The sequence below is a fragment of the Metabacillus litoralis genome, assembly GCF_003667825.1.
GTDB lineage: Bacteria > Bacillota > Bacilli > Bacillales > Bacillaceae > Metabacillus > Metabacillus litoralis_B.
The window spans coordinates 471,028-932,400 of record NZ_CP033043.1 but is presented as its reverse complement, the minus strand read 5'-3'; the positions used below and the strand labels follow the sequence as shown (position 1 = coordinate 932,400).

Genomic DNA, 461,373 nt, shown 5'->3' with positions numbered 1-461,373 from the left:
AAATATCATGTACAATATCATCAGGTGTATCATCGTACATTTTAATCTCTTCATAAACAACATTCTTTTCTTTTTTCAACTCTTCCTCATCAAATGTTGAGTTAAAAAACATGTCTGCTAGCACATCAAGCGCATAGTTAGCATGATCATCAAGAACTTTTGCATAATAACAAGTATATTCTTTAGAAGTAAATGCATTTACTTGGCCACCAATGCTATCGAATGATTCAGCGATTTCACGAGCTGATCTTGTTTTTGTTCCTTTAAAAAACATGTGCTCTAAAAAATGAGAAACTCCGTTAATTTTTGGCTCTTCATTACGTGAGCCTGTTCCAATCCATACACCAATTGCAACTGATCGAACCGTCGGGATATTTTCTAGTACAATTCTTACTCCATTTTGACAAGTATATTTTTTGATCAAGAAAGTTCCTCCTTCATGTTGCCATTCTTCTTATTTATCCTCATCTACATCTTTTATTGATAACCGTTCTTCGTTTACAAGCATTGATACTGATCCGAAGGAATATCCTTTTTGTTTAATGGATAATATTAACGTTTCAAGGCTCTCAGATGTAGAGGAAGTAGGATGCATTAAAATAAGTGCCCCATTATGAACTTTATTCATTACTCTTGAAACTAACACATGTGGTTCTGGACGCTGCCAATCAATTGTGTCTACGCTCCACATAACTGTTTTCATGCTCATTTCATCCGCAATTTTTACTACCTCATTTTTAAAGCTACCACTTGGGGGAGCGAACCAAGTTGGAGTAATATCAGTTACTGATTTTATCACTTCGTTTGTCTTCGAAAGTTGTTCTCTTATATTACCGCTGGATAATTGACTCATATCTGGATGTGAATAGGAATGATTTCCAATTTCATGGCCAGCATCTACAATCATCATTGCCATATCCGGATTTTCTTTTACCCATCTTCCTTCAAGAAAAAAGGTGGCCTTTACATGGTACTTATTAAGCGTCTCAAGCATATCAGGTATGTACTCATTTCCCCATGCTACGTTAATAATGAATGACACCATCGGTTTATCAGGATGTCCACGATAAATTGGCTCAGAAGGTAAATCTTCTAAATGAACAGAAGGCTTGACTTGTCGGTATACAAGAAGGCTTTCATCAAAGGTTCCCTTTGCTTTCATCTTCTTGTAGGACTCATCTATATCCACCTCTAAACCATTATAACCAGGCGTGGCCTTCCATACTTTATGTACTTCCGCATTTTGAGCAGGAATATTGTATTCCGGTGCTTTTGCTGCAATTTCTTCATATAAATCGTCTTGATGTTTAGACACTGTTACACTAGCATGCTTTATTTGATCAACATATGAAGATGTAAATGGATTTTGTAAAAATCCGATGCTAACAATTAAGATTAAGGCAAATCCCACAATATGAATCATTTTCCTTTGCATTCAATATCCCCCTTTTCACTAAAAAATATGTAAAAAGGGGACAAGGTAGAACAAAAAACGGAATACTAAAGTAACATCTTAAATCTTTTAAATCGAAAAAGAAGACCGGATACCCTGGCCTCCTTTATAGAATCAACCTTGCTGTTCTGGTTGATTTTCTTTTTGTTCTTTCAATACTGCTTTTCTAGATAAATTAACACGACCTTGTTTATCAATTTCAGTTACCTTTACAAGTAGCTCATCACCAATTGAAACAACGTCTTCAACTTTTCCAACACGTTCCTCTGCAAGCTCTGATATGTGAACTAAACCATCTTTACCCGCAAAAATTTCTACAAATGCTCCGAACTTTTCAATTCGTTTTACTTTACCAAGATATAGTTGTCCAACAACAACTTCTCGTACAAGATCTTCAATAATTTTCTTCGCTTTTTGGTTCATCTCATCATTTACTGATGAAATGAAGACAGTACCATCTTGCTCGATATCAATCTTAACTCCAGTTTCTTCAATAATTTTATTAATTTGCTTTCCGCTAGGACCAATAACATCTCTAATTTTATCTGGATTAATCTTCATTGTTAAGATCTTAGGTGCATATTGAGAAAGCTCACCTTTTGGAGTGGAAATGGTAGCAAGCATCGATTTTAAGATTTCCATTCGACCCTTTTTCGCTTGTTGTAATGCTTCTTCAAGTATTTCTCTTGATAAGCCTTCTATTTTAATATCCATTTGTAAAGCCGTTACACCTTTATCAGTTCCGGCTACCTTAAAGTCCATATCACCAAGAGCATCTTCCATACCTTGGATGTCTGTTAAAACTGTATAGTGTTCCCCGGATTTTACTAGTCCCATTGCAATTCCAGCAACAGGAGCCTTAATCGGAACACCTGCATCCATCATTGCTAACGTACTTGCACAAATACTTGCTTGTGAAGTAGAACCGTTTGATTCAAGAACTTCTGATACTAAGCGAACTGTATATGGGAAGTCTTTCTCAGATGGAATAACTGGTTCTAATGCTCTTTCACCTAGCGCACCATGTCCAATTTCACGTCGTCCTGGTCCTCTCATAGGTCCAGTTTCACCAACACTAAATTGTGGGAAGTTGTAATGGTGCATAAAGCGCTTGGATTCCTCAATACCTAGTCCATCAAGAATTTGTACATCACCCAACGCTCCAAGTGTACATATACTTAATGCTTGAGTTTGTCCACGTGTAAACAAACCTGAACCATGTGTTCTAGCTAATAACCCAACTTCAGAAGACAGTGGGCGAATCTCATCAACACCACGTCCATCAGGTCTTACTTTTTCTTCCGTAATTAAGCGACGTACTTCTGCCTTTACAAGTTTTGATAAGATTTGTTTAACCATCTTAATGGTGCTCTCATCAGCTTCTTGTGCCTCAAATTTCTCTACAACATTGTTTTTCACAGCGCTGATCGCATCTTCACGTGCATGTTTCTCTTGAACCTGAATAGCTTGTAATAAGTCACCCTCTGCAAACTCTCGAATTTCTTTTTCAAGATCGGCATCAAGATCGAATAGCTCAATTTCCATTTTTTCTTTTCCAACAGCTGCAGCTACTTCCTCTTGGAAAGAGATTAAACGTTTTATTTCTTCATGCCCAAACATGATAGCTTCTAACATTGTTTCTTCTGGAACTTCATCAGCACCAGCTTCAACCATATTAATGGCGTCTTTTGTACCAGCTACTACTAAATGGATATCACTTTGTTCTGCTTGTTCAACTGTTGGGTTAATGACAAATTCATTATTGATTCTTCCAACAGTAACACCCGCAATCGGTCCCTCAAAAGGAATGTCAGATACACAAAGTGCTAATGAAGATCCAAACATAGCAGCCATTTCAGAAGAACAGTCTTGATCAACACTCATCACAATACTAATAACCTGAACTTCATTTCTAAAACCATCAGCAAATAAAGGTCTAATTGGACGGTCAATCAGTCGGCTAGCTAATATAGCTTTTTCACTTGGTCTTCCTTCTCTCTTGATAAATCCTCCAGGAATTTTTCCTACAGCATATAAACGCTCTTCGTAATTAACTGTTAAAGGAAAAAAGTCTAAAGGTTTTGGATCTTTTGATGCGGTAGCAGTGCTTAAAACTGCCGTATCGCCATAACGAATCATTACAGACCCGTTTGCTTGTTTTGCAAGCTGGCCGATTTCAACAGTAAGGTTTCGACCTGCCCAATCTATGGAGAACGTTTGTTTATCTTGTCCCATATATGTAAAACTCCTTCTCTATTTAGTCACGTTATGTAATAGTATGAACCAATTAAATTCAACATATCAGTGTAGTTTTTATATGTAACGATTTTTTATAGGAATCAATTTTAAATACACTAAAAAAGCGGGAAAAAATCCCGCTTTTTTAGTAATTATCGACGTAAACCAAGCTTGTTGATTAACTCACGATAACGAGTAACGTCTTTATTACGTAGGTAAGTTAGTAAGTTACGACGTTTACCTACCATTTTTAAAAGACCGCGACGTGAATGGTGGTCTTTTTTGTGAACACGTAAGTGATCGTTAAGATTATTGATGTCCTCAGTAAGGATAGCAATTTGAACCTCTGGAGATCCAGTATCTGACTCATGTGTTTTATATTGAGCGATTAGTTCATTTTTACGTTCTTGTGTGATAGCCATCCTTTTCACCTCCTTATTATAAAAACCCCAATTACCGAGCAAACGTTGGTGAATCGATTTGCCAAGCAATGGTTTTAAACTACATCAATTAGAATACTATTTTTTCATAAAGAATGCAAGGCTTATACCATCTTTTTATGAAAGAATTGTTCGGCAGCAGCCTTGTCTTTAGAAATTTGCTCAATGAGCTCATCAACATTATGGAATTTTTTTTCACTTCTTATACGTTTAAACCATGAAACTGAAACTTTTTGACCATAAATTTCTCTATTGAAGTCAAATATGTGAACTTCAATACTAGGTTTTGGGGATTTGTCGTTGTTAAAAGTTGGCTTATAACCAATATTACAAACCCCATCAAAGATAACAGTATCAATATCTATTGTAACAGCATAAACACCAGTTGGAGGTATTAGATAATGCTCTTCGACCTCAACATTAGCAGTTGGAAAACCAATTGTTCGTCCTCGTTTATCACCATGAACTACTATACCAGCAACTGAATGAGGTCTCCCTAAAAGTGTCTGTGCATACTCAACATCACCACTTCTAATAACCTCCCGAATCAGAGTCGAACTAACCTTCCGATCATGATCTGTTATTTTTTCCACAGTTGTATGTAAAAACTGCTCTCTTGAATGAAACGGAATAGTTTCCATTGTTCCTTTGCCCAGGTGTCCATATGTAAAATCAAAACCTGCTACAACATGCTTTACATTTAACTTAATAATATAATCATCCACAAATTGTTGTGGCAATAAAGCAGCAAACTCCTTGGTAAATTCAACTACGAACAATAAATCTACATCAAGATCTTGTATTAACTGTATTTTCTCTTCTAAGGGAGTAATATAATCAATATCTTCCTTTTTACGAAGAACAACAAGTGGGTGTGGATGAAAGGTCATTACGGCACTTTTCATTCCAGCTCCTTTTGCTATTTCTTTCGCTTTTGTTATTACTTTTTGATGACCTTTATGTACTCCGTCAAAATAGCCTAATGCCATGACCATTTCAGGAAAATCAAGTTGATTTATGTTATGTGGTTGAGACAATCTTATTATTTTCACGGTAGCTTCACCTATTTTCACTTTTTGCTGTATGATTTAATTTGATTAGGTACTTCATCATACAACTTACGCTTCATTTAGTAGTACCTTAGTGGGTTTCATCAAATTTAATTTGTTGGGATGCTTTCCATAGATCGCTAAACAGCGGTCGTCATGATCATAGACAACAATTGGAACACCCACTTCAATGTCCTTAAATTGTGACGGTAATTCTAACACTGCACCATTTTTTACTTTCTCTGCTAGAGTATCATGGATTATCAGTTTCGGCAAATCATATAATGCTTCGCCTATAGGCAGCAATTTGCTTTGTAACTCATCATTTTCGATCGCATTTTCTATTTCTTCAAAAGTTAAGCAGTCTTCAATTTTAAAATTTCCAGATTTTGTTCTAATTAAATGTGACATATGTGCTGGGTAGTCTAATTTTTCACCTATCATTACAGCCAATGTACGGACATAAGTACCTTTAGAGCAAGTAACACGGAATTGGAACTTTGTGAGATTGTCTTCGTTATGAACATCACCAAGAAGCACAAGCTCATTTATTGTAATGGTCCTAGCCGGCCTTTCGATCTCTATACCAGCTCTTGCATACTCATAAAGTTTTTTTCCGTTAACTTTAACAGCAGAATACATGGGAGGAACTTGCTCAATTGTACCAACCATTGAATTTAATACATGCTTAACTTTTTCCTCTGAAATAGGTGATTGTACACTTTGCCTTTTAACAATTTCCCCTGATGCATCCTCAGTTGTTGTTGAAAAACCAATCGTTACCTCAGCTTCATAGGTTTTTGTTGCAGCTGTTAAATATTCTACAATCTTTGTTGCTCTACCAAGGCATATAGGAAGTACCCCAGTTACATCTGGATCTAACGTGCCTGTATGACCGACTTTCCTTGTTTTTGCCAACCTTCGCATTCTTGCGACACAATCATGAGATGTCATACCAGCAGGCTTATTAAGTAAAAGAACACCTTCCATATTGTTCCTCCTTCATTCATTTATTAAGTATTTAGAAATGTTTAATAGTGTTGGAATAAAAAATGCTTTATGTTAGTATCTCAAAAAATAAAAGGGATAGACGAAATCGCCTATCCCAGAAAAGGAGTTAATCCTCCTCTTTATTTTCAACATTTAACTCATGAAGAAGAGTTTCAATACGATTACCGTAGTCAATTGACTCATCAAATTCAAATTGAATCTCCGGTGTTTTTCTAAGACGAATTCGTTGACCAATTTCAGACCTAATAAAACCTTTTGCTTTCGCTAAGCCTTTAAGAGTATTTTGTCTTTGCTCCTCATCTCCTAGGACAGAAATGAACACCTTTGCAATCTGAAGATCTCCAGATACACTTACATCAGTTACAGTAACAAAGCCAATACGCGGGTCTTTTATTTTACGACCGATAATATCGCCTAGTTCTTTTTTCATTTGTTCCCCGACACGGTTTGCTCTTAAGCTCATGTCAATCACCTCTTCATTTAAAACCATTCAAACGTTGTAACGGTTCTTTCTATTTCAGGAAACGAATCAATAAAGTTTAGGACATGATTTAATTCCTTTTCTGTTGAAACCTTTGAGGACGTAATGGCAACAATCCCAAATTTTGTATGCTGCCATGTGTCCTGAAAATCAATTTCTGAAATAGAAACATTGTACTTTTGTTTGATTCTTGTTAAAACTCTTTGTAAGACCGCTCGTTTCTCTTTTAATGACTGTGTATCATAAATCAAACATTCACAATCAACGTAGCCGATCATTTACGTTCGATTTCCTCCATCACATACGCTTCAATAATGTCGCCTTCTTTAACATCATTGTAGTTTTTAATTGTGATACCACATTCATAGTTACGTGCAACTTCTTTTACATCATCTTTAAATCGTTTAAGTGTATCAATTTCACCTTCGAAAATAACAATTCCATCTCTGATTAGGCGTATCCCACTATCACGGGTAATTTTACCTTCCGTTACATAACAACCAGCAATTGTACCAATTTTAGATACTTTGAAAGTTGTGCGGACTTCTACTTGACCGATAACTTTTTCTTCAAATTCAGGATCAAGCATACCTTTCATTGCGGATTCAATTTCTTCAATTACTTTATAAATGATACGGTGTAAACGGATATCTACTTCTTCGACGTCAGCTGTTTTCTTAGCACCAGCATCTGGACGAACGTTAAAACCGATAACAATTGCGTTCGATGCTGCAGCTAAAATAATATCAGACTCCGTTATTGCCCCTACACCTGTATGGATGATTTTAACTCGAACACCTTCAACATCAATTTTTTGTAAAGCAGCTGCCAAAGCCTCTACTGAACCCTGTACATCGGCTTTTACAATTAAATTGATATCTTTGATTTCGCCTTGCTTAATTTGTTCAAATAGGTCATCCAGACTAAGCTTAGAGCCTTCGCTTCTTTGTTCATCTAGCTTCTTCTGAGCTCTGGCTTCTCCAACTTGACGAGCAGATTTTTCATCTTCAAATACCATAAACTGGTCCCCTGCTAAAGGAACATCATTTAAGCCTGTTATCTCAACAGGAGTAGATGGAGCCGCTTCTTTTACACGTCTTCCAAGATCATTAACCATTGCACGAACACGGCCAAATGTATTTCCTACAACGATTGGATCACCAACGCGTAATGTACCATTTTGAACAAGAAGTGTTGCAACAGATCCGCGACCTTTATCAAGTTGTGCCTCAATAACTGTTCCAGTTGCACGACGATTAGGGTTCGCTTTTAATTCTTCAACTTCAGTAACTAATAAAATCATTTCTAAAAGATCATCAATACCATCACCTGTTAGAGCAGAAACAGGTACAAAGATAGTATCTCCACCCCAAGCCTCTGGTACTAGTCCATGTTCTGTTAATTCTTGCATCACTCGATCTGGATTAGCTGTTGGTTTATCTACTTTGTTAACAGCTACGATAATCGGTACTTCTGCTGCTTTGGCATGGTTAATGGCTTCAATCGTTTGTGGCATAACACCATCATCAGCAGCAACAACTAAAATCGTAATATCTGTAACCTGTGCTCCACGTGCACGCATTGTTGTAAATGCAGCGTGTCCAGGAGTATCAAGGAAGGTAATCTTTTGATCATTTGCGACAATTTGGTAGGCACCAATATGTTGCGTGATTCCTCCTGCTTCACCTTCTGTTACTTTTGTGTTTCGGATTGAATCAAGTAACGTTGTTTTACCATGGTCAACGTGACCCATGATTGTAACAACTGCCGGACGAATTTTTAGATCTTCTTCACGATCTTCTTCTTCGTATTTCTCAAATTCCGTTTTTTCAAAAACGATTTCTTCCTCTACCTCAACGCCATATTCACCAGCAATAAGCTCAATTGAATCCTTGTCAAGCTCTTGATTGATTGTAGCCATTGTTCCTAGCATTAAAAGCTTTTTAATGATTTCGGAAGGCTCTTTTCCAAGTTCAGACGCCAATTCACCAACTGATAAGCTTCCAGAGAATGTGATTTTTTCAGGTAGCTCTTTTTTTGGCTTAGGTTGTTGTTGTTGTGCAGGACCTCTGTTGTTGTTTCGTTTGTTATTATTGTTTTTCTTCCCTTTATTGTTATTAAAAGGTTTGTTATTCGCTTGATTTTGCTTTTTATTATCGCGATTTTGATTATTAGGAGCTTGCTTTTTAGTTGAAGGTTTTTGTTGTTCGTTATTTGGTTTGTTGTTTTGATTCTCTTTTGTATTATCCACTTGTTTCCCCGGTTTCTTTGAAGATTCATTATCTGCTTTTTCTTCATTATTACTTTTATATTTTTGATCAAGCTTTGTAATAACATGATCCTCAATTGTTGACATATGATTATTCACTTCAACATTCATTTCTTGTAACGTAGAAATAATGTCTTTGCTTGATACATTTGTTTGTTTTGCATATTCATATACTCTCATTTTTGTCATACGTTCACCCCCAAGAATATTAATCGAGCAAGGTTTTTAACTTTGCAGCAAAGCCTGCATCATTTATCGCTACAACAACTCTCGCTTCTTTACCAATTGCCTGACCTAACTGGTAGCGATCTTCAACCATTTTAAAGGGGACCTGATAAAACTTACATTTATCTGTTACCTTTTTCATTGTATTAGCGGATGCATCTTGTGAAAGAAGAACTAACTTAGCACGTTGTTGTCTTACTTCCTTAACAACAAGCTCTTCTCCAGAAATAACTTTTCGTGCTCGATTTGCTAAGCCCAATAAGGACGTCCATTGTTGCTGCTTACTCATCTATTTATTGCTTCTCCTTCTCAGCCAATTGAAGTAACTCTTCATAAACACCTTCGTTAATATTTGCTTTTAAGTGATTGGCAAGAATATTTTTCTTTTTTGCTAAAAGAATGCATTCTTTATCAAGAGTAATATATGCACCTCGTCCATTTTTTTTACCGGTTAAGTCGACAGAAACATCGCCTTCCTTTGACCGGACAACTCGGACAAGTTCTTTTTTTGTCTTCATCTCTCCTGTTGCAACACATTTACGCAAAGGAATTTTACGATTGTTCATGTGATTTCACCTCTTATTCACTAAACTCAGGGTCTTGTACACTTGTTAAGAGCGGTTCATCATCAACATCAACATCATCAATGTCTGTTTTTTGAACAGGATAAATACCAGCCTTTTCTGCATCTGTTTCACTCTTGATGTCAATTTTCCAGCCAGTTAATTTTGCAGCTAAGCGGGCATTTTGACCACGTTTACCAATTGCTAGCGATAGTTGGTAATCTGGAACAATGACAGTTGTTGCTTTTTCTTCTTCATCAACTAAGACCTCAACTACTTTTGAAGGACTAAGTGCATTAGCAACAAATTCAATTGGATCCTGCGACCATCTAACGATGTCAATTTTTTCACCCTTTAATTCGTTAACAATTGCCTGTACACGCTGCCCCTTTGGTCCTACACATGACCCAACTGGATCCACTTCTGGATTATCAGAGTGAACGGAGATTTTTGAACGGTCTCCTGCTTCACGAGAAACTGATTTTATTTCAACTGTTCCATCATAGATTTCCGGAACCTCAATTTCAAATAACCTCTTTAATAAACCTGGATGTGTTCGTGATACAAAAATTTGTGGGCCTTTTGTTGTTTTCTCAACTTTTGTAATAAAGACCTTGATGCGATCATGTGGACGATATGTTTCATTAGGCATTTGTTCACTAACAGGGAGTAATGCCTCAATTTTACCAAGGCTAACATAAATGAATTTCGAATCTATTCGTTGAACGATGCCTGTCATAATATCTTCTTCGCGATCAATAAATTCACCGTATATAACGCCACGCTCAGCCTCACGCACACGTTGTGTAACAACTTGCTTAGCTGTTTGTGCTGCAATTCTCCCGAAATCTTTTGGTGTTACTTCCATTTCAATAACATCATTAACCACATAGTTTGGGTTAATACTTTGCGCTTCACCAATTGATATTTCTAGTCTAGGATCATAAACCTCATCAACTACATCTTTACGAGCAAACACTTTCATCGTACCTGTTTCGCGATTTAAATCTACTCGCACATTTTGAGCTTGATTGAAGTTTCGCTTATAGGCAGAAATTAGTGCCGCTTCAATTGCTTCAATAATTACTTCTTTACTAATGCCTTTTTCCTTTTCTAAAATTGTTAAGGCATCTAATAATTCACTACTCATTTTAACGGCTCCCCCTTAAAAAATAAGCTACATGGAAATGTGTTGTGTACCATTCTTATCATTAACGAGAGTTAACATAAAAGAACTTCACAATTTGTAAAACAGTCATTTGGAGATATTAGTTTAAAAGTAAGCTAAAAGATTACAGCTAATCTAGCTTTAGCCACTTTATCATACGGAATCTCAATTTGTTTTTTTCTAGTTTTAATGGTAACAGTAACGAAAAGAGTTTGACCGTCAAAATCAGTTAAAACACCCTCAAAAACTTTTTCACCATTAATTGGTTCATATGTTTTGATATGAACTTGCTTACCGATTGCCTTCTTTATATCCGCTTCTTTTTTTAATGGTCTCTCAGCACCTGGTGAGGAAACCTCTAAAAAGTAATTATGCTGAATAGGATCTAAAGCATCGAGTTTTTCACTTAGCCTTTCACTTACTACTCCACATTCTTCAATATCAATGCCTGTCTCAGAATCAATAAATAATCTTAGAAACCAATTAGAGCCTTCTTTAACATATTCAATATCAACTAATTCAAGGTTCATATCCTCCAAAATTGGTGTTACTAATTGTTCAACGATTTCTGTTACTTTTTTGCTCATTCTCTTCCTCCTTGTAAGAAAAGCGCAATGCTCCTGCCCTTTAGGCATCAAGCATAAGTCAATGGTGAAATTAAGTTATTTTTTAGATAATGAACTTTTTTCTTCAAAATGAACATTCCCTCATCCATGACTACACACGGAGCTAAGCGCTCTAGCTTAACCTGAACAGAAGCAGTTTGACACCTTTAGCTGCTGAAAAACCCTGCCTTTTGAGCAGGGAATGGTATGTAGTATACTATCCGAATGACGAGGGCGATTACAATACGAAAGAGTGGGTGATTACCCCACTCTTTTCCTCTGCTTATCGTTAGCATTTCCACTAAAAGCATAACATAACCGTGTTTTTTATGCAAATTTATCCTTTGAAGGAATAAAAGATTAAATAAGAAAAGAACCTTTAAAAAAGAGACAATTGGTTTTGATCTGGTAATTCATCCAAACAACCATGATTAGTAAGGTATTCGATGATTGTTTTTGACACCTTACCTCTTTGCTGTAAATCTTCTTTTGATAAAAATTCTCCTTCTTCTCTTGCTTTAACAATGTTAATCGCAGCATTCGTTCCGAGTCCTGGTATTGAATTAAAAGGTGGAATTAGTGTATTACCATCAATTAAAAATTCATCAGCACTAGAACGATAAAGATCTACCTTTTGGAATGCAAATCCTCTTTCACACATTTCTAATGATAATTCTAAAACAGTAAGAAGGTTTTTTTCTTTTGGTGATGCATCTAAGCCTTTTAAATTAATTTCTTCTATTTTTGCTTTAATAGATGCTGACCCTTTGACCATTGTATCAATATCGAAATCATCTGCACGAACAGTAAAGTATGCAGCGTAATATAAAAGAGGTAAATGAACTTTGAAATAAGCAATACGTACCGCCATTAAAACATACGCAGCAGCATGGGCCTTAGGGAACATATATTTAATCTTTAAGCAAGAATCAATATACCAACCTGGCACTTCTTGTTTTTTCATTTCCTCCATCATCTCATCTGTTAAGCCTTTACCCTTACGAACGGATTCCATGATCTTAAATGCAAAAGAAGGCTCTAATCCTTGATAGATTAGGTATACCATAATATCATCACGACAGCCGATAACTTCACTCAATGTACAAGTCTTATTGTGGATAAGTTCCTGTGCATTTCCAAGCCAAACGTCTGTACCATGCGATAGACCTGAAATTTGAACAAGCTCAGAAAAAGTTGTCGGTTTTGTATCTTCTAACATTTGGCGAACAAATCGTGTACCGAATTCAGGAATTCCAAGTGTTCCTGTTTTACACATAATTTGTTCTTCTGTTACTCCTAATGATTCCGTTCCACTAAAGATCTTCATAACCTCTGGGTCATCGGTTGGAATTGTTTTAGGATCAATTCCACTTAAATCTTGTAGCATACGGATAACCGTTGGATCATCGTGTCCAAGAATATCAAGCTTTAATAAGTTATCGTGAATTGAATGGAAGTCAAAATGAGTAGTTCGCCATTCAGATCCAGTTGCATCAGCTGGATATTGAATTGGTGAGAAATCAAAGATATCCATGTAGTCAGGTACTACGATAATACCACCCGGGTGCTGACCGGTTGTTCTCTTTACACCTGTACACCCTTGTACAAGACGGTCAACCTCTGCTCCTCTATAAATGATGTTACGATCATTCGCATAACCTTTTACATATCCGTAAGCTGTCTTTTCTGCAACTGTACCTATTGTTCCTGCACGGAAAACATTATCTTCACCGAACAATACCTTTGTATAGTTGTGTGCTGTAGGTTGATATTCACCGGAGAAATTCAAATCGATATCAGGAACTTTATCACCTTTAAATCCTAAGAACGTTTCAAAAGGTATATCATGTCCATCTTTCGTATATTGAGCTCCACACTTTGGACATTCTTTGTTTGGCAAATCAAATCCAGAGCCAACTGATCCATCATTAAAAAACTCAGAGTGCCTGCAATCAGGGCATACATAATGCGGAGGTAGGGGATTAACCTCTGTAATCTCCGTCATTGTCGCAACAAAAGAAGATCCTACAGAACCACGTGAACCTACAAGATATCCATCGTCGAGTGATTTTTTTACAAGTTTATGTGAGATCAAGTATATAACAGCGAACCCATGTCCGATAATACTTTTTAATTCCTTTTCTAAACGCGCTTCAACAAGTTCTGGTAGATTTTCACCATAAATACTTCTCGCCATCGAGTAACTCATTTCCCGAATTTCTTCATCGGCACCTTCAATTTTTGGTGTATATAGATCATCTTTTATTGGTTTAACTTCTTCAATCATATCGGCTATTTTGTTTGTATTTTCTACTACGATTTCTTTCGCCTTTTCTGTGCCAAGAAATGAAAAAGCATTTAGCATTTCATCTGTTGTGCGAAAATGAACATCCGGTAGCTCATGGCGATTTAATGGATTAGCTCCACCTTGAGAACTAACCAATATTTTGCGATAAATTTTATCAACAGGATTAAGGTAATGGGCATTCCCCGTTGCCACAACTGGTTTATTTAATTTTTCACCAAGCTTCACAATATTCGTTACAATTTCCTGTAGAGCATTGTTATCCTTTATATAATCAAGCGTGATAAGGTGTTGATAAACTTCTAAAGGATGCACTTCTAAATAATCATAAAATGCAGCGATCTCCTCAACTTCCTCAGGAGATTTTTGCATCATCCCTTCAAAAACCTCTCCTTTATCACATGCTGATCCAATAATAAGACCTTCACGGTGTTTATTAAGCTGTGAGCGCGGAATTCGTGGAACTCGATAAAAATAGTTAATATGTGAGATTGAAACTAATTTAAATAGATTTTTTAACCCTGTTTCATTCTGAGCAAGAATTGTTGCATGATATGGACGAGAACGCTGGTAGGCATTTCCTTTTCCCATATTTTCATTAAATTGATCATGATATTCGATTTCTTGTTCAGCAGCATCTTTTAACATTTTAATAAGCAAGTATCCTGTTGCTTCCGCATCATAAATAGCACGGTGATGCTGTGTTAACTCAATATCAAACTTTTTACAAAGAGTGTTCAATCGGTGGTTTTTCATTTCAGGATATAGAAATCTACCTAACTCTAATGTATCAATTACAGGATTCTTTGCTTTTTCCTCACCTAGAAGTTTTTTATACCCAACATTTAAAAACCCCATATCAAAGCTTGCGTTGTGCGCAACTAAAATGTCGTCCCCAATCCATTCTTTAAATTTCCTTAATACTACGTCTACATTTGGGGCATCCCTTACCATATCGTCCGTAATACCAGTTAAATCGATTGTTGTAGCTGACAGTGGATGGTGTGGGTTAGCAAAGGATTCAAAGCGATCAACAATTTCACCGTCACGAATCTTAACAGCTGCAAGCTCAATAATCGTATCGTAAACTGCAGAAAGCCCTGTTGTTTCAACGTCAAACACAACATAGGTTTCTGCTGACAATAAACGATGTTCAGAATTATAAGCAATCGGAACCCCATCATCTACTAAGTTGATTTCAACACCAAATAACACTTTGATTCCATTCTTTTTCCCGGCAGAATAAGCCTCTGGAAAGGATTGTGCAACAGCATGATCTGTTAGAGCTATTGCTTTATGACCCCATTTCTTCGCTTGCTCAATATATTTGCTAACTGAAGTGACAGCATCCATTTGACTCATTGGTGAATGTAAATGTAATTCGACTCGCTTTTCATCTTCAGGTGCAGTATCTTGTCTTTCTCTAGGTGCAACTTCATTGATATCATTTGCAATCATAACTAGATCTCGGACAAAGGTGTCATTTTGGATACTACCTCTTACTTTAAGCCACATACCTTTCTTTACAGCTTGTACCAATACTGCATCTTCTTTATCTCTCGCAAACATTTTCACTAGTATTGAGCTTGTATAATCAGTAATTTTAAAGGTTAATAATGTTCTTCCACTTCGTAATTCTCTTGTTTCAGCATCAAAAACATAACCCTGTAATGCTACTCTTCTTTCTTCATCTTCAATGGAAGCCATTGTTCGAATTTCTTCATCATCTTTAATTGTATAACCGATTGTTAATGGTCCGGAAAGCTCAGGCTGAATTGAATCCTCTTTTTCTGCATTTTCCATGTCAGTTAACGCTTGGAAACCTCTTGCTTTATCTTCTTGAAGCTTCTGCTCTTGAAATTGCTTAATCTCTTCTTCTGTTACTGCTACAGTCGTATCCATTTGAAAGGTTGGAAAGCCAAACTGCTGAAAGCTTTCTTGAATAAGAGAAGCATATTTTCTTTTTATCGTCATTGCTTCTGTATCGTTTTTTGTTTTTACGATTACCTTCAGCCCTTGAAGGGTTGGCTTTTGCTCATTTAGTAAAGCAAGCATCGGAGGTGAAATACCATCCATCTCTTGAATACAAATTGACCAATAATCTTGTACTAACTTTTCATCAAAAGCTTGGTCTCTTGCTTCAAATGTAAAAGATACATCTGCAATATGTGAAAAAGCCTTTGATAGTTTTGTTTTAAATAAATGGTACACATCAAAGGGTAGAATTTTATCAAATTGAAAATGGAAATGCCATTTTTTCAATTGCTTATGAACAGTTAATCTAGCAATTGATCCATTTCTAAAATGAACAACGGCTGCATCTTCTGTTAAATTTATTTGCTGGAGCAGGAGTTGAAATCGCTCAATTTGGTTGTTTAACATGTCCATGACCTTTTATATCCCCTCTCCCAATATCATGAATATTATTTTTTCACAATTGAAGAGGCTGCCCCATTATTAGACAATTCAAAAGAAAATTGTCTAAATTTATCGAGTCAGCCTCTTCTTCTCATTTTATTATTTTAACATGGTTTTGTCTTTGCAGTAACTATTTTTAAGTTACCAAGTATTTGTTTTACTTTACCTTCTAGTTCATCAACTGAAACTTCAAAAGACTCACCTGTTTTACGAATTTTAACTTCTACAATTCCTTCTTCAGCCTTTTTACCAACTGTTACACGAACTGGTAAGCCGATTAAATCGGAATCAGCAAATTTAACCCCTGCTCGTTCTTGACGATCATCAAGAAGAACTTCATAACCAAGGTCTGTAAATATATTGTATAGCTTTTCACCTAGTTCTCTTTGAGCATCATTTTTCACATTAATAGGAATCACATGAAGTTGAAATGGTGCTAACGCTTCAGGCCAAACAATTCCATTTTCGTCGTTATTCTGCTCGATAACAGCAGCTAATGTTCTAGATACTCCAATGCCATAGCAGCCCATAATCATTGGTTGCGTTCGGCCATTTTCATCAAGGAATGTAGCATTCATTGCTTCACTATATCTTGTTCCTAATTTAAAAACATGACCAACTTCTATACCTTTAGCAAATTTAATCATGCCTTCACCATCAGGAGAAAGATCACCTTCTTGAATAAAACGCAAATCAGCATATTGAGTAACAGATGCATCTCGTTCTAAATTAACACCTGTATAGTGGAACCCTTCTTCATTAGCACCGCATACTCCATTTACTATAGCTGCAACTGCAAGATCCCCAATGACTTCAACATCCTCTGAAACATGAATTGGACCTACATAACCAGGAACACAATTTAATGCTTCTTTTGTTTCCTCGGCTGTTGCTAATTCAACTACTGAAGCAGAGTATAAATTTTTCACTTTAATATCATTCACTTCGTGGTCTCCACGAACGAGAACGAGTACAAACTTTTCATCTACTTTAAATAAAACTGATTTAATACAATTTTCTTTTGAGATCTTTAAAAAAGTAGAAATTTCTTCTATCGTTTTTTGGTTTGGTGTTTCTATTTTTTCTAATGATTGATGCTCTTCCGAACTCTTTTCATATGTTGAAATAACCGGAGCCATTTCAATGTTTGCTGCATATTGAGATGTGTCTGAATATGCAATTGTGTCTTCACCAATCTCTGAAAGAACCATAAATTCGTGAGTGTCAGTTCCACCCATTGCACCTGAGTCTGCGATGACCGCTCTAAAATCTAAGCCACAGCGTGTGAAAATATTTTGGTAGGCTGTAAACATTTTTTCATAACCTTCATCCAGACTCTCGTTTGTTGCGTGGAAGGTATATGCATCTTTCATAATAAATTCACGCCCTCGTAAAACACCAAATCTTGGACGTTTTTCATCGCGAAATTTTGTTTGAATTTGGTACAAACCAAGTGGGAGACGTTTGTATGACTTCACTTCATCACGAACAAGGCTTGTAATCATTTCTTCATGTGTTGCTCCTAGAGCAAATTCGCGGTTATGGCGGTCTTTTAATCTCATTAACTCAGGGCCATAGGAATACCATCGACCTGATTCCTGCCAAAGTTCACTTTGCTGTAATGCAGGCATTAATAACTCAGAAGCTCCTGCTTTATTCATTTCCTCACGTACAATTTGTTCAATTTTCTTTAGTACTTTTTGTGCTAAAGGTAAGTAGCTATATACGCCACTTGTATTTTGTCTAATAAATCCAGCTCGTAGCATGAGCTGATGGCTTTTCACTTCAGCATCAGCTGGAACTTCTCTAAGAGTAGGAATAAACGTCATACTTTGTTTCATTTACGAGCACCTCTATTTTAATTAAACTTCTTTACAGAAATAAGCGTTGAATATCATTCCATGTAACAACAAGCATTAAAAGCATAAGCAAAGAAAAACCGATAAAATGAACAATTCCTTCTTTTTGACGATCAATTGGTTTTCCTCTTAATGCCTCAATGAATAAAAATAATAAGCGACCACCATCTAAGGCTGGGATCGGCAACAGGTTAACTATTCCTAGATTAATACTTAGGAGTGCTGCCCATCTTAATAAATTCGTTGTCCCAGACTCGGCAACTTGATCTGTCATGTCATAAATACCAACAGGCCCTGATAGCATGTCAATTGAGAATTGTCCTGTTACAAGCTTTCCAAACCCGATTAAAATTTCCTTCGTCCACGTATACGTTTCAACAAAACCATATTTTAACGAACTGCCAAATGACTTATCAACAGGATTGTATGCACCAATTCGTCCAATGACAGTTTCGCCAACTTTTGTTGCTTCAGGCACCACTTCAAAGCTTAACATTTCGCCATTACGTTCAACTTCAAATGTTAATTCTTTATCCGGATTTTCTTGAATGATTGATACTACTTCACCCCAAGAAGAAGTAGATTCACCTTCAATAGAATGAATTTCATCTCCCTCTTGTAAGCCCGACTCATTTGCAGCACCATCAGAAGTCAATTTCCCTAATCTTGGTTCATCTACTGGTGCACCCTGAATAAAACCTAGGGAAAATAAAATAACAAAAGCAAGAAGAAAATTCATAAACGGTCCAGCAAAAATAGCCGCAATCCTTTGACCTACAGTTTTTGATTGGAACTGTCGGTTATAAGGAGCAATTTGTGTTTCTTGACCATCTACAATAAAATAAGATGTTTCACTCACATCAAATCTTTTAATAAAATCCTCTTCTCCGTGTTCATAGCCTGAGATAAACATGTTATGCTCAAGATCAACATTTTCTACCTCTATAACACGAGCTTGAGGGTATTTTTCTTTATTGTTAAGAATGATTTTTTCAACTTTGTCTTCATTGTTAAATAATAATCCTACATTATGTCCAGGTTTAACCTCGATAACCTCGGGATCTTCACCAGCCATTCGTACGAATCCCCCAATAGGAAGGAGTCGAATCGTATACACTGTTTCATTCTTTTTAAACGATAAAATTTTCGGACCAAACCCTATAGCAAATTCGCGGCAAAGTATGCCAGCTCTATTTGCTAACATTAAATGACCTAGCTCATGAAAAAATACTAGAGCACCGAAAATAAGGACAAACGCTATCACTGTATTCACTTTGAATGACCACCTTTATGAGATTAATGTTTGTACAAAATTTCGCGTTAGTTGATCAACTTCTTGAATTTGCTCCAAATCTGGATGCGCGATGCTCTCATGCTTATCCATAGCTCTTTCAATTAAGTCTTCAATTTGAAGGAATTTTATCTTACCCTTCAAAAAAGCTTCAACCGCTTCTTCATTTGCAGCATTTAGTACAGTTGGCATTGTCCCACCTATTTTACCTGAATCAAAAGCATATTGTAAGCATTTGTACCTATCGAAGTTGATTTTTTCAAAATGAAGTTTCCCATGTTCCCACAATTCAAGTCTTTTAGCATTTTCAAGCGGAAGTCTGTCTGGGTAAGTTAATGCATATTGAATAGGAACTCTCATATCAGGTGTTCCTAACTGTGCAATCACACTACGATCGTGGAACTCCACTAAAGAATGTATAATACTTTCTTTATGTAATAGTACATCAATTCTTTGATAAGGAATGTTAAATAACCAATGTGCCTCAATGACCTCGAGCCCTTTGTTCATCATTGTTGCAGAATCTATTGTAATTTTCGCACCCATAGACCAATTTGGATGATTTAAAGCCTGCTCTACTGTAACGTTTGTCAATTCGTCTCTCGTTTTATCCCGAAAACTCCCACCAGATGCAGTTATGATTAGACGGTCTATATTTTTTGATTTTTCACCTTGTAAACATTGAAAAATCGCAGAATGTTCACTATCAACAGGTAACAAGTCAACTTGGTGTTTCCTTGCATATTCTGTAACTAAATGACCGGCTGTTACGAGTGTTTCTTTATTAGCAATTGCAATTGTGATTTTGTTTTCGATTGCTTTTAACGTTGGAACAAGTCCTACACTACCAACAACTGCATTAACTAAACAATCAACATCATCAAATATAGCTGCCTCTATTAATGCTTCTTGTCCGTAACCAATTTTTATTTTATCGATTTCAAGCTCAAGTTTCAATTTTTCATATGTTTCTTTATCTTGAACCGCAACAAACCTAGGGTTAAATTTTCTAATGATCTCAATTCCAGATTTTATATTTCTTCCAAAAGACATGGAGACTAGTTCAAACTCATCAGGATGTGCTTCTATTACTGATAAAGTTTGGATTCCTATTGAACCAGTCGCTCCAAGTAAACTTATTTTCTTCACATAGTCACTTCCAATCAGAATGCGTAATACTCGTATCCACCACATAATGTTATGGACTTAAACACTTTTTAAAAAAGAATATTTAAAAAGTGAAGTAAAGGTAATACAAATAATAGGCTATCGAATCGATCTAAAATACCACCATGTCCCGGAAGAATTGAACCAGAATCCTTTACTTGATAATGGCGTTTGAATGCAGATTCAACCAAGTCTCCAATTTGTCCAAAAATAGAGAGAAAGATCGTCATAACCGTAATGATAAGGAAAGAATCTAAAACTCCAGTAAACATGTGGTACACCCAAGCGAAAATAACAGCAAATAAAACTCCACCCACTGCACCTTCTACTGTTTTATTCGGACTTATTTCAGGCCAAAGCTTGTTTTTCCCCATTGCCCGACCGACAAAATAAGCACCTGAATCAGTTACCCATATTAAAAATAATGCATAAAATACTTCTGCTAACCCAGAATGCCTTGTTTCAATAAAAAAGTAAAAACCGATTCCAAGATAAAATACGGAAATGACAACAAAACCAACATCATCAAATGTAAACTTATTTTTCGTGATAACCGTGTAAGTTAGCAAAAATAACAAAGCTAGTAATGCTAATTCCGCCTTAGAAAAATTAATATCGTTTAATATTGTTATATAAGAATTTGGAATTAATAGAACCCATAAAATTAATAAGCTTATTAATCCAGGAAAACTTACTAACGATATTTTTTTCATTCTTAGCAATTCATACAAGCCAATTGACGCTAGTAAATAAACAAATATTGTAAACGGAAGATTTCCGTAAATGACAAATGGAAGAAAAACTGCTGCAGCTAATATTGCAGTTAGAATTCGTTGCTTCATTTAAAATTTCATCACCTTTATACGCCACCAAATCTGCGTCCTCTTTGTTGATATGTGTGTATTGCTTGTAAAAAACATTGTTCATTAAAATCTGGCCATAATACTTCAGTAAACCAAAATTCTGTATAAGCTAGTTGCCATAACATAAAATTACTTAACCGGATTTCACCACTAGTACGTATTAATAGGTCAGGATCATCAAGTGATTGAGACATTAAATAATTGGAGAAAAGCGATTCATCAATTGAATCACCGTTTATTTTACCACTCTCAATATCTTTAGCAATCTGTTGAACCGCAGTAATAATTTCAGCACGACTGCCATAATTCAAAGCAAAATTTAAAACAAGACCGTCATTTTCTCTTGTTTCATTTATAGCCTTTTCAACAGCACTTAATGTATGCACCGGGAGTCTGTTTTTATCCCCCATTATACGTACCTGCACATTTTCTTCAATAAGCTCAGGTAAATAAGTATTTAAGAATTCTTCAGGTAACTTCATTAAATAATCTACTTCTACCTTAGGTCGTTTCCAGTTTTCAGTTGAAAAAGCATACAAAGTAAGAGTTTTAACACCGAGTGAATTAGCCTGTTTCGTTATCTTTCTGACAACTTTCATGCCCTCATGATGTCCAGCTATTCGAGGTAAGGCACGTTTTTTTGCCCACCTTCCATTTCCATCCATAATAATGGCAATATGATTTGGAATTTCTCCTTTTAAAATGTCCTCTTTACTTAATGTTTGTTTATTGGAAGGTCGAGGGTTTCCTTTCCATTTCTTTAATATGTTGAGCATGTGATTCCTCCATCACCCAATAATTCATGATCTCTTTCTACCATGATGACGTTAAACTATAAGAAAAACGTAAACGCCTTTCTCAGCCCCCCACAAGCATAAGAAACAAATGAATAGAAGAGGCTCTATTCTTCAATTCATTTGTGGCTTATAACCCCTCAAGGGGCTAGGCGCTTCAGCCAGACACCAATATTTAGTAAAGATATCATATTCTCTTATCTTTAACAAAAAAACCCCCTGTAAACATTAGAGGGTCTTTCCATTCCTATTGTACAGATTTTTCACTTAAACTTCCATGATTTCTTTTTCTTTATCTTTAGCAACTTGGTCAACTTTCACAATATAATCATCAGTTAACTTTTGTACTTCTTCAGTGTTGCCACGTAACTCATCTTCAGTAATATCGCCGTTTTTCTCCAATTTCTTCAGGTCGTCATTACCATCACGTCGAATATTACGCACTGCAACTTTTGCCTCTTCTGCATATTTTTTAACTAACTTCACAAGTTCCTTACGTCTTTCCTCTGTTAGCGCTGGGATAGAAAGTCGAATAAGAGAACCATCATTTGAAGGTGTTAAACCCAAGTCAGATTTTAGAATTGCCTTTTCGATATCACCTAAAACAGTTTTATCATAAGGTTGGATAACTAGAAGTCTTGCTTCTGGCACACTAATAGATGCAAGTTGATTAACAGGTGTTGGAGCCCCATAATAGTCAACAGAAATTTTATCTAATAAATTTGCACTAGCACGTCCGGCTCTAACTGAAGCTAACTCACGAGTTAAAGAAGCAACAGCTTTTTCCATTTTTTCTTTTGTGTTTGCTAAAATTTGTTTAGCCAAGATTATTTCCCCCTTACAATTGTTCCGATATTTTCGCCGATCACGGCACGCTTAATATTACCTTCTTCCATAATTGAGAAGACAATTAGTGGAATATCATTATCCATGCATAAAGAAGACGCAGTTGAATCCATTACAGCAAGACCTTCTTTAAGTACATCTAAGTATGAAAGAGTTTCATATTTAACAGCATCTTTGTCAATTCTAGGGTCGGCGTTATAAACACCATCCACATTATTTTTTGCCATAAGAATAACATCTGCTTCAATTTCTGCAGCACGTAATGCCGCAGTCGTATCTGTAGAGAAATATGGATTTCCGGTACCAGCAGCAAAGATCACAACGCGTTTCTTTTCAAGGTGACGAATTGCTTTTCTTCTTATGTATGGCTCGGCAACCTGTCTCATTTCAATAGAAGTTTGGACACGTGTTTGAATTCCTTGTGTTTCAAGACTATCTTGTAAAGCAAGTGAGTTCATGACAGTTGCAAGCATTCCCATGTAGTCGGCAGTTGCTCGGTCCATTCCCATTTCACTACCGATTTTACCGCGCCAGATGTTTCCGCCTCCAACAACAACAGCTACCTCAACATCTAGTTCAGCAATTTCCTTCACTTGTTTAGCAATTGATTGTATAACAGAAGGGTTAATTCCAAATCCATTATCACCCGCAAGTGCTTCACCACTTAATTTTAGTACGATACGTTGATATTTAGGTTTACTCATGATTACCTCCAACTCTCTGTTCCGCATGAATAAATACTAAGCTTTTTTCATGGATATTAATGTGTAATTAACATCATCTGATGTATTTACTCTCAATTCTATTTTATCCGTGTTATTCGGCTTAGATTCTTTTTAATCCTACATAGCTTTCTTTAGATAGGTCCCATCTCTCTAAAAAGAAGGGAACACACGCTGTGTTCCCTTTTTCCATTATAAGAAAAACATGTATCTGTACACAACATCGATTATGAAATCTTATTTGTGTACATATTAATAGTTATTTTTTTACTTGACTCATAACTTCTTCAGCAAAGTTATCTTGGCGCTTTTCAATACCTTCTCCAACTTCATAGCGGATGAAAGTTTTTACAGTTGCACCTTTAGATTGAACAAATTCTTTAACTTTTTGATCTGGATTCTTAACAAAGCTTTGGTCAAGTAAACAGATGTCTTCGAAATATTTACCAAGACGACCTTCAACCATTTTTGCAACGATATTTTCTGGCTTACCTTCGTTTAAAGCTTGTTCAGTTAGGATTTTACGCTCGTGCTCAGCTTCTTCAGCAGACACTTGATCACGTGATACATACTTAGGATTTACAGCAGCAGCATGCATTGCAACATCTTTTGCAGCATCTGCATCTGTTGTACCTTCAAGTAATGTTAGAACGCCGATACGTCCTCCCATATGTAGGTATGCACCAAATGCATCATTGTCAGTTTTTGATAAAACTGTAAAACGACGAAGAGTGATTTTTTCTCCGATTTTAGCAATTGCAGAATTGATGTAATCAGCAACAGTTGTGCCGTTGCTCATTGTTTCAGATAATGCTGCTTCTGCATCTGCAGGCTTCTTCTCAAGTAAGAAATCAGCTAAACCGTTAATTAATTCTTTGAAACCTTCGTTTTTCGCTACGAAGTCAGTCTCAGAGTTTACTTCTAAGATTACCGCTTCATTACCGTTTACTTTCACTAATGTAGAACCTTCAGCAGCAATACGGTCAGCCTTTTTAGCTGCTTTAGCAATACCTTTTTCACGAAGATAGTCGATTGCTTGATCCATATCTCCATTAGTTTCAGTTAACGCTTTTTTACAATCCATCATTCCAGCGCCTGTTTTTTCACGTAATTCTTTTACCATTTGTGCAGTTACTGCCATTACGGTATTCCTCCTTAAAGTCATATGGGTTTTTAAATGATTCTAACCATCCATTATTTTAAATAAGTGGATATGATAACAATAGGCAGTTTATTAAAGAGACCTAAGGTTTCTCCTTATGGTTTCCAAGATGCCCAGATTTAGTTATTTCTTATGTAACTTACTTTAAAAAAAGGTGATAAAAGGTCATTCCCCCTTATCACCTTTTGCACATTAAGCAGGTGTAGTTTCTTCACCTTGTTTAGATTCTAAAATTGCATCTGCAATTTTTGCAGTTAGAAGCTTAACAGCGCGGATTGCATCATCATTTGCAGGGATTACATAATCAATTTCATCTGGATCACAGTTCGTATCAACGATACCTACGATCGGGATGTTTAATTTACGAGCTTCTGCAACAGCGATACGCTCTTTACGAGGATCAATAATGAATAATGCATCTGGTAATTGCTTCATGTCTTTAATTCCACCAAGGAATTTTTCAAGACGCTCAAGCTCTTTGTTAAGTTGTACTACTTCTTTCTTTGGTAGTACTTCAAAAGTGCCATCTTCTTGCATTCTTTGAATATCTTTTAAACGTTTGATACGCTTTTGGATTGTTTCAAAGTTTGTTAATGTACCACCTAACCAACGTTGGTTTACAAAGTACATTCCAGAACGTTCTGCTTCTTCTTTAACTGAATCTTGTGCTTGTTTTTTTGTACCTACGAAAAGGATAGTACCACCTTCAGCTCCAAGTTCTTTAACGAATTTGTAAGCTTCTTCAACCTTTTTAACTGTTTTTTGAAGGTCGATGATGTAGATACCGTTACGCTCAGTGAAGATGTAACGTTTCATTTTTGGGTTCCAACGGCGTGTTTGGTGACCGAAGTGAACACCAGCTTCAAGCAATTGTTTCATAGAAATTACTGACATTAATTTGTTCCTCCTAATGGTTTTGATCTCCTCCGCTTATATCATCTTTAAGCATAACTGTTATCTTTAAGCATATACTATTATGATAAGGTTAACAGCACCAATACTTAAATCTATAAGCGTGTGTAATAACACCAAAAATTAATATACCATATTAAATTACCAGATTCAAGAGTAAAGTAAAACTTCTTAACAATATTGTTTGATCAGTCATTAAACAACGCTATGATTCATTTATAATTGACGAAATTTTAAAAGAAGCTCGATTTCTGTTTTACCAACGTTTAACCGTTTTGCAATTTGTTCAATAGTATGCCCCTCTTTATAAAGATTTATAGCTCTTTCTTCAAAAGAAGGATTTTTTTGTTGTTTAGGTTGATTAATTTCAACAATATCTTCCACTTGATCGACATTTAATAAGTGATCTGGAAGTTCAAGTTCATCAACTTGTTTATCAGGTTTTTGTATCTCAACATGACTAGCTTTTTGATCTTGATTAATTGGATTGAAATGAAGTTCTTCTCTTTTTTGAGGAATTGAATTAGAAGTTTTCAATAACTTTTCAATAAGTCTGTCATTCTCATCCTTAATATCAATAAGAAAACTAGTCATAGAATTTTCTGTTTCTTCAAGTAACTGACGCTGTGTATCGGATATATTTTTTATTGTAGAATATTTCATATAAAGAACAACGATAAAATAAAAAGCTACTACATGAAGTAGTAAACTTATGAAAAGTAATATAGTCGGCATAGGCATCCTCTCTTAACCAAAAAAATCAATTGTTTTCCCCTTATAGGGGTGGTCAGGATTCTCCTCTTGTTTTTGTTCTTCTTTTTTCTTTTTCTTCTGATTATGATGTTGCTCTGATTGATCCTTTTTTAATTGTAACTTTTCACTTTCTTGATTTTCCTGAACCTGCGATCTTTTTAAGTCTACTTCCTTTTGTATAGAATGTGCAAGTTGATCATGATTAATTTGATTTCTTTGATTGAGCTGTTCTTGAATCTTCCCAGCATCATGTGTGCGAGGCAGAGCAATTTGCATTTCTATATTTTTTAAGCTCATATCATCCTCACCTTTACGAAGCACAATACTGATGTTTGGTTGTAGAGTCCTGTTGGCTTATCTCAAGTTTGTGCTAATGAAATGATTCATAACAAAAATATTAATGTATTACATTTTCTAATATTTTTCTTAGTTTAAACAACGCTTTAGAATGAATTTGTGAGATTCTTGAAGTCGAAAGGTTCATAACTTGACCAATTTCTGTTAAAGTTAATTCTTCTTTGTAAAAGAAGCTTATTACAAGCTGCTCCTTTTCACTTAATTGAGTAATAACTTCAGATAACTGATTGATTAATTCATCATTAATCATCTTTTCTTCCGGTGTTACCTGGTTATCATCTTTCACAGTAAACCCAATACTTTCACCATCATCTTGGTCAAACAATTGATCATCAATAGACAATACATTTGCAAAGAAACCTTCATTCATCACACCAATAACTTCATCTTCTGTTAAGCCTAGTTCATTTGCAATTTCTTTCGCGGAAATATTTCGCAAATGTTTTTGCTCTAATTTATCAATCGCCGCTTCTACACGTTTAGCCTTTTCACGTGAACTCCGTGGTAGCCAGTCTTCTTTTCTTAAGCCATCTATGATTGCTCCTCGTACACGGAAAGAAGCATACGTGTCGAACTTTAAATCACGATTTGGATCAAATTTCTCTAATGCATCATATAACCCAAACAAGCCTAAGCTCATTAAATCATCTTTATTTACATTCTTTGGGAGTCCAATAGAAATTCTTTGAACATGATAAGAAACAAGGGGCATATATTTCTTGATGAGCGCATCACCAGCATGAGTATCTCGTACATCTATCCATTTTTGCCAAATTACTTGTTCATCGGTTAGTGTCATTAGTGTCATTTTTATCCCCCTGATAAAAAAGATATGTTTCATTGAAAAGCAAAGTTTATTTTTTAAAAAAATTTCACACTTAGTAATAAATAACAGGCTAGGTTTTTATAAGTTAAATAATTTTCACACCTTGATTTACCGTTCTAATCATTAATTCACATGTTATCGGATCAAACTCGATTGTTCTTCCACTATTACCACCAACATCTTCTTTTAGTAAAGGTATGTTATATGTTTGAAGTACCTCTTTTACAGCATCTACATTTCTTGGGCCGATTCTCATCATGTCACTCGTTGTTTGAAATTGAAACATTTGAGCACCACCAGCCATTTTAGCTTGCAAAGACCTCATTTTTGCTCCTGCCTCTAATAGTTTGTCGATCAGGAGTGGAACAGCAGTGTCTGCATATTTTGCCTGATTAATAGTAGATTGATTTGCTAATGTTGAATCAGGAAGCATAACATGAGCCAGTCCTGCTATTTGATAGATCCTATCGAATAAAATAAGACCTACACAAGATCCTAATCCTGAGGTGCGAATTCGCTGTGGTGATTTCACTATATTTAAATCTGCTATTCCAACTTTTACAATTTCAATTGACTCATTCTTCATCATTTACCCCAAGTGCATCAAATAACTTTTTAAAGGAATCAGGATCTGGTAAGAGAAAGAAATGCCCTTTTACTGAATCTTCTTCTAACTGATCCTCTTCCTTAATGGCAGTGTCAATGATAATTGCAAAATCACCGGCATGTGATAACTCAATTAAGCCATGACTCATAACAGCACCAAACATATCAATTGTAAGAGCAGGAACTGAAGGGTAAATTGTTAAATCTGTCAAATCAGATAATGATGATAAATATGATCCTGTTAAAATATTACCGAGCTCTTGAAATGCAGATAATCCCAATTCATTATATGGTGTTTCTTTTAATGTAAATTGATCATCGCCTATAAGCTGTTTGATAAAACGTTCCGCTTGTTCAATGCTCAATACAAAGAATAAGGAGCCTGGGATATCACCTTCAATCCTTAAGAAAACACTAGCTATGACAACGTCAGGACCGCCTACCCATTCCATTAGATCATTAAAGGAAACAATCTTAACATCTGGAACATTCATATCTATCTTTTTTTCCAGCAACTTCGATAATGAAGTTGCTGAATGGCCAGCACCTATATTCCCTACTTCTTTTAATATATCGATATGTGTTGATGAAATAAAATTAATATAATCCATTTAAATTCCCTCTATACACCGAGAAGAGACCGCTCGTCATTACTTTTCAGGACTTGTTCCAAATCAATCATAACAATTAATCTTTTATCTAATTTGGCTACTCCTTGTATATACTCAACTTCCACAGCCCCAACAACTTCAGGTGCAGGCTCTATAATGCCTTGATGAATATCAATAACATCATTTGCTGCATCTACAATAAACCCAACTTCCATATCTTCTTTGGAAACAATAATCATTCTTGTACTCTCTGTATCATCAAGTACTTTTAATCCAAATCTTTTTCGTAAATCAATAATAGGTGTAACAACTCCACGTAAATTTATTACTCCTTTAATATATGAAGCTGTTCTTGGTACTCTCGTAATATGTTGAACTTTTTCAATAGATCGAACTTGTTGTACAGGAATTCCGTATTCCTCGTCTTGTAATTGAAAAACGATAACTTTTAAGTCACCAGATATATGTTCACTCATCGTTTAATCCCCTTTCAAAAGAAAATATCATCATCTTGGTTTTAATAACAAAAGAATAAAATGCCAACGTCTACTACCGGAAAAGTCAATTCCATTTTCCACTCTTATAATTAATGGCTCTATTTTATTAAAGAATTACAATCAACGATTAACGCTACTTGACCATCACCTAAAATAGTAGCACCTGAGATGGCAAATACTGAGTTCAAGTAATTTCCAAGGGATTTTAAAACGATTTCCTGCTGACCAATGAAAGAGTCAACGACAAGTGCTGCCATTTTGTCACCTTTTCGTACAATAATTAACGAAACAAAATCTTCATTTTCACTTTCTTCTGGTACTTCGAAGATTTCAGATAAAAAGACTAACGGCACAATTTTCCCACGGAAATCAATTACTTTTTGATTATGTGCTTGTAGAATTTCATCCTTTTTAATAACAGCTGTTTCAATGATTGAAGATAGCGGAATTGCATATTTTTCTTTACGTAATTCAACTAACATAACTGAAATAATCGATAATGTAAGAGGAAGCTGGATAGAGAAAAGTGAACCTTTTCCTTCCTGAGCATCTACTGATACTGTTCCACCTAATGATTCAATCGTGCTCTTTACAACATCCAGACCTACTCCACGACCAGAGATATCTGAAATTTGGTCAGCAGTAGAGAATCCAGAGGAGAAAATTAATTCATAAACTTGTTTATCGGTTAGTGTAGAAGCAATTTGCTCTGTTACTACTCCTCTATCTAACGCTTTCTTCAAAACGCGTTCACGATTAATTCCAGCCCCATCATCCTCAATTTCAATGAAAACATGGTTTCCGCTATGATAAGCTCTTAAAACAACATTACCTTCTTCACTTTTACCATTTTTAACACGAACATCTGGCATTTCTACACCGTGGTCAATCGCATTTCGAAGTAAGTGAACTAATGGGTCTCCGATCTCATCAATAACTGTGCGGTCAAGCTCTGTTTCTGCACCGATAATTTCAAGATTTATTTTTTTGTTTAAATCTTTAGCAAGTTGTCTAATCATTCGTGGGAATCGGTTAAACACAGTTTCAACTGGTACCATTCGCATATTTAGGATAATATTCTGTAAATCCCCAGAGATACGAGACATTCTTTCTACAGTTTCATTAAGCTCATTATTATTTAAATCTTTAGAAATTTGCTCTAATCTACCTCGGTCAATAACCAACTCTTCGAAAAGGTTCATTAAAATATCCAAACGCTCAATATTAACACGTATCGTCTTTGTACTTGTAGCAGCAACCTGCTTTGAAGCTGTTTTAACTTGCTCCTTGGCTTGTACATGTTTTGGCACTTCTTCCTCAGCTACTGTTAATTGTTGTTGAGAAGTTTCTTCATGAGCTTGTTTCATATTTCTTTCAGATACTACGATTGGTTGAACATTTACACTATCAATTTCAGAAACTTTCATTACTTTATTTTGAATATCTTCAGAAGAATCCTTTGTTACAATTGCAACAGTGAATTGATGATCAAATTTTTCTTCCTCTAACTGATCAACTGATGGAACGGACTTAATAACTTCACCAGCCTGCTCTAGAATTTCAAATACCATAAATACTCGAGCAGCTTTTAACAAACAATCTTCTCTTAAAGTAATCGTTAGTTCATATGCTGAAAATCCTTGTTCTTTTGATTGCTGAATAACGGCATTTTCATAATCATCATAATCTTGAATTGATTGTGAAAGAGTTACCTCGTTTGAAGGGGATGACTCTTCAGCAACGGCTTCACCATTTTCAATTTTCTTTAACATTTCAACTACTCTTGAAACATCCTTCTTACCATCTCCACCTTCTGCTATAGAGAAAACCATTTCCTCTAGATCATCAACAGAAGCAAAAACAACATCAAGAATCTCAGCAGAAACAGATAGCTTTTCATTTCGAATGGCATCTAAGACATTTTCCATTTGATGTGTTAAACTAGCCAAATCTTCGTAACCCATTGTTGCACTCATTCCTTTGAGTGTATGTGCCGAACGGAAAATATCATTGACAATTGATAGATCAGTTGGGTTTTTCTCTAATTCTAGTAATTTCTCATTACAAGCTTGTAGATGCTCTTTACTTTCTTCAATAAAGACTTCTAGGTATTGATTCATTTCCATACGGTAACACCCCTAAGTATCAAGTTAAGTAATTTATTTATATTTGGAAAAATGATTATGGTACACATCAAAACGAACACAACGAAAAATGTTCTTTAACGCTGATTTGTCAAAAAGTTCATAATAGCCGCTGCTATATTTTCAACATTTTCAACTTTATCTACCAGATTTGTTGCCACTGCTGCTTTAGGCATCCCGTATACAACAGATGTCTGCTCAGATTCGGAAATAGCTTTTACAGCTCCCGTTGACTTTAGCTTCTTCAAACCTTCTGAACCATCCGATCCCATTCCAGTCATGATTACAGCTACTTTGCGGTAATCTTTTAGTTCGCTAATAGATTCAAACATTACATCTACAGAAGGACGATGTCCATTTCTTATGTCAGACTGGTCAATTTTAATAGTAAGTGATGTACCGGTTTTTACTATTTTCAGATGAGATCCACCCGGTGCAATATAAGCTGTACCTTTCTTGACTAATTCACCATTAACTGCTTCCTTCACTTCAATGGAAGAAATCGAGTTCAATCGACTAGCCAGTGAATGCGTGAAACCAGGTGGCATATGCTGAACAATAAAAATTGGAGCATCAATGTTTGCTGGTATTTTTGTTAATACATGTTGCAAAGCCCTAGGTCCTCCAGTTGATGTTCCTATGCAAACAATTGATGACTTAAGATGGTTTTTGTCGAAGGAAGTAGGGCTTTTGTAATCCATTGAGTCTATTTTACTATATTCATTCACTGTAAGTGGAGTCTTTTTTTCCCTAAATCGACTTATTGTTTTATTTCGGTTTGAAGAATGAGCTAAAATTACTTTTTCCTTTAACTCTTCCTTTACTTTGTGAAGATCTAAAGAAATGGCTCCAGAAGGTTTTGTGATGAAATCAAATGCTCCGTATTGCAGAGATAAAATCGTATTTTCAGCACCTTCTTTTGTCGTACTAGAAAGCATAATGACAGGACGAGGATATTTATTCATAATAACTTTTAGAGCTTCAAGTCCATTCAAAACAGGCATCTCAACATCAAGGGTTATAACATCAGGATTTTTCTCTTCAATTTTTGCTAGCGCATCTTCACCATTTCTAGCCGTTCCTACGACTTCAATGCTCTCATGTTCAACTAGAAAATCTGTAATTAGCTTTCTCATAAAAGCTGAATCATCCACTACCAGCACTCGAATTTTCCCCATTATTGTTTACCTACCCTTCATGAAGAAATTTTTTAATTTCGATATAAAAGGTGTTGAATCAACTACTTCTACATCATTTGACTTTATTTGTATAAAGTCCTTTGAAATTGTCATTAAAGCCTTACTAGCTTGACAATTAGGTTGATATAACAATACTGGTTTTTGATCAATAACAGCTTTCATGATCGTTGAATCGTCGGGTATGATACCTAATAATGAAACCTGACGCCCCAAAAATTGTGTAATCGTTTGTGCGAATCTCCTATAAGTAGAGTCACCAACCTTTTTGTTGAAGGCCCTATTTACCACAATTGAAAAAGGTATTGTTGGGTGGTTCAGACACACATGTTTAATAGCTGAATAAGCATCTGTCATTGATGTTGGCTCTGGGGTTGTAATAACAATAATTTCATCAACTGAAAGTAAAAAACGCAAACTATCTTCTGAAATTCCGGCCCCCATATCAAAGATAATATAATCGTATACTTTAAATAAAAGATCTAACTGCTGTAGAAATCGTTGGAATTTTGTTTCATCAAGTTTGAAAATAGTTCCTAGCCCACTACCACCAGAAATATACTCCAATCCATCTGGTCCAGTTGAAATAATATCAGTAAGTGATAAATCTTTTTGGAAAAAGTCAACAATTGAATATTTAGAACTTTCTCCAATTAAGATATCAATGTTACCCATACCTATATCTAAATCAAATAATAAAACTCGTTTATTTTCTTTTTGTAAAGCTAGTGAAAAATTAAGGGAAAAATTTGACTTACCAACCCCGCCTTTTCCACTCATTACCGCAATTGACTTGGCTTGAGATTTTAGGCTATTTAGTCTTTGTCTTAAACGTTCTGCTTGATCATTTACCATTTGATTACCTCAACATTTGTTCGACTATACGTTCTCGTGTAGCTGCTTCAATATCATCTGGGACATCTTGACCATGGGTCGTATAGGCAATACCTTTTTTTGTCTTTATCATGACATCAAACAATGTTCCTCTTGTTGCTGTTTCGTCTAACTTTGTAAAGATAAGTTTACTTATTGGAATGACAGAAAATTGTTCATATACAGCTAACATATCAGAAGATTTTGCTGTAGCAGCAAGAACAAGATACGTTTCCATTTCCTCATTAAAATCAATAATCTTTTCTAAATCAGAAACATACTTTTCTTCTAAAAAATTTCGTCCTGCAGTATCGATAAATACATAATCATACATAGAAAGTTTCTTTTTAGCTTCTTTAAAATCCTCAATTGTATAACAAACTTCCATTGGAACGTCTAAAATTTTCGCATATGTTTTTAACTGTTCAATTGCCGCAATTCTATAGGTGTCAGTTGTGATAAAGGCAACTTTTTTCTTCTTTTGTAACACACATTCAGCTGCTAATTTTGCTAAAGTAGTTGTTTTGCCTACTCCTGTTGGGCCAATAACATTAATGTATTTCTTTTTATAAGAAATTCCACCAAATTCAAGATTGGAAATACGGCTAGCAAAGAGTTCCTGTTGTTTCTTAATTAGCTGTTCAACTGTAACGTTACCCTTTTCGTTATACCAATATTCCAAAAGTTCACCCATAATTTGAGTTCTTAAAGATGAACTAATATCTTGTTTGATCATCTTTTGTAAAAGCAGTTGAAGCGGTTCAGGATATAGTTCCATTTTTTCATCGCTGGAAATGGTTTGAACAAGACGCTTCAACTCATTTATTTCGTCTAAAAGGGGCTTGTGATCAGCTACTTTTTCAACTGGTTTTGGTGTATTTTGATTTGCTAGCTCGGCATTGAACTTCGTTTGTGGTACTGTGTTTTCTTGAACAAATGCTTTTGTTTCTTTCTTTGGTTGATGATCTACTTGTGCGTCCGGATCCACAGCAGCAATCACTTCGATCTTTTTTTTAGTAAAAAGACCTAAAAAACCACCTGTTTGAATACTTTTGGAATTCAAAATAACTGCATCATTACCCATTTCAGCACGGATTTTTTTCATTGCTTCTTGCATAGATGGTGCAACATATTTTTTTACCTTCATTCGACGTTTACCACCCCGATACTCTGTACTTCGACATTTGCTTCTAATTCATTATATGACAATATAGGTACCTGAGGGAAATAACGATCTGTTAGCTGTCTAACATACATTCTCACTGCAGGTGAACATAATACAATTGGTGTTTGTTGTTGAAGTGATAGCATTTCAATTTCTTTTGCAATAGCTTCAATTAGTTGTTGTGAAACATCCGGGCTTAATGATAAGTAATTTCCATGCTCAGTTTGTTGGACACCTTCTGCTATAAGCTTTTCTACCCTACCTGATAAGGTGACAACCTTCATCATTTGTTCCTGATCAGCATATTGAGAAGTAATTTGTTTAGCCAACGCTTGTCTAACATATTCTCCTAATAGTTCAGTATCTGAAGTCATTTTTCCAAAATCAGCTAATGTTTCAAAGATAATAGGTAAGTTTCGAATAGATACTTTTTCTCTTAAAAGCTTTGCAAGAACTTTTTGAATATCCCCAATACCAAGTGGTGATGGTGTTACTTCTTCTACTAAAATTGGGTAAGATTCTTTTAAGTGATCAATTAATTGTTTTGTTTCTTGTCGACCTAATAACTCATGTGCGTGTTGTTTAATAATCTCTGTAATGTGTGTAGAAACAACAGATGGTGGATCTACAACCGTATATCCATACATTTCTGCCGTGTCCTTCATTTCTTCTGTAATCCATTTTGCAGGCAAACCAAACGATGGTTCAATGGTATCAATTCCTTCAATTGAATCATCTTCAATTCCTGGTGCCATCGCTAAATAATGATCAAGAAGAATCTCGCCTTTGGCTAATTCATTTCCTTTTATCTTTAATCGATACTCATTAGGTTGCAACTGAATGTTATCCCGTATACGTACAACAGGAATAACGATACCTAATTCAATTGCTAATTGTCTACGAATCATAACTACACGGTCTAAAAGATCCCCACCTTGATTTGTATCAGCAAGAGGAATTAATCCATATCCGAATTCAAATTCAATTGGATCAATGTTTAATAGATTAACCACACTTTCAGGACTTTTCATTTCATCCATTTCTATTTCCTGTTCCAACTCTTCTTCATCCGGAATGTCTTGAGCTTTTGATCTTGTAATCATATAGCCACCAAAAGCTAACAAACCAGCAATCGGTAATGTTAGTAAAATACCAATTGGAGTAAAGATTCCTAATAGAAAGATCGTCCCTGCCGCTACGTAAAGCATTTTCGGATAAGCAAAAAGCTGTGAAGTAATATCAGTACCTAGATTACCTTCCGAAGCTGCTCTTGTAACAACAATACCTGTTGCAGTTGAAATTAGTAGTGCAGGTATTTGACTCACTATTCCATCTCCAACTGTTAACATTGTAAAATGAGAAGCTGCTTCACTAATCGGCATTCCTAATTGCATCATACCGATTATGATTCCAAATAACATATTTATAAGAACCATGATAATACCAGCAATCGCATCACCTTTAACGAATTTACTAGCACCATCCATTGCCCCGTAAAAATCTGCTTCATTAGCAATTTTATCTCGTCGCTCACGTGCCTGTTGTTCAGAGATCATTCCTGCATTTAAATCAGCGTCAATACTCATTTGTTTACCTGGCATTGCATCGAGTGTAAAACGAGCAGCAACCTCTGATACACGTTCTGATCCCTTTGTAATGACAACAAATTGGATAACAATTAAGATCGTAAAAACAACAAAACCTACAAGAACATTCCCACCAGTTACAAAAGTACCAAATGTTTCAACAACCTTACCTGCATCTCCTTCGGCAAGAATGGCTCTTGTTGTTGAAACATTTAACCCTAAACGGAAAAGTGTTAAAAGTAGTATTAAAGATGGAAAAATTGAAAACTGTAAAGGCTCGTTCATATTCATTGACGTAAGAATGACCAATAATGCAAGAGAAATATTAATAATAATTAAAAAGCTCAATAACCAGCCCGGGAACGGAATGATCAGCATTGCTACTATTAAGATAACACTAAGTAATACAGATAAATCTTTTCCGGACATGTTGTTTATCTCTCCTTAAAACCCATTCTATCTATCTTTAGCTGTGTTAACACACCTTCTAAGATTTCTACTCCAAGCATTCTACATTAAGTTTCTAGATAGCCTTTTATATCAGAAACGATCAATTTATGACTAAATTGACTTAGCTTGATAAACATAAGCAATAATTTCTGCAACCGCCTGGAAAAACTCATCAGGGATTGCTTGTCCAATATCAACTTGGGCATATAAGGCCCTTGCCAATGGTCGATTTTCCACCATGACAACATCATTTGCTTTTGCAATTTCTTTTATTTTCTGTGCAACAAGATCCACACCCATTGCTACAACAAAGGGGGCATCCATTTTTGTTTCATCATATTTTAAAGCAATCGCATAGTGAGTGGGATTCGTAATGACTACATCGGCATTTGGAACATCCTGCATCATACGTCTCATTGCCATCTCACGTTGTCTTTGCTTAATTTTCGATTTAATAAGAGGGTCACCTTCAGATTTTTTATATTCATCCTTTATGTCTTGCTTCGACATTTTTAGGTTTTTTTCATAGTCATAACGCTGATAAAGATAGTCTAGTAGTGACAATAGTAATAAAGCTGCTGAGGCAAACAACCCCATTTTTACTGTTAAAGTAGCAATATATACTAAAGATTGTTCAACTGTCATTTGCGACAATCGTAAAACATTCTCAATATCTAACCAAAGAACAGAAAAAGTAACAAATCCCACAAATGAAATCTTCAATAATGATTTTAATAACTCAACAATGGCACGCATTGAATAAATACGCTTAAAGCCTTGAATTGGATCTAATTTATTTAACTTCATTTGTATAGCTTCAGTTGAAAATAAAAACCCTACTTGTAAATAATTAGCCAAAACACCAGCAACTAAAGCAACCCCCATTACAGGTGCCAGAATAATAGCAGACTGATAAGATAATGTAATAAATAAGTCATGAACATTTTGATCTGATAATTCAATAAGCAAATAATCTTGAAAAGTTCCTCTCATCATAAGCAAGATACGATCTCTCATAAATGCGCCAATGAATAAAAACGATAAAAATATGGCTAAAAGTGATATTGCTGTATTAACATCTGCACTTTTCGCTACTTGCCCTTTTTTCCTTGCATCTTGCTTTTTTCGTGGTGTGGCTTTTTCCGTTTTCTCTCCTGCAAAAAACTGTAGATCTAATCTAAGAAGATTCATTGCCTCCACCTCCGAACAACTCCATAAGTCCTCTCATTGTATAAGTCATTGTTTCAAATAACTGCTGCATCAGCATAAATAAAGCTCCCATAACTAAAATTAACATGATAAAACTTACACCAATTTTCAATGGCAAGCCAACAACGAAAATGTTTAACTGAGGCACCGTTCTAGCTACTATCCCTAAAGCAATGTCAACTAAAAATAGTGAGCCTACCACCGGGATAGACATTTGAAACGCAATGATAAACATTGAATTAAATGACTCAACAATAAATTCAATAACACTTTCTTCACCCATTGGAAGAAAAGGTTGATCAATAGGGACAAATTGGTAGCTATAAAAAACTCCGTCAAGCAATAAATGATGAGCATTTGTCGTAATCATAAATAAGAGGACAAATGTGTATAAAAATTGACCAACAAGAGGACTTTGTGCACCTGTTTGCGGATCAATAACATTCGCTATCGCAAAACCCATCTGGAAATCAATAAAACTTCCGGCAATTTGTATTGCAGCAAGGATAAAATACGCTGAAAATCCAATTGTTAATCCCAAAAGCACTTCTTTTACTATCAGCATAATAAATTGAGCATCTACTTCAATAGCAGGAGGTTCTAATGAGAAAAACATAATCCACGCTAAAAAGAAGGAAAAACCAATTTTATGAGTATTAGGAATATTACGGTATGAGAAGAAAGGCATTGTAACGAAAAATGCTGTTATCCTCATAAAAATTAAAAGAAAAGCCGGATAATTCTCTAGTATTGTGATCATTCTAGCCCACAAACCTATTTAAGTTTCCGAATATATCTTGTGCATAGGATACTAGAGTAGAAAGCATCCAAGGCCCAAAAAAGATAAGCCCCACCAAAACGGCCACGATTTTCGGGATAAACGCAAGAGTTTGCTCTTGAATTTGAGTTGTAGCCTGAAAAATACTAACAACAAGACCGATAACCAAGGCTAATAGTAATAATGGTCCACAAATAATTAACGTTGTGTATACGGCTTTTTCTGCTAAGGAAATAACAAATTCTGAACTCATTCGTTCACACCCATTCTAAAAACTTTGTAACAATGATTTAATAATTAAATACCAACCATCAACTAAAACAAATAATAATATTTTAAAAGGTAATGAAATCATTACTGGAGGAAGCATCATCATCCCCATTGACATAAGAATACTTGCGACAACCATATCAATAACTAAGAAAGGAATAAATATCATAAATCCAATTTGAAATGCTGTCTTAATCTCACTAATAGCAAATGCAGGCACAAGTGCTGTTAAAGGAATATCCTCTACTGATTCCGGTTGTTCAATTCCAGCATAGTTTAAAAATAACGCCAAATCTTTCTGCCTTGTATGTTTACTCATAAACTCTTTAAATGGAATTGCAGCTCGATCATAAGCTTCTTCTAACGTAATTTCCTCATTAAAAAGAGGCGTTAACGCCTGTTCATTTACCTGTGAAAAGGTTGGTGCCATTATAAAAAAGGTTAGAAATAGCGCGATTCCGATCAAAATTTGATTTGGTGGCATAGATTGTGTTGCAAGTGACGTTCGAACAAAGGATAAAACTATTATTATTCTAGTAAAACAAGTCATTAAGATTAAAATACTAGGTGCTATCGATAAAACTGTTAATAATAAAAGGAGCTTTACAGAGGTGCTGACATCTTCAGGGTTGCTATTGTTAAAAAACTCCATAAACTCATTCATGCTTGTCTAAACCCTTTCTTTCAATATCCTCAATCTGTTTTGTCCGCTCTTTTTTCATTTTTTCCAATTGCTCACTTAACTTTGTTGAAAATGTCATTGTTGACTCATTATGTTTCTGTCCTTTTGCACCTTGCTGAATAAATGAGAACACTTTTTGAATGAAGTCTTTTGATTCAACAACTCGTTCATGCTTTTGCTCAAACTCCTGAATAATCTTCTTACTTTCTTCTTCATCATTAATTTCCGTTAACAAAGAAATTGACTCACCTACACCAACTACTAAAACTCTGTCACCTATTTTCACCATTTGTACTGATTTGTTTTGTCCTACATTTGTACCGCCAAGATTAATAATTGCTTGTCCTTGCTGAAATACTCTGTTTCGTTTTGTTACAAACTTTAATAAAAAATAGATAAGAAAAAGGACTATACCGAGTGCAAAGAACATTTTAATAAAATCAAATGCAGTGACAGATAAAGCATCACCTTGGACATTTTCATCCGGACTTACTTGATCGTCTTCAACAATGTTTGTCTCGTCAGGATTTTGCGTTTGTTCTTCATCATTCATATTTTCATATACGCTTTTGTTTGAAGAATCCTCCGCAAGCACATGGAACGCAGCTTGCGGAGAGAATAAAATAAGAGCTAATAAAATCAAGATGACGTAGTTTCTACGAAGCAATGTCACTCCACCTTTAGCTTAAAGTTTTTCCAATCGCCTCTAATACACGGTCTGCTTGGAATGGCTTAACAATAAAATCCTTTGCTCCAGCTTGGATTGCATCAATAACCATTGCTTGCTGCCCCATCGCTGAACACATAATAACTTTTGCATTGCTGTTTAATTTCTTTATTTCTTTTAACGCTGCGATCCCATCCATTTCAGGCATTGTAATATCCATTGTTACCAAGTCTGGTTGAAGTTCTTTGTATTTTTCTACAGCTTGAGCTCCATCTGCTGCTTCAGCAACTACTTCATATCCATTCTTAGTTAAAATATCTTTAATCATCATTCTCATAAAAGCTGCATCGTCTACAATCATAATCTTGTGTGCCATAGTTTCCCCACTCCTACTATATTAATTATTTAAGTTTGTTTAAACGTTCAGATTGACTAATAATATCTGTAACACGGACTCCAAAATTCTCATCAATGACAACTACTTCACCTTTAGCCACAATTTTATTGTTTACTAAAATGTCAACATGCTCACCAGCTAACTTGTCCAATTCAATAATAGAACCAGATGATAATTCAAGAATTTCTTTTACAGAACGTTTTGTTCTACCAAGTTCAACTGTTACTTTTAGAGGGATGTCTAAAAGCATATCAAGATTTTGAATATCTTGTTGTTGATATTGCACAGGCTCAAAACTCGCAAATTCAGCTGGCTTTACATTAATTGTCGGCTGAGGTCTCTGTGGTTGAGCATATTGTGGTGGTGGAGCATGCATCTGCTGATTAGGCTGCCCCATATAAGGTTGTTGCTGTTGTTGATACATTGGCTGTTCATATTGTTGTTGCTGCTGTTGATACATTGGTTGTTGTGGAACTGGTTCTTCATATTGTTGGTGCTGAACTGTTGGCTGAGGAATAGTCTCTTCCCCTTTCACTGCTTCAGCTGTAACAGCAACCTCTTGTGATGGGTTAATTAATTGATCAATTAAATCTTTAGCAAAATATAAAGGTAATAATTGCATGATATTCGAATCAATTAATGTACCGATTTTTAGTCTAAACGATACCTGAACTAACAAGTCTTCATTAGGAATAGTATTAGCATCCTCAGTCTCATTCACATCTAGGAGCTCAACTGTTGGTGGTGAAATATCTACTTTTTTATTGAAGATAGTAGACATTGATGTAGCCGCTGAACCCATCATTTGGTTCATTGCTTCCTGAACAGCACTTACTTGAATGTCTCCAAGCATATCATCAGGATTTGTTCCATCTCCACCCATCATTAAATCAGCAATAATGGCTGCATCACTTTGTTTAATGACTAAAATGTTACTTCCAGAAAAGCCCTCTGTATAATTCACTTCAATTGCCACATAAGGATGTTGGAACTGATCTCCAAGTTTATTTTTATGAACAATTGAAACACTTGGTGTTGTAATTTCAACCTTTTGTTGAAGTAGTGTAGATAAAGCTGTTGCAGAACTACCGAACGAAATATTACCAATTTCCCCAATCGCATCTTCTTCCATTTCACTGAAGTAATCCTCGTTCTTTAATTGCTCTTCTTCATTTGTTTCTGCAGGAGTTTCTTCTTCATCAACGCTTGATCCTTTTAACAAAGCATCAATTTCATCCTGAGATAACATATCATTACTCACCATCTTCGTCACCTCTCGATAAGTGGTCAATAATTTGAACCGCTAATTTTTTGTTTAATTTCCCTGGTTGTCCAGTAAACTTTGGCTTGTCACCTATTTTAACCACCAATGGTTGATCGATCGTACGATCTAATGGAATGACATCTCCAGGTTGTAATTGAAGAAAATCCTGAATAGATAATTCAGATGACCCCAATTCTGCAGACACTGTAAGATCAGCAAGATTAATTTGCTTTTTCAAGGCATCAATCTCGTTTTGCTTAGGCTCTTTACGATCAGATTGCATCCAATAATGTACAGAAAGCTTTGGGATGATTGGCTCCAAAACAACATGTGGGATACACAAATTTATCATCCCGCTCGTTTCTCCCACTTGGATATTCAATGATATAACAACAACTGTTTCATTCGGAGAAACCATCTGTAAAAACTGAGGGTTCACTTCAAAGTCTGCCATTACAGGATCAATTTCAACTAAAGAATCCCAAGCTTCTTGATAGTTTTCTAATGATTTTTCAAAAATATTTGAAATAATTTTCGTTTCAATTTCAGTTAAATTTTCAATTTTGTTAACACTCGCACCGATACCACCCATAATTCGATCCATCATAGCGTATGCTATATTAGGATTAACTTCCATTAACACTCTACCTTCCAAAGGGTGTACTTCAAATATATTTAATACGGTCATCTTTGGAATAGATCGAATAAATTCTTCGTATGGTAATTGGTCAACAGAACCAACAGTTATTTGTATATATGTTCTTAATTGAGCTGAAAAGTGTGTTGTTAATAGTCTCGCAAAGTTATCATGAATTCTGGTCAAACTTCGAATTTGATCTTTTGAGAATCGCAAAGCACGTTTAAAATCATAAACCTTTACTTTTTTATTGGATTCTTCTTTCTTTAATTCATCTGCATCCATTTCACCTGTTGAAATAGCAGATAGCAAGGCATCAATTTCACTTTGTGATAAAATATCACCTGCCAAAGTTTTCACCTCCCATTAAAATTTGTCAGTATTTTCTATTGAAGGATATAGGAAGTGGTATAAACCTTATTGACCTTGCCTTCTTGCATCAACTCGTTTACTTTAACTGTAATTGTTTCTTTTAGTTTATTCATACCTTCAGCACCATCAAGCTGATCCGCGTTCATATTAGCCAATTCAGAAATGATAATATCACGAACTTGAAACTCACGTTGCGTCAATTCTTCCATGGCCTTCTTTGAGTCTGTTTCAATTTTAAATGATAATCGTACTATATTTCCACTGGATAAATTTGTGGTTATTTCCGGTATGTCTACAGATGCCTCAACCACCTCTTTAATTGGAGGTGCTTTATGCTCATCTTCATCTCCAAGAAATTTTGTAACAACAACTAAGGCTGTAACCCCAATCAATGTTATAGAACTTATAATGACAAGCATTATCGTTAAAAGCTTCTTATTCATCTCCCAAGACCTCCGAGTCTTTTCTCAGCGACAATACATTTATATTTCTATAGAAGGAAGAGATCTTTGATCGAACCTCTTGTTCATTCTCCTTCACAACATATTTGTGACCATTTGTTAGAGTAATTGTTGTGTCAGGAAATGATTCAATTACCTCAATATATAATGCATTCAAGGTAAATGATTTACCATTCAACCTAGTAACTTGAATCATATTTACAGGAGCTGAGTAGCCGAGCTATATATCAGCCCCTTCCCCCCTTATTAACGTTTTAGGTTCACTAGTTCTTGTAGTATTTCGTCTGAAGTTGTAATTATTTTTGTATTTGATTGGAACCCACGTTGAGCTACGATCATTTCAGTAAATTCTTCTGATAAGTCAACATTTGACATTTCAAGTGCACCGGCTACAATAGAAGCAACTCCGTTAGTACCTGGTGCGAAAAGCTCGTCTAATTGAATTCCATTAGCATTTTTATCAACTTTCCCTGAGTTAGAAGATTCTCTGAATAAGTTTCCGCCAGCCTTTTCAAGACCACCTGCGTTAGCAAAGTTTGCTAGGCGGATTTGACCGGCTACATTTAATTGACCGCTACTGTTAACAAATGTAACAGTTCCGTCTGGACCAATTGAGAAGCTTTGCGCGTCAAGTGGGATTTGGATTAGGCCCGCTTCTCCACTTAAGGCGTCTGACCATTTCGGAGTTATAAGGTTTTCAGCTGAGTTTTCAAATGTTACAACAGATTGTGCGACTTGGTCTAGGTCAACTTTTGAATCAGTTATTTTATCTAATAGTGCTTTTATCTTACTAATATCAGATGTGACACTTGTAGCTGTTGGATCTGCCGTTGGGTATTCAGTATTAGTAAGAGATTCAACATTAGTACTCACAGGTGTAATGATATCTGACACTGGATCTTGCCCATTATACGCAGTTATCTTATCATTTAAGTCTTTTACTGCACCTGAAGTAGTAGATGGTTTATTGAATTGATCGGCAGCAATATTATAGCCTGCACCAGCATAGCTACTACCTGCTTTACCTTCAACAAAATCGGTGAAATCCTTTAGTGCATTCTTCGCTGCAGTTTCAGCAGAGGTAATTTTGGTACTATTTCCTGTCGCTAAAGCATCTTCATATTCATTGTAAGCTGATAAAAGAGTGTTTGATTTGCTTTCGAGAACTTTCACAGCATCTAAAACTTTTTTGTATGAACCTTCAAAACTATTTATGGCAGTCAAAGCTGCATTTGATTTAGTAAAAGCTGCATTTGTTGGAAGTGTTTTTTCACCAGTTTCTCCAACTAAAAATAATCCATCAGAAGTAACTAAATACCCTCTATCATCCATATAAAAGTTTCCAGCTCTTGTATAACTAAGATTCATCGCACGGTCAATAGCTCCAGTAATTTTGTTGTTCCCCATTTGATTTCCACGGTCAACACCAACACGAGCTAAGTCAGAAATCGTAGCGACAGGAAAGAACCCATCACCTGATAATGCCAAATCAAGTGTTCTAGCTGTTGTTTGTGTCGCACCTGTTGTATGAATTACGTCAATAGATGAAGTCTGTGTACCTAAACCAACTTGCTGTGCGTTTGTTCCACCACGGGCACCGTTTGCTGCACCTGCACCTGAGATCTGCTGACTGATTAAATCTTTAAATGTTGTACGTGATTTTTTATAACCATAAGTATTAACGTTTGCGATGTTATTTCCGATAACATCTAGCTTCATTTGAAAGTTTTTCATACCACTGATACCTGAGTACATTGAACGTAACATTTAGTTTTCTCTCCTCATTTTTTGGATTTTGTTGTTTCAGTCGATCCACAACATAAGCTTCCTCTAGCAGGGCCAGCTTTTAATCCATAATAATTGTTCCATTTATATTGGTAAAAATTTGAGATTTCGCTTCTTCAATATTCATTGCCGTAACAACTGTTTTGTTTTTTGCACTAACGATAAGAGCAGCATCCTGCAAGATAACGAGTGAATCCGTCACACCTTTATAGCTTGCCTCCTGCACTTTTTCCTCGATCAAATTCCAATCATTATCAGAGATATGTATATCTCTTTGCTGAATTCTTTCTTGTGCATGTTTACTAATCTTTAAAGTTGGGTTTTGCAACTCACTAAGAACTTCTTTAAATGAAGTTTGAGATTTTAAAACATTAGTTCTGGATTTCATTGCATCTAATGTTTGTGAAGTAACAGGATTAATAGGTAACGTCATCATCAACACACCCCCTTACTCAGGCTGGCTGATTTTTGTTACTAAATCACTCGTAATTTCTTTCCCATTATCAAGTTCAAGAATTATGCTATTGTTTTTTTGTTTGATTGCTTTTACAACTCCAGTTTGTACAGCCTCTTCAGCACCTGAATCTGACCATTCAATAGATTTACCAATCATCTCTGAATATTTTAAAATAGAATCGGTTGTTTTTTGTGTATCTAAAAACTTTTGCATTAAGGAATTCATGTTGGTAATCTGTTCAAGTGATGAAAAGTTAGCCATCTGTGAAATAAATTCTTTATCTTCCATCGGATTTAATGGATCTTGGTTTTGAAGTTGTGTCATAAGTATTTTTAAAAATTCATCTTTTCCAAGATTGGATCCAGAATTACGAGTTTTTGTATTGTTCGACAATAATAAGCTCGGATCTATAGATACAGACATAAGCAGCCTCCTTAAATTGAAATGTTTAATGCATCATTTAGTGAATCTTTAAAGTTCACATTATTTTGTTCTTCTTGATCGGAATTTGCATTTTGATTGTTTTGTTCTTTTCCTTGTTTAGGGTCTTTATTTTCTCTTAGGAATTTAGAGGAATCATCAGTAAAAACTTCAAATCTCTCAAACTCTATATTTACATTTGGTAATGCCTGCCTTAGCTGAGATCCACTATGTTCTAACAATTCTTTTGCTGATTGTGTGGCAGCAATGATTTTCGCAACCATTTCACCATTCTGCTGTTGAACAATTCTGATTGTAATGGACCCAAGATGCTCTGGAGTCAAATTTATAACTAAACGGCTTGTACCATTGTTAAATTGAGAGAGTCTACTATTTTTCAGCAACTCGATCATTTTATTTGTGAATTCTTCTTTAGTCGAAGTTAATATATTTGTATTTTTATTTTCAGCAACGGTCATAAACTGATCTTTTTGTACGAATTTGTCTAATTGAATTGTAAAGGTTTCTTCTGGAACAGAAACTGAATTTAATGAAAGACCTGAGTTATGTTGACTAGCAACTAACTCTTTATTAAATGAATTATTTTGATCCGTATTTTCTGCTGAATCGACTACAGTCATTAGCTTTGTCAGTAGTTCTTTAACTTTAGATAAATCATCTGATGTGAGTATCTGTTTTAAGTGATCAGCTACATCAGAATCAGCTAATAGAGAGTCTTTAAGAAAATTTTTGGCATAATTTGCTTCGGAAGGGTTTTCCATTAAGCTTAGGAGTTTACTATAATAGCGTAAATCATCTAAAACTTGTTCACTTGCTTTGCTAATAATCATTTGACCTTCCAATAAAGCTTTATCTTCCTTACTCATATTTTCTAGTGCAAAAAACATATCATCGACGTTAAGGTCATCCGCTGGAGAAAAGCTTGGGAACTCACTTTCTAATAGTGCATGTAGCTTTTCCATTATATTAGACATGCCAACGGAACCGTCCGTTTTAGCGATATCTTCTATTTTTATAGCTAAGGCTAAGACACTAATCCCAAAAGGAAGTTTATCTGTTGAGTTTAGTAAGTCTTCTAATGAAGTAAACTCATTTAACAGCTCATTCATACTTGTTTGTATACTTGAAAGATCTTCTTCAGATAGATCGTTAGTGGTTGAGTCTTTACTTAGCTGATTCCCTAGAATTTCTTTTATCTCATTCTTAACTTCTGTTAATAACTCCTTTTGTTGTACATCTTGTTTAGGGGTTACAGCAGTTGGCTGTTCATGTCGAGATTGTTGTTGTACAGAACCTATAATATCTTTAAAGCTACTTCCAGTACTGCTCTGATTCGTCCTTTTTTGTGAAAAGCTTTGAATATCAAACAAATTTGCGATTTTCACATTTCCACCTCCCTTCTACTCTTCGTTAGAAGACAATAACCCGGTATATTTCACTGCATCTTCAACGGTCATTTTTGCTAATATATCAGCAACTTGCTTATCATCTAATGAAGTAAGAATTAACAAAGCATCTTCTTGAGATAAATTTGGAATAATCTCCGCTGCTTTCTTACTGCTCATATTGTCGTATAAGCTAGAAATATCCTTTTTTTGATTGTTTGTTTCTGCTTCTGTATTTTTAATTTCTTCAAGTTGTTTTTCCAATGAGCTTATTTCTTGTGTGAGGGTTTGAACTTCTTTTTCTTTATTCGTTAAATCCTTTTCAAGAGCGGTAATCATCACTGATTGTTCCTCAACCGTTTCTTCAAGCTTCTTTATTTCTTTTTTCTGAGCTTCTTCTTTCATAACTTGAGAAGTAGCGGGTGTTTCTTCTTCTTCTTTGAATAATTTTTCAACGACAGGTATTTCCTTTAATGTTGATTTGGCTTTTCCTAGTACATCAAAGCCTGCTACGGATAAAATAACACCGACTAACGTTAAAGTGAAAATCATCGGAATAAATATAACAAAGAAAAACCATTGAAATTTACCGAATTCTTGTTTTTCAGTTTCAGTTTCCACTTTGGCTTCACCTAACTTCCACGATACATATAAGATTGGATAGAAAGATCATCCATTTGCTTGTTTTCAGAATGTTTTGTTGCCAAAATATACTGTTCCAGCTGTTTTTCTTTCAGCTTTTCGTATTTTTTCACTTCAATATTTTTCTGCATAAGCTTTATCTGTTTTTCATTCATTCTGTTTCTTGTTAACTGAACCAGTTTTTGATAATGAGTAATTGTTTTTTCGATATTGCTAACAAATTGTTGATAATGTCTAATTTCCTGAACAGACATTCCACTATTTAATCGCGCAAGAGTTGTTTCCTCTAACACTTCTTTTTGTTTCAAAGAATCGTATAATTTGTTCGCTACATCCTCAAAATCATTTACGGATTGATTATACTCAGCTAGTGATTGTTCTTTTTCATTTTCTTTAACATCCATTATTTTTTGGAATCGAAATGGATTTACCATTAAAAATCACCTTTTTCGATTAACTGATTAAGTGAAAGAATACTTTGTTCAATTGTTACTTTATCTTCAACATTTTGCTTTAAAAACGAAATAATTTTCGGATAAAATTTAATTGCTTCATCAATTTCCCGTGAAGAACTTCTTTTATAAGCCCCGATATTAATTAAATCTTCGGAATTCAAATAGGTTGAAAGGAGATCACGTAGTTTTGATGCTGAACTTTTGTGTCCTGAATCAACGATTTGATTCATAACACGACTAATGCTTTTCAGAACATTAATTGCTGGGAATTGTCCTTTATTTGCGAGTTGTCGGTCCAATACAATATGACCATCTAATATACCTCGAACAGTATCTGAGATTGGTTCATTTAAATCATCACCATCAACAAGAACTGTATAAAAAGCAGTGATTGTTCCTTGCTCATTTGTACCAGTTCGTTCCAATAGTTTAGGCAAAATGGCAAAAACCGATGGGGTATATCCTTTTGTTGTTGGTGGTTCCCCTACTGCAAGTCCGATTTCACGCTGTGCCATTGCCACACGCGTAACAGAGTCCATCATAAACATGACATTTAACCCTTTATCACGAAAATACTCAGCAATAGCAGTTGCGGTATACGCCGCCTTCATCCTCATAAGAGCCGGCTGATCTGAAGTGGCAACAACAACAATTGATCTTTTTAATCCTTCAGGTCCAAGATCTTTATCAATAAACTCTCTTACCTCACGTCCACGTTCACCTATGAGCGCGATCACATTTAAATCTGCATTTGTGTTTCGAGCAATCATACCCATTAATGTACTTTTACCAACACCACTACCAGCAAAAATACCTACACGCTGACCTTTTCCAACCGTTAACAAGCTATCAATAACACGGACTCCAACTTCCATTTTCTCATGGATGGGTGGACGCTTCATTGGATTGGGAGGAGATTGATCAGTTGGTACACTTGCTAGGCCCTTTGGAAGATTGGATTCATTTAAAGGTAATCCAAAAGCATCGACTACTTGTCCTATCAAACCCATGCCGACTTTTACTGTTAAAGGTTCATCCGTTGCTTCAACAATACTTCCAGGTGATATATGCGTCACTTGCAAATATGGCATTAACAGAACATTTTCATCTTTAAAGCCAACAACCTCTGCCGGAATTTTTGTTTTCTTAGATGATCCGGTATAAATATAACAAAGGTCACCAATTGAGCTTTCAGGTCCTCTTGATTCAATCATCAACCCGACTACCCTTTTTACTTTTCCATAACGCTTATAGGAATCTAAACTGTCAATTGTATGAATCAGATCGACTGCTCTCAATTGGAAATCACCTCTCATCAAGTAAATCTAGTAATTGCTTTTTTAATTGCTCTAATTGAGTATCAATACTTAGATCAATTCGCCCAAAAGCAGATTCGATAAAGCAATCCTGCTCATTTAATTCTGCATTAGCATAAACATATAAGTCTGTGTCATTTGTCACCAATGTTTTTAATTCATCTTTTTGACTTAACACTAATTCGTAGTAACAAGGATGAACATGTATTTTAATATTTTCATATTCTTTTACTTCAAGAAGCCCCTTTTTTACTAAAGGAAGAAAATTCTCCTGTGAATCAACAAGTTTAGAACTAATAATTTTTTCTGCTACTTTTATCGATAGTTCTAAGATTGTATTTTCAGCAGATTGAATAACTTCATCATAATCATGCTTTGCCATATCGATCATTCTTTTCGACTCTTCTATATGAGCATGATATTGTCTTAGTGCTTCTTGTCTTCCCAGTTCCAAACCTTCTGCATGCCCCTCTTGCATGGCCTGTTCTACTAATTGTTCACGTTCTTGATGCCATTCATTTCTTTCACCATCTATTTGCTGCTTTATTCTAGATGACTCTTCATGTGCAGATTGGATGATCTTCTCTGCTTCTACTCTTGCTGTTTGGATAATATATGAAGATTCTTTTAATAACTCAGGGTCATCTTGAGTTACTTTATCTTGCATGAATAACTGAAGTTGCTGGACTGCTATCGTTTTTTTGTCATCATGATGATTAGTGAATTGAGACTTAATAAGCCTAGACAATAATATCATCTCCTCCACCACGGGCAATGACAATTTCACCAGCTTCTTCAAGCCTTCTAATAACTCCAACAATTCTTGATTGTGCCTCTTCTACATCACGAAGTCTAACTGGTCCCATAAATTCCATTTCTTCTTTGAACGTATCAACCATTCGTTTAGACATATTCTTAAAGACAACATCTCTAACTTCTTCACTAGCAACTTTAAGTGAAAGCATTAAATCATCGTTTTCTACATCTCTAATCACACGCTGTATTGCACGATTATCAAGTGTAACAATGTCTTCAAAGACAAACATTCTCTTTTTAATTTCTTCAGCCAATACAGGATCCTGAATCTCAAGTGAATCAAGGATGGTTCTTTCTGTTGTTCGATCCACTCCATTTAATACTTCAACAACTGCCTCAATTCCACCAGTTTGTGTAAAGTCTTGAGTAACTGTTGATGAAAGCTTGCGTTCAAGTATCTGTTCAACCTCATTAATTATTTCAGGAGCTGTTCTATCCATTACAGCAATTCTTCGCGCAACATCAGCTTGCAGTTCTTGTGGAAGCTCAGATAAAATTTGTCCTGATTGAGTCGGTTCTAAATAAGAAAGAATCAGGGCAATTGTCTGAGGATGCTCATTTTGAATAAAGTTTAAAATCTGTGATGGATCTGCCTTTCTTGCAAAGTCAAATGGTTTCACTTGTAAGGAAGATGTTAGTCGATGGATAATGCTAGTTGCTTTATCCTCACCTAATGCCTTTTCAAGTACCTCTTTTGCGTAAGCAATACCACCTTGGGTGATAAAATCTTGTGCCATTGCAATATCATGAAATTCCTCAATAATTTCTTCTTTCTTTTCGGAATCGACCTTTCGTACACCTGAAATCTCTAATGTTAATTTTTCGATTTCTTCTTCAGACAAATGTTTATATACAGATGCTGATACTTCTGGTCCTAAAGAGATTAAAAGAATGGCAGCCTTCTGTTTACCTGTTAATGTGTTATTATCTTTCCTAGCCATCAGTTAACCTCCTATTCCTCAGAAATCCAAGTTCGTAACAGTTTTGCAAAATCTTCTGGTTTTTCTTTCGCCATTTTTTCTAGCTGCTTTTTACGAACTGTAGTTTCTGTTTCAATTTCGTTGTTGTTGATATCTTGTATATCAAATGTGGGTCCATCCTGTAGGTCTTCTTCTTCTTCTTCAAGCTCTTCATTTTCTTGCTTTTTCTTTCTAACTAGTAGAATGATAAGAACAATGATTGCTAATAGTAATACTCCTCCTACAATGTACATCCAAATTGGAATAACTGGAGTAGCTTCAGCTTCTGCAAGTTGCTGCTTACCATCGAACGGTTGTACAGAAACGACTACTTTTTCTTCAAGTTGCTCTTGCGTTAAAGGCTCTGCATCAGCTTCTTTATTAATTGATGTTCTTACAATTGTTGATAATATTTGTTGAATATCTTCTTCGCGTTCAGGTGAAAATGAATCCAGATTTTCTGGATCTGGTGGTTCAACCATCACTTGAATTCCTAAGTCACGTATTTTATATGGACTTTCTACAATCTGTTTATTAATACGATTTACTTCATTATTTACTCTTTCTTCAATACGTTCATAATCTCCGTTACCAGCGCCTCCGGCTGTTGCTTCATAAGCTGGAATATCGTTCTCTCCAACTCCATTCACTCCACCAGCCGCTGCTCCATCTCCCGTGTAGGCTTCTGTAATTCTTTCAACACTGACCGCAATTCCTTCATCAGTACCTTCAACTACCGGAGATACAAGATTTTCTTCACGATTTTCTTGAGTGAAGTCAATATCTGTTGTTACAGCAACAACAACTTTGTCTTGCCCCATCATCGTACCCAATAACTTTTGAACATCTCGTTGAATATCTTGTTCAATTTGAGCTTTAATTTCTTGCTGAGAAGCATAGCTTGTACCTGGTGAAGAGTTTTGACCATTATTTAGATCATAATAGTTAAAGTTTTGATCCATAATGACGATATTATCTGTAGAAAGATTTGGAACACTTTTTGACACTAAGTGGAAAAGTGCATTAACTTTTTCTTGATCTAATTGAGCTCCAGGTTTTAAATTTAAAACAACTGAAGCAGATGAACCTTCAGTTTGATCACCTACAAAAACAGATTCTGCTGGAAGATTAATCATGACATTTGCATTATTAACTCCGTCTATCCCCTTCATTAAGTTCGAAAGTTCTGTTTGAGTAGCCTTAAGTTTTATCACATCAAACTCTTTATCCGTCATTCCAAATCCAGAATCCTTACCAAAATAGGAATAGTCAATTGTTCCCGTATTTGGAACACCTTCAGCTGCTAGTTCAACCATCAATGTGTCCACCATCTCTTTTGGTACCATAATCGTTGAACCATTATTTGAGATTTCGGACTGAACACCCTTCGCATCAAGTGTTTCTTTAATTTGACCTGTTTCAGCAGGAGAAAGATTAGAATAAAGAGGAACTAAATTAGGTTTTGACACAAAATAAGTCAATAGCCCTGCTATAACAAAAAATAGAATGGTACCTGTTATAATAAGGGTTTTTTGTCCTTTACTTCTTTCTTGCCATAACCCAGTTAGTTTATCTTTTGTATTCATCATTTTTTCGTTCATTCCATAAAATCCCCCGGTCACAATGACTTTCTGCATTTCGTAGTCAGAACCGCTCTAATATAAGTAGAACGGTTCCTCTAATCTACTAAACCTGCATTCTCATCATTTCTTGATATGCTTCAATCGCTTTATTTCTGACTTCTATAGCTGTTAGAAGCGTAATACTTGATTTCTGGGATGCAATCATGACATCATGAAGTTCCACATTTTTGCCGCTTGCAAGAGCCTCTGTCATTTTATCTGATTCTAGTTGTGCTTTATTGATCTCATTAATAGATTGTTTTAACGTTTCTGCAAAACTAATTTTATTTTCGTTCTGGATATTTGTTATATTTGTAGCCTTTGGTTGAACAGGCTGAGTTGTTGTTACTTGAAATGGACTTATTCTATTAATCATTTCTAATCACCTATTTCCCAATTTCTAATGCTTTCATCAGCATTCCTTTAGAAGCATTCATTGCAGTAACATTTGCTTCATATGATCGAGTGCTACTAATAAGATCAACCATTTCCTTTAAAGGGTCAACATTCGGCATCGCGACATAGCCTTCATCATTAGCGTCTGGATGCTCAGGGTCATAGACTAATTCAAACGGAGTATCATCTTCGACAATTTCCGTTACTTTTACCCCATCAGCTTTTGTTGATGAGCCCATTGCCTTATTAAGAAAAGAGGAAAAACTATTTCCTTGGGGCTGAGTGACAACCATTTTTCTGCGATATGGTTGCCACTCACCATCAATGAATTCCCCTCTGGTTGTGTCCATATTAGCCATATTCGAAGAAATAACGTCCATTCTAACCCGCTGAGCAGTTAATGCTGAACCAGATGTGTTTATTGAATGAAAAATAGACATATTTAATTGCCACCTTTAATCACTGTTTTAAGTGAGTTAAATTTCCCACTTATTCTTTCAATGAGCGCATTATATTGAATTTGATTTTTTGCCATCTCTGTCATTTCTTGATCAATATCAACGTTATTTCCATTATGTTGATAATTTGTATTATTTCTTGAAACGATTCTATAGTTTGACGTATCTGAACCACCAAATTCAATGTGTTTGGCGTTTGTCTTTGTAGCCTGAAGCTTTTGCATTTCATTTGATAATGCAGTATTAAACCGAACCTCTTGAGATTTATAATTCGGGGTATCAACATTGGCAATGTTATTAGAGATTACCTTTTGCTTAGCAGTTGAATGAGAAAGTGCGTTTTCTAAACTATTTATTGTATTTGAAAATAATTTCATAATATCCCCTCACAAAATGTAAAGTACATACGTATCGTATAATGTCGAAATATGTGTTTTCTTCTTACTCATTGTATGAAATATTAGTCTTAAAGTCTATTAAGGTTTTGTAAAAAAAAGTCGGATTTTCTATCTAATTTAAAATGAGGACTATTGAACTATTCGCATTATATGAGCGAAAGCCTAACAGTATCTTAATAATGAGGTGTTACTGGCACATAAATAACGTAACATATAATTCGACAATTCCCTACATATTATTTTTTCCAATTTCAGTACATAACCTGTATAATTATTCACAAAGCGAACTATTAACAAAAGGTAAATAACTATTAACAAAAGGTAAATAACAGATTAGAGTAAGATGAATAAATTAAAAAAGGTTTACAAAAACACAAAAAGGCACTTTAAGGATAAAATCCTCAAAGTGCCTTTTTTATTAATTTGTTTTTAATTTCTCTAATTCAACTAAGAATTTAGCATTTAGAACTTTTATATATGTTCCTTTCATCCCTAAAGAACGGGATTCAATAACACCTGCACTCTCGAGCTTACGAAGTGCATTTACAATAACAGATCTTGTAATCCCTACACGATCAGCTATTTTACTAGCAACTAAAAGTCCTTCATTTCCGCTTAATTCTTCAAATATATGTTCAATTGCTTCTAATTCACTGTATGATAATGAACTGATAGCCATTTGTACAACCGCTTTGCTTCGTGCTTCTTCTTCGATTTCTTCAGCTTTTTCACGCAGAATCTCCATACCTACAACAGTAGCTCCATATTCAGCAAGAATTAGATCTTCATCTTCAAATTGTTCTTGTACTCTTGCTAAAATTAATGTTCCTAGACGCTCTCCACCACCAATGATCGGTACGATAGTTGTTAAGCCGTTTTTAAATAATTCACGATTTTCAACTGGAAATGCAGTATATTCACTATAAACATCAATGTTTGAAGATGTTTCTGTTATGTTAAAAAGATTGTTTGTATAACCTTCAGGAAACTGACGGTCTTCAAGCATTTTTTTCATTCTCTCGTTTTCAATAAGCTGATTAACTGCAAAGCCCAGTAATTTTCCTCTTCTGCTTACAACAAAGATATTTGCTTCAATCACTTCACTTAGCTTTTCAGCCATTTCTTTGAAGTTAACTGGTTTCCCTGCTGCTCTTTGAAGCATTGCATTAATTTTACGTGTTTTCTGTAATAGAGCCATTTATTGGTTCCTCCTGTAAACATATGAAATTGTAATTTTTTTATAATATAAATTGGCTTAAATCTTTGTTTTTAGATATTTTTCCAAGTTTGTCTTCGACATACTGTGGCGTAATGTCAATCTTTTCTAAATTAATATCAGGCGCCTCAAAAGATAAATCTTCTAATAATCGTTCAAGAATTGTATGTAATCTCCTCGCACCAATATTATCAGTATTTTGATTTACCTCAAACGCAACTTCAGCTATCCTACGAATAGCATCGTCAGAAAATTCTAATTGTATACCTTCTGTTTCAATTAACGCTTGATATTGTTTTAATAAAGCATTATCAGGCTCTACAAGGATCTTTACAAAATCATCTACACTAAGTTTAGTCAATTCTACACGAATTGGAAATCTTCCTTGTAGTTCCGGAATAAGGTCAGATGGCTTAGCGATATGAAAGGCACCAGCAGCAATAAATAACATATGATCTGTCTTGACTGATCCATATTTCGTTACAACAGTAGATCCTTCAACAATCGGAAGAATATCACGTTGTACTCCTTCTCTAGAAACATCTGCTGAAGATCCACCCTTAGACTTACCTGCTATTTTATCGATTTCATCTATGAAAATAATTCCGGTTTGTTCAGATCGTATAATAGCTTCCTGTGTTACATCTTCCATATCAATTAGTTTACTAGCTTCTTCATTTGTTAAAACTTTTCTTGCTTCTCTAACAGTTAACTTTCTCTTTTTCTTTTTCTTAGGCATAAAACTTCCAAGGGCATCCTGCATGTTCATCCCCATTTGTTCCATACCTGAGCCTTGAAGTAGATCAAACATTGATGCTTGTTGTTCTTCAACCTCGACAGTAACATAATGATCTTCTAATTCACCTAACGCTAATTGATGTGAGATTCTACGACGCTTTTCTTGAAGAGTAGATTCTTCTGTTGAGCTTTCCTCGTGATCTTGGGATTGTTGACTCGCTCCCCCAAAAAGCATTTCCAAAGGATTTTTCGCTGCTGATTGTTTTTTCTTACTTGGAACAAGTAGCTCAATTAAACGTTTATTAGCATTTTCCTCAGCAAGGCCTTTAACGTTAGCTATTTTTTCTTCTTTAACTAATCGAACGGCAGTCTCAACCAGATCACGCACCATTGATTCAACATCCCTACCAACATAGCCGACTTCAGTAAATTTTGTTGCTTCAACTTTAATAAAAGGTGCATGCGCAAGTTTTGCAATTCTCCTTGCTATCTCAGTTTTCCCAACACCTGTAGGTCCAATCATAAGAATGTTTTTAGGAACAACTTCCTCGCGTAGCTTTTCAGTTAATAAGCTTCTTCTATAGCGATTTCTTAAGGCTACTGCTACCGCTTTTTTTGCATCCTTTTGTCCTATAATATATTGATCTAATCGCTCAACAATTTCTTTAGGGGTTAACTGTTTATTCATACTATTTGCCTCCCTTATTAAAGTTCTTCGACAATAATATTTAGATTGGTATAAACACAAATTTCTCCTGCAATTGTTAAAGCACCCTCAGCAATTTCTTTTGCAGATAATGAGTCACCTGAAAATCTTTTCAATGCACGACCAGCTGACAACGCATAATTACCACCTGAACCAATTGCTAAGATCCCATCATCCGGTTCAATCACTTCACCTGTTCCTGAAACTAAAAGAAGATCATTTTCATCCATAACAATCAGCATAGCTTCGAGTCTTCGTAGCACTTTATCGCTACGCCATTCCTTTGCTAGCTCAACAGCAGCTCTTTGCAAGTTTCCATTATACTCTTCAAGTCTATTTTCAAATAACTCAAATAGTGTGAATGCATCAGCTACAGACCCTGCAAAACCAGCAATTACTTTACCATTAAAAAGCTTTCTTACCTTTTTAGCCGTATGTTTCATAACAACAGCATTCCCAAAAGTTACCTGACCGTCACCTGCCATCGCAGCTTTACCGTTATGTTGAATCGCAAATATTGTTGTTGCATGAAATTCAGACATCGTTCTACCTCCTAAATTGAGTCCTTTATGCTCGAGGATGATGGGACATATAGATTCGTTGCAAATGCTCCTTTGTGACGTGTGTATATACTTGTGTAGATGATAAATGTTCATGACCCAAAAGCTCCTGTACACTTCTCATATCTGCACCTTCATTTAACAGATGTGTTGCAAAAGTATGACGCAACATATGTGGGTGAATATGAAGTGTTGATGCTGCTTTTTTTATCATGTCATTTAAAACATGTCTTACACCACGATCTGTAAGCGGTGTCCCACGATGATTCACAAATAAATAATTGTGTTGATCACTTACCTTCAGTTTACTCATTAACGCCTTTCTTCCATCAGATAAATATCTTTCGATTGCATCATGAGCATAGCTACCGAAAGGAACATATCGCTGCTTTCCACCTTTTCCATATACAAGAATGGTTTCAATAAAAAAATCAATATCTGATATTTTAATGTTGCAACATTCGCTTACACGAATTCCTGTACCGTAAAGCACTTCAATGAGCGCCTGATTTCGTTGCCCAAGAGGAGTATTACAGTCTGAAATGGTAAGAAGTTGCTCAACTTCCTCTTTATAAAGAAATTGTGGAATTTTTTGCTCCTTTTTTGGCATTGTAACAAGTGTAAAAGGATTTTCAGTTAGTATCTCTTCTCTTACAAGAAATTTATAAAAACTCCTAAGACTAGATACTTTTCTTGATATTGTTTTTCTAGAATACTTTTTATTATGTAACTTCGTTAAGTATAAACGTGTATCATTATATGTAATGTCTTCTAGATGGATCATTGCTTGTTCATTCATAAAAGAAAAAAAATCCTCAATATCTTTGCTGTAATTCACAATTGTATATTTTGAATAATTTTTCTCTATTTGTAAATATTCAATAAACAAATTTAAATAATTCTTAACATTTCTCACATTTTACACCTCACAAACAACACAAGGGCTACTAAATGTTATCACAACAATAGCAGCCCATGCAAATAATTTTCTATAAATTTTTCGAAATTTTTTGAATTGTTTCTAGTGCGCGATTGGCAAGCATTTCATTACGTTCTTTTTTACTCTTTATACGCTCTGGTAACGGAGCAAAAATCCCAAAATTGGCATTCATGGGTTGGAAGTTATCGGCGTTTGCATTTGTAATATACTTGGCCATACTCCCAATAGCTGTTTCATTTGGCAGGTCTACTAAATCTTTTCCTAAAATAAGATGTGCAGCATTTATACCTGCAACTAGCCCTGATGCGGCAGACTCGACATATCCTTCAACACCCGTCATTTGACCAGCAAAAAACAAATCGTCCCGGTCTTTATATTGGTAAGTTGATTTTAAAAGTTTTGGTGAATTAATGAACGTGTTACGATGCATAACACCATATCGAACTATTTCTGCGTTTTCTAAGCCTGGAATTAAGGAAAGTACCTCTTTTTGCGGTCCCCATTTTAGGTGTGTTTGAAACCTTACAATATTATATAAAGTTCCAGCTGCATCATCTTGACGAAGTTGTATCACGGCAAATGGTCTTTTCCCTGTTTTAGGATCTTCTAAACCTACTGGCTTTAAAGGGCCAAAAAGCATTGTTTTTCTTCCTCTTTGTGCCATAACTTCAATAGGCATACATCCTTCGAAGAAAATTTCTTTTTCAAATTCTTTTAATGGCACAGTCTCCGCAGCAATTAAAGCTTCATAAAACCGATCAAATTCCTCTTCTGTCATAGGACAATTAAGGTAGGCTGCTTCCCCTTTATCATATCGAGACTTTAAGTATACCTTGTTCATATCGATGCTTTCTTTTTCAATTATTGGAGCAGCTGCATCATAGAAATATAAGTACTCTTCACCAGTTAACGTTTTTAATTGTTCTGATAAGCTTTTGGAGGTAAGTGGACCTGTTGCGATAATCGTTGGTCCTGAAGGGATTTCTTCTACCTCTTCATTCATAACAGTTACATTTTGATGACCTTTTACTAACTCTGTCACCTTACCGGCAAATTCATGCCGGTCAACAGCAAGTGCTCCACCAGCTGGAACTGCACACTCATCTGCTGCCTTTATTATAACAGAATCTAGAATTCTCATTTCTTCTTTCAATACACCTACAGCATTTGTTAAATTATTTGCTCTTAGTGAGTTACTACATACTAACTCTGCAAATTTATCAGTATGATGGGCAGGTGTTTGCTTTACAGGTCGCATTTCATATAGTTTTACTTGAATACCCCTTTTGGCTAATTGCCAAGCCGCTTCGCTTCCAGCCAAACCAGCACCTACTACATTTACAACTACATCTTGATTCATCGTGACATGACCCTCCATTAATTAAAAGACCTTATGTAGAATGGAATAATTCTTATTACTTATGTTGTCCAAAAAAATATAAGTTAAAAAAGGTGAGCATAAAGTTGCTCACCTACTTTTGTTGTTCTTCTTTATAATCGCATTCCATACATTGAACTTGAACACCTTTTTTAAGCTTTTTCTCAACCAACATGTTATTACATTTCGGACAACTTCTTGCTATTGGTTTGTCCCATGACAAAAATTCACATTCAGGATATTGATTGCAGCCATAAAAAATGCGACGTTTTTTAGACTTTCGTTCAACAATTGTTCCTTCATCACAACTTGGACATTTTACTCCAATATCTTTTACAATCGGCTTCGTATTTCTGCAATCTGGGAAATTTGAACAAGCCATAAATTTCCCATATCTACCCATTTTATAAACCATATGATGACCGCATTCTTCACAATCAACACCAGCTGGCTCATCTTTAATTTCTATTTTCTCCATTTCATTTTCTGCTTTTTCAAGTCTTGGAGAAAAATCTTTATAAAAATTGTCAATAATTTGAATCCACTGGATATGGCCTTCCTCTACTTCATCAAGGCTGTTTTCCATATTTGCTGTAAATTCAACATTTATGATTTCAGGGAAAAACTCCCTGATAAGTTCTGAAACTATTTCACCTAACTCGGTAGGAATAAAGCGTTTATTATCAAGCGAAACATATCCACGCTTTTGAATCGTATCTAAAGTTGGGGCATATGTTGATGGTCGACCTATTCCAAGTTCCTCCAACGTCTTTACAAGACGAGCCTCCGTATACCTTGGTGGCGGCTGTGTAAAATGCTGTGCAGGTTCGATATCTTTTGAATAAACTTCATCGCCTTCTTTTAAATCCGGGAGTAATTTATCTTTTTCCTCAATTTGATCGTCGTTTCCTTCAACATATACTTTCATAAATCCAGGAAATTTAATTTTAGAACCTGTAGCTCTAAACATCACACCGTTATTCACAAGGTCAACACTCATTGTGTCTAAAATAGCTGGTGCCATTTGACTTGAAACAAATCTTTCCCAAATTAATTTATACAGTCGCAACTGATCTCGGCTCAAAAATTCTTTTATTGATGCCGGGTCACGTAAAGTAGAAGTAGGGCGGATTGCTTCATGTGCATCTTGAGCATTACTGTTTTTCTTCGCTGTTTTTACTTGTGTGCCTAAAAACTCTTTCCCATACTTTTCCGTAATGTAGCCTGTCGCTTCTGTCTGTGCCGTTTCCGATATTCTGGTCGAATCCGTTCTCATATACGTTATTAAACCAACAGTGCCTTCTTTACCTAAATCAATACCTTCATATAAGTGCTGAGCAATCATCATCGTTTTCTTTGCTCTAAAGTTTAGTTTACGCGCTGCCTCTTGTTGAAGAGTGGAAGTTGTAAAAGGTACGGCTGGATTTCTTTTTCTTTCCTTTTTCGTCACCTTTTCCACTTTAAATTTATTCTCTTTAATATTTCCCAAAACAGCCTTTACTTCTGATTCATTCTTAAGATCTTGCTTTTCTCCATTTATTCCATAGAAAGAAGCATCAAATTCTTTTTGACCTTTTAAAAATTGACCTTCAATTGACCAATATTCTTCTGGTACAAATTCTTTAATCTCATTTTCCCGATCAATAATTAAATGTACAGCTACAGATTGTACTCTCCCTGCACTTAAACCTTTTTTTACTTTTTTCCAAAGAATCGGGCTTATTTTATAACCAACCAATCGGTCTAACACACGTCTTGCTTGTTGTGCATCGACTAAATCCATATTGATTGAACGTGGATGCTTGAAAGATTCCTTTATAGCATCTTTCGTAATTTCATTAAATACTACGCGGCAATCAGAGTTTACATCAACGTCAAGACTATGTGCTAAATGCCATGCAATCGCTTCCCCTTCGCGATCCGGGTCAGCCGCTAGATAAACTTTTTTTGCTTTTTTAGCAGCTGTTTTCAATTCTTTAAGTACTGAACCTTTTCCTCTTATTGTAATATATTTTGGTTCAAAATTATGTTCAACATCAACACCAATTTGACTTTTTGGTAGGTCACGTACATGCCCCATTGATGCCTTTACCTTATACTTCTTCCCTAAATAACGTTCAATTGTTTTCGCCTTTGCAGGTGATTCCACAATGACTAAATAGTCCGACATGCTTGGTATCCTCCTTAAGAGGTATTCTCTCTTTTATATTTCTTTTAATTTTCTTTATAATTTAAATTTCTATTTATACAATGAAGGGTTTTCCTCCAAGTAGTTAATAACTAAGTAGATTTAATTAAACTCCTACTATCACTGTATTTCTTCAAAATCTATACTTAAATCTCCACTATTATTAAATATTCCTATATCATTTGTCAAACATAATAAAAAGAAATTACACTAATCATATCCTAATTCATGATGAAATAACATGAATATTTTTACTAAATTGGCAAAAAATCACCTAAATTTGCATTTTAAGTCCTTGAGGAAATTCCTCAATTATATGTGATGCATGTTGTACTAATTTTGCCCCGTTTTGTATTAGTTCATTTCCACCAATGCTACACTCATCAAAAATAGACCCTGGTATGGCAAAAACTTCTCGGTTTTGCTCCAATGCTTGGTGTGCAGTTATTAGTGAACCACTTCTTTGCTTAGCTTGGATAATAAGTGTCCCCAAAGAAATACCACTAATAATTCGATTTCTTTTAGGAAAATGCCATTTTTGAGGTGATGTTGAAGGAGAATGTTCTGAAAGAATAAGATGTGAGGTCATTAGCTTGTTTGCCAACGTTTGATTCTGCCTTGGATATATACACTCTAATCCTCCACCAATTACTGCTATTGTTTCACCCCCATGGTTTAGTGCTGCTTCATGCGCTAAAGTATCGATCCCCTTAGCTAAACCACTTACAATGACCCATTTTTCTAAAATAAGAGGCTTTAAGACATGCTCAAGAGCCTGAACACCGTATTCGGACGGATATCTTGTACCGACCACACTAATAAGATTTTTACGAGAAGCAAGAGTAATATTACCTTTATAAAATAAAAATGGAGGCGGATCAGCAATTTGCTTTAGCAAATAAGGGTAATTAGGATCAAAAAGGGGAAGAAAAGAAATGTTTTGCTGATTATATTTTCTAATGAGAAGATCAGCTGAGTAAGAAAAATACTCATTTTTTATCCTATCTATTTTATGTTTCTTTACATTAAAGTAATTTAACCATTCATCGTCTTTTAGTTGAAAAAAAATCTGCAACGATGGGTCTATTGTTAATAATTTATAAATAATTTGGCTGTTAAGTTCCTTACAATGAGCTAACAAAAATAACTTTTTTGTTACATCGTCCATAAAATCCTCCTAGTTTTTATACGATAAATAGGAACAGGTTAAAAACCTGTTCCTACTATTAATTTATTTAGTGTGTTTTACATTTTTCCAATAAACCTTGTTCTTCAAGAACGGAAATAAGTGTTTCACCCATAACAGATGGAGTATCAGCCACTTTAATTCCACAAGCATTCATTGTTTTAATTTTTTCTTCAGCAGTTCCTTTACCACCAGAAATAATCGCACCAGCATGACCCATACGTTTTCCTGGAGGTGCTGTTTGACCACCGATGAAGCCTACAACAGGTTTTGTCATATTTGCTTTAACCCATTCAGCAGCTTCTTCTTCAGCTGTACCACCGATCTCACCAATCATGATAACTGCATATGTGTCTTCATCTTCGTTAAAAGCTTTTAAAACATCGATAAAGTTCGTCCCATTAACAGGGTCCCCACCGATACCAACAGCAGTAGATTGACCAATACCAGCTTGTGATAATTGATGAACTGCTTCATAAGTAAGAGTACCAGAACGTGAAACCACACCAACATGGCCCTTTTTATGAATATAGCCAGGCATAATTCCGATTTTGCACTCTTCAGGTGTGATCACACCTGGGCAGTTTGGTCCTACAAGACGTGTTTTCTTACCTTCCATGTAGCGTTTAACATTTACCATATCCATAACTGGAATATGCTCTGTAATACAAATAACTAAATCTAATTCTGCGTCTACACCTTCCATAATTGCATCAGCAGCGAAAGGAGCAGGTACATAAATAACAGACGCGTTTGCACCAGTCGCTTGAACTGCTTCTTGAACTGTATTGAAAACAGGTACACCTTCTACTTCTGTTCCACCTTTACCAGGTGTAACCCCACCAACGATATTTGTGCCATACTCAAGCATTTGTTTTGTATGAAATAACGCTGTAGAACCAGTGATACCTTGTACGATTACTTTCGTATCTTTATTAATAAATACACTCATGTTTGTCCCCTGCCTTTCTTACTTCACTAATGAAACTATTTTTTGTGCGCCGTCAGCCATAGACTCTGCAGAAGTAATGTTTAATCCAGATTCATTTAAAATCTTCTTACCTAAATCAACATTAGTACCTTCAAGACGTACAACTAATGGAATTTCTAAGCCTACTTGCTTCGTTGCTTCAACAACACCCTCTGCAATGACATCACATTTCATGATTCCACCAAAGATGTTAACGAAAATTCCTTTAACGTTTTTATCAGAAAGAATAATTTTGAATGCTTCTGTTACTTTTTCTGCAGTTGCACCGCCCCCAACATCAAGGAAGTTTGCAGGTTCGCCGCCATAGTACTTAATAATATCCATTGTAGACATTGCAAGACCAGCACCATTTACCATACAGCCGATGTTACCGTCTAATGAGATATAACTTAAGTCATATTTAGATGCTTCGATTTCTTTTGGATCTTCTTCCTCTAAGTCACGATACTCTACAATATCTTTATGGCGGTATAATGCATTTGAATCAAAGTTTAATTTTGCGTCAAGTGCCATAACGTTACCATCACCAGTGACAACTAATGGATTAATTTCTGCAATTGAGCAATCCTTTTCAACAAATACTTGATACAATCCCATCATAAATTTAACAGCTTTACCTACTAATTCTTTAGGGATGTTAATGTTAAATGCAATTCTTCTAGCTTGATAGCCTTGAAGTCCAACCGCAGGATCAATCACTTCTTTGAAGATCTTTTCTGGCGTTTTTTCCGCTACTTCTTCAATTTCAGTTCCACCTTCTTCAGAAGCCATTAGAACTACTCGAGATGTAGCACGATCTAGTACTAAACCAACATAGTATTCTTTTTTAATGTCACAACCTTCTTCAATTAGAAGACGTTTTACTTCCTTACCTTCAGGACCTGTTTGGTGTGTTACAAGTGTTTTTCCAAGAATTTCTTCTGCATATGTACGTGCTTCGTCAAGGTTTTTTGCAACTTTTACCCCGCCAGCTTTACCGCGTCCACCTGCATGGATTTGTGCTTTTACCACTACTACATCTGTTCCAAGCTCTTTTGCAGCTTCTACCGCTTCATCTACAGAAAAAGCCACTTTTCCGTTTGGTACAGATACTCCATATTTGCGAAGGAGTTCTTTCCCTTGGTACTCATGGATATTCATTAGCCATCCTCCTAACCAATTTGCAATATAAATTAGACTGCGCTTTCATTTTATATAATAGTTCGAACCTTGTCTACAATTACACATAAAATAGTAAAATTCAAGTCAATTTTTATTTTTTCACAATAAAATTTTTAAAAATTTTATGTAAAATAAATACTTTATGAACATTAAAAACCCTAAGAAATGTAGGTAGTCTATATATTAAATATTAACCAGCCTAAACTCTTAAGGTTAGTCACTATATAATTTTAACTTTATGTTGATAGCTTTTTGTCTATTGTATAAACAAAAGCGAAAATTTCTGCAACAGCTTCATAAAGTTCTTCAGGTATTTGTTGATGAATTTCCAATTTTGTTAGAAGTTCAACAAGTGCCGGGTCCTCATGTACGTGTACATGATGTTCCTTTGCTGTTTCTAGAATTTCTTTAGCAATCAGGCCTTTTCCTTTCGCTATGACCTTGGGTGCATTTTCTTTATTATGATCATATTTTAAGGCAATTGCTTTCGTTGGTTCTTCCTTTTTGATCATACTTTAAAGTCAACTCCTGAATAAGAAGTGGTAGCTCCAGAAAAATTTGAATTAGAAATTACTTTCTTTTCTACTTCAAATGGCTTTACTTGAACTGAAGTCACCTGATAATTCATAGTCTGAAGGCCCTTTTTTAGTTCCTCACTATTAGAAGAAACAAGCTCTTTTAAAGACTCATTATTATTAATGAGCGTTATCGTCATTACTCTATTTTGAATTTGCACATCAATCATTGTTTCTGAAAGATTAGGAAGCTGTAGGTAAAAAAGAATTCGACAAAAAGATGGGTCAATTGTTCCATCTGATCGTTTTTTCCCATTCCATTGAATTGTTAAATCTGATTGATTCAAAGCGAACAGTGGGACTTGTGTAATAAACTGCGTCGTTGGCCCAGTGTCCTGCTGAAGCAGAGTTTGTCCGTTTAAACGGTTTGTAAGCTGATCCACTTGTTCCTTTATTACAGACCCTTCTAGCTCCTTGCTAGCAGCTAGTAATGTTTCTTTAAGTATCTGGAGTTCTCTCGCGTTTCCAGATTCCAAATTCATATTAAGCTTTTGCCATTCAAATTGTTCATTTCTATGATGAAAGAAAAGAGAAAGAACATCTTCTTTAGATGAAAAAACCGGGACCTTGTTAACTATTTTTTGTATAATATCTATTTCACTTTGACTGAACTGAGTTATTACAGCATGATCTTTTGGTTGAATAGACTGTAAAGGAGTACTAGAGTGTTGAAACACTTCTTTTATTACTTGTTTTAATCCGCTCATTTGTTGAGCATCATTTTGATTTATTCCCTTCAGGACCTTTTGTTCACCATTTGGAAGAGTCTTAATAAACTCCGGTTGGAAAAGTTTTTCCACCACCTGTTCAACAGGTTTCTGTATAACATTAGCCAAAACGGAACGCAATTGGTTGATTTGGTCTTTAGGCAGATCCACTTGTTGAAGTGACTGAAAAAGTGTATCTATCTGCTTAGCTAAAGGGATTTTAGAATTGGCTTGAACTAGAGAACTTACAACATTTTCCGAAAGTTGATATTGTTGTTTGAGGGCAAACGTAATAGCTTCAATTGTTTGAGGAATCAAACTTTTCGGTGTGTTTTTTACTATCTCAGTTGCTGATACTAGTTGTTCCTTTGTAACTGGTATATTCTCCTTTAACAAAGCATTTGAAAGTAGTATATTATCCTTTGTTGGTTTCTGCTGAAATAATGAAAGAAAGTCCTTAGCAGAAGCGTCCTGTTTTGATAGTTTATCAGTTTCCACTGATTTAATAATCTTTAGTTCAATACCTTGTTGATTAGACCCTTTCACACGGAACCAGTAATTTTGTAAGGCATTAATTGGTGCTTCAAGCTGTGCAACGAGCTTAGATTGTCCAACTTGAATAAGAGCTTTTTGGTCAGGAAAGAGCTTTAGCACATGCCCAACTACGACTTGATTTTCTTTTAATGTTAATTGGTTTTGGGGCTTGGTCATTTGTTCTACAGTAGTCTGAATAAGATTTTTTATTGCAAGTGGATAAACCATTAGCCTTTTCCCCCCTTCTCAAAATGTCTCTTTTCACTACCTCACCCTACTTTAATTAGCCTTATAGGCGCTGCACAACTCCTTCACAGGTGCAAAACTCCTACGGTGATGTTCTGTTACCCCAAACTCTTTTAACGCATCTAGATGGAATTTTGTCCCGTATCCCATATGTTTCTCAAATCCATACTGTGGATATTTACTCGAAAGATCGACCATCATTTTATCTCGTGTTACCTTGGCAATTACTGAACTTGCTGCAATAGAGACACTTTTTGAATCTCCTTTTATGATAGACTCCTGCTGAATTGGCAGATCTAACTTCATCGCATCAAGTAGTAAATAAGTTGGCTGAATGGCTAATTCCTCAATTGCTTTTTTCATCGCTAATTTTGTAGCTTCATATATATTTACTTTATCGATTATATCTGGTGAGATAACACCAATACCTATAGCTTCAGCATTTTCCCTTATTACCTCATAGTAGTGATTTCTCATAGATTCAGAAAGCTTTTTAGAGTCCGTTAAGCCAGGTATATAGCAATCTTCTTTTAAAATGACAGCTGCAGCAACTACAGGTCCTGCTAGAGGTCCTCTGCCAACTTCATCGATGCCAGCAATAAACTCAAAACCGTCCTGTTTTGCTGCTCTTTCGTAACGAAGCATTTCATAATATTGCTGCTGTAACATCTTCTCGTGTTCATAGTTTTTAAACCATTTTTCCACGAGCTGCTGTACTCCTTTTCTTGTATCAGCTTGACACTCTTTAAGAAACGGATCTTGCATATCCGTAATTTCCACTAATTTTTTTTGAACTTCTTTTGTTGTTAATGGCATTTTTAGTTCTCCTCATGCACATGTTTTGTCTTATGTATGTCAAATATCTAAAATTATCTTTATCATTATATCGGCCAAAATTCAAATAAATAAAGACCCGTCATAATTAAATGCGGGTCAGATTAAAAATGTTTTATTTATCTTGGAAATCGGCTGGAGTTTCAAAAGATAATTTCCCTAATTTATCTGTTCTAATTTCCCTTAAAATTAATTCAGATGTTTTATCGTAATCAATATAACCCCCGGATACCATACAGCCCCGTTTCTTCCCGATCTCATCAAATAGCGGGACTACCTCTTCAGGAATTTCATTAAGATTATAACGCTCTAACAATCTTTTAGGATAATGTTCTTTCAAAAAGTTTAATGCAAAAACAGTAACTTCTTGCAGATTCAAAATAGCATCCTTGATTGCTCCTGTTGTTGCAAGTTTTTGACCGACTAATTGATCTTCAAACTTCGGCCAAAGGATACCAGGTGTGTCTAAAAGCTCTAGCTCATTTCCAACCTTTACCCATTGTTGTGCCGTCGTTACTCCCGGGCGATCTCCTGTTTTTGTAATATTTCTTTTAGCGAGTCTATTAATAAGAGTTGATTTCCCAACATTCGGGATACCAATAATCAATGCACGTATGGCACGAGGCTTAATTCCCTTCGCAGCCATTTTATCAAATTTCTCTTTAAGAAGAACTTTTGACAATGCAGTGATTTGTTTTAATCCTGTTCCAGATTGAGCGTCTATAGCAATGGCGGGTATATCTTGTTCTTTAAAATATTCAATCCATTGCTTAGTAATTGAATCATCAGCTTTATCAGCTTTGTTCAAGAGTACTATTCTTGGTTTGGATGAAACAATTTCATCTATCATCGGATTTCTAGAAGACATAGGAATTCTCGCATCTACAAGTTCAAAAACAATGTCAATAAGTTTTATCTTTTCAGTAACTTGTCTTCTCGCTTTTGCCATATGTCCTGGAAACCATTGTATCGTCATCATAACACCTTCTTTAAATTACTCAGCAAACCGTATATCTGATACTGGCCAATAAACTAAGCTAGCCTTACCCATGACCTCTTCTATCGGAATTGTCCCTATATGTCTGCTATCCTTGCTTTGCCTTCTGTTATCCCCCATAACAAATAAATGACCTTCTGGTACAGTGTCTTGCCCAATAATGCTATCGAGGTCAAAAGGTTCTGTTAGCGGGCCGTCAATCAAATCCTCTTTATATTCATTCAGATAGGGTTCATCATACGCTTCTCCGTTAATGTATAATGTATCGTCTCTATATTCTACTTTATCACCCGGTAAACCTATTACACGTTTTATATAGTCTTTTTCTAAAGTTGCATGAAAGACCACAATATCAAAACGTTCAGGTTCTCCAATTTTGTACGATAATTTATTAACTATCATTCGATCTTGTGTATGTAAAGTTGGCATCATTGAGAACCCATCAACTACAATAGGAGCAAACAGGAAATACCTAATAATAGCTGCTAAAAGAACGGCAATAGCCAATGCTTTTATCCATTCAAAAAGTTCATTCTTCTTTTTGGTCATTCAATCCACCTGCTTCTAGCAATCATTATGTCCATCATTTGTTTATTACTATACTTGTATGGTGAGTTTACTATTCATGTGATGAAACAGCCTTTTTATTGAAAAAGGAGCTTGTTAGGTAACAAGCTCCTTTTCAACTATACGGACAGTGTACCTGACCCATATATTTGAGGCTTAGTAGACTACTAAGCAATCTTATCGAATTTCTTTGATACGCGCAGCTTTACCACGTAATTGACGTAGGTAGTAAAGTTTAGCACGGCGAACTTTACCGCGACGAATTACTTCTAACTTCGCGATCTTTGGTGTGTGTACAGGGAAAGTACGCTCAACACCTACACCGTAAGAGATCTTACGAACTGTAAATGTTTCACTGATTCCACCACCACGACGCTTAATCACAACACCCTCATATACCTGAATACGCTCACGAGTTCCCTCAACAATACTTACGTGTACACGTACAGTATCACCAGGACGGAATGCAGGTAGATCAGTTTTTAATTGTTCTTTTGTGATATCTTCAATTAATTTTTGCATCGTTTTCAACTCCTTCCAACAGATGCTCATCCCAATACTTTATTGCAGCGGAACATCGTTTTAAAAGACTGCATAAAAGAAAATAGTTTGTATAAAAACTTTTCATCAGCAAGTCACGAGATTTATCATACCATATAGAAAGTTAGGCTGCAATAGCTAGTTCTCATTTTCCCACTTTTTTATCAAGGCTTTTTGCTTGTCAGTTAAAGCGTATGTTGTTAGTAGGTCCGGCCGACGTTCAAAGGTTCTCCTAAGTGATTGTTCTTCACGCCATTCCGCAATTAATTTATGGTTCCCCGATAAAAGAACTTCAGGTACTGTTAACCCTCTAAAATCCGCTGGACGGGTGTAATGCGGGTGTTCTAGTAAGCCAGAGCTATACGAATCTAGAACAGGGGAATCTTCATTACCCAGGACTCCTGGTAAAAGCCTTACGACACTGTCTGTGATCACCATAGAAGCAAGTTCTCCACCAGTTAAAACAAAATCTCCAATCGAAATTTCTTCTGTTACAAGATGTTCCCTAATCCGTTCATCATACCCCTCATAATGACCGCAGATAAAAAGAAGATGCTCCTCCCGAGCTAATTGTTCTGCTTTTGATTGAGTAAAACGTTCTCCCTGCGGACAAACCAAGATCACTTTCGGTTCTGTATTGCCTTTACTACGAATATCTTCGACCGCATCAAAAATGGGTTGTGGAGTTAAAACCATTCCAGCGCCTCCACCATAAGGATAGTCATCAACATTTTGATGCTTGTTTGAGGAATATTGTCTGAAGTTAATTACGTTAAACTGAACAGCTTCCTTTTCCTGCGCTTTCTTTAGAATAGATTCATTCAAGACTCCATGAAACATTTCTGGGAAAAGTGTTAAAAAATCGATCTTCATTAGTCTAGTAACCCTTCCATAGGTGTAATAACAATTTTTTTCTCTTCGATATCAATATCTCTAACAATGTCTTCAATATAAGGGACAAGAAGGTCTTTTCCTACTTTTCTTTGTACAACCCATACATCATTTGCACCAGTTGCTAGTATCTCTCTAATTGTTCCGATTTCCTCACCCTCATCGGTAAACATTTTACAACCGATTATCTCGTGGAAATAAAACTCCCCCTCCTCCAATTCAGAAAGTTGTGATTCTGTCACTTTAAGAAGTGAGCCTTTGAATTGTTCAACATCCTGGATTGAAGACATTCCTTCAAACGTTAATAGGTCAAAATTCTTGTGAACACGATGACTATCAACAACTACTTCAATTGGTTCATCAGAGCCTTCTTTAAATATATAAAGAGTGTTACCCGGCTCATATCTTTCTTCAGCAAAGTCTGTTTTTGATATAACACGTACTTCTCCTCTGATTCCGTGTGTATTTACAATTTTCCCTACGTTAAACCATTTTTCTGCCATTTTAATCACCTCAGGCGTATTTGATCGATCATTCCATCTTTAATTACAATCGTTTTTTCTTTCATTAATTCTTCCCAATTGTCACCCACATTTACTTCGACAATTGCTTCTACTTCTTTATCTTTAATTTCACTTCCAATTGGTAATGTATGTACTTGTTCTAGTTGAAAATCTACTAGCTTTATCTTTTCTCGTCTTTTATCAATTTCTTTTAAAAACGGTCCGGCAAGCTGTTTACTCGTTTTCTCTAGTTTTTTATATTCAAAATATAATTGGTCCATTTCCTGTTGTAGGTTTTTTTTACGCTGTGTAAATTGTTTTATTAATAATTCTTTACTTGTTTCGGTTATCATTTGCTTCACTGTAACCTGGTGGAGTATCTTCATTATTGTTCCTCCCCTTTACAAGCTTAATACTTTGAAAAAATCACGACGAAAATTCATCTTCTAATTAATTTGTTTCATTACTATTTTTTAAACGTACAAAAAAAGGGGAGGAACCTCCTCACCCTTTTTTAGTCGTTAATTTCTAGTTGAATTCTTTTAGATGAATTAGATCCCGCTGCATACACAACAGTTCGAATCGCTTTTGCTATACGTCCTTGTTTTCCAATGATTTTGCCGATATCTTCTTTATGAACAGAAAGGCGATAAGTTATTTGATGCTCCTGTTCAAATTCCGTTATCTCGACAGAGTCTGGAGAATCAACAAGTGGTTTAACAATTGCTTCGATTAACTCTTTCATCTTAACAGTCATTACTTGCTATTTTTTGCGTTATGGAATTTTTCCATAATGCCTTCTTTAGAGAACAAGTTGCGAACTGTGTCAGAAGGTTTAGCACCATTTGACATCCATTTTAATGCTAACTCTTCATTGATTTTCACTTCTGCTGGTTGAGCAACTGGATTGTATGTCCCAACAACTTCAATGAAACGTCCATCACGTGGTGAACGAGAATCTGCTACTACAATACGATAAAAAGGAGACTTTTTTGCTCCCATACGTTTTAAACGAATTTTAACTGCCATTTTATAAAGCACCTCCGAAAATGTTTCAACAAGATAGTATATTATCAAATAAGTGATATGATGTAAAGGTTTTTTTCTTGTCAGAAGAAAAATTCCTTAAAAAACTAGTTTCTAGCTATGATATTTTCTAAAAAACGAGACTTAAAAAATCATACAATTACATAAACGGAAACTTCATTCCGCCTTTTTTCTTTCCTTTAGACATATTCGTCATTTGCTTCATCATTTTTTTCATATCTTCAAATTGCTTTAATAGTCGATTCACCTCTTGTACAGATGTACCACTACCAACTGCAATTCTCTTTTTTCGAGAAGCATTCATAATTTCAGGGTTGATCTTTTCAGCTTTTGTCATTGACTTAATAATTGCTTCTACATGACTGATCTGCTTTTCGTCAACTTGAAGGTTTTTCAGGCCCTTCACCTTGTTAGCTCCTGGCAACATGCCAATTAGATCCTCTAAGGGTCCCATATTGCGCACCTGACCAAGCTGTTCAAGGAAATCATCAAATGTGAAGGATGCTGTACGCATTTTTTGTTCTAACTCTTTTGCTTTTTCAGCATCTACATTTGTTTGAGCCTTTTCAATAAGTGTTAAAACATCACCCATACCTAAAATTCTTGAAGCCATCCGTTCTGGATGAAACGCCTCAAGAGCATCAAGCTTTTCACCTAAACCAACAAACTTAATAGGTGTATTAGTAACGGAACGAATAGAAAGTGCCGCTCCACCACGAGTATCACCATCAAGTTTCGTTAAAACAACACCTGTTAACCCAAGCTGCTCATTAAAGCTTTTAGCAACATTCACCGCATCTTGACCCGTCATCGCATCAACAACAAGAAAAATTTCATCTGGTTTCGCAATTTCTTTTACCTGCTCAAGCTCTTCCATTAGATTTTCATCAATATGAAGACGACCTGCAGTATCAATAATAACGTAATCATGATGTTCTTCTTTTGCGTGGGCTAAAGCCTTAGTCGCAATTTCAACTGGGCTAACTTGATCGCCTAATGAGAAAACAGGCATATCCAATTGTTTACCTAACGTCTCTAGCTGCTTGATCGCCGCAGGACGGTAAATATCAGCAGCAACAAGTAACGGCTTACGGTTATGTTTTTTTCTTAATAAATTTGCCAGTTTACCGGTAGTTGTTGTTTTACCAGCACCCTGTAAACCAACCATCATAATTACCGTTGGCGGGCGGTTAGACACAGCTATTTTACTCTGCTCTCCACCCATCAGCTCAGTCAGCTCGTCTTTAACTACTTTAATGACCTGTTGGCCTGGAGTTAAGCTTTTCATAACTTCTTGACCAACAGCGCGCTCACTTACGCGCTTAATAAAGTCCTTCACGACTTTGAAGTTAACATCCGCTTCTAAAAGAGCAAGGCGTACTTCACGCATCATTTCTTTTACATCCGCTTCAGATACCTTTCCTTTGCCGCGAATTTTGGCCATCGTATTCTGCAGTCGGTCGGCTAATCCTTCAAATGCCATAATATGCCGCCTCCTAATCTAATTTCTCAAGTTCATTTAGTAATGAATCAAACATAGCTTTGTTCTCAATGGTAGGAGAAAATTCACGTAGTTTTGTCATTAACTTTTGTCTCTCTTGAAATTTTTGAAATAATAATAGCTTCTCTTCATATTGCTCCAGCATTGCTTCAGTTCGTTTAATGTTATCGTAAACAGCTTGTCTACTTACATCGTACTCTTCCGCAATTTCACCAAGGGAGAAATCATCTAAATAGTATAACGACATATAACTTTTCTGCTTAGGTGTTAACAACGATTGATAAAAATCAAATAAATACGTAAGTCTCGTCGTTTTTTCAAGCATCATGCCGATTCACCCCTTTGTTAAGTGAATTACCTTTACAACTTATTAGTCTACATAGGAAGCTTTTTCTTGTCAAGTAATTGTATATGAAAGTTATAGAGCGGGCTTATATTGTATTGAATAAAACAAAAAAAGCTAACAATCTCACTTAATGAAATTGATAGCTTTTTACCTATTATTTACTCTTCTTCTTGTGCTTCAATTATTTCTGAGAAAAGACCATAAACATATTGTTCCGTGTTAAACTCTTGTAAATCATCCATTTTTTCTCCCAAACCAACAAACTTCACAGGGATATCAAGCTCTCCTTTAATCGCTAACACAATACCACCTTTTGCAGTACCATCTAACTTTGTAAGAACTATTCCTGATACATCTGTTGCTTGGGAAAATTGTTTTGCTTGTGTCATAGCATTTTGACCTGTTGTTGCGTCTAGTACAAGCAATACTTCATGAGGAGCTCCAGGAATTTCACGTTCGATTACACGCTTAACCTTCTCAAGCTCTTTCATCAGGTTCACTTTATTTTGTAGTCTTCCAGCTGTGTCACAGAGTAAAACATCGACATTACGTGCCTTAGCAGCCTGAACAGCATCATACATAACCGCAGCGGGGTCAGAACCTTCCGATTGTTTTATAACATCAACACCTACACGCTCTCCCCATACTTCTAACTGCTCGATAGCTCCGGCTCTAAAAGTATCACCAGCAGCCAATAAAACAGAATTTCCTTCGCTTTTTAGTTTATGTGCAAGCTTGCCAATTGTCGTAGTTTTCCCTACTCCATTTACGCCTACAAATAAAACTACATTTAATCTTCCTGCTTGTAAATCCAGTTTATTGAGCGACTCATCGTCATCGCTACCTTCATATATTTCAACAAGCTTTTCAGAAATAACAGCTTGAACCTCTTTCGTATCTTGGATATTTTGACGTTTCACTTCCATCTTTAATTCATCAATTAAATCCATAACAGTGGCAACACCAACATCGGCACTAATGAGTAGTTCTTCAAGCTCTTCGAAAAACTCTTCATCCACTTTACGATATTTAGCTACAAGGTCATTCATTTTACCAGCAAAAGAATCTCTTGTCTTTGTTAAGCCCTCTTTAAATTTTTCAGTAACAGAATCTGTTTGTTGAGTAATTTTTTCTTTTAATTTTTTAAAAAAGCTCATCTTTGTCGTTCCTTTCCACTAAGATTGCACTAATTCCTTTGTTTCTTCAAGTCTAACAGAAACAAGCTTAGAAACACCTGATTCCTGCATTGTTACGCCATATAACACATCAGCCTCTTCCATGGTACCTTTTCGATGCGTGATCACAATAAATTGTGTTTCATGACTGAATTTTTTCAAATACTGTGCAAATCGGTGTACATTTGCCTCATCAAGAGCCGCTTCCACCTCATCTAGTACACAAAAAGGAACCGGTCGTACCTTTAAAATAGAAAACAGTAAGGCGATAGCTGTTAAGGCACGTTCCCCACCGGAAAGTAAGCCAAGGTTTTGAAGTTTTTTTCCCGGAGGCTGAGCCACAATATCAACACCAGTATTTAAAAGGTCATTAGGGTCAGTTAGTTTCAACTCAGCCCTTCCTCCACCAAACAATGCCTGAAAAACAGATTCGAAATGAGAACGAATAGCATTGAATGTTTGTTCGAACCTTCTTTTCATTTCGTCATCCATCTCATCAATCACTTGATATAGCGTATCTTTTGCTTCTAATAAATCATCGCGTTGTTCTGTTAGAAACGTAAATCTCTCAGAAACACGTTCATATTCATCAATCGCTCCTAAGTTTACCGTTCCAAGTTCATCAATTGCAAGTTTAATCAACTTCACACGTTTTCTTGCTTCATCAACTTCTATTTCAAGACTATATTTTTCTTTAGCACCTTCAAAGGTTAAGAAATATTCTTCACGAAGATGATTTAACCGATTATCAAGTTCAACATCTAATCGATTTAACTTTACTTCTTCGTCTTTTAAAATATCTTGAAGCTGTTTATCCTGGCGTTTTAATTCTTTTAACTCCCGCTCTTCATGTTCAAGCTTTTCTTGTAACTGAAGACGTTCTTCACGCCTGCTAGCTATCAATTCAACTGTTTTGTTTTTGTCTTGTAGCTTCTTATTAGCAGCTTCATCTAGTTTTTCCTCACCTGAAGAACTTGAACTCATCTCATTTGAAAGAAGTGAATAATCTTCAGCAGCATCTTTATGCTTTTGTTGAGATTCTTGTAAGTCTAATTTTATACGTTCAACTTTCTCTTTTTGATTCTCATACACTTGCTGCTTACTTGCATGTACTACCTTTAATTCAGTGAGTTGATTCTGCAGTTCATCTTTAGACGTTTGTTGTGTTGTCTTCTTTACAGACAATTCTTCGATTTCTTTATCTAGTTTTTCCAAACTTGTTGAAATCTCTTTTACTTTCACCTGAAGTTCATCTTTTCGACCGATCATTCTTGTTTTTTCAGACTCAAAGGCTTCTCGCTCAGAATCATATAATTTCAAATGATCATTTACATTTTTTTCATTTAATTCAATCTCTCGTATGTCGCCACGGATTTTTTGCTCTTCTAGTCGAAGGTTCTCACCTTTAGAACGAAGCTCCTCTAGAGTTAGTTCATGCTGTTGAATTAATTCTTTTGAGGATTTAACATCTTTTTCAAGCTCCTCAGTCTTCTGCTCCATTACAGATAACTTTTCTACAATTTGTTCTAGTTCACGTTGTCTACTCAGTAAGGAATTGTTCTTTTGTTTTACCGCACCACCTGTCATCGAGCCCCCAGGATTCACAACATCACCTTGAAGGGTCACTAAGCGATAGCGATAATTCATTAACTTGGCAATATCATTTGCTCCCTTTAAATCAGAGGTAACAATGACTGTACCTAATAAATTTCCAATAATTGATTGAAATTGAGCTTGATACTTAACAAGATTTTTCGCAAGCCCAACAAACGCAGGATGGTTTTCAATCAACGCTAAATCATGATGGTTAATAGAACGCTCCTTTATTACTGATAGAGGCAAAAATGTAGCTCGTCCAAATGAATGTTGCTTTAAAAATTGTATAGCTTTTCTAGCTGCTGATTCATCTTGAACAACGACATGCTGCATAGAACTACTTAAAGCAATTTCAATTGCTGTTTCATATTCCTTATCTGTTGTAATTAATTCAGCAACAGCACCGTGAATTCCTCCAAGCTCATCTTTCGCTTTTAGAATTTCTTTTACTCCTTGGAAAAAGCCTGCATAGTCCTCCTGCATTGATTCAAGAACTTCTTTTCGCGAACGTGTTTGTTGTAATAATTGATAAGCCTGATAAAGAGCTGTCTCCTTTTTCTGATATGAATTCTTCAGGTTTTCTAATTTCGCAGTTGTATCACGAAAGCTTTTAATCTGGTCTGATAATTGCTTTTCAATAAGTGAATAATTTGCTTCAATTTTCAGCTTCTTTTCTAAGATTTCCTGACGCTCAGTCACATATCTTTGGTTAGAATCTAGCAGTCTTGTATTTTTTCTTTCTTGCTGTGAAAGCTGCTCTTCTAAGTAATTTATCTCGTTACGTGATGAAGCTTGCTCATTTAGTAGGTCAAAATATTCACTTTTTAATTCTTCAATCATTTCATCAAGATTTTGATCATAAGTGGAGGCAAGTTTTTGCTTTTCTGACAGTTCACTTTTAATTTTTTCTAGTTCATTTGTATATGAATTTAATAGATTCTCTTGTTCCTGCTTTTCATGAGTTAACTGAGAAATTTTAACCGATAGTTCTTCAATTGTTCTTTCAAGCTGAGCTTTATTTTGATGTGCATTTTTCTTTCGCTCTTTTAAGACTTCTTTTCTACCTTCTAGTTTTTCCAGTTCTTCACTTGTTAATAAGAGAACTTGTTGTAGATCGTCAATTGAATCATCCAAAGCACTAAGATGCTCTTTCATTCGTTCAACATCGGCTTCACGTTTTTGCATTGTTGCAGCAAGCTTTAATTCGCGGTCTTTTCCCTCTTCTACTGATTTTGAAAGAGCTTCGTATTTCCCGTGCAGCTCTTCTACTTCGAAAACCGTAAGCGCTACTTCAATTTTCTCTAATTCTTCTTTTTTCTCTAAATAATCTTTAGCGATTGAAGCCTGTATTTTTAGAGGTTCAACCTGACCTTCTAATTCATGAAGGATATCCTGAACACGATTTAAATTTTCTTGGGTTTCAGCTAATTTATATTCTGCTTTCTTTTTACGCGACTTATATTTTAAAACACCAGCAGCCTCTTCAAAAATCGTTCTACGTTCTTCAGATTTACTGCTGAGAATTTCTTCGACTTTCCCTTGACTAATTATGGAAAAGGCTTCTTTACCTAAACCGGAATCCATAAATAAATCAACAATGTCTTTTAGACGGCAACTTTGTTTATTAATAAAAAATTCACTTTCCCCTGAACGATATACACGACGTGTTACACTAACTTCGTGATAATCAATTGGGAGGAAAGAGTCATCATTATCTAAAGTTAGGGTTACCTCCGCTACATTCAGCCCTCTTCTAGAGTCACTTCCAGCAAAAATAATATCTTCCATTTTGGCTCCACGAAGAGACTTAGCTGATTGTTCACCTAATACCCATCTTATTCCATCTGTTATATTACTTTTACCACTACCATTAGGTCCAACTACTGCTGTAACACCTTTTACAAAATCAACAGTTACTCGTTCAGCAAAGGACTTGAATCCTACAATATCCAATCGTTTGAGGAACATTGTGATCCTCCTTACTATTTTCTTTTAAGTTATTTTTTTGTAATGTTATTAATAAGACTATTCTTCTGACAAACTCCTTCATATTTTATCACAATTTGTCGAACCTCGGTTCATACATTTGGATATTTTGACATCATAAAAATAAGAACAATCAACGTAAAATATCAATGATAACATGTAAAAACCTTAAAAAAAGGACAACTCATTCAATACTAATATGAGTCTGCCCTTCATAGCATCTTATTTATTTATTTGTTGAAGCTTTGAAAGTGCTTCTTGTGCAGCATGTTGCTCAGCTTCTTTTTTTGACTTTCCACTTCCTGTGCCAAAAACCTCACCATTTAATGATACAGTAGATACAAATTCTCGGTTATGAGCTGGACCTTTTTCCTGTAGAATTTTATATTCAAGTGTACCTTTAGTATCACGCTGAACAAGTTCTTGAAGCTGACTCTTAAAGTCCATAACATGAGAAAAGGCCCCTTCATCAACCTTTGGAATAACAAATTTATCTAAAAATTGAACAACAGATTCAAGGCCTTGATCTAAGTAAAGTGCACCAATGAACGCTTCAAAAACATCTGCTAGCAAGGCTGGGCGAGCTCGTCCCCCTGTCATTTCTTCTCCTTTTCCAAGTAGAACTAAGCTACCAAAAGCAAGTGTATTCGCGAACGATACAAGAGAAGGTTCACAAACAATAGCGGCACGCAGTTTTGTTAATTCTCCTTCGCTCATCATTGGATATTTTTTATAAAGATATTGAGAAATGGTCAATTCTAAAACAGCATCACCTAAAAATTCAAGTCTTTCATTATCTTCGTATGGCTTTTTACGATGTTCATTTACATAGGAAGAATGAGTAAATGCTTGATAGAGTAATTTTTCATTAGTAAACGTGTGACCAATACGCTCCTGGAATTTTTTGAATTCCTCTGCTTTTTTAGCGAAAGATCTTCTTTCTTTATAATTAATATGTCTTGCCATCATCAGGCACCTCCAATTTTATAGCTACAGCGACGCCTTGATCCTTATATAAGACACTTCATAATTGAAGGTGACATTATTCCCTTGAATTATGAAGTGGCTTATGACCTGTTAATCGTACTCAAGTTTTGCAACAAGAGCTTCGTACCTGGGCAAAAAGGTTTTGGGGCTTGCTTTTTACATTTTACTATTAAAAAATATGTAATAAAAGGGGGAAAGCCCCGTAAAAAATACGGGACTTTTATCAACATTACTGTTGGCTATTTATGTAGTTAACAGCGTCACCCACTGTACCGATTTTTTCTGCATCTTCATCAGAAATTTCCATATCGAACTCATCTTCAAGTTCCATAACAAGCTCAACTACATCAAGGGAATCTGCTCCAAGATCATCTTTAAAAGAAGACTCTAATTTTACCTCAGCTTCATCAACGCCTAAGCGGTCAACGATGATCTTTGTTACACGTTCTAATACATCTGCCATTTTCGTTCACCTCCCCTCAAGTATTATAGATGATTTTCAATTGAAAAACTAGGCTTCTCTAGTATTTTCAATAAAATTAACTTCCCACTCATAGATTTTAAAAATAGGGTGAGAAAATTACATAACCATTCCGCCATTTACATGCAACGTCTGGCCTGTTATATATTTGCTTTTTTCAGAAGCAAGGAATGTTACCACATTAGCAATATCACTAGGTTCACCTAAAGTTGCAAGTGGTATCTGTTTTAATAAATCTGCTTTTATATCTTCATTAAGCTCATCTGTCATGTCAGTAGTAATAAATCCAGGGGCAACTGCGTTTACAGTAATGTTCCTTGAAGCCAGTTCTTTTGCTGTTGTTTTTGTTAAACCAATAACCCCAGCCTTCGCCGCTACATAGTTAGCTTGTCCAGCGTTTCCACTTACCCCAACAACAGAGGTAATATTGATGATCCGACCATTTCTTTGCTTCATCATTTGTCTTGTTACAGCTTTCGTACAAAGGAAAACACCTTTTAAGTTTGTGTCAATAACGTCATCCCATTCAGAATCTTTCATTCTCATTAAAAGATTATCTCTTGTGATTCCAGCATTATTTACTAGAATATCTAATTGACCGAACTCATTTAATACTTCTTTAATCATAGCTTGAACTTCGTCACCATTTGAAACATCAGCTTTAATGGCAATTGCATTTCCACCATTTGCTTTGATTTCATCGACAACTTCATTTGCTTTCGCTTCATTTCCAGCATAATTCACGGCAATGCTTGCTCCATTACTCGCAAGATCCAATGCGATTGCTTTACCAATTCCACGAGAAGCTCCGGTTACAAGAGCAACTTTATTCTCCAACATTTATTGTTCCTCCTTAAGCTTTTCTACAGTAGCTTGTAATGACTCAAGATCAAAAACGTTGTGAATCGTTGCAGAGCGGTCAATTTTTTTCACTAATCCTGTTAATACCTTACCAGGCCCTACTTCTATGAACGTCGTCACACCATTTTCTATCATTGTTCTTACTGATTCTTCCCATCTTACAGGAGAGTATAACTGCTTTACTAGTAAGTCTTTCATTTCTTTACTATCTCTCACCGGCTTAGCTGTTACGTTTGCTATAACTGGGATAGATGCATCTTGGAAGCTTAATTGAGATAATACGTCTTGAAACTTATGTGCCGCAGGTTTCATTAATTCAGAATGAAACGGACCACTAACTACAAGTGGAATTGCTCTTTTTGCTCCATTTTCTTTTGCAAGTGCTGAAGCTTTTTCAACTCCTTCAGCCGTTCCTGAAATAACGATTTGACCTGGACAATTTAAGTTAGCTAGTTGTACCGAGTTACCTTCATCAGAAACCTTAGCTGTTACTTTTTCTAATTCTTCAGCTGACATGCCTAAAACAGCTGACATAGCTCCTTGTCCTGCCGGGACCGCTTGATCCATATATTCTCCACGCTTTTTAACAGCATAAACTGCATCTTCAAAAGGAAGTACACCTGCTGCAACAAGCGCTGAGTATTCACCAAGACTATGTCCAGCAACATAATCTGCTTGGATATTAAATTGGTTGAAATAGTTTAATATCGCAATGCTTGTTGTTAGGAGAGCCGGTTGAGCATTATAAGTCAAAGTTAATGTATCTTGTGGTCCATCAAAAATAAGTTTTGATAATTCTTGACCTAATCGTTCATCAGCTTTATCAAAAATTTCTTTAGATGATTCTACTTCTTCAAAAAAGTCTTTTCCCATCCCAACAGTCTGTGAACCTTGACCAGGAAATAAAAAAGCGATTTTTGTCATGAAAGTGTTCCCCCATTTCTATCCTGTTAATCTTCTTTATTCATATTTTTAAGCGATGCATAAATTGTCTCAGCAACATCATAAGACACCATATCTTTAGTTTGTCGAATTGCATTGTATATTGCATTAGCATCTGATGAGCCGTGTGCTTTTATTACTGGTGCCTTAAGGCCAAAGAGCGCAGCACCACCGTACTCTGAATAGTCCATCTGTTGTTTTATTGTTTTTAGCTGGGGCTTTAAGATACCTGCAGCAATTTTAGACTTAAGGTTACTCGTTAAAGCTGATTTAAGCATAGAAAAAACAGAGAGAGCTGTACCCTCAATTGTCTTTAAAGCGATATTACCAGTAAACCCATCTGTTACAACAACATCTGCAACGGACTCCATTAAATCTCTTGATTCAACATTTCCTACAAAATTTAAATCTGTTTGTTTTAAAAGCTCATAAGTTTGTTTTGTTAACTCATTTCCTTTTTTATCTTCTGTACCTACATTTAACAAACCAACACGTGGATTTTTAACTCCACGAACTTTCTCAACATATATAGAACCCATTATTGCATATTGCAATAAATGTTCCGGCTTTGCGTCTACATTTGCACCAACATCTAAAAATAAAAAACCTTTTCCATTTAATGTTGGCAAAGTTGGCGATAAAGCAGGTCTTTCTATGCCCTCAATTCGACCAACAACAAAGAGGCCTGCTGTCATCAGTGCTCCCGTGTTCCCAGCAGAAATACAACCATCTGCCCTTCCCTCTTTCACTTCATTTGCCATCAAAACCATCGACGCATTTTTCTTCCGTCTAACCGCGCGAACAGGCTCATCAGTAGCTTCTATCACTTCATCTGTATGTAAAATTGAGATTCGTGTGGAATCTGTTAAGTATGTTTTAATTTTATCTTCTTGTCCTATTAATGTTACTTCTAAATCTGGAAAAACAGTGATAGCTTTCATTACTCCTTCTACAACTGCTTGTGGTGCATTGTCTCCACCCATCGCATCAATTGCGAGCTTCATTTATGTAACCTACCTTTGTGTTGGATTTGAGCGATACATTTCGAACTCACCCGAAAACACTAATTCATTGCCCACAAAGCTGTTCACTTCTACTAATGTTCGTCTTTGTTCGGGATCATTTTTTACTATTTTAGCCTTGGCAATGACACGTTCATTTTCTTTAACTTGTGTGGTAAATCGAATATTTGCTTTCGCTGTTAAAGCAAGCTCATCATTTATCATAGCAACCGCTAACGAATTTGCTTGTGCAAAAAGATGATGTCCCCGCGCGATTTGATTTCTACTAAAAACATGTTCTTTTTTTATTTCTAGCATTGAGATCGCAGAATGATCAAGCTGAAGGTCGATAATTTCACCAATAACTTCTTCAATCGGCAGCGCTTTTACCTCATCATCTAGTTTCTTTTCCGCTACATGTTTTATTCGTTCTCTTAATTCAGGAATTGATAGCTCTAACCTATCTAAACGGATTGTTTGAATACTCACTTGAAATTTTTCCGCTAATTCTTCATCTGTTATGAATGGGGTGATAGCAATTGTTTCTTGTAATAATGACTGTCTTTCTTTCTTATTCTTCCTCATTATGTATACGACACCGTCCGAACTATTAAGACTAGGTACTAATAGTAGTATATATATAAAGAAAACAGATTGCAAGTCATTGCAATCTGTTTTCTAAAAAGTATTGTAGTCCTAACTCTATTATATGCAGTGTTTCTACTTTTGATATTTATAGAGCAAGAGTTTAATCTAATTTTTCACCATCCAATACTCCCGAGTTAGTAAGGTAGTTTCTTAAAGCCTCATATTGATTTCCCTTCCAAAATTCCTCCGAACCTACAAGTTCAACTGCATCCTGCCTTGCTACTTCCAAAGCTCTATAATCATGAACCATATCTGCAACCTTAAAAACAGGAACACCACTTTGCTTTTTTCCGAAAAAATCACCAGGGCCTCTAAGCTCAAGATCTCGCTCAGAGAGAACAAAACCATCATTTGTTTCAGTCATTATTTTCATTCGTTCTTTCCCCGTTTCCGACTTAGGATCAGCTAACAAAATACAATATGACTGATCACTTCCTCTTCCAACCCGACCACGGAGTTGATGGAGTTGAGATAATCCAAAACGTTCCGCATCATAAATAACCATAGTGGTAGCGTTTGGTACGTTTACACCAACTTCAACAACAGTCGTTGACACAAGAATATGAACCTCGTTTTGACTAAAACTCCTCATTACTTCATCTTTTTCATCAGAGCTTAACCTGCCATGCATAAGACCTACTTTATAACGACCTCTATAGTGTTGAGTGAGCATACTATGAACATCAAGAGCATTTTGGACATCTAACTTATCAGATTCTTCAATAAGCGGACAAATAACATAAGCCTGCCGCCCTTTTGAAACTTCCTTTTCAATAAAGGCTAATATACGTTCTAGCATATCAGGCTTTACCCAGTAGGTTTCGATTGTTTTCCTTCCTGCTGGTAGTTCATCTATAATTGAAACGTCCATTTCCCCAAAGGCAGTTATCGCTAATGTCCGAGGTATTGGTGTAGCTGTCATAAATAATACATCGGTCTGTTCACCTTTTTCTCTTAGCATCCGCCTTTGTTCAACTCCAAAACGGTGTTGTTCATCTGTAATAACAAGTCCAAGTTTACGGAACGTGAGATCATCTTGAATAAGCGCATGTGTCCCAATTAATAAATTTATTTCATTGTTTGCCACTCTTTCTAGTAAGTCTCTTCTTTTCTTTCCTTTAACTGAACTAGTTAACAAAGCGACTGATACTCCAAAAGGCTCAAACAATTGAAAAAGTGACTCAGCATGCTGTTCAGCTAGTATCTCGGTAGGTACCATTAACGCACTTTGGTAACCAGACAAGAAGGCTGCATAGATTGCAATAGCAGAAACAACCGTTTTTCCGGAACCAACATCCCCTTGCAACAGCCGATTCATTCGATAAGGTGAAGTCATGTCACTTAGAATTTCATTTACAACACGTGTTTGGGCATTTGTTAATGGAAAAGGTAAAGAATCAAGAAAAACCTTATGCTTTTCTTTAGAGAATTGATGAACAACCCCCTTCGATTGTTCTCGCTGAACCTTCCTTAGCGTCTGCATTTTAAGTTGAAATAAAAGAAACTCTTCATAAACAAAGCGTCTTCTCGCTTGTTTAAGGTCCTCTTTTTCCTCAGGTATGTGAATGGTCTTAAGTGCCTCTTTTCTTGTCATTAGCTTGTATTTATTAAGTAAATGATCAGGCAAGAGCTCAGTAACACCTTCAAGATAATCTTTAAGGGCAATTGAAACAAATTTTCTTATTCCTTTTACTGTTAATTTTCCTTTAACAGAATAAACAGGTTCAATTCCTGATACATCTTGTTTTGGGCCAAATAAAAGATTAGATACTGTAATCGTTTGTCTATGTTTGTCCCATTTCCCTGTAACTGTAACCGTCGCATCAATAGAAAGTTTATTTTTAAAGTAAGGACGATTAAAACAAACAACTGACAGCAAATATCGTCCTACTAACAATCGGAACGTAAGACGTGACCTTTTTTTACCGAAGAACTGGAGAGAAGGCTCACTATGAACTCTTCCCTCAACAGTAACACGTTCCTCATGCTTTACATCCTCTAAATCTTTTAAACTATTATCATCATATCTATATGGAAAATATTCAAGAAGGTCATGAATCGTGTAAATTCCAACATCATTTAGTACTTCCTCTGTTTCACTACCAACACCCTTTAAGTTGGTAATAGGATCCAATAACATATTTTTCACGTCACTTTTGCGAGTCTCCAAAAATTTCCCTTTTGAGCTTTTGACCTGTCGGAGTCGCAGCTAACCCCCCTTGTGCAGTTTCTTTTAATGCTGTAGGCATCGTTTGCCCAATTCGATACATGGCATCAATTACTTCATCACATGGAATTCTACTTGTAATACCTGCTAATGCCATATCAGCGGCAATCATTGCATTAGCAGCACCCATTGCATTTCTTTTTACACAAGGGACCTCCACTAATCCTGCAACAGGGTCACAAACTAATCCGAGCATATTTTTCAATGTTATCGCCATAGCATGTGCAGCTTGTCTTGGAGTACCACCAGCCATCTCAACAATTGCTGCAGCAGCCATTCCTGAAGCAGAGCCTACCTCTGCTTGACAACCTCCAGCAGCACCAGAAATGGAAGCATTGTTCGCCACAACAAAACCAAATGCACCTGAAGTAAAAAGAAATTCAATCATTTCTTTTCTCGTTGGCTTCAGCTTTTCTTTTACAGCAAAAAGTGTACCAGGTACAACACCAGCGGAACCAGCTGTGGGCGTGGCACAAATTGTCCCCATTGCAGCATTCACTTCATTAGTTGCAACAGCCTTACTTACAGCGTCTAAAATTGTATCTCCGGAAAGAAAGTTACCCTTCTCAAGATAAGATTGTAAGAGCACCGCATCTCCACCAGTTAAACCAGAGTGAGACTTTACTCCTGACAGCCCTTTTTCAACGGCTTGTTCCATTACTTCTAAGTTCTTTTCCATCTGTAATAAAACATCTTCTCGAGTACGATCTGTCACTCTACACTCTTGTTCAATCATGATCTCTGCGATTTTTACCCCTTTACTTTCCGCTAATCCAACTAGTTCTTCTACGTTACGGAACATGATGATATCCCCCTCATTTTGTCATAGTTGTATAAAAATATCATCTACTCTTGTTTTTGTTAATCATCAATTCTTGTTACTTGTAATATATTTGTTAATCTTTTTAATTCTTCAATTACTTCATTTGTAATGTTCTGATCTGTTTCAATTGTCATTAAAGCAAGCTGACCAACTTCTTTTCTGGACACATCCATATGCCCAATATTTATTTCATATTTTGCCAATACATTGGCTACTGCAGCAATTACACCAAATCGATCGTTATGCACAACCAATAAAGCTGGGTGATTTCCTGATAATTTTAATTCAAAACCATTTAGTTCAGTTATTTCAATCTTTCCTCCACCTATAGAAATACCAACTAATTCAAACTGTCCATAGTCATCACCAATAATAAGTCGAGCTGTGTTCGGATGGTCTGCGACTGCTTCTTCTTCTATAAACGTTATCTTAATGTCTTTCTCTTTAGCTATTTCTAATGACGATTTTATTCTTTCGTCAAAGGTATCAAAGTCAAGCAAGCCACCTACAATAGCAACATCTGTACCGTGCCCCTTATAGGTTTTAGCAAAAGAGTTGTAAAGGGAAATGATTACCCATTTAGGTTCACGTCCAAACAACGTTCGTGCAACACGTCCAATTCTTGCCGCACCGGCTGTATGTGAACTCGACGGACCGATCATAACAGGTCCAATTATGTCAAAAACACTTCTATATTTCATTAGACACACTCCCCCTATATGCACTGGTATTGTTAAAGCTAGTTACTCTTTTTTCATATGATTCTTGTAACTTTAGTTTAACAGATTTTTTAAAAAACACTATTATATCAAGAAAATCAAGAAAAAATGGACTATTCTAATAAATGCAAATCTCTTTTCGAACAAAAAACAAAGAAAACCCGGCTAATAAGCCGGGTTTTCTTATTTATTCAACAGAGAAAATATAGGAATAAAGTGGTTGTTCTCCTTTATGAACTTCAATTTCTACATCTTCAAACTGTTCTTCAGCAAATGCTAGAAGCTGCTCGACTTCTTCATCACTTACATCCTCTCCTTGAATGATTGTTAAAATTTCATCATCTTCTGTAATCATTTCAGAAAGGAGTTTTTTAGATGCCGAAAGCTGTTCACGATCAGTGACAACAATCTTCCCATTGGATATTCCCATAAAATCGCCTTTTGCAATATCAAGTCCATCAATGTTCGTATCACGAACTGCATAAGTAATTTGACCGCTCTTAACATTACCTAATGCTTCCGACATAATTCGCCCGACTTCTTCAGGCTCAACCGAAGGATTGAAAGAAAGTAAAGCAGCCATTCCTTGTGGCACAGTTTTGGAAGGAACAACAATCACATTCTCTTCCACTACAGATGCCGCCTGTTGAGCGGCCATCACAATGTTTGAGTTATTAGGTAAAATGATAATATTTTCAGCATTCACATCATGAATAGCCTTAACAATATCCTCTGTACTTGGATTCATTGTTTGGCCACCTTCAATAACTTCATTAGCACCAATGCTTTTGAATAATTCAGCAATACCTTTTCCCATTGACACTGTTATAATGCCGTATTTATTCTTTTCTTTCTTAATTTTCTGTTCAGGATGAACTTGTGGTTTTTCACCTACAATATCAGTATGTTGCTGACGCATATTTTCAATTTTCATATTGATAAGGTTTCCATATTTCTGACCATATGACAGAACCTCACCCGGATGTTCAGCATGTATATGTACTTTAGCTAATTCATCATCAGCAATCACTAATAAAGAATCACCAAAATGACTTAAATCTTGACGAAACGTTTCTTCGTTAAAAGGCGTTTTCCCAGTTTCAAAGCGTACCATAAATTCCGTACAATATCCGAATTCAATATCTTCCGTGTTTATATGACTTTGTACACTTTTGTGATGCTCTGCATTAACAAGCTCATCCATAGTAGGTGTAGCCACATTTGTTGTATCAAGTTTTTCACCCTTTAGAACTGCAAGAAATCCTTCATAAACAAACACAAGGCCCTGTCCACCACTATCAACCACTCCTACCTCTTTTAATACAGGAAGTAGATCTGGAGTACGCTTTAATGATGCTTCAGCTTCTTTCAATGTAATTTCCATAAGTTTCACAATTGAGGTTTCATTTTGTGCTGCAGCTACAGCAGCTTTAGCTGCATCTTTTGCTACAGTTAAAATTGTCCCTTCAACAGGCTTCATTACCGCTTTATATGCAGTATCTACACCCGCTTGAAGTGCTGCAGCAAATTCACTTGCATTAATGCTTGCTTTCGATTCAATAAACTTCGAAAAGCCTCTAAATAATTGTGATAGAATAACGCCGGAATTTCCACGGGCACCCATTAATAAGCCTTTCGAAAGCGCATTACCAGTTTTTCCAATATGAGCAGAAGGATTATTTCTTACCTCTTTTGCTCCTGATGTCATGGATAGGTTCATATTTGTTCCAGTGTCGCCATCAGGAACTGGAAAAACGTTTAACGCATCGACTAATTTCGAATTATTCGATAGGTGGTTAGCACCTTGCAAGATCATTTCTGCAAATTGCTTACCATCTAAAGTTGTAATAGACACAGGTAGTTTCCTCCTTACTATGGGTTCGCTACACGAACACCTTGTACAAAAATATTTACAGAATCAACAGCAAGTCCAACCGTCTGATCTAACGTATACTTAACTTTCGTTTGAACGTTATGCGCGACTTCAGAAATTTTTGTACCATAGCTGACAATAATATACATATCAATATTAATTGAATCGTCATCTTGACGTACGATTACGCCTCTGCTAAAGTTCTCTTTTCTTAGGATATCCGTAAGACCGTCTTTTATTTGATTCTTTGAAGCCATTCCTACAATACCATAGCAGTCGATCGCTGCTCCGCCTGCAACAGTTGCAATGACCTCGTTGGAAATATCGATTTGTCCGTACTTTGTTTTTAATTCAATGGACATGTTTGTTCCCCCTTTGGAATTGTTCGCACTGGCTTTTATTATTTTACTATAAGCATACCCATTTTAAAAGTGATTATAAAATCCTAGTAATTCATACAACCTTTATTATTATACAACATTACTTAAATAACTATGTCAAGGAAAAATTCTTGAAAGACTAACGTTGAAGTATTGCAATCTCATTTGAGTTGTGATAAATTATTAAAGTATCTCATGGCAATGTACATGATTAACGTAAAATATGTAAGGTTTTTTTGTAGTAAGGAGGGAATAACATGGCACGTAAATGCGTTGTTACTGGTAGAAAAACTCGCTCAGGTAATGCACGTTCACACGCGATGAACGCTAACAAACGTACTTGGGGCGCAAACCTTCAAAAAGTTCGCATCTTAGTTAACGGTAAACCAAAAAGAGTATATGTATCTGCTCGCGCTTTAAGATCAGGTAAAGTTGAGCGAGTTTAATTTATATTAAGCTCTCTCTATATGGATGTTAACTTTAACATTCTATAAAACAATCCAGTTAAAATAAAGCCGCATTCTGCAGCTTTGTTTTTTCTTTTATAGAGAAAACACTGGATTAAGAAAAAAAGCACCGATAATCACGGTGCTTTTTTTCTTAATCTTTTTTAAACGAACCGAGCATTGCTCGAACTATTCCTCCTAAAAACTTCGGTAACTTAATCGTATAAAATTTCATTGTTTCCCTCCTCAACCAAATCTTAAACAAGTCTTCATGCTTGTTCAAAGGTGCTCAAGCGTCATAATAAAATAAATCATTTCTTTAAATTATATTCATACTCTGTAAAAAAATGACGCTATCCCCTATTGTCTTTTACCAACAATTTAATCTCGGCTTCTTATCATTATTAATATGCCGTCTAGGAAAGAAAAAGTACCTACTTCATAAATGAGTTCATTACTAATACATAATGTTGATCCAAGCCTAATATGACAATTTTTTAAAGGATATTTAAATCCTTCAAGTGTCAGGCCTATGACATCAGGGGTTAAGGCGATAAAAGAAATATAACGTAATTCATTTTTCCTCTTTACTTTATATGTTCCTGGGCCATAGAGCGTGATATGATTTTGACGATCAATCAATTTAATTTTTGATAGAGTAGAGGGTGATTTAATAAGGAGATACAAATTTGCAAGCATATGATCAATTCGTCCACCAGTGGCTCCAAAAAGATATATTCGGTCTGGTTTTTGATTAATTGCCCATTCTAGAGCTATTTCAGTATCTGTTTGATCTTTTTCGGCAGGATATGTAGATAAATGTGGAAGATCCTTTTTCAACCTTTTATGTTCTTCACTCGAAATGGAATCAAAGTCTCCAAACGCATTTGCAGGTGTTAATCCTGCTTCTTCAATATAACGGACACCTCTATCTATCCCCACCCACATTATTTCTCTTTGATTATATATTGTTAAGTCAGCAAGATTTTCCTTGGGACCTCCTGCTACTAGTGCTATTGTTTTCATTTTATCTCCTCACTACGAAAAAAGTCTGGCATGCGAAATGCCAGAACTCCTTTTCTTTCATTCTATTGCATATTATCATCATAATCATATCTAAAACCATCATGCTGAGCGTCCGTACTAACGCTTTTAAGCCTTTGTAATACTGATTCATACTGAGAAATTTCCTCATAATCTGAACTATTTTGTAAAGCAACCTTTAACGCTTGTTCAATTATGGCAACATCTTCCCTTAAAATATTCACTCTGCCCCCTCCTATCACTTAGCAGTCTACTGTAATAGGATGAGTTTCCTTGAGTTATTTTATGACGGGTTTTTGTTCTTAAGATAGAACTGCTTGCTTAAGACTTTGTATTGCAGCCTGACGGTCCGGCTTATTGTAAATAAAAGAACCGGCAACTAAAACATTTGCTCCTGCAGCAACACATTGCTTAGCTGTTTCTTCATTAATCCCGCCATCAACCTCGATATCAACCGAAAGGTTCTTTTCTTTAATCATATCAGCTAATGCCTTTATCTTAGGTAAGACTTGCGGAATGAATGATTGACCACCGAAGCCTGGATTAACTGTCATGAACAATACCATATCAATATCCTCAAGAATGTGTAATATTAACTCAATTGGCGTATGTGGATTTAACACAACACCAGCTTTTATACCTTCAGACTTAATAAGTTGAATTGTTCGGTGCAGATGTTTAGAAGCTTCTACATGAACAGTGATGATGTCGGCTCCTGCACGGACAAATTCTTTAATATACAAATCAGGTTGTTCAATCATTAAATGAACGTCTAAAGGAAGCTTTGTTACGGGTCTTATAGCCTCGACAATAAGTGGCCCAATCGTAATGTTAGGAACAAAGTGGCCGTCCATCACATCAACATGAATATAATCTGCACCTCCCTTTTCTACATCTTTGATTTCCTCTCCCAATTTAGCAAAATCTGCCGATAAAATGGATGGAGCAATTTTTATCATATTAATACCTCGGCTTTCTATCTTTTATCTCTTCTACGAATGTTAAGTAATGCTCATATCGGTATTGTGGAATTTCTCCTTTTTCAACAGCCTCTTTTACTGCACATTTTGGTTCTTTGACATGGGTGCATCCTCTGAATTTACAGCTACTACTTCGTTCACGCATCTCCGGGAAACAGTATGAAAGATCTTCTACCTCAATACCTGTAAAATCTAATGAGCTAAAACCAGGAGTATCTGCTACAAAACCTGTACCTACTGAAATAAGTTCAACATGTCTTGTTGTATGCTTTCCTCGACCTAAATGGGAAGAAATATCATTCGTTTTCAATTCTAGATCAGGTCTTAATACATTTAATAAAGAAGATTTCCCCACCCCTGATTGACCTGCAAAAACTGAAATATGGTCATTTAAATATGGTAACAGATCATTTTCAACTGTTGATTCGACCGTTGAGGTTAATAAGACGGTATAGCCTGCATTTTCATAATCTTTTGCATAAGACTGAACTTCTCCTCTTATTTTTTCAGAGGATATAAGATCTGTTTTACTAATAACAATGAGTGGAATAATCTCATTTGCTTCAATGAGTACAAGAAATCGATCAAGAAGCGTTGTACTAAAATCAGGCTCTACTGCAGAAAATACAAGAATAGCCTGGTCAACATTACAAATAGGTGGTCTTACAAGTTCATTTTTTCGTTCAAAGACTTCAAGAATATATCCTTCCAAGTCATTTTCAGCTTGATATTTTACCTCGTCGCCTACAAGAGGTGTAATCTTATTCTTCCTAAAGACACCCCTACCTCTACACTGAACTAATTTCTCTTGATCTTGAACATAGTAAAAACCACTAAGAGCCTTCACAATTTTCCCTTGTGGCATGGATAACCTCCTTGGATGTGTTCCGATAAATTATAGTGCATATTTACTAAAGGCTATGCAAACATTAAAAAAACTCTTTGCTAGTTAGAATTCTCAATCGTCGTTAATTTCTATTCCTCTGGATACGGAATAGTCTCAGTTATTACAATTTTATTATCCACAGTAATCTGATAAAAAGCTTTGTCATTTGGTGGGATTGTAAATTCTAATGTTTTTACCCGAGGACTAGTAATCGTAAAGGTTTCAAATACGTCTGAAATAGTGTGTTCTTCATCGTCGATTGAAATCTTCACTTCCAACTCTTTGCCCTCTTCTTCCGTTTCATAAGGAATTGTTACTGTTTTTGTTACTGTTTTAGAAGGCTTAGGCTCCGGGCCAAGAGAATAGACAACCTCTAATGTTGTTTCTTTTGGTACAACTTCTGTACCGGCCTTTGGACTTTGCCTGATGAGTGATCCTTTCTCCACTTCTGCAGAATACTCATCATCAACATTAACACTAAACCCTGTTTCTGAAATATATTTATTAACTTCTTCCTTTGTTTTCCCAACCAAATCCTCTATTTTTACTAGTTTCGGCCCTTTACTAACCGTAAATTCTACCACCGTGTCTTCTGGTACAACTTCTTCTCCTATTTCAGGATTTTGGGACAAAATGTTACCAGCAGGTTCAGTCTCACTGTATTCTTCCTTTACAACCTCTACTGTAAAGCCCTTCATTTCAAGAATAGAGGTAATACGGTCAATTTTTCTCCCTACATAATCCTCTAATACCACTTTTTCTTTTCCTATACTTTCATAGATTGTAATAGTAGAGCCTTCCTTGATGATTTCATTTGCCGTTGGTTCTGTTTTAATAACATACCCCTCTTCAACCTCTTCGTCTGTTACAAGCACTGGATCCGCCACTTCAAATCCACTATCAAGCAATATGTTTACAGCTTCTTCGTAGGACTTTCCTGTGACGTCCGGAACCTCAACATCCTTAGGAAGGAAAAAGGAAGGAATGATTGTAAAAGCAGCTATACCTGCAACAAGTAAAATCAAAAATACTGAAACGATAAAGGTAGCAAGCTTGCTTTTCTTCTTTTTCGGTTTCTTTTGCTTTTTTTCTTTTTTACCGTTGTCTTCCTGATTGAAATTATGAATATTCTCGTTAGTAACAGGTTTTCTGACAATGGTGTCTTCTACCTTATGTTCATTAAAGTTCTCATTTGTAATGATTGGTATAGCCTTGGTAGCTTCATCATCTTCAGGTATAGAAAAACGTTCCTCAGAAATTCTACTAACATCAAAGGCTGTTTCAAGATCCTTTTCCATTTCTTCTACTGAATCATAACGGTGAAAAGGATCCTTAGCCGTTGATCTTAAAATTATGTTTTCAATACTTTGAGGTATGTCAGGATTCCATCTTTTAGGGGATGGAGTTTCTGATTGCAAATGCTTAAGGGCAATTGAGATAGCTGATTCTCCATCAAACGGCAATCGTCCAGTTAATAACTCAAATAAAACAATACCAATAGAGTAAATATCTGATTTTTTATTAGCCAGTCCACCTCTAGCTTGTTCAGGTGATAAATAGTGAACCGAGCCTAATACCGAATTTGTTTGTGTTATGGTCGTTGAACTCAACGCTGTAGCAATTCCAAAATCTGTTACCTTCACATTTCCATGATGGTCAATAAGAATATTGTGCGGCTTTATGTCTCTATGAATAATTTGATTATCATGTGCATGCTGAATGGCCGATGCAATTTGCACCATAATATTCACTGCTTTTCTAGGATGAACTGGTGCAAACTGTTGTATGTATTGTTTTAAAGTTTGGCCTTCTACGTACTCCATAACAATATAATAAATACCGTCCTCTTCACCAACATCATATATACTAACGATATTTGGATGCGCCAAACTAGTTGCTGATTGTGCTTCTCTTCTAAATCGTTTAATAAATTCATCATCATTGGAAAAATCAAAGCGCAACACCTTCATTGCAACTTCGCGTTCTAGAATCATGTCTCGGGCTAGGTAAACGTTAGCCATGCCACCGCCACCTACAACTTCTAGAATTTTATAACGACCACTAATTCTTTTTCCTATTAGCACGGTTCTTCACCTAATTTATTTGTCGACTTTTTGAGCATGATAATGGAAATATTATCTTCCCCTCCATTATCATTTGCCATTTGTACTAAATGGTTTGCCGTATGAGACAAATCTTTAGAATGAAGTAACTCACGCTCCAAGGTTTCGTCAGATATTTTATTTGATAATCCATCAGAACAAAGCAATAGCACATCATTTTCCTCTAGTTCAATTGTTCTAACATCAAGATCAACCGTTTGTTCAGTTCCAAGTGCCCTTAAAAGAACATTTTTACGAGGATGATGTTCTGCATCTTCCTTAGAAATTTGACCTGATCTTACCAATTCGTTAACAAGTGAATGATCTTGGGTAACTTGCTTAAAGCCACTGTTATTTAAAAGGTAGCAGCGACTATCTCCGATATGACCGATGGTGGCAAAATTAGGTGTAACCAAGACTCCAACTATTGTTGTGCCCATTCCTTGACATTCCGAATTAGTTAGAGAATGCTCATAAACAGTTTTATTCACTTCTTTGACTTTTTCGGTTAACCAAGCTTCAGCATCACTTGGTCCATTAATTGTTGGGGCTTGTTCCCATAATTCCTTAAAAGTAGAGATTGTCATTTGACTTGCAACATCTCCAGCCAAATGACCACCCATACCATCTGCTACTATTGCTAATATCCCCGTTTCATTTTCAAACACGCCAACACTATCTTCGTTATGTTGTCTAACCTTTCCCCTATCAGTCAAAAAAATGTGTTCCAAAATGGTCACCTCGTCTCCTCTTTACGCTCCTTAGCTCGAAGTTGGCCACACGCTGCATCAATATCATGTCCTTGTTCTCTTCTAGTTGTCACATTAACACCGTGCTTTTTAAGCGTATCTTCAAATAGTTTGATTTGCTCTTTTGGTGTACGAACATAATTTCTTTCAGGTACATAGTTAACTGGTATTAAATTAATATGACATTTTAACCCTTTCACTAATTGTGCAAGTTCTTCAGCATGCTCTACCTGATCATTTTCTCCACCAAATAATCCATATTCAAAACTTACACGTCGTCCAGTCTTATCTACATAGTATCTTACTGCTTCCATAAGATCTGGTAGCTTGTATGCTTTATTAATCGGCATTAGTTTCGTTCTCAACTCAGTATTTGGTGCATGTAGAGAAATTGCAAAGTTAATTTGTAGCTTTTCATCAGCAAACTTATAGATTTTCGGAATAATTCCACTAGTAGAAACTGTAATGTGTCTAGCTCCAATATTTAAGCCTTTATCATGATTAATAATTTTCAAAAATGACATCATTTCATCATAATTATCAAAAGGCTCACCTATTCCCATAATCACTACATGACTGACACGCTCTTCAAATTCGTCAAGGGCTTGTTGAACTTTTACAACTTGAGCAACAATTTCACCAGCTTCTAAATTTCTTTTTAAACCACCTAAAGTTGAAGCACAGAATGTACAACCAATTCTACACCCAACTTGTGTAGTTACACATACAGAATTCCCATATTCATGTCTCATTAAAACCGTTTCAATAGAGTATCCATCATGAAGTTCAAAAAGAAACTTAATTGTCCCGTCTTTTGAAGTTTGTTGAATTAACGTATTTAATGTTGTTAAAGTAAAATTCTCACTTAATAGTGTTCTTAAGCTCTTTGAGAGATTTGACATATCCTCAAAGCTTGTTGCACGCTTTGTATAAAGCCATTCAAAAATCTGGTTCGCTCTGAACGCTTTTTCTCCATGATCTTTTAGCCAATCTTCAAGCTCATGAAGTTCTAAAGAATAAATGGATGGGTTGCTCTTCTTCTCTAAGTTGTCTTTTTTAATCCTCGTTGCTTTTGCTTGTTCCAATTTTAACCCTTCTTTCGTAAACATACTATATAAAATCCGTCTGTTCCAAAGTAATGTGGTAACAGTTGTACTTCTCCACCCTTAAAATATGGATGAAGTTTTTCAGGAAAATGATGAATTGCACCCTGATCAAGTTCAAACTCAGGATGATTTTTTAAGAATGATTGAATAACATCCGTGTTTTCTTCTCGGTCAATTGTACATGTACTATAAACTAACACACCATTACTTTTTAATAAAGGGGCAACAGCATGTAAGATATTTTTCTGTAACTCAGCAAGCTTTAGAACATCTTCAGGAGATTTTGTATATTTTATATCCGGCTTTCTTCGAATAACACCAAATCCCGAGCATGGCGCATCTACTAAAATTCGGTCAAACTTATCTTTTTCAAAACGGTCTCCTGCAAGTCTACTGTCTAAAGCCTCTGCTTGAATATTTGTTAAATCAAGTCGTTCTGCTTGTTGTTTAATTAGCTTTACTTTATGCTCATGTAAATCCAATGAGTGAACAGTACCTGTTCCTTCCATTCTTTCAGCTATATGAGTAGACTTTCCTCCAGGTGCAGCACAAGCATCTAAAACTGTTTCACCAATTTGTGGATTCAGCGCTCTTGCAACCAGCATTGAACTTTCATCCTGAATCGTTAAAAACCCTTCAGAGAACGCATCAGTCAAAGCAAGGTTTCCTTTTGTCCCTTTAATTGCATCAACTGCTAGATCACCATGTTCTACACTTACACCATTTTGGTTTAATGTCTTCATTAGTTCATCAACAGTCATTTTTGTTTGATTTACACGGGCAGTTTGTGATGGTGGTGTTAAATTAGCTTCACACATTTTTTCTGTTTCTTCATATCCATACTGATCTATCCACTTTTCTACTAACCATTTAGGGTGACTCGTTTTAATCGAAAGTCTTTCAACAGGATCAGCAATCTGATTTATATCTGATAAACCCTCTCTTTGTAGCGATCTTAGTACACCATTAACAAAAGAAGAGATTCCCTTATGACCTCTTTTTTTAGCAATTTCTACTGCTTCAAAAAAAATTGCTCGCTCAGGTACACGATCCAGATAAACCATTTGATAAACCGAGATGCGAAGCAAAATTCTTACCCACGCATCGATTTTTTTTGATTTCTTTAAAAAGTTCTCTAAATAATAATCAAGGGTATCTTTTCGTTGTAAAGTTCCATATACAATTTCAGTTAATAAAGAAATATCTTTTGTATTTACTTGATATTTCTTTATCATAGAATTTAAAAGTAAGTTACTATATGCTTGATTTTTCTCGATTTGAAGTAATGTTTCAACAGCCACATCACGTACGGTCATTTTGTTTTTCATCTTCATCGCCTAATTTCTCACCAACTGTCATTGTGGTCCCTCTTAAATAATCTTCCCCACGCATTCTTTTTTTACCTGAAGGTTGTAATTCCGTTATTTTTATCGCAGTATCATTTCCTGTTGCAACAACAAACCCATCTTGGTCAAATCCAATAATCGTTCCTGGTGTGGATTCATTTTTATTTACCACCTTCTCACTCCACCATATTTTTAATGGTTGATCTTGAAAGCTAGTAAACGCAACAGGCCATGGGTTAAGTCCTCTTATTTGGTTATATATTTCCTCTCCAGGCTTTGTCCAATCAATCTTTTCTTGTTCCCTTTTAATATTAGAAGCAAAAGTAGCTTTAGAATCATCTTGCTTTTGCGGTTCTATTTTTCCTTCTAATAGTGGTGGAATAGTATCTATTAAGAGCTTAACTCCTGCTTCACTAAGCTTGTCATGAAGAGTACCTACTGTATCCTTTTCATCAATTTCCACTTCAGCTTGTGTTAAAATATCGCCAGCATCCAGCTTTTCAGCCATATACATGATGGTAATACCTGTTTTAGTTTTCCCTTGTAAGATCGAATAATGAATTGGTGCTCCACCTCTTAATTCTGGTAATAGTGAAGCATGAACATTAATACATCCATGTTTAGGGGCTTCTAAAAGCTCTTTAGGTAAAATTTGGCCAAAAGCAGCTGTTACAATTAAATCTGGTTCCAATTCTAAAACAGTTTCAACTTCATGACGTATTTTTTCTGGTTGAAGAACCTTAATATTATGTTTTTCAGCTTCAACTTTAACAGGAGGAGGAGTTAATGTTTTCTTTCTTCCTTTTGGTCGATCAGGTTGAGTAACAACTCCTACAACATTATAGCCCTCTTCAACCAGACTTCTTAAAGCCGGAACAGAAAAATCAGGTGTTCCCATAAAAACAATTTTTGTCATTACGTTCATCCTTCCGCACTTTCAAGATCTTCTTCGTCTAAATATTTTTCTACTTTTGATGTAAATAAAATTCCCTCTAAGTGATCCATTTCATGTTGAATCGCCCGAGCAAGAAACCCTTCAGCCTCGATTACTTTCACTTTTCCTTTACGATTACATGTACGAACTTTTACATAATCCGCCCGGCTTACTTCGCCAAATAAACCTGGAAAGCTTAAACATCCTTCAGGACCTGTTTGCTTACCACGATGCTCTATTATTTCAGGGTTAATTAACTCGATTGTTCCGTGGTGATCATCTATATCAACAATCGCAATTTGTTGAGAAATGCCTATCTGTGGTGCGGCTAAACCTACCCCATCATTTTCTATCATGGTATCGTACATATCAGCTAAAAGCTTTGTTAATTTTTTATCAAAAACTGTTACTTTGTCACACGGCCTTTCTAATACCTCATCCGGAAACATAACAATTGGTTTTACAGCCAAAAAAATTCCTCCAAACGTTTACAGATCTTTATTAAAATTTAATTATGTATGGAATGGTAGAAACAGAGTATTTCTGAATTCAACCATTCGGGTATTGCTTAAAATATATAATTCTTGATGATTGCTATTTATAGCTAAGTAAGTATGGATTACATCATAGTGTTTGGACTTAAATCTATCGTAATCGCTAGATCATCTGAACTCATTTCTTGCTGGAAATGATCAATGATTTTGCGTAAAGTCTCATGTAAGTTGTTTTCCCGTTTGTATTTTACCATGCATTGATATCGATATCTATCTTTGATCCTTGGGATAGGTGATGCGACTGGTCCGAGGATTTTTGTTGTGTTCGATAAATTTCTGTTTAAGTACTGAACGATTTTTTCCGTTACAGCAACTACTTTTGTAATTTCTGGATGAGAAATTGTTATAAGTGTTAAATAATAATACGGTGGGTATGCATGGGATTTTCGAAGAAACATTTCTTGTTCAAAAAAAGCATCATAATCATACTGACTTGCTAATTGGATACTATAATGTTCTGGTGTATATGTTTGAATGATAACTTCACCAGGAAGCTCATGTCTTCCCGCTCTCCCACTTACTTGTGTTAATAGCTGAAATGTTTTTTCAGAAGCTCGGAAGTCAGGTAAGTGTAGCATTGTGTCGGCAGTTAAAACTCCAACTAATGTTACATCTGGAAAATCAAGGCCTTTTGCAATCATTTGTGTACCTAGTAAAATATCCGCTTCTTTATTTCCAAACTTTGTTAGTAATTTTTCGTGAGCACCTTTTCTTCCAGTTGTATCAACATCCATTCTGATAATCCGAGATTCTGGTAACACTTTGACCAATTCCTCTTCAACCCTTTGTGTACCTGTTCCAAAGAATCTTATGTGTTCACTTTGACATTCCGGACAAACGTTTGGCATATGTTCTTCATGTCCACAATAATGACATTTAAGCTGTTGCCCATATCTATGGTAAGTTAGGGATATATCACAGTGTGGGCATTGAATGACAAACCCACAGTCACGACACATAACAAACGAGGAGTAACCTCTTTTATTCAGAAATAAGACTGATTGCTCACCCTTTTCTAGTCTTTCAGTTAACTTTTCTATTAAAGAGGTTGAAAACATTGAACGATTTCCATTTCGCAATTCTTCTCTCATGTCAACAATATCAACAGTTGGCATCGACCTTTTATTCACACGCTCTTTTAAAGAAAGAAGCTTGTACACACCTTTTTGAGCACGAGCAAATGATTCTAACGTTGGTGTTGCACTACCTAGTACAACCGGACAATGGTGATTTCTAGCCCGATAAATGGCGACATCTCGAGCATGATATCGAGGATTCTCCTCTTGTTTATAACTTGATTCATGTTCTTCATCAATAATAATCATACCTAGGTTTTCAAATGGAGCAAAAATCGCCGACCTGGCACCTACAACTAATTGAACTTCTTTACGCTGTATTTTTCTCCATTCATCATATTTTTCTCCTGTTGAAAGTCCACTATGAAGAACAGCCACTTTTGAACCAAATCTTCCTTTAAATCTATTTACCATTTGTGGTGTGAGCGAAATTTCTGGAACTAGGACGATCGCTTCCTTTCCATTTTTCAACACTTCTTCAATCGATTGAAGATACACCTCGGTTTTTCCACTTCCTGTTACCCCATACATTAGAAATACATGATGTTCATTTTCTTCTATTGAAGATAGAATAGGCATAATCGCTTGCTGTTGTTCATCATTCAATAAAAGAGCATTTGTTTTCTTGAATTCACGGTCTTGATAGGGGTCACGATAAACCTCTTGATATTTTTCACTTAAAATTTCTTTTGCAATTAATGCTTTAACAGAGGCATCTGATACATTCGTTGCTGCTAATAAATCTTGTAAAGTAATCGTCTTCACTTCGTGATCTTTAAAATATTGCAACACTTCTAATTGCTTTTTAGCGTTAACAGGTATGTTATTCATCTTATCTTCCAACTCGGAAAATGAAACATTAAGATTAATCATTTTAATTCTTTTTTTATTTCCCTTTTGTTTTACTTTATAGATAAGCTCCACATACCCATTTTCAATATCTTTTTGTATCGTTTTTAAAGAGACAGCTTGTTCGATCTCTTTAAAATCAACTTGACTTTGTTTTTGAAAAAATGGTTTTAATTGATCAGAAATGTTAAGAAAATGTTCATCTTGTGTTAGAGATAACACCTTTTCATATTTCGCCTTCATAGCGGCTGGTAGCATGGCTTGAAAGGCAGAGATCTTAAAACATAGTGTTTTTTCTGTTAACCAGTGACCAACCTGTAATAGCTCTTTTGTTAAACAAGGCGTTAAATCCAGACATTCAGTAATCGATTTTAAACGTTTAAAATCAGAATGTTCTTTTGTCTCAACTACAAAACCTTGGACCTTTCTTGGGCCAAACGGTACAACGACCCGCATACCTGGTGTTAAGAAGCCTTGCCACTCTTCAGGTATTTTATAATCAAAGGACCGATCTGTTTGCATTGAAGGAACATCAACGATTACACTCGCATACTTCATCATTTAACATCCTTTAGCATGTCATTAACTTTTAATAGTATGTTTTTAGCCACTTCTTTTTTGGACATAAGTGGAAGTTCCATTTTGTTTAAGGATTTATCATAAATTGTCACAATATTTGTGTCTGTTCCAAACCCTGCTCCTTCCGTTGTGACATTATTAGCCACAATTAAGTCAAGGTTTTTAGTTGCCAATTTCTTTTTGGCATACACATCAAGATCATTTGTCTCTGCGGCAAACCCTACTAACAATTGATGTGATTTTTTCTGTCCTAGCTCTTTAAGGATGTCTGTCGTTTTAGCAAGTTCAATTGTTAAATTTTCATTTTGTTTTTTTAGCTTTTGCTCATGTATGTTTATTGGTCGGTAATCTGCCACAGCAGCTGACTTGATAACAACATCTATGTTCGGATAACGTTTAATTACTTGCTCATACATCTCTTGTGCTGATTCAATTTTAATTGTTGTAACATTTGGTGGTGGTGTTAATGAAGTCGGTCCTGTTATTAGCGTTACATTTGCTCCAAGCTTTGCAGCCTCCTCAGCAATTGAATAGCCCATTTTACCTGTAGAATGATTCGTAAAATATCTTACGGGATCTACCTTTTCTCTCGTTGGACCAGCAGTTACCATTATGTTAAATCCATTTAATGGCGTTCCAAACTCCTTTTGTTCAAAGAAATTCGTCAACAAAGAGACTATTTTTTCAGGTTCTTCTAATCTACCTTTCCCTACATATCCACAAGCTAAAAAACCTTCACTAGGCTCAATAAAACGGTATCCAAATTCGTAAAGTGTTTGGATATTTTTCTGTACAGCTGGATGGTCGTACATATGTACATTCATTGCTGGGGCGATCCACACATTTGCTGTGGTAGCTAATAATGTTGTGGTCAACATATTATCAGCGATCCCATTAGCAAGTTTCCCAATAATATTTGCGGTCGCTGGAGCTACAAGAACAAGATCTGCCCAATCTGCAAGGTCTATATGTGCAATAACTTTTGAATTTTTTTCATCAAAAGTGTCATAATACACATCATTTCTTGAAAGTGCTTGAAATGTTAAAGGTGAAACAAACTCAATGGCTGAATCACTCATAATAACCTTTACTTCTGCACCAGCTTGTACCAATTTACTAGTTAATGCCGCAGCCTTATATACAGCAATGCCCCCACTTACACATAATAATATTTTTTTTCTTGATAACATGACTCCCCCACCTACTCACATCATTTTATTGTTTAAATTGTTAGGTTGAAAAATATCATACACCCTGAAAAAAATAACAACCTAATTCTAGGTTGTTATCATATAAACCATTATTTTTCAGTTCGTTTGTAATTTAATAGTCCAGCATTAATTTCTTCAAGGGCTTTTCCAACATACTTATATGAAACCGGCTTTGCGATCTGTTGATCACTTAACTCCTGCATTTCACGAGCACGTTTAGCTGCAACTGTTACCAACGTGTACTTAGAATCTAATTTATTCATTAAAACATCAATAGATGGATATAACATATTATTCAACCTCCAGAATTTTTTTATATCTAGGTGCTACTCGTTCACGACGGCAATGTTCTGCTGTAACAATCGCTTTAATTCTATCACAAGCAAATAAAACATTATCATTTTCTACGACATAGTCATAGGCATCCATCATGATAATTTCTTCCTTTGCTACCTTCATACGATTGTTAATAAGTTCTTCTGACTCAGTACCTCTTGTAACTATTCTGTTTTTAAGCTCATTTAAGCTCGGAGGACTTAAAAAGATAAAAAGTCCTTCAGGAAATGCATTTCTTACCTGCAAGGCACCTTGCACCTCTATTTCTAAGAACACATCCTTACCCTCACTCAATGTTTTTTCTACATAATCAACTGGAGTACCATAATAGTTTCCTACGTATTCCGCCCATTCAAGCAACTTATTTTGAGTAATTAATTCCTCAAATTCCTCTCGAGATTTAAAGAAATAGTCAACTCCATCCACTTCTCCTTCACGTGGTTTTCTCGTTGTCATTGAAATCGAATATTCAAATGCTGTGTCCTCTTGTGAAAATAACTCTTTTCTAACCGTTCCTTTTCCTACACCTGAAGGCCCTGATAGGACGATTAATAATCCTCTTTCTTTTATCAATGCTTCTATTCCCTACCCTTCATCTGATACATCATCTTTATTTGAAAGCCTTTGAGCAACTGTTTCCGGCTGAACAGCAGAAAGAATAATATGATCGCTATCCATAATAACAACTGCTCTAGTCCGACGGCCGTATGTAGCGTCAATTAACATACCTCTGTCTCTTGCGTCTTGAATAATTCTCTTAATTGGAGCTGATTCAGGACTAACAATGGAAATAATTCGATTAGCGGAAACAATGTTTCCAAAACCGATATTAATAAGTTTAATGCTCATAAATATGCTCCCCCTGGTTATAGACAAAACTATTTTTGCCTTTTAAGCCCTTTTATAATCAATGGTTATTAAACCTATTCAATATTTTGAACTTGTTCCTTCAATTTTTCAATAATACTTTTTAATTCGACAACATTTTTTGCAATTGCCCCGTCATTTGCTTTTGAACCAATTGTGTTTGCCTCTCTATTTAGCTCCTGAACAATAAAATCCAATTTTCTACCAACTGGTTCTTTTGTTTGTAGCGTTTGCTTAAATTGATGAACATGACTATGTATTCTAATAATCTCTTCGCTAATATCTACTTTATCAGCAAAAAGGGCCACTTCCGTTAATATACGTGTTTCATCAATTTTTCCTGATACAAATTCAGAAACACGTTTACTTATTCTTTCTCGGTATTGATCCACCACTAGAGGAGCCATATTTTGAAGGTCAGCATTAATCTCAGTCAACAAATCCAACCGTTTATCAATATCAAGAGCTAGTTGCTCACCTTCTACTTTTCTCATATCTGCTAATTGCTTTACAGCTACTTCGACAAGTTGAATTAACTCATCTTCAACCTCATCGCTCGACAATGCTTCCTCACGTATTTCCATACTCTCTCCTAGTGAAAGAATATGATTCAAAGAAAGATCATCCTTAATGGAGAAGCGTTCCTTTATTTGCTGTAATGACTCAGTATATTGATCTAACAAACCCCAATCAATATGAATTGTTTTTGATGACTGTAATTCACCCTCGAGGTTAATATAAACCTCTATTCGTCCACGACTTATGTATGTTGATATAAGTTTTTTAATTTTATCTTCAATACTTAGTAATTGCTTTGGCATTTTAATATGAATATCCAAAAAACGATGGTTAACCGACTTCATTTCAACCGTAAAAAGACAGGACTGTATCTGACCACTTGAACGGCCAAAGCCAGTCATACTTAGTACCACTATGTATCACATCTCTTTCTCATACAAACTTATTGGTCCATCAGCTTTATAACCTAGTATTGATTCGAGGTACAAGGTATATTTACGGGCAGTCTAACTCATTTAACGCTTATGTATGTATAATTGCTTACAGTACCACTAAAAAAGAAAAATTCAATAAGTAAGGTAGCTCTATATAATAAAATAGCATGTATATAAACCAACAAGCAAAGGGGATGACTTTGTGGGTCACCCCCTTTAGGATTATAACATAGTCTAAGCTGATTTTCTTGTTAAAAGTGACCCAGCAAGTAAAAAAGTTGGAATTGCTGACATTCCGAGTATCAATAACCAATCTCTCGCAAGTATTGGCAATGTATGGAAAATAGGTTGAAGCGGCGGATAATAAATAACAACCAGCATAAGTAAGATTGATGAAATGACAGCTCCGATTAAGTATAGATTTCCAAAAGGATTACGTTCAAAAATAGACTTTTCACTTCGACAATCAAATACATGAATCAATTGCGCCATTACTAAAGTTGCAAATGCGATAGTTTGTGCGTATGCAAGCTCCTCAGGATTTCTGTAATAAACAATCATAAAGGCTGCTAAGGTTACAATACCTATTAAAAAACCTCGGGATATTACTTTCCAACCTAAGCCTCTAGCAAATACACCTTCTTTAGGGTGTCTCGGCTTACGTCTCATTAAATCACCTTCAGGCTGGTCTAGCCCAAGAGCCATCGCTGGCAGACCATCTGTTACTAAATTTACCCAAAGAATCTGAATTGGGACTAATGGTAAAGGTAGAGCTAAGATCATGGCAAATAGCATAACCAATATTTCACCAACATTTGATGCGAGAAGGTAACGAATAAACTTTCGAATGTTTTCATAGATATTACGGCCTTCTTTTATCGCAGATTTAATTGTGGCAAAGTTATCGTCTACTAAGACAAGTGATGAGGCTTCTTTTGCAACATCTGTTCCTGTAATCCCCATTGATATACCTATATCAGCCGCTTTAATAGCTGGAGCATCGTTTACTCCATCCCCGGTCATCGCAACAATATGTCCCCGATTTTGTAATGCTTTTACAATCTTAAGCTTATGTTCCGGTGACACTCTTGCAAAAACATATACATCATCAACAATGGTTTCAAGCTCTTCAACAGAAAGATTGGATAACTCTTTCCCTTCCATTACTTTCCCATTATGCGGAAGAATGTTTAATTGCATAGCAATTGCTTTTGCAGTTATAACATGATCTCCTGTTATCATTACTGTTTTTATTCCAGCATCACGACATTCTTTAACTGCCTGTTTTACTTCAGGGCGAGGCGGATCAATCATACCCTGTAGACCAATAAACACCAGGTCTTTTTCTGCTTCAAAGCTTGAGTTAATTTTATCAGTTGATTTTAATGGCTTGAAGGCAACAGCAATTGTTCGTAATGCTTGAGAAGCCAGTGACTCAATTGCATTTTTTACCTTCCCTTCATATTTGCTGTTTAAAACCTCTTGCCTTTCATTCCATAAAATATTATTTGAAACACTTAGTAACACATCAGGAGCACCTTTTGTGACAACAAAACGATTACCTGATTTATCCTTAACAACTACACTCATCATCTTTCTAGTAGAGTCAAACGGAAATTCGTCCACAACTTCAAAATTTTTCTGTAAGGTTTCTCGCTTAATACCAGCTTTCATAGCAGACACAACAAGCGCACCATCTGTAGGGTCTCCATCTAAACGATACTGACCCTCGCTTTCAATTATTGACGCACTATTACATAAAGAACCAAATGTTAATATTTGTTGTAGAGTTCTTGTTTTGTTTACATCAACCTGTTGATCATCATATAAAAATTCACCGTGTGGATGATATCCAGTTCCAGTTACATTCCATACCTTATCACCGGACCAGATATGTGTTACAGTCATCTTGTTTTGAGTCATTGTTCCCGTTTTATCGGAACAAATTACAGAGGCACAGCCTAACGTTTCAACAGCTGGCAGCTTTCGAACAATTGACTTTTGTTTGATCATTCGTTGAACCCCAAGAGATAGAGCTACTGTTACTATAGCTGGAAGTCCCTCAGGAATGGCTGCAACTGCTAATGAAACACCTGCTAAAAACATATTATAAAGATCATGTCCCTGTATTACACCAATTCCAACAACTAGAACTGTTAAAGCTAATGCAACAACAATGAGAATTTTTCCTAACTGTTCTAGACGTCGTTGAAGTGGTGTTTCCATTGTTTCTGCATTTTGCAGAAGATCTGCAATTTGTCCCATTGCGGTATTCATACCAGTACCTATAACAACACCAATTCCGGATCCTCTTGTGATAAGAGTCCCCATAAAGACCATATTCGTTAAATCACCTAGTCCAACTTCCTCACCTGCAATAGGTTGAGTTGATTTCTGGACAGGGAGTGATTCTCCTGTTAGGGCAGATTCTTCAACTTCTAAGCTCTTCGTATCTATTAATCTCATGTCAGCGCCAATTCGATCACCACTTGAGAACTTGACAATGTCTCCTGGCACTAACTCCTTCGATAAAATTTTCTCCCACTGCCCATTTCTTAACACATTCACTTGTGGTGCAGATAATTCTTTTAATGCTTCTAATGATCGTTCTGCTTTTCTTTCTTGAAAGAAGCCTAATATGCCGTTGACAACAACAATGGCTATAATGGCAATAGCATCAATATATTCGCCTAACAGTCCAGAAATGAGCGTTGCCGCTAATAAAACAAGAACCATAAAATCTTTAAATTGACTTAAAAATATAATAATAGCTGAAGGTCTATCAGCCTCTTTTAATTCATTTAATCCAAACTTCTGGGTTCGTTTTTGTACCTCCTTACTTGTTAATCCTGAATCTCCGTCCGTATTAATGGAATCCATCACTTCATCTGATCTCATCTCATGCCACTTCATGAATCACCTACACACCCCTTTAAAACAAGAAAATTTTCGAAGTCTTTTGCATTTATTGCAAAGTTCAACTTGTACTTGTCTAGCCTATAAGACAACTTATTCAGCCTCGTCCTAAAACATGCTATAATCATTTAGAAAAGTTATTTAAATTGTAAGGTTTCACTAATTATTTGCTCCGAGATTTAATGGTGGCAAATGATTTAACAGTTTTTTAAGACAAACCGAAGGATAGAACCGAAAATAATTTACTTATACACCTTGTGTGTTTACAAAAAGGAGTTTGTGCCATGTCTTTTGATGGTTTATTTACATATGCAATTACTGAAGAACTAAAGAGTGTATTATTAAACGGAAAGATTACAAAAATCCATCAACCCTATAAATATGATCTTATTTTTCAAGTAAGGTCGGCTGGAAAAAACCATAAACTTTTCCTATCAGCTCACCCTAGTTATGCTCGGATTCATTTAACGAACGAGAACTACGAAAACCCTAGTGAACCCCCAATGTTTTGTATGCTATTGAGAAAGCATTTAGAAGGTGGAGTCATCGAAAAGATTGAACAACCTGAGATGGAAAGAATCATCATTTTTGATATTAGAAGCAGAAATGAGCTCGGTGACATAACCGTAAAACGACTTATGGTTGAAATAATGGGAAGACATAGTAATATCATTCTTGTCGATAAAGATCGCGAAATGATTTTAGATAGTGTAAAACACCTTTCACCAGCAGTTAATCGTCATCGAACGGTGCTACCTGGTCATCCGTATGTATTACCACCTGGCCAAGAAAAAGTAAATCCTCTGGGCGCTGATGAAGATTTACTTCTAAGAAAGTTAGATTTTAATGCTGGAAGAATTGATCAGCAGCTTGTACAAAATTTTGCGGGAATTTCCCCGCTATTCGCCAAAGAGGTCACCTTTCGCGCAGGGTTAGTAAATCGTAAAACACTCCCGAATGCTTTTTTAGATATATTATCGGATGTAAAAGAGCATAAATTTGAACCTACTATATATGAACTAGATAATCGTGAGCAGTTCTATATGATCCGCCTAGCTCATTTAACAGAAGCAAAAACAAAGAGTTTTTCAACGATCTCTGAAACATTGGATCGGTACTATTACGGAAAAGCTGAACGAGATCGAGTGAAACAGCAAGGAAATGACTTAGAGCGATTTATGGTTAACGAGAAGAAAAAGAATGAAAAGAAAATTAAAAAACTGGCCGCCACTCTCGATCAAGCTGAAAAAGCAAGTGAGTTTCAATTATATGGAGAATTGATTACTGCAAATATTTATGCAATTAGCAAAGGTGATAAACAGGCTGAAGTGATAAACTACTATGATGAAGAAAACAATATGATGACCATTCCACTAGATGTTCAAAAAACTCCATCAGAAAATGCTCAGAAGTACTTTTCGAAATATCAAAAGGCTAAGAATTCAGTGGAAGTGGTTCATGAGCAAATTGACATAGCACAACGTGAAATTGACTATTTTGATAGCCTTATTCAACAGATTGAGTCCGCTTCACCCAAAGACATTGAGGAGATTCGTGAGGAGTTAATAGAAGGAGCCTACTTAAAACAAAGACAATCTAAAAATTTAAAAAAGAAGAAATCTCAAAAGCCAGTTCTTGAGCACTACTCTTCTTCAGATGGAACTGAAATCATTGTTGGTAAAAACAATAAACAAAATGAGTATTTAACAAATAAATTTGCTGCCCGTGATGATATCTGGTTACATACCAAAGACATCCCTGGATCACATGTTGTGATCCGAAGCAGTAATCCATCAGAAGAGACAATACTCGAAGCTGCTAATATCGCTGCATACTTTAGCAAGGCTAGGAGCTCAAGCTCTGTCCCTGTTGATTTCACCACCATTCGCCATGTAAAAAAGCCAAGTGGCTCTAAGCCTGGTTATGTAATTTATGATCATCAACAAACTGTTTATGTGACTCCAAACGAAGACTTAGTCTTTCAACTTCGTAAGGGGTAAATATTGAAAGGAGCGTTGAATCTTCAATGCTCTTTTTTCTATGAATTAGATATGTTTTTTGTGAAATTATACAATTTCAATCTTTATTTTGATAAGATTAAATTTGCAACGCTTTACGAGAGGAAGGGAAATTTTGAGAAAAAATATAGCCTATCTATCGATACTTTCTGGGGCAGCATTATGGGGAATGATAGGGCTTTTTGTTACCTATCTCTATGAAGCGGGATTTACCCCTACCCATGTAGTGGCAATTCGTGCGTTGTCAGCCTCTTCATTTTTGCTCATTTTTATTCTTATTAAAAATAAAAATGCTTTAAAAATTAAAATTTCAGATAGTAAATATTTTATCGGAACAGGAATTATTAGCATCGTTTTTTTTAACTGGTTTTTGTTTCAATGTATGAAGGAAACGTCTATTTCCATAGCTAGTATACTATTGTATACTGCGCCAGCTTTTGTGACGATTTTTTCAAGATTATTCTTTAAAGAAGCTCTTACCCTAAGAAAGATTTCTGCACTTTTGATTACCTTTTTGGGATGTATATTAGTTATTGGACTTTTCCCATCTACAAGTCAATCAGTATCAATCTATGGATTGTTACTCGGTTTAGGCTCTGGCTTTTTCTATGCTTTATATAGCATTTTTGGTAAGTTTGCACTTCAGAAATATTCATCATTAACGGTAACAGTTTATACATTTATCTTTGCAGCACTAGCTATTACGCCGGTAAGCGGGATTTGGGAGACTGGATCTTTACTATTACATTTCGATGTTTGGCTTTCCATTTTAGGCCTTGGCTTATTTTCAACTTTATTCGCTTTCTTACTATATACGAAAGGTCTAGAAACGGTTGAATCAAGTCGTGCTTCCATCATGGCTACTGTTGAACCGGTAGTGGCCTCTCTTGTTGGCTTTTTCGTTTTCAAGGAAATGCTTAGCCTATGGCAATATATCGGTATATTCTTCGTATTGTTAGCAGTAATGATTGTTCAAGAAAAAAAACGTAAACCTACAGAAGATAGCCCCTCTATAGCTAGTGAGGTTATATAAAAAAAATAAAAGGGAATGACTCTTCAAATCGAGTACATTCCCTTTTATTTTCTTTGCTTTTTCTTCAATCGCTGTTCGTAGAGGTGATCAAGATTTTCAATAAACTTGTCATCAAATTGATTGGACAATTCTTCACAAATTTCTTTTGCAAGCTTAGGACTTGCTCCATTAGTGGATACAGATAAGGAGAGTCTCCCTTTTTTCACTGACTTTGGAACAAGAAAATTCCCTTTTTCTACATTGCTTACTACATTTACTAACTGAAACTTGTTAGCATTTTCAGCTACCCACTCGTTTACAGAGGGATGATCAGTTGCTGCAATAATGATAAATGCATGCTCCAAATCACTTAGTTCAACTTCCTTTTTTACCCATTTTAAAAGGTTTTGCTCATGAAGATTCTCTATTTCTTTCACAACGTCAGGACTCACAACCGTAATTTCTGCCCCTTCCTCAAGAAATAAAGATAACCTTCGGTACGCAATGTTCCCGCCGCCAACGATTAGAACCAAATGATCCTTTACATCAATGTGAAGTGGGAGCATGTTGTTTTCCTTTATTAAAGGTATACAAACCATCAGTGTTATCTATAGCCTCATGAACACGTTCAACAAATAGATCAAGTAAAATCGGGTGAGGGCCTAAATACGAACAAACCTCAACCTTTCGATCTCCCCAATTATATTGTTTGACAGTATGATCAATTTCCTTTTTTAATAATCCAGTAAATATTAAATAAGGAATGATAAAAAGAGATTGTTCATCTGAATTGAAAACATCTTCAATCATTTGACTAAATCTAGGCTCAGCAGCTGTTAAAAAGCATGTATGAACCTTTTTAACACCTGATTTATCCTGGAGAAAATCTGCAATTTGGTTCAAGTCGTTTACAACATCCATGTCGCTGCTGCCTCTTCCGACAAGGATTGCCGTTGAGGAGCTATTAATTGGTGATTTTTCATTCATTTTATCGACCAGCATATCCGCTAAACGTAGATCAACACCAATTGGTTTTCCATAGGAAACACGAACTGTTGGAAAAAGTGATGAAACATGCTCAACCTCTTCAGGAATATCACTTTTAGCGTGAGCAGCAGTTAATAAAAGCAAAGGAATCACAGCGATATCTGTAGCACCTTGGCTAACACAATTTTTAAACCCTTCCTCAATAGAGGGCTCGGCCAGCTCCAAAAAACACACTTCCTGGACTTGCGCATTTATTCTTGGTTTAACCTTTGAAATAAATTCAATGGCTTCTTCACGAGCTTTTGGTACTCGACTTCCATGACAAACATATAACACAGCTTGTTTCATAGTAATAGAGCCTCACTTTGTGCATTTTTTGCAATTACTTCTTCATACCAGCTTAATTTTTCCCTTAGAGAAACTACTTCACCTACAATAATCATGCTAGGGTTCGTGATGTTTTCTTGCAACACACGTTGATAAATGTTTTCTAATGTCCCTGTCACCGTGCGTTGAACGTCAGTAGTCCCCCAGTTTATAACTGCAACAGGTGTTTGAGAATGTTTGCCGTACTTCATTAGCTGCTCCTGAATATATGGTAAATTGCTAACTCCCATATAAATAGCTAGCGTATCAATCCCCTTCGCAAGGGACTCCCATTTCGTATCCTCATCAATACCGTCTCTTCGGTGACCAGTAACAAAAGCAACACTACCGCTTAACTCACGATGTGTTACTGGAATTCCTGCATATGCTGCTGCTGCAACACCTGAGGTTATCCCTGGTATAATTTCATAGGGGATGTGATGTTTTGCTAAGGCTTCAGCTTCTTCTCCTCCCCGACCGAAAATGAACGGATCGCCACCTTTAAGTCTTGTAACGATTTTTCCACTTTTAGCATATTTAACAAGAAAAGTATTAATCGTTTCTTGTTTCATTGTATGATAGTTAGGTAGCTTCCCACAATAAACAAGCTCACAATTTTCTTTAGCATGTTTTAAAATTTCTTTATTTACTAAACGATCATATAAAATAACATCTGATTTTTGAATACACTTTAATGCCTTAATCGTAAGCAAATCTTCATCACCAGGGCCTGCTCCCACTAAAAAAACCTTCGTCATGGATTCTCCCCCCTTTTCTAGTTGCATATTGTAAGCTATAAGATGCCACCAAATGAAAGTAATAGCAATTGGAAAGACCAATTGCTATTACTTAGACGACTATTTATTTTCTTGAATAAATCCTTTTTCGACAAGGAAACTTACGATTTGTTTAACAGATTGTTCTATGTCTTGGGTTTCTGTGTCAACAATTATAGCAGGGTTTTCAGGTTCCTCATATGGTGAATCAATACCAGTGAAATGTTTGATTTCATTGTTTCTTGCCTTTTTATATAATCCCTTAGGGTCACGTACTTCACATTCATCTAACGAACACTTAACATATACTTCGAAGAATTCATTTTCAGAAAGGATGTCTTTTACTTGCTGGCGATCTTCTCGGAATGGTGAAATAAACGCTGTTAACACAATTTGCCCGCTATCAACAAACAGCTTTGACACCTCACCAATTCGGCGAATATTTTCTTTACGATCTTCATCAGTAAAACCTAAATCTTTATTTAAACCGTGACGGATATTGTCCCCATCTAACACATAAGTTTGGATATTATTTTCAAATAAGTATCTTGCAAGGGCATTTGCTAGTGTTGATTTACCCGAGCCTGAAAGGCCAGTAAACCACAATACATAGCTTCCGTAATTATTTTTCTTTCTTCTCTCTTCTTTTGTGACAGATGCATCATGCCACACAATGTTATTTACAGCCATTGTTGCTACCTCCTTATGCATTTACCGTTTCTTTCATGCCTCTAATTAAAACTTCTACAACCTCTTTGCGGCTGAATGTGCTAGGAGGTAATTCACCGTTACGAAGCATTTCACGTACTTTTGTACCTGATAAAATAACTCGGTCTTCTTTACCATGTGGACATGTTTTTGAAGAAGCCATACCTTCACATTTTGTGCAATAGAAACTATGCTCAAAGAACATTGGTGTAATTCCTAATTCATCTGCAGTAAAATTAGAAAAGATAAGTTGTGCATCATATGTTCCATAATAATCGCCTACACCAGCATGGTCTCTACCAACAATGAAATGTGTACAACCATAATTTTTACGAACTAAGGCATGGAAAATCGCTTCACGCGGTCCAGCATATCTCATAGCAGCTGGGAATACAGCTAAATGCACACGATCTGAAGGATAATAGTTCTTTAATAAAACCTGATAGCTTTCCATACGAATATGCGCTGGAATATCATCAGATTTTGTTTCCCCTACTAATGGGTTTAAGAATAAACCATCTACAGTCTCTAATGCTGTTTTCTGGATATATTCATGAGCACGGTGAACAGGATTACGTGTTTGGAAGCCTACGATTGTCTTCCAATTTAGTTCTTCGAATTTAGCTCTTGATTCTTTAGGATCAAGATAGAAATCTGCAAATTTCTTTTCAGGGCGATGAACTAATGTTACCTCTCCTCCAACATAAACATTACCACGTTCGAACATTTTCTTAACACCAGGATGTGCAAGATCATCTGTACGATAAACATTAACTGCCTCTTTTTGTTTATCTGGAGTATAGATATCTGCAACCTTAATTGTGCCATATGTAACTTCATCAAGCACAAGGCGAACTTCATCACCAACCGCTAAAGTAGATGCCTTCTCTTCTGATACTGGTAATGTAATAGGGATACTCCATACCACTCCATTTTTCAATTTCATGTTCTCTACTACAGACTCATAATCTTCTTGAGTTAAGAAACCTTCAATTGGGCTGTAACCACCAATTGAAATTAGTTCAAGATCACTTAGAGAGATTGCATCTAGTTCAATTTCTTTCTCAATATGTGATACATCTGTTCCTAGTGATAATTTTTGAATTAATGTTCCTCCATGTGGAAGTAAGCTCATTTTCATTTCCTCCAATTAAAATGTAATAGTACGAAAATTATTTACTGATTGATTCTTCTACTATAGAAATCCAATCAGTTTAATAGGAATAATAGTTATATTCCTCCACCTTCTTCGTGTACAGCACGCTTTTCTTGTTTGCTTGCTTTCATTAAACTGTTTGCGCCAATTGTAGCTAGCAAAAGACTTGCTAATACAAAGATTGTATATAAATCACTTTCTATAAACAACTGCACTAAGAAGTAACTCATCGTTAGTGACACAAGTGGAGAAATTAACCATACCATAAGCATATTTTTTACGATTTTTTGTTGAAAGATGTTTGCCCCAGATTTTGCAATACCAATTCCTAAAATCGATGAGGTCGTAATTTGAGTAAGAGGCACAGGTATTCCAAAGATAGAAGCTACAATGACAAGTGTAGCACCAGTACCAGAAATCAAGACACCTTCAATTTTTGAGAAGCTCGTTATTTTCTTACCGTTTGTCTCTAAAACACGTCTCCCTAAAAGCAGAGCACCTAAAGCAACAAACACTCCTCCAATTAATGTCCCTTTTGAAACAGATAGAATACCAGCACTTACAAGGGGTCCAACAGCATTTGCTACGTTATTCATCCCCGCTGAAAATGCTTCAAAAAAACCAGCAAATATAAGTAAATATGTGATGACCTTTCCTTCAAAGCTGTACTTTTGAGTCAGCTTAAAGGAATGAAGGATTTTTATAAAAAGAAAGGCAATTGCAAACGCAACGATCGGAACAATAACCCAAAACATAATGATATAGAGTAAATTATTAACATATAAGGCTTGGTACGCTATACCAACACCAACTACAGATCCCACCGTTACCTCACTTGTAGATAGAGGTATTCCTAAAAGATTGGATAAGAATAAGGAAAAAGTAGCTGAAAAGAGTATAATAACAACCATTTTTATCGATATAAGCGATGATGGAATGATTCCGGAACTTATTGTTTTGACAACTTCTCCACCGCCAATAACTGCTCCTAATATGACCCCTATCCCACATAATATAAGTGCGTTTCTCGGTCGTAAAATCGCTCCTGAGCCATATGCAACACCCATTGAGGCAGCTGCACCGCTCGCCCCAATGTTCATTGCAAAAAAGAAGCTAATAATGATGGCAATGATTTCTAACATGATTTATATCCTCCTATTGGTGGAGGCCACATTCTGTTTTCATTTGCCCTGACCATCTACCTGATCTTAAATCATTCTCATTAAAGGCAGGCTTTGTACAATGAAAACAACCGATACTTGGATATCCTCTATCATGTAGAGGGTTATAGATTAAGTCATTTTTATGAACGTATCTCCAAACATCCTTCCACGTCCAATGAATAAGTGGGCAAACCTTTACTGAATGAAAGCGTTCGTCCTTATTAATATAATTTACATTCTTTCTTGTTTCAGACTGTTCTCGTCTTAAACCTGAAATCCATGCTGTTGCACCATTTAATGTTTCAGTTAAAGGAGCAATTTTACGGATATTACAGCATTGATTCGGATTTGTTTCCCATAATTTATCACCATATTGCTCAGCTTGTTCTTCAAGTGTTAATTTTGGCTTTTTTAATTCAATATTTAATGATGGATATTTTTCTTTTACCTTATCAATTAATTCGTATGTTTCCTTAAAATGCACATCTGTGTCAAGGAACACAATCTTAGCATCTGGTTTCACTTTAGAAATTAAGTCAATTAGAACGATCCCCTCAATTCCAAAGCTACAAGCATATACGACCTCTTCACCGTAATGGTCATATGCCCAATTTAAAACATTAAGTGCACCTTTATACGTTTCATCAACTTCAAATTGATCAGTTTGTTCAGTCCAGTTTTCATATGTTAACATACGATTCACCTCTTTCTCTCACACTACTCAACTCGGAATTAGAATCCCGCTTATTCACACATTAATACTCGGGATTAAGTGTAAAACCTATTAATATAGTATGAATTATACACCTTATCTGTGATTTGACAATACATTTACTAGATTATTTTTATTAAAATTTTATCTTTCTGATCATATAAAAAGCCTTACCATTACAGTCTCAGCATATTCTTACTTACACCAACTATTATAAATATGCTATTTGATTCAAAATTTTAACACAATTATAACAAATGTCAACCCGAGTTTACTTATCGGATTAATTATTTTTATATTATTATCTTAATTTCTTATAATAAATCATAAAAGCAAAATCATATACATAAACTTGTACTATTTAATAGAATGTGTAAGGAGGATTGTTATGTGGGAGATCGTGGATAATATTTGTTTAGTCTTCATTGGTTTTTATCTATTTTGTCTCAGCATTGCTCATATATTTATGTACAAGCCAAGTAAAGAATTATTGAATCAGTTAAAAGCTGAAAGGCATTCCTTCATTTTTGCTATCCTTGGTATAACGGTATGGAGCTTATTAAAAAAGATAAAACTTCCTGAACGATTCATTTATCCAAGCTACATACTGGTATTTCTAATTATTTCTTTAAGTTCCTTCTTTCTAATGATATCAAAAATTTAAAAGCACCTTTTTACCAATCGCAGCCCTCCACGTTAAAGAATGAACGTTATTTGTGCAACGGTAAAAAGACGCTTTATTCCTTACATGTTTTTGTTATACATCAAGCCAGCGTTCAGAAGATGGATCTTCTCTCCACATTTTTAATTTGCTAATGTCCTGCTCTGTTACGTAACCTTCTTTTGCAGCAACTTCGACTAGAGTGTCATAGTCACATAACGATTGTGCTTTAATATTTGCCTCTTCCAGTTTTGATTTTCCAAGTGCAAGATCATATGTAAAAATCGCTACGATCCCTAAAACCTCACAGCCCGCTTCACGAAGAGCTTCAACAGCAGTAATGGCACTTCCGCCAGTAGAAATCAAATCTTCTACAACCACTACCTTCTGATTTTGTTTAACTTGTCCTTCAATTTGGTTTCCTTTCCCATGTCCCTTCGCCTTACTTCGAACATAGACCATTGGTAAATCCATTTTATCACTTACCCATGCAGCATGAGGGATACCTGCAGTTGCAGTACCTGCGATTACTTCAACTTCAGGGTAATGCTCTTTTATTAAATCGATAAGACCTTCAGCTATTTGAGTACGAATAGAAGGAAATGATAATGTAAGACGATTATCACAGTAAATTGGTGATTTTAATCCACTAGACCATGTGAAGGGATCATTTGGTTGGAGATAAACTGCCTTAATTTCTAATAGGTTTTTTGCAATCGTTTGTTTCATTCCTCTGATTCCTCCCAAGCTTTTTTTACTTTTAGATATGCCTCATATGGATTGTCTTGTTTTGTTATGCTTCTTCCGACAACAATAGCTGTCGAACCTAGACAACGTGCTTGGTCTGGAGTAGCTATTCTAGTTTGATCATCTGTTGAATCTTCCTTCATCCGAATTCCCGGTGTGACCGTCATAAAAGAAGTTCCAAACTTTTCATTTAATTTCTCTACTTCATGAGTAGAACAAACTACTCCATCTAGGCCGCTTTCTTTTGCCATTTGTGCATAATGAAGGACAACATCATTGATATCTTCTTTAATTAATAGCTCTTCTTGTATCATATCTTGAGAAGTACTAGTTAACTGAGTAACTGCAATACACATTGGTCTTGTTTTACCTTCTTGTGTTCCTGCCTCAAGTCCTTCAATAGCTGCTTCCATCATTTTCTTTCCGCCTGGAGCATGTACATTGACTATGTCCACATCAAGCTTAGCTAACCCACGCATTGCTTGTTTAACTGTATTTGGAATGTCGTGAAGCTTTAGATCTAGGAAGATATTGTGCCCAAGCTTTTTAAGATAGGATATAATATCAGGACCTTCCTGATAAAATAATTCCATTCCAACCTTTACAAATAACTGTTCTTGTTGAAAGTGCTGTAAAAATTCGTGTACCTCTTGCTGATCTTTAAAATCAAGAGCTATAATAAGCGGTCTTTGCATCAGCCTTCCAACTCCTTCCGATACATTCCGTAACATGTTCAAAACCAAGTTCATTTAACCTTGCTGGCAACTGCTCGATAATTTCCGGGCATACAAATGGATTAACAAAATTAGCAGTACCAACAGCAACAGCACTTGCCCCTGCATATAAGAATTCAATCACATCATCAACGTTTTGCACGCCACCCATGCCAATGATCGGAATCGAAACAGCTTGACTTACTTCATAAATCATACGTATAGCTACTGGCTTAATCGCTGGGCCTGATAAACCACCAGTTTTATTTGCAATAACTGGCTTACCTGTTTTAAGGTCAAGTCTCATTCCGATTAAGGTGTTAATCATTGTTAAACCATCTGCACCTGCATCTTCAATAGCTTTTGCCATTTCAACGATGTTCGCAACGTTAGGTGATAATTTGACATAAACAGGTACAGCTGATACATGTTTCACCGCTTTTGTTAATTGTGCTGCAACTTCAGGAATTGTTCCAAATGCAATGCCACCTGTTTTTACATTAGGGCATGAAATATTTAATTCTAGAGCATGTACATTGTTTGCCTGACTGATCTTTTCTGCAACATATACATAATCCTCAATTTGAGAGCCTGCTACATTTGCGATAATCGGAACATCATACTGCTCAAGCCATGCAAGCTCTTCTGAAACGACTTTATGAACACCGGGGTTTTGTAGGCCAATTGCATTTAACATGCCTGCTTCTGTCTCAGCAACACGAGGAGTAGGGTTACCAAAGCGAGGCTCCTGTGTACTTGCCTTGATCATTATTGAACCAAGCTGACTTAAATCATAAAACTTACTATATTCTCTCCCAAAGCCAAAGCATCCTGATGCGGGCATGATAGGATTTTTAAGTGATAAACCAGGTAAGTTGATGTCTAGCATGTTATAAAACCACCTCTCCAGCCTTAAACACAGGCCCATCACTACATACTTTTTTGTAACTTGTTCCAGTTGGGTCATCACCAGTATGACACACACATGCGAAACAAGCTCCGACTCCACAGCCCATTCTTTCTTCTAATGATAGAAACAAAGGTTTATGTCCATGAAGCTTTTCTAGTGCTCTTAACATTGGTGTTGGACCACAAGTAAACATTGTATCAAACTGAAGGTCATGATCTTTAATGGCATCTGTTACAAATCCCTTGTATCCGTAAGACCCATCGTCGGTTGTTATGATCGTTGTTCCTAGTTTAGAAAACTCTTCTTCTAAAAACACAGCATTTTTTGTTTGAAAACCTAATACATGCTGCACCTTTACACCCTTTGCGACTAGTTGTCTTGATAGTTCAAGCAAAGGAGGAACGCCTATTCCTCCGCCAACTAACAAAGCTTTCTGTCCACTTTCAACTGTATCAATTGGAAAGCCATTCCCTAATGGTCCTAAAACATCCACTACGTTTTCAACGACCTTTTTAGAAAGGAGCTGAGTACCAGCCCCTTCTGCTCTATATATCATTGTGAATTGCTTTTTATCTATATCAATTTCAGAAATGCTAATCGGTCTTCTTAATAGAGGTGTGCTACCCTCTGACACCTTTAAATGAACAAACTGACCTGGGTTACCCATCTCTGAAACAAGTTCACCTTGTAGTGTTAGCTGAAAAATATGTTCTGCAATTTTTTCGTGTTTTGTCACGACCATTAGTTCTTTTTTTATCACGTTAAGCTCACCTCTAGCTGCTTGTTGATCTTTGGCATCGTATCTGTAGAGAATGTCATCGACTCTAGTACACGTAAAATGGCAACTGCTGTATCTAATGAAGTTAAACAAGGAATTCCATTTTCTACTGATTCACGGCGAATTTTAAATCCGTCTCTAGCTGGCTGTTTTCCTTTTGTTAAGGTATTGATTACAAATTGTGCCTCACCTTTACGAATAACATCTAATAGATTCGGTTCAGACGCACCAATTTTATTAACAACTTTTGCCGGAATATTGTAGGCTCTTAAATAATCTGCTGTTCCACTTGTCGCTAGAATTTGATACCCAATTTGGTGGAACCTTCTAGCAATCTCTAAACCTTCTTCTTTATCTTTGTCCGCTACTGTTAATAGGACAGAGCCATGGTTTTTAATCTGAATTCCAGAAGCAACAAGTGCTTTGTAAAGAGCTTTTTCTAGAGTAATATCTTTCCCCATTACTTCCCCTGTTGATTTCATCTCAGGTCCTAATGTGATGTCCACTCGACGTAACTTAGCGAATGAGAAGACAGGAGCTTTTACATACACACCCTCACTTTCTGGATGTAATCCTGTTTCATAGCCAAGTTCCTCAAGTTTTGCACCAAGAATAACCTTTGTTGCTAAATTCGCCATTGGTACTCCTGTTATTTTGCTTAAGAAAGGTACAGTACGACTTGAGCGAGGATTTACTTCTAGTACATAAACCGCTCCTTTTGATAGTACGAATTGGATATTTAGTAATCCAACGATATTTAAACCTTTAGCAAGCTTAATTGTATAATCAATGATACTGTTTTTTATTTCTTCAGATAATGATTGTGGCGGATAAACAGCGATTGAATCTCCTGAGTGAACACCGGCACGTTCAATGTGTTCCATAATACCAGGGATAAGAACTGATTCTCCATCAGAAATTGCATCAACTTCAATTTCTTTACCTGTTAGATATTTATCAATTAATACAGGATGTTGCGGATTGATTTTCACTGCATTATTCATATAGTGTAAAAGCTCAGCCTCTTGGTAAACAATTTCCATTGCACGTCCACCTAGTACATAAGATGGTCTTACTAAAACTGGATAACCGATGTTTTCTGCAATCTTCACAGCCTGGTCTACAGAAGTAGCTGTTTTTCCAAGTGGTTGAGGAATTCCAAGGGTAGCTAAAGTATGTTCAAATTTATCACGATCTTCCGCACGATCTAAATCTTCCAAAGATGTTCCAAGTATTTTTACACCTCGTGCTTGTAACTCATCCGCTAGATTAATAGCCGTTTGTCCACCGAATTGAACAACAACACCTTTTGGTTTTTCTAAATCGATGATATGCATAACATCTTCAATTGTTAATGGTTCAAAATAAAGCTTGTCAGAAATACTGAAATCTGTTGAAACAGTTTCAGGGTTGTTATTTATAATGATTGCTTCATACCCTGCTTCTTTAATTGCCCATACAGAGTGAACCGTTGCATAATCGAACTCAACACCTTGACCGATCCGGATTGGACCTGAACCTAAAACAACAACACTTTCACGCTCAGTTACAATTGATTCGTTTTCGTCTTCGTATGATCCATAGAAGTAAGGTGTTGCAGATTCAAATTCCGCTGCACATGTATCAACCATTTTATAAACTGGGATAATATCTGCTTGTTTTCTTAATTCATATACTTCACGATCATTTGTATTCCAAAGCTTAGCAATCTCAGAATCTGCAAAGCCCATTTCTTTAGCAGTTTGTAAGGTTGTTAATTCATAAGGGTTTACTTGAAGATTTTTTTCAAATCTAATAATTTTTTCAATCTTCATTAAGAAGAATAAGTCAATTTGGCTCCACTCATGAATGGTTTCCTTCGTAACACCTCTTCTAAGAGCTTCAGCGATATAAAATAGGCGCTCATCACCAGCTTTACGAATACGCTTTTCAATTAGTTCGTCTGTGAATTGTTCAGCATCTTTTAAACGAAGATAATCTACATCAGATTCAAGTGAACGAACTGCTTTTAACAGAGATTCTTCAAGTGTACGACCGATCGCCATAACCTCGCCAGTTGCTTTCATTTGAGTTCCTAAATGGCGGTTTGCAGACTCAAACTTATCAAAAGGCCAGCGTGGGATTTTTGATACGATGTAATCTAATGCTGGCTCGAAGCATGCATACGTTCTACCTGTAACAGGGTTTTTCATTTCATCTAGTGTTAAACCAACAGCAATTTTCGCTGCTAATTTAGCGATTGGATAACCAGTTGCTTTAGAAGCTAACGCAGATGACCTACTCACACGTGGGTTAACCTCAATAATGTAGTATTTAAAGCTGTCTGGATCAAGTGCTAGCTGAACATTACAGCCACCTTCAATTTTCAATGCACGGATAATCTTTAATGATACGTTTCGTAGCATTTGATATTCACGGTCACTTAACGTTTGACTTGGTGCAAAAACGATTGAGTCACCTGTATGAACACCTACTGGATCAAAATTTTCCATGTTACATACAACAATGGCATGGTCATTTGAGTCACGCATTACTTCATATTCAATTTCTTTAAATCCAGCAATACTTTTTTCAAGAAGACATTGTGTTACAGGGCTGTTTTTTAATCCACTTGTAACAATTTCGATAAGCTCTTCTTCATTTTCACAAATACCTCCACCAGTTCCACCTAATGTATAAGCAGGTCTTACGATAACTGGATATCCGATTTGATTAACGAACGCAAAAGCTTCATCTAAGTTATGAATAATTTCACTTTCAGGTACAGGCTCATTTAATTCATTCATTAATCTTCTGAATAAATCACGATCTTCTGCTTGTTGGATTGCAGAAAGCTTAGTACCTAAAATTTCAACTCCACATTCTTCTAGTACACCTGACTCTGCTAATTGAACGGCCATGTTAAGACCCGTTTGTCCTCCTAAAGTTGGAACAAGGGCATCTGGACGTTCTTTACGAATAATGTTGCTTAAAAACTCAACCGTAAGAGGCTCAATATATACTTTATCTGCAATTTCTGTATCAGTCATAATTGTAGCTGGATTTGAGTTAACAAGAACAACTTCATATCCTTCTTCTTTTAAAGCGATACATGCTTGTGTTCCAGCATAGTCAAATTCTGCTGCTTGACCAATGACGATTGGACCTGAACCGATAACAAGAATTTTATTGATGTCTGTACGTTTTGGCATTATAGAACCCCTTCTTTCTTATTAGCTTCAATCATCAAGTTTAAAAACTGATCAAATAATCCGTTTGCATCCTCCGGTCCTGGTGAAGCTTCCGGATGATATTGGACTGTAAATGCAGGTGCTTGTTTATGTTTTAACCCTTCAACTGTTCCATCATTTAATGCAACATGTGTTACTTCTAACTCTGTTGATTTGATTGATTCTTCTCTTACTGTGTAACCATGGTTTTGAGATGTAATATCTACCTTACCTGTACTTAGTTCTTTAACTGGATGGTTTGACCCTCGGTGTCCAAATTTCATTTTTTCTGTATCAGCACCACATGCTAAAGCAAACAATTGATGTCCTAAGCAAATCCCAAACAATGGAACCTTCCCAAGAATACCTTTAATCATATTAATAGCTTCTGGCACATCTTTTGGATCTCCTGGTCCATTTGAAAGCATAATACCATCTGGGTTTAATTGTAAAACTTCCTCAGCTGTCACATTATGAGGTACCACAACAATGTCACAGTTACGTTTATTTAATTCTCTTAAAATACCATGCTTCATTCCAAAATCAACTAACACTACACGATGTCCTCTGCCTGGGCTTGGGTATGCTGTTTTTGTTGAAACAACTTGTACTTGATCTGTAGGAAGTTGCGTTCCTTTTAGCTTGCTAATGACTTCTTCTGGATTTGCATCAGCAGAGCAAATTGCTCCTTTTAATGTACCGTGCATACGAATAATTCTTGTAAGCTTGCGAGTATCAACGCCTGAGATTCCAGGAATGTTTTTCATTTTAAAATACTCATCAATTGTATATTCACTTCTCCAGTTAGAAGGATAGTCACAGAATTCCTTTACAACAAATCCGTTTATAAATGGCGTAATCGTTTCGAAATCATCTCTGTTAATACCGTAGTTTCCGATTAAAGGATAAGTTAAAGTGACGATTTGTCCACAATATGATGGATCTGAGAGGATTTCTTGATATCCTGTCATCCCTGTGTTAAATACTACTTCTCCGAAATTTTCCTTGTCACTTCCAAATGCCTCACCCAAAAATACTGTTCCATCTTCTAAGATTAGTTGTCTTTTCATACTGTGATGCCTCCCTTTTCCCATACAATGTTTCCATCTACGATTGTTGCCGTTGGCCAACCTTTGCAAGTCCAACCAGTGAATGGTGTATTTTTGCCTTTTGATAAAAATTCACTTGGGTTAATTGATGATTCTGTTTCCAACTCTACCACAGTAATATCAGCAGCAGCTCCAACTTCAAGCACTCCTTCAGATAATCCAAATGCTCTTGCAGGCTGAATTGTCAAGAAATCAACAAGTTGCTTTAGTGTAAATTTCTTCGTTAGTACGAAATGTGTATATAATAGTGGAAATGCTGTTTCTAATCCCACAATTCCAAATGGTGCTAACTGCATACCTTCTGCTTTTTCTTCTGCTGCATGTGGCGCATGGTCTGTTGCAATAAAATCAATTGTTCCATCTAATAATCCTTCTATTAAAGCTTCTTGATCTGCTTTCCCTCTTAGAGGAGGGTTCATTTTAAAATTCGGATCAAGGCCTGGAATGTCATCCTCACATAATAATAAGTGATGTGGTGTTACTTCAGCTGTTACATTTATCCCAGCACGTTTTGCATCTCTTACTACACGTACAGACTCTTTTGTACTGATATGACACACATGATAGTGACAGCCTGCAGCTTCTGCTAGAAGGATATCCCTCGCGATATGTACTGACTCACATACAGAAGGAATTCCATTAATACCATGTTTTCTAGAAAATTCACCTTCATGTACTGAACCTTTGTTTATTAATGTATTTTCTTCACAGTGCGCCACAATTGTTGCACCAATAGAAGCTGCCTGTTTCATTGCTTCTAACATTTTGCCAGCAGATTGTACACCAACACCATCATCAGTGAAGGCAAATGCACCTGCGTTTTTTAATCCTTCAAAGTCTGTTAATTCTTCACCTAACTGTCTTGTTGTAATCGAAGCATATGGAAGAACTTTCACAACCGCTGTTTCCTTTATTCGATTTTGCAACCATTCCATTTGCTCTTTGGTGTCAGGAACTGGTCGAGTGTTTGGCATTGGAGCTATTGTTGTAAATCCACCTTTTGCTGCACTTTGTGTACCTGTTTCAATTGTTTCTTTGTGCTCGCCACCTGGCTCTCTTAAATGGACGTGAAGGTCAATAAAACCTGCTGAAATCAAATTCCCATCAACTGAAATGATTTCACATCCGTCAGTGGAAAGATTTTCTCCAATCTCAGTTATCTTTCCGTCCTTCACCTTCACATCAGACTTTTTCAACTCACCAAGCTCATCTAAAATTAATCCATTTTTAAGAATAAATAACATGTTTCATTACCTCCTGATTTTGCTCAATTTGTTGTAAAGCTCTCTTTAAAACTGCCATTCTAGCAAACACACCATTTTCCATTTGTTTAAAAATTCTAGAGCGTTCGCATTCTATCAAATCACCATCAATTTCAACACCACGATTTACTGGTGCTGGATGCATGATAATTGCATGTTGTTTCATTTGTTTTTCTCTTTCTTTTGTTAAACCATATTGCTGCAAATAATCTTGTGCTGAATCTTTTTCTTCATGGCGTTCATGCTGTATACGTAGGAGCATTACAACATCTGACTGTTGGATTGCTTCGTCAACTTCGACATATTCTCCATATGTGTTTAATGGGTCTTGCCATTTAGCAGGTCCTGAAAATAACACTTTTGCTCCAAGCCTTGTTAACACTTCCGCATTTGACCTTGCAACACGACTGTGTCTAATATCACCATGTATTGAGATTGTCAAATCTTTAAACTGTCCAAACTCTTGTTTAATTGTTAGTAGATCAAGTAATGATTGGGTAGGATGATGACCACAACCATCTCCTGCATTAATGACTGGTATCGATACCTTTCCGACCAAATCATCAAAAAAGTGATCTTGTTGATGCCTAATGACTACTGCGTTTGCCCCAATTGACTCAAGTGTTTTAACCGTATCATATAAAGTTTCACCTTTTTGTACACTAGAATGTTCTGCTGTAAAATTTAAGACTTGAAGCCCTAACTTCTTTTCAGCTACTTCAAAGCTGAATCTTGTTCTTGTACTTGGCTCAAAAAACAAATTTGAGACAAACACTGTATCTAGAGCCTTCCAGCCATGCCCTGATTTATATTGCTCTGCATCCTCTAAAATTGAGTGAATTTCTTCATTTGTAAGCTGGTTCATAGTTAATAGATTAGACATGCCCAACCACTCCTATAATCTTGTTTTAATAAGTCTTTTTTTATAGAAAAACACCCTGATTTACTAAATCAGGGTGTTTGAAGGTAGAGCAAATGAAGGTATAGCAATACCTTTGTTTGCCTTACACCCTTTTAAGCCTCTCTGGACTTTTCTTTAAAAGATCTAAGCCATTTTCTTATGCCGTTTCATTATTAATTGATTCGTCCTTATCATAAGGTAGAACTAAATTTAATACAATACCAATTATTGCTGCTAATGCCATCCCATGAAGGTCGAAATTTCCAATCTTAAGCGTTGCTTCTCCAATTCCTATTACTAATATAACAGAAGCTATAATTAAATTTCGTTTATTTCCAAGATCAAGTTTGCTGTCTATCATCATACGCAATCCAGATGATGCGATGATACCAAATAGTAGAATGGATACTCCACCCATAACAGGTGTCGGGATTGAACTGATGAATGCTGATATTTTCCCAATAAATCCAAACAGAATGGCTAATACTGCAGCTCCTGCGATAACAAACACACTGTAAACTCTTGTAATTGCCAGAACACCAATGTTTTCACCATATGTTGTGTTCGGTGGTCCCCCGATTAAAGCAGCGATCATAGTAGCTACACCATCACCTAAAATCGAGCGATGTAAACCTGGTTTTTCAATATAATCTCTTCCTACTACTTTTCCTAAAACTAGTTGGTGTCCAATATGTTCAGAGATCGTCACGACAACAACAGGTACCATAAGTAATACAATATCAAGTGTTATTGAAGGAGTGTAGTTTACAAATGGTATAACAAAGTTTGGTACTTGAATCCAATTTGCTGCTATTACATTTGAAAAATCAATAATTCCAATCGCTAGTGAGTAGAAGTACCCACCTGCAATACCAATGAGCACTGGAATTAAGTTGAAAAATCCTTTTAGGAAGATTGAACACAAAATTGTAATTAGCAATGTTACCAACGCAACCGAGAAGTGCTTTAAGCTATAATCACCTGCAGGGTTATTTGTCGCCATACCTACCGCAGTTGCTGCTAATCCCAAGCCAATAACGATAATGACAGGTCCTACAACTACCGGCGGAAGAATTTTCATTATCCATTTATGACCTGTACCTTTGATAATTAAAGCGATAATCCCGTACACGAGACCTGCTAAAAAGCTCCCCACCATCGCAGCCCCTACACCTGCTGTTGATTTCGCCACAATGATTGGTGTAATGAATGCGAAGGATGATCCTAAATACGCTGGTACTTGACCTTTTGTAATGAGTAAGAATGCAATAGTTCCTAATCCACTTGAGATTAGTGCTACAGCTGGGTCTAGCTCTACTAAAAATGGTACTAGAATTGTTGCGCCAAACATGGCAAATAAATGTTGAAAACTAAGTGCAAGCCAGGTCATTGGTTTTGGTGTATCTTTTACGTCTAAAACAATTTGATCTTCTTTCATGTTAGGTCCTCCAATATGCATCATTCTTGTTAGTTATAATGTGTGAAAGAATCGTAATTTTATTATTATAGCGGTAATCTTTGAATTGTGTTTTTCGACCATTCACTCATGTAACACTTTTTATGTCCATAAAAAAACCTCTTTGCTTACTGAGGCAAAGAGGTACAAAGAGGCGAGCAATCATTATTAAATGACCACCTTCCAATGTGCGCCCCTTTGCAGCCTCTCTGGACTGTTCTTAAAAGGGTTTTATTTAATTTTCGTGAATAGTTACTTGATCTTTTTTATCAGCTTCATTTAATTCAACGACAATCTTTTCTGAGCTCGATGTTGGAATGTTTTTCCCTACATAATCTGCTCTTATCGGCAGTTCACGGTGTCCTCTGTCAACTAATACTGCTAGTTGAATATTTGCAGGTCTCCCAATATCAACGAGTGCATCCATCGCAGCTCTAACAGTTCTTCCAGTGTATAATACATCGTCAACCAAAATCACTTTTTGATTTGTTACATCTACAGGGATATCAGAACCTTTTACAAGCGGTTCTAGATCTTCTGTTTTCTTCGTAAGATCATCACGATATAGTGTTATATCCAGTTCACCAATTGCGATTTTTTTACCTTCTATTTGTTCAATACGTTCGGCAAGTCGGTTCGCAAGATAAATCCCTCTTGTTTTAATGCCAACTAAAATACTGTCTTCAATCCCTTTGTTTCTCTCAATAATTTCATGAGCAATTCTTGTTAATGCCCGACGAATTGCTTGTTCATCTAATAAAACTGCTTTTTGAGACATTTTATAATCTCCTTTCGTTTCTCCACATCTAGAAATTCAAAATATAACCTTAAAAAACGAAAAACCCTCTCACCGATTTTGTGAGAGGGTTCACGAAGACATAGCTAGACTAAGCCAATATAGACTATGGTCTTTATCCGTTTTCCTTCTCAGCCTCACGGGACTGTGTTAAAGGTTCTTATTAAGTTAATTACATTATGACAAACATGTAGAAATGTGTCAATGATTATTTTTAATACTATTTAAAACTTCTTCAAACTCATTAGGTAACGGAGCTTCAAACTCAAGATATTCTTTAGTTCGAGGGTGTTCAAATCCTAGTATACCTGCATGAAGTGCTTGTCCATTTATGTCGAGTGTTTTTTTCGGCCCGTATTTCGGATCACCTACTAACGGAAAGCCTATATACTTCATATGAACACGAATTTGATGGGTTCTTCCAGTTTCAAGCTGACATTCTATAAACGTAAAGTTATCAAATCTCTCTAACACATGAAAATGTGTGACTGCTTCTTTACTGCTAACATTTGTTACCGTCATACTCTGACGATCTGTTTTATCACGTCCAATTGGTGCATTGATTGTTCCGTGATCATGTTGAATACTACCATGTACAATTGCTTTATAACGTCTTGTTACTGTTTTGTCTACAAGCTGCTGAACTAGAGATTCATGGGCCATATCGTTCTTAGCAACCATTAATAATCCGGAAGTGTCTTTGTCGATTCGATGGACAATCCCAGGTCTTAAAACACCATTGATCCCTGAAAGATCCTTGCAATGTGCCATTAAACCGTTAACAAGTGTACCATTCATATGACCAGGTGCTGGATGAACAACCATTCCTTTTGGTTTATTAACAACTAACACATCTTGATCCTCATAATATATATCAAGATCCATTTCTTCGGCTACAACATCAAGAGGTTCTGGTTCAGGTATTTCTATAACAACTTTATCATTCACTTGACATTTGTAATTCGTCTTAATGGCCTTATCATTTACCTTCACCAAACCATCTTTTATCCAAATTTGAACTTGTGTTCTTGACCATTCTTCGTTTGAAGTAGACAAAAACTTATCAATCCGTTCATTTTTATGTTCTTCACTAACTTGTAATTCAACGATGTCCATTTATGCTTGCTCCTTCTCTTGTTTCCCTTCAAAAAACAACATATGAATAAATAATAAAGCTACCCCAATACAAAGAGCAGAATCTGCTATATTGAAAATTGGGAAGTCATAAGAAAAAATGTATGTATTAATAAAATCGACAACTTCCTTCCGAAATAAACGGTCAATGAAATTACCAATTGCACCACCTAGCATAAAGCCAAGTGCTACACCCATTACCTTATTTTCCTTCGTATGTTTTTGAATATAATAAATTAACCCGACTATAACAACAGCCGTTATAATATAGAAAAACCACATTTGTCCTTCCAAAATGCCCCAGGCTGCTCCACGATTTCGATGGGATGTTATGTAGAAGAAATTTTCAATAACAGTAATATTCTCACCAATTTGCATGTTTCTTACGATTAACCACTTCGTGACTTGGTCAATTAAAATAATGACTGCAGCAATTATGTAATAATACACGTTCTTCCCCCAACTTTCTAATGTCTATTTTCGGGTTTATCCTAAGAAATTGTACCATACTCGGAACAAAAGCGTAAGTTATTAGGAAAAGTATAGCTTGGATAAAACAATTTATTCATTATAACGGCCCAAATTACAAAATAATTTGGGCCGTAACAATAGTCAATGATGATCAGAAATCACTGCCTGTGATATAAGTTTCTTCATGAGTATAGTCGTGTTGTGGGAGAGATTTTCGTTCAAATAATTCCTGGAAAAAGAAATCGTATTTTGTTCTAGCTGTTGGGAGTATCCTTAATTTTTCAAAAGGAATTTCTTCACCGGTTTCTTCACAATACCCGTAAAGTCCTTTATCAATTTTCATTAAGGCACGTTCTACATCTTGAAGTTCCTCTTTAATATGATGCATTAATGTATGACTTTTATGATAATCTTCGTCTAAAGTCATATCAAACAAACTGTGATCAAATAATCTAGCTCGCAGTTCTTCTCTCATCAATTGTAATTCGTAACGAATACCAGAAAATTTATTCAAGATGGACAACTCCTTATCCTTCTCATGATGTTAACATTAGTTTTGCCCGAAAAATCCATTGCTCACCCTGATAAGAATTTTCCTGTGATTGTAATGGCTGCTAACTTTGTTAACTTTCTTTCCATTTGTCTGAATGAGTATTTTTTACCCATGAATTTACTCTTTAAAACCTTTTTCTGTGAAATTGGGCTATATACTGCAAGATATAGTCTGTAGACTATACTTTTTTTGGATTTTACATAGTTATGTACAAAAGAAAAAGAGCCTATTCTTTAATATAAACACATTAAAGAAATAGGCCCTTGTTAAAACTTAATAATGTTCCTTCACAATTGAAGCACATCGCTGACATAGTGTTGGATGTTCTTCAACCTGACCAACTTCTGGTGTAACGATCCAACAACGATCACATGTTTCACCTTCTGCCGGTGTTATTACAATTTTTACTGTGTCAAAGACCTGAGCATTTTCAGGAGCATCGTCAAAATCTCCAGCAATAGTAAAGCCTGAAACGATAAATAATTGCTTTAAGTCTTCATCAACTGAATTAAGTAATGCTCTTGATTCCGAATTTGGATAAAGAGCAATACTTGCTGTTAATGACTTTCCGATTACTTTCTCATTACGAGCCACTTCTAATGCTTTTAAAACATCATCACGTAATGTCATAAATGCATCCCATTTTTTCTCAAGTTCATCTGATTGTTCATATTCTTTTACTTCCGGCATGTCAACAAGCTGCACACTCTCTTCTGTTACAGAGTCAATGTGCTCCCAAACTTCATCAGCTGTGTGAGGAAGAATTGGTGTTACTAATTTAACAAGTGATAATAATGTTTCGTGAAGTACCGTCTGAATTGCACGACGTTCCTGATTTTCTGATGACTCAATATAAAGTACATCTTTTGCAAAATCTAAATAGAATGAGCTTAGTTCAATCGTACAGAAATTATGAACGGCATGATAAATCGCCGCAAATTCATATTGTTCATAAGCTTCTTTTACTCGTTTTGTTAGCTTATTAAGTTTAACAAGCATATATCGATCTACATCTCTAAGGTTCTCTAAGCTAACCGAATCAGTTGCTGGGTTAAAATCACTTAAGTTACCTAATAGGAAACGGAATGTATTACGAATTTTACGGTAAACCTCAGCAACTTGTTTTAAAATCGCGTCAGAAACACGAACATCTGCTTGATAATCAACTGAAGCAACCCATAAACGAAGAATATCTCCACCTAACTGGTTCATAACTTTAGCAGGTACAACAGTATTCCCTAAAGATTTACTCATTTTACGCCCTTCTCCATCAAGAGCAAAACCATGACTTAGGACACCTTTATATGGAGCTTTGCCCGTCACAGCAACTGCCGTTGATAAAGAAGAGTTAAACCAACCACGATACTGGTCAGATCCTTCTAAATACAAGTCTGCTGGTCTTTGGAGATCTTCTCTTTCTAAAAGTACCGCTTGGTGGGAAGATCCTGAATCAAACCAAACATCCATAATATCATTTTCTTTTGTAAACTTACCATTAGGGCTTCCTTCATGTGTAAAGCCATCTGGTAAAAGGTCTTTTGCTTCGCGTTCAAACCAAATATTAGAACCATAATCACGGAATAAGTTTGACACATGCTCAATTGTTTCATCCGTAATGATCGGTTCACCATTTTCAGCGTAAAACACAGGAATTGGGACACCCCATGCTCGTTGACGGGAAATGCACCAATCTCCACGATCACGAACCATGTTGTAAAGACGAGTTTCCCCCCATGCTGGGACCCATTTTGTATCATTAACAGCTTTTAAAAGATCTTCACGGAAATCTTTGATTGATGCAAACCATTGAGCAGTAGCACGGAATATTGTTGGCTTTTTCGTTCTCCAATCATGTGGATAAGAGTGTGTAATGAATTGAAGTTTCAATAATGCGCCTACTTCTTGAAGTTTTTCAGTGATCGGCTTATTTGCTTCATCATAGAATAGCCCCTCAAACCCTGGTGCCTCTTTTGTCATATATCCTTTTTCATCAACTGGACATAATACATCTAACCCGTATTGTTGTCCGACGATAAAGTCATCTTCTCCATGACCAGGTGCAGTGTGTACACAACCTGTTCCTCCATCACTTGTAACATGCTCACCTAACATAACAAGTGATTCTCTGTCATAGATTGGATGTTTTGCCGTAACACGGTCTAATTCAACACCTTTTAACGTACGGTCAATTTCATAACTTTCCCAACCAATAGTTGTTGCAACAGATTCTACTAGATCAGACGCAACAACATACTTTTCACCATCAACAGCTACAACACTGTATTCTAACTCTGGATGTACCGAAATTCCTAAATTTGCTGGCATTGTCCAAGGAGTTGTTGTCCAAATGATAATTTTTTCATCATGTGATAATACGCCTTTTCCATCTTTTACAGGGAAGGCAACATAAATAGATGGAGAGCGTTTGTCTTGATATTCAATTTCTGCTTCAGCAAGTGCTGATTCACTTGATGGTGACCAATATACAGGTTTTAATCCTTTGTAAATATAACCTTTTTTCGCCATCTCACCAAAAACTTTAATTTGCTGTGCTTCATATTCAGGCTTCAGTGTTACATATGGATTTTCCCAATCCCCACGTACTCCTAAGCGTTTAAACTGCTCACGTTGACCATTAATTTGTTCCCAAGCGTATTCCTCACAAAGCTTACGAAATTCGGCAACAGACATCTCTTTTCTTTTTACTTTTTTGTTTTTTGTAAGAGCTGTCTCAATTGGTAAACCATGAGTATCCCAGCCCGGAACATAAGGTGCACAATACCCACTCATAGATTTAAAACGAACAATAAAATCTTTTAAGATTTTATTTAATGCATGCCCCATATGAATGTCTCCATTTGCATAAGGTGGTCCATCATGTAAAACAAACAGTGGACGATCTTTTGTTCGTTCTTGTACCATTTCATAAATATTCATTTTAGCCCATTTTTCTTGCATTAACGGCTCTCTGTTAGGTAGGTTTCCACGCATTGGAAACTCAGTTTTCGGCATCAGAAGGGTATCTTTGTATTCCATCACTAATTCCTCCAGTTATTTTAATAGCTCTTTTTTTCATGTAATTGTTCATCAAAATAAGTAAATGTTTTAAAAATTCTATCTAATACAACACAAAAAACCTTCTCATCCCACAAGGGACGAGAAGGTTTTCTCGCGGTACCACCCTACTAGATTAAATACGCTACTTTAATCCACTCTAGTATTCGTAACGTGAATATACGCCACAGCTTACTAATGGTAACATGTTCAGCCTGGAACTCAAGGGTGATATTCATCTTTTATCTTTATGTCGAGCTTACACCATCCTCGATTCGCTAATATAAAGAACATAAAAGACTACTGTCCCTATCACAGTTATATATAGTATTTGTATTATTAGAGCAAAAACATATCTATGTTTCCGTATTATATGCGATTGAAATTAAAAAAGTCAAGTTTAACTTTTGGATTCTTCCGTTTCTCCAAAAATAGGCTCAACCTCATATTCTAATAAATGATCCCAATCATCATTTTTAAGCAGGTCAAGCTGTGCCTCTATAAGCATTTGGAAACGAGTTCTGAATACTTTTGACTGTTTTTTCAGCTCTTCAATCTCCATAGCAATTTTTCTTGATTTAGCTAAAGATTCATTAATAATTCGATCTGCGTTTTTTTCCGCCTCTTTAATAATTAACTTTGATTCTTTCTGAGCATTCCGCTTCACTTCTTCTGCTGCTTCTTGTGCTATAATGATCGATTTATTCAATGTCTCTTCAATATTAGTAAAGTGACCTAGTTTCTCTGTTAGTTCTGTAACACGAGACTCAAGCTCTTTCTTTTCTCGTATAATCATTTCATAATCTTTGATAACCTGATCTAAAAACTCGTTAACTTCATCTTCATCATATCCACGAAACCCTTTATTAAATTCCTTATTATGGATATCTAACGGTGTTAAAGGCACGGGTGCCACCTCCAATATGTAGTGAAATAGTTAATCCTTGTCAACATTATAAATCATATTTCGACAGGTTTGTTGAAATTCCTGTTTTTTCTTAAAATAATTTTACGTTACAATATTTTCTATAACTACTAAAACTATTTCGGGTCATTTATTTTTGCTTATGAATGATCACTCTGAATCGGTCTTTTTTTGTTTTTCCTTCCATTGAAACGAGTTTACTCCTTCCAAAACCTCTGACTGAGAGAGTATCGCCTTCCCGGCATTCAAAAGAGACCGAGTCTACTGTTTTCCAATTTACTTTTACGAGTCCATTTGTAATTAACGGTTGAATCTTTTGTCGTGAAATAGTATAAATAGCTGAACAAACTACATCTAGCCTAAGAGAAGATACAGTTGTTACTATTTCCTGTACATCTTCAACATGAGGTATAAGTTTTTCTACATTCATTTCTTTGAGAGTAACCTTGGCTCGCCCAATTTCATGGAAATTCGCACGTAAATAATCGGCTATTTCACTTGCACACACAAATTGAACAACTTCTTCGTAAAATCGTATATCCCCAAATTTAGATCTCTTTAAACCTAAACTCATTAAAGAACCTAATACTTGTCTATGTTGTAAAGAGATAAATTTACTTGCATAATGAATCTCAAAAAGTGCTAACTGAAAATCCTCTTCAAGTGGCTGATAATAATCCGGATAAATAAAAGCTCTTTTTCTTTCCGTATCCTGAACACCACCAGAAAACATCACCTTTACATCCAGATTTTCGCCTACTACTGATGCTACAATCTCTTGCTCGCGAGGATCTAAAAAATCAGTAAGCTTTGGGCTATATTGATTTAATACAGTATCCTTCCACTCTAAAACTTGATCAATAAATTGTCTTTCTTCATTGCGAAAATGTTGATATATATGATCCATAACCCCACTCCAATATATTTCTTTACCTAAATGAAAAAGAGGGACTACTTATAGTCCCTTAGCCAATCATTCTAAAGATCGAAGCAATTCCATATTGAGCAAATCGTAGAGCTAAAATTGCGACAATCGGCGAAATATCAATCATACCAAGTGGGGGAATGAATTTCCGGAAGGGCTCAAGGTATGGTTCACAAATTTTCGCTAAAAATTGCCCGAAACCTGATTCCCTTGCTCCTGGGAACCAAGATAGTAATATGTAAACAATTAGCGCGTAAGAATAAAAAGTAATTAATGTTGAGAGTAAACTAAATAATATACCCATGTTTGTCTACCACCTTTGATGATCATCTTCTGTTACTAATTCAGATATGGAGCCTGAAACATCAACATTATCAGGAGTACATAAAAAAATGTTCATTCCAATTCGCTGAATATCTCCACCTATTGCGTAAACCGTACCACTCAAAAAATCAACAATTCTTTTCGCCTGATCTCTTTGTATACTTTGAAGATTAACAACCACCGCACGGCGATTCTTCAAATGATCTGCAACTTCTTGAGCTTCAGCATACACTCTTGGTTCACTTAAAACAACTTTAGAGGATTTTTGAATACTTTGCAAACTCACCACATTTTGCTTTGCTGGTTGAGATTGATGTTTAGCTGCCAAAGGTTGTTGTTGTTGATGTGTTTCATACTCTTCATCATAACCCTCATTTTCATCATATTCATATTCTTCATCTTCTAATGCGAAAAAACTTTTAAATCTATTTTTAATTGACATCTTATACACCTCCAATTTCATTTCCGACGAGAGAAGTGCCAATTCTAATAAAAGTAGCACCTTCTTCAATCGCTATTTCATAATCATTAGACATACCCATTGATAATTCCAAACAAGGTGCCGATGGGAGTTGTAATGCTTGTACATCTTGCTGAAGCTGTTTTAATCGTTTAAAACAGCCTCGAATAACATCATGATCTTCAGTGAATGGTGCCATTGTCATTAATCCAACAATCTTAATGTTAGGATACTCCGATAATGTTTGAATAAATTTCACAACATCTTCTGGTGAACAACCATGCTTAGCTTCTTCACCGGAAACATTAACTTGAACAAAGCATTTAATAGGTTTTTGAGCACGCTTATCAATTTCTTTTGCTAATGAAAGACGATCTAACGAATGAATATAGTCAACTTTATTGATGATATTCTTCACCTTACGTGTTTGCAATGAACCGATAAAGTGCCAAATAGGACCTTCTCCTATATTTTCTATTTTTTCAATAAGACCTTCATCTCTGTTTTCCCCTAAATGTTTTACTCCAGCAGCAAGGGCTTCCTTTGCACGTTGAACACTTACATACTTTGTTACAGCAACTACATGAACTTCATTTGCATTTCTACCTACTTGTTCACATGTTTTTTCAATTGTACTACGTATATTACGGTAATTTTCCTGCACGTTCATTTCTACAGGTGAGCCTCCTCATTTATTCCAATAAAGCTTAACATTCTGCCTGTTTTTCCTTTGTCACGACGATGAGAAAAAAACAGTCCACTTTCACAACTTGTACATAAATCGGATGTTATAATATTTTCATCCGGTATACCTGCACTCAGAAGATAGTATTTATTAAGTAGAGGGAGGTTTAATTTGTATTGCCCTTCTGATACAGTGTCATAAGGCAATGGGTAATCTTCTAAAATATTCTTATCTATTGAGGATATCACTTTTTCGTCAACAATATAACAACAATCATTAATTGCTGGACCAATAGCAACTTTAATATCCTTTAGGTTAACTCCCTCGTCTTTATTCCACTTTATGATCATTTCTCCAGCAATATTCTTTACTGTCCCTTTCCAGCCAGCATGAGCAAGGCCAATTAATGAATGTTCGGGAGCAATAAAGTATAAAGGCACACAATCTGCAAAACACAGAGATAGCATGATTCCCTTTTCAGAAGTGTAAATACCGTCAGACCCAGTTAATCCATCTGCATATACACTTATTCCTTTTCCTTTGCTCTCTTTTGTCACTTTCTTTATAACATTAGAATGAACTTGTTCTGCAAAAACCCAGTTATCTAATGAAAATCCTAGAGCCTTTGCAAGCTGATCTCTGTTCTTTATAACAATTTCGTTTTGGTCGTTAACGTGAAGACCTAGGTTTAAAGAGGAAAATTCTTCAACACTATTACCACCGTTTTTGGTTGTAAACCCAACTGAAAGACCATTTATTAAACCATCCCAGGCACTGACTGACAAATACGTTTTATCCTCTAACTGAAAAGAGTTTGCTGTCATCATTGTTTCAACCCTTTTATATTCGACATTAATTTGGTTCTAACGCTCTTTATTTTACCACATATTACCCGTTACGTTTAGCTTTCAGTGACAATTTATTCATCTTGAAGCTCAATTTGTCGATTCATTCTCACTAAAATAACATCTTCACCTATTTTTACTATATTTCGCCATGGAATGACGAATTCCTCGTCTTTTCCAAAAAAACCAAGCATTCTTCCTTGACCATTTATAATGATGGCTTGAATTTTTCCTGTTGTAACATTAATATCAAAATCTCCAATGTTACCCATCTTTTTTCCATCAGAAACATTCACAACATCTTTTGTTTGAAACTCAGATATATTCATTAACTTACCTCCATTATTCAAATTCATTATCTTTTAACTTATTACTGTATACATTTATAAGAAATCCTCTATTACATATCTATGTAGCTTATAGCATAAACTATTCAATTCGTTCAGATTTTTTTATGTCATACTTAAAGATAGGTATTTTACAGCTTGTTGTTGAAGTGAAGGGTAAGATTCCTGCTTATGGGTAGTGAAGGAAGTATACGGACTTTACAAGATGAGTCGGCTAACAACGTACAAAATAAAAAGACTGCTCAAAAGAGCAGCCTTAATTTTGGATATTTTTATTCATTTGTTTAATTGCAGCTTTTTCTAGACGAGAAACTTGTGCTTGAGAAATCCCTATCTCTTCTGCGACTTCCATTTGAGTTTTGCCTTGGAAAAATCTCTTGCGTAGAATTAGCTTTTCTCGACTGTTAAGGCGTCTCATACCTTCTTTTAATGCTAATTCTTCAATCCATTGAATATCACGATTTTTTTCATCACTTAGCTGATCCATGACAAAAATTGGGTCTCCCCCATCATTGTAGATAGGCTCAAAAAGTGAAACCGGGTCTTGAATAGCATCGAGTGCAAATACAATTTCCTCATGTGGGACATCAAGTACTTTTGATATTTCCTCTGCGGTTGGCTCCCGGGAGGTTTCACTCATTAAACGTTCTCTTACTTGTAGTGCTTTGTAAGCGATGTCTCTTAAAGAACGGGAGACACGGATTGGGTTATTATCTCTTAAGTATCTTCGGATTTCTCCGATAATCATTGGTACAGCATATGTTGAAAATTTGACGTTCTGGCCTAAGTCAAAATTATCGATTGATTTCATTAATCCTATACAGCCAACTTGAAACAAATCGTCAACAAATTCTCCTCGGTTGTTAAATCGCTGGATTACACTAAGTACCAATCTTAAGTTGCCATTTACCAGCTCTTCTCTTGCTGATATGTCTCCGTTTTGCATTCGCTTAAATAGCTCTCTCATTTTCTCATTCTTAAGAACTGGAAGTTTAGAGGTATCTACTCCACAAATTTCAACTTTATTTCTTGTCACATCTTTCCCTCCTAACAGGAGTTGCTGTACAGTGTTAAGTATCTCCTCGACAGGAAAAAATATGCACAAGCTTTCAAGTTAAAGGGAGTAGAAACCGTCTAAATAATTGATATAAAAGGACTTTTTACCGAAAAAATTTTTTTAGACCATTTTATTAAATTCTTTTTGCAGCCTTTTAATAATACGCTTCTCAAGCCTGGAGATATAGGATTGAGATATTCCTAACATATCTGCAACGTCCTTTTGAGTCTTTTCTTCACCACCAAGCAATCCAAATCTTAATTCCATAATTTGTTTTTCCCGATCATTTAATTGATGTAGTGCTTTTAATAGTAATTTTCTATCTACATTTGCTTCAAGATCCTTTGTAATAATGTCATCCTCTGTACCTAAAACATCTGATAAGAGTAGCTCATTACCATCCCAATCAATATTTAAGGGTTCGTCAAAAGAAACCTCTGAGCGTAATTTGTTATTTCTGCGTAAATACATGAGTATTTCATTTTCGATACATCTTGAAGCATATGTAGCTAATTTTATTTTCTTTTCAGGATTAAATGTATTAACTGCCTTAATTAAGCCAATTGTACCAATACTAATTAAATCTTCTATATTAATTCCTGTATTTTCAAATTTACGTGCAATATAAACAACCAATCGTAAATTTCGTTCAATTAAAATTGATCGAGCTGCTTGATCCCCTGAAGGTAGTTTTTGTAGCAACACTGCTTCTTCATCTTTAGAAAGAGGTGGTGGTAATGCTTCACTTCCACCAATGTAGTATACCTCATCAGATTTAATCCCTAGTTTAATTAATAACTTATACCATAAGTATGTTAGCTGTAACTTTAATTTTTTCATTTTCCTCCCCCTTCTAAAATATGACAGTTACGTTTTTCTCCCCTGATCTCTTCCTTAAATTCATTATTTTAACAAATTGCTTATTGCCAAGTCCTAATGACGAGAGCCATCATTCTTCTATACTATCTACCATTAAACCTTTTACGTTCTGATAGTATAAAAAATCTTATACCTGGCGTAATAAATAAATGGAACCGGAGTAAGATAGAAGTAGGTAATTTTACGAAACATTTTGGATTGATGGGCCTTGAAGCATTTTGGGATGAACGATACATTGATATTCATCCTCTGAAGACAGAGCAGTTCGATTTAACCCAACAATTGTCTTTTGCACCTTAATTTTTTCATTATTTGTTTCTATCCACACTTCATCTGGCTTAAATCCTAATAAAAACTGATTCTCTTTTCCTACCACACGATAAGGTATAATACGAACTCGATGCTCCCATTCGTGGCCTTCTTGTTGATCGTCAGTCATTGCCTTCATCACATCATCTTGCAGCGCATGGTGAACGAGTTGATCAGGAATATAGTCCTTAACTTTCTGTGTATCTAAAATCATAACAGGACTACGAGTAATTGGATCAAAAAGTTGGTTTCCACTATCAACTAGCCCCTTTAAGGTCATTTGAGTTGAATCTACCTTTATCTTAACAGTCACTAATTGTTCGTAATGAATTTTTTTTGCCTCAAAGCCTTCTAAACTATTCCTTGCAAACAACCACAAAACCGGAAATCCAATAAGTACAAATAACCAGCTGATTGGGTGTCCAAAGCCAGTTGAATTAGTCATTAAGATTCCGTCTAAATAAGTGATTTCTGCCTGTAAAAAATAATGTACGCCGATCATTCCACCACCTACTAGAAAAGTGACAAAATAAAAGGTGAAAAGGCCATGAAAAAAATAGCGAAATCGTTTAAACCCAAATGCCAATAAGACCATTAAAATAGAGATACCCATTTTTCCAAGAGGATGTGTAGAGATAAATGCTAAAGGGCTAAACATCATAATAACAATACTTGAGCCTAATAGTGCCGCAAGAAGAATTCTTATTTTCATTATTTTCCTTTTCAATGCAATGGCTGTTAAAACAAGTAGAAACAAATCAAAGGAAAAGTTTAAGAGCCAAATAACGTCTAAATAAATAGACATCTGTTACTCCTTTCCCTTCTGTTTTAATTGTCCTTGCTACTCTGACTCTGTCTTTTATTACAATTCAAAGCTTTGGGACCTGTTGCATTAAGTATAAATCCTAAGAAATAGGAAGTCTGTCATTTAGTGCCGATAGAACGTAAGAATTTTTGAAAGATTATTAGAATTTTTGTCGACCAAATTATAAGAGTCATAGTCTAGGTTTGCAAAACAATTAGTAGAAAAAGAGATATTTGAGGAGAAGTATGAGGAAGATAAACTTTATTGGCTGGTTTATAGGTTTCTAGTACATCTTTTATACTTCAAAATAATAAAAGATATACAAATAAAAAAGAGTGCTAAATTTTCATTTAACACTCTTTTTTTGGTTTATCGACGTTTATTACGGTTACGTAAGAAGGTCGGAATATCAAGCGTTTCTTCAGGTTGTTGTGTATTAGTACGAGTTGGTGCTTCTTGTACAGGTTCCTCACGATGACTCTCACGTTTTGGCGGGACTTTTGTTAGCGTATTACCATTATTAAATTGACGCGTATTCTGTTGTTTTAAAGGACTAATTTCTTGTTCAGTAAAACCAGTTGCAATAACTGTAACAATGATTTCATCCTTTAGGTTTTCGTTAATAACAGAACCAAAAATCATGTTTACATCTTGATCAGAAGCAGTAGCTACAATATCAGCTGCCTCTTGTACCTCATATAAACTTAAATTCATTCCACCAGTAATGTTCATAAGAACACCCTGAGCACCATCAATTGATTTTTCTAATAGTGGACTGGAAATAGCTTTCTTAGCAGCTTCTGCAGCACGATTTTCTCCAGTGGCTACACCAATTCCCATTAAAGCAGATCCTCTATTTGACATAATCGTTTTTACATCTGCAAAGTCAAGGTTTATTAAACCTGGGGTAGCGATTAAGTCAGAAATACCTTGAACCCCTTGACGAAGCACATTATCTGCTTCTCTAAATGCTTCAAGCATAGGTGTATTTTTATCAACAATTTCAAGTAAACGGTCATTTGGAATCACAATAAGTGTATCCACTGACTCTTTCATTGAAGAAATACCGCCAGCTGCTTGCATTTGACGTTTACGTCCTTCAAATGTAAACGGTCTAGTAACAACACCGACTGTAAGAGCACCTAAATCTTTAGCAATTTGTGCAATAACAGGTGCTGCACCAGTTCCAGTTCCGCCGCCCATACCGGCTGTAACGAATACCATGTCAGCTCCTCTTAAAGCTTCTTCAATTTGCTCTCTACTTTCTTCAGCAGCTTTTTTCCCTACTTCAGGGTTAGCACCAGCACCTAATCCTCTTGTAAGTTTCGAACCAATCTGCATTTTCACTTCTGCTTTAGATAAGTTTAATGCTTGTGCATCCGTGTTAACTGCAATAAATTCTACACCTTGTACACCGTGCTCTATCATTCGATTAACAGCGTTATTACCACCGCCACCAACTCCAATTACTTTGATGGTAGCCAAGCCGTCAATATTCGTATCAAACTCCAACATGCAAAATCCTCCTAATCCATCAAATGACTTCTAATAGATGTAAACTATTCAAAGAAGTAGCCAAAAAATTTCTTCACTTTATTTACCTTTTTTTCTTCTGGGTGTTGCTGAGGTTTTGTACGCTGCTGTTGCGGTTCCTTTGTTGCTGCTACTTCTACAGCATCAACAGTAACGTTTGAACCTATTTTTCTACCTTGAATTTTCGCATTCTTATATGCAAATTGAATCAAGCCTACTCCCGTCATATATTGAGGTTCTCTGACACCAATATAATCCGGACTTGCAATTCTTACACTATTTTGAAGAACAACTTGTCCTAATTCAAGTACTCCAGGCATTCTAACTGTACCCCCGGTTAGAACAAAGCCGCCAGGTAATTCTCCGATTCCTAATCTTCTTAGCTCATGTAAGATAAGCTCATACAACTCTTCCAAACGAGCTTCGATAATGTCCGCAACTTCTAATTGGTTAAACGTTCTTTTCTGATCTGACCCTATAACTGCTGCTTCAAAAATTTCATCTTCTGAAGCATGATCATAAAAGGCATGTCCATATTTCAGTTTTATGCGTTCTGCTTCATCGGTAGTAGTACGAAGACCTATAGACAAATCCTTCGTAATGTGCTCACCACCGACAGGCAAGACACTGGATGCAATTAGGTGATTTTGTTCAAACACTGCGATTGTAGTGGATCCCCCACCAATTTCCACAAGTGCAACACCTAAGTTTTTCTCATCTTTTGATAATGCAACAGATCCTGCAGCTAGAGGTTGTAAACAGATATCAGTTATTTCAAGTCCTGCACGCTCTACACAACGCAATAAATTATGTAAGATCGTTTTAGATCCAGTAATAATGGTACCTTCCATTTCCAAACGAACCCCAAGCATTCCTCTTGGATCATTGATTTCATCTAGTCCATCTACAATAAATTGTCTTGGAATAACATCGATTATTTCTCGTTCAGGTGGAATTGAGATAACTTGAGCAGCTTCAATAACTCGTCTTACATCTTCATTAGATATTTCTCTATTCTCACTCGAAACAGCTACAACTCCGTGGCAATCCTGTAATTGCACATGATTTCCTGTAACACCTACTACCACTCTCGTTAAGGAGATTCCAACCATTCTCTCGGCCTGCTCAACCGCTTTTTTTATAGAATGAACTGTTTCGTCTATATCAACTATAGACCCTTTTCTTAATCCTTCTGATTTTACATTTCCTACACCAATAATGTTTAAAGCATCATTCGTCATTTCACCAATAATTACTTTAACACTGGATGTACCGATGTCAAGACTTACAAATAGTTCATTGCTGTTCATTCTAAGGCACCTCCCCATCTATCACTTTCTATTCTATTCTTTACAGAACAACATGACAATGAATCTAGTTTTACAGGTTTGTAACAAAAATTTTATTTTAATATTTGCTTGATTTCTGCTTTACTAGTGTTTATTCGTCAAATACTTAATTTTTCCTTTTTATTATTCAATTTTTTTCTTTTTTTCCCTAGAATTTGACCATTTCGTAATAAGAATCCTTCTTATTACGGCTATATTTTGAAATAGCCTTACTCCAAAGGCAAACATTGCTACTAAATACAAGTCTACACCAAGATGGACACCTAGAAAAGCTAAACTTGCAGCTAAAATGATGTTAAAGAAAAATCCAGAAACGAACACCATTTCATCATAGATATCCTGAAGATGTGCACGAATTCCTCCTAACAGTGTATCAAGTGCTGCTAAAATTGCAATTGATAAATAATTGGAATACTCAGGGGGAATACGTAACTCTGATACTAGACCTAAAAAGACACCGAGAATCAGTCCTAAAATTGGCAGCCACATTTTATTCTCCCCCTTTATCTGATGACTCTACAGGTTTCATATTCCGAACTCGAATTGGATCTTCATAAGGAGGAATAGTTAACTGTTCAATTGGGTCTGATATCGTTAACTTCAGATTATCAATGGCAAAATCTTCATCAGTATTCGAAGCATTCATTCTGTTATAAAGCTTGTCCACATTATCTGAAATTACGTTTATCTTTATAGGAAAACTGTTTAGGCTAAAATTATCCATCTTCGTTTGACCATTGATATCTCTGATGACAGTCGAATTAATAACCCTTCTGCCTTCTATTGAGATTTCTTTTGCTCCATAAGAATTGAGTTCATTGATTAGCCGTTTTAAAAGCTCTGGTGAGATATTTTGTATTTCTACTCCAAGTAATTCTTCTGAAAATAATCGATCAATTGTAATCGTTATGCCCTCTCCAGATATTTCGGTTAAACCAACTTCTTCCTTTAATACTGCCAAGGTTTCTTTTAAAGCTGTTTCCGGATTCGAATTTTCTTGCTTCTTATATGACTCAATAATTTCATCATATTTTCGTATCTCATTTAGAAGCTCTGCTTGAAGTTGTTGCTCTTTTTTTAAATCTTCCCTAAGCTGCCACATATCACGCGTATCTCTTTCAACTGGTTCTTTAATTGTTTGAAACTGAATTCCAAGCATTAAACCAAAGATCATTGTTAGCAAAGCAAAACTAAGACCCTTTTTCCAACTTTTTTGTTTCACACCAACCACCTATCTAAACAATAATCCTTTAGTGAAACATCGTATTACTTCCTATGACGAAGCTTTTTTTTCTTGTAGAAGTGGCTCCATCTTAATATTTTCTCGTTTTTCTAGAGTTACCACAACATTATCATAAGAAAGCTGATCTACAATTCCACCAGTAATATTCAATGCAGGTAATAAAACATTTGGGTCCCCAATCGCAGATATAACAAAAGGTGCAGGGAACTGATTTCCATCAACTGTCACAACTGGGCCATTGCAATATATATACGAATGACTTGATAACCTTTGACCGTTAATTGAGATAGCATCTGCTCCCGAGATATACAGTTCATTAATAACACTAAACAAATGACTCTCATGCACGATATAATTGTTTACATTTTCTCCTTCAGGGACGTAAGAGGAATCTTCTAATATTACTTGTATCCCTTTACCTTGAACTGCTATATCACCAACATACATACGATACTTTTCAACATCTTCTACAAGGTTGTAGTACACCTGTTTTTGATCCTTTAGAGATTCTTCAATTTCTTTCACTTCTTCTTGTTTTTCAAAAAGTTCTTTTTGGAGATCCCGGTTTATTTCTTCTTTTGAAATAAGTTGTGACCTAATTTCATATTCTTTATCCCATTGTTCGGTGGTTATCTCTTGATTTCGATTACTTTCCCTTGTCAGCTGATAAGAATATGAAAATAGAAAACCCGCAACTAAGAGAATGAGAGAAAAAATTACATAACTACCCCTCAGTTTCATCTTGAGCTTCATCCCCCTCTTCCTTTGACTCTATCGGTGTATAAGATTCAAAATAAGAGCCTACTTCCAGATGAATAATCCCTTTACTGTTCTCGTCTAGCTGACTTACAATTTTAGTGTAAGTATTCATTTTCTTTGAGAAGGTACGAACAGATGCCATTACTTCATAACCATCATTCATATAAAGATGAACTAACCAAGGATCTGTTTTATTAGGAGTATGATGAATTTCTGAAATTGAATTTAAGATACTAGGAGATAATTTTTTTAACTCATTTATCATCTCATTAACATCTTTCTCTTGATTCCAATTTATCAACACCGGTGCATCTGCCGGTACTTTAACAGTACGGTCCTTTAGAACTTGTCCATTTTCAAGAATCGGCTTATATGCACCATTCTCTTCTAGATAAGCAATACTGTCATACTCATCAACCTGCAAGACAATATGGTTAGGAAACTTTTTTTCAACAGTGGCTTGTTTTATTTGCAAATGCTCTTCAACCAACTGACTAGTCTTTGTTGTATTGATATTCCAAAACCCATTAGAAGTTGTAATTTTACTCATTTCAATGATCTTTTCCGACTCAACATGTACATTTCCTTTTACTGTTATACTTGAGACTTTACTTAAGGGAGACTGAAAATAGATAACAAGTAAAATTAATAGAAAAAAGATTGAAAGGAATGAAATAAGTCTTCGATTAGTCTTCTGTTTTCGCTGCTGCTGTAGTTTTGGTATGCGGTCTTCTAACGAAACAACCTTTTTCTCCAATCGTTTTCACCCCACCCTAGTAGTTCTCTCTAGGTAGATTTCTTGCACAATGTTATGGTACTAATCATCACAGTATGTAGTAATGAAATTCTTTCTATTTAAAAAGATTTTCCCCACTTACACACTGAAACGGCATTTAAAAATGCCGTTTAAGAATAAACTAAAATTGTTCAGCAATTTTTATAAAGACATTATAACACAATAAAAGGAAATAATGGGGAGTAATGTGACTATTTCCGACCTATTATTTCAACTTCAGTTTCCATTGTCACATCATACTTCTCGAGAATGGTTTCTTTAATATAATTTATTAAATCCAATACATCTTGAGCAGTTGCTCCTCCAGCATTAACAATAAAATTACCGTGCATCTCTGAAACTTTAGCACCACCTATTTGATATCCTTTTAGACCCGCTGCTTCAACTAATTGACCTGCATAATTAGGAAGTGGATTCCTGAAGATGCTCCCTGCGCAAGGATAATTCCAAGGCTGTGTTTCTCTTCTGTAATCTTTATTCTTTTGCATGATCGAAACAATTTCTTCTTTTTCACCCTTTTTAAGTTGTAGAACTGCTTCTATACAAATACCTGGTTTTTTCGCCTGAAGAATCGATGTTCGATAAGAGAACTCCATTTCTTCATTTGTCAGCCATTCCATCGTTCCATCTTCAAATAATACTAGAGCCTTCAACAGAATTTTTGACATATCTGAGCCATGTGCCCCTGCATTCATGTAGACAGCTCCACCTATTGAACCGGGAATACCACTGGCAAATTCCAAACCTGATAAACCCTTCCTACTAATGAGTGTAGCAAGCTTTACAATGGAATATCCTCCGCCAACTGTTAAAACATCATCATCTAACTCAAAGTGATCGATTCCAATTCCTAGCTTAATTACAACCCCATCTATTCCTTTATCAGAAACAAGAAGGTTAGAGCCTCTTCCTATCACTGTCCATTTAGCTCCATATTGTTTTATTATTTTTATCGCTTTACTTAGGCTCTCACTGTCACTAGGTTCTAATAAGATATCTGCAGGGCCACCTATTTTTATTGTTGTATGTTTTGCTAATGGTTCATCCACAAGGACTTTCCCAATTTCTGCAGTTTTTAATGCCTCATATAACGTAGTCATAATTTACCTCCTCAGGTCAGTTTATCTCTGTTGTTACTTAGAAAGTTCCTTTAGGACTGAATAAAGTCTTAATGCAGCATCAGGAAGACCTAATTTCTTTGATGCCTGCTTCATTTCTTTCAACTTAAATTCATTAAGTAAAACTCCATCAATTTGCGACAGTAATATATCGCCATTCAATTCTTGCTCTTTCAGCATAATTGCTGCATGATGATCACTTAACGATCTTGCGTTTACTTCTTGATGATTAGCCGTTACATAAGGACTTGGAATTAATATACTAGGTAACCCCAATGCTGTAATTTCTGCAAGAGAGGTAGCTCCGGCTCTCGATACAATTAAATCCACTGCCGCTAATACTTCAGGCATATTGTGTATAAATGGTTTTATAATCAAGTTCTCAGAACTGTTTCCTTTTTTTACTTCATTCATTACTTTTTCATAATGTACTTCACCAGTGACATAAACAATTTGATACGGTTTTTCAGCAAGAGATGGAATCATTTCTAAAACAGCTTCATTAATAGCTTTAGCTCCCCTGCTTCCCCCGAAAATCAGCACTGTTTTTTTGTCTTTAATCAAACCGACTGAATGTCTCCCTTTTTCCGCATCTTGACCCAGCACCTCTGAAGCACGAGGATTACCGGTTAATACAACCTTATGTGCTGGAAAATGTTTTCTTGCTTCTTCAAAACAGATGGCAACTTTGTTAACATATCGAGACAAAAACTTATTTGTTATCCCAGGTAAACTATTTTGTTCATGAATAACTGTTGGAATCTTCATTTTAGCCGCGGCATAAACAACAGGTCCACAAACATAGCCTCCTGTTCCAATAACAACATCTGCATTGAACTCTTTTAAATATTTTTTACTAACAGAAACTGCTTTAAGAAATCTTGTAACAGTTTTCACATTTTCAAAAGAGATTTTTCTTTTAAATCCGGATATTTCTACAGATTTAAATGGTATGTTAGCTCTGTTTACAATATTTTGCTCAAGTCCGTTTTCTGTACCGATATATAGAAATTCTACATCTGAATGATGTTTTTTAATTTCATTTATTAGAGCCAGTGCTGGATAGATATGACCACCAGTTCCGCCACCACTTACAACTACTTTCATGCTGGTTCCCCCACTTTGAATGGATTTCTAATAATTCGTACGTACTTTCAACTACTAGGTTACAATTAAACTAGTAGTTGTTTAGAAACACTATGTAAAACTATGAAGGCTGACCTTTTAAGGACTGCTTAGAGGTTAAAAACCCCTAGTCTGTCACTTACCAACGTCAGCCTCGATACTTACTATTTTATATGATAAACAACCTATAATGAAACTAAAATTAGCCTTAATGAACCTAATACTTTGAGTATCTACTAACATTTAATAAGACACCCATTGCCATTAACATTAATGTTAGGGAAGATCCTCCATAACTTAAGAACGGAAGAGTAATACCTGTTACAGGCATTAGCCCGGTTACAACCCCAATGTTAATCATAACCTGAATAGCTACCATTGTTATAATTCCTATGGCCAGGAAGCTACCATATAAATCAGGGGCTCCTAAAGCAATTCGTACCCCTCTCCATAAAAGTAAACCAAACAATAATATAACTAATGACCCACCAATAAAACCAAGCTCTTCAGCTAAAATGGCAAAAATGAAGTCAGTTTGTGGCTCAGGTAAATAAAAGAATTTCTGCCTGCTTTGTCCTAACCCCTGACCAAAAAGACCTCCAGGACCAATTGCATACAAAGATTGAATGATTTGAAATCCACTACCTAGTGGATCTTCCCATGGATCTAAAAATGATGTAATCCTTTTAATTCTGTATGGTGCTGAAAGAACAAGAGCAACAAATCCCGCAACACCTAAAAGGCCTAGCCAAGCAAAATGGACCACTCTAGCTCCCGAAACAAATATCATCACAATACATGTCCCCACCATAACTGTCCCTGTTCCTAAGTCAGGCTGAAGCATAATGATCCCAAATGCAGTGAAAACGAGTCCAAGAGAAGGGACTAACCCCTTTTTAAACGAGGTAATTTTCTTTTGATTTTCTGATAGAAATTTTGCTAAGAAAGCAATCATCGCCAATTTCATAAACTCTGATGGCTGGATCGAAAATGCACCAACACCAATCCAACTTCGAGAACCATTACGCTCCATCCCTATGCCAGGTATTAATACTGCAATTAAAAGAAAAAAACAAATGATAATTAACATCTTTGACCATGTCCGCCATGTCCAATAGTCAACGTTCATAATAAAAAACATGGCTATAACACCAACACCTGCAAATAACAATTGGCGCTTCGCAAAAAAGAAGGAATCATCAAACTTATATGTTGCCCATACTGCACTTGCACTATATACCATGATTAGTCCAATTGTTAAAAGAAGTAATGTTAGAATAACCAATATAAAATCTGGTGTAGACCTTTTTGCTGTCAACGCCGAACACCCCTGTATCAAATTTATTAAGGGCTGTAGCATAGACTGCAATGAATTATTATTCGTACAAGCCCTTAGTTAAGCTTATGCACGGCTTGAATAAAAATGTCTCCTCTTTCTTCAAAAGTTTTATATTGATCCCAACTTGCACATGCTGGTGACAATAAGATCACATCTTCTTTTTCGGAAACATTAAACGCCGTCAATACTGCTTTTTCTACATTATCGACACGTTTAATTTGTTCTATTCCACTTTCTCTGGCAATTCTTTCAAGCTTAGGAGCAGTTTCCCCAAATAAAATCATGGCCTTTACATGATGTAAAAATGGTTTTAATTCATCGAATTCATTACCTCTATCAAGGCCACCGGCCAATAAGACGGTAGGTGTTTTAAATGCACTAAGTGCTTTACTTGTTGCTAATATATTTGTTGCTTTTGAATCGTTATAAAAACGACGCCCCTGAATAGTATCTACATATTGCAACCTATGTTTAACTCCGTTAAAAGTCGTTAAAACCTTGTAAATAGATTCGTTAGAAACTCCTCTTAGCTTGACAGCAGCAATAGCAGCCAGTATATTCTCTAAATTATGTTCTCCCGGCAATACGATATCCTTTAAGGAAACAATTTTCTCATCTTTATAAAAAATTGAATCATCAAAAATATAAACTCCATTATCAATAACTTCTGTAGTTGAGAAATATAATTTTTGTGCCTTTGACCTTTCAGAGCATTCACAAACTTCTTTATCATTTAGGTTTACTATAGACACATCTTCCTCGGTCTGGTTTTCATAAATCTTCCCTTTAGCAAAGACGTATTCTTCTTTCGTTCCATGGTAATCTAAATGAGCATCAAAAATATTTAATATCATTCCAATAGTTGGTTTAAAATCAATTGTTCCAAGAAGTTGAAACGATGATAGTTCCATAACAATGACATTTTCTTTTGTGGCCTTTTGTGCAACTTCGCAAGCTACAGTACCAATGTTACCAGCAATTAAAGGTTGTTTTCCGTCCTCACTTAACATTTCAAAAATAAGGGTTGTTGTTGTTGTTTTACCGTTTGAACCGGTTATTGCGATAATGTCCGCCTCTGAAATTTTATATGCAAGTTCAACTTCCGTGATTATAGGAATGTCCTTTTCCTTAGCAAGGACTAAAAGAGGGTTTGAGTATGGAATTCCTGGGTTTTTCACAATAACATCGATTGCAAAATCCTCTAATAAAGAAAGTGGGTGCCCACCACCAATAACATCAATCCCAATGTTTTTTAATTCTTTTACTACTGGGTCTTCATCAGTCGCCTTTAAATCATTTACAGTTACTGTTGCGCCCAGCCTGTGTAACAATTTAGCGGCCGCTAAGCCGCTTTTTGCCAATCCTATTACCAATACATTTTTATGTAAGTAATCATTAATGTTTTTCAATTACAACCACACCTCAATATAAATTCCAAGTACTGCAAAAATTAAGCCAATCGTCCAAAAAGTAACAACAACTCTCCACTCTGACCACCCTACTAATTCATAGTGATGATGAAGAGGACTCATCTTAAATACTCTCTTTCCAGTTGTTTTAAACGAAATAACTTGAATGATAACCGATAAAGTCTCGATTACAAAAACTCCGCCGATTAAAACTAATAAGATTTCAAGCTTTGTTAAAATGGCAATTGTTACAATAGCACCGCCAAGTGCTAGTGACCCTGTATCTCCCATAAATACTTTTGCAGGATGTGCATTAAACACTAAAAACCCGAGGACAGCTCCAACAACAGCTACCGAAAAAATGGCAACATCGTATTGCGACTGATTCCAAGCTAAAACAGCAAATGCCCCAAAAGCGATAGCAGCAGTACCTGATAACAAACCATCTAAACCATCTGTTAAGTTTACTGCATTAGATCCTCCCACTAACATAAATACAACGAGAATAATATAGCCCCAACCAAGGTCTAAAGATAAAGTTGTTCCAGGTATCCCTATTTCGGTTGAAAAGCCATACTGCGTGAAGACAAGGTAAAATATAATAGCAATAATTACTTGCCCTAGAAGTTTTTGTCTTGAAGTTAAACCAAGATTTCGTTTCATAACCACCTTGATAAAATCATCCAAAAATCCTAATAAACCGTATCCGAATGTAACAAACAACAATAAATACATCTCAACACTAAGTTGCGAAAATTTCCCGGTCATAACAATCGTTGTAATAATGATCGAAATAATGATCATTACACCACCCATTGTTGGGGTACCCGATTTTTTTTGATGAGATTTAGGTCCTTCTTCTCTAATACTTTGACCAAACTTCAACCTTCTTAAAAACGGAATAATGATTGGGGAAAGTAATACACTGATTAAGAATCCCATAACGATTGTAAATAAAATTACTTGCTCTAACATGCATACACCTCCCCACAGAATACTAAGTCATTAGAATATACAAGCGTATCTTTTACGAGATTATCATATGAGGTATTTTTCTGAATATGTTCTTCTAAACTGTTTTTCTTCATCTTATCAACTTCTCTTTCTTCCTTTGTACCTATTCTTATGAAAGGTCTTGGTCATTCACTACAAATTTAAGGTATTTATTGCATTTAATGCGATTTCCTTATCATCAAAATCAAAAACTTCATTACCTATTATCTGATATGTTTCGTGGCCTTTTCCTGCAATTAGAATGACATCACCTTTTCGAGCTTTTTTAACAGCATAGGTAATAGCCTCTTCTCTGCTGATAATAGATGTGTACTGGTTACCCGCTACACCTTCTTCCATTTCCTGAAGAATGACTTGCGGATCTTCACTTCTTGGGTTATCAGATGTAAAAACGGGTTCATCGCTATATGTTACCGCGATTTTAGCCATTAAAGGCCTTTTTGTTTTATCCCTGTCTCCCCCACATCCTACAATACAAAAGATGCGTCCCTCTGCAAATTGTTTAACAGTTTTAAGAACATTTTCTAGGCTATCAGGTGTATGTGCATAATCAACAATAACGGTATAATCCTGCCCACCATCAACTAATTCAAAACGTCCTCGTACCCCCTCCATCGATTCAATAGCTGTAACAATCGTATCTAAATCAACAGATGAAGCAAGTGAAGCAGAAACAGCAGCTAACACGTTATACACACTGAACTTTCCAACCATTTGAATTGTCACATTGCGTGTACCAACAGGTGTTACGAGTTGAAACATTGTACCCTTTGAAGTAATTTTTATGTTATTTGCTTTAATATCTGCAGGACGATCAATCCCATAGGTTAAGATCTTTGCAGCCGTCATCCGTTTAAAATCTTCAGACGCCTCTTCATCTTCATTTAAAACGGCAATCTTTAGATCGTTATGATCAAACTTATTACCTAATTGAGCAAACAATAGTCCTTTAGCATACTTATATGCTTCCATTGTTTTATGATAGTCTAAATGATCCTGTGTTAAGTTCGTAAACACAGCAACATTAAAATCACATCCATGAATTCTTCCAAGATGAAGGGCATGTGATGACACCTCCATAATAGCATCAGAAACATTTTGTTCCTTCATTTCGGCAAATGTCTTTTGCAATGTAAGACTTTCAGGCGTTGTATTCTTAACTTCTTTTTGTTGATTACCGATTTTTATGTACATTGTCCCAATAAGACCTGTTTGCTTATTTGCTTCATTGAATATTTTTTCAATAATATGTGTTGTTGTTGTTTTGCCATTAGTACCGGTAACACCTATCAAATGCATAGAATGAGTTGGCTGCCCATAAAATATATCCGCTAATACAGCCATAGATCTTTTAGTATCTTTTACAACAATAACCGGAACATCTAAATCTAAGTTTCTTTCAGCAACTATAGCTACTGCTCCTTGCTCTACAGCCTTTTGTGCAAAATCATGACCGTCAACCGTATAACCCTTTATACATATAAATAAACTACCGGGCTTTACCTCTCTAGAATCCATTTCTAAAGATGAGATGGTAGGGTTCTTTAAAGATAGAAGTGAGTCATCATGTAAAAATGTTAGTAAATCATTTAATTTCATCTTTATTCCTACTTTCATTACAGGGTTTTCCTTTTAATCCACATCAAAATGGATCAAATAACCATCAATTAAAATATAAATGGTAAAATATTTCTCCGTACTATTTTATCTTACTTAAAAGAAAAGAGCCATCATTCCTTTCAATTTTACGAAAAACATAAATGTTATTATACCAACAGAAAGAAAGCGTGCCAATGCAATTTTTGCAATAGCATGCTCCCCTCTTGTTATTCACTTTCTTTCTTTTCTTTATTTTCATCACCTAGATAAACTCTTAAGGTTGATCCTTCCTTAACTTTTACACCTTCATTTGGGGATTGTTGCACAACAACATCTCCTTCACCTGATACATCAATCTTCAAGTTAACGAATTGTTGAGTTAATTCTTGCTTTGTTAACCCTATAATATTCGGTACTTCTACGAGTTTTGTGTCCAGCCAATTATATTCTTTCTCAATTTGACCGTCTCTTGGCTTTACCCCTATCTCAGGTAAAACATCACGCATAATGTTTCCGACTATAGGTGCAGCAACAGTTCCACCAAATTGGACTGTTCCCTTAGGATTGTCAACTGCAACATAAATAACAATTTGCGGATCATCAGCTGGTGCAAATCCAATAAAGGAGACAATATGGTTATTTTCCATATATCTTCCATCTTTTACTTTTTGTGCTGTACCAGTTTTTCCACCAACTCGATAGCCATCTACAAAAGCATTTCTACCACTACCTAATGCAACAACACTTTCAAGCGCATAACGAATTTCTTTTGAGGTTTCCTCAGAAATAACACGTCTTTTGGCATTTGGTGTATTTCGACTAATGACTTCACCAGTAACAGGATCAACCCATTCCTTTGCTATATATGGAGTATACAAAACCCCTCCGTTTATAGCTGCAGAAACAGCTGCAACTTGCTGTATCGGTGTAACAGAAACACCTTGACCAAATGCGGTGGTTGCAAGTTCCACAGGTCCTACTTGTTCTGGTTTAAACATAATACCCGTTCCTTCACCTTGAAGATCAATTCCTGTTTTTTGACCAAAACCGAAATCCTTTATATATTTAAACAATGTTTCTTCCCCAAGTCTTTGACCAAGTTCTACAAATCCAGGGTTACAAGAGTTTTGGACAACTTCCAAAAATGTTTGATGGCCATGTCCCCCTCTTTTCCAACATCGTAATCTTGCTCCATCGACCTCTACAGAACCAGAGTCATTAAACTCATCTTTATCTAAATTTACTTTCTTTTCTTCAAGTGCTGCAGCTAAGGTAATAATCTTAAATGTTGAACCTGGCTCATAAGTACTCCAAACAGGTAAGTTGCGATTGTAAACCACCGGATCTACCTCTTTAAAATTAGCCGGATCAAAATCTGGCCTACTTGACATCGCTAATATTTCACCATTGTTTGGGTTCATCGCAATCGCAATAATCCCATCCGGATTATAAGTAGCTTGAGCATTATCTAATTCTCTTTCAATAATAGTTTGAACTCTTGAATCAATTGTTAGTTTTAGATTATTCCCATCTACAGGAGCTGTATAGTCGTCCGCTTCATCCGGCATTCTTTGCCCCTTTGCATCTGAATAAAATTTAACGTATCCTTTTTCTCCCTTTAATTGCTCATCGTAATATGCTTCTAAGCCTAGCAATCCCTGATTATCGATTCCTGCAAAACCAAGAACATGTGATAAATAACTTCCATAAGGATAATATCTAATCGAATCTTCAGCTATATAAACTCCCTTTATATTTAAATCTCTCACTTCGTTTGCTTTTTCATGAGAGATTTTTCTCCCCTCAGGATTGATTCTTTCGATAGAAACCCTTTTTGTTATATGTTGATAGGCCTTTTCTTCTGACATATTTAAAACTGCAGCTAATTCTTTAGCAGCATCTGCAGGATCCTCAATTTGTCTTGGTACAACATAAATCGTCGGAGCACTCATATTCGTTGCTAGCTTTACGCCATTCCGATCTAAAATTTCTCCGCGTTCAGGCTCAAATGGAATGTTTCTGCTCCATAGATCTTTTGCTCCTGAAGTGAGTGTATTACCAAGAAAAAATTGAACATACCCTAGACGTATATCAATCACTAAGAAAATTAAAAAACCGAAAAGCAATGTTAAAACAAGACGCTTTCTAACGGTCACATTAGATACCCGCATATACTTTACTCCTCCTTGTCTAGGCTCGTTCAAATATATATGCTTGTACACGAGGAGTTAGAACTGTTATCCATACATATTAAACTCCAAGCTTCAGAAGAAAAATCATAGGAACTATTCAATCCTAATGAATGTATATATGAACCTATGACCTAAGAAACATCCTAATTTAATCTAAATAAAAAAAGATTGACCTCATTTTTGTTGAGATCAATCCTACCATTCATTTTATTCTTGTTCATTGCTTTCTTCAGGCTGTTTTTCATCATTTTCTGTACCCAGTGTTATCGTCAAAACATCGCTTTTCTTTAATACACTATCTTTCTTAATACTCTGTTTTATAACGAAACCAGATCCTTCTGCATTGACAGAAATATTCATTATATTTCCTAGTTTCATGACATCGCGTTTAGACCAACCTGTTAAATCTGGCATTTTAACTTCTTCAGATAACTTTAGAAAGACTTTTTCATTTAACATCATTGAAGTATCCCCTTCAGGATATTGAGCAATAACTTTTTGTCCATTCCCAAGAATAATTGGCGTTAAACCTAACTTTTTCAATTGATTGTTAGCATCAGCAAACTTTGCATCTACTAAATCAGGAAGCACCGTGTCTTCACTTGAAGTTTTTGTTTGTGTTTCAGGTTCAAGTTCTTCTGTAGGTTCAATTTGTAAATATTGAAGGCTGTTTTTCATCACAGTATTAAAAATCATTGAAACTGGAACAGAACCAGCTTGTCCTTCAAGCTTCGGTTTCTGAACAGCTACATATACAATAAGCTCTGGATTATCTTTTGGTGCCATTCCTAAAAACGAAAAGATATGGTTGTCATTTCCTGATAAATAACCTCTTCCATTTGGATTTGGCATTTGTGCAGTACCTGTTTTTCCAGCAACCTGATACCCTTCAATGCTATAAGGTTTTCCCGTACCATTTTCTGAACTTACAACAGTTTCTAAAATATCTAGTGTTGCTTTTGCAGTTTTTTCAGTAATTGGTTGAGAAACAACCTTTGAATTATTTTCCTTTACAACTTCATTAGAATCTTTATCTACTATTTTATCAATAACATAAGGTTTCATCATTTTACCATTGTTCGCAATTGCTGTTGCTGCTTGTACGAGCTGGATCGGAGTAAAGGCTGATGCTTGTCCAAATGCAGTTGATACCTTATCAATCTCATAATTATAGTTTATTTTACTTTCAGCTTCGTTTGGCAAATCAATATTAGTTTTTTTCGTAAATCCAAATTTGTTTAGGTATTGATACATTCGATCAGTTCCAAGCAAATCTTTAGCAAGAATTGAAAAACCAACATTTGATGACCTTTGTACACCTTCATTAAAGCTGATAGTCCCCCAACCGCCTCTTTTATGGTCACGTACAACAGATGGTCCTACCGCATAAGAACCAGATTGGAATGTTGCATTTCCATTATAGACTCCTTCTTCAATTGCTGCTGCTAAAGTAAAGATTTTCATCGTTGACCCCGGTTCAAAAGGATATGAGATGACATCATTGTAATAAGACGTAATGTTCCTTTTATTTGGGTCAAAACTCGGTCGCTGAGCCATAGCTAGTATTTTTCCGGTCTTCGGATCAGCTACAACAGCTACTATCTTCTCTGGTGAATATTCTTCAACTACTTGATTCATAGAATCTTCTAAAAAGGTTTGGATTTTCTGATCAATGGTTAAATACACATCTTGACCATTTTTCGGAGCTACGATTTCATCGTCACTTGTTGGTAACTTCCAGTTGTAGCGATCTTTTTCAAATTTTATGTAGCCATCTTCTTCATGGAGATATTTCTCTAATGTTTTTTCCAGGCCCATCATTCCTACCGTCTCACCTGTTGCTTCTTGCTTTTGCGCATATCCGATTAAATGCGAGGCAAAGATTCCATTAGGATAAAACCGTTGTGTATCACGAATAAACGTAATACCAGGAAGCTCCAATTTTGTTATTTCCTCTTTTAAAGTATGACTAATGTCTCTACCTGCAGATCCAAATTCAACTTGGTATAAATCCTTTGATAAAACCTCTACTATTTCATTTTCTTCCATATTTAATAAAGGTGCTAACTTTTGTGCCGTTTCTTCTACATCAACAACATGCTCTGGATTATCAGGATCTGTTGTTATTTGATCGTCCAGGATTGCAACGAGTTTATAAGAAGACTTGTCTTCTGCAATAACCTCACCCTTACGATCTAATATTGACCCTCTTGATGCTTCAATAGTTCTTTGACTTTCATAGAGTTCTTCAGCTCTTGCTGCAAGTGCTTGACCATGTGCAGTTCCAGTTGATTGAATATAAAAGAAACGAACAAAAATAACTAAAAATAGCAAACCAAAAATCAACGCTAATAATGCAGCGCCTCTATTCATGTTTATATTTTTATGCGTTAATTTCATAGAAAACCTCCTATGGTGTATGATACCACCTTTAACCGTAAATGGATAGAATAGATTGAAGGACTAAGCCATATGAAACTTACACGGCTTAGTCCCTTTTATTTGATTCTTTATTAATTTTGCACACTTTTCACATTGTTTTGATCTAATGTTAACCCTAATTCTTTAGCTTTTTCCCAAATACGATCATATGTACTTAACTCTTCTACTTGAACATGGAGGTCACTGTTTAATTTCGTTTGTTCTTGAATTTTAGCTTCAGTTTTTTGAATCTCCATATTAGCTTGATACACATTATAGGAGTTCGCAACAATTGTAATAGCTCCTAATACAAAGAGAGAAACAAATAATAAAATGAGGAATTTCTCACCTGGGGTTATTGAAGCTCTTCTTGTTCTAATAATAGGTTCTTGTTTAGGGGATTGATTTAGCTGCTCCTGACGTTGTTGTTCTATTTTCATGGCTAAATTACTCATTTTAATAACCTCCTTAAAAAATCTTATTCTTCTTAGACCTTTTCAGCAATTCTTAGCTTAGCTGATCTTGCTCGATTGTTTTCTTCCAATTCTTGTTCTGATGGAAGAATAGGTTTTCTAGTAATAATCTTTATTTTAGGCTCATACCCTTCTGGAATGTATGGCATATTCCTAGGTAACTCCGGTGGTGTTGCCGCTTCTTTAAAGGCAGTTTTACATATACGGTCTTCCAAAGAGTGGAATGTGATAACACTTACTCTTCCTTCAGGCTTTAACAATTCAATTGATTGTTCAATTGCCTCTTCAAATACTTTTAATTCATCATTTACAGCAATTCTTATTGCCTGGAAAATCCTTTTGGCAGGGTGTCCACCTTTTCGGCGTGCAGGTGCCGGAATTGCCTCTTTAATAATTTCAACCAACTCACCGGTAGTTCGAATTGGCTGAGTTTCTCTGTGACTTTCAATCTTTCTCGCAATTTGTTTAGAGAATTTCTCCTCACCATATCGAAAGAATATTTTCACTAGCTGTTCATAAGTCCACGTGTTTACCACTTCGTATGCTGAAATATCTGATTGCTGGTCCATTCTCATATCTAACGGTGCATCATGATGATAACTAAACCCTCGTTCAGGCGTATCTAACTGTGGGGATGAAACCCCTAAATCAAATAAAATACCATCTACTTTGTCGATTCCTATTTCAGCAAGTTTTTCAGAAAGGTAACGAAAATTACTTTTGATTAAGGTTACCTTACCTTTATAATTAGCAAGCTTTTCTTTCGCGTTTTCTAACGCTGTATCATCCTGATCAAAGGCGATTAGATGCCCTTGTTCTGATAACTGTGAAAGCAGATAGCTACTATGACCTGCACCTCCAAGCGTGCAATCAACGTAAATACCATCTTCCTTAATATTTAAGCCATCTACCGTTTCCTTTAGTAACACTGTTGTATGTTTAAACATGTTGTACCACCTCTTCAAATCTGTTTCAGTTAGAAGGAAGTAACGAATCTACCCCTAAAATATTGGACTATTCTTAGCTTGTCCATTTTTCTACTCATTCTTTGCTAAAAAGAAGATTATTATATATCAAAATCAATCATATTTTCCGCAATTTCTTCAAAAGAATCTTCTTGCTCAGCAACATAAGTTTCCCAAATGGACTTACTCCACAGCTCAATCCGATTTGAAACGCCGATAACAACGCATTCTTTTTCTAGTTTTGCATACTGCAGAAGTGGTGTTGCGATATTTACACGACCCTGTTTATCAAGCTCACATTCAGTCGCACCTGAAAAGAAAAAACGGGTAAATGCACGAGCATCTTTTTTAGTTAACGGGAGATTCTTTAGCTTATCTTCAATTATTTTCCATTCACTCATAGGATAACCGAACAAACACTGGTCCAGGCCACGCGTTAAAACGAATGTTTCTCCTAGTCCATCTCTAAATTTTGATGGGACAATCATTCTGCCTTTTATATCAATGGTGTGATGGTATTCTCCCATAAACATGTTCGTTGTCCCCACTTTCTCCCCTTAACTCACCACTTCCCCCCACTTATCTCCACATCTTTATTCTACATTTGTTTTCATAAAAAAAAAACCCTGTATTCACAGGATTTTCAAAAAACTTTTATTTATATTTTGACAATTTTATGTGTTCCATTAAAGGAATATGACAAGTTTAGCAATTCTCCTACAAAATTTGGTCCAAACTTGTTTAAATAGTAATAAATATTCCAAACTCTCTCTTGTGGATGTAAATTTGGAAGTAATGATTGTTCAATTGATTTAAACTTTGACAATTGAACATTATGCTGTTGTTTCTTCCGATTTTCAACAGTTTTATAAATAAAATCAAGGTGTTCCTCAATAAAATGACCATTCTTTTTTAGCATTGGCTCTAAGCTTTGATCAATTAACATTGCAGCATCAACCAACTTAGTATGAATCTCAGAAATTTCTTTTTTAGCTTCCTCAATTAAAGGGGCCATATCAACCGGAGACATTTCCTTGAGAAAATTGTTCATTGAATTCGTTACACCTTCTTGCAGCACTGTCTCTAATTCCACACCTGTTTCCTTTATGTTTCTGTCTATAGCTCTTTCTAAAATAGTCAATTGCAGCCTTGGAAGAACCGGTGGCATTTTTATATCAAATAATGAAAAAACACCCTTTAATTCAGACCAATATGTTACTTCACCTGGACCTGCAATAAAGGCTAATGTAGGAAATAAATATTCCTGCATTAATGGCCTTGTCACGACATTGTTACTAAATTTATCAGGATTCGTTTCAATCAGATCAAAAAGTTCCGCTCTGGTAATAGTAAGTCCAATTTCACTTACTTCATACTCATTATGACTAATTCTCTCTAGAAGGAAACGCTCCCCATCATGATGGTAGAATAGATTAGCACTGTTATCTGTCATTTCTATAATAGGGTGATAATCGAAAGATTGCATTTTTTGCTGTTGTTCTTTTACCGCGTCGTAAATTTTCTCATTTTGTTCTAGAATTGATTTAAAGTACGATTTTTCCAGCTTTCTAAGCTCATGATCACCTGAGTTAATCAGAATAAGCCCTTTATCCTTGAAAAGATCCATGATTATTTTTTCGAAAAATTCAACATATGTTGAAGACTCTTCAGCATATTGCTTTAAGTTAGAAATCAATTGATTGGAATAATCTGTTTCTCCAAAAGCCTCAAAAACTTGGTCAATCCAATCAAATGTTTTTTGTTTGTTAAGCTCAAGTTGTGAAACAGGTTGTTTTTTTATTGGTGAATCCTTGATTGCAAGCTTTTTCGCTATTTGATTTTTCTCTATAAAAACATGATTGATTTCCACAAAGTCATGGTCCTCACCAGCGATCCAAAAAACAGGAATAACAGGAACACCTAATTCCTTTTCTTCTTTCTCAGCAAGTACAATGATTGAAATAATTTTATGTATTGTATACAGAGGACCAGTTAACAAACCTGCCTGTTGCCCTCCAATAACTACAAGGCTATCAGGATTTTTCAATCGTTCTATGTTTTCTAATGTTTTTTCATCACTGTTTAAACATCGGTTGGTGTAGTTTTTTAAGTATGTTGCAAGCTCTTCACGTTGATAAGTACGTTCTCTTAAATCTTCAGCTCTTTCTCTAAAAAGAGAAGTTGAATGAAGGTTATAATCAAAAAAAGATTCAACATGCAACTTTTTCTCAGTTAAGTCATTAATAAATTGATTTGAAGAGCGCAGGGAGAGTTCAACTATCTCCATATATAAACTTCCTTTCTTGATTAAAGTCATATGTTGTCATTTATGTCCATTGTAAAATGTAACAAGGTGAGTATAGCACTTATGGAAATGAAACAAAAAACCTTTGCTTGAATTCTAGTTCTTTTTAAATGAACAAAACTATAATACGAATGCACTTTTAAAAACTCCTGTTAAAATACCACCAATGGTAAGACCTACATAGCTTATGAAAAAAAGTAAAAATGAAAGTCTCCACATTTTTTTAATAGCCATAAATATAGAAGGCTCCCTCGAACCTTTATACTCAAAGTAATAGACAACCAGTGCTAACAAAGTAAGTAGTAAGATAATATATAGAAGAAATGATTGCTTAAATATGGTTAATAAATGAAAGTGCACTGATAATATGAAAACTACTGTTGATAAATCAACAGTCCACAAAATTGTTTTTTTTCCTCTAACAAAAATTCGAACAAGAAAATAAATGAATAACAAACTCAATATCGGTAACGTGATCGCTACTGAGACAATCCAAGTAAAAAAACTGCTCATACGCCCTCCTTTCCTATCTCTATCCCTTTGATTGCTTGATACAGGAATGAAATACGAGGACAGGTTTTTCCATTAGAAAGATCTATCATATATCCGAGAATTGAATCAATTTCAGTTTGTCTACCATTGTAAATATCCTTATACATAGAAGATTTATTTTCCGAGGTATTTTCACATATTGTTTTCACTTGTTTCCAAGATAACTCTTTATTCTCTATTTTAAGTAGGTCGGCCACTTCTTCAAAAAGTTCATAAAAAAGTTTATGAAAATAAGGGTTTGTTATAAGTTCTCCATTTTTGACTCTAAAAAGTGCTGTTAGAGGATTAATGGTAGCATTGACAATTAATTTCTCTTTCAACATTCTTTCCCAATCAGATTTACGTATAAAAGGAAAAACTTCTGAGTGATTTCTTATTATTTGGTTCATTACATCCATTTCACAATCTTTATACGATGAAATTTTTGTTATTCCATTTCCTGTATGTTGTACAACAGAGTCACTTACTTTTAGTGCTCCATGTTCAGATATACCCAATATAAGATTATGATGAGACAAGTGTTTTAGAAAACGCAAATGCCCCATGCCATTTTGAAGAAATATAATGGTTCGTGGAGAAAGTCTTATTAAAGTATCAATAATTGGCTTAAGACTGTATTGCTTAACAGTGATTATTAAAACTGGCTCTTTATAATTTTTCTCAAATGTTGCTTCCACGTTCTTTTTCATTTCTGAATTTCCTTGAACCAACGTAATACCATGCTTATTAATTTTACTTGCTTGTTCTTCCCGTCTGGTATATAAAGTAACTTTATTGTTTTCTGAAAGGTAAAATGAATAAAGTAACCCTAGTGATCCAGAACCAATAATTCCAATTTCCATGAGCTTCACCTTCTGAAATAAGGCCCCTTAAAGCCAATATATACTTAACAAATCATTCACTCTTAATCAACATCATAACAAAACCAGCAGTAATTTTACTAGGATTTTGCTTGTTTGACAATTCTAGCTAATTTTGTGTAAGCGTTAACTAAATCATACCACTATTTACACTCACCATGGTATAATAACAATATCTTATAAAGACTTACATTAAAAGGTTTGTTGTCTAAAATAATTGCGACTTTGATGATTAGAGGATTTATAAATAATCAAACAACAAACACTCTGAAAATAGTCTTTTTATCATGTGAATTTAATTTTAATTTTATTATTGTAGAATTTGCACCAAGGGGGAAAAGGTATGTTAAAAGTTGAGAGATTGTTAGTAAATTACAAAACCCTGGAAGAATTTAAAAAATTTAGAGAATATGGTATTCAAGAACTTTCAATGTTAGAGGATCTTCAATCAAATATTATTGAAAATGACAGTGATTCACCGTTTTATGGGATTTATTACGGTGACAAGCTAGTGGCAAGAATGAGCTTATACCGTGTTGACATGAAATTTGATCAATATTTTGAACCTAAACAGGATTATTTAGAACTTTGGAAACTCGAAGTATTACCAAATTATCAAGGAAAGGGTTATGGAAGAGCGTTGGTGGAATACGCAAAATCATTTAACCTACCAATCAAAACAAACCCAAGAGTCAAATCCAGTGATTTTTGGTCAAAAATGCAATTTGAGCCTGTAAAATATGATATGGATCGAGATAAAGGAGAAAACCCTTTAGTTTGGTATCCAAGTGGCGTTACTATTCAAGAATAAATTTTCAAAGCTAACTAAAAAAACAGCTCATGAAAGGGAAAGTGACCCTACATGAGCTGTTTTAATTTTTACAAGTGAACTTTTTTTACTTTTCCACTCTTTCTAGATTTCCGTTTTTATCCATTTGGAATTTAACTTTCCTACTTCTTTCATCCTCTTGTAAAATAACCATTTTTCTTGCACGATCCATTATTTCAATTAACGCGCGGTAGTCTTCTTCGACAACCTGTAAATGATTTGTTAAAGACTGCTTTTCATCTTGCAGCTTTTCAACTTCATTTTGTAATTCTTGAATTTTATTTCTCAATTGCTGATTTTCTTCTTGGACCTCCTTTATGGAAGGAGCGTCTTCATACTGCTGAAGGAACGAAATAAGGTCCTTAATAGCATTTTTCGAATTAGAACTAGGTTGGTTTGATTGAGTTGGTTGAGATAATTGAGTGGGTTGTGTAGATTCTGTATGTTCCACCTCTGAAGCAGGCTCTTTTACATGAACTTGAACTTCCTTTTGCTCATCTACTTTTTCCTGTGAATTAAGAGTTCGCAACTCTTTTCTTTGTTTTTTTGCAACCTCGATTCCTGTTTTATACTGTTTACGAACATGAGAGTTCCATCTAAATCCACAAGCTGCCGCTGTACGAGATAATTTACGACCTACTTCCTCAAACGCAGCGAGCTGTGTTGCCCCTTCTCGAATATGCCTTAATACCACTTCTGCTAATAATAAATCCTCATCATGTGTCCATGCATCTTGACGCGTAGTTGTCATTTAAATTCCCTCCAATAGTCACTTTTTTTCTATACATATGCAGCTAGTAGAGTAGATAGACTAAATACACTCTATTACGTTAGAAAAAAGGTGTACTAGGACGGGGAATGAATATGCTTAATAAGTATGAATGACACAATTAACTAGACCACCATACTTGATATGGTAGAAATTGTATGTAACAGTTATGAGTATGAGATTTATTAGCTCTTCTCTTTTCTTGTAAGAAAGGCAGATACTGCCTGATGATGCTGCTCAGAAGACCAGAGCTCTGCACAACGATTAATCTCTGACATCATACGAGAATATAAATTCGATTGTTCCCATTGACTAACCTTCACTGCTTTGTAAGCTCTCAAAACATTTGGGTCATTAACTAGTGATTCTTTAATAAATAAATAGCCTAGTTCTTTATAATTTTCATCAGAAACAGTCTTTTGTATAAACCCCATATGTTCTGCATCGTTTGCTGATATTTTTTTTGCTGAATATAAAAAGGAAATTGCCTGCTCGTATGAAAGCTTTTCATATAACAGTGTTGCACCCCCCCAACCTGTAGTAATAGATAATTGACCTTGTATAAAGCCAAGAGTAGCACCTTTCCTCGCAATTCGAATATCACACGCAGTTGCAATTTCACACCCTCCACCTAAAGCAATTCCATTTATTAAAGCGAATGTAGGTAAAGGAAAAGTCATGAGTTCATAAAGAACATCACCCATTTTAGATAGCATAAAATATGCTTCATCCCTTGTTTTAAGATGCTGAAAAGCCTTAACATCACCACCGGAGCAGAACGCTTTATCCCCTTCTCCTGTTAATATTAGCGCTCTTAAGTTCTTTTTTGCTTTAAGTGACTGTAAATATCTCTTTATTTCATCCATGATTGCGTAATCAATTGCATTATGCTTAATTGGTCGGTTTAGGCGTAATTCAACCAATCCATCCTCAAATTCACTTACAATTAACTTACTCATTCTTCCATACCCTCCCATCTAAAAATTTAAACTCAGGAAAAATACTCTTTGTTGCTTTAGGTCCCTTATTATCTATTAGATAAAATTTTTAAATGCAACACAACAAAAAGTTGTTTCTTTATTAAAAGCTCGACGATTAGCGGTCTGAAAGGAAACATAAAAGTTTTATGCACTTATACTCAATAACTGAATTAACTACTACGTAAAGAAACGGAAAAATCTCAGGGGGTGAGTGAAAATATGAAGTGAGGGAAAATCTATAGAAAAATAAAAGGCGTAAGGAACAATGTCCTTACGCCTCGTTGAAACAAATTATTATTTGCTTACAACGTCTTTTCCTTTGTATGTTCCACATGCTTTACATACACGGTGAGCAAGTTTGCTTTCACCGCAGTTTGGGCATTCTACCATACCAGGTACTTGTAATTTAAAATGTGTACGACGTAGTCGTTTTCTCGTTTTAGAAGTTCTTCTAAAAGGTACAGCCATTATTCCCACCTCCTTAAAGAGCATTACGCATTTGTGAAACCGATACAAACGCATCGGCTCAATTGCTTTTTAAGCTATACAAAAAATCATTAGCTTTCTTCATTTTCGAAGAATTTAGCTAGTCCAGCCAATCTTGGATCAACCTTGTTTTGTTGATCTTCCTCAGAAATAACTTCCCAGTCTCTACCAGATTGTGGAGCTGCCCCTTCTTCATTTCTTACATCATCACAGAATACCTGCATCGGAATTTCTACAAGAAGAATTTCTTTTATTAAAGGAGTTAAATCAACGATTTCACCCTCCGGTAAATAGAAATCCTCTGACGTTTCATAGTCTGCGGGTTTTAATAAAAATGTTTCCGTTGTATCAATTAAAAATGGATACGGAACATCCACTAATGTTCGTGAACAAGGTAAAACCATTGAACCTGAAATTGACAGATGGAATGTTACTTTAGTCGAGCTTATATCGGCTCTTCCTTTAACATTTACTGGCGAAATATCACGAATGTCAGATTGACTTTTGATCCAATCGCTTAAATCAATTTCTTCATCAAATTTTAATCCCTTGCTTTGTAATTGATGTAGTTGACTAATTGTCCATTTCAAATCGTATCACCTCAAGGCAACAAAGGTAATTATAGCCTTCGCAATTATATTTGTCAATATTTTTTCTTTACAGTGTAAGTATACATGATAAACCTTTATTTTCAAAACAAAACCATCTTAATAATGTTGATACCCTATTTAAATTTTGTGTTGTAATAACAAGCTTACTTTTCGTTTTTAAAGGATTATTATTATATATTTTCACCTTTAATTATATTGCTTACTCTGAAATCGTTAATAATAGGTAAGATTTATTGGCTATCTTAGATGATAATTTCCTTCCAAAGGTTTATAGATTGTTCTTTATACCCTATAATATTATAAAAATTACCCATAGGAAAATAATAGAATGAATAAGAGTGGTGATTACATGAGTGTAGTAGGTCTAGTTGTTGAATATAATCCATTTCATAATGGTCATTTATATCACTTGAGAGAATCGATTAAAAAGTCAAATGCTTCTGTTGTAATTGCTGTAATGAGTGGTCATTTCCTACAAAGGGGAGAACCAGCAATTGTATCAAAATGGACTCGTACAAAAATGGCCTTATATTGTGGTGTTGATCTTGTTGTAGAATTACCTTACGCATTTGCAACGCAAAAGGCAGAAACATTTGCTAGTGGTGCTGTATCTATTCTTGATGCTTTAGGTTGTGATCATTTATGCTTCGGCAGTGAATTAGGAGATATCAATCCTTTTATTTCCACAAATCATTTTCTAGAACAATCAAAGGCAGAATATGAAGACTTAATCCAACATTATGTAAAAACTGGGGTTAGTTATCCGAATGCATTAACTCTGGCATACAAGAATTTGAACGGTGATAAAGAATTATTAGATCTTTCATTACCTAACAATATTTTAGGGTTTTATTATGTTCGCGCAATTCTTAAGCAGCATTCAAACATAGAGCCTTTAACAATAAAACGTACCTCTGCAGGTTATCATGATGAGCAGTTTCGATCACCTACAATTGCAAGTGCAACTAGTATTCGTAAAGCATTATTTTCAGAAAATCATCACATTCAAAGTTATGTACCTGAAGTCACTTTACAACTCCTTCAAGAAAACAAAAAAGATTATCACTTACACCGTTGGGAACTTTATTTTCAATTATTAAAATATCGGATTATGACGATGACAACCAAGGAAATTGGTTCAATTTACGAAGTTGAAGAAGGATTAGAGCATAGAATAAAAAGATGCATTCAAAGTGCTTTAAGTTTCCAAGAGTTTATGGAATCGTTAAAAACAAAACGCTATACATGGACAAGACTTCAAAGACTATGTACTCATATATTAACTAACACAACAAAAGAACAAATGAAATGTATGAATGAAGGCCAAACATCACCATATGTTAGACTTCTAGGGATGTCTACAGAAGGTCAGGCTTATTTAAGTCATATAAAAAAACAATTAATGCTGCCGCTAATATCTAAAGTTACTTCTTTTGACCATCCATTGCTGGATTTGGATATTAAAGCTGCACATGCCTATCAAATGATTTATGATGAACCAATTCGCACGAAGCGGTTAAAAGAAGAGTTCTCAACTCCACCTATTAGAGTGAGATAATAGCTATAGAATTATTTAAACTTAACCTTTTGTAATCTCAAATTCTAAGTTGACCTCTTTTTCCGCTCTGAGCGTTTATTAATGTTTATAAAAAAGAGAAAGGACAAAATTCATCCTTTCTCTTTTAAGCTTTGTAAATATTCTACTGCTTCATCAAAGGTGTCTATCGGAATAATTTCCATCTTAGTCTGAATGTTTTCACCTGTTTCAATGGCTTCTTTATAATTTGATGTTGGGCTGTCTTTTTCATTAGGAGCAAAAAATACGTCAATTCCTTGTCGATCTGCTGCGACAATTTTCTGCGAAATACCACCAATAGGTCCTACTTCCCCTGTCGAACTAATTGTTCCTGTCCCAGCTATTTCATACCCTTTGGTCAAATCACCTTCTGTTAATTGATTATATATTTCTAGCGACATCATTAGACCAGCTGAAGGCCCCCCAATTTCCTCAGTTTTCAATTCAATATCAGGGTCTACATCTAATTGTCGATCTGTCACTAACGATATTCCAATCCCTACTTTATCGGGATCATTAGGGAATGATGCTAAAGGCAGCGTTGCTTGGTCCTGCTTCCCTTCACGCTCAAAAGTAATTGTTACTTCTTCTCCTTCTTTTTTCTGACTAACATATTCTATAAATTCTTCAGCTGTTTGAAATTCTTTATTATCTACCTTGTATATGCGATCTCCAACTTCTAATATACTTCCTGCAGGCATTTCCTTAATTATTCCATCAACATAAATGCCATGAAATGTATACTCAACCTTTTTATTTGCTTTTTGATAGGCAATTGTTATGGCTGATTCTTGTGAAACCTCCATCATATGTAATTGTCTGTTAAAATACTCTTTATCTGTTTCATCTTCTCTTTTAATATCTTCTAATGGATGAATATAATGGTAGTCTTGAAGCTTGGCCCATATATATGTAAAAGGGTTTGCCCTACCGAAGCGGACAGTTGTTAAGGAAAAACTCCCTTTCTCATTTTCATCACCATTTTCAACCTTAATAATTGGCTCCAATTCCGATGCCATACCGGGTTGAGTAATGTAGTACGGAAGTTTAATGAAGGATATGATAAGGATAATAATTAAAAAAATTAGACTGGATCTAAGCAGTGATTTATTCTTCATTAAAAATTTGTCTCCTTCCACTTTACGATAAGATCTTGAATTTTTTCTACATGTTTCTGAGCTTCTGTTTCCCCAATCTCAATAATTTCTTTAATATTTGTAAATGCTCTTGAACTATACTGCTCAACATGTGGTCTTATCATCACATCAGATGCTATCTCCCTGTGATGAACTAGTTCATCCTGCATTATATCTAAGCTTTGGAGTATAACATCAAAAATAGATGTAATGTCTTCATTTTTTTTCACATGTGACACATCTACAGCAATGACGATATCAGCACCCATCTCCTTTACAACCGAAACGGGCACCCGATCAACCACTCCACCGTCCACTAACAACCTTCCATCTATCTTTTCAGGGACAAATATTCCTGGTATGGCAATACTTGCACGGACAGCATCTGCAACTGGCCCTTCTTTAAATATAACCTTTTTCCCATCATATAAATCAGTTGCAACAACTGCAACAGGAATATTTAATTGATGAAAGTGTTTTTGGTGTGTAAACAACCGAATTAGCTCTTTTACACGATTTCCTGAGATAAACCCCATTTTAGGTACGGTATAATCTAAATAATATTTCCTCTTAAACGCTAATGCAAACTGATAAAGTCTTTCTATACTCGTTCCTGCTGCATACAAGGTTCCAACGACAGCTCCCATACTGCTACCGGCTATTAAATCGATTGGTATACCATTTTCTCTTAAAACCTTTAATACTCCTAAATGAGCAAATCCTCTTGCACCTCCTGAACCAAGCGCTAGTCCGATTTTGGGTTCTTTTTTCAAGGAGAGTTCCTCCTTTTCCACTGGAATAGGATAAAATATATGACTAACTTATTAGTATATTTCGCAACAGATTTACCATCAAGTTTAGAGCAATAATAGTAGTAATTGCTACATTTAATACTGCACGCACCGAGGTCTTGTGACTATAGTTATAGTTCTGTTAGAGAAAATACTATGGTGTGAACCTAAGATGTTTATTTATGCTCCTATGACATTCTTATGGTCTAAAATGTCCACCTATTCACGTATATTGAATTAGTAAGGATTGTACAATTGTTTGGAAAAGCTGTATGATCCTTATTTTCATACATGTGTGTTTAATTTAGGAGGCGTCACATTTTGAGTCTTTCAAAACTTAAAACAATTATCTTAGCTATTTTTATTAGCGGCTTAACAGTTGCCATTATTCTTAATCCTAAGGAGTCTCTTGATGCATCAACAAGGGGACTTTCAATTTGGTGGGAAGTCGTTTTTCCATCACTTCTTCCTTTTTTTATTGTTTCCGAACTTCTTATTGGCTTTGGTGTTGTCAAATTTATTGGAGTTCTTTTAGAGCCACTGATGAGACCGATTTTTCGAGTTCCAGGTGTAGGTGGTTTTGTATGGGCAATGGGGATGGCTTCAGGTAATCCAGCTGGGGCAAAGCTTACGGCAAGAATGAGGCAGGAAAAACAACTAACCACAATTCAGGCAGAGCGACTTGTATCATTTACAAGTTCATCAAACCCTTTATTTATTTTCGGTGCCGTTGCAGTTGGTTTTTTTGACAATCCTTCACTTGGTATATTATTAGCTGCATCACATTATTTAGGGAATTTAGGTGTTGGATTAACAATGAGATTTTATGGAGGATCAGATTCAGCCATTCAACCCAAGAAAAAGAAGTCCTTCTTTTCACCTCTTTCAATTGCTTTTAAGGAGCTGCATGCTACAAGAGTGAGTGAAACCAGGCCATTAGGAAAAATGCTTGGAGATGCCGTCATATCATCAATCCAAACATTACTAATGATTGGCGGATTTATAATCCTTTTCTCGGTATTCAATAAAATTTTAGCCATCATTTCTGTTACGGAGATAATTGGTCTTATTTTCTCCGGATTTTTAGCATTTTTTCACATAGCTACTGATTTAAGCGTCCCTCTTATTACCGGCATCTTTGAAATTACTTTAGGCAATCAGTTAGTGAGTGAAACCAATGCGAGCCTTTTAGATAAAGTTATGATTGCAAGCTTTATTTTAGCTTTTGGAGGATTGTCAATACAGGCACAAGTTGCAAGTATTTTAGCTGACACTGATATTAGATTTAAGCCATTTTTCATCGCTAGAATCCTACAAGGTATCTATTCTTCGTTCATTGCTTACTTGTTGTTCAAGCCATTGTACTTGAATCTACAAGCTCACGATACAAGTGAATTACCTGTTATCTTAATGACAAATGGACCTGAATGGGCTAAAAGCTATTGGGAAATAGTTATCCATACTGGCCCCATCATAACATTAGCGTCTTTACTGCTATATATTATTCTTTATGGAAAAAGGAACGTTTTTACGAAATTATCATAAAGCAAATAACCAAAATATCTAAAAAAGGTGAGGATCTCCCTCACCTTTTATTCATTAACAAATTTACTTTTAAGTGCCTTTTCTACTGCCTTTGGTACCAATTCAGAAATATTTCCTTTATATTTTGCAACTTCTTTTACAATACTTGAACTTAGGAAGGAATATTGATTGTTTGTCATCATGAAGAATGTTTCAATATTCTCATCTAATACTCTGTTCATGGAAGTAATTTGCATTTCATATTCAAAATCTGAAACTGCACGTAAGCCGCGTAAAATTACTTGTGCATTTTTTTCTCGAGCATAATCAATAAGAAGACCACGATATGATTCTACTATGACATTCGGCATTTCTTTTGTCACTTCTCGGATAAGCTCACATCGTTCATCCACTGTAAACAATGGTTGTTTTGAAGCATTATTTAAGACACAAACATATACCTCTTCAAATACTTTTGCTCCTCTTTTGATAATGTCTAAATGTCCGTAAGTAATTGGATCAAAACTACCTGGACATACTGCAATTCTACCCATTTATTCATCCTCCCCAATCGCTTCCTTATAACTATAAATGGTAATTGAACTGGTACCATAGGTTTCTTGTTTAACTTGAACAAGTTCCTCAAATTCTTTAGTAAGTACTATGTCAGCACCATGCTCAGTAACAATAAAACCGTTTTTGTCTAATAAGCCATTTTCACTTATCATTTTTAAAAGCGCTTTCAATTTTTGTTGCTTATACGGTGGATCTAATAAGATTAATTGAAAGCGTAACTCCCTTTTAATTATCGCCTTTAATGCTCTTTCTGCATCATTACGATATACCTCAAATTCGGTAGCTTGACAAATCTCTAAATTTTTATGTATTGTTTGTATCGCCTTTGGCTCACGATCAACAAAGATACAGCGTTCAATTCCCCGACTAAGTGCTTCAATTCCTAACCCTCCGCTACCGGCAAATAAATCTAACGCTAGGCCTCCATCAAAATATGGACCAACCATATTAAAGATAGCTTCCTTAACTTTATCAGTTGTTGGTCTTGTTGTTGTTCCAGGTACAGCTTTAAGCTGTCTCCCTTTATAGTTTCCAGATACTACTCTCATTACGTTCACCACTACTTTTTAATTTTACATGATATAAATATAGATAAATACATGATTTATTAGAGTTTTCACTTAATCCTACCATAGGCCTTCCGTTTGTTACAATATCTAAACTTATTAGTAGTATTTTCTTCAATGAATATTGTTTCCTATACTTATATTTTCTCTATTTGATTTGCAGTTGAATAAAAAGTTAAGAAAAAATTACATAATGATGTATACTCATTAGCCATTTGGTGATAATGATTAGTAACAACATCGATTCGTTGATGTTGTTGCCAACCGCGGAGAAGACTTACGTTTCCCCATAAGTTCTTCCTCCGGTTTCTCCTCTCCCTTTGCCTTCAGCCTTTTAGTTTAAAAGGTATTGAGGGACCCTACAGTTTAATTTCTGTAGGGTTTTTTTTATTAGAAATTTATTACTAGACAAAGGATTTAGGATTAGCACTCGACGATCATCCATGTTTTCAAGAAAACATCTATATACTATTGTCAAACTTCTCTTTTTACAATTTACATGGTATAGTTGGATCGGTTAAATGAAATATTGTTAAATTTTTTATCAGGGGGAAGTTTTTAATGATACAGCGTTTTATTGAATTAGGTGAGGGTTATTCTGATATTTATGAGTTAATTGAAACAGCAATGGCTAATAAACATCGAGTGACTCATTTACTAGCTTTACATACAAAATTGAATGACAAAGATGTTACTTCCGTTGTGGTAATTATGAAACCTACTGATCCAGGAAATTTCCAAGCCTTATATATATGCAGGGAAGGGATACCTAATCCGAACCTATTAGAAAACAAACGATATGATTTATTTAATGAATTGGCTAAAACATTGCAGAAGAATATTATTTCGTTTGATGTTAAACCATCAAGTATGTTTAATGAAACGGATCTTTACTACCAATATCTGATTGGGATTTTAAGACTAAACCATCTTATCCCTCCTCTTCAATAGCATATACTTCACACTTAAAACTAGTCACTACGATCACGACCTAACTTTTCAACAAATGGAAAAAGGCTGACACTATTGTCAGCCTTTTTTGGATGTAGTTTAATAACTACAAGCCAATTTTGTAATCATATTCTTTTGCTTTATCAACTTTTGATTCAAATTCCAGCTTTAGAAAGGGTTTGTATGAGGGCTCAACATGTTTAACAAAGGAGTAGGAAGAGAGCTTTTGAATCGTTTGCTCTGTTACATCCATATTACAATACAGGACAACGTATTTTAATTTCTTTGAAACATAATGAACATTCCCAAATTTTCTAAGCATTTTTAATTGTTTTAATGTATGAAGCCAAACAACTATCCCTTGACGCTTTTCAAACATACTCTGGTCTCCCTCAGGTTATCTAAAAGACATTAGTAACATCTGTATTTCCAATAAAAAGTCTAGCAAATTTTCAATTTATAAACAATATTTGTATAAGCTAATTTGATAAATTTTTAAAAAATTATCAGTTAAATCTGTATTATTTTAATCGTCTGTACATTTTAGCAAAAAAAGAAAACGAGCAGTAATACTCGTTTTAGGATACCTTACACCCACAACTTCCACCAGATCCGCATCCCCCGCCACAACTTGATTCAAAAAATGGGTTACCTGTTGGAACTTTAACATGGATGGAAACAGCTTGACCGATTTGCACACTAATTTCATCTAGAAGAGATTGTACTTCATTCTCAGCTCTTTTAAAATTAGATATACTTTCATTCAAATCTACCTCACGCTTAATATCTCGCAAATCTTTTGTAATTTTACGATAATCAGGATGATATTTACCGAAACGTTGAACATCTTCGTATAGGTCCTTAATTTTAGTAAACTCCTGAATTAGTTGTTGAGCTTCTTGATCTTTTTTTAATATATTGAAACTACGACGATACTCCACAACAATCTCTGATTGAAGTACCAAGTTAGCAAGTTCTTCAGCTTGATCTACTAATAATGTGCTCTCAATTGTAGCAAACATAGAGTATATGCACCTCCAATATTCATTCTAACATGAATATCGTCAAATGAGAAATCTAAAAAATTTACATGATTATCCTTTATTTATTGAATAGTAGCATTCCATGATTTTTTTAGTTCATAGCTAGTAGAATCATTATGAACAACCTCTATTTCAAATGTGTGGGTTCCTTTTTCTAATCCTCTAATTACAAAAGCAGCTGTTTGAATATGATCTACAACCTTGCCGTCAACAGATAACTGTAAATGACCCTCACCGTCTACCTTATTCCCTCCTCTTTCTTTAAAGGTAAATGAAGGAATATAACATTCTACATAAACATCTTGATCTCTAATATGATGTTTGACAGATATATTCATTTTACGCTGTTGATTTATAACTTCTACTGCCTCGAAGGAATGGTTTACCACTTGAAGAGGTACGACCTCTAAGTTTCCTTCTGGTCTTGGTTTATCTTCAACACAGCCAGTGACAATACCTAATAAAAAAACGGTACAAAAAAAACGCTTCATTCTATCTGCCTCCTTTTTCTTAGTGTTTACAGAGGCGTAGAAATTCATGAATACTTTTCAGATGTCTCTTATGTAAGGAGATAAAAGGAACAGGCAGGCAATTATAGCCTAATCACCTTGCCTGTATGTGTAAATGACCATTCTAATCTTGTTGCCTCATAGATTGAAACATCGCTACCATCATCGAAGCCATTTGTATCGAGTTTGAAAATTGCTGAACTTTATGAGGAATTGTCTTTTGATAATAGTTCATCATACTAATTTCCATTTCGTTTATATCATTAGGATTTCTTGACAGTTTCCTATACCAATATGGTTGTTCACGTACAAATTTTTTTCGTTCATCATTTGTAAATAGATATTCTTGAACTTCTTTTCTCATCATTCTCCTCCATTCGGAGTCACGATTTAGTCACTAATCCTTTCTGAATGAAAAGGGATTCTGACTTGCTGTTGCAGACTTTTGATTAGAACCTTTTGAACCACCAAACTGATCGAAAAGACCTTGAATGGTAGAAATAGTACTACTCATGTTGTTAATATGATGGTTTACAGTATCCATATCCATTTGCTTAACAGCTGAAAATATTTGTGTCATAAAGTCAGATTTACTTTTTGTTTCCTTTTCAGAAGAATCCTCTGTCTGATCTCCTTTATACTGTTTCCAAACAATATCATTTTCTCCAAGTAAATACCAATCTTCAAACACTTCCTGCCACTCTTTATTACCCTTTCGGACTTCCTGAACAAGTTTGGGATGTTTTTTAACAAATTCCTTAAACTGTTGAACAGATGGATGCGTTTTTTTGGATGTCATTTTTCTCACCTCATTGATACATTTGCCTATAATATCTTATTAAAAAAACCATTAGACTGTTCGCCCATATTTAGAAAAAATAACACAAAGCAAGTCTATTTATTATTAGAAAAATAACTAAATGTAAGAAATTTTTGGTAAAATATCACTATCTAAAAAGGAGAGGGTAACAGTATGACAAAGGATGAATTATTAAAATTAAGTTCAGAGGTTTTACAAAATGCAAATGAAGAGGATCAATATGTTTTAGAACTTCTACTTAATGGACTGAAGAAAAAGCAATTTCATGAAAAAGGTTCCTACATAGGTGCACTTCTCCATGCTGAAGGCGAGTACAAGGAACATGAATTTAAACTTACAATTCCCAACACACCAATTATTCAGAATGCACTTAATATTGTACATGGCGGAATAACCGCTACTTTATTAGACTCAGCTATGGGAGGACTTGTCCATCATATCCTACCTCCTGACAAAGCAGCTGTTACAACCGAAATTAAAATTAATTATGTGGCTCCAGGGGTTGGTAAGGAACTGTCTTGTGTTGCTGGGATGATTCATAAAGGTAATAAAACGGTTGTTACGGAAGGAAAAGTTTTTCGTGACGACGGTACATTAATTGCACATAGTACGGCAAGTTTTTTTATCATTAATAGATCGTAATGCGGGTGAGTGAGATGAAAAAGTACTTTTTGAAAAAGCAATGTAGAATGTGTAATAAGAAGAATAACAAAGGTTTATATTATCTCAATGATATTGGTCAAAAGATTTTTGTATGCGCACTTTGCATAAGCTATGCTGAAAGAAGAGCGTATCGTAAAGTAAATTAATTTAAACAAGACCCTTTCCAATAAAGAGAAAGGGTCTTGCTTGTTACTATGTTTATTGGTTTATATCCCAAGTAGTAATAAAATTCTGTGTATAATAAAGACCGTCTACTCCAACTCCTAAGTGTGTAAATTCCTCATTAAGCATAGTATCACGATGGCCTTTACTGTTTAGCCACCCCTCACTTGCTGCAATAGCATCTACATATTGAGCAGCTATGTTTTCGCCTGCCATCTGATACTTGATATCCAATTGAGCAAGACGATTAACAAGAGTACCTTCTGTTGGCGATTCATGTGAAAAATACTCATTCTCTTTCATATCTTTACTATGTAAAAAAGCAACCTTTGACGTATCTTCATGCCACTGAACAGCTGATAAACCATGCCTTGCTCTTAACATATTCGTTATTGACAAGATCTGTTGTTCAGCACCAGCTTCAATCTTTTCCCATTTATCTTCACTTATTTCTTTTGCTTCAATGAGCTCACCTCTGTATGTAACCTCATAAGAGCGTTGTTTGATAAATGTCTCAGCATCTACCACCCGAATGCTTGATAAAATCCCGTCAAATTTATCAATATATAATTGCACAAACACATCACCTATTTTTACTGTTGGTCTGGTGTTCATATCTTCCTCCGAAAATTCAAATCGATATGAATTACCTTCAAACTCTAGTGATAAACTAGATGAAACAGGTTGTATTTTAAAGACCTCTTGAATAGGTTGTCCAATCACAAACGGTTTAGCGTTTAATCCTTTTCCAATTCCATAAACTGATACGACCCTTTGATTTAAAACTCCCACTTGAATATATTGATTGTTTTCTTGTTCGTAAATCCACCAATCATAATCATAAGCTGAGGGATCAATACGGTCAGGCTCACCTAATATAGCAGTGATTTCTTCAGATGACTTCTCCATAAATGACAATATCCCCTCATTTGGAAAAGTTTCACCTTCAGCAACTTGTTTTTTAGAATTCGTAGATTCTTCATTTACTATTTGAACGTTCTCTTCTTTAAGTTGTTCCTTTGGAGTATATTTTCCATAATGAAAAAATAACGTATAGCTAACAAAAATAATACAAAAAATTAAAATACTCCGAATCAGTATACGCAGTGAAAAAACCTCCTCCTTATGCTTCTCCCATTTCTTTCATTATATGAGACAACATACTTGTTATTCTCTTTCTACTTTAAATGAACAAGTATGCACTAATATTTTAGAAGCCCCAAACTGTCTTATCATTATTACCCTGCAAACTTAATGTTAAAACTTTTTGATAACTTTAATTGTATCAAATAATTAGTAAGAAAGTTGTTACAAATAAATTATATAATACTTTATCGACTAATAAACATTTGTGTCCAATAGTGGCCATACTCACCTCCATTAACATACCCTACTCCGATCTCCGAAACTTCCTTTTTAAGTATATTAGCACGATGTCCCTGACTGTTCATCCATGCATTTACTACTTCTTTTGGGGTTCTCTGACCTGCTGCTAAGTTTTCTGCTGCTGTTCGAAAAGGAATTTTAAAGTTATTAATCATCGTAAATGGAGAGCCGTAGGTTGGTGAATCATGGCTAAAATATTTAACTCTTTCATGTCCTTTGATTTATATCTTGCAACCCTGGAAAGCTCCCAATTGATCTTTAATGGTGGGAGACCAGCATACTTCCTTTCTAGGTTTGTTAATGTAATTACTTGTTTTTCTATTAATTTAATTTCGTTTAATTGTGGAATATGTAGCTTCTGTCCTGGGAAAATTAAATGAGGATTATCTATATGGTTGTTCGAGGCAAGAATTTCTGATAATCCGACCTGATAAGATTGAGCAATACTCCATAGCGTTTCCCCTTTTTTGACTGTGTGACTAACTTCCTCTGCTCTCACTTGAAGAGGAGATAACAAAATACAAATCATGATAAATAGTAGAATATTACGATGAGTGAATTGTAAACTCATGTATATACCTCCTTTTTTCTATATTTTTTCCAATAATATTTTTTTAATAAGTTCAACTAACTATGAATGAGATAAAGTTTCACTTTAACTTTTGTGTTGTTTTAAGCTATAATAAATAACGTGAAAAGGCTTTAGGAGGGAATTACATATGAAAATGGAAGGCACTGGTTTAGAGGGAATTACAATAGATCTTGCACGTTTAGATGAGATAATGGACGATCTTGGGTTAGTAAGAGCAGGACAATGGGATTATGAGCGTGCTACCTACGATCGTAAGATTGAAGCTAAAGGGGATATCTACTATCTACGTGTTCCTGCTTATGCTGTTGAAGGAGATGTTGGAGGACGTCATGCTGTTATGAAGCTTATTACTCCTCTTTTAGGAAAGCATTACTATCCTCACGGTGTTGAGTACGGAGAAGGAGAAGAATTTCCATCAGCTGTAGTCGATACTAGTAAAAATCTATTAAAAAGATTATCTGAAGAACTAAAAAAGGTTCAGTAAGCTTAAATAAACATGCAAAAATAAAAAAGCACCGGACTAGTCCATGCTTTTTTATTTTTGCATGAATTAACATTTACTTTATAGCTACAACTTTATCTATGGATATCTTGACTAAAGATTTCCTCCCATACCTACCAATTTTTTAAACCTTGAAAATAAACTTTCAAACGTTTTATTGCAACTTTAAAGCGATTGAAAATTCTTTGTTTTCACCGAGTTTCGTACTATAATGAGATAAGAAATGTTTCTTAGAAAGGGGCACAAATTTGACCACTATTTTAAACAAAAGAATTCTCTTAACAATTGCATCAATTATTATTGTAGGTGTTATCCTATTTTACATTCTACCAATTTCTGTTCCACTGATTGTCGCTTTTATTACTGCCCTTTTTCTTGAACCAGCTATCCGATTGCTTCAGAGGAGAGGAACATTAAACAGACACTTATCAGTTTTAATAGTGTTTTTGTTATTTCTAATTCTCATAAGTGTTAGTGGTTATATCTTAACCACAAAGGTAGTTGGAGAGGTTGTTCAGATAGCAGATAATGCTCCGTCCTATATAAATGAGATTACAAAGGTTTGGGAAAGCTTTGAAGATGATATTTCAAATACTGCTCAAGATCTTCCACCAATCTTTGTTGAAGAGGTTAGTAACCAAGTAACAAGCTTTTTACAAAAAACCAGATTAGAACTAACTAGCTATGTAAACATTGAGAATGTAAAGACAATTTTTACAAACATACCAAACTATTTAGTAAATTTAATTGTTTATTTAATTGCTCTTTTTTTATTTATGCTGGAGTTACCTCGATTAAAAACAAAAGCATACTCTTATTTAACTGATAAAACAGCTGAAAAAGTGACTTTCATGATTTCCCGCTTAACATACGTTGTGATGGGATTTATCAAAGCACAATTTTTAGTTAGTATTATTATTTTTGTTGCATCTTTAATTGGTTTATTGTTTATTGCACCTGAAATTGCACTAATTATGTCTTTAATTATCTGGATCATTGATGTAATCCCATTAATAGGATCCATTATTATTATGGGACCATGGACTCTATATCATTTAGTTACTGGTGATATGGCAATAGCAGCAAAACTCGGTGTTTTAACGATAATCCTTTTAGTTATTAGAAGAACAATTGAACCTAAAGTTATGGGAACTCATATTGGATTATCTCCTCTTGCCACATTAATTTCCATGTATTTAGGGTTAAAATTATTTGGTGTACTCGGATTTTTCATTGGACCAATGATCTTAATAGTTTACAATTCAGCAAGAGAAGCAGGTTTAATCAAAATTAAATTTAAATTATAAAAAGAAAGAGCCAGTGCTCTTTCTTTTTTGTTTTATTCATAATCAACTTTTCTTTTAGTTTATGAAAGGCTTTGTCTTTTCATTTTCTGAAAAAACAAATTGAATCTAGGACTTATTATAACAGAGGACTCTAAACTACCCCATGATTATGTAGTTTATAAAAATCTCCCTTAAGATAGATGAAATAGAAAGACCATTTGAAAGCCTATTTCACTCAGATCTTAAAGTTTATTCATCTTTTTGAATTTCCCACATTAAAAACTGCCCTTCTTTTTCTTTGCAGATAAAACCGAGCTTTTCAAATAGTCTAACCGAATGTTTTTCATTCATTTCACACTCCATAACAACCTTCTTAACAGACATTTGATATGTTAGCCAATCAATAAAAGCATCAACTGCTTCATATGCAATTGTTTCATCTAATGTCTTATCTTCAACATGATAACAAAGATGAACTTTTCCTTCTTTAGAAGGGTTTCCTTGCATTAAAATATCACCAATAATTTTCTTATCTTCATACATAATAATCATCCACAATCCACATTCAGATTCTTTTTCCTTCTTTTCTAAACTTTCAATATAGAAAGGTAAAAATCCTCGTACATAAGAAGATGGCCAGCTTTTTGGGATTTCAATGGGTGAACGTTTATCTAATTCTTTTCTATGAAATACTAATGATTTAGCAATATCAAGTGAACAAGGAACAATCATTAACCGGTTTGTTAAAATTTCAATCAAGCCATTCTCTCCCCTCTGATTGATTTTAACATCATGAAAAGAAGTAAATACTAAGTGAATTACAGCACTTATCATACATGGTACCTTCGCAATACTTTTCTTGTTTCAAAACAATAAAAAAAGGCGGTTTAGAACATTTTATTCTAACCCACCCTTAAAATATGTTTAAAACCCTAAGATTGCTTTAATGACTGACGTTGTTTCTCCACCGTGATAAAAAACATATAAAAGTAAATAAACTGCAACTCCCGTGATGGCTGTAAAAAACCAAACAATACTTGTTATCGGACCAAGTTTTCGATGTTTCGCATAGTTTTTTTTGTAACCAGTAATTAAAGAAATAATACCTAGTACAGCTCCAACCGTTGCTAATGTTATATGGAAGATAAGAAAAATTGTATAATAAATCTTTAACTCATCTGGACCACCGAAAGCAGTATTGCCGATAAAAATTGTGCGGGAAGCATATATAACAAAGAAAATGATAGCTGATATGGCTGCTAAAAACATTACCTTCATATGTGCTTCAATTTTTCGTTGTTTAATTAGGTACCAACCAATTGCTACAAAAATCGCACTAATCACGATAAAGGACGTACTTATTGTTGGTAAAATCGGTAATGATGTATTCATGGCTCTTCCTCTCTTATAACTTAAAATACTTATGTAAGGCTGACGGATATAAGATGTCAGCTGTCAGCCTACAATCATTCATATATTATTTTACTGGCTCTGGAGACAAGTTCTTTTTCAATTCTAGTTCATCTTTTCGTCTCTCGCTACCTGCCCATTTAAAAAAGATATAAGCAAGAATTGTCCCATAAACAATTTCTTGGATGATTTTCATTAACACTCCACCAAGCTGTTGATCCTCAACAAGTGGTAATGTATTAAACATATCAGGACCAGTAAGATTTAATCCAGCTAACATATCAGCTGGAACACATAATTGTAATGCATTAATCCATGCTTGTGGCTCGGAATAAGTTAAATAAAGTGGGTCATTAGCAAAAATAATAAGTGCACATGCAGGTGTTAATAAGACTCCATCAGCAAAAATATATCCTACTTTTTTTATACCTGTAAGCGATTTCCAATCTGATAATGTATTTAATAATGGCCACCACATACACATAGCACCGATAAAAATAGCTGTCGTCATGATCGCGTGATACAATGAATCAGTTTTCACAAAATCAAAAACTAACGGAACATGATAAAGTGAGAAAACTCCATTGAATACAATCAAAGCTATGATTGGATTCGTTAACACTTTCATTATAGGCTTTATTACTGGACGATATAATATTGATCTCCATAACCAATCCGGTACTCCCAAAATAAGAAATGGGGGTACAACTAAATATAATACTGCCATCTGTGTCATATGTGCACTAAACATAATGTGACCAAGAAGATCAACTGGACTTCCTTTACTAATATAGAGAAACAGTATAGCCGTGACAAAAAGTGCTTTTTGTTTATTTGAAACAGGAGAACTATCTTCAAACTTAGTTCGCCAGGGTCCAATTATCAAAAAATAGATGGCTACAATCAAAAGTAAAACAATGAAAAAATACGGACTCCATAAGGCACGAAATCCAAATATATCAAAGCTCATCTTTAAGTCAGCTCCTTAAGCTAGTCTTTCAGCATTTATTATACACTTTTAGTTCATAGCGTATCAATGAACGTTCTATGACAAATACATTGAGGTTTATTATTGATAACACTCTAAGAGAGCATGATATTTATCTATATACCTTCTCTATTAAGGCGATTTATAATACATCTAACCAATTATATTCAGTCCAGATGGGGGTTTTAACTATTAATGGATAAAGAAAGAGCAATCAGCATAAATGCCAATTGCTCTTCATTGTTTTCATTACCACCAAATGATCGTAACGAAAGCTAAAACTGTTAAGCCAGCTACTCCTACACCTGAAAAAAGAAATAATGCTGGAGTTTCATGTCCTTTATGACTCATATGCATAAAGTAGTAAAGCTGAAAAATGACTTGAATCACTGCAAGCGTAATGATAAAAGGAATCTTGAACCATTCAGCAATTCCATCATATCCTACAGCAATAAACGCAACGATTGTTAAGAAAATCATCATGGCAAATGTTACAACCTGATGTTTCATATCCTCTGCATTTTTTTTACGACGATAAGCAAGGTCTACTTTAGGGTTTGTTGAATTATGATTATTTGCCATCAGTTTATCCCACCATTCCCATTAAGTATACAACAGTGAAAATGAACACCCAAACAACATCAATAAAGTGCCAATATAAACTTGCAACATAATATTTAGGTGCATTATACAAACTTAAACCACGTTTTGCATTTCGAACAATTAAGGTAGTAATCCATAATAGACCAAAAGCAACGTGAAGTCCGTGTGTTCCTACTAGCGTGTAGAAAGAAGACCCAAGTGCACTACTAGTAATTGTGAATTCAAATTCGTGTACATAATGATTAAACTCATAAATTTCTAAAATCAAGAATGCTAATCCTAATAGAACAGTAATGATTAACCAAAGTTGCATTTTACCAAAATTGAAGTTTTTCATATGGTACATTGCATATACACTAGTTAAACTTGATGTTAAAAGTAACATCGTTGCTGCAAATACAAGAGGAATTTCAAATAACTCTTGTGTGGTAGCTCCACCTGCAGTAGATTCTCTTAAAGCTAAGAAAGTTGCAAAAAGAGTTGCAAAGAGTACTGTCTCTCCACCAAGGAATAACCAAAAGCCAGTAAATTTATTTTTGCCTTCAAGGGTTGACTTTTCAGGCGAAGCAGGGAAATTTTCTGCTGTTAATTTTTCTTCAACAGATGCCATTACGCTTTCCCTCCTTTATCTTCATTAAGTAAGTCCTCTTTATGGATATGATATCCATGATCATCAATAACAGAACGTAAGAACATACATGCGAAAGTAATAATGAAACCTACAATTATCGCAGGAAGTCCCCAACTGTAATCCTCACGGTACATTAATCCAAATGATACAATAAATAATCCAAATGACATAATAAACGGTAGGATTGATCCGTTAGGCATATGAATGTCACCAAGTGGTTCAGCTGGTGTCATTTCTTTATTTCCTTCCATCTTCTCAATCCAAAGAGCATCTAATCCACGAACAAGTGGAGTTTGTTTAAAGTTATACTCAGGTGGTGGTGATGAAATCGCCCACTCAAGTGTACGACCGTCTCCCCATGGATCTCTGCCAACTTTTTTACCTTTTACTGCCGTGTAGACAATATTGATAAGTAAAAGAATTGTTCCAGCTGCCATTAAGAAAGCACCGATTGTACTAATAAAGTTTCCTGTATCTAAGCCTTGACCAGGTAAGAATGTGAATACACGACGAGGCATACCCATTAAGCCTAAGAAATGTTGGATAAAGAAAGTTAAATGGAAACCAGTAAAGAATAAAACAAAGATTACCATGTTTAACTTTTCGTTTAACAATTTACCAAACATTGTTGGCCACCAGTAAATAGCACCAGCAAATAATGAGAATACTACCCCACCTACAATTACATAGTGGAAATGAGCTACTACAAAGTAACTATCATGGTATTGATAGTCAGCTGCAGCCATAGCAAGCATTACACCTGTTACTCCACCCATAACGAATGTAGGAATAAATGCTACAGACCATACCATCGGGGACGTAAATTTAATAGATCCTCCCCAAATTGTAAATAGCCAGTTGAAAATTTTAATACCTGTTGGTACAGCGATTGCCATAGTAGCTACCGCGAAAATAGCATTTGCAATTGGTCCTAAACCAGTTGTAAACATATGGTGAGCCCATACCATGAACCCAAGGAAACCAATTAAAACGGTCGCAAATACCATTGATGAATATCCGAACAAACGCTTTCTTGCGAAAACCGGAAGAATATCTGAGAAAATACCGAAAGCAGGTAATACTAAGATATATACTTCAGGGTGTCCAAAAATCCAGAAAATATGTTCGAAAATTACTGTGTTACCGCCTAAAGCAGGGTTAAAGAAAGCAGTACCAAATAAACGATCAAACATTAGAAATGCTAATCCTACTGTTAATGCAGGGAAAGCAAATAAAATAAGTGCAGAAGCTACAAATGTAGTCCATGTAAATAATGGCATACGCATGTAAGTCATTCCAGGTGCACGCATGTTAATGATCGTTACTAGGAAGTTAATCCCAGCTATCAACGTACCTAGACCTGAAACCTGTAAACCTAATAAGTAAAAATCAACACCATGTCCTGGTGATTCTAACGCTAAAGATGCATATGACGTCCAACCTGCGTCAGGTGCTCCTCCTAAAAACCAACTTAAGTTTAAGAATACTCCACCAAAGAAGAATAACCAAAAACCTAAAGAGTTTAAGAATGGAAATGCTACGTCACGAGCACCAATTTGTAATGGTACAACCGCATTCATTAATGCGAATAATAAAGGCATTGCAGCTAAAAATATCATTGTCGTTCCGTGCATTGTTAACACTTCATTGTATAAACCAGCACTAACAAAATCATTGTTCGGAACGGCTAGCTGAATGCGGATCATCATTGCTTCTAATCCACCAACAAGGAAGAAGAAGCCACCGGATATCAGGTAAAGGATAGCGATTTTCTTATGGTCTACCGTTGTGAGATAGTCCCAAAGAACAGCGCCGACCCCTTTTTTCTGAGTTAACGTGCTCACAGTGTTACCTCCCTTTTCATTTAGCTCTTAATTAATTACTTGAGACTTTAAGTCCCATTAAATATTCAGTTAGAGCATCCAACTCTTGATCATTCAATTCTGGATAAGTACCAGTCATTTTATTTCCTGGCTTGTAAGCTTCAGGATCTTCTAACCAGGCACGAACGGTCTTAGCATTGTGTTCAAGAACACCTGCTACACGAGCACGCTCTCCAAATGTTGCTAAGTTTGGAGCAGTTCTTGCAGCTGCTGGTCTCTCATCAGTAGGAGAAACAGCATGACAAGCAATACATCCTTTTTCTTCGAATAATTGCTCACCTTGTTTTGCTAAATCAGTTGATGCAACGGCTTTAGCATTTTCCATGCCAGAGATCCATTGGTCAAATTCGTCTCTGGAAATAGCTTTTACTTTAAAGTCCATTAATCCGTGTGAAGGTCCACAAAGTTCAGCACATTTACCATAGAAATACTCACCAGCTTGGTCAGCTCTTGCTGAATCAAACTTTAACCACATTTGGTTTACATTGTCTACGTTCGTATCCATCTTACCACCAATTGATGGAATCCAGAATGAGTGCTTAACATCTGAAGCAATTAAGTTAAAGTAAACTTTCTCATCAGTTGGAACGACTAAATCTTGACTCGTAATTACTCCGTAATCAGGATATTCAAATTCCCACCAGTATAGATTTGCACGAACATTTACCACGATCGCGTCTTCTGGTTTTCGATTCTCGTCATCGATAGCATCCACCTCTGCAAGTTTAAATGTTGCAGATACCACAGGCACAGCTAAGACAAGAAGTAACAAAATAGGAATAACAGTCCAAATGATTTCTAGCTTATGATTCCCTTCAACTTGTACAGGAATGTTGTCTTCTCCCGTTTTGCTTCTACGGAATTTCATTACAACATAAATGAAGATTACCGTTACGATTGCAATAACGACGACCATAACTAAAGTACTTAATACCATGATGTCGTACTGCATATCCGCTACTTCACCAGCAGGTTTAAGCGTGGAAAGAAACGGTTCACCGCAGCCGGCTAAGACAAGCGTCATAACTGCGAAAAGTGAAAACAGACGCCATTTTGTCAGCCATTTTCTCATAGCCAAATCAAACCCCTCTTTCAGTAATTTAAAGTCCTATCAATTTTTACAGGAACTCTTGTATAAATAAATTCTTTTTAAGAAAGAATTTCACAATTAGATAATGGTGAATAACACCATTGATACAAACAAAATCGTTAAGTAGTTAATTGAATAGACAAACATTTTTGTTGCCCATTTCATTTCAATTTCTTTATTTTTAAAGCCTTTGATTCCAATTATTACCCACCCAATATTAAGAGCGGTTGCTAGAATTAAAAATCCCAACCCAAGCTCATATAGGTAAAACGGCAAAGGTATTAAACAAGCAACCCATACCATAATTTGACGTTTCGTAACATCAAATCCATGAACAACAGGAAGCATTGGAATATTAGCAGCTCGATACTCTTCTGTTCTTCTCATTGCTAAAGCTAAAAAATGTGGTGGTTGCCAAATGAACATAATTAAAAATAGTACCCATGCCATAACACTTAAGTTAGAGTCAATTGCCGCCCATCCAATTAAAGGTGGAACAGCACCTGAAACACTTCCAATAACAGTATTAATGGTATATAAGCGCTTTGACCACATTGTATACAAAAAGATATAAGTAACAACCCCTACCAACGAAATAATTGTCGCAGTGATCGTTGTCATAAGCATTAATGCAAATCCTACAGTTAACAGAAAGATTCCAATCCACAATGCATGCATTGGATTCATTTTTCCAGTAACAGTTGGACGCTCCTTTGTTCTTTCCATTAAATGATCAATATCTCTGTCATAGTAATTATTAATTGCACAGGATCCAGCGATTACTAATGAAGAACCAAGTAATGTAAATAGTACGACATCAATATTAGCTAGAAATCCTTTACCACTAAAGTAAAGAGCAAGCCAAATACCAGTAAAGGTAGTTATTGCATTTGAATTAACAATCCCTACTTTAATTAATGAAAGGAAATCCTTCCAGAGTGTCGTCTCACGTATATCATTTGAATGATGCTTAATGGCAGCCTCATCCAAGACTTTTGTATCTGCCAATTCATTTACCTCCTTACCCAATATAACCTAATGTCATTAGGCTATTTCAAATTCCTTCACCTGTCTTTAAAATACTTGCTTTTGAAATAAGCAGTCTCTTCTATTACATATGATAACATAGTTAAGAGAAGTAAGATGAAGGCGGTTGCAACCTGCTAATTTTCTATATCTTATCATACTAAAAAAATAAACATTTAAAAACGGTCTACTTGATATTAAAACATAATTCTTTCTTAAATTGTGAATAATTTATGAAGTATTTTTGTCGGAATTGTGAAGGGATACATCCCCTTGAACTATACTACTATACCAAGCCTTCCTATTTTATCATAATTTCCATTTCAATTCTTAGGAAAAAATAGTTATTGTAATAAAAATAAAGGTACATTTTATTTCTAGCAAACTCCTAATACACATTCAACCCCTTTAACGGATCAATAAATTGTATGAAAACTATATTTGACACCCTTTTCATAAAACTTAAGAACTTTGTGAACATTTTACGTTATTTATTGTCTTTTTCTTGTACATTGTGTACGATACGGTGGAGTATTTTTTTCTATTATTAATCTCAATTGACTATACTTAAGTAGGTGAACATGTTGCAACGTGCTCTTAAATGGTTCGCCGTTTTGACAACAGTGATTATGTTGTGTGTTTTAATTGGCGGAGCTCTTGTTACGAAAACTGAGTCAGGTGCAGGATGTGGAGATTCTTGGCCGCTATGTCATGGCGAGTTTGTACCGAGTGAAATTACTTTTGAACTCGTTGTGGAACTTAGTCATCGTTTGGTTAGTGGACTTGCTGGTATAGCTGTGTTAATTCTCTCAATATGGTCTTGGAAACAAATAGGTCATATAAGAGAAACGAAGTTCTTAGCTATACTATCAGTGTTTTTTCTAGTATTGCAGGCCTTAATTGGGGCTGCTGCTGTTATGTGGGGCCAATCAGATGCCGTTCTTGCTCTTCATTTCGGTATATCGCTTATTTCCTTTGCATCTGTTTTGTTATTAACACTGTTAATATTTGAAGTTGATAAGAAATTTGACTCAAAGACATTAATAATTGATAAGACTATGAAATTTCATATGGTGGGCATTATCGTCTACTCATATGTTGTCGTTTACACTGGCGCATATGTTAGACATAAAGGTGCAAGTCTAGCCTGTCCAGAATGGCCGATGTGCAGCGGACGAGCAGGTGGTCTGCCGACTACACTTCATGAATGGATTCAAATGGGCCACCGAATGGCTGCGGGCATTATTTTTATTTGGATAGCATATACCGCATGGCGCGCATTTAAGTATCACAAACATCAAAAAATAATTTATAAAGGTTGGATGATTGCCTTTATTTTAGTATGTATGCAGGTAACATCCGGAGCATTTGTTGTTTTATCAGGGTTAAATCTTTTTGTATCGTTAGCTCATGCACTTATAATTTCCTGTTTGTTTGGCCTATTCAGCTATTTTCTTTTATTAGTTAGTCGTAGTAATTTAAATACTGAGGTTAGTTCAACAACTGAACAATCATTTTCCAAATAAAAAAGAGGCTTTCGCCTCTTTTTTTATTTTTCTCTAAAGTATTGGTAGATTAACCTTTAGAAATTTCTATTAACAGATCACCGGATTGAATTCCCTCACCATTAGAAACATGAATATCTTTTACAACTCCTGTAAAGGGAGCTTGAACTGTAGTTTCCATTTTCATAGCTTCAGTAATGATTAAATGATCCCCTTTGTTCACTTTTTCACCTTTTTCAACTAACACCTTAATAACTGTGCCTGGCATGGTCGCACCAATATGGTCTCCATTGCTTTTATCAGCCTTAAGCTTTGATACTACCGTAGATTGAATGTTATCGTCTTTAATCATCACTTCACGGGGCTGACCATTCAATTCAAAATAGACAATTCTATGTCCATCAGCTTGAGGTTCACCAATTGAAACGAGTTTCACTATTAATGTTTTACCTTGTTCAATTTCAACCTCTATCTCCTCACCCAACCTCATCCCATATAAAAAAGTTGGGGTATCAAGGACGGAAATATCACCATACATGTCGCATGTTTTAATATATTCGGAAAAGACTTTTGGGTAAAGAGCATTAGCAATTAGTTCAAAATTAGTTACAGGTCTCCCTAAACTATGAAATAGCTCTTCTTTCATAGCTTGAAAATTTACAGGTTCAAGTTTTTCACCAGGTCGTTCTGTAATAGGCGTGCGACCTTTTAAAATAATTCGTTGTAATTCTTTAGGAAACCCTCCGTGCGGTTGCCCTAAATACCCCTCAAACAATTCAATAACAGAATCTGGAAAATCCAGTGTTTCTCCCTTTTCAAAAATATCATCTTCATTTAGTTTATTTTGAACCATAAATAATGCCATGTCGCCAACAACCTTTGACGAAGGGGTAACTTTAACTATGTCTCCGAATAGATCATTCACTCTTCGGTACATCTCTTTTACTTTATCCCATTCATCACCTAATCCAACAGCCTTTGCTTGCTGCCTAAGATTACTATATTGTCCTCCTGGCATCTCATGCATATAAATTTCTGAATGTGGTGCATTCATACCACTTTCAAAGTTAACATAATATTTTCTAACATTCTCCCAATATTGTGAAAGCTGTTCTAATGACTGTATATCTATATTTGGTTGTCGCTCATATCCTTCTAGTGCATAATAGAGGGAATTCGCACTAGGCTGTGAGGTAAGCCCCGCCATTGAACTTACGGCTACATCAACTATATCCACTCCAGCCTCAATCGCTTTTGAATAGGTGAAAATTCCATTACCACTTGTATCATGGGTATGAAGATGGATTGGAAGATCAACTGCATCTTTAAGAGTAGATATGAGTTCATAAGCTGCTTTAGGTTTAAGTAAACCTGCCATATCCTTAATCGCTAGGATATGTGCACCAGCTTGCTCAAGCTCTTTTGCTATGTTTTTATAGTATTCTAAATTATATTTAGGTCTACTTGAATCCAATGTATCTCCTGTATAGCAAATAGCAGCTTCAGCAATTTTTCCGGATTTACCTACCTCATCAATTGCCAATGTCATTCCTTTAACCCAGTTCAAGCTGTCAAAAATTCTAAAAACGTCAATACCAGCATATGCTGATTTTTCAACAAATTCCTTTATGACATTATCAGGATAATTTTTATATCCAACTGCATTTGATGCTCGTAGTAGCATTTGTAATAATACATTCGGCACTTTTTCACGAATTGTTAATAAACGATCCCACGGATCTTCTTTTAAAAAGCGGTAAGAAACATCAAAAGTTGCCCCTCCCCACATTTCTAATGAAAATAAATGAGGTAACAGATGCGAAGTAGGTTCTGCTATATTCTTCAAGTCATTTGTTCGCACTCGTGTTGCAAGTAAGGATTGGTGTCCATCCCTAAATGTTGTATCAGTTAACAGTACTTGATTTTGATCCTTTATCCACTTAACAAGCCCTGAAGCACCTTGTTGGTCCAAAATCTGTTTCGTTCCATTTACTCTTTGTTCAGAGTACTTTACTTTTGGAACAACAGGCTTCTCAAACACTGGCTTCTTTTGTTTATCTATTCCTGGGAATCCATTTACAGTAACAGTTCCAATGTATGAAAGCATTTTTGTTCCCCTGTCTTTCCTTTTTGGAAAAACGAATAACTCAGGTGATGAGTCAATAAAGGATGTATTATATTTTCCACTTAAGAAATCCTCATGCTTTACTACATTTTCTAAGAAAGGAATATTTGTTTTAATCCCTCTTATTCTAAATTCCCTTAAATTTCTGACCATTTTAGATGCAGCTTGCTCAAATGTTAAAGCCCAAGTCGACAGCTTTACTAGTAATGAATCATAGTGAGGAGTAATAACAGCCCCTTGAAACCCATTTCCTGCATCTAATCGAACACCAAAGCCGCCACCTGATCGGTAGGCCATAATTTTACCGGTATCGGGCATAAAGTTATTTAAAGGGTCTTCTGTCGTAACCCTAGATTGAATTGCATATCCATTTACTTTAATTTGATCTTGAGATAGAATACCAATCTCTTTACTTGCTAGATTATGGCCCTGAGCTATCAGAATTTGAGTTTGAACAATATCGATCCCTGTTATCATTTCGGTTATCGTATGTTCAACCTGAACACGTGGATTTACTTCAATAAAATAATAGTGATCTCCTGAAACTAAAAATTCAACTGTTCCTGCATTTAAATATTTTACATTATCCATAAGCTTTACAGCATCATCACAAATTCTAATACGTAGGTCCTCTGATAAAGAAACACTAGGTGCTACCTCAACAACCTTTTGATGACGTCTCTGGACAGAACAATCTCTTTCATAAAGGTGAACAGTATTCCCATCATGATCTCCGAATATTTGAACTTCAATATGTTTAGGATTCTCAATAAATTTTTCTACATAAACCTCATCATTTCCAAAAGCTGCTTTTGCTTCAGATTTTGCACGTTCATATGATTCTTGTAAGCTTTCTTTACTTCTTACAATCCTCATCCCTCTTCCGCCTCCACCAAGTGAAGCCTTAATCATAAAAGGATAACCGTATGTATCTCCAAATTCAATCACTTCATCAAGGCTTGCTACAGGACCATCACTCCCCGGAATAACAGGTATATTTGCTAGTTCTGCCTGTTTTCTTGCCTTTACCTTATCTCCAAACATATCTAAATGCTCAGATTTAGGTCCTACAAAAATGATTCCCTCTTCCTCACATCTTCTAGCAAAATGAATATTCTCAGATAAAAAACCATAACCTGGATGTATGGCATCAACCTGATTATTTTTTGCGATCTCAATGATTCCTTCAATATCAAGATAGGCATCAATTGGTTTCTTTCCTTCTCCTACTAAATAAGCTTCATCAGCTTTATAGCGATGGTAAGACCCGGTATCTTCCTTCGAATAAATCGCTACTGTTCTAATATTCAACTCTGTGCATGCCCGGAACACCCTTATTGCGATTTCCCCTCTGTTTGCAACTAAAAGCTTATTCAATGTACCCATTAACAAACTTCCCCTCCTAAAACAAACAATTAGTTTGTTGATTAGTATAACACATTAAAGAAAAATGTTATACAAAAATTCACTGACTATTTGGCCTTTTAAACAAACACAGTAGGTAGGTATATGTATAATATAAATAAAATACCCTTCAGACAAACATTTGTGACTGAGGGGTATTTTAAGTAATTTTATCTTATTGAAGTATTCTTTGTTGTTGGTTGAATAGGCTGAACTTCTTGTAATGGTTGATTATCCATTTTCACAGGCTTCTTATACGTATCGCGATATGTTGTAAACATTGATACATTTATAAGTAGCCCCATAGAGATAAGGAGCAAAAGAATAGAAGAACCTCCATAACTTATAAACGGTAATGGAACACCTGTAATCGGTAGTAATCCCGTTAAGCCGCCTAAATTAATCATAGATTGAATGGCAATCATACTTGAGATGCCAACGGCAAGCAAGGTACCAAAAGGATCTTGACATTTCCTAGCAATATAAAACCCTTTTATTACAATAAAAGCTAGTAGAATCAATACAAATAGGACTCCAAAGATTCCTAATTCTTCAGCAATGATAGACATAATAAAATCAGTATGTGATTCAGGTAAGTATCCATACTTTTGAACACTTTGTCCCAATCCTAATCCTGTTAAGCCACCAGAACCAATTGCATAAAGAGAATTCACAAGTTGATATCCTGCTCCCCCTTCGGTTCCGAAAGGATCTAGCACACCAGTAAAACGACTCATCTGTTCATCACTAAAAAACCCTTTAAGTACGATATACGGTAGCATCAATAAACCAAATAACCCTAAAAGAGATATTAGCTTTAACATACTTTTTATCGCCATTCCTGAGCAGACAATCATACAAATAGCAATCATCCCGATTATAAAAGCAGTTCCAAAGTCAGGTTGAATGACAACAAAAAAGCAAATAAGTCCTGTGAAAATAAGCGGAGGAAGAACACCTCGTCCAAATTCATCTATATAAGACTGTTTCTTATCATAAACAGCTGCAAGATAAATGATTACACTTAGCTTCACAAACTCACCAGGCTGAAGGCTGAAACCACCTAACTTGATCCAACTTTGAGCGTTACCGGCTACATGCCCGATAAAAAATAAGGAGACTAAGAGGCCAATTGAACCAAAGACAATAAATTTTAAAATTTTACTATTTAAAAATGCTCTGTAAGGAAAAATCATCATTACAATAAATGCAAGACCTCCTCCAATTAGAGCCATTTTTTGCCTTTGGAAAAAATGATCTGGCTCAAAGCCATATCGTGCAACTGCTGTGATCATACTAGAACTATAAACCATAACTAGTCCAAATGAACATAACAGGATAACAGCTAATATTAATGAATAATCATATGATTTTATTATTTTTTTCATCATAATTATCTCTTCCTTACTTAAAAACATGAAGTAAATCTAGTTGTACCTTTATTTTACTATATCTTCGCTTTTTGTAGAGGAAAATCCTTTAAAATCGTTATATTTTTATCAATAAACTAAAAAAACTCAAACTATTATGTGTGAGTTTGAGTTTTTAGTCAACTATTTTGTTGTAAATGCATCGTGTAATGCAGACAACTCTCTTTCAAGCGAATCAAGAAGTTCTTTTCCTTCACGTTCCTCAACTAAACCAAGCCTTACAGCGAAGTCTATTTCCCTAGATAAACCAAACATTTGTGTATCTAAAACCTCTTCATAAAGTGGACATTGAGGCATCGTTAAATTATCCATTTGAACCTTGATTAATTTCATGATTTTATCAGCATCTGCCTTAAGTACCGCAAGTGCCTTTTCTCGATGATTAACAGCAATCTCAGACGCCAATTTAATCCCTCCGTTTCCGAGCGATTACCCTATTCTATGTATTAATATTAAATCCATTGAAGGAAAAAAGCAAGGACAAACAGACTAAAGATTAAATAATCCTCTAAAATTTAAGCCTATTTGTTAATTCTTAAAAATTATCATAATGGAATTAGATTTTGATAGGCTAAAGCTATTGTATTTTTTAAACTAATGATCTCTCTTCTGAAATGGAATTATTTGTGAACTTCGTTTAAAAAAGGATGCTATCTTAACATGTGACAAATTTTCCATAAAAGCTTATACTAGCGTTGTAAAGGGGTGTTCATAATGAATTCAATTATTATTATAAAAGGAAAGGTAAATTATCAAATTACCTTAGATCCAGGTGTTTGGATTTTCGATGATAGAAAAGTTGATTTGACAACTTATTTTCATACGGAACAGGAATCAAAAGATGAGTTAGAAGAGTACACGAAAGCGGTATCTAAACACTGGGAACGTGAAATTCGCGAAGGAGCTATTTACCCTCCAACACTTAAGACAGAACGTACATATGAGAGAGAGAAAATTTTGAACGGAACCTTCGGAATTCCTTTTAAACCCTTCCTTCAAAATGCCGAGTTCCAAGATGATGCAAAAGAGATTCAATTTATTACAAAAGACCAGAAATACATCGTTCCACTTGAAGATGCATCAGAGATGATATTAGGGTTTAGCAAGAAAGGAAAACCTCTTAAGGAAGATGGTCCAATTCACGTTTATTATGGTAATGGTTCAAATATCGATTCACCAATAACGCATGTAAAAGAAATCATTGTTTCTTAATTAGTTACGAAAAGGGCTCATTAAAGCCCTTTTCGATTTCACTAATTGTCCATCACTATAGTATGTCAGCTGCAAGCTGAGCCAACCCAGACCTTTCTCCTTTTACCAGCCTTACATGACCAGCTATAGGCTGATCTTTAAACTTTTCCACAACATAAGTTAGTCCATTATTATATTCATCTAAATAAGGATGATCTATTTGTTCAGGATCTCCCATTAAAACAATTTTACTTCTCTCTCCAACACGCGTAAGAATGGTTTTCACTTCATGCTTTGTTAAATTTTGTGCTTCATCAATAATAATAATTTGCTCAGGTATACTTCTTCCACGAATATACGTTAAAGCTTCTACTTCAATTGACCCCATACCAGCTAATATAGCATCAAGCTCACCTGGCTTTTTGGTATTAAAGAGATATTCAAGGTTATCAAATATTGGCTGCATCCACGGTCTAAGCTTTTCTTCTTTCTCACCAGGTAAAAATCCTAAATCTTTTCCAACAGGTACAATCGGTCTTGCAACAAGTAACTTTTTGTAAGAACCAAGATCTTCAGTTTGCATAAGACCTGCCGCTAAAGCGAGTAATGTTTTTCCAGTTCCTGCTTTACCAATTAGTGTAACTAAAGGCAAGTCCGTTCTAAGTAAAAGCTCCATAGCCATCGTTTGTTGTACATTTCTAGGTTTGATTCCCCAAATGTGATCATGGTCGAATACTAGTCTTTGAATTTTCTTACCTGAATGATCTACCTTACCAATTGCAGAGGACGAACCTCCAAGTGCATCTTTCATGATCACAAATTGATTTGGATAAAAAGGATGATCCGTTATTTCTGATAATATCAATTCATTTTTTTCATAAAAACGATTTAAATTTTCATTACTAATATACATGTCGAGAAAGCCTGAATAGATGTGATCGATTTCTACTACTCGATCACTTAAAAAATCCTCAGCAATTAAACCAATCGCATCAGCCTTTACTCGAACGAGTGTGTCCTTACTCACTAATATTACTGCTCGGCCATTTTCTTTCGTCTGTTCCTCTAATGATAAATTCTTTGCCACTGCAAGTATTCGGTTATCATTTGTTTTTTCAACAAAAATTTCTTGTAATTGGTGAAAAGACCGATGATTTAATTCTATCCTTAATGACCCACCATTGGGTAAAGGAATTTTCTCATGAAGTTTGCCTGTTTCTCTAAGCTGATCAATCAGTTTTGAAACTTGTCTTGCATTTCTTCCTATTTCATCCATATACCGCTTCTTTGAATCAACCTCTTCTAAAACCACTGCTGGAATAACTACTTCATTTTCTTCAAAGGAAAAAATTGAATTCGGATCTTGCAATAATACATTTGTGTCTAGAACATAAATCTTCCTCAAACCTCCGCCTCCTACTCCGTTCCTATTTTTTTATGGAGTTTAAACAATTAGGTGGTGAAAAAAAGTCAAGCTGTGAATGAAGCGTTGCTAAAATATATGAAAGAATGAATAAAGATAGAAGGTTTATTAGACAATAAAATTAAAAAGCAGTAAAAAAACTTCTTTTCAACTTAAATTCGGATGTAAAATCAATAAACATTTCGGTGAATATCAGATGAGTTAAAAGTGGTGTACGGAAAGACTCCTTAGTGAAACACACTAAAGGAAAAAAGGATCAAAAACCAGGAAAGATTAACATGAATATTTAAAAAAATCATAAGGAGTGATCTCATGAAATTCATTACAATTCTTTTGTTATCGTTCCTCATCATAACCGGTTGCAATCAAGACCAAGGTGCTAATGATACGCAAAACAATGACGGAAACGAAACACAAATAAATGTTAAGAACAGCGTAGAACAGCATGTGGATCGTAAAACAGGACAAGAAATCTCAAAGCATCTTGTGGAGCTTGCCAATCAAATACCTGAAGTTAACGATGCAACAGCTGTTGTGCTTGGACAATTTGCAGTTGTAGGTATTGACGTTAATTCAAAACTTGATCGTAATAAAGTAGAATCAATAAAATATACAGTTGCTGAAAGCTTAATGCATGATCCATATGGAGCAAGAGCAATCGTCATTGCAGATGCAGATACAAACGTTAGACTACGTGAAATGGCCAACGAAATTCAGGAAGGACGACCAATTGTGGGTATCTTAGACGAGTTAGCAGCCATTGTTGGACGTGTCGTACCAGAAGTACCGGCTGAAATCTTAGATAACCAACAAAAACAACCAACAGAGCAAAGTAAGAATCAACTAAATGAGCAAGAAGAAAAGTCGTTAGAAAAAGAACAGCAAGATCAATCGAATGGTCATTTAAACGATAAGTAAATCAGTTACTTTGTTAATATAAAAAGACTGCCTGGAACAATTTATGAATACCTAATTCGTGTTAGCTATGTTAGGGATCATCTTGTTTCAAGCAGTCTTTTTTCTAAATACGACTATAAGATATTCACTTTTCAAGCATGATTTTTTAAAGCATCTAATACTTGTTTATCTAACTTAGACGCCGCTTTTTCATCATATGTTTTTTCATATTGTGGTTCGGCTGAAATCTTTGAACCATAGAACATAACATCACGAACTTCAATTATCGATATTTCAATTAAAGCAAGTTTCAACGGAACTTCTTCCAACCTTTCTCCTTTAAGATGTGCATTTCCGTTAATGGAGTATGTAGATTCGTTAGCTATTAAATTTAAAACAACTGCAGGATGTTTCTTTATATTATCAATGATTCGTGAACGTTGATCTATTGCTAAAAAAATCCGGTTAGTTTCCGGAGCAAAAACCCAAGAAATGGCACTTATGTTTGGAGAACCCGTTTCATAATCAATTGTTGCCAAAGTTACATACCGCTCTTGTTGCAAAGCATTAAATAAGGGCTCAATTAACACTGGTTCAACTTTATTAGCCATCTGAATCCTCCCTTTCCATTTTATATAGAAATATCATACCTTTTTTTCTAAAATGTTCCAACTAAAAACATTCCTTCTCAATTCTTTTAAAGGCTTATGTTATAATATGACCAATAGAATTAGTAAAAAGATATTAAATAATAAAGAGGTGCCAAATGAGAGTTAAGTGTGTTATTTGTGATACAGTGGAAAACATTGACGATGAAACATTAGTTGCAAAACGACTTAGAAATCGTCCAATTCATACATATATGTGTAATCCTTGTCAAAACAGAATTACAGAAAAAACAAATGAGCGAATTGCAACTGGTAAGTTTCGACTTTATCAAGATAAAAAGACAGAAGACACCTGGTGAGAATACTTCAAGGGCTCGTTACCGGACTTATAAGCGGAACGGTATTGGGCTTGTTTTTAAAATTAGTCGAAACATTAACAAAACTAAAGGTTTACACACTATTATTAAATATTGATTTTATTTATATTGGTTATATTCCTGAAATCTTAGAATTTATTATTCATCTAGCAGTATCTGTTATAATCGGGGTAATCTTTGTTTTTTTTACTCATTCCCCTAAGCTCATACAGATGAAACAGCAGGTTCTTCTTTCATGTTTCCTAACCTTACCAACTGTTTTTTTATATTTCCCTTTAACAATACTTTCCATAAAAGAAACACCAGATATACTTGACTTTACAGCTATACTTTGGTGGACACTAGGACACTTACTATACGCCTTAATCCTACCAATTCCACTACGATTTTTTTCTAAATCAACTAAAAAATAAAGGTTCTGACTTTGGTCAGAACCTTTATTTTGCTTCTTCTGCTTCTTGTTTTTTGACTGATATAGCCTGATTTTGTAAATAATTAAAATAAGTGCTGCAACCACTAATCCTTCTGCAACTGGTAAAAAGATCCCTAAAAACGTTAATACCGTACAACCAAAGGCTAAAAAGGTATAAATAACAGCCGATTTTAAAATTGGGAGTTTTTTAGCAAACCCAAGTTTATATACAAGAATCGATAAAAATAAGATTGTTAAGTATAACATCCACATCCCAAGCTTCGGATTATCGACAACTTGGTACAGGCTAGGAAAAAACGAAAGTCTTTCTGAAACATCCATCATGTCCCCTCCTCACAAGTTTACTTGCTAGTTACTTACTGTGGACAAAACTCTAATTATATACTAACACATAAATTGTTCCATTTTTTTAGTAAATTGGAGCTAGGTAAGTCAGGTTACCATTCATCCACAAATTAAACTATGAACATTACTTTAAGTGAATAGGCTGATTCTATTCAATAGAATCAGCCTATTCAAATTAGCTTTCCAATTACATGCCAGCTAGTTTTTTCTTTTTAGCTGCTTTTTCACGTTCATTTTTATCAAGAATTTTCTTTCTCAATCTGATCGATTCAGGAGTTAACTCGCAATATTCATCATCATTTAAATACTCAAGGGCTTCTTCTAATGACATAATACGAGGTTTTTTCATCGTACTTGTTTGATCTTTAGTAGCAGAACGAATATTTGTTTGTTGTTTCATCTTACAAATGTTAACAACTAGGTCATTTTCACGAGTGTGTTCTCCAACAATCATACCTTCATACACATCCACACCAGCTTCAACGAAGATCACTCCACGGTCCTCAACACCTTGAATACCGTAAGTTGTAGACTTGCCATTCTCCATTGAAACAAGAACACCTTGACGACGTCCCCCTACTTTACCAGGTTGCATTGGCTGGTAGCTGTCAAATGTGTGGTTAATAATACCGAATCCACGAGTTAAAGACATAAACTCTGTTGAATATCCAATTAATCCTCGAGCTGGTACATTAAATATTAAACGTACTTGACCATTACCGTTATTTATCATGTCAAGCATTTCACCTTTACGAGCTCCAATAGATTCCATAACAGAACCAGTGTGCTCTTCTGGAACGTCAATTTGTACACGTTCTACTGGTTCACATCTTACTCCATCAATTTCCTTAACAATAACCTCTGGTTTGGATACTTGTAATTCATATCCTTCACGACGCATGTTTTCAATTAAGATTGATAAATGAAGCTCTCCACGACCGGAAACAACCCACGCATCTGGTGAATCTGTTGGATCAACACGTAAGCTTACATCTGTTTGCAATTGAGCTAACAAACGTTCTTCAATTTTACGTGCTGTGACAAATTTACCTTCACGACCAGCAAACGGACTGTTATTTACAGCAAATGTCATTTGTAATGTAGGCTCATCTATACGTAGAATAGGAAGTGCTTCCTGATGTTCAGCTGGACATACTGTTTCACCAACATTGATATCTTCCATACCTGATACTGCAACAAGGTCCCCTGCGACAGCTTGTTCAACTTCAACACGTTTTAAGCCTTGGAAACCAAAAATCTTTGATACACGGAAGTTTTTAATTGAACCATCAACTTTCATTAATGAAACCTGTTGTCCAACCTTCATTGTTCCACGGAACACGCGTCCAATCCCGATACGTCCTACGTAGTCATTGTAATCTAACAATGCTACTTGGAATTGAAGAGGCTCTTCTTTGTTATCGACTGGTGCAGGAATATGATCTACAATGGCATCAAATAATGAAGCCATATTTTCTTCTTGTTCAGCCGGATCAGGACTTGTACTTGCTGTACCATTAATAGCAGAAGCAAATACCACTGGGAATTCTAATTGATCTTCGTTTGCATCTAGCTCGATGAATAAATCTAAAACTTCATCGACTACTTCTGATGGACGTGCAAAATCACGGTCAATCTTGTTTACTACAACAATCGGTGTTAAGTTTTGCTCTAATGCTTTCTTTAATACGAAGCGCGTTTGTGGCATACACCCTTCATAAGCATCAACAACAAGCAATACGCCATCAACCATTTTCATAATACGTTCAACTTCTCCACCGAAGTCAGCATGCCCTGGTGTATCCATAATGTTAATACGTTTGTCTTTATAGTTTATAGCTGTGTTCTTAGCAAGAATTGTAATTCCACGCTCACGCTCAAGGTCGTTTGAATCCATTGCACGTTCAGCAACTTGCTCGTTCGTACGGAATGTTCCAGACTGATGTAAAAGTTGGTCAACCAAAGTCGTTTTACCATGGTCAACGTGGGCAATAATAGCAATGTTGCGAATATCATTTCGAAGTTTCACAATTTCATCTCCTAAAAATATATAATAACCAAGAATGAGGTGTTACCTAATTAAAAGGCTCATTCCTGTAGTATTCTGAGTTAATACTATCATTATTTCAAAATCACCTTCGATATTATACCATAAACAATCTAGAAAAGCTGAAAGATTTTAAGTAAACTATAAGAATGGAACAAAAATTAGGCAAAGCCATGGTTGGGAGCTGTCATTTTTAATGAAACAAGGTAAATGGATTTTTCTTGTATTAGCTGTATTAGCAGCCCTTTTTATGATTGGAATTGGAGTGGCTGTTGGTGAACGAAGCATCCTAGGAATTATTTTGGCCATTATTGGTCTTAATGCTGTAATGGCTGCAGGGTTTATTATGAAAAAAAGAATGAGAGAAAAAGGATTAATATAAGATCCTCTACTTTTCTCTAAACGTTAAAGAAAACTCGCCATTTTCGGCGAGTTTTCTTTATAACGGCTTAACAGAGATCATAAATTTTTTATGAGATGTATCGTCCTCTTCAACCTTAAATTGCTCAAATCCACATTTCCCAAGAAATAGAAGCCAGGAATCCCTCTGAATAGGACACCCCGCAAATACTGCTTTATGTCCGTTATCACTTAAAACCATTCCGATCTCATTCAGTATTGCTCTTCCATATCCTTTTCCTCTAAAGTTTTCATGAACAATAATCGTACCAATCCAAGGTTTCTCGTTAGATGGAGCCCATTCCAGAACATATGATACACCCAATAGGTGATTTTCATCCAACCATACCCTCCATTCACCATTGAACATTTTGTATGATGATAGGTATTCAGTAAGGTCTTCTGCTTTACATTCTTCCTCTTGCCATTCTAGACTTGTCCTAATTAAATCCATGAAAAATGGATGATCACTCGTCTCAAGTATTCGAGATTTTAATTTTGTCATTTTACCAAAAATTCTTTAAGGATATATTGATGTAATGATTGTTCGCCAATAAAAAAGCTATTCTTATTTAATAGATCAAGCTTTTCTCCTGATAATGTTGACGCATTTGCACCAACTTCCTCTAGCAGAACTAAGCCTGCTGCGAAGTCCCACGGTGCCAATCTCATTGTCATATAAGCATCTAAACGGCCGGCTGCAACATATGCACATTCAAGTGCTGCTGATCCATATGATCTTGTACCACGTACCCTTTTAACAATCGGTGTAATTAATTGATGATCGAACCGTTTATTCTCTGTTACCCACATCGGACTTACACTTAATATAGCTTGCTCGATTTTCACTTCATCAAGTTTAGGCAAAGGTAACTCATTCATATAAGCTCCCTCTCCTCTAAAAGCATGATAAAGCTCTTTATGTACAACATCATAGATCAACCCTATGTATCCAATACCATCTCCATATACGCCTACAGATATAGCAAAGTTTCTTTGCTGATGAACAAAATTCATTGTTCCATCAATTGGATCAATAATCCACACGACTCCGTCTAAGCTTTCTACCTTATCACCATACCCTTCTTCACCAAGGATTTTGTGGTCAGGGTAGGTTTCTTGAATTTTACTGATTAAATATTGTTCTACTTCTTTATCCATATTTGTAACCAAATCATTTGGGTTTGACTTGTACTGTATAGAAAGGGCAGAATCAAAAGAGTTTCTAATTAATTCACCGGCTTCTTCCACCCACTGTTTTGCCCTTTGATCTAATTCCTTCCAGTTCGTCATTAAGCAACCTCATTTCTATGTAATAAATCACCATTTCTATATTAAGCATACTGTATGGAATTAATGGAAATCAAGTATCTGACACTTTGTCGCGCAGATAAAAACGAACCTAACCTAAGGTTCGTTTGTAGATATTCTTCTCTACTAAGCTTGAAGTTTCATCCACTCTTTTCTTAACTTTTCCAATTTTTGTTTACACTCTATTTTTTTCTTTTGATCTTTATTCTGCATAGCTTCGTAAAGGGAGGCTAATTCGTAATCGAGTTCGAGTCTTAACACCCCAATACGATTGTTAATCATTTTCTGACCACTCGTTTTAACTATTTGTTTCACTTTTTACCGCCCCTTTCATTTCATCTTTTTTATAACAAGGTAACCATCAAAGCGATTTCAAAGAATCATTTAATGTTTTAATAGTTTTTTTATATAATATGTGGTCGTAAAAAAAGTTGGAACCAATTAGACAAAATTGTGTATTTACCTAATCTATACCACTAAATTTTTTTTTGAAACTTAAAAATGAGAGTATCAAGAATGTACGTTCGGGTAGTTTTAACTAGTAAATAATCAATTGTTTTTAAGGTAAACTTAAAGAAGTCATATAACTAGGAAAAAGGAAGGGAATTGTTTATAATAATTATAAATTAAAATTAGATATAAACTAGGAGGAACTTTGATCGATGAAGTTTAATGGGTTTACGAACGAAGATTTTGAAACATTTACAATAGATGGTTTGGATGAACGGATGGAAGCAATTCGAGGACGCATCCAACCAAAATTCCATGAGTTAGGACAAGCTTTAACAGATGATCTTGCTTCTTTGCTACAAAAGGAAATGTTTTTACATATAGCAAAACATGCAAGAAGAACGGTAAATCCACCTAAAGACACATGGTTGGCTATTGCAGATAATAAACGTGGATATAAACAGCATCCTCACTTTCAGGTTGGATTATTTGATGACCATCTTTTTATTTGGTTGGCATTTATTTACGAATTACCAAACAAGGAAAAAATTGCAAAAAACTTCTTAGAGCATCTAGATAAAGTTGTAGAAATTACACCTGAAGAATACTATGTTTCTTTAGATCACACAAAAAAAGATGCTAAGCCACTTCATGAGGCTGATTTAAAAAAATCTTTAGAAAGATTTAGAGATGTAAAAAAAGCGGAATTTCTTATTGGTCGTCATTTCCGAGCACAAGACCCAATTGTACGAGACGGAGATAAGTTATATGAAGTTATTCGTGAAACATACGAGACACTTATTCCTCTTTATAAGCTGTCTTTCGATAAATAAAAAAACAAATGATTTATAATAATAAAACGTCCAAAGTGCTTTTACTACTTTGGACGTTTAGTTTCCTATATTTTCACCAAATGAACTTCTTCAGCATCTTTTGCTTTTTTGATCACGCGATAGGATGAATAACCGCTCACTTCTTCAAATTCATTGCATATTGTCTTTTCCTCTGCCTTGCTTGGCACGATCTCTTTAAATCTTCGATATGCTGTCATTAGTTTTGTCCGATCAATTCCATTTTCATATGCTTTTTCGATACATTCAAAAAAATGAATAACATCAACTGTTTCTTCTGTGTTCCAGTCTAAAGAAATAGGATACTGATATTCCATGTTTAACGCCTCACTTCCACTATGTCTATTAACATTATGTCCATTCTTTACGGATTGTTTCCGCATCTGTAATAATCCGGGTTACTAGCTCTAGGACAGAAGGTATGTCTGATATTAATCCCATTACTTGTCCTGCCCATGCGAACCCATCATTTATCTTACCATCATATATGTATTTTTTGTTAGCTACCCCACTAATGTAAGCTTTTAATTCTTCATACCCACCAGAATTCTTTTCGATTTCTAAGATTTTGTCTGTCCATTCATTAGCAATTGCCCGCGCAGGTGCTCCAATTGATCTTTTAATAACAACTGTGCTGTTTTCATCTCCATCAATTAATGCTTTCTTATAAACAGGGTGTGCATGAACACATTCTTTCGTAGCAATAAATCTAGTGCCCATTTCAATTCCATCAGCTCCTAGGCTTAAAGCAGCCATTAGCCCTCTGCCATCAGCAATACCACCTGAAGCAATAACCGGTATATTGACAGCATCAACTACTTGAGGGATTAACACCATAGTTCCTACATCTGTTCTTCCAAGATGTCCCCCGCCTTCTTGTCCTACTACCATTACAGCATCTGCACCCAACTCTTCAGCTTTGATAGCCTGCCGTTTTGCTGCTACTAAGACCAGTTTTTTTATTTCCGTTCCTTTAAGTAAATCAAAAATAGGACTAGGGTTTCCACCTGTCATTGAGATCACTGGGACATTTTCCTCAATTGCTACTTGTACTAGTTCTTCATACCCCTGCCCGTGTTGACCGATAGCAAAATTCACTCCAAACGGTTTTGATGTTTTATCACGTATCTTTTTAATTTCATTACGAAGTGCATCAGCTGTTCCAAGTGACATAGCTGTAATTTGCCCCAATCCACCAGCATTTGAAACTGCAGCAGCTAAATCAGAATAGGCTAAATACGCTAAGCCTCCCTGTATAATTGGATATTGAATCCCCAAAACATCAGTTACTCTTGTTCTCCAATACATTTCTACCCCTCCTTTATTACATAACTATTCTAGTCTTGCTAATATCTCCCTTCTATCTTTTGAAATTTAATCTTTTCTGTTGACTGAGTTTATTGATAGCGATATAATTCACTTGTTTTATGTCTAATAATAAGGCAGATTTCGACATAAACTTATGTAATACAAGTAAAACTTAAAAGTATCGGATCTCATACATAGACACTAAACATCATCCGTTGCTTTTGATGTCATAAAAAACGCAATAATATCTTTCAAAAAAGAAGGTGGGAACAACTTTGTCACAAAAAGAAACACCATTGTTCACTGGTTTAATTGAACATGCAAAAAAAGACCCTATTCAGTTTCATATTCCAGGACATAAAAAAGGAGCGGGGATTGATCCTGAATTTAGACAATTCATTGGTGATAATGCCTTATCAATTGATCTAATTAATATCGGACCTTTAGATGACCTCCATGCCCCTAAAGGTATGATAAAAAGAGCTCAAGACCTAGCAGCAGAAGCATTTGGTGCAGATCATACATTTTTCTCTGTTCAAGGAACGAGTGGTGCCATTATGACAATGGTTATGACTGTTTGTGGGCCTGGAGATAAGATTATCGTTCCTAGGAATGTTCATAAATCCGTTATGTCTGCCATTGTCTTTTCTGGTGCAACTCCTATTTTCATACATCCTGAAATTGATAAAAAACTCGGCATTTCTCACGGTATAACAACAGAAGCTGTTGAGAAAGCACTTGAACAACACCCTGACGCAAAAGGTGTACTTGTAATAAATCCTACTTATTTTGGGATTTCTGCTGATTTAAAGAAAATCGTTGAAATTGCTCATTCCTACTCAGTTCCAGTCTTAGTTGATGAGGCACATGGGGTGCATATACATTTTCATGAAGATTTACCTTTAAGTGCGATGCAAGCAGGTGCCGATATGGCCGCGACTAGTGTTCATAAACTAGGTGGTTCAATGACTCAAAGCTCTGTATTAAATGTAAGAGAAGGACTTGTATCACCACAACGTGTTCAATCCATTTTAAGTATGATGACAACCACCTCAACTTCGTACTTGCTTCTTGCTTCACTTGATGTTGCAAGAAAACGATTGGCAACTGAAGGACATGAACTTATTCAGAAAACGATTGAGTTGGCTAATTATACGAGAGATAAAATAAACGAAATTCCTAACATATCTTGTATAGGTAAAGAAATAATAGGTACTAAAGCAACATTTGATTACGACCCAACAAAATTAATTATTCCAGTTTATGAACTTGGTATTACGGGCTATGACGTTGAAAAATGGCTTCGAGAAAAATACCTAATTGAGGTAGAATTATCTGATTTGTACAATATCCTTTGTATTATTACACCTGGAGATACTAAAAATGATGTTGATACATTGATTAAAGCATTGAGTGAGCTATCTTCAGAATTTAAGGCAATGAAAGAGCAAAATGATGTAAAAGAACGCATTTTATTACCTGATATTCCAGTACTTGCGCTCACACCGAGAGATGCATTTTATTCAGAAACTGAAATTGTGTCCTTTGAAGAATCCGCAGGTAGAATTATTGCTGAGTTTATCATGGTCTACCCTCCAGGTATACCAATTTTTATACCAGGGGAAATCATTACTGAAGAAAATTTAACATATATTAAGAAAAACTTGGAAGTAGGTTTACCAGTTCAAGGTCCAGAGGATCCTACACTTAACAAAATACGAGTGATAAAAGAACACAGAGCAATTAGATAAAAATCCCCTCTCTTTTTGGGAATTCTAAAACGTTTGTTAGATAAGAAAAGCTTAGCAGGTAGCCCAAACGAAAGCCTTAGCTTTTCTTATCCACATCCATAAAATCTTAACTTTCTGATCGTACAAAACAAAGCTCAAGTACCTATACAAGTACTTGAGCTAATTTTTTCAGTACAATTCTCCAGTACTGAATTATCATTCATAGTCAATCTTACCTTTTATATTTAACCCCTTTTACTTGACCTTTACTGAGCTTCGTTGCTGGTTTTGGCTACAACAATCATTATGACTACATTTACCATATAAAATTGTCACTTTTTCTCCTTCTACATGACCGATTGTAGAGCTGCAGTGCTGACATACGATTGTTCCCATCTCCATACCCCTTTTCACTCTAGATAATTAAAACTCTTTAATTCTCCTTATCTCTGAAAGCGTTTAATTAACTCGTTACATTCATAATAATATGTCACATTTAAATAGTCAATAGTTAATTGTATAACACATTTATTTATTAGTTATTTTAAGCATTTGTTAATGTGAAGTATATTTTTAGTTAGAGGAGAATACATATAATCTTAATAAGTTGATTATAAACTCTTAAGTAACAATTTTAATCCAATAAAGTTTTAGATGAAAAAAGGTCACTCTTTTTTTCAATAGAGTGACACATTATAACGTTTATAACCTAATATTTTATTTTCTTTTTTGCTTTTTCCAATTCATTTAATATAGATTGATATGTGTTTTCCGATAGTACTGTTGGGTCATTTTTATAAGCATCCACTAACATCTCAAAGTCTTCAATCGCAGTTGAAGTGCGATGAAAAACTGATTCAGGCATTCTTGCACATACATTACCTCGTAGAATACGTATTGTATGATTTGTTGGTTCGTTCGAAACAGCTTGATCTAGCATTCTCAAACCTTCTAGTGCATATTTTTTCTTATCTTTAGGGATTGGGGTATCTCTCGCTAAAAGTGCTGTAGCACTTCCGTAATATCCTAATGACTCTATGTGATTTGGTTTTTCAGTTGCTAACGTTGCAAATAAATGATATGCCTGCTGAGCAGCTTTTTTATTTCCCCTTACACCTTTATGATAAAGGTCAACAGCCTCATCAAAACGAAGATTCCATTCTGTATTGTTAGCCATACATAGCCTCCTAATTTTCAAGTTAAACAAACAAAGAATCAATCCTCAATTCGTATCCCTTTTTCACTCAAAAACTCCGAATAAAATAAATCTTCATCTTCCTTAGCAAGTTCAGACCAAATTTCTTTGGCTTTATGAACAAAATATTTTTTCTCATAAACAGTTCCAAGATCAGCTAATACCTTTAAATATTGACTATGGGTTATATCAATATCTGAGCTACTTTGATACATTTTAATAACCGCTTCGAAATCCTTAATTATCTGATCACTACAACGAAAGAACGTATCTGGAAGGCTAAATTGTATATAGGCTCGATGTAAAAGAAGTTGAATATACCTTGGATCATTAATCGGAATAGATGTATTTAGTTTCTTTAGCCCTTTAATAGATTGACTAAAGACCTCATAAGGATCCGAAAAGAATCGACCTAGTAAGGTTAACGATGCAGAATAATAAAACTTTGCTACCGGGCAGCTGCTATATTCTTTTTGAATAAATTCCCATAAAGCTAGTGATTGTTTTGCTGCCTTTTCATTACCGTTTACACCAATATCATGAAGTTGTAATGCAGTTTCATATAATTGTTCCTTTGGTTTTTCAATTATTTCATCAAGTAATAGCTCTTCAAATGAAAATACGTTAATTAATTCGTTTGCTTTGGTAACAATCTCTTTATTTGATGAAAATTCAACAAGTTTATGCCATTGTTTGACTGCTTCCTCTACCATATCTAATCGAACAAAGCATTCTCCAAACCTAAGTAGGATATCTTCATAGATAGCCAAAGAAAAAATAGTAGGATTTTTTTCATACTGAGCTGATAAATATTGAAAATCACGTGCTGCAGTTGAAGATCGAAAAAAGAAAAACTCTGGCAATCGATAACTTTGCATCGCCCTTACATATCTTATTTTATAAAGTGTAGGATATTCACTTACAAGCTTATCTAAAAGATTTAAAGTCTTATACGCATTAGTGAAGAGTTCAACCATACCGGCAAAACTATGACTATCTTTAATTGAGTTCAAATGAACATTATAAGCTTGTAAAATTGGATTTGAAGAATCTTTATCCATTAATTGTGAGACTTTTTTCATAACCTTAAGTAAAGAGACCTCATCACTACAAATTGCCATAGTATATAAAGAATGAATTTCATCATTAATTGGATCATTTATATTAGCTACTGGTATAGATTTAATTTTGCTATTAAACTTAGGGATTTTATATGAAGAATCTATATCTAATAATTTATTTACTACCTCCGTTGCTTCTTCTATCTTACCTAAACGTTCATATGCAGTAATTAAACTCTCCATTGTTTCAATATATAGTGTTTGTGGAATGCCATAAGAATTACGTTCATACATGTTTATAATACGTTCAAAATCCTCAATTGCTGTTTCCGTTCGATGAAAGCGACCTTCAGGCAAATTAGTGGCAACATTACCTCGTAATGTTCGAATTAATACATTAGAGGGATCTTTTAAAACCGCCACATCAAGCAACTTTAGCCCTTCATTTGCATATTTCCCTTTCTCTCTCAGGTCAAATGTATCTCTTGCTAGCAAAGCCTTTGCCGATCCAAAATAAGCCATTAATTCTGTATTATTGGGTTCTTCTTTTGTAAGCTCCTCAAAAAGACGATGTGCCTCAATACCTGCATTTTTATCACCCTTTATTGCCTTGTAATACGACTCTACACCTTTATCAAACTGTTCCTCCCAATATTCCTCTAAATTTTCATGAGAATTCATGGAACATATCAAACCTCCAATCAACATTCGTATTCTAGAAAATACAGTGATAATCTATGATTTAAAACAGAAACAAGTGTCAGAAATATAGAAAAACTATGAAATAGTCTATATTTTTCACAAAGTAAATGAAGAGATGTTCAAGGCTTACTAGACCTTCTCAAACAAACAACTATTTTTAGATTCTCTGAAATTTCCTTTATACATCGTGATTTGTCGTATAGATTTACCTTTATTTCAAGAGGGCGAACGATCCGTGAATTCGTCACCGGTGTCCTTGCAGTCCCAACCATTTTCGGGGCACTCTGGTTCTCTGTTTTTGGTGGATCAGCCATTTATCTAGACTATCTACAGAATGTGTCAATCGTTGACATCGTAAATGAACAAGGAAAAGAGGTTGCTCTTTTTGCAGTATTAGATCACTTTCCTCTTGGAACGTTCATGTCATTTATTGCGATTTTTTTAATTAGTACATTCTTCATTACATCAGCTGATTCTGCTACGTTTGTGCTTGGTATGCAAACCACAAACGGTTTATTGAATCCGCCAAATAAAATAAAATTCATTTGGGGCGTTATACAATCTGCCTCAGCTGCTATCCTCTTATGGTCAGGTGGATTAGGCACATTACAAACTTCAGCGATTATTGCAGCACTTCCTTTTGCCGTGATTATGATCCTAATGGTTTTCTTATTATTAAAATCACTGCAACAAGAAAAAGTGGTTAGAAAGTAAAATGGGTACCAATTTGGTACTCATTTTTTCAATCCAATAAAAATAAGTTGATTGACAATAGCAAAGAGCAGGAGAGAAAAAAGAGAAAAGTATATCGCATTTTTCCTCGCTTTTATTAAAGTATAGGCAATTAAATATGAAAGATAGAAAAACATGACCAATAAGATCATTTTTGCTAAAAAGCTATCTTTTTTTGAAAGCCATTCTATAACACTATAGCTACTCCACAAAAGGAGATGAGTAACAGAAAGCAAGCTCCATGTTTTTTTCATTTCATCCTCCCCCCTTTACCAATTCTTATGCAACAACATAAGATTCTTTCAGGGATTTTGAAGCTTAATCTTAATTTTTTGTATAGAAACTTCATTATATTTTTCATTTATGTAACAAATAGATGACAACAGGAAGAAAATTGAATTATTATGATAAAATGTGTTTAATTTAGATACATATTTTTGGATTTTATAAGTGAAATTCTGACATAAATAATTATTTCGTTCTATTTTATTCTATTAAAAAGAGGTGGACATGGATGAAAAGATCAATACTTATTGCCTTCATCATACCAGTCATTGTTCTTTCTTCATGTGAAAATCTGTTGTTTTCAGAAGGTCCCTTAAATGAAGATATACCCCAAGACAAACAACTAGTGTTTTTTTCCGATGATGAAAATATTCAACGTGAAGCAGTCTATTATGATGCCTTATTAGACATTAAAAAGAATTTCCCAGAGGAATTTGAGAATATGAAAATAATCTCAGAGAAAACAGATCATAATCAATTCGAGATCGAAACTTTTCCTTCCTTGCTTGTTATTGATAAGAAACAAGTTTTAGTACAAATCGAAGGAACCGTTGTATCAAAAGAAGATATATTAGAGCCTGTGTCAAGCGCTCTATCGAAATAGACAAAAGTACATGCAAAAAGGCTGACTCTAGTAGTCAGCCTTTTCTTTATTTATTATTTCACAATATGAATTGGGCTACCAATTGCAACTTCAGCAGCTTCCATTGTGATCTCACCTAATGTTGGGTGAGCATGAATTGTCATTGCAATATCTTCTGCTGTCATACCAGCTTCAATTGCTAATCCTAACTCTGAAATCATGTCTGAAGCACTTGGTCCAGCGATTTGTGCACCAATTACTAATCCATCTTCCTTACGAGTTACAAGTTTTAAGAAACCATCAGTATTGTTAAGTGATAACGCACGACCATTTGCAGCAAATGGGAATTTAGAAGCATTCACTTCAATACCTTCTTCTTTTGCTTGAGCTTCTGTGTAACCTACTGAAGCTAATTCTGGCTCAGAGAATACAACAGCAGGAATAGCTAAGTAATCAATCTCTGCTTTTTCTCCAGCAATTGCTTCTGCAGCAATTTTACCTTCATAAGAAGCTTTATGAGCTAAAGGAGGTCCCTCAACGATATCACCGATTGCGTAGATGTTTGGAACGTTTGTACGGCATTGTTTATCAATTTTGATAATTCCTCTGTCCGTCATTTCAACACCTACTTGCTCTAAACCAAGTTCATCAGTGTTTGGACGGCGTCCTACAGTAACTAATAGGTAGTCAGCTTCAACTGTTTTTTCTTCACCGTTTACTTCGAAAGTTACTTTAACACCATTGTCAGTTTCTTCCACACCTTTTGCCATTGCTTTTGTGTGAATTTCAACATTTCCTTTTTTCTTTAGGTTACGTTTTACAATAGCACTCATTTGTTTTTCAAAGCCAGCAAGAATTTCATCAGCAGCTTCGATAAACGTTACTTCAGTACCAAAGTTTGCGTAAGCTGTACCAAGCTCAGTTCCGATATATCCTCCACCAATTACAACAAGCTTATTAGGGATTTCTTGAAGGTTTAATGCACCTGTAGAATCTAATACACGCTTAGAGTATTTGAAAGCTGGGATTTCAATCGGACGTGAACCAGTTGCGATAATAACATTTTTAAATTTGTAAGTTTGTGAAGACGTTTCGTCCATAACTTTTACTGTTTCATTATCTACGAAGTAAGCTTCACCACTAACTACGTCAACTTTATTACCTTTAAGTAATCCAGCTACACCGCCAGTTAATTTTTTCACAACACCTTGTTTAAATTCTTGAACTTTTGAAAAGTCAACAGTTACGTTTTCAGCTTTAATACCCATATCTTCAGAGTGTCTAGCTTCTTCATAACGGTGACCAGCAGAGATTAGCGCTTTTGAAGGAATACAACCAACGTTTAAACAAACCCCTCCAAGTGTTGCTTTTTCAACTACTGTTACTTTTTGTCCTAGTTGTGCAGCGCGGATCGCTGCAACGTATCCGCCTGGGCCTGCTCCTATGACAAGAGTATCTGTTTCAATTGGGAAATCTCCTACTACCATCGATTACGCCTCCATTAAAATTAATTGTGGATCGTTAAGTAAACGCTTGATGTGGTTAAGAGCATTTTGAGCTGTAGCACCATCAATCATTCTGTGATCAAAGCTTAATGATAAAGCAAGAACCGGAGCTACAACAATCTCTCCATCACGAACAACAGGTTTTTCTGCAATTCGTCCAATACCTAGAATAGCAACCTCTGGGTGGTTAATTACTGGAGTGAACCATTGACCACCTGCAGAACCAATGTTAGTGATTGTGCAAGAAGCACCTTTCATTTCATTTGGTGCAAGCTTACCTTCACGCGCTTTTGTAGCAAGTCCGTTAATTTCATCAGAAATTTCAAATACAGATTTGCGTTCTGCATTTTTCACAACTGGTACTAGAAGACCTTTTTCAGTGTCAGCAGCAATACCAATGTTGTAATAATGCTTTTGAACAACTTCTTCTGTTTTGTCATCAAGTGAAGTATTAAGTACAGGATACTTTTTAAGTGCTGAAGTAAGAGCTTTCACTACGTACGGTAAATATGTTAACTTAATACCTTGCTCTGCTGCAACATTTTTGAATTGTTTTCTATGAGAAACTAAATTTGTTACATCCACTTCATCCATTAAAGTAACGTGTGGAGCAGTATGTTTTGAGTTAACCATCGCTTTAGCAATTGCTTTACGGATTGGGCTCATTTTTTCACGAGTCTCTGGGAATTCACCCTCTGGAATTGCTTGAGCTGCTGCTGGTTGAGCTTGTTTTTCTTCTTTTGCAGCTGGTGCTTCTTCTGTAGTTTCAGGTTGTGCAGAAACTCCTCCACCTTGTAAGAATGAATCAACATCTTCTTTTAATACACGACCATTTTTACCGCTGCCTGAAACTTGACGAATATCCACATCTTTTTCACGAGCATATTTACGTACAGATGGCATAGCAATAACACGCTTAGAAGGATCTACCTCTACTTCTGCAGGTGCAGCAGCTGGAGCTTCTGCTTTCTCTTCTGCAGCAGGTGCAGCTTCAGCTTTTTCTTCCTTCTTAGGCTCATCATCACCATGATCACCTTTGAATTTAAGGTTTTCGTAACCAGGTGCATCAAAAGTAATAATCGTTTGACCAACAGTTGCAACTGTTCCCTCTTCTACATTTACTTCTGTAACTGTACCTTTAACTGGTGATGGGATCTCAACAACTGCTTTATCATTTTGAACTTCAGCAAGGACATCATCTTCTTCAACCTTGTCGCCTGGTTTAACGAACCACTTTACAATTTCACCTTCGTGGATACCTTCACCAATATCAGGCAGTTTAAATTCAAATGCCAAATCATTCAACCTCCTATAATTATGTTAAAAATTCGTTTTGAAGTATTAATTAAAATTCAAGAACTTTTCTAGCTGTTTCTAAAATATCTTTATAAATTGGTAACCAAATGTTTTCCGCTTCAGTAAATGCATATACAGTATCAGGAGCAGTCACACGCAATACTGGTGCTTCTAAGCTTAAAATTGCTCTTTCAGTAATTTCAGCCACTACATTAGCCGCAATACCTGCTTGTTTTTGTGCTTCTTGAACAACAATTACACGACCTGTTTTTTCAACAGATGCAATAATTGTTTCAATATCTAATGGGCTGATTGTACGTAAGTCAACAACCTCAACAGAAATACCTTCTTTTTCTAATTCTTCCGCAGCCTTTAATGATTCATGAACCATTGCTCCGTAAGTAATAATTGAAAGATCTGTACCTTCACGTTTTACATCAGCTTTACCAATTTCAATTGTGTACTCTTCTTCAGGAACTTCCTGACGGAATGAGCGGTATAATTTCATGTGCTCTAAGAATACAACTGGGTCATTATCACGAATAGCAGAGATTAAAAGTCCTTTTGCATCATAAGGAGTTGAAGGAATAACAACTTTCAATCCAGGTTGTTGTGCAACAAGGCCTTCTAAGCTATCAGCGTGAAGCTCTGGTGTATGTACGAATCCACCAAATGGCGAACGAATTGTTACTGGAGCAGTCCAATGTCCACCAGAACGATAGCGCATACGAGCTAATTGACCATTTAATGAATCCATTACTTCATAAACGAAACCAAAGAATTGAATTTCCATAACTGGACGGAATCCAGTTAAACCGAAACCAACTGTTAATCCACCAATACCAGACTCAGCAAGTGGCGTATCAAATACTCGGTCTTCTCCAAACTCTTTTTGAAGTCCTTCCGTCGCACGGAATACCCCACCGTTCACACCAACGTCTTCACCATATACAAGGACGTTTTCATCATTTTTTAATTCGGTGCGTAATGCATCAGTGATGGCTTGAATCATTGTCATTTGTGCCATGGATTATTTCGACTCCTTTGCTTTGTAAATTTCATATTGCTCTTTTAAGTTATAAGGCATTTCTTCGTACATGATTTCCATCAAGTCCGTTACCTTTTGTTTTGGATATTTATCAGCTTTTTGAATAGCATCTTTAATATCTTCTTTTGCTTGTTCAATTACTTTGTTTTCCTCATCTTCGTTCCAGATTCCTTTGTTCTCTAAGAACTTACGGAAACGAACTAATGGATCTTTTGCTTCCCACTCATTTTCTGTTTCTTTTGTACGGTAACGTGTAGGATCATCTCCAGCCATAGTGTGTGGTCCATAACGGAATGTTAATGTTTCAATTAATGTTGGACCTTCTCCGTTAACTGCACGCTCACGAGCGTCACGAACTGCAGCATAAACTGCTAATGGATCCATACCATCAACCTGAACACCTACGATACCTGCTGCGACTGCTTTTTGCGCAATTGTTTGTGCAGCAGATTGTTTTTCAACTGGAGTTGAGATCGCATAACGGTTATTTTGAACAACGAAAATTGCAGGAGCTTTATATGCACCAGCAAAGTTAATACCCTCATAGAAATCACCTTGTGATGCACCGCCATCACCTGTATAAGTGATCGCAACCGCTTGTTTGCCTTTCTTCTTAAGACCTAATGCAACACCAGCAGTTTGGATGTATTGTGCACCAATTATAATTTGTGGCGAAAGACAATTTACTCCTTCAGGCATTTGGTTACCATGGAAATGTCCACGTGAAAATAAGAATGCTTGATATAACGGAAGGCCGTGCCAAATGATTTGTGGAACATCACGGTATCCAGGTAAAATCCAATCTTCTTTTTCTAAAGCATATTGAGATGCAATCTGAGAAGCTTCTTGTCCTGCTGTTGGAGCATAGAAACCTAAACGACCTTGACGGTTTAAAGAAATAGAACGTTGATCTAAAATACGTGTATAAACCATACGACGCATTAATTCTTTTAATTGATCGTCACTTAATTCTGGCATTGCCGCTTCATTTACGACTTTACCTTCTTCATTTAAAATCTGGAATGTTTCAAAAACCTTAGAAATAGCTTCAAACTGTTTTTTACTGTCTACAACAGCGCCTTTTGTTTTTGCAGCCATTTTACAACCTCTTCCTTTCCATTTTAAGAGTGTTGTTCAATCCATATTAAGAATTGAACTTCAAAAGTATTAGTAAGAGAATTCCAATATTCACAGCAATAGGTTACCCTAAAATCTTATGGATGACACAATTTTTTTGAATTCGACTCTTCTTACCTTTTATACCACTCACGAGATGTATAAAAACGTTCTCTATGTATGGTTTGGTGGTCTATTTAACCCACACTGTATTAGTTTAAATTTAAAATAAACTGATACACCTTAACAATTCATTTACAAGTTTACACCAATGTTTTCACGTCCGTCAATCAGTTTATATCTATATTTCTTAAAGAAAAATAAATTATATATTTAGTCATTTTTCTTGTTCCCTTAAACTGTATTATCACAAATATAAACTCTGTAACATTGTTTATAATACAGTTTTATATAACAACTTGATTTTATAATATGTATTCGACACTTTTCACCTTCTCAAACACAGTGACTTAGCTATTAATTTATTTAACCTTAAATGAATACCATCTTGGAAAAGAGAATCAAAAAAGAACCTTCTAGGTGGAAGGTTCTCATATACATGTGCATTATTCACTTTTTTCAACGTTTAACTCAGCTTCTTCATAAAACTTTATTTTTAAATCATTATATTGTTCAGTTAGTTTGTTAAATTCATTATTTTGTTCCATAACTGATTGATATGACTTATTAATTTTAGCTATTTGTGTTTCCAACTGTTTCATCTCCAAATCTTTATTTTGAAGCATTGAATACAGTTCTTTGTCTAAAGAAATTGATTTTTTGTAGTTTTCATAAAGATTTTCGTATGATTTATATCGATCTTCCATAGTAGACTTAAGCTCTTGTGCAGATTGCAACAGTGTTTCATCCTTAATTTTCTCGATTTCTTCATTAATTTCATTGAATTTATCTTTCGAAGACATAATACTGTCATATTCCATTTGTAGTTTAGATTCTCGTTCCTCTACTGAAGTTAAAGCTTCTTTAGATAAGGAAACAACTTGTTCAAATTCTTTCATTCCTAAATCCATAATCCTATTATAGAGATCCGCTTCCTTCTTTTCGAGTTCAAGTAATGGCTGTTGTTGCTCTTTAAATGAATTCTCTAATGTAACAGCTTCCTCCAATATTGTATAAATCCTTTCTTCTGGTGCAGGACCGAAGCAGCCAGAAAGTAAAAATAATAATACAATAAACAAAGCGTAATTCTTTTTTTTCAGCATCAGAATGTATATCCCCCTAACTTACAGACATTTCTACTATAATTGGTCTAACATATTTTCTCAATGGTTTTCATTATATATTTGGAATTATTTGGATAAAATCTTTTGATCAATTAGATTGATTCTTTGTTATATACATTTATATGAAGCCTGTCTTCATCTTAGACCATTCTAGTTGTTTTTCAGTTACTTAAAGCATTTCTCAAAACCAATCATAGGGGGTATATATACAACGCGGGTAAAGTATCCGATACAATTCAGTAATGAACTACTCCTTTCCCGAAGTAAGAATCAATTTAATATATCTAGGCGAATGTCTATACACTTTTGAACTACTTTCATACAGTGTACTATACGTCAAAACAAAGGACGTAATCATCATGAGGAGGTCGTTAGAATGCATTATTTTGATTGCAATTACGGGTGTGGAAATTATGGTTACGGATATGTTGCACCAACAACTGGATACGGAAACGGCTTTGCGTTAATCGTTGTATTGTTTATTTTACTAATTATTGTAGGTGCAGCTTACATCGGCTATTAAAAATAAAAGCAGAGATATTTGTCAAAGGGCTAACATTTTTCCACTGTTAGCCCTTCAATTATTTATGTAATCCCAAATTCTTTTCGATTTCTGCTATTTCCTTTATAATCTTGTAGTATAATACAATGAAATTATATCTAGTCTATCTATACATAATGATTTTAAGGTTGTAATAACTTAGTTTGACTTCCTTAGTCATTCACCTATTAAATATTTTTGCTTTATGTTTAAAGGAGTGTTCACCATGATAACAATGGAAGATATTATAAGAGAAGGTCATCCGACTTTGAGAGAAGTGGCGAAGGAAGTAACATTACCTCCTTCAGATGAGGATAAAGAAACGTTATCTCAAATGATCCAATACGTAAAAAATAGTCAAGATCCGGAAATTGCTGAGAAGTACGGATTACGCCCAGGTATAGGACTTGCAGCTCCGCAAATTAATGTATCAAAAAGAATGATTGCGATCCATGTTGTTGATGAAAAAGGAAACCAGCACAGTTATGCTCTATTTAATCCAAAGATTGTTAGCCACTCTATCGAGAAAAGCTATTTAACTAGCGGCGAAGGGTGCCTTTCGGTCGATCGAGCAGTTCCAGGCTTTGTACCTCGTTATGCCCGAATTCGCGTAAAAGCTACAAGCCTTGAAGGAAAGAATATTGATGTTAGACTAAGGGGTTTATTGTCCATTGTTTTTCAGCATGAGATTGATCATTTAAATGGTGTGATGTTTTATGATCATATTAATGAGGATAACCCGTTTCAAGAGCCTGAAAATGCAGTTCCAGTTGAACGTTAAAGAAGGGATAACTCCCTTCTTTAGTTTTGTCTACGAGAGTTTTTCTTCACTTTAATGATTACTCCCTATTGAAGTATTAATACTGCTTCTTTTTTTCGCCATTTTAGCTGAGCTTAAATAAACTCCTGCAAAAACAAACAATAAACCTAAGATCATATGTGGAGAAATACCTTCCCCAAGTAATAAATATCCCCATAACATTGCCGTAATTGGAACGATATAGGTTACCAATGAAGCAAATTCAGCACTTCCTTCTTTAACCATATAATAGTAAAAAAGATAAGCAAATCCAGAGCCAAACACACCTAATCCAATTAATGATAGGAATGTATGTGTTGAAAAAACTGATGTAAGATGAACAGATTCATTTAAAATTAAAATAAATATTAAGCTGATCATTGTTGAAAAAAACAAAGTAATAATTGATACAATTATAATAGATAATTCCTGTAAATATCTTTTTGCCATTTGAGCGCCTAACCCATAACAAAATGTAGCAAAAAGCATCGTTCCTGCCCCAATAAAGTTTTCATTTATTAAGCTTTTAAAATCAAGATTTAACAAAATTAAAATACCTAAAAACCCTATTGAAACTCCAATCCATTGTCTCCCCTTAACAGGAATAAAGAAAAAGAGTGCCCCAATGACAATCGTCCATATTGGAGTTGTTGCATTTATAACAGAGGCAAGACTACTTGAAATCCTCATTTCACTCATAGCTATGAATGCAAAGGGGAGTGCATTATTAAAAAGTGCTACAAGAAAAAGCTTCAGCCATGGTAGACTTTTGAACCTTACTCTTTTCAACTCTTGTTTTTTAAACACAAAAAGAATAATGAATAGTGTGATTGTGCCAAATAAACACCGCCAAAACACAACACCCCATGGCCCTAGATCTTCTACTAGGAGCTTTATAAATAAAAAAGACATCCCCCAAATCATACTTAAAATAAATAATGAACTATATAGTTTTTTCATTTCAGTTTATCCTCCTGATGTGTAAAAAGCATGTTTTCAAACTAAGTGAAAATGAAGAAATTGTCAATTTCTTTCACATTAATTCCCATGAAAATATCACAAAAAATGACATATACTAAAACCGATAACAAGAGATCGGTAAATAAAATTAGATAGGAGGATTTTCTATGTTAAAAAAATTAAAGAAATCTCTTAGAAGACAGTGGAAGCACTTAGTAAAGAGAAAAACAATCGCATAATAAAGCCTATTCCAACTGGTAGCTATATTTTATTTTTAACTGTGAGTTATAGACTTATTTACCAAAAGAAGACATGCTCTTGCCCTATAGGCTTGGCTTGAATAGAAATATCGCATATAATAGAAAAAGTTAGTCTAACATTCGGAAGTTAAGGAGAGATTTGGTAAATGATTTTTAAAGTTTATTATCAAGATAAAATTACAGAGGTTCCTGTTCGCGAACGAACAAACACTCTTTATATTGAAGCAACATCTGAAGCAAATGTGAGATTTAAACTTAAAGAACGCGGCTATAATATTGAATTTGTCACTCCAGTTGATGGGGCTTATTTAGAATATGAAAAGCAAAGCGAAAATTATAAAGTATTGGAGATCTGATTGTTATGAAATTTGTAAAAAATGATCAAGTTGCAGTCTTTGCATTAGGCGGACTTGGTGAAATCGGAAAAAACACGTACGGAGTACAATTTCAAGATGAAATCATCCTTATTGATGCTGGAATAAAATTTCCGGAGGATGAGCTACTAGGAATTGATTATGTCATTCCTGACTACACTTATTTATCTAAGAACGAAGATAAAATAAAGGGATTATTTATTACGCACGGACATGAAGACCACATTGGTGGAATTCCATATTTACTTCGTCAAGTAAACATTCCTATTTATGGTGGTAAGCTTGCTTTAGGTTTACTTAGAAACAAACTTGAAGAGCACGGACTTCTTCGACAATCTAAATTAATTGAAATTCAGGAAGATGATATTATTAAGTTTAGAAAAACGTCTGTGACATTTTTTAGAACAACTCATAGTATTCCTGATTCATATGGTATTGTTGTTAAAACACCACCAGGAAACATCGTACATACCGGTGACTTTAAATTTGATTTTACACCTGTAGGAGAACCTGCAAACTTAACAAAGATGGCTGAGATTGGTCGGGACGGAGTTCTGTGTTTACTTTCTGACAGTACAAACAGTGAGATCCCTACCTTTACGATGTCAGAGAGACGTGTCGGTGACAGCATACACGAAATTTTCCGTAAGGTTGATGGTCGTATTATCTTTGCAACATTTGCATCAAATATACACCGACTACAACAAGTAGTTGAAGCTGCTGTTGCACACGGACGTAAAATTGCCGTGTTTGGGAGAAGTATGGAAGCAGCCATACAAATCGGACAAGATTTAGGTTATATTAGTTGTCCTAAAGATACTTTTGTAGATGCACATGAAATTAATCGTATGCCAGCTCATCGTGTGACAATTCTTTGTACAGGATCTCAAGGTGAACCAATGGCAGCTTTATCGCGTATCGCAAACGGCACTCATAGACAAATTCAAATTATTCCTGGAGACAATGTTGTCTTCTCTTCTTCTCCAATACCAGGAAATACACTTAGTGTTAGCAAAACGATTAACCAACTGTTCCGCGCCGGAGCAGAGGTAATCCACGGACCACTTAACGATATTCATACTTCAGGTCACGGTGGTCAAGAAGAACAAAAACTTATGCTTAGGTTAATGAAGCCAAAATACTTTATGCCAATACATGGTGAATTCCGCATGCAGAAGATGCACGCTAGACATGCAGTAGACTGTGGTGTTGAAGAAGAAAACTGTTTTATCATGGATAATGGAGAGGTTCTAGCAATAGGAGACAAAGAAGTTGGAATTGCTGGGAAAATCCCTTCAGGTAATGTTTATATTGATGGAAGTGGTATCGGTGATATCGGTAATATCGTCCTCCGTGACCGCCGAATTCTTTCAGAAGAAGGTCTTGTGATAGTCGTTGTAAGCATCAATATGAAAGACTTCAAAATCGCAGCAGGTCCAGACATTATCTCTAGAGGCTTTGTCTACATGCGCGAATCTGGTGACTTAATTAATGATGCACAATCACTAATCTCCAAGCATCTGAACAAAATTATGGAACGTCGCACGAGTCAATGGTCTGAAATTAAAAATGAAATCACTGACACACTCGCTCCATTCTTATACGAAAAAACAAAGCGTCGTCCAATGATTTTACCAATTATTATGGAAGTTTAATTAAAAAAGCAGTACACCGATTGAAAAATCGGGTACTGCTTTTTTTAATCACCTAATAAACGTTTTTCAAAACGGTTAATATCTGTATCCGCACCAATAACAATTAAAATATCATTTTTTTGAATAATTTCATTTGCTTGCGGAGAAACAATAATATCTTTTCCTCTTTTTACAGCAACAATGTTGATTCCATATTTAGCACGAATGTCCAAATCAATGATGGAGTTTCCGTTTAGCCTGTCATTTGCAACAATCTCAACGATGCTGTGCTCATCAGAAAGCTCTAAATAGTCAAGAACGTTGTTTGAAATAATTTTATGAGCAATTCTTCTCCCCATATCACGTTCTGGATGAACAATACGGTCAGCCCCAATTTTGGACAGCACTTTTTCATGATAATCATTTTGTGCTTTAACAGTAATATGCTTAACTCCTAACTCTTTAAGAATCAATGTGGTCAAAATACTGGCTTGAATATTATCTCCTATCGCAACAATAACATGATCAAAGTTACGGATACCAAGACTTTTTAACACTGTTTCATCTGTGGAATCTCCAACAACAGCATGTGAAGCAACGTTTGCAAACTCATTTACTTTGTCCTCATCTGTATCAATAGCCATTACTTCCATACCCTCTTCACTTAGAGCCCGACAAATACTGCCTCCAAAACGCCCAAGTCCAATTACCGCAAATTCTTTTTTCATCTAAAATCCTCCGCAATATCACAATAAGTAGTTAGAAAACGCTTTAAGTAACCAAAAACCTTTTTATAAGCTAGTACTATTAAAAATGTTATCACATTTCAACTTTTTTTTACAGGACAACTCATGATTATCTGTTTGTTTCTATAACCAAAAATTAGTACAAAGATGTGCCTGATAACCTTAATACATATCACGGACTTTATGATAAAATAGAAAGAATGGTGTAGTAACAATAAAAAACAGCATGACGAAAGTCAGGGGAACAACAGTGTAAGAATTAAACACATATTTAACGAAAAATTAGTAAACAAGTAATTTGGGAGGAATAGAATGAGTACAAAACTACCCAATGTCATATTTCCCTATCTAATAGGAACATTTGGAGGATTTCTCTTTTATCTTTCTCATCTCCCTCTAGCTTGGATTCTAGGTCCTATGGCTTTTCTAATAATATGGCGATCACTTTTTAAAAAGATAAGTACATTTATACAACCGAGCTTTTTAAAAAACGGTTCATTTATCATTTTAGGAATATCATTTGGACTTTCATTCACAAAAGAAACCTTTGTCCTTGTGGGTCCATACGTGATTCCCTTTTTACTTACAACGGTTTTATTAATTTTTCTTAGCGTTTGTAACGGTTTAATCATAAGTAAACTTGTTAACATCGATCGAAACACGAGTATTTTTGCTTCAATTCCCGGTGGATTAACAGAAATGGTTGCCGCTAGTGAGGCTGTTCATGCAAACTCTTCATTAGTTACCATCTTTCAAACTGTAAGATTATTAACAGTTGTCTTTTTGGTCCCATTTACAATACTACATATGTTCGAACCCTCGTTCTACTCACAAACAACACTTTCAGTACAAAAAGATTTATCATTATTTTCATACAGCTGGTATTTCCTTGCAGGACTTGCAGGTTGGGGGTTTAGAAAATTCTTACCAGCATCATATGTAATTGGTCCTCTTTTAACGACAGCCTTATTGAATATTATAGGTATAGAATTACCCCTTTTTCACGATCTATTTATGATTTTTGCTCAAATATCAATCGGTGTTGGATTTGGACTCATGATCACATTTAATGATCTTAAAAAGGGTGGAAAATACTGTGGTTTGTATTTTATAACTACAATGATTCTTATCGTAGCAAGCTTTGGCTTTGGCTATGTTTTCAGCCTTTTAACAGACCTAAACTTAGCAACAGCCATGCTTTCTCTTGCACCAGGCGGACTAGTCGAGATGGTTCTTACGGCCTCGTCAATTGGTGCTGATCCAGCGATAGTTAGTTCCTTACAATTTATCCGTTTACTATTTATCATAAGCGTTGTCCCAAGCCTTTTAAAATACAGCATTAACAAACTTCCATCCAAAAGTTTAAATTAGAAGAAAATCAGAATTAAGACTGTTTTTAATATGGATTAATATTAAACTCTTATAGAAAAAGCTCACATTCCTCAGTATCATTCTCGAGGATGTGAGCTTTTTTCACGAACTGACCACTTCTAGATTCAACTTACAAATTGCTGCTTTTATTTGAAAATAATTAATGCTAGCAGGTAACACTTCTTTTAAGGGCTTTAGCAATTCAGTATTCATTTCCTTAATTTTATCGATGATTAAGTTCTCTTGTTCTTCGGTAAATATGCTTCTCCATTCAATCGGTTGTCCTTCTTCCACCGCCCGAATGATATGATTTTGTACAGTGATTTCAGTAATTCCTCGTTGTATACTAATTTCCTTCATCTTTAACCCATCCATATATAATTGATAGGTAAGAAGATGACTTGGCGTCTTATCAACTGATTTTTGTGAATGTGATTTTTGTATCACCGTTTGATTAAACGGCCCTTGTTCGATTTTCATATAGTCACAAATTGCCCTAATAAATGGTTGTCCATAACGTTCAAGCTTTGTTCGAGCAACACCTTTTACTTCTAAAAACTCAGACTCATTAATCGGACATTTACTACTCATGTCTTTTAGACTACTATCAGAAAAAATAATATATGGCGGTACTCTATGCTCAGAAGCAAGTTCTCTTCTTATATTCTTTAAAACTTCAAATAGTTCATCATCGCTTTCGATTGATTGAATCACTAGCTTTTCCTTCTTAAATACCGGCGTTTTATCAACTAATACAAGTAACCCTTTTTTACTAAGTTCGATAACAGGGTATTGAGCATTTGTTAAGGATAAATAACCTTCAGCAATTAAAAAATCAATAAATTCTACAATTTGTTTTTCTGTCTTGTTCTTCATTAACCCATAGGTTGATAATTTTTGAAATCCCATTTGAGAAATTCGCTTATTATTAGAACCCTTTAGTACTTGTGCTACAAGAGTTTTCCCAAATTTTTCGTTCATTCTTTTTACACAAGAAAAAACCATTAAAGCTTCATTTGTTACCTCAATTTTTTCCCGTGTATCCTTACAGTTCATACAATTGCCACAATCTGCTTCAGTATTCTCTTCACCAAAATATTCAACAATATAAGTTTGTAAGCATTTTTCTGTATGACAGAGATCTACCATTTGCTGTAATTTTTGATATTCATGAACCTTCTTTTCATAACTAAGAGATGTTTGCTCTATTAAGAATTTTTGAAGCTGTATATCTTGTCCAGCAAACAGAATCGTACATTCACTAGGCTCTCCATCTCGCCCAGCACGGCCTGCTTCCTGGTAGTAAGCCTCTATATTTTTAGGTAAATTATGATGAATGACATATCGAATATTGGATTTGTTTATTCCCATACCAAAAGCGTTAGTTGCAACCATAACATCAAACTCGTCATATAAAAATTGATCCTGCTGTTGCGCTCGCTCTTGTTCTGACATACCAGCATGATATTTCCCAGCCTTGAAGCCACTTTTTTTAAGAAATTGAGATAACTCATCCACTTCTTTTCTAGTAGCTGCATAAATAATTCCAGCCTCATTTTTATTTGCCTTTATATATTTTTTAATATAGTCGCGCTTATTTTCACCTTTAACTACATTAAAAGTTAAATTTTCGCGGGAAAAACCTGTAACAAACGAATTTTCCTCTGACAAATCTAACAAATGACAAATATCAGCTGTTACTTCTTTTGTTGCTGTTGCTGTAAGGGCAACAACAATTGGTTTAGCAGAAAGGTCCATGATCATTTTATTAATAGATCTGTAGCTAGGACGAAAATCATGCCCCCATTGAGAAATACAGTGTGCCTCATCTACTGCTACCATAGATATATTTAACGTTAACAAGAGATCACGAAACGAATTTGTTTCTAATCTCTCAGGTGCAATATAAACAATTTTATAAGAGCCCTCTCTTAGCTCTGCGATTCGTTCATTTATTTCCGGAATCGAAAGACTGCTATTTATATAAGTTGATGGTATTCCAACACTTGTTAATGCATCTACTTGATCTTTCATTAAAGAAATTAATGGCGATATGACAACAGTAATACCATCCATTAATAAAGCAGGCACTTGATAACAGATTGATTTTCCACCACCTGTTGGCATAATGGCTAGCGTGTCCTGCCCCTCTAGTATATTGCGAATAATATCCACTTGGCCTTTTCGAAACGATGAATAACCGAAATAATCTTTTAACAACTTTTCAGCTTTTTGTAGCATTTAATCACCTTTGCTTTTATTTTTCTTATGTTTATATTAGTATAACACGACCAAGCTTTATCTTTTTTTAGTAGATTTTATTTTTCAATGGTTATTATGAAGTTTTACTAAAGTGAAAAATTAAAATTCTAGGATTCATTAAACCTCATAATACAATTTAACCATTTAGGAAAAAAAATAACCCCTCCCTTTCATTGAAAGGAAGGAGCTACTTTCTTTTTACTTATGAATCCAAACTGCACCGGCAGAATTATCTTTCGCTTCACCAATAACCTCAAATTTCAAGCCATGGTTAGGAACAATTCGACCTGCATCTGGAATCGCAGAATTGATATATGTTTTTGAATCATCAAACTTAGTATTTCCTTTAAAGCTTAGGAACTCGTATGCTCCACGAGTAGGAGAATCAACGAAGAATCCTGGTGTTTTATCTAAAGAGAACGCTGCATCCGCAACTTGGTAGCGAGTGCTTTGAGTAACCGTTTTTTGGCCATTTAATAAGCCAAACACAGCCTCTGGATGTGAATCAACAACTCCAAGGAATCCTTGTCCTGGATGTACCCCAACCCAGTTATCAGTAAAACTTTCATCTGCATACCAAACAACTAAACCAGTATTATACTTAGCACCGCGAGAGAATGCTAATGCTTTATCAGAGCCAGCATAGTTTCTCCATTCTAAGTAATAGTGATTTTTCGCTTGAGAGTAGCCATTTGAAACGATAAAGCCATCTAAAGCAACTTTTGCTTCACCTTCAGCATTATCGGCAAAAATTTCATTACCGTCAGCTGTTACTGAAATATTATCAATGGCAAACCCATTAGGAGCTAATCCGCCATCGGTTACATATTCAAATACTAGTTTTACTTTTTTACCAGCAAAATCGCTTAAGTCATACGTTTTTTCAACCCATAGACCATTTGTTGTTTCCATACCATCTGCAGTATTGTCATCACCAATAACATCTAGCGTAACTTCTGTTCCATCCTCTACTACAGCCTTTACATATACATAATCATAATCAAATTCAACTTCAAACCATTGTAATGCACTAAATTCCGCTGAGGTTGCTCTTGTTAAATCAAATAGCGGTGTTTCTAATGCTGTATGAAGATCATCACCTTTTTGGCTGTAGAAATAGTTTTCTCCACCATTCTCAGCTGGTAAAAATCCTTCTACATCTTTAGCTGGTAAGTTCACTTTTACTATACCGGGGTTATTTGATTTCGTTACACTTTGATCTAGGAAAGTTGCAATCCCGTTCTTCGTGATATCTGCATAATCAACTTCCATAATATTTGCCCAGTTTCCTCCCATTATATTTTGGAAGAATTCCTTGTTTTGAGGTGAGAAGCTTGTCGGAGCTGTTCCTGCAATGTTTCCATTCCAGCTTCCTCCACTCATAATGGACCAAGAAGCAACTGGCTCACCTTGACCAGTATATTGAGTGTCATATTCATCTGGAAGACCTAAATCGTGTCCAAATTCATGTGCGAATACACCAACTGCACCATCTTCAGGTTGAATTGTGTAGTCGTATGCAGCCATTTGACCACCCCAATAATCAACTTCAGCCTGTGTTTCAGCAACAGGATACACTCCATTTAACGTCCATCTATGTGACCAGATTGCATCATCACCTAGAGTACCACCACCAGCTTCCTGACCTGTACCTGCGTGAATAATCATCAAGTGATCTACTAGTCCATCTGGCTCATTTTGATTTCCATCACCATCAAGATCATATAAATCAAATTCATCGTATTGGGCTAAATCAATACCAGAAGCTACTGCTGCATTTAAGGCATCCTTTACAAGGTCTCTAGGTCCTTTAGGATTAAGGTTATCATGCCCACCTTCAGGATTGTCATCGCCATAGTCTGCCGCATTACCTGGTACGGTTAACCATTCTGAAACTGTTCCATCAACTGTGTAACTACCACCTGATTGCTCTTCATAATATTGTTTAAAGGTTTTAACTTTCTCTCCATTAAACAAGGTAAAGTCTTCATCACCGAACATTAACTTTTCATAATGCTCTTTATTAAAGTCATCTGCATACATGTAACCATCTTCTTGTACAACATTGTTATGCTTGAAATCTTCAAATTCTGTTAATAATACCAAGACTTTATCTGAGCGAACTTCTCCGTTATATGGTGCTTGTTTAGCAGCATCCACCTTCACCGCACCATTAGGTTTACCCTTTTTGAAGTTTCCATGGCCTTTATTTAGCTGTTTTGCTAGCTTGTCCTTTTGTTTTGTAAGGAAGTCTTTCGTTTTTTGATCCATCATTTCTTCATGAGAAGTTTTATGAGAAACCTTACCTGCTTTTTCGCCTTCCTTTTTCTCAATATATTCTTTAACCTTTTGCTTTACTTCTGCAGCAGAAGCATTTTTAGAAATAACCCCTTGATCTTTCAATGCTTGTGCTAATCTCTCTTCAGGAACAATATTGTAATCAATTGGTGCTGACTCTAGTACTGGACTAGCAGCTTGTACATTTGATGCTACCGGCAAGTATGTACCAAACAATAGTCCCCCCATAATGACGGAACTAGCAGTCACCTTTAGCACCTTTTTCAACTGCTTATTTCGAGCCTCAATTCCTCTTCTTAACTTTCTCACTTTAATCCCCCTTCTTTTAATAGAAAGCATTGCAAGATGGAACTTCATAACTTCAAAATACTTTTCTACTAAAAATTATTATAACTACATAACTATTATAATCTTTATATAAATATAATAAATAGTCCGAAAATTCTATTTTCTGAAAATTATAACAAGTCCATTTTCCCTATACATAAATTAAAAATAGGTATTTTTACCCCCGCAACATAGAGAGCAATAAATCCTTATAAATAAAGGTTTTTGTAAGATTTTCTACCGAGAAAAAATGTCCACTCATCAAACACATATCCAAATCACAAAATTTCAACCCTATATTTATTCATTTTCACTTTAAAGCTTTTATTCAATAAAGAAATTATATTTAAAAATTATCTAAACACTTATATGACAAAAAGATGACGATCTCTTTTCATATTGATAACAGCCCCCAAAAACCAACAATATTCAACAAATTCTATAAATAACGTTAATAGGAAAGAGGTTTTTATGTTTATGTTTTCTACTACCGAAATTGGAATAGATTTAGGAACAGCAAATATTTTAGTTTACACAAAAAATAAAGGGATTATCTTAAATGAGCCCTCTGTAGTAGCGATAGACACAACTACTAAAAAAGTATTAGCAGTTGGAACAGAGGCAAAAAGTATGATTGGAAAAACACCTGGACAAATCATCGCAGTAAGACCTCTAAAGGATGGAGTTATAGCAGATTATGACATCACAACAGACATGTTAAGACATGTCATGAAAAAGGCGTCAGGAAAGCTTGGTATGTCTATGAGAAAACCAACTGTTGTCGTTTGTACTCCATCAGGTGCTACATCAGTTGAAAGAAGAGCAATTCAAGATGCTATTCGTAGTTCTGGAGCAAAGCAAGTTCATTTAATTGAGGAGCCTGTAGCAGCAGCAATCGGAGCGGATCTTCCTGTTGATGAACCAATCGCAAATGTCATAGTAGATATTGGCGGGGGAACAACAGAAGTAGCCATAATTTCGTTCGGTGGAATCGTAACATGTCACTCAATCAGGATTGGCGGAGATCAACTAGATGAGGATATCATTCAATATGTCAGAAAAAATTATAATCTTCTAATCGGTGAGAGAACAGCTGAACAAATGAAAATGGAAATTGGATACGCACTAATAAAGCATGAAAAAGAATCAATGGAAATACGAGGTAGAGATCTCGTAACAGGTTTACCTAAAACAATTAGTGTTTCGTCATATGAAATGCAGGATGCAATGAAAGAATCATTACTTCATATTTTAGAAGCAATTCGAGCTACACTTGAAGACTGTCCTCCTGAGTTAAGTGGTGATATTGTTGACAGAGGCGTTATTTTAACAGGTGGTGGTTCACTAATGAAAGGGATACAGGAATGGATAAGTAATGAAATGATTGTACCTGTTCATATTGCGCCAAATCCGTTAGAGTCGGTAGCAATTGGCACCGGTAGATCACTTGCAGTTATTAATAGATTAGTAAAAGTAGCAAAATAATGCACAAAGGAAACCAAATTTGGTTTCCTTTTTGTCTTTAAATGTAAAAATTCACTATTAAACCCTTTTATCAAAATTATATATTTACACAAAATTAACATATTTTTCAGCATCATTTCTCTTATTCTTGAATAAATTATATTTGGTTTAATAGTAATACAGTAATAACTTTGTATATTTTTAGCAGTTACATGAAACTTTAATCAAACTCCATCCGTCTAATTATTGAATTGTAAGGGAGGTACATGTGTGAAGGACCTGAGCAGACGTATCATTATTAGTTTAACATTAGCTGTCATCATTATGGGAGGAATGAGTGTTTCTATGGCAAATATGCCTGGTAGCCCATCCCAAAATAACGAAATTGTTTCAGTTCAAGGCGAGTAATTAGAAAGAGAGGTTATTTAAAAAGATGAAAAATAAAGACAAATCTAAATTACGACAATTCGTTCCATTTGTATTCCCGATTTTTGCTCTACTACTACTTCTAAGCGGTTTATTAGGTACTTATACGATCCCTGTCTTTGTCATCGTTTTACTTTTTGGTTTTGCTTATTCCTTCGTTTCCATGCTAACAAAAAAGGCATTAATTGGTTCGATTATTAATCTCTATGTTACTGGCATTTTAATATTCGGAGGAGCTTTACTTTATATAATGGCTATAGCCTCAGGTGTATAGATGTACTCAAAATAATACATAAGCATTCAAGAAAAATCATTTCTTGAATGCCTTTTTTTGACCAAATCAGATAATTACTCTCTAAATGCACGCTCACCTAATATTTTTAATGTTATATCATCAGAAGGTGGGTTATGTAGCCCTGCACGAACATCGCGGTAATGCCTTTGCAAAGCATTAGAGTTAAAGAGACTTTGCCCACCTACTATCCTCATAGCTAAATCAACAACTTCAACAGCTGTATTTGTCACGACAGTTTTTGTAACTGCCAAATCATACGCTAAAGAATCACGCTCATTCTTACTTGCTGAATCCCATTTCTCAGCTGTAGAATACATGAGTGTTCGCGCCGTGGTTAACTTCACATCAATTTCAGCAACCTTTCTTCGTACTTCAGGCACATCTTTAATTGGATGAGTTAAACTTGTTGGTTGATATGTTTTTGCAAATTCTATTGCTTTATTTCTTGCAGATATGGCAATGCCTATATAACATGCTGGAATATGAAGAAGCCAGCCTTGTGCAGTAGGTCTTTCTTTCTTCTGTTTTCTTTCAACTAAAGCTTCTAATGGGACCTCAACCGAATTTAATATAAGATCGTCACTTCTAGTCCCACGCATACCTAATGTATCCCAAGTTTCCTCAATTTCCACACCAATTGCTTCTCTTGGAATTAGAAAGTCACCAATCTCTCCAGTTTCTTCAAGTGTGGCAGGTACAATAAAGTAATCAAGTGCCGGAGCTAGTGAAGTAAAGATTTTTTTACCATTAATAATCCAACGTCCTTCTTTTTGTATAGCATTTGTTTCAGGTTTACCACCTCTTGCTGGACTTCCAGAGTTTGGCTCTGTTGCAGCACTGTTAATTAGCTTTTTTGAAGAAATAATTTCTTTACATATTGTATTATAAGTATTTTCTCCCCACTTTTCCGTTTCTCTTAGATGCATCATTAATCCCAAATGCCATCCTAACGATAATGCAGTTGCTGCATCTCCTTGAGCTATTTTTTCTTGTACTAGTAAAAATTCGTACAAAGTTGCCCCTGTCCCTCCCAAGTTTTTCGGAATGGTAAGATGTAAATATCCAGCTTCTTTTAAACGATCAAAATTTTCAAATGGAAATAAGCCTTCTTTATCATATCGGTCTGCACGTGTTTCAAATTCTTTTGCAAGCTTACTTGTTTTTAATAACAATTGCTTTTGATCTTCATTTTTTATAAATTGTTTATCTATATAATTCACGTTATCACCTCGTTATCCATATTGTAGTCATTTTAAGAGTTAACTGAAAGTAATTTGGCTTAACAAATTGTTTACCTTTTCATTCTTCTATTTGTTTTGATAAAATAAAAGAGGAACTTCATTAGAGGCTCTTTTCATTACATATTCATCCTAGGATGAAGGAGGTTTTTTTCTTGAGTAATTTCAAACAAAACTTAGAAAAATATGCCGAACTAGCAGTTCGAGTAGGGGTAAATATTCAGCCAAATCAAAACTTAACGATTAACGCATCTACAGAAGTTGTAGAATTTGTACGTCTTGTTGTTAAAAAAGCTTATGAAGCTGGAGCACGTAATGTATATGTTGAATGGCATGATGATGTGATTACGAGAACTCGTTTTGAACTTGCTTCAGAAGAAGCATTAAGTGATTATCCTGAATGGAAAGCGAAAGGCTTGGAAACATTGGCTGAACATGATGGTGCTTTTATGTCCATCATTTCTTCTGATCCTGATCTTTTAAGTGGAATAGATCCAAAACGAATTGCTGCTTCAACAAAAGCTGCTGGAATGGCGCTGACAAAATATCGAAATTATTTACAAGCAGATAAAGCTAGTTGGACAGTCATTGCAGCACCTTCTAAGGAATGGGCCGCAAAGGTGTTCCCTAATGAAAGCGAAAATAAACAAGTTGAAAAACTATGGGAAGCCATTTTTAGAACAACTCGTATTGATCAAGCTGATCCAGTTGAAGCATGGAAACAGCATAATGATTCATTACATACAAAAGTAGACTACTTAAATAATAAAAGATACAAAAAGCTTCATTACAAAGCAAAAGGTACAGATCTTACGATTGAATTACACCCTACTCATACATGGGTTGGTGCTGGTAGTGAGAACGAAAAAGGCAATTTCTTTATGGCTAATATGCCTACAGAAGAAGTTTTTACCGTTCCATTACGTAATGGCGTAAATGGTGTTGTTCAAAGCACGAAGCCCCTAAGCTATAGTGGTAATTTAATCGACAACTTCTCACTAACTTTTGAAGATGGAAGAATTGTTTCAGTAAAAGCAGAAAAAGGTGAAGCAGTCTTAAAGCAACTTGTTGAAACCGATGAAGGTTCACATTACTTAGGTGAAATTGCTTTAGTTGCTCATGATTCTCCTATATCACAGTCAGGTATTCTTTTCTATAACACACTTTTTGATGAAAACGCATCTAACCATTTAGCAATTGGAAACGGTTATGCATTTTGTGTTGAGGGCGGAAAGAAAATGTCTCGTGAGGAGCTTGAAAAAGTAGGTGTAAACTCCAGTCTTACCCATGTTGATTTCATGATTGGTTCAGCTGACATGGACATCGATGGTATTAAGGAAGACGGAACATCTGAACCAATCTTCCGCAATGGAACTTGGGCTTTCTAACTTTCAATTAGCCAAAAGGTCTGACAAAAATGTCAGACCTTTTTAAATATGTTAAGATAAATTTTGTATCAATTTTATTAGCCAATTTAGCATACCACCCAAATGGTTAATAAAGAAAATAAATAAGAAGTCACGATAAGGAGTTTAGTATGAAAAAGGTTGACGTATACATATTAGCTGGTTTTCTAGGAGCGGGAAAAACAACACTTCTTCAAAACATTCTTACCCAAGAACATCAGAAAAACAGAAAAATTGCTGTTATTATGAATGAACTAGGAGAAATTTCAATAGATTCTGATGCTGTTTCTAAGGATACACCCTTAAAAGAGTTGCTAAACGGTTGTGTTTGTTGCACAATTCAAGGTCAGCTTGAGGTTCAACTAAATCAAATGCTTCATGAATATGAGCTGGACGCAATCTATATCGAAACTACCGGGGTTGCCCATCCAATTGAGGTACTTGATGCATGTTTATCTCCCCTTTTTGCTGAAAAGCTGGATGTTAAGGGCATTATCACTTTAGTAGATGCAAAAAGATGGCAGGACCAAGAAAAGCTAAGCATTCAATTGCGTAAATTACTAATAGAACAAGTAACACATGCTGATATCGTTCTTTTAAATAAAACAGACTCACTATCCGAGAATGAAAAAGCAAAGTTGGTGGCAGGTATTCAAGGGTTAAATCCAAACGGAAAATTATACATGACTGAGCATGCGAAGATACCACTTTCTGCCATTCAACCACAACAACCAGGTGAAAAAAAACACCATGAACAATCACATGTTTCTAAGAACCTGCACTTACGAAGCTATGTTCACACCTTTACAAATCCCATTGATTTAGATCAATTTGAAAAATTTCTAAGGGAGATGCCCGATACTATTTACCGAATTAAAGGTTATATAACCTTTACTCATTCTACTGAGTCCTTTCTTTTTCAATACTCCTATGGCATGCCGTTATACATGAAAGAACAGATTAAAAGAAAACAAACTCTTGTTTTTATCGGGGAAAATCTAGATCATAAACAACTAAAGCAACAGCTCGCTACAGTAGAAATCGTATCAAATTAACTCGAGAAGGCAAGCATTACATCTTGTAAGCTTGCCTTTGTTCTATCAAAATCCTTATTGTTTTCCATAGGTTTCAAGGTTTGCATAGACAATTTTCAGATAAGGAGTATTCACTTTGTGTTTTTCTGACTCAGAAAGCAGATAGCCTTGTAAATGATCAGCTTCAACTTGAAAGCCTTTTTCCATATCTCTTTGCATAGATGACTTCATCGTATAATCCATTTCTTTTACTCTATTTACCTGAACCTCTTCAATACCATCTACTATCGGTGCATTCATTTTACGCATAATAGAACCAATTTCAAAAAATAATCCTTCAATTACTTCTAAGCCATGTTCTGTTTTAAGAATTGGTCCAATACTTGATCGAAACAACGAGGTAATACCCGATAATCCAGTTATGAACATATATTTATGCCACATATCCTGTAAAATTGTGTTACTTCTTTTAATTGAAGCTTTAGTATGTGAAAACACATCTTCTATTTTCTTAATTCTTTCGGTTTCTTCTCCAGAAAGTTCTCCATACACTAAATCATGACTTGGGCTTGTTTGGATGATGGTACCTTCTTCATTAACAGTAGATTCTACAAAGCAAAGGCCACCTATGATTTGTTCTTTTGCAAATATATTTTGAAGTTCATAAAGATGTTTAATGCCATTTAACATTGGTATAATTGTCGTCTGAGTTCCAACAAACGGTTTAATGTCTTGTATAGCCTGATTAAAATGATACGATTTCGTACCAATCATAATAACATCATATACCTCAACATCAGATTCTGTAGTTAAAACCGTTTTCGGTTGAAATGTATAGTTGCCATGAATGCTTTCTATTTTTAAGCTCTTCTCTTTTATTTGCTTTTGACGGCCTTCTCTTACTAAAAATGTCACATCTACACCTTTCTCATGAAGTCTTCCTCCAAAATAACCTCCTACTGCACCTGCACCAACTACTAAAACTTTCATTGTGTTCTCTCCCCTGTATGTTTATTTTGCTTTAATAGAATCTTCTTATTAAAGTATAAGTAAGCGATAACAATTTGTCATGTTATAAACTCTTCCCCTTTAACAAACTCTACTTCCGATCATCAGCTGTGCTAAAATATGTACAAATAATAGCGAGGTGTGTAAACATGTTTGTGTTATTTTTGACGATGCTCGAAAGATTAGGAATCATTGTTACCGTTGCTCTTATTATGACAAGGTTGCCTTTCTTCAGACATATGATTGAACGAAACGAAATTAGTAGAAAACAACAATATTATGCAATTTTATTCTTTGGTGCTTTTGGTATAATTGGTACATATTCTGGTATAACGTTTGATTCAACCTCTTTACAGTTTGACAGATGGGCCTATGCTCTAGGAAACGAGGAAGCAATTGCCAATTCAAGAGTTATTGGCATTATTATTGCAGGACTACTGGGTGGGTATAAAGTCGGTATTGGTGCTGGTTTATTAGCTGGAATTCATCGATATTCTCTCGGCGGGTTTACTGCTTTATCTTGCGGAATATCTGCTATACTTGCTGGAATTCTATCTGGATTTTTTTATAGAAAAAAAGCTCGTCTAAATTTGTCAACTGCATTATTTGTTGGAGCTTTGGCCGAGACAATACAGATGCTTGTGATCCTCCTCATTTCAAGACCATACAATCAAGCGTTACAGCTTGTAGAAGCAATTGGTCTACCAATGATTGTTGCAAATGGTGTTGGATCAGCTATTTTTCTTCTCATCATACGAAACGTCTTAAATGAAGAAGAAAAAATTGGGGCATTGCAAGCACAAAAAGCACTGAGATTAGCAGAGCAAACTCTTAGTTATTTAAGAAATGGGCTAACGTTAAAAACCGCAGATGTTGTGTGTAGAATCATTTTAAAAGAGGTAGATGCCTTGGCCATCTCTGTAACAAATCAAGAAAGAATTCTAGCTCATGTTGGAATGGCTGATAATCATCACAAAGCTAATCAAAAGATTCAAACAACCCTAACAAAACAAGTTCTTGAAAATGGAAAGCTCACAATTGCCAAGCAAGAAGATATTCAATGTCAAGAAAAAAACTGTCCATTAGGCGCCGCTGTTATTGCCCCTCTAAAAATAAGGGACGAAACAATTGGAACATTAAAATTTTATTTTCAATTTGAAAAGGATATTTCTTATTTAGTTATCGAATTAATTAGAGGGTTAAGTTCATTGCTCAGCAACCAATTAGAAATCGCAGAAGCCGAACAAGCAAAACAATTAGCAAACGAAGCAGAAATTAAAGCGCTTCAAGCACAAATCAGCCCTCACTTTTTATTTAATTCATTAAACATTATTGTCTCATTAATTCGGACAAACCCTGACTTAGCAAGGAAGTTACTTTTATCTTTATCACAGTTTTTCAGAAAAAATCTAACAGGAACAACGACAAAATGGACTACCCTTGAGGAGGAGCTTGCACATGTAAGAGCATATCTCTCTATTGAGGAAGCAAGATTTGTTGATAAACTATCTGTTGAATACGATATAGATCATCAGGCTTTATCTCAAAGAGTTCCTACACTAACTTTACAACCTATTGTTGAAAACTCCATCAAACATGGAATAAAAGATTTGGATAAGAATTGCTTAATAAAAATTTCTGTTAGACATAAGGGTACTAGTATATTTGTAACAATTGAAGATAACGGAAAGGGGATTGAGCTTAGTCGATTAAACTCTTTAGTAAAAAGTATTGTTGAGTCCAAACAAGGCACTGGCTTTGGGTTATATAATGTGAATCGAAGACTTTTGCTCATGCTCGGAGAGGAAAGCACACTGCGTATTTCTTCAAAACTTAATCAAGGTACAGCCGTGTCTTTTAAGGTAAAGTAGGAGGACAAAATGAAAAAGAGACAAATCAAAATATTGATTGTTGATGACGAACGCTATAGCAGGGATGAATTAAAACACTTACTTTCAGAGCATGATATTATTCATGTTGTTGGTGAGGCAGACTCAGGCGAATCTGCCTTAGTTAAAACTTTGCAACTAAAGCCAGATGTTGTTTTTTTAGATATTGAAATGCCTAAAATGAATGGAATGGAAACAGCTATGGCAATGAAGGAATTAAAGCATCAACCTCTCCTAGTTTTTGCAACAGCCTACCCTTCATTTGCAGTAGACGCCTTTCGTTATGATGCAATTGATTATGTATTAAAGCCTTTTGAAGAAGAGAGATTGCAAGAAACAATTGGTAGATTGGAAGACCGCTTAGTAAATATAATCCCCCAGCAAGAAGAATTTCCATCAAAATTGGCTGTGGAAAGTGATGAGGGAATTGTCTATATTCACCCAGACGACATTCTCTATTTATATCGTGATGAACGGGTAACGAAAATTGTTGGCAGTGTATTTAAATATGAAACAAAAACTCCTTTAAAAGATTTAGAAATACGACTAAAGGACTTTAGTTTTTTCAGAATACACAAAAGTTATCTTGTTAATTTAAAATATGTAACAAAATTAATTCCATGGTTTAACGGAGCTTATCAACTTGAACTGAAAGGTTATTCTGAGCAACTTTCAGTTAGTCGTAATTACGTAAAAGCCCTACGTGAACGGTTAGAGATCTAAACCTCAATATTAAATTTTTCACAAAAAGGTAAACTTAACTAGAACAAAAAAATAGCTGGTATGAAATTTTCATACCAGCTATTTTTAATTAAGCATATAATTGCTTTACTTGCTTTTGAACATTATCATCTTCTAAAAATTCATCGTAAGTCATTTGTTTATCAACTAAGCCATTCGCAGTTATTTCAATGATACGATTCGCAATTGTTTGAACAAACTGATGGTCATGAGAAGTAAAGATCATTGCGCCTTTGTATGCGGTTAGACCATTATTTAAAGCCGTAATTGATTCAAGATCTAAGTGGTTCGTTGGTTCATCTAGTAAAAGCACGTTAGCTCCACTAAGCATCATTTTTGATAACATACAACGAACTTTCTCTCCTCCAGACAATACACTTGGCTTTTTCAAAACTTCTTCACCAGAGAACAGCATACGGCCTAAGAAGCCACGTAAAAAGCTTTCACTTTGGTCATTAGGAGAATATTGACGTAACCAATCCACTAAATTCGGCTCATCACCTTTAAAATATTCGCCATTATCTTTTGGGAAATATGCCTGAGAAGTTGTTACACCCCATTTAAATGAGCCACTATCAGGTTCCATTTCCCCGGCTAAGATTTTGAAAAGAGTTGTAATCGCAATTTCATCTCGACCAACTAATGCAATTTTATCTTCCTTATTTAAAGTAAAGCTAATATTATCTAAAACTTTTACACCATCAATTGTTTTTGATAATCCTTCAACACGCAAAACATCGTTCCCTATCTCACGCTCAGGTGTAAAGTTTACATAAGGATAACGACGAGAAGATGGTTGTATGTCGTCTAAGGAAATCTTATCTAATAATTTTTTACGTGATGTTGCTTGTTTTGATTTCGAAGCATTAGCGCTAAATCTCGCAATAAAGTTTTGAAGCTCTTTAATTTTTTCTTCTTTTTTCTTATTAGCTTCTTGCCCTAGTTTAAGTGCCAATTGACTAGACTCATACCAAAAGTCATAGTTTCCAACATAGATTTTAATTTTAGAGAAATCTAAATCAGCAATATGCGTACAAACTTTGTTTAAGAAATGACGGTCATGAGATACTACAATAACGGTATTCTCAAAGTTGATTAGGAATTCCTCTAGCCATTGAATTGCATGGATATCAAGATGGTTTGTTGGCTCGTCCAGAAGAAGAACATCTGGCTCACCAAAAAGCGCTTGAGCTAAGAGTACTTTAACCTTATCTCCACCTGTTAAATCTGCCATCTTCTTTGTATGAAGGTCCTCTGAGATACCAAGTCCTTTTAAAAGGATTGCAGCTTCACTTTCGGCTTCCCAACCATTTAGCTCAGCGAACTCACCTTCTAACTCAGCCGCCTTCATACCATCTTCATCTGTGAAGTCAGCTTTCATGTAGATAGCATCTTTTTCTTGCATTACTTCATAAAGGCGTTTATGACCCATAATGACAGTTTTCAAAACTTCATGCTCTTCATATTCAAAATGGTTTTGTTTTAGTACTGCTAAACGTTCACCAGGTGCCATGCTAACATCACCAGATTGGGCTTCAATCTCACCTGATAAAATTTTAATAAATGTTGATTTCCCGGCTCCATTTGCCCCGATTAAACCGTAGCAGTTACCCGGAGTAAATTTAATATTAACATCTTCAAAAAGCTTGCGATCTCCAAATCGTAAGCTAACATTCGTTACTTGAATCATGAAACATCCTCCACAAATAAGGGTAATCCCTATATCTTTATTTTTTAGTAATCATTATGCCATTAATGAAAAATAGCAGTAATGAATAAAACTAGACACACTTTTACAGACATGCCTATTATAATGGAAATTCCTAGTGATATCAATGAATACAGAAAAACAGGTGACAAAAGATGTATAAACAGAAGGAAGCACCCCATATTGGTTGCTTCCTTCCCTTCCTACATAGATAAAGCTTTTTTTGCGAGATTTATATCATTGTTAAGTAGTTTTTGTAAATTATATGCGGGATAAAAACCTCTTTCATACATGTAATAAAAGATTCTTGCATGAATATTTATAGCTGATTGTAATTGTTTAGCTAGGACACTCCTCAACTCAGGAGTAGCTGTCTCGGTTATTGCCACAGCATAGTTTCTAACTGCCGCTTTTGAGAATGCTAGTAAATCTCCAGCATAAAAAGCTTTATCCATGTCTCTCGAATCTTCCTCTCCACGTGCAGCTAACGGATAAAATTGTAACAATTCTCTTATGTTTGTTTCTAACTCACGGATTGACTGAGAATAAATTGATTTTAAAGTAGGACAACTAATTTTATTAAGACCCTTCTTTAATTTCATTAATCCAATTGACGAAAAAGCTACTAATTCATGTAACTCTAATGTCTCGTGCCAAGCAAGTGTTTTTTGTTTTGGTACATTTTGATATGAATAATTCATTGTCTCTCCCCCTGATCATTAATCCCTATAGCTTTATTCATTAAAAGAAAAATGGTCGTTTGTCCTATCAAATATGGGCTGTGAATTTTCTGATTTTATAACCCAGGTTGATAATTTGATGTATAAAATTCATGACAATTGTTAACGACTTAATTTAGGGAACGGAGGTAATCATCATATGATTTCAACACGCGGGGATGCACATAAACTTTATTTAAAGTTTAAAAAAACAGTCGAAAATGGACAACCGCTTCATAAATTAAAAGAACTAAAAGAAATAGAACAAATTAAACATTTCTATCTTTCTATTGATACCTCAACATTAGAAAAAATGTATTATCGAATTTTAAAAGAAAAAAATGGAACAGGAATGATTCCTGTATTTGTATCTGCTGGTCCTTGGCTACTTTTTCTTTTTTCAAAGCAACTTCAAGATTTTTTATTTAAGAACGGCAGTATGCCTTTTGTTATTTTTATTTCCATCTATCTAACAATACTAGTGATAAGTGTTATTCTACATTTTCGAGAAAAATCCTGGGCTGCAATACACCTAACCTTGATAGAAAATATTCTAAAGGAACGACAATCGACACTTGTTCACTAATTAGCAAACTTGACTTATCGCCAAGTCCTAATGGCGAAAGCCTTAGTTTTCCTTATACGATCACCCACAAAAACTTATACCTTCTGATAGTATAAAAAAAGAGCGCGCTAAATAGCACGCTCTATAGATTAAGTCTCTATTTCATCTCTTTCTTTTGTTTCTGAAATACAATGATTGTAAATAACACACCAGTGATGATCGTAGTAAGTGTCGATAGCATTGCATTGACATTCGTTGTTACAAACACGGAAGGTATGTCACCATAAACAGTATCGTCCATTGTTAAAAATAAGCAGAGAAACATATTATTTGCTGCATGTGCACCAATAGAGAACTCTGAACTGTTTGTTTTTATTGAAATATACGTCCAAATAAACCCCATTGCTAAATAATCTAGCGCTACCCAAAAGGCTCCATACTCCATTTCTGGGTTAAAAAAGTGAAGACTACCAAAAATCCCGCCAACTATAATAGCAAGCAATATCGGATTTGTCGTAAATTTTGCTCCCCACTGAAGAAGGAACCCTCTGAACAGAAGTTCTTCAGAAGTTGTTTGAATCGGAACCAGAAAAATTACCGCAACCAATAACCACATAAACCTGTTAGCATCAAAATCATTTAAATAATAATCATTTGGGAAAAAGGCATAATCGATTAATGTAAACACAACTAATAATATAAATAAAACTACATAACCATAAAATACTTTTCCCCAATTAAGGTTTTTATACGGTGTTATTAATGAGATAAACCTTCTTTTTAAGATCGCTTTAACTGCAATAAGTAGACCAAGAATCAAAAAAATGCTTTGCAAGTGTAGCAGGTAAAGATCAACTAAAGGGTCTGTTACCAACCCCGTCTCAAAATCTATCAAACCAGGTTGAACAAGCTCCCCTAATATAAGTGCTACTGTATATGCAACTGTTCCTAAAATAAGCATAAAAGCTAAAATAACAAATAGAGAACCAATATACCTCTTATGCGTATTTTTACCTTCTTCAATTTTGATAAAACTTTGCCTCATCAACAAATCTCCTTTTAACTTATTAATTGAAAGATTAAATAAACAGCTACTGCCCAAATAATAAGAGCAGAAACTTTATTTATCTTTCTCAAGTGTTTTCCATTTTGATCAATTTTCTTTATACTTCTTCCTGTCAGCGCGAGACCAACAAACCAAATCCACGAAACAATAATACAAGCTAGTGTAAATAACACCTTGTCTCCTTCATTATAAGCAAGTGAACTCGTCCCAATGACACCAATTGTATCTAAGATTGCATGTGGATTTAATAAAGAAACACTCATCGCAAACATAACTTGTTTTTTTGGAGATAATGAGGAGGATTGGTGCTCCTTACCTGCCTGTTCATCTGACCTCCAAACAGACCAACCCATATAAAGCAAAAACATAATTCCTATCAAAAATATAGTTATTTTTAACCATTCAAATGAAAAAACAATAACAGATACTCCTAGGACTGCAAGAATAATTAAAAATGTATCACAAAGTGCTGCTGTAACAATAACTGGAAGAGCCCGCACAAATCGAGGTTGAAGTGCTCCTTGGTTAAAAACAAACACATTTTGTGCACCTAAAGGAAGAATTAACCCAAATGCTAATAATATTCCATGCAATATTGCTTCCACTTCTTTTCCTCCATTATTTAGAGTTTCCTTTTTTAACAGATATTAACATCATATATGAATACGAATTGTTTTTAAATATATAACTTTAAATCTTACATTCTATTTATTATCACCTGCATCTTGAAAGCGTTTTACTACATGTTACACTCTCTATTTTACATCTTAATCACAAAACACTCCGTTTGAGTTGTTTTTTTGTTAAGATTCATGTAAGCGTATTCATCATTCTAATGGAGGTCCTTTTATGTATACATTTATTGCTGGAATTGTACTATTAATCTTAGGATATTTTATTTACGGTCGTTTTGTAGAAAAAGTCTTTGGTGTGAAAGAAGCAAGAAAAACACCAGCTATCACTCGTAGAGATGACGTTGATTACCTCCCTATGGGCAAGAAACGTAATTCTCTTATTCAATTATTAAATATTGCTGGAGTAGGACCAATCTTCGGACCTATTATGGGAGCATTATATGGTCCAGCCGCATTCATTTGGATTGTCATCGGATGTATTTTCGCTGGTGCTGTTCATGATTATTTGACAGGAATGATTTCAATTCGTAATCGTGGAGCACACTTACCAGAGCTTGCAGGGAAATTTTTAGGTAAAGCAATGAAACATGTTGTAAATGCTTTTGCTATTTTATTATTACTTTTAGTGGGAACTGTATTTGTAACAGCACCAGCCGATTTATTAGCAGGTATTACTCCTGACTGGGTATCATTTGGAGTGATTATAGGTGCTATCTTTATCTATTATATTTTAGCAACACTATTACCAATCGATAAGGTTATTGGTCGTTTATATCCAATTTTCGGGGCTTTACTTTTAATAAGTGCAATTGGTGTAGGTGTCTCATTAGTCATTACCGGTGCACCAATTCCTGAATTAACGTTTGCTAATATGCATCCTGATAAAGCACCGATCTTCCCACTATTATTTTTAACTATCTCTTGTGGAGCCTTATCTGGATTTCATGCAACACAAACACCGATCATTTCACGTACAACACAAAATGAATCTCAAGGTCGCTTTATTTTCTATGGAATGATGATTGCTGAAGGTATTATTGCGATGATCTGGGCAGCTGCAGCTATGAGTTTATTTGACGGCTATAATGGATTAGCTGATATTTTAGCTAATGGTGGTCCAGCTGCAGTTGTAAGTGAAGCTTCTACTGCCATGTTAGGAGCAATTGGTGGAACGTTAGCAGTTCTAGGTGTCATTGTACTACCGATTACTTCTGGAGATACTGCATTTAGAAGTGCACGTATGATCATTGCAGACTATTTAAACATTTCTCAATCTAAAATTATGAGTCGCCTTTGGATTGCGATTCCATTGTTCATTATCTCATTTGCGCTAACTAAAATTGACTTTACACTATTATGGCGTTATTTTTCTTGGGCAAACCAATCAACAGCAGTAATTGCATTATGGGTAGCTTCAATGTATTTGTTCATCGCTAAGAAAAACTATTGGATTGCTATGATTCCAGGGATTTTCATGACAATGGCCACAACCACGTATATTTTGAATGCAGCAATTGGCTTCGGATTATCATTAACAACCTCATATATCGGCGCTAGCATCGTCACTGTTTTAATTATTGGACTCTTTTATAAGTCCGCTATTAAGGCAAGAGAAAATAATTTACAACTTGATGATGACATAAATATTGCAGCATAGCATTATCCCAAAAAAGAAGCAGCTTTCCTGGCTGCTTCTTTACTTCCATAAGTTCAATTTTTCGTCCTTGCCTTTCTTAAACTCATATTCAATTTATGTTAAAATAAGCTATCTAAAAGTTTAAGGGAGACTATCACTATCATGAAATTACACACTCTAATTGAATACTGCTTACTAATCTTTTTTTCAGGAATTTATTTTGCCTTTCTAGGTTTTGAGTCTAGTGGTGTTACGTTTATTATCGGGGTTATATTCATTTACATCATTATTTCGCTCTCACTAAAGAGAATTCTTCCCCGTTATCACCTTGAGGATAAAAAAATGCCTATTTTAGTTAGTGTACTACTAGTAATAGGTTCTGTCTTTATTACGATGCTTATTTTAACGGTCTTGGCTACATAATAGCATTTCATTTATTCACCTAAATTAGTTGGTGGTTTTCCTTGATTATGCTTTCTTTTTCTTTTAAAAATGAAAAGCGTAATAAAAAGAATTCCACCTATAAGAATTAAAATCGGTAAACTTCCAACTAAGAAAATAAAAATACTAGACATTGATTTTAAAACAACATTCACACTTTCCATGAACTGCTTCTTTGTCCGCTCCCAAGTATTCAAATCCTCATTATCAAGTCCTGGAACATTTACTTTATCTTCTCTAACTTGAAGGGTTACAGTAGCTAAACTTACTTGATTATCTAAGTAATTCATTCTTCCCTTTACTGTCTCAATTTCTTCTTGAATAGCTGCTAAGTCGCTTGAAATTTTCAATAAATCCTCTGTTTTTTCAGCATTCTCCATAAATTCAAGCAATCTTTTTTCAACAACTTGTTTAGATTTTAAACGTGATTCAAGATCAACAAATTCTTCTGTTACATCTTGACCTGATATTGAACGATCTAAAATCTTTGTACTCCCCTTTTCAACACTCTCCAAAAATAAATGAAAAGATTCCTGGGGTATTCTCACTGTTATTGTACCCTCAACCGTTTCTCCACCATCCACAGAGTAGGAATGAGACTGTACAACATATCCATGTAAAGTTTCTATTTTCTCTTGAACAAATTTCACTGTTTCATCAAAATTCAATACTTTTATAGACAGGTCAGCTGTATAAATAACCATCCTATCACTATCAATGCTATCTTCCTTTTTTTCCTTTTCAACCGTATTTTCTACTGAGCCTGATTCTGATTGTTCTTTCTTTTCCAGTTCCGGAACAGCTTGATCAGCGGATTGACTCGTCGTATTCTCAGTTGCACTCTCACTTGAATTGTTACTACAACCAGTAAAAAGTATAACGAGAAAGAATGAACATAAAAGAAACCTCCACTTTTTCATCTTTTAACACTTCCTTTGTCGTGTTTGACTTATATATGTAGTCGCTTAAAAGTATGAAATGTTACAAAGATATGGAAGATAACTTTAAAAAGAGGCTGACCCAAAAGTCTAGATTTTAGACCTTTAGGTTAGCCTTTTTTAAAAAATAATAAAATTAACTATAAAACTGGTTCGTTCCATCGCGCTCCAGACACTTGCTTTCCGCGGGGAGCAAGCTGAGCCTCCTCGGCTTCGCCTGCGGGATCTCAGCCTTTCCTCTACCTCCCGCAGGAGTCAAGTGTCTTCCGCTCCATTCCACTATCAATTTAAAATAATATTTATCTGCAACAATCTTCATTTAGTCAAGAACAAACACTTCAAAAAACACGATTGAATGAGGGCATCTTTGCGCTGCACAAAACTTTAAACAAATACAGAAATAAAGAAAAAGAGAAAAATGGATACAAAGTAAGGGGAAGAGATACCTCTTTTTCATTAAAATATCCTTGTTATTTGTTTCTACACAAAAATAAAGAAAGGCTGCTCAAAAGTCGTTATTTTATGAACCTTTTGAGTCAACCCTTCGTTGCATGAACTATTCTGTTTTACTCAAATGATCAAATGGGAAAAAGATAAATTCAGACTTACCCAAAATACGATCTTTTTCAATTAAACCTAGACCGTTTCGACTATCCATACTATTTAGTCGGTTATCTCCCATAACAAAATAGTTACCGTTCGGTACCTCTATCTCTTCAAAATCATCCGTTAAGTCAATTCCTATACTCTCTGCTTCCTTTTCATTACTATTAAGATATGGTTCCTCTATAACCGTTCCGTTTACATACACTTTTCCATCTTGCGCACTGACCTTATCTCCAGGGACACCTATTACACGTTTTACATAGCGAATGTTTTCTTCTTTGCCATCAATAATAACAATATCACCTTTATCGATCTCACCAATAAATTTTAACGTTTTATTAACAAAAAGACGATCCCCATCATGTAGTGTTGGATCCATTGAAGATCCTTCTACAAGATATGGTTCAAATAAAAAAATACGAATAATCATAGCTAGTCCAACCGCTAGCACAATGGCCTTTGTCCATTCCCACATCTTTGACTTCGTTGTTTCTGTTTCTGTTTGTGACATGAAGATCCTCCTAAATTACATTGCTCTTTTATCATTATACCTTTTTATATGGATATTTTGCCAATAAATATACAATTTCTATAAAAACAATTAATCCCCGAGTGAATGGAAAATTCACCGGGGATTAGAAATAATATTTTGTTTATTTAGTTGATGAAATCTTTACTATTAAAGGTAACTTCTTATTCTACCTCTAGTTCCACTTCAATATTTCCTCTTGTTGCTTTTGAATATGGACAAAATCCATGTGCTTTCTCAACCAATTCTTGAAGCTTGTCCTTTTCAATACCTGTCCCTTTTACTTGTAACGTAACACCAAGTTTAAAACCATCATCAGACTCGTCCTTTAGGAGACTAACATTTGCCGTAACTTCAGACTCAAAGCTCACGTTTTCTTTTTTTGCCATTAATTGTAACGCACCGTCAAAGCATGCAGAATAACCAGCCGCAAATAATTGCTCAGGATTTGTTGCTTCAGGGATTTCCTTGGCTCTAGGTGAACCTGGCATTGCTAATTGTAAATTGATATTGCCATCAGATGACTCAACTCTGCCATCTCGTCCACCGACTGCTTTTACTGTTGATGTAAATAATGGTTTTGACAAGTTTATTCCACCTTTCAATTCTAGCTTTTTCTCTACTACTTTTATTTACCCAACTTTTTTCACTTTTAATCACTTTACTTGAATCAATTTCATAATGTATCATTTGTTACCAAAAAACGTATGAATTTCACATTTAATCATGTTTTTATCCGCGTATTGTTTACTAACATGTTCAAGATGAAGAAAAATGTTCGTTTTTTGATTTAAGTGTCATAATTATGAAATTAACTCGCTTATAAAAAAAGCTGACTGATTTCTAGTAAACTAAAAATCAGTCAGCTTTATTAATTACATTCTTTTATTCAGTAACACGCTTCTTTAAAATCCCAAGCATTAATGCAGTAACTACTGCACCAATTACTATAGCTAGTAAATATAAAACTGGGTTACCTTCAACTAAAGGAATAACAAATGCACCGCCGTGTGGAGCGCGTAATCCATTTCCGAAGAACATTGCTAAAGCTCCAGCTACTGCAGAACCAGTAATAATGGAAGGAATAACACGACCTGGATCGGCTGCTGCAAAAGGAATAGCGCCTTCTGTAATAAATGAAGCACCCATAATATAACAAGTAATACCTGCTTCACGTTCACGTTTTGTAAATTTATTTTTGAATAAAGTAGTAGCTAATGCAATTCCTAGTGGAGGAACCATACCACCTGCCATAACTGCAGCATGCGGAGCAAAGTTTCCAGCATCAATCATTGCAATACCAAATGTGAAAGCAGCTTTATTGATTGGACCACCCATATCTACTGCCATCATACCGCCTAACAGTAAGCCTAGAAGTATTAAGTTTCCTGTACCTAAGTTGCCTAAGAAGTCACTAATCACACCATTTAATGCACTTACAGGTTTATTTACTACAAAGAACATGATCATTCCAACAGTGAATATACTTAAAACCGGATATAACAGAACGGGCTTAATACCTTCTAAAGAAGCTGGCATACCAGATAAAAGTTTCTTTAAAAGTACAACAATATAACCTGCTAAGAAACCAGCAATTAATCCACCCAAGAAGCCTGCGCCACCTTGAGCAGCCATAAATCCACCAACCATACCTGGTGCTAAACCTGGACGGTCTGCAATACTTAATGCAATGAATCCAGCTAATACAGGAATCATTAATCCAAATGCATTTCCGCCACCAATTGTGCTCAATGCTTCAGCAAAGGCGTTATGTGAAGGGTCATTAGGATCTGATGCATGAATTCCAAACATGAACGATAAGGCAATTAAGATACCGCCACCTACAACAAACGGTAACATATTAGATACACCGTTCATTAAGTGCTTATAAAATCCAGTTCTTTCACCACTGCGATCTTCTTTTTTCGACTCTCCACTTCCTTGATAAATTGGAGCATCTTGATTCACAGCACGATCTAATAATTCTTTTGTTTTACGAATACCATCAGCAACTGGAACAATGATCACATGCTTACCTTTAAAACGTTCCATTTCTACTTGTTTATCTGCAGCTACGATAATTGCTGTGGCTTCTTCAATTTCTGCAGGAGTTAAAACATTTTTAGCTCCACCGGAACCATTCGTTTCTACTTTTAACGATAAGTTCAGCTCTTTTGCTTTTTCTTTTAATGCATCTGCTGCCATATACGTATGAGCAATACCCGTTGGACATGCAGTAACAGCTAATATTTTACCTATTTTCCCTTCGGATGACACAGCTACATTCTCATCTTCTTGAACATCATATTGGTCGATAATCGCCAACACTTCATCCTCTGTTTTTGCTTGTAGTAACTGATCTCTTACTTCTTGCTTCATTAATATACTTGAGAGTTTTGACAATGCTTCTAAGTGGGTATTGTTTGCGCCCTCTGGAGCAGCAATCATGAAAAACAAGTAACTTGGCTGGCCATCTAATGACTCATAATCCACACCATTTGTTGAACGTCCAAACACAATAGCAGGTTCTTTCACTGCATTTGTTTTAGCATGAGGAATCGCAATACCATCACCAATTCCTGTTGTACTTTGTTTTTCACGATTTAATACTGCTTGCTCATAAGACTCTTTGTTTGAAAGCTTACCAGCACGATCTAGAACATCAACTAATTCTTTTACAACGTCGCCCTTTGACGTTGATTGGATTTCTAATTTTATTGTCCTTTTTGTTAATACTTCTGTTATCCTCATCTTTTTTCCCCCTCTATATTTTGACTACTTCTATTTGAGGTAATAACTCTTCTACTTCTTTTTTTGTGCAAAGCTCAAGTGAGAAGGCTGTTGCACTGCCTGAAGCAACACCAATCTTAAACGCTTCTTCCAACGATTTATTTTCGGAGAAAGCACCTAAAAATCCACCAACAACTGAATCACCGGCACCAACAGAATTTAACACCTTTCCTTTTGGTACATTTGCTACATAACCGATTTCATCTGTAACTAGAAGTGCCCCTTCACCAGCCATTGAGACAATTACATGCTTTACACCTTGTTGAACAAGCTGCTTCGCATATTTATGTGCATCTTCCACAGATTGAATGTTTGTTTCAAACAATTCCCCTAATTCATGATGATTTGGTTTGATTAAGAATGGCTTTTCAGATACAACTTCTTTTAGCGCATCACCAGAAACATCTGCGACTACTTTTATCTCTTTCTCTTTACAAATAGTCATGATTTTTTGATAGATAGATGTTGGTAATGTCCCTGGAATACTACCTGCTAAAAGAACAATATCGTCTTGATTCATATGCTGAAACAATTTTAAAAACTGATTTAGCTGTTCTTCTGACACACTAGGTCCTACTCCATTTATCTCTGTCTCAACGTCAGTTTTTAGCTTAACGTTTATTCTCGTATCACCAGAAACGTTTATAAAGTTGTGTTGAATATTCTCTCCAGATAGAAAATCTGCTACAAAAGAACCGGTAAAACCACCTATAAAACCTAATGCGTTAGATTCAACACCTAATCGTTTCAACACACGTGATACATTAATCCCTTTACCACCAGGAAATTTTGAATCTTCCGATGTACGGTTTAACGATCCTAGCTCAAATTGTTCAACTCTTACGATGTAATCAACTGATGGATTCAATGTCACGGTATAAATCATGTATTCACTACCTTTATTGCTGTATTTTTTGTATATGGATAAAGGACTTCATCTTCCCCTTCATCCGTTATAATCTTTGCTTCTGAAAGCTGAGCAATTCTTGAAAATGCAATTTCTCCAAATTTGGAATAATCAGCTAAAACATATTTTTCTCTTGAAAGCTTTAGCGCTGTCATTTTCATTGCTGCTTCTTCTGGATCAGGTGTTGTATAACCTAACTCAACATGTATGCCATTTACTCCTAAAAAGCATTTATCAAAACGGTATTGTTCTAATGCCGTTAAAGCACCGCGTCCAATCATAGCACCAGTGGATGGCTTTAAAAATCCACCTATTAAATATGTTTTTATACCTTTGCTTAAAAGCGGTTCAATAACAGTTAGTCCATTAGTTACAACGACAATTTCTTTTTCAGGTGATAAATATTCAACCATTTGTAGTGTTGTTGTACCTGCATCTAAAAAAATACAATCTCCTTCTTCTACAAGAGAAGCTGCTTCAGCTGCAATCACTTTCTTTTGTTGAAGGTTTTTGGCAGATTTTTCACTAACATTTGGTTCCTTTAACTTTCCTTGTAAAAGTGCTGCACCGCCATGAATTCGTTTTAAATATTTATCTTCTTCCAGTTGTGTTAAGTCTCGACGAATTGTTGACTCTGATGTGTTAGTTAAGTCGACAAGTTCATGTATTTTCACAGAATGTCTTTCTTTTAAAAGATCAAGAATTAGTCGATGACGTTCAGGTGTTAACAACTAACAACACCTCCTAATTTTTTGTAAGCGAATACATCCTCTGCTTACTTTTTCATTATACTTTCATCTCCAACCAAAATCAATCATATTTTATCAAAAACTATCACTTTTTATCACTATATACATACAACTCTTTCAAAAACATTCATACACCGAATGATATTTTAATAAAATAATAGTAAAAATTCATTATAGGTGAATGAAATTGATTGTTTTTTAAAGAATTCGATTGTATTAGTTAAATCAGTCTCTGCATTTCAAGATAAATATAATAAAAAACCTCCCATAAACAACTAATGGGAGGTAAATAAAATGTTATTCATATCGTAAAGATTCAATTGGACTTAAGCGGGCCGCTTTATTCGCAGGTAACATTCCAAATACAATTCCAATAACCATTGAAAATATTAACCCTCCTAAAACAACCTGCCATGAAATGAGAGGTGGCCATCCAGCAAAGATTGATACAACATTTGCTGCTACTGCTCCTAATAAAATTCCGATAATTCCACCTATAAGAGTAAGGGTGACCGATTCAATTAGAAATTGAGTAAGAATTTGACGCTTTGTTGCACCTAATGCCTTTCTTATTCCGATTTCTTTTGTTCGCTCAGTTACGGAAACAAGCATGATATTCATCACACCAATTCCCCCGACTACAAGTGAGATGCCTGCAATTGATCCAATGATTAACGTCATAATGGTTGTGATTTGACCAATTCCTTCTGCCATTTCTTCCATATTAAACACTTTATAAGAATCATCTGTATTATGAGTTGTATTTAAAAGAGTTGTTGCCTTTTCTCCAACCTCTTTCATTACATCTGCATTTATAGCCTGTAAAGTAATTGAATTATATTCATTTTTTCCAAAAGAGTTCCGAAATGTATTCCATGGTACATATACTTCCATCGCCCCGAATGCGAATAAACCTTCTGGCTTCTCTAATACTCCTATAATTTCAATCGGTTGACCATTAATCCAAACAACTTCACCTAACGGCTCATTTTTATCAAACATTTCCTTTTTCAATTCTGAGCTAATAACCCCTACACGTGTGCCTCCAATAAAATCTGCTTCAACCAGATTTCTTCCTGATTCAACTTTCAAGTTATTTACTTCCATATAGGCTTGGTTTATACCGTAAACACTAGTATCGGCTGTTTCTTCCTGATATCTTGTTGAAAAGTATTCTGATGAAGCAGCTACCACTTTTTTCACTTCTGGTATATTACTTAGTGAATGAACATCTTCTTGAGTAAAGGCAGCATTCATATAGGCATTTGGGTTTGACATTAATTCTTCTTCACTTGGTTCGTAATAAACTTCAATCGTATTACCAGGACCAGTTATTGAAGTTTTTAGTAATTGCTCTCCACCTTGACCGATGGCAACAACTAAAATAACGGATGCCACACCTATAATAATTCCGAGCATCGTTAAAATGGACCGCAATTTATGAGCTAAAACTGAACTTAATGCCATCTTTACATTTTCAAGTAAGCTCATACTTCTCTCCTCCGCTCTACATCTGAGAGAATGATACCATCTCTAACGGTTATGATTCGCTTTGCATAATCAGCTACCTCTTGTTCGTGGGTAACAAGTATAACTGTGGTACCCTCCAAATTTAATTGTGTGAATTGCTCCATTATTGAAATGCTTGTTTTACTATCAAGTGCACCAGTTGGTTCGTCAGCTAGTATTATTTTAGGGTTATTTACAATTGACCTCGCGATTGCAACACGTTGTTTTTGTCCCCCAGATAACTCATTGGGCAAGTGATTCATCCTCTCAGCTAGCCCAACTTTTTCAAGAGCCTGCTTTGCTCTCTCCTCACGCTCTTTTTTCTTATAACCGGCGTAAACCATCGGAAGCTCTACATTTTTTAGAGCAGTGAGCCGGGGAAGAAGCTGAAATTGTTGGAAAACAAAGCCTATCGATAAATTACGTACCCTAGCTAACATTTCATCCTTATAAGTGGAAATGTCCTCATCACCGAGTAAGTATGTTCCCGAGGTAGGGTTGTCTAAACACCCAATCACGTTCATTAGTGTCGATTTTCCGGAACCAGAAGGACCCATAATCGCTACAAATTCACCTTCGTTAATTGTTAGACTAATTCCTTTAAGAACATCTAATGTATCCTGTCCAACTTTATAGCTCTTAGTAATGGAAGTTAACTCAATCATTTCTCATTCACTTCCATGTTATTTTGCAGTTCATTTGAAGGACTAACAATAACTCTTTCTCCTGTCTCTAACCCTGTTTTGATCTCCATATACTCATCACTTGCCGCTCCTGCTTTTACTATTTTACGAATCGCCTTTCCTTCTTCAACAACAAATACATAATATTCTTCAGCATCCTGTTTAACAGCTTCTAAAGGAACAGCAAGAGCTTTTCTTTTTTCTGTTTGGATATCCATTATTAATTTAAAACCTGGTTTTGCTTTAATACCTTTATCATCAATTGTAACTTCAATTGGATATTGAACAGCACTCTCTTCATTACCCATTACATTTTCACTCTGTTCCGGTAGAAGACTAACCTTACTAACGACACCAACCCATTCCTTTCCTGGTACAACATCAGATCTCAATGTTACAGGTTGCTTCTCCTTAATTTTTAAAGAATCATATTCAGAAATGGATCCCTTTACAATAAGCTCATCAGGTTTTGCAATGTGTAAAATAGCTCCTTGAGTGACTCCTTTTGATGCATCTTTACTAATAGAAAGAACCGTACCAGAAATTTCACTTACAACTTCAAGTTCTCCCAGTTTTTTCTCAATTGTTTCTTTTTGAAGCAGCACTTGTCTAGCTTCGATGTTAGCTAATTTTAAATCTGTTTTTAATTGATCTCTTTCGGCATCAACTTGTTTTTTTGCTTCATCCTTGCCTACTTGCTTCGTCAACTCTTCCTCTTTTTCATCCAAATCATTTATTTGTCTTTCCACCTGATTAATTCGTAAGTAGGAAGATTCTAGAGATAAAGCATTTTGTTCTTTTTCTAATAATAGCTGTTCATTCTCATACCGAAGTAGAGGTGTTCCTTCTTCCACCTTATCTCCTTCTTTTACAAGAATCTCAGCAACTTTACCGCTTTCAGGGGATAAGTAAACAAAACTCTCATTTCTTAGCGAAAGTGTACCGGGAACCATTACATTCCCGGTCATTTCACGTTCTTCAACTTTTATTGTATCAACTGTTAGATTTTCCTTACTTACTGTTCGAAAAACATTAACTCCAACTAATATAATGATTAAGCACGAAACGCCTATTCCTATCCAAATTTTTTTCTTCATTAGAACTGTGCAATCCCTTCAAAAACTCCTCCAATTGCTGCAACAATAAGACCTAAAATAAAGAAAATAATAGCAATTGTATATGCTGCCGGTTTGGATAGTTGAGCTACTTTCACAAGTCCAAGTGCTAATAAAACATAATACCAAATTTGAAATACTTCAAAAACACCTAAAACGGCTCCTAAAACACCATCTGCCCCTACAAAACTGTTAATACTAGTTAGCATAATGTACGGATCCCCGCCAATTGCATAAATAATAAGTTGATTCAATAATTGACCGATTGTCGTGATAAAGCTTGTGAAAATCATAAGCGAAAACATTTGTTTGAATGAAACCGGCGATTTAACTATTTTGGCAATTCCAAATAAAATAGCTCCAAATACTAATAATCCAATTGATGTACCAAATAAACCACCAAGTCCCCCGAAAATGATACCAAACATTTTTGTAAGCTCAAGCTCTTCAGCCGACATAGCTGGGCCTGGTATTGTAGAATAATCCACGTTAAGTGCTATAAGTACAGCAACAACCGTTCCGAGTATAGACAGGAGAATTAAGGGAAGCCAAATGACTGGTCTTTCTCTTAATCTTTCAAATTGTTCTCCAGGTTGAAGAATCATTCCGAATAATGACGGTTTCTTAGTTTCTATTGTTTGTTCTTCCATGTTTCTACCTCCAAAATTTGTCTTCATTACCTAATACGTAGGAGGTATTAAATGGTTTCAAAAAAAAGCAAAAAAATCTTAAGCTACTTGTTTTGAAAAACTAGTAACCTAAGATTTTTTACTAATAACTTCTCACTAGTGCATTTTCTTCTTTAAACAGATCTTTTCTTGCCACACCAGATTCATAAGCAGCCTTTACCACTGCCTCGCGTACCTTTTCAACAACCTTTTGATTGAAAACACTTGGAACAATGTAGGTTTCACTTAATTCATCATCAGAAACGACATTAGCAATAGCTTTTGCAGTAGCAATTTTCATTTCTTCATTAATTTCTGAAGCCCGGCAATCAAGTGCTCCTCTAAAAATACCAGGGAAACAAAGGACATTATTAATCTGATTTGGAAAATCGGATCTACCTGTCGCCATCACTCTAACATATGGCTCAGCTAGTTCTGGATCAATCTCGGGTACAGGGTTAGCTAATGCGAATACAATTGGATCTTTCGCCATTGTTTTAAGATGTTCTACCGTTAACACACCAGGAGCTGAAACTCCGATGAAAACATCTGCTCCTATTATTACGTCAGTTAAGGAACCACTGATATTTTCTGGGTTTGTCATGTATGCAAAGTCTGTCCAATTTTTATTTTCGTATGTTTCATTTCTATTAATAGCACCTGCTCGATCAACACCAATGATGTTTTTTACTCCAGCAGCTAACAACATTTTTGCACAAGCTGTTCCAGCAGCACCTACTCCATTCAAGACAACTTTAATTGATTCAATATTTTTACCAGTAAGCTTTAGTGCATTGTAAAGACCTGCTAGTAATACGACAGCTGTTCCATGTTGGTCGTCATGAAAGACAGGTATGTCCATTTCAGCCTTTAATCTTTCTTCAATTTCAAAGCACCTAGGAGAAGAAATATCTTCTAAATTAATACCTCCAAAGGCAGGCGCAATTGATTTGACAATCGAAATAATCTCTTCCGGATCTTTCGTATCAAGACATATGGGGAATGCATCTACATCTGCCATTTGTTTAAACAGCATTGCTTTTCCTTCCATAACAGGCATTGCAGCCAAAGGCCCAATATCGCCTAGTCCTAAAACTGCAGTTCCATCAGAAACAACCGCAACCGTATTTCGTTTAATCGTTAACGAGTGAGCTTTAAGTGGCTCATCAGCAATGGCGTTACATACTTGTGCGACTCCAGGTGTATAAACTCTAGATAAATCATCTCGATTTTTAATCGGATTTTTTGGAGTGATTTCTATTTTCCCTCCAAGATGCAATAGAAATGTTCGATCAGAAACTGACAAAATCTTTACACCTTCAAGTTGACCGATTTCGTCCATAACAGTTTGACCATGTTGCTGGTTCTTTACTGTTATTGTTATGTCTCGTACCGTTTGTGTTTTACTTGTTGAAATCACATCAATTCCAATTACATCACCTCCAGCTTCCCCAATTACCTTAGCAATCTCACTAAACGTAATAAGGTTTTTCTGAAAATGAAGTCTAATAATTATATTCATGCTTGCATTACTAAGTTGAGACATTCGATACCTCCAAATGCTTTATCAATAAAGGGGATATTAGAACGACTAATCTATTTCTTGTACGTAGCGAAAGCCTGTAAGCATTTGCGCTTGAAATAAATCAGATAATTGGAAGCGTTTTAATATCCTGAATACATTTTATTATAGGTTCTCTTACCTGTAATCGTTTTGACAATTTATTGCTTTTAATTTTTTCTGTGTATTTTGTTCATTTTATTTACGGAATTTAATAGCTTGTAGTAACTGACTTTTCCTCAATTGAATTTCCACCAAAAAATTTTCTTAAGAATAACGGAATGATGAATAAGATAAAAAATACACGAAATAATTGGAAGGCAGCGACCATTGAAACATCCGCATTAACTGTATGAGCTGTGACACCCATTTCAGGTAACCCGCCCGGAGCAATGCATAGAAAAGCTGTAGACATGGAAATAGAGTATAAGCTATGTAATCCGTATGCTAATAAAAGAGCAAACCCAACAATAAGCAATGATGACAAGACTGTAACCGGTAACAAACTTCGCCAATTACCTAGCATATTTGTTTTCATTCCAAGACCTAGGTAGATCCCCAAGCAAAGCTGGGCCAATATAGTCAAAAAATCAGGCACAGGTGGAACATCAAACCCAAATACAGTTAATAGTGCCGAAGAAATAAGGGGACCAATAATCCATGGAGTAGGGCATTTAAAACGAATGGCCAATTTTGTAAGAAAGAAAACAATGACTAAAAAGATTAATAGTTGTATGTAACCGCTTGTATTCATTTGAGAAACAGGGTCTTCCACGAGGCTATCGGTGTGAGAGTTAGATAATGCATGGATCGTTAAGAAAGGTACTAGGAAAATAACCGTTAACATTCTCACCGTTTGCATAAATGTAACAATTGTTGGTTCTGCATCAGTAATTTCTTCACTTAAAATAACCATTTGTGATAATCCTCCGGGTGTTGTCCCCATGACCGCACTTGCTACCTTCATTTTTGTGACCTTTGAAATAAACTTAGCCATTATAAGACCAAATCCAACCATTAAAATTGTTGTTACCATCATTGAGGGAAATTGCTGGACTATTTGCCTTGCACTCTCCGTTGTAAATGATAACCCCATACTAAAGCCTAAAATCATCTGTCCACCGTTACGAAAACCAACCGGCCAATGTAATTTTCGTTTAGTGACCAACTTCCAAAGCATAACAGCACTTAATGGACCAAGCATCCATGCTAAAGGCAAATGAAATAGTAAGAAAAGAGTTCCCCCAACTACTCCAACAATGACTGTTTCAAAAATAAAATAAAGGTTCATTTGCTTGATCAACCTTAATCACCCCTCTTAATCTGCGTTCCTAACTTCTGTTACAACAACTAAAAAATGACCCTAATTCACTACCCTTTTCACATAACAATGGGAAAAAAGTACTTTATAGGGTCACTTTGGATTCTATTAATTAGCTACTGTTTCTACTAAGTAATCATTAAAATAAACAACATGTGAGAGGATACTACGTCCTTTCATGCTTTGTAGTGATTCTTTAGCTTCTAATTCACTTTCATATTCGAACATTTTAATACTTTCATCAGTAGAATAAACAGTAATTACCCACATTTTTTGCTCCCCCAATATCATTGTTAAAAAGCTAATCATCAAATCAAAATGGTAAACTTGTCAACTAAAATTTTAAAATGCAACCTTTTAATAGTATAAAGTTCCCCTGTAGAAACACTTGCTAAGACATACAGTTTTGCAACCTTTCATTCCATATGATAATTCCAGTTACTTTCAAAGTAAATAATACAAATAATTATTTTATTATGTTCATTAAGTGAGTTTTGACCATTTTGTTCACAAGAATCAACTCATCTCATTAACCCCCATTAAACGCTCATACATCTCACTTTGTTGTTTAAGATAATTAAAGGTATCTTTACTGTCTTTATAAAAACTCTTCCACATATATTCGTCTAGTATCCCTTGCCATTTTTTTGTTTTGACCATTTCACTTAATGTCTTATCCCAAAATGAAATCTCTTCTTTCGTCATATTAGGCGGTCCCATTATCCCTCGCCAATGGCTAAAAACGACGTCTATCCCTTCCTCCTTCCAGGTGGGAATCATTGGAAGTTCACTCAATCGTTTATCGGCCGAAACGACTAGAAGCTTTACTTGATGTAACTCATAATACTTAATTGCTTCTGATATTGTCATAGTGGCAACATCTATTTGTTTTGCAAGTAATGCATCAACAACCTGCTGGCTATTTTCATATACCCGGAAATTAAGCTTTGTTGGCTCTATATCTGCTTGTTTACTAGCCAATACAAAAGAAAGTTGGTCATCGTTTCCTAGTCTCGGCGAAACCCCAATTTTAAAAGATTCTGGTGCTGATTTCATATTTTCCATTAACATTTTGGCACTATTCATTTCAGATTCTTTTGAGACAATAACTGCTTCCCATTCAGTTGCCAATGTTGCGATTGGAGTAAAATCTTTAAATGTTAGCTTACTTTGACCTAACAAATGATTTGTTATAAGAAGACTTGAATTCATTGCAAGTACTTGTCCATCTTGCTGACTTAAAAATTTCCATCCTAGTTCTCCACCAGCACCAATTTTATTCACTACTTGAATATCTTCTTCTATGATCCCTTCACTTAAAAGAGTACGTTGCACAGCTCTTGCTGTTAAATCCCACCCTCCACCTTTTGAGCTTGGGGCTATGATAGTTATATCTTCATTAAGCGGAATTTTATTATTTTCTTGTACTGAACATCCAAAAAGGAAAAGGAGAAAATATAAGCAAACAAATAAGATTCTTTTTCTCATCATTACCTAATAAACTCCACCTTTTTTAAAGTACTTTCTCTCCGGTCTTCCAACTATGCCATATTCATGTTTTGATATACAAACATCAATTGAGACGAGATACTCCAAGTACCTTCTTGCAGTTGTTCTTGATGCACCCATTCTTTCCCCCATCTCTTCAATCGTAACACCACCGTTACTAGCATTGAGAACCTCAATTACCTTTTGTAGTGTTATTTTATCAACTCCGGAAGGTAAATCTTTTTGATTTAGTGTTTGTTGATTTCCTTTTGTAAAATATTGATCAATGAATACTTGAGTTACTTCATCTTGGCTATAAAATAATTTCCTTCTATTTTTATAGTTTTCAATTGTTTCAATAAATTTTTCCATCGTAACAGGTTTTAATAAATAATGAAATACACCTTGTCTTATAGACGTTTCAAGCATGTCTTTTTCAGTTGCGGCTGTGATCATGATTACATCGGTGGTAGGATATAACTCTCTAATTCTAGGTAATATATCTGTACCTAATTCATCTGGTAAATATATATCAAGTAAAAGCAGATCAACTTTATTTTCGTTCAACATCTTCATCGTTTCTTTTGCATTTAGTGCCTTTCCTACTAATTGAACGTCTGCTACCTTCTTTAGAAATTGCTCCTGAACCTGTGCAATTCGAAAATCATCTTCTGCAATTAAAACGTTAATCATTTGAACCTTCTCCTTAATCTTTACTTAACTTCCTTTGGAAGAAACACTGTGAAGATTGCCCCTCCTTCTTTACCATTAATTACATCAATATCTCCGTTTAAGGCATCTACAATGCGTTTTACATTATATAGTCCATATCCTCTATTTTCACCTTTAGAAGAAAAGCCAACTGCAAAAAGTGTATCAAATTGTTCTTTTGATAACCCATTGCCACTATCAGTTACCTCTATAATAATATCATTCCCGATGTTTGTTATAGAAAATGAAACTTTTCTCTCATCTTGAAAAATGACTGATTCAAAAGCATTGTCAATTAAATTCCCAATAATTGTGATAATCTCTGTTACTCCAATATGTTTTGGGAGAGGATCTACATAACTTTCCGGGTCTATTTCAAAATGAATCTTCATCTCTGACGCTCTTCCCAATTTACCTAATAGGATTGCCTGAATATTAAGGTCTTGAATTTGATTAAACAAAAGTTTTGTTTGGTGATGATGGATCATTGATTCTTTATTTATAAAATCAAGTGCATCTTGATATTTTTCTAATTGTAATAAGCCTGATAATAAATATAATTTGTTTGCATACTCATGTGTTTGTGCTCGAAGGCCTTCTGAATAGTTACGAACTTCTGAAATTGTATCTATTAATTTCTTTAGTTCTGTTTTATCACGAAAACTTGAAACCACTCCAACAACTTTGCCATGTTCAATGATAGGAATGAAATTAAAAATATACATTTTATCATGAAGTAGCAGCTCTACATTATGGATATTCTGTCCAGTTTTCAATACAGTATCAATTTTGATATTGGGTAAAATATCATGAATATGTTGATTAATGAACTGTTTTTCATTAATGTTTAACATATCTGATGCTGATATATTAATCATTGTGATGAGCCCTCTTTCATTAATAGCGATAATTCCTTCTTTTATAGAAGAAAGTATCGCATTTCTTTCTCGAAATAAAGATGAAATTTCATGTGGCTCTAATCCAAGAGTATCTTTTCTTATATTGTTTGTTAAATAAATTCCACCGATGATTCCCAAAATGAATACTCCAAGAGAAGCAAATATAATAAATTTTATTTTCTTATATAAATTGTAAAGAAGATCTTTCTCTAAAAATTCTACAGATACTGTTCCAATAACCTGACTATATGTACCATAGTCAGCAATGATTGGAACTTTCCCAACAATAACTCGCCCTTGTTCTCTATCTATTTCAAAGCTATTAGATCCACCAAAAATTAAAGCTTGGTCATTTGTATGATTAGAGTTTCTTTGTCCTATTAATTCCAAATCGGAATGAGAGTAAATGATGAGTTCACGGTTCTCTATTACTATATTTGAAGCATTTGCCTGGTCTTTAACCTGTTCGGCAATTGGTCGGAATATTTCCTCCAAGTTATCTTCTTTAATTGCCTCGTAAAGCTCTGGCATGAAAGAAATCGTTTTTGCTGTTTGCAACACGAGCTGCTCTGCTTGTGTCCTTGAATCAACGTATAATATATACGAGAAAATACCAGCTAAAAGTAAAATGATAACTAATAATAGGACGCTTATCAGCGACAATACTTTAAATTGCAATGAAATTTTATTTTTCCCTCTCATTTTCATGTCCTTTTCAATCATAAATTAAATCATTTTAAAGATTATACCATCATCTTAACAACCTATTTTAACTATATTTACTTTTAAAAGAGCTAGAGTAACTCTCTAGCTCTTACATGATTTTATATAGAGATTACACCAACAATAATTGAAACAATTAACATGGTAAGTGAAGTACCAACAGTCCATTTTAACGTAAATTTTTGAAAGTCACCAAACTCTACTTTTGACATACCCACTAACAAATACGTTGAAGCAACTAAAGGACTTAACAAATGAACGGGTTGACCAATTAATGATGCACGAGCAATTTCAACTGGATTGATTCCATAACTAGTAGCTGCTTCAGCAATGATTGGTAGCATGCCAAAATAATATGCATCGTTTGACATAAAAAAAGTAAAAGGCATACTCGTCAGTGCTGTAATAATCGGTAAATAAGAGCCTAATGCATCTGGAATTAACGCAACAAGACTGTTTGCCATTGCATCAACCATCTTCGTACCTGATAGAATACCAGTGAATGCACCAGCAGCAAAAACAAGCGATACAACAGCTAAAACATTTCCAGCATGTGCTTTAATGCGTTCCTTTTGTTCTTCTAAATTAGGGTAATTAATCACAATTGCAAGTGCAAAGCCAATCATAAATAAAGCGGGTAGAGGCATAATTCCCATTATTAATCCTAAAAGAAGTAGGACAGTTAGTGCAAAGTTAATCCAAATTAGCTTTGGACGTTTTTCTGAATGCACTTCTGATGCTGCTGCTTGTTGATTAAATGCGAACAACTGTTGCTGTGGTAATTGATCTAACTCTAAAGTTCCAACACGTTTTCTTTCTTTAACTCCAAATAAATACGCAACAAAGATAACCCATATGGCTCCACCTATCATTGCAGGAACAAGTGGCACAAACACTTCTGACATATCCAAATTTAAAGCACTAACTGCGCGGGCAGTTGGTCCCCCCCATGGCGTAAGATTTGTTACACCAACACTCATGATCGCAATACACGGAAGAATTAATGGATTCATTTTTAATCGTTGATACAGTGGAAACATAGCTGAAATTGTAATCATATAGGTTGTTGTCCCATCTCCATCTAAGGATACAACTAATGCTAACACTGCAGTTCCGATAATAATTTTTAATGGATCACCTTTAACAGCCTTTAAAATTGCCCCTACAACAGGATCAAATAATCCAGCATCAATCATAATACCAAAATATAAAATCGCAAACATAAGCATAACACCGGTAGGAGCTAATTGATTTATGCCATCTATTAGCATTGGTCCTAAATCACTCGCAAACCCTCCAACAATTGCAAATAAAACAGGAATAAGAATTAAAGCGATTAAAGCTGATAGTCTACCAGTCATTATTAAAAACATAAACACAAATACCATTAGAAAACCTAATATAGCTAACATAATAACCCCTCCATATCTGAACACGCTTACAAAATGTAATAGTTAGAATTCTTTGTTATTTCTAACTATAAATGAAGGAAAAATGGGGGTAAATATTATGGTTGATTTATCCTTAAAAACCTATTTGTATGTATAAATCTTTTCGAACAATTAATATGTTTTGTTCATTTAATTCACGAAGGTTTTAAAAGAAATTTAAATTTCATCTCTTTTTTTATGAATGAAAAAAGCACCCATTTTGGGCGCTTTCTAGTATAAATCACAAAAACTATTATTTTTAATTTGGTATATATAGGATTATCCCACTTCTAACATATTAAATTGAGCTTTGACCAATCCATAGTAGACACCCTGTTTTTCCATTAGTTGCTCATGATTTCCTTGCTCCATAATGTTACCATGGTCCAAAACAATGATATTATCAGCCTCACGAATTGTTGAAAGTCGATGGGCAATCATTATTGCAGTTCTTCCACTCAGGAGGGTTTTCAATGCTTGTTGAATTTTCACTTCTGTTTCAGTATCAATACTTGCAGTTGCTTCATCAAGAATAATAATGGTTGGATCTGCAAGTAGTGCCCGAGCAAATGAGATAAGTTGTCGTTCACCTACTGACAATACATTTCCTCTTTCCTCTACTTCTGTTAAGTAGCCACTAGACAAGCGGCATATGAAATCATCCGCACCAACTGCTTTCGCCGCATTTATCACTTGTTCGTCCGAAGCTGTTGGGCAACCGAATCGAATATTATCCATAATTGTCCCTGAAAAAATAAATGTATCTTGAAGAACAACACTGATACGTGACCTTAATTCACTGATTGATACATTTTTAATATTTATATCATCAATTTTTACACTTCCCCCAGTTGCATCGTAAAAACGACTAATTAAATTAGCGATTGTTGTTTTTCCAGAACCTGTATGGCCTACCAATGCAACTGTTTGCCCGGCAGGAATTGATAAAGAGATCTTGTTGAGTGCTTTTCTAGAAGAATCATAGGCAAATTCAACTGATTCAAAGTCAATTTTCCCCTTCATACTCTTAAGGATGGTCGGATTATCTGAATCAGCAACATTCGGTTTTTCATCAATAAATTCAAATATTCTTTCTGAAGAGGCCATCCCCATTAACAATTGATTATATACCTGACCTAGTCTCGAAATCGGTTCCCAAAACATTCCTAAATAAAAAGCAAAAGAAACAAAAGTTCCAATTGTAATTGATTCATTTGCTATCAGGGTTGCTCCATAAGCAATTAAAATAGCAGTACCAATTGCGTTTGTCATCTCAACCATTGGTGTAAACATTGCATTGCGTTTCGTAGCATTTTGCCATGACCCAAAATTCTCCGTGTTAACTCCATCAAAGTATTCAATGTTTTCTTTTTCTTGTGTAAATGATTGAGTCACTCGGATCCCCTGAATGGATTCATTCAGATGTGAATTCAGTTTTGATTGCTTTAATCGTACAGTTTGCCAAGAACGACGTATTTTTTTTCGTAGACTGGTAGAAATGAAAAACATAAGTGGCACAATGACCATAATTGCTAATGTGAGTTGAGGACTTAGAGTAAACAAAAGTACTACAACCCCGATTAAGAGGATGAAATCCATTAACAGGTTAATGACCCCACTAGTAAATAGCTCCTGAAGGGAATTAATATCGTTCATAATTCGAACTAGGATAGAACCTGCTGAACGCTGATCAAAAAATCTGTGAGACAATGATTGAACATGAGTAAATATATGTTTTCTAATATCATAGATTACATTTTGACCAAGCATGTTCATCCACCTAATTCGAAATGTGTTGGCTATGTAAGACACAAGATAAAGACAAGAAATTGTCGTAACTAAGATAATGAGAAGCTCGGTATCCTTATTTGCAATTGCATAATCTAGTGTATATTTTCCTATTAAAATAGGTGTCACGAGACGGACCACTGCAGAAATGAGGACAGCAATAAATGCTGCTGGAAGTAATGTTCTGGAATACGGTTTTAAGTAACTTAGTAATCGCCACATTTGCTGCCAATTAAATGGTTTATCTATAACCGTTTCTGAGGAGTAATGAAATCTCTCCTTAATTTTTTCTTTTATATCTTTGTTTCCCATGTCATCACCTACCCTGCTGTTGAGTGTAAAACAGCTTTTTGATCTTTATATTGAATATCATAGATTCGCTTGTAATAACCTTCTTGCTGTAGGAGCTTTTCATGAGTTCCTCTCTCAATAATTGAGCCACTATCTAGGACAAGGATCTCATCAGCATGCTTCAGAGAAGAAATACGATGGGCGATGATAAATGTTGTTCGTCCCTTCATCACTTCTTTTAACGCTTGTTGAATATGAGACTCTGTCGTCATATCTACAGCACTTGTTGCATCATCTAAAATAAGAATGCGTGGATCCATGCAAATTGCTCTGGCAATTGCAATTCTTTGCTTTTGTCCTCCCGAAAGCCCGAGTCCTCTTTCACCTAGCATCGTATCGTATCCGTCTTTCAGTTCCATAATGAAATCATGTGCCTGAGCGCGCTTTGCTGCATCAATAATTTCGTCTATCGTGGCATCTGGTCTTCCGTAAGCTATATTTGATTTAATTGTGGATGAAAATAAAAATGATTCTTGTAAAACCACTCCTATATTTGAGCGTAATGCTTTTAATGAATAATCACGTATATCTTTTCCATCAATTAAAATTTGACCACTTGTTGGTGTATAAAACCTTGTCATCAACTGAGTCAAACTTGTTTTACCAGAACCAGTTGAACCAATTAACCCGATTGTTTTTCCCATTGCTGCCTGAAAAGTTAGTTGATGTAATGCCAGTGATTCTTCCTCTTTATAACGTAAACTTACATTACAAAAGGCTACCTCTCCATTTATTTTAGTATCGGGAAGGATATTTTCTTGATCTCGAATGCTTTCATCAGCCTCTAAAATTTCAAGTAATCGCTCTCCAGAAGCCTTTGATTGCGAAAATAAGTTAATCACAAATCCTAAGTGCATGATTGGAGTCATCAAATACCAAACTAAACTAAAAAAAGCAACAAGCTCACCAGGCTGTAGGCCTCCTTGAATAACAAGTACACTACCGTATGCCAGTAATGCTACAACACATATATTTCCGATTAACTCCATAAGTGGGAAAAATTTAGCCCAAACAAAGGAGGTTGTTAATGATTTTTCTTTGTAGTTGCCATTTGCTTGGTTAAACTTTGATATTTCAAAACCCTCACGTGAAAGTGCCTTAACCGTTTGTATTCCACTAATATTTTCTTGCACATTCGTGTTTAGCTTTCCAAATGATTCACGAATGTTCCGAAAAGCAGGATGAACACGTTTATCGAAATGATATACAGCTACTGCTAAAAAAGGTAAAGCAGCAATTGTCACAAACGTTAACGGAACAGAATAAATAAACATAACTGTTAAGGATCCGCATATTAATAATAAAAATCGAACAAGCTCTGAAAAACCAAAAGATAAAAAGAAGCGAAATCCTTCTACATCAGCGGTCAATCGGGACATTAAATCACCCGTTTTAGCATTATCATAGTAAATAAAAGGCAATCGTTGTAACTTTTCATATAAGGCATTTCTAAGTTTATAAACTGACTGTATCCCAAACATATCTCCTAAATATTGATGAAAAAATGCAGATACCCCTTTTATAACCATCAGTGATAAAAATCCAACTACAATCCATGGAATATAATCATATTGCCCCTTTAATACTATTTCATCGATTGTTAATTGCAGAACGATTGGATAAATCACGGTAATGGCTGTAATAAATAAGACAAAGAACAATGACCATAAGAAATACTTTCTGTATGGCCAATAAAAGCTTTTTAACTTTTTAAACGTTTCCATACTTCCCCTCCCCTAAGTGGCTTACCATCACACTACCTATAAATATAACGTAATACGTTTAAATATATCGACAATCGAAATAATTATCCATATATTTGGCTTAATTTTCTAAAAATATATCCTTTGAAGGAACTTACCTCCCTCTAGTGGACGAAAGATCTACTACTTTTGGATGAAAAAAGATGCTCATCATTAGTGAAATTTCAACTAAATGATAAGCATCTTCTAAAAACCCGCCCTATGATTTTGCTTCATTAAGAATAGACTGAATAAATTTCGCCTTTGCACCAGCATACTCATTTCCATTAGTCCATTCCTTCTGCGCTAATTCCTTTTTAAAGTTTCCATACTCCAAAAGATGTTCTTTCGATTGTGTAAGAAAATCACGAAATAAAAGATGATCCTCCCACCATTGACTCTCAAAAGGAACTGTATGTATATGTGCTATCCGGTGTTGATGGGGAATCTCCATAAAGTTCTCTGTTGTTAAAACATGCGGGTATAAATCTGCATAAGCTTTTTTAACGACGATAAAGAAACGTCGAAACGGTAGCTGTTTATCATAGATTGATACATAAACATAAGGGGATTGTGCCAATGCATCAACAACCTTTTCAAGCTGATTTTCCTCTCTAACACCAATCATCATATCAATTATTGGCTTTGCTGATAAACCGATTATTGACGTACTTCCAATATGCTCAATCATCGGGTTGATAAACTGAAGTCTAGTTAGCAATCTTTCCTTTTCAAGTAAAAATTGTTGCTGCCAATTTGGATCATATTCAGACAATGAAATCTTCATATTCTTCTTCTCCTTCTAAACTTGTCTTATGTGAATAATCTTTAGTAAGGACTGTTTTATAGTGTCCTGTTTCAAAGTATTGAATAGATTGGAGTAAATAACATGCTAAAACAATTTCTACAATTCGCCATAAGAGGGAATGCAATTGACCTAGCAGTAGGTGTAATTATCGGAACAGCTTTTGGAAAAATCGTTAGCTCATTAGTTGATGATCTTGTCATGCCAGTACTAGGTGTACTTTTAGGCGGCATAAGTTTGAAAGATTTCTCTTTACCTTTTGGAGCATCAGTTATTCAATATGGGTCATTCATACAAACTGTTCTAGAATTTTTAATCATTACGTATAGTATTTTCTTCTTCGTCCAACTATTTTATAAGCTCCGGAAAATAGATAACGACAAGCCCTTTGGTCAAACTAAAACAAACACTGAACTTCTACTGGAAGAAATACGTGATTTGCTAAAAGAAAAAAAGGATGACGAATAAATGAATCAAATTGCCACTAGGAGCTTCTTAATTTAAAATATTTTCTTTATTCCATCAGCTTCATCAACTAGTTTCATTATTTCATTATCCGTCATTAAGTACCCGTGACACTCCATTAAAGCTTTTTGGACCTCTTTCGTTAATCGGTCTAAATTATATGCACAAACACCAATTATATCCATTTCCGGCATTAACCTGTCTACTTCAAATTCAAATTCTTTCAATGTACTATTAATATGTTTTTGAGTCGGCCATTCCACATGCCCCCAACATCTTATTTTTAAATTTTGATCAAAATAGGGATCTAATGTGTTAAAAAAGTAGTTTAGAATTGTTACTGTATGGAAATTACCTGTGGAACAGTAGAAATCAAAATTACTAATTTGGTGGACTCTCTTTATTTCATCTGCTCCTAGAATATTTTCTAGTTTTTGTGATACTAAAAGATTAATAGGCTCATTTTCAACAAACAACACATATTCATTGTTTTTTATACCACTAATTATAAATTCAACAGCGTTTTGAACATAATCATCCAATTTCTCCGTAAAATACAAAATGTGGCCTCCACCATTTTCATTTAATTTATATGTAAATTCAGCCATGTTTTTTATCATTTATGTTATTTTCTCCTTAACTTCAAACTGTTTAATCTATAGTTTGCCTCACATATAATAGTATAACAAATTTGTTGAAAAAGGTTATCAATTCTAAATAATATAACAGAATTAATCAAAATCACGCTGTGTGTTTAGCTTAAAATAAATATTTTAAACATAATTATTAGAGGTGGACAAGCATTATTATTTTTTTCTATTTTTCTATTTGTCTGTACAGTTAATGTTGACTACGACCAAATTGATTTGATTCTTGTCCTAACAATTATCATCAAATATGATAAACTAGGTATTATTTTATAGGATGTGATGCTTTTGAAGAGATTTAAAATTGTGCTGCCTGTAATGATCATAGTGTTTATTTTTGCGATAAAAGTACTTGACCAAAACTATGGTAACGCTATTTCCATACAAATCCGGACTTTGATTTCTTTAGGTGGGGCTCTTTTTTCCGGCTTAATTACGTATTTTCTTTTTCCCAGTAATGAAAACCCCAAAAATTGATAGTGGTTTCCAAACCTGTATATAGGGAACTGTTCATCTAACGTCTGTTTAGAGCTTGATTCACTTACAATCAAGCTCTTTTTCCATTTAGCATCATTCTAAAAAATTCACCATCTATGATCAGTGGCGGAAGGAATTGCTGAAACATGGAAATAACCCCCATAATCCCAGCTATTTCTTTTCGAGAATAAAATTGTGATAGTAGAGATCTATTTATTGTAACTGGGAAGGGCATTTGATGTGCAAGATCAATTGATTGTTTCTTAAGTTGCGTTGATAATAGCTGATAGGAATCTGTCCCTATAAACTCCTTTAAGTGAATCCAGCTCCTTCTTAAAAATTCAGGATATCTCCCTAATGCCCGGTAATCACTAGCTACATCGTATGTATGGTGAGTTTTTGCTATATCTAATAAAAGACCTTTCACTTCTTTAGGCGCACTTTCTATCTTTATGAGATTAATCTTCGGAAGACTAGGCAAGATTCCCGGTTGAATATACCCATGTATTTGATTTCCTCCGTGGATTGTTCTATTGGATAAACTTTCTGACCAAGCAGATGCAATGATTAATAATTTACTATTCACATAATTAAATGTAAAAATAATCTTTTTTATTCTTTCGATGGTAGCTTGGTCGTAATGATTTGACCAATTAATGGTAGGCATCTCAACACCAAGCTTTGGATTTCTTAATTCTGAAGCTGCATTTTCCATATTTGATGTTAGCATGCTTGGGCGCACTTGACTCCAGGCTAGTTTTAAAAATGCTTCATAAAGCGCAGTTGTTCTAAATATAAAATTTACAATTGGTACCTTAAGTACATATTGAATATCCTGATACAAATAAGCTAAATTTCCGTTTACGTTCTCTTCAAAAATTTCAGGTACTCCATATTTGTCACTTTTCATAGAACTCCCTCCCTCTTACATTATTTTTATTCACTGTATCCGGAACTTAAACCACACTTCTTTCTGCGCACAAAAATACCCTTATGTTGAAAAACTTAAAAAGCCAGCTGCAACTTCAGCTGACTTTTTAACTATTGCTTATACTTTAAAGCGATCAATAATTGATTGTAGTTCTTCAGCCATTCCAGTTAAGGCTTTTGAGGCTGCTGTAATTTCCTCCATTGAAGCAAGTTGTTGCTCTGTTGTAGCCGCTACTTCTTCAGATGTTGCTGAACTTTCTTTTGCAATAATAGCAAGCTCATTGGCTGATGCTGTAACTTCTTGAATAGCAGCTGTTATTTGCTGTACAGTTGCTGAAACTTCTTCAATTTGTGGAGTCATAGTGTTCATTCTATTCAATATCGAATCAAATTTCTCAGATGTTTCTGTTGATATTGTTAATCCCTGCTCTGCATTTTTAGATACTTCGCTCATTACCTGTACGGAATGGTTTGTGTCTTGTTGTATAGATGAAATTAGTGTAGAAATCTGACCAGCTGATTGTTGAGATTGTTCTGCTAATTTGCGCACTTCATCTGCTACTACTGCAAATCCTTTTCCATGTTCACCAGCTCTCGCTGCCTCAATTGCGGCATTTAATGCAAGTAAATTTGTTTGATTAGCAATTTCAGAAATAGCATCTAGGATCTTTCCAATTTCCTGTGATCTGTTGGATAAAGATTGAATGACCTGATTTGATTCTGTCACGGAGGCATGAATAAACTTCATTTGCTCCAAGCTATCCTTTACAAATTTCCCTCCAACTTCTGCCTCACTTACAGTTGCTTGTGCTAAATCAGAAACATTTGATGAGCTAGACGAAATTCTTAGAATTCCTTGTAGTACTTCATCTAATGCAGCATTATTTGCATCAATTTTCTGTGTTTGGCTTTCGGCTCCACTAGCTACCTGTTGGATTGCTTCTGTTACTTGTTTAGTTCCAGCAGTCGATTGATCTGCACTAGCAATCAACTCTTCAGAAGAGGAACTCACCCTTTCTGATGCTGTTTGAAGACTTACAACCACTGCACGTAAATTTTCGACCATTTTGTTAAAGCTCTTGGACAATTGTCCTACTTCATCATTAGAAGTTATGTTAATATCAACCGCTAAATCTCCATTAGCAATTTTTTCTGAAGAAGCAACTAAAATACGAATTGGTTGTAAAATAGAACGTATAATAACAAAAATAACGATTGCTCCGAGAATAGATGATACTAGTACTACAGCTAATGTTTTTAAAAAGATTCCTTTAGCGGCTTCTGAGATTTCACTAGTATACATCGTACCAGCAATTTTCCAGCCTGTTAATTCATTTGTAATAAAATCCATTTCCTTCGCTTTACCATCTATAGTATAAGAAAATTCACCAGTATTACTCTTAAATAATTTTCCTACCCAATCACCCGTTACCTTTTCACCTTGCTTAGAAGGATGAATTAAGTAAGTTTGAGTTTTATCAACAATTGTTACATAGCCCTCTTCCCCAACCTTCACTACACTTATCATATCTTTTAGTACATTTAAGTTCACATCAACTGCCACTACACCTGAACCATCATTTAGAACTTTAGCAAATGTAACTGATGTTTCATTTGTATTAGCATCAATATACGGATCTGTTATAACAATTTCTCCTTTATTCTCCATTGCTAATGTATACCAAGGGCGATCACGTGGGTCATAATCATCAGGAAGTTGAATTTTCGGCGAAACAATCATTTCACCCGTATCTGTTCCAATATAAATCGCTTGTGCTCCTGGTTTTGTTTCAATATATTGATTAAATTTCAATTTAATTTTCGAAATTTCCTCGATATCAATTTTTGCATTAGCCGTTTTTGCTGTCTGAGCAAAATATTCAATGTCCTTTTCTATAGGAATTAGCTGTGAATTCATAGAGGAATCAATTAGTTGCACACTTTCCTTAGCTGTTTGAAGCATGCTATCTTGTAATTCAGATTTTGCAGATTGATAAGAAATAAATCCTATAGCAAGACTTGGTACAAGTAAAATACATGCAAAGGCAATGATTAATTTTTTTCTAATCGTGAGGTTTCTGTCAAAACCTTTTAATACATTATTCTTAAAAACATTACGGATTTTCATGATGTTCTTTCTCCCTTTCTCGCCTCTATTACTCTCTGTAAAAATAATAAAACTGCCCAAATGATAAAAATAAGGACAGCTCACTAACAAGTTCAAAGTTAATCATATCTGCAACTGGCTGGCATAAAATGATAAGCCCCTTTAGTTTTGCGTCCCATTTTTTCAAATGGTTTGCCCATTTCTTTATATTATATACAAATAATTTCGGCAATTCTGTCTAAAAATTTTGTAGTACTATCATACTACTTATAACATAATTTGGCTATCTTTTTAAGATAAATCATTATATTCTGAAACTTTTCCTATATAAAGAAAGAGCTATCATTTAGATAACCCTTTTCATTAAACCATTGTATAACGTTCATATAAATCCTTTAAAGATTCACACCCTAATCTTTTAAGCTTATTAACATAAATACTCCATAACTGAGCGGTCAACTTGGCATCCTCCAGAGCATGATGTCGACCAATAATCGGTATTCCATTATGGTTGCAGCATTCTTCAAGAGTAATAAGCTTTGCTTCAGGCTCTGCGATTCGGTACAAGAAGGACATATCTACAAGACGGTGCTTAAATGGTGCCCGGTATAGCTTCCAAGAGGCATGCTGTAAAAACATCTTTTCATGGTTTGCATGATGAGCAACAAGTGTATAGTCCTGGGCAAACCGAAAAAATTCAAACAAGGTTTCGGATAACAGCGGAGCAGTTGTTAATTGCTCGTTTGTTAAACCTGTTAAAGAACTAATTTCATTAGAAATTGGTTTTTCTGAGCGAACAAGTGAGTAAAAGGTTTCCTCTTCTTTAATTTCATCTCCCTTTACTTTAATTGCACCTATTGAAATAATTTGGTCCCCTTGATCAGGATAAAAACCTGTTGTTTCGATATCAAAAACAATGACGTTTAATTCAGTAAGAGGAATATGTAATGTTTCCTCTACCCTCATTTCTCGTTGTAATTGTCTAAGGTAGGCTACTTGTTGCTGCGATTGGCCAGATTGAGAGCCTCCAAGCTTACCTCTCATAAAAAAGAATGGGTCAAATGTCATTCTAAACACCCTTTATCAATGATCCCCTGCACATATTGATGCAGTTTTTTACCATCTTTTAAGATTAATTTTATCTCTCTTTTTTCTTCCTTAGTCATTTTTTTTATGTTTAAGTAATGCACATCATCATAACTTTCAGCACTTGCAAATAATAGTCTTCGGTATTCAAGGAGCTTCTCAAAATTCTTTTTATAATAAAGCATTTCTTGTTGATAAGGGTCTTTTTTACTAAGGATGGTAATTCTCTCAAGAGTAGAGGTTTCAATTATTCCCTCTTTCATTGCTAGTAACCTAATTGCATTAACATACGGTAAAAAAGCTGCTTTTTTTAGATCAATACATCCTTCATACTGGCCACTTTGTTCTACATAAATTTGACCTAATGGACCAACTGAATGTTTAATATGTTGAATATTGTCCATAAATCGCTGTAAAAGCTTAGGATTTGTATTTCGATATTCAAAGATTGTATTTTTTAACTCCTTTATAAAAGCATCATTTCCAACTATGCTTCTACAGTCATAAAAGATCTGTAAAAATCGAATGGATTCCCAGCTCTTTTCATCCATCCAATGAACTAGCTGCTTTTTCCAGTCATCTAAAGATTTGCACCACAAAGGATTTGAGCTCATTACATTTCCTTCACAATAAGGATATCCGATTAAATGAAGTCCTTTTGATAATTCTTCTCCAAGGGCAGAGAAATATTTGCTTGCACGTTCTGACTTTTCTTCGTAAACTAAGCCATGATCTTGATCGCTAATGATACCTTGTTCAATTCGTCCACCACTCCCTGTAATAAACCACGTAAAATCACAAGGTGGAGCCCCAGAGTTTTTTTCAAGATGAAAGAGTGCTACTTTACTAGCACTCTTCATCATCTCATCATGAAATTTATTTAACTCTATTGTATTTGATCCATAATTGTGGATATGATTGTCTTTCCACTTTTTGATTGATTCATAGGAATCAAATGCACCGTTCATGAGAGACACTTCCTCACGTTTATTCAATATAAGCGTATCTAACCATTTATGTTGTTTATGAACCAACATTCTGATTCTTTGAAGCAAACACTTCTGGGTAACCATAGCTACCGTGTTCACTCATATCTAATCCCATTACTTCCTCTTCTTCTGTTACACGAAGACCATTCATCACTTTCTTAGCAATTGCTAAGATGACAAAAGATACGACGAATGCATAAAGACCAGATACTGCTACACCCATAAATTGTACGCCAAGTTGGTCAAATCCGCCACCATAGAATAAACCAGGCTTACCAACAGATGCTAGTTCTGGTGTTGCAAAGAAGCCTGTTGATAAAGTTCCCCATACACCAGCAACACCGTGTACAGATAAAGCAAAGATCGGATCGTCAATTTTTCTCTTTTCAAAGAATCTTGCGCTATAGAATACTAGAATACCAGCAATGAAACCAATGACGACTGCAGCCCAAGTATCAACGAATGCACATGATGCTGTAATAGCAACTAATCCTGCCAAAGCACCATTTAACATTGTTGGAACATCAGATTTCCCTAAAACCATCCAAGAAATAAGAAGTGCTGCAACTGCACCTGCACCAGCAGCTAAGTTCGTGTTTAAAGCGACAAACCCGAAGAAACCTTCATCAACAGCTACAGTACTACCTGCATTAAATCCGAACCAACCTACCCAAAGGATAAGAACACCTAAAGCTGTGAATACTTGGTTATGACCTTGAATGTTATTAGCTGAGCCATCTTTATTGTATTTTCCAATACGAGGCTTTAATAAAATTGTTGCTGCAAATGCTGCCATAGCACCTGTTAAGTGAACAACTGTTGATCCAGCAAAGTCTTGTTTACCATGTTCTGCTAACCAACCGCCACCCCAAATCCAATGAGCAATAACCGGATAAATAAGAGCTGAGAATAAGATGGTAAAAACTAGATAAATTGATAGCTTAGCACGTTCGGCAAATCCACCTAAAGCAATTGTAATTGAGATACAGGCAAATGCACATTGGAAAACAAAGAATACTGCTGTGGATAATCCCATACCTTCCGCTTGTGCTCCTGAATAGAAGAAATCAGTTAACCCGATAAAGAAATTACCATTTCCACCAAAAGTAAAGGCATATCCTACCGCCCAGTAAACTAATGAAGCAAGGCCGACTGTGAAAATTGTCTTACCTGCAATATGACCTGCATTTTTCATTCTTGTTGATCCTGCTTCAAGTAAAATAAATCCACCTAACATAAAAATAACTAAAATTGCACTTAACATGACCCATAAGCTGTTCATTAAAAATATTGAATCCATGTCATTTCCTCCCTCGTTTGATTAGTTTACACAAGATGTAAGAAAATATAACATCTATTTCTTATTTACTATTCTATACGATATTTTCAAAGTGTCAACACGTTTTGCAAAGTTTCTGATAATTGTATGTAAGAATATCTCACATAGGTGATTTGGAACATGATTATTCCGCTTTCAAAATGGAAATTTTTACACTAACAATAAAAAGAGCACCTCAAATTCTTGAGGTACTCAATAAAAACAATTAAATCTAACGTGATTTTCTAGCTTTTAATTCTAAATTAAAGTCCTTTAAAATGGAGAATGACATTGCAATTAAAACAAATGTTAACGGAAATGCACTAACAATAATCGCTGTTTGCATTGCATTTAAACCACCAGATAGCATTAGAACAATCGCTGATGCGGATAGGAAAAATCCCCAAACAATCTTTACAATATTCGGTGGATTAAGGCTTCCATGTGCAGTCTGCATACCTAATACAAATGTTGCCGAGTCTGCAGATGTAATAAAAAACGTGGTAATCAACATTAATGTTACAACAATTAACAAACCTGTTAATGGTAACTGCTGATACACAAAGAAAATCACTGTTTCCAAGCTTTGACCACTCACATTTAATCCTTTAAAGAATTCAAAATAAATACCAGTTCCACCGAATACCGCAAACCAAAACGCACAAACAAGTGTTGGAATCACTAATACAGCAACCATAAATTCACGAACGGTTCTCCCTTTAGAAACACGTGCAATAAACGTTCCTACAAAAGGAGCCCATGCAATCCACCATGCCCAATAAAAAATTGTCCAGCCCTGGATCCAAGAAGCACTTTCTTCATTAAACGGTGCAAGTCTTAAACCCATGCTAGGTAAGTTTTGAATATAGCTCCCAAGTGTTGTAGTAAAAAGATCTAACACAAATCTTGTTGGGGCAAGAATCAAAAATACAATTAAAAGGATAACAGCTAGAGCCATATTTGCATTACTTAAATATTTAATCCCCTTTTGTATTCCCGTACTTGCAGATAAGATAAACAATACTGTAACAATTGATATGATGATTAACTGAACTGTAAAATTATTTGGAATTCCAGCAATATAACTCAATCCGCTGTTAATTTGTGCAGCCCCTAATCCTAAAGAAGCAGCTACCCCAAATATTGTAGCAAAAACAGCTACTACATCTATAATGATTCCTATTACACCGGTTGCTCTCCTGCCAAGTAAAGGAGTTAATGTTACACTCATCAACCCCGGCTCTTTTTTTCTAAATTTATAATAAGCTAGCACTAATGCAATAACTGCATAGATTGCCCAAGCATGAAATCCCCAATGTAAATACGTGTATCGCAGCGCTACTTTTGCTGCCTCACCAGTTCCCCCTTCACCAATTGGAGGATTAGCAAAGTGAGATACAGGCTCAGACACTCCAAAAAACAAAAGTCCAATTCCCATACCAGCACTGAATAGCATAGCAAACCAAGTTGATCGTTTAAATTCCGGTTTATCATCATCAGCGCCTAGTTTAATTTTCCCATACTTGCTAAAAATCAGGAATATGGCAAAGATTAAAAAGAAGGTTGCCGATAACTGATAAAACCAACCAAAGCTACTAAGAAAAAAAGCTTTAGTTGTATCCATTACAGCTCCAAGATGTGCAGGAGCAATCACTCCCCATCCAACGAATATTGAAGCGATGACGATTGAAATCCAAAAAACTTTTGACACCTTTTCCATAAATCGTTCTCCTTTTCGGTTAAAATCATGCTAATTGTGTAAGTTAACATGCTGACTTTTTAGCAGGATGAAATATTCACGATAAAGACATGTTTGACCGTAACATGAATGCACCTATTCAGTAGCATTCTCTAAAGAATGAGAATTACCATAAAAACAGTTACTTTTTCAGAAATGCTCATTGCCACATTTTTAATAATCTAAGTTATTTTAACTACCTGCACTTCTACAAATTTACTCTTTAACACTATAGAACTTATGTTCAGCGTGAATCTCATGTGTAATTGTTAAAATTCCATATGAATAGGAACTTTGTCTCCTTTTGTCAGTAGCAGAACCCGGATTAAATAAGAGAATACCATTTACTACCTTATTAAGAGGAATATGAGAGTGACCAAATAAAATACAATCAACGTTGTGATCTTTAAAAGCTGCTATAGCACGTTTCTCTGTTGTTTGAGACTTCCCATGCCCATGTACTATTCCTATTTTCTTACCATTGAGTGTCACTATTTTATTCTCAGGCAAAACTTCCATTAAGTCTTGGCTATCGACATTTCCGAAAACACCGTCAAGTGTTCCAAGCTTTGAAAGTTCTTCATACACCTCAATTGTTTGCCAATCTCCCACATGTATAATACGATCCACTTCCTTACACACTGTTTTAATAATAGATGGAAGTTTTTTTGCACGTTTAGGTATATGTGTGTCTCCAAGGACCAAGATTTTCAAAGGACCACTCCTAATTTGGATTATCATCAAGAAAAGGCTATAATATTAATGCTCTAAAAGTTTGACTAGGTACATATTTTCACACCATTAAATGAGATTATTCAAGAATAGGAAGAGGTAAGAGATAAATGAAAATCATTGAATCAACAATTGAACAATTAGATGACCCATTCGGCATTCTTTCTGGAGATCGTTACGAGATTTTCCTTACATTAGATGTAGATGAGGAGGATGAGTTGTTTAGTGAACACGGAATTAAACTAAAATTAATTTTTGCTGTTGACCAAGATCAATACAATATTGCACAATATGATTTTATTGAGATGACAACAGAAAATTTTTTGGATTTCGGTCTTGAAGAAGAGGAAGAAAAAGAAATTGCCGCACATTGTATGGAGCTTGTTTCAACCCTATAAAAAAAGGACGACTGCATTAAGTCGTCCTTTTTTATACCGCTTCTTTGTCTCGAAAAATCTTCTTCTTTATAAAAGAAAATTTGTGTATAGGCTCTTTCTGTACAATTAAAATGAGTTGTAAAAGCAGTAAAAATAATAAGGACTTTTTATAAACTAAATAACGAGGAGACCAATCCGTAGCAAATTTAGCTTTATACCTACGCAAGCCCTTAAAATTATAAAATTTGCATCCATTCAAAAAGGCAAATCGGGCTATTTTCTCTTGAAAAGGTGAGTTATTGTCAACGCCCACATTTGATAACGGGGACATTCCAAGACTACATGATGTATAACCCATTTCTTTTGCCCAAAGAATCGTTGATACAAATACCATATCCATGGCACCTCTACTATCATTTCGATATCTCATTATATCAATACTTAATGTTTCTTCTTTTTGGTAATCAGATGGCAAACTTGCAAAGGCAATTAGACGTCCATTCGGATCACGAAAAAGCGATACCGGAAAATAACTAATATATTCCTCAGAAAATGAACTTACAGAAAACCCTTTTTCTTTTCGATCATTTAACCATTCATTTGAAACAGATTTCATTTCTTCTAAAAGACTAGAATTGAACGGTGGATGAGCAACAGAAAAGATATAACCCTCTTTTGTAAATTTATTTTTAATATTTCGGATATTCCCGAACTTTTTCCCTTCAATTACAAAGCTTTTAAGATTCACTTTAGCTTCTTCCCCGACTTTAAATAGTTGGTAACCATGCTTTCGATAAAGTGAAATATATTTTTCACTTGCTTGATAGAAGACCGGTGTTAATTTTCTATTAGATGCATAAGAAAAAAACTCATTCAACCCTTCTTCAATCTTCGCCTGATCACCAAACGGATCTCCAAGGACAAACAGTCTTCTCCCCTTTTTTCTATACGAAATTAAGACAGAACCTCCCTGTGCTTGAAACACCTGCTTATCCTCTAAAAAGAGAAGATGCGAAAGGGTGGTCCCACCATATTTTTTCATAACAGATAAAATGAAAGAACTATTAAAAACATTTTCACTTATTCGTTGTTGGTTAGAATATAAATAAATGACTGCAATACTAATGAAGAAAAATAGTAAAAATAGAATAGCGCTCATCAATTACTCTAATCCCCCTTTTCTCTCTATACAAGATAACACATCTCACACCGTGAGAAAATATATTTAAAATATCAGTTTATTCTAGCATAGTTTTCTTATATTCGGAGAACGTAAAAATATACTTATTGTGAAAGTTCTATCATCATAAGATGACTGTTAATACAGCGTCTTCAATCAATTCAAAATGGTTTTCTTGGATTTAAGTAAAACTTTCATGAAGAGGATTTTATTAAATAAAGTGGAGTTGATAATATGAATGTTAATCGCGCAAAAGAAATCTCAAGTATGGGTGAAATGGTGAATGTTGAATTTGAAGGAGAATCCATTTACATACAATCTGTGAACGAAGAGCAAGAAACAGCACGCATTTTTCCGATAAACAACCCTCAAGCAGAAAAAAACGTACCAGTTTATCGTTTAACTGAACGATAAGTTATGACTGCAAAAAAGTCTAGGAAATGAAAAACAAGGCGAGAACCTTTATAAAAAGACTTTACTCTTTGTATAAGTTTCCCCTAACAAAATGGACTAACAAGTGATTGTTAGTCCGTTAATAACTCAAAACCTTCTCAATTATTAGTATTGAAGTAAACAAATACATCGTTACCTTCTACAACTTCTATAAATCCGAAACCTTTTTCTGATTTAAGCAATTTTACACTACAAATTGTTTTCAAAAGTAGTACCTCCAAAGATTTTTTAATACAGGGCTACTCGTACCGGAATAAATAAAATTCACATATTATAGAGAATATCAATGGTTGATATATAGATATTCTTTATAATATGTGAATAAAGCAGCTCTATATTTCGTTAGTTATAATAAAAAATAGTCTATATTTATTTATAAAAATTGCTGAATTTTCAAAACAACGAAAGCCCTACCTCTCCTTCGTCCTTACGGCTCCTAGTCCGCGCCAGTGTGAATTGATTAACATCTACTTACTCTTTATGATTTGATCACTCACACAACACTAAAATATTAAAGGTTTTTCAAGCACTAAATTCTATAATAACCTTTTTTCCTATAACTGTCAAATCATCAGTAATATTAATGTGCTTTCTTATTCATCCATTGAACAATTAATAACATAACCGAGGATATAAGGATCATCGACAATACCCATAACCATGCAAGGTCCATTTTTCCACTATCTATCGCTACATAAATGGCAGTTGAAACTGTTTGTGTCTTCCCTGGTATATTTCCCGCAAACATCAGAGTTGCCCCAAATTCACCTAACGCTCTAGTGAAACTTAAAACGAAACCAGTAAAAATATATTTTATTGTTAACGGAAGGGAGACTAGAAAAAAAACTCCTCCTTCATCAGCTCCGTCTACACGTGCAGCATTTTCAATATCGGTGTCAACATGTTCAAATCCAGCTTTTGTGACTTGATACATAAGGGGAAAAGCCACAACCGCAGCAGCAACAACCCCCGCCCACCAAGTGAAAATAATGGTTTCATTAAAAATATTTTCAATCACTTGACCTATAGGGCTGTTCATCCCAAATATAATGATCAAGAAAAAGCCAATTACAGAAGGCGGCAAAACCAGTGGTAAAATCAATACTGTTTCAACTAACATTTTCCCTTTAAATGAAGATTTTGCCATAAACCTGCCTATTAATGTACCCATTAAAAGGACAAAAACACTGGCAATTAAAGCAATTCTCACTGATAGAAAAATTGGATCCCAAAATTCATATGTCATTATTTATTCCCCATTTAATCCACATCTTGTTATAGTGATTCTTGAACTGATGTTGTCATCCACCACTAACAGGTGGAATAAATGCAACAGTATCACCTGTCTGTACAAGATCTTCTTCAAGTGCATATTCTTCATTTACGGCAACCATAACATTTTCTAGTGAACCTACTTCATACGTTTGACTAACAAAATCTCTTAATTCTTTAACCGTTAGTGAGTTTTTTTCAATTACAAGATTGTCCTTTCCAATCTTTTCTTGTAAGTGAGCAAATAAAAGTACTTTAATCATGTTTTTCCTCCAATGGCTTTCCACTTGGATATGGTGTTTTTTCTAATTGATCACCAATCCAAGCTTCTCCGTTTTCCCATATTTCTTTTTTCCAGATAGGGACAATTTGTTTAATTCGCTCTATTGCATATTCATTTGCTTCATACGCATCTTTTCGATGAGGTGTTGAAACCGCAATAACAACAGCAATATCAGAAATCTCTAATTTTCCAATCCTGTGTGTAATCGCTACTTTTGAATTCTCCCATTTTTCATTTATTTCTTTACCTATTTGAGCAAGCATTTTCACTGCCATTTTTTCATAAGCTTGATATTCTAATGACAATGTTCGTTTACCGTATGTAAATTCCCTCACCGTTCCAATAAACGTTGTTACAGCACCCGCTTCCCTGCGTATTACCTTTTTTGTCATTTCTTCTACTGAAATTGGATTTGTTACAATTTCAAACATTGGAATTGTCAATATATTCACCTGCTTTAGTATTTATTAACCAGTTTATACACTCTTTCATGTTAGAATAAACCCTGAATTTTTCGCTGTAAATTTTCGGTAAAGAAAAACTAGCTAGAATACAACAAACATTTTCAAGCTTGTCTAACAGCTCAATATCTTCTTCTCCTCGTAGTAGAACAACTTTCGGATATCGTTCAAATTTAAAACCTTCAACTAAAATCAAGTCTAGTTCAAACACATTATATAAAGTAATCATTTGTTTGAGAGTTAAAGTTAACTTGTCTGAAGACAAAATAAACGATCCATTGCCTTCAACAAGTGTAACATAAGCTCCTGCTTGACGATGCTTTCCTGTATCTTTTTGTTGATCATGATGAAGGGATGTTCCCCCATGTCCATGATGCTTAATTGTGCCTACTTTTAAATGCGCTTCTGCACAAGCTTTAATATATCCCGTTACAAATGTTGTTTTTCCACTATTTTGAAACCCGACTACTTGAAGGATTCTGCCCAAGGTTGTTCACTTCCTGTTTGATCTTCAATTAAAAGGACATCAATTGTATCTCCAGCTTTATATCCTCTTGTTCCTCCTGGTAATACAATAAAAGCATTTGCTTCAGCAAGTGATGTAACGACATTCGATTTATCTAATCCAACTGGTGTTGCTAGTACCTGCCCATTTTCCATCGAGATAAACCCTCTAACAAAGCGAGTGAAAGGATTTGGCTTTGGAAAATCCTTTCCTAAGGTTGCAGTAACCTTTTGAAGATGGGGATGTTTTGAATTTAAAAAGATTCTAACAATAGGACGTACAAATAACTCAAAACCAACGTAACAAGCAGACGGGTTGCCCGAAAGTCCAAACAATAATTTTCCATTTAACTCAGCTACTGTTGTTACACTTCCTGGTCTCATCGATACTTTATTGAAAAGAACATTTGCACCTAAACGTTTATAAATTTCGGGCAAATAATCATAGTCACCAACGGAAACTCCACCTGTTGTGATTAAGAAATCTACCTTTTCTAAAGCACTTGCGATCGCATCATAGCATTTTTCTAGATCATCAACAAGTTTCCCTAGATAAACAGGTGCAGCCCCGCTTCGTCTAGCTTGAGCTTCAATCATATATGAATTACTATTTCTTATTTTACCAGGAACAAGCGGCTCCCCAACATTTAATAACTCACTACCAGTAGCAATGATTCCAATTTTAGGCTTTTTTACGACAGAAACCTTTTCATATCCGAATGTTGCTAGCAATGCTATAACACCAGGGGTTATATATGTACCTTTTTTTACTAATACGCTACCTTCTGGTGTATCTTCCCCTTTAAATGACACATTATCTCCCTTTTTAAAAGGTCGTTTAATCGACATAAATGACTTATTCTCTTGTTGGTACATTTTCGTTAATTCCAACATAACAACTGCATCACTACCTACCGGCATCTGTGCACCAGTCATAATACGAATTGCCTGCATTCTTCCGAGTGTATATTCACTAACACTTCCTGCACCAATCTCATCAATTACTTCAAATTCAATAGGATGATCACTTTGAGCATGTATAGTATCGATAGATCTTATTGCGAAACCATCATACGGAGAACGATCAAACGGTGGAACAGGATGATCTGCAATAAGATCCTCTGCCAAAAAACGTCCATAGCTTTCTTGCAGTGTTACCTTTTCACCATTACCAACTATAGAATAACTCATGACTTTATTAATTGCTTCTTTTACAGCCAAAGGCTTTCTTTTTTCTATCATCATTTCCACTCCGATAAATAAAATATTATAATTAATCAGATTCTGCTATTTTATCATTATTTAGTATTTCAACATAATCATTTGGTGAGTTTATGTTACTAAATATTTTAGAATCTACCTTCAATTGATGTTCTGATACATAATAAACAGGTACCTTTTCAAACAATGACATCATTTTTAACTCATTGTTCAATAGCTGGTTCTCCACAACAGGTTGTATTGAATAGTGATAGATTCCTATTAAAGGATGAAGTTTACCATTCATTTTAGGAATAATTATTTTTGCACCTACACTTCTATATGTAAGGAGTGTTGATACAACTTTATCTGTTATTAAAGGAATATCACATGAAAGAAACACAAACCATTCGGCTTTTTCATCTTTCATTGCCGTATAAATTCCAGCAAGCGGTCCTTTCCCTTGTACGATTGGATCATCGTTCAAAACTTTTATATTCGTTTGTTTTTTAAATTTTTCAATTAAACTAGGGTGACTAATAATTGTTTGGCTTTCTGTTGAGCTTTCGAGTGCTTGTATGGAATACTCCCAAAACTCCTTACCTTTGTATGTAGCAAATGCTTTTGGACTTCCGAATCTACGTGATTGACCTCCAGCGAGCAAAACACCATGTGTTTCATTCAACTTTTACCACCTCTTTATAAACATCTTTCCTAATGAACAAACCAAAAAAGTCAGCTACCTTAATGGTAACCGACTAGGTTAAAATAATCTAATATCTTACTCTGCGGATGATTCTAATTCACCTAAAACACGATTCACCCGTTTTTCAAGCATTTTCATTCCGCTGCCACCGGCTTGAAAATGTCGAAGCTTTCCTTCCCTGTCGAAAACATAATAGGCAGGGACATATTGATTTTCTAAAGCATCTGTTAGTTTATGCTCACTATCAACAAAAATTGACTGTGTGATATCATGCTCTGCTGCAACTTTTTTTATTTCATCAATATTTAAATCATCCTCAGAACGAGGCATATGAACAGCTAAAACATTTAATTTGTTAGAATATTGATCGCGGAATTCATTCACTGCAGGCATTGCTTCTTTACACAAGTGACAGCTAATTGACCAAAAGTGGATCAGAGTCGGCTTATCACCAACTAAATCCTCTCTTGATACTTGGCCATTAAGCCACTCCGTTGCACCGTTTAACTCAGGCATCGGTTCACGTAATTTCATTTGGTAACCCCCAAACACATTGGTAATTGAAAGAAGAAATGATTATTATACCTGAGGTCATAGAGTTGATTGACCTGGTTTCCAGTTTGCCGGGCATAGTCCACCTGTTTGAAGAGCTTGTAATACACGTAGTGTTTCATCAACATCACGGCCAATATTATTATGGTTAACAACAGCATATTGTATTTCACCTTCTGGATTAATAATAAACAACCCACGAAGTGCAATACCTTCTTCTTCAATTAACACACCATAATCGCGAGAAACAGAATGGTTCGTATCAGCTGCCAATGGATAGTTTAAATCTCCCAAACCATTTTCTTTACGATCAGTCTTAATCCATGCAAGATGGGTATGAATTGTATCTGTTGAGACACCAATTACTTCTGCATCTAAATCTTCAAACTCTTCATATCGATCAGAAAGGGACGTTATTTCTGTAGGACAGACAAAGGTAAAGTCCATTGGATAAAAGAAAAGCACAGTCCATTTGTCATTTTTCATATTTTCCTCTAAACTAACTTTTCCAAATTCTTTGTCATCCATTACTGCATCCATTTCAAATCGAGGTGCTTGTTTACCCACCATACGTTCAGCCATATCTCATACCTCCTAATAAAAGAATGTTTTCCATACTTTTTATAAAAAATTATAATGAGTTAATTCACACTGACAATTCGCTAATTTTTAGTTACAAGTTTTTTTACCATTATCATTATGGTCACCATTTAAGTATTTCATGCAAAAGCATTTTGATTGATCACTAAAAATCCATATCATTTTAGACACAATAAGCTAAATTCCTTCATTTTTTACACAGAATATGTTTAACATAGTAGAAGTAGGGTATAAATAACTTGTTCTTTCTTTCAAAAATTAGAGCGTAATAACAGGTTGCGTGCAGTATTGAAAGGACCTCTATTTCGAGAAAGGATGTTGTACAATGGATTGGTTTGAGGAAATTGATTGGTCATCACTAATGACTGAAGCAGGAATTATCATTTTAAAACTTATAGGAATTATTATTGCTTTTTTAATCATAAAAGCAATCGGAAACAAAATTATCCGAAGAATGTTTCAACGTTTACAAGAACGTGACAATATTTCATCAGGTCGAGCTTTAACTCTCCAAAGTCTTTCACTAAATGTGTTTTCATATGTGTTAGTTTTTATTTTTGTTGTCATGATTTTTGAGGTATTTAATTATAATGCTTCTGCACTAATTGCTGGTGCAGGTGTTGTTGGGCTAGCAATTGGTTTTGGAGCGCAAGGGTTAGTTAGTGATGTCGTAACCGGCTTCTTTCTGTTATTAGAAAAGCAAATTGATGTAGAAGATTATGTTACTGTAGCTGGGTTTGACGGTGTCGTTGAACAAGTAGGGTTACGCACAACTCAAATTAGAGGATTCGATGGGACTCTTCATTATGTTCCAAACCGTGAAATCACAAATGTAAGTAACCATTCTCGTGGAAATATGAGAGCATTAGTAGATATTGGAATCTCTTATGATGATAATATTGATAAAGCAATTACTGTTTTACAAGATGTATGTGACAAATTTGCGGCTGAGGATAACACTGTTGTAGAGGGACCAAACGTACTCGGTGTTCAAGCATTAGGTGCATCTGACGTTGTCATTCGTGTGCTTGCAAAGACTGAAAACATGCAGCAATGGGCTGTTGAACGTAAATTACGTAAGGCGATGAAAGAGGCTCTTGATGCAAATGGAATCGAAATTCCATTTCCACATCAAGTATATGTTGAGAAAAAGAGTCAGTAATATTTAAAGTAAAGAAGGGTACCCAAATTTTTTAGGTACCCTTTTTATATTCTTTCATTGATTAACCAATCTTAAACCGGGCAAGTGATACAGATGAAAAACTAATCTAATCACTTGCCACATAGTTTTTACTAACGGTTGATTTTGCTTTCAACTTGCTGACAGATTTCATCAGCAGACATACCGCTTGCCTGAATAACAGATCCAGCTGTCACTACATTACTAATTCCCATTACGTTAGAATCCTGTCCTGTAATGACACAGCAGTCACAACCTTTTGCATCATTTTCATTTTTTAATTGGACAACGTCATAGCCTTTTTCTTGTAAAGCAGAAGTTACATCAGATAGTGATTGTTCTACACCGATTTTTGCCATAATTTATCCACCTCCTACATGTATTGTGTACATGGTTGGATAAAATATACTTTAATTCTTTCTCGTTTTTTAACTCAATTTAATTTTACATACTATATAAACAACCTTGTCTATTTTGTGATTTAAAAAACCCAATCATTATGATTGGGTTGCTTTGAACGAAATATATTTACTCATAACATTTACAGCAACCTCAATTGCTGCTTCATCTGGTTGAAGTTTTGCATGATGTAATCCGTATGATGAATTAACCCCTAGCCAAAACATGAATCCGGAAACTTGATCGACCATATAACCAAAATCTTCACCAGTCATTGCTTCTGAACACTCATTTACATGGTAAGACGTATTTTCAGATATATAATCCATAAATTCTGTTGTTAAAGCTTCATCATTAAAGACTTGATGATACATAGAGCCATAATCAATTTTGGCTTGACATGAATATCCAATTTCAATTCCTTTTACGATTGCTTCAATTCTTTCCTTTACCCTATCCATTGATTCAACTGAAAGCGTACGAATGGTTCCTTCTAATCTAGCGTTTTCAGCTATAATGTTCTGGACTGTTCCACCAGTTATCTTTCCAATTGTAATAACTGCGCTATCTAATGGATCAACATTGCGTGCAACGATTGATTGCAGCTGAGTAACAAGCGAGCAAGCCGCAACAACCATATCATTTGTTGTATGAGGATATGCTGCATGGCCACCTTTTCCTTTGAGATCTATGAACAATTCGGAGGTATTGGCAAAAAGCAAACCAGGTTTTGTCGCAATTGTACCTACTGGAAGCTCGGGAGAAATATGAAGTGCAGTAATAATGTCCGGTCTCCATTCTTGGGCTATTTCACTATTTAACATTGGTTCCGCTCCACCTGGACCTTCTTCTGCTGGCTGAAATAAAAACAAAACATGATCAGAAATAGGATTTTCAATAAAATGCATAAGAATTCCGATCGCAATTGTCATATGGAAATCATGTCCACATGCATGCATATAACCAGGATGTTCAGATTGGAAATCATAATCGGTTTCCTCAGTTATTGGCAAGCCATCAATATCCGCTCGGTAGCCAATTGTTTTCTTTGGGTTGGTTCCTTTTACTAACGCAAAAATTCCTGTTTTCCAAGTTCTTACTTCCAAACGGTCTTGTGGCAGCTTATTTAATAAATCTAGTAAATATTGCTGTGTTTTGAATTCCTGGAAACCAATCTCAGGGATACGATGAAGATCCCTACGAATTTGAATGAGATGTTCTTTCCCCAATACGACCATTCCTCTCTATACTTAAGGCGTGGATCATGATCCACGCCTTTTGTTCTTATAGCTGTCTTAATTCTTGCATTATTTCAGTTTTTGATTTTGTACTATCGTCAATATCCTTGATTTTACGAGCTGGAGCACCGTAAACAACTGTATAAGGCTCAACATCCTTCGTTACGATTGAACCTGCACCAACAACGGCACCTTTACCAACTGTTACACCTTCAAGTACAACAACATTAGCACCGATCATAACATCGTCTTCAATTACAACTGGTTTTGCAGAAGGTGGCTCAATAACACCAGCTAATACAGATCCAGCACCGATATGACAGTTTTTACCTACAGTCGCACGGCCACCAAGTGTAGCATTCATATCAATCATTGTACCTTCACCAATAACAGAACCAATATTGATTGAAGCCCCCATCATAATAACAGCATTATCACCAATTTCAACTTGATCACGGATGATTGCGCCAGGCTCAATACGTGCTTTAATACCTTTAAGGTCCAGTAAAGGAATTGCAGAATTACGTCGATCGTTTTCTACAACAAAATCCTCAATATTATTTTTGTTATTTTCTAACGCTTCTTGAATTTCTGCCCACTCTCCGAAAACGACACCAGTGTTTCCAGTAATAAATGTTTTTGCAGAATCACCAAAGCTTACACCTTCCAGATTTCCTTTTACGTAAACTTTTACAGGTGTTGATTTTGTACTGTTTTGTATAAATGAGATAATCTCATTTGCATCCATCATTTTCATATGTATATCCTCCTTGTACATTTCAGTCATTCTTTACTGTATCAAAGGATTCATCGGTTGACAAGCTATCTGCTAAATTTGTTATGCAGTCGGTTATGTTTTATGTTTTAAATTAAAGTTTAAGTATTTTTATACTCTTCCACTACTTCTAAAAACGCTTTAACTTGCTTTAATTCAAATGACGATTCAAAACCTAATAACCATGTATCTCTTTCAATAGGCTTACCATCTTCATCTAGAAGTGGAATTCTATAAACATCTTGCTGTTCTTCTTTAAGGGTAACAGATGGAAGAATCGCGTAACCGATTCCATTTAGAGCCATTTGTTTACAAGTTTCAATCTGATCAACAACAATTGTTCTTTTAGGTGAAGTATGAAATTGTCTGTGCCACCAATCTTGAATTTCTTGATAATAAGACGAATCACTTTTAAATTGTATAAAAGGTCTTTCTGTATGTAGAACATCTTCTATATTGTTAATTTCTGTGTCTACTAAATACAAAGTATCTGTTAATAAATGCCTCTTAATACCTTTCCAATCTGGATTTCCTCGAATAATACCTAAATGCACGTGATCTTCATACATACTTCTTAAAATCTCGCTGCTCCATCCAGTAATAAGAGATATTTTTGCATGTGGATATTTTCTTACATATGTTTTTAAAACACCTGGCAACCAATGCTGACCTATTATAGAGGCTACAGCAAGCTTCAAGGTGCCATGAACTTCTCCTTCCAATTCTAATATTTGTTCCTTTACTTTCTCCTCTTTGAAAACGACTTCACGTGCATATTGTATGACTTTCTCACCCGCTGGAGTTAGTGTTAACCCTTTTTGGGAACGAACAAAAATTTGTATTCCCCACGATTTTTCAATTGTTTGCAATCTCTGTGATAAAGCTGGCTGTGAAACAAATAGACGTTCAGCAGCTTTTCTCATATTCATTTCCTCTGATAAAACAACAAGCATCCGGAGCTCTGATGTTTGCATATAGCACCTACTTTATAAGTTTTTCTTATAATATGTATCAAAGAATATCTAATTTTATTATATTGATTTTAATTGTATGATAAGGATGAATAAAGGGTTTGTAAAGTAATAATTTCACCAGAAAAGGGGAATTGTTTTATGACATTGAGAATAACAGGACTTGATCATATTCAAATATGTGTTCCTACTGATCAAGAAGAAACCGCTCGTGGATTCTATCTTAACATATTAAACTTTGAGGAAATCGAAAAGCCAAAGAGTCTAAAGAATAACGGCGGTTTTTGGTGCTGTGCAGGCGACGCTTTTCTTCATATAGGTGTAGAGGAGTTTGTTACAATAACAAGCAAGCGTCATCCAGCATTTATTGTTGAAGATATTAATGAAACAAGAAAGCACTTGGAACGCTATCAGGTCCCAATTAAAGAAGATACACCTATTCCCGGGATTGTTAGATTTTCATGCTTTGATCCGTTTAACAACAGAATTGAATTATTACAAAGAATAGATGACTAAAAGACTGATGCTCACACATCAGCCTTTTGCTTTTTAGGTAATAACAATATGAACAAAAAGCTTAAAACAGCAAACCCAAATACTACCCAATAAACATCATTTAAAGCAATTTCAAGTCCTTCCTGTAAAAGAGATCTTGCCTGTACTGTTAGTTCGTTTCTTTGCTGATCATCGAGCAACATAGTAGTCGAGTCAAGGTTCATTTCACCCTCGACACCTTTGCTTGAATAAAAAGCAAGTAGCTGACTATTCAAAATTCCTCCTAAAAGAGCAGCACCTACTGTACTACCGACATTTCTCATAAACATATTAGTAGCAGTTGCAACGCCTCTTGTATTCCAAGGAACGGTGCTTTGAATGGAGACTATAAAAGCCGTAGTAGTTAACCCCATCCCAATCCCTATCAGAAAAGATCCAAAAGCAGCTAATAATGGACTATCACTTCCTGAGAGTATCGTAAACACAATACTTCCTAAAATAAGAGAAACTCCTCCCAAGATGGAGGTAGTACGGAAGCCAATTGACAATATGGCCTTGCCTGAAATTGTCGCAGCTATTGGCCAGCCTATGGACATTGTTGTCAATGTTAACCCAGCAATGATTGGTTTTTCCTCCATAACACCTTGAACAAAAGTAGGCAAAAACGTCGACAATCCGATTAATATTATTCCAGTTGTTAAAGAAGTTAAGTTTGCTATTAAAATTGAACGCTCACGCCAAAGCTCAAATGGCATCATAGGATCATCTACTTTACGCTCATAAAAAACAAAAATCACCAAACTTAGGAGCGAGAGTAAAGCCAGGCTGACAATAGGCCCGGATAGCCAGTCCCAGCGCCCCCCTCCTTCTACAAGAATAAACATAAATGTAGTTACAAATAACGTTAAAAGAAAGGCACCGACATAATCAATTTTTGGCTTACTCTTTTCAATTTCCTCATGTAGGAATAAATATAATCCAATGATCGCTAATATTCCTAATGGAACGTTAAGCCAGAAGACAAATCTCCAGCTTACAAATTCAACTAATAGACCACCAATTGCCGGCCCCATAATAGCCGAAATCCCCCACACACTTGATAAATAACCTTGTATTTTCGCCCGTTCTTCTTTTGTATAAATGTCTCCTATTATAGTTGATGCAATCGGCATTACTGCACCTGCCCCAAATCCTTGAACAAAACGGGCAAATATAAGCCATTCCATTGATGATGCTAATCCACAAAGGATAGAACCAATCAAAAAAATAACAATCCCAACTGTCAATACTGGTTTTCGCCCAAAAATATCGGATAATTTTCCATATAGTAAGACTGTAACAGCATTCATTAATAGATATGACGAAAACACCCAGCTATATAAAGAAAAGTCCTCAAGTTCTGCAACAATTGCCGGCATAGCTGTTGCAACAATTGTTGCTTCAATTGCCGCCATAAACATAGCTAACATAACAGTAGCCAATACATATGGTCTTTTGGTTATTTTAGAGTTTTGGCTATATGCTAAAAATTCTTTTCCTTCTCCCATTACTTGATCCGCCTTTTATGTAATATGAAAACGGTGTAAATTTTTACACCGCTTAAGAATTTCTATTTATTATGTTGATTATTATTTAATAAATGAATATGTTTCTTTAATTGCTTTAAGATTGCCCTTCTTGTAAAAATCCCTTCGAATATCTTCTCATCATTTTGCACACAAATAAAAGGATTGTTTACAACAAGATCCAGTCCTTTTTCTAAAGGGTCATTTAAAAAGAGTCTTGGTATTTCTGTATTCATTACTTCTTCTACTTTCATGTTTTCTAATTTTTCAAATTCTATCCTCTCTAGACCAAATATATTGTCCATTATTAAATTCATCCCGATAAGACCGTGAAGCTTAAAAGTTGGATCCAAAACAGGAATGGCTGTATATCCTGTCTTCGTTAAAACAAGTAAAGCATGTTCTAAATTATTCCCAATTTGAACATGTGCTACCTTATCTCCAGGAATCATTAAATCTCTAATGGTTAAACCCATTAACTCATTGGCATCAATACTAAACATAGCTGTTCTTCCTCTCTAAAAAACTTTTCTATATTAAAAAGGAGGTCATGAATAATCCTAATCTATCATATCATAAAAAGCTATTGTATATGTTTCATTTGATCTTTTCTAACACTCATGTTTATACATTACACTCTTTCAACATGTAATATAGATCATGCTAAACCTTAGAAGAAATAAAAAAATGATACTCATTAATGAGTATCCACTTTTAATCTTACTTTTTTAAGTAGAGAATAACTATTTTATTCTTAATCTGTCATATAACAACTTAAGTTGATGATAATTTCCTTCATCCACCTGTTTTAAACCTGATTCAATATCATTTATTTCACTGCTAATTAATTCAATAGCGTAATCTTGTCTTAATAGTGTTTCTACTAAAAGCTTTTGCTCATCATACGATAATCTATCAATTGTTTCCATTCGAAGAATCCCCCCATGAAATTGATTCCTTTCCCTAAGCATAATCAATTCAAAAGTAGGGAGTCAAACGCAAGTTTCGACAACATCCTAAATTTCTATTATTTAGTATATCGATTTGCATAGCTAAATGCTGTGTAAGAATCTGGTTTTATTTTCGCTTCAATTCCCATCGCTTCTATGCGACCTGTCATTTCCTGAATTAACTCCTTTGTTAATCCTTTTCTTCCTATATCAAGATGAATTTCAAAAACTAAATCTGCTCCTTCATCTGAAAAAGGAATTAATACATCTGTTAATTGTTCTAAATATTGAGAAGTAAAGTAGTAAGCAATTTCTTGACTAAGTGCAGTTTCCATCGAAATTTTTTCACGAATACTCGAAATTGGCCTATTCACACTATGGTACTTTAAACATCCCCATGCACCTTTACCAACACGATGTACATGTATGGCTGTTATAAACTTAGTCTCTGTTTGATGAACATGTGAGTCTGAACCAATTGACAATACATAAAGTGAACGTGGATCCTTTAACATAAAGCCTTTTATACGCTCAATTACAGTTTGGAAGGACATATTCTTCTCAGAGACATTATAAAAGGTGAAAGATTCGTTCATGTCACATCTCCTTGTCAATGATTTCATTTTTCAAAAGAGTTTTTCCCTTCTACCTCACTATATGTATTAAACAAGGAATATTATGAGTATTTCTCATTAATTCTAACTAACTCATAGCAAACGTATAATTAACGCAGAAAAAAAGTAGCCATACCTTAAGGCATGGCTACTTTCCTTTACTAGTCTCAATGTTTTTAATGGTTGCATGACAATGAGCGCACGTAAAGATAACATTTTGATTAGATTGAGCTGTTAATGATTCTGATAGTGGTCCTTGTCCATGACATGACGGACAAATAACAAAAGGCTCTTTTCTCATTTTGCCTCCTTACTCCATTAGTTACTGGAGGAGATCAAAAATTTCCATCGCAATCATATCAATATTGTCGAACTGGTAAGATTGAGGTTTTTCACCCTTTTGATAAACCTCAAGTTCAAACGTGCTGTTTTTATCAAAATATTTTACACTACAGCGTTTTTCACCTTCTACTTCGAAAAAACGTTGAACTGGTTCTCCAGCCCCCGCATTTTCTTGTAAATTTTGAAGTCTTGTAATAATACCTAAAAGTTGTGACACTAGAATATCCCCCTTCCGGAAGAGTTAACGTATAACTAATTCCTCATATTTTATTGTTTTACTCTACCATACATTCTATCCACTAAACAACGATTCAATAATCAGTATCTTTACTTTGTGCCATATCAATTTTACACTATGTATATAAGGATTTCCAAGGAAATTGTCATAGTATTGACAAACGTTGATTTATTAATATCAACAACACAACTGAAGCAACAAAAACTGCCTTGATATTAATTGCTAGGAAATCACTTTCACCCTCGTCAGTCAAAAAATTCGTGTTTAAAACAAGGGGGAAATTAATTTTGGCACTCACAAAAAAGATTAATGATCGAATAACAATCATCGACACAATGGATTTAGGAATGCAAGGTAGAACAAGTTGCTATGTTCTACAGGATGAAAAACAGGTAGTCCTTTTTGAACCGTCAGCAAGCCCTTCAGTACCTCATATCCTAGAAGGACTAAACGAGCTAAACATTCCGTTTGAATCAATAGCCTATATTATTGTAACACATATTCACCTAGACCATGCCGGTGGAGCAGGATTACTTTTAGAAAAGTGTCCCAATGCAAAGCTTATTGTCCATCCAAAAGGTGCTAGGCATATGATTGATCCCTCAAGATTAATTGCTGGTGCAAAAGCAGTCTACGGTGAAAGCTTTGATCGTTTGTTCCATCCAGTACTTCCCATTGCTGAAGATCGAATCATAATTAAGAAACATCTTGATACTCTTGAATTAAGTAATCACTGCACTCTAACCTTTTATGATTCTCCAGGTCATGCAAATCATCATTTTAGTATTCATGATTCGGTAAGCAATGGAATATTTACTGGGGATACGATAGGGGTTTTTTATGGAGTTCTACCTGAAAACAATAAGGAATTTTATCTACCTTCTACATCGCCTAATCAATTTGACCCGGAAGCAATGCTTCGTTCTGCAAAAATGATTGAAAATTTAAATGTGAGTTCAATTTATTTTAGTCATTATGGAGTCAGTAAAAATCCAAACAGGGTAATTAATGAATTGAGGAAGTGGTTACCTCGATTTTTACAAACAGCTCAACAAACTCTTACTAACAATAGCTTTGAAACCATTCAACAAGCAAGTAAACAGGTAAATATTGAATTAGGTAACCTTGTTTCACAAGTGTTAGCTGATCAAAAAGCTACACTTTCTAATGATGTTCATGATATGGTATTACTTGATTTATCAGTTTGTGCTCAAGGCCTTGTTGATTACTTTTATAAACTTGAACAAAAAAGAAAAAATGTCAGGGGGATATGAGTGAAAAAAGTTACAGTTTATACTCAACCAAGTTGTCCACCATGTCAGGTGGTAAAGAAGTTTTTAGATCATCATCAGATTTCCTATATTGAAAAAGATGTTTCAATAGACTTAGATGCAAGAACCACACTTATCAATGAATTACAATCTACTTCCACACCAACTGTAACAGTTGATGATGCAGTAGTAACAGGTTTTGATTTGCAAAAGCTTGAAAAGTTATTGGAGATTGAAAACTGAAGAATCAAGAAAGAAAAAAAGCTTGGTGACCAGCCAAGCTTTTTCCGTCTATTAAAAGGGGTTTGGGGAAAATCGAGAGTTTAATGACTAATCAAGTTCCTACAAGCACATTCTAAGGTGATGAAACAGGGTTTCACCTCCGTAAAAAATGTTTTATGTAGTTCTAGATTGTTTTATTCTCTTTCTTAATTACAATGATAATGATTATCAGTTTCATTGTCAACGTTTTTTTTACTCATTTTCTATAAAAAAACAGCGGAAACTCTGTCCGCTGTTTTTACCATGATATTGTAAATGCCAAATAAAAAATATATGCAAGTGAGAGAACAGCTGCAATCAAATAAGTTAAAAACACTGGGTTGCGAGTATAAGGATGATCTTGAACTCTTTCATTAATTTGTGTGTCATATTTCGCTTTTCTTTCACTTACAAGCTTTCCTACCTTAAATGTATAAATTAAGCTTGTAGCCAATATAAGCAATGCTATCACACCGAGTACCATTGTTAAGTAGGTCATCTTGCTGTCACCCCTTCTATAAATAGGATGACTCATTAACTGCAAATTATTCTTTCAGTACTTCAATGAATACAAACCAGTTAAAAGCGAAAAATTTATAATAAACCATCCGCCTCATATAAATACTCGTAGGATAAATCAATAAAAAGATACAGATTTTGATCTAATGGATAAGAAAAAGTTCTAATCAGCTCACCAGTCTCTATGTCACTATAAACATCACTTAAAAATCCCTTTTGATCAAATCTCATTCTTATAATATTTGCTAAAAAGTATGGTCTCCAACTCCAATTTTTTAAATAATACTGAGGTTGGATTTCCCAATTAGCTTTTTTAAATATATTAACGGATTGCTGAAATCCATCTTCATCACAAATGTATATACGAAAACAACAATCGTCTAACTCCTTTGAAAGTTGTTCAAGTAATTGCTTATAATCAGTATATTGCTTACCAATTTTATTAAGCATTTGCTGGACTCTTAAGTTAAACTTCTCAGTAAAATTATATAATCCTTCAAGTTTTTTCTTCTCAGAGCTTATATAACGCTGAAATTCTAATCTTAGTCTTTCTTTACAATCGTCCCTTTCAATAAAATTACGAGTTGGATTGCTTAAAAAGTATCCTTGATAATATCTCCCACCATTTTTCCATGCATATTGAAGTTGAAAATTAACTTCAATATCCTCGTATAAAAGGGTTGCCCCAATTTTCCTTGCTAACAAAGCAATTGAATAAAGAACATCGTAATAAGATTGAAGTGGTGAAGTTAATCGGAGTGGCTGTAAATCTATTTTCAATATATCAGGTGTTAAAAGGCCTATTCGATCTAAATTGCTACCTGCCTTCCCAATATTATCAATAGCAACTTTAATACCATAAGTTCTGTAATATAGTAAAAGATGATACAGTTGTTCAATATCTCCTAGAAAATTATGCTCTGTAATTTCCAGTACAATTTGATCTAAATGTAATCCTTTTTCTTGTTTTTCTATTAAAATTTGCAAAAAATTTTCACCATGATCAAGCATAAGCAAATTTGCATCACGATTAATGAAAAGCATCAATTCTTGATTATTAAGCTCTAAAAATTCATCTACAGCTATATGTAGTAAATGATCATCGACTTCAATTCGGTATTCATCAGGAATGCTTTCATCATGAAAAAATGAGCCTAGGCTATCTACTTGATCATTGATTTTTATTCTTCCTAAAACCTCATAGCCGATAACTGTTTGTTCATCTGCACTGAAAATTGCTTGATAATATGGAAAAACTTTATCCAAATTCGTTAAAACGTCTAACGGATCCATTGCAATCCCCTCACCTATATCTATCTAGAAAGTAATCATATTATAGCACATTCAAAGAAAAGATTAGACAAAATTGCACCTAAAGGAATTTTTTTACAAAATGATTAAGGCTTTCAAAGATATTATGAAGGAACAATAAAGCTGCCAAAACACCTACATTATTAAAAGGAATTGACAGCCATTTTTTATCAAATAATCAAACTTCAAATAAGGTTTGATTATCACATTTTAAAATGGTCGTTGATTTAACCACTGACCGCCATCCATTGTGATGCATTCACCGTTTATATAAGATGCTTCATTTGATAATAAGAATGCTGAGAGCGCTGCAATTTCTTCCGGAGTTCCTAATCGACCTAGAGGCACACTATTTAAAGTACGTTTAGCAGCTTCCTCTGATTCCCATAAACGATCGGCTCCACCTGTTCTTTCAATTGGACCAGGCGCGATAGCATTGACTCTAATCCCATATTTACTGCCCCATTCAACAGCAAGTGTTCGTGTCATTGAAAGCACTCCAGCCTTTGCAGCAGCAGAATGAATAACACCTGCCCCGGCTCCCCATGCATATGTAGCCACCATATTTAAAATTGATCCCTTTACTTTTTTCTCAATCCAATACTTTCCGATTGCGGAGGAACAATAAAATGTCCCGTTTAACACAATGTCTATTACGGCCTTCCAACCATTTATAGAAAGATTTTCAGCAGGGCAGATAAAATTTCCTGCAGCATTATTAACAAAACCATCAATTTTTCCAAATTTAGAATCAACGTGCTGAATCATCTCTGATATTTTTTCAGGATCTCTTACATCAAGCTGTATGGGAAGGACCTGTCCATCATATGTTTGAATCTCATTTTTTGCTTCATTCAGCTTTTCTAGCGTTCGCCCAATTATAACAACCTTAGCACCATCTCCAGCAAATCGTTTTGCCATAGCCTTTCCCATCCCACTTGAGCCACCTGTAATAATGATAACATTATCCTTCATAATCATTTTCCCCCTTTTATAATGAATGACCATTCATTCATATCTTAACATAATTACATTTCTGTTTCTATTCAAATAGTATGAAATGGTTCTTTAAATTGAAGCATGATATACTTGTATGGAAGAATTTTTTCAGGTACGGACGAAAAAAAATAAAATCACTTAATATATATGAATAAACACGGAGAAATGGTTGGTAGAAACATGACAAAATTATATTCAAGAAGATCTTTTTTAAAAGGTCTTCTTTCCTTTTCTTTTGCAAGCTTATTAACAGCAGCGGGTGGCTATACATATGCCAGGTATATTGAACCTACTTTTTTAGATAAAAAAATTCTTTCCCTGTCACACCCAAACATCCCAAGAGCGTTTGATGGTTTTAAAATTGTACAATTTAGCGATACACACTTAAGTGAATTTTTCACATTAGAACGATTAGAAACAATTGTAAAGGAAATAAATTCTCTTTCTCCTGATCTATTGCTTTTCACTGGTGACTTAATGGACGAACCAAATCAATATGAGAAAATAAATAAGATTGTTCCTGTTCTTGAAAAGTTAGAGGCACCATTTGGAAAATACGCTGTTTACGGGAATCATGACCATGGTGGTTACGGTACTGATATTTATCGAAATGTTATAACGATGTCTGGGTTTACATTATTACAAAATGAGGTTGCAAATGTAAAAATGGTTGATGGAAGTAAAATAGCCATTGCAGGAATTGATGACCTTATGCTTGGGAAACCCAGCTACGAAGGGACATTAGGAAATTTAAATAAAGATATGTTTAATATTCTATTAGCTCATGAACCAGATGCTGCACTTGAATCAAAAAAGTATCCTGTTCACCTACAGCTTTCAGGTCATAGTCACGGCGGACAAATTCAACTGCCCTTTATCGGACCGCTAATTACACCACCTTATGCTACTGAATATATTGAGGGTTTATATGATGTGGAAAAGATGAAGCTATATGTTAATAGGGGATTAGGTACAACCAGACTTCCGTTTAGGTTTTTATCTGTGCCAGAATTAACTCAGTTTACACTCCACTCATTAAAATAGGCTAAAGGATCTAATCCTTTAGCCTATTGGTGATTTCATCGGGTGGGATCGGTTTGCTAAAGTAAAAACCTTGTCCCTTTTGACAGTTTAACGTCTTTAAAAATTTCAGCTGCTCCAACGTTTCAATTCCTTCTGCCACAACAAAGAGTCCCAAATTTTCGGCGATAGAAAGGATTGTTTTGACAATTGCCTCATCTTTTTGATCGGTTAACACTTCTCGAATAAATGATTGGTCAATTTTTAAGGAGTCAATAGGAAATTGTTTTAAATACATTAAAGAAGAATATCCTGTGCCAAAATCATCAATTGAGATAGCCACTCCAATTTCTTTTAACTTTCTCATAATGTGCAATGCTTCATCTACATTTTGTAAGGCACCTTCTGTAATCTCAAATTCAATTTGATTAGGATTTATATCATACTCACTAAATAAGTTCTTTATTTTTTCTACTAAATAAGGTTGTTCAAATTGCTTAGCTGACAGATTTATAGCTAGTACAACTTCACCTAAACCTTCTTTTTTCCATTGCATAAGCTGTTTGCAGGCTTCCTCTATTACCCATTCGCCTATAGAAATAATCAGTCCTGAATCCTCTGCAATGGGCACAAATTTAGCAGGCGAAACATTTCCTAAATGTGAATTTTCCCATCTTAATAATGCTTCATAGCTCACGATCTCATCTGTATGCAAATCAACTTGTGGTTGATAGTGCAATTTTAATTCATTATTTCCAATAGCCCTTCTTAGAGCAGTTTCCATAGATAACAACTCATTGGTGTTTTTATCCATACCCTTATGATAAAGTTGGTATTGCGCCCTGCTTCTTTGCTTTACAACATATAGTGCTTTATCCGCATTCATGATTAATGAGTCTTCATCATGACAATCATCAGGATATATACTTATACCTATGCTAGCTGACACATAGTATAAGTTGTCACTGATAGAAAAAGGGTGTTTAAATATATCCATAATTTGCGAGGCAACCTTACTTGCCACTTCTACATTGGATGATGGCAAAACAATGATGAATTCATCTCCTCCATGACGGTATACGTTAAATTCAGGAGAGTTTATACTTAATAGCCTTTTCCCAACCTCTATTAAGATTTGATCACCATTATTATGTCCAAGAGTATCATTTAACATTTTAAAGCGGTCTAAATCCATAAACATTAAAGCCAAAGATGTTTGGTTTTGTTTAGACATCTTCATAACTTTAGGTAAGTCTTTTTTTAACGCACTTCGATTATACAATCCAGTAAGAGAATCATGATATGCTAGGTGCTCAATTAGCTCTGCATGCTTTGCCTTCTCTGTGATATCCCTTAATATAAAAAAGATCCCACTAACTGTTTCATTTATCATAATAGGCACTGTTTTATAATGAACATTTAATCTGTTTTGCTTTTGAATAAGGACCGCTTCCCCTTCAAAAGATTCTCCATTAATAGATCGTTGAAATGCATGCTGTATTTCTGGATGATAGCTGTATTCAAATAGCGAGAAAACGCTCACATTAATAAGTTCATCATCTACCTTAAGTATTCTTTTAGCCGAATGATTTAACGAACAGATTACTCCATCATTATCAACTGATAAAACTGAATCCATATTGAAGTCAACAAGTGATTTATACATTTGTTGACTTTCTATTAACAAGGTCTTTTCATGAACCCTTTCTGATATATCTCTAGTAACACCAATTATATAAATAACATCGCCATCATCATTTTTTATTGGTGTTAAAATTGTTTCACCATATGCAAAATGGTTTTCATCAATTTTTACTCTATCTTGAAATGTGGTTGCCATTTTATGATTTTTCACAAATGTATATTTCTCATTTAATTCATCCGCAATCTTTGCAGGCTGGAGGTCGTAAAAGGTCTTCCCCGCATAATTATTGTTAAGCTTTGCTCTTATTTTTCCCATCTCATTCACAAATAAGTAAGTAAATGCACCATCATTTTCAACCTTCATAATAAATATCAAATCATTGATATGCTTTAAAATTATTTGAAAAATAAACGACTCAATTACTGATAACTTTTTGTCATTATTGAAGTCTTTTTTTAAGTTTAAAAAATCGGTCATTCCCATCATCCTGTACATGTCTATTTATAGTGTTTAACAATTAACTATGGTTACTATTTAATTTTGTTTGATGCTTAGGATCTTAAATTTAATAGTACCATAATGTCATCATTTAACAACTGCTGCCTAATGAGTTGATAAAAAATTACCTATTAGTATTCCAAGAATACTTCCAACAATGGTTATAAGAAGATACAAAATAAAATGCAAATATTTTTTCTCTTGAACTAACTGTATAGCTTCTATACTAAAAGTAGAATAAGTCGTAAATCCTCCGCAAAAACCTGTGGCTAGAAATAATAGTATGTTTCCGGGTGTGATATTGATAAACAAACCTAATAAGAAAGCTCCCAAAAGGTTTATTAACATGATTGAAATAGGCATTGAAGATTTGAAAGCAGTATATATGTATTCACCTATTAAATATCGTGCTGCCGCGCCAAAAGCACCGCCAATTGCTACAGCTATCATGACTGCGTCTCCTTTTTCACTATAGTACTTGCAATTTTCATTCCTATTAGTACTAGTAAGAAACTTATGATTAGAGTACTTGTAAGGTAGAAAATAGCATGATGTATCGGCATAGTCGTTAATTCCCAACTAAAAGTTGACATCGTTGTTAATCCTCCACAAAATCCTGTACCAAGAAGTAACTTCGATTTCTTATTTTCTCCCCTATTTATAAAGAAGACCGTGAAAAAACCTAATATAAAGCTACCTGTTATGTTAACTGTAAATGTGGAGAATGGTCCATAAGAGTGAACGAAAGAAAACATATATCTGAATATAGAACCTATTGCTCCTCCGATTCCAACAACTAAGCTATTATGAAATTTTTCTTTCATTATAAGTATCCTTTCCATCTAATCTTTCTAAAAAGAGCAACTTTCTCTTATTATCTCAAAAGAAAGCTCTTTATCAAGAAAAAGAAAAGACCTTCAGCTCAATATGAAGGTCTTTCTTTTTGAATGTTATTTATTCTTCATCTTCTAGCACACGATAAGCCTGACCAAAAAGTAATAATTGGCTATCAATCATTGGCTCATCATCCACCTCACGAGTAACATAATGATATACTCCATCTTTGTCCTGCTCTCTTGCCTTTACATTATCAGCTAAATTCGACATTAGGACTTGATTTAAGCGTTTCTTAATTCGGCCATCAAAGATAGGAAATAAAATTTCAACTCGCTTTTCCATATTTCTTGTCATCATATCAGCGGATGATAGGAATGTTTTTTCTTCTCCATTATGGTGAAAGAAATAGATTCTGCTATGCTCTAAAAATCTACCAACAATGCTACGTACCCTTATATTTTCACTTACTCCTTTTATTCCCGGACGTAAACAGCATGTTCCTCTAATAATTAAGTCAATTTTCACTCCAGCGTTTGAAGCTTCATAGAGCTTTGTAATGATGACTTTATCTGTTAAAGAGTTCATTTTTGCAATAATCCGTCCATTTGAAAATCTCTTATGGAAATTAATTTCATCATCTATAAGTTGAATAAAGTCCTTTCGAATGTCAAAAGGTGCTACAGATAAATGGTGAAACTCAGGCTTTTCTGTATAACCACTTAAATAGTTAAAGAAATTAGTAGCATCAATTCCAAATTTCCTTTTCGATGTAATCAAGCCCATATCTGTATATATTTTTGCTGTTTGATCATTGTAATTACCTGTTCCAAGATGGACAAATCGCTCAATTCGGTTATTTTTTCTTCTAACAACGAGAGTTATTTTACTATGAGTTTTTAAGTAAGTCATCCCATAAATAACGTGACATCCAGCTTTTTCAAGCTCCTTCGCCCATTGGACATTATTTTCCTCATCAAATCGAGCTTTTAACTCAACGAGAACTGTTACTTGCTTCCCATTCTCAGCAGCACGCATAAGCGCCTCAATAATAGGGGAATCACCACTAACCCGATATAAAGTTTGTTTAATAGCAAGCACATCTGGATCATCTGCTGCATCAGAAATAAATTCTACAACAGGCTCAAACGATTCATAAGGATGATGCAAGAAAACATCCTGTTCTGAAACTTTTTCAAAAATATCTTCATCTGAGCCGATATCACGTGGTGGCTGGGGAATAAGTGTTTCAAACAAAAGATCCTCCCTAACTTTAGAGATTTCTTTTGCAAAACCAAATAAGTATGTTAGATCTAGAGGACCATCGATTTCATATACATCTTTTTCATGAATTTCGAGTTCTTCTGTAAGATAACGTAAAATATTACGATCAAATCCTTGTTTTTGGATTTCTAGCCTAACAGCTGCACCCCATTTTCGTTTTTTTAGCTCTTTTTCAATTTCTTTTAATAAATCACGAGCACCTTCTTCATGAATAGTCATATCTGCATTTCTTGTGATCCGGAAAACAGATACAGATACCACCTTATATCCTTTAAAAAGTTTATGGATAAACCTGCTAATAATATCTTCAAGCAGCACAAATTGAGTTGTTCCTGAAGAAGAAAGTTTAACAAAGCGATCTAAAACAGAAGGAACTTGAACAATAGCTGTTTTATATCGATTTTCTTCATATTCATCGTTATCTTCGATGACAATAGCAAGATTTAAGCTTTTATTTAAAAGCATTGGAAACGGCCGATATGCATCAACGGCCATTGGAGTAAGGACAGGGAAAATTTGTTCGTCAAAATATTCCTCAAGAATTTGTAGCTGCTCAGAAGCTACTTCTTCCATCTTTAATAACTGAATCGCTTCTATATCAAGATTTGGGATCAGAAGGTGATTATAAGCTTCATATTGCATTTCAACAAGGCGGTGAGTTCTAATCCCAATTTGGTTAAGTTGTTGTTTTGGGGTCATCCCGGCCTTATTTTCCGGCTTATTAAAACCTGCTTTTACTTGGTCTTTTAATCCCGCTACACGAACCATGAAAAACTCATCTAAATTTGAACTAAATATTGCTAAAAATTTTAACCTTTCTAGTAAAGGGTTACGCTCATCTAGTGCTTCTTCCAAAACTCGTTCGTTAAAAGCAAGCCAGCTTAGTTCTCTGTTGTTATAATATAGCGGACTCTGTAGATCTATAGCGTTTTTATTTAATGTATTCATTTTAAGCCACCCTTTTTCGACAAATATCTATTGTTTACATGATAGCACTATGGTACTAGTCTAATTGTAAAATTTTTGTAAATTTTATGTAAATAATAGCTAGCTTATGAATAAATTTAGACAATACCCTTTTTAGATTATCAAGACTTTCCTAACAAGTAGTTCTTACCAACTTAACAGTACAAAAAACAATCATTCGACATTTACTATCAACAGTGATTTATCTTTTTATTCTTCAATAAAATTAATAGATATTGACCTTTTCAATACTTTTTCCAAATGTTTCTTTTGCTTTTCAACTTGATATTGCTCTGGCTTCCAATCTCTGTTACATATAACATTGAAAACCAACTTCCCCTGCTCAAGTTTCAAATCAAGGGTTCTAATAATATTTCTTTTCGTCGCATTTAAGCTATATGCAAATTTTAATATAGCTCCTAACATTCTATACTTTGCTAACTCATCTTTTGTGAACCAATCACTATATGAAGAAACATATCTTTTAAAATTTGTTTTACTTGTATAAGAGGCAATCAATGCGATAATAATACGATCTCGATGAAGCAACCCGTCAATTGTTCTATTAGCTAGGAGGTAGAAAGTATGTTGACTGCTTGATTCCGAGTCAATATATGAGCCAAGGTCATAAACAAATGCCCCTCTTTTAAGTAATAGCTCATCTTCTTTATTAAATGAAGCTAATTCAGCTTTATGAAGAAGAGTAGTTATCATTAATGCATTTGTTGTTACATGAAAAACATGGTTTAAGTTAATGCTGTAATCTGTTGCCAATTCATAGAAACTCTCTTCAATCACATTAGGGAAAATACTTATTCCAAATTCCTTTGTAAGTTCCTCAAAGAAAACACCATCTCGCAAACCTTTTTTACTTAATGCAAACTTATTTGTGTTTACGATCTCAACTAAACAATGAAACACCTCAACAGCAGGAATGATAATATCTGCTCGGTCCTTAGAAAGCCCTTCGACTCGTTGTAACTCTGAAAACGTTAATGACTGTAGATACTGATTGATTTCATTAATGTCCTCATTATTCATCAAATATTGATGAACACCTGCAATTGGGTATCCGATACGTTCTTGGTGTATTTGAACCATATTTCTCGCGCTTCCTCCAATACCGATAATTGGAAGCTTTCTATTTTTTACCCAATCAAGTGTTTGAAACTGTTTATATATATACGCTCTTAATTCTTTTAGTTCATCCGTATTCGGAACGTCACCTTTTATAAATTGTTTTTTCAAAGATAGCGCTCCAAACGGAAAACTGTGATAACTTATTAATTTTCGATTGGCAAAGTACGTAAGTTCTGTACTTCCCCCACCAATATCAATTGTAATACCATGATCAAAAGGTGTTGTATTAACTACAGCTAAATAACCAAAATAGGCTTCTTCATACTCTGATAAGATTCTAATCACAAAGTCAGTCTCAGCTTTTACTTTTTCAAGAACTGCTTGCTGATTTTTGGCTTGGCGAATTGTAGCGGTGGCCACACACTTTACCTCATCTAATTTATGATGATTTGTTACCTCCTTGAAACTAAGAAGCGTGTTAATCAAAATTGACATTCCTTCGTCCATTAACACTCCCTCATCAGATAAATAGTTTCTAAGACGTGCCACTACCTTTACATTTTCAATTTCTTTTAATCTTCCGCTTTTCTCCCGTAAGTAAATAACAAGTCGCATTGTATTTGATCCGATATCAACTATTGCATATTTTTCTTGATTCAATTTCAACACCCTTACATATATAAATTACATACAACTGTGCGAATAAGTTTTAAACATTTATTTTTGATATCTTACAGTAAACGTCATCTTATAGGAATAAATTAATGTACATTATACCATATCCATACATAAGTTATATTGATTTCTTTTTTCACAAAAATCTCTGTATAACAGTGTCTATTATAAATGGAGGTATGAACATGATTCATATTGTTAAACAAGGAGAAAGCCTTGCCCTGATAGCTGCTAATTACCGAACTACTATAAATAAGCTATTAGCAGCAAACTCAATTCAAAATCCTAATATTATCTATATTGGACAAAAAATAACAATTCCAGGATTACCTAATCCTGATACCATTCCTTATTCGATACAAATATCTATATCCAAAAAACGTTTAACCCTAAACAGAAACGGACAAGTTATGAAAGAATACCCTATTGCCGTAGGAAAAATGGTTAGTTCAACACCTGTAGGAGATTTTGTCATTGTAAATCGGGAACCAAACCCTGGTGGACCTTTTGGGGCAATGTGGCTTTCCTTGTCTAAAATCCACTATGGTATACATGGAACAAACAACCCATCTTCTATTGGTAAAGCCGTTTCACAAGGATGTATTAGAATGTATAACAGCGATGTTTTAGAACTGGCTTCACTAGTTCCTAATGGTACTAGTGTCATGATTAGACCTTAAGATTTTATTAAGATTTTGTAATTTACGTATCCAAACGTTATTTGTTACCTTATAATGACAATTGTAGATACGGACGAAGGATATAAGGAGCGAACAAATGAAAATTTTTCGTAATCGTAACTTTGTTAAATTATTCTATGCTGCCCTTTTTTCGCAAATGGGTACAACAATAGGAAATATGGCTTTTGCCTTTTATTTACTGGATCATTTTAGTCATCAGCCTTCTTATGCAACAATAGCAGAGCTGATGTACTCATTACCTACCATTCTCGTTTTTTTCATCGTTGGAGTTGTCGCAGACAGATTTGATCGTAAGAAAGTAGCTGAAAATTGTGACTGGATACGGGCAGCTTTAACCGTTATCTTATTTGGTTCACTGTTTACTAACTCTATCCCTCTTATCTTTCTGGTACTTTTCTTAAGAAGTGCTGTAACAAAATTCTTTTTCCCTGCTGAAAATAGTCTTGTTCAAGGGATTTTAAACAAAGATCAATATGCACAAGCAGCTGGACTAAATCAAATGCTTTTTAGTATTTTTATGGTATTTGGAGTCGGCATAGGTGCTGCAATGTATAAAACAATCGGGATACACGGTGCAGTTGCTGTTGACTTTGTAAGCTTTATTATCTCTGGCTTACTTATTAGGTCATGTCAGATACCATCTTCTGCAAGACTCCCTAACGGAAGGTTAAAATGGAAAGATGTTAGTATTAAATCTTCATTTGTCGACTTTAAAGATGGAATACTCTATATTATTAAAAATCGACTGTTAGCTTCTTTAATCTTTGGTTTTTTTGTTTTTGGCTTTTTTAATGGAGCATTTGCTATTTTACCTATGTTTACAATGAAATATGAACTCTCACCTACAAACTATGAATGGTATGCATCCCTTTTCGCCATTTCTTTAGGTTTAGGGTTATTAACAGGAAGTGGTCTTGGAACATTAATTGCCTCGAAGTTTAAGCCACATCAATTAATGATCTTTCCAATCTTTCTAACAAGTTTGCTCGTTTTCTTTTTAGGTTTTACAGATAAAATATCGACCTTTCTTATAATCGTGTTTATTATTGGGACATGCTTAGGACCAATTAATATAGCAATTGGCGGCTGGATGCCTAAAATTGTTCATCCTAAACTTATGGGCCGTGTTAGTGGCTGGATTGACCCACTAATGATGTTTGCACAATCTATGACATTAGGTCTTATCGCTCTTTTATTTCCGAAAATCATTGAGGAAATTGATTTTCTTTATTACGGAATTGCAGCTATAATTTTACTAGTTTCCCTCTTCTATGCCTTCACATTACCAAAATTAAGTGAGGCATTTGAGAGAAAACAAAGAAAATTAAATCATAATGCTCGTAAAGCTACCAACATCTCCTCAATATAGAAGGATGACTTCACGATGAGTCATCCTTGTCTTTTATTCCCCTTAATATTTTTTATTTTTATCCGATATATATGGAGACACTTTTTCTTTACCATTTATGTTAGGTTGTGAGCAAAATGCGACAGACAATTTTTAAACACTTTTTACTGATACTCCTTAGAAACTATCTATTTGGGTCCTTACTTGCAGTTTTTGGAGTTGGGGCACTTTTCATGTTTACAACAATAGATGTTCAACTAAATGAAACCATTTTATTGGGTAAAATAATGTGCCTTTCACTTTTATGTATGCTTTCACTTGAAAGTATTGTATTTTCACTTATGATCAAGCCAATAAAAAGAACATTCTTGAATGATCAGCCATCACATGAAGACTTAAGATTATCTTATAAACAAGCACATCGATTACCTATTCTTAGTGTTTATAGAATTTTCGGTCCACATTTATTTGGATTTTCTATACCTGCCATGGCAATGAGCTACATTTATATTAACAATGAAATGCTTCCTTTTCCTCTGTATTATGTTGGAATTGCTTTCGGTGCCTCTGTTCTTATAGCAGGGATGCATGCTATTATTGAATTCTTCTTAGCCACGAAGGCCATACAGCCAATACTCGTTTACATTAGAGATCAAAGTCAAAATTTATATAACATGGACTTTTCACATCAATCACATATATACATTTCAATTCAAAAGAAAGTATTGTACAGTGCCATTTTTATAGGTGTTTTTCCTTTGTTATTGTTTAGCTTAGCCACTCATTTTCGATTTACCGAAGCCTCTATCCCATTATTGACAGAATACTGGAGTTGGGCTGTTATCGTTTTAGTTGTTTCGATATTATTTGCTTTTTATGGTGCTTATTTATTATTTCATAATATAGCAGAACCTATCCAAACGCTTGAAAATGCGATGCAACAAATTCAGCAAGGCAACCTTGTTTATCAAAAAGATGTGTATTCTGATGAATTTTCCAAATTAATATCCGGCTATAATCAAATGGTTAGCGGTCTTAAACGAAGAGATCAAATTAACAAACAATTATTAGACAGTCTTTTTACAACACTAGCTTTGGCACTAGATGCACGTGATCCATATACTGCTGGTCATTCAGTACGGGTAGCAAAATATTCAGTATTAATTGGTGAGCAAGCTCAGCTAAATAAGGAAACACTAGATTTATTAAGAAAATCTGCTTTATTACATGATATTGGAAAAATAGGAATTAGAGATGATATCTTATTGAAAGATGGTCGTTTAACGGATGAAGAATTTAATGAGATAAAAACCCATCCTGTTATCGGAGCAACCATTCTCTCCCAAGTTCAGCCTAAAGAGGAGATGGATGCACTTATACCAGGTGTAAAATATCACCATGAACGATATGACGGATTAGGTTATCCGGAAGGTCTTCTAGGGAAAGAGATTCCTCTCTTCGGTAGAATTATGGCCGTTGCCGATGCTTTTGATGCTATGACATCTGATCGTCCATATCGTAAAGGGATGCCTATTCAAAAAGCCCTAGCAATTATAGAAGAAGGAAAAGGGTCTCAATGGGATCCAAAATATGCTCAACTTTTCATAAACTATATGAGACAAAATGAACACTTAGTTAGCGATCAGCTTAAGAAAAGCGTATAACTTTTTTAGAAAATGTATCATAGAAGCATTCGTTTTGACTTATGCTGACTTATGCTTCTATTTACAGACTTTAATGAATTTTTGCAATTAAATACCCTTTTCTAGTTGCATTTTACTACTGACCAAGTATAATTTATATAAGATAGATACAAACTGAAAGTGTAACAAGAAAAGGAGAGAACCAATGGACGATCATAAGCGGCTCGATCCAAGATTAAACCCAACAATTGAAAACCTCGCACGTGCTATTTACGTAGTTAACCGTCATGCAAAAACTGCACCAAACCCAAAATATCTTTATGCTTTAAAAAAGAAAGCATTACTTAAGCTTGTCCAAGAAGGAAAAGCAACTAAAAAAGGACTTCACTTTTCAAATAATCCAAAATTCAGCCAACAGCAATCTGATGTTTTAGTTTTAGCTGGGGAGTATTACTTTCATATGCCTCCTACAAAAGACGACTTCGATCAACTTCCACATTTAGGTTCATTAAATTCAACTTATCGTAACCCAAAAACACACATGTCCTTAACAAAGGCCAAGATTCTCTTACAAAATTATGTTGGAATGAAGGAAGAGAAAAAACCTAACACACACAATTATCGTACGAACAAAGCACGTACATATGAAAAGCCGGTTTTCAAAAGATTAGGCGAGAGCTACAGATAAATACAAAAAAGCCACATAAATGTAAGTGGCTTTTTCTTTTGCCTTTCAGTATGTATTCATCACTGACTAATGCAAATCAGGTAAATTACATTTCTTCTTGAGTAAATAGCCTTTCAACATTACTTCTAAGAATATGAAAAAAATAAGGAACTTCCGTTTCATTTACATTTTTAAATAATGCTTCTGTTAAGCCCTTATAATACCAAGCTTGTTTTTCATACCCTCTATTAAAAAAATCCCAGACTTTGTCTCCATATTGTTGGTAGTAGTTCAGTAAATCCTGACTATTATCTAGTTTATCCGCTGCTATTAATGCTTTAATTTCAAACGATGATTCTTTTGCTTTTAGAATCGTAGCTTGTTTTCTTTGCTCCCATTCCAAATCTTTGTTTTCTGTATTATGTAAAACAAGCTGTAAGATCTCCTCACCAAATATCTCTCTAATATCTTCTTGGGATACGTCTGTATCCTCAATAACATCATGCAAATATCCTGCTGCAACGACGCTATCAGGAAAACCGGATTGTTTAAGTATAGCTGCCACATTTTCTACATGTGTAAAATATGGTTTTCCACTTATTTTTCTTTTTTGTCCATTATGTTCCTTCTTAGCAAGATCTCTTGCTTTTAGGATAATCTCCATTTCTTCACCTTACCCAAAAATAACTAAATGATTGCTTTATTATAAACCAGAGTGATCTCGATCAATTCGTCCCCAATGCACATTTTTTCTTCTAACGAGCAAAAAGACTGCATGTTATGCAGTCTTTCGTATATTAAAGTACATACTGATCGATATTTTGTACAAGAGTGCTAATTTCAGGTTTACTAATTTGCTCACTTGCCCCTACCATCTGTCCCTTATGGCGAAGGTCATTTGTAATTAAGGAAGAAAAAATAATGACTGGTAAAATACTTAATGATGGATCATCCTTTATTCTTCTTGTTAAATGGTGTCCATCCATTTGGGGCATTTCAATATCAGTAATAATTAATTGCACCTCGTCTTCGATTGCTTTGCCTGCCTCTACAATCGACTTTAAATAGGAGAGTGCATCTTTTCCATTTTCAAAAAATTCGATATATTGAAATCCAGCTTCATTAAGTGTTTCCTGTAGTAATTTACGTAATAACGGTGAATCTTCTGCAATAACTAATTTTTTTTCAGATCTTTCTCTTGTCCCTAGCTTTTTTACACTTTCAACATTAATCCCTGACTCTGGATTGATATCAACAACAATTTTTTCAAAGTCTAACAGAAGAATCATCTCTCCGTTAATTTTTACTACTCCTGTAATTTGACTTTCCAAGCCTTGATACATTCCAGATGGCTTTTCAATTTTATCCCATGAAATTCGGTGAATTTGTGTAACTGCATGTACATGAAAAACAACTTTTGTTTGATTAAATTCTGTCACTATAAATTTTTCATCTTTTACTGCTTCATCTTGTCCAAAACCTAACGCTCTAGAAACGCTTACGACAGGCAAAATTTCGCCTCTGATATCTATTATTCCTTCCACATTTGGATGTGAATGTGGTATTTGCGTTACTTGTACTGGCTGAATAATCTCTTTTACTTTAATAACATTAATACCAAATTTATTTTTACCTACACTAAACTCTACAATTTCAAGTTCATTTGTTCCACTCTCAAGTAAAATCCCTTTTTGTTGATCCATTTTCTTCTTCCTTCCATCTAAATACATTTGTACTTATTATATCGGCAAATATTTTAAAAACTTAAAGGATTTTATTGGAGTTTATAAGAAATACCAAGTCTTAGCAGTTGTTTTAGTATTTAAATTGAACATCTTAATTCAGTCTATAAGCAAAAGCTTGGATTTCATTCCAAGCTTTTATATTAATATAAATAATTTAATACTCTTTCATCTGCCAGATTAGTGTCTATCTGGCATTTCGTTGCACCCCTACCATATTGCCATACCCAAACATTTGCCTTACAATTTGGAGTTGCCGGATTAAATCTAGGGGCTTTTCTTTCTGATGTTACTCCAGGTTCAGGTTCCGTACTCCATAAAATCGCTTCTAGGGCAATCTCTTTATTTTGCTGAACAGCCTGACAATAAGCTTGAGTAAAATCTCCTTCAACCGGATCATGATAAAATCCCGATCGATATCCGGTCGGTAATAGTGTTTCGACCCATCCTCTTATCCAAGCTGAATCAACATTAAAGAAATTCTCAACATTTGCAAACAGAACGGTTCCTTTAGGTAAATCTAGCCTTCTAGCATGATAAACAGCATTTCTTACAGCAATTTGTGCTTCATCATAGCCGACGGCTTCTCTAATAACATTATAAATAGGTAATACTTTTATTCCCTTGCTTCTGATTAATGTAATTTCCTGTTTAGTTAAACCGTTTGAAACGTTAGGAATATCTGTTAAGTATCTCCCCCAAAACTTAGGTGAACCAAAACGTTTTTTTACACAATCTAATAACTCTTGATTAACTGTATTTGCTGAATCAACACCCCAAACTTTTCGTGCCAGAGACACCACACCCTTTCTCTACGCTCTACACATGTATATGAAAGATCAGGGTTGTCTCAAACATATAATTAATAAATCCCCCTCTTTTCACTCCATTTCCATTCATTCAACCTCACTTCTAAACTTGTTTTATTTAAAAATTATGAAATGAAATAGCCTTATTGAGTTCATAATTGGTCTATTTTCTAAGTTGTTTACATGTTTATATAAAATCTATGACATGATAGTAATGTACTTTGTAAATATAAAGAAATAAAAATGAAATGCAATTTTGTGACACTCTTGTTATAATCCTGTTGTGAATCGTTTTATCGGTTTCAACGGGTTGGGTTGAGGGGCACAATTAAGGAAGGTCTACATTGGATAAGTTTTTTCGATTAACTGAAAATAAAACGTCTATAAAACAGGAAATACTTGCTGGATCCGTTTCTTTTTTCACTATAGTCTATATTGTCGTTGTTAATGCTTCTATCTTAGCAGATGCCGGGATACCTTTAGAAGCAGGGATAATAGCAACAGTTCTAACATCTGTCGCGGGTTGTTTCATTATGGGGTTATTCGGAAATACGCCTATAATTCTTGTGCCAGGCATGGGAGTAAACGCACTTTTTACTTACACTATTGTGTTGGGGATGGGGCTAACTTGGCAAGAAGGTTTGGCCGTTGTCTTTGTTTCCGGTATTCTTTTTACTATTATTGCCTTTACAAAGCTTTCAACAATAATCTCGGAGTCAATTCCACTTTCTTTAAAAGAAGCCATAACAGTTGGAATTGGGTTTTTCTTAACGTTTATAGGTCTACAAAAAGGCGGCATTGTTGTTTTAAGTAAAGAAACATACGTAGCTTTAGGTGATTTTAGTGAACCCACTGTTTTTTTGACTCTCATCACTTTAATCGCAACTGTTATATTATTTTCCAAACAAATACCTGGTAACTTTCTAATTAGTATTTTATTTGGGACAATTCTTTCAGCATGCTTTGGTCAGCTCAACTATGATTTTACTTTTAAATCAGTTGATGCATTTGTTATGTATAAAGAGGTTTTTTTTGCTATGTCTTTTGCAAATATGATTGATATAGCTTTCTGGACAGCAACATTTTCTTTAACAATGGTTATCGTATTTGAAAACATTGGCTTAGTATTTGGTCAGGTACATATGATTGATCGTCCACAGCGATATAATCGATCTTTACAAGCTAACGCATTATCAACAATTACCTCTGGGATTTTTGGCTCAAGCCCAACGGTAAGTACTGTTGAGACAGCAGCTGGAATTACCGCTGGTGGAAGAACTGGTTTAACATCACTTACAACAGGAGTTTTGTTTTTAACTTCACTTTTATTTTTACCATTTGTAAGAATAATTCCCGATAGCGCGATAGCTCCTATACTAATATTAATTGGAAGTTTAATGATACAAAATATCCAGCATATTGATTTAAATGACTTTAGTGAGAGCTTCCCAGCATTCCTGATTATTGCATTAATACCATTTACCTATAGTATTGTAGATGGTATGGCATTCGGCTTTATTATGTATCCGATCTTAAAGATTGTACTTAAAAGACAAACAGATGTTAAACCACCTCTTTATATTATTGCATTGTTATTTTTGTTAAACTTTATCTTTCATTCACTTCATTAGGACAGACGGATATGTCTGTCTTTTTTATTTTTTGATCCGTACTCATTTCGAATAAATTGCACGCTGATTTAACAAAATAAGCATGAGTTATGATAAAAGTCGCGAGGTGGATTATGAAATATCTTGTTATATTTATGACTGTTCTACTTTGTACAGCTTGTAATACGAATAACCAAGATGAAGCAATGAATGGATCAGAAGTAGAGCAGGAACAAGGCTTACTTCAAACAGGAAACGATGAAATAAAGAGAAATGATGACCTACTAGTTGAATCAAGAGAAGAAGTAAATTTAGATGAAAACGATGATCCGCTACATCCTACTGAAGCTGAGAAATTAGTTAAGAAGAAGATAGGTTCGGAACATAATGAAAACACAATTGTTCAATATGATCACTTAGAAAATGGCCATTATATAATCCATGTATATTCACTTGATGGTGAAAAAGAAAATAGTGAAGCATGGTACATGGTAGACTTAACAACCCAAAAGGTCGAAAAATTACAACGATAATAAAAAGAAGCTGACATAGAGTTGTCAGCTTCAGATTGTAGACGAAAGGGGGTTTGGAAAGGTCATATTTCAAACCCCTTTTGTCTTTGAGTTGGCTTTTTTATTAGAAAAGACACCCCGTATAGACTGTTTTTATGCTTTTTATGCTTTAACTGGCCCCTCCCATGTCCATCCTTCTTTGTTGGTCGTGGAATACTTCAGGACCTCTCCAACCCCATGCGCTATATAAGTCCATTTTATATTATGTTTTATTACTGCTGCACATAAAATTTAAAGTTTCTGTTGATTGAAGTGGAAGGCGCGCAGACTCCTGCGGGAGCAGCTGGACAGGTGAGACCCCGCAGGAGCTACCGACGAGGAGGCTCACCGCCAGCCCCCCGGAAAGCGAAGCCTGGAACGGAAATCAACAGCCAGCTTTCCACCTCAAACCAAAATAAAAAGACTCTAGGCAAGCCCGATTTTTATCGAGTTTGTCTACAGTCTGAAGATGACAAAGAGTTGTTAGCTTTTTATTTATTAAAAGTAACAGCTAGACTAATTGAAAAGTAACTGTAACAGCAGTTCCTTTTCCTAATTCACTACTATATTCTATCGTTCCTCCAATTTGTCGAATTAGCCGATTTGTGATCATACTTCCTAAACCTGTACCTTTTGTTTTCGTTGTGTAAAAAGGTAAACCAATATGCTTTAACTCTTCTTTTGTCATCCCTTTTCCATTATCTTCAATGGTAATAACAGCCCTTCCTTCATTTCGATCTATATCAGTTCGAATAACGATCATTCCATATTCTTCAATGGACTCGATCGCATTTTTTATAATATTTAGTAAAGATTGTTTTATATGCTGTATATTCCCATTTACAAAACAACTTTCTTTACAAGGAGTAAACTCAATGGATACGTTTGAGAAGGTGCCTAAAGGACGTAATAATTCTATAGAATCACTTAGGATTGCATTTAGTTCTACCTTCGTTAATTCAAAAGACTCTGGTTTCGCTAACTTCAAATAATTAGTAATGATATTATTTGTGCGATCCAATTCCTCCAGTATAAGAGGAGCAAACCTTTTTAATTTTTGATCAACAGTATCTTGTTGAATTAACTGGATAAAACCTCTTACAGTTGTGATAGGATTTCGTATTTCATGAGCAATTGATGCTGCCATTTGACCTGTTGTTGTCAGCTTATCCATATAAACCATTTCATCAAATTGTTTATTGGACTTCATTAAGGTTTCAATGATAAAGATCGTAGCCATATATGTACCATAAAAGGCTAAAAAATAAATATAGTAAAACTTCGCATCTAAGAAATCGATATTAATATAAATCACGATTATATAAAATAAAAAATAAATTATTGAAATATATGAAGCACTTACAAAACGATTTGTTGCATTCAAATACTGTTTTCTAAACAATAAAGAAATAACAAAAGCACCTATAGAAACAATAATTCCAATATGTAAAAAAGATCCTCCGATAATAAATCGGGCAATTGATACAATCGTAACAATAATACTCCCAGGAATCCACCCAGCATATAAGGTTACAACCATAATAGCAATCATACGCAAATCAAAATTTGTTTCTCCTAACGTCTCTATAGGATAAGCCATACATAACAATGCACCAAATGCACCTAAAAAACCATATATTGATTTATATTTTAAGGTTAGTTTAACGTTTTTTTGAAATGGTAAGAACAAATTAGCATTAAATGTTAATGAAAATAAAATGGTAATATTCACAATAAGTGGTTTTATAAGTGATAACAAAATGATCCTCCAATGATGATATTCAATAATTCTTATAATAAGTATAGGATATCAATGTTTTAGGAAAAAAAGCAATATAGATATTTATACCTATTTACTTCATTTGAATAAGAGAAATCATTTATATTATTTTTCAAAATTGAAAAATTTACATTTATTTAACAAAAATTTGCTGTTTTTATAGTAAAATAGTAGGTAATACATCAGCCTGTTCATCAAATAGGAGTCGTGAATAAATGGTAACCATAGGAGATATTATCGAAAACGTACCAGTTGTTTCAATTAAAACCAAGAGTTCTGAGGTAAATCAGATTTTTGAAGATTTACCCGATCTTGAAGGAATCGTCGTTGCCAGTGAAAATCAACCAGTTGGACTTGTCATGAAAGCACAATTTTACCAGAAAATTTCTACCAAATACGGTTTTGATCTTTTTATGGGGAGATCAATTGACCTAGTCATGGACACAGCTCCACTTATGGTCGAACATACTGAATCGATTGCTGTCGTTAGTTCAAAAGCAATGGGACGAAGCCAAAAAAACCTGTATGATTATGTAGTTGTAACGAAAGATCAAATGCTAAAGGGGATAGTCAGCATTAAAAACCTGCTCATTAAACTAGCAGAAGTACAAGTAAATCAAGCAATGTATACTAACCCCTTATCAGGATTACCTGGAAATGTTCTTATTGAAGAAAAGATGAATGAATTTCTGAAAAATAAACAAAAAGAATTTTCATTTCTTTATGTTGACCTTGATCATTTCAAGGAATACAACGACACATATGGATTTAAAAAGGGTGATTTGTTAATAAAAGAAGTAGCCAACCTATTAAGCAAAAACATTCTATTAATTGATGATAGAGATGCCTTTGTTGGACACATTGGTGGAGATGATTTTGTAGCAATTCTTCCTCATTACCATTATGAAGAGATTTGCCAGCTTATTATCCAAGAATATGAAATTCGCATTAAACAATATTATGACCCTCATGACTGGAACAATAAGTATGTTTACACTAAAGACCGTAACGGTAAGTTCAACAAAATACCATTAGTAGCTCTCTCTATAGCTACTATTACAAATCAAAATCATATTTACCATTCAATTGATGAGATTAGTAAAATTGCTGCAGAAGTAAAGAAACTCTGTAAGTTACAAGAAGATAGCTGTTATGTTAGCTATGATTTAAATGCTAAAAGAGATTGTTGTACACCGCAACAATAATAAGTAAAGATAATGGAGAAGAAATTTCTTTTTCATTATCTTTTTTTATTCCACCGTGCTTTATCAGAAAAAATAACCTGCCTCACTTATCAATAAAAAAACAAATCCGGGACACTCACCTATCTAGTTTTATGGCATATTGTAATACGAAGGTTCATGAAAGGAGAGAAAAATATGTATCCATATCGTCAGTTTTCAATTCAAGTGCCCGGATTCCCGCCTTATGGGCCACCGGTTGGTAATGGTTTTGATCAATATCCTTTTGGTCCACAAAATGATTTTGATCAACAAGCTCCATTTGGACCACCTGGCTACGGTCAAGGTGGGTTTGGAGGTGGGTTTGATCAAGCAGGTCCTCCCCCTGGTCCACCACCAAGTGAAATTCCACCACTTCAATCACAAGGTCAAGCAAGTGTATTTGCTGTAGATCCAGGTGGAATTCGTGGTTGTTTATATCGATACACATTTATTCGTTTAAACAATGGACGTGGCTTCTGGTTTTATCCAACATTTGTAGGGCGCAACTCTATCGCGGGATATCGTTGGCGCAGACGTCAATATCGTTGGGTTTATTTTGGTATTGATTTAGATCGTATTCAATCATTTAGTTGTCGTTAACACTTAAAGGAACCGTTGTTACGGTTCCTTTTGTGCTACCTTTCTATGTCCGCTCTCTCTCTAAGAAAATAAATATAATCTGTAGATATTGTTTTATTTCCTAATTGTCTTAACATAGCTGAAATATTTCCTCTATGATAGGTACCATGGTTTACTACATGTTGAATAATCTCATAACATATATTTTCATATTCTATTCCCTCTGAGCTTTTATATGTAACTAATCGATCCAAAACATCATGGCCTAGTTGTTCATATTCATTTAATAACGCTACATAATTTGCAAATAGTTGTTCAATTGTATTATTTTCATTTACACTAATTGCTCTATTTTTTATTCTTGTTAGCCATAGTTCATCTACCTCTAACATGTGTAATAATGTATCAAATAATGAGGGGAACACACTTTTTATTTCTTGTTTATGTATCTCTTTGGGTAAGGTTCGGATATGCCCTACCACCTTTAGAGTTGCCCACTTGTGATAAGCAATACTTAAACTGTGATTATTCATTAATTAAACCTCCTCTTTTCAGAAACACCTTTCTTCTATCATACCTCCATTAAGGTAGAAATTGCTAAAATAAAATGATATGATTCGTTAAAAATAAAAGAGTATTGTTAGATTATTTTAGGAGGCACATACATGACAAAGAGAAATGTACGTACAAAATCAGGTCTTCAAACAGCAAAACCTTTAACAGACCCTGAGTTCTCAAAAGAACTTACTTCTACAAATAAAAAGGCAGAAAAAACACGCCCTCGTAATCAATAAGAACTAATTAAAAAGACCTATCATATTCCTTATGAAGAATTACTTAGGATGATAGTCATTATCACTCAAATAAAAATGAGGTTCCCTTTTAGACTTTTTCTCAAGTCATGAAGGAACCTCATTTTTATACTAAAGCTTCTTTTTCGAGCTTCTCAAGAAAGGAATTTCTACGTTTTGCCTGTGAAATGATTGCTTGGATTTCATTTTTATAAAAAGTCATATGTGCGACAGTAAGGGCAAAAAGCATTTCTGATTCTAATTTCGTAATGATTTTTTGTTCTTCTTCGGTTAATAATGAGTTCATATCATTCATCATTTACCACCTCTTCTAGTAAATAAGTACTAATTGTATCTTACTATATAGTTCGTAGAGTACAAAAGATATTTGTCCGTTGTTACAATTTTGTTCCTTTATGGAATCGAAACCATCCCATTTTATAGAAAAACCATACCATCCCAAGACCAATTAAGCCCATAAGTCCAAGAACAATAAAATAGCTATATTTCCCCGTCAATTCAGGCATATATTGAAAATTCATACCGTAAACTCCTGCAATAAACGTTAAAGGCAGAAAAATTGAAGACATAACGGTTAACGTCATCATCACTCGGTTCATGCGGTCAGAACTTATTGATAAATAGCTATCACGTATATCAGAAGATAATTCTCTGTTTGCATCAATCATTTCAACTAGCTTTAACAAGTGATCATAAATGTCTTGAAAATAAATATGCTTTTCCTTTAATGAATTCAACCGTGATGAGGAGATGATTCGATAGAGTAGGTCTCTCATCGGGACTATGGTTCTTCTTAATTTATTTAACTCTGACCTAATATCAAATACTTGTTCCATGAGTTCACTTATTGTTTGGTCACTAGTATTATCTTCTACCTGATTGATTGAATCTTCTAATTTGTAAACAGGAGGAAAATATTCATCAACAATCTTGTCCACGATTTGATACAAGATTTGCATTGGGCTTTTTTGAAGGCTCATTTCTTTTTTTACACGTTGCCATATGTTTGTTATATCCCTAACAGGGTTTTTATGAAAAGTAACGATAAAGCGATTCGAAACAAAAAGATCAATCTCATCCGCTTCTAATGTACGTTGATTAATGGAATGAATGACAACAAAAAAATAATGGTCATAAAAATCCATCTTAGGTCTTTGAACAAACTCTAAGCAGTCTTCAATAGCTAGTGGGTGGAAATGAAAAAAAGATGATAGCTTTTTCACTTCATCATCGGTTGGCTCCTGAAAGTCAACCCAATACCACTCTATGTTTCCTTTTTTTAGTTCACTTAGAGGTAGGTCATAGATAATCTCTTCCTCTGTTGTTATTGCTAAAGTTCTAATCAATTTCTTCACTACCCTCTTTTTACATTCTCTATTACTATTCCCGTTCTGTAGATTGACTAAACGAGTTAGAAAAGGATGACTTGTATAAGAAAAATGGTAAAATAACTGTTATGAAACTTTTTAGTTCATTTATTCTTGCATTCATTAATTTACTAACCTTCTACACAATTTAATATGATTAGTAATTTGATGCTTAAAAAAGATTTATAGGAGGTTTTTTAGTATGGAGCATTTGGTTAACTCAAAAGTTAAGGAAATTGAATTATCAGGCATTAGAAAGTTCTTTAACATGGTTGCTGACTATGAGAATGTTATCTCTTTAACAATTGGTCAACCCGACTTTACCACACCTAGCCATGTAAAAGATGCAGGTGTAACTGCTATTCAGCATGACTTTACAACGTATACGCACAATGCTGGTTTTTTTGAGCTTCGTGAAGCAGCATGCCAATTTGTTTCAAAAAAATACGGCCTTACCTACTCCCCTGACAATGAAGTGATTGTTACAGTTGGGGCTAGTCAAGCAATTGATTGTACTTTCCGGACTTTATTAGAAGAAGGTAGCGAAGTCATATTGCCAAGTCCTGTATATCCTGGATATGAACCACTAATTAAATTGGCTGGTGGTGTACCAGTATATGTTGATACAACTGAAAATGATTTTAAATTAACAGCTGAATTGCTCGCTTCTTACATAACAGAAAAAACAAGATGTATTGTTCTTCCATATCCATCAAACCCTACAGGTGCAACACTTAGTAGTGATGAACTTGAGAAAATTGCAAACCTATTAAGAGGGAAAAATATTTTTGTTTTATCGGATGAAATCTATAGTGAGTTAGTTTACAACGGGACACACAACTCAATTGCTTCTTATCTTAGAGAGCAGACAATTGTTATTAATGGCCTGTCAAAATCTCACAGCATGACAGGTTGGAGAATTGGTTTGTTATTTGCACCACATTCTGTAGCAAAACACTTATTAAAAGTTCACCAATATAATGTATCGTGTGCAACATCGATTTCTCAAAAAGCAGCATATGAAGCATTAACAGCTGGATTAAATGATGCAGAGGAAATGAAAACAGCCTATAAAGAGCGATTAGATTACGTTTATGGCCGCTTGGTTAAAATGGGATTTGATGTAATAAAACCTAATGGTGCTTTTTATCTTTTTCCAAGTATTAAGAAGTTTGAACAAACTTCCTTTGACTTTGCTCTCTCTCTTGTTGAAAAAGCCGGAGTTGCCCTTGTACCAGGTAGTGCTTTTTCTACATATGGTGAAGGATATGTAAGACTATCTTATGCCTATTCAATGGAACAATTAATTGAAGCTATGGATCGAATCGAGGAATATTTAAAAAGCCTGTAGCTCATTTATCAAGAAAAGCGCAAGCGCCTCGTTCAGCCTCGGGCAATAAGACGATTTAGAATAGAAGGCGCTCTTTGCCTTATATACTAAATTGGCTTATGACCTCGAGGGGCTAGGCATCTGACTTTTTTGCCAAAAAGTCAGACTGCTGGAGCTAGACACTAATACTACGTACAAAAATTTGTTACCTCTCCAAAAAGAACCAAAGGATATTATCTGTTGGTTCTTTTTTGCTTACTGTATATAAGGTAAAGTAATGGTAAAGGTACTTCCCTTTCCTTGTTTACTGTCGACCGACATACTACCATTGTGATTTTCAACAATTTTATAACTTATCATTAAACCTAATCCGTTACCTTTTTCTTTTGTTGTAAGAAACGGCTCACCTATTCTTTTTAAAACGCTTGGAGGAATTCCCTCACCATCATCTTTAACAATAATTTGAACATTATGATTTGATTTTTTTGTTAATACCGATACTTTTCCACCTTTAGGCATCGCATCAATAGCATTTTTAAATAAATTTATAAATAATTGCTTTAATTGATTTTCATCACAATTAATTGATAAAGATTGATTGTCATGATTTTGAATAATAGCAACATTTTTCATATTACCTTGTGTTTCAAGTAGCATTGCAACATCGTTTAATAAGGTAATTAAATTTGTTTTTTTAAATTTTGTTTCCTGTGGTTTAGCGAGAACAAGAAGTTCACTTAATATCATCTCAATTCGATTCAACTCAGAAAAGATAATATTCAAATATTGACGATGATGTTCTAAATCAGGATGCATAATTTGTAAAAAACCCTTAATTGCAGTTAGTGGATTTCGTATTTCATGGGCAATTCCTGCAGCTAATTGACCTGCTATAGATAGTTTTTCAGAACGCAACATAAGCTCCTCTGTTTTTTTCCTATACGAAATATCACGAAGGATAACTTGAACAGCTTGCTCACCAAAATATGTAGTTGGAATACAAACCATTTCTGTAAAAACCTTTTTTTCATTGGAAATTAACCAAGATTGGTTTGTTACTTGAACATCAGCAACCCCATCTTGTATGTTTTTAAGTGTATTTTTCATTGTTTGATGATCACTAGGATGCAGGTAATCATATATATTCCGCCCTAACAAGTCAGGGTAACACTCTGCATCAAAAAGCTTAATACCAGACTCGTTCATGAAAACAAATTGATCCTTATGAATAACTGCAATGGTATCAATTGAATTATCAATTAAACGCTGATACCGTTCCCTACTCTTTTGAAGAATCTTTTGGAAGTTCCTTCGGGATGAGATATCATTTAATATGACAATTTCTGCTTGTCCCCCATTAACATTTGTTAAAGATGCCATGATCTCTACATTTATTTCACGCCCATCAATCCTTCGCCATGTTTCCTCAATAATACCTACTCTTTCCCCTTTATGTAACCGCGACTCTCTATTTTTAATAACAGAATGAAAAGTTTCATCGATAAAATCAAACGTGTGCTTTCCTATTAGTTGATCAGTAGATCTAGCACCTAACAATTCCTGAAAAGCCTTGTTTACAAAGAGCAACTTACCTTTCCTTGAAATAAAGACCGGCGTAGGTAAATCCTGTAATATAGCCCATTCATCATGTTCATTTATTACCTCATTCGATTGATCTTCAACGGTAGACGCATTATTAATCGAATGAGGTGTTAATGCTTTCATCTTGAGGATAATATCATGTCCTTCTTTTTGGATGTTACTTCTGATAAAATCAACATTTGTTTCTAGCCATATATATCTTCCATTTCGCATCAAAAATCGAATGGAACATGGATATAAATGATGTTCGTTATAAAAATAGCTCTCTATTAAGAATAAATCTTCATTATGAATAAAGTCTTTTATATATCTTCCAATTAGATCAGTACTTGCGTAGCCTATTAATTCAAAAGAATTAGAAGAAATGTATTGAAATCTCCCATTTGAGGATACAACGGCATAAAGTTCCAGTGTTTGTATAGCTTCCTCTTGATTTGTTATTTCACTATTCATTGCTTCCCTTCCCCTTTTTCATGACCTCTATACTAGTACATTAGTTTTATATAACGAACAATTACCTATTGAATAAACATTTATAAATGTTTATTCCTTTAAAATAAGTGTACATAGTAATAAAAGTTTGTCAATATATGAAAAATAATCTCGACAAAATTAATATATGATATAGGGTGTGAATTATGACTAATTACGTTAAAAAAGCCGGAATTTCCGACTTTTTTGTAGATCGTTTTTAAATTTATTGTTAATGCCTGTAGCTGAAAATTTGAATATTCCAAAAATCTCCTTTAGATTATGGAACTAATACCAACTTCCCTTGAGTTTTCCTGCTTTGAAGTAGACGATGTACATCTGCTGCTTTTTCTAAGGGGAAAACTCCACCTATTTTAAGTATGAGTGTTCCATCGTTAACATATGTTAAAAGTTCTTTTAAGCTACTACTATACAATTCTTGTTTCTTCATGATTCCTGGTAAAAAGAAGCCAATGACCGATTTATTTTCTGCCATTAAGGAAGAAGGATATAGTCTAGCTTGTTCTCCACTGGCAACTCCATAAATCACTAATCGACCAAAAGGTGCTAAACAATCCAATGTTTTTCGAAAAACATCTCCACCGGCCATCTCTAAAGCAACATCCGCCCCAATTCCATTTGTTTCTTTTAATACCTCTTTTTCCCATCCTTCTTTTGTATAATTTATTAGAACATCAGCTCCAAGATCTTTTGCTAAGGCTAGTTTTTCATCCGTACTTGCCGTAGCAATAACCTTCCCTGCTCCAAACAATTTAGCAAGTTGAACAGCTAATGTTCCAACTCCACCTGCTGCTGCATGAATTAAAACCGTTTCTCCTTTCTCAAGTCTTCCCATTGTTTTTAATATATGAAAAGCACTCAACCCTTGTAACGGTATGGCTACAGCTGTACTAAACTCTACATTGTCTGGAACTGGAATAAGTGCTCTACCATCGGCAACTGTGTATTCAGCATATCCCGTAGCTTTTCGCGAGCTTAGTAATGTCACAACTCGGCTACCAACCGAAACCCCTTTAACATCCTTGCCCACCTCGATTACTGTACCTGCTACTTCTGAGCCTGGTACATAGGGTAGAGGTGTATCTACTACATACTGTCCCTCTCTTCTTGCTGTGTCTGCATAATTTACACCTATTGCTTCAATTTTTATAACAACTTCAAAATCTCTTGGTTTTGGATCATCTAAATCTATATATTTCAATACCTCAGGGCCGCCATATTGTTCAAATTGAATAGCCTTCATCTTAACATCCTCCTATTTCCCTTTGAATTGTGGTTTCCGTTTTTCTTTAAACGCTTTAACACCTTCTTTATGATCTTCCGTTTGGATCATATATGTTTGAGTAATTCTTTCTATTTCTAACACATTTTCTAATGAACCTGGAGAATTAATAATTTTCTTCATGAGTCCGTATGCTCTTACTGCCCCATGTGAAAGTTCATTAGCAATTGTAGCTACTCGGTTTGATAATTCATCTAACGGGATAAGCTCGTTCACAATTCCGTATTCGTAAGCTTTCTGAGCTGTTATTGGTTTTGCTGAAAAGAAGAGCTCTTTTGCCCGATAAGGCCCAATTATCTTTGGAAGAAAGTGTAATCCACCACCATCTGAAATTAATCCTACTTGTGAAAAACTCATCACAAATTTACTATCATCTGTTGCATAAATCATGTCACAAGCTAACGCCAAATTAAAAGCAGCTCCTGCTGCAAAACCGTGTACAGCTGCAATAATTGGCTTTTCAAGTTCTGTCATTGCTTTAATGCATTCATTTAATTGACCAATATGTTCATAAACCTGTGTACCAGTTGTTGTTCCCATTGTTTTTACATCTCCACCGGCAGAAAACGAACGTCCTGATCCCTTTAAAACAATCACTCGTACTTCCTCATCAAGTTGAGCCTCTTGAAATGTTTTTGTTAATTTTCTAATCATTTCTGCACTAAATGCATTCAGATTTTCTGGTCTATTAAGACAAAGGGTTAACACTGCCCCTTCTTTTTCTATCAATAAATCACTCATTTGATCGACTCCTCTTCATAAGTTAGTAACTATTTTTTAATTGGTTTACCTTTATTTAATAAGCCAACCTCCATCGACTAACACATCTGATCCTGTCATATAAGAAGCCTCATCAGATGCAACAAAAGCAATTACATTTGCTATTTCATCAGGTCGCCCAACGCGTTCAAGTGCAGTGCTACGTTTGATCGCTTTTACAAATGCCTCATTTTCCAGCCCCTTCTCTGTTAGCGGTGTTTCAACAAATCCAGGTGAAACAGAATTCACACGAATTTTATTAGGAGCAAGCTCTAATGCTAAAGCTCTTGAAAAATTAATAACACCAGCTTTTGCCGAGCTATAGTGTGGAATTTGTGCACCAGCCTTATACCCTGATAATGACGCAACATTTACGATTGAACGGTAATCATTTGAGCTCTGTTCTTTCATTAGCTTCCCGAGATGTTTCGAAACTAGAAAAATACTTTTCAAATTAACTGCTTGAACTGTGTCCCATTGCTCTTCAGTAGTTTCCAGAATTGTAGATTTTGATGAGCCTCCAGCATTGTTTACAACAATATCAAGTGATGAAAATTCATTTTCTAAAAAAATAGCAAGCTTCTTTATATGATTCTCGGAAGTCACATCGGCCACGTATGGAATGGCTTTGTGATCAGATAAGGATTCATTAATAATTCTAGCAACTCGTTCAAGCTTTTCTTTTGTTCTTCCCACTAAAACAACTGTTGCTCCTTCCTTAGCTAAGCGTATCGCTGTTGCTTCTCCAATTCCACTCCCAGCTCCGGTAATAACAGCAAGTTTATTTAAAAACCTCATCATCAGCACCTCATTTCGTAACAAATCGTTCAGCTTCAAATTGAGCACCTGCAATTTCACGCTTTTCTTCTACCGTTGACGTAACTTCAACTGATTGAAGGTGACTCGTTATTAATTGAATTAGTGAACTTCTTTTTTTACCGTTTAACACACCATTCACAAGTTGTCTTGACATGACTTCAACGGATAACAATGACTGTTCCAAGACAGTTCTTGCTAGTAACCTTTTTAATCTATCGTCCCACTTTATTGACCTAGCAAGAGTCGATTCAGCTGCATAAAGCTCAATTGCTATATTTGATAATTTCATTAGTGTTTCTTGTTCATCAAATACTTTTTCGCCGAATTGCTCAAAAACAGCTCCAATACACGCTAAAAAAACGTTTCTCATTCCGCTTATTGCTGCCTTTTCCTGTGAAAATTCTCTATTATCTAGACTTGGTTTCACTGACAAATTTTGAACTGCTTTATGAACCAACTCTTCTAAAGGAATTTCTCCTTTAAAAGCTTTTCTAAATAAATGAGTTGGTAATAACAAACGATTAATCTCATTTGTCCCTTCAAAAATACGATTTATACGAGAGTCACGATACACTTGCTCAATCCTATATTCCTTTATAAAGCCTGCCCCACCGTGCAACTGAAGGGCCTCATCACTAACTTGGTCAAGTGTTTCCGAACCATAAACTTTACAGATAGCACACTCTGTGGCGTATTCCATTAATTTCTTACCGATCCTTGAGATGTTTTCATCTTCTGTTATGTTACCTAAAACTTCTTCGAGCAACCCTGCAGTTCGATATTGAATAGATTCACTAGCGAATATACGCGCAGACATCAGGGCAATTTTTTCCTTCGTAGCAGGGAAATCTGCAATAGATTGACCAAATTGAATCCTCTGTTTTGTATAAGAAAGTGCAAGTTCTAATGCATACTTTGCACCCCCTACACACGCAGACCCTAAGTTAAACCGCCCTAAATTTAGAACATTTAGAGCAATAACATGACCTTTCCCGATTTCTCCTAATAGATTTTCTTTAGGAACTAGACAATCCTCTAAAATAACAGCTCTTGTAGAGGAGCCTTTAATACCCATTTTTTGTTCCTCAGGTCCTAAAGAAATTCCCGGAAAATTCTTTTCAACAATAAATGCCGAAAATTTATCACCATCTACTTTCGCATATACAATGAATGTATCTGAAAATATAGCATTTGTAATATAAAGTTTTGTACCGTTTAAAAGATAATGAGTTCCTTGGGCATTTAGTTTTGCAGTTGTTTGTGATGCCAGAGCATCAGAACCGGCATTCGGTTCTGTTAAGCAGTATGCTCCAAGATATTCTCCTGAAGCCAATTTAGGTAAGTAACGTTCTTTTTGTTGCTTTGTACCAAAATAAGTGATCGGTAGAGTAGCGATGCATGTATGATTTGAATGGGCAACACCATATCCACCAGATCTTCCGACCACTTCTCCAACAATACCTTTACTAACCTTATCAAGACCAAGTCCACCATACTGCTCCGGTACACTGTGTGCAAGGAGTCCAAGCTCACCGGCTTTTTTTAACAACTCTACTACTTTATCAAAATCTTGATTTTCAATTCTCTCTCTAACAGGTATTACATCTTTCTCGACAAACTGTCTTGCCGTTTTTTCAATCATTTTATGTTCATCTGTTACATCTTCAGGAGTAAATAGGTTTGAAGGTAAATCATAGTCATATAAAAAGCTACCACCTTTATTAGCTAGTAAAGTCATACACACTCTCCCCCTGCTATAATTTTTTCTCCGTCAAAAAATGGAACAATTTCAAAGCAATCTTTTTGACTTACAAATTTCACCTCATTAATGAATCCATATTTCACAAGCATTTCACCTACCCTTGATGAAAGAAGAATCGTTTCAGCAACAGATTTATTGCTTTCATAAAAAAGTCGAGCTGCCTTAGCCGAATCTGTTAGCTGTAAATGCATCTTTTCTTGTAAATGATAGATAAGATGCCCAGCTCCATAAAAATCTTCTAAACAAAACTGATCTGAAGATCCAGAGCACACAATAATAATGGAATCATCTTTATGAAAATGTGTAATGGTATTTGCAACTGCTTTTCCATTTAAAAGAGAACAAATATAAATTTTATTTGCTTTTTTTGATTGATTAATTGCTACTGTTCCATTTGTTGTTGATAAAATCATATACTTGCCTTGAATGCTATCTTTTAAAATGGTTGGCATTGGATCATAAAAACCCTCAATTGTTTTCCCCTCATATTCTCCAGCAAGTATGTGATTCTCTGCTTTGATAAGATTTGAGGCTACATGTGCTTCTTCTGCATTAGGAACAGGAATAACCGCTTTTGCCCCATCCACAAGTGCACAGGTGATTGTTGAGGTTGCCAGTAATATATCGAAAACAACTGCAATTTTCCCTTTCATTTTCTCCTCAACAATTTCTTCTTTTTTCATAATCACATGTACCTTTGTCACCCTTTACACCCCTTTCCTGAAGGAGATCTCATAACGCCCATATCTGGATTCATTTTGCCTTTTCACGACTTACAGATAAAGCATGCTCAATGAGTGTTTTCACATATAGGTGAAAGTCTTTAAAGCGTTTATCATTTGTTTGCCCATTATGATAACGGTAATAAATCTGCTGGCAAATGACCGCTAGCTTAAAGTAAGCAAATGTCATATAGTAATGGATTTGCGACAAATCACGACCACTTTTTGAAGCATATCGTTCGATAAATTGATTTCTAGTATAAAATCCTTCTTTAACTGTTATTGGGGGCTTACCAAGTCCATATTTCAATAGGTCCGGATCATCGTTCTGACACCAATAGCTTAACGCTGCACCAACATCTGCCAATGGATCACCAACAGTTGTCATTTCCCAATCAAACAATCCAGTTATTTCACTAAAATCATTAGAGAATAATGCATTGTTAAATTTAAAGTCATAATGTATAACCGTAGGTTCTTGTGAAGATGGGATATTTTTTACAAGCCATTTTGTTAATTCATCAATTTCTTTAATATCATCTGTTTTTGCACGATGATATCGCTTTATCCAACCATATACCTGACGTTCTAAAAAACCATCAGGGTTACTTAGTTCTTCTAAAACTGTTCCCTTATACTTAACTTGGTGAAGCTGAACAAGAGTATCAATCATCATTTCACTTAACTTTTCCCCAAGCTCTTTAGAAGGCGGAGTATCGGAAGGGAAATCGGTATTTAACAATACTCCATGCCTTCTTTCCATAATAAAGAATGGACTTCCGACCACCTCTTCGTCTTCTGAAAATAGATATGGTTTAGGTGCAGGCGAAAACAAAGGGTGAAGGGTACTCAAGATTTTATATTCTCGTTTCATATCATGAGCTTTAGGTGCAACAGGACCAAGTGGTGGTCTTCTTAACACTCCTTCCCAATTTCCTAATTTAAGCTCATACGTTAAATTTGAAGCACCTGTTCCAAATTGATTGATGATCAGGGAATCTTTATCAGAAAGCTGTGGAAAATGATGCAGTAAAAATTCTTTAACTGTTTTATCATTAAGCTCCTCCCCACTTCTGACTGGAATTATATCACTCATGATTTTCACTCCTTTTAATAGGATACAAACTAGGGTAGTTACTAATCTAAATAAGGGTATGATGACTTTGTAATGCTTCTTTTAACTCATTCGGAATTGGCATACTTTTTTGCAGTTCAAAATTAAAATAAACAATGATTGCCTCGCCTCTAGCAACCAATTCACCTGTTATATCATCAATAATGGAATGAGCTAAATGAAAGCTTTTATTGCCAATTTTACTAACTTCTGTTTCAATCTTTAGCTTTTGATTAAAAAAAGCTTGCCCGATGAAATCACATTTTGTAGAAGCAAGAATAAATTCCCAGCCATCCATTTTCATCGAATATCCTATACTTTCAAAAAATAAAACCCGTGCTTCTTCCAAATAAATAAAAAAACTGGTGTTGTTTACATGTCCTAGGGCATCTGTTTCACAAAAACGAACTTTTACTACTGTTTCATGCTTCATCTTTTCTTCAGCTCCTTATCTATGAATAAACACCGGTTTGCGTTTTTCAATAAAAGCTCCTACCCCTTCTTTTATGTCATCTGTTTGAAATACCTCTTCAAACAGTTCCGCTTCACGATTTATTCCTTTAGAAAGTTCAGTACTAAGGCCTTCATCTACTGCTTTTTTTATCCTAGACAATGCCTGAAGAGAATGCTGGCTAATTTGTCTTGCCATCTCAAGAGCCTTATTCAACCCCTCCCCTTTAGGAACAACCTCATTTACAAGACCAATTCTTTCAGCCTTCTTAGCATCAATTGGAGTACCTGTAAACATCATCTCCTTTGCTCTTGCTTCTCCGACGGCACGAGGTAACCTTTGAGTACCACCTCCACCTGGGAACAAACCTAATTTGATTTCAGGCAATCCAATAGAAACATGTTCTTCTGCTATCCTTATGTCACACGTTAAAGCAAGCTCACAGCCGCCTCCAAGTGTTAGACCATTCAATACTGCAATTGTTGGCTTTGAGCAATTGTCGATCCTATCAAGAATTTGATGGGTTAACATAAAATTTTCTTTTATACCCTTTTTACCAATTAAAGAAGGAAATTCTTTAATATCAGCTCCAGCCATAAAAGTCCGCTCTCCTGCCCCAGTTAAAATAATTGCTATGACATCTTGATCATTCTCTATCTCTATAAATAAAGATTTTAGCTCTTGAAGAACTTGATGGTTCATGACATTTAATGGTGGATTATCAATTGTAAGAACTGCAATAGAATGGTCTTTTTCTACTTTTATGATTGACGTCATCAGCCTCTCACCTCTTCCTTCTTATACTCATACCATCCCTTTCCGGTTTTTCTTCCTAAATGACCTTGCTTTACTTTTTCCTCAATACATTCAGCAGGCCTATCCGCCGGATCACCAGTTTCTGCGAATCTTTGTTGCATAACAAAATAGCCAACATCGATTCCTGATAAATCCATTAATTCAAATGGTCCAATTGGATGGCTTAAAGCCTTTTTACAAATTCGATCAATATCTTTATAATCTGCATATCCATTTTCATAAAGATAAACAGCTTCACGCTGTAATGCTCCTAAAATTCGATTAGCAATAAATCCTGAGATCTCCTTTTGTAAAAGAACTGCAGTTCGATTCATTTTTTCACATACAAGCATCGTCATTTGAGCTGTAAGCTCTGATGTTTTTTCACTTTTCACAACCTCTACACAATCCATCACAAGAGGTGGAAAAAAGAAATGCATATTCACAACCTTATCAGGACGATTCGTTACTTCGGCTAGGAGAGAGTTAACAATTGTTGAACTGTTTGAAGCTAAGATCGCTTCAGGCTTTGCAAATTCATCAAGCTTACGGAATAATTCCTGCTTTGCATCTAATTTTTCAACGATTGCTTCTATAATAAAATCTGCATCTTGCACCGAATGAAGTAAATTGGTGGAAAATGTTAATCTTTGAAAAGACTCCATCTTGGTTTCACTACTGATTTTCCCTTTCGTTACCCATTTATCCATTATTGTATGTAGAGTTGATTCTGCCTTTTGAAGGGCATTTTCATTTACATCTTGAATGATTGTTTCAAATCCAGCTAATGCACTTAACATGGCAATTTGATGACCCATTTGCCCTGCTCCAACAACACAAATTGATTGAACTTGATTTTTCATGATAAATCCTCCTTTTACTTACTAACCAGTCGGTATGTTTTGTTCAAAAATTTTTCTGATGATGCAAGTTAATCTTGCATCATCAGGCAATTACACAGCCAATCCTTCTAATAACACTTTAATAAACACCTCTGAAACGTCCTTGTCTGATGCCCTTCCTTGAGGATCAAACCAAAAATAGCTCCAGTTAGTCATTCCTAATATACTGAGTGTTACAATATCTGTCGGTAAATCAGAGCGAATTTCGTTTTGTTCAATACCTTCATCTAATAATTTTTGGATATTGATTCTAAATTGATCTCGTTTCGGGACTATTAATGTAAGATGATCTTCATTAAGGTTACGCATTTCACGAAAGAACACCTTTGCACTTAATCCTTCTTTTTCAATATCATGAATGAGCATATAAACGATGTTATACAACTTATCCTTACAATTCATGGATTCGTTTTTTATAATGCTTTCCTGTTTTTCTAACAAATCATCAATATACTGCAGATGTATATCCATTAACAGCTGTTCCTTAGAAGTGAAATAATAATAAAATGTTCCTTTAGTGACATTGAGAGCATCTACAATATCTTGGATGGATGTTTCTTTAAAGCCTTTTGTTGCAAATAGTTGAATACTTTGCTCTCTTATTTTCTCTTTCATTTTCATATCCTCTCAATCTATTCTACTTTTTTCAGATTATACCATAGGCTAAGATGTCTTTGTTTAGAGCTATTAACAGTTTTAACTATGGTTAATTTCAAGTATTTATCCTTTTAGTTATCAGTAAAATAGATTGAATTCTTTATTGTTTTAATACTTCTTCCCTCAAAGCACGTCTTAAAATCTTTCCGACATTTGTTTTAGGCAATTCCTTCCGAAATTCAATAAACCTTGGAACTTTATAGGTAGCCAAATGTTTACGGCTGTATTCTATCATTTCCTCTTCTGTTGCTGTTTTCCCTGATTTTAAGACAATAAATGCTTTTACCGTTTCCCCTCGATACTCATCAGGTATACCAATGACAACTGCTTCTTGAACACTAGGATGTTCATATAGAATTTCTTCAATATCTCTCGGATAGATGTTGTAACCGCTTGCAATAATGAGATCTTTTTTACGATCCACAATTGAAACATAGCCTTCCTCATCCATTCTTGCAATATCACCAGTAAACAACCAGCCATCTCTAAGTGTAACAGCTGTTTCCTCAGGCATATTCCAGTAGCCTTTCATCACCTGTGGCCCACTTATAATTAGTTCTCCCAGCTCTCCAATTGGTGCTTCCTGTTTTCCTGTTGCTACATCCACTATTTTATAAGCAGTGTTAGGCAACCCTAACCCAACAGTACCAGCCTTCCTTTCTGCAAATGGCGGGTTACAATGAGTAGTGGGTGAAGCCTCAGAAAGTCCATAACCCTCCAAAATCTTGGCCCCTGTTTTTCTTTCAAATTCATTCAACAATTCAACAGGCATTGGAGCACTTCCACTGTTGCACGTTTTAATTGAATCAATTCCATATTCCTCAGCTTTAGGATGGTTAGTAATTGCTACATACATCGTTGGCACGCCTGGAAACACTGTAGGCTGTTCCTTCTTAATTGTTTGTAGCACCTCCTCTAAATCAAATCTCGGGAGCATGATTAAACAGTTTCCACACAAGATGGTAAGGTTCATGCAGCTAGACATTCCGAAAACATGGAATAACGGAATGACTGTCAAACATTTTTCTTGTCCCATAATAATTTCTTCTTTAAAAAATTCATAAGATTGTACAGCATTTGCAACGACATTTCGGTGAGTTAGCATAGCTCCTTTTGAACGTCCAGTCGTTCCTCCCGTATATTGTAATACCGCGATATCATGTTCCGGCTCAATATTAACTGGTAAAACCTGACCGTTCTGCTTAGCTAGAAAACTCTCAAATGTGTCATCCTCTTCCTGATCTTTCCCAGAAGGTTGAAGACTAACAGTTATGATATTTTTCAACTGTGTTTTTGACTGTATAGACTTTACTCTAGGGTAAATACTGTCAAAAACAACAATTGTTTCAGCACCAGCATCATTTAAAATATACTCTAGCTCTCTTTCAACAAGCATAGGATTTAGCTGAGTAACAATCCCACCAGCACCTAAGGCACCGTAATAGGAGACAACATACTGTGGACAGTTAGGTAGCATAATCGCAACTCTATCACCTTTTTGTACACCTGACTGTTGGAGGGCTGATGTAAACGCAAAAACCATTTTTGCCACTTCATGATACGTAAATCTCTTACCATAGAAAGAAATTGCCTCATGATTCCCGTATTTTTTAATAGTATTTTGTAGCATTTCAGGTAGAGAAATATGAGGAATATCAACATTATTAGACATTGAATTAGGATATTTAGCCAACCACTTTTGATTGCTTTCCATTTACATACCTCCTAAAGAAAAATGATAGAAAACGATAAAGCTAGTTTTATAACACATGTGTGCCACCATCGACAACAAGTACATCACCTGTTATAAAATCTGATGCTCTTGAGGCTAAAAATACAGCAACCCCTTTTAAATCTTGATCTGATCCAAATCGCTTCAGAGGTGTTCCTGAAAGAAAATGGTCTTTACCATGCTCAATGATAACCTTTGACATTTTTGTTGGAAAAAATCCTGGAGCAATAGCATTTACATTAATATTGTACTGTCCCCATTTAGCGGCTAAATCTTTTGTAAGAGTAATAACAGCTCCTTTACTTGTGTTATACCCGATGGTGTCCATTAAATTGGGATCTGTTCCCCCTAGGCCTGCAACAGATGAAATATTTATGATTTTTCCACTTTTTTGTTTAATCATCTCTTTACCAACCGCTTGGCTCATTAAAAATGTTCCGGTCACATTTACATCAATTACCTTCTGCCATGCCTCAAGTGGCATTTCTACGGCAGGGGCTCCCCATGTTGCTCCACTATTATTAACAAGAATATCTATTTGTCCGAATCGTTTCATTGTTTCATTAACAACATAGGTAATATCCTCTTTTTTAGTAATATCACACTTAAGACCAAGTGCTTGAACACCATTTTTGGCTAAACGATTTGCGACTTCAACACATGCCTCTTCTTTTCTTGAGCACAAAACAATATTAGCTCCAGCTTCTGCAACTCCTTCTGCAATTTGTTCTCCGAGTCCTCTTCCACCACCTGTAATAACAGCTGTTTTACCTGATAAATCAAATAAATCCTTAATATGCATAGTCATTCCCTCCTTACTGTCTACTGATATTTTTTTAATTCCAGCCTACCTATTTGGGCGCGATGAACTTCATCTGGACCATCTGCTATTCTTAGTGTTCTTGCATTTGCCCATTGAGCTGCTAATGGAAAATCTTCACTCACACCAGCTCCTCCAAACGCTTGAATGGCACGATCTAACACCTTTAGTGCCATAGAAGGGGCCACAACCTTAATCATGGCAATTTCTGCTTTAGCTTGTTTATTCCCAACTGTATCCATCATATATGCTGCTTTGAGGGTTAGTAACCTTGCTTGTTCAATTTCAATTCTAGAGTCAGCAATCCACTCTCTAATAACTCCTTGTTGGGAAAGGCTTCTTCCAAATGCTTCTCTACTTTGTACACGCTTACATAAAAGTTCAAGCGCTCTTTCTGCTGCTCCAATTAGACGCATACAGTGATGTATTCTCCCTGGACCTAATCTTCCCTGTGCAATAGCAAAGCCTTTTCCTTCTCCTAGAATCATATTTGCTGCTGGAACACGAACTGACTGAAAAGAAATTTCTGCATGACCATGTGGTGCATGATCGTATCCAAAAACAGGTAGAACACGTTCAATTTTTACACCTGGAGTATCTAGTGGTACTAAGATCATAGATTGCTGTTCATGCTTTGGAGCTTCAGGATCATTTTTCCCCATAACAATGGCTATTTTACATCTTGGATCTCCCGCACCTGAGGACCACCACTTACGGCCATTGATCACATACTCATCTCCGTCTTTTTCAATCGTTGCACAAATATTTGTCGCATCAGCTGAAGCCACTTCTGGCTCAGTCATTGAAAAGCAAGAACGAATCTTTCCATCTAATAATGGCATAAGCCACTGTTGCTTTTGCTCTTCTGTTCCATACCGAACTAGCACTTCCATATTGCCAGTGTCAGGTGCATTACAGTTGAAAACCTCCGGAGCAATAAGTGACCTTCCCATAATTTCACATAACGGAGCATATTCAATATTCGACAGACCTGCCCCATGCTCACTATCTGGTAGAAATAAATTCCACAAACCTTGTGCCTTTGCTTTGTCCTTGAGCTCTTCCATAATAGGAGGTATTGTTGTCCATCGTGATTGTTGTTCACCTAACTGTTGTTCATACAATTGTTCATTAGGATAAACATATTCTTCCATAAAAGTATGTAGTTTCTCTTGAAGTGATATTACCTTCTCTGAATAAGAAAAATTCAATCGTTCTCACTCCTTCTCCCACACCAACTAACCGGTCGGTATGTTTCTATATCTATCATATAATGAAACTAATAAAATATTCAACATTTAATCTATAAAAATTCACTTTGCTAAGATTGTTTAAACAAAAAAACTTGGCTGAGCACCAAGTTTTTATCCTTTATATTCACCATTGTTTTTAGAAGCTTTTTCTTTCTTCGCTTTGTCTTTGTGAATTTTATTTGTGTCTGTACTTCCTACTTCATGACTGAATTCAGAATCGATAACACTTGAATCAAAACCTTTTTTATTTTTTTGCTGTGGGTCATTTTTCTTTGTTCTTTTTGCCAAGTTGATCACTCCCTTTCGTTTTCATTGTTATTTTGTGAAAAGAGAAGGGATTTATGTGTGATTCCTTACTTATTGTTTTTTAAAATAAAAAACAGCCTGCCATGTTCAATGACAGACTGTTTTTAGATTATTCAGTTTCTGTATCTTCTTGTGTTTCAATCTCTGTTGTTGTTAAATACTTCTTTTGTAGATCCATATACGCTTTTACGATTCGATTTGCAATGTGTTTGTTAACTGCATCTTTATCGTTACTAGCCCACGGAACAACAACACTGAAAGCCACTTCAGGGTTCTCAGAAGGATAATATCCTATAAAGTTTAAGTTATTTGTTTTTCTACCCCAATACTCTCGCTTTGGACCATAGTAATTGGTTTGAGATGTTCCAGTTTTACCAGCAACATCATAATCAATATAAGCAGAAGCTGTTCCAGAGGTAACAACTAACCTGAAACCTTGTTGAACTCTTTCAATTTCCTCCGGTGTGTTATTAACTTTATTTAACACATTTGGAGACTTATCAACAGCTATAGGTCCTAATGTTGAGTCTTCAACAGGTGTATGAATACTTGTGACAATACGTGGTTGAACCCTTGAGCCACCATTTGCAATAACAGAAACATATTGTGCCAGCTGAAGCGGTGTATATGTGTCAAACTGACCAATAGCAATATCTAAAATCTTACCCGCTGTATCTGGTGTACTTAATAATCCAGAGGATTCCTGTGGTAAGTCAATACCTGTAGGTACACCTAATCCAAATTGTGCAAAATAATTTCGCAGTCTTTGGAAATCCTCACTTGAAACATTTAATGGTCCGTTTTTCTGGTATTCAATATCAGCTATCTCTAATGCAACATAAAACATATACACGTTAGAAGATAGCTTTAACGCACTTAAATCGGTCATATATCCAAGATTTCGATAAGAACCTTTTGGTGGGGTTCCTTTAAAATAAAGCTTTGTATCGTAATATCCTTGTCCGATTGGAATTCCCTTCTGATATCCAGCTAAGACAGTTGCACCTTTAACCGTAGAGCCAGCCTCATATTGAGTAGTGAATGTACCATAAGGATAATCTATAATTTTGCTACGGTTTTTAGAATCTAATTGTTTCCCTACCATTGCTAATACATCACCTTGGTAGGGGTCCATCATAACAACAAATGCCCGGTCCATTAAAAAGTGACTCTTACTTGCCCGAAGTAATTCTTCTTCTACAATTTTTTCCACTTCCATTTGAAGTTCCATATCAAAAGAAAGCTTCAAATCATACCCTCTTTGTCCTTCATCTACAACTTCTTCAGAAATGATGTTACCATCTTTATCTGAAATATATTCTACTTTTGCTTTACGAGGATTTAAATAATCCTCGTATTGATATTCTAAATAACTTCTCCCGACTCTTTCATTTCTAGCATAGCCTCTTGCTTTGTAATAATCTTCACGAGATTGAAGTATCCCTTCCTCAGGAGAGGTTACAGAACCAAATATAGAGCTAAGTGATTCATATGGATAAGATCTTCCCCAGTCAGTAATCACATCTACCCCAGGAAGCTGCTCCAAATGCTCAGCAACAAGTGATACTTCCTCATCGGTTAGGTTTAGTGACTTCACAACTTGTGGTTCATACTGATATCCTGAAGAAAAGCGTGTATAGATATACGCTAACTCCATCTGTTCAGGATCAGACTTAATTGTATTAAACTCATCCTCTGGCACACGCTCTACTTGTAATTTGTATGTTTCTGACGGCTTCAGCTCTAGTTCTTTTTTAGAAAGAAGTTCTTTTGCCTCAGTTGGGTGAGAAGCTAACCAATAATCTTTAATATCACGATCTTTAAGCTCATCTGTTAAGAAGTCGTTCTCATAATTAATATATTCTGCAAGCTTTTTCGCCGTTTCAATTTTATCCTCAGCTGATGTTGTTTTATCAACTGTATATGTGATGGCTGGTACTCTTGTATTGTCTACTACAACACGATTGTAACGATCATACATTTTGCCACGTGGTGCTGGTAAGCTTGCATAATCTGATTCTGTTCTAGAGACTTCCTTTGAAAACTCTTCTCCTTGAACAATTTGTACAACTCCTAAGCGAACGATAAGAGCGACAAACAACAGAAAGACAAGAAAAAAGAACACATTGATTCTGACATATCTGGACTTTCGTAGTTTCCGCTCTTCTGATTTATTTGTGTTTTGTTCTGTCAAAGTCGCTTTCCTCCTATCAATTTAGATCTATTTCAAAATAACTTATTTTTTAGGCTACCCTTTATTTTACCATTATCATCAATGAAGAGGTAGCTTTGCTTTATGACATTCATGTGAAAATAAATGAAGTAATGGGAGGAATACCATAGCGTCAAAAAGAAAAGACAACATGAATCGTTTCACATTGTCTTTCCATCTCTATAATTGACGTATATTGAACGAAAAAGTTTCAAATTACTACAATATTTTAGTTATTAACTTCAGCTTTATCCCACAATTTAACTAAAGCCTGCGTCCCTTTATTTTCATTCCCCTCTTCAGCGAGTTTCTCATAAAGCTCATGTGCAAGCTTTAATCCTGGAGTGAAAAGGTCCATTTCGTTTGATTCATCCAACGCAATTCCCATATCTTTAATAAAATGTTTTACAAAAAAGCCTGGTTCATAATCTTCCTCTAACATACGTGGAGCAAGATTACTTAACGACCAACTTCCTGCTGCACCAGTTGTAATGCTTTTTAGTACATTAGCTGGGTCTAACCCTGATTTTTTTGCATAAGAAACGGCTTCACAAACACCGATCATACCCGATGCGATCGCAATTTGATTGCACATTTTCGTATGTTGTCCAGAGCCAGCTTCACCTTGGTACACAATATTTTGTCCCATTATTTCAAATAACGGGTAACAATGATCAAACGCCTCTCTATGTCCACCAACCATAATCGCTAATCGAGCTTCACGTGCACCAATATCTCCTCCAGACACTGGGGCATCGAGTGCATAAATATTTTTTTGCTTCGCTTTTTCATGAATTTTCTTTGCCAAGGAGGGCTGAGAAGTAGTCATATCAATCACGTATGTACCTGGTCTTGCAGATGAAATAATACCTGCTTCGTCTAAATAAACATGCTCAACATCTTGCGGATAGCCAATCATTGTAATAATAATATCAGACTCATTTGAAAGCTCCGCAACCGTACTTTTCCATTCAGCTCCTAAAGATAGCAGTTCCTCAGCCTTTTCCTTTGTTCTAGTATAAATGTTCAAAGGATATCCAGCTTTTAATATGTGTTTTGCCATACTTTTCCCCATAACGCCAAGACCAATAAAACCAATTGTTTGATTCATCTTACTTCCTCCTTAATGTACTTGAACGAATCCATTATTAAATGAACACCTGTGAAACTCTTCCTTCTCCATTTTGAACCAGCACTTCAGCATATGCTCCATTTACCAATGTTAGTTGTGGTGGTACATGACCACAGTCTATATCATATATGATCGGGATTTGAAGTTCGTTATACAAATCTTTATAAACATCTACTACGTGATAATTGTCTATAGATTGATTCGCAGCACTTCTTCCAAATAATATTCCTGAACAAGAATCAAACCAACCTGCAAGTTTCATTTGAACAAGAGACCTACGTAAATCCGTTGTATTTAGCTCACAGTTTTCAAAATACCAAATTACTTTATCATCGCGCTCTAAATAAGAATCTAGAAATTTGCTAACTTGTCCATATGGCGTACCTACTAGATGTCGGATCACATCGATACATCCCCCGAGTAGACGCCCTTTACATTCTTCCTTATCTTTAGAAATAGTCTTCCACTCAGTTTTTTCAGTTAAATGAAAAACATACGGTGAAGGATTGTTATGATCCCATTGCTTTTGATATTTCTCTGAGGAATTCTGCAAAATTAGCTCTCCTCTTTTTGTCCCTAAAACACTTTCCCATTTTTCAGTGGTCGAGTCAGAATATACACCTCGTAGATCTACAAGATTTGTTCCATGAGCTGTTGCCACTCCTGTTTTCAAAGTAATAGCAAGGAGCAATGCACTTGTATCAGAGTAACCCATTACCCATTTATTCTGTATGCTATCAAAATCAATATGTTCAAGAACTTCAATTAAGAGCTCACCGCCCCACGGGGGAACAATAAGTGAAATTTCATCATCTTTCATCATGGACATAAATTCATATGCTCGTTTTTTTGCTGATGAAGATTTAGCTTTATCCTGTGTCCATACTGTTTCACCACAATAAGTTTTGTATCCTTTGTTTTCCATGCTTACTAAGGCCTGTCTAAACATTGAGTGAAGTTCATCGGGAATCCCAGATGAAGGTGCTGTTACTCCAACTGTCGCACCTTTTTGCAAAATTGGATATGTAATCAAATTGCCCCTCTCCTTCCTTACAAGTAAAAATAAGGAGAAGCTAACCTCTCCTTATTTTCATTAAATTGATTTCACCATTCCACCATCAACCAAAAATGTTTGACCCGTCATATAGGAGTTTAAGTCTGAAAGGAGGAATGTAGCATAATTGGCAAATTCTTCTGGTAAACCATAACGGCCTAGAGGAATTTTATCTTTTACACTCTCCTCAACATCTTGTTTTGATACTCCTTGTTTCTTTGCTGCGATCTCATCTAAAGAGGCAACGCGATCTGTTGAGATACGACCTGGAGCAACTGTATTAATTAAAATTCCATATGATGCAAATTCTGAAGCCAGAGTTTTGGTTAAACCTACAATACCCGTTCGAAAAGTATTAGATAAAATTAAACCAGGGATTGGTTCCTTTACAGAAGAAGAAGCAATATTTACGATTTTTCCACCGCTTTTTTTCATATAGGGGAGCACTTCTCTTATAATGCGGATATAACTAAGTAAGTTTAATTCAAATGCATGCTGCCAATCTTCATCAGTCATTTCTTCAAATGTACCCGCTGGTGGACCTCCTGCATTATTAACAAGTAGATCGATAGCACCGAATTGAGTTTGTGTAAAAGTAACAAGTTGTTCTATTTCTTCTTTGTTTTTTATATCACATACTTTGTATTCAATACGTCCACGACTATTTTGGCTAAGCTCATGTTTTATTTTTTTAAGCTTTTCTTCATCCCGACTAGATAACATAACATTTGCCCCTTGTTCTGCAAGCTTCCAGCCAATGGCTTTACCAAGTCCTTGGCTGGAAGCAATAACTAGTGCGCTTTTACCATTTAATGACATATCCATAGATACACCCCTTATGTATGATTAAACTAATTTTACCATATATATGAAGTTTAATTGGAAGTTAAAGTTTCGAAATAACAAAAAAATACTCTCATCAACGTTACGATGAGAGTATTTTTATCAGGTGAAATATTCAACCTTGGCAGTTGGAAAATAATGATCAACATAATCCTCTAATGTATCACGTAATTCCTGTTCTTGATCTTTTTGATAAATATATTTACCTATCCCATATCTGCCCCATTTATAACGTCTTTCTTCCTCATTTAATTCAAGCTTCGTTTTCGGATAATTTTTCTGAATCACTCGCTTTGCTGGCTTTGTAAAACGGTGTTGAATCATTTCAAACGTTATATCATCTCGTACATCAGCAGGGAGAGATGCATCCAGCTTTTCAAAGAGAGTTTTGTACCCTTCTTGCCAGCCTTCATGAATATAAATTGGAGCTACAATAAATCCTAACGGATACCCTGCCTTTGCTACTTTAACTGCAGCTTCAATTCTTTTATCAAGAGGAGATGTCCCTGGCTCAAAGTTTTTTATTACATAATCAGCATTTATGCTAAATCGAAAACGAGTCTTTCCATTATGCTTTGCATCCAATAAATGGTCGACGTGATGAAATTTTGTTACAAAACGTAACCTTCCCATATCTGTTTGCCCAAAAAATTCAATTGCTGACTTTAAAGAATGAGTAAGATGGTCAATCCCTACTATGTCAGACGTACAAGAGGCCTCAAACCGTGTAATTTCTGGAGCACGCTCCTCCATATAATCCTTAGCTTGCTCAAGTATTTCATCTACATTAACATATGTCCTAATATACGGTTTACTACCCATTGTAGTTTGTAAGTAACAGTAATGACAATGCCCCATACATCCAGTTGCTAGAGGGATTGCATACTCAGCAGATGGTTTGGAGCTATCAAATTCGAGCGTTTTTCTTACACCGACAACTAAAGTAGATTTGGCTGTTCGATATTGCTGAAGGTGGTTCTTACCTGGAATATTTCGGACTTGGTTATGAGAGGTTGTTTCTCTAATCTCAAGACCCATCTTTTCAAATTTTTCTTTTAGTTCAACGCCACGTGGGTATTCTAGAGCTCTCGGTTCTATATAAACTAATTGTGGAACAAAAGGTTTAATCATGATAGTACCATCCTTTAAGAGATTCTATACATATTTACCTTTTGCTTAATCGTTATCTAATAATCGATTCAAATATTTCCTATTAACTTAATCGAATTGTTGGTAATCAAATAACTGGTTGTAAAGTTCTTCGGCTTCCTCAAAACTAGAAAATACAGCATCATCTTCTGCTAGTGGATGGTATGCATCGTGTAGGAAAATCGCCAATTCCTTTTGATTAGTAGGGTGCTCAACAATTTCTGCTTTTTCAATATTTGCCACATTTACAGCATGAGGATTTCTATAGATCACATATACTTCTTCACCAATTTTGAAATTGTCCATTATAGAAAACTCCTTCCTTTTATACTAAGGTTAGCTTTCCCTTAATGGTGTATGTATTATCTATAAAGAACGTCAAAAAGACAGGCATATTCTGCCTGTCTTTTTGCTCATTAGTCGATTTGGAAAGTTTCTTTCACAAATGCAACGACTTCTTCAGTTGTACTCATAGATAAAACCGTTTCTTTTATACTTTGTGCCTTTTCTTTAGATAAACCTTTAATTTGAGTACGTGCTGGAAGGATTGATGTAGCACTCATAGAGAACTCATCAAGACCTAAACCTAATAATAATGGAATAGCGATTGTATCGCCAGCCATTTCACCACACATACCTGCCCATTTACCTTCTTTATGGGCTGCATCGATTACCATAGAAATTAGACGCAAGATAGCTGGATTATACGGCTGATATAAGTAAGACACACGCTCATTCATACGATCTGCAGCCATTGTGTATTGAATTAAATCATTTGTTCCAATACTGAAGAAATCTACTTCTTTTGCAAATTGATCAGCCATGACAGCTGTAGACGGAATCTCTACCATCATACCAATCTCAATTGAATCAGATACTTGTACACCATTTGCAACTAATTTTTCTTTTTCTTCTAAAAGAATCGCCTTTGCTTCTCTGAATTCAGAAATTGTTGCGATCATTGGGAACATAATCTTTAGATTTCCATAACTACTTGCACGTAATAATGCACGTAATTGTGTTCTGAAAATTTCTTGTTCTTCCAAGCATAAACGAATCGCTCTAAAACCAAGGAATGGATTCATTTCTTTTGGAAGATGTAAGTATGGTAATTCTTTGTCTCCACCGATGTCTAAAGTACGAACAACAACCGGCTTATCACCCATTCTTTCCAGAACAGTTTTATAAGCATCATATTGTTCATCTTCAGTTGGAAGCTGATCTCTTCCCATGTATAAGAATTCCGTACGATAAAGTCCAACAGCTTCACCGCCGTTTTCTAATACACCTTTAACATCATCAGGTGTTCCAATATTCGCTGCGAGCTCAACATGCTGACCGTCACTTGTAACGGTAGGTTCATTTACAAGCTTTGCCCATTCTGCTTTTTGAGCTTCATACTTTGCCTTTTTCTCTTCGTATTGAGCAATAACATCTGAAGATGGATCAATAATAACATCACCATCTAATCCATCAACAATAACCATTACACCATTTTCAATCGTTGATGTAGCTTGCTTTGTTCCAACAACAGCTGGAATTTCCATAGAACGGGCCATAATTGCAGAGTGAGAAGTACGTCCACCAATGTCTGTTGTAAATCCTTTAACATATTGACGATTTAATTGAGCAGTATCAGATGGTGTTAAATCTTCAGCAATAATGACTACTTCTTCTGAAATTAGACTAGGGTTTGGAATTTGCACCCCTAATAAGTGAGCAATAACACGCTTAGTTACGTCACGAATGTCAGCTGCACGTTCTTTCATATATTCATTATCCATTGATTCGAACATAGAAACAAACATATCAGCTGTTTCCTTCATTGCAAACTCAGCATTAACACCTTCAGCGTTAATTTTATCTACTACTGGATTTAACAACTCAGGATCACTTAAAACGAGTAAGTGTGCTGCAAAAATTTCAGCTTTATCTGCACCTAGTTCACGATTAGCATGGTCTTTGATTTTTTCAAGCTCTGATTTTGACTTGTTTATTGCATCATCAAAACGTTGCTTTTCTGCTTCTTTATCTGCTATTGTTTTTTGTTCAATATTTAGTGCTGGTTCTTCAAGACGGTAGGCTTTAGCTATAGCAATACCTGCCGAAGCTCCAATCCCTTTAAGGTTACTCATTATTCGCCTAACCCTTCATTTTTTAAAGTTTCACCAAGACCTGCAACCGCTTCGTCTGCATCAGAACCTGAAGCAATAATTTTGATTTGAGATCCTTTTGGAATCCCTAGAGACATAACACCCATGATCGATTTTAAGTTAACAGTTTTACCATTGTACTCAAGGTTTACATCTGCATCATATTTGCTTGCTGCTTGTACCAACACAGTTGCTGGACGAGCATGAATTCCTGTATCTGCTGTTACTGTAAATGTTTTTTCTGCCATTTTCATCAATCTCCTTTAGAATCATTCATATTATTCAAAAATTAATTTTATCAGCCACACATGTAAAAATACAAGTGTGGCTTTTTAATAGTAAAATTACTTACCTTCGATCTCAATGATATCAGTATCATTTGCTGCAACATTACCTTTTGTTTGCAGTTTGATTGATTGACCCTCTTTTAAGTTCGTGAATACGATTGGAGTCATGATTGAAGGTGCATTAGATTTTACAAATTCTAGATCAACTTCTAGAAGTTTTTGACCTTGTTCAACAATGTCACCTTCTTGGACAAATGCTTCAAAACCTTCACCTTTTAGGTTAACTGTATCAATACCAAAGTGAATAAGAATTTCTTTTCCACCATCAGATTGAATACCAATAGCATGTTTTGTAGGGAAAACATTTAAGATTTTACCATTAACAGGTGAAACGACTGTTCCGTTAGAAGGAAGAATGGCAAAACCATCACCCATCATTTTTCCAGAGAATACTTGGTCTGGAACTTCTGTAATATTTTTCATCTCACCTGTAAGTGGCGAAACAAATGTTTCATCTATTACATCATTTTTCAAGCCGTCAGCTACAACATCCTCAACTTGCTCTTGTACTTCTTTTTCTTGAGAATGAGTTTGCGTTGCTTTAGGGCGTTTTCCAGACATAACATCCTGAATTTGAGTCTTTAAATTATCAGATTTAGGTCCAAAGATTGCTTGAATGTTGTTTCCAATTTCCAACACACCGGATGCTCCAAGCTTTTTCAAGCGATCTTTGTCAACACCCTTACTATCATTGACTGTAACACGTAAACGTGTAATACAAGCGTCTAAGTGCTTAATGTTTCCAGAGCCACCTAAGGATTCTAACACTTGGAATGGTAAATCTCCCGCATTAGCTTTTGCTTGTCCTTCATCAGATGTTTCAACATCTGTTTCCTCACGACCAGGAGTGGCAAGATTCCACTTTCTAATTGCAAAACGGAAACCGAAGTAATAAACAACTGCAAAAACTAAACCTACAGGAATAACTAGCCACCAGTTTGTTTGTGGGTTTAATACTCCGAATAATAGGAAGTCAATTAAACCTCCAGAGAATGTCATCCCAATTTTAACATCAAGAATGTGCATAATCATAAACGATAAACCAGCAAAGATTGCATGGATACCGAATAATACTGGTGCTACGAATAAGAAAGAGAATTCAAGTGGTTCTGTAATACCTGTTAAGAAAGAAGTTAAAGCAGCTGAACCCATTAAACCTGCAACAACTTTTTTATGTTCTGGTCTTGCTTCATGATAAATCGCTAGTGCTGCAGCAGGTAAACCAAACATCATGAATGGGAATTTACCAGTCATAAATGTACCAGCTGTTAAATCTTGAACACCATCTCTTATTTGAGAAAAGAAGATTGTTTGATCTCCACGTACAGTTTCTCCAGCAGCATTTACATAGCTTCCGAATTCAAACCAGAATGGTGAATAGAAGATATGATGAAGACCAAACGGAATTAACGAACGTTCAATAACACCAAATATGAAGGCTGCTACCGTTCTGTTTGCATCTAATAAGTTAGTGGAAAAAGCGTTCAGGCCTGTTTGAATTGGAGGCCAAACAAAATACATAACAATACCAAGTAATACTGTTGCTCCAGCCGTTACAATCGGTACGAAACGCTTACCAGCAAAAAATCCTAAATAAGATGGTAAGTCGATAGTGAAAAAGCGATTATACATGGCAGCAGCGATAATACCTACGATAATACCACCAAATACCCCAGTCTGAAGGGTTGGGATACCTAGTACATTTCCATACGCAGCACCGTTGTTCGCTAAAAAGTCAGCAAGCTCCTGTCCACCTGATGGAAGTGTACCGACTCCCTTAAGGATACTACTCATTGTAATATTCATTATTAAATAACCAATTAAAGCCGCAATACCAGCAACTCCATCACCGTTAGCTAAACCAATCGCAACCCCAACTGCGAATAAAACAGGTAAATTCGAGAATACGACGTTACCTGCATTTTCCATAACACTTGCGATTAACACGATCCAATCAGCTGTTAAGAATGGTGCTAAATCAGTAAGCGTTGGATTTTGAAGTGCATTACCTAATGCAAGCAATAAACCAGCAGCTGGTAATAATGCAACTGGCAACATTAGTGCACGTCCGACTTTTTGCAAGACGCCGAATGCATTTTTAAACATAATCATTTCCTCCTATTTTGTTCATTACTGTAGTCAATAAAAGTACAAAGCCTAGAAAACAATCTACTATTAACCGTTTACATTAAGCTCAGAAATTGTCTTAATGCATACAAAAAAGGCATGGTGAACATGTATTTTAGCTGCTATTAGGTATAGTTCCCCAAAATAGCAATTAAAAACACCTTGTTCACTCATGCCTGATCGAATCAGTAACACGTGAATAATATCGGTTACAATTATTTATTTGTTAGTCGATATAAATGCATTGTTAAGTAAACTGCTTCAGCTTCATAAACAGATTTCTTTAAAACCTGTTGCATGACTTTTATCATTTTCCAAGAAGTATTGTAGCATAACGGATATTCCTTTTTCAACAAAAAAGCTAATTTTTCTGGTTCTGAAACAGATTCTCCCGAATTCACTCTTTCAATTGTGTATCGAAGATGGCGAATTAACCGTAAATAGTTAACACTCTCTCGATCTACTTTAATTTTTAAAGACTCTTCTATCACTTCTGTTAACCGGCTAATAAGCTGAGAATATTGGTTCACTTCTGAAAGTGGCTTATTAGATATTGAGCTATGAATATGAAGCGCAATAAAACCAATTTCACCATGGGGCAGCTGTACGTTTAATTTTTCATTCAGCATATTAATAACTTCTGTTGCCAGCTCATATTCAAAAGGATATAAAGACTTTGTTTCGAGAAGAAACGGATTCTTTATATCCATACCTTGTTGCAAACGCTTTAAAGCAAATGCTATATGGTCAGTAAGTGCTATATGAATATGTTCATTTAAAGGCTTGTCAACACGTTCAAAAATATATTGAATTACTTCCTGCATAATTTCGAGCATTTCTTCATCAATATCTGTTAGCAGTAACTTATATTGCTCCTGCTCCTTTTGATTTGTTAAAACAAACATTTTTTCATAGCTATCCTCGTGAATAGTGTCTCCTTCTTTTTTACCAAAACTAATACCTTTTCCAATTAAAACAACTTCTCCGTATGAATCATGTGATGCGATCAAAACGTTGTTATTTAAAGTTTTTTTTATTTTAAAGGACTCCATCGCGAAATCCACAGCTCCTTTTCATTCAATCCTTCATATCGTACAAAAGTTATGTATGGACGTCAATGAATTTGTCGCTTATTGTAGATAAATTTCTTTTTACTCATGACTTGTTTGTTTTAGAAGAAAAAGAAAAGCTGCATATTGCAGCCGTTAATTTACTTCGTATTCATTAGGCACATATTCATCCTTATGAAACTGATCTGATGACCCTATAAAAAAATATTCAACCGTTTTGCCAGCTAATTCTCTCCCACTTGATGGTCCATGAACCATCTTACCTGGTACTAGTGGGGTTCGTTCTCCTTTATCGTTTACATAATAATATTTATTAGTTGCCCAACCCTCGTGGATATGTTCTTCATCTGTGTATGTCATTCCGTTTTGACTAACTCTATATACCTGATTTTTTTCATTATTCATTACTTTTTTAGGTAATTGTTGATCATATTTTACTTGAACCCAACCTACATATCCTTCTGGTATTAAGAATGTTCGAGCAGACACCTGATCATCTTGTTTACAACCAACAACAAAAAGGAAACATCCTATAATAAGGAGTAGTTTTTGTATCATCTTATCACCTCCTTTAGTTAGGATGGCGACTTTCGGCAAGTTCTATTAGGTAATAATTCCATGTTGATTATTTTTCTTGTTGGAAAGACTAATAACTGAGGTGAAAAAAATGAAGAAAAAATACCTTTTGGTTCACGTTATTTTTTTTCTCATTGTTAGTGTTAGTCATGTTGCAATTGCAGAAAATCAACAAATTAAAGTAATGGATATCGAAACAAATGCAATTGTTAAACAAGCGGAACAATCTTCTAAAATGGATCAATATGCAATTAGCGCAATTAAGGGCATTCAGAAGGTTACAGTTCAAGCAAATCCTATACCAAATAAAGGATATCTCATCAGAATACCATTAACAAAATCATATAATGTTAAAAACAAATGGTTTGATTCACTTATCACAGAAATTATATTAATATATGATCCGTCAACAGAGAATCAAGGAAGATTAATTTTATATGACGATGAAAATACACCTATGTTTTTTGATATAGACTATAATTTTACCGATTTTTTGAAAACTTTGGACATTGGACATTAAAGAAAAAGTACTTATCTGTAGAAAATAGGGAAGGAAAAAGTTGTGGAGGTTAAACACCTGAAAACCATCAATGATACAAAAACTTCAAAAACAACAAACGAAGCAATGGAATCAATGACAACTAAAAAAATAATTAATAATCAATAGGTTTGTACTAACTAATCATACTTCCTATTATGGTATAATAGGATTATAGTTGACCGTGGATGTTGCAGCATCCACAGTCTGCAGTCGACAGATCTAAAAAAAGATAAAAATGATTAGACCTCTAGAAGGTCTATTTTTTTTGTGAAAAAGCCAGAATGGCTATAACTAAAGAAGCAAACGTAAACATAGATATTAGACTCTCATAAATCGTCAACAAGCATCACCTCCTTTTCGAAGGGGCTTGTTCGATCGCTTGACTGCAAACTTATTGTATCATAAAGTAAATCCAAATTGGAACATATGTTCTCCTTTTAATTCAATTCTCCTATATTAATCACCTCCTCTTTATATAAGTGTAATTTATACTCTTTTAATAACTATATTTGGTTTCTTAACTCGTTCCATAGTATTGCAGGCAATTTTCACTTTTGCTAATATTCCTTTTAAAACTTCATCCTCGTTTTGTTGCTTTAAATACAGATCAGAAAAATCATGTAAGGCTCTTGCAAGTAGTTCAACTGCTTTTTCCTGATCACTAGTATGTGTTCCTTTTCGATCCTTCACTGAATGTTTCATCATTTCTTTTGAAATTTCTTGGATTAATCGTATTTTTTCTCGTTCTGTCATCCTTATCTCCCCTCTCAAGGATCTAAACTAAAAATGTTATCCTTACATCTTACGCCTGAAATAGAAAAAATATGGCTAAAAAATATAGAATGTATGTTCGTTTTTAGTGGATAAAAGAAGATATGTTCGTATATAATAGAGATGAAGAAAGATGGAGGTGTCCTTATGAAATACTTTTTAAAATTAAGCTTAGAAAACAAAGTGCCGATTACAATTATTTACTTATCTGCATCAGGCAGCTTTTCAAAAAGAAAAATACTTGTGCGAAAAATAACAGCTGAGAAAATAATAGCTTATTGTTATTTACGAAAAGAAATTCGTACCTTTACACTTAAAAATGTACTTTCTGCAGGAATGGACCCTTCTTTAAAAGCAATCTAAGAATATCAAAGTATTCACTTTAACTCACAAACAGTCCTCCCGCAGCAAATATTTATCTTGGATAACTTTAGTCAGCTTTAAAGAAGCCTTGTTTATTTAAGATAAAAGGATTTGCAAATCAATTGTTGATAATTCCTCTTCTCAATAACATTTTTCCATAAACAGCATAGGATGATTGTAGTTCTGTTAATTTAACTTCTCAAAAATAGCTTGTCTTTATGTTTTGTAATGTTCAATATGGGTATTACATAATTAAGCGCGCAATGAAGCAACATCACGATACAACTAACTTCAAGACGCTTAATCAGTGGCGCGGCCAAGGAGCCGCAACGATATAAGAGAGGCAGGGCTTATATCTTAAGGCGTCAATAAATAGACTTTAACAAAAAATCATTTTTAAAGCTAAATAAGCTTACATAAACAACAAGAAAAGAAGGTCGTGAAAGTATATTGAATATGGTTTCTCGACTTTCAACAAAAGGAGGCTGACTGTTTACTTGAAACAGTCAGCCTCTGTCAATGTACGCTTTATTTTTCAAAACTATATCTTATATTGATAATTCCTGTGATAGTGTGTATACTCCCTCTGGTAATGGATCTTTTTGTTTTAAAATCTCAATAATATCATGGTCAACAATTTCTTGCTTTTGCATGCCAATTGCTCTGCCTGATTTTCCTTGTAGTAAAAGTTCAACAGCTCTGGCCCCTAATCTTGATGCTAAAACACGATCAAAACCTGTAGGAGATCCTCCTCTTTGAATATGCCCTAAAACGGAAATTCTAGTTTCTAGATGGTATTTTTCCTTTAATTGTTCTGCAAGTTCATTTGCAGAACAAACTCCCTCCGCTAAGACAATAATAGAGTGCTTCTTGCCACGTTTAATACCTTTGTTTAATTTTTCAACAACATCATTTAGTTCAAACGTTCTTTCAGGGATTAATATCGTTTCAGCCCCGACAGCAACCCCAGAGAAAAGCGCAATATCTCCTGCATGACGCCCCATTACTTCAATAATAAATGTTCGATCATGAGAAGTTGCTGTGTCCCTTATTTTATCAATATTTTCGACAACAGTGTTTAAAGCCGTATCATATCCAATGGTGTAATCTGTTCCCGGGATATCATTATCAATTGTTCCTGGTAAACCAACACATGGAAAACCTTTTTCAGTTAATTTTGCGGCCCCACGATATGAGCCATCTCCTCCTATAACTACCAATCCATCGATACCTAAATCTTTTAATTGTCTTATTGCCTTGTGCTGTGATTCATCTTTTTTAAATTCTTCTGATCGTGCTGTATAAAGAATCGTGCCACCGCGATGGATAATATCCCCAACTGAACCTAGCTCCAGTTTGTTTATTTTCCCTTCCATCAAACCAGCATAGCCATGATACACACCATAAACGTCCAATCCCTCATGAATCCCTTTCCGAACAACAGCACGAATAGCTGCATTCATACCTGGTGAATCTCCACCGCTCGTTAACACTGCTATTTTTTTCATAAATATAACCTCCTGATGAATTTCTAAATCATTCCTTTTAAGTTATTGTACTCATTGTCAGGAAAAGTCCCTTCAACTTCATCATATAAAGATAAATTCACATATTCATTTATCAAGATTTCCTCAATTTCGGAATTATAAGGGAGAGTTAAACTCTACAAGAATGTGCTAATGACTCTTTTGTAATCGTAAAAAAATTCTCATAATTACACATAAGCTACCTCAAAAAAGAGTACTCTAATGTTTTCTTCTCCAAAGTTCACTAAGTTCATGTCCTTTTCAGGGTAAAGGGAGGTACATTTTTCAACAACAGAATGAACATTAAACAATATCCATACACATCAAAAACAATGGCTTTTATCAATTATTACCACTCCTTTAGACTTTCCCATTTTTTTCTTTTTAACCAAAGCACTTTGGTTAGACACCCTGTGTTTAAATAAACAATGTCAAAAGAACTCATTTAAAACTCCTTTTATTTTTATGCTATACCCAAACATTGGACAAGATAATCAATTCATTAAAATCAATTAATAATTCCATTCGTGAATTATTTTTGTTTAACTTTTGTATAATCTTTGATAAAATAAAATCAATCTAAATTTGATATTGAATCGAGGGATAAAGATGGTCAATTATTGTAGATCCTGCTTTCAACCTCTTAAAATATATAATCAGGGTTTTCTTTCAATATTTCCTAGCAATCATGATAAATTAACAAAAACCTTGACGAAACTTTATTTTAAACAGGTTAATATAAATCATTTTATTCATGCTTTTGAGTCAAAAAGTGCATTAAAGGAGTTTCTTTCTTTTATCCATTATGAATTGGGTAATACTCTTGAAGAATTTAAAGGAGTTATACACAAGGAAGAAGTACCGGGACTTTTTGAAAGGTATTCATTACAAACAATATATGAACACACTTTTCATGAAAATACAGTTAACATTATAAAAAATGGAGAGTTTATTAGTTATCTCCAGCCCATCATTAATATGGACAGTGGTGATATTTATGGATATGAATCACTTCTTAGGGTGAAGGATCAATCTATTTTTCCAAGTCAACTCTTTGAAGTTGCCAGAAAAACAGAAATGCACTCCATTTTAGATAAAAAAGCTCGTGAGATAGCCATAGAATCTCGAACTAATCGTATACCACAAGGAATTAAAAGCTTCATCAACTTCTTACCATCAACAATATATAACCCTGCACATTGCTTAAAACACACATTTCAAATTGTTGAAAAATACAATGTGGATCCATATGACCTTGTGTTTGAAGTAGTAGAGACAGAGAAGATACATGATGTACAACATCTAAAATCAATCCTAGAAACATATAGAGAACATGGTATGAAAGTTGCATTGGACGATGTTGGCGCTGGATATTCTACACTAGATATGCTTTCTAAGCTTCGTCCTGATTATATTAAAATTGATAGAAAGTATATTCAAGATTGTCATATGAACAAAGACAATCAAACTTTTTTACTTGGGGTAATGAATTTAGCAAAAGACCTAGGTATTACAGTGTTAGGTGAAGGTATTGAAACAAAAGAAGAGTTTCAATATTTAAAGGAAATTGGCATTGATTTAGCACAAGGATATTTTATCGGTAAGCCAAGCCCAAATCCTTCATTACTCTTATTTGATAAAGAAAATCGTCAGCTAGCAGGTCTGTAGTCAAAACCTAGGTGTAACAGGTAATTCTACATAACACAAAAGGGATTCAAAAATTGAATCCCTTTTGTGTTATCTTTTAACCGCTCGATATCCTGCTGCTCTTGCTTCATCTTCTGTACAAAACATTGCTTCTGGCTTTGTCAATTCATATGAAGGGGATTGTTCTGTATGGAAGATTTTTTCCCCCTTTGAATTAATGTTCCCTTTAATTGTACACTCTTCATTCACTTGTAAATTTGGATTTATTTCGTTTTGTTCTTCATTTAGTGTTGTCTGGAAACCTTCATCTGTTGCATAGTTTTCAATACTCCAAATTCCAACTTCATTTTGTTGAGCTTGCTTTTGAATCGAATTGAATTCATCAATATATTTTGTATTAGGTTCAAACACATAAGCCACTCTCGCTAAACCTTTTTGCAAAAGCAGCTTATTTACCATTTGTTTATCAATATACACATATCCCAACAGCCTCCCATATTTATCACGTTCGCCTATTCCTACTTCAACCTGGACATCTTTACCATTTAATAGCTCTTTTAAATAGTTACTTGCCTCTAGTCCAAACGGTTGAACAGGTTTAGTAGGGTGAACCGTCTCCGGAGTATCTACTAATAGTAATCGTATTGTTTCTTCTTTACCGCTAATCATAACGTTTAATGTATCTCCGTCTACGACATTTACCACTTTAGCAGAAACAAGATTTTTGCTATCTTGATTTGTAGAGCATGCTATTGTCACTAAAAACATAAGCATCGGGAAAAATAGGATAATTAATTTTTTTCTCATCTTTATTTTGTCAATTCCTTATATGCACTTCTGTTATTTTATTACAGTAAAATTCTTAGGAGATGTTGTTAAAGTTTTATTCCCACTTTCTGTTATTAACACATCATCCTCAATACGTACCCCTCCAATTGAAGGTATGTATATTCCAGGTTCGATTGTATAAACCATCCCTTCTGTTAACAAGTTGTCATTAATATGACTCATAGAAGGATATTCATGAACATTAATTCCTAATCCATGCCCAAGACGATGTGGGAAATATTCGCCATAGCCTGCATCTGTTATAAGTTTTCTAGCTATTTCATCTAAATCGCCAATTCGGGTACCAGGTTTACTTGCTTCCAATGCAGCTAACTGTGACTGTAATACAGTATGATAGATTTCTTCTTGCTTTTCATTAGCCTGTTTATACACAAAGGTTCTTGTAATATCGGAGCAATAACCGTCTAACACAACACCAAGATCAAATATGACAAAATCTCCATCAGTAAGCTGTCTCAACCCGGGATTTCCATGAGGATCTCCTGACTTTTCTCCAAATAAAACCATTGTCGAAAATGACATTTCTCTTATACCTTTTTTCTTGAGCTCGTATTCAATGGTCGCCAATACTTCCATTTCAGTAACACCATTTTTAAGCGATTCTACTCCAATTTGGACTCCATAGTCTGCAAGTTTAGCAGCCTCAGTTAAGATTTTTATTTCATTTTTGTCCTTTATTAGTCTAAGTTGATTTAACTTATCCTCAGCTGAAACAATTTGAACATCTTCATTAGAAAGTTGTTTTAACTTTTCAACCCTACTGTATGAAGTAGTATCTATTTCCACCGCAACTTTATTTATAGAATGTTTATATCTAATTTTCACTCTTTCCTTAATTAACACCCATGGATCTTCGTGATCACTATAACCAATAATTTCATTTTCCCACCCAGCTGCCTTTGCCTGATTAACCTCCATATTTGGACAAACCATAATAGGTTCAGCTTCTTTAAATATAAAAACCCCCAATAGTCTTTCATGTGGGTCAGTATAAAAATGAGATAGATAAAAGACATTTTCTTTAGATTGAATAAAACACATATCAATGTTTTCTTCTTGAAGCCATTTCATTACTTTTTCTATACGATTTTTCATCATTTCACTACCCTTCTAATCTTCTCTTTACATGATAGCAATGAACATCAGAAAGTACAATTTAACACAACCCATAGAAACTGCTCTGTTAAAAAATATCTATTAAGAAAGAAATATACTGTCTCGAATAGGAAAATGATGGATAAAATGAGGTTTTATAGAGGTGAATTTTCACATACTTTTCATTCTAAAACATTTTGGAGGAAAAAATGAATAAAAAAGTTGTTATTATCGGTGGAGGTTTAGGTGGGATGTCAGCAGGTATACGTCTTGCTGTCGATAACTATGATGTTACGATTATTGAAAAAGGCGAGCGACTTGGAGGAAAGTTGAACAAGAGAGGTGGAAATGGTTTTTCCTTTGACACGGGACCCTCTATTCTAACCATGCCATGGGTACTTGAACAGTTATTTCAAAATGCTAATCGAAACCTTACTGACTATATTAAATTAAAAAGAATTGAGCCACAATGGAAGACATTTTTTGAAGATGGCACAACCATCGAACTTACAAGTGATTTACCTGAGTTAATTAGACAACTAAGATCAGTATCTAAAGAAGACGCAGGTGAGCTTTTCAATTATTTGAATTATTGTAGCAAAATGTATGAGTATAGCTTAAAAAGTGTGTACAAAAAAAGTTTAAGAGGATTACAGGATTTAAGATCCATGCATACGGTTAAAGAATTATTATCAATGGATCCGATGAAAACAATGCACCAAGGGACGCGTAAATTTTTTAAGGATAAAAAAATTCAGCAATTGTTTAACTCTTTAATCATGTATATTGGGTCTTCCCCCTATCATGCTCCTGCCGTTTTGTCACAGTTAGCACATGTTCAATTAGGACTTGGAATATATTATGTTGATGGTGGCATGTATGAAATTGCAAATGCTATGTCGAAGGTCTTACATGAATTACAAGTGAATGTACATCTAAACACAAAAGTAAAAAAGATCACATCAAATGGAAAAAAAGCAACAGGTGTAGAGCTTGAAAATGGACAAATAGTAGAAGCTGACATTATAGTCTCCAATTTAGAGGTTGTACCTACCTACCAAACTTTGTTAGAGAATCACCCTTTACATCATGATTTTATTCAGGAACAGGAAAAGTTTCCTCCAACAGTATCTGGCCTAGTGCTTTTATTAGGGGTTAATAGAAAATATAAACATCTTACACATCATAATTTTTTCTTTTCAGCATCACCAGAAAAAGAGTTTAATCAACTTTACAATGAGGAAACAGCACCAGAAGACCCAACAATTTATGTTGGAATATCCTCTAAATCTGATCCGACACAAGCACCTGAGGGCAAGGAAAACTTATTTGTTTTAACTCATGTACCCCCGTTAAAAGAAGGAGAAACATGGGATAATAAAGCACTGGAATACCGGAAATTAATTATTGCTAAGCTTGAAAAAATGGGTGTTACAGATTTATCAAATTCCATTGAATTTGAATACATGTTTACACCTAATGACCTTCAGCAATTATACGGAGCAAACGGTGGATCGATTTATGGCGTTGCCACAGACCGGAAGAAGAACGGTGGTTTTAAGTTTCCTAGTAAAAGCTCATACATACAAAATCTTTACTTTGTAGGAGGATCAACACATCCTGGCGGAGGAGTACCTATGGTAACATTATCAGGTCAACTTACCGCAGATCTTATTTTGGAACACGATTTGAAATATGATCATAAAAGAGAAATAGGCTAGCATGTGTACCCATGTAGATAACATAACAATCTACGTGGGTTTTTTCATCAAAACACCTTAAGAAATGTAAAACCTCTCCCTAGTCAGTACAATATATTTGATAAACGGAAATCGGGGGATCATTATGCTTACCTATATCATCATTCTAAGTTTATTTTTAATTTGGACTATTTTTAACTCTTTCTTTATGCCTGAAATAAAAAAACAAAGAATTCACCACAATAAACTTGTCTCCATTCTAATACCCTTACGCAACGAAGAAGACAATGTAATGGAGCTTATTACATCTCTAAAAAAATTAACGTATCAAAACCTAGAATTTTATTTACTTGACGATCAATCATCAGATCGAACATCATTAATTATTAAGTCTTTAATATCGAACGATAAGCGTTTTACTTTACTCTATGGAACTGAATTACCCCAAGGCTGGACAGGAAAAGTCCATGCATGTAACCAATTAAGTAAGAAAGCAAAAGGTGATTATTTTTTATTTTTAGATGCAGACATTCGATTAAATCCAGATGTTATTCAATCCGTTATTCATATGCTTGATAAACAAAAAGGTCATCTAATCACTGGCTTTCCACGTTTTCCAGTACAACATCTTTTAGAAAAATGGCTTGTGCCTATGCAACATTTTTTAATTTATTTCCATTTACCGCTTCTTTTAGCAAACTATACGCAAATGTCTTCCGCTGCTGCCGCACATGGGTCGTTTATGTTATTTGAACGACAAGCATATTTTACTATTGGCGGTCACGAAACCATTAAAAATTCCTTGCTTGATGATGTTCATTTAGCGAGGATTATGAAAAAGCAAGGCTACAAAGTTATTCTTTTAAATATAACTTCTTTTGTTACATGCTACATGTATAAGAGTAATAAAGAAGTATGGGAAGGATTTAAAAAAAATACTTTTATCGGAATTGGTCGTTCTCGTTTTTTAGCTATTATTCTTATTTCCTTTTATTTTTGTTTCTATATCTTTCCCGGTTTACTTGTCGTCTATGAAGTATACAATTTACTTGTTAAAGATTATATTACTATATTTAATATTTTGCCTTACATTCTTATTGTTTCACAAAAAGGGTTTGTTGATCGAAAAACCAAACAAAATGTATCAATCAGTATTGCAATGCCTATAATATTGCAACATTCTTTATCTCATTACTAATCTCTTCAATGGAATCTTCAATTATAAAAAAGGGATATATGTGGAAAGGCCGTAAATATCATTAATATTTGTAACATGTTCTTAATATTTCATTGATACTCCAAAAGTTCTTTTTCTTGTATAATAACATTATATGTCTATCTTTCTTCCTACTAAGGAGTTGTTCGTATTGCTTCATTGGGTAAAACGTCATTTAGTTTCTATACTTTGTATCATAGGGGTTATGGCTCCTTTTATAGGAATGTCATTAATTGACACCTTTTACTATAGTACGATTTTCGGATGGATTATTGGCTTTTGCTGTTTTGTTATTTCATATATCATTGTTAGTAAACGTCCAGATGAAGATGAAGGAGCAGTTAATGCACCTAAAGAAACAATATAATATGTAGGAAACAAAAAAGAGGGAGACTTATACCCTTTTAAGTGTATGAAATCACCCTCTTTGCTCTTTCTATATCCCTCTTAATAATCGTAATCCATTCAAAATAACCAAAATGGTACTTCCTTCGTGTCCAATAACACCTAGTGGTAAATCAAGCACTTGGAGGAAGTTGGAACAAATTAATAGCCCAATAACAGACATTGAAAATACAATATTTTGTTTGACAATTTTATTCATCTTTTTGGACAATTCCAACGCATTTGTAAGCTTTGAAAGTTCATTTTTCATCAAAACAACATCTGCTGTTTCCAGTGCAACATCAGTACCTTCTCCCATTGCAATTCCAACATCAGAAATGGCAAGTGCTGGAGCATCATTAATGCCGTCCCCAATCATTGTTACTGTTCCGTATTTCTCTTTTAACGCTTTAATTTCTTTCACCTTGTCTTCAGGCAAACATTCAGCCTTAAATAAATCCACGCTTAATTCGTTTGCGATTGCTTCTGCGGTTGAAAGGCTATCACCAGTTAACATAACTGTCTTAATTCCATTTCGCTGTAATGTTTCAATTGCAGCCTTTGCCTCTTGTCTTACAACATCCTTTAATGCAATTAGCCCAACCATTTCATCATTACGAAGAACATATACAATCGTTTTTCCCTCTTTAGCAAGTTGCTCACTTATTCCACCATGATATGCCTCAGCTATACTACGTCCAACAAATTCCGACTTACCGATTTTCCAATTCACTCCATTGATAACTGCACTTACACCAAATCCAGACTTTTCATCAACTGAAATCATTTTTGCCGAGTGATTTGGGTAATCTTTGTGAAGTTTGGAAACAATAGCTTTTGCAAGTGGATGTGTTGATTGATTTTCAATCGAGTGAACTGCTTCGTAGAATTCTTCAAGATTCACATTTTCAGACGTAATCAGATTTGTAACAGCTGGCTCGCCTTTTGTTAAGGTTCCTGTTTTATCAAATACAACAACATTTGTTCTACTTAAACTCTCTAAATGCATACCGCCTTTAAATAAAAGACCATTTCTTGCCCCGTTTGAAATAGCTGATAATGTTGCCGGCATAATCGATGCAACTAAAGCACAAGGTGATGCCACCACCATCAAGACAAGTGCTCGATATATTGTTTCGTTCCATGTCCACCCTAATAAAAAGTGTGGTAATACCATCATCGCAGCAACTAATAGTAAAACTCCTTTTACATATGTGCCTTCAAAACGTTCAATAAATTGTTGTGAAGGTGATTTTTCCGATTGTGCAGATTGAACTAGATCTAATATTTTTTGAAACATTGTTTCTGTACTTTTTTTCGAAACAGATACAGTAATGGACCCATTTCCATTAACTGTACCAGCATATACTTCATCATTTATACCTTTTTCAACAGGCATAGACTCTCCTGTAATAGCTGATTGATCTATATTTGTTTTACCAGACAAAATAAAACCATCTGTTGCAATTCTTTCCCCAGGTTTAACTAAAATCGTATCACCAATATCTAAAGAAGATACATGAACTCGACTTTCCCTTCCGTCAACTAACAGCACTGCCTCTTCAGGCTGCAAACTCATTAATGCGGAAATTTCCCGTTGGCTTTTATTCATCGTATAGGTCTCCAATGCACCACTTAAAGCAAAAATAAAAATAAGGATGGCACCTTCTGTCCAATAACCTATAATAGCAGAACCAACTGCTGCAAAGATCATTAGCAGCTCAACATTCAAGTTTTTCTCTGCTATTGTTTCCTCTATCCCTTCCTTTGCTTTTGCAAATCCACCTATAATAAAAGCCAAAATAAAAAGTGGAATAGCGATTGTTTCATTTCCCTGATTGTTATAAAACCATCCAAAACCTATTAAAATACCAGAAATGATTGCATTAATAAGCTCTATATGTTCCATCCATTTTTTGAGAAACTGATTTTCATTTTTCGTGTTTGCTTGATGTTTTATTCCAGTTACCGTGTTTGTCTCCATCATCATCCGCCTCTCTAATTGAGAATAACATTCATAATCAAAGTCTTTATTTTTATAAATTTCCCTAGGTCTATTCAAACAAAACGTGATTAATTAAGTATAATATGATTATAACAAACAATATTTTATTTTCAAGTAATAATTATTATAATTATTAAATGATAATTATTATTAATAATAAGTATTCTCAATAAGTTAATTCATAACAATACCATCTAAATAAGTTAATTCATAACAATACCCTCTAAATAAGGTGCTACCCACGAAAAAAAGAAAGTACAGATCATGCAAGTATCCTTGTCACTAACTGTACTCCCGTAACTAAATCATATTAAATTTTCATTATTCTGTGAGAAAAACAACTATAAGCAAAACATTTAAAAGTTGTAAATTTATCAAGTTAATTTAAAGTAGTTTAAAGATCTAATAATGCCTGATGTAACACTTCGGCAGTTATTGGTCCTAATACTTTTTCTCTAATCATTCCATTTTCATCTATAATATAACTCGTAGGAATGCCAATGACTTGATAACGTTTTGAAACCTCTCCATTTACATCCAAAACTACTGGAAAAGGTAATTTTGATTGCTGAACAAATTGGATCACTTCTTTTTGACTGTTTTCTGCAGATGTAATATTAACCCCAATTATCTCAATGCCCTCCAATTTTTTTTCTTTGTAAAACTTCTTTAATTCTGCCATTTCTTCCTGACAATAAGAACACCATGTAGTCCAAAAAGTAAGAACCAAAACATTTCCTTTCAAATTTCCCAAATTTAATTTCTCATCTTCTGTTGTTTTTAATGTAAAATCAATTGCTTTTTCTCCTTTTTCAAGAGCGAGCGAGCTATCGGAATAAACAGGAAAAATAATAAAAATGATGAGTAGTATCTTGAGAAACAGGCTATATTTATTCATTAAATCACCCTCATGAAGATATTATCCTCTGCTTACTTTTACCATAAAACAAAAAAATATGAATAAAGGATTTTATTTTTTGATCCTTTACTCATATTTCACCTCCAATTAATACGTATATCTTTTTTTCATAAAATACACACTTACTTCAAGCTTATTGCAGATTGTTACGTAATGCATGAGCATAAGTAGCACAGCTCCCATGTTCATCCCCAAAATAATTCCTTTCATTTGCAGGACTTCCATAGAACCTAATACATACATCATCCCAAACGATATGATATGGGACCATACAGTATGAAAAAGGGCATCCTTGACGAGCCCCAAACCAATCAGATAGGCTTGCATAGGAATGATGAAAAAATGGAAAAGAAAGTACGGCCATAATAGTTTTAAATAAAAAGCTGCAGTTGAAGAATCAAAAAATAAGCGGGAAAGTGGTTCTGCAAACATATACATGACAAAAACGGAAATAGATCCATAAAGTAATGTAATGACCATTGACTGCTGCAACAATCGTACTAACTTGTTATTATCGTTATTTGCATAGGCTTCTGATACATTCGGGATCAGCATGACCATTAAAGAATGTCCAATAAAAGCTGGAAAAAATCCAATTGACATAGCCACACCAGCTAACATTCCATAATGTTCATTGGCCATGACACTTGAAAAGCCAGCAGCTACTAAAGCACCCTTTACTAAGAATGGTTGAATAGCATGTGTAAAAGAATGAAAAAGCCTCAAACCTGTAGTTGGAAAAGAAACGGAAAAAAGAGCCTTCCTCACTTTATCACCGCGTATGAATTTATGATTTTCCTTGCTAAGTACTTGGTATTCCATAAAATAGACAGCGATTAAATATGCACTCACAAGTAGTTCACTTCCAATTAATGTAGCTAAAGCAATCAACAGTGCTAGCTCAATTTGAAACTGAAAGGATTGATAGACCCAATAAAGAATACCAAGTTGGACTAGTTTTTTCAGAAAATTTGAAAATGCAATCTTCCCCATGTGTTGTACTCCCATAAAATAACCTCTTGCAATCGATGTAAATGAAACAACAGGTATGAGAATGACGAACAACCACTTAACATATGGATGGTAGGTATTTAAAAATGGTAAGTGCGGAAAGGTTAGTACAGCAGCTGCAACAAATAAACATGTAAAAATAATCGTCAGCAAAAGAGTATGTTTTAACATATAGTAATGTGTTTCGCGTTGCTTTTCAGCAACAAATTTTGAAATAGAAATCGGCAGCTCTAAACTGGCAATAATAACAATAAAAAAGATAATCGGTAAAATGGACATATATAAGCCCATACCCTCTTCCCCTAACTCACGAGCCAAAATCATATTAATAAAAAACTCTAAACATTCACCAAAAAAGGCTGCTATAACAAGCATTAATGTTCCTTTTACAAAAGTGTTCATGATGTCTTGTCCCCTTATCTTTAGACTAGTCCATTAGTAAACGATATGAGACAAGACCTTTAAATAAAACAAGCACCTTATATTTTTCATCAAAATTCACAAAATAGATAAACTTAATCGATAACACCGGATTCTGAGATAACTACATCTGCCTGCAAGTCCACCTCCAACTCAGGGATTCGATCCCGCCACTCATCAATTAGAAATGTACGAGACTGCGACCGGAGATCGTCCCCAATTCCAATCGGATCTATTTTTAATTCTTTAAATTTATCAATTAGAGCAAGCGATTCTTTTTCCACAATATCTTTAAAGGCTTTCTCAACTTTCCCCATTACCTCTGGGGTAATTTTCTTCCCTGTAAACTCATTTATAACCCCCTCAATATGAACCTTTATTTCTACCTTAATCGGATTTGTTGAAATAACCTTTAGCTCACGTGATGAGGCTATGCTTTTAACGCCGACTGATTCACCTGTGTCAGGCATTTTGACTGTATAAGTGCCTTTTGTATACTGATCTGCTAGTACTTTAAAAAACATCAACTTCTCATTTGAAATTTCACCAACCATTTTCTTGCCATCCAAAAGCGCTATTCCATCAATTTCGACACTACCGGACTCTTCATTTTTTTTTATAATCGGAAGGAATGGATCCTGCCCCTTTGAATAATGTTGATAAAGAAACAAATGTAAATTCGTTCGTGGCAAGTCTCTATTCAGTTTGTTATGTAAGACCAAGTTAGTTAAGTATTTTGCTGCACCGAGTGTCGCAAAGTCTGATTCTAAAATCGCATTTGCCTCACCTCTTGTAATAACAAGCAATAATCGCTCACCAATTGAAGCATCACGCTGAAGCGTATCAACCATTTCTGTAAGTCCTTGTTTGGCAAGACTTTCCCCAAATAAAACAATCTGTAATTTACCTAACACAAGTGGATCTGGTGATTGTTTTTGCATGTTTGAAACAACATCACGTGCCAATTCAGATTCTTCCACAATAACATGGTCTGTAACGGGTTGATCTTTTATATATGTATCAATATTAGCCGACCCTTTTATCTTATCTTTTCCTTCAACAAGATCAATGCCCATGGCTGTTATGAGGTTTACATCATCTATAATTTCTTTTTCAATACATCCTGTTAGAATTGTCATCATTAGCAAAGATACGAAAACAAACCTAAAACTCACGCTTTTCTCCCCTTTATTTTTTTTATCAATACTGTGAGAAAGAAAAGAATCGGTATATATCCAAACATCATATAAAAGCCTATTTGTGAAACTAAATCATTAAAAAAGCTTATTTTCTCTCTTGTTTGAATCATCGGAATGGTAAAAAACGCCAAAAGCAAAACAAGTGCAAGTAAAATTCTCTGATTAAATTTAAATGTATCCTTAAGACATCTGCTCGCACACCAAAAAGTTAAACAAACATTAGGCAATATGATTAAACACCAGTTAGCAATTCCTATATATTCAAAACGTTCTACAAAAGGCATTTCAACAATCTTCCAAATTGTTAATGTAGCCCACACATTTTTTTGCAATTGTTCCTCACTAAAATAAGCTAGTGAGATCATCATGATTAAAGTAAACAATAATGTACTATAGGCAACCCCGAGATGTGCCCATTTTTTTGACTTTTCCGGTCGTTTGATAAATGGATAATAAACTAACAAAGCCTCAAACCCTAATATTGTTAACGACATATCCTTAGTTGAAGAAGCCATATCTTTGAAAGAATGATTTAGCGGTGGGGCTAGATTAGATAAATCTGAGAATTCAATTGGAAAGAAAAATGTAAATATTAAATAGCTAGGTAAAACAACTCCAAAAAAGCATATACCTGTTACGATTCTAAATCCACCACTAATGACATAATAGACTAATAACAAAAAGATTGATGTAAACAACCAAGAATTGAGATCTGGAAACATCCAAACTACAATAATTTCTATATAAGTATTTAAAACATTTATCGCTAGTAAACAGAAATATAGACCAAAAAAAGTACTAAGAGCACCACCAATCCATTTCCCAAAAAGCTCTTTATGTACATCAATAATGTTGCCTTCAAAATCTTTCAAAATACGAAAAATCATCCATACTGAAATATGTACAAGAATACCCGATATAATAACTGCAATCCAAGCATCTCTTCCCGATTTTTCAGCTACAATTCTTTGAAATCCTAATACACCTACACCAAATTGAAGTGAGTGGATCAAATAGAACACCAAAAAATGTGATACTTGAAAACGATCTGCTACTTTCATTTTGTCCACTCACCTCACTCATTCATCTATGTCTTTATTCATTTTTGCCTTTTTAGAAGGAAATCTAATTGGGTTATTCGTTCGCAATTGTGACGGTCTCTTAGACAATAAGGAAAATGGAAGTCTAATTAAAGCATCTTTCATATCTTTTGTTCTAGGAGGATAGATTGGCTCTAAAAAAGGTCTCCCTAAGGAGGTTAATCTTAATAAATGTGTCATAAGAAAACAAAAACAAAGCATTAACCCCAGCAGCCCTAACCATTCTGCTAATAATAAAAATGGAAAGCGGAGCATTCGGATCGTGTTACCCATTGCATAAATAGGTGTTGTAAAAGATGCAAGTGCAGATAATGCAACAATAATCAGTAATATGTTACTTGTTAGACCTGCTTCTACAGAAGCAGTTCCAATAACAATCCCTCCAACAATACCTATTGTTTGTCCAACTTTTGTAGGAAGGCGTGCCCCTGCTTCACGTAAAAGCTCAATCGTTAACTCTAAAAACAATGCCTCTAGTATAGGTGGCAATGGTACTACCCTTCTCGATGAAATGAGAGTATTTAATAAATCACCTGGTATTAATTCATAATGGTAAGTTAAAGTAGCAACATAAATAGGTGTTACTAAAATAGAAAATGCTACAGCAAACAACCGAATCAGTCTAAAAAAAGATGCGTTTAACCAATTATAAAAATAGTCATCAAATGCTGAAAAAAACTCCACTAACGTTGTGGGTCCAATTAATACATGTGGAGAACCATCAACAATAACCCCAACCTTTCCTTCCGCTAAAATGGATGATACCCTGTCAGGGCGTTCCGTATCCAATAGCTGTGGAAAAGGAGAATTTTGATTATCAGAAATCATTTGTGTAATAAAGGAGCTGTCACTAATTTGATCGAATTTAATGTCTTTAATTCTTTGTTTAACCGTGTTAACATTCTCTTCATTCGCAATTCCCTCTATATATAATATTGCTACCTTAGTTTTTGAAAGCTTACCGACCTTTATTTCAAAAATACGTAGTTTTTCATCAGGAATTCGTTTTCGGATTAAATTAATATTAGATTCAATTGATTCTACAAACGCTTCTTTAGGACCTACTACACTAAACTCAACTTCTGGTAGAGAAACATCACGCGCTTTATTTATTGTTGCTTTAATTAATAAGCCAGGCAATCCATATTCTGTTAAGCAAATAAGAATGTATCCGTCTAATAGCTTTTCCTTAATCACATCTGTATCGATCGTGATAATAATATTTTCGATTGGTATTCCATTTTGTAAATCATCCAGTGTTTTCCAATCCCCACTCTTTAAAAAAGGCATAATGCTTTTTTGAAGAGTCTGCATATCAACCATTGTTCTTAAGTAAGATACCCAGTACTTAACATGAGAAGTCTCGGCTTCATATTGAATAAAATCAGAGGAAGTTCTGAACCTTGCTAATACCTGTACTAACGATAGCTTTTCTCTGCCACCTTCATACGTCATTTTATTCATCGTTCCACACGCTTTCATAGACATTCTTTTTTCTTATGTTGCCAAATTTTAGAGATAATATTCTTACTATATATAGGTGTGATATCAAAAAAATTAGAATATTCATTTTAATCAAGGAAATACATCTTATAATGCAAAAAAAGCACATCACAATTGTGATGTACTAAGGATTTCATTATTTTGCAAATCGGTGATTACCAATATTCACTGTTACTTGACGTGATGTAATCCAAGTGCTTTTTGCTGTTTTAGGGTTATAGAAATATAATGAGCCTTTTCCCATTCCTCGGAAAGCTAAAGCTTCTTTTACTGCTGCCTTTGCTGATGCATCAGCAGGTGAATTAATTGCTCCATTTTGAACAGGAGTAAAAGCATAATAACCTTGATCTTTCTGATAAATAACACTTGAAATCGAATTTGGGAATAACGAACTATCAACACGGTTTAGTACAACCGATGCAACAGCAACCTTACCAGCATAAGGTTCACCTTTTGCTTCCGCATTTACAAGACGTGCTAATAAATCCATTTCTGCTGCTGTGATTGTTTGAGGTATAACAAGTTTTTCACCGATAAATAATAAATGAGAAGATTTTTTATTTGTTGACATTAAAGTTTTAACAGGAACTCCATACTTTTTACCAATGATCCAGAACGTATCTCCTGATTGCACTTGATGTGTTGTTGCAGCACTAGCTTTAGATTGTGGAGCAGTCATCGCGATAAGCGAAAAAGCTAATGTTGAAACAGCAACAAGTTTTAAAATTGCCTTTTTCATAGATTCGTAACCTCCTGAAGGTTCGTCATGTATTAACCAAGCTTGCCTGGCCACATACACAAGACTAACAGGATCCTCCCTCTAATACACCCCTCAATATCTGGTAGCAATGGGAAATGTTTTGTGCAGCGGTACGGACATAAAATCGTTCAACTACCAAACTTCTTAGTAGAAAGTAAGCAAAAAGAATCGTTTATTTATAGTATCGTATGTACCTTTAGGATAGAGTTCTGTTAACACTCTTTAATCAATGTATTTTTTATTATAAAAATAGTGTAATTTACTTATTTTTATTAAACAAAAATAAAAAGAGCCGAGAAATTAGATCGTCTAACTTCTTGGCTCTTTTAAGTAGCGATATATTACACTTCCACCTTGTTTAGCAATTCCTCGAAAATGTTTAAAATCTTCACGGTTCACAAGAACCTCACGAAATATAAGGAATTGTTCTTTTGTGACATGGTATTCGTTTAATTCTCCGTCTCTTAATTGATCTAGTATTTCAGTAACAGTTTGTCCATCCATCGCTTTTTCCTCAATTCATATTTTTTAGTTGCATTTAATGTCAATTTCAACATTCATTTTAAATCAATTGACTTTAAAGATCTATTGAAAATTAAGCAATAGCTTCTTTTAACTCTCCATCCATTTTTGCAATTTATCATAGTTTCTTCTTGCATCATCAAAGCCAAGTGTATATAAATCCTCAAGTTTTGTTTGATTTCTTTCAATTCTTCCAACTTTCACTTTTGAACTTGGTTGAATGACAAAAATATTCCCTTTCTTCTCTTCTTCTTTTATGTGATCTATTGTCTGATTATACATGTTATATCTTGATAAAACAGACTCTACCAACTCTGGATAATGTCCATAAACTTTCGATAATAACCACTTAATGTTGGATTTTTTCTTCTTAGTATAAGTATGATCCCTTGTAAGAATGACTACGTTCTTTTTTAAACCATCTTTTTCCGCTTTTTTGATTGGAACTGAATCCACAATTCCTCCATCTAACAAATGTTTACCTTTATATTCTACAACTGGAGCAATAAAAGGTAATGAGCTTGAAGCACGTATAACTTTCAATAAATCTTTACCATATTCTTCTTTACTAAAATAAACAGGCTGACCTGTATGACAATCTGTTGTCGTAACGACAAATTCTTCTGGGCTGTTATAAAAGGTCTCAAAATCAAAAGGAACAAGCTTATTGGGAATTTCATCAAACAGAAAATCCATTCCAAATAATTGTCGCTGCTTCACTAAATTTCTGAAAGAAAGATATTTTGGGTGTGAAACCAAATCAATGTTAACTTGTCGATTTCTTCCTTTTTGCCTAGAAAGATAAGAGGCACCAAAACACGCTCCAGCAGATACACCAATAACATATGGAAAATATAAATCTTTTTCCATAAAATACTCTAATACTCCCGCAGTATAAATTCCGCGCATACCGCCACCTTCTAATACAAGACCTGTATCTACCATAAAAACCTCCCTATTACAAAAATTATTTTACTAATATACCATGAATCTTCCTTTTCCATCATTAACTTAGCATTTTATTTTGCATTTCACCAAAAAACACTTCCATGTTCTGTAAATTATTTAACAAATTTAGTAGAAAGGCTTTACTTACTAACAAAAATAGTGTTAAATAATTCTAATAGAGAATATTTTTAAATTTAAATTGCGCCTAAGCTCAAGGCGTAAGCGTATACGAGAAAGATTAGTAAATAAACTAATCATAGAAGAATATGTAAAGGAGCGAGGCAATGAAGATCGCTAAAGTAGGTAGTATCATAGAATTCAGAGATGGTTTAACAGGTGTTGTTGAAAAGGTAAATGAAAATTCCGTCATTGTTGATTTAACATATATGGAAAATTTTAAAGACTTAGATCTTGATAGACGTACAGTTGTAAATCATAAAAACTATAAAATCATTAAAGACTCTTTTTCTTAATTAAAAGGTAAAGCGCGAAGAAACCGATTTCTTCGCGCTTTACCTTTTATTTTTTATCTTCACTACTTTGAACTTTAAGCGGCGGTGATATAAATGTTTCACCACAAACGGTACATGCATAATCACCTGCATACTGTCCTAGGTACCGTTGCTCAAGTTCAGGATGTAGACAAGCTGGTTCACCTTTATCCATCCATTCTTTTCGGAGCTTCGCCGCTTCATCAAATTTCATAACCGAAAACCTCCTTCCATTCACCTTAGTTCTATTTTATTTCACTATTATGGAAATTATTTAGATTAAATACACATTCTAAACACATCATAAGAAATAGGAGGTGTTAATATGGCGAGAATTTCTAATCCAATTGATTCAGAAAAGAAAAAGAATGAGCTTGGAGCCGATGGTCAGCTTCACGGTGGAATGATGGAAACAGTTGATCAAGTGTCTAATGCCATAACTGAAGCTGTTAAGAACATAGGCAAAGATGAAAATAAGAAATAGCGCTCTATGCGCTGTTTCTTATAATGAAAACATTGTCAGATTCTCTTACATATCTCTAGCACTGTAAGATTTTCTAACATATCATAATGAAAAAAAGTTAAAGGGGACGATAAAATGAAGAAATTTGTATTCGCCATCGACTCAAAAGAACTAATCATTAATGCAAACCATATTTTAGAAGCAATGGCAGAACTTAAATTACTTACAGAAGTCCTTGGAAAAGAGTTAACTATTGAATTTATCGGTATGTATAACATAATCTAAATAATGAAACAAACCCTCTGTATAATAGCCACTTCCTCCTCATGACCATTACACTTCTCCTCTTTTCAAGTCAGTGCTTTATTACATAAATAATGAAAAAAGGCATGTCCACAGGACACACCTTTTCAAACAAAATTCTATCGATTATCAACTGTTTCTGGATATAGATCATGATTCATCATACGGTATTCAGCCATTTTCTCATACTTTGTGCCAGGCTTACCATAATTCGTATAAGGATCAATTGAAATCCCACCACGTGGTGTAAACTTACCCCACACTTCGATATATCGTGGATCCATTAACTCAATTAAATCATTCATAATAATATTCATACAATCTTCGTGAAAGTCACCATGGTTTCTAAAGCTAAATAAATATAATTTTAAAGATTTGCTTTCAACCATTTTAATATCAGGAATATAGCTAATATATATTGTGGCAAAATCAGGTTGATTCGTAATCGGACATAATGAAGTAAACTCCGGACAATTAAACTTTACAAAGTAATCACGATTCGGATGTTTATTATCAAAAGTTTCTAAAATTTGTGGTGAATATTCAAACAAATAGTTTACTCCTTGATTCCCTAGTAACGTAACATCATTTAATTCATCGCTTTTTCTTCCAGCCATAATAATTCCCTCTCTTTCAACATTAAACACCTCGTTTATTTCCCCAGACCAGTGTATGAAGTTGTGGCAACACTCGCACAGAATTTAGCTCTTTATCCTCTATCACTTGGTCAATTAGCCACTCATATTTTCCTAAAAGGTTCTGCACAAGCTTTTCCGTGTTTCCTCCTAGCACATCATCATTTCCTACTTGAAGATAAAATGGAAGGTCTGGGTAGCGAAGATGAACATTTTTAGCATACTGAATGTCTTCCTTATTAAAAATAACAACTTTTAAACTAATAAATTGAGATCTTTTTAATCTATCTAATTCAGTAATAATAAAGTCTAGTTTTTCAAAGTCTGTTTTCATTCCTGAGCTAGGTGGCTTTGGAGATATGGTTAAATCATCAATATCCTTCAGCCACTCTTGGTATTTGCTACCTTGAGTTTCAATAGCTATTTTTATCCCTTTTTCCTTCAATAAAGAGATAAGCTCTTGAAGATTTCCAAGCAATGCTGGATTTCCTCCTGATATCGTCACATGTGAAAACCGGTCTTGGCCTAATTCAACTAGTTCCGTCCAAATATCAGCAGCTGTCATTTGTCTAATATCATCTTTAGCTGATCCATCCCATGTAAAAGCTGAATCACACCAACTACATGAATAATCACACCCAGCTGTTCGAACAAACATTGTTTTTTGACCTATGACCATCCCCTCACCTTGTATGGTAGGGCCAAAAATTTCTAATACAGGAATTTTCTTCATTCTTATCCCTCCTTGCGCTTGGGACGGAACACAACATAACTTGTAGGTGTTTCTCTTACAAAAACTTGAACACATTGTGGTTGATTCGCTTTTGTATCAAGCTCATTTTGAATTACTTGATAAATGGCTCTGGCTACTCCTTCTGTTGTTGGGAAGTAGTTAGGATCTTCCTCTGAAAAAAGATCAGTATGATCGTTTAAGAGCGAATGATCAAAGCGGTTATGAATCAGTTTCTTTAATGAGGCAAAATTTACAAGGAAACCTGATTCATCAAGTTCATCACCAGCAATTGTAATATTGACAAAATAGGTGTGTCCATGTACCTTCTGACATTTCCCAGCATCTTCATGAGGGATATAATGTGCTGCTGCTATATGCATATCTTTGTTTAACTCAAATTGATAAGAATGCTGAACCTGCGGATAGATCTGCTGAATCATTTAACACTCACTCCTTTTTCAACTAGATATTCCTCAAGTCCCTTTCTTCTTAACTCACAAGCTGGACACTCACCACAGCCTTCTGCTATCACACCGTTATAGCATGTTAATGTTTTTTCTCGCACAAAATCTAATGCGCCAAGCTCGTCAGCCAACTTCCAAGTTTCCGCTTTATTAATCCACATTAGCGGTGTATGGATAACAAATGGCTTATCCAGGGCTAAGTTTAATGTTACATTACATGATTTAACAAATGCATCTCGACAATCTGGGTAACCGCTAAAATCAGTTTCACACACGCCTGTTACAATATGTTTTGCTCCTATTTGATTTGCCAAAATCGTTGCAAACGATAAAAATAGTAGATTACGACCTGGTACAAAAGTAGATGGAAGCTCACCATCTTTTTGTTCAATTTCAATATCCGCTCTTGTTAACGCATTAGGTGCAAGCTGATTTAATAAATCCATATCTAAAATATGATGCTTAACATTAAGTTCCTCAGCAATAGATTTTGCAACGTCAATTTCTAAGCTGTGGCGTTGATTATAATTAAACGTTACAGCCACGACTTCCTTAAATTGCTTTAGCGCCCAAAATAAGCATGTTGTACTATCTTGTCCACCACTGAAAACAACAACTGCTTTTTCATTTTTCATTAAGACCGTTCCTTTCCCATGAATAACAATTGGTAAATAACACAAACTTTAAAAATCTATATGTTCGTTAGTTGTAAGATGATAAACAAAAAACACCTTCGAATATAAATTCGAGGTGTCCAGCATTGTTCTATATAAAACTTTATATCAAAGATATCATAGTTTTTTATAGAGGGTTGTGCTAGAACCTCTCCCGATTTTATCTTTACATGTAAAATCGGATTGCTCTTAAATTTTCAACTAAGAAAATATATCATGAATAAATTGAATTTGCAATGGAATTATTGATTGGAGGCTTTCCTTTGTCGCTAAAACAACTCATCATTCGAATTCGATCAAGCTTTTGGTATTTGCCAACAGTATATGGAGTTTTTGCTTTTATCTTGGCCGTCTTGAGCATGTTTTTAGACCGCTACCTGATGAATCAACCCTTTCACACAAAAATTCCAGAGCTATTTCTATCTGATATGAACCTTGCACAAACAATCTTAAGTTCTTTAGCAACTTCTTTACTAACAATGACAACGATTACGTTTTCATCAATTCTTGTTGTTTTAACAACCTATTTATCACAATTTTCTCCCAGAACATTACAAAATTTTATTACTGATCATCATACCCAGCGTGTACTCGGAATTTTTATTGGAGGTTTTATCTATACGATTATTTTATTATTGTTAGTACGAAAAAATGATAACAGCACACTTTTTATTGTTCCAACTCTAGCTATATTCGTGTCAATCATTTGCTTGGGAATGTTTGTCTTTTTTATTCATCATGTTACAACATGGATAAAAGTAAGTAACTTAATTTTTAATATCACGAAAAAAACAATTACGTCAATTCATAAGCATTTTATTGATGAGCAGGATTTCAGGGAAGACCCTCCATGGGAGAATTGGGAGTATGATGAAATTCAAACAGTCAAGCCTTACTCCCTTTACAGCAACCGTTCGGGATATATTGAGTATATTGAACTTGAAAAAATTATTTCTCAAGCATCAAAAGATGATTTGATCATAAAACTTGAACAAGATCTTGGTAAGTATGTTGATGAAGATACCGTTCTTTTTTCAATCTGGGGACTTAAAGATACCTCAAAATCAAAAATGTTTTTAACTTTTATTACGATTTCATCCGATCAAGAGCCTGTTCAGGATGTTCATTTTGGTTTACAAAAATTAGTTGAAATTGCACTAAGAGCTGTTTCTCCAGGAATCAACGATCCTTATACAGCGATAAATAGTATCAATCACTTAGCAAAAATATTGTCCTTATTAGGTAAAAAACATTTAGCTACACCTTTTCATTATGATGAACATCACCAATTACGATTGATTTTTGAAAAGCCATCTTTTGATGATTATTTATATGAATGCTTTTATCAAATTCGTTATTATGCTAGAGAGGATGTTTCAGTTATGGCTTCAGTTTTAAAAGCCCTGGCATTTATTGCACAAGGAAATTCACAATTTATTAGAAACTCTGTTTGGGATTTTTCCTTTTATATATTGGAAGGATTAAACGAAGTAAAATGGTTGTCGAAAGATCGGGATTTTTTAAATAAGCTATTAAAATCAATAGCAAAAGAATGTAATAAACAAAAAAAAATACAAGAGTTACTTCTCAAAGAAAGGTGAGGTGAATATTCACCCACCTTTCTTTTTCTATTCTTTTTTACCTGCTTCTTCTAAAAGCTGATCAAATGATTTTACTTTACCGTGAGGATTTTGAGATTGTTTTCGAACCGTCCATTGACGTTCTTTTTGTGATTTTGATTGTGTCATACCAAAAACCCCTTTTTTAGCATATTAGCCTCAACTAGAAGCTTTTAATATTTTTACCTTAAAGAGAGCTTTCATTCTTATATCTGAAGTCATTTCTTGGTATAAGAGTCGAATGATCTTCAATAATAAAAAGAACCTACATTTTTTGTAGGTCCTTTTTGTTATGAAGTGGCTACTTCCTTATCAAGCAGCGCTGGATTAGGTAAAACCTGTGGAATCTTTGTTATTTCTAAGGAACGAATGTGATGGTTTTCCATGTCGTGTACTTTAAACATATGTGATCCAAATTCGATAAAGTCGCCTTTTTTGATGTCATATTGTTCTGTTAGTACCCACCCGCCAATTGTATCAACATCAGAATCATCGATATCAAGACCTAATAACTCATTTATTTCGCTTACTAATACTTTGCCATCAATGATATATTTTGTATCATTTAATTTTTGAACAAGTGGAACTTCGTCAGCATCGAACTCATCACGTATTTCTCCAACAATTTCTTCTAGAATATCCTCAACTGTGACAAGCCCGGCTGTACCACCATATTCATCAATTAGTATGGCCATATGAATTCTTTCTCTTTGCATTTTAAGCAATAATTCATGTATAGGTATTGATTCGATCACCTGAATGATCGGTCTTACGTATTTATCAATTGTAAACGTTTTTTGATTTTCGAAGTGAATTAAGTCAGTAAATATTTCTTTAATATTAACAATTCCAACGATATGATCTTTATCGCCATCTACAATTGGATATCGTGTATATTTTTCGTCCTTGATAATTTCTAATTGCTCTTGAATTTGTGCATCAATCGATAACGAAACAATCTCCGTTCTGGGCACCATAATTTCCTTCGCAATTCGGTTATCAAATTCAAATATTTTATTCACATACTTAAATTCAGATTGATTAATTTCACCACTTTTATAACTTTCAGAAAGAATGATTCTAAGCTCTTCTTCACTATGAGCCATTTCATGTTCTGATACAGGCTTGAAACCAAATAATCCTGTAATAAATCGAGCAGATCCGTTTAAAGCCCAAATAAATGGGTACATTATAATATAGAATGCCATTAATGGCTTAGCAAACCATAAACTAACAGCTTCAGCCTTTTGTATGGCTACTGTTTTTGGAGCTAATTCACCTACAACAACATGCAAAAATGTAATCGTCACAAACGCAATTGAAAATGATAACACTGTTGACACGGATGAAGGGAGATCATACTGCTGAAACACTGGTTTTAACATGTGTTCTATGGTTGGTTCGCCTAACCAACCTAAACCAAGCGCAGTAATAGTTATTCCTAATTGACAAGCCGAGAGATATTCATCAAGGTTATTAATGACTTTCTTCGCGGCACTTGCCTTTTTGTTTCCTTCTGCAATTAATTGGTCAATACGAGAGCTCCTAATTCTAATGATCGCAAATTCAGAAGCAACGAAAAAACCCGTAAGAGCGATTAAAATTGCAACAAGCAACAAATTTACTATGTCCAAATAAGCTTCCTTTCTCCGTAAAAAAACGGAAAAGGAGTCACCTCCTGAGAGTTAAGTCTAACAAAAAACTTATATACATTTATTCTTATTATCGGCGTCCGCTTGGAGTACAATAAGGGATGCGATAACAATACTATTTATTTTTAACACTGCCCCATATTATCACCCCACAGTTTTAGTTAAATTTATCATAATACGAAAGAAACAATACAGTCAAACGTAACACTTTGGTGATTTTCTTAATAAATATGTGATAATTCGTTTAATAATACCTTTTTCAATGAAAAACAACATTATTTGACCGTAAATGAGCATATTTATAAATTCACCAAGTTTTACAATTTTTTTTGGACCCTCTTTCAATCAAATCTCCAGGACACGTATAATTTTCACTAGCACTTACATAAATAAAAAAGCAATCAAGATTATTTAAACGGGTTCGGTTTCCGAATACAAAAACTAAATTAGCAAACTAATAAGCAGTCCTATTCGCTACTGAATAAGACTGCTTATTTTTATTGATATATATGGGGTTTAATTAAATGGAAGGTAAATAGGCCCAGAATTCCGAACCACTTTTAACATGGCGACATAAGTATTTGTCAGCATAAAAATTCGCAAGCTCATTGCTATTCCAAATGGTGTGCTAAAAATGATTTTAACTACTAGGGGGGTGGATGAAGGTCTGAGAGGCGGATAAATAAAGCAGATTATCCTTAATTGAGTAACCAATAGTTTATAAACATACTAACATTAGTAGCACAAACCAAGGCCATGGTTTGTGCTACTATTTTTTTATAGTAGAAGTGAAGGAAGGTCGATCCGCTTATGGGACCATGTTAGAGTCCGTATTTTAAACCGGCCAACTTCACACCCTTGTTTGAATCAGTTTAGTATGTTGGGTCCTAGAGATCGTGTATAAGAAAATGGAATCGTTAAGGTACTGTGAAGGCTTCTATGATTGGTTATAAAAGGAGAATATTTATATGAAACATGTCATCGCTCTTGATGTAAGTAAAGGGAAAAGTACCATTGCCATTTATGATGGCTATAGACAATGTGAATTTGAAGGGGAATTGTATCATACACGCATTGATTTTGAGCAGCTACACCTTCGTATTAAGGAAATAACAGCTCTTGATGGACAAGCTCCTGAAATCGTATTTGAGGCGACGGGTGTCTATTCAAAATCAGTTGAGAAGTTTCTACGGGATCACGGACATACTTACTGTCGCATGAACCCTCTTGAAGCGAACCTACAAATGGCTTCAATGCGTCGACACAAAACCGATATTAGCGATGCCCATGAGTTAGCGAAAACCCACATTAAATTGGAACGTGAAACGACGTATGTGCAGAATGATTATTATGAACAGATGCGGGCGATTACTCGTTATTATGACGAAATTGAAGAAGAACTTATTCTTTTACGCAATCGTATGCATGCCATTTTACATGTTTCATTTCCAGAGTTGGAACGACTTATTTCACCGAGTTCAGCACTATTTTTAAATTTTGTGCAATTGTATCCACACCCAGCACTATTATTAGCTCATTCAAAGACAATTATTAAAAATCGTTTAAAAAGCAATACACGTAAAAAACTTTCACTAGAACGTGCAGAGAAAAAAGCCATCGTGTTATTAGAAGCTGCGAAAAATTCATATCCTGCCATTGAACCAACGGATATTCGTTGTAATCAAGTACGCGATTACGCCCGACGTATTGCGGATTTAATGGAAAAGAAAGACCAGCTTGTGAAACAAATGGTTATGATGTCTGAAGGAAGAATGGAATATACCGTATTACGCTCTTTTCCGGGGATTGGTGATACAACAGCGTGCAGACTTATTGGCGAACTAGGTGATATTCGCCGATTTAAAAACGCGAAACAACTGAACGCTTACGTTGGCATCGATATTATGCGCTATCAATCTGGTAATACACAATACCGTGATCGTATTAATAAACGAGGAAATAAGAAGCTACGGAAGATTTTATTTTTTATGATTTGTACGATGCTTATGGCAAAAGGAAAACCTAATCATTTAGTAGACTATTATTACAAATTAAAAACGCAACCTCAGAGAAAGCCTCATAAGGTCGCGATTGTGGCGTGTATCAATAAGTTTCTGAAAGTGACGTTTCAGTTACTGACACACGGCATACTTTACGATTATGAGTCCGCACTACCAGCTCAGAAATCGTAGCCAAGTTTATATTCACTATAGCACACTGACCTTTCGAAAAAAAGAATATCGTGAGGTCTTTTTGTCATGGGAAAATTTAGATGTATTTGGGAGGGGTACCCCTCCCAAATACATCTAATAAAAAAATATAAACGAATTAACTGAAATACGCTTGACTAATCGTAAGAAATAAGCGGAGTTTTTCCGGTTAGAATGAAGAATGGAAATCAATTTGGAGATATAAGCGGAATTTCTCCGGTTAAGCAATGTAAAATGGTCCATTTTCGTCTTTTTCGATTAAATAGGCGGAATCTTTCCGTCTATTTAATCTATTTTTCATGTTATTTCCTCAATAAGGGGAATTTCTCCGCTTATTTTAGTAGCTTATTTCCTTGCGATTCTCGAAGAGTTGGATATTTGCTTAAACGGGTACTTATCTTGGTATAAAAAATGCTTGGAGCATATATGTTTCCAAGCATTTTTCTTTGCTGATTTACTTGTCAAAATGCTTTTTAATCATAGTGCGAATGACTATACGAAAAGCAATGTAATTTGTATTTTGTACTTCAAAACAGAACCTGTTAAGATTATTTGATTGCTTTTTAAAAGTACTCTAGCTAATTTTTTAAACCTCTGTACTTTGCTGTTGTTAACTCTTGTATGTATGGCTCTAGGTCGGGCATTTCTGCGTCTTTAGCTAATTGGATAGCTCTTTCAATATTATATGGTACACGTACAAAGGTAATATTAAAACCTGCTTCCCTTTTAGACTCATATTCCCCCTCGACGATCGTATATGAAGCTTGAGTAAGGTCTAAAGGATTGCCTACACTTCCTGTATTAAATAGTGTTTTCCCATCTATATGTTGAATAAAGGCATGATGAACATCACCATAACCAACAACATCCGGTTGACAAGTGCTTATTCCGGTGTATTCCGTATTAGTAAACATACCTAATCGTGTCTCAATTGAATCCCAAGGCTGAACTCTTGTATAGACGCTATGTGGTGAGGCATGAAATAATCGGATCAGTTTTCCGCTCATATAAAAATCAAATGAAAAAGGCAATGACTCCAAATAAAGATTTTGATCCACTGTTAATTGATGTTGATGCCACTTCAATGATTCAAATTCTGTTTCCTTTGTAATGAAATCATCCCAATTTCCTTTTATAACTTTTTCACAGCTTTGACTTATTTTCTGAATCACTTCATAAGAATCAGGTCCTTTTCCAACTAAATCTCCTAAGCAAAAAATACGTTGAATCTTTTTTTGTTTTATGTCATCTAAAACTGCATCTAACGCAGGAATATTTCCATGAATATCTGAAATAATTGCAATTCGTTCCATATTCGCCCTCCACTCTGCACAACTTGTCCTATTAGTATAAAGCATTAACGACCGTGTTGAAATAGCTTGACAATACAAGCATCTAACACGGTCGTTAAATTTGCACAGTTACTCAGGAACTCTTTTAATCATTAATAACAGAAGTACTCCTAAACAAACATAACCAAAGATCGGATATAATGTAGAAATTAATGAACTATACCCAAATTTACTTATAAAAGCGGCCACACATAGTATAGAGCAAACAATAATCATACTAGGTATATTGAGAAACGATGCTACTTGTCTTTCTAAACCATATAAATTGCCTATAACTGAGGTAAAAACTTCACCATATATAACAGCTATGTAAATAAAATAAATGGCATAAAAAGTTGTTTTCATTACCTCAGCCATCGGTATGTCATAATCCATAACGTTAGGAAGAGTCGAAAGAGCAATATGACTGCTAATTAGAATTGCGGTTAAAAAGACTCCCCCAAGGATTCCTCCCCGCTTCAAGACTTTCTCATCTTGAATTTCATTTGCTAAAGGCACTAAAACAGCTGCAGCCATTGTTAAATTAAAGGCTGCATAAGAAACAGCAGAAAGAATCCATTTAAACGTTGCTGATGTTTTATCGGGAATTACAGTTAAAGGTTCAATAGAGAAAGACTGAACAGCTAGAATTGTACTAAATAGAACCAACATCGGTACTACAATGATATTTACACTAAATAACCCCTTTATTCCAAAAGACATAACAGCTATTGTTAATAAAATCGTAATGACAACACCTAACCTTACAGAAAGACCAAGCTGTTCTTTAAATATCGCTCCTGCACCTGACAACATGATAGAGGTTAATCCTAATAATATGATGAGCATAAAAATATTTATAAATCTTCCTATTTTCTTACCAAATAAAAAGATCATTAAATCTTGATAAGAAGCTGCGTTAATTCGCTTTGATAGGATGAGCATTTTCGTCCCAGTATAAACAAAAATTAAACCCACTAATAAAATACCTGCAAGTCCAAAAACACCGTATTTTGTAAAAAACTCAACTATTTCTCGTCCAGTCGCAAATCCAGCTCCTACTACTGTTCCTACGTACACAGCAGCGACTTGAAACGAGGCAATCCAAGATCTTCTCATCCTTTACACCTCACTATAGATAAACAGCTTGTATCATTATATGAGCGTAAACAGAGATGATTCACTTCATTTACATAACTTCTTTTCAAACTACTGTAAATAAATCCCATTACAACATTTTAGGCAAAACACTTGAAAGTCAAAAAAGGTCAAAGTATACTATGATCAAAGAAGGTCAAACTTAAGACCTCTTTCTTTTTATCCTATTGGTCAATAAAGATCAAACTCTTTCACTGAAATTCTTTCTATATAAATTAGTAATGAAAAGGAGTTTTAAAGATGATGTGTGAAAATTGTCAATCAAAACAAGCTACAGTTCATTTAAACTTTCAAATAAATAATCAACATAAGCAACTAACATTATGTAAAGACTGCTATTCAACGTATAAACAAGCTATCCCTTCAGGATTTGCAGGGGGATTCTCTTCGTTTCCATTTGAACAATTTATGAAGGAACTTCAACAACAAGGATCATCAGCGGGAAACGTTCAACCAAAAACTCAATCCAGCGGTGGTGGAATTCTTGACCAACTTGGTCGTAATTTAACTCATGCTGCACGAGCAGGCTTAATCGATCCTGTGATTGGCCGTGAAGAAGAAGTTGATCGAATGATTGAAATCTTAAACCGCCGAAACAAAAATAATCCCGTGTTAATTGGAGAACCTGGTGTAGGAAAAACAGCTGTCGTGGAAGGTCTTGCTTTAAAGATTGCAAACAGCTCTGTTCCAGCAAAGCTTACAAATAAAGAGGTTTATCTCTTAGATGTAGCATCACTTGTTGCAAATACAGGGATTAGAGGTCAATTTGAAGAACGAATGAAGAAGATTATTGAAGAGCTACAAAATCGTAAAAACATTATATTATTCATAGATGAAATTCACCAGCTTGTTGGGGCTGGTTCAGCAGAGGGTTCAATGGATGCAGGTAATATCCTAAAACCAGCTCTGGCAAGAGGAGAGCTACAAGTTGTAGGTGCTACAACATTAAAAGAATATAGAAAAATTGAAAAAGATGCTGCACTTGAGCGACGCTTTCAGCCAGTAATGGTTCATGAACCAACAATTGATAAAGCGATTGAAATCTTAAAAGGTATTCAAGATAAGTACGAGCAATATCATCATGTATCTTATTCAGATGAAGCTATTGAATCCTGCGTTTCCCTTTCACATCGTTATATACAAGACCGATATCTTCCTGATAAAGCGATCGACTTGTTGGATGAAGCTGGTTCTAAAAAGAACTTAATGTTAAAAAATGAAAGTGATGAAGAGATAAAAGAACGTCTAAAAAACATTTCACTAAAAAAACGTGAAGCTACTAAAAACGAGGACTACGAATTAGCTGCTAAATTAAGAGATGAAGAAGCTCAACTTGAATCACAGTTAAATATCGAAAAATCAACCAATGAAAAGCTTGTTGTTTCTATAGAGGACATTCAAGCCATTATAGCAAGGAAAACCGGAATTCCAGTTGGAAAGCTTCAAAGTCATGAGCAATCAAAAATGAAACATTTAGAGAAAAATCTCACAGAAAAAGTCATTGGACAAGAAGATGCTGTTCGTAAGGTATCTAAAGCAATCCGAAGAAGTCGTGCTGGTCTTAAATCCAAGGCTCGACCAATTGGTTCCTTCTTATTCGTTGGACCAACTGGTGTTGGTAAAACAGAATTAACAAAGTCATTAGCAGAAGAGCTTTTTGGCTCAAAAGACTCAATGATACGTCTAGATATGAGTGAGTATATGGAGAAACATGCTGTTTCAAAAATTATTGGCTCCCCGCCGGGTTATGTAGGACATGATGAAGCGGGTCAACTAACTGAAAAAGTTCGCCGCAATCCTTATAGCATCATTCTATTGGATGAGATTGAGAAAGCCCATCCAGATGTTCAACACATGTTCCTACAGATTTTAGAGGATGGCAGATTAACAGATAGTCAAGGTCGTACCATCAGCTTTAAGGACACTGTTATTATTATGACAAGTAATGCAGGTGTTGGTGAAAAACGTATAACCGTTGGATTTGAAACATCATCAAATACAGCTGTAGAAGAAAGTCAACTATTACAATCACTTGGTTCATTCTTTAAACCAGAATTCCTTAATAGATTTGATAATATCATTGAGTTTTCTTCACTTGAAAAAGAAGATCTCTTAAAAATTGTTACATTAATGATAGAAGAACTAGCTGAAACATTAGCAGAACAAAATATCTCGATTACTGTTACTAATGAAGCAAAGGAAAAACTTGCTGCACTAGGCTATCATCCCGCCTTTGGTGCCCGCCCACTTCGTCGTGTAATTCAAGAGCATGTAGAAGATCAAATAACGGACCTTCTTTTAGATCATGAAAATCTTACACAAATCGAAATAGATGTTGTGGACAATAAGATTGCAGTTAAATAAAAAGATAAGGGACAGTCCATACAAGGACTGTCCCCTATCTTTTTTCCAGTAGATAACCAATTTCATATTTTAAATATACATAAATATGTTAAGATTTTCTTATGACTGATAGTTCTAGACTAAGCGAAAGGAGTGTTCCCTATGTTTTTAATTCGATTCTTTATGAAAGTCATACATATTAACAACTGGATACTTATTTTTGCAACATTATCGTTAATATTAGCAAGCAGCTATATTGTTTATTATATTGAACCAGAAACTTTCACAAGTCCTTTCGAAGGATTATGGTGGACAATGACGACCGTTGCAACGGTAGGTTATGGTGATGTTTCACCTACAACTGTAAACGGAAAAATTTTCGCTATGTTTCTGTACATTGTAGGAATTGGCTTAATGAGTATCTTCATTGGTAAAGTAATCGACTTCTTTAGTATCAGAAAACGCTTAAAGGAGGAAGGAAAATTGAAAATCACAACGAAGAACCACATTTTATTAATTAACTGGACAAAAAAAGCAGCCATTACTTTAGAAGAGCTTTTAAAGACTTTTGAGCATGTTCGAGTTGTCATTGTTGATGAAAACATTTCAAAAATCCCAATTCAACATGAACGGGTTGAATTTGTGAATGGAAACCCTGCAAGCATTGATGTTCTTGATCAAGCTAATATATTAAGTTCTAAATCCATTATGGTTTTTTCACCAGATGATGTTCTAACAGCTTCACAGGCAGATGGACATACATTATTAATCGCTTCTATGATAAAAGGAATTGAAAAAGAACATAATCAACATATTTATACGATTTGTGAAGTGTCCAATTCAAATCATATTCATGCATTCAACCATGTAAATGTGAACGAATATATTACAGCAAACGACACCGCTGCACATTTAGCCGCAAGGTCTATTTTGTTTAATGGTTCTAGTGAAATTATTCGTCAACTAACAAGTCATGAGGGATATGACCTTTATTCTATTTCAAAAAAATCAGAGTGGAAAACGTATCAAGATGCAAGCATTGCGTTGTCAGCAAAAGGGGCAATTCTTCTTTCCAACGGAAATGATATGTCCATCATAAGTAAGCTTCATCAACCTATTCCAAGCGATGCAAAATTGTTTATTATTTGTGACGATGAAACATATTTTGATATTGTTTCATAATTAAGAGTCACTTTCTCCAAAGAGAAAGTGACTCTTTTTCATGTGACCTCACTTCTCTGTCATTGCTGTTGTTTCTCCTACATATACATGCTATGAGAGGTGTTGTACATGCTAAAAAGTTCAAATTTTTTTCTATTAATCTCCTTTATCCTTTTATTAGTTAATGGGTCCGCTCTTGGCTTTATTCTTTTTCAAGCACGACTTGGTGAAGGGTTTGGATTAAGCCTGTTTTGTTGTACAAGTTTACTAGGGGCATTATTAGCATCGATTGCCTTTGAAACAAAATCGACCTACTATTCCCGTTTATTTTTCTATAGCCATCTTGTCATTACAATTCTTCCCCTATATTATGTTGGTATTTCTAAGATGTTAAGTTAATTCTATCGGTCAGAAGGCTGATTTTTTCTCACCCACATTTATGATTCTTTTTCCATCTTGTAACGGAAGTTTTTGGAACAATCTTCCTTTATGATGAAGACAACAAGAGAATTTGTGGGAGATGAGAACGATGTTTATGAATGAATATACACAAAAGCAATTATTTGAGGTACAAAATTCACTACTTGAAACACAATCGATTGAAAGAGCATCTCAATTAGAACAAAATAAAAATGCCAGAGCAGCCTTCGGATATGATTGCCTATCAAATCCAAAAAGATATGTTAAATTTAAAAACTGGCTACTAAGAAAAGCTATCGATGAAAATTGATAGCTTTTTATTATTTGGAATTGTAGACAAATAACATTATTTTAGACCAAAGTCCCGGTATCTCCCCTCTTTTTCAGTTGTTACGAAATTTCTTTCACAACTTCTTTAAACAAAACCTAAAATTTTAATAAATCTTACCGATATAAGAGATAAGAAATTTATGAGGAAATATGGTGATTTACAATGGATAAAACGTCATTAATAGGAATATTACTTGCAATTATCGCAGTAGGCGTTGGGATGTTTATGAAAGGTGTTAGTCCCACAGTATTAATTAACCCAGCAGCAATATTAATTATTCTTTTGGGTACAGCAGCGGCTGTAGTTATCGCTTTCCCAACTAGTGAAATTAAAAAGGTGCCTAAGCTTTTTGGCATTATCTTTAAAGAGCAAAAAACTCCTACAATTCAGGAATTAATCCCTTTATTCTCTGATTGGGCACAGGTTGCTCGTAAAGAGGGGTTACTTGCACTTGAAGCAAAACTTGCTGATGTTGAGGATCCTTTCTTAAAAAGTGGATTACTTATGGCAGTAGATGGTCAGAATGCCGAGTTTATTCGAGATGTGATGTCAGAAGAAATTGAAGCAATGGAAGAGCGACACCAAGGTTCAGCATCTATTTTCACTCAAGCTGGAACGTATGCACCAACACTTGGAGTACTTGGAGCAGTTGTAGGTTTAATTGCTGCCCTTTCCGACATGAGTGATACAGATGCATTAGGTCATGCAATTAGTGCCGCATTCGTTGCCACATTAATGGGTATTTTTACAGGATACGTATTATGGCATCCATTTGCTAATAAATTAAAGCGGAAATCAAAGCATGAAGCTCTAGTAAAACAGGTTATGATTGAAGGGGTACTTTCTGTTTTAGAGGGACAAGCACCAAAAGCAATCGAGCAAAAGCTAGCAACATATTTGCCAGTTACTGAAAGGAACAAATTAGACGCTGCTGTTACTGGAGGAGAGAGTGTAAATGGCTAAAAAGAAAAAGCATAAGCATCATGATGAACATATGGATGAATCATGGCTTGTCCCTTACGCCGATTTACTTACACTCGTTCTGGCACTTTTCATCGTGTTATTTGCGATGAGTTCAGTTGATGCGCAAAAATTTCAGCAAGTGGCGAAATCATTAAATGCAGCTTTCGATGGTGGAACAAGTGTATTGGAATACCCAAGCCCTACTCCTGAAAGCGAGTTAGAAGATCTTAATGTTCAAAAAGATGAAGCATCGAAAGAACAGCTAGAAGCTGCTCAGCAAAAAATGGAACAAGAAAACTTACAAATAATTCAAGAGAAAATCAACACGTACATTAAAGAAAATAACCTTCAAGCAAAGTTAGGTACAACTCTAACTGATGAAGGCTTACTTGTTACATTGCTTAATGATATCTTCTTTGACTCTGGAAGCGCAGATATTCGTGTGAAAGATGAAAAGCTCGCTAAAGAACTATCTGATCTTCTTATCATGAACCCACCTCGTAATATTATCGTGAGTGGTCATACAGATGATATACCAATTAATAACTCTGAATTTGATTCAAACTGGCATTTAAGTGTTATGCGTGCAGTTAATTTTATGAAAATATTGATTGAAAATGATAAATTGGATCCCAAAGCCTTCAGTGCTAAAGGATTTGGTGAGTATAAACCAGTTGCTACAAATGACACAAATGAAGGTCGTCAAAAAAACCGTCGTGTAGAAATTCTAATTCTGCCATACGAACAAAAATGATTTTTCAAAAAATAAACGGGTCAATCCACTATAGGATTGACCCGTTTTAATGTTTTAAACGTAAACAATTACTTAATGCTTTTCATTTTTCAATAAATCATTAGCATGATAACCAACTTTTTTAAGAAGCTCTGTCACTAACGCCTTTTCTTCATGAGATAAGACGTTTACAATTTCATCAATTTTTTCTTGGTGAGGGGGAAAAATCTCTTCAATCAGTTCTTTTCCCTTATCTGTTATTTGAGCATGTGTCACTCTTCGGTCGTTAGGACATGCCTTTCTCATAAGCAGTCCCTTTTGCTCTAACTTATCTACTACATATGTGATACTCCCACTCGCCAAAAGAATTTTCCCACCGATTTGCTGCAAAGGCTGATCTCCCTTGTGGTATAAAAGCTCTAAAACAGCAAATTCAGTTGGGTTTAATTTAAATGTTGATATATGTTTATTAACGACATCGTTAAATGCTCTATGGGCACGCGAAAGCACAATAAAAAACTTTAAAGACTCTTCAATTCCCTTTGATTTTTCCAATTCATCTCAATCCTTTTTCAAATATCTTGAATTCAAAATAAATAATTAGCATTATAATAGAACATGTTGTATAGAAAGTCAAACTTTTAAAGAAACTTCGTATTAATTATGGCAATAAATAATTTCTGTATACCTAGAATGATCTTACACAAGTTTTCATTTTGAAGCAATGTTTAACTTAAATAGAGAGACAGCTACTCCTTCATTTATTGTTATTTTTCAATTTAGGGGAGCCAAAGATGTTGGAACAAATAGCCCACCTATTCATATACTTTATTGAACCCTGCAACAGCAAGTGACTTTTTCATTCTTTGCTAATCGTAGAATTAGGTAATAATAACCTTCTATTTTAACTGAATTCTTCCTTAGGTTAACTAATTCAGTTATAATAGTCCTAATTACGATTTAAAAGCAAAGTGTATCCATTTTAAAAGGAGCAATCACATATGTCAGATGTTTTATTGGGAAGTGTATTATCTGCATTATCTACAGGATTAGGTGCAGTACCTATCTTATTTCTTCAAAGAACGATTACGCATCGCTGGAGAGATATTTTATTAGCCTTTACAGCCGGTATTATGATGACTGCTGCCATGTTAGGTTTAATTCCGGAGTCATTAAATTATGGGGGAATATTGGAGGTATCCATTGGTTTATTCCTTGGGGTACTTATTTTAACTTCACTCGAAAGAGCCATTCCTCATATAGATTTGGAACATACCAAGAGTGGAATTAAATTTGATGAAAAAGCTATGCTTATTATTGCAGCAATAACCTTGCATAATATTCCAGAAGGCTTATCAGTAGGTGTTAGCTATGCTTCATCTGTTAGTGAGACTGGAAATTTAATTGCCTTTGCGATCGGTCTCCAAAATGCACCTGAAGGCTTTTTAGTTGCTCTTTTCTTAATAAATCAAAATATAAATCGTGGAAAAGCATTCTTAATTGCTACAGCAACTGGTGCGGTGGAAATAGTAGCATCACTACTTGGCTTTTATTTAACAAGCTTTGTTGCCTTTCTTGTACCGTATGGCTTAGCTTTTGCAGCAGGTGCAATGCTTTTTATCATCTACAAAGAGCTAATTCCAGAATCTCATGGAGATGGCAATGAACAATTTGCGACTTACTCCTTTATTGTTGGGATTCTTTGCATGGTTATCCTTATTAATAGTTTTTAATATAATAACATGAAGAAAATACAGTGCTTGTCCACTGTATTTTTTTCATTCAATAAGAATATCTGTCTGTATACGTAAATAACTTCATTGAATGAACTAAATCTTGAAAAGGGGCAACTTTAGGTTTTTTCTCTTCTATTAACATCTGTTGATATTCATTTAAAAGCAAGTCCAAATCTTGACTACATTGAACAGCCAATTCACTTGTATATCCTTCTTTATTAGCCGTTTCAATCATTTCTTTCCTTTTTATATTAATTGTTTCAAGAAGCTTTGTTTTTAAAGAATCATTATTCATCTCAGAGCCCCTCCTAGTTATTCAATTTTGCGATAATCTTACGTTTCACTGTTTCTTGATATTATCTTACCCAAGTAATCTTGTTAGAAATTATTACAAAACTTTTCACTTGTGTAAAGACTATCGCAAATTTAGACATTTTTTTTACCACAAATTATGACAAAATTGAAAACTTTCTCTTCTTATTTTTATTCCCACAACCACTTAATTTTAAACTACCTTTTTCCTCCCCTTTAAAAACACATCTTTTTATTAAGCGTGGTTAACCTATACATATATACTAGTAAAGGAGAACACTTCCATGAAAAAATGTATGATCAGTTTGATTCTTCTTCTTTCTATACCGATTGCAACATTCGCTCAAACTAGCACCATTGAAAGACAGGTAGCCATAGTTATTGATGACCTAGGGAATGGAATGAGAGGTACTGAACAAATCCTATCTTTACCTATTCAATTAACAGTAGCGGTTATGCCATTTTTACCCACAACAAAAAAAGACGCAAATCTGGCCAATGAAAAAGGTCATGAGGTTATTGTTCATCTTCCAATGGAGCCTTTACATGGAAAAAAGAGCTGGCTTGGTCCCGGAGCTATTACAACAGATTTATCAAATAAAGAAATTAGAAAAAGAGTAAATGATGCAATTGATGATGTCCCCCATGCAGTTGGAATGAACAATCATATGGGCTCTAAAGTTACAGCAGATGCTAGGGTAATGAAAATTATATTAGAGGTATGTAAGGAAAGAGGACTTTATTATCTAGATAGCAAGACCACTGGGAAAAGTGTCGTTGAATCAATAGCGAAACAATTAGAGGTTCCTTATTTGGAGAATGAGCTATTTTTTGATGAACAATATACAACAAGCCACATTACAAAGCAAGCTAATTTACTAATGAATCGGATTGAAAAAGATCATGAAATAATTGCAATAGGACATGTAGGAATAGCTGGGGAGAAAACAGCATCTGTTTTAAAGCAATATGTACCCCTAGTGAAAGAAAAAGCAGAAACGGTTACACTATCAAAATTATTCTTCGACCCTGAAGACATAACAAACTTAGAGTGATGTAGCTCGCTCAAGGAACGTTTCCGTATTAACTGCCTCTTCTCCATTACTTTAAAACAACCTGCTTATAAAAAAGGGCTAACAATTGTAGCCCTTTCTGTAATTTCCTATTTATGATCAATACGATCAACAGAGGTAACTCTGAATTCTTTATCTTCTAGTTTTTTAATAACCTTCTGTAACTTTTTCTCTGATAAATCACCAGACAAATTTAGAATAATTCTTCTAATATATTTATCACCATTATCCATTGTTAACAGGCCTTCTATATTAATATCCTTAACAGCAGTTACTAAATCCTTTATAGCCCCTTTATGCTCCTTAGTTCCAACTGTAAGAAGGACACCACCCGTTTTCATCCCAAATGAATCTTCCAAGACATCCATTATATTTGAGTGAGTAATAATTCCTGAGAATTCCTTCTCTTCATTTAATACTGCTAAAAATGGAAGTCGTCGAATCGTTAAGAAAGTCTTAAAAAATGAGTCCTCTTCGTATATGTAGGCATCTTGATTCTGCACTAACGGTTCAATCGGATCACTTTCTTTACCATTATGCTCTACATAATGCTCAAGCAAATGTACTTTATAAATAAAACCAACAAAGATTTTACCTTCATTTTTTAAAACCGGAATAGAACGGTAACCTGTTTCCTTTAGATAATCATATGCTTCTTTTACTGTACAGCTAATATCACAGAATCTCACATCAGCTTTCTTTACATAGTGATAACGAACCTTCATTAAAACAACCCCCTTTTAACAAGAAATTTATCACAGCATTCTTTGTTAGTAAAGAAAATTCAAAGTTTTCTCAAAAAAGTTTCATGTTCGTTTTACGTTATAATATATTTATGATTTCTAACATTTAGTATGGGAAGGAACTTAAAGAATATGTATATTGTAAAATCAAAACGATTAGGTTTAAAACCTATGACTGCATAATCATTGAACAACTTATCTTCACTCGTAAAAGTTGCAAATCCCATATATTAGAAAAATATTGCAATATTACCCTATCCTACATATAATAGATATATCTTAAACTGAAAGGGTGTATGTTGAAACAATGAAGTTCTAATTCTTTTTTCTGGCTATTATTAATTCATTTTTATTTGAATTTTAAATATTACCTAGAGAATTGGATTAGTCTGCATGTTAACATATACATTCCTTTAGTCGTTAAAATAGGTATGCTTTCTTTAATAGTATACCTTTGTTTCGTAATACAGGTTTTGTATATCTTTTTGACTGATCTCTCTAGGAATAGGGAGGTTTTTTTATTTTTACATTACAAGCAAGAAATATTTCAAAAAGCTATGGAGAAAAACAACTATTTACGGATCTTACTTTTGATATCTACCACAATGACCGAATTGGTCTTGTTGGTCATAATGGTGCAGGAAAAACAACACTTGCCAATATTATTTACGGAAGCTTAGAAGCTGACAGCGGAACGGTTCATTGTAAACAACATATAAAAATCGGATACCTTAAACAATCGATTGAATACATGTTTAATGAAACTGGTTCCATCTCTAGTGAATTCTTGGAGAAAGCGAGTGAGCTAGGATTAAAGAAAGTTCATTCATGGGAAAAGGAACGAATGGATCATTTAAGTGGTGGAGAAAAATTAAAAATTTCCTTAGCCGAAGTATGGTCAACCAATCCAGATATTTTAATCTTAGATGAACCAACAAATCACCTTGATCTACATGGAATAAATTGGCTTGTTGAAAAGGTAAGATTGTTTCAGGGAGCTGTGATGATTATTTCTCATGACCGTTATTTTTTGGATAAAACAGTAACAAAAATATTTGACCTAGAAAATAGTAAATTAACGATTTATGATGGAAATTACACAACTTTTTATGAAAAAAAGAAAAAAAATCGAGAAGACCAGCTCCACCATTATGACATTCAACAAAATGAAAAGAAAAGAATTGAAAGGCAATTGTCCCTATTACAGCAATGGTCCGGCAAGGCTCATCGAACAATGAGAGACCAAGAGGGCTTTAAGGAGTTTCATGGTGTAAAGGCTAAGAAATTAGATAAAGCCATAAAATCTAAAATGAAAAGACTTAATAAAGAACTTGAGAAAAATGAAATAGATAAACCATTAGAAGAATTGAGTGTAAGGTTTCAATTTGAAGGAAATAAAAAACATGGAAAAAGATTGATAGAGGCAAAAGATCTCTCAAAAAGCTTTCATTCGGTATCCCTGTTTAAGAGCAGCTATTTCTATATAAATCATGGAGAAAGATTAGGTCTTGTTGGACCTAATGGCTGTGGCAAAACAACCTTTTTGCGCATGCTCATAGGTGTTGAACCTCTAACTAATGGTAGCTTGTCAAAGAGTTCATCTCTTAAGATCGCTTATCTTAGTCAAGATGTAGCAGATATGTCATTATCTCAAACTGTCTATGAGGCATTAAATCTCACTGATAAAAATAACTTATTAAAAGCAAGAACTACATTTGCAAATATGGGGATAAAAGCAAGTAAGCTAAATCAACCTATTTCCAGTCTTAGTTTAGGAGAGCGGACAAAAGTAAAGCTTACCAACCTTTTATTGCATGAATATGATTTACTTATTCTTGACGAGCCTACAAATCATTTAGATCTAGCAAGCCGTAATCAATTAGAGCAAACATTATCCGAATTTCCTGGTACAATCCTAGTAGTATCACATGATTATTACTTCTTAAATTCTGTATGTGAAAAATTACTTGTTTTTGAAGAAAAAAAGATAAAACGAATGGAAATGACAGTTGAAGAATATGAGCTTAAGAAAAGAACAAATAAAAGCAATTCAAAGCAATCAATTGAAGAAGAATTACTTCTTCTCAATACTGAAATTTCAGCTGTACTTGGTGAATTAAGTTTATTAAAACCAGAATCAGAGAAATATCATGAGTTAGAAGATTCCTTCCAGTTACTTACAAAAAGAAAACATGAGCTAATGAATATGTAAATGCAAAAAGCGTAGAATCTTTAGTTCTACGCTTTTTCACTATTATTTATTTAATTCTTGTTCTTCTTGGTATGGATGAGCTACCCATCCCTCTGTTTCAATAAACAAGCGAACTGCTACAACTTGACGGTCTTCCATTAATGTAAAGAAATGAGGGTTACCCTCTGGTACCGAAATAACATCCCCAGCTTCTAATTCTACATCAAAGTAACCAACTTGCTCATCGCCTTTAATAATGAAAATACCGTGACCTGCAGTAATAGCACGTACTTCATCTTCAGTGTGTGTATGAACATTTTCGAATTTTTTTAATAAATCTTCAAGATTTGGTGTAGCATCTGATAACGCTACGATGTCCCAAGTCTTATATCCTCTTCTTTCAGCTAAATCTTCAATTTCAGATTTGTATGCTGCTAAAATTTCAGATTTTTCTTCATCGCTAAGAACAAATTTTTCAACTAAGTGTGAAGGAAGTTTACTCATATCCCAATGCTCATAAAGAACACCTTGTTTCTCTAAAAAATTTGAAACCTGTTCTTGACCTTCAATTACTTCATTTGTATTTCTAACTTTAATTACTGCCATGATCTTTCTCCTCCGTTATATAGTATGTTTTATATAATTTTTTCCTTCCTATTGTCATTAAGTCAAAACTGATTGTAATGATAATAGCTTCAGATGATAGGAAAATAAAAATTCACTTGCTTCTAAATATTTCTTCGCTTCTAATGCATCTCTTCCCCATGCGGTTATTCCATGATTTCTAATAAGAACTGCCCCCGCATCTTCTTTTACAAACTCACTAAAGTTTTCCGCTAAAGTTGGAATATGTGCATAGTTATAGATGATTGGGATTGTAAATTCAGCATCCTCTTCCCATAAGCCATATGCTTTAATAATTTCCTGTCCTCTAAATGTAATCTTTCCTTTATCACCGTAGAGCTCTGATATAACATTATTGTCAACTGTATGAACGTGAAGGCTGCACCCAGCTTTTGTTTTATTAAAAATCTCTACATGTAATAATGTTTCTGCAGAAGGCTTTAAGTGAGTATCCTCAACCGGCTTTCCTTCTCCATTAACTAGTAAAAAGTCCTCATCTGTTTCCTTCGTCTTATCTTTACCACTTGCTGTTACAAGGAACTCGATAGGTTCATCGCTCACTTTTATCGCTAGATTCCCACTTGTACCTGGAAACCAATCTCGTTTTGCTAACACCCTCTTTATGTCAGCTAATTCCTCCCACCGTTGGTTGAAAACGGTCATGCCTTCACCTCCTCTAGCTTTTCTAAAATATTAATCACATCATAAAAAGTTGTAAAGGGCTGATGTGGCAAATGAAGGTCCTGACATTTTTCTAATAGCAAATCTCTTGCTATTACATAATCTGCTAGTTTTGCAGCTTGAAGATCCGTTATTGAATCTCCTATTACAATTTTTTCTTGAGTAGACTTTGTTAGCTTGCGGATAAGTGACGGCTTACAGCAACCGCAATCATTCGAACAAGAATCATCACAACTAAAAGGCCATTCTATTTTAATGTTTTCATTACTAAAATTCGCCCTATTACAATATATTTGTTCTTCTTCAATTAACCCTTGAAGTAATGGATAAACAAAAAAATCAATTCCTCCACTAACAATAAAAAGAGGGATATTGTTCTTTTTTGTATATTGAACAAATTCCTTAAATCCAGAACGTATTTGCGCATGATTTAAAATGTAGTTCACAATTTCGTCCTTAGAAGAAGATGGTAGTAATTGAAACATTTTCCCAACACCCTCTTGAATAGAGATTCTTTGTGATAATACATCATTTTTTAAAGCATCCCATTCTGGTGGAGCAAATCTTTTCATAATTGCAATAATATTATCAGTCTCTGTAATCGTCCCATCAAAATCACATATAATTACTCGATCACTCATTTACTCACCTCTTTGACACCCCAAAGATCTATGGCAAGTTTGAGATCTTCATGTACGTTCGCTGCTTCTTTTAAAGAAGTGCCTGCTAGAGTTGCGTCAATTGCTGATCGGAATGCTTGTCCACCGCCAATTGCTCCATTTGGATGACCATGAACACCACCACCAGCATTTATTATTGAATCTATACCGAAATCATTCATAAGCAACGGAACTAAACCTGGATGAATTCCTGCAGAAGGAACTGGAAACGATTGCTTAAAGGATTCTTTCTTCAGACAATTTTCTGCAATACCTAAGGCTTCTTTTCGATCTAATGCTACACTTCCATATGGAGAAGGGAATAAAGAGAAATCAGCACCAGATATTCGTAATAGCTTACCTAGTAAAAGTGAACTTGAAAATCCATATAAGCTGGATGCAGTAGAAGCTCCGCTCACAGCAGGGTGAGCCATAATAGGCACCGTTACATCCGGATCTTCTGCTAAGCTTTGTAGTACATCTAACCCGTATGCAAATACGTTAAACAACAAAACATTTGCACCAAGCTCTGAAGCTTTTTTAGCTTTATCTTTAAGATCAAATGTTTTACCAGACAAATTCACAGCATATAAAGCTTTATGTCCAGTTTCTTGAAACACCTGGTTTAATACCTCTTTACCAGCAAGAATTCGCTCCTCGAATGGAGTTAATGGATTATCAAACAGAATTTCATCGTCTTTTACTAAATCAACCCCACCCAATACTTGCTGTCTTAACTGATCTTTTAAATATTGTAAGTCACGACCAATTACACCCTTAAAAATACTCATTAATAAAGGGCGATTATAAACACCGACTAATTCCCGAATTCCTTGTACACCAAATTTCGGCCCCGGAAACGCTGCTTTCACAACTTCCGAGAACTCTAAATCAAGTAATTTTACTTCACCGTCTAGAGATAGCTTTCCGAAAACAGTTGTTAATATGGCGGGGAGATCATGACTATAATTTATACTCGGATAAGCAATTTTAATTATTCCTTTAGTTACGATTTTTCCTAAAAATTGATTTGTTTTGTCACAAGATTCTAGCTGACTGACCTCTAGAACACGACCTTTATGAGCTTTAAGTTGCTCCTGTTCAAGTAATGGAAGATCTGTCCAGGAACCAACCGTTAATCCTAAAGCAATTCCTTCTGCTTTTTTATGTAAATCTCCTTTAGCATCGTGTACAAGATATGTAGCAATGACTTCACTCACTTAAAACCCTACTTTCTATATATCACGTTTTCTGAATCTTTCTATTTATCGTACTAATTCTATCATCTTTATTTAGTTTATGCATAACATTCCTTTTCTATTTTTTCTGTTTTTTTAAATAAAAAAAACCTCTTTGATAGATCAAAGAGGTTACTAAATGCATAAGTAATAAGCAATCTCCTTATCTATCAGCGAATGCTGCAAGAATTAGCACCGTGCTTAACCTAAGTTAAGTCGGTTGCCGGGCTTCATTGGGCTAGTCCCTCCACCTGCTCTTGATAAGAACGAAACGTTCATTTTTGAAATTAATATGGATTATGCCAGATCTCACTTCTACTGTCAAGAGGAAAAAATTAAGGCGTAATGTCTTAAAAAAGATTAAGGGCCTTAATTCTATCGGCAGCTTCTCTAAGCCGGTCCTCGGATGTTAATAAACCAACTCTAACGTATCCCTCACCATATTCACCAAAGCCTACTCCTGGTGCTACAACGACGTGTGCATGCTGAAGTAGAAAATCAGAAAACTCCTCAGAAGAATCAAATTGTTTTGGAACTGGCAACCAAGCAAAAAACGATCCTGACGGTGCCGTAACATCCCAACCGATCTCACGAACAGCTGTAATGAGAGCATTTCTACGTGATTCGTAACGTGCATTTAGTTCTTCAACACATGTTTGCGGACTAAGTAACGCATGTGCAGCTGCTTCTTGAATAGCACTAAATACACTTACATACATATGATCTTGCAATAAATTTATAGCTTCAATCACTGAAGGATTTCCAACAGCAAAACCAATTCTCCAACCAGCCATATTAAAGGTTTTGGAAAAGGTATAAATTTCGATACCGATATCTTTAGCACCAGTTGTTTGTAAAAAGCTAATTGGCTTTTTTCCATCAAAGCCAATTGCTCCATATGCAAAATCATGAACCACACAGATGTTATTTTCTTTTGCGAATGAAACTGTTTCCTCAAAGAAACTTTCGTTTGCCGTAGCACCAGTAGGATTATTAGGATAATTCAAAAACATTAGCTTCGCCTTTTCTACAGCGTCTTTAGATAAGCTCTTGTAATCCGGTAGGAACTGATTTTCGCTTAATAAAGGCATCACTTCCATTTTGGCACGTGCCAATTCTACTCCTGACCAATAATCCGGGTATCCAGGATCAGGTACAAGCACAACATCATCCGGATTTAACAAGCATTGAGGAACCTCAACTAACCCAGCCTTTCCTCCGAATAGAATCGCTACTTCACTAGCAGGATCTACCTCCACTCCGTACTCTCTTCTGTAAAAGGTTGCGACAGCTTCCTTTAAAAACATTTGCCCACGAAATGGCGAATATTTGTGATTTTGAGGATTTCTAACGGCTTTCTCCATTGCCTGAACGATATGTTCCGGAGTTGGTTGATCAGGGTTACCCTGACCTAAATTAATAACATCATGTCCCTGCTCTACAATTGTATTTACTTTTGCAACAAGACTGGCAAAAAATTGCTTGGGTAATGTATTTAATAAATGGGATTGCTCAAAAACTTTCATTTTCTACACCTACTCAAAAAATTCTTGAAATTCTAGTCACAAATCATATATTGTTAGAAGCAACTTGTAAAGTAAAAATTTATAAATGAAGGTGTGACTGAAAAAATGAAACCTATCATTGCATGTATTCAACTTGATATTAAATTTGGTGATCCTGATTTTAATTATGAGCAAGTAGAAGAAAAAGTGGCATTAGCAGTCGAACAAGAGAAACCGAACATCATTGTCCTTCCTGAGCTTTGGACAACTGGCTATGATTTAACTCGCCTTGATGAAATAGCTGATCATGATGGCGAGAGAACAAAAACATTCCTAAGTAACTTAGCAAAAAAGTATAATGTTCACTTTGTTGGTGGCTCTATTGCAAAAAAAAGCAAAGATAGCGTGACAAATACGATGTATATTGTGGACAATAACGGAGAGTTTATCCATGAATATAGCAAGCTTCACTTATTTAAACTCATGGATGAACATCATTTTTTAGTTTCGGGAACTGAAAAAGGGTTATTTGAAATAGGTGGACTGAAAAGTGCAGGAGTCATTTGCTACGATATCCGTTTCCCGGAATGGATACGCGCTCATACAACAAAAGGTGCAGAAGTATTATTTGTTGTTGCTGAGTGGCCTATGCCAAGACTTCATCATTGGAAAACACTACTGCTAAGCAGAGCCATTGAAAATCAATGTTATGTTGTTGCATGTAACCGTGCTGGGTCTGATCCAAATAATGAATTTGCAGGACATTCTCTCATCATTGATCCATGGGGAGAGATAGTAGCTGAAGCTAACGAAAAAGCCGGAATGATCTCAGCCGAAATAGACGCTGAAGTTGTCAAAAAGGTACGCAGTCAAATCCCAATCTTTGATGACCGCCTACCACAATTTTATCAATAAGAAACTTCACAAATATTTAGGCAATTCCCAATAATATATTGACAAAGATAAAGTAACATTGGTAATATCCTAATCAAGCGATATATTTTTCTAGAAAAGCATTAATTTTTCGAATACTTAATATGCTAAACATATACTTATGTTTTAAATAAAAAATCTCTTATCAAGAGTTGGCAGAGGGACTTGGCCCAATGACGCCGCAGCAACCGACCATATTTCATCTTAAAATGAAATAATACCTGGGACTTCCAGTTGGGCACGGTGCTAATTCCATCAGAAAGAAAATCTTTCTGAAAGATGAGAGGTGCGAAGCAATGACTTCAAGCCTCTTTCAATCTGGAAAGAGGCTTTTCTTTTTAGAAAAGCCTCCAAAAACAAAAAATTGGAGGATAAATAAATGTGTGCACATAAAAAATCACCTATTTACGAACCACTAACTGAAAATGGAGCAATTGCCTTAGCAAAGAAATTACAGCTGCTTTCTGAAAATAGTCAACTAACATGCAATGAAATTGGCGATGGAAATTTAAACTTAGTTTTCAGGGTGAAAGATCCAGAAAATGGAGAAAGCATCATTATTAAACAAGCATTACCATATGCGAAGGTAGTTGGTGAAAGCTGGCCGCTAACTCTTGATCGTTCCAGAATCGAAACAAATGCACTTCTTAAGCAAGCGGAATTTGTTCCACAATATGTACCAAAAGTTTTTTATTCAGACGAATCATTAGCAATAACAATCATGGAAGATCTATCACATCTTGAAATTGCTAGAGCAGCCTTTATTAGTGGAAAAGATTTACCACTATTATCTCAACATGTTGGAGAATTCCTTGCTAAAACATTGTTTTATACATCTGATTATGGAATGGATCAACATTATAAAAAATCATTGGTTCAACAATTCATCAACCCTGATCTTTGTAAAATAACTGAAGACCTTATTTTTACTGATCCCTTCTTCGATCATGAAACAAACGATTACGAGCCAGAACTTCAAGATGATGTAGAACAAATTTGGCAGGACAATGAATTAAAGGTTGAGGTTGCTAAACTTAAACAGATCTTTCTAACAAAAGCTGAAGCACTATTACACGGTGACCTGCATACTGGAAGTATTTTTGCAGATGAACAAGAAACAAAAATCATTGATCCTGAATTTGCTTACTTCGGTCCTATCGGCTTTGATGTTGGTCAAGTATTTGCGAATTTACTTTTTAATGCATTATCTCGAGAAACGAATAAACAACAAATTCTTTTCCATCATTTAGAGACAACTTGGGATGTGTTTGTAAGAGAATTTTCAAGATCATGGGATAATGATGGTTTAGAAATATATACGAAGTTAGACGGCTACTTAGATTATGTTTTAGAACAGATCTTTGAAGAAGCTACTGGATATGCAGGATGCGAATTAATCCGACGAGCAATCGGTCTAGCCCATGTAGCTGACCTTGACACAATTGAACCATATGAAAAGAAAATTTCTACAAAGCAAATTGTCCTAAAAATCGGCAGAGAGCTTATTGTAAATAGAAAAACAATTAAAAACACGCAACAAATTAGAGACCTTGTTAACCAAACAGCTTTATCAGTAATCTAAAACACATTGATCTATTCTACTAGTGGTTCAACACATTTTTTTAAAGGAGTTTTTTTCATAAAATGTTAAACGAAAATTTTGCCATTCCTCGTTCCGTCATATGGAAGGAAGATTATGTCTCTTTATTAAACCAACAAAAGATTCCACAGGTAACGGAATACCTTGAATTAAGAAACATTGAAGATGTGTGGGAAGCTATTCAATCTTTAAAAGTTCGAGGTGCCCCAGCTATCGGAATAACTGCTGCATATGGTTTAGCTCTAGCAGCTTTGCAGGATCAATCAAAATCATTTGAGGAGTTTCATCAAAATTTACAGAAAAGTCATGATTATCTCGCAAGCTCAAGACCAACTGCTGTAAACTTATTTTGGGCACTAGATCGACTTATGAAAAGTGTGTCAAATGTTCAAACAATAGATGAAGCAAAATCAACAATCCTTAAAGAAGCCATCTTAATTGAAAAAGAAGATGAACAGGTTTGTCAATTAATTGGTGAACATGCATTGAGCGTTTTCAAAGATGGAGACAGAATTATGACGATTTGTAATGCAGGATCTATAGCAACTGCAAAGTATGGTACAGCACTTGCTCCTTTTTACTTAGCCAAAGAGAAAAATATTAACTTAAGTGTTTACGCATGTGAAACAAGGCCTGTCTTACAAGGAGCACGTCTAACTACTTGGGAGCTTATGCAAGCAGGTGTTGATGTTACACTTATAACTGATAATATGGCAGCACATACGATAAAGTCCAAGGACATTACTGCAATTATTGTTGGAGCAGACCGTATTGCTGCAAACGGTGATACAGCAAATAAAATTGGAACATTTAATTTAGCACTTTTAGCAAAATCATTTAACATTCCTTTTTATGTTGCTGCACCTCTATCTACATTTGATCCCTCTATTACTGACGGAGATCAAATACCGATTGAGGAACGCAATCCAGAAGAGGTTACTCAGATTAACGGCATTCAAGTTGCCCCAAAAGATGTGAAAGTGTTTAACCCTGCTTTTGATGTTACTCCTAATATTTTGATCGCAGGTATCATAACGGAAAAAGGAATAATAACTGGAGAATATACGGAAGAGATCAAAAAATTATTCTCCAATTAATATTTCTAATTAAATCCATCTATATACAAAAAGGACCAAAGCCTAGTTTAACACTAGAGCTTTGGTCCTTTTTGTTTTTCAATTAAGATATTTTTTTCCTTTTCTGAAATAATATGAAGTTTTGATAGTATAGAAGTGTAAAAGAGAACTTTTTTTGGACGTTTGCTTTGATTCCACATATAACTTGCCCCTTTCTTTACCTTACGCAACTTTTTTCTCTTACTCAAATAATATGTTGCAAAGGAAAAAATGTGACAAGTAGTTAGTTGTTCCCTTGATAACCATGTTAGTGTTTAAATGCAATATTCTCATGAGTTAAAAGCTTAGCCTTTAACTCATTTTTATCTCCAGCATAACCGGTCAGCCTTTGATTCTTCCCTATAACACGATGACATGGGATAAATATTGGCAATTTATTTGCTTTATTTGCTTGCCCAATAGCACGTACAGCGTTCTTGTTACCAATTTTGACGGCAATGTCTTGGTAACTACAAACCTGTCCAATCGGAATTTGACGTAACTCAGTCCAAATCTTTTTTTGAAAGTCAGTGCCTTTTATCTCAAATGGTAGGTCAAAGTTTGTTCTTCCTCCATAAAAATATTCATGAAGCTGTTTTACTGCTTCACGAAGGATATGATGTTGCCCATCTTCCACAAGCTTGTTTGCACCTTGAAATTTATTAAATTGTTCTATAGTTAAAAATAAATGAGTAATTTCTCCAAGTGTCGATACAATTGTAAGTCTCCCGATTGGGGAGTCATAATAAGTATAAAACATTTGTGTATATCCTCTTTACTATTTTTTTATTGTGTAATTGGAAGGGTAATATGAAATGTTGTCCCTTTCCCTTCTTCACTTTCAACCTCAACTTGACCTTGATGTTCCTCAATTATTTTATAGCTTACCATTAAACCAAGCCCTGTTCCACGTTCCTTCGTTGTGTAAAATGGTTGACCGAGTCTTTTTATTTTATCCTGCGAAATACCTGAGCCCCTATCTCTTATGGAAATTAAAAGCTGATCTTCATTTTTCCGTTTTACTGTAACATCAATTTGTCCTCCATCAGGCATTACTTCAATCGCATTCTTTAACACATTTATAAACACTTGCTTTAGTTGATTTGGTTCACAGAATAATAATGGCAAGTTTTCTTCAATATTTAGTTGCATCTGGACATTTACTAAAATGGCCTGTGCATTTAGTAATTCCATTGTTTCTTTTACAATTGTTCCAATATCTTTATTAGAATACTGAATAGCTTGAGGTCTTGCTAAAATTAAAAATTCAGTAATGATGGATTCTATCCTACTTAGCTCAGATGTAATAACATTAAAGTACATAGAAAAGTCCTCTTTAACACTTCCCTCTAGCAGCTGAATAAATCCTTTTAATGCAGTCATTGGGTTGCGAATTTCATGGGCAATACCTGCTGCTAGTTCTCCAACTACATTTAATGTATCTGATTTTCTAAGTTGTTCTTCTAACTCTCTTTTCTCTGTTACATCCCGAAAAACAGCTAGATTCATATTTTCATTAATATGATTCTTAAGAGCAATTTCTAAAATCATTTCTTCTCCATTTTCATTCGTATACATGATTTCTTGTATGTTCTCTTCATATGACTCTAGTGTTTTGTACTCAGGGTCTGCATGAGCGTGTGAAAATAAAATATCACATATTCTTGATGATTTGATATCTTCCGATTTTAAATTCAAGATTTTTTTAGCTGTTTCATTGGCTTCAATGATTTCAAAAGAATGGTTAAATAAAATAATTCCATCCATTGCACCATCAAAAATACTACGAAATTTATGTTCACTTTCCCTTAATATTTTTTCCATCCGTTTTCGTTCACTAACGTTCCGAAAAATTGTTAAATGATGACCATCCAGTATGTCCATTTTAGAGGTAAACTCAAGCTCTTTGTTTTGTCCATTGGGCATATGGAAAAGTAATTCTTCCCTTATTGCCCCTGTATTAAAGTATTCGTTTTTCACTTTAAGAAAACTTGGAGAGGTTTGATCAACAAAATCCAATATGTTACGACGAACAAGCTCTGTTTCATTTAGCTCAAATGTACGACTTGCAGCCTGATTCACCTTCATAATTTGACCATGTTTATCCCAAATCATAATGGCATCTATCGCATTTTCAAAAACCTCTCGAAAACGTTCTTCACTTTTATATAGCTGTATTTCCATTGACCTTTTTTCTGTAATATCCCTCATAATGGCCATGTAAAAGCCATCAATAATGTTTGAAGTTGTTGTAAACTCGAATATTTTCTTACTACCATTTTTCAAGATAACAGGAAGCTCGCCTTTTGCGCTTCCATTTTCTTTTAACATCTTCCACAGGTTATCAAGTCTATATTTCTCATGTTTATCAATAAAATCCTCTAGTCCAAAAGAGTTCAACTGCATTTTCGTTATTTCAAAGCTTGCGCAAAAAGAACCATTCGCATCTATAAAATCACCGTTTTGATCAAAAATAACTATTCCATCCACTGCACGATGAAATAGATCTTTAAAAAGCTGTTCATTAATTGTACGCTCACGTTCAAGCATTTTTTTAAATGAAACATCTTTTATCATAGCAAGGTCATAACCGTTTATTGCTTTTTTCCGTAAGGAGATTTCTAAAAATTTAACCTGCCCATTATCTAATTTTACAATTAATTCCTTCCTAACTGGATCATCATGATAAATATCATCAATGACTTGCCTTATTTGATTGCTTGGAATAAGAGATAAAAAGTCATAGAGATTTCGTTTACATAACTCTTTTTTCTGCAATTGAAACATATGACATGCGGCGGAGTTTACATCTATAAATCTCATATTTTCATCAAAAATTGCAACAGCATCTAGTGCACCCTCTAATATATTTTCATGCTGCAGCAATTTAAATTTAAGCATTTCATTCTCTTTTTCTACTTGAGCCAATTGTGCTTTTAAGGCAACGATTTCGCGATCCTCCATCGTTTGCTTCAATCTTTTCACCCCTAATCACGAACTTTCTACTATCATGTATTCTACAAGTTATGGCATTGTCCTTCACCTATCTACAAAATGATAGAAAATGTTTCTTTTTTACTGTGAAGGTTGTAATATAGTAAAGTATTTCGACAACACTATTCGGTTTAAAGGAAAAGGCTGTCATCTATCTTACAAAAAGATGACAGCTTTATTACGTCCCCTAAAAAAGGAGCAGCTTTATCGAAACATACTTTAGTAAGGTTTTTTCATCTACAAAGCTTTTCAAACAAGTATGTAAGAAACTATGTATATTTGTCTAAAATGAGTCTATCTGCAATCTTACAGTAGGGACTTTTTTGAAAAATGATACAAAGGTACCGTTTAAGCGTACCTCAAATTTGGGAAGAGAAGGATAGTTTAACGATTTAAACTTCTGAAGGAAAGGTGAGCGCATGAAAAATCGTGTTAGCTATTTTGATAATGCAAAATTTTTATTAATTTTTTTAGTTGTTTTTGGTCATGTTATCCGGCCATTTATAGATGAAAGTCCAATCATGATGACTATATATAAATTTGTCTATACCTTCCATATGCCGGCCTTTATCCTTATCTCAGGATATTTCGCAAAAGGGTTCAAGAAAAAAGGATATGTAAGCAAAATCGCTAAAAAACTAATACTTCCTTATCTTATTTTCCAAGGAATCTATTCGGTATATTATTTTTTTGTTGAGAAACAAAATGCAAATGTTCTTGATCCACTAGATCCTCACTGGTCTTTATGGTTTTTAGTTAGTTTGTTTTTCTGGAATCTTTTTTTATTTGGTGCAACAAGGCTTTCCGCTAAATGGTCGCTTGCGATTGCCTTTATTATCGGGCTTTCAGTTGGGTATTTAGAAGATATAAGTAATTACTTAAGTCTATCTAGAACATTCGTGTTCTTTCCCTTATTCTTATTAGGCTTTTACCTAAGAAAAGAGCATTTTGACTATATAACAAGGGTGCATGTTAGAGGAGTCGCATTCTCCTTATTATCTATGACCTTTATTACGTATTTCTTTGCTGATTTTGATTATGAATGGTTATTTGGTTCAAAGTCATATGCACAATTCGGTGATCTAACAGTAGGTAGTGCATTTATTCGGTTAGGATTTTACAGTTTAACGCTTGTAACTTCTCTTAGCTTTTTAGCATTGATTCCTACAAAACAGACCTTTTTCACGGAATGGGGCACTAGAACATTTTATGTTTATCTGTTACATGGCTTTATCATTCAATATATGAGAAACACACATGTAGTAGATTGGATGGGAGATTTTCAAAGTATAGTGCTTCTAACAACATTATCTATACTTTTAACAGCAATTTTATCAACTAAGGTTGTAAAAGAATTAACAAGTCCCTTTATAGAGATAAAACCTTCAGGAATTCATTATTACTTAAAGAGCTTTTCACTTAATAAATAGACACTTCCTAAAGAACAAGTATTATGCTTGTTCTTTTTTAGGTTTGTTTTCAAAAAAACTTTTCCATACTATGGATACATGCCCACATGACACATATACGTTTTTAAAAAAATTTATGATACAATATGTAATTGTGGAACGAACCATTCTGTGGTTTTACTGTTTAAAAGCACAACAAGCTTATATAAATAAAATAATTGAAGTGGTGTATAAATAAAATGAAAACTGTTTTATCGACGCTTAATGCTAAGTATATTCATACAAGCTTATCAATCCGTTACTTAAAAGCCTATGCACAACCTGAATACGAAGTTGAACTGGCAGAATACACAATAAAAGATCCTGCCATGAATATCGTAACAGATTTACACGCTAAGAAGCCTGAAGTTATTGGTTTTAGCTGTTATATATGGAATATTGAAGAAACAATAAAAGTGATTAAAATGCTGAAGAAAATCAACCCTTCTTTGATTATTGTTTTAGGTGGCCCTGAAGTTACTTACGATACTAGAGAGTGGATGGATAAAATTCCAGAGGTTGATTTCATTATCATAGGTGAAGGAGAGCAATCGTTCAAACAGCTGCTGGATGAATTAAATGGGGAACAAAACTTTGATAATGTTAGTGGGATAGCTTACCGCGAGGAAAACAAGGTGCAGATTAAACCGCAACGAAACAAAGTTGACCTAAAGGTACTACCCTCACCATTTCGCTTTGAAGAAGATCTGAAACACCTTTCAAAACGCGTAACATATATTGAAACAAGTCGTGGTTGTCCATTTAGCTGTCAGTTCTGCCTGTCCTCCATTGAAGTAGGGGTTCGTTATTTTGATCGTGAAAAAGTGAAAGAAGATATTCGTTTTCTTATGGAGAATGGTGCAAAAACGATAAAATTTGTCGATCGTACCTTTAACATCAGTCGTAGTTATGCAATGGAAATGTTTCAATTTCTTATTGATGAGCATAAACCAGGTACTGTTTTTCAGTTTGAGATTACAGCAGACATTATGAGACCAGAAGTTATTCAATTTTTAAATGATCATGCCCCAAAAGGTTTATTCCGCTTTGAAATTGGTGTTCAGTCGACAAATGATGCTACAAACGAACTTGTCATGAGAAAACAAAACTTTAATAAGCTAACAAGAACTGTGACAATGGTAAAAGAAGGCGGAAAGATCGATCAGCATCTTGATTTAATTGCAGGTCTGCCTGAGGAAAATTATGATTCATTTAAGAAAACATTTAATGATGTATTTGAACTTCGTCCTGAAGAGCTTCAACTAGGTTTCTTAAAGATGCTTAGAGGCACAGGTTTACGCCTTCGTGCTGAACATCATGGCTATGTTTATATGGATCATTCTCCATATGAAATTCTTAAAAATAATGTTCTTTCCTTTGAAGATATTACGAAAATTAAACAAGTTGAAGATGTTTTGGAGAAATATTGGAATGACCATCGAATGGATGAAACCATTGAATATTTAGTAACACACCTTTTCCCATCCCCATTTGATTTCTTTCAGGATTTTGGGACATATTGGGATGAAAAAGGATGGACTAGAATTGGTCATCAACTCGAAGATTTGTATAAACACTTATATGATTTCCTTGGAAGCATTAAGAGAAACGAGTTAACAATTGCCAGCGGTTTTATGAAGTATGATTATTTACGAAACCAAAATTATAAACCTCGTAAGCCTTGGTGGAGTGAAACATTATCAAAGCAAGAAAGAAGTAAGATCTATCACTCAGTTCTAGAAAACCCTCTCCTACTAGGAGAAGAATTTGCTCAAAAACAGTTCTCTGAAAAGGATTTATTTAAACATACTGTTTTAGAAACTTTACCATTTAATTTAGATCATTACTTGAAGACAGGTAGGATTATAAATGAAAACTCTTTTGTACTTGTTCATTATGATGCTATTCATTCAAAGACAACCGTTTATACAGTACTTTCAAGTGAGCTTGATACAAAGGTTAGCTAAAGTGAGAGATTTTTCATCTCTCACTTTTATTTATTTGTTTTGTTTACCGTCTTTTTTCTCCGTTTTTTCATTTCCTGCTATTGCCTCATAAAGCTTCGATGCGTTAACGTCACCAGTTTCCTGACCAAATTCTTCTTGTAATATGTCAGTATCCATTGGTTTTTTATGATTTTGCATATCTTTACTTTTCATATTTTTCTTTTTTGTCATCTTTACTTCCCTTGCTTTCCTTGTTTAGAGTTACGGTTGGCACCCTTCATCGGATCCTGATCATCGTTAATTTCTGCAAATTCAGTATCAGGTAGGCTTTCTGTAGGGGTAAAATTATGTTTTGTAGCTTGATTTCTAAACGCTTTTCTTTTCACAACAAATCACCTCATATTTTAAACTTTTAACTAAGCCTTGTTAGGATGTTACTTGTTTACTTTTACCTGAACTTCTCATTTCTATCATAGGTAGAAAACGGAAAATGCGCTTAAAGACAATTCCTTCTATCTTTTCGGGCAACATATTACAAAAACAATGATAAGGGGTGACGATATTTGAAAAAGCAAAAAGATGAAAACTTCACTATAAACGAAACACTACCACATCAGATAAATGCTCCTTCTTGGAAAGGAACTGGGATAAAAATGAAAAAACCTTTTATTAACGAGTATGGCGTTACAATTGGAGATAGCTTTTATAACTCAACACAATCACCTTTAAACCATTGGAGTGACGATATTGATCCAGCGATTATGTCTGGTGATCAATGGGTTCATCCGACAAACGACATTGGTTGGAACACTTCTGAGAATAGAGATTTAATTGAAGCTAAAAAAAGACCTCAAGGAGTTCCTTTTACACATCCTGATAAAGATGTAAGCTATAACAATGATTAGCAATAAAGGGAACTCAAAAAGGATTGATGCCCAATGCATCAATCCTTCGCAATTTATCCGATGATTACTCGCTCTTTTGGATAATGATAATTTGCTTTTCTTTCCTTTGTTCCTAAAAGATACAAAAACGTAAGTATACCTATTCTTCCGATAAACATTAAGATCATAATAACAATTTTACCAATTGAGCTTAATTCAGGTGTAATTCCCATCGATAGCCCTGTTGTTCCAAATGCTGAACAAACTTCAAATAATATTTCTATAAATTCAAACTGCTCTGTAATCGCTAATATAACGAGGGCAAAAAAACATATTAGAAATGCCATCATTGTCACTACGACTGACTTCATTAAATCTTCCTCATAAAGCTCCCTTTTAAAAATCTTAATTGACTTATTTCCTCTAGCAAAATGAAACAGAAATAAAAGATTTAAAGCAAATGTTGTCGTTCGAATTCCGCCTCCAACTGAGCTTGGAGATGCACCAATAAACATTAACGCACACATAACTAAAATGGTTGTATCTGTAAACATACTAACGTCCATTGTTGCTAAACCACCACTTCTGGTTGCTGTTGATTGAAATAGAGAGTAAAAAAACGTTTCATGCCATTCTTTTCCTTTAAAAAAATAAGAATACTCAAGAGCAGCAATTGTAATTGTTCCCACTAAAATTAAGGCAAAAAAGGTTATGGAAGTTATTTTGGTAAACAACGTAAAACGGAATCGTTGACTTTTATTAAAAAGGAAATCTTTCACTTCAATTAATACCGGAAAACCAATAGCACCTAAAATAATTAAAATCATCACAATAAACTGAATAAAATAATCATCAGCATAAGGAATTAAAGATTGACCAGTAATGTCAAAGCCACCATTGGTTGTTGCACTAATTGAAGTAAAAAATCCATGCAGATATGCTTCCTGCCATGTTGGATAGTATTTTAAGAAATAAGTTCCTAAAATTAATGCTCCAATTAACTCAATAATAAGAATGAGTACAATAATTTGACGAATTAAATTTACGATACCAGATAAGTTGCTTTGATTTTGGTCAGTCATGATTAGCTGGCGTTCTTTTAACCCTATTTTCTTACCCACAATAAGCCATACAAATGTACCTAGTGTCATAATGCCTATCCCGCCAAATTGTAAAACAAAGGCTAATATAAAAATACCAGGTACACTAAATGTATCTGCTGTAGACATTACAGTTAATCCTGTTACACTAACTGCACTAACAGCAGTAAAAAGCCGGTCGATAAAAGCAAACTCCACACCAGGCTTATGCGCCACAGGCAAACTTAATAAAAGTACAGAAACTGTAACAGCTAAAAAGTAATATGAAACAATTAATTGTACCGGGGTTAAAGACTGTATTCGAAATTTTAATTTATTCATTCATTATTCATTCCTATCCTGCAAAAACAATTTCCTATATAAAAAACTAAGTCCTATAATCATAAAGAAAAAAAGATAAAATGAAAAGTGCTTTATTAGAAAATCTCGGCTTATCTTGAAGCACTAATGACAAAGCATTTGTTTTTCATATATTTATCCATAAAAACAACTACATTCAGATAGTAAAAAAAGAATGACAATGGTGCTTTCCATTGTCATTCTTTTTTTCATTTATTTAGCTTCTAATCGACTTATACGATCATCAAGATCAGGATGTGTAGAGAATAAGGACATCCCTTTTTTACTATTTATTTTTAAAGTTGATAAAGATGCTTGGTCGTCTCTAACTCGTTGAGTATAATGTTTTAAAGATCTTAACGCGTGTATCATTTTATCCTTGCCCGCTAAGTCAGCTCCACCACGGTCAGCATGATATTCACGATATCTTGAGAATGCGAACACAACTAGGCTTCCCAAAATGGAGAAGACAATCTGGAAAATGATCACTGCAATAAAATGAACAATCGGTGCCAAGTCTTCTCGGACAAAACGAGAGGCTACCCATGCAGCAATACGTGCAAAGAATACAACGAACGTATTGACAATTCCTTGTAGTAACGTCATTGTAACCATATCACCGTTGGCGATGTGTGCCACCTCATGTGCTAATACACCTTCAATTGCATCATCATCCATTTCCTGGAGAAGTCCCGTTGATACAGCTACCAAAGAACGTCGCTTTGAAGGTCCAGTCGCAAAAGCATTTACTTCAGGTGATTGATAAATACCAACTTGAGGCATCTTTGTTAAACCAGCAGCTCGAGACAATCGATACACTCTTTCAACAAGATCTCTTTCATAAGGTGATAGTTGGCCATCAGGATTAATTACTTTGACACCCATCATCATTTTAGCCATCCATCTAGAAATTGCAAGAGATACGAATGAACCTGTAAAACCTACCACAGCACTAAAAATTAAAAGACTAACCAAATCCAAATTACCATTTACATTTTGATAGGGAGAAACGTTAAAGAGTGATAAAACAATTCCAATCGTTGTAATGACTAGAATATTTGATAAAAGAAATAGAAAAATTCTTTTAGCCATAAATACCTCCAAATAATTTCAAGTTCACATGAACTTATACTATAATAAAATTATAGAAACTTTTATGTGTAAAAGCAAGAAACTTATTTACACTTTACAAATTGTTCACTAATTTGTTACATACTTAACATCGAGGTATGTCCAAAGGTTTCCTTAATGAAATCAAATTATACTTTCCGATGAGACCACTAAAAAGAGGTGTCAAAATGACTATACAATTAACACGAAAAGAAATGACAGCATTATTATATTCACTTAAAGGCGAGTCCAAACAACCTCCTTTACTTATTATAGAAAAAGCAATAAACTTTACTTCACCTAGTGACATAAATATTCCCGCTTTTTTAATAAAAGCTAGTAAACGACGAAATTTACAGGAGTTTGGCTTGTCTACAAATGAAATTGTGTCCCTAGCAAACTTATGTGAATTAACATCTTTAAAATCAACTTCCATTCAAAACTGGATTAAAAGAGATGTAAAAGAATTAATCGGGCCTCCTGAACTTGGTAAAAAATATTCAATTGACCAAGCAGCTATGCTATTGATTGTAAAAGATTTAAAATATGTATTTGATTTCGAAAAAATACGAAAGGTCCTTACAGAAGTTTTTAACACCCTTTCAGATCGAAGCGATGATTTAATCAGTCCGATTATGTTTTATGAAATGTACGGAACAATTCTTGAGAAACTAGAAAAACTCCCATTTAGAGGTCAAACACTGGAGCAACAAATAGTAGAAGAAGTAAATGCAATACCAAAGAAATTTAGTGAACTTACTGAAAGTCAGTGGAAAACGATCGAACGAATTCTTGTCACAACTGTTTTAGCAGTAATAGCTTCTCATTTGCAAACAAGAGCACAAGTATATTTGAATGAAAGCTCAATTAATCATGAAGGTCATGTATATTAATTTCATTAAACAATATACCTATAAAGTAGTTATCGAGTTAGTCTAAACTTTTCCAGTATAGAAACTAACAATGAATGATACCTTATGAGTAAGGCTGAAAAATCGATTACTTTATCAGCTAAAGAACAATCATCTAAAGGAGTGTTCCAAATGGCTAGAAGCAGCAATAAGTTACTTGTACCAGGGATTGAGCAAGCTCTGGATCAAATTAAATATGAAATTGCAAATGAATTTGGTGTAAACCTAGGTTCAGATACAGTTTCCCGTGCAAACGGATCTGTTGGTGGCGAAATTACTAAACGTTTAGTTGCACAAGCACAATCACAACTAAACGGACAAAGAACTGAATAATATGGCAAAGAGGCTGGTCCATTTGGATCAGCCTCTCTAATCATCATCGCGGTTGTTGTTTCTTTTTCTTTCTTCACGATCATCTCGATCTCTATCTTTATTCGAACTCCATCTTTTATTCCGATCATCATCATCATCATTATCATGATTTCTATTTTTTCTGTCTTTTCGATTATCACGATCATCGTCATCTTGGTTATGTCGATTGTTGTTTTTCTGTTTTTGTTTATCACGATTATTGTTATTTACTTGATTGCCTTTATTTTGCTTTTGTTCGTTTTCCTGCCCTCTTAGCTCATTTTTCACTTCATTTAACTCTTCTTTTGCTTTTGAATTTAGCTCATTTTTTGTTTGTTGATTTTCTTCAACTGTTGTTGAAGTTTCCTGTTTTACTGGATCAGTAGTTGTTGTATCTTCTTTTTCTTGAATTGAAGGAGTATTGTTTTGTTCTACTGGTGTTGTCTCTTTCTCCTTAACTGGTTTTACCTCTTTTTCAGTTAATTCAATATATTTACCAGTCGAAACCCCTTGTTTTTGAGCTTTTTCTCTAGTTTCCTGATCAGCTTCAATTGTTTTAACAATCATCTGGTCTTCTTCATAAGAAGAACGAATTTTACTAATATCCTCTTGAAGCTCATTTTGCGCCTTTTTATCTTCTTCATTTACCACTGTGGTTATAACAATTTCCTTACCAGGATAAACGTACCCTTCTAATTTACATTCACCAACGATCCGATCAACAATCTCATTAAAAGGTTTATTCTCCCAATCCGAAACCTTTTCCATTAGCTTGTTAGCCTCATCATTTAGTGGTTCTAAAGAAATCACATTTAGTTGATCATCAACACCAACTTCAAAACTAGGGTTTATATCAATAGACATATAGGCATATACCTGATCATTTTGAAAAAATGGAAGAAAACTGATCATAAAAAATATGATAGCAATTGCTGATATAGCCCCTGCCTTAGCCATACGAGTACTAAAATAGCTGAAGATGTGATTTCTTTTTCTCTTTCTGATAACTTCTTCACGTTTATCCGCTACAGGAAAAAAAGATATTTCTTCACCTAATTCATAGACACCTTCATTATTCTTAGCTTTTAAAAATTGCCCATCCGGGGTGAGCAACGTAACAAAGTCATCACTATATTCTACGACGACTCCCTTTTTCATGAATCTAGCACCCCTTTAATATAATCTTTTAAATAGACGAAATTCCCTGAAAGGATGATGGCCATTGCAATGATGTATTTTCTGTTTCTCTCAATTGTTTTTCGGCTTACTGCTACTTTGGCTTCTAGTTGCTTAACCGGAAGCTGTTTTTTAGTAAAAAGGTGATGTCGTAGGTCATCATCCTTTACGACTTCCTTTGCAACCATGATGGCATTTTGACGTGCATCAAAATGCTTTGGTGATTGATCTAAAATTTCAGCAAAGGTTAAATTAAAATCGTTTAAACAGTGTTGGAAAAATATGATCTCTTCTTTACGATGCTCTTGCTCAATTGCCTTCGTGTACTCATCAATTGATAAATCTGATTCTATTTTACTTTGAGAATATTCTCCTTCTTCATGCTCCTGCAAATCTAAGTTAACTGTGTAAGGATTACGCGCTTCCTTCCGAATGTAATCAATCACTTTTCTTTTAATAACTAATTCTGCAAATGCTAACAGAGAGCTTCCTTTATCTGTAGAATATTTTTCAATAGCATCATTAAACGCAATCAAACCTATACTAAATTCATCATCATTTTCACTAATATATCTTTTACAAACGGATGATACTGTTTTAGCAACAAATGGCTTATATTGTTCAATTAATTCATTTTGTAATTGAAGGTCTCCCTTTTGAATTAGGAGAACCGTTTCTTCTAATGTTCGCTTCTTCTTACCTAGTCTAAACAAAAGGCTAAGCATGGCGGTTCACCTCTGTTTCCCCTATATTACTTTGTCTATAATAGCTAAATTACAGAGGGACCGCAAAGGAAGATATATGAAACTATCTTTCTAAATTTCTACAAAAGAAAGTCAATTGTTACAAAATAAATTACTTTAGACCTATTGATATTAAATTATAGTATAAAATACATTTTAGCAGATCATATACACTTTTTTGAGAGAAATCGCTAATTTCCAATAAATTACACACATGTTTCATTTGATGCAATGCGGTTTCACCTAATCCTCCTTAGCTTTTTTTCGTTTCAATACATAGTTTCGAACCCTTATTTCATCTTAAGGGTGTAGAAATTAAATTTTATCGTTTTTTTTCATTTTAGGGATTTTAGACCTATAATTTGTTACACATTTGACATATTGAACAATTATTTTTGACGTACCCACAACAGGCTTTTATTCAATTACCTAATATTATTTACCCTTGTTAATAAAAAAGACCCTTGCCAATGGCGGCAAAGGTCTTTCTGAGACGAATTCCAATCATGCAAAAAAAGCAGTTGGATTTTAAAGTCAACCTATTTTAATTTTTTTTTGATGTTGTTTTATGTTCTGCACTATAAGTTTTCTTTCTTTTACGAGTAATTAGTTTATAAGCAACAAATATAACGAGAACTGCTATACCGGCAGGAAGGATATATTGGTTTGCAAGCTCACCTACGTTCTTCCAATTTTCGCCTAGCTTTAATCCAAGATAAACATAAATAAAAGTAATCGGCAGCATTGCAACAAACGTATAGATAGAGAAAATCCAAACATTCATCTTTGCCATACCACATGGAATGGAGATCAACGTTCTCACTCCAGGTAGAAATCTTGCTGTAAAAGCAACCATTGCACCATTTCTCTCAAAAAATTCATCTGCTTTAGCAAGCTTTTCTTCATTAATGAAAAAGTATTTTCCAAACTTAAGGATAAATGGTCTTCCACCATATCTTCCAACTGCATAAAGAGTCAATGGACCGAACGTTCCACCTATTGTACCTGCAAGAACAGTCCCCCATAATGTCATATCACCTTCATAAACCCAATAACCAGCAAGAGGTAGTACTAACTCCGCTGGTACAAATTCAAATGTTAATGCCAGCATAATTCCAAAATAAGAAAGTTCTTTAAACTGTTCAAGCATAGAAAGAATTAATTCTTCCACTATATCACCTATTTTCCAATAAGTTGTTCTACAAGCTTATATATTACACATATTCATGTATACAGACAAGCATTGTTTTAATGGGGGGGTATGAAAATGGATTGGCTTCAGGCAATCATCTTAGGAATTATCCAAGGTTTAACTGAATTTATTCCAATTAGTAGTACGGGGCATTTATATTTAGGTCGCAATTTCTTTGGACTAGAAGAAGCGGGGTTGTATTTAGACACCATGCTCCATCTTGGTACACTTATCGCGTTAGTTGTTTTTTATAAAGATATTTTACTAAAACTAATTAAAAACCCTTTTAGCCGTATTACTGCTCTTCTAGTTATTGGAACAATCCCTGCTGTTATTGCTGGTGTCTTGTTCAGTGACTATTTTGATAGCATTTCAAAATCAGGCGTTACAATCGGATGGGAATTTCTGGTAACTGGTGCTTTCTTATGGTTTGCCGATTCCATTAAAAATGGAGCAAAAAAAGTAGAAGACATTTCTCTTTTTGATTCTTTTTTTATTGGAAGCTTTCAAGCATTTGCGATTTTTCCAGCCATATCTCGGTCTGGAATGACCATAGTTGGAGCGCTAATGCGAAAAATGGACAAAGAAGCAGCGGCTTACTTTTCCTTCCTACTGTCTATTCCAGCCATTTGTGGAGGAGTTATTTTCCAATTAAAGGATATGGTATCTGGAAATGTCCCACAAATAAGCTTAACATCCATGTTTATCGCAACACTTGCTTCTGCTATCTTTGGCTATATTGCGGTAAAGTTTATGATTTCATTTGTAAAGAACAAGTCGTTAAAATTATTTGCTGTTTATGTTTGGATTCTCGGAGTAGTTATTATTGTGCTTCAGCAAATGGGGACATTTTAACTTTGAGCAGGACTTTTCTGCTCTTTTTTTAATTGGTAGCTATTTCTACTTATGAAAACACTGTATAAAACTGAAGCTAAGTACTAAATAAACATTTTGACGAAGGCAGGGATCGTAGATGCACACAATGTGGAAAGGTTCAATAAGCTTCGGGCTCGTTAATATTCCTATAAAGCTTTATGCAGCTACTGAAGACAAGGATATTAAACTTAGAACTCTTCATAAAAAATGTCACTCTCCAATTCAATATGAAAAAACATGTCCAAATTGTGATGAAGAAGTTACTCCAGATGAGATTGTAAAGGGATATGAATATGTTAAGGGAAAATATGTTGTTCTAACTGAGGAAGAATTAAAAGAATTGAAAGATGAGCATGAAGATAAAACAGTTGAGATTATTGATTTTGTTAGTATCAATGACATAGATCCTATTTATTTTAATCGCTCTTACTTTATTGGTCCTGGAGAAAACGGTGGAAAAGCATACGGTCTCCTTCGTGAAGCATTAACAAAGTCCGGAAAAATTGGAATTGCTGAAATTACAATTCGTTCAAAACAGCAATTAGCAATGGTTCGAGTTTATGAAAATTGCATTGTTATGGAAACTGTTCACTATCCTGATGAAGTAAGAAATGTTAAAGAAGTACCGAGTGTTCCCGAGCAAGTTGAAGTTGGCGAAAAAGAACTTGAAACTGCCATCATGCTGATTGATCAACTAACAACAACATTTGAACCAGAAAAATACAAAGATGATTACCGTTTAGCACTTCAAGAACTAATTGAACGTAAGGTAAATCAAAACGAAGGAAAAACTCCTGCAGAAGCAGCTCCTAGACAAAATGTAGTTGACTTAATGAGCGCCCTTCAGGCTAGTATTGAAAAAACAAAGAAACCACAACCAAAACCAAAACCCGCGAAGCAAGCAAAAGCTGCTGGAGAGAATCTTACTACTACACCTACTGCACCAACCAATGCTGCTACAGCTGAAAAGAAAACAAAAACAGTACGTAAAAAAGCTTAAATATTCTAAAAAAGGGAGTCTTTATAAGATTCTTTTTTCTCTATATTCAGCTAGAAAATACCTACCAAGTGTAGGATCTCTTCTTTATTGAAAAAAAGTCTGATGAAAATTTCATCAGACTTTTCCTTTAGTTTCAATCTACATTTTACTATTCTTAGCTTTTACATTTAAACAATTTAGTTATTCTTCTTATGATCTTTTTGTTTTTTATTTGATTTACCTGGAGTAAATTCTGCCAAAATAGCTGTTCCACCTTGATCTTTTGAAGGCAATTCTATCGTTATTTCTTGGTTTTTAGTAACTTTGTATTTTTTACCACTGTAAAGATCTGTTAACTTTGTTTTTGGAGCAAAGTCCACTTTAAAAGTCGCTTGTTTCTTTTCTGATGTTGTATTAAGGCCAACTAATAATTGTTCATCAGCATATTCTCTTGAGAAAACAATGTATTTATCAGAGTCTCCACCTGCAACTTTTTCTCTCGTACCCTTTGAGAAGACTTTTGAAAAATCTTTACGAATATTTAGAAGTTTTGAGTAATGTTCATGTAGAGCCATTGCTTCTGGGTCTTTATCTTCATAGAGATCCCATGGCATATCACCTCTATTTTGACCAAATGCCACTACATTTCCATCGGTATCTTTTTCCCAATCCGATTTCCCAGATCGCCCCAGTTCTTCACCATAGTAAATAACAGGTTGACCTTTCGATGTAATTTGTAGAGCAGAAGCAACCTTCAGCTTCCCAACATCTCCATTCACGTACTCCGTTAAGAAACCATTCTGGTCATGACTGCTTAAAAATTGCCCAAGTGTTGCTGTGTTTGAAAGTTGACTATTTCTGTCTTGTAAATATGTTTCAACACTATCAATGGAACCATCTACAAAAGATTTTGCTTTTTCTTTAAAATCAAAATCTAATAGTGAATCCATTTGACCAGTTCCTAAGTATCCGCCATCATTAGTGATGCTTGCTCCCCAATATTCTCCAATCATTTTAAATTCAGGATCAAGAGAAGTTAGATCATTTTTCAATGCTTGCCATGTTGCATCCTCTACATGTTTTACTGTATCAATGCGGAAGAAGTCAATTGTATCTCCTCGTTTCGTTTTCGCTTTTTCAAGCCAAGCTGTTTGCCAGTCTATGATTTGTTGGCGCACTGCAGGATCTTCTGTTTTAAAATCTGGTAAATGATCTAGTTCACCACGTACTGTTGGGTCCTCATCAACTGTTCGAAGCATACCGCCAAACTCAGCCAACTCTTCTTCAGTTGGCAGATTCTCAGAATCTACTTTCCAAGTTTCCCATACTTCCCCATCCATACCATATCCTGCATGGTTTACAACCACATCTAGCATAATTTTTATTCCACGATCATGTGCTTTTTCGATGAGTTTTTGGAAAGTTTTCATATCACCTAAATGCTCATCTAACGTTGTAAAATCCTTTGCCCAGTATCCGTGGTAACCATACTGTTTTGCTTCAAGCCCTTCTGTTGTGTTGAAATCTAAGCCTTTATTGAAGTCAATATTATCAACAATTGGTGTAATCCAGATTGTATTAATACCAAGGTCTTCAATATAGTCTAGCTTGTCAATGATCCCTTGGAAGTCACCACCATGATATGCCTCTGAGTGTGTTGGATCATACTCTACTCCGCCGTTATTAGATGAATCACCATCTTTAAAACGGTCTGTTAACATAAAATAAATTCGTGCCTCATCCCAATCAAAGTCTAGCTTATCGCCTACAACTTGTTCTGGCTTGATCATTACTATTACTGATTTTTTGTGAGTATTTCCGAACTCATCAACAACACTGATAACAATTTCCTTATCTCCAGCTGTCACCGATTCGTTAGCACCTATTGAAACAGCACCTACTGTTGGATCAATTTCAACCTTGCTCTTTCCACCTAATGCTGACAAATCAGCCGTAATTTCTTTTATGCTAACTTGATCCTCAGATGTAACATTTACTTTTAAAACAGTATTTTCATCATATGTGATTTCAGAAGGTGAAACCTTCGTTTCAATGTTTAAGTCTGGAAGAGTATAAGTAATGGTTGATTTGCCATTTTTCGTATTCTTTGGATCAGTTACTTCTTTGGTTTCACCGTCTTTAGTCACTAAAAAGGAATATTCATGTGAACCTTCCTCTAAATTCTCTAATTTATAAGTAAAAAACTCATTTTGTCCACTATATTCCATTCGATATTCTTGACCATTAACTTTTACCTTCACATCATCAATCGTATGCATTTCATCATTTTGGAAAAGTTCTTCATCTCTATAATAGAACGTAACATTTCCATCTTGTAAATCAGGACCTTTCACAGTTGGTACAACTGTTTGACCCGCAACACCTGTCACAACGGTTACCTTTGTTATTATATCATCACGATTAATCGTCACGTTGTGGTCATCACTATCAGGTGAAACCTTAGCTGTGTTCCAATCCGTTCCTTTTCTCACTAAGAATCCAATCGACTCTGTTTCAGGGGCAATTTCAACATTTGCTATAGCTGTATCACCTTCAATTGTTTCAAAGTCAATTTGGTCGTTTTTCACACCTGTATTCCAAACCCACAAGTTCCAAGCACCAAAGTCACCAGTGAAGTCTCCGTCAGGTCTCACATACTTAATACGCACATAGCGTTTAACATTCTCCTGCACCTTTATATCAAAAGTTGCTTGTGCAGCTCCAGAAGTAACTGTAATAACAACATTACCGGGTTTGATTCCTGTCACCTTTCCGCTATTGTCAACCGTTGCAATCGTTTTGTCAGAGGATGACCATGTTACTTTTGAATCTAATAAATCTTGATTAAATTGATCCTTCACCTGAGCTGATAGTTGTGTTGAATATGTTGCAAACACTGAGTCATTCCCAACAATTGAAATTGTATCTGGTACAAGTGTTTCAACCGTAACTTCAATTGTTGCTTGAATTTCTCCCGCTTTTACGGTAATAATAGCAGTTCCTTCTGCTACACCATCAACTCGACCATTACTGACTGTTGCAACTGCTTCATTTGAAGAAGTCCATGTTAAGTCTTCCCCTAACATAACACGACCGTTTTGATCCTTCACATAAGCACTAACACCTTTTGTTTCACCGGGATTAATAGCAAACACATCAGGCTTTATTTCAATACTTGTCGGCACAGGTGTGTATTCTGCTTCTTTTTGATCATAAAGAACCATCATAGAAAGTCCTTCAACAGTTACTGTGTCTGAATGAACTGTACGAATTGTTTCAGTACCAGCTGATGTATGGTCAACCACAATATTCCAATTCCCGTATACAGGTAAAGCTACCTCCTTTGCCGTTTTATTTGCATTATAAATAACAACGATATTTTTCCATGTATCATTATTTGCGTGATCTTTTAGTTGATATGCCACAACATTTTCATTCTGCTTTAATACTTGTAAATGTGATTGTACATCTTCCTTCGAATCCATTTTAAAAGCAGCATGTTTTTTTCGTAGGTCAATTAGTCCCTTGTAGTAATTAAAAACAGATTGGTAGTCGTTCTTTAATTCCCAACGAATCTTATTGATACTGTCAGGGCTTTTATAGCTGTTATGAACACCATATTTACTTCTAAGCATTTCTTCTCCAGCATGAAGAAATGGGATGCCTTGTGATGTTAATACAATTCCATTTGCTAAAAGACTACGTTTTACCCATTCATTCGTTAAAGCATCTTCCTCTGTAATAACTGCATGAGGATCATATTGACCTGACTCATGGTCTGTATCAGTACCAGCCACTCTCATTAATTTATCCCATAGGTTCAAGTTATCATGTGCAGTTACATATGTGATGCTCTCTTGTGGTTTGCTTGTAAACTGGTCAATTGCCGCTTTTACACCTTCAACAATGTCCCCCTCTTTTCCAGAAGCACCTGTTGCAAAGCCAGTTCCAGCTCCATCACTATCACCTTTAATAGCTCCACGAATATTATCATTGAAAACAGCATAGCCTTGATCTTTTTGAGAGCCTTTAACGTGCTGCATAGAAGAAGGAAGACTAGTTGACCCACCTGTCCATGGCTCTCCATAAATTAACACATTAGGATCCACTTTGTTTTGTAGTTCTTTCGTTAATTCCTGCATTGTTTTTTGATCGATGAGGCCCATTAAATCAAATCGGAACCCATCAATTCCAAATTCAGTCGCCCAATATTGCACAGAATCCTTAATATACTTACGGACCATTGGTCGTTCAGAGGCTACTTCATTACCTGTACCAGATCCATTTGTAATATTCCCCGTATCATCGGTACGATAATAATAACCGGGAACAATAAGATCAAAAGGTGAGCTTCCTTCAAGCTGTGTTGATTCATTCATATAGGTGTGATTGTAGACAACATCTGCTATAACACGTATCCCATTATCATGTAAGGATTGAACCATTCTCTTGTATTCTTTAATTCTACTAGTCGGGTCTAGAGGATCACTAGAGTACGAGCCTTCAGGTACATTAAAGTGAATTGGATCATACCCCCAGTTAAACTTAACATCCGAAGAATTTGGGTCGTTGACCGTTAATTCATTCACTGATCCAAAGTCATAAGTTGGCAATAAGTGAACATAGTTAACACCTAATTCTATTAGAGAATCCACACCTGTTTTTACACCGTTAGTACCTGTTGTACCTGTCTCGGTAAAAGCTAAGTATTTCCCTTTATTCTCCATACCTGATTGCTCATCGATTGAGAAATCTCTTACATGGAGTTCATAGATAATGGCATCAGCCGGAGATACTATTGCGGGCTTATCTGCAGGATCAAAACCAACAGGATCAGTACTATCTAGATCGACAATAGCTGCTCTTTGTCCGTTAGCAGAAGTCGAACGTGCATACGGATCAACAGCATAATGAGAAGTTCCATCAGCGAATTCGAGTTTGTACATATAGTATTTATTCTTCAAGTCTTCATCAACTGTTATTGACCAAACACCATTGTCCGCTCTCGTCATGAGCTTTTCTGAACCGCCTGTATGGTCAGTAACAAAAGGACCTTCATACGTACCTGCTTCTTCATAGATTGCTAGACTGACTTTTGATGCAGTTGGTGCCCAAAGTTTAAAAGTTGTACTACTAGAAGAATACGTATAGCCTAAATCATTTCCGGCATAAAAAAAGCTGTCATCATTTAATACGTTACGCATTACTACCTTTTCACCCTCAGAATCACCTAATGATACTTTATAGACTTTTCTTACATCTACACTTAATTCATCAGTGAGAGTCAATTTGACTTTCTTATCATCCACTTTTGTTACAGTTGTTTCTATCTCCTTATTTTCAGCAACATCCGTTAAAACAAATTTCTGCTCACCAAAGTTCTTGTTTGTTGTAACAAGAATCTCACTAAGTGAGTCCATTAAAGCTGATTGAACCTTTACAGGCTCTAATGACTCAATTGTAAAGGCTGAATTGCCGTTCGCTGTATTTGGATTAAGTGGATCAGTACTATTTTCATCCCAGTTGCGATTATTAAAAAGAAACTTATACTCATAATCTCCTGGCTCCAGGTCTGAAATAGTGGTCGAAAAGACGCCATTTTCTAACGTCATTTCAACAGCAGTTGTTACATCCCATCCATTAAAACTGCCAATAACAAATACCGATGATTCGTCTGTCTGATTGTAATGAAATGTTACACTGCCATCTTCTCCAATGACAGGACTAATTACCTGTGCGCTACCGTTTGCATAAGGAAAAAGACCTGAAAACAGCTGTAAAAACAAAATAAAAACAACTAAATACGTTAATGACCTTCTTTTCATTACGTTCAAATTTCTTTACCTCCCCTAATTTTTGTCACTATTTGAGGAAACGTTTGCACAAAAAGGTACAAATAATAAAGATTTCATAATTTCAGAAATCCTTTAAATGCAAGCGTTTTCACGTTAATAGAATATCATGTTGTGAATAAGGTTGCAATAATATTCTGATTATTAAAAAGCAACCGGAACACATCCGATCGCTTTTTAGTGAGATATAATCCATTCAGCTGCTTTATATAAAGAAGAAAAATGTTTATCCGCTAACCCCTCTTCATCTCCAATTAAAATTGTCTTTGCTCCTGCTTGCTTCCCAGCCATAATATCAACATCTCGGTCACCAATCATATAACTATCTTTTAAAGAAACTTGATGCTTGTTCGCAAGTGTATGGAGCATCTCAGGTTCTGGCTTGCGACAAGCACAGCCGGCATGAGGCTTATGAGGACAATAAATAATATCATCAATTTTTCCACCGTACTCATTAATATCTTTCTTCATTTTTTCATGTACCCTTTTTAACATCGCTTCCTTCATATACCCCAATCCAACTCCACCCTGATTGGTTACAACAAAGACTAAGAAGTTTGCATCGTTTAACATTTTTATCCCTTCACCAACACCCTCAAGCAAATACATTTGCTCTGGTTTATTAACAAACTTTACACGTTTGGTTAGCACCTCATTGATTACACCATCTCGATCTAAAAATACAGCTTTGTTCAAAAATAACTCTCTCCTTTCATGTTTCATGATATATCTGTCCATATTAAGAATTAGATACTTACGATTATCAATTTAGGGGGAAAATCATGAAACCAATGCTTCCTACATTACACGCAGATATTCCAACTGGTTCAGATTGGATTTACGAAACGAAATATGATGGATTTCGCTCGATATTAACCATTACAAACACATCCATTGAGTTAATGAGTAGAAATGAAAAATCACTAAATGACAACTTTCCAGAAATTATAAATGAGGTTAAAAAACTACATAAAGCCTTCGAGCCATTTTTACCAATTACATTAGATGGAGAGCTCGTTTATCTTGAAACGCCCCATTTTTCAAACTTTGAATTGCTTCAAATTAGAGGCAGGTTAAAAAACAAGGAAAAAATACTTCATGAGGCAGAGAAACATCCTTGTCGATTTCTAGCCTTTGATCTACTTGAATTAAAAGGTAATTCATTACAATCAAATACATTGAAGGAAAGAAAGTCTGAGTTGAAAAATCTTTTTAAGGCGTTAAACCTCGGTACTACTGTTGATACTAAAACTTCTAATCTTTTTCAGTATGTTCCCTGTACAACCGATTATTCAACCTTATGGCAAGAGATGAAGTTAGAAGATGGTGAAGGCATTATTGCGAAGCAGCATAAAGGTAAGTGGGAGGCAGGCGTTCGGACGAAGCAATGGCTAAAAATTAAGAATTATAAAAGAGCCTGCTTTTTTATTACTGGTTATGATAAAGAGAATGGTTACTTCCATGTTGGAGTTTATGCAAAAAATAACATTATTCAAGCAGGAGTGTTTTCTCATGGAATTTCCAGTCAAGAACGTGATGCACTTCTGCAAATTATCCGAGAAAACAAACAATCGGAAACAGCCAATTTTATTGAGATAAAACCAGCAATTGTGGTTGAATTACAGTTTTTATCTCTATATAAAAATCAGCTAAGAGAACCATCTTTTTTTACATTTCGATTTGATTATCATGTGGAAGATTGTACATGGGATATGCTTTTACTTAAAACTGCACCTATTCATCAAGAAATTTCCATCACACATCCAGACAAACCTTTATGGGAAACGGTTGACTTAAAAAAGGAGACATTTTTAAGTTATTTAGTTCAAATTTCTCCCTATATGCTACCATTTTTACAAAATCGATTGTTAACTGTAATCCGTTTTCCACATGGAATGTTTGGCGAAGCCTTTTATCAAAAAAATTGCCCTGACTATGCACCTGACTTTATACAAACAAAAAAACATGAGGATATTGATTATATTATTTGTAATAATTTATCGACATTAATTTGGTTGGGGAATCAATTAGCATTTGAATATCATATACCATTTCAAACAATCGACACTAGTAACCCAACTGAAATCGTATTTGATCTAGATCCTCCTTCTAAAGAATACTTCCACTTAGCTATTAAAGCTGCATTAGAAATGAAAAAGATTTTTGACCAATTTCAGTTAACTACCTTTCCAAAATTATCAGGTAATAAAGGATTACAAATCCATATACCGATTTCCAAAAATTCTCTTACTTATGAAGAAACAAGAATATTCACAGGTTTTATTGCTGAATTTTTGGTAACAAGTTTTCCTGATGATTTTACGATTGAACGAATGAAGAAAAATCGTGGGAACCGGTTGTATGTGGATTACATTCAACACGCCGAAGGTAAAACAATTATTGCTCCATATTCTCTTCGCGGTAAAAAAGAAGGTGCCTATATCGCTGCACCTCTATATTGGGAGGAAATTACTCCACAACTTTCTGTTGAGCAATTTACAATAGAACATGTATTAAACAGAGTAAAGAAATCAGGTTGTCCGTTTAAAAAATATGGAGAATCTCCACAAGACGATATGCTACGTTCATTAATCGATCAAATAGGTTGAGCTAAGCGCTTCTGATCTTATAAAAAAGGACGAATGGGATTTTCACCCCATTTGTCCTCTATTTTTTATCTTTCACAATATCAATGATTTGTTCGAGCATATTCACCATATCCTCTTTTTCAAATTTAGAAGGGTTTGGTGGCGCCGGAAGTTGCTCTTTATTATCTTGTGAGCTTTCGATTTCTTCCTGTCTTTCTTCCTGAATGAGTTTATCTTCAAGTAAATAAGCTGGAATTAACTGACCGTCTGGAGTTACATATTTTTTATTCATTCTTCTAGTTTCCCTATCAAATAAACTATACACAATAGGAATAATAAACAATGTTAGGAAAGTACTTGAGATAAGCCCACCTATTACCGTTATTCCCATTGGCCTATTAATTTCAGTTCCTTCACCTAAGCCAAGAGCTAGTGGAATAAGTCCGAGAATAGTTGTAAGAGCAGTCATTAAAATAGGACGTATTCTTACTTTTACAGATTCCACAAGTGCATCATATGTTTTAAATCCTTCCGCTTTTTTCTGATTAATGTAATCAACAATAACAATTGCATTGTTAACAACAATACCAGCTAAAACGATAAGACCAATAACAACTGTTAAACTAATTGGAGAGTTTGAAGCTACTAACGAAACAGCAACTCCAATCAACATTAATGGAACGGTAAACATGATAACAAACGGATATTTAAAAGATTCAAATTGTGCAGCCATGACAATGTAGATAAAGACGATCGCAAGAACAAACGCTAATATCATGTCATCCATTGAAGATTCTAAGAGTTCTCGATCACCACCAAATTCAATTTCCGTTTCTTCCGGCAAATCAAGCTTCTCTATTTCTTCATCAACTACAGCAGAAATATCACCTAAATTTGTTGTATTTTCGTACCGTAACGTATATTGTACTGCTAGTTGCTTATCGATTCTCTGAATAGAAACTGGGCCTTCTCCCACTTCAATTGTTGTCACATCACCTAGATTAACAAAACTATTATTCGGTTTTTTAATAAGCAATTGTTTTAATGCATCAATATTCTCACGAACAGAATCTTCATAACGCACATTTACAGTATAAATCTCATTGTTTTCTTGATTCGTCATTTGAATTGCATCTGTTCCTCTTGTTACATCATTAACAACCATACCTATCTGAGCAGGCGTTAATCCATTTTCAAGTGCCTTTTCACGATTTACCTTAATCTGAATTTCTTCTACAGTTTCAGTCAAATCATTACTTAATTCAGCTACTTCTTCAATATCAAGTAACGCCTCATCTATCTTGGCAATTGATTCTTTTAAGCGAGCTTCATTTGTATCTTTAACATGAAAGCTTAGCGTATTAGGTGTTGAACCTGTTGAAGATTGAGTGTTAAAAGAAAGCTCAGCTGTGTTATTTACCTGACTAGCAGCTTGCTCTAAGGACTTCTTTACATCATCAATAAAATCAAATGTAGAAATTTCCCTATTCTGTAGTTCTTTTAATTTTACATAGATTTCAGCTATATTGGTACTACCAGATCCTCTAAAAGATTCTTCCTGTGTTGAGCCAACTAAGCTTACATATAAATCAACAGCTTCCTCTTCCTCTAGTTCTTTTTCTATTGAATTAACTACTTCGCTTGTTGCCGACAAAGCAGTTCCGTTTTCAAGCTCAACATCAATGGTGAAAAAACTCTCATCAGTATTTGGCAGAAAAACAGCTCCTACCCTTGTGAATCCATATAAACTTCCAGCAAAGACCATTAACGTTAAAACCAAAACTAGGGCACGATTTCGGAGTGCCCACCTAATAGCTCCGTCTAAAGAATGCATAAATGAAGACTCTCTTCGAACCTTTTCCATATTTTCGCGAGGCTTTTTTAATAATTGACTGGCGAGCATTGGAACAATTGTTAATGCAACAAATAATGATGCAAATAAGCTAAATGCAATGGTTAACGCAAATTCTGTAAAAAGATCCCCAATGATTCCTGTAATAAAGACTACGGGTAAAAACACAGCAACCGTTGTTAGCGTTGATGCAATAATGGCAGGTCCCATCTCTTTTGCCCCTTGATAAGCCGCTTCTTTTGGATTCTTTCCCATTGATAGGTGTCGATAGATATTTTCTATTACAACAATTGCATTATCAACAAGCATACCAATACCTAATGCTAGACCACCTAAGGTCATGATATTTAGGGTAAAATTTGAAAAATACATTAACACAAACGTTACGATAACGGAATATGGAATGGCTACCCCTATAATTAAGGGACTTTTTACGCTTTTAAGGAAAATAAATAAAATCAGCATGGCAAGAAGTCCACCAATTAGTAGAGTATTCACCATGTTTCCGATAGCCTGATCAACATAATCTCCTTGGTCAAAAATGATATTTGCCTCAATAGATTCATACTCTTCCTCTGATAGCATTTCATCTAATTTTTCTTGAAACGCATCTGAAACAGCAGCCGTGTTAGCATCTGATTGTTGCAGGACACTTACTAATAAAGACGGTTCTTGATTTGCACGGGTAATTGTGTTTGATTTTTGTGGTGTAATAGCAACAGCTGCCACATCATTTATCGTAATATTATCTCCATTTGCTTGGTCCTTTTTTACAACTAGACCTTTTAATACATCAACAGAATCAATACTACTAATAACCCTAGTTGTTAGCTGTTTGCCTTCTGTGACAACAGGATCTCCAGGTGTTGTTACTGAGTTTGCTCTAATCACATCCACAATTTCAGATTGACTAAGTGCATATTTTTCTAACTTTTCTTGATTAATTACAACACTAACCTCATCTGTCGTTATACCTGAGAGGTTTACACTTGCTACACCTTCTGTTTTGGTTAATTCCTGCTCTAATTGTTGTGCAAGCTCTTGTAGCTGATCAGCATTTTCACTTGATGTTAACGAAAGTTGAATAATTGGAAACTGCGATGGATCGAACTTTAAGAAGCGTGGATCACCAGCATCATCAGGAAGTGGTGCATCCTCCATTTTCGTCCTAATTTCATCCTGAACATCATCAATATGAGTTGTCCAAGAAAATTGCATAATGACTAAACTTGCATTCTCCTGTGAGGTGGAGGTGATTGTGTCCACTCCTTGTACTGTTGAAAGTGCTTCTTCTAATGGCTTTGATACCTTTTCAACCACCTCATTTGGACCAGCCCCTTGATAATTGGTCACGACTACTCCAATGGGAGGATTGATTTCAGGTATCAACTTCAATGGAATATTTATAACAGAAACAGCACCAAGTATTAAAACAAGAATCATTGTCACAATAGTGAACACAGGTCTTCTTATTGAAAAAGAACTTATTTTCATTCTTTACCCCTCTCTATAAAAGTCAGTATTATGTAATATCTAACTCAATATAAATTCTTACATTTGCTATTTCAAGTTTTAACATGTTTTGAGACAAGCATTCTTATCGTAACATTTAATTATTAGGATACGTGACTACTTTTACCAGAGCAAATATGCAGCTTAGTCAATTATAATTAAGCAATAAAAAGGAGTGACCTGTATAAGTCACCCCTCAGAAAACGTTTACAAAACTGATTAACATTTTGTCTATCTAAAAAGCAAGTGTTGGCTATGAACTCCAGCCTTTTTTAATAACGCTTTCAATTGTTCCTGTTCTTCATCCGTAAGACCTGAAAATGCACGCGCAATCCGTATAGCATGTATAGGATAGATTTCTTCTAAATAGTTTTGCCCTTTGTCAGTTAGTTTCGCGTAAATAGAACGTTTATCCTTAGGATCCTGTTCTCGATAAATAAACTCGTTTTTTTCAAGCTTATCTATAACATACGTAACATTTCCACTAACAAGTAACAATCTTGAACCAATTTGCTGTAATTTTTGCGGCCCCTTTGTAAACAATAATTCCAAAACAGCAAATTCTGTTGGATTAAACCCGTGCTCTTTACTATCTCGGATAGAATGCTCGGAAATACTTTTAAAAGCTCTTGCAAATACACGAAATAAATCTAATGCATTCTGTAATTCTTCTTCAGTAAATGATCTCATTCCATCGCCCTCTTGTTCAAAATTAACCATAGATAAACTATTCAATTTTAAATACTTTTTTATTTTACTATTAATCATTGAATATTTGAAGGTATTAAAGGAGAAAAAGAAGAAAAGATGTATCTTGAGGTGACTTATGAATAAAAAAATACTAGAAACATTAAAGAAAATAGAAAAAGAGCAAAATATTACAATTTTATATGCCTGCGAATCTGGAAGCAGAGCATGGAATATGAATACATCTTTTAGTGATTTTGATGTTCGATTTATTTATAAACGAGAAATGAACTGGTACTTACAGCTGATAGAAGGAAAGAATACCTTTGAGTATTCTACAAAAGATAACGAGGAATATGTTGGGTGGGATATAAAAAAAGCTCTGCAACTACTTTTGAAATCTAATCCAACATTGCTAGAGTGGATTTATTCTCCAGTCATCTATCATAATCACCCTTCTTTTAGAAAAGAAATAAGAAAACTATCCAAACTTTCTTTTTCCCCAGTTTCCGTTCTACATCACTATTTAAGCATGGCTAAAAGAAATCATCATTCTTTATTTGAAACGAATAAATCAAAAACAAAACTATATTTAAATGTAATAAAACCGATTGCATGCTGTATGTGGATTGTTAATCATAATGAGTTTCCGGAAATAGGGAAGGAATGGATCTTCGAGGAATGTTCAAAGGATCGTAGTGTACGGACTGAAATCAACAGATTAATCGATTGTAAAAAAAATGATCAACATGATTTTCATTCGGAAATTCTTGATGACTATATTCATTCCTCCCTAGAGAGTCTTGATCAAGTAAAAAAAGAATTCCAAACACTTAAGACCATATTACACGACCCATTTAATGAATTTTTTGTAACGCTCATACAAGAAAAATAAGCATTTATATGTATAGAGAGCTCTTGATCTATTAAGTGGAGCTCTCATCCCCTATCATCCCGCAGAATTCCCTTTTTTCTTTACATTCGGAACATTATGATAGAAATAATTATATTCATTTTTAAGTTCGGTTAGCGTCATCTTATTCATAACCTGACCATTATAAACACCAATTGCAAGTAGTTTTTGAGAGTAATAATTTCTTTGTTCCTCAAGTGCAGTTTGTAACATTTTGCTCATAGCACTCATCTCCATATTTAATAATTTTACATTTCTTACTTTACCTCAAAAATATTATGTGACGATTAATATAATGTTAAGATTTTCTTTCGAGTTATTAAGATTGTATTAATTTGATTAAATTCTTAAAAATTTGTCGAGAATAGTTTCAACACTTTAAGGAGTTGAAACTTGTGAAAATAAAGGTTATAGCAAAAAAGGCAGATCATTTGAGAACAACAGTTTTCTACCTTAACCAAGATGAACCGAAGGCTCAGCAATTATACATGGCAATCTTAAAAAACGAGAAAATTGATATTCTAACAATTTACAATTCTGAAACAAATCAGTATGAAGAGGTAACTTCAATATTTCCACTCACCTTTTTAAGCCTTCTTTCCCAACAAATCCTTATGCAGCTCAATAATGTGTTTCCTCACGGTTCCTATAAAGAATTCATAGGTTGAATATTTAATTTCTAATGAAACAGACAATACTCAGTATATTCTAACGATTTATAAATCCCTTGCGTTTATCCTATTTTATCCTCATCTAAAAGAAGATTCAGTTTCACTGTAAGTATTCCTAACACCTTTTTTATAACTCTATATTTTTATGTCAGATTTTCTAACAAAACAAAAGCCATTCCTTACATAACAGGATATACTTGTAAAAAGAATGTTTTAAGGGGTGGAGCAATGAATCACCAAGACCGCTCATACAAGGATAAAAAGGTAATCTCAATTGGGACTGTCAGTGAGTTGACTGGATTAACGTTGAGACAAATTAGATATTATGAAGAAAGAAAACTAATTGCTCCATATCGGAATGAACGAGGAACTAGAAAATATTCATTCTCTGATATTGAGACACTAATGGACATTGCAGATAAACGAGAGGACGGTGTACAAACAACTGAAATTTTAAAAGAAATGAGATTAAAAGAAAGACAACGTGAAAGTGAAGCTGATGTTAGAAAAAAAATGCTACAAGGTCAGTTGAATGCACAATTTAGGTTTGGGCGTGGCAGGAATTAATCATTATCGCTGCAGTGAGCACATCATCTATTGCTGCAGCGATAAATTTTAGCGCCCCTGAATAAACAAGCCAGCTGATATTTCCCCTATTCTCATATTCCACTTTGGTTAACCCCACTTTTTCCGTTCTTTTCAAAAAATTATACATAAAATAGCGTATTTCCCTATTTACAATTGGAAGAAATAACCGATAATAGATTTAATAGGACTTTTCACCACCTATATATGTAAATTGCGAGGTGTTCAGTGTGAAATCACTAGATGCAGTAATAGAAGAATACCGAAAAAGAATGTTTTCAATCGCCAAAGAAGATGGAATTAGTGCACAACGAACATTGGTTGCCAGTCAAAACTTAGATGAAATATTAAATATTGAAATGAATAAAAATAATCCTTTACCTGTTAATAAGAAAAAATAAATTTAGCTTTCTGTAAAATACACCATTTCATAAGGTTTTGGTGTATTTTTTTCTATTATTGACACAATGATAAATACATGAGGAAGTGATACTATGGATCAAAAAATTATTTGGCTTAGTAAAGGTAAACCATCTACACTTGAACATAAAGGAAAAGAATTTCGTTCAGGGATATGTAAAAGTCAAGTTGAAACACTAGAGGTTAAATCAAGCCATATTGTAGACGATGATGTAGCTAATCACGAGTACCACGGAGGGGCTGAACGTGTCATTTGTGTTTATCCCTACGAACATTATGAAATTTGGGAGAACCTTTACAAACAACCATTACCAAAGGCCGCTTTTGGAGAAAACCTAACCGTTTCAGGTATGAAAGAAACAGATGTATGTATAGGTGATATTTATCAAATTGGTGAAGCTGTAGTTCAAGTTTCACAAGGACGATTTCCTTGTTCAACGATTAACAAGTATACAAATATCAACACATTATTAAATAAGATCGTTGAACATGGTTACACGGGCTATTTCCTTCGTGTTTTAGAGGAAGGACAAATCTCGTCAAATTCAAGCATTAAACGGTTAAAAAAACATCCTAAAGAGATTTCAGTTGCAGCCATTCATAATACTTTTTTCCATCATAAAGATGATTTACCTCAAGTTGAAAAGATCTTATCTCTTAGTGAACTGTCTGAAGAATGGCATGTCCGTATGAAGAAGCTCCGTCGACAATTGATGAAAAAATAAGGGTACTTCAACTCCTCTTATTATTCAAAGAATTCTGTTGACTACATGGATAATTATGTTATGATTATAACTGATTTTAATTAAATTACCAATTTCTACTAGGGGAGTCCATTAGCTTGGACTGAGAGAGGAACGCGTTTGAAGTTCTTTGACCCTTCGAACCTGATCTGGATGATACCAGCGTAGGGAAGTAGCGACATTTGTAAAGGGATAAGCGCGCATCTTTTTACATTTTACCTACACCTATTGAACGGGTTCTGAATTTCAGAACCCGTTTTTATTTTTGCCTTCCGCTGATGTTTCAATCGATCACTTTCATTTTCAAGGAGGAGAAAGTATGAAGATTACAATTAAACAGCCATTTCCCGGAAGTAAAAAAGTTTATGTACAAGGCAGTAATTCTGACATTCAAGTTCCTGTAAGAGAAATTACTCAGAGTGTAACGAAGAATACATATGGCGAAGAAGTGAATCCACCTGTTCGAGTTTATGATACGAGTGGACCATACACTGATATAAGTGCTGAAATTGATATTCGAAAGGGATTACCAAGAGCGAGAGAAAAATGGATCCTTGATCGTAATGATGTTAAGCGATACGAAGGACGAGAAATTAAGCCCGAAGATAATGGATATAAAGCTTCTAGTAAACATTCAAACTTAGAGGTTTTTCCCTCTAATCAAATTCATCCATTGGTGGCAAAAGACGGTAAACGCGTAACACAGCTTTATTATGCTAGAAATGGGATTATAACACCCGAAATGGAGTATATTGCTATTCGAGAGCAGATGGACCCCGAATATGTACGTGAAGAAGTTGCATCAGGCCGGGCTATTATTCCAGCTAATATTAATCATCCCGAAACAGAACCAATGATTATAGGGAAAAACTTTCACGTTAAGATTAATGCTAATATCGGAAATTCTGCTGTTTCCTCTTCTATCGAAGAAGAAGTTGAAAAAATGACATGGGCAACTAGATGGGGAGCAGACACGATCATGGACCTTTCAACAGGGAAAAATATTCATACAACCCGTGAATGGATTATCCGAAATTCTCCTGTTCCTGTTGGTACTGTCCCTATTTATCAAGCACTGGAAAAAGTGAATGGAATTGCTGAAGATTTAACATGGGAAGTTTATCGTGACACGCTTATTGAACAGGCAGAACAGGGGGTAGACTATTTTACTATACATGCTGGAGTTCTTCTTAGATATATCCCGTTAACAGCTAAGCGGACCACTGGAATTGTATCTAGAGGTGGCTCCATTTTAGCGCAATGGTGTTTAGCTCATCACAAAGAAAATTTCTTATATACTCACTTCCATGATATCTGTGAAATTCTATCAAAATATGATATTTCCATTTCTTTAGGTGATGGATTAAGACCAGGCTCTATCGCCGATGCAAATGATGAAGCTCAATTTGCTGAGCTGGAGACTCTTGGTGAATTAACAGAGATCGCATGGAATTACGATGTTCAAGTGATGATTGAAGGCCCTGGTCATGTTCCAATGCATCTTATAAAAGAGAATGTTGAAAAGCAGCAGGAGATTTGTAAAGAAGCTCCATTTTACACGTTAGGTCCTTTAACTACTGATATTGCTCCAGGCTATGATCACATAACTTCTGCTATAGGTGCTGCGATGATTGGTTGGTTCGGAACAGCCATGCTTTGCTATGTAACACCAAAGGAGCATTTAGGTTTACCAAATAAAGAAGATGTTCGAGAAGGTGTAATTGCCTACAAAATTGCAGCACATGCTGCAGATTTAGCAAAAGGTCATCCTGGTGCTCAAAACAGAGATGATGCTCTTTCAAAGGCACGCTTCGAATTTAGGTGGCATGATCAGTTTAATCTTTCCTTAGATCCGGAAAGAGCAAGAGAATACCATGATGAGACATTACCTGCTGAAGGGGCAAAAACAGCTCACTTTTGTTCAATGTGCGGACCAAAATTTTGCTCTATGAGAATATCACATGACATTAGAGAATTGGGTAATGACTCAAGTAAACCTATGCATGAGTTGTTAACTGAAGGAATGAAAGAAAAGTCAAAAGAATTTATTGACGGTGGTTCAAAGATTTATAGATAAGCAAATAAAGAGGTGGGCTATCCCGCCTCTTTATTCTCTTATGCCATTATAGTCAATTAATTTAGTTGCCATGTCCGTATATGACATTCTCGCTAGCGGATCTTCTCCTACAATCCCATATGTTCTTCCTTTAAATCGGTGATCGTGTTTTGGACGTTCTCCCTCTCCATACAGCACACCACCATATTCTATATCGATCGGCTCGTCATAATTATAATAAGTTCGATCTTCAAATAAGTGATAATGACCTCCACCCGGCAATGGTATAGCAGGGCCTGTTTCACCATAAAATCGATGATAATGTTTATTGTTTAAAGACGTAATTCCTCTATATAAATGGCGGTGGCGATCAAAACTATTGCCATTTACTCCTCTTGTAAATCCGTCTATTATGTGAAAATGTTCCCGATATATTGTTGTGAAAGCTGAAAATCGATGAGCATGGTGTGGCTTATCCGCTCCAATTAATATCATAAAATCCCTCCGTCAAGCTACTTACTTTTTCATATGAAAGTTAACAGCTGATGGAAAGTTGTCTTTATCTTTATTCAGGATGACCCTCCTGATCATGTATAATGCCTACATTCTTCATATCCACTGATACCTTTACTTTAAATTGTGCATTAGGATATATTTCATCCCATTTCTCTACTTTATTAGATTCCTTTCCTGTTTTGGTTGCACGGTACCTTAGTCCAAAACCAAGTGGATCCACTTCTTCCTTTTGAAGCTTTTTTAGCAGGCTGTTAATTTGTTCTTCAACCTCAATTTTAACTGCTTTTTCATACTCATTAGCCTTAGCTTCATCTAAGGTTTCAAAAGCTTCTTCAACAATACCACTTAGTTGTACGTCATAAGAAATAACCGGTCGATTACTTTTTTCACTTTTTAGATCAAAGCTGGCCTTAATTTTATCTGTTGAAAAAAGAAAATAGGGTTTCTCCTCTTTTTCTACTTTAATATCGAACTTCGAAGCCCTATTTCTTAACATGTTAAAATATTTTGTTTCTTCTGCAGACAAAATTAAGACCTGTTTCATATCTGAAATAAGGCTTGTATTGTTAATTGAGAATGCTTCTTCTTCCGTTTTGATAATTGGTAAAAAAGGATCAATCCCTCTTTCTGTTTGTCTTCTCCTAAAATCAAATATATAGACAGACGTAACATATGGTGTTTCTGTTCCAACATTTCCAAAACTTAAAAATAATGCATTCGATGGAACTCGCTCACCAGAAGGTTTTGCTTCAAGAACTGATAGAGCAGTTGGACTTCCAACTGCTGTCCAGGCAATTGCTTGGATATCACGTCTACGATAAAACCAATCTAATATATTAGTTAAGTCATCTTCAACAACCTTTTCACCCAATACAATCATTTTTGTATGACTAAAATCTAACTCTTTTTCTACTTTTGACTTAATAATTCTTACCGCCTCTGAAATCGTTTCAGCAGACTCGGTCATCATTCGTGATTCATTACTTCCTGTTTTTGTTTCACTAGTTGGAACCGCTACCTTTAATGTAATATCATACATATTCTCTTTATCATCAGATTTGTCCACTCCTATTGAAACAACAAAAAAGCGACGGTCAATATCTTTATATCCACATCCTCCTAAGAATAGGAACGCAGCAGCAACTATTAAGATTTTGGTTTTCATTTTGAGAGCTTTTCCTTTCTTTTGGATAAAAGTTTCAAAAGGACCAAGCCCGCAATCTGAGCAGGCAACAAGAGCATCATCCATACTTTTGCAATTTCTCCAACTGTTTTTTCCTCAAAAAAAAGCTGAACAACCAAAGCTAACACAGTAAAAACTCCAATAAGCACCAAAGGCTTCATATCAATTTTTTTAAACTTAAAAGATGGAAAAGCAGCCTTTAACAGCTCTAATCCTACATGCCAATGGAGTATTACACTAGCTAATGAAACATTGATATATAAACCAAGGAAAAGAAAACTAATTCGTTCAATAAAGCCTAATTCTATTCTTATCGCTTCAGTGGTTGCAATCCAAGGAAAAGTAAAGGATTCTGCTCCATCAAATCCATTCAGACCAATAGGAATAATAAAAGTGGTAATTAAAGTAAAAAAACCTAATATCGCAATAGCCCATAAATATTTCACTCTAACATCTTTATATAATCGATTAAAGATAACTAGATTTGTATAACCTGTGTAAACAAATGTAGCGGTTGAAATGGATTCAAAACTCGGGATTTTTTGGAAGTGCGTTACAGCAATTCGTACTGAATCCCACATTAAATCATGATTGAAATATGACTTGAATATGATAAAAGCAATAAATGGCAGATTAAGTAATAAAATAATTTCAGTTGCATATAAAACTTTTTTTGATGGTAATGTTGCTCCAAATACAATGACGATTAAAAAAGCAAGCATAATCAGGAGCTCATCCATGTCGGGATTAATATATTGCTTTGAAATATTTGTAAAAGCAACTAACGTAACTAATCCTGCTACGTACCATAATACACCTTGTATAACCAGAAAAAATAAGCGAAACCATTTAGGTGCAAATTTATCAAGTATTTCTGGTAATCCCATATATGGAAATTTGCTCATATATTTTGTGAAAAGAAAGATGATAAAAATCCCAATTGGTAAAGATAGAACCATTGCTAATACTGAACCATTACTTCGATTTTCAATTAATACCATTGGAACATAGGCTACAATATTTGTTAACATGTTAAGAATTAACATGACATAGATAAACCGCTTTGACATAATCATCTTCCTAGCTTTGTAGTGGAATTTGCATAAAAAATATTCTGTTTTTTATTTTTTCATGTTTTCTTTGAAAAAAACTCCTAAGTAAGGCTGACCAAAACTATTCAAACTAACTAAATAATAAATTAGTCCTATTAAAGCCACGATCATCCCAATTAGTCCAGTAAATGTTGCCATCGCCAAGAAAAAATATTTGGCCACCCTCATCGCAAAACCCATTTCATTTATAGGGATCACGAAATTAGAAATAGCAACTGCTGACACAATAATAATCATTATATTGCTTACAAGCCCCGCCTCTGTAGCTGCTTGTCCCAGAATAAGCCCCCCTACTGTTGTGGCTGTTGGTCCAATCGCTTTAGGCAACCTGATACTTGCTTCAGTCAATAACTCCATCATTATTAACATAAATAACACTTCAATATAAGCAGGATATGGAACAGCCGCTCTACTGCCTGCAATTGATAAAGCGAGCTGAACCCTAAACAACTCTGGATTAAATGCTGTAATTCCCACATATATTGCAGGAAGTAAAAGAGCAACTGCAAGTCCAAAATATCTTAAAAAAAGGAGAAATCTTGAAATCCCCTTTGCTTGATACAAATCATCCATTGAACTCATAAAATCATAAAAAACTGATGGCAAAATGAGTGCAAATCTAGTTCCTTCCATTAAAACGATTACCTTACCTTTTGATAAATTATATGCGATTCGATCGGGTCGTTCAGATATAACAACGGTCGGGAATAATATTGATTTCTTCCCGCTTATTAATCTGGAAAGTTGACCAGCTGACTGGACAACATCCTTATCGATGTTTTTCAGTTTTTCTTTAAACTCCTTTAATACATCCCAATTAACCTCTTTATTATCGTAGATAATATTTATAATTAGTTGTGTTTTTTTACCAACCTTATCATCTTCTATTACTAATGTTGGTTGATGGTAGCGATGACGAAGGATATTTAAATTTGTTTCCAAATCTTCACTAAACCCTGTTTGAGGCCCTTGAATAGTTGTTTCAATCGTTGTTTCAGGAATGTTTTTGTTTACAAACTCTTGTATTTCCATCGTTAACAACATCTCTTCAATCGAGATAATCATCGAACCACGTATTAATAAATCAACAGGATTATCATCTTGTTTGAACTCTCTCATCCCTGATAATGATAATAAGTAATCTTTGTAACTTCTCATATCTTCTACTTCAAAAAAAGGCGTTAAAATATCATCATGGATCTTTTTTTTATTACAAATGCTGCTAATATAATAAAATTCGCATTTTTTCTCTTTTGCATCCAATTGCTGAACCACCAAGTCTGAAGAGCCATTAAGCTCGTTCTTGATAGTAGATACTACCTGATCCTTTTGACTATTCATAACAAAGTTCCCCTCATTGATGCTTCGTGTTTTCTATAGCTTTTGCCCTTAGATGGAAAATCATACATATAGAGTGAATACCTGTAGTTTTTTTCTCTTTTATGTATAGTTATGGAAATTGTTCTAATACTACCATCATCTACTATTTTTGGAGGGAATTTTCATGAAAAAGGTAATGGTTTTATTTATTGCATGGTTTTGTTTAACACAGCAAACCGCACTTGCTGCACCACCTCAGGAAGATATTGATCAGATATTAACTGAATTAGGCTGGACGCAACAGGATTTAGTAGATTATCTTGACTATTATGAATTAAGTTTAGATGACTTTGAAACAGCAGAAGATCTTCGCTCTATGTTAGGTACTCCGATTACGGATGAAAATCTGGCTGAATTATTAGCTTCTTATGAAATAACCAGACAAGAAATGGATGTTGTTTTAGCAGAGTTTGGTGAAACTCTTGATGATTATTATTTCATTGAAGATCTGGATGTTGCCTTAAGTTTTTATTTAGATCATGATGGAGAAATGGCAGAAATTGAAGAATTTTTGGCTTTAATCGGTTTGACTGATGAAGAGGTAGATTCGTTATTTAATCATTTCATGGGGCTTGATGAAGAACAGTTAGAGCAAGAAATGGAAGGCATAATAACAAGGCTTGATCCGTATTTAATGATGGATGATATGACAGTTTTAACTGATGCACAACAGAATGAATTAGTTTCAATTCTTCAAGATATGATGAATGTTTTACAATTAGATGCACGTTTTTATTTAGATGATAACAATGGAGTTCGAACAGAGGTTACATTTAAAGAACTAATGAATATGGAAGAGCTATATGGAAATACATTAGCAATAGAGTTATATAACACAAATGGAGACATGCTTTTAGATATGAGTTTATCTGAAGATATGTTAAGCTCTGAATTCTTTATTGAATCTGGAATTGAACTTGCTGAAGTGGGAGATATGGCCGGAGAGCTAACTAACCTTCTACACAATCGATTACCGGATACAGCTTCTTCATTATGGATGAATATGCTTCTAGGATTATTAGCTATTGGTGTAGGAATAACAGGATTTTTCTTAACAAAAAGATTTCAACAGGTTAAGTAATGGTTACTAGGATTGTCTCTTATCTTTCTATCGGGCTCATCTTAGTTGGAATCACCGTTTTTATCTATCAAACCTATTGGATTACAATTGGATTTCAATCGATAAACGAACAAGAGGTAGAAGCATCCTATTCTCCACCTCAACAAGGTAAAACAATAAAAACTGTAAATCCTGCCCCTCCTGAAGAAGGTACAAAAATAGGACTATTAACTATTCCTAAGCTCGATAGAACACTGCCTATTTTTCAGGGAACAAGTGAAGAAATTCTAAAAAAGGGTGTTGGTCATATCTCATCAACACCCTTACCTGGCGAGGATAGTAACTCAGTCTTATCAGCACATCGCGATACCTTTTTTCGTCAACTTGATTCTTTAGTCGTTGGAGATAAACTAATCGTGAATCGTTCAGATTTGTCTTTTATGTACAAAATTAAAAAGATTAGAATTGTCAATAAAAACGATAAAACGGTCATTGTTCCGAAACCAAAAAGTACGTTAACACTTACAACCTGCTATCCTTTCACCTATATCGGACCAGCACCACAACGATACATTATTGAAGCCGAATTAATTACCAAGCCAAAAATCGAACAATAAAATAGTAAAAAAGCTGACGGAAGAAATACTAACGGGTTCTGTTTTGAAGTACAAAATACGCATTAGATTGCTTTTCGTATAGTTATTCGCACTAGGATTTTAAAGCAATCTGGCAAGTAAATCAGCAAAGAAAAATGCTTGGAGATGCTCCAAGCATTTTTTATACAAGATTAGTACCCGATTAAGCAATTTATAAAACTTCAAGAATCGCCAGGAAATAAGCTACTAAAATAAGCGGAGAAATTCCTCTTAATGAGGAAATAGCAACAAAAATATGTTAAATAGACGGAAAGATTCCGCCTATTTAATCGAAAAAGATGAAAATAGAACATTTTACTTTGCTTAACCGGAAAAATTCCTGTTATATCCCCTAAACGGAGTTCCATTCTACAGTCTAACCGGAAAAACTCCGCTTATTTCAACTATCTGCTACTCAATTCAAGAAGGTCTGCTTTATTTATACCGTTTATTGTCATATACCGTTGTCGTGAATGTTATTAACCACCTAAAGAGTTTCTTATTATTTTCCAAACGATGAAAGAAATTTAACTCGATCACCCATTGGTGGAATATTTTGATCAACAAGTTGAATTTCCAATACAGAAGGACCCTTTTCAGACTGTAGCCTTAGAATGAGTTCTGGTGTTAAATCTTCCATTCGTTGAACACAAGCACTGGATATACCCATTGATTCTGCTACTGCTGCAATACTCACTGCTTTCTGTTCAAAGCGCGAATGTGATCGTTGATATTGCAAGTTATGTCCATGATAAACCATACCAAGACGTGCATTATTCATCACAACAAACAGGATAGGTAACTCATATTCCTTTGCTGTTAATATTTCCATGCCATGCATAAAGAAACAACCGTCACCTGTTATACAGACAACATCTCTTTCAGGTTCAGCTAATTTACTACCTATTGCTGTTCCTATTCCAGTACCCATGGCACCAAAATGGACATTAATATCAAATGTATGAGGTTCTTTTACCTTCATGTAATGAATAACATATGACATGAATTCGCCAATGTCAATTGTATATCGAGTAGACTCTGGTAAACATTTTTGTAGAGCTACTAACACATTTTGAGAGTTAAACTCTTCCAAATGATGTTCGAGTTCGAAAAACTCTTCTTTCTTGAAATAAACATGTTGATCATTAATATGCTTTTTCACCTCTTCAATGATTGCACGTAATGTTAACTTACAATCCCCTACTAGAGGTATATTAACTTGGTATTTACGATTAAATACAGTTGAATCAAAATCAATTTGAATAACTTCTCTATTTTTTGTTAAATTAACATTCCAATTATTTGTAGCAGTTTCACCTAAGCTTGAACCAACAACGAGAAGAGTATCCCCTTGGCTCTCGTTAACAATCTCAGAAGCCTTGTCATGGCCAGCAAAACCAAATACTCCTTTAAACAGCGGATGACTGTCTTCCATTAAACCTTTTGCTTGTGGAGAACAAATAATCGACATATTTAGAAGTTCTGCTAATTCAATTACTTCAGCAACAGCCTGTCCTGCTCCTTGTCCGACAAAAATAATTCCATCTTGATGTTGTAGTAACTTTTGGGCAGTTTTAACTACACTTTCTTGTTGAGGAACGACCTTTTTCATGACCGGGAATTCAGGTATTTTAATAATTTCATCAACCATCTCAAGCTGAATATCGATTGGGATTGCAACATGAACTGGCCCCGGAACACCTGACATGGCAATGTTTACCGCTTCTTCAACAATGTCCATAAGTTCATCAGAACGGTTTACAGTGGCACTAAACTTCGTAACAGGCTCAAATACTGGTTGGGCATTTAGCTCTTGCGATGCATTAAGTCCAACAGTATTTACAGGAACAGCACCAGTTATAAACAAAACGGGTAGATGCTCTCGCATTGCATTTGCTGCACCTGTAACTAAGTTTGTCCCACCTGGTCCACTACATCCTATACAAACACTTAAACTCTGAGAATATTTAGCATAAGAAGCAGCCATATACGAAGCTGCTCCTTCATGCTTTGTAACAATAGGAGTTATCTCTGGGAGATCATACAGCTCATCAAAAAACGCATTCACAGACCCTGCTGGAATTCCAAATATATATTTCACTCCACCATTATGAAAATAATTAAGCACAGCACGAATTGCCTTCATTTTATCCTCCTGACTATTAAAAAGCACAAATGATTTAAAAAGATGAAAGAGGTAATGCTCTCTTTCATCTCTTTAAATAGTAAGAACTAATTTAAATACTTTTCAAAAAAATCATCTGCTTTTACAGGTGGTGAAAAATAGAAACCTTGCACAAGGTGACAATCACTTGATAAGAGAAAATCAATTTGATCTTTGGTTTCCACACCTTCAGCAATAACATCTAAGTTTAAATTGTGCGCTAATGTAATAATTGTATTGGTTATTGCTGCATTTTTTGAATCGTGACAAACATCATTAATAAAGGATCGATCAATTTTTAACGTATTGATTGGAAAGTTCCTTAAATATCCTAGTGATGAGTATCCTGTTCCAAAATCATCTATTGAAATCTTAATGCCTAATTTTTTAAGTTCAGACATCTTAGATAGGGTTTCCTCAGTATTTTGGATAATCAAGTTTTCAGTTAACTCAAGTTCTAAATAACGAGGATTCAGTTGTGTTTCTGCTAAGGTACTCTTAACCATAGTGACAAAGTCTTTTTTATTAAATTGTTGAGCCGATACATTAACAGACATTGTGAAATGTTTATATCCTTTTTCTTGCCATTCCTTAAGTTGTCTGCATGATTGTTTAAGTACCCATTCACCTATTTGCACAATGAGCCCTGTTTCTTCGGCAAGTGGAATAAACTGTCCTGGCGAAATCATTCCTTTTGAACTGTGATTCCATCTAAGAAGTGCTTCCACTCCAATAATTCTCTTATGCTTATAATCAAATTGCGGTTGATACACTACAAGGAACTCATTAAGATCCAACGCACGATATAAGGACGTTTCCAGTTTAACATTATCCATTGTCCGCTTGTCCATTGACGAAGTATAAAATTGATAATCATTCCCTGAAAGTTCCTTAGCCTTATACATAGCTGTATCAGCTTTTTTAATTAAATCATCAGCTTTCTCACCGTCTTGAGGAAACAAGCTGATGCCAATACTAGCCTTAACAAAAATCTCATTTCCATTAAGATCAAAAGATTCCTCAAAAGCAGAGATAATATTTTCTGCGAATTCCCTTATTTCGAATTCATTTCGTGCTACAGGTAATATAATAGTAAACTCATCTCCACCTTGACGTGAAACTGTGCAGCCATTGTAAGCACATTCTTTTAATCTTTTTGCTACCATTCTTAATAACAAATCACCATAACTATGACCTAGCATATCATTAATGGTTTTAAATCGGTCTAAATCTAAAAACAGCACCGCTAGTTTTTCTTTGTGCAACTGTGCATATGCTAATCCTTGATCAAGTCGATCTTTTAATAACAGTCGATTAGGAAGATTTGTTAAACTGTCATAATAAGCATGGTAGTTTATTTTTTCTTCCATTTGCTTTCGATACGTAATGTCTTTAAATGTTACAACGTAGCCAACTAGCTTTTTTTCTTCTTTAATTGGCGTTGAGGAATATTCGACCGGACAGTTTGATCCATCTTTACGAATAAATATTGCATCTGTAGAGGTTGTTACACCGTTACCTTTATTTCCCGGCTTTTGTAGATTTTGATCACTATTATTAAAAAAGATTTTATACGGCTTACCGATTAATTCCTTTTCACGATAACCTAATATTGATTCGGAAGCTGGATTACAAAAAGAGATGTTACCTTCAATGTTAACACCAACAATTCCATCTCCTGCCGAATTTAGAATTAATTCCTTTTCGCGACTTAAACGTTGTAATTCTCCAACAACAGCCTCAAGCTCCGTATTTTTTTCTGTTAACTCATAGGTTCTCTTCTTTATGATAAGTTCCTGTTTCTCCATATAAATGATATGTGATAAAACAGACGCAGTCGCTTCTACAATAGACTGTGCTAACTGAATTTCAGCTTGTGTGTAAACACGTTCTTTTTGTCCTAGATTTACAATAGCTAGTAAACCCAATATTTCACCCATTGTTACAATTGGCAGCATAAGAATACCTTTAATACCAAATGAACGGCACGCATCATGATTAGGACGTGGGTCGCGATAAACATCAGGGATTAACACAGCCTTTTTCGTTTTTATAACCTCTTGAAAAAGTTTATCTGTTGAATGATCGATGTTTATAACATTATGAGTTTTCATCCAAGCTTCTTCTGTCCAATCACTTTCTTTACTAAGACTCGCTGGCTTAATTTGTTTTTCTGCAACAGGATCTAATAAATGAGCCCCAATATTTTTATTTTTCAACACTTTTCCTACATATGAAAAACATTTATCCAATACTTCATTTAAAGTAGAACAAAGAGACAGTTCCTTTGTAACATCAATAAGAAGTTGTTTTTCTGAAATAAGATTTTCCTTTTTAGATAGATTGTTCGCATTTCTTATGGCAACTGCAGCCATATTTACATAAGCTTCTACTGCCTGAATCTCAGTATCTTTAAGGTTCATATAAACTCCATAGTTAAATAGAAACACAAGACCGTATACTTCATCTTCATAATTAATAGGCAGTGCTAATAGAGAAGTTATTTTAAATGCTTCGACCGCTCTACGGTCAGGCCTAGAATCCTTTGACGTATCAGGAATATAAATACTTTCCTTTGTTTCAAGGACCTCATTTGCAAGGAGGTCTTTCTTAGGATCAATTACATGCATATCCAATGTGGCACCATTAATATACTCAGGCTTACCAACATAACCCCGATATGTTCCATCTTCTTGAGGGAGGTATATTCCAACTGAATCACACCGGAAGATTTCCTCAGATATAGCTGTTACAACATGCCCTAACACTTCATGCAATTCTAGTTTTGTATTAATTAATTTTGTAATATGTGCGAGACGTGAGTATCTCGTGTGTTCTTCAATCATCAATATCCCCCCAATGACAAACAACCTATGTATTTTGACAGCATTCTAGTTTATATAAAAAGATCTTCTAAAAATCGACAAACTTCAGTTCTAATATTAAGCATATTATATTAGCACCAATAATAAAAAGGTCATAAGCACCAAATTTCCATAACTAAATAGTTCAATAGTCATAGTATAAAAGGAATAAATATCCATAATGATTAGTCTATTATGTTAATTGAAAAAGCAATCTCCTTTTTTCTTTTCACAAGAAAGAACAAATTCCAAAGAATTAGCTTTGCAAAAAAATAAACCACGTTAAATAACGTGGTTTAACCATAACAAAGCATCCGTGTGTATCCTATGAAAAAGCTTGGTCAATTGCATTATCCAAATTGGGCTGTGTATTTCCAACATATCTTTTTGTCACATTAACGTCTTTATGACCTGCTAATTTTGCAACAATATGAAGATTAATTCCTTTATTAATTAGCTTCTGACAAAATGTATGACGAAGCTTATGGGGATTAACATCATATTTTTGTAACATATATTGCACAGCTCTAGTAGAGAGCCGCTTATTCACACTTGATACAAAAATGGCATCTTTTTTAATTGTTAAAGAATCAATATAATTCTCCAGATGATAGCTTACATCTGTTGTTAATGGAATAAAACGATCAATCTCACCATCATGATCTTTAATTAATAATTTCTTTTTTCCATCAACCTCTTGGATATCATCAAAATTTAAAGCACATAGTTCAGATATACGAATGCCCGTATATAATAATGTATAAACAATCGCTATATTGCGAAGATTACCATCTGCTTTCACTTCAAGTAATAGTTTTTTCTCTTCACTTTCTTCCAGAGATTCAGGAATGCTTGTATCCTTAATCTTCTCTTTACGCTTGATATCCAAAACAATTTCAGACTTGTCTATAAAACGAACAAAAACACTAATAGCTGCTAAATATTTTTCAATTGTTCCTGCCGTTTTTTGCTGATTTTCAAGTTCATCCATATATAACTGAACATCATTCTTAGAGACCGAATTTAGTGATTTACCTTTTGATGATAACCAAGCCTCGAATTTTTCTAGTACACCAATATAGGTTTTGATTGTACCATCAGCTTTTCCTAGTTGTTTTTGCCAAACACTAAATTCCTCAATAATATTCTTCTCAGTGTTCATATTGAATCACCGTCCTAATTTTTAGAATATTTGATTCTTATCTATTATATAACAGAAATTCAGTTACCTCAACTTCTCTGCAACATTTTTTCCTTTAATTAAGAAAACAGCCTAGTTTTTTTACAATTAACAAATAAACAACCAAATTATTGGCATAATATGAATACTATTTACATAGGAGGACATAAGATGGCCACGGATCAATTATCCCTATTCGCACTTGGTGGTGTGAATGAAATCGGGAAAAACATGTATGTGATTCAATATGCCGATGAAATCATTGTAGTCGATTGCGGAGGCAAATTTCCAGATGAAAATTTATTAGGAATTGATCTAATCATTCCTGACCTAACCTACTTAGAAGAAAACAAGGAAAAAATAAAGGCGCTAGTTGTAACACACGGCCATGAAGACCATATTGGTGGTATTCCCTACTTTCTCAAGAAATTAAATGTCCCTATATATGGATCACGTTTTACACTTGGTCTCATTGAATTAAAGCTAATGGAACATAATCTAGTAAGAGATACTGAATTGATTCAAATAGATTCTGAATCTACTGTAGAATTTAATAAAATTACCTTAAGCTTCTTTAAAACTAATCACAGTATTCCAGATTGTTTGGGAATTGTTTTTCACACACCTGAAGGAGTTGTCGTACATACTGGAGACTTTAAATTCGATTTAACTCCTGTAAATGATCAACATTCAGACATCCACAAAATGGCTGAAATTGGTAGAAAGGGTGTTCTAGCTCTTTTATCAGAAAGTACTAATGCAGAACGCTCTGGTTTAACTCCATCAGAACAAATGGTTGGCGAGCATATGGAGGAAGCTTTTATTAAGGCCACAAGAAAAGTCATTGTCTCCACCTTTGCTTCAAATGTTAATCGTGTTCAACAAGTCGTTGATGCTGCAATCAAAACCAATAGAAAGCTTGCACTTCTAGGTAGAAGTATGGTGAATGTAGTTGATGTAGCTATTGAACGAGGCTATTTAACCATCCCTGATGGTATGTTAATTGAACCTAGTCAAATTAATGAGCTTGCACCGGAAAAGGTTGCTATTTTATGTACTGGTAGTCAAGGAGAACCACTGGCTGCACTTGCTCGGCTATCCACTTCAAATTACCGTGATGCAGAAATACTTGCAGGTGATACTGTCATATTAGCTGCTTCTCCAATACCTGGTAATGAACGGAATGTGTCGAAGATTATTGACAACTTGTTTACTCTAGGGGCTAAAGTTATTTACGGTTCAGGAAGTTCAACAGGCATGCATGTTTCAGGTCATGGATATCAGGAAGACCTAAAGCTTATGCTTACATTAATGATGCCAAAATATTTTATACCAATACATGGTGAATATAGAATGTTACATCAACACCGTTTATTAGCTGAATCTGTTGGAGTAGAAAAAGATCATACCTTTATCGTAAACCTAGGTGATGTAGTAGACATTGTAAACCAAGAAGCCCGTCAAACTAGAAAAGTACCTGCTGGTAACACATTTGTAGACGGAATTGGCGTGGGAGACATAGGTGATATTGTTTTAAGAGATCGAAAACAATTATCTGAGGACGGGATGCTTGTTATTGTGATTACCCTAAGTAAAGCTGATAAAAAAATCATTTCTGGTCCAGACACGATTTCAAGAGGGTTTGTTTATGCACGTAATTCAGAAGATCTCTTAAAAGATGTAAACCGCCAAGTAGAACGAATTATAAAAGACCTTCAAAAAGCAAAAGTTCACCAATGGAACGTCATGAAACAAAACATTAAAAAAACAATTGGTCAGCACTTATATAAGCAAACAAAAAGAAAACCGATGATACTTCCTATCATTATAGAAGTATAAAGGTCGAAAAGTGGTGGTGCCTGGCACCACCCGATTTTTGTCGATTACGAAACCAACAAAAAAGAACAGTATCTCTACTGATCTTTCTTTACGTAAATGTCACATCAACGATTTCCGTACGCCCCATATTTAATAATATCTATATATTCATCAAGTTCTGGCATCATTTTTTCTAGTATATCGTCATATTCTAGCTGTTTACTTTCAAAAAGATGAACATATTTTTTGGAAACAGAGTCTAATGCAAGCAAAGTTAATTCAATTATTTTTTCAGGTGAAGTTCGGCCTTGCAATAATTGTTTATCTACAAGCTTATTTAAAAATTCTCCACTATATTGATCAGTATTCTTTTGTAACAGATTCTGTAATTGCTCTTGTAATTCAACTGGTGGATGAAGAGTAGCACTTGTAACTAGTTTTGTTTCAATTAAAAAGTCATATTGAATTCGTTGTTTAATGAGAACGACCTCTTTTATTCTTTCGAAAAAATCATTCTTCTTAACCTTTTTAATTTCTTCGATAATTTTACCTCCGATTAGCTGACTGCAATAGTCAACAACATATAAATAAAGGTTTTTCTTACTTTTAAAATAATGAAAAAGAATTCCTTTTGAAATACCAGCTCTTGAAGTAATTGTCTCAGTTGATGTTTTTTCATAGCCAGTTTTTGCAAACTCTTCAATGCAGATTGTTAAAATCTTTTCTCTCTTTTCATCAGGTAATTTTTCAAATGCAGAATACAATGTGTACACCTCAAATTAATTTCGATCATTTTGTCTGATTATACAGCAATATCCTTTCGATGATAAGCAACATAGCTTAACACGATCATTATAGATACTACAGCTATCATGATACTTAGATAAAGTGGTTTAATAGATTGATTTGCAATAATGTCAGCAGCAGCAATATATTTGAAGAAACTAAAATATTTGAGTCCTTCTAAGTTCTCGGTAATACCAGATACTACACTTAAAAAATATGATAAAAAAACAAAGCCTAACGAAACCGATGTGATTGTTCTAGCCTTTTTCATTGTCGTTGAAAGTAAGAAAGATATAGCGGCAAATGTAATATGCAGTAGAAAAGTTGCTAAAACAAGCAAAATAAATGTTTTCATCGACGGATCTTCATCAGCAAATTGAAAGCCAGTTAGAGAAATCACCATAATGATTATATTTAACAGAGCAATATTTGTCATAACAGCTAGCCACTTTTCAGTCATAATTTGCATACGAGTAATTGGCTTTGATAATAAGAATTCAATTGTTTTTTCATTTTCTTCCTTAGCGACAATATTTGAAGCTAACATAACCGCAAAGATACTTCCAAATAACGTTGTCATAAAGTGAACTTGAACCCCATAAAATCCGAGTAAAGATCCATAATCAAGGCGATCCATTCCAAATGCTTGTTTAAAAGAATCCGGATATGCATTAAGCAATTCCTTCATTGTTTCTTGATCCTGAGTAAATTGAGGATAAATGCTAAGTGTCATTAAAATGATTCCACTTAATGCAATCCCCCAAATAATAAGTGATCTTAAGTTTTTCTTTAATTCTCGTTGATAAATCATGTAACTTCCCTCCCTTTCCTACTCATAATAGTGAATAAAAACTTCCTCTAAAGAAGGCTCTTCTATTAATAAATCTTTCACATGTAGCGTTGACATCTTATGAAGAAGTCTATTTATATCGCCACTATACAAAAAGGTCCAATCATCACCGTTTTTCACTTTATTCATTCCCTCAATCTCTTCAATTGCTTGCTCAGTTTCAGTTTGAAGGTTAAGGCTTATTTTTTTCACATTATTTTTAAGTAACGTCTCAACTCGTTCTACCTTCAATAATTTACCTTCTTTAATAATCGCAACACGGTCACACATTTTCTGAACTTCACTTAAGATGTGAGATGAAAAGAAAATGGTTGCTCCTTTATCCCGCTCGATCTTTAATAATTCAAAAAAAGTATGTTGCATTAACGGATCTAATCCTCCAGTTGGTTCATCTAAAATGAGCAATTTTGGCTCGTGGAGAAGCGCTTGAATAATTCCCACTTTTTTTCTATTTCCAAACGATAAATCTTCAATTTTTTTATTAAGGTCTAAATGAAGTTTTTCGGCTAATTCGACGATTCGTTGATTATTTGTGTATTGATGAAACTTAGCAGAATACTGAAGTAAATCCAAAGCTTTCATATCATCATAGTAATGAACTTCAGATGGTAAATAACCAACTTGCTTACGAATTTCCTTTGAGTCTTTAACACTATCTTTCCCAAAAATATTGGCTGTTCCGCTTGTTGGGTGAATAAAATTTAACAATGTACGTATTGTTGTGCTTTTCCCTGCCCCGTTTGGTCCAATAAAGCCGAAGATTTCTCCCTTATGAATTGAAAGGGAAAGGTCGTCAATTCCTCTGTTTTTTTTATAGCTTTTGGTCAAATTATTAATCTCGATTATTTTCATATAACTTCCTCCTATATGAGGGTGAATTGACTGATCAGTCAATTCCAGTTTAATTCACATTGACTAGTTAGTCAATGTATTAATAAAGAATAATTAACCACATATTCACAAAGAAACTATTGCATATTTTTTAAATAACCATTATAATATTACACTGTTTGTTGCAACATTTTTTATTAAGTATGAATAAAATAAGAAGACACCATTTTATATAGTTTTTAGAAGCTATGTCATTTTAAAATCGTTAAATACCTACACACATCAAATATGACAATGAAAGGAGCGAAATAATGTTTAGTAAACTATTAGAAGCTGACCAACGTTCTGATAATCCAGAAGAATTGAAGGAAGAATTAGAGGATCTTGAGTTCCAAGTCTTTAGGATGCAGGATAATTTAAAGGAAATTGCCAAAAAAAGTAAGGTTCTAGGTGTTGACCAAACAAAAGAAGATAAGCTAGTTATCGTTTATACTCCAGAAGATGATCAATCTTGTAAAATTATGCTATGCAACTGTGAAACCTCATATAAAGGTAAGTGGGATTTTTCCATTCACGCAACATATGTAGATGATGAAACGATCCACATTGGTGATATTAAAGGACCTGCAAATAAAGGGTATGGCTCCATATGTATGGACTACTTAAAAGAACTTGCAATTGAGCAAAACATTCCTAAAATTACAGGTGACATTGCTGAAAGAGATTGGGATCATGTCGACAGACTTGTTCACTTTTATGAAAAACATGATTTTCATGTTGAAATTAATTATGACCATAAATCTGGGGAAATTATGTGGTATAGAT

The 461,373-nt window shown here is 34.9% G+C and carries 446 protein-coding genes, 4 pseudogenes, 5 riboswitches and 1 other annotated feature (2 of these 456 cut by a window edge); of the genes and pseudogenes, 93 read left to right on the top strand and 357 right to left on the bottom strand.

Going from position 1 to position 461,373, the window contains the following annotated elements:
• The 92 genes from D9842_RS04390 to D9842_RS03935 all read right to left on the bottom strand — a co-directional run.
• On the bottom strand, positions 1 to 424 hold the 5' end (the start) of the coding sequence (locus D9842_RS04390; RefSeq protein ID WP_121661446.1) for a M16 family metallopeptidase. It extends 818 nt beyond the left edge of the window; 424 of the gene's 1,242 nt are visible here — the first part of the coding sequence; its start codon is at positions 422 to 424; its stop codon lies off the left edge, out of view.
• Positions 425 to 454: 30 nt separating this feature from the next.
• Positions 455 to 1,435, bottom strand: a complete 981-nt coding sequence (locus tag D9842_RS04385) for a polysaccharide deacetylase family protein (RefSeq protein WP_121661445.1) — start codon at positions 1,433 to 1,435, stop codon at positions 455 to 457.
• Positions 1,436 to 1,567: 132 nt separating this feature from the next.
• Positions 1,568 to 3,688, bottom strand: a complete 2,121-nt coding sequence (gene pnp, locus D9842_RS04380; RefSeq protein WP_121661444.1) for a polyribonucleotide nucleotidyltransferase — start codon at positions 3,686 to 3,688, stop codon at positions 1,568 to 1,570.
• Positions 3,689 to 3,843: 155 nt separating this feature from the next.
• Positions 3,844 to 4,113, bottom strand: coding sequence for a 30S ribosomal protein S15 (rpsO, locus tag D9842_RS04375; protein ID WP_026559305.1), 270 nt, complete (start codon positions 4,111 to 4,113; stop codon positions 3,844 to 3,846).
• Positions 4,114 to 4,235: 122 nt separating this feature from the next.
• Positions 4,236 to 5,183 carry a bifunctional riboflavin kinase/FAD synthetase gene (gene ribF, locus D9842_RS04370; RefSeq protein WP_121661443.1) on the bottom strand — a complete coding sequence of 316 codons (948 nt, stop codon included), beginning with the start codon at positions 5,181 to 5,183 and terminating at the stop codon, positions 4,236 to 4,238.
• A 66-nt stretch (positions 5,184 to 5,249) separates the two neighbouring features.
• Positions 5,250 to 6,170, bottom strand: a complete 921-nt coding sequence (gene truB, locus D9842_RS04365) for a tRNA pseudouridine(55) synthase TruB (RefSeq protein WP_121661442.1) — start codon at positions 6,168 to 6,170, stop codon at positions 5,250 to 5,252.
• Positions 6,171 to 6,297: 127 nt separating this feature from the next.
• Positions 6,298 to 6,654 (bottom strand): 30S ribosome-binding factor RbfA, encoded by a 357-nt coding sequence (gene rbfA, locus D9842_RS04360; RefSeq protein ID WP_098796336.1) that lies wholly within the window; start codon positions 6,652 to 6,654, stop codon positions 6,298 to 6,300.
• Positions 6,655 to 6,671: 17 nt separating this feature from the next.
• Positions 6,672 to 6,950 (bottom strand): DUF503 domain-containing protein, encoded by a 279-nt coding sequence (locus tag D9842_RS04355; protein WP_121661441.1) that lies wholly within the window; start codon positions 6,948 to 6,950, stop codon positions 6,672 to 6,674.
• Positions 6,947 to 9,130, bottom strand: coding sequence for a translation initiation factor IF-2 (gene infB, locus D9842_RS04350; protein WP_121661440.1), 2,184 nt, complete (start codon positions 9,128 to 9,130; stop codon positions 6,947 to 6,949). The genes D9842_RS04355 and infB overlap by 4 nt, the downstream gene beginning before the upstream one ends.
• A 19-nt stretch (positions 9,131 to 9,149) precedes the next feature.
• The gene (locus D9842_RS04345; RefSeq protein WP_098796333.1) at positions 9,150 to 9,455 is read right to left on the bottom strand and encodes a YlxQ family RNA-binding protein; all 306 of its coding nucleotides are present in this window, start codon (positions 9,453 to 9,455) and stop codon (positions 9,150 to 9,152) included.
• Between the two features lie 4 nt (positions 9,456 to 9,459).
• Positions 9,460 to 9,732, bottom strand: a complete 273-nt coding sequence (gene rnpM, locus D9842_RS04340) for an RNase P modulator RnpM (protein ID WP_121661439.1) — start codon at positions 9,730 to 9,732, stop codon at positions 9,460 to 9,462.
• A 13-nt stretch (positions 9,733 to 9,745) separates the two neighbouring features.
• Entirely contained in the window at positions 9,746 to 10,879 is a 1,134-nt protein-coding gene (nusA, locus tag D9842_RS04335; protein ID WP_121661438.1) for a transcription termination factor NusA, read from the bottom strand.
• Between the two features lie 134 nt (positions 10,880 to 11,013).
• Entirely contained in the window at positions 11,014 to 11,484 is a 471-nt protein-coding gene (gene rimP, locus D9842_RS04330; RefSeq protein ID WP_121661437.1) for a ribosome maturation factor RimP, read from the bottom strand.
• A gap of 397 nt (positions 11,485 to 11,881) precedes the next feature.
• Entirely contained in the window at positions 11,882 to 16,195 is a 4,314-nt protein-coding gene (locus tag D9842_RS04325) for a PolC-type DNA polymerase III (RefSeq protein ID WP_121661436.1), read from the bottom strand.
• A gap of 134 nt (positions 16,196 to 16,329) precedes the next feature.
• Positions 16,330 to 18,066 (bottom strand): proline--tRNA ligase, encoded by a 1,737-nt coding sequence (locus D9842_RS04320; RefSeq protein ID WP_121661435.1) that lies wholly within the window; start codon positions 18,064 to 18,066, stop codon positions 16,330 to 16,332.
• Between the two features lie 31 nt (positions 18,067 to 18,097).
• Complete coding sequence (gene rseP / locus D9842_RS04315; protein ID WP_121661434.1) at positions 18,098 to 19,357, bottom strand: RIP metalloprotease RseP; 1,260 nt, start codon at positions 19,355 to 19,357, stop codon at positions 18,098 to 18,100.
• 15 nt (positions 19,358 to 19,372) lie between these two features.
• Positions 19,373 to 20,524 carry a 1-deoxy-D-xylulose-5-phosphate reductoisomerase gene (gene dxr, locus D9842_RS04310; RefSeq protein ID WP_121661433.1) on the bottom strand — a complete coding sequence of 384 codons (1,152 nt, stop codon included), beginning with the start codon at positions 20,522 to 20,524 and terminating at the stop codon, positions 19,373 to 19,375.
• A gap of 68 nt (positions 20,525 to 20,592) precedes the next feature.
• The gene (locus tag D9842_RS04305) at positions 20,593 to 21,384 is read right to left on the bottom strand and encodes a phosphatidate cytidylyltransferase (RefSeq protein WP_121661432.1); all 792 of its coding nucleotides are present in this window, start codon (positions 21,382 to 21,384) and stop codon (positions 20,593 to 20,595) included.
• 17 nt (positions 21,385 to 21,401) lie between these two features.
• Complete coding sequence (locus D9842_RS04300) at positions 21,402 to 22,181, bottom strand: undecaprenyl pyrophosphate synthase (RefSeq protein ID WP_121661431.1); 780 nt, start codon at positions 22,179 to 22,181, stop codon at positions 21,402 to 21,404.
• Between the two features lie 285 nt (positions 22,182 to 22,466).
• Positions 22,467 to 22,988 carry a ribosome recycling factor gene (gene frr, locus D9842_RS04295; RefSeq protein WP_373995113.1) on the bottom strand — a complete coding sequence of 174 codons (522 nt, stop codon included), beginning with the start codon at positions 22,986 to 22,988 and terminating at the stop codon, positions 22,467 to 22,469.
• A 38-nt stretch (positions 22,989 to 23,026) separates the two neighbouring features.
• Entirely contained in the window at positions 23,027 to 23,749 is a 723-nt protein-coding gene (pyrH, locus tag D9842_RS04290; RefSeq protein ID WP_098796322.1) for a UMP kinase, read from the bottom strand.
• A 277-nt stretch (positions 23,750 to 24,026) separates the two neighbouring features.
• Entirely contained in the window at positions 24,027 to 24,908 is an 882-nt protein-coding gene (gene tsf / locus D9842_RS04285; protein ID WP_121661430.1) for a translation elongation factor Ts, read from the bottom strand.
• Positions 24,909 to 25,121: 213 nt separating this feature from the next.
• Entirely contained in the window at positions 25,122 to 25,823 is a 702-nt protein-coding gene (rpsB, locus tag D9842_RS04280) for a 30S ribosomal protein S2 (protein ID WP_066337690.1), read from the bottom strand.
• A 234-nt stretch (positions 25,824 to 26,057) separates the two neighbouring features.
• Entirely contained in the window at positions 26,058 to 26,576 is a 519-nt protein-coding gene (locus D9842_RS04275) for a helix-turn-helix domain-containing protein (RefSeq protein WP_162987289.1), read from the bottom strand.
• Positions 26,577 to 26,588: 12 nt separating this feature from the next.
• Positions 26,589 to 26,891 (bottom strand): hypothetical protein, encoded by a 303-nt coding sequence (locus tag D9842_RS04270; protein ID WP_098796319.1) that lies wholly within the window; start codon positions 26,889 to 26,891, stop codon positions 26,589 to 26,591.
• A gap of 100 nt (positions 26,892 to 26,991) precedes the next feature.
• A complete protein-coding gene (locus D9842_RS04265; RefSeq protein WP_121661428.1) occupies positions 26,992 to 27,759 on the bottom strand; it encodes a FliA/WhiG family RNA polymerase sigma factor in 768 nt (255 codons plus the stop codon).
• A 103-nt stretch (positions 27,760 to 27,862) separates the two neighbouring features.
• Positions 27,863 to 28,363 carry a chemotaxis protein CheD gene (locus tag D9842_RS04260; protein WP_121661427.1) on the bottom strand — a complete coding sequence of 167 codons (501 nt, stop codon included), beginning with the start codon at positions 28,361 to 28,363 and terminating at the stop codon, positions 27,863 to 27,865.
• A complete protein-coding gene (locus D9842_RS04255) occupies positions 28,353 to 28,994 on the bottom strand; it encodes a chemotaxis protein CheC (protein ID WP_121661426.1) in 642 nt (213 codons plus the stop codon). The genes D9842_RS04260 and D9842_RS04255 overlap by 11 nt, the downstream gene beginning before the upstream one ends.
• A gap of 11 nt (positions 28,995 to 29,005) precedes the next feature.
• Positions 29,006 to 29,470 (bottom strand): chemotaxis protein CheW, encoded by a 465-nt coding sequence (locus tag D9842_RS04250; protein WP_121661425.1) that lies wholly within the window; start codon positions 29,468 to 29,470, stop codon positions 29,006 to 29,008.
• A 119-nt stretch (positions 29,471 to 29,589) separates the two neighbouring features.
• Positions 29,590 to 31,617: a chemotaxis protein CheA gene (locus tag D9842_RS04245; RefSeq protein WP_121661424.1), complete on the bottom strand. Its 2,028-nt coding sequence runs from the start codon at positions 31,615 to 31,617 to the stop codon at positions 29,590 to 29,592.
• A gap of 95 nt (positions 31,618 to 31,712) precedes the next feature.
• The gene (locus D9842_RS04240) at positions 31,713 to 32,813 is read right to left on the bottom strand and encodes a protein-glutamate methylesterase/protein-glutamine glutaminase (protein WP_121661423.1); all 1,101 of its coding nucleotides are present in this window, start codon (positions 32,811 to 32,813) and stop codon (positions 31,713 to 31,715) included.
• A 6-nt stretch (positions 32,814 to 32,819) separates the two neighbouring features.
• A complete protein-coding gene (locus D9842_RS04235; protein WP_121661422.1) occupies positions 32,820 to 33,686 on the bottom strand; it encodes a MinD/ParA family protein in 867 nt (288 codons plus the stop codon).
• A gap of 4 nt (positions 33,687 to 33,690) precedes the next feature.
• Positions 33,691 to 34,851, bottom strand: coding sequence for a flagellar biosynthesis GTPase FlhF (gene flhF, locus D9842_RS04230; protein WP_121661421.1), 1,161 nt, complete (start codon positions 34,849 to 34,851; stop codon positions 33,691 to 33,693).
• On the bottom strand, positions 34,848 to 36,884 hold the full coding sequence (gene flhA, locus D9842_RS04225) for a flagellar biosynthesis protein FlhA (RefSeq protein ID WP_121661420.1): 2,037 nt from the start codon (positions 36,882 to 36,884) through the stop codon (positions 34,848 to 34,850). Before flhA ends, flhF begins: the two co-directional genes overlap by 4 nt.
• 132 nt (positions 36,885 to 37,016) lie before the next feature.
• A complete protein-coding gene (flhB, locus tag D9842_RS04220; protein WP_121661419.1) occupies positions 37,017 to 38,096 on the bottom strand; it encodes a flagellar biosynthesis protein FlhB in 1,080 nt (359 codons plus the stop codon).
• Positions 38,083 to 38,874, bottom strand: a complete 792-nt coding sequence (fliR, locus tag D9842_RS04215; RefSeq protein ID WP_121661418.1) for a flagellar biosynthetic protein FliR — start codon at positions 38,872 to 38,874, stop codon at positions 38,083 to 38,085. The genes flhB and fliR overlap by 14 nt, the downstream gene beginning before the upstream one ends.
• A gap of 1 nt (position 38,875) precedes the next feature.
• On the bottom strand, positions 38,876 to 39,145 hold the full coding sequence (gene fliQ / locus D9842_RS04210) for a flagellar biosynthesis protein FliQ (RefSeq protein WP_098796307.1): 270 nt from the start codon (positions 39,143 to 39,145) through the stop codon (positions 38,876 to 38,878).
• 15 nt (positions 39,146 to 39,160) lie between these two features.
• The gene (fliP, locus tag D9842_RS04205; RefSeq protein WP_098796306.1) at positions 39,161 to 39,826 is read right to left on the bottom strand and encodes a flagellar type III secretion system pore protein FliP; all 666 of its coding nucleotides are present in this window, start codon (positions 39,824 to 39,826) and stop codon (positions 39,161 to 39,163) included.
• Positions 39,819 to 40,511 carry a flagellar biosynthetic protein FliO gene (locus D9842_RS04200; RefSeq protein WP_121661417.1) on the bottom strand — a complete coding sequence of 231 codons (693 nt, stop codon included), beginning with the start codon at positions 40,509 to 40,511 and terminating at the stop codon, positions 39,819 to 39,821. The genes fliP and D9842_RS04200 overlap by 8 nt, the downstream gene beginning before the upstream one ends.
• A 13-nt stretch (positions 40,512 to 40,524) precedes the next feature.
• A complete protein-coding gene (locus tag D9842_RS04195) occupies positions 40,525 to 40,887 on the bottom strand; it encodes a response regulator (RefSeq protein ID WP_098796304.1) in 363 nt (120 codons plus the stop codon).
• A 25-nt stretch (positions 40,888 to 40,912) separates the two neighbouring features.
• A complete protein-coding gene (gene fliY / locus D9842_RS04190; protein WP_121661416.1) occupies positions 40,913 to 42,172 on the bottom strand; it encodes a flagellar motor switch phosphatase FliY in 1,260 nt (419 codons plus the stop codon).
• On the bottom strand, positions 42,162 to 43,160 hold the full coding sequence (gene fliM, locus D9842_RS04185) for a flagellar motor switch protein FliM (RefSeq protein ID WP_121661415.1): 999 nt from the start codon (positions 43,158 to 43,160) through the stop codon (positions 42,162 to 42,164). Before fliM ends, fliY begins: the two co-directional genes overlap by 11 nt.
• A gap of 35 nt (positions 43,161 to 43,195) precedes the next feature.
• The gene (gene fliL, locus D9842_RS04180) at positions 43,196 to 43,624 is read right to left on the bottom strand and encodes a flagellar basal body-associated protein FliL (protein ID WP_121661414.1); all 429 of its coding nucleotides are present in this window, start codon (positions 43,622 to 43,624) and stop codon (positions 43,196 to 43,198) included.
• Positions 43,617 to 43,838, bottom strand: a complete 222-nt coding sequence (locus D9842_RS04175) for a flagellar FlbD family protein (protein ID WP_121661413.1) — start codon at positions 43,836 to 43,838, stop codon at positions 43,617 to 43,619. Before D9842_RS04175 ends, fliL begins: the two co-directional genes overlap by 8 nt.
• A 50-nt stretch (positions 43,839 to 43,888) precedes the next feature.
• Entirely contained in the window at positions 43,889 to 45,409 is a 1,521-nt protein-coding gene (locus D9842_RS04170; RefSeq protein WP_121661412.1) for a flagellar hook-basal body complex protein, read from the bottom strand.
• A gap of 79 nt (positions 45,410 to 45,488) precedes the next feature.
• Entirely contained in the window at positions 45,489 to 45,863 is a 375-nt protein-coding gene (locus D9842_RS04165; protein ID WP_373995090.1) for a TIGR02530 family flagellar biosynthesis protein, read from the bottom strand.
• Between the two features lie 12 nt (positions 45,864 to 45,875).
• Positions 45,876 to 46,307, bottom strand: coding sequence for a flagellar hook assembly protein FlgD (flgD, locus tag D9842_RS04160; RefSeq protein WP_121661411.1), 432 nt, complete (start codon positions 46,305 to 46,307; stop codon positions 45,876 to 45,878).
• 11 nt (positions 46,308 to 46,318) lie between these two features.
• The gene (locus D9842_RS04155; protein WP_121661410.1) at positions 46,319 to 47,710 is read right to left on the bottom strand and encodes a flagellar hook-length control protein FliK; all 1,392 of its coding nucleotides are present in this window, start codon (positions 47,708 to 47,710) and stop codon (positions 46,319 to 46,321) included.
• Positions 47,711 to 47,725: 15 nt separating this feature from the next.
• Complete coding sequence (locus D9842_RS04150; protein WP_121661409.1) at positions 47,726 to 48,331, bottom strand: MotE family protein; 606 nt, start codon at positions 48,329 to 48,331, stop codon at positions 47,726 to 47,728.
• Positions 48,332 to 48,342: 11 nt separating this feature from the next.
• Positions 48,343 to 48,786: a flagellar export protein FliJ gene (gene fliJ, locus D9842_RS04145; RefSeq protein ID WP_121661408.1), complete on the bottom strand. Its 444-nt coding sequence runs from the start codon at positions 48,784 to 48,786 to the stop codon at positions 48,343 to 48,345.
• The gene (fliI, locus tag D9842_RS04140) at positions 48,786 to 50,105 is read right to left on the bottom strand and encodes a flagellar protein export ATPase FliI (RefSeq protein WP_121661407.1); all 1,320 of its coding nucleotides are present in this window, start codon (positions 50,103 to 50,105) and stop codon (positions 48,786 to 48,788) included. Before fliI ends, fliJ begins: the two co-directional genes overlap by 1 nt.
• 7 nt (positions 50,106 to 50,112) lie before the next feature.
• On the bottom strand, positions 50,113 to 50,871 hold the full coding sequence (fliH, locus tag D9842_RS04135; RefSeq protein WP_162987288.1) for a flagellar assembly protein FliH: 759 nt from the start codon (positions 50,869 to 50,871) through the stop codon (positions 50,113 to 50,115).
• A complete protein-coding gene (gene fliG / locus D9842_RS04130; RefSeq protein ID WP_121661405.1) occupies positions 50,864 to 51,880 on the bottom strand; it encodes a flagellar motor switch protein FliG in 1,017 nt (338 codons plus the stop codon). Before fliG ends, fliH begins: the two co-directional genes overlap by 8 nt.
• Positions 51,881 to 51,891: 11 nt before the next feature.
• Positions 51,892 to 53,499, bottom strand: a complete 1,608-nt coding sequence (gene fliF / locus D9842_RS04125; RefSeq protein WP_121661404.1) for a flagellar basal-body MS-ring/collar protein FliF — start codon at positions 53,497 to 53,499, stop codon at positions 51,892 to 51,894.
• Positions 53,500 to 53,584: 85 nt separating this feature from the next.
• Positions 53,585 to 53,896, bottom strand: a complete 312-nt coding sequence (gene fliE, locus D9842_RS04120; protein ID WP_121661403.1) for a flagellar hook-basal body complex protein FliE — start codon at positions 53,894 to 53,896, stop codon at positions 53,585 to 53,587.
• A gap of 10 nt (positions 53,897 to 53,906) precedes the next feature.
• Positions 53,907 to 54,356: a flagellar basal body rod protein FlgC gene (flgC, locus tag D9842_RS04115; RefSeq protein ID WP_121661402.1), complete on the bottom strand. Its 450-nt coding sequence runs from the start codon at positions 54,354 to 54,356 to the stop codon at positions 53,907 to 53,909.
• Between the two features lie 2 nt (positions 54,357 to 54,358).
• Positions 54,359 to 54,751 carry a flagellar basal body rod protein FlgB gene (gene flgB / locus D9842_RS04110; RefSeq protein ID WP_121661401.1) on the bottom strand — a complete coding sequence of 131 codons (393 nt, stop codon included), beginning with the start codon at positions 54,749 to 54,751 and terminating at the stop codon, positions 54,359 to 54,361.
• Between the two features lie 439 nt (positions 54,752 to 55,190).
• Positions 55,191 to 55,970: a GTP-sensing pleiotropic transcriptional regulator CodY gene (gene codY / locus D9842_RS04105; protein ID WP_098796286.1), complete on the bottom strand. Its 780-nt coding sequence runs from the start codon at positions 55,968 to 55,970 to the stop codon at positions 55,191 to 55,193.
• A 40-nt stretch (positions 55,971 to 56,010) separates the two neighbouring features.
• Positions 56,011 to 57,414: an ATP-dependent protease ATPase subunit HslU gene (gene hslU / locus D9842_RS04100; protein ID WP_121661400.1), complete on the bottom strand. Its 1,404-nt coding sequence runs from the start codon at positions 57,412 to 57,414 to the stop codon at positions 56,011 to 56,013.
• Between the two features lie 17 nt (positions 57,415 to 57,431).
• Positions 57,432 to 57,974: an ATP-dependent protease subunit HslV gene (hslV, locus tag D9842_RS04095; protein WP_098796284.1), complete on the bottom strand. Its 543-nt coding sequence runs from the start codon at positions 57,972 to 57,974 to the stop codon at positions 57,432 to 57,434.
• Positions 57,975 to 57,999: 25 nt separating this feature from the next.
• The gene (gene xerC / locus D9842_RS04090; RefSeq protein ID WP_121661399.1) at positions 58,000 to 58,908 is read right to left on the bottom strand and encodes a tyrosine recombinase XerC; all 909 of its coding nucleotides are present in this window, start codon (positions 58,906 to 58,908) and stop codon (positions 58,000 to 58,002) included.
• A gap of 73 nt (positions 58,909 to 58,981) precedes the next feature.
• Positions 58,982 to 60,292 (bottom strand): FADH(2)-oxidizing methylenetetrahydrofolate--tRNA-(uracil(54)-C(5))-methyltransferase TrmFO, encoded by a 1,311-nt coding sequence (gene trmFO / locus D9842_RS04085; protein WP_121661398.1) that lies wholly within the window; start codon positions 60,290 to 60,292, stop codon positions 58,982 to 58,984.
• A 112-nt stretch (positions 60,293 to 60,404) separates the two neighbouring features.
• Positions 60,405 to 62,480 carry a type I DNA topoisomerase gene (gene topA / locus D9842_RS04080; RefSeq protein WP_121661397.1) on the bottom strand — a complete coding sequence of 692 codons (2,076 nt, stop codon included), beginning with the start codon at positions 62,478 to 62,480 and terminating at the stop codon, positions 60,405 to 60,407.
• Between the two features lie 292 nt (positions 62,481 to 62,772).
• On the bottom strand, positions 62,773 to 63,666 hold the full coding sequence (gene dprA, locus D9842_RS04075; RefSeq protein ID WP_121661396.1) for a DNA-processing protein DprA: 894 nt from the start codon (positions 63,664 to 63,666) through the stop codon (positions 62,773 to 62,775).
• 67 nt (positions 63,667 to 63,733) lie between these two features.
• Positions 63,734 to 64,636, bottom strand: coding sequence for a succinate--CoA ligase subunit alpha (gene sucD, locus D9842_RS04070; protein ID WP_098796279.1), 903 nt, complete (start codon positions 64,634 to 64,636; stop codon positions 63,734 to 63,736).
• An 18-nt stretch (positions 64,637 to 64,654) separates the two neighbouring features.
• A complete protein-coding gene (gene sucC, locus D9842_RS04065; RefSeq protein WP_121661395.1) occupies positions 64,655 to 65,815 on the bottom strand; it encodes an ADP-forming succinate--CoA ligase subunit beta in 1,161 nt (386 codons plus the stop codon).
• 257 nt (positions 65,816 to 66,072) lie between these two features.
• The gene (locus tag D9842_RS04060; protein ID WP_121661394.1) at positions 66,073 to 66,348 is read right to left on the bottom strand and encodes an EscU/YscU/HrcU family type III secretion system export apparatus switch protein; all 276 of its coding nucleotides are present in this window, start codon (positions 66,346 to 66,348) and stop codon (positions 66,073 to 66,075) included.
• The gene (locus D9842_RS04055) at positions 66,345 to 67,880 is read right to left on the bottom strand and encodes a flagellar hook-length control protein FliK (RefSeq protein WP_121661393.1); all 1,536 of its coding nucleotides are present in this window, start codon (positions 67,878 to 67,880) and stop codon (positions 66,345 to 66,347) included. Before D9842_RS04055 ends, D9842_RS04060 begins: the two co-directional genes overlap by 4 nt.
• Before the next feature lie 51 nt (positions 67,881 to 67,931).
• Positions 67,932 to 68,714, bottom strand: coding sequence for a ribonuclease HII (locus tag D9842_RS04050; RefSeq protein WP_121661392.1), 783 nt, complete (start codon positions 68,712 to 68,714; stop codon positions 67,932 to 67,934).
• A 133-nt stretch (positions 68,715 to 68,847) separates the two neighbouring features.
• On the bottom strand, positions 68,848 to 69,708 hold the full coding sequence (gene ylqF / locus D9842_RS04045; protein ID WP_121661391.1) for a ribosome biogenesis GTPase YlqF: 861 nt from the start codon (positions 69,706 to 69,708) through the stop codon (positions 68,848 to 68,850).
• 18 nt (positions 69,709 to 69,726) lie between these two features.
• Positions 69,727 to 70,278 (bottom strand): signal peptidase I, encoded by a 552-nt coding sequence (gene lepB, locus D9842_RS04040; protein ID WP_121661390.1) that lies wholly within the window; start codon positions 70,276 to 70,278, stop codon positions 69,727 to 69,729.
• Positions 70,279 to 70,473: 195 nt separating this feature from the next.
• Positions 70,474 to 70,818, bottom strand: coding sequence for a 50S ribosomal protein L19 (gene rplS / locus D9842_RS04035; protein WP_121661389.1), 345 nt, complete (start codon positions 70,816 to 70,818; stop codon positions 70,474 to 70,476).
• A gap of 156 nt (positions 70,819 to 70,974) precedes the next feature.
• The gene (gene trmD, locus D9842_RS04030; protein ID WP_121661388.1) at positions 70,975 to 71,709 is read right to left on the bottom strand and encodes a tRNA (guanosine(37)-N1)-methyltransferase TrmD; all 735 of its coding nucleotides are present in this window, start codon (positions 71,707 to 71,709) and stop codon (positions 70,975 to 70,977) included.
• Positions 71,709 to 72,230 carry a ribosome maturation factor RimM gene (rimM, locus tag D9842_RS04025; RefSeq protein ID WP_121661387.1) on the bottom strand — a complete coding sequence of 174 codons (522 nt, stop codon included), beginning with the start codon at positions 72,228 to 72,230 and terminating at the stop codon, positions 71,709 to 71,711. Before rimM ends, trmD begins: the two co-directional genes overlap by 1 nt.
• Positions 72,231 to 72,235: 5 nt before the next feature.
• Positions 72,236 to 72,616: a YlqD family protein gene (locus D9842_RS04020; RefSeq protein WP_121661386.1), complete on the bottom strand. Its 381-nt coding sequence runs from the start codon at positions 72,614 to 72,616 to the stop codon at positions 72,236 to 72,238.
• Positions 72,617 to 72,744: 128 nt separating this feature from the next.
• Positions 72,745 to 72,975 (bottom strand): KH domain-containing protein, encoded by a 231-nt coding sequence (locus D9842_RS04015; RefSeq protein ID WP_121664935.1) that lies wholly within the window; start codon positions 72,973 to 72,975, stop codon positions 72,745 to 72,747.
• 11 nt (positions 72,976 to 72,986) lie between these two features.
• Positions 72,987 to 73,259 carry a 30S ribosomal protein S16 gene (gene rpsP, locus D9842_RS04010; protein ID WP_121661385.1) on the bottom strand — a complete coding sequence of 91 codons (273 nt, stop codon included), beginning with the start codon at positions 73,257 to 73,259 and terminating at the stop codon, positions 72,987 to 72,989.
• Between the two features lie 157 nt (positions 73,260 to 73,416).
• Positions 73,417 to 74,760, bottom strand: a complete 1,344-nt coding sequence (gene ffh, locus D9842_RS04005) for a signal recognition particle protein (RefSeq protein ID WP_098796269.1) — start codon at positions 74,758 to 74,760, stop codon at positions 73,417 to 73,419.
• A 13-nt stretch (positions 74,761 to 74,773) separates the two neighbouring features.
• Positions 74,774 to 75,106 carry a putative DNA-binding protein gene (locus D9842_RS04000; protein WP_121661384.1) on the bottom strand — a complete coding sequence of 111 codons (333 nt, stop codon included), beginning with the start codon at positions 75,104 to 75,106 and terminating at the stop codon, positions 74,774 to 74,776.
• 176 nt (positions 75,107 to 75,282) lie between these two features.
• Positions 75,283 to 76,281, bottom strand: a complete 999-nt coding sequence (gene ftsY / locus D9842_RS03995; RefSeq protein WP_121661383.1) for a signal recognition particle-docking protein FtsY — start codon at positions 76,279 to 76,281, stop codon at positions 75,283 to 75,285.
• 18 nt (positions 76,282 to 76,299) lie between these two features.
• Positions 76,300 to 79,863 carry a chromosome segregation protein SMC gene (gene smc, locus D9842_RS03990; protein ID WP_121661382.1) on the bottom strand — a complete coding sequence of 1,188 codons (3,564 nt, stop codon included), beginning with the start codon at positions 79,861 to 79,863 and terminating at the stop codon, positions 76,300 to 76,302.
• A 240-nt stretch (positions 79,864 to 80,103) separates the two neighbouring features.
• On the bottom strand, positions 80,104 to 80,847 hold the full coding sequence (gene rnc, locus D9842_RS03985) for a ribonuclease III (RefSeq protein WP_121661381.1): 744 nt from the start codon (positions 80,845 to 80,847) through the stop codon (positions 80,104 to 80,106).
• Between the two features lie 250 nt (positions 80,848 to 81,097).
• The gene (acpP, locus tag D9842_RS03980) at positions 81,098 to 81,331 is read right to left on the bottom strand and encodes an acyl carrier protein (protein ID WP_026559383.1); all 234 of its coding nucleotides are present in this window, start codon (positions 81,329 to 81,331) and stop codon (positions 81,098 to 81,100) included.
• Positions 81,332 to 81,448: 117 nt separating this feature from the next.
• The gene (gene fabG, locus D9842_RS03975) at positions 81,449 to 82,189 is read right to left on the bottom strand and encodes a 3-oxoacyl-[acyl-carrier-protein] reductase (protein WP_098796264.1); all 741 of its coding nucleotides are present in this window, start codon (positions 82,187 to 82,189) and stop codon (positions 81,449 to 81,451) included.
• Positions 82,190 to 83,134: an ACP S-malonyltransferase gene (gene fabD / locus D9842_RS03970; RefSeq protein WP_121661380.1), complete on the bottom strand. Its 945-nt coding sequence runs from the start codon at positions 83,132 to 83,134 to the stop codon at positions 82,190 to 82,192.
• A gap of 26 nt (positions 83,135 to 83,160) precedes the next feature.
• Positions 83,161 to 84,156, bottom strand: a complete 996-nt coding sequence (gene plsX, locus D9842_RS03965) for a phosphate acyltransferase PlsX (RefSeq protein ID WP_121661379.1) — start codon at positions 84,154 to 84,156, stop codon at positions 83,161 to 83,163.
• A 9-nt stretch (positions 84,157 to 84,165) separates the two neighbouring features.
• On the bottom strand, positions 84,166 to 84,738 hold the full coding sequence (gene fapR / locus D9842_RS03960) for a transcription factor FapR (protein WP_121661378.1): 573 nt from the start codon (positions 84,736 to 84,738) through the stop codon (positions 84,166 to 84,168).
• Positions 84,739 to 84,901: 163 nt separating this feature from the next.
• Positions 84,902 to 86,950, bottom strand: coding sequence for an ATP-dependent DNA helicase RecG (gene recG, locus D9842_RS03955; protein WP_121661377.1), 2,049 nt, complete (start codon positions 86,948 to 86,950; stop codon positions 84,902 to 84,904).
• Position 86,951: 1 nt separating this feature from the next.
• Complete coding sequence (gene sdaAA, locus D9842_RS03950; RefSeq protein ID WP_121661376.1) at positions 86,952 to 87,830, bottom strand: L-serine ammonia-lyase, iron-sulfur-dependent, subunit alpha; 879 nt, start codon at positions 87,828 to 87,830, stop codon at positions 86,952 to 86,954.
• Positions 87,831 to 87,889: 59 nt separating this feature from the next.
• On the bottom strand, positions 87,890 to 88,552 hold the full coding sequence (sdaAB, locus tag D9842_RS03945) for an L-serine ammonia-lyase, iron-sulfur-dependent subunit beta (protein ID WP_121661375.1): 663 nt from the start codon (positions 88,550 to 88,552) through the stop codon (positions 87,890 to 87,892).
• Between the two features lie 205 nt (positions 88,553 to 88,757).
• On the bottom strand, positions 88,758 to 90,425 hold the full coding sequence (locus D9842_RS03940; RefSeq protein WP_121661374.1) for a DAK2 domain-containing protein: 1,668 nt from the start codon (positions 90,423 to 90,425) through the stop codon (positions 88,758 to 88,760).
• 17 nt (positions 90,426 to 90,442) lie between these two features.
• Complete coding sequence (locus tag D9842_RS03935) at positions 90,443 to 90,805, bottom strand: Asp23/Gls24 family envelope stress response protein (protein ID WP_098796256.1); 363 nt, start codon at positions 90,803 to 90,805, stop codon at positions 90,443 to 90,445.
• A gap of 275 nt (positions 90,806 to 91,080) precedes the next feature.
• Here D9842_RS03935 and rpmB point away from each other — a divergent pair, with 275 nt between their 5' ends.
• On the top strand, positions 91,081 to 91,269 hold the full coding sequence (gene rpmB, locus D9842_RS03930) for a 50S ribosomal protein L28 (RefSeq protein WP_098796255.1): 189 nt from the start codon (positions 91,081 to 91,083) through the stop codon (positions 91,267 to 91,269).
• A gap of 154 nt (positions 91,270 to 91,423) precedes the next feature.
• On the opposite strand, the gene spoVM is transcribed toward rpmB, so the two are convergent.
• The 18 genes from spoVM to D9842_RS03840 all read right to left on the bottom strand — a co-directional run bounded on the left by spoVM (position 91,424) and on the right by D9842_RS03840 (position 109,754).
• Positions 91,424 to 91,504 (bottom strand): stage V sporulation protein SpoVM, encoded by an 81-nt coding sequence (gene spoVM / locus D9842_RS03925; protein ID WP_003328987.1) that lies wholly within the window; start codon positions 91,502 to 91,504, stop codon positions 91,424 to 91,426.
• Between the two features lie 146 nt (positions 91,505 to 91,650).
• Entirely contained in the window at positions 91,651 to 92,295 is a 645-nt protein-coding gene (locus D9842_RS03920; RefSeq protein ID WP_121661373.1) for a thiamine diphosphokinase, read from the bottom strand.
• Positions 92,296 to 92,357: 62 nt separating this feature from the next.
• Complete coding sequence (locus tag D9842_RS03915; RefSeq protein WP_121661372.1) at positions 92,358 to 92,537, bottom strand: hypothetical protein; 180 nt, start codon at positions 92,535 to 92,537, stop codon at positions 92,358 to 92,360.
• A gap of 78 nt (positions 92,538 to 92,615) precedes the next feature.
• Complete coding sequence (gene rpe / locus D9842_RS03910; RefSeq protein ID WP_121661371.1) at positions 92,616 to 93,272, bottom strand: ribulose-phosphate 3-epimerase; 657 nt, start codon at positions 93,270 to 93,272, stop codon at positions 92,616 to 92,618.
• Position 93,273: 1 nt separating this feature from the next.
• Positions 93,274 to 94,158, bottom strand: coding sequence for a ribosome small subunit-dependent GTPase A (gene rsgA / locus D9842_RS03905; protein WP_121661370.1), 885 nt, complete (start codon positions 94,156 to 94,158; stop codon positions 93,274 to 93,276).
• A 110-nt stretch (positions 94,159 to 94,268) separates the two neighbouring features.
• Entirely contained in the window at positions 94,269 to 96,263 is a 1,995-nt protein-coding gene (pknB, locus tag D9842_RS03900; protein WP_121661369.1) for a Stk1 family PASTA domain-containing Ser/Thr kinase, read from the bottom strand.
• A complete protein-coding gene (locus D9842_RS03895) occupies positions 96,257 to 97,012 on the bottom strand; it encodes a Stp1/IreP family PP2C-type Ser/Thr phosphatase (RefSeq protein ID WP_121664934.1) in 756 nt (251 codons plus the stop codon). Before D9842_RS03895 ends, pknB begins: the two co-directional genes overlap by 7 nt.
• 5 nt (positions 97,013 to 97,017) lie before the next feature.
• Positions 97,018 to 98,139: a dual-specificity RNA methyltransferase RlmN gene (gene rlmN / locus D9842_RS03890; RefSeq protein WP_121661368.1), complete on the bottom strand. Its 1,122-nt coding sequence runs from the start codon at positions 98,137 to 98,139 to the stop codon at positions 97,018 to 97,020.
• Complete coding sequence (gene rsmB, locus D9842_RS03885) at positions 98,118 to 99,470, bottom strand: 16S rRNA (cytosine(967)-C(5))-methyltransferase RsmB (protein ID WP_121661367.1); 1,353 nt, start codon at positions 99,468 to 99,470, stop codon at positions 98,118 to 98,120. The genes rlmN and rsmB overlap by 22 nt, the downstream gene beginning before the upstream one ends.
• Positions 99,439 to 100,398 (bottom strand): methionyl-tRNA formyltransferase, encoded by a 960-nt coding sequence (gene fmt / locus D9842_RS03880; protein ID WP_121661366.1) that lies wholly within the window; start codon positions 100,396 to 100,398, stop codon positions 99,439 to 99,441. The genes rsmB and fmt overlap by 32 nt, the downstream gene beginning before the upstream one ends.
• 5 nt (positions 100,399 to 100,403) lie before the next feature.
• Positions 100,404 to 100,886 carry a peptide deformylase gene (gene def, locus D9842_RS03875; protein ID WP_121661365.1) on the bottom strand — a complete coding sequence of 161 codons (483 nt, stop codon included), beginning with the start codon at positions 100,884 to 100,886 and terminating at the stop codon, positions 100,404 to 100,406.
• A 149-nt stretch (positions 100,887 to 101,035) separates the two neighbouring features.
• Positions 101,036 to 103,453: a primosomal protein N' gene (gene priA / locus D9842_RS03870; protein ID WP_121661364.1), complete on the bottom strand. Its 2,418-nt coding sequence runs from the start codon at positions 103,451 to 103,453 to the stop codon at positions 101,036 to 101,038.
• Positions 103,453 to 104,664, bottom strand: coding sequence for a bifunctional phosphopantothenoylcysteine decarboxylase/phosphopantothenate--cysteine ligase CoaBC (gene coaBC / locus D9842_RS03865; RefSeq protein WP_121661363.1), 1,212 nt, complete (start codon positions 104,662 to 104,664; stop codon positions 103,453 to 103,455). Before coaBC ends, priA begins: the two co-directional genes overlap by 1 nt.
• A 110-nt stretch (positions 104,665 to 104,774) precedes the next feature.
• Positions 104,775 to 104,975, bottom strand: coding sequence for a DNA-directed RNA polymerase subunit omega (gene rpoZ, locus D9842_RS03860; protein WP_121661362.1), 201 nt, complete (start codon positions 104,973 to 104,975; stop codon positions 104,775 to 104,777).
• A 1-nt stretch (position 104,976) separates the two neighbouring features.
• Positions 104,977 to 105,591 (bottom strand): guanylate kinase, encoded by a 615-nt coding sequence (gene gmk, locus D9842_RS03855; protein ID WP_121664933.1) that lies wholly within the window; start codon positions 105,589 to 105,591, stop codon positions 104,977 to 104,979.
• A gap of 15 nt (positions 105,592 to 105,606) precedes the next feature.
• Positions 105,607 to 105,870, bottom strand: a complete 264-nt coding sequence (remA, locus tag D9842_RS03850; RefSeq protein WP_121661361.1) for an extracellular matrix/biofilm regulator RemA — start codon at positions 105,868 to 105,870, stop codon at positions 105,607 to 105,609.
• Positions 105,871 to 105,944: 74 nt separating this feature from the next.
• Positions 105,945 to 106,820 carry a YicC/YloC family endoribonuclease gene (locus tag D9842_RS03845; RefSeq protein ID WP_121661360.1) on the bottom strand — a complete coding sequence of 292 codons (876 nt, stop codon included), beginning with the start codon at positions 106,818 to 106,820 and terminating at the stop codon, positions 105,945 to 105,947.
• Between the two features lie 255 nt (positions 106,821 to 107,075).
• On the bottom strand, positions 107,076 to 109,754 hold the full coding sequence (locus D9842_RS03840) for a calcium-translocating P-type ATPase, SERCA-type (RefSeq protein WP_121661359.1): 2,679 nt from the start codon (positions 109,752 to 109,754) through the stop codon (positions 107,076 to 107,078).
• Positions 109,755 to 110,041: 287 nt separating this feature from the next.
• Between D9842_RS03840 and D9842_RS03835 the strand changes: the two genes are divergently transcribed.
• Both D9842_RS03835 and D9842_RS03830 read left to right on the top strand, forming a co-directional pair.
• Entirely contained in the window at positions 110,042 to 111,757 is a 1,716-nt protein-coding gene (locus D9842_RS03835; protein ID WP_121661358.1) for an Rqc2 family fibronectin-binding protein, read from the top strand.
• Positions 111,758 to 111,890: 133 nt separating this feature from the next.
• Positions 111,891 to 112,808 (top strand): DMT family transporter, encoded by a 918-nt coding sequence (locus D9842_RS03830; RefSeq protein ID WP_121661357.1) that lies wholly within the window; start codon positions 111,891 to 111,893, stop codon positions 112,806 to 112,808.
• A gap of 44 nt (positions 112,809 to 112,852) precedes the next feature.
• On the opposite strand, the gene D9842_RS03825 is transcribed toward D9842_RS03830, so the two are convergent.
• The 51 genes from D9842_RS03825 to D9842_RS03570 form a co-directional block, all read right to left on the bottom strand.
• A complete protein-coding gene (locus tag D9842_RS03825) occupies positions 112,853 to 113,353 on the bottom strand; it encodes a precorrin-2 dehydrogenase/sirohydrochlorin ferrochelatase family protein (RefSeq protein WP_162987287.1) in 501 nt (166 codons plus the stop codon).
• Complete coding sequence (locus D9842_RS03820; protein WP_121661355.1) at positions 113,334 to 114,122, bottom strand: sirohydrochlorin chelatase; 789 nt, start codon at positions 114,120 to 114,122, stop codon at positions 113,334 to 113,336. The genes D9842_RS03825 and D9842_RS03820 overlap by 20 nt, the downstream gene beginning before the upstream one ends.
• Positions 114,119 to 114,898: a uroporphyrinogen-III C-methyltransferase gene (gene cobA, locus D9842_RS03815; RefSeq protein WP_121661354.1), complete on the bottom strand. Its 780-nt coding sequence runs from the start codon at positions 114,896 to 114,898 to the stop codon at positions 114,119 to 114,121. Before cobA ends, D9842_RS03820 begins: the two co-directional genes overlap by 4 nt.
• Positions 114,899 to 114,997: 99 nt before the next feature.
• Complete coding sequence (gene cysC / locus D9842_RS03810; RefSeq protein WP_121661353.1) at positions 114,998 to 115,606, bottom strand: adenylyl-sulfate kinase; 609 nt, start codon at positions 115,604 to 115,606, stop codon at positions 114,998 to 115,000.
• A gap of 13 nt (positions 115,607 to 115,619) precedes the next feature.
• A complete protein-coding gene (gene sat / locus D9842_RS03805; RefSeq protein ID WP_121661352.1) occupies positions 115,620 to 116,759 on the bottom strand; it encodes a sulfate adenylyltransferase in 1,140 nt (379 codons plus the stop codon).
• A 95-nt stretch (positions 116,760 to 116,854) separates the two neighbouring features.
• Complete coding sequence (locus D9842_RS03800) at positions 116,855 to 117,922, bottom strand: sulfate permease (RefSeq protein WP_121661351.1); 1,068 nt, start codon at positions 117,920 to 117,922, stop codon at positions 116,855 to 116,857.
• Positions 117,923 to 117,935: 13 nt separating this feature from the next.
• Positions 117,936 to 118,637, bottom strand: a complete 702-nt coding sequence (locus tag D9842_RS03795) for a phosphoadenylyl-sulfate reductase (protein WP_121661350.1) — start codon at positions 118,635 to 118,637, stop codon at positions 117,936 to 117,938.
• Between the two features lie 775 nt (positions 118,638 to 119,412).
• Positions 119,413 to 120,045, bottom strand: a complete 633-nt coding sequence (gene pyrE, locus D9842_RS03785; protein ID WP_121661348.1) for an orotate phosphoribosyltransferase — start codon at positions 120,043 to 120,045, stop codon at positions 119,413 to 119,415.
• The gene (gene pyrF, locus D9842_RS03780) at positions 120,042 to 120,758 is read right to left on the bottom strand and encodes an orotidine-5'-phosphate decarboxylase (RefSeq protein ID WP_121661347.1); all 717 of its coding nucleotides are present in this window, start codon (positions 120,756 to 120,758) and stop codon (positions 120,042 to 120,044) included. Before pyrF ends, pyrE begins: the two co-directional genes overlap by 4 nt.
• Positions 120,730 to 121,665 (bottom strand): dihydroorotate dehydrogenase, encoded by a 936-nt coding sequence (locus tag D9842_RS03775; protein ID WP_121661346.1) that lies wholly within the window; start codon positions 121,663 to 121,665, stop codon positions 120,730 to 120,732. The genes pyrF and D9842_RS03775 overlap by 29 nt, the downstream gene beginning before the upstream one ends.
• 1 nt (position 121,666) lies before the next feature.
• Positions 121,667 to 122,446, bottom strand: a complete 780-nt coding sequence (locus D9842_RS03770; protein WP_121661345.1) for a dihydroorotate dehydrogenase electron transfer subunit — start codon at positions 122,444 to 122,446, stop codon at positions 121,667 to 121,669.
• Entirely contained in the window at positions 122,443 to 125,655 is a 3,213-nt protein-coding gene (carB, locus tag D9842_RS03765) for a carbamoyl-phosphate synthase large subunit (protein WP_121661344.1), read from the bottom strand. The genes D9842_RS03770 and carB overlap by 4 nt, the downstream gene beginning before the upstream one ends.
• Positions 125,655 to 126,743: a carbamoyl phosphate synthase small subunit gene (locus D9842_RS03760; protein WP_121661343.1), complete on the bottom strand. Its 1,089-nt coding sequence runs from the start codon at positions 126,741 to 126,743 to the stop codon at positions 125,655 to 125,657. The genes carB and D9842_RS03760 overlap by 1 nt, the downstream gene beginning before the upstream one ends.
• Positions 126,740 to 128,026 (bottom strand): dihydroorotase, encoded by a 1,287-nt coding sequence (locus D9842_RS03755; protein WP_121661342.1) that lies wholly within the window; start codon positions 128,024 to 128,026, stop codon positions 126,740 to 126,742. The genes D9842_RS03760 and D9842_RS03755 overlap by 4 nt, the downstream gene beginning before the upstream one ends.
• Positions 128,010 to 128,927 carry an aspartate carbamoyltransferase catalytic subunit gene (locus D9842_RS03750; RefSeq protein WP_121661341.1) on the bottom strand — a complete coding sequence of 306 codons (918 nt, stop codon included), beginning with the start codon at positions 128,925 to 128,927 and terminating at the stop codon, positions 128,010 to 128,012. Before D9842_RS03750 ends, D9842_RS03755 begins: the two co-directional genes overlap by 17 nt.
• 175 nt (positions 128,928 to 129,102) lie before the next feature.
• Positions 129,103 to 130,383 (bottom strand): solute carrier family 23 protein, encoded by a 1,281-nt coding sequence (locus D9842_RS03745; RefSeq protein WP_121661340.1) that lies wholly within the window; start codon positions 130,381 to 130,383, stop codon positions 129,103 to 129,105.
• A gap of 253 nt (positions 130,384 to 130,636) precedes the next feature.
• Positions 130,637 to 131,179 carry a bifunctional pyr operon transcriptional regulator/uracil phosphoribosyltransferase PyrR gene (pyrR, locus tag D9842_RS03740; protein WP_098796220.1) on the bottom strand — a complete coding sequence of 181 codons (543 nt, stop codon included), beginning with the start codon at positions 131,177 to 131,179 and terminating at the stop codon, positions 130,637 to 130,639.
• 219 nt (positions 131,180 to 131,398) lie between these two features.
• On the bottom strand, positions 131,399 to 132,313 hold the full coding sequence (locus D9842_RS03735; protein ID WP_121661339.1) for an RluA family pseudouridine synthase: 915 nt from the start codon (positions 132,311 to 132,313) through the stop codon (positions 131,399 to 131,401).
• On the bottom strand, positions 132,314 to 132,781 hold the full coding sequence (lspA, locus tag D9842_RS03730) for a signal peptidase II (RefSeq protein WP_121661338.1): 468 nt from the start codon (positions 132,779 to 132,781) through the stop codon (positions 132,314 to 132,316). It abuts the gene before it with no gap.
• A 172-nt stretch (positions 132,782 to 132,953) separates the two neighbouring features.
• Positions 132,954 to 133,277 carry a TraR/DksA family transcriptional regulator gene (locus D9842_RS03725; RefSeq protein WP_121664932.1) on the bottom strand — a complete coding sequence of 108 codons (324 nt, stop codon included), beginning with the start codon at positions 133,275 to 133,277 and terminating at the stop codon, positions 132,954 to 132,956.
• A gap of 351 nt (positions 133,278 to 133,628) precedes the next feature.
• Positions 133,629 to 136,391 (bottom strand): isoleucine--tRNA ligase, encoded by a 2,763-nt coding sequence (ileS, locus tag D9842_RS03720; RefSeq protein WP_121661337.1) that lies wholly within the window; start codon positions 136,389 to 136,391, stop codon positions 133,629 to 133,631.
• Positions 136,392 to 136,503: 112 nt separating this feature from the next.
• Positions 136,504 to 136,734, bottom strand: a binding site (T-box leader).
• Positions 136,735 to 136,809: 75 nt separating this feature from the next.
• Positions 136,810 to 137,316: a DivIVA domain-containing protein gene (locus tag D9842_RS03715; protein WP_121661336.1), complete on the bottom strand. Its 507-nt coding sequence runs from the start codon at positions 137,314 to 137,316 to the stop codon at positions 136,810 to 136,812.
• 148 nt (positions 137,317 to 137,464) lie between these two features.
• Positions 137,465 to 138,241 (bottom strand): YlmH family RNA-binding protein, encoded by a 777-nt coding sequence (locus D9842_RS03710; protein ID WP_121661335.1) that lies wholly within the window; start codon positions 138,239 to 138,241, stop codon positions 137,465 to 137,467.
• Between the two features lie 58 nt (positions 138,242 to 138,299).
• Entirely contained in the window at positions 138,300 to 138,563 is a 264-nt protein-coding gene (locus D9842_RS03705; RefSeq protein WP_098796214.1) for a YggT family protein, read from the bottom strand.
• 6 nt (positions 138,564 to 138,569) lie between these two features.
• Complete coding sequence (locus tag D9842_RS03700; protein WP_121661334.1) at positions 138,570 to 139,025, bottom strand: cell division protein SepF; 456 nt, start codon at positions 139,023 to 139,025, stop codon at positions 138,570 to 138,572.
• Between the two features lies 1 nt (position 139,026).
• Complete coding sequence (locus tag D9842_RS03695; protein ID WP_121661333.1) at positions 139,027 to 139,713, bottom strand: YggS family pyridoxal phosphate-dependent enzyme; 687 nt, start codon at positions 139,711 to 139,713, stop codon at positions 139,027 to 139,029.
• A gap of 2 nt (positions 139,714 to 139,715) precedes the next feature.
• Positions 139,716 to 140,552 (bottom strand): peptidoglycan editing factor PgeF, encoded by an 837-nt coding sequence (gene pgeF / locus D9842_RS03690; protein WP_180320433.1) that lies wholly within the window; start codon positions 140,550 to 140,552, stop codon positions 139,716 to 139,718.
• 95 nt (positions 140,553 to 140,647) lie between these two features.
• On the bottom strand, positions 140,648 to 140,929 hold the full coding sequence (locus tag D9842_RS03685; RefSeq protein WP_121661331.1) for a YlmC/YmxH family sporulation protein: 282 nt from the start codon (positions 140,927 to 140,929) through the stop codon (positions 140,648 to 140,650).
• A 247-nt stretch (positions 140,930 to 141,176) separates the two neighbouring features.
• Positions 141,177 to 141,998: an RNA polymerase sporulation sigma factor SigG gene (gene sigG / locus D9842_RS03680; RefSeq protein WP_180320432.1), complete on the bottom strand. Its 822-nt coding sequence runs from the start codon at positions 141,996 to 141,998 to the stop codon at positions 141,177 to 141,179.
• A 99-nt stretch (positions 141,999 to 142,097) separates the two neighbouring features.
• Complete coding sequence (gene sigE / locus D9842_RS03675; protein WP_121661330.1) at positions 142,098 to 142,817, bottom strand: RNA polymerase sporulation sigma factor SigE; 720 nt, start codon at positions 142,815 to 142,817, stop codon at positions 142,098 to 142,100.
• A gap of 220 nt (positions 142,818 to 143,037) precedes the next feature.
• A complete protein-coding gene (gene spoIIGA, locus D9842_RS03670) occupies positions 143,038 to 143,970 on the bottom strand; it encodes a sigma-E processing peptidase SpoIIGA (protein ID WP_121661329.1) in 933 nt (310 codons plus the stop codon).
• A 369-nt stretch (positions 143,971 to 144,339) separates the two neighbouring features.
• The gene (gene ftsZ / locus D9842_RS03665) at positions 144,340 to 145,485 is read right to left on the bottom strand and encodes a cell division protein FtsZ (protein WP_121661328.1); all 1,146 of its coding nucleotides are present in this window, start codon (positions 145,483 to 145,485) and stop codon (positions 144,340 to 144,342) included.
• Positions 145,486 to 145,529: 44 nt separating this feature from the next.
• Positions 145,530 to 146,813, bottom strand: a complete 1,284-nt coding sequence (gene ftsA, locus D9842_RS03660; protein ID WP_121661327.1) for a cell division protein FtsA — start codon at positions 146,811 to 146,813, stop codon at positions 145,530 to 145,532.
• 162 nt (positions 146,814 to 146,975) lie between these two features.
• Entirely contained in the window at positions 146,976 to 147,341 is a 366-nt protein-coding gene (locus D9842_RS03655; RefSeq protein WP_121661326.1) for a small basic family protein, read from the bottom strand.
• Position 147,342: 1 nt separating this feature from the next.
• The gene (locus tag D9842_RS03650) at positions 147,343 to 148,074 is read right to left on the bottom strand and encodes a DUF881 domain-containing protein (RefSeq protein WP_306821500.1); all 732 of its coding nucleotides are present in this window, start codon (positions 148,072 to 148,074) and stop codon (positions 147,343 to 147,345) included.
• A 51-nt stretch (positions 148,075 to 148,125) separates the two neighbouring features.
• Complete coding sequence (locus D9842_RS03645; protein ID WP_121664930.1) at positions 148,126 to 148,830, bottom strand: DUF881 domain-containing protein; 705 nt, start codon at positions 148,828 to 148,830, stop codon at positions 148,126 to 148,128.
• On the bottom strand, positions 148,820 to 149,611 hold the full coding sequence (locus tag D9842_RS03640) for a cell division protein FtsQ/DivIB (protein WP_121661325.1): 792 nt from the start codon (positions 149,609 to 149,611) through the stop codon (positions 148,820 to 148,822). Before D9842_RS03640 ends, D9842_RS03645 begins: the two co-directional genes overlap by 11 nt.
• 230 nt (positions 149,612 to 149,841) lie before the next feature.
• Positions 149,842 to 150,750 carry a UDP-N-acetylmuramate dehydrogenase gene (gene murB / locus D9842_RS03635; protein ID WP_121661324.1) on the bottom strand — a complete coding sequence of 303 codons (909 nt, stop codon included), beginning with the start codon at positions 150,748 to 150,750 and terminating at the stop codon, positions 149,842 to 149,844.
• Positions 150,751 to 150,783: 33 nt separating this feature from the next.
• Positions 150,784 to 151,875, bottom strand: a complete 1,092-nt coding sequence (murG, locus tag D9842_RS03630; RefSeq protein ID WP_121661323.1) for an undecaprenyldiphospho-muramoylpentapeptide beta-N-acetylglucosaminyltransferase — start codon at positions 151,873 to 151,875, stop codon at positions 150,784 to 150,786.
• A 235-nt stretch (positions 151,876 to 152,110) separates the two neighbouring features.
• The gene (gene spoVE / locus D9842_RS03625) at positions 152,111 to 153,253 is read right to left on the bottom strand and encodes a stage V sporulation protein E (RefSeq protein WP_373995112.1); all 1,143 of its coding nucleotides are present in this window, start codon (positions 153,251 to 153,253) and stop codon (positions 152,111 to 152,113) included.
• Between the two features lie 32 nt (positions 153,254 to 153,285).
• Positions 153,286 to 154,641 carry a UDP-N-acetylmuramoyl-L-alanine--D-glutamate ligase gene (murD, locus tag D9842_RS03620; protein WP_121661322.1) on the bottom strand — a complete coding sequence of 452 codons (1,356 nt, stop codon included), beginning with the start codon at positions 154,639 to 154,641 and terminating at the stop codon, positions 153,286 to 153,288.
• Positions 154,642 to 155,616, bottom strand: coding sequence for a phospho-N-acetylmuramoyl-pentapeptide-transferase (gene mraY / locus D9842_RS03615; RefSeq protein ID WP_121661321.1), 975 nt, complete (start codon positions 155,614 to 155,616; stop codon positions 154,642 to 154,644).
• 171 nt (positions 155,617 to 155,787) lie between these two features.
• Entirely contained in the window at positions 155,788 to 157,254 is a 1,467-nt protein-coding gene (locus tag D9842_RS03610) for a UDP-N-acetylmuramoyl-L-alanyl-D-glutamate--2,6-diaminopimelate ligase (protein WP_121664929.1), read from the bottom strand.
• 227 nt (positions 157,255 to 157,481) lie between these two features.
• On the bottom strand, positions 157,482 to 159,425 hold the full coding sequence (locus D9842_RS03605) for a stage V sporulation protein D (RefSeq protein WP_121661320.1): 1,944 nt from the start codon (positions 159,423 to 159,425) through the stop codon (positions 157,482 to 157,484).
• 228 nt (positions 159,426 to 159,653) lie between these two features.
• Positions 159,654 to 161,846, bottom strand: a complete 2,193-nt coding sequence (locus tag D9842_RS03600; RefSeq protein WP_121661319.1) for a penicillin-binding protein — start codon at positions 161,844 to 161,846, stop codon at positions 159,654 to 159,656.
• A 113-nt stretch (positions 161,847 to 161,959) separates the two neighbouring features.
• The gene (ftsL, locus tag D9842_RS03595) at positions 161,960 to 162,322 is read right to left on the bottom strand and encodes a cell division protein FtsL (protein WP_121661318.1); all 363 of its coding nucleotides are present in this window, start codon (positions 162,320 to 162,322) and stop codon (positions 161,960 to 161,962) included.
• Between the two features lie 32 nt (positions 162,323 to 162,354).
• On the bottom strand, positions 162,355 to 163,287 hold the full coding sequence (gene rsmH, locus D9842_RS03590; protein ID WP_121661317.1) for a 16S rRNA (cytosine(1402)-N(4))-methyltransferase RsmH: 933 nt from the start codon (positions 163,285 to 163,287) through the stop codon (positions 162,355 to 162,357).
• A gap of 119 nt (positions 163,288 to 163,406) precedes the next feature.
• Positions 163,407 to 163,838: a division/cell wall cluster transcriptional repressor MraZ gene (gene mraZ, locus D9842_RS03585; protein WP_098799612.1), complete on the bottom strand. Its 432-nt coding sequence runs from the start codon at positions 163,836 to 163,838 to the stop codon at positions 163,407 to 163,409.
• Positions 163,839 to 163,963: 125 nt separating this feature from the next.
• Complete coding sequence (gene bshC, locus D9842_RS03580) at positions 163,964 to 165,592, bottom strand: bacillithiol biosynthesis cysteine-adding enzyme BshC (RefSeq protein WP_162987286.1); 1,629 nt, start codon at positions 165,590 to 165,592, stop codon at positions 163,964 to 163,966.
• Between the two features lie 138 nt (positions 165,593 to 165,730).
• Positions 165,731 to 166,123, bottom strand: coding sequence for a DUF3397 family protein (locus D9842_RS03575; protein WP_121661315.1), 393 nt, complete (start codon positions 166,121 to 166,123; stop codon positions 165,731 to 165,733).
• Positions 166,120 to 167,004: a 2-dehydropantoate 2-reductase gene (locus D9842_RS03570; RefSeq protein ID WP_121661314.1), complete on the bottom strand. Its 885-nt coding sequence runs from the start codon at positions 167,002 to 167,004 to the stop codon at positions 166,120 to 166,122. The genes D9842_RS03575 and D9842_RS03570 overlap by 4 nt, the downstream gene beginning before the upstream one ends.
• Positions 167,005 to 167,365: 361 nt before the next feature.
• Between D9842_RS03570 and D9842_RS03565 the strand changes: the two genes are divergently transcribed.
• Positions 167,366 to 167,833, top strand: a complete 468-nt coding sequence (locus D9842_RS03565; protein ID WP_121661313.1) for an N-acetyltransferase — start codon at positions 167,366 to 167,368, stop codon at positions 167,831 to 167,833.
• An 85-nt stretch (positions 167,834 to 167,918) separates the two neighbouring features.
• On the opposite strand, the gene D9842_RS03560 is transcribed toward D9842_RS03565, so the two are convergent.
• The 4 genes from D9842_RS03560 to D9842_RS03545 all read right to left on the bottom strand — a co-directional run bounded on the left by D9842_RS03560 (position 167,919) and on the right by D9842_RS03545 (position 170,676).
• Positions 167,919 to 168,602, bottom strand: coding sequence for an RsfA family transcriptional regulator (locus tag D9842_RS03560; protein WP_121661312.1), 684 nt, complete (start codon positions 168,600 to 168,602; stop codon positions 167,919 to 167,921).
• 203 nt (positions 168,603 to 168,805) lie between these two features.
• Positions 168,806 to 169,579, bottom strand: a complete 774-nt coding sequence (locus D9842_RS03555; RefSeq protein ID WP_121661311.1) for an enoyl-CoA hydratase/isomerase family protein — start codon at positions 169,577 to 169,579, stop codon at positions 168,806 to 168,808.
• Between the two features lie 315 nt (positions 169,580 to 169,894).
• The gene (gene rpmF, locus D9842_RS03550) at positions 169,895 to 170,068 is read right to left on the bottom strand and encodes a 50S ribosomal protein L32 (protein ID WP_026560479.1); all 174 of its coding nucleotides are present in this window, start codon (positions 170,066 to 170,068) and stop codon (positions 169,895 to 169,897) included.
• An 89-nt stretch (positions 170,069 to 170,157) separates the two neighbouring features.
• On the bottom strand, positions 170,158 to 170,676 hold the full coding sequence (locus D9842_RS03545) for a YceD family protein (RefSeq protein ID WP_121661310.1): 519 nt from the start codon (positions 170,674 to 170,676) through the stop codon (positions 170,158 to 170,160).
• Positions 170,677 to 171,046: 370 nt separating this feature from the next.
• Here D9842_RS03545 and D9842_RS03540 point away from each other — a divergent pair, with 370 nt between their 5' ends.
• A complete protein-coding gene (locus D9842_RS03540; RefSeq protein ID WP_121664928.1) occupies positions 171,047 to 172,255 on the top strand; it encodes a nucleotidyltransferase in 1,209 nt (402 codons plus the stop codon).
• A 110-nt stretch (positions 172,256 to 172,365) separates the two neighbouring features.
• Here the strand turns inward: D9842_RS03540 and D9842_RS03535 are convergent, their stop codons facing one another.
• Positions 172,366 to 173,391 carry a SepM family pheromone-processing serine protease gene (locus D9842_RS03535; protein ID WP_121661309.1) on the bottom strand — a complete coding sequence of 342 codons (1,026 nt, stop codon included), beginning with the start codon at positions 173,389 to 173,391 and terminating at the stop codon, positions 172,366 to 172,368.
• Positions 173,391 to 174,182, bottom strand: a complete 792-nt coding sequence (locus tag D9842_RS03530) for a patatin-like phospholipase family protein (protein ID WP_121661308.1) — start codon at positions 174,180 to 174,182, stop codon at positions 173,391 to 173,393. The genes D9842_RS03535 and D9842_RS03530 overlap by 1 nt, the downstream gene beginning before the upstream one ends.
• A 339-nt stretch (positions 174,183 to 174,521) precedes the next feature.
• Between D9842_RS03530 and ylbJ the strand changes: the two genes are divergently transcribed.
• Positions 174,522 to 175,745, top strand: a complete 1,224-nt coding sequence (gene ylbJ / locus D9842_RS03525) for a sporulation integral membrane protein YlbJ (protein WP_121661307.1) — start codon at positions 174,522 to 174,524, stop codon at positions 175,743 to 175,745.
• Between the two features lie 47 nt (positions 175,746 to 175,792).
• Here ylbJ and coaD read toward each other — a convergent pair whose 3' ends face one another.
• Both coaD and rsmD read right to left on the bottom strand, forming a co-directional pair.
• Positions 175,793 to 176,278, bottom strand: coding sequence for a pantetheine-phosphate adenylyltransferase (coaD, locus tag D9842_RS03520; RefSeq protein WP_121661306.1), 486 nt, complete (start codon positions 176,276 to 176,278; stop codon positions 175,793 to 175,795).
• On the bottom strand, positions 176,279 to 176,848 hold the full coding sequence (rsmD, locus tag D9842_RS03515; protein ID WP_121661305.1) for a 16S rRNA (guanine(966)-N(2))-methyltransferase RsmD: 570 nt from the start codon (positions 176,846 to 176,848) through the stop codon (positions 176,279 to 176,281).
• 579 nt (positions 176,849 to 177,427) lie between these two features.
• Here rsmD and D9842_RS03510 point away from each other — a divergent pair.
• Entirely contained in the window at positions 177,428 to 177,817 is a 390-nt protein-coding gene (locus D9842_RS03510) for a DUF7147 family protein (RefSeq protein WP_121661304.1), read from the top strand.
• Between the two features lie 106 nt (positions 177,818 to 177,923).
• Here D9842_RS03510 and D9842_RS03505 read toward each other — a convergent pair whose 3' ends face one another.
• From D9842_RS03505 to D9842_RS03485, 5 genes are all read right to left on the bottom strand, one after another.
• Positions 177,924 to 178,196, bottom strand: coding sequence for a YlbG family protein (locus D9842_RS03505; RefSeq protein WP_121661303.1), 273 nt, complete (start codon positions 178,194 to 178,196; stop codon positions 177,924 to 177,926).
• A 199-nt stretch (positions 178,197 to 178,395) separates the two neighbouring features.
• Positions 178,396 to 178,839 (bottom strand): YlbF/YmcA family competence regulator, encoded by a 444-nt coding sequence (locus D9842_RS03500; protein WP_121661302.1) that lies wholly within the window; start codon positions 178,837 to 178,839, stop codon positions 178,396 to 178,398.
• An 83-nt stretch (positions 178,840 to 178,922) separates the two neighbouring features.
• A complete protein-coding gene (locus D9842_RS03495; RefSeq protein WP_121661301.1) occupies positions 178,923 to 179,351 on the bottom strand; it encodes a hypothetical protein in 429 nt (142 codons plus the stop codon).
• Between the two features lie 142 nt (positions 179,352 to 179,493).
• Positions 179,494 to 179,733 (bottom strand): YlbE-like family protein, encoded by a 240-nt coding sequence (locus D9842_RS03490; protein WP_121661300.1) that lies wholly within the window; start codon positions 179,731 to 179,733, stop codon positions 179,494 to 179,496.
• A gap of 33 nt (positions 179,734 to 179,766) precedes the next feature.
• On the bottom strand, positions 179,767 to 180,168 hold the full coding sequence (locus tag D9842_RS03485; RefSeq protein WP_121661299.1) for a YlbD family protein: 402 nt from the start codon (positions 180,166 to 180,168) through the stop codon (positions 179,767 to 179,769).
• A 174-nt stretch (positions 180,169 to 180,342) separates the two neighbouring features.
• On the opposite strand from D9842_RS03485, the gene D9842_RS03480 reads away from it, so the two are divergent.
• Positions 180,343 to 180,831, top strand: coding sequence for a PaaI family thioesterase (locus D9842_RS03480; RefSeq protein WP_121661298.1), 489 nt, complete (start codon positions 180,343 to 180,345; stop codon positions 180,829 to 180,831).
• Positions 180,832 to 181,050: 219 nt separating this feature from the next.
• Here D9842_RS03480 and D9842_RS03475 read toward each other — a convergent pair whose 3' ends face one another.
• Entirely contained in the window at positions 181,051 to 182,121 is a 1,071-nt protein-coding gene (locus tag D9842_RS03475; RefSeq protein ID WP_121661297.1) for a CAP domain-containing protein, read from the bottom strand.
• A 224-nt stretch (positions 182,122 to 182,345) separates the two neighbouring features.
• Positions 182,346 to 182,929: pseudogene (locus D9842_RS26595) on the bottom strand (CAP domain-containing protein).
• A 190-nt stretch (positions 182,930 to 183,119) separates the two neighbouring features.
• Here D9842_RS26595 and D9842_RS03465 point away from each other — a divergent pair.
• Both D9842_RS03465 and ytvI read left to right on the top strand, forming a co-directional pair.
• A complete protein-coding gene (locus D9842_RS03465) occupies positions 183,120 to 183,476 on the top strand; it encodes a YugN family protein (RefSeq protein ID WP_121661296.1) in 357 nt (118 codons plus the stop codon).
• 266 nt (positions 183,477 to 183,742) lie between these two features.
• Positions 183,743 to 184,801 carry a sporulation integral membrane protein YtvI gene (gene ytvI / locus D9842_RS03460; protein ID WP_121661295.1) on the top strand — a complete coding sequence of 353 codons (1,059 nt, stop codon included), beginning with the start codon at positions 183,743 to 183,745 and terminating at the stop codon, positions 184,799 to 184,801.
• 228 nt (positions 184,802 to 185,029) lie between these two features.
• Here ytvI and D9842_RS03455 read toward each other — a convergent pair whose 3' ends face one another.
• From D9842_RS03455 to cyoE, 8 genes are all read right to left on the bottom strand, one after another.
• Positions 185,030 to 185,539: a GNAT family N-acetyltransferase gene (locus D9842_RS03455; RefSeq protein ID WP_162987285.1), complete on the bottom strand. Its 510-nt coding sequence runs from the start codon at positions 185,537 to 185,539 to the stop codon at positions 185,030 to 185,032.
• Positions 185,540 to 185,704: 165 nt separating this feature from the next.
• Positions 185,705 to 186,172 (bottom strand): DUF420 domain-containing protein, encoded by a 468-nt coding sequence (locus D9842_RS03450; RefSeq protein ID WP_121661293.1) that lies wholly within the window; start codon positions 186,170 to 186,172, stop codon positions 185,705 to 185,707.
• An 85-nt stretch (positions 186,173 to 186,257) separates the two neighbouring features.
• Positions 186,258 to 187,160, bottom strand: coding sequence for a cytochrome c oxidase assembly factor CtaG (gene ctaG / locus D9842_RS03445; protein ID WP_121661292.1), 903 nt, complete (start codon positions 187,158 to 187,160; stop codon positions 186,258 to 186,260).
• A gap of 267 nt (positions 187,161 to 187,427) precedes the next feature.
• The gene (gene ctaF, locus D9842_RS03440; RefSeq protein WP_121661291.1) at positions 187,428 to 187,760 is read right to left on the bottom strand and encodes a cytochrome c oxidase subunit IVB; all 333 of its coding nucleotides are present in this window, start codon (positions 187,758 to 187,760) and stop codon (positions 187,428 to 187,430) included.
• 4 nt (positions 187,761 to 187,764) lie between these two features.
• The gene (ctaE, locus tag D9842_RS03435) at positions 187,765 to 188,391 is read right to left on the bottom strand and encodes a cytochrome c oxidase subunit III (RefSeq protein WP_098799407.1); all 627 of its coding nucleotides are present in this window, start codon (positions 188,389 to 188,391) and stop codon (positions 187,765 to 187,767) included.
• Positions 188,391 to 190,256, bottom strand: a complete 1,866-nt coding sequence (gene ctaD / locus D9842_RS03430) for a cytochrome c oxidase subunit I (RefSeq protein ID WP_121661290.1) — start codon at positions 190,254 to 190,256, stop codon at positions 188,391 to 188,393. Before ctaD ends, ctaE begins: the two co-directional genes overlap by 1 nt.
• Before the next feature lie 31 nt (positions 190,257 to 190,287).
• Positions 190,288 to 191,367: a cytochrome c oxidase subunit II gene (coxB, locus tag D9842_RS03425; protein ID WP_121664927.1), complete on the bottom strand. Its 1,080-nt coding sequence runs from the start codon at positions 191,365 to 191,367 to the stop codon at positions 190,288 to 190,290.
• Between the two features lie 96 nt (positions 191,368 to 191,463).
• Positions 191,464 to 192,393, bottom strand: coding sequence for a heme o synthase (gene cyoE / locus D9842_RS03420; protein ID WP_121661289.1), 930 nt, complete (start codon positions 192,391 to 192,393; stop codon positions 191,464 to 191,466).
• Positions 192,394 to 192,995: 602 nt separating this feature from the next.
• Here cyoE and D9842_RS03415 point away from each other — a divergent pair.
• The gene (locus D9842_RS03415) at positions 192,996 to 193,937 is read left to right on the top strand and encodes a COX15/CtaA family protein (RefSeq protein WP_121661288.1); all 942 of its coding nucleotides are present in this window, start codon (positions 192,996 to 192,998) and stop codon (positions 193,935 to 193,937) included.
• A gap of 49 nt (positions 193,938 to 193,986) precedes the next feature.
• Here D9842_RS03415 and pyc read toward each other — a convergent pair whose 3' ends face one another.
• The 3 genes from pyc to D9842_RS03400 all read right to left on the bottom strand — a co-directional run bounded on the left by pyc (position 193,987) and on the right by D9842_RS03400 (position 199,280).
• Entirely contained in the window at positions 193,987 to 197,427 is a 3,441-nt protein-coding gene (gene pyc / locus D9842_RS03410) for a pyruvate carboxylase (RefSeq protein ID WP_121664926.1), read from the bottom strand.
• Positions 197,428 to 197,615: 188 nt separating this feature from the next.
• Positions 197,616 to 198,836, bottom strand: coding sequence for an FtsW/RodA/SpoVE family cell cycle protein (locus D9842_RS03405; RefSeq protein ID WP_121661287.1), 1,221 nt, complete (start codon positions 198,834 to 198,836; stop codon positions 197,616 to 197,618).
• 162 nt (positions 198,837 to 198,998) lie between these two features.
• Entirely contained in the window at positions 198,999 to 199,280 is a 282-nt protein-coding gene (locus D9842_RS03400) for an Fpa/YlaN family protein (protein ID WP_098799401.1), read from the bottom strand.
• 309 nt (positions 199,281 to 199,589) lie between these two features.
• Between D9842_RS03400 and D9842_RS03395 the strand changes: the two genes are divergently transcribed.
• A complete protein-coding gene (locus D9842_RS03395) occupies positions 199,590 to 200,087 on the top strand; it encodes a peptidyl-prolyl cis-trans isomerase (protein ID WP_121661286.1) in 498 nt (165 codons plus the stop codon).
• A 55-nt stretch (positions 200,088 to 200,142) separates the two neighbouring features.
• Here D9842_RS03395 and D9842_RS03390 read toward each other — a convergent pair whose 3' ends face one another.
• Positions 200,143 to 201,471 carry a PhoH family protein gene (locus D9842_RS03390; protein ID WP_121661285.1) on the bottom strand — a complete coding sequence of 443 codons (1,329 nt, stop codon included), beginning with the start codon at positions 201,469 to 201,471 and terminating at the stop codon, positions 200,143 to 200,145.
• A 330-nt stretch (positions 201,472 to 201,801) separates the two neighbouring features.
• Between D9842_RS03390 and D9842_RS03385 the strand changes: the two genes are divergently transcribed.
• Entirely contained in the window at positions 201,802 to 202,407 is a 606-nt protein-coding gene (locus tag D9842_RS03385) for a YhcN/YlaJ family sporulation lipoprotein (protein WP_121661284.1), read from the top strand.
• A gap of 131 nt (positions 202,408 to 202,538) precedes the next feature.
• Here D9842_RS03385 and D9842_RS03380 read toward each other — a convergent pair whose 3' ends face one another.
• On the bottom strand, positions 202,539 to 202,997 hold the full coding sequence (locus D9842_RS03380) for a pyridoxamine 5'-phosphate oxidase family protein (RefSeq protein WP_121661283.1): 459 nt from the start codon (positions 202,995 to 202,997) through the stop codon (positions 202,539 to 202,541).
• A gap of 155 nt (positions 202,998 to 203,152) precedes the next feature.
• Between D9842_RS03380 and D9842_RS03375 the strand changes: the two genes are divergently transcribed.
• A complete protein-coding gene (locus D9842_RS03375) occupies positions 203,153 to 203,353 on the top strand; it encodes a YlaI family protein (protein WP_098799396.1) in 201 nt (66 codons plus the stop codon).
• A gap of 463 nt (positions 203,354 to 203,816) precedes the next feature.
• Here D9842_RS03375 and D9842_RS03365 read toward each other — a convergent pair.
• Together D9842_RS03365 and typA are read right to left on the bottom strand one after the other, a co-directional pair.
• Positions 203,817 to 204,128: pseudogene (locus D9842_RS03365) on the bottom strand (YlaH-like family protein); the annotation flags it as partial.
• 208 nt (positions 204,129 to 204,336) lie between these two features.
• Positions 204,337 to 206,178, bottom strand: coding sequence for a translational GTPase TypA (gene typA / locus D9842_RS03360; RefSeq protein ID WP_098799393.1), 1,842 nt, complete (start codon positions 206,176 to 206,178; stop codon positions 204,337 to 204,339).
• A gap of 214 nt (positions 206,179 to 206,392) precedes the next feature.
• Here typA and D9842_RS03355 point away from each other — a divergent pair, with 214 nt between their 5' ends.
• The gene (locus D9842_RS03355) at positions 206,393 to 206,578 is read left to right on the top strand and encodes a DUF5325 family protein (RefSeq protein WP_121661281.1); all 186 of its coding nucleotides are present in this window, start codon (positions 206,393 to 206,395) and stop codon (positions 206,576 to 206,578) included.
• Positions 206,579 to 206,635: 57 nt separating this feature from the next.
• Here D9842_RS03355 and D9842_RS03350 read toward each other — a convergent pair whose 3' ends face one another.
• The 3 genes from D9842_RS03350 to D9842_RS03340 all read right to left on the bottom strand — a co-directional run bounded on the left by D9842_RS03350 (position 206,636) and on the right by D9842_RS03340 (position 208,188).
• Positions 206,636 to 207,100 carry a GNAT family N-acetyltransferase gene (locus tag D9842_RS03350; RefSeq protein WP_121661280.1) on the bottom strand — a complete coding sequence of 155 codons (465 nt, stop codon included), beginning with the start codon at positions 207,098 to 207,100 and terminating at the stop codon, positions 206,636 to 206,638.
• Entirely contained in the window at positions 207,097 to 207,888 is a 792-nt protein-coding gene (locus D9842_RS03345) for an inositol monophosphatase family protein (RefSeq protein WP_121661279.1), read from the bottom strand. The genes D9842_RS03350 and D9842_RS03345 overlap by 4 nt, the downstream gene beginning before the upstream one ends.
• A 144-nt stretch (positions 207,889 to 208,032) precedes the next feature.
• Complete coding sequence (locus D9842_RS03340) at positions 208,033 to 208,188, bottom strand: hypothetical protein (protein WP_232273945.1); 156 nt, start codon at positions 208,186 to 208,188, stop codon at positions 208,033 to 208,035.
• A 380-nt stretch (positions 208,189 to 208,568) separates the two neighbouring features.
• On the opposite strand from D9842_RS03340, the gene D9842_RS03335 reads away from it, so the two are divergent.
• Positions 208,569 to 209,189: a YktB family protein gene (locus tag D9842_RS03335; protein WP_121661278.1), complete on the top strand. Its 621-nt coding sequence runs from the start codon at positions 208,569 to 208,571 to the stop codon at positions 209,187 to 209,189.
• A 65-nt stretch (positions 209,190 to 209,254) separates the two neighbouring features.
• Here the strand turns inward: D9842_RS03335 and D9842_RS03330 are convergent, their stop codons facing one another.
• Together D9842_RS03330 and D9842_RS03325 are read right to left on the bottom strand one after the other, a co-directional pair.
• Positions 209,255 to 209,524: a UPF0223 family protein gene (locus D9842_RS03330; protein WP_121661277.1), complete on the bottom strand. Its 270-nt coding sequence runs from the start codon at positions 209,522 to 209,524 to the stop codon at positions 209,255 to 209,257.
• Between the two features lie 34 nt (positions 209,525 to 209,558).
• Complete coding sequence (locus D9842_RS03325) at positions 209,559 to 210,515, bottom strand: NAD(P)H-dependent flavin oxidoreductase (RefSeq protein WP_121661276.1); 957 nt, start codon at positions 210,513 to 210,515, stop codon at positions 209,559 to 209,561.
• Positions 210,516 to 210,790: 275 nt separating this feature from the next.
• On the opposite strand from D9842_RS03325, the gene D9842_RS03320 reads away from it, so the two are divergent.
• Positions 210,791 to 212,266 (top strand): aminotransferase class I/II-fold pyridoxal phosphate-dependent enzyme, encoded by a 1,476-nt coding sequence (locus D9842_RS03320; protein ID WP_121661275.1) that lies wholly within the window; start codon positions 210,791 to 210,793, stop codon positions 212,264 to 212,266.
• Between the two features lie 234 nt (positions 212,267 to 212,500).
• On the opposite strand, the gene D9842_RS03315 is transcribed toward D9842_RS03320, so the two are convergent.
• From D9842_RS03315 to D9842_RS03305, 3 genes are all read right to left on the bottom strand, one after another.
• Positions 212,501 to 212,641, bottom strand: a complete 141-nt coding sequence (locus D9842_RS03315; protein ID WP_121661274.1) for a GapA-binding peptide SR1P — start codon at positions 212,639 to 212,641, stop codon at positions 212,501 to 212,503.
• A 313-nt stretch (positions 212,642 to 212,954) separates the two neighbouring features.
• Entirely contained in the window at positions 212,955 to 213,422 is a 468-nt protein-coding gene (locus tag D9842_RS03310) for a hypothetical protein (protein ID WP_121661273.1), read from the bottom strand.
• Between the two features lie 38 nt (positions 213,423 to 213,460).
• The gene (locus D9842_RS03305) at positions 213,461 to 215,182 is read right to left on the bottom strand and encodes a tetratricopeptide repeat protein (protein ID WP_121661272.1); all 1,722 of its coding nucleotides are present in this window, start codon (positions 215,180 to 215,182) and stop codon (positions 213,461 to 213,463) included.
• A gap of 234 nt (positions 215,183 to 215,416) precedes the next feature.
• On the opposite strand from D9842_RS03305, the pseudogene D9842_RS03300 reads away from it, so the two are divergent.
• A pseudogene (locus D9842_RS03300) lies at positions 215,417 to 215,917 on the top strand (BCCT family transporter); the annotation flags it as partial.
• 20 nt (positions 215,918 to 215,937) lie between these two features.
• Here D9842_RS03300 and D9842_RS03295 read toward each other — a convergent pair.
• The gene (locus tag D9842_RS03295) at positions 215,938 to 216,189 is read right to left on the bottom strand and encodes a hypothetical protein (RefSeq protein ID WP_121661270.1); all 252 of its coding nucleotides are present in this window, start codon (positions 216,187 to 216,189) and stop codon (positions 215,938 to 215,940) included.
• Between the two features lie 260 nt (positions 216,190 to 216,449).
• Between D9842_RS03295 and D9842_RS03290 the strand changes: the two genes are divergently transcribed.
• Complete coding sequence (locus D9842_RS03290) at positions 216,450 to 216,824, top strand: hypothetical protein (protein WP_098798087.1); 375 nt, start codon at positions 216,450 to 216,452, stop codon at positions 216,822 to 216,824.
• A 53-nt stretch (positions 216,825 to 216,877) separates the two neighbouring features.
• Here D9842_RS03290 and lpdA read toward each other — a convergent pair whose 3' ends face one another.
• The 5 genes from lpdA to D9842_RS03265 all read right to left on the bottom strand — a co-directional run bounded on the left by lpdA (position 216,878) and on the right by D9842_RS03265 (position 222,991).
• Positions 216,878 to 218,290, bottom strand: coding sequence for a dihydrolipoyl dehydrogenase (gene lpdA / locus D9842_RS03285; RefSeq protein ID WP_121661269.1), 1,413 nt, complete (start codon positions 218,288 to 218,290; stop codon positions 216,878 to 216,880).
• A gap of 3 nt (positions 218,291 to 218,293) precedes the next feature.
• Positions 218,294 to 219,604 (bottom strand): dihydrolipoamide acetyltransferase family protein, encoded by a 1,311-nt coding sequence (locus tag D9842_RS03280; RefSeq protein ID WP_121661268.1) that lies wholly within the window; start codon positions 219,602 to 219,604, stop codon positions 218,294 to 218,296.
• A gap of 49 nt (positions 219,605 to 219,653) precedes the next feature.
• The gene (locus D9842_RS03275) at positions 219,654 to 220,631 is read right to left on the bottom strand and encodes an alpha-ketoacid dehydrogenase subunit beta (RefSeq protein WP_121661267.1); all 978 of its coding nucleotides are present in this window, start codon (positions 220,629 to 220,631) and stop codon (positions 219,654 to 219,656) included.
• 3 nt (positions 220,632 to 220,634) lie between these two features.
• On the bottom strand, positions 220,635 to 221,750 hold the full coding sequence (gene pdhA, locus D9842_RS03270) for a pyruvate dehydrogenase (acetyl-transferring) E1 component subunit alpha (protein ID WP_121661266.1): 1,116 nt from the start codon (positions 221,748 to 221,750) through the stop codon (positions 220,635 to 220,637).
• A 584-nt stretch (positions 221,751 to 222,334) separates the two neighbouring features.
• Positions 222,335 to 222,991: a YkyA family protein gene (locus D9842_RS03265; protein ID WP_121661265.1), complete on the bottom strand. Its 657-nt coding sequence runs from the start codon at positions 222,989 to 222,991 to the stop codon at positions 222,335 to 222,337.
• A 463-nt stretch (positions 222,992 to 223,454) separates the two neighbouring features.
• Here D9842_RS03265 and D9842_RS26175 point away from each other — a divergent pair.
• Both D9842_RS26175 and def (D9842_RS03255) read left to right on the top strand, forming a co-directional pair.
• Positions 223,455 to 223,535 (top strand): annotated as a pseudogene (locus D9842_RS26175) (YjcZ family sporulation protein); the annotation flags it as partial.
• Between the two features lie 244 nt (positions 223,536 to 223,779).
• Positions 223,780 to 224,334 (top strand): peptide deformylase, encoded by a 555-nt coding sequence (gene def, locus D9842_RS03255; RefSeq protein WP_121661263.1) that lies wholly within the window; start codon positions 223,780 to 223,782, stop codon positions 224,332 to 224,334.
• 51 nt (positions 224,335 to 224,385) lie between these two features.
• On the opposite strand, the gene D9842_RS03250 is transcribed toward def (D9842_RS03255), so the two are convergent.
• On the bottom strand, positions 224,386 to 225,312 hold the full coding sequence (locus D9842_RS03250; RefSeq protein WP_121661262.1) for a DMT family transporter: 927 nt from the start codon (positions 225,310 to 225,312) through the stop codon (positions 224,386 to 224,388).
• A 406-nt stretch (positions 225,313 to 225,718) separates the two neighbouring features.
• On the opposite strand from D9842_RS03250, the gene D9842_RS03245 reads away from it, so the two are divergent.
• Together D9842_RS03245 and rnjA are read left to right on the top strand one after the other, a co-directional pair.
• Positions 225,719 to 225,928 (top strand): DNA-dependent RNA polymerase subunit epsilon, encoded by a 210-nt coding sequence (locus D9842_RS03245; RefSeq protein ID WP_121661261.1) that lies wholly within the window; start codon positions 225,719 to 225,721, stop codon positions 225,926 to 225,928.
• 5 nt (positions 225,929 to 225,933) lie between these two features.
• Positions 225,934 to 227,601, top strand: a complete 1,668-nt coding sequence (gene rnjA, locus D9842_RS03240; protein WP_121661260.1) for a ribonuclease J1 — start codon at positions 225,934 to 225,936, stop codon at positions 227,599 to 227,601.
• 44 nt (positions 227,602 to 227,645) lie between these two features.
• Here rnjA and D9842_RS03235 read toward each other — a convergent pair whose 3' ends face one another.
• Positions 227,646 to 228,308 (bottom strand): potassium channel family protein, encoded by a 663-nt coding sequence (locus D9842_RS03235; protein ID WP_098798076.1) that lies wholly within the window; start codon positions 228,306 to 228,308, stop codon positions 227,646 to 227,648.
• 330 nt (positions 228,309 to 228,638) lie between these two features.
• Here D9842_RS03235 and D9842_RS03230 point away from each other — a divergent pair, with 330 nt between their 5' ends.
• Positions 228,639 to 229,697, top strand: a complete 1,059-nt coding sequence (locus D9842_RS03230; RefSeq protein ID WP_121661259.1) for an AbrB family transcriptional regulator — start codon at positions 228,639 to 228,641, stop codon at positions 229,695 to 229,697.
• A gap of 102 nt (positions 229,698 to 229,799) precedes the next feature.
• Here the strand turns inward: D9842_RS03230 and recQ are convergent, their stop codons facing one another.
• Both recQ and D9842_RS03220 read right to left on the bottom strand, forming a co-directional pair.
• Complete coding sequence (gene recQ, locus D9842_RS03225; RefSeq protein ID WP_121661258.1) at positions 229,800 to 231,938, bottom strand: DNA helicase RecQ; 2,139 nt, start codon at positions 231,936 to 231,938, stop codon at positions 229,800 to 229,802.
• A 219-nt stretch (positions 231,939 to 232,157) separates the two neighbouring features.
• Positions 232,158 to 234,485: an immune inhibitor A domain-containing protein gene (locus tag D9842_RS03220; RefSeq protein WP_180320431.1), complete on the bottom strand. Its 2,328-nt coding sequence runs from the start codon at positions 234,483 to 234,485 to the stop codon at positions 232,158 to 232,160.
• Between the two features lie 576 nt (positions 234,486 to 235,061).
• Here D9842_RS03220 and mreBH point away from each other — a divergent pair.
• From mreBH to D9842_RS03210, 3 genes are all read left to right on the top strand, one after another.
• Positions 235,062 to 236,069, top strand: a complete 1,008-nt coding sequence (mreBH, locus tag D9842_RS03215) for a rod-share determining protein MreBH (protein ID WP_121664925.1) — start codon at positions 235,062 to 235,064, stop codon at positions 236,067 to 236,069.
• Between the two features lie 249 nt (positions 236,070 to 236,318).
• Complete coding sequence (locus D9842_RS25630) at positions 236,319 to 236,456, top strand: protein YkpC (RefSeq protein WP_162987284.1); 138 nt, start codon at positions 236,319 to 236,321, stop codon at positions 236,454 to 236,456.
• A 25-nt stretch (positions 236,457 to 236,481) separates the two neighbouring features.
• Positions 236,482 to 236,748, top strand: a complete 267-nt coding sequence (locus D9842_RS03210) for a hypothetical protein (protein WP_121661256.1) — start codon at positions 236,482 to 236,484, stop codon at positions 236,746 to 236,748.
• A 74-nt stretch (positions 236,749 to 236,822) separates the two neighbouring features.
• Here D9842_RS03210 and D9842_RS03205 read toward each other — a convergent pair whose 3' ends face one another.
• The gene (locus D9842_RS03205) at positions 236,823 to 237,989 is read right to left on the bottom strand and encodes an acyl-CoA dehydrogenase family protein (protein WP_121661255.1); all 1,167 of its coding nucleotides are present in this window, start codon (positions 237,987 to 237,989) and stop codon (positions 236,823 to 236,825) included.
• 173 nt (positions 237,990 to 238,162) lie between these two features.
• On the opposite strand from D9842_RS03205, the gene D9842_RS03200 reads away from it, so the two are divergent.
• A complete protein-coding gene (locus D9842_RS03200) occupies positions 238,163 to 239,395 on the top strand; it encodes an aminopeptidase (protein ID WP_121661254.1) in 1,233 nt (410 codons plus the stop codon).
• A gap of 149 nt (positions 239,396 to 239,544) precedes the next feature.
• Positions 239,545 to 240,468, top strand: coding sequence for a CobW family GTP-binding protein (locus D9842_RS03195; protein WP_121661253.1), 924 nt, complete (start codon positions 239,545 to 239,547; stop codon positions 240,466 to 240,468).
• Between the two features lie 54 nt (positions 240,469 to 240,522).
• On the opposite strand, the gene D9842_RS03190 is transcribed toward D9842_RS03195, so the two are convergent.
• Positions 240,523 to 241,437 carry a ketopantoate reductase family protein gene (locus D9842_RS03190; protein WP_121661252.1) on the bottom strand — a complete coding sequence of 305 codons (915 nt, stop codon included), beginning with the start codon at positions 241,435 to 241,437 and terminating at the stop codon, positions 240,523 to 240,525.
• Between the two features lie 167 nt (positions 241,438 to 241,604).
• On the opposite strand from D9842_RS03190, the gene D9842_RS03185 reads away from it, so the two are divergent.
• Complete coding sequence (locus D9842_RS03185; protein ID WP_121661251.1) at positions 241,605 to 243,326, top strand: sensor histidine kinase; 1,722 nt, start codon at positions 241,605 to 241,607, stop codon at positions 243,324 to 243,326.
• 9 nt (positions 243,327 to 243,335) lie between these two features.
• Positions 243,336 to 244,067 (top strand): LytR/AlgR family response regulator transcription factor, encoded by a 732-nt coding sequence (locus D9842_RS03180; protein WP_121661250.1) that lies wholly within the window; start codon positions 243,336 to 243,338, stop codon positions 244,065 to 244,067.
• A gap of 88 nt (positions 244,068 to 244,155) precedes the next feature.
• Here D9842_RS03180 and D9842_RS03175 read toward each other — a convergent pair whose 3' ends face one another.
• Both D9842_RS03175 and D9842_RS03170 read right to left on the bottom strand, forming a co-directional pair.
• The gene (locus D9842_RS03175) at positions 244,156 to 245,775 is read right to left on the bottom strand and encodes an ABC-F family ATP-binding cassette domain-containing protein (RefSeq protein ID WP_098798064.1); all 1,620 of its coding nucleotides are present in this window, start codon (positions 245,773 to 245,775) and stop codon (positions 244,156 to 244,158) included.
• Between the two features lie 221 nt (positions 245,776 to 245,996).
• Complete coding sequence (locus tag D9842_RS03170; RefSeq protein ID WP_121661249.1) at positions 245,997 to 246,494, bottom strand: spore coat protein; 498 nt, start codon at positions 246,492 to 246,494, stop codon at positions 245,997 to 245,999.
• Between the two features lie 178 nt (positions 246,495 to 246,672).
• Between D9842_RS03170 and D9842_RS03165 the strand changes: the two genes are divergently transcribed.
• Positions 246,673 to 247,098: a hypothetical protein gene (locus D9842_RS03165; protein WP_121661248.1), complete on the top strand. Its 426-nt coding sequence runs from the start codon at positions 246,673 to 246,675 to the stop codon at positions 247,096 to 247,098.
• Between the two features lie 136 nt (positions 247,099 to 247,234).
• On the opposite strand, the gene D9842_RS03160 is transcribed toward D9842_RS03165, so the two are convergent.
• Complete coding sequence (locus D9842_RS03160; RefSeq protein WP_121661247.1) at positions 247,235 to 248,122, bottom strand: CPBP family intramembrane glutamic endopeptidase; 888 nt, start codon at positions 248,120 to 248,122, stop codon at positions 247,235 to 247,237.
• A 14-nt stretch (positions 248,123 to 248,136) separates the two neighbouring features.
• Entirely contained in the window at positions 248,137 to 248,748 is a 612-nt protein-coding gene (locus D9842_RS03155) for a LysE/ArgO family amino acid transporter (protein ID WP_121661246.1), read from the bottom strand.
• Positions 248,749 to 248,992: 244 nt separating this feature from the next.
• Between D9842_RS03155 and D9842_RS03150 the strand changes: the two genes are divergently transcribed.
• Positions 248,993 to 250,435, top strand: a complete 1,443-nt coding sequence (locus tag D9842_RS03150) for a carbon starvation CstA family protein (RefSeq protein WP_121661245.1) — start codon at positions 248,993 to 248,995, stop codon at positions 250,433 to 250,435.
• A 141-nt stretch (positions 250,436 to 250,576) separates the two neighbouring features.
• Positions 250,577 to 250,837 (top strand): hypothetical protein, encoded by a 261-nt coding sequence (locus tag D9842_RS03145; RefSeq protein ID WP_121661244.1) that lies wholly within the window; start codon positions 250,577 to 250,579, stop codon positions 250,835 to 250,837.
• A gap of 11 nt (positions 250,838 to 250,848) precedes the next feature.
• Here D9842_RS03145 and D9842_RS03140 read toward each other — a convergent pair whose 3' ends face one another.
• From D9842_RS03140 to D9842_RS03045, 20 genes are all read right to left on the bottom strand, one after another.
• The gene (locus D9842_RS03140; protein ID WP_121661243.1) at positions 250,849 to 251,775 is read right to left on the bottom strand and encodes a DUF4349 domain-containing protein; all 927 of its coding nucleotides are present in this window, start codon (positions 251,773 to 251,775) and stop codon (positions 250,849 to 250,851) included.
• 574 nt (positions 251,776 to 252,349) lie between these two features.
• Positions 252,350 to 252,910, bottom strand: a complete 561-nt coding sequence (gene lepB, locus D9842_RS03130) for a signal peptidase I (RefSeq protein WP_121661241.1) — start codon at positions 252,908 to 252,910, stop codon at positions 252,350 to 252,352.
• A gap of 182 nt (positions 252,911 to 253,092) precedes the next feature.
• Positions 253,093 to 253,515 (bottom strand): organic hydroperoxide resistance protein, encoded by a 423-nt coding sequence (locus D9842_RS03125; protein WP_121661240.1) that lies wholly within the window; start codon positions 253,513 to 253,515, stop codon positions 253,093 to 253,095.
• A 298-nt stretch (positions 253,516 to 253,813) separates the two neighbouring features.
• On the bottom strand, positions 253,814 to 255,679 hold the full coding sequence (locus D9842_RS03120) for a PTS fructose transporter subunit IIABC (protein WP_121661239.1): 1,866 nt from the start codon (positions 255,677 to 255,679) through the stop codon (positions 253,814 to 253,816).
• 13 nt (positions 255,680 to 255,692) lie between these two features.
• Positions 255,693 to 256,604 carry a 1-phosphofructokinase gene (gene pfkB, locus D9842_RS03115; RefSeq protein ID WP_121661238.1) on the bottom strand — a complete coding sequence of 304 codons (912 nt, stop codon included), beginning with the start codon at positions 256,602 to 256,604 and terminating at the stop codon, positions 255,693 to 255,695.
• The gene (locus D9842_RS03110) at positions 256,601 to 257,356 is read right to left on the bottom strand and encodes a DeoR/GlpR family DNA-binding transcription regulator (RefSeq protein WP_121661237.1); all 756 of its coding nucleotides are present in this window, start codon (positions 257,354 to 257,356) and stop codon (positions 256,601 to 256,603) included. Before D9842_RS03110 ends, pfkB begins: the two co-directional genes overlap by 4 nt.
• 315 nt (positions 257,357 to 257,671) lie before the next feature.
• Entirely contained in the window at positions 257,672 to 258,865 is a 1,194-nt protein-coding gene (locus tag D9842_RS03105) for an ABC transporter permease (protein WP_121661236.1), read from the bottom strand.
• Positions 258,862 to 259,548, bottom strand: coding sequence for an ABC transporter ATP-binding protein (locus tag D9842_RS03100; protein ID WP_121661235.1), 687 nt, complete (start codon positions 259,546 to 259,548; stop codon positions 258,862 to 258,864). The genes D9842_RS03105 and D9842_RS03100 overlap by 4 nt, the downstream gene beginning before the upstream one ends.
• The gene (locus D9842_RS03095) at positions 259,545 to 260,663 is read right to left on the bottom strand and encodes an efflux RND transporter periplasmic adaptor subunit (RefSeq protein ID WP_121661234.1); all 1,119 of its coding nucleotides are present in this window, start codon (positions 260,661 to 260,663) and stop codon (positions 259,545 to 259,547) included. Before D9842_RS03095 ends, D9842_RS03100 begins: the two co-directional genes overlap by 4 nt.
• Positions 260,663 to 261,331: a YknW family membrane protein gene (locus D9842_RS03090; RefSeq protein ID WP_162987283.1), complete on the bottom strand. Its 669-nt coding sequence runs from the start codon at positions 261,329 to 261,331 to the stop codon at positions 260,663 to 260,665. Before D9842_RS03090 ends, D9842_RS03095 begins: the two co-directional genes overlap by 1 nt.
• 121 nt (positions 261,332 to 261,452) lie before the next feature.
• Positions 261,453 to 262,895: an NAD-dependent malic enzyme gene (locus D9842_RS03085; RefSeq protein ID WP_121661232.1), complete on the bottom strand. Its 1,443-nt coding sequence runs from the start codon at positions 262,893 to 262,895 to the stop codon at positions 261,453 to 261,455.
• A gap of 226 nt (positions 262,896 to 263,121) precedes the next feature.
• Complete coding sequence (locus D9842_RS03080; protein ID WP_121661231.1) at positions 263,122 to 264,213, bottom strand: AbrB family transcriptional regulator; 1,092 nt, start codon at positions 264,211 to 264,213, stop codon at positions 263,122 to 263,124.
• Positions 264,214 to 264,339: 126 nt separating this feature from the next.
• Positions 264,340 to 264,501, bottom strand: coding sequence for a hypothetical protein (locus D9842_RS25625; protein ID WP_162987282.1), 162 nt, complete (start codon positions 264,499 to 264,501; stop codon positions 264,340 to 264,342).
• A 246-nt stretch (positions 264,502 to 264,747) separates the two neighbouring features.
• A complete protein-coding gene (locus D9842_RS03075; RefSeq protein ID WP_121664924.1) occupies positions 264,748 to 265,719 on the bottom strand; it encodes a tripartite tricarboxylate transporter substrate binding protein in 972 nt (323 codons plus the stop codon).
• Positions 265,720 to 265,725: 6 nt separating this feature from the next.
• Complete coding sequence (locus D9842_RS03070; protein ID WP_121661230.1) at positions 265,726 to 266,412, bottom strand: response regulator transcription factor; 687 nt, start codon at positions 266,410 to 266,412, stop codon at positions 265,726 to 265,728.
• Between the two features lie 20 nt (positions 266,413 to 266,432).
• Positions 266,433 to 268,031, bottom strand: coding sequence for an ATP-binding protein (locus D9842_RS03065; RefSeq protein ID WP_121664923.1), 1,599 nt, complete (start codon positions 268,029 to 268,031; stop codon positions 266,433 to 266,435).
• A 122-nt stretch (positions 268,032 to 268,153) separates the two neighbouring features.
• On the bottom strand, positions 268,154 to 269,464 hold the full coding sequence (locus D9842_RS03060) for a CitMHS family transporter (protein WP_121661229.1): 1,311 nt from the start codon (positions 269,462 to 269,464) through the stop codon (positions 268,154 to 268,156).
• Between the two features lie 297 nt (positions 269,465 to 269,761).
• A complete protein-coding gene (locus D9842_RS03055) occupies positions 269,762 to 271,582 on the bottom strand; it encodes an ABC transporter ATP-binding protein (protein ID WP_121661228.1) in 1,821 nt (606 codons plus the stop codon).
• Between the two features lie 8 nt (positions 271,583 to 271,590).
• Positions 271,591 to 273,345, bottom strand: a complete 1,755-nt coding sequence (locus tag D9842_RS03050) for an ABC transporter ATP-binding protein (RefSeq protein WP_121661227.1) — start codon at positions 273,343 to 273,345, stop codon at positions 271,591 to 271,593.
• A 238-nt stretch (positions 273,346 to 273,583) separates the two neighbouring features.
• Positions 273,584 to 274,150 (bottom strand): GrpB family protein, encoded by a 567-nt coding sequence (locus tag D9842_RS03045; RefSeq protein WP_121661226.1) that lies wholly within the window; start codon positions 274,148 to 274,150, stop codon positions 273,584 to 273,586.
• A gap of 102 nt (positions 274,151 to 274,252) precedes the next feature.
• On the opposite strand from D9842_RS03045, the gene mscL reads away from it, so the two are divergent.
• Positions 274,253 to 274,636, top strand: coding sequence for a large conductance mechanosensitive channel protein MscL (mscL, locus tag D9842_RS03040; RefSeq protein WP_121661225.1), 384 nt, complete (start codon positions 274,253 to 274,255; stop codon positions 274,634 to 274,636).
• Positions 274,637 to 274,668: 32 nt separating this feature from the next.
• On the opposite strand, the gene D9842_RS03035 is transcribed toward mscL, so the two are convergent.
• The 8 genes from D9842_RS03035 to D9842_RS02995 form a co-directional block, all read right to left on the bottom strand.
• Complete coding sequence (locus tag D9842_RS03035) at positions 274,669 to 275,253, bottom strand: MEDS domain-containing protein (RefSeq protein ID WP_121661224.1); 585 nt, start codon at positions 275,251 to 275,253, stop codon at positions 274,669 to 274,671.
• Between the two features lie 574 nt (positions 275,254 to 275,827).
• Complete coding sequence (locus tag D9842_RS03025; protein ID WP_121661222.1) at positions 275,828 to 276,667, bottom strand: halocarboxylic acid dehydrogenase DehI family protein; 840 nt, start codon at positions 276,665 to 276,667, stop codon at positions 275,828 to 275,830.
• Between the two features lie 138 nt (positions 276,668 to 276,805).
• Entirely contained in the window at positions 276,806 to 278,815 is a 2,010-nt protein-coding gene (locus D9842_RS03020; protein ID WP_121661221.1) for a methyl-accepting chemotaxis protein, read from the bottom strand.
• A 106-nt stretch (positions 278,816 to 278,921) separates the two neighbouring features.
• Positions 278,922 to 279,001, bottom strand: a riboswitch (cyclic di-GMP riboswitch).
• A 156-nt stretch (positions 279,002 to 279,157) separates the two neighbouring features.
• The gene (locus tag D9842_RS03015; RefSeq protein WP_121661220.1) at positions 279,158 to 279,862 is read right to left on the bottom strand and encodes an exonuclease domain-containing protein; all 705 of its coding nucleotides are present in this window, start codon (positions 279,860 to 279,862) and stop codon (positions 279,158 to 279,160) included.
• Positions 279,859 to 280,848 carry a DUF294 nucleotidyltransferase-like domain-containing protein gene (locus D9842_RS03010; RefSeq protein WP_121661219.1) on the bottom strand — a complete coding sequence of 330 codons (990 nt, stop codon included), beginning with the start codon at positions 280,846 to 280,848 and terminating at the stop codon, positions 279,859 to 279,861. Before D9842_RS03010 ends, D9842_RS03015 begins: the two co-directional genes overlap by 4 nt.
• 55 nt (positions 280,849 to 280,903) lie before the next feature.
• Entirely contained in the window at positions 280,904 to 282,169 is a 1,266-nt protein-coding gene (locus D9842_RS03005) for an ammonium transporter (RefSeq protein WP_121661218.1), read from the bottom strand.
• 250 nt (positions 282,170 to 282,419) lie between these two features.
• On the bottom strand, positions 282,420 to 283,907 hold the full coding sequence (locus D9842_RS03000; RefSeq protein WP_121661217.1) for a glycine betaine uptake BCCT transporter: 1,488 nt from the start codon (positions 283,905 to 283,907) through the stop codon (positions 282,420 to 282,422).
• Positions 283,908 to 284,141: 234 nt separating this feature from the next.
• Positions 284,142 to 284,639 (bottom strand): metallophosphoesterase family protein, encoded by a 498-nt coding sequence (locus D9842_RS02995; RefSeq protein ID WP_121661216.1) that lies wholly within the window; start codon positions 284,637 to 284,639, stop codon positions 284,142 to 284,144.
• 128 nt (positions 284,640 to 284,767) lie between these two features.
• On the opposite strand from D9842_RS02995, the gene D9842_RS02990 reads away from it, so the two are divergent.
• Positions 284,768 to 285,055: a DUF6509 family protein gene (locus D9842_RS02990; RefSeq protein WP_121661215.1), complete on the top strand. Its 288-nt coding sequence runs from the start codon at positions 284,768 to 284,770 to the stop codon at positions 285,053 to 285,055.
• A 31-nt stretch (positions 285,056 to 285,086) separates the two neighbouring features.
• On the opposite strand, the gene D9842_RS02985 is transcribed toward D9842_RS02990, so the two are convergent.
• Positions 285,087 to 286,193 carry a phosphatidylglycerol lysyltransferase domain-containing protein gene (locus D9842_RS02985; protein WP_257536046.1) on the bottom strand — a complete coding sequence of 369 codons (1,107 nt, stop codon included), beginning with the start codon at positions 286,191 to 286,193 and terminating at the stop codon, positions 285,087 to 285,089.
• Between the two features lie 255 nt (positions 286,194 to 286,448).
• On the opposite strand from D9842_RS02985, the gene D9842_RS02980 reads away from it, so the two are divergent.
• Positions 286,449 to 286,628 (top strand): H-type small acid-soluble spore protein, encoded by a 180-nt coding sequence (locus D9842_RS02980; RefSeq protein WP_121661213.1) that lies wholly within the window; start codon positions 286,449 to 286,451, stop codon positions 286,626 to 286,628.
• Positions 286,629 to 287,247: 619 nt separating this feature from the next.
• Here D9842_RS02980 and modB read toward each other — a convergent pair.
• The 8 genes from modB to D9842_RS02935 all read right to left on the bottom strand — a co-directional run bounded on the left by modB (position 287,248) and on the right by D9842_RS02935 (position 292,227).
• On the bottom strand, positions 287,248 to 287,913 hold the full coding sequence (gene modB, locus D9842_RS02970) for a molybdate ABC transporter permease subunit (RefSeq protein WP_121661211.1): 666 nt from the start codon (positions 287,911 to 287,913) through the stop codon (positions 287,248 to 287,250).
• 55 nt (positions 287,914 to 287,968) lie between these two features.
• Complete coding sequence (moaD, locus tag D9842_RS02965; RefSeq protein ID WP_121661210.1) at positions 287,969 to 288,202, bottom strand: molybdopterin converting factor subunit 1; 234 nt, start codon at positions 288,200 to 288,202, stop codon at positions 287,969 to 287,971.
• Positions 288,195 to 288,653 (bottom strand): molybdenum cofactor biosynthesis protein MoaE, encoded by a 459-nt coding sequence (locus tag D9842_RS02960; protein WP_373995111.1) that lies wholly within the window; start codon positions 288,651 to 288,653, stop codon positions 288,195 to 288,197. The genes moaD and D9842_RS02960 overlap by 8 nt, the downstream gene beginning before the upstream one ends.
• Positions 288,646 to 289,170: a molybdopterin-guanine dinucleotide biosynthesis protein B gene (gene mobB / locus D9842_RS02955; protein ID WP_121661208.1), complete on the bottom strand. Its 525-nt coding sequence runs from the start codon at positions 289,168 to 289,170 to the stop codon at positions 288,646 to 288,648. Before mobB ends, D9842_RS02960 begins: the two co-directional genes overlap by 8 nt.
• Positions 289,149 to 290,429, bottom strand: a complete 1,281-nt coding sequence (locus D9842_RS02950; RefSeq protein WP_121661207.1) for a molybdopterin molybdotransferase MoeA — start codon at positions 290,427 to 290,429, stop codon at positions 289,149 to 289,151. Before D9842_RS02950 ends, mobB begins: the two co-directional genes overlap by 22 nt.
• 31 nt (positions 290,430 to 290,460) lie before the next feature.
• Positions 290,461 to 291,072, bottom strand: a complete 612-nt coding sequence (locus D9842_RS02945; RefSeq protein WP_121661206.1) for a molybdenum cofactor guanylyltransferase — start codon at positions 291,070 to 291,072, stop codon at positions 290,461 to 290,463.
• Positions 291,073 to 291,168: 96 nt separating this feature from the next.
• Entirely contained in the window at positions 291,169 to 291,627 is a 459-nt protein-coding gene (locus D9842_RS02940) for a TlpA disulfide reductase family protein (RefSeq protein ID WP_121661205.1), read from the bottom strand.
• Positions 291,628 to 291,684: 57 nt separating this feature from the next.
• Positions 291,685 to 292,227 (bottom strand): peroxiredoxin, encoded by a 543-nt coding sequence (locus D9842_RS02935; protein WP_121661204.1) that lies wholly within the window; start codon positions 292,225 to 292,227, stop codon positions 291,685 to 291,687.
• A 343-nt stretch (positions 292,228 to 292,570) separates the two neighbouring features.
• Between D9842_RS02935 and D9842_RS02930 the strand changes: the two genes are divergently transcribed.
• The gene (locus D9842_RS02930) at positions 292,571 to 293,407 is read left to right on the top strand and encodes a mechanosensitive ion channel family protein (protein ID WP_121661203.1); all 837 of its coding nucleotides are present in this window, start codon (positions 292,571 to 292,573) and stop codon (positions 293,405 to 293,407) included.
• Positions 293,408 to 293,538: 131 nt separating this feature from the next.
• Here D9842_RS02930 and D9842_RS02925 read toward each other — a convergent pair whose 3' ends face one another.
• From D9842_RS02925 to D9842_RS02910, 4 genes are all read right to left on the bottom strand, one after another.
• Positions 293,539 to 293,784, bottom strand: coding sequence for a YkuS family protein (locus D9842_RS02925; RefSeq protein WP_098798024.1), 246 nt, complete (start codon positions 293,782 to 293,784; stop codon positions 293,539 to 293,541).
• A gap of 138 nt (positions 293,785 to 293,922) precedes the next feature.
• Positions 293,923 to 295,053: an N-acetyldiaminopimelate deacetylase gene (locus D9842_RS02920; RefSeq protein WP_251393799.1), complete on the bottom strand. Its 1,131-nt coding sequence runs from the start codon at positions 295,051 to 295,053 to the stop codon at positions 293,923 to 293,925.
• Between the two features lie 55 nt (positions 295,054 to 295,108).
• Entirely contained in the window at positions 295,109 to 295,819 is a 711-nt protein-coding gene (gene dapD / locus D9842_RS02915; protein WP_121661201.1) for a 2,3,4,5-tetrahydropyridine-2,6-dicarboxylate N-acetyltransferase, read from the bottom strand.
• A gap of 119 nt (positions 295,820 to 295,938) precedes the next feature.
• Positions 295,939 to 296,811, bottom strand: coding sequence for a transcriptional regulator CcpC (locus tag D9842_RS02910; RefSeq protein WP_121661200.1), 873 nt, complete (start codon positions 296,809 to 296,811; stop codon positions 295,939 to 295,941).
• Positions 296,812 to 296,949: 138 nt separating this feature from the next.
• Here D9842_RS02910 and D9842_RS02905 point away from each other — a divergent pair, with 138 nt between their 5' ends.
• Positions 296,950 to 297,324 carry a VOC family protein gene (locus D9842_RS02905; RefSeq protein WP_121661199.1) on the top strand — a complete coding sequence of 125 codons (375 nt, stop codon included), beginning with the start codon at positions 296,950 to 296,952 and terminating at the stop codon, positions 297,322 to 297,324.
• 11 nt (positions 297,325 to 297,335) lie between these two features.
• Here D9842_RS02905 and D9842_RS02900 read toward each other — a convergent pair whose 3' ends face one another.
• The 6 genes from D9842_RS02900 to D9842_RS02880 form a co-directional block, all read right to left on the bottom strand.
• Complete coding sequence (locus D9842_RS02900) at positions 297,336 to 298,850, bottom strand: MDR family MFS transporter (protein ID WP_121661198.1); 1,515 nt, start codon at positions 298,848 to 298,850, stop codon at positions 297,336 to 297,338.
• 62 nt (positions 298,851 to 298,912) lie between these two features.
• Positions 298,913 to 299,371 carry a cyclic-di-AMP-binding protein CbpB gene (gene cbpB / locus D9842_RS02895; RefSeq protein WP_121661197.1) on the bottom strand — a complete coding sequence of 153 codons (459 nt, stop codon included), beginning with the start codon at positions 299,369 to 299,371 and terminating at the stop codon, positions 298,913 to 298,915.
• A 240-nt stretch (positions 299,372 to 299,611) separates the two neighbouring features.
• Entirely contained in the window at positions 299,612 to 299,797 is a 186-nt protein-coding gene (gene abbA, locus D9842_RS02890; protein ID WP_121661196.1) for an antirepressor AbbA, read from the bottom strand.
• Between the two features lie 98 nt (positions 299,798 to 299,895).
• Positions 299,896 to 300,414 (bottom strand): ribonuclease H-like YkuK family protein, encoded by a 519-nt coding sequence (locus tag D9842_RS02885; RefSeq protein WP_121661195.1) that lies wholly within the window; start codon positions 300,412 to 300,414, stop codon positions 299,896 to 299,898.
• A 166-nt stretch (positions 300,415 to 300,580) separates the two neighbouring features.
• Positions 300,581 to 300,733, bottom strand: coding sequence for a hypothetical protein (locus D9842_RS25620; protein ID WP_098798015.1), 153 nt, complete (start codon positions 300,731 to 300,733; stop codon positions 300,581 to 300,583).
• A gap of 21 nt (positions 300,734 to 300,754) precedes the next feature.
• The gene (locus tag D9842_RS02880) at positions 300,755 to 300,991 is read right to left on the bottom strand and encodes a YkuJ family protein (protein WP_121661194.1); all 237 of its coding nucleotides are present in this window, start codon (positions 300,989 to 300,991) and stop codon (positions 300,755 to 300,757) included.
• A gap of 308 nt (positions 300,992 to 301,299) precedes the next feature.
• Between D9842_RS02880 and D9842_RS02875 the strand changes: the two genes are divergently transcribed.
• Complete coding sequence (locus D9842_RS02875; protein WP_257535974.1) at positions 301,300 to 302,286, top strand: MBL fold metallo-hydrolase; 987 nt, start codon at positions 301,300 to 301,302, stop codon at positions 302,284 to 302,286.
• Positions 302,287 to 302,526 (top strand): glutaredoxin family protein, encoded by a 240-nt coding sequence (locus tag D9842_RS25615; RefSeq protein WP_162987281.1) that lies wholly within the window; start codon positions 302,287 to 302,289, stop codon positions 302,524 to 302,526.
• A gap of 277 nt (positions 302,527 to 302,803) precedes the next feature.
• On the opposite strand, the gene D9842_RS02870 is transcribed toward D9842_RS25615, so the two are convergent.
• The 3 genes from D9842_RS02870 to fadH all read right to left on the bottom strand — a co-directional run bounded on the left by D9842_RS02870 (position 302,804) and on the right by fadH (position 305,349).
• Positions 302,804 to 303,043 (bottom strand): hypothetical protein, encoded by a 240-nt coding sequence (locus tag D9842_RS02870; RefSeq protein ID WP_121661193.1) that lies wholly within the window; start codon positions 303,041 to 303,043, stop codon positions 302,804 to 302,806.
• A 95-nt stretch (positions 303,044 to 303,138) separates the two neighbouring features.
• Complete coding sequence (locus D9842_RS02865) at positions 303,139 to 304,356, bottom strand: EAL-associated domain-containing protein (RefSeq protein WP_121661192.1); 1,218 nt, start codon at positions 304,354 to 304,356, stop codon at positions 303,139 to 303,141.
• A gap of 228 nt (positions 304,357 to 304,584) precedes the next feature.
• Positions 304,585 to 305,349, bottom strand: a complete 765-nt coding sequence (fadH, locus tag D9842_RS02860) for a 2,4-dienoyl-CoA reductase (protein ID WP_121661191.1) — start codon at positions 305,347 to 305,349, stop codon at positions 304,585 to 304,587.
• Between the two features lie 204 nt (positions 305,350 to 305,553).
• Here fadH and D9842_RS02855 point away from each other — a divergent pair, with 204 nt between their 5' ends.
• Positions 305,554 to 306,417: a metallophosphoesterase gene (locus tag D9842_RS02855; protein WP_121661190.1), complete on the top strand. Its 864-nt coding sequence runs from the start codon at positions 305,554 to 305,556 to the stop codon at positions 306,415 to 306,417.
• Between the two features lie 10 nt (positions 306,418 to 306,427).
• On the opposite strand, the gene D9842_RS02850 is transcribed toward D9842_RS02855, so the two are convergent.
• From D9842_RS02850 to ppx, 5 genes are all read right to left on the bottom strand, one after another.
• Positions 306,428 to 308,515 (bottom strand): bifunctional diguanylate cyclase/phosphodiesterase, encoded by a 2,088-nt coding sequence (locus D9842_RS02850; RefSeq protein ID WP_162987280.1) that lies wholly within the window; start codon positions 308,513 to 308,515, stop codon positions 306,428 to 306,430.
• 126 nt (positions 308,516 to 308,641) lie between these two features.
• On the bottom strand, positions 308,642 to 308,986 hold the full coding sequence (gene crcB / locus D9842_RS02845) for a fluoride efflux transporter CrcB (protein ID WP_121661188.1): 345 nt from the start codon (positions 308,984 to 308,986) through the stop codon (positions 308,642 to 308,644).
• Entirely contained in the window at positions 308,983 to 309,360 is a 378-nt protein-coding gene (locus tag D9842_RS02840; protein WP_162987279.1) for a fluoride efflux transporter FluC, read from the bottom strand. The genes crcB and D9842_RS02840 overlap by 4 nt, the downstream gene beginning before the upstream one ends.
• Before the next feature lie 130 nt (positions 309,361 to 309,490).
• The gene (locus D9842_RS02835) at positions 309,491 to 311,602 is read right to left on the bottom strand and encodes an RNA degradosome polyphosphate kinase (RefSeq protein ID WP_121661186.1); all 2,112 of its coding nucleotides are present in this window, start codon (positions 311,600 to 311,602) and stop codon (positions 309,491 to 309,493) included.
• A gap of 228 nt (positions 311,603 to 311,830) precedes the next feature.
• Positions 311,831 to 313,360: an exopolyphosphatase gene (ppx, locus tag D9842_RS02830; RefSeq protein WP_121661185.1), complete on the bottom strand. Its 1,530-nt coding sequence runs from the start codon at positions 313,358 to 313,360 to the stop codon at positions 311,831 to 311,833.
• Positions 313,361 to 313,560: 200 nt separating this feature from the next.
• On the opposite strand from ppx, the gene D9842_RS02825 reads away from it, so the two are divergent.
• The 4 genes from D9842_RS02825 (at position 313,561) to D9842_RS02810 (ending at position 317,755) form a co-directional block, all read left to right on the top strand.
• Positions 313,561 to 314,055, top strand: coding sequence for a L,D-transpeptidase family protein (locus D9842_RS02825; protein WP_121661184.1), 495 nt, complete (start codon positions 313,561 to 313,563; stop codon positions 314,053 to 314,055).
• A 97-nt stretch (positions 314,056 to 314,152) separates the two neighbouring features.
• Positions 314,153 to 315,445, top strand: coding sequence for an MFS transporter (locus tag D9842_RS02820; RefSeq protein WP_121661183.1), 1,293 nt, complete (start codon positions 314,153 to 314,155; stop codon positions 315,443 to 315,445).
• 212 nt (positions 315,446 to 315,657) lie between these two features.
• Entirely contained in the window at positions 315,658 to 317,088 is a 1,431-nt protein-coding gene (locus D9842_RS02815) for an HD domain-containing phosphohydrolase (protein ID WP_257535973.1), read from the top strand.
• 184 nt (positions 317,089 to 317,272) lie between these two features.
• Positions 317,273 to 317,755: a YkyB family protein gene (locus D9842_RS02810; RefSeq protein ID WP_121661181.1), complete on the top strand. Its 483-nt coding sequence runs from the start codon at positions 317,273 to 317,275 to the stop codon at positions 317,753 to 317,755.
• Positions 317,756 to 317,840: 85 nt separating this feature from the next.
• Here the strand turns inward: D9842_RS02810 and D9842_RS02805 are convergent, their stop codons facing one another.
• The 3 genes from D9842_RS02805 to D9842_RS02795 all read right to left on the bottom strand — a co-directional run bounded on the left by D9842_RS02805 (position 317,841) and on the right by D9842_RS02795 (position 320,270).
• The gene (locus tag D9842_RS02805; protein ID WP_257535972.1) at positions 317,841 to 318,398 is read right to left on the bottom strand and encodes an HD domain-containing protein; all 558 of its coding nucleotides are present in this window, start codon (positions 318,396 to 318,398) and stop codon (positions 317,841 to 317,843) included.
• A gap of 133 nt (positions 318,399 to 318,531) precedes the next feature.
• Positions 318,532 to 319,437, bottom strand: a complete 906-nt coding sequence (locus tag D9842_RS02800) for a chemotaxis protein (protein ID WP_121661180.1) — start codon at positions 319,435 to 319,437, stop codon at positions 318,532 to 318,534.
• A gap of 182 nt (positions 319,438 to 319,619) precedes the next feature.
• Positions 319,620 to 320,270: a glycoside hydrolase domain-containing protein gene (locus D9842_RS02795; protein WP_121664921.1), complete on the bottom strand. Its 651-nt coding sequence runs from the start codon at positions 320,268 to 320,270 to the stop codon at positions 319,620 to 319,622.
• Positions 320,271 to 320,629: 359 nt separating this feature from the next.
• Between D9842_RS02795 and D9842_RS02790 the strand changes: the two genes are divergently transcribed.
• Both D9842_RS02790 and D9842_RS02785 read left to right on the top strand, forming a co-directional pair.
• Positions 320,630 to 321,916, top strand: coding sequence for an NCS2 family permease (locus D9842_RS02790; protein ID WP_121661179.1), 1,287 nt, complete (start codon positions 320,630 to 320,632; stop codon positions 321,914 to 321,916).
• Between the two features lie 113 nt (positions 321,917 to 322,029).
• Positions 322,030 to 322,428, top strand: coding sequence for a hypothetical protein (locus D9842_RS02785; protein ID WP_121661178.1), 399 nt, complete (start codon positions 322,030 to 322,032; stop codon positions 322,426 to 322,428).
• 529 nt (positions 322,429 to 322,957) lie between these two features.
• On the opposite strand, the gene D9842_RS02780 is transcribed toward D9842_RS02785, so the two are convergent.
• Positions 322,958 to 324,205: an ATP-binding protein gene (locus tag D9842_RS02780; RefSeq protein WP_121661177.1), complete on the bottom strand. Its 1,248-nt coding sequence runs from the start codon at positions 324,203 to 324,205 to the stop codon at positions 322,958 to 322,960.
• Positions 324,206 to 324,441: 236 nt separating this feature from the next.
• Between D9842_RS02780 and D9842_RS26475 the strand changes: the two genes are divergently transcribed.
• Both D9842_RS26475 and D9842_RS02770 read left to right on the top strand, forming a co-directional pair.
• Entirely contained in the window at positions 324,442 to 325,431 is a 990-nt protein-coding gene (locus D9842_RS26475; RefSeq protein ID WP_121661176.1) for a GGDEF domain-containing protein, read from the top strand.
• Between the two features lie 174 nt (positions 325,432 to 325,605).
• Positions 325,606 to 326,049, top strand: a complete 444-nt coding sequence (locus D9842_RS02770) for a hypothetical protein (protein ID WP_232273519.1) — start codon at positions 325,606 to 325,608, stop codon at positions 326,047 to 326,049.
• A 35-nt stretch (positions 326,050 to 326,084) separates the two neighbouring features.
• Here the strand turns inward: D9842_RS02770 and D9842_RS02765 are convergent, their stop codons facing one another.
• Entirely contained in the window at positions 326,085 to 326,561 is a 477-nt protein-coding gene (locus D9842_RS02765; protein ID WP_121661175.1) for a DinB family protein, read from the bottom strand.
• A gap of 132 nt (positions 326,562 to 326,693) precedes the next feature.
• Here D9842_RS02765 and D9842_RS26165 point away from each other — a divergent pair, with 132 nt between their 5' ends.
• Positions 326,694 to 326,822: a hypothetical protein gene (locus tag D9842_RS26165; RefSeq protein ID WP_257535971.1), complete on the top strand. Its 129-nt coding sequence runs from the start codon at positions 326,694 to 326,696 to the stop codon at positions 326,820 to 326,822.
• 124 nt (positions 326,823 to 326,946) lie between these two features.
• Here the strand turns inward: D9842_RS26165 and D9842_RS02760 are convergent, their stop codons facing one another.
• The gene (locus tag D9842_RS02760) at positions 326,947 to 327,135 is read right to left on the bottom strand and encodes a hypothetical protein (protein WP_121661174.1); all 189 of its coding nucleotides are present in this window, start codon (positions 327,133 to 327,135) and stop codon (positions 326,947 to 326,949) included.
• An 82-nt stretch (positions 327,136 to 327,217) separates the two neighbouring features.
• A complete protein-coding gene (gene corA / locus D9842_RS02755; RefSeq protein WP_121661173.1) occupies positions 327,218 to 328,195 on the bottom strand; it encodes a magnesium/cobalt transporter CorA in 978 nt (325 codons plus the stop codon).
• 214 nt (positions 328,196 to 328,409) lie between these two features.
• On the opposite strand from corA, the gene D9842_RS02750 reads away from it, so the two are divergent.
• Entirely contained in the window at positions 328,410 to 329,558 is a 1,149-nt protein-coding gene (locus tag D9842_RS02750; protein WP_121661172.1) for an aminotransferase A, read from the top strand.
• A 234-nt stretch (positions 329,559 to 329,792) separates the two neighbouring features.
• On the opposite strand, the gene D9842_RS02745 is transcribed toward D9842_RS02750, so the two are convergent.
• From D9842_RS02745 to D9842_RS02625, 26 genes are all read right to left on the bottom strand, one after another.
• Complete coding sequence (locus D9842_RS02745) at positions 329,793 to 331,592, bottom strand: PAS domain S-box protein (RefSeq protein ID WP_121661171.1); 1,800 nt, start codon at positions 331,590 to 331,592, stop codon at positions 329,793 to 329,795.
• Positions 331,593 to 331,890: 298 nt separating this feature from the next.
• On the bottom strand, positions 331,891 to 332,874 hold the full coding sequence (locus D9842_RS02740; RefSeq protein ID WP_121661170.1) for a quinone oxidoreductase family protein: 984 nt from the start codon (positions 332,872 to 332,874) through the stop codon (positions 331,891 to 331,893).
• Between the two features lie 12 nt (positions 332,875 to 332,886).
• Entirely contained in the window at positions 332,887 to 333,654 is a 768-nt protein-coding gene (locus D9842_RS02735; RefSeq protein ID WP_121661169.1) for an enoyl-CoA hydratase/isomerase family protein, read from the bottom strand.
• A 51-nt stretch (positions 333,655 to 333,705) separates the two neighbouring features.
• Entirely contained in the window at positions 333,706 to 334,470 is a 765-nt protein-coding gene (locus tag D9842_RS02730; protein ID WP_121661168.1) for an SDR family NAD(P)-dependent oxidoreductase, read from the bottom strand.
• Positions 334,471 to 334,480: 10 nt separating this feature from the next.
• On the bottom strand, positions 334,481 to 336,229 hold the full coding sequence (locus D9842_RS02725) for an acyl-CoA dehydrogenase family protein (RefSeq protein ID WP_121661167.1): 1,749 nt from the start codon (positions 336,227 to 336,229) through the stop codon (positions 334,481 to 334,483).
• Positions 336,226 to 336,957 (bottom strand): 2-phosphosulfolactate phosphatase, encoded by a 732-nt coding sequence (locus tag D9842_RS02720; protein WP_251401441.1) that lies wholly within the window; start codon positions 336,955 to 336,957, stop codon positions 336,226 to 336,228. The genes D9842_RS02725 and D9842_RS02720 overlap by 4 nt, the downstream gene beginning before the upstream one ends.
• A gap of 49 nt (positions 336,958 to 337,006) precedes the next feature.
• Positions 337,007 to 338,071 (bottom strand): phosphotransferase family protein, encoded by a 1,065-nt coding sequence (locus D9842_RS02715; RefSeq protein WP_121661166.1) that lies wholly within the window; start codon positions 338,069 to 338,071, stop codon positions 337,007 to 337,009.
• Positions 338,072 to 338,117: 46 nt separating this feature from the next.
• A complete protein-coding gene (locus D9842_RS02710) occupies positions 338,118 to 338,522 on the bottom strand; it encodes an acyl-CoA thioesterase (protein ID WP_121661165.1) in 405 nt (134 codons plus the stop codon).
• Between the two features lie 15 nt (positions 338,523 to 338,537).
• Complete coding sequence (locus D9842_RS02705) at positions 338,538 to 339,317, bottom strand: enoyl-CoA hydratase (RefSeq protein WP_180320410.1); 780 nt, start codon at positions 339,315 to 339,317, stop codon at positions 338,538 to 338,540.
• Positions 339,317 to 340,198, bottom strand: coding sequence for a 3-hydroxyacyl-CoA dehydrogenase family protein (locus D9842_RS02700; RefSeq protein WP_180320409.1), 882 nt, complete (start codon positions 340,196 to 340,198; stop codon positions 339,317 to 339,319). Before D9842_RS02700 ends, D9842_RS02705 begins: the two co-directional genes overlap by 1 nt.
• A 90-nt stretch (positions 340,199 to 340,288) precedes the next feature.
• A complete protein-coding gene (locus D9842_RS02695; protein WP_121661162.1) occupies positions 340,289 to 340,852 on the bottom strand; it encodes a TetR/AcrR family transcriptional regulator in 564 nt (187 codons plus the stop codon).
• 142 nt (positions 340,853 to 340,994) lie between these two features.
• Positions 340,995 to 342,608, bottom strand: coding sequence for a long-chain-fatty-acid--CoA ligase (locus D9842_RS02690; protein WP_121661161.1), 1,614 nt, complete (start codon positions 342,606 to 342,608; stop codon positions 340,995 to 340,997).
• A 46-nt stretch (positions 342,609 to 342,654) separates the two neighbouring features.
• Positions 342,655 to 343,428, bottom strand: coding sequence for an SDR family oxidoreductase (locus D9842_RS02685; RefSeq protein WP_121661160.1), 774 nt, complete (start codon positions 343,426 to 343,428; stop codon positions 342,655 to 342,657).
• A gap of 20 nt (positions 343,429 to 343,448) precedes the next feature.
• On the bottom strand, positions 343,449 to 344,657 hold the full coding sequence (locus D9842_RS02680; protein ID WP_121661159.1) for an acyl-CoA dehydrogenase: 1,209 nt from the start codon (positions 344,655 to 344,657) through the stop codon (positions 343,449 to 343,451).
• 153 nt (positions 344,658 to 344,810) lie between these two features.
• A complete protein-coding gene (locus D9842_RS25610; protein WP_162987278.1) occupies positions 344,811 to 344,987 on the bottom strand; it encodes a hypothetical protein in 177 nt (58 codons plus the stop codon).
• 127 nt (positions 344,988 to 345,114) lie between these two features.
• Positions 345,115 to 347,199: a peptidoglycan D,D-transpeptidase FtsI family protein gene (locus D9842_RS02675; RefSeq protein WP_121661158.1), complete on the bottom strand. Its 2,085-nt coding sequence runs from the start codon at positions 347,197 to 347,199 to the stop codon at positions 345,115 to 345,117.
• A gap of 247 nt (positions 347,200 to 347,446) precedes the next feature.
• Positions 347,447 to 348,328 (bottom strand): NAD(P)-dependent oxidoreductase, encoded by an 882-nt coding sequence (locus tag D9842_RS02670; RefSeq protein ID WP_121661157.1) that lies wholly within the window; start codon positions 348,326 to 348,328, stop codon positions 347,447 to 347,449.
• Between the two features lie 37 nt (positions 348,329 to 348,365).
• Complete coding sequence (locus D9842_RS02665; RefSeq protein ID WP_121661156.1) at positions 348,366 to 349,382, bottom strand: S66 family peptidase; 1,017 nt, start codon at positions 349,380 to 349,382, stop codon at positions 348,366 to 348,368.
• Between the two features lie 60 nt (positions 349,383 to 349,442).
• A complete protein-coding gene (locus D9842_RS02660) occupies positions 349,443 to 350,228 on the bottom strand; it encodes an SDR family oxidoreductase (RefSeq protein ID WP_121661155.1) in 786 nt (261 codons plus the stop codon).
• A 120-nt stretch (positions 350,229 to 350,348) separates the two neighbouring features.
• Complete coding sequence (gene splB / locus D9842_RS02655) at positions 350,349 to 351,377, bottom strand: spore photoproduct lyase (protein WP_121661154.1); 1,029 nt, start codon at positions 351,375 to 351,377, stop codon at positions 350,349 to 350,351.
• Between the two features lie 87 nt (positions 351,378 to 351,464).
• Positions 351,465 to 351,701, bottom strand: a complete 237-nt coding sequence (locus tag D9842_RS02650; RefSeq protein WP_098797972.1) for a transcriptional regulator SplA domain-containing protein — start codon at positions 351,699 to 351,701, stop codon at positions 351,465 to 351,467.
• A 110-nt stretch (positions 351,702 to 351,811) separates the two neighbouring features.
• Positions 351,812 to 353,530: a phosphoenolpyruvate--protein phosphotransferase gene (gene ptsP / locus D9842_RS02645; protein ID WP_121661153.1), complete on the bottom strand. Its 1,719-nt coding sequence runs from the start codon at positions 353,528 to 353,530 to the stop codon at positions 351,812 to 351,814.
• Positions 353,530 to 353,796, bottom strand: a complete 267-nt coding sequence (locus D9842_RS02640; protein ID WP_121661152.1) for a phosphocarrier protein HPr — start codon at positions 353,794 to 353,796, stop codon at positions 353,530 to 353,532. Before D9842_RS02640 ends, ptsP begins: the two co-directional genes overlap by 1 nt.
• A gap of 96 nt (positions 353,797 to 353,892) precedes the next feature.
• Positions 353,893 to 356,001 (bottom strand): glucose-specific PTS transporter subunit IIBC, encoded by a 2,109-nt coding sequence (gene ptsG, locus D9842_RS02635; protein ID WP_121661151.1) that lies wholly within the window; start codon positions 355,999 to 356,001, stop codon positions 353,893 to 353,895.
• A 236-nt stretch (positions 356,002 to 356,237) separates the two neighbouring features.
• On the bottom strand, positions 356,238 to 357,074 hold the full coding sequence (glcT, locus tag D9842_RS02630; RefSeq protein WP_121661150.1) for a glucose PTS transporter transcription antiterminator GlcT: 837 nt from the start codon (positions 357,072 to 357,074) through the stop codon (positions 356,238 to 356,240).
• Between the two features lie 153 nt (positions 357,075 to 357,227).
• Complete coding sequence (locus D9842_RS02625) at positions 357,228 to 357,650, bottom strand: DUF6843 domain-containing protein (protein WP_121661149.1); 423 nt, start codon at positions 357,648 to 357,650, stop codon at positions 357,228 to 357,230.
• A gap of 109 nt (positions 357,651 to 357,759) precedes the next feature.
• Here D9842_RS02625 and D9842_RS02620 point away from each other — a divergent pair, with 109 nt between their 5' ends.
• Positions 357,760 to 358,188: a hypothetical protein gene (locus tag D9842_RS02620; RefSeq protein ID WP_121661148.1), complete on the top strand. Its 429-nt coding sequence runs from the start codon at positions 357,760 to 357,762 to the stop codon at positions 358,186 to 358,188.
• Between the two features lie 507 nt (positions 358,189 to 358,695).
• Here D9842_RS02620 and D9842_RS02615 read toward each other — a convergent pair.
• The gene (locus D9842_RS02615; RefSeq protein WP_121661147.1) at positions 358,696 to 358,962 is read right to left on the bottom strand and encodes a hypothetical protein; all 267 of its coding nucleotides are present in this window, start codon (positions 358,960 to 358,962) and stop codon (positions 358,696 to 358,698) included.
• A 165-nt stretch (positions 358,963 to 359,127) separates the two neighbouring features.
• On the opposite strand from D9842_RS02615, the gene D9842_RS02610 reads away from it, so the two are divergent.
• Positions 359,128 to 359,343 (top strand): hypothetical protein, encoded by a 216-nt coding sequence (locus D9842_RS02610; protein WP_121661146.1) that lies wholly within the window; start codon positions 359,128 to 359,130, stop codon positions 359,341 to 359,343.
• A gap of 548 nt (positions 359,344 to 359,891) precedes the next feature.
• Here the strand turns inward: D9842_RS02610 and pfkA are convergent.
• Positions 359,892 to 360,851, bottom strand: a complete 960-nt coding sequence (gene pfkA, locus D9842_RS02605) for a 6-phosphofructokinase (protein WP_121661145.1) — start codon at positions 360,849 to 360,851, stop codon at positions 359,892 to 359,894.
• Between the two features lie 726 nt (positions 360,852 to 361,577).
• Here pfkA and D9842_RS02600 point away from each other — a divergent pair.
• Entirely contained in the window at positions 361,578 to 362,537 is a 960-nt protein-coding gene (locus D9842_RS02600) for an EAL domain-containing protein (protein WP_257535970.1), read from the top strand.
• Positions 362,538 to 362,606: 69 nt separating this feature from the next.
• Here D9842_RS02600 and D9842_RS02595 read toward each other — a convergent pair whose 3' ends face one another.
• Entirely contained in the window at positions 362,607 to 363,323 is a 717-nt protein-coding gene (locus D9842_RS02595) for a thermonuclease family protein (protein WP_121661143.1), read from the bottom strand.
• 33 nt (positions 363,324 to 363,356) lie between these two features.
• The gene (locus tag D9842_RS02590) at positions 363,357 to 364,460 is read right to left on the bottom strand and encodes a M24 family metallopeptidase (RefSeq protein WP_121664918.1); all 1,104 of its coding nucleotides are present in this window, start codon (positions 364,458 to 364,460) and stop codon (positions 363,357 to 363,359) included.
• Between the two features lie 209 nt (positions 364,461 to 364,669).
• Here D9842_RS02590 and D9842_RS02585 point away from each other — a divergent pair, with 209 nt between their 5' ends.
• The 3 genes from D9842_RS02585 to D9842_RS02575 all read left to right on the top strand — a co-directional run bounded on the left by D9842_RS02585 (position 364,670) and on the right by D9842_RS02575 (position 367,743).
• Positions 364,670 to 366,181, top strand: a complete 1,512-nt coding sequence (locus D9842_RS02585; protein WP_121661142.1) for a phytoene desaturase family protein — start codon at positions 364,670 to 364,672, stop codon at positions 366,179 to 366,181.
• Between the two features lie 124 nt (positions 366,182 to 366,305).
• Positions 366,306 to 367,358 (top strand): glycosyltransferase family 2 protein, encoded by a 1,053-nt coding sequence (locus D9842_RS02580; RefSeq protein WP_121661141.1) that lies wholly within the window; start codon positions 366,306 to 366,308, stop codon positions 367,356 to 367,358.
• A gap of 169 nt (positions 367,359 to 367,527) precedes the next feature.
• Positions 367,528 to 367,743: a hypothetical protein gene (locus D9842_RS02575; protein WP_121661140.1), complete on the top strand. Its 216-nt coding sequence runs from the start codon at positions 367,528 to 367,530 to the stop codon at positions 367,741 to 367,743.
• A gap of 69 nt (positions 367,744 to 367,812) precedes the next feature.
• On the opposite strand, the gene D9842_RS02570 is transcribed toward D9842_RS02575, so the two are convergent.
• The 9 genes from D9842_RS02570 to D9842_RS02530 all read right to left on the bottom strand — a co-directional run bounded on the left by D9842_RS02570 (position 367,813) and on the right by D9842_RS02530 (position 378,144).
• On the bottom strand, positions 367,813 to 369,744 hold the full coding sequence (locus D9842_RS02570) for a heavy metal translocating P-type ATPase (protein ID WP_257535969.1): 1,932 nt from the start codon (positions 369,742 to 369,744) through the stop codon (positions 367,813 to 367,815).
• 415 nt (positions 369,745 to 370,159) lie between these two features.
• Positions 370,160 to 370,663 (bottom strand): TlpA disulfide reductase family protein, encoded by a 504-nt coding sequence (locus D9842_RS02565; RefSeq protein WP_121661138.1) that lies wholly within the window; start codon positions 370,661 to 370,663, stop codon positions 370,160 to 370,162.
• A 108-nt stretch (positions 370,664 to 370,771) separates the two neighbouring features.
• Entirely contained in the window at positions 370,772 to 372,097 is a 1,326-nt protein-coding gene (locus D9842_RS02560; RefSeq protein ID WP_121661137.1) for a polysaccharide biosynthesis protein, read from the bottom strand.
• A 113-nt stretch (positions 372,098 to 372,210) separates the two neighbouring features.
• Entirely contained in the window at positions 372,211 to 373,290 is a 1,080-nt protein-coding gene (locus D9842_RS02555) for a Ger(x)C family spore germination protein (protein ID WP_121661136.1), read from the bottom strand.
• The gene (locus tag D9842_RS02550) at positions 373,287 to 374,375 is read right to left on the bottom strand and encodes a GerAB/ArcD/ProY family transporter (RefSeq protein WP_121661135.1); all 1,089 of its coding nucleotides are present in this window, start codon (positions 374,373 to 374,375) and stop codon (positions 373,287 to 373,289) included. The genes D9842_RS02555 and D9842_RS02550 overlap by 4 nt, the downstream gene beginning before the upstream one ends.
• A gap of 18 nt (positions 374,376 to 374,393) precedes the next feature.
• Positions 374,394 to 375,902 (bottom strand): spore germination protein, encoded by a 1,509-nt coding sequence (locus D9842_RS02545; RefSeq protein ID WP_232273528.1) that lies wholly within the window; start codon positions 375,900 to 375,902, stop codon positions 374,394 to 374,396.
• Positions 375,903 to 376,053: 151 nt separating this feature from the next.
• Positions 376,054 to 376,596 (bottom strand): cell wall hydrolase, encoded by a 543-nt coding sequence (locus D9842_RS02540; protein ID WP_232273952.1) that lies wholly within the window; start codon positions 376,594 to 376,596, stop codon positions 376,054 to 376,056.
• A 390-nt stretch (positions 376,597 to 376,986) separates the two neighbouring features.
• Positions 376,987 to 377,181 (bottom strand): hypothetical protein, encoded by a 195-nt coding sequence (locus D9842_RS02535; protein WP_121661133.1) that lies wholly within the window; start codon positions 377,179 to 377,181, stop codon positions 376,987 to 376,989.
• Between the two features lie 108 nt (positions 377,182 to 377,289).
• On the bottom strand, positions 377,290 to 378,144 hold the full coding sequence (locus D9842_RS02530) for a patatin-like phospholipase family protein (RefSeq protein ID WP_121661132.1): 855 nt from the start codon (positions 378,142 to 378,144) through the stop codon (positions 377,290 to 377,292).
• A 287-nt stretch (positions 378,145 to 378,431) separates the two neighbouring features.
• Here D9842_RS02530 and D9842_RS02525 point away from each other — a divergent pair, with 287 nt between their 5' ends.
• Positions 378,432 to 378,620 (top strand): YkvS family protein, encoded by a 189-nt coding sequence (locus D9842_RS02525; RefSeq protein ID WP_098795940.1) that lies wholly within the window; start codon positions 378,432 to 378,434, stop codon positions 378,618 to 378,620.
• A gap of 46 nt (positions 378,621 to 378,666) precedes the next feature.
• On the opposite strand, the gene D9842_RS02520 is transcribed toward D9842_RS02525, so the two are convergent.
• On the bottom strand, positions 378,667 to 378,852 hold the full coding sequence (locus D9842_RS02520) for a hypothetical protein (protein WP_121661131.1): 186 nt from the start codon (positions 378,850 to 378,852) through the stop codon (positions 378,667 to 378,669).
• A gap of 111 nt (positions 378,853 to 378,963) precedes the next feature.
• On the opposite strand from D9842_RS02520, the gene D9842_RS25605 reads away from it, so the two are divergent.
• Entirely contained in the window at positions 378,964 to 379,122 is a 159-nt protein-coding gene (locus tag D9842_RS25605; protein ID WP_162987277.1) for a hypothetical protein, read from the top strand.
• 114 nt (positions 379,123 to 379,236) lie between these two features.
• On the top strand, positions 379,237 to 379,386 hold the full coding sequence (locus D9842_RS25600) for a hypothetical protein (RefSeq protein ID WP_162987276.1): 150 nt from the start codon (positions 379,237 to 379,239) through the stop codon (positions 379,384 to 379,386).
• A 137-nt stretch (positions 379,387 to 379,523) separates the two neighbouring features.
• Here the strand turns inward: D9842_RS25600 and queF are convergent, their stop codons facing one another.
• Genes queF through queC form a run of 4 tightly spaced genes read right to left on the bottom strand, consistent with a single transcriptional unit; the run spans position 379,524 to position 381,871 of the window.
• The gene (queF, locus tag D9842_RS02515) at positions 379,524 to 380,021 is read right to left on the bottom strand and encodes a preQ(1) synthase (RefSeq protein WP_121664916.1); all 498 of its coding nucleotides are present in this window, start codon (positions 380,019 to 380,021) and stop codon (positions 379,524 to 379,526) included.
• A 22-nt stretch (positions 380,022 to 380,043) separates the two neighbouring features.
• A complete protein-coding gene (queE, locus tag D9842_RS02510) occupies positions 380,044 to 380,772 on the bottom strand; it encodes a 7-carboxy-7-deazaguanine synthase QueE (RefSeq protein ID WP_121661130.1) in 729 nt (242 codons plus the stop codon).
• A gap of 2 nt (positions 380,773 to 380,774) precedes the next feature.
• The gene (queD, locus tag D9842_RS02505) at positions 380,775 to 381,212 is read right to left on the bottom strand and encodes a 6-carboxytetrahydropterin synthase QueD (protein WP_121661129.1); all 438 of its coding nucleotides are present in this window, start codon (positions 381,210 to 381,212) and stop codon (positions 380,775 to 380,777) included.
• Complete coding sequence (gene queC / locus D9842_RS02500; protein WP_121661128.1) at positions 381,209 to 381,871, bottom strand: 7-cyano-7-deazaguanine synthase QueC; 663 nt, start codon at positions 381,869 to 381,871, stop codon at positions 381,209 to 381,211. The genes queD and queC overlap by 4 nt, the downstream gene beginning before the upstream one ends.
• 152 nt (positions 381,872 to 382,023) lie before the next feature.
• Positions 382,024 to 382,068: riboswitch (PreQ1 riboswitch) on the bottom strand.
• 105 nt (positions 382,069 to 382,173) lie between these two features.
• On the opposite strand from queC, the gene D9842_RS02495 reads away from it, so the two are divergent.
• The gene (locus D9842_RS02495; RefSeq protein WP_251393761.1) at positions 382,174 to 383,511 is read left to right on the top strand and encodes a DUF2254 domain-containing protein; all 1,338 of its coding nucleotides are present in this window, start codon (positions 382,174 to 382,176) and stop codon (positions 383,509 to 383,511) included.
• A 27-nt stretch (positions 383,512 to 383,538) separates the two neighbouring features.
• Here the strand turns inward: D9842_RS02495 and D9842_RS26160 are convergent, their stop codons facing one another.
• Entirely contained in the window at positions 383,539 to 383,658 is a 120-nt protein-coding gene (locus tag D9842_RS26160) for a DUF6254 family protein (RefSeq protein WP_232273531.1), read from the bottom strand.
• A 161-nt stretch (positions 383,659 to 383,819) separates the two neighbouring features.
• A complete protein-coding gene (locus D9842_RS02490) occupies positions 383,820 to 385,163 on the bottom strand; it encodes a hemolysin family protein (protein WP_121661126.1) in 1,344 nt (447 codons plus the stop codon).
• A 986-nt stretch (positions 385,164 to 386,149) separates the two neighbouring features.
• On the opposite strand from D9842_RS02490, the gene D9842_RS02485 reads away from it, so the two are divergent.
• A complete protein-coding gene (locus tag D9842_RS02485) occupies positions 386,150 to 387,373 on the top strand; it encodes an IS110 family RNA-guided transposase (protein WP_121661125.1) in 1,224 nt (407 codons plus the stop codon).
• Positions 387,374 to 387,969: 596 nt separating this feature from the next.
• Here D9842_RS02485 and D9842_RS02480 read toward each other — a convergent pair.
• Both D9842_RS02480 and D9842_RS02475 read right to left on the bottom strand, forming a co-directional pair.
• Positions 387,970 to 388,704 (bottom strand): metallophosphoesterase family protein, encoded by a 735-nt coding sequence (locus tag D9842_RS02480; protein ID WP_121661124.1) that lies wholly within the window; start codon positions 388,702 to 388,704, stop codon positions 387,970 to 387,972.
• A 108-nt stretch (positions 388,705 to 388,812) separates the two neighbouring features.
• Entirely contained in the window at positions 388,813 to 389,841 is a 1,029-nt protein-coding gene (locus D9842_RS02475) for a YkvI family membrane protein (RefSeq protein WP_121661123.1), read from the bottom strand.
• A gap of 279 nt (positions 389,842 to 390,120) precedes the next feature.
• On the opposite strand from D9842_RS02475, the gene D9842_RS02470 reads away from it, so the two are divergent.
• From D9842_RS02470 to motB, 6 genes are all read left to right on the top strand, one after another.
• Positions 390,121 to 392,244 carry an ATP-dependent Clp protease ATP-binding subunit gene (locus tag D9842_RS02470; RefSeq protein WP_121661122.1) on the top strand — a complete coding sequence of 708 codons (2,124 nt, stop codon included), beginning with the start codon at positions 390,121 to 390,123 and terminating at the stop codon, positions 392,242 to 392,244.
• 141 nt (positions 392,245 to 392,385) lie between these two features.
• Positions 392,386 to 393,405: a potassium channel family protein gene (locus D9842_RS02465; protein WP_121661121.1), complete on the top strand. Its 1,020-nt coding sequence runs from the start codon at positions 392,386 to 392,388 to the stop codon at positions 393,403 to 393,405.
• A gap of 108 nt (positions 393,406 to 393,513) precedes the next feature.
• Positions 393,514 to 393,783 carry a hypothetical protein gene (locus tag D9842_RS02460; protein ID WP_121661120.1) on the top strand — a complete coding sequence of 90 codons (270 nt, stop codon included), beginning with the start codon at positions 393,514 to 393,516 and terminating at the stop codon, positions 393,781 to 393,783.
• A gap of 130 nt (positions 393,784 to 393,913) precedes the next feature.
• Positions 393,914 to 394,114 (top strand): hypothetical protein, encoded by a 201-nt coding sequence (locus tag D9842_RS02455; protein WP_121661119.1) that lies wholly within the window; start codon positions 393,914 to 393,916, stop codon positions 394,112 to 394,114.
• 183 nt (positions 394,115 to 394,297) lie between these two features.
• Positions 394,298 to 395,098, top strand: a complete 801-nt coding sequence (gene motA, locus D9842_RS02450) for a flagellar motor stator protein MotA (protein WP_121661118.1) — start codon at positions 394,298 to 394,300, stop codon at positions 395,096 to 395,098.
• Positions 395,091 to 395,852, top strand: a complete 762-nt coding sequence (gene motB / locus D9842_RS02445; protein ID WP_121661117.1) for a flagellar motor protein MotB — start codon at positions 395,091 to 395,093, stop codon at positions 395,850 to 395,852. The genes motA and motB overlap by 8 nt, the downstream gene beginning before the upstream one ends.
• Positions 395,853 to 395,924: 72 nt before the next feature.
• Here motB and D9842_RS02440 read toward each other — a convergent pair whose 3' ends face one another.
• Positions 395,925 to 396,386, bottom strand: coding sequence for a MarR family winged helix-turn-helix transcriptional regulator (locus D9842_RS02440; protein WP_121661116.1), 462 nt, complete (start codon positions 396,384 to 396,386; stop codon positions 395,925 to 395,927).
• A 446-nt stretch (positions 396,387 to 396,832) separates the two neighbouring features.
• On the opposite strand from D9842_RS02440, the gene D9842_RS02435 reads away from it, so the two are divergent.
• Positions 396,833 to 397,564, top strand: a complete 732-nt coding sequence (locus D9842_RS02435) for a ZIP family metal transporter (RefSeq protein ID WP_121661115.1) — start codon at positions 396,833 to 396,835, stop codon at positions 397,562 to 397,564.
• Between the two features lie 49 nt (positions 397,565 to 397,613).
• On the opposite strand, the gene D9842_RS26470 is transcribed toward D9842_RS02435, so the two are convergent.
• Complete coding sequence (locus D9842_RS26470; RefSeq protein ID WP_121661114.1) at positions 397,614 to 397,862, bottom strand: aspartyl-phosphate phosphatase Spo0E family protein; 249 nt, start codon at positions 397,860 to 397,862, stop codon at positions 397,614 to 397,616.
• Positions 397,863 to 398,163: 301 nt separating this feature from the next.
• On the opposite strand from D9842_RS26470, the gene D9842_RS02425 reads away from it, so the two are divergent.
• Positions 398,164 to 398,934: a divergent polysaccharide deacetylase family protein gene (locus D9842_RS02425; protein ID WP_121661113.1), complete on the top strand. Its 771-nt coding sequence runs from the start codon at positions 398,164 to 398,166 to the stop codon at positions 398,932 to 398,934.
• 107 nt (positions 398,935 to 399,041) lie between these two features.
• On the opposite strand, the gene cbpA is transcribed toward D9842_RS02425, so the two are convergent.
• On the bottom strand, positions 399,042 to 399,677 hold the full coding sequence (gene cbpA, locus D9842_RS02420) for a cyclic di-AMP binding protein CbpA (RefSeq protein WP_121661112.1): 636 nt from the start codon (positions 399,675 to 399,677) through the stop codon (positions 399,042 to 399,044).
• Positions 399,678 to 400,215: 538 nt separating this feature from the next.
• On the opposite strand from cbpA, the gene abc-f reads away from it, so the two are divergent.
• Positions 400,216 to 401,907, top strand: coding sequence for a ribosomal protection-like ABC-F family protein (gene abc-f / locus D9842_RS02415; RefSeq protein WP_121661111.1), 1,692 nt, complete (start codon positions 400,216 to 400,218; stop codon positions 401,905 to 401,907).
• A gap of 42 nt (positions 401,908 to 401,949) precedes the next feature.
• On the opposite strand, the gene D9842_RS02410 is transcribed toward abc-f, so the two are convergent.
• From D9842_RS02410 to D9842_RS02390, 5 genes are all read right to left on the bottom strand, one after another.
• Positions 401,950 to 402,492: a 1,2-dihydroxy-3-keto-5-methylthiopentene dioxygenase gene (locus D9842_RS02410; protein WP_121661110.1), complete on the bottom strand. Its 543-nt coding sequence runs from the start codon at positions 402,490 to 402,492 to the stop codon at positions 401,950 to 401,952.
• A 57-nt stretch (positions 402,493 to 402,549) separates the two neighbouring features.
• The gene (locus D9842_RS02405) at positions 402,550 to 403,173 is read right to left on the bottom strand and encodes a methylthioribulose 1-phosphate dehydratase (protein ID WP_121661109.1); all 624 of its coding nucleotides are present in this window, start codon (positions 403,171 to 403,173) and stop codon (positions 402,550 to 402,552) included.
• Complete coding sequence (locus D9842_RS02400) at positions 403,170 to 403,832, bottom strand: 2-hydroxy-3-keto-5-methylthiopentenyl-1-phosphate phosphatase (RefSeq protein ID WP_121661108.1); 663 nt, start codon at positions 403,830 to 403,832, stop codon at positions 403,170 to 403,172. The genes D9842_RS02405 and D9842_RS02400 overlap by 4 nt, the downstream gene beginning before the upstream one ends.
• Positions 403,829 to 405,070, bottom strand: a complete 1,242-nt coding sequence (mtnW, locus tag D9842_RS02395; protein ID WP_121661107.1) for a 2,3-diketo-5-methylthiopentyl-1-phosphate enolase — start codon at positions 405,068 to 405,070, stop codon at positions 403,829 to 403,831. The genes D9842_RS02400 and mtnW overlap by 4 nt, the downstream gene beginning before the upstream one ends.
• 178 nt (positions 405,071 to 405,248) lie before the next feature.
• Positions 405,249 to 405,355, bottom strand: a riboswitch (SAM riboswitch).
• 83 nt (positions 405,356 to 405,438) lie between these two features.
• The gene (locus D9842_RS02390) at positions 405,439 to 406,614 is read right to left on the bottom strand and encodes a pyridoxal phosphate-dependent aminotransferase (protein WP_121661106.1); all 1,176 of its coding nucleotides are present in this window, start codon (positions 406,612 to 406,614) and stop codon (positions 405,439 to 405,441) included.
• 105 nt (positions 406,615 to 406,719) lie between these two features.
• Between D9842_RS02390 and D9842_RS02385 the strand changes: the two genes are divergently transcribed.
• The 3 genes from D9842_RS02385 to mtnA all read left to right on the top strand — a co-directional run bounded on the left by D9842_RS02385 (position 406,720) and on the right by mtnA (position 410,223).
• The gene (locus tag D9842_RS02385; RefSeq protein ID WP_121661105.1) at positions 406,720 to 407,508 is read left to right on the top strand and encodes a carbon-nitrogen family hydrolase; all 789 of its coding nucleotides are present in this window, start codon (positions 406,720 to 406,722) and stop codon (positions 407,506 to 407,508) included.
• 157 nt (positions 407,509 to 407,665) lie between these two features.
• A riboswitch (SAM riboswitch) is annotated at positions 407,666 to 407,812 on the top strand.
• Positions 407,813 to 407,905: 93 nt separating this feature from the next.
• Positions 407,906 to 409,108 (top strand): S-methyl-5-thioribose kinase, encoded by a 1,203-nt coding sequence (mtnK, locus tag D9842_RS02380; protein ID WP_121661104.1) that lies wholly within the window; start codon positions 407,906 to 407,908, stop codon positions 409,106 to 409,108.
• 62 nt (positions 409,109 to 409,170) lie between these two features.
• Positions 409,171 to 410,223, top strand: a complete 1,053-nt coding sequence (mtnA, locus tag D9842_RS02375) for an S-methyl-5-thioribose-1-phosphate isomerase (RefSeq protein ID WP_121661103.1) — start codon at positions 409,171 to 409,173, stop codon at positions 410,221 to 410,223.
• Between the two features lie 286 nt (positions 410,224 to 410,509).
• On the opposite strand, the gene D9842_RS02370 is transcribed toward mtnA, so the two are convergent.
• Positions 410,510 to 411,001 carry a methylated-DNA--[protein]-cysteine S-methyltransferase gene (locus D9842_RS02370; RefSeq protein WP_121661102.1) on the bottom strand — a complete coding sequence of 164 codons (492 nt, stop codon included), beginning with the start codon at positions 410,999 to 411,001 and terminating at the stop codon, positions 410,510 to 410,512.
• Positions 411,002 to 411,027: 26 nt separating this feature from the next.
• A complete protein-coding gene (locus tag D9842_RS02365; RefSeq protein WP_306821497.1) occupies positions 411,028 to 413,217 on the bottom strand; it encodes a PAS domain-containing sensor histidine kinase in 2,190 nt (729 codons plus the stop codon).
• A gap of 437 nt (positions 413,218 to 413,654) precedes the next feature.
• Between D9842_RS02365 and D9842_RS02360 the strand changes: the two genes are divergently transcribed.
• Both D9842_RS02360 and D9842_RS02355 read left to right on the top strand, forming a co-directional pair.
• On the top strand, positions 413,655 to 414,665 hold the full coding sequence (locus tag D9842_RS02360; protein ID WP_121661101.1) for an acyltransferase family protein: 1,011 nt from the start codon (positions 413,655 to 413,657) through the stop codon (positions 414,663 to 414,665).
• 218 nt (positions 414,666 to 414,883) lie between these two features.
• Positions 414,884 to 416,650 (top strand): B12-binding domain-containing radical SAM protein, encoded by a 1,767-nt coding sequence (locus D9842_RS02355; RefSeq protein WP_121661100.1) that lies wholly within the window; start codon positions 414,884 to 414,886, stop codon positions 416,648 to 416,650.
• 30 nt (positions 416,651 to 416,680) lie between these two features.
• On the opposite strand, the gene D9842_RS02350 is transcribed toward D9842_RS02355, so the two are convergent.
• Positions 416,681 to 416,860 carry a hypothetical protein gene (locus D9842_RS02350; RefSeq protein WP_121661099.1) on the bottom strand — a complete coding sequence of 60 codons (180 nt, stop codon included), beginning with the start codon at positions 416,858 to 416,860 and terminating at the stop codon, positions 416,681 to 416,683.
• A 2-nt stretch (positions 416,861 to 416,862) separates the two neighbouring features.
• Positions 416,863 to 417,015 carry a hypothetical protein gene (locus D9842_RS25595; protein ID WP_162987275.1) on the bottom strand — a complete coding sequence of 51 codons (153 nt, stop codon included), beginning with the start codon at positions 417,013 to 417,015 and terminating at the stop codon, positions 416,863 to 416,865.
• 177 nt (positions 417,016 to 417,192) lie between these two features.
• Here D9842_RS25595 and D9842_RS02345 point away from each other — a divergent pair, with 177 nt between their 5' ends.
• Positions 417,193 to 417,534 (top strand): DUF3905 domain-containing protein, encoded by a 342-nt coding sequence (locus D9842_RS02345; RefSeq protein WP_121661098.1) that lies wholly within the window; start codon positions 417,193 to 417,195, stop codon positions 417,532 to 417,534.
• Between the two features lie 53 nt (positions 417,535 to 417,587).
• Here D9842_RS02345 and D9842_RS02340 read toward each other — a convergent pair whose 3' ends face one another.
• Entirely contained in the window at positions 417,588 to 418,934 is a 1,347-nt protein-coding gene (locus D9842_RS02340; RefSeq protein WP_121661097.1) for a TrkH family potassium uptake protein, read from the bottom strand.
• A 231-nt stretch (positions 418,935 to 419,165) separates the two neighbouring features.
• Positions 419,166 to 420,044 carry a protease HtpX gene (gene htpX, locus D9842_RS02335; RefSeq protein ID WP_121661096.1) on the bottom strand — a complete coding sequence of 293 codons (879 nt, stop codon included), beginning with the start codon at positions 420,042 to 420,044 and terminating at the stop codon, positions 419,166 to 419,168.
• Positions 420,045 to 420,250: 206 nt separating this feature from the next.
• Here htpX and D9842_RS02330 point away from each other — a divergent pair, with 206 nt between their 5' ends.
• Both D9842_RS02330 and D9842_RS02325 read left to right on the top strand, forming a co-directional pair.
• Positions 420,251 to 420,955, top strand: a complete 705-nt coding sequence (locus D9842_RS02330) for a DUF1836 domain-containing protein (protein WP_121661095.1) — start codon at positions 420,251 to 420,253, stop codon at positions 420,953 to 420,955.
• Between the two features lie 150 nt (positions 420,956 to 421,105).
• Positions 421,106 to 421,306, top strand: a complete 201-nt coding sequence (locus D9842_RS02325; protein ID WP_098797753.1) for an alpha/beta-type small acid-soluble spore protein — start codon at positions 421,106 to 421,108, stop codon at positions 421,304 to 421,306.
• Positions 421,307 to 421,342: 36 nt separating this feature from the next.
• Here D9842_RS02325 and D9842_RS02320 read toward each other — a convergent pair whose 3' ends face one another.
• The 3 genes from D9842_RS02320 to D9842_RS02310 all read right to left on the bottom strand — a co-directional run bounded on the left by D9842_RS02320 (position 421,343) and on the right by D9842_RS02310 (position 424,393).
• Positions 421,343 to 422,482, bottom strand: a complete 1,140-nt coding sequence (locus D9842_RS02320) for an anti-sigma factor domain-containing protein (RefSeq protein ID WP_121661094.1) — start codon at positions 422,480 to 422,482, stop codon at positions 421,343 to 421,345.
• Positions 422,479 to 423,225 (bottom strand): RNA polymerase sigma factor SigI, encoded by a 747-nt coding sequence (sigI, locus tag D9842_RS02315; RefSeq protein WP_098797751.1) that lies wholly within the window; start codon positions 423,223 to 423,225, stop codon positions 422,479 to 422,481. Before sigI ends, D9842_RS02320 begins: the two co-directional genes overlap by 4 nt.
• Positions 423,226 to 423,787: 562 nt before the next feature.
• Positions 423,788 to 424,393 (bottom strand): DedA family protein, encoded by a 606-nt coding sequence (locus D9842_RS02310; protein WP_121664914.1) that lies wholly within the window; start codon positions 424,391 to 424,393, stop codon positions 423,788 to 423,790.
• A 117-nt stretch (positions 424,394 to 424,510) separates the two neighbouring features.
• Here D9842_RS02310 and D9842_RS02305 point away from each other — a divergent pair, with 117 nt between their 5' ends.
• Positions 424,511 to 425,290, top strand: a complete 780-nt coding sequence (locus D9842_RS02305; protein WP_121661093.1) for an undecaprenyl-diphosphate phosphatase — start codon at positions 424,511 to 424,513, stop codon at positions 425,288 to 425,290.
• Positions 425,291 to 425,408: 118 nt separating this feature from the next.
• Positions 425,409 to 426,311, top strand: a complete 903-nt coding sequence (gene ku, locus D9842_RS02300) for a non-homologous end joining protein Ku (protein ID WP_121661092.1) — start codon at positions 425,409 to 425,411, stop codon at positions 426,309 to 426,311.
• Positions 426,312 to 426,487: 176 nt separating this feature from the next.
• Here the strand turns inward: ku and pulA are convergent, their stop codons facing one another.
• Positions 426,488 to 432,115 (bottom strand): type I pullulanase, encoded by a 5,628-nt coding sequence (pulA, locus tag D9842_RS02295; protein WP_257536044.1) that lies wholly within the window; start codon positions 432,113 to 432,115, stop codon positions 426,488 to 426,490.
• Positions 432,116 to 432,319: 204 nt separating this feature from the next.
• Positions 432,320 to 432,838, bottom strand: a complete 519-nt coding sequence (locus tag D9842_RS02290; protein WP_373995089.1) for a D-glycero-alpha-D-manno-heptose-1,7-bisphosphate 7-phosphatase — start codon at positions 432,836 to 432,838, stop codon at positions 432,320 to 432,322.
• Positions 432,839 to 432,924: 86 nt separating this feature from the next.
• On the opposite strand from D9842_RS02290, the gene D9842_RS02285 reads away from it, so the two are divergent.
• Positions 432,925 to 434,751: a DNA ligase D gene (locus D9842_RS02285; protein ID WP_121661089.1), complete on the top strand. Its 1,827-nt coding sequence runs from the start codon at positions 432,925 to 432,927 to the stop codon at positions 434,749 to 434,751.
• Positions 434,752 to 434,809: 58 nt separating this feature from the next.
• Here D9842_RS02285 and D9842_RS02280 read toward each other — a convergent pair whose 3' ends face one another.
• A complete protein-coding gene (locus tag D9842_RS02280) occupies positions 434,810 to 438,076 on the bottom strand; it encodes an efflux RND transporter permease subunit (RefSeq protein ID WP_121661088.1) in 3,267 nt (1,088 codons plus the stop codon).
• Between the two features lie 249 nt (positions 438,077 to 438,325).
• On the bottom strand, positions 438,326 to 438,784 hold the full coding sequence (locus tag D9842_RS02275; protein ID WP_121661087.1) for a MarR family winged helix-turn-helix transcriptional regulator: 459 nt from the start codon (positions 438,782 to 438,784) through the stop codon (positions 438,326 to 438,328).
• A gap of 136 nt (positions 438,785 to 438,920) precedes the next feature.
• Here D9842_RS02275 and D9842_RS02270 point away from each other — a divergent pair, with 136 nt between their 5' ends.
• Complete coding sequence (locus D9842_RS02270; protein WP_121661086.1) at positions 438,921 to 439,676, top strand: nucleotidyltransferase domain-containing protein; 756 nt, start codon at positions 438,921 to 438,923, stop codon at positions 439,674 to 439,676.
• 54 nt (positions 439,677 to 439,730) lie between these two features.
• Here the strand turns inward: D9842_RS02270 and D9842_RS02265 are convergent, their stop codons facing one another.
• On the bottom strand, positions 439,731 to 439,916 hold the full coding sequence (locus D9842_RS02265; RefSeq protein WP_098797743.1) for a Fur-regulated basic protein FbpA: 186 nt from the start codon (positions 439,914 to 439,916) through the stop codon (positions 439,731 to 439,733).
• A 173-nt stretch (positions 439,917 to 440,089) separates the two neighbouring features.
• Here D9842_RS02265 and D9842_RS02260 point away from each other — a divergent pair, with 173 nt between their 5' ends.
• The 5 genes from D9842_RS02260 to thiC all read left to right on the top strand — a co-directional run bounded on the left by D9842_RS02260 (position 440,090) and on the right by thiC (position 444,190).
• Complete coding sequence (locus D9842_RS02260) at positions 440,090 to 440,362, top strand: hypothetical protein (protein ID WP_121661085.1); 273 nt, start codon at positions 440,090 to 440,092, stop codon at positions 440,360 to 440,362.
• Positions 440,363 to 440,593: 231 nt separating this feature from the next.
• The gene (locus D9842_RS02255; RefSeq protein ID WP_098797741.1) at positions 440,594 to 440,932 is read left to right on the top strand and encodes a MerR family transcriptional regulator; all 339 of its coding nucleotides are present in this window, start codon (positions 440,594 to 440,596) and stop codon (positions 440,930 to 440,932) included.
• Positions 440,933 to 441,180: 248 nt separating this feature from the next.
• Positions 441,181 to 441,351, top strand: a complete 171-nt coding sequence (locus D9842_RS02250) for an aspartyl-phosphate phosphatase Spo0E family protein (protein WP_121661084.1) — start codon at positions 441,181 to 441,183, stop codon at positions 441,349 to 441,351.
• Between the two features lie 93 nt (positions 441,352 to 441,444).
• Positions 441,445 to 442,095 (top strand): MOSC domain-containing protein, encoded by a 651-nt coding sequence (locus D9842_RS02245; protein WP_121661083.1) that lies wholly within the window; start codon positions 441,445 to 441,447, stop codon positions 442,093 to 442,095.
• 90 nt (positions 442,096 to 442,185) lie between these two features.
• Positions 442,186 to 442,301, top strand: a riboswitch (TPP riboswitch).
• Between the two features lie 131 nt (positions 442,302 to 442,432).
• Positions 442,433 to 444,190, top strand: coding sequence for a phosphomethylpyrimidine synthase ThiC (thiC, locus tag D9842_RS02240; protein WP_121661082.1), 1,758 nt, complete (start codon positions 442,433 to 442,435; stop codon positions 444,188 to 444,190).
• A 30-nt stretch (positions 444,191 to 444,220) separates the two neighbouring features.
• On the opposite strand, the gene D9842_RS02235 is transcribed toward thiC, so the two are convergent.
• The 4 genes from D9842_RS02235 to D9842_RS02220 form a co-directional block, all read right to left on the bottom strand.
• Positions 444,221 to 444,664: a YmaF family protein gene (locus D9842_RS02235; protein WP_251393750.1), complete on the bottom strand. Its 444-nt coding sequence runs from the start codon at positions 444,662 to 444,664 to the stop codon at positions 444,221 to 444,223.
• A gap of 70 nt (positions 444,665 to 444,734) precedes the next feature.
• On the bottom strand, positions 444,735 to 445,850 hold the full coding sequence (locus D9842_RS02230) for a Ger(x)C family spore germination protein (RefSeq protein ID WP_162987274.1): 1,116 nt from the start codon (positions 445,848 to 445,850) through the stop codon (positions 444,735 to 444,737).
• On the bottom strand, positions 445,847 to 446,938 hold the full coding sequence (locus D9842_RS02225; RefSeq protein ID WP_162987273.1) for a GerAB/ArcD/ProY family transporter: 1,092 nt from the start codon (positions 446,936 to 446,938) through the stop codon (positions 445,847 to 445,849). The genes D9842_RS02230 and D9842_RS02225 overlap by 4 nt, the downstream gene beginning before the upstream one ends.
• Positions 446,939 to 446,989: 51 nt before the next feature.
• Positions 446,990 to 448,321, bottom strand: a complete 1,332-nt coding sequence (locus tag D9842_RS02220) for a spore germination protein (RefSeq protein WP_121661079.1) — start codon at positions 448,319 to 448,321, stop codon at positions 446,990 to 446,992.
• Between the two features lie 163 nt (positions 448,322 to 448,484).
• On the opposite strand from D9842_RS02220, the gene D9842_RS02215 reads away from it, so the two are divergent.
• Both D9842_RS02215 and D9842_RS02210 read left to right on the top strand, forming a co-directional pair.
• Positions 448,485 to 449,441: a processed acidic surface protein gene (locus D9842_RS02215; RefSeq protein ID WP_121661078.1), complete on the top strand. Its 957-nt coding sequence runs from the start codon at positions 448,485 to 448,487 to the stop codon at positions 449,439 to 449,441.
• Positions 449,441 to 450,037: a class D sortase gene (locus tag D9842_RS02210; protein WP_121661077.1), complete on the top strand. Its 597-nt coding sequence runs from the start codon at positions 449,441 to 449,443 to the stop codon at positions 450,035 to 450,037. Before D9842_RS02215 ends, D9842_RS02210 begins: the two co-directional genes overlap by 1 nt.
• A 520-nt stretch (positions 450,038 to 450,557) precedes the next feature.
• Here the strand turns inward: D9842_RS02210 and D9842_RS02205 are convergent.
• The 3 genes from D9842_RS02205 to D9842_RS02195 form a co-directional block, all read right to left on the bottom strand.
• Complete coding sequence (locus D9842_RS02205) at positions 450,558 to 452,201, bottom strand: thiamine pyrophosphate-binding protein (RefSeq protein ID WP_121661076.1); 1,644 nt, start codon at positions 452,199 to 452,201, stop codon at positions 450,558 to 450,560.
• A gap of 86 nt (positions 452,202 to 452,287) precedes the next feature.
• Positions 452,288 to 455,065 carry a bifunctional diguanylate cyclase/phosphodiesterase gene (locus D9842_RS02200; protein ID WP_121661075.1) on the bottom strand — a complete coding sequence of 926 codons (2,778 nt, stop codon included), beginning with the start codon at positions 455,063 to 455,065 and terminating at the stop codon, positions 452,288 to 452,290.
• Positions 455,066 to 455,408: 343 nt separating this feature from the next.
• The gene (locus D9842_RS02195) at positions 455,409 to 456,245 is read right to left on the bottom strand and encodes a tyrosine-type recombinase/integrase (protein WP_121661074.1); all 837 of its coding nucleotides are present in this window, start codon (positions 456,243 to 456,245) and stop codon (positions 455,409 to 455,411) included.
• A gap of 189 nt (positions 456,246 to 456,434) precedes the next feature.
• On the opposite strand from D9842_RS02195, the gene D9842_RS02190 reads away from it, so the two are divergent.
• Positions 456,435 to 458,102, top strand: coding sequence for a ribonuclease J (locus D9842_RS02190; RefSeq protein WP_121661073.1), 1,668 nt, complete (start codon positions 456,435 to 456,437; stop codon positions 458,100 to 458,102).
• 104 nt (positions 458,103 to 458,206) lie between these two features.
• Here the strand turns inward: D9842_RS02190 and D9842_RS02185 are convergent, their stop codons facing one another.
• Genes D9842_RS02185 through D9842_RS02175 form a run of 3 tightly spaced genes read right to left on the bottom strand, consistent with a single transcriptional unit; the run spans position 458,207 to position 460,569 of the window.
• Positions 458,207 to 458,845: a TetR/AcrR family transcriptional regulator gene (locus D9842_RS02185; RefSeq protein WP_121661072.1), complete on the bottom strand. Its 639-nt coding sequence runs from the start codon at positions 458,843 to 458,845 to the stop codon at positions 458,207 to 458,209.
• A 38-nt stretch (positions 458,846 to 458,883) separates the two neighbouring features.
• Positions 458,884 to 459,678 carry an ABC transporter permease subunit gene (locus D9842_RS02180; RefSeq protein ID WP_121661071.1) on the bottom strand — a complete coding sequence of 265 codons (795 nt, stop codon included), beginning with the start codon at positions 459,676 to 459,678 and terminating at the stop codon, positions 458,884 to 458,886.
• Between the two features lie 18 nt (positions 459,679 to 459,696).
• Positions 459,697 to 460,569, bottom strand: a complete 873-nt coding sequence (locus D9842_RS02175; protein WP_121661070.1) for an ABC transporter ATP-binding protein — start codon at positions 460,567 to 460,569, stop codon at positions 459,697 to 459,699.
• 290 nt (positions 460,570 to 460,859) lie between these two features.
• On the opposite strand from D9842_RS02175, the gene D9842_RS02170 reads away from it, so the two are divergent.
• A protein-coding gene (locus D9842_RS02170; protein ID WP_121661069.1) for a GNAT family protein crosses the window boundary here: on the top strand, positions 460,860 to 461,373 show its 5' portion. The gene runs 2 nt beyond the window's last position; only the first 514 of its 516 coding nucleotides appear in the window; its start codon is at positions 460,860 to 460,862; the stop codon is cut by the window's right edge — 1 of its three bases falls inside, at position 461,373.

Excerpts from the sequence above, each read along its gene's own strand:
- D9842_RS04385 (WP_121661445.1), bottom strand. The coding sequence starts at position 1,435 with ATGCAAAGGAAAATGATTCATATTGTGGGATTTGCCTTAATCTTAATT.
- pnp (WP_121661444.1), bottom strand. The coding sequence starts at position 3,688 with ATGGGACAAGATAAACAAACGTTCTCCATAGATTGGGCAGGTCGAAAC.
- rpsO (WP_026559305.1), bottom strand. The coding sequence starts at position 4,113 with ATGGCTATCACACAAGAACGTAAAAATGAACTAATCGCTCAATATAAA.
- truB (WP_121661442.1), bottom strand. The coding sequence starts at position 6,170 with ATGGAAGGTGTTCTTTTACTTAATAAGCCTGCTGGTATGACATCTCAT.
- rbfA (WP_098796336.1), bottom strand. The coding sequence starts at position 6,654 with ATGAGCTTAAGAGCAAACCGTGTCGGGGAACAAATGAAAAAAGAACTA.
- D9842_RS04355 (WP_121661441.1), bottom strand. The coding sequence starts at position 6,950 with ATGATCGGCTACGTTGATTGTGAATGTTTGATTTATGATACACAGTCA.
- infB (WP_121661440.1), bottom strand. The coding sequence starts at position 9,130 with ATGACAAAAATGAGAGTATATGAATATGCAAAACAAACAAATGTATCA.
- D9842_RS04345 (WP_098796333.1), bottom strand. The coding sequence starts at position 9,455 with ATGAGTAAGCAGCAACAATGGACGTCCTTATTGGGCTTAGCAAATCGA.
- rnpM (WP_121661439.1), bottom strand. The coding sequence starts at position 9,732 with ATGAACAATCGTAAAATTCCTTTGCGTAAATGTGTTGCAACAGGAGAG.
- nusA (WP_121661438.1), bottom strand. The coding sequence starts at position 10,879 with ATGAGTAGTGAATTATTAGATGCCTTAACAATTTTAGAAAAGGAAAAA.
- rimP (WP_121661437.1), bottom strand. The coding sequence starts at position 11,484 with ATGAGCAAAAAAGTAACAGAAATCGTTGAACAATTAGTAACACCAATT.
- D9842_RS04325 (WP_121661436.1), bottom strand. The coding sequence starts at position 16,195 with ATGGACATGTTAAACAACCAAATTGAGCGATTTCAACTCCTGCTCCAG.
- D9842_RS04320 (WP_121661435.1), bottom strand. The coding sequence starts at position 18,066 with ATGAAACAAAGTATGACGTTTATTCCTACTCTTAGAGAAGTTCCAGCT.
- D9842_RS04305 (WP_121661432.1), bottom strand. The coding sequence starts at position 21,384 with ATGAAGCAACGAATTCTAACTGCAATATTAGCTGCAGCAGTTTTTCTT.
- D9842_RS04300 (WP_121661431.1), bottom strand. The coding sequence starts at position 22,181 with ATGCTCAACATATTAAAGAAATGGAAAGGAAACCCTCGACCTTCCAAT.
- frr (WP_373995113.1), bottom strand. The coding sequence starts at position 22,988 with ATGGAAAAAGCTGTTGCTTCTTTAACTCGTGAGTTAGCTTCAGTTAGA.
- pyrH (WP_098796322.1), bottom strand. The coding sequence starts at position 23,749 with ATGAGTAAACCTAAATATCAACGTATCGTACTAAAATTAAGTGGTGAA.
- tsf (WP_121661430.1), bottom strand. The coding sequence starts at position 24,908 with ATGGCAGTAACTGCACAAATGGTAAAAGAATTACGTGAAAAAACAGGC.
- rpsB (WP_066337690.1), bottom strand. The coding sequence starts at position 25,823 with ATGTCAGTAATTTCTATGAAACAATTGCTTGAAGCTGGTGTTCACTTC.
- D9842_RS04275 (WP_162987289.1), bottom strand. The coding sequence starts at position 26,576 with ATGCCGACTATATTACTTTTCATAAGTTTACTACTTCATGTAGTAGCT.
- D9842_RS04270 (WP_098796319.1), bottom strand. The coding sequence starts at position 26,891 with ATGAGCTTAAAAAATATAGAAATGCAAATTGCTCTGCCTCGCACACAT.
- D9842_RS04265 (WP_121661428.1), bottom strand. The coding sequence starts at position 27,759 with ATGACACTAATGACACTAACCGATGAACAAGTAATTTGGCAAAAATGG.
- D9842_RS04260 (WP_121661427.1), bottom strand. The coding sequence starts at position 28,363 with ATGAAGAATGAGTCAATTGAAATTGTAAAAGTTGGAATAGCAGATTTA.
- D9842_RS04255 (WP_121661426.1), bottom strand. The coding sequence starts at position 28,994 with ATGGATTATATTAATTTTATTTCATCAACACATATCGATATATTAAAA.
- D9842_RS04250 (WP_121661425.1), bottom strand. The coding sequence starts at position 29,470 with ATGAGTGAACATATATCTGGTGACTTAAAAGTTATCGTTTTTCAATTA.
- D9842_RS04245 (WP_121661424.1), bottom strand. The coding sequence starts at position 31,617 with ATGGAAATGAATCAATACCTAGAAGTCTTTATTGAAGAAAGTAAAGAG.
- D9842_RS04240 (WP_121661423.1), bottom strand. The coding sequence starts at position 32,813 with ATGGGGAAAATTCGAGTGCTGGTAGTGGATGATTCAGCTTTTATGAGA.
- D9842_RS04235 (WP_121661422.1), bottom strand. The coding sequence starts at position 33,686 with ATGGTAAATGATCAAGCAGAACGTTTAAGACAAAGACTAAATAGCCTA.
- flhF (WP_121661421.1), bottom strand. The coding sequence starts at position 34,851 with ATGAAGGTAAAAAAATATGTTGCACCATCTATGCAAGAAGCAATGAAA.
- flhA (WP_121661420.1), bottom strand. The coding sequence starts at position 36,884 with ATGTCCGGAAAAGATTTATCTGTATTACTTAGTGTTATCTTAATAGTA.
- flhB (WP_121661419.1), bottom strand. The coding sequence starts at position 38,096 with ATGAATCTTCTTAGATTAGATCTACAGTTTTTTGCAGGAGAGAAAACG.
- fliR (WP_121661418.1), bottom strand. The coding sequence starts at position 38,874 with ATGATCACAATACTAGAGAATTATCCGGCTTTTCTTTTAATTTTTATG.
- fliQ (WP_098796307.1), bottom strand. The coding sequence starts at position 39,145 with ATGAGTTCAGAATTTGTTATTTCCTTAGCAGAAAAAGCCGTATACACA.
- fliP (WP_098796306.1), bottom strand. The coding sequence starts at position 39,826 with ATGAATGAGTTTATGGAGTTTTTTAACAATAGCAACCCTGAAGATGTC.
- D9842_RS04195 (WP_098796304.1), bottom strand. The coding sequence starts at position 40,887 with ATGGCACACAAGATTATGATTGTAGACGATGCAGCTTTTATGAGAATG.
- fliY (WP_121661416.1), bottom strand. The coding sequence starts at position 42,172 with ATGGTGAGTAATGATATGTTATCTCAGGATGAAATTGATGCTTTGTTA.
- fliL (WP_121661414.1), bottom strand. The coding sequence starts at position 43,624 with ATGAATAAGAAGCTTTTAACGATAATGCTTGTCATTATAAGTTCTATA.
- D9842_RS04175 (WP_121661413.1), bottom strand. The coding sequence starts at position 43,838 with ATGATTCAAGTTACTAGGTTGAATGGTAAATCATTTACCTTGAATGCA.
- D9842_RS04170 (WP_121661412.1), bottom strand. The coding sequence starts at position 45,409 with ATGTTACGTTCAATGTACTCAGGTATCAGTGGTATGAAAAACTTTCAA.
- D9842_RS04165 (WP_373995090.1), bottom strand. The coding sequence starts at position 45,863 with ATGATGACGTTACCTATTAATCCTGTTACTTCACAAACATTAGATGCA.
- flgD (WP_121661411.1), bottom strand. The coding sequence starts at position 46,307 with ATGTCTGTATCTATAGATCCGAGCTTATTATTGTCGAACAATACAAAA.
- fliJ (WP_121661408.1), bottom strand. The coding sequence starts at position 48,786 with ATGGTAAATCCATTTCGATTCCAAAAAATAATGGATGTTAAAGAAAAT.
- fliG (WP_121661405.1), bottom strand. The coding sequence starts at position 51,880 with ATGGCTAGGAAAGATAATAACACATTAACAGGTAAACAGAAGGCTGCC.
- fliF (WP_121661404.1), bottom strand. The coding sequence starts at position 53,499 with ATGAACGAAAAAATGATGAATACAAAAGATAAACTAACTGGGTTATGG.
- fliE (WP_121661403.1), bottom strand. The coding sequence starts at position 53,896 with ATGATTAATAGAATAAGTCCATTTCAAGTAACAACAACTCAGCCTGTT.
- flgC (WP_121661402.1), bottom strand. The coding sequence starts at position 54,356 with ATGTCTATTTTTCATTCAATAAACACATCTGGTTCAGCATTAACTGCT.
- flgB (WP_121661401.1), bottom strand. The coding sequence starts at position 54,751 with ATGAAATTATTTTCAAATACAATAAATAGTTTAGAAAACGCACTTTCT.
- codY (WP_098796286.1), bottom strand. The coding sequence starts at position 55,970 with ATGGCTCTATTACAGAAAACACGTAAAATTAATGCAATGCTTCAAAGA.
- hslU (WP_121661400.1), bottom strand. The coding sequence starts at position 57,414 with ATGAATAAACAGTTAACCCCTAAAGAAATTGTTGAGCGATTAGATCAA.
- hslV (WP_098796284.1), bottom strand. The coding sequence starts at position 57,974 with ATGTCTGAATTTCATGCAACAACAATATTTGCGATTCAACATAACGGT.
- trmFO (WP_121661398.1), bottom strand. The coding sequence starts at position 60,292 with ATGAATCAAGATGTAGTTGTAAATGTAGTAGGTGCTGGTTTGGCTGGA.
- topA (WP_121661397.1), bottom strand. The coding sequence starts at position 62,480 with ATGTCGGACTATTTAGTCATTGTGGAATCACCTGCAAAGGCGAAAACA.
- dprA (WP_121661396.1), bottom strand. The coding sequence starts at position 63,666 with ATGGACGATGTAACAAAAAAGTTATTTTTGTTAGCTCATTGTAAGGAA.
- sucD (WP_098796279.1), bottom strand. The coding sequence starts at position 64,636 with ATGAGTGTATTTATTAATAAAGATACGAAAGTAATCGTACAAGGTATC.
- sucC (WP_121661395.1), bottom strand. The coding sequence starts at position 65,815 with ATGAATATCCATGAGTACCAAGGGAAAGAACTCCTTCGCAAATATGGA.
- D9842_RS04060 (WP_121661394.1), bottom strand. The coding sequence starts at position 66,348 with ATGATCAAAAAGGAAGAACCAACGAAAGCAATTGCCTTAAAATATGAT.
- D9842_RS04055 (WP_121661393.1), bottom strand. The coding sequence starts at position 67,880 with ATGGTTTATCCACTTGCAATAAAAAATCTTATTCAGACTACTGTAGAA.
- D9842_RS04050 (WP_121661392.1), bottom strand. The coding sequence starts at position 68,714 with ATGCCATTAACAACAAAAGAAGTTCAAAAAAAATTAGTGGAAATTACG.
- ylqF (WP_121661391.1), bottom strand. The coding sequence starts at position 69,708 with ATGACGATACAATGGTTTCCAGGACATATGGCAAAAGCGAGAAGACAA.
- lepB (WP_121661390.1), bottom strand. The coding sequence starts at position 70,278 with ATGACCAAAAAGAAGAATGAACTTTTTGAATGGATAAAAGCATTGGCT.
- rplS (WP_121661389.1), bottom strand. The coding sequence starts at position 70,818 with ATGCAAAAATTAATTGAAGATATCACAAAAGAACAATTAAAAACTGAT.
- trmD (WP_121661388.1), bottom strand. The coding sequence starts at position 71,709 with ATGAAGATCGATTTTTTAACACTTTTCCCAGAAATGTTTCATGGAGTC.
- rimM (WP_121661387.1), bottom strand. The coding sequence starts at position 72,230 with ATGGCAGAAAAATGGTTTAACGTAGGGAAAATTGTAAATACACACGGA.
- D9842_RS04020 (WP_121661386.1), bottom strand. The coding sequence starts at position 72,616 with ATGAAGATACTCCACCAGGTTACAGTGAAGCAAATGATAACCGAAACA.
- D9842_RS04015 (WP_121664935.1), bottom strand. The coding sequence starts at position 72,975 with ATGAAAGAGTTAATCGAAGCAATTGTTAAACCACTTGTTGATTCTCCA.
- rpsP (WP_121661385.1), bottom strand. The coding sequence starts at position 73,259 with ATGGCAGTTAAAATTCGTTTAAAACGTATGGGAGCAAAAAAGTCTCCT.
- ffh (WP_098796269.1), bottom strand. The coding sequence starts at position 74,760 with ATGGCATTTGAAGGATTAGCCGACCGACTGCAGAATACGATGGCCAAA.
- D9842_RS04000 (WP_121661384.1), bottom strand. The coding sequence starts at position 75,106 with ATGATGCTTGAAAAAACGACGAGACTTACGTATTTATTTGATTTTTAT.
- ftsY (WP_121661383.1), bottom strand. The coding sequence starts at position 76,281 with ATGAGCTTTTTTAAAAAATTAAAAGAAAAAATTACTCAACAAACAGAT.
- smc (WP_121661382.1), bottom strand. The coding sequence starts at position 79,863 with ATGTTCCTCAAACGATTGGATATTGTAGGATTCAAGTCCTTTGCTGAA.
- rnc (WP_121661381.1), bottom strand. The coding sequence starts at position 80,847 with ATGGCAAGACATATTAATTATAAAGAAAGAAGATCTTTCGCTAAAAAA.
- acpP (WP_026559383.1), bottom strand. The coding sequence starts at position 81,331 with ATGGCAGATGTATTAGAACGTGTAACAAAGATCATCGTTGACCGCTTA.
- fabG (WP_098796264.1), bottom strand. The coding sequence starts at position 82,189 with ATGTTGGAGAATAAAGTTGCTCTTGTAACCGGAGCTTCTCGTGGAATT.
- fabD (WP_121661380.1), bottom strand. The coding sequence starts at position 83,134 with ATGACAAAAATCGCTTTTTTATTTCCTGGTCAAGGTTCACAGACTGTT.
- plsX (WP_121661379.1), bottom strand. The coding sequence starts at position 84,156 with ATGAAGCTCGCAATTGATGCGATGGGTGGAGACAATGCACCACAAGCA.
- fapR (WP_121661378.1), bottom strand. The coding sequence starts at position 84,738 with ATGAGGAAGAATAAGAAAGAAAGACAGTCATTATTACAAGAAACAATT.
- sdaAA (WP_121661376.1), bottom strand. The coding sequence starts at position 87,830 with ATGTTCCGTAACGTAGAAGAACTAGTTGGATTAGCGGAAAGTAAAGGG.
- sdaAB (WP_121661375.1), bottom strand. The coding sequence starts at position 88,552 with ATGAAATATAGAAGTGTTTTTGACATAATTGGACCTGTTATGATCGGT.
- D9842_RS03935 (WP_098796256.1), bottom strand. The coding sequence starts at position 90,805 with ATGTCCATTGAATTAAAAACAAAGTACGGACAAATCGATATTTCCAAC.
- rpmB (WP_098796255.1), top strand. The coding sequence starts at position 91,081 with ATGGCACGTAAATGCGTTGTTACTGGTAGAAAAACTCGCTCAGGTAAT.
- spoVM (WP_003328987.1), bottom strand. The coding sequence starts at position 91,504 with ATGAAATTTTATACGATTAAGTTACCGAAGTTTTTAGGAGGAATAGTT.
- D9842_RS03920 (WP_121661373.1), bottom strand. The coding sequence starts at position 92,295 with ATGAAAACAATAGCACTAGTAGCAGGAGGTCCCAAGGAAAATCTTGCT.
- rpe (WP_121661371.1), bottom strand. The coding sequence starts at position 93,272 with ATGATAAAAATTGCTCCATCCATTTTATCGGCAGATTTTGCTAAATTG.
- rsgA (WP_121661370.1), bottom strand. The coding sequence starts at position 94,158 with ATGCCACAAGGGAAAATTGTGAAGGCTCTTAGTGGTTTTTACTATGTT.
- rlmN (WP_121661368.1), bottom strand. The coding sequence starts at position 98,139 with ATGTTTACGAAAGAAGGGTTAAAATTGGAACAAGCAAAAGCAACGAGG.
- rsmB (WP_121661367.1), bottom strand. The coding sequence starts at position 99,470 with ATGAAGATGAAAAACAAAATGACCGTACGTGATGTGGCTGTTGAAACA.
- fmt (WP_121661366.1), bottom strand. The coding sequence starts at position 100,398 with ATGACAAAAATTGTTTTTATGGGAACACCTGATTTTTCTGTTCCGGCT.
- priA (WP_121661364.1), bottom strand. The coding sequence starts at position 103,453 with ATGAAGTATGCGAGTGTAATCGTTGATGTTCCTTCAATGCAAACAGAT.
- coaBC (WP_121661363.1), bottom strand. The coding sequence starts at position 104,664 with ATGTTATCAAGAAAAAAAATATTATTATGTGTAAGTGGGGGCATTGCT.
- rpoZ (WP_121661362.1), bottom strand. The coding sequence starts at position 104,975 with ATGTTATATCCATCTATTGATGTTTTAATGAATAAATTAGATTCTAAG.
- remA (WP_121661361.1), bottom strand. The coding sequence starts at position 105,870 with ATGAGCATTAAACTTATTAATATCGGTTTTGGAAACATTGTTTCCGCT.
- D9842_RS03840 (WP_121661359.1), bottom strand. The coding sequence starts at position 109,754 with ATGAAGTGGCATGAGATGAGATCAGATGAAGTGATGGATTCCATTAAT.
- D9842_RS03835 (WP_121661358.1), top strand. The coding sequence starts at position 110,042 with ATGTCTTTTGATGGTTTATTTACATATGCAATTACTGAAGAACTAAAG.
- D9842_RS03825 (WP_162987287.1), bottom strand. The coding sequence starts at position 113,353 with ATGCTCCCACTTCACATTGATGTAAAGGATCATTTGGTTCTAATCGTT.
- D9842_RS03820 (WP_121661355.1), bottom strand. The coding sequence starts at position 114,122 with ATGAAACAAGCTGTGTTATATGTTTGTCATGGAAGTCGAGTACCAAAA.
- cobA (WP_121661354.1), bottom strand. The coding sequence starts at position 114,898 with ATGACGAAGGTTTTTTTAGTGGGAGCAGGCCCTGGTGATGAAGATTTG.
- cysC (WP_121661353.1), bottom strand. The coding sequence starts at position 115,606 with ATGGCTGTAAATAACATTGTGTGGCATGATGCATCTGTCACAAAAGAA.
- sat (WP_121661352.1), bottom strand. The coding sequence starts at position 116,759 with ATGAGCTTACTTCCACATGGAGGAACATTAATTCAAAAATTATCACTA.
- D9842_RS03800 (WP_121661351.1), bottom strand. The coding sequence starts at position 117,922 with ATGTTAGAAATCATTGCCATCATTATTAGCTTCTTTTTTGCAATGAAC.
- D9842_RS03795 (WP_121661350.1), bottom strand. The coding sequence starts at position 118,637 with ATGTTAACATATGAAAACTGGACTGAACAAACTGATCAATTTGAAGTT.
- pyrE (WP_121661348.1), bottom strand. The coding sequence starts at position 120,045 with ATGAAACAAACGATTGCAAAAAACCTATTAGAAATTAAGGCAGTTTAT.
- pyrF (WP_121661347.1), bottom strand. The coding sequence starts at position 120,758 with ATGCAAAGACCGCTTATTATAGCTCTTGATTTTAAAGATCAGCAAGAG.
- D9842_RS03775 (WP_121661346.1), bottom strand. The coding sequence starts at position 121,665 with ATGCTAGACATCAACTTACCTGGTTTATCACTTAAAAATCCTATCATG.
- carB (WP_121661344.1), bottom strand. The coding sequence starts at position 125,655 with ATGCCAAAACGTACAGACATCAATAAAATTCTTGTTATCGGTTCAGGT.
- D9842_RS03760 (WP_121661343.1), bottom strand. The coding sequence starts at position 126,743 with ATGAAAAGACAACTAATCTTAGAAGATGGAACAGTATTTTTGGGTGAG.
- D9842_RS03755 (WP_121661342.1), bottom strand. The coding sequence starts at position 128,026 with ATGTTATTTATTCTTAAAAATGGATTAATTTTAGATGAGCTTGGTGAG.
- D9842_RS03750 (WP_121661341.1), bottom strand. The coding sequence starts at position 128,927 with ATGTCTAATCTATTAACTATGAACCAGCTTACAAATGAAGAAATTCAC.
- D9842_RS03745 (WP_121661340.1), bottom strand. The coding sequence starts at position 130,383 with ATGAAAGAAGATCAAATTGTTTTAGACGTAAAAGATACACCAAAACCA.
- pyrR (WP_098796220.1), bottom strand. The coding sequence starts at position 131,179 with ATGTCTCAAAAAGCAGTTTTATTAGATGAACAAGCAATTCGTCGGGCA.
- D9842_RS03735 (WP_121661339.1), bottom strand. The coding sequence starts at position 132,313 with ATGGACATCGTTGAATTACAAGTTAGTGAAGAACATAAAAATGAACGG.
- D9842_RS03725 (WP_121664932.1), bottom strand. The coding sequence starts at position 133,277 with ATGAGAGAAGAACTGCGAGCTAGATTATTTGATCACAGTTTGTTTGAT.
- ileS (WP_121661337.1), bottom strand. The coding sequence starts at position 136,391 with ATGGAATACAAAGATACCCTTCTGATGCCGAAAACTGAGTTTCCAATG.
- D9842_RS03710 (WP_121661335.1), bottom strand. The coding sequence starts at position 138,241 with ATGGATCATATATATCAACATTTTCGCAATGAAGAAAGACAATTTATT.
- D9842_RS03705 (WP_098796214.1), bottom strand. The coding sequence starts at position 138,563 with ATGGGTATATTATTTAGTTTACTCTCAACATTAATTACTTTTTATTCT.
- D9842_RS03700 (WP_121661334.1), bottom strand. The coding sequence starts at position 139,025 with ATGTCAATTAAAAATAGATTTAAAAGTTTTTTCGCATTAGAAGATGAA.
- D9842_RS03695 (WP_121661333.1), bottom strand. The coding sequence starts at position 139,713 with ATGAACGTGCAGGAAAATTACCGTAATATACGTAGTACAATTGAAAAA.
- pgeF (WP_180320433.1), bottom strand. The coding sequence starts at position 140,552 with ATGACAGCAAACTCTTTTCAGTTAGAGGATAAAACGTATTTGTCAGTC.
- D9842_RS03685 (WP_121661331.1), bottom strand. The coding sequence starts at position 140,929 with ATGAATTTGAATAATGGAGGTAAGTTAATGAATATATCTGAGTTTCAA.
- sigE (WP_121661330.1), bottom strand. The coding sequence starts at position 142,817 with ATGAAAAAATTAAAGTTACAGCTAACATACTTATGGTATAAGTTATTA.
- spoIIGA (WP_121661329.1), bottom strand. The coding sequence starts at position 143,970 with ATGTCTATTTATTTAGACGTTATTTGGCTCTTAAACTTTTCCTTTGAT.
- ftsZ (WP_121661328.1), bottom strand. The coding sequence starts at position 145,485 with ATGTTGGAGTTTGATACGAATATTGACGGCTTGGCTACCATCAAAGTA.
- ftsA (WP_121661327.1), bottom strand. The coding sequence starts at position 146,813 with ATGAACAGCAATGAACTATTTGTAAGTCTTGACATCGGTACATCCAGT.
- D9842_RS03655 (WP_121661326.1), bottom strand. The coding sequence starts at position 147,341 with ATGTGGCTGCCAATTTTAGGACTGATTCTCGGTGTCTTTTTAGGTCTA.
- murB (WP_121661324.1), bottom strand. The coding sequence starts at position 150,750 with ATGACTACGTTATATGAGGCATTAAAAACTGCAGAAATTGGGAAAGTC.
- murG (WP_121661323.1), bottom strand. The coding sequence starts at position 151,875 with ATGAAAGTAGTTGTAAGTGGTGGCGGAACTGGTGGTCATATCTATCCA.
- spoVE (WP_373995112.1), bottom strand. The coding sequence starts at position 153,253 with ATGCTACAGCCCTTAATAAATTTGATACAGGGGTGTTCGGCGTTGACA.
- mraY (WP_121661321.1), bottom strand. The coding sequence starts at position 155,616 with ATGTTAGAGCAAGTAATTTTATTTACAATCGTTATGGGATTCTTAATC.
- D9842_RS03610 (WP_121664929.1), bottom strand. The coding sequence starts at position 157,254 with ATGAAATTAAATGATTTACTAACATTTTTACATGATGACTCACTTCTA.
- D9842_RS03605 (WP_121661320.1), bottom strand. The coding sequence starts at position 159,425 with ATGCGGGTATCTAATGTGACCGTTAGAAAGCGTCTTGTTTTAACATTG.
- D9842_RS03600 (WP_121661319.1), bottom strand. The coding sequence starts at position 161,846 with ATGAAATTAACGCATAAAAATATAAACATGAATAGAGGCGCTGCATTA.
- ftsL (WP_121661318.1), bottom strand. The coding sequence starts at position 162,322 with ATGAGTAATTTAGCCATGAAAATAGAACAACAACGTCAGGAGCAGCTA.
- rsmH (WP_121661317.1), bottom strand. The coding sequence starts at position 163,287 with ATGTTTAAACATACAACAGTGTTACTAAAGGAAACGGTAGATGGCTTA.
- mraZ (WP_098799612.1), bottom strand. The coding sequence starts at position 163,838 with ATGTTTATGGGAGAATACCATCACACCATTGATATAAAAGGCAGAATG.
- bshC (WP_162987286.1), bottom strand. The coding sequence starts at position 165,592 with ATGGAGATAGTTGAACTCTCCCTGCGCTCTTCAAATCAATTTATTAAT.
- D9842_RS03575 (WP_121661315.1), bottom strand. The coding sequence starts at position 166,123 with ATGAGCAGTTTTTTTACTTGGATTGTCTCAGTAGCGATCACGTTACCG.
- D9842_RS03570 (WP_121661314.1), bottom strand. The coding sequence starts at position 167,004 with ATGGAAATTGGAATTATTGGTTCTGGATCACTAGGGTTACTTTATTCA.
- D9842_RS03565 (WP_121661313.1), top strand. The coding sequence starts at position 167,366 with ATGTTAAAAGTTGAGAGATTGTTAGTAAATTACAAAACCCTGGAAGAA.
- D9842_RS03560 (WP_121661312.1), bottom strand. The coding sequence starts at position 168,602 with ATGACAACTACGCGTCAAGATGCATGGACACATGATGAGGATTTATTA.
- D9842_RS03555 (WP_121661311.1), bottom strand. The coding sequence starts at position 169,579 with ATGAGTAAGTTAATTGTAAGTGAATTTGAGGATGGATTGGTTGAATTA.
- rpmF (WP_026560479.1), bottom strand. The coding sequence starts at position 170,068 with ATGGCTGTACCTTTTAGAAGAACTTCTAAAACGAGAAAACGACTACGT.
- D9842_RS03540 (WP_121664928.1), top strand. The coding sequence starts at position 171,047 with ATGAGTGTAGTAGGTCTAGTTGTTGAATATAATCCATTTCATAATGGT.
- D9842_RS03535 (WP_121661309.1), bottom strand. The coding sequence starts at position 173,391 with ATGAAGAATAAATCACTGCTTAGATCCAGTCTAATTTTTTTAATTATT.
- coaD (WP_121661306.1), bottom strand. The coding sequence starts at position 176,278 with ATGGGTAGAATTGCAGTATGTCCAGGTAGTTTTGATCCAATTACTTAC.
- rsmD (WP_121661305.1), bottom strand. The coding sequence starts at position 176,848 with ATGAGAGTAGTATCTGGAAACTATAAAGGGAGACAGCTTAAAGCTGTA.
- D9842_RS03510 (WP_121661304.1), top strand. The coding sequence starts at position 177,428 with ATGATACAGCGTTTTATTGAATTAGGTGAGGGTTATTCTGATATTTAT.
- D9842_RS03505 (WP_121661303.1), bottom strand. The coding sequence starts at position 178,196 with ATGTTTGAAAAGCGTCAAGGGATAGTTGTTTGGCTTCATACATTAAAA.
- D9842_RS03500 (WP_121661302.1), bottom strand. The coding sequence starts at position 178,839 with ATGTTTGCTACAATTGAGAGCACATTATTAGTAGATCAAGCTGAAGAA.
- D9842_RS03495 (WP_121661301.1), bottom strand. The coding sequence starts at position 179,351 with ATGAAGCGTTTTTTTTGTACCGTTTTTTTATTAGGTATTGTCACTGGC.
- D9842_RS03490 (WP_121661300.1), bottom strand. The coding sequence starts at position 179,733 with ATGAGAAAAGAAGTTCAAGAATATCTATTTACAAATGATGAACGAAAA.
- D9842_RS03485 (WP_121661299.1), bottom strand. The coding sequence starts at position 180,168 with ATGACATCCAAAAAAACGCATCCATCTGTTCAACAGTTTAAGGAATTT.
- D9842_RS03480 (WP_121661298.1), top strand. The coding sequence starts at position 180,343 with ATGACAAAGGATGAATTATTAAAATTAAGTTCAGAGGTTTTACAAAAT.
- D9842_RS03465 (WP_121661296.1), top strand. The coding sequence starts at position 183,120 with ATGAAAATGGAAGGCACTGGTTTAGAGGGAATTACAATAGATCTTGCA.
- D9842_RS03450 (WP_121661293.1), bottom strand. The coding sequence starts at position 186,172 with ATGAATACATCATTACCGATTTTACCAACAATAAGTACGTCCTTTATC.
- ctaG (WP_121661292.1), bottom strand. The coding sequence starts at position 187,160 with ATGAGCTTTGATATATTTGGATTTCGTGCCTTATGGAGTCCGTATTTT.
- ctaF (WP_121661291.1), bottom strand. The coding sequence starts at position 187,760 with ATGGCAAATAATCATAATTCAACAAACCCTAAAGTAGACCTTGCTTAT.
- ctaE (WP_098799407.1), bottom strand. The coding sequence starts at position 188,391 with ATGGCATCTGTTGAAGAAAAATTAACAGCAGAAAATTTCCCTGCTTCG.
- coxB (WP_121664927.1), bottom strand. The coding sequence starts at position 191,367 with ATGAGAAAATGGCTGACAAAATGGCGTCTGTTTTCACTTTTCGCAGTT.
- pyc (WP_121664926.1), bottom strand. The coding sequence starts at position 197,427 with ATGGGTACATTGAATAAGCTTTTAGTTGCAAACAGAGGGGAAATCGCA.
- D9842_RS03405 (WP_121661287.1), bottom strand. The coding sequence starts at position 198,836 with ATGATGAAAAAAATAATAAAATCATATGATTATTCATTAATATTAGCT.
- D9842_RS03395 (WP_121661286.1), top strand. The coding sequence starts at position 199,590 with ATGAATTCAATTATTATTATAAAAGGAAAGGTAAATTATCAAATTACC.
- D9842_RS03385 (WP_121661284.1), top strand. The coding sequence starts at position 201,802 with ATGAAATTCATTACAATTCTTTTGTTATCGTTCCTCATCATAACCGGT.
- D9842_RS03380 (WP_121661283.1), bottom strand. The coding sequence starts at position 202,997 with ATGGCTAATAAAGTTGAACCAGTGTTAATTGAGCCCTTATTTAATGCT.
- D9842_RS03375 (WP_098799396.1), top strand. The coding sequence starts at position 203,153 with ATGAGAGTTAAGTGTGTTATTTGTGATACAGTGGAAAACATTGACGAT.
- D9842_RS03355 (WP_121661281.1), top strand. The coding sequence starts at position 206,393 with ATGAAACAAGGTAAATGGATTTTTCTTGTATTAGCTGTATTAGCAGCC.
- D9842_RS03350 (WP_121661280.1), bottom strand. The coding sequence starts at position 207,100 with ATGACAAAATTAAAATCTCGAATACTTGAGACGAGTGATCATCCATTT.
- D9842_RS03345 (WP_121661279.1), bottom strand. The coding sequence starts at position 207,888 with ATGACGAACTGGAAGGAATTAGATCAAAGGGCAAAACAGTGGGTGGAA.
- D9842_RS03340 (WP_232273945.1), bottom strand. The coding sequence starts at position 208,188 with ATGATTAACAATCGTATTGGGGTGTTAAGACTCGAACTCGATTACGAA.
- D9842_RS03335 (WP_121661278.1), top strand. The coding sequence starts at position 208,569 with ATGAAGTTTAATGGGTTTACGAACGAAGATTTTGAAACATTTACAATA.
- D9842_RS03330 (WP_121661277.1), bottom strand. The coding sequence starts at position 209,524 with ATGGAATATCAGTATCCTATTTCTTTAGACTGGAACACAGAAGAAACA.
- D9842_RS03325 (WP_121661276.1), bottom strand. The coding sequence starts at position 210,515 with ATGTATTGGAGAACAAGAGTAACTGATGTTTTGGGGATTCAATATCCA.
- D9842_RS03315 (WP_121661274.1), bottom strand. The coding sequence starts at position 212,641 with ATGGGAACAATCGTATGTCAGCACTGCAGCTCTACAATCGGTCATGTA.
- D9842_RS03310 (WP_121661273.1), bottom strand. The coding sequence starts at position 213,422 with ATGGCTAACAATACAGAATGGAATCTTCGTTTTGATGAGGCTGTTGAC.
- D9842_RS03305 (WP_121661272.1), bottom strand. The coding sequence starts at position 215,182 with ATGAATTCTCATGAAAATTTAGAGGAATATTGGGAGGAACAGTTTGAT.
- D9842_RS03295 (WP_121661270.1), bottom strand. The coding sequence starts at position 216,189 with ATGAAAAAAACATGGAGCTTGCTTTCTGTTACTCATCTCCTTTTGTGG.
- D9842_RS03290 (WP_098798087.1), top strand. The coding sequence starts at position 216,450 with ATGAAAAGATCAATACTTATTGCCTTCATCATACCAGTCATTGTTCTT.
- lpdA (WP_121661269.1), bottom strand. The coding sequence starts at position 218,290 with ATGGTAGTAGGAGATTTCCCAATTGAAACAGATACTCTTGTCATAGGA.
- D9842_RS03275 (WP_121661267.1), bottom strand. The coding sequence starts at position 220,631 with ATGGCACAAATGACAATGATTCAAGCCATCACTGATGCATTACGCACC.
- pdhA (WP_121661266.1), bottom strand. The coding sequence starts at position 221,750 with ATGGCTGCAAAAACAAAAGGCGCTGTTGTAGACAGTAAAAAACAGTTT.
- D9842_RS03265 (WP_121661265.1), bottom strand. The coding sequence starts at position 222,991 with ATGCTGAAAAAAAAGAATTACGCTTTGTTTATTGTATTATTATTTTTA.
- def (WP_121661263.1), top strand. The coding sequence starts at position 223,780 with ATGATAACAATGGAAGATATTATAAGAGAAGGTCATCCGACTTTGAGA.
- D9842_RS03250 (WP_121661262.1), bottom strand. The coding sequence starts at position 225,312 with ATGAAAAAACTATATAGTTCATTATTTATTTTAAGTATGATTTGGGGG.
- D9842_RS03245 (WP_121661261.1), top strand. The coding sequence starts at position 225,719 with ATGATTTTTAAAGTTTATTATCAAGATAAAATTACAGAGGTTCCTGTT.
- rnjA (WP_121661260.1), top strand. The coding sequence starts at position 225,934 with ATGAAATTTGTAAAAAATGATCAAGTTGCAGTCTTTGCATTAGGCGGA.
- D9842_RS03235 (WP_098798076.1), bottom strand. The coding sequence starts at position 228,308 with ATGAAAAAAGAATTTGCGGTAATTGGACTTGGGCGTTTTGGAGGCAGT.
- D9842_RS03230 (WP_121661259.1), top strand. The coding sequence starts at position 228,639 with ATGAGTACAAAACTACCCAATGTCATATTTCCCTATCTAATAGGAACA.
- recQ (WP_121661258.1), bottom strand. The coding sequence starts at position 231,938 with ATGCTACAAAAAGCTGAAAAGTTGTTAAAAGATTATTTCGGTTATTCA.
- D9842_RS03220 (WP_180320431.1), bottom strand. The coding sequence starts at position 234,485 with ATGGGGGGACTATTGTTTGGTACATACTTGCCGGTAGCATCAAATGTA.
- mreBH (WP_121664925.1), top strand. The coding sequence starts at position 235,062 with ATGTTTTCTACTACCGAAATTGGAATAGATTTAGGAACAGCAAATATT.
- D9842_RS03210 (WP_121661256.1), top strand. The coding sequence starts at position 236,482 with ATGAAAAATAAAGACAAATCTAAATTACGACAATTCGTTCCATTTGTA.
- D9842_RS03195 (WP_121661253.1), top strand. The coding sequence starts at position 239,545 with ATGAAAAAGGTTGACGTATACATATTAGCTGGTTTTCTAGGAGCGGGA.
- D9842_RS03190 (WP_121661252.1), bottom strand. The coding sequence starts at position 241,437 with ATGAAAGTTTTAGTAGTTGGTGCAGGTGCAGTAGGAGGTTATTTTGGA.
- D9842_RS03185 (WP_121661251.1), top strand. The coding sequence starts at position 241,605 with ATGTTTGTGTTATTTTTGACGATGCTCGAAAGATTAGGAATCATTGTT.
- D9842_RS03180 (WP_121661250.1), top strand. The coding sequence starts at position 243,336 with ATGAAAAAGAGACAAATCAAAATATTGATTGTTGATGACGAACGCTAT.
- D9842_RS03175 (WP_098798064.1), bottom strand. The coding sequence starts at position 245,775 with ATGATTCAAGTAACGAATGTTAGCTTACGATTTGGAGATCGCAAGCTT.
- D9842_RS03170 (WP_121661249.1), bottom strand. The coding sequence starts at position 246,494 with ATGAATTATTCATATCAAAATGTACCAAAACAAAAAACACTTGCTTGG.
- D9842_RS03165 (WP_121661248.1), top strand. The coding sequence starts at position 246,673 with ATGATTTCAACACGCGGGGATGCACATAAACTTTATTTAAAGTTTAAA.
- D9842_RS03160 (WP_121661247.1), bottom strand. The coding sequence starts at position 248,122 with ATGAGGCAAAGTTTTATCAAAATTGAAGAAGGTAAAAATACGCATAAG.
- D9842_RS03150 (WP_121661245.1), top strand. The coding sequence starts at position 248,993 with ATGTATACATTTATTGCTGGAATTGTACTATTAATCTTAGGATATTTT.
- D9842_RS03145 (WP_121661244.1), top strand. The coding sequence starts at position 250,577 with ATGAAATTACACACTCTAATTGAATACTGCTTACTAATCTTTTTTTCA.
- D9842_RS03140 (WP_121661243.1), bottom strand. The coding sequence starts at position 251,775 with ATGAAAAAGTGGAGGTTTCTTTTATGTTCATTCTTTCTCGTTATACTT.
- lepB (WP_121661241.1), bottom strand. The coding sequence starts at position 252,910 with ATGTCACAAACAGAAACAGAAACAACGAAGTCAAAGATGTGGGAATGG.
- D9842_RS03120 (WP_121661239.1), bottom strand. The coding sequence starts at position 255,679 with ATGAGGATAACAGAAGTATTAACAAAAAGGACAATAAAATTAGAAATC.
- pfkB (WP_121661238.1), bottom strand. The coding sequence starts at position 256,604 with ATGATTTATACCGTGACATTGAATCCATCAGTTGATTACATCGTAAGA.
- D9842_RS03105 (WP_121661236.1), bottom strand. The coding sequence starts at position 258,865 with ATGAGCTTACTTGAAAATGTAAAGATGGCATTAAGTTCAGTTTTAGCT.
- D9842_RS03100 (WP_121661235.1), bottom strand. The coding sequence starts at position 259,548 with ATGATTGAGTTAACTTCCATTACTAAGAGCTATAAAGTTGGACAGGAT.
- D9842_RS03095 (WP_121661234.1), bottom strand. The coding sequence starts at position 260,663 with ATGAAGAAAAAAATTTGGATAGGAATAGGCGTTTCGTGCTTAATCATT.
- D9842_RS03090 (WP_162987283.1), bottom strand. The coding sequence starts at position 261,331 with ATGGAAGAACAAACAATAGAAACTAAGAAACCGTCATTATTCGGAATG.
- D9842_RS03085 (WP_121661232.1), bottom strand. The coding sequence starts at position 262,895 with ATGTCTCAACTTAGTAATGCAAGCATGAATATAATTATTAGACTTCAT.
- D9842_RS25625 (WP_162987282.1), bottom strand. The coding sequence starts at position 264,501 with ATGTGGGTAATTACTGTTTATTCTACTGATGAAAGTATTAAAATGTTC.
- D9842_RS03075 (WP_121664924.1), bottom strand. The coding sequence starts at position 265,719 with ATGAGAAAAAGAATCTTATTTGTTTGCTTATATTTTCTCCTTTTCCTT.
- D9842_RS03070 (WP_121661230.1), bottom strand. The coding sequence starts at position 266,412 with ATGATTAACGTTTTAATTGCAGAAGATGATTTTCGAATTGCACAGGTT.
- D9842_RS03065 (WP_121664923.1), bottom strand. The coding sequence starts at position 268,031 with ATGAGAGGGAAAAATAAAATTTCATTGCAATTTAAAGTATTGTCGCTG.
- D9842_RS03060 (WP_121661229.1), bottom strand. The coding sequence starts at position 269,464 with ATGTTAGCTATATTAGGTTTTCTAATGGTATTTGTGTTTATGTTTTTA.
- D9842_RS03055 (WP_121661228.1), bottom strand. The coding sequence starts at position 271,582 with ATGGGAAACAAAGATATAAAAGAAAAAATTAAGGAGAGATTTCATTAC.
- D9842_RS03050 (WP_121661227.1), bottom strand. The coding sequence starts at position 273,345 with ATGGAAACGTTTAAAAAGTTAAAAAGCTTTTATTGGCCATACAGAAAG.
- D9842_RS03045 (WP_121661226.1), bottom strand. The coding sequence starts at position 274,150 with ATGAAGATTTCATTGTCTGAATATGATCCAAATTGGCAGCAACAATTT.
- mscL (WP_121661225.1), top strand. The coding sequence starts at position 274,253 with ATGCTAAAACAATTTCTACAATTCGCCATAAGAGGGAATGCAATTGAC.
- D9842_RS03035 (WP_121661224.1), bottom strand. The coding sequence starts at position 275,253 with ATGATAAAAAACATGGCTGAATTTACATATAAATTAAATGAAAATGGT.
- D9842_RS03025 (WP_121661222.1), bottom strand. The coding sequence starts at position 276,667 with ATGAAAAGTGACAAATATGGAGTACCTGAAATTTTTGAAGAGAACGTA.
- D9842_RS03020 (WP_121661221.1), bottom strand. The coding sequence starts at position 278,815 with ATGAAAATCCGTAATGTTTTTAAGAATAATGTATTAAAAGGTTTTGAC.
- D9842_RS03015 (WP_121661220.1), bottom strand. The coding sequence starts at position 279,862 with ATGACATTTGACCCATTCTTTTTTATGAGAGGTAAGCTTGGAGGCTCT.
- D9842_RS03010 (WP_121661219.1), bottom strand. The coding sequence starts at position 280,848 with ATGAACGGTGCATTTGATTCCTATGAATCAATCAAAAAGTGGAAAGAC.
- D9842_RS03005 (WP_121661218.1), bottom strand. The coding sequence starts at position 282,169 with ATGGATTCAATATTTTTAATGAACAGCTTATGGGTCATGTTAAGTGCA.
- D9842_RS03000 (WP_121661217.1), bottom strand. The coding sequence starts at position 283,907 with ATGGAAAAGGTGTCAAAAGTTTTTTGGATTTCAATCGTCATCGCTTCA.
- D9842_RS02990 (WP_121661215.1), top strand. The coding sequence starts at position 284,768 with ATGAAAATCATTGAATCAACAATTGAACAATTAGATGACCCATTCGGC.
- D9842_RS02985 (WP_257536046.1), bottom strand. The coding sequence starts at position 286,193 with ATGAGCGCTATTCTATTTTTACTATTTTTCTTCATTAGTATTGCAGTC.
- D9842_RS02980 (WP_121661213.1), top strand. The coding sequence starts at position 286,449 with ATGAATGTTAATCGCGCAAAAGAAATCTCAAGTATGGGTGAAATGGTG.
- modB (WP_121661211.1), bottom strand. The coding sequence starts at position 287,913 with ATGACATATGAATTTTGGGATCCAATTTTTCTATCAGTGAGAATTGCT.
- moaD (WP_121661210.1), bottom strand. The coding sequence starts at position 288,202 with ATGATTAAAGTACTTTTATTTGCTCACTTACAAGAAAAGATTGGAAAG.
- D9842_RS02960 (WP_373995111.1), bottom strand. The coding sequence starts at position 288,653 with ATGTTTGAAATTGTAACAAATCCAATTTCAGTAGAAGAAATGACAAAA.
- D9842_RS02950 (WP_121661207.1), bottom strand. The coding sequence starts at position 290,429 with ATGATAGAAAAAAGAAAGCCTTTGGCTGTAAAAGAAGCAATTAATAAA.
- D9842_RS02940 (WP_121661205.1), bottom strand. The coding sequence starts at position 291,627 with ATGAAATTACGTGAACCGATGCCTGAGTTAAACGGTGCAACGGAGTGG.
- D9842_RS02935 (WP_121661204.1), bottom strand. The coding sequence starts at position 292,227 with ATGGCTGAACGTATGGTGGGTAAACAAGCACCTCGATTTGAAATGGAT.
- D9842_RS02930 (WP_121661203.1), top strand. The coding sequence starts at position 292,571 with ATGGATTGGTTTGAGGAAATTGATTGGTCATCACTAATGACTGAAGCA.
- D9842_RS02925 (WP_098798024.1), bottom strand. The coding sequence starts at position 293,784 with ATGGCAAAAATCGGTGTAGAACAATCACTATCTGATGTAACTTCTGCT.
- dapD (WP_121661201.1), bottom strand. The coding sequence starts at position 295,819 with ATGAAAATGATGGATGCAAATGAGATTATCTCATTTATACAAAACAGT.
- D9842_RS02910 (WP_121661200.1), bottom strand. The coding sequence starts at position 296,811 with ATGCAAACATCAGAGCTCCGGATGCTTGTTGTTTTATCAGAGGAAATG.
- D9842_RS02905 (WP_121661199.1), top strand. The coding sequence starts at position 296,950 with ATGACATTGAGAATAACAGGACTTGATCATATTCAAATATGTGTTCCT.
- D9842_RS02900 (WP_121661198.1), bottom strand. The coding sequence starts at position 298,850 with ATGGGAGAAGGAAAAGAATTTTTAGCATATAGCCAAAACTCTAAAATA.
- cbpB (WP_121661197.1), bottom strand. The coding sequence starts at position 299,371 with ATGTTTAGTATTGATGCCAATGAGTTAATGGGTTTAACCATTAGAGAT.
- abbA (WP_121661196.1), bottom strand. The coding sequence starts at position 299,797 with ATGGAAACAATTGATAGATTATCGTATGATGAGCAAAAGCTTTTAGTA.
- D9842_RS02885 (WP_121661195.1), bottom strand. The coding sequence starts at position 300,414 with ATGAACGAATCTTTCACCTTTTATAATGTCTCTGAGAAGAATATGTCC.
- D9842_RS25620 (WP_098798015.1), bottom strand. The coding sequence starts at position 300,733 with ATGAGAAAAGAGCCTTTTGTTATTTGTCCGTCATGTCATGGACAAGGA.
- D9842_RS02870 (WP_121661193.1), bottom strand. The coding sequence starts at position 303,043 with ATGACCTACTTAACAATGGTACTCGGTGTGATAGCATTGCTTATATTG.
- D9842_RS02865 (WP_121661192.1), bottom strand. The coding sequence starts at position 304,356 with ATGGATCCGTTAGACGTTTTAACGAATTTGGATAAAGTTTTTCCATAT.
- fadH (WP_121661191.1), bottom strand. The coding sequence starts at position 305,349 with ATGAAGGATAATGTTATCATTATTACAGGTGGCTCAAGTGGGATGGGA.
- D9842_RS02855 (WP_121661190.1), top strand. The coding sequence starts at position 305,554 with ATGACAAAATTATATTCAAGAAGATCTTTTTTAAAAGGTCTTCTTTCC.
- D9842_RS02850 (WP_162987280.1), bottom strand. The coding sequence starts at position 308,515 with ATGACCGATTTTTTAAACTTAAAAAAAGACTTCAATAATGACAAAAAG.
- crcB (WP_121661188.1), bottom strand. The coding sequence starts at position 308,986 with ATGATAGCTGTAGCAATTGGCGGTGCTTTTGGCGCGGCAGCACGATAT.
- D9842_RS02840 (WP_162987279.1), bottom strand. The coding sequence starts at position 309,360 with ATGAAAGAAAAATTTCATAATAGCTTAGTTGTTGGAATCGGAGGAGCA.
- D9842_RS02835 (WP_121661186.1), bottom strand. The coding sequence starts at position 311,602 with ATGAATACATTAAATAAAAACGCTATAGATCTACAGAGTCCGCTATAT.
- D9842_RS02825 (WP_121661184.1), top strand. The coding sequence starts at position 313,561 with ATGATTCATATTGTTAAACAAGGAGAAAGCCTTGCCCTGATAGCTGCT.
- D9842_RS02820 (WP_121661183.1), top strand. The coding sequence starts at position 314,153 with ATGAAAATTTTTCGTAATCGTAACTTTGTTAAATTATTCTATGCTGCC.
- D9842_RS02815 (WP_257535973.1), top strand. The coding sequence starts at position 315,658 with ATGTTTACAACAATAGATGTTCAACTAAATGAAACCATTTTATTGGGT.
- D9842_RS02810 (WP_121661181.1), top strand. The coding sequence starts at position 317,273 with ATGGACGATCATAAGCGGCTCGATCCAAGATTAAACCCAACAATTGAA.
- D9842_RS02805 (WP_257535972.1), bottom strand. The coding sequence starts at position 318,398 with ATGGAGATTATCCTAAAAGCAAGAGATCTTGCTAAGAAGGAACATAAT.
- D9842_RS02800 (WP_121661180.1), bottom strand. The coding sequence starts at position 319,437 with ATGGATCAACAAAAAGGGATTTTACTTGAGAGTGGAACAAATGAACTT.
- D9842_RS02785 (WP_121661178.1), top strand. The coding sequence starts at position 322,030 with ATGAAATATCTTGTTATATTTATGACTGTTCTACTTTGTACAGCTTGT.
- D9842_RS26475 (WP_121661176.1), top strand. The coding sequence starts at position 324,442 with ATGGTAACCATAGGAGATATTATCGAAAACGTACCAGTTGTTTCAATT.
- D9842_RS02770 (WP_232273519.1), top strand. The coding sequence starts at position 325,606 with ATGTATCCATATCGTCAGTTTTCAATTCAAGTGCCCGGATTCCCGCCT.
- D9842_RS02765 (WP_121661175.1), bottom strand. The coding sequence starts at position 326,561 with ATGAATAATCACAGTTTAAGTATTGCTTATCACAAGTGGGCAACTCTA.
- D9842_RS26165 (WP_257535971.1), top strand. The coding sequence starts at position 326,694 with ATGACAAAGAGAAATGTACGTACAAAATCAGGTCTTCAAACAGCAAAA.
- D9842_RS02760 (WP_121661174.1), bottom strand. The coding sequence starts at position 327,135 with ATGAATGATATGAACTCATTATTAACCGAAGAAGAACAAAAAATCATT.
- D9842_RS02750 (WP_121661172.1), top strand. The coding sequence starts at position 328,410 with ATGGAGCATTTGGTTAACTCAAAAGTTAAGGAAATTGAATTATCAGGC.
- D9842_RS02745 (WP_121661171.1), bottom strand. The coding sequence starts at position 331,592 with ATGAATAGTGAAATAACAAATCAAGAGGAAGCTATACAAACACTGGAA.
- D9842_RS02740 (WP_121661170.1), bottom strand. The coding sequence starts at position 332,874 with ATGAAGGCTATTCAATTTGAACAATATGGCGGCCCTGAGGTATTGAAA.
- D9842_RS02735 (WP_121661169.1), bottom strand. The coding sequence starts at position 333,654 with ATGAGTGATTTATTGATAGAAAAAGAAGGGGCAGTGTTAACCCTTTGT.
- D9842_RS02730 (WP_121661168.1), bottom strand. The coding sequence starts at position 334,470 with ATGAGGTTTTTAAATAAACTTGCTGTTATTACCGGAGCTGGGAGTGGA.
- D9842_RS02725 (WP_121661167.1), bottom strand. The coding sequence starts at position 336,229 with ATGACTTTACTAGCTAATAAAGGTGGTAGCTTTTTATATGACTATGAT.
- D9842_RS02715 (WP_121661166.1), bottom strand. The coding sequence starts at position 338,071 with ATGAGTGATATAATTCCAGTCAGAAGTGGGGAGGAGCTTAATGATAAA.
- D9842_RS02710 (WP_121661165.1), bottom strand. The coding sequence starts at position 338,522 with ATGAAGCATGAAACAGTAGTAAAAGTTCGTTTTTGTGAAACAGATGCC.
- D9842_RS02705 (WP_180320410.1), bottom strand. The coding sequence starts at position 339,317 with ATGACGTCAATCATAAAAGTAGAAAAAGACCATTCTATTGCAGTTCTT.
- D9842_RS02700 (WP_180320409.1), bottom strand. The coding sequence starts at position 340,198 with ATGAAAAATCAAGTTCAATCAATTTGTGTTGTTGGAGCAGGGCAAATG.
- D9842_RS02695 (WP_121661162.1), bottom strand. The coding sequence starts at position 340,852 with ATGAAAGAGAAAATAAGAGAGCAAAGTATTCAACTATTTGCAACAAAA.
- D9842_RS02690 (WP_121661161.1), bottom strand. The coding sequence starts at position 342,608 with ATGGAAAGCAATCAAAAGTGGTTGGCTAAATATCCTAATTCAATGTCT.
- D9842_RS02685 (WP_121661160.1), bottom strand. The coding sequence starts at position 343,428 with ATGCATATTAAGGATTTATTTGATTTATCAGGTAAAACAGCTGTTATT.
- D9842_RS02670 (WP_121661157.1), bottom strand. The coding sequence starts at position 348,328 with ATGAATCAAACAATTGGTTTTATTGGTCTTGGCGTTATGGGGAAAAGT.
- D9842_RS02660 (WP_121661155.1), bottom strand. The coding sequence starts at position 350,228 with ATGGATATGTCATTAAATGGTAAAAGCGCACTAGTTATTGCTTCCAGC.
- splB (WP_121661154.1), bottom strand. The coding sequence starts at position 351,377 with ATGATTAAACCTTTTGTTCCACAATTAGTTTATATAGAACCGAGAGCT.
- D9842_RS02650 (WP_098797972.1), bottom strand. The coding sequence starts at position 351,701 with ATGGACAATTTCAAAATTGGTGAAGAAGTATATGTGATCTATAGAAAT.
- ptsP (WP_121661153.1), bottom strand. The coding sequence starts at position 353,530 with ATGAGTAACCTTAAAGGGATTGGAGCTTCGGCAGGTATTGCTATAGCT.
- D9842_RS02640 (WP_121661152.1), bottom strand. The coding sequence starts at position 353,796 with ATGGCAGAAAAAACATTTACAGTAACAGCAGATACAGGAATTCATGCT.
- ptsG (WP_121661151.1), bottom strand. The coding sequence starts at position 356,001 with ATGTTTAAAAATGCATTCGGCGTCTTGCAAAAAGTCGGACGTGCACTA.
- glcT (WP_121661150.1), bottom strand. The coding sequence starts at position 357,074 with ATGGAGTCCTTTAAAATAAAAAAAACTTTAAATAACAACGTTTTGATC.
- D9842_RS02625 (WP_121661149.1), bottom strand. The coding sequence starts at position 357,650 with ATGATACAAAAACTACTCCTTATTATAGGATGTTTCCTTTTTGTTGTT.
- D9842_RS02620 (WP_121661148.1), top strand. The coding sequence starts at position 357,760 with ATGAAGAAAAAATACCTTTTGGTTCACGTTATTTTTTTTCTCATTGTT.
- D9842_RS02615 (WP_121661147.1), bottom strand. The coding sequence starts at position 358,962 with ATGACAGAACGAGAAAAAATACGATTAATCCAAGAAATTTCAAAAGAA.
- D9842_RS02610 (WP_121661146.1), top strand. The coding sequence starts at position 359,128 with ATGAAATACTTTTTAAAATTAAGCTTAGAAAACAAAGTGCCGATTACA.
- pfkA (WP_121661145.1), bottom strand. The coding sequence starts at position 360,851 with ATGAAAAAAATAGCAGTGTTAACGAGCGGTGGAGATTCACCAGGTATG.
- D9842_RS02595 (WP_121661143.1), bottom strand. The coding sequence starts at position 363,323 with ATGAGAAAAAAATTAATTATCCTATTTTTCCCGATGCTTATGTTTTTA.
- D9842_RS02590 (WP_121664918.1), bottom strand. The coding sequence starts at position 364,460 with ATGAAAAATCGTATAGAAAAAGTAATGAAATGGCTTCAAGAAGAAAAC.
- D9842_RS02585 (WP_121661142.1), top strand. The coding sequence starts at position 364,670 with ATGAATAAAAAAGTTGTTATTATCGGTGGAGGTTTAGGTGGGATGTCA.
- D9842_RS02580 (WP_121661141.1), top strand. The coding sequence starts at position 366,306 with ATGCTTACCTATATCATCATTCTAAGTTTATTTTTAATTTGGACTATT.
- D9842_RS02570 (WP_257535969.1), bottom strand. The coding sequence starts at position 369,744 with ATGGAGACAAACACGGTAACTGGAATAAAACATCAAGCAAACACGAAA.
- D9842_RS02565 (WP_121661138.1), bottom strand. The coding sequence starts at position 370,663 with ATGAATAAATATAGCCTGTTTCTCAAGATACTACTCATCATTTTTATT.
- D9842_RS02560 (WP_121661137.1), bottom strand. The coding sequence starts at position 372,097 with ATGAACACTTTTGTAAAAGGAACATTAATGCTTGTTATAGCAGCCTTT.
- D9842_RS02550 (WP_121661135.1), bottom strand. The coding sequence starts at position 374,375 with ATGAAAGTAGCAGATCGTTTTCAAGTATCACATTTTTTGGTGTTCTAT.
- D9842_RS02545 (WP_232273528.1), bottom strand. The coding sequence starts at position 375,902 with ATGTCTATGAAAGCGTGTGGAACGATGAATAAAATGACGTATGAAGGT.
- D9842_RS02540 (WP_232273952.1), bottom strand. The coding sequence starts at position 376,596 with ATGACTGCTCCACAATCTAAAGCTAGTGCTGCAACAACACATCAAGTG.
- D9842_RS02535 (WP_121661133.1), bottom strand. The coding sequence starts at position 377,181 with ATGGATGGACAAACTGTTACTGAAATACTAGATCAATTAAGAGACGGA.
- D9842_RS02530 (WP_121661132.1), bottom strand. The coding sequence starts at position 378,144 with ATGGTAGATACAGGTCTTGTATTAGAAGGTGGCGGTATGCGCGGAATT.
- D9842_RS02525 (WP_098795940.1), top strand. The coding sequence starts at position 378,432 with ATGAAGATCGCTAAAGTAGGTAGTATCATAGAATTCAGAGATGGTTTA.
- D9842_RS02520 (WP_121661131.1), bottom strand. The coding sequence starts at position 378,852 with ATGAAATTTGATGAAGCGGCGAAGCTCCGAAAAGAATGGATGGATAAA.
- D9842_RS25605 (WP_162987277.1), top strand. The coding sequence starts at position 378,964 with ATGGCGAGAATTTCTAATCCAATTGATTCAGAAAAGAAAAAGAATGAG.
- D9842_RS25600 (WP_162987276.1), top strand. The coding sequence starts at position 379,237 with ATGAAGAAATTTGTATTCGCCATCGACTCAAAAGAACTAATCATTAAT.
- queF (WP_121664916.1), bottom strand. The coding sequence starts at position 380,021 with ATGGCTGGAAGAAAAAGCGATGAATTAAATGATGTTACGTTACTAGGG.
- queE (WP_121661130.1), bottom strand. The coding sequence starts at position 380,772 with ATGAAGAAAATTCCTGTATTAGAAATTTTTGGCCCTACCATACAAGGT.
- queD (WP_121661129.1), bottom strand. The coding sequence starts at position 381,212 with ATGATTCAGCAGATCTATCCGCAGGTTCAGCATTCTTATCAATTTGAG.
- queC (WP_121661128.1), bottom strand. The coding sequence starts at position 381,871 with ATGAAAAATGAAAAAGCAGTTGTTGTTTTCAGTGGTGGACAAGATAGT.
- D9842_RS26160 (WP_232273531.1), bottom strand. The coding sequence starts at position 383,658 with ATGACACAATCAAAATCACAAAAAGAACGTCAATGGACGGTTCGAAAA.
- D9842_RS02485 (WP_121661125.1), top strand. The coding sequence starts at position 386,150 with ATGAAACATGTCATCGCTCTTGATGTAAGTAAAGGGAAAAGTACCATT.
- D9842_RS02480 (WP_121661124.1), bottom strand. The coding sequence starts at position 388,704 with ATGGAACGAATTGCAATTATTTCAGATATTCATGGAAATATTCCTGCG.
- D9842_RS02475 (WP_121661123.1), bottom strand. The coding sequence starts at position 389,841 with ATGAGAAGATCTTGGATTGCCTCGTTTCAAGTCGCTGCTGTGTACGTA.
- D9842_RS02470 (WP_121661122.1), top strand. The coding sequence starts at position 390,121 with ATGATGTGTGAAAATTGTCAATCAAAACAAGCTACAGTTCATTTAAAC.
- D9842_RS02465 (WP_121661121.1), top strand. The coding sequence starts at position 392,386 with ATGTTTTTAATTCGATTCTTTATGAAAGTCATACATATTAACAACTGG.
- D9842_RS02460 (WP_121661120.1), top strand. The coding sequence starts at position 393,514 with ATGCTAAAAAGTTCAAATTTTTTTCTATTAATCTCCTTTATCCTTTTA.
- D9842_RS02455 (WP_121661119.1), top strand. The coding sequence starts at position 393,914 with ATGTTTATGAATGAATATACACAAAAGCAATTATTTGAGGTACAAAAT.
- motA (WP_121661118.1), top strand. The coding sequence starts at position 394,298 with ATGGATAAAACGTCATTAATAGGAATATTACTTGCAATTATCGCAGTA.
- motB (WP_121661117.1), top strand. The coding sequence starts at position 395,091 with ATGGCTAAAAAGAAAAAGCATAAGCATCATGATGAACATATGGATGAA.
- D9842_RS02435 (WP_121661115.1), top strand. The coding sequence starts at position 396,833 with ATGTCAGATGTTTTATTGGGAAGTGTATTATCTGCATTATCTACAGGA.
- D9842_RS26470 (WP_121661114.1), bottom strand. The coding sequence starts at position 397,862 with ATGAATAATGATTCTTTAAAAACAAAGCTTCTTGAAACAATTAATATA.
- D9842_RS02425 (WP_121661113.1), top strand. The coding sequence starts at position 398,164 with ATGAAAAAATGTATGATCAGTTTGATTCTTCTTCTTTCTATACCGATT.
- cbpA (WP_121661112.1), bottom strand. The coding sequence starts at position 399,677 with ATGAAGGTTCGTTATCACTATGTAAAGAAAGCTGATGTGAGATTCTGT.
- D9842_RS02410 (WP_121661110.1), bottom strand. The coding sequence starts at position 402,492 with ATGGCAGTAATTAAAGTTAGAAATACAAATGAAGTAATTGAAGGTCAA.
- D9842_RS02405 (WP_121661109.1), bottom strand. The coding sequence starts at position 403,173 with ATGACCGTTTTCAACCAACGGTGGGAGGAATTAGCTGACATAAAGAGG.
- D9842_RS02400 (WP_121661108.1), bottom strand. The coding sequence starts at position 403,832 with ATGAGTGATCGAGTAATTATATGTGATTTTGATGGGACGATTACAGAG.
- D9842_RS02390 (WP_121661106.1), bottom strand. The coding sequence starts at position 406,614 with ATGAAAGTTTTTGAGCAATCCCATTTATTAAATACATTACCCAAGCAA.
- D9842_RS02385 (WP_121661105.1), top strand. The coding sequence starts at position 406,720 with ATGAAACCTATCATTGCATGTATTCAACTTGATATTAAATTTGGTGAT.
- mtnK (WP_121661104.1), top strand. The coding sequence starts at position 407,906 with ATGTGTGCACATAAAAAATCACCTATTTACGAACCACTAACTGAAAAT.
- mtnA (WP_121661103.1), top strand. The coding sequence starts at position 409,171 with ATGTTAAACGAAAATTTTGCCATTCCTCGTTCCGTCATATGGAAGGAA.
- D9842_RS02370 (WP_121661102.1), bottom strand. The coding sequence starts at position 411,001 with ATGTTTTATACTTATTATGACTCCCCAATCGGGAGACTTACAATTGTA.
- D9842_RS02360 (WP_121661101.1), top strand. The coding sequence starts at position 413,655 with ATGAAAAATCGTGTTAGCTATTTTGATAATGCAAAATTTTTATTAATT.
- D9842_RS02355 (WP_121661100.1), top strand. The coding sequence starts at position 414,884 with ATGAAAACTGTTTTATCGACGCTTAATGCTAAGTATATTCATACAAGC.
- D9842_RS02350 (WP_121661099.1), bottom strand. The coding sequence starts at position 416,860 with ATGACAAAAAAGAAAAATATGAAAAGTAAAGATATGCAAAATCATAAA.
- D9842_RS02340 (WP_121661097.1), bottom strand. The coding sequence starts at position 418,934 with ATGAATAAATTAAAATTTCGAATACAGTCTTTAACCCCGGTACAATTA.
- htpX (WP_121661096.1), bottom strand. The coding sequence starts at position 420,044 with ATGGCTAAAAGAATTTTTCTATTTCTTTTATCAAATATTCTAGTCATT.
- D9842_RS02330 (WP_121661095.1), top strand. The coding sequence starts at position 420,251 with ATGACTATACAATTAACACGAAAAGAAATGACAGCATTATTATATTCA.
- D9842_RS02325 (WP_098797753.1), top strand. The coding sequence starts at position 421,106 with ATGGCTAGAAGCAGCAATAAGTTACTTGTACCAGGGATTGAGCAAGCT.
- D9842_RS02320 (WP_121661094.1), bottom strand. The coding sequence starts at position 422,482 with ATGAAAAAGGGAGTCGTCGTAGAATATAGTGATGACTTTGTTACGTTG.
- sigI (WP_098797751.1), bottom strand. The coding sequence starts at position 423,225 with ATGCTTAGCCTTTTGTTTAGACTAGGTAAGAAGAAGCGAACATTAGAA.
- D9842_RS02310 (WP_121664914.1), bottom strand. The coding sequence starts at position 424,393 with ATGCTTGAACAGTTTAAAGAACTTTCTTATTTTGGAATTATGCTGGCA.
- D9842_RS02305 (WP_121661093.1), top strand. The coding sequence starts at position 424,511 with ATGGATTGGCTTCAGGCAATCATCTTAGGAATTATCCAAGGTTTAACT.
- ku (WP_121661092.1), top strand. The coding sequence starts at position 425,409 with ATGCACACAATGTGGAAAGGTTCAATAAGCTTCGGGCTCGTTAATATT.
- pulA (WP_257536044.1), bottom strand. The coding sequence starts at position 432,115 with ATGAAAAGAAGGTCATTAACGTATTTAGTTGTTTTTATTTTGTTTTTA.
- D9842_RS02285 (WP_121661089.1), top strand. The coding sequence starts at position 432,925 with ATGAAACCAATGCTTCCTACATTACACGCAGATATTCCAACTGGTTCA.
- D9842_RS02280 (WP_121661088.1), bottom strand. The coding sequence starts at position 438,076 with ATGAAAATAAGTTCTTTTTCAATAAGAAGACCTGTGTTCACTATTGTG.
- D9842_RS02275 (WP_121661087.1), bottom strand. The coding sequence starts at position 438,784 with ATGAGATCATTTACTGAAGAAGAATTACAGAATGCATTAGATTTATTT.
- D9842_RS02270 (WP_121661086.1), top strand. The coding sequence starts at position 438,921 with ATGAATAAAAAAATACTAGAAACATTAAAGAAAATAGAAAAAGAGCAA.
- D9842_RS02265 (WP_098797743.1), bottom strand. The coding sequence starts at position 439,916 with ATGAGCAAAATGTTACAAACTGCACTTGAGGAACAAAGAAATTATTAC.
- D9842_RS02255 (WP_098797741.1), top strand. The coding sequence starts at position 440,594 with ATGAATCACCAAGACCGCTCATACAAGGATAAAAAGGTAATCTCAATT.
- D9842_RS02245 (WP_121661083.1), top strand. The coding sequence starts at position 441,445 with ATGGATCAAAAAATTATTTGGCTTAGTAAAGGTAAACCATCTACACTT.
- thiC (WP_121661082.1), top strand. The coding sequence starts at position 442,433 with ATGAAGATTACAATTAAACAGCCATTTCCCGGAAGTAAAAAAGTTTAT.
- D9842_RS02235 (WP_251393750.1), bottom strand. The coding sequence starts at position 444,664 with ATGATATTAATTGGAGCGGATAAGCCACACCATGCTCATCGATTTTCA.
- D9842_RS02230 (WP_162987274.1), bottom strand. The coding sequence starts at position 445,850 with ATGAAAACCAAAATCTTAATAGTTGCTGCTGCGTTCCTATTCTTAGGA.
- D9842_RS02225 (WP_162987273.1), bottom strand. The coding sequence starts at position 446,938 with ATGTCAAAGCGGTTTATCTATGTCATGTTAATTCTTAACATGTTAACA.
- D9842_RS02220 (WP_121661079.1), bottom strand. The coding sequence starts at position 448,321 with ATGAATAGTCAAAAGGATCAGGTAGTATCTACTATCAAGAACGAGCTT.
- D9842_RS02215 (WP_121661078.1), top strand. The coding sequence starts at position 448,485 with ATGAAAAAGGTAATGGTTTTATTTATTGCATGGTTTTGTTTAACACAG.
- D9842_RS02210 (WP_121661077.1), top strand. The coding sequence starts at position 449,441 with ATGGTTACTAGGATTGTCTCTTATCTTTCTATCGGGCTCATCTTAGTT.
- D9842_RS02205 (WP_121661076.1), bottom strand. The coding sequence starts at position 452,201 with ATGAAGGCAATTCGTGCTGTGCTTAATTATTTTCATAATGGTGGAGTG.
- D9842_RS02200 (WP_121661075.1), bottom strand. The coding sequence starts at position 455,065 with ATGATTGAAGAACACACGAGATACTCACGTCTCGCACATATTACAAAA.
- D9842_RS02195 (WP_121661074.1), bottom strand. The coding sequence starts at position 456,245 with ATGAACACTGAGAAGAATATTATTGAGGAATTTAGTGTTTGGCAAAAA.
- D9842_RS02190 (WP_121661073.1), top strand. The coding sequence starts at position 456,435 with ATGGCCACGGATCAATTATCCCTATTCGCACTTGGTGGTGTGAATGAA.
- D9842_RS02180 (WP_121661071.1), bottom strand. The coding sequence starts at position 459,678 with ATGATTTATCAACGAGAATTAAAGAAAAACTTAAGATCACTTATTATT.
- D9842_RS02175 (WP_121661070.1), bottom strand. The coding sequence starts at position 460,569 with ATGAAAATAATCGAGATTAATAATTTGACCAAAAGCTATAAAAAAAAC.